This window comes from Arthrobacter sp. 1088, assembly GCF_031455315.1.
Lineage (GTDB): Bacteria > Actinomycetota > Actinomycetes > Actinomycetales > Micrococcaceae > Arthrobacter.
Genome location: NZ_JAVDSM010000003.1, coordinates 1 through 439,848, shown reverse-complemented (window position 1 = coordinate 439,848; position 439,848 = coordinate 1). Strand labels below are relative to the sequence as shown.

Here is a 439,848-nt window from a genome sequence, read left to right as displayed (position 1 = left end):
ACGAACTCAACGACAGACCCCGCCAACGCTTCGACTTCTGCACCCCAAATGAGATGATCAGAACCTTCCTGTTGCGATAACCGCTAGAAACCGCCGCCCCTAAACGCGCTCTGCTGCTACCCAGTTGGGAACTAAGCTGGCTCCATGGCTCCCTCTTACACTTTCGCCGGGGACACCCCGGCCATCCATGAATCCGCCTTCGTGGCACCCACCGCATCGATCATCGGCAAGGCCACGCTGGCCAAGGACTCCAGCGCCTTTTATGGCGTGTCCGTGCGCGCAGATACGGCTGCCATTAGCGTCGGTGCCGGATCGAACCTGCAGGACAACGTGGTCCTGCACGCCGATCCCGGTTTCCCCTGCACGGTGGGCGAGCGCGTCTCCGTCGGGCACAGCGCAGTGGTCCACGGCTGCACTGTGGAGGACGACTGCCTCATCGGCATGAGCGCCACCATCCTGAACGGCGCAGTGATCGGCACGGGCTCGCTCATCGCAGCCGGCGCCGTGGTCCTGGAAGGCACAGTCATCCCGCCGCGATCACTCGTGGCCGGGGTTCCCGCCAAGGTGCGCCGCGAATTGACCGACGAAGAGTTTGAGGGCGTCAAGCACAACGCCGCCCATTACAAGGATCTCGCTGCGGCGCACCGGGAAATGCACGCTTAGGCGCGAATGCGGGGGCCTGCCCTGTGCCCTAACCCGGGGTTTGGGACGCAGGGCAGGCCCCGCAACACATCTGGTCGAGGGAAATTCAGTCCAGGCTGATCGGGCCGAACTCGTCCAGCAGGTCGCCCGGGCCCGGGTTGCCGGCAACGGACGATCCGCCCAGGTGGTTCACCACACCCCACACGGCGTTGAGGCCCGTGGTCACGGCGCCCTCGGCCCAGCCTGCGGTGAAGGAGACGTCGTCACCGGCGAGGAAGATGCCCCGTTGGCTCTCCGGCAGCTGATCCTGCTTGAAGTGGGTGAAGAGCCGCTGCTGGTACCTGTAATGCCCCGGCAGGTTGGCTTTGAAGGCACCCATGAAGTTGGGGTCCGCTTCCCAGGAGACAGTGATCGGCTGCCCCACGATGTGGCTGGCGATGTCCACGCCGGGGTAGATCTGCTCCAACGAATGCAGCATGAGCTTGACGCGCTCTTCGGCAGTGAGCGCAAGCCATTTCAGCGCGTCATCGTTCCATGTGTAGGACAGGAGGATGACAGCGGGCTTGTCAGGGCCGTCGTCGAGCAAGTATGTGGCCCGGTTGAGGCGGTCGGTGAGCGTCATGGACAGGACTTCGCGTCCGGTTTCGGGATCGATGTCCTTCCAGAAGGGCCGGTCCACCATCACGAACGTCTTTGACGACTGCATGTAGTGCGAGCGCTCGATCGCGGTCCACAGCTCGGCCGGGAACAAAGCCTCCTCGGTGTGGATGCGCGTGGACAGCAGCCACGACTGGCAAGTGGTTACCACCGCCTGGTAGGTGGCTTCGCGTCCCCAGTTTTCGCGGACCACAAGGTCACCGTTGTCTGCCCGGCGGATGTTGTCCACCGCTCCACGCGGGGAGCCGGAGTGCAGCGACGACAGTGACGTGCCGGCCGGCCAGTATTTAAGGTCCGACGGCGCGTGGTTCCACAGTGCCTCGGGGAGCCTTTGCGCTCCTCCCGAGATGAGCCGGTGCTGGTCGTCTGCGTCGGTGTAGACAACCCGGAGGATCTCCAGGATGGAGTTGGGGAAATCGGTGTCCCAACCGCCGGTTCCGAAGCCCACCTGGCCGAACGCTTCGCGGTGGGCGAAGCCGGCTTCCTTGAAGGACTTGCTGGCTGCGATGAATCCGTAGAACGTCTGCTCGTCCAGTTCGGCCAGGAGTGCGTTCCAGAGTTCCTTGATCCGCTTGGTATCGCGGGCCTTGATGGCGTCCTGCATTTCAGCGAACGCAGCGCCATCGTTGACTGCGGCCTTCCAGGCATCGGCCACTTCCTGGAAAAATTCCGGCAGCTCATCTGCTGTGGTGGCGTAGTGCTTTTTGCCCGCAAGTTCGATCACGGTGCTGGACGTCGCCGGGGCCATCGGGTTGGGGAAGTCCTGTGTTTCCAGGCCAAGAAGGTCCACGTAGTGGTAGAAGGCTTTGCCGGAGACCGGGAAACGCATGCCACCAAGATCGGCTACGACGCCGGGCGCCGAGGGGAAGCTGGCCGTGCGAAGACGGCCTCCGATCTGGTCTGCCTCGTAGATCACGGGCTTGAGGCCAAGTTTCATGAGTTCATAGGCGGTGACCAGCCCTGACAGGCCGGCGCCGATGACGGCTACTTCCGTGCCGTAGCGCTCCTCTGGAACGTTTCCGAGTCCGTCCGGGTGTGCCAGGTAATGGTCATAGCTGAACGGGAAGTCCGGGTTGAGCATGGTGATGGGGGCTTCGCCTGCCTCCGCCGCGGAAGCGGCAACGTCGGCTGTGGGAAGTTCGGTAGCGATGGTCATCAGTTTGCGGCTTTCACAGGTTCCGGGCTCGCGGCCCTGGTGGTCAGTTCACGGTAGTCCTGTTCGCTGAGCGCGGCTACCTTGGAGTTCCGGCGTCCATAGCCGAAGTAGATGGCGATGCCCACCAGCATCCAAACACCGAACGTGATCCAGGTGTCTGCGCCGAGGTTGAGCATCAGGAAGGCACACATCAGCGTGCCCAGGATTGGGGTGATCGGGTACAGCGGGACCCGGAAGCTCCGGTCAAGGTCCGGGCGGTTGCGCCGGAGATAGATCACGGCGACATTGACCAGTGCGAAGGCGAACAGCGTGCCGATGCTGGTTGCATCGGCCAGGGCACCCAGCGGGACCAAGCCAGCGGTGAGTGCGACGGCGGTTCCCACTATCAGGGTCCCGGCGACTGGTGTTCCGGTGCGGCGGGAGACGCGGCCGAAGACCTTGGGCACCATGCCATCGCGGGACATTGAGAGCAGGATGCGGGTCTGGCCGTAGAGGACTGTCAGCACGATGCTGGCGATGGCAAGCACTGCACCGGCAGAGAAGACCAAAGCGATCCACGGCTGGCCGGTGATCTCGTGCAGGATCTGGACCAGGGCAGCTTCCGTGCCATCGAACCAGCCCCACGGACGGGCACCGATCGCGGCTACGGATACCAGGACGTAGATGCTGGTGACAATCACCATGGAGAGCATGATGGCACGTGGCAGGTCCCGCTTGGGGTTCCTGGCTTCCTCGCCGGCGGTGGAGGCGGCATCGAATCCGATGTAGGAGAAGAAGACGCTTGATGCTGCGGCAGAGACACCGGCTGCACCCATCGGCATGAGGGGCTCGAAGTTTCCGGCATTGAAAGCGGTGAAAGCGACGGCGCAGAAGAAGATCAGGATGCCTACTTTGATGATGACGATCGCCGTGTTGATCCATGCACTTTCACGGGCGCCCCGGACCAGCAGGATCATGGCAAGAACCACGATCACCATGGCGGGAACATTTACCACCCCACCATCGCCTGGCGGCTGGCTCATCGCATCGGGCAGGACCTGTCCAAACGCAGCCAGTGTCTCGTTGACGTACTGGCCGGCGCCGACGGCAACTGCGGCCACGGACACCGCATATTCCAGGACCAGGCACCAACCGCAGATCCACGCCATGCCCTCACCCATCGTGGCGTAGGAGTAGGAGTAGCTGGAGCCTGCCACCGGGACGAGCCCTGCCATTTCGGCATAGGACACTGCGGAGAAGAGCGCAGCCAAACCAGCGATCACGAAGGAGATCCAGATGGCCGGGCCGGCCAGCGGCACGGACTCGCCAAGGATCACCAGGATGCCGGTGCCCAGTGTTGCACCGACGCTGATCATGGTCAGCTGCAGGACCCCGAAGCTGCGCACCAGCGGCGTGCCGCTTTCGCCGGTTCCGGCCTCGTTGACCATCTGCCCGATCGGCTTGCGGCGCAGGAGTTGGGCACCGAGGCTTGGCCTGGCCATGCTCGCCGCCGTTGAGTTCTGAGTGTTCACAGGCACAGTCACCCTTGACGTCCCTTCAAAGTAGTTTCGATTTCCCCTCCACAAGACTGGCATGTAAGCCACCTCACACAATGGTGCAAAATGACCTATAGTGTTCAACCATGAGACGTATTGCACAGTACCAAGAGGGCGGACCGCTGGCCCTCTCCGGTCAGGTCAGAGTGGACCTGTCCGCCATTTCAGACAACATCAAGGCCCTGAAGGACCGCACCAAGGCACCCTTCTTCATGGCCGTAGTGAAGGGCAACGCCTACGGGCATGGGCTCGTGGAAGTAGCCCGTACGGCCGTTGATTCCGGCGCCGACTGGCTGGGAACCGCGCAGCTCACCGAAGCCATCGCACTGCGCAAAGCCGGCATCACAGCACCGATCCTTTCGTGGTTGTATCTGGCATCCCAGACGAGCGACACGATCCTGGAAGCACTCGAAAACAACATCGACGTCTCCCTCGGAAGCGTCCACCAACTCCAGGTGCTGGCAGGCATCGCCGAACGCCTTGGCCGTCCCGCCGTCGTACATCTTGAACTGGACAGCGGGCTGAGCCGCGGCGGGGCGCGAAAGGAGGATTGGGCCGAACTTGTAGCCCATGCCCGGCAAGCGGAAGTGGACGGCACGGTTCTTGTCCGCGGCATTTGGACCCACTTGGCGTGGGCCGATGTGCCCGCCCATCCTGAGAATGCCAGCGCTGTTGCTGAGTTCGAAGACGCCGTCCGTGAGGCACGCGCTGCCGGTCTGAAGCCTGAACTGAGGCACGTTTCCAGCTCAGCCAATATCCTGGACCGGCCGGAATTCCACTTCGACATGGTCCGTGCGGGACTGGCGATCTACGGCCTCGCCCCCGCAGACCACCTCAATCCGACCGACTTCGGATTACGGCCCGCCCTCAGCGTCACGGCCCCGCTGGTGATGGTCAAGAAGGTCCCTGCAGGCACTGGCGTCAGCTACGAGCACCAGGCCATCACCTATGAACCCCGCTACCTGGGGCTCATTCCGCTCGGCTACGCGGACGGCATCCCGAAAGGCATCAGCGGCCGCTCGGTGGTGAACATCGGGGGCCGCAGCGTCCCGGTCATCGGCAAGGTCTGCATGGATCAATTCATGGTGGACCTCGGACCCGACGCGACCGGGATCGACGTAGGCGATACTGCGGTGTTGTTCGGTGACCCGGCCACCGGTGCGGCGAGCGCCGACGACTGGGGTGCCGCGATCGGCAGCCACGGGGATGAAATCATCAACAGGATCGCGCCTCGACTGCCGCGGGTATACGCCACCCAAGAAGACGCAGCCTACGAGTGCCCTGACTACCAGGAGCCGGCAGCCGCCGGGCAGGACCATGTTGCCTGAGCCCGCCACCGCCCGCCTGAGTTTCGTCACGCTGGAACAGTTCCTGGAGCAGCTGCCGCCCGAGTTGAAAATGCTTCACGACGGCGGCAGCGGCGCCTCGCTGCTGAGGTGGGTGGAACCGAGCGAGCTCGAAGATCCCACCCCTTACCTTCCAGAGGGCGAGTTCCTGCTGACCGCCGGCCTGCCTTTCCTTGGGGACGGCGGCTCGGCGGCCAGCGTGGACGCGTATGTTCGGCGTCTGGTGGGGGCGAAGGTGGCCGCCCTCGGATTCGGCATCAGGCCCTATTTCGACGCCGTCCCGGACGTCCTCCTCGACGCCTGCCGCAGGCACAACCTCACCCTGTTTGAGGTCCCTGAGTCCGTGCCCTTCGCCGCGATCGGCCTGGAGTTCTCCCAGCTCCTGGAATCGGACAACGCCCGCGTATTCCGGCAATTGGCGGAAACCAACCGCCAACTCATGCGGGCAGTCCTCTCCCCCAGACCGGAGCATGAATTACTGGCAGCCCTCGTCCAGCGCGTTCCCGTGTGGGCCGTGCTGGTCGGGGCGGACGGACGCGTGCGGGCGCGCGGGCACAATGCCGGCGGCAGCACCGGCGTCGAGCATTCCTTGTTGGCGCCGCTGCTGGAACGGTTGCTGACCGGCAGCGGACCGCGCGTGGAGATGGATGGTTTCGAACAGCCTGGGTCTGCCCTGGTGTTCGGTCATCCTCTGCGCAGTACCAAGGACGCGAACCTTGGGGCGCTGATTCTTGGCTCGGACGCTCCCCTGACGCCTGCGCAGAACAATGTTGTGCAGTCGGCGGTGGGTTTGCTGGAGTTGCTGGTCCGTCAACGAACCAGCGGGTCTCTTGCTCCGAGCCAGCTTGCCACGGCATTGCTCCTCCATCCGGACACCTTGTCCACCGGCGCTACCAAGCACGTCAACGGACTCAAAGACCTGCTGGCGCAAAGCCTTTCCTCGACGCGTTCGGGCCAGATGCGGGTAGTGCAGGGCATCAAGGCCGAATCCCCCGACTGGCCCGCCGGCGACGGCCCGGTCCGTGAGCTGCTGCAGTGGCGCAGGCTGTTCGATACCAAGCTCGTGGAAATAACCGACTACGGCTTCGCGGCCATCACCCGTTTGAAGGTGGATGACGCGCTGCTTGCCGACGTCGAAAAGCTTGGCTGGAGGCTGGCGATCGGCGAGCCCACCGAACTCACCGGGCTTGCGACGGCGTATCAGCGGGTAAGTTCGCTGCGCGGGCGGGTGTTGTCCAGCGGAAAGAGTGTCCGCGTGGACGAAGTGCAGTGGTCTGTTACCGGTCTTCTGGGACGCGAGGCAGGGACCATGCTGGCCGAGCGCCTCCTTGCCCCCGTGTTGTCCCTGGAACCTGACCGCCGTGATTCCCTCCTGTCAGTGCTGCGCGGCTGGCTCAGCGAAAACGGCAGCTGGGATGGTTCGGCCAAACTGCTGGGCCTGCACCGCAACAGCGTCCGCCGGCAAATAGGCGTCCTCGGTGAGCTGCTGGACAAGGACCTCAACCAGGCACAGGTCCGGGCAGAACTATGGATCGCGCTGCAGTATGCGGACGAGCTTGTTGCCGGGTTGACGGGGTCCGAGGGAGGCGCGGTTTAGGCGCCCGCCTCCCATTTCCGGTAGAGCTCAGGGCGTCGTTCGCGCAGATACGGGACTTCGTCGCGTGCGGCTTTCACCGTCTCCGTGCCCACTTCCGCGAACAGGAGCGCTGCCGACTCCCCCGCAGCCGCGAGCAGCGAGCCATCGGGGCCGGCAACGACGCTGCCGCCGAGGAAGTTGTAGATGTCCTCGTGCCCGCTGTGGTTGGCGTACGCAACGTTGAGCTGGCTTTCCACCGCGCGGGCACGGATGAGCACCTGCGGCACGTTGTCGAACCCCATTGACAACGCCGTGGGGACCAGCAGGAGTTCAGCCCCGCGGGTTGCCGCTGCCCGGACTGCCTCCGGGAATTCGACGTCGTAGCAAATCAGGATCGACGTGCGGATCCCGTTGAAATCCACGACGGCGGGAGGTGCTTGGGCGCCGACGAACGCCTTGCGCTCCTCCGCGCCAAAGAGGTGGACCTTGGCGTAATGGAGGAGTTCCTCGCCACTGCCGTCCACGAGGGTGGCGGTGATGTGCCAGGCGTTGTCCTCGGGAGATGGCGCCGGAAGGCTGTACACGAGTCCGATGTTGTGCCGGCGGGCGATGCCAGCGAGGCGTTCGCGGATGCCGGGAAGTGTTGCCGGGTCCAACTCGGCGTGAAGCCGCAGCGGTGCGTAGCCCACGGGGAAGAGCTCCGGCGTCAGGAGCAACCCGGCCCCTGCCTGTGCTGCGCGCCGGGCGGCGTCGTCGATCGTGCGCAGGTTCGCCTCGACGTCCAGGACTGAAGCGTTGGCCTGCAGGACGGATAGCAGCATCATTACCACCTTGATTGCACCGGGTACCGGACCGGTGAGGGCCGGAAGTCTTCTTTGTTTCCAGAGTAGGCCTGTGGTCTGACACGTGGAGCGGGGCATTTAGACCCGGAGGCGGGCGAAGCGGGACGCATTGCACGCAGATCAGGCCCCACAACCAGAGGGATGTGGGACTTCTTGCGTTGGAGTATGTCGCGGAAGCGTGACTCCTTGTGTTCACTTCTTGACTACAAGGTCGCTTTTGGGGCAATCTTCTTGTCATGCCCGCTACGCAGCGCTCAACGAAGAGCCAACCCCGAAAACCCGGCTCGCAGTCCGCGCTCCGGCACTTGAACCAGCAACGGATTATCGAGTGCTTGTTGAGCGGGCCGTCTACGCAGGCCGAGCTTTCAAGGCAGACCGGACTCTCCACTGCCACGGTGTCCAACATTGTGAAAATCATGCAGGACGCAGGCCTCGTTTCCACCGAGCCAACCACCAGCTCCGGACGCCGGGCAACCAACGTGAGGTTGAACAGCAACGGTGCAGTCGCCGTCGGAATCGACTTCGGCCGACGCCACCTGCGGGTGGTTCTGGCCTCCCTCGGATATCACGTCATCGCAGAGGATTTCATCGAACTTCCACTCGGCCACCATGCAGAGGAAGGGATCGCAGCCGCAGTCCGGTTATTGGGAAGATTGCTCGTCGAAAATGGCATCGATCCAAGTGCTGTGGTGGGAGCCGGCGCGGGTATCCCTGGTCCGATCGACCGTAGATCGGGGACGGTGGCGCAAGGTGCCATCCTGCCCGAATGGGTGGGGATCGATATCCTGCATAGGCTTGAGGAAGCCCTGAATTGCCCCGTATTTGTTGATAATGACGCCAATCTTGGCGCCCTCTCGGAGGTGACATGGGGACCCCACAGCGGCGTCTCCAACCTGATGTTCCTCAAGATCGGATCCGGTATTGGTTCGGGCCTGATTCTGAACGGCGTGCCCTACTACGGGAACGTGGGCATCACGGGAGAAATCGGCCATGCGACCATCCACGAGCACGGGCTGATGTGCCGGTGCGGTAACCGCGGATGCCTCGAAACCATCGCCTCCACCACCACCATGATCGAGCTGCTGGGCCGGGGCAAAGAGACATCGCTGACGCCCCAGGACATTGTCCGGAATTGCCTCGCTGGTGACTCCGCAACCCAACGCGTAGTGGATGATGCCGGCCTTGCCGTGGGGCGCGCCTTGGGCAACGTGGCCAACCTGATAAACCCTGAAGTGATCGTCGTCGGCGGGCCCCTGGCGGGCCTTGGCGACCTCCTTCTCAACCCCATCCGCAGGGGCCTTGTTCGTCACGCCGTACCCGTGGTGGGCGAAACAACGCACCTCGCAATGTCGTCCTTGGGAGCACGTGCCGAAGCGCTTGGCGCGGCTGCCTTGGTGTTCCAACAAGCTGGAATTACGGGTAGGTAACGAAATCGTTAGCTGGTTCTTGTGTTCAAGTCTTGACGACAAGATAGGTGATCCAGTTTACTTTTTCATCAGACAGCTCCGCCATTTGGGGAGCGACAACGAAGTCATGCATTGGAGGCGTAAGGGCTGATGACAACCCCTGACACGCAAGACGAACCCATCCTCTTGGAGATGCGCTCGATCACGAAGGAATTCCCCGGCGTGAAGGCTTTGTCGAATGTGAGCCTGCGCGTAAAGGCCGGCGAGATCCACGCCATCTGTGGTGAAAACGGCGCCGGAAAATCCACGCTGATGAAGGTTCTTTCCGGGGTCTACCCCTACGGCAGCTACACGGGAGACATCGTGTACATGGCCGAAACGCAGCAATTCAAGGACATCCGCGCAAGCGAAGCCGCGGGCATCGTCATCATCCACCAGGAACTGGCGTTGATCCCGGAGCTTTCGATTACCGAGAACATCTTCCTGGGCAACGAGCCCAGCAAGTGGGGAATCATCGACTGGGCAGAAGCCCGGAAACGTTCCATTGAACTGCTGGCCAGGGTTGGCCTCCGTGAGGACCCGGACACCCCCATCAAGGAACTTGGCGTCGGCAAGCAGCAGCTGGTGGAAATCGCCAAGGCGCTGAACAAGTCCGTCCGCCTGCTGATCCTGGACGAGCCCACAGCGGCCCTGAACGAATCGGACTCCCAGCACCTGCTGGACCTGATCCTGGGCCTGAAGGGCAAGGGCATCACCTCGATCATCATTTCCCACAAGCTCAACGAGATCGAACAGATTGCCGATGAGATCACCATCATCCGTGATGGCAAGTCGATCGAGACACTGAACGTCAAGCGGGATGGCGTTGACGAGGACCGCATCATCAAAGGCATGGTGGGCCGGACGCTCGAGTCCCGTTTCCCGGACCATGAGCCCAAGATCGGCGAGATCTTCTTCGAGGTCAAGGACTGGACCGTCGGCCACCCGCAGATCCAGGACCGCCTGATCTGCAAGGGCTCCAACTTCTACGTACGCCGCGGTGAGATCGTGGGCTTCGCAGGACTCATGGGGGCCGGCCGCACAGAGCTTGCCCGTTCCCTGTTCGGGCACTCCTATGGTCGCTACATCAAGGGACAGGTTTACAAGGACGGCAAGCCGGTCAACCTCCGCAGCGTCCGGGCGGCCATCGACGCCGGCTTGGGTTACGTCACGGAAGACCGGAAGTCCCTCGGCCTGAACCTGCTGGATGACATCAAGACCACCACGGTAGCGGCGAACCTCCGGGCGATCAGCAAGTACACAGTGGTGGACGACCGCAAGGAGTTCTCGGTTGCAGAGGAGTACCGAAAATCCCTGCGTACCAAGACACCGTCAGTGGAGGAAGGCGTCGCCAAGCTCTCCGGCGGAAACCAGCAGAAAGTGGTGCTGGCCAAATGGATGTTCACCGATCCGGATCTCCTGATTCTTGACGAACCCACGCGGGGAATCGACGTCGGCGCCAAGTATGAGATTTACGGCATCATCCAGCGGCTGGCGAACCAGGGCAAGGGAGTGATTGTCATTTCCTCGGAGCTTCCTGAGCTCCTGGGCCTGTCCGATCGCATTTACACCATTTTTGAAGGCGCCATCACCGGTGTCCTGGACAAGAACGAAGCGAGCCAGGAAAGCCTGATGAAACTCATGACCTCCGCCCGCAAGACGGCCTGACCGTTGGCCCAGACTCACCCCTTCCTGACACAAGGACCAAAACAATGAACGCGCTCAAGAAGCTATTTGGTGGCAATACCCGCCAGTTCGGCATGATCTTCGCCCTGGTGGCACTTATCGTCTTCTTCCAGATCTTCACCGAGGGCCGGACGCTGACCCCGGGCAATGTGATCAACCTGTTCAACGGCAACTCCTACATCCTGATCCTGGCCATCGGCATGGTCCTGGTCATTATTGCCGGCCATATTGACCTCTCCGTGGGTTCCGTGGCCGCATTTGTGGGTGTTTCCGTAGCCCTCGCGATCCGGGACTGGGGCATCCCCTGGTACATGGGTGTGCTCTTCGGACTGGTGCTCGGTGCAATCATCGGCGCCTGGCAAGGGTTCTGGACAGCGTATGTGGGCATCCCCGCCTTCATCGTGACGCTGGCAGGCATGCTCCTGTTCCGTGGTTTCAACCAGTTCGTAGGCAAATCCAACACCATCCCTGTTCCCAGCGACTTCCAGTACCTGGGCTCGGGCTACCTGCCGGAAATTGGGCCAAACACGGGCTTCAACAACCTCACCTTGTTGTTGGGCATCGTGGCCGCGGCGTTCGTTGTCATCATGTCCCTGCGGGCCCGAGCTACCAACAAAGCCCTCGGCGCCGACGTTCCCGAGCTCTGGGTTGAGGTCACCAAGCTGGTGCTGATCTGCGGTGCCATCCTCTACGCCACGTACCTCTTCGCCACCGGCCGCCCCGGAACCTCCTTCCCAATCCCCGGTTTGATCCTGGCCGTGCTGGTCCTGATCTATGGTTTCATCGCTGACAAGACCGTTCTTGGCCGCCACGTCTACGCAGTTGGTGGTAACCGTCACGCAGCAGAACTGTCCGGTGTGCAGTCCAAGAAGGTCAACTTCATGGTCATGCTCAACATGTCCGTCCTTGCAGGCCTCGCCGGCATGATCTTCGTTGGCCGATCCACCGCATCCGGCCCCTTTGACGGCGTCGGTTGGGAACTGGACGCAATCGCAGCCGTGTTCATCGGTGGCGCCGCAGTTACCGGCGGCGTTGGCACCGTGATCGGCTCGATCGTCGGTGGCCTGGTGATGGCCGTGCTGAACAACGGCCTCCAGCTCCTGGGCGTAGGCGCCGACCTCACCCAGATCATCAAGGGCCTGGTGCTCCTGGCCGCCGTAGCCTTCGATGTCTACAACAAGATCCAAGGCAAGCGGTCCATCACCGGCCTGTTGATGAAGAACTTCCAGCGCAACAACGACATCAAGCCGGACGAGACCACGTCCACCAAAGAGGTCATCTCCAAGGAAGCCTGACCGGTTTCCATCGACTCGCTCCACCCCACCCACACAGAAAGTGAACCAAGATATGCGAATGTTTGGTAAAGCAGGAAAGGCAGCAGCAGTCGCTGCCATCGCGGCACTGGCGCTGACAGCCTGCGGCCGCTCTGACAGCGGCTCAAGCAGCAGCACTGCTGGCGGGGAAGCGTTCCCCAAGGACTCGATGATCGGCGTAGCCCTTCCGCAGAAGACCAGTGAAAACTGGGTCCTCGCGGAGAAGCTGTTCAACGACGGCCTCAGCGGCGCCGGGTTCAAGCCCGACGTCCAGTTCGCCAACGGCGGCGTGTCCGAGCAGCAGAACCAGATCAGCGCCATGGTCACCAAGGGTGCAAAGGTCATCATCGTTGGCGCAATCGACGGCGCCCAGCTGGGTACGCAGCTCAAGCAGGCCAAGGACTCCGGCGCCACGGTCATTGCTTATGACCGTCTGCTCCTGAACACGGAGAACGTGGACTACTACGTGGCGTACGACAACTTCAAGGTCGGTGTGCTCCAGGGCCAGGCCTTGCTGGACGGATTGAAGGCCAAGAAGGCTTCCGGCCCGTACAACATCGAGCTCTTCGCCGGTTCCCCGGATGATGCCAACGCCAAGGTCTTCTTCGACGGCGCCATGAGCGTCCTGAAGCCGAAGATCGACGACGGAACCCTGAAGGTACTCTCCGGCCAGACCACTTTCGAGCAGGCTGTTACCCAGGGTTGGAAGGGCGAAAACGCGCAGAAGCGTGCGGACACCCTCTTGGCAGGCAGCTACACCTCGGCCCCGCTGGACGGCGTACTTTCCCCGAACGACCTCTTGGCACGCTACATCCTGAACTCGGTCAAGGCCGCAGGAAAGCCGACGCCGGTCATCACCGGCCAGGACTCCGAGGTTGAGTCGGTCAAGTCGATCATGGCTGGCGAGCAGTACTCCACCATCAACAAGGACACCCGCAAGCTGGTTGAGCACGCCATCACCATGGTGAAGGACCTGCAGGCCGGCAAGCAGCTGGAAATCAATGACAAGGATTCTTACAAGAACGGTGTCAAGACTGTTCCGGCTTACCTGCTCCCGCCGCAGATCGTGACGGCAGCGAACGTCAAGACGGCTTACGTCGACGATCCGGTACTCGGCCCGATCACCAAGTAGCACCGAGCACCAAGTAACACCGAGCACTAATTAACAGCAGAGCCCCGGTCCGCCAGCAGGCGGGCCGGGGCTTTCGCTTTGCCTGAACTGTAGGGGCTACTTCCCCTCTTGGACCTTGATCACCCCGGGTCCCGAAAAATTCAGCACCGCCTTGCGGACTGCGTCCGGCGATTTCAGCGTCCGGTACTCGTAGTTATCCGAAGGTGACCAGCCGACGTCGGACGTAAAGTCACGCTGGGCCCATTCGGGTACGTCGGTGCCCGACTCAGCCGCGGCGGCGACCGCTTCCGCCTTGCGTTCGTCAAAGGAGTCTTGGGCGATGGCTTCCAGGTTGACGGGGTCACCGTTGAACCAGGAACCGGTATCACTGAACATATTGCCGTTGTAGCTGGTGACTGTGATGGATTCATCGGCGTCCGACCCGGAGTAGTCAAAGGCGTTGTACTCGGAGAAGATCCGGGAATCGTAGCCCGCACCGATGAAGTAGCTGGTGCCGCCCTGCTCCTGACTAATCATGGGATAGTCCGGGTCCTCGCTACTGCCAACGAAGTAGTTGTTCAGAACGTGCACCTGGCCGAAGCGGACGCGGGGACCACGCTGTTGGGTGTTCTCGAAGAGGTTCGAAATGAAGCTTACGCGGAGCTTTCCGCCGTCCTTGTCTACATGCTCGTCGCCGGATCCCAGAAGGCTCGTCTTGTCGTGGTCCTTGAGTTGGCTGTTGGAGATCGTGACGAAGTCTGTTCCGTCCTTCAAATCCAGCAGGCCGTCGTGGCGGATAACGGGCTCGTTCTTGAAGTCCTTGGGCGCCTCGCTATCAGGATAGCGGCCGTCTGTCACTAGGACATGGTCAATCCAGATGTGGTCCGAGGTTACGGCGGACAAGCAGTCGAAGCGGGCGTTCCAGGCGCCGTCGCCGTCGTCGGGAGACCATGTGGTGAACCAGTCCACGGGGGATTCAATGCTCAAGTTCCGAATCACAACGTTGCTGGCAACGTTCATGATCACGTTTGCTCCCACCAACCCGGAGTCGTCGTCCAGTCCCAGCAGCGTGGTGTTGCTCGGAAGGTTCACCTCGATCTGCCGCTTCATGGCGTTGCTGCCCTGTTGACGCAATTGCCTCATTTGCTTGCAGTACGGGAACGCTTGGTCGCTCCAGGTCTTGCCATTGTCCAGAAAGCAGCTCATATACTTCTGGATGTTGTAGCCGGGAGCGTAGTCCTGCTCGCCAAGGATCTTTCCGTCAGGGGCTTCGTTACCGTTGATGGTCCCCCGGATGTAGATGATTTTGGGTGCCTTGGGGTCGCCGTTATTCAGCGTGGCTGCCTTGAGTTCTGCCAAGGTGCTCACCACGTGAACGTTCTCCGACGGGGCGTCGGACCCACCGTTGGTCCCCGGGCCGGCCGGGGTGCTGCCAACGGAGGCCCAACCTGTGGGAGCTGAATCGTGTATTGAGACTGTGGGCGAACCGTGCAGATCAACCGGTTCGGCGCTGCTCGGGGGCGCGCTTGCCAGCGTTGCCGCCAGCGCGATGCCTGCTACTGCTGCCACCGTGGCTGGAAGTCGCCGTAACGGGCGGTTCGGGAATCGGGAGTGAAGGTTGTTCGGGGATATTGTGGACGTCATTGGCCTGTTTTCCGGCACGCCAAAGAGCACATGCCTGGTAGCGGGAATGGGCGATTCGACTAACTGCTTTTCCTTGCCCTCACTGGGAGAAAGCGCTTTCTCAAGGGGCTGTCCTATTATGCCTGTGCAGCTCGTCACGCTGTCAAGAGGTCGTTCGGAATCCGGACCTGCCTGACCTCCGCACATTTCACAGCCCACGCATAGCTTCGGCAGGCTTCCCGCACAGCAGCGCTCAGCAGTGTTGGACCTGCAGCCCGCGAGCCAGCGGTCTGCGGAACCCAGCAGGTCCAAAGGAGAAACGTGAGCGTCCTTGCCCGAAGCGTAGGCAATGCCTTCCGCAACAAAATCAGAACGGCCGCGGTAGTCGCTGTGCTGGCCGTAGCGATCGGCCTGGCGTTGGCCATGCTTGTTGCCAACCAGGCCGTGGGTGCCAAGGTCCAGGAGCTCAATGCTTCCGTGGGCACCACCCTGACAGTGAATCCGGCTGGTGGGCAGGGCTTCGAAGGTGGAGGCGAACCGCTCACCGCTGCTCAAGCGCAGACGGCAGCCTCGGTCACCAACGTGACGTCCGTGGTGGGTACCAAGGCGCTGCGTCTGCAGACGGCCACGGCAGAAACGGGCACCACCGAGCAAGCCGTTCAGGGCGGTTTCGGTCCCGGCGGGCAGCAGGCCAGCGTCACCACCAACCTCACGGCAGCCATCGATGCCGGCACCCTCGGCAACCGCAACGGCTCCACCACCAACACCGGAGGTACGGGCACCACCCAGCGGATTCGCACCCTTCCTATTACGGCCACGGGCATCGGCGCCGAGGTTGACAGCACCGGCAAGGCCTTGGACATCACCAGCGGCACGGGCTTGGGCGACTACGCCACGGCCCAGGCAAAAGCGCTGGTGGGAACGACGCTGGCCGAGAAGAACAGCCTTACGGTCGGCTCTACGTTCACCATCCAGGACAAGACCTTCACGGTGGCGGGCATCTTCGACGCCGGAACCGCCTTCGGCAACAACGCCGTTTACGTCACCCTTCCCGAGGCCCAGACGCTGGCGGGCACCCCTGACGAGCTCTCCACGATGATCGTCACAGTCAACAGCATGGAAAACGTCGATAGCACCAAAACGGCAGTTCAGGCCGCGTTGGGAACCGGCAAAGCAGACGTCACGCAAGGCCAACGCAACCTCGAAACCGCGGTCAGTTCGCTGGACAGCGTCAAGAACATCTCCCTGGTCGCGTTCATTGCTGCACTCGCTACCGCCGGACTCATCATCCTGCTGATCATGGTGATGCTGGTCCGTGAACGCCGCCGCGAAATTGGCGTGCTGAAGGCCATCGGTGCCCGCAACCGCACTATCGGCCTGCAGTTCGTCCTTGAATCGCTGGTTCTCGTGGCTTTGGGCAGCGTGGTGGGTGCCGCCATTGCATCGCTCGCCAGCGGCAGTATCGCGTCCGCGCTGATCAGTTCCAACACAAGCGCGACGGCGGCCCCAGCCACCCAGCGCGCGGGCGGCTTTGGCGGTGGAGGGTTCGCCGGTGGAGGTTTCGCCGGTGGCCAGGGCGGTCCGTTCGGCGGGGCCTCCCAATTGCTCACTTCCGTCACCGCGAGCGCCTCCCCCGGTGTCATCGCTGCAGGCATCGCCGCGGTCTTCGCGGTGGCCATCATCGGCGCGTTGGTCCCGGCCTTGCTGACCGCCCGCATCCGTCCCATCGAAGTACTCCGAGGAGAATAGCCGTGATTGAAGTCAAGGACCTGGTCCGTCAGTTCAAGTCCGGCGACAGGACCATCAAGCCTGTCAATGGTGTGAGTTTCCAGCTGGAGAAGGGATCTCTTGCTTCCATCGTCGGCAAGAGCGGCAGCGGCAAAAGCACGCTGTTGTCCCTCCTGGGTGCGCTGGACAAACCAACCAGCGGAGACGTCGTCGTGGATGGCGTCAGCCTGGCGGGACTGCCGGACAGCAAGCTGACCGAGTACCGCCGTCGTGATATCGGCTTCGTGTTCCAACAGTTCAACTTGATCCCGAACCTCAGCGCCGTGGACAACGTCATGCTGCCCATGGAGTTCGCCGGGGTCCGGAAGGCTGCGCGGCTGAAGCGGGCCAAGGAATTGCTGGAGCAGGTGCAGTTGGATCCGGAAAAGCAGTCGCGTCGGATCAACCGCCTTTCCGGTGGCGAGCAGCAACGCGTCGCGATCGCCCGGGCACTGGCCAACGAGCCCAAGCTGATCCTTGCCGATGAGCCCACGGGAAACCTCGATGAGCAGACCGGCGAGCACATCATTGAGCTGCTGAGCTCACTGAGCCGGGACCATAACACCACCATCCTGGTTGTCACCCACGACCGCAGCCTGGCGCAAAAAACGGAACGCTGCTTCCGGCTTCAGCAGGGCCGGCTCACGGAGGAGGTCAAAAGCGGATTGCATCGATGACCTTGACGCGCACCGCCACGAGCGCCGGGATGGCTCCGGCGAGTGCGCCCACAAGGACAGCCGCGCCAAGGCCCAGGAGCGCTGCGTCCACGGGGAAGGACGGATATTCGGTAAGGCCGGGCGCTACCTTTGACTCGATCCAAGGGTTCTTCACCACTGCGACAGCCAGCATGACGCCTGCTATTCCGGCAACCGCCGTGGCTACGACGGATTCCATCATGACGCCGAAGAAGATCCGGCCGGACGTCGCACCGAAACTGCGCCGGATGCCGATTTCCCTTACCCTGTAGCGCACGGTGACCATGGAAATGTTGAGCATTCCCACCGCACCGAGCAGGAGCACCAGTCCGGCTACGCCGCCCACAATCCACTGTGCCGGTCCCAGCGGATCACTGTAGGCGGCGAAGTCGACGCGTTGGGCTTGGACGTAGTATCCCGGGAACTGGCCCTGCAGGTCCGCCGAGATGGCGGCGGTCAGTGCGGCGGCCTGTTCCTCCCCCACCCAGATCTTGAACTCGGACATATCAGCTTGCATACCGGTCATTGCCGCAGCGTTGGTGAGGATGAACGCGGACGGAGGAGAGTCGGGCCAGGTATCGGGAACGACGCCGATAATCACCGCCGTTGCCGGCTGGTCACCTGGGATGGTGACGGTGGGATTGGTGGCCAGGTTGGGCCTGCCCGCTTGGTTGTAAAAGCCTTCGGAGACCACGACGGCGGGTGCGAGCCTTTGGTCGTCGTCGGCGGCGAACCACGTCCCTTGCGTGAGGGGCACGCGGTGTATGGTGCCATACCCGATGTCCACGATGGTCATGTTCACGGTGGTCACGCCGCGGGGAAACTGGAAGCCCGCCTGGGTGCGGCCCACATGTGCAGACGTGGTGATGCCGTAACGCTGCTGGATTCCTTCGTAGGCTTTCTCCAGTTTTTCGGCATCGGGAGCGTTCGGGCCGTTGACGCCCAGCGTCAACGTTGCCACGCGGCCTCCATCGCGTTCGGACTGCACTTTGATCCCCTCGCGTACCAGGCTGCCGAGGCCCACCACGGATGTCAGCGCAGCAACAGACAAGGCGACCCCAAGGAGAGCCAACAGGATACGCACCTTGTTGATCCGGAGTTCCTGCCAGGCTTCCACCAGCGTGGACATGAAGCCGGTCATGCGCTGACTCCTGCTGTTTCGGCAAGTGCCAGCGGGGTCAGCACTCCGGTGTCCAGTCGATAGCAGGCACGGGCCAGTGCCGCCACATTGGTATCGTGCGTGATGGTCACCAGTGCGGCCGCTGTTTCCGTGGCCACGGTGTCCAGCAAGGCCATGACAGCCTGACCGGTTTCCACGTCCAATGCGCCTGTTGGTTCATCGGCAAGGATGAGCCGTGGCCTGCGGACCAAGGCGCGTGCGATGGCAACGCGTTGCTGCTCACCGCCGGACAGCATGTTTGGCATGGTGTTGGCTCGGGCGGCCAATCCAACGCGGTCCAACATGTCCATGGCCAGTTCGCGGCGGCGCCAAAACTCCCTGCCCTTGGCGTAAAACAAGGGAGTGATGACGTTGTCCAAAGCATTGCGTCCCGGCAGCAGATTGAACTGCTGGAACACGAAGCCAACTGTGGAACCACGCAGGCTGGCGCGGGCGTTGCTGCTCAATCGGTCCGCAGGGTTGCCGAGGAATTCCAGTTCACCGGACGTGGGGACATCCAGGAGCCCCAAGAGGTTGAGCAGTGTCGACTTTCCGCATCCTGACCGGCCGACAATGGCCGTGTGGTCACCGCTCTGGACCTCAAGATCGACGCCTCGGAGGATATGCAGTTGCTGCTCGTCCGGCAGCGTCACGGAACGGGTCACTGAGCGGAGACTGACGAGGGTTTCCCTGGTGCTTATCGCGTCCATACTTAACCCGCCGGAATGTGGGTGCCCTGCCCAGGGCCCATCATGGGGTCCGGGGCAGCCGGAGCGCCTGGCACGAACTCGAGGACGTGCTCGCCCTCGGTCAAGCCGGACGTCACTTCAACTACGTTGCCATCATTCAAACCAAGCTGTACGGTGCGCTCCTCCGGGGCAGCCCCGCTCCCTCCTGCGCCCGCAATCCAGACGATGCCGTCCTTCACGCTGCCCTTCACCGAGGTCAGCGGAACCGTCACCACATCGGCGGCGACGCCCGCACTGACGGTCATGGTCGCGCCAAGTCCGGCAAAGACTTCATGCCCAGCCGGGATTGCGCAGCTCAGCGTTCCCGTGGGCGTGCCACCGTCCTGCGACTGGCCGCCGCCCCCACCGGGGATTGCGACTGCCCCGCCGACACCCATGCCAGCACCTCCGCCTGTGGACGACAAACCACCCGAGGTGCTGCCGCCGTCGTCGGACGCGTTGTTCTTGAGCGTCACCTCGGTGCACTGGAACGGTGCCGGCCCGCCAACCAAAGCGATCTCTGCCGGGCCGGGCTTGCCGAGCAGGCGGTACTGCTGGGCTGCCGTGACCGAGCCGGCCACGGTGTACGTTCCGGGGTCGATCTTGCCGACACTTTCCCCGACGCTCACTTGCTGGTCGATCAGCGTGGTTAAGGACTGCAGGGTACCGCTGCTGGGTGCCAGGACATCGAAGTAGTCATATACAGGCTTCGGCACCGAGGACATTCCATCCTTGGACGGCTGGGAAGACGTCACTACGCGCTCGGCTTTGACCTGGAACAGGGCATCGCCCTTGGCAACCGTGGCGCCCTGTTCGACGAAAACCTTAATGACCTTGCCCGCAGAAGTGCTCCGGATGGCTTCAGCGGCGTCGCTCTGAACGGTGCCCTTGATTTCCACAGTATTAGTGACAGTTGCACGGGTGGCCGGGACCACCGGTATGTCCACTTGCGCCAAGGGCGCGGGCCCGGAATCAGACGGCTTAAGGCCGTCCACGAAAGCGATCTTGACCAAAGCCACCGCAATTATTGCGAAAACCACCAGCCAGGAAACCGGCAAAATGACGCGCCGAAAAATACCCATCCCTGCTCCATTTCGGTAACTCCCCACAGAACCTCTGCGAGGGATGATTCCCTCAGCCTAGGCGAGGAATATAGTTTGGCCTGACATTCGGGCGACTCGACAGAATGCTTACAGTGTTGGAAATGAGAGGATGACAGGCATGACTCTCCCTATCGCCAAGCCGTGGCTGTCCACCCAGACCAACCAGGATCCCCGCGCTGCAACCGGCCAGCGTTTGCGATGGGGAGTCGTGTCCACAGGCAACATCGCCAACAGTGTTTCCCTGGACCTTTCCCTGCTGGAGGACGCCGAACTCTATGCCGTGAGCTCAAGGACCCAAGCTGCCGCGGACGCTTTTGCGCACACACTTGGTTTCGCCAAGGCGTACGGGAACGACGCCGGTGTCCCAGGCTACCAGCGGCTGTTCGAGGATCCCGCCGTCGACGTGGTTTACGTGGCCACACCCCACGCACAGCATTTCCAGATCGCCGCGGCGGCCCTGCGCGCAGGCAAACATGTTCTCTGCGAGAAGGCACTCACCATCAACGCCCGCGAAGCCACCGAGCTGGTGAGGCTGGCCCGCGAGCACAAGGTGTTCTTCATGGAGGCAGTCTGGAGCCGCTTCCTGCCAAGCATGCAGCGCGCCTTTTCCATTGCGGCGTCAGGGGAAATCGGGCACACCCAGTGGGTCAGCGCAGACCTGGGCTTCCCTGCACCCTACGATCCATCCGCCCGCATCTGGGCACTCAACGACGGAGGCGGGGCCCTGCTGGACATCACCGTCTACCCGTTGCTCTGGGCTTTGGGAACACTGGGCTTCCCACAGTCAGTTACCGCGATCGGCACGCTGAACGAGGACGGCGTGGACACACAGAATGCGCTGACGCTCGGTTACGCCAGCGGTGCCCAGGCACAATTAACCTCTTCCCTGACGGCCCACGGTCCACGCACTGCCACGGTGGCGGGCGGGCTCGGGTATCTGCAGACGGTGGGCTCGGTGAACAACCCCCGGGAACTGCTGATCCGTGTTGGTTGGGATGAGCCGCGGCATGAACGATTCGATGTGGTGGGCGTCGGCTACACCTACGAACTCCGCGAAGTGACCCGCTGCATTCAACAGGGCCTGCTGGAGAGCCCGGTCATGCCGCTGGAGGACTCCATCAACGTCATGCGCTTGTTCGATGGCGTCCGGTCCCAGTTGGGGATCAGGTACCCGAACGACGCGCGGTGAGGTAACGGCACTCGGTGAGGTTTCAGCCTTCGGCGCGTGCCGCCGTCGGGAGTTAACCCGGCTGTATTAACGTCGCTGGCCTTGACGCCACTGGCCTTAGCGACGTTGGCCGATCGGCTGCCTGGCCAGCTTGCGGTCCAGTGACCAGGCGCCGGGACCGAGGAACACGAACGCCACTGAAATCGCGACGTAGACGATCAGGAGTTCGGCGTTGACACCGGACTTGTCCGTAAGCAGCGGCTTGCCGGCTTCCGTGACGAACCAGATGCCGGCGAACATGATTGCCGCAAGGAAACCAGCCACCCTGGTCAGGGCCCCGAGGACCAGGAGCAGCCCCAGGCCAATCTCCCCTGCGATGACCAGCCAGGCAACGATCTCGGGCTTCTGCACGCCCATGGCAGCAACCGACGCAGCGAAGGCGGCGTGACCGGCCACGAACTTTTGGATGCCATGCACCATGATCAGCGCGCCGAACACCACGCGCAGGATCGTGACGCCGCGGGCAGAGGACTTGGGAGACGGGTGAAGGAATTTCACGGGTCCCAATCTTCCATGCCTTTGCGACGAGCGCCAACCCAAGTAAGTAGCAGCAGATGCCGTTTTGAGCGTTCAAAAGGGCATCTGCTGCGACCTAGTTGCGCGGGTGGGGGCAGAATGGAACCTGATAATGGGCCGAGGGTGGATGGAGCTGGCATGGTGGACGTCGTAGTTGTTGGCGGAGGAGCAATGGGATCGGCCGCCGCGTGGCAGCTGGCCCGCAGCGGTAAGTCCGTGGTCCTGCTGGAGCAGTTCGAGGCCGGTCACCACATCGGTGCATCCCACGGCGCCACCCGCAACTTCAACACCGCGTACGCCGAGGCCGACTACCTGGACCTCCTCGCCGAGGCGAAGACCCTGTGGGATGAGCTTGCTGCGGAAACAGGGGCGCCGCTGCTGGACCTGGTGGGGCTGGCGAACCACGGCAACGTCGAGCGGCTCCGGACCGTCCAAGCGGCCCATCAGGAACGCGGCATCGAAAGCTACTTCATCTCAGCCGATGAGGCCATGGACCGATGGCAAGGCATGAACTTCGCCACCGATGTGCTCTTCGTTCCCGGATCCGGACGGGTCCGTTCAGCCAAGGCACTGGTGGCACTTCGAACGGCCGCCGAGTCCCATGGCGCCATCTTCAAGTACTCGACGCCGGTCCGCGACATCCGTGTCGACGGTGCCGAAAGCGTGGTGGTCGTGACGGACGAGACCGAGTACACAGCCAACCGGGTGGTGGTCACCGCCGGCGCCTGGACGAACAAGGTCCTCGGCGACCACGCGAAGCTACCGCCGCTGGTTGTTACCCAGGAGCAGCCTGCCCACTTCACCCCCGTGGACAACACGCTCGTGTGGCCAAGTTTCAACCACACCCCGGATATGGACGATCCCGCGTACGAATACTGGTACAGCCCCGTCTACGGCATGCTCACCCCCGGCGAGGGCGTCAAAGCGGGCTGGCACGGCGTCGGCCCCGTGATGGATCCGGACGAGCGCACGTTCCAGCCCATACCCGAGCAGCTCGACGCCTTGGTGCGTTACGCGCAAGAGTGGCTTCCCGGCGTCGACCCTTCAACCGCGGTTCCCATCAGCTGCACGTACACCACCACGCCCACGGAGGACTTTGTGCTGGACCGTTTTGGCCCGCTGGTGGTGGGCGCCGGGTTCTCCGGGCACGGTTTCAAGTTCACGCCGGCTATCGGCCGGGTGCTGAAAGACATCGTCGACGGCGGTGTGGCGCCTCAGCGTTTCCTGGCCGACCGTTAGGAATATGTAGACAGATAATGCCCCCAAGACCGGGTCTCAGGGGGCATTATCTGTAATGACTAGCTCAGGGTCGCGACGACCTTGTTGAACGTGGCCGACGGGCGCATGATCTCTGCGGCCTTGGCAGCGTCCGGACGGTAGTAACCGCCCAGATCGACGCCGGGACCCTGGACTGCGTTCAGCTCGCCGACGATGACTTCCTCGTTGGAGGTCAGGGCTTCAGCGATGGCTGCGAAGTCCTTGGCCAGCTCGGCGTCCTCAGTCTGCTTGGCCAGTTCCTGTGCCCAGTACATGGCCAGGTAGAAGTGGCTTCCACGGTTGTCCAGTTCGCCAACGCTGCGGCGCGGGGACTTGTTTTCCAGCAGGAAGGTACCCGTGGCGCGGTCCAGCGTGTCGGCAAGGACCTGGGCGCGGGCATTGCCGGTGGTGGTGGCAAGGTGCTCGAAGCTAACGGCCAGGGCAAGGAATTCACCCAGGCTGTCCCAGCGAAGGTGGTTTTCCTTGACCAGCTGCTGAACGTGCTTGGGAGCGGAGCCACCGGCGCCGGTCTCGAACAGGCCGCCACCGTTGATCAGCGGAACGACGGAAAGCATCTTGGCGCTGGTGCCGAGCTCGAGGATCGGGAACAGGTCCGTGAGGTAGTCGCGGAGGACGTTACCGGTGACGGAGATGGTGTCCTCGCCCTTGCGGATGCGCTCCAGGGTGAAGGCTGTTGCCTCCTCCGGGGACATGATCTCGATCTGCAGGCCCTCGGTGTCGTGGTCCTTCAGGTACTCGTTGACCTTGGCGATGAGGTTGGCATCGTGCGCACGGCCCTTGTCCAGCCAGAAAACCGCCGGAGTCTGGGAAGCGCGGGCGCGGGTAACGGCCAGCTTGACCCAGTCGCGGATCGGGACATCCTTGGTCTGGCATGCGCGCCAGATGTCCCCCGGGGATACCTGGTGCTCGGTGAGGACGTTACCCTTGCTGTCCACGAGCTGGACGGTTCCGGCTGCCTCGATTTCGAAGGTTTTGTCGTGGCTGCCGTATTCCTCGGCTGCCTGCGCCATGAGGCCCACGTTGGGAACGGTGCCCATGGTGGTGGGGTCGAATGCGCCATTGGCACGGCAGTCGTCCAGGACTACCTGGTAGACGCCGGCGTAAGAGCTGTCCGGGATGACGGCGAGCGTGTCCGCTTCCTTGCCGTCCGGGCCCCACATGTGACCGGAGGAACGAATCATGGCCGGCATGGAAGCGTCGACGATGATGTCCGACGGAACGTGCAGGCTGGTGATGCCCTTGTCCGAGTCCACCATTGCCAACGCAGGTCCGTCTTCGAGGCCCTTGGTGATAGCAGCCTTGACGCCTTCGCGGACGTCTTCCGGCAGGTCTTCCAAGCCGCTAAGGATGGCTGCGAGACCGTTGTTCGGGCTGATGCCTGCGGCTGCGAGCTGCTTGCCGTAAGTATCGAAAAGCTCGGAGAAGTAAGCCTTGACCACGTGGCCGAAGATGATGGGGTCCGAGACCTTCATCATGGTGGCCTTCAGGTGTGCGGAGAAGAGGATGCCCTCTTCCTTGGCACGGGCAACCTGTGCCTTCAGGAACTCGTCCAGGGCGCCTGCGCGCAGAACGGTAGCGTCCACAACTTCACCGGCCAGGACGGGGAAGTCCTTCTTGAGGACCTTGGTACTGCCGTCTTCGCGGACCAGCTGGATGCTGAGCGAATCGTCAGCCTTGAGCACAACGGATTTCTCGTTGGAGCGGAAATCATTCTGGCCCATGGTGGCAACGTTGGTCTTGGAATCGGCAGACCAGGCACCCATGGAGTGCGGGTTCTGACGGGCGTAGTTCTTCACCGACAGCGGTGCGCGGCGGTCAGAGTTGCCTTCACGCAGCACCGGGTTCACAGCGGAGCCCTTGATTTTGTCGTAGCGCGAGCGGATGTCCGTCTCGGTGTCCGAGGAGGGGTTGTCCGGGTAGTCCGGGAGGGCGTAGCCCTGGGCCTGGAGCTCGGCGATGGCAGCCTTGAGCTGCGGCACCGAGGCGCTGATGTTGGGCAGCTTGATGATGTTGGCTTCCGGCTGCTTTGCCAGTTCGCCAAGCTCAGCAAGGGCGTTGCCCGTGCGCTGCTCTTCAGTCAGGAAATCGCCGAAAACGGCGATGATGCGGCCGGCCAGCGAAATATCGCGGGTCTCGACCTCCACACCTGCGGTCGAGGCATACGCTTCCACAATCGGCAGGAATGAGTAGGTAGCCAGCATCGGCGCTTCGTCTGTGTGGGTATAGATAATCTTGGCCATTGGCGGGGTTCTCCCTGAAAGTCTGCAGATTTCAACATCTCTAAACTTACCCGAGTAGACCGGATTGGCGGCTCTTCGTGTCCGGGATCACGTGTTCGTTACCGCGCGGGAAAGCGATTTACGCCCGACGGCGGCCTTGCCGCCCGAGCTGCCGACCGGCGTCGTGCAGTGCTCCCCGCCGCGTGACAAGAAGTGAAAGCAAAATATCACAAACTATGAAAGAACTCTTTACAAACTTGTCATACGTTGGGTAGCTTCGATTCCGTCAGTCGGCGGTCGCCATCACTGGCCGCCCCACTCCCTCGATAGGTTGGAAGAACGTGACAAAAACCAAGACCCTGGCCACAAGCCTGCTGAGTCTGTCCGCTGCCGCAATCCTTGCCCTGGTTGGAACCACCAGCGCAAATGCGGCCCCCGCCAAGGACATCGACTCCAGCGGCGTTGCGGTCAGCAGCCATGTAGCGTCGGACAACGGCGCCGCAGACTACTGGACCCCGGAACGCATGAAGAACGCCAAGTCCGGCGACATCCTCGCCAACAAGGCACTTGACCGCGGCCGGCTCCTCAACCTCGGAAAAGCCCCGGTCACCGAAGCCCCGGGCGCCCTTAAAAGCATAGAGGGCCAGCAAGCCTCCACCGACTCCAAGACCATCGACCGGAAGGTGAACCAGAGCGAAACGCCCGTCAAGCACATCGGCAAGATCTTCTTCACCCTCGGCGGCTCCAACTACGTCTGCTCCGGCAACTCCGTGACAGCAGCCAACAAGAGCACCGTGTCCACTGCAGGCCACTGCGTCAACGAGGGACCCGGCGCCTACGCCACCAACTTCGTGTTCGTACCCGCCTACCTCAACGGCTCCGCACCCTATGGCAAGTGGACAGCAAGGGCGCTGTACTCCCCCACCCAATGGGCGTCCAACGGCAACATGCAGTACGACACCGCCTTCGCCGTCATGAACACCCTCAACGGCCAGCGGCTCGCCGATGTCGTAGGCTCCTCCGGTGTCCAGTTCAACGCCGCCCGCGGCCTGAGCTACAAGTCCTTCGGCTACCCGGCAGCTGCTCCGTTCAACGGCGAATCGCTCAAAAGCTGCTCCGGCACCGCCACCAACGATCCCTACAACCCGCAGTTCGCCACCCAGGGAATCCCGTGCAACATGACCGGTGGTTCCTCGGGCGGTCCTTGGATCATCGGCAACAGCTCCGGCGGTTACCAGAACTCGGTGAACAGCTACGGCTACGGCAGCAACTCCAACACCATGTATGGCCCGTACTGGGGCTCCGTCATTCAGTCCACGTACACCACGGCGGCGGCTTCGTAGCAGTCTTCTTAGCGCGACCTTGTTAACAACGACGGCGGCCGTCCCCTACCCGGGGGCGGCCGCCGTTGCGTTTCACTGGCTTTGGGCTGTTGCCCGCCGTTGTTTAGTGGAAGAAGTGGCGTGCACCGGTGAAGTACATCGTGATGCCGGCAGCGTTGGCTGCGGCAATGACTTCCTCATCGCGGACAGAACCGCCGGGCTGGACCACGGCGCGAACACCGGCGTCGATCAGGATCTGCAGGCCATCAGCGAACGGGAAGAATGCATCCGAGGCTGCAACGGCACCGCGTGCACGCTCTGGTGCGTTGGTCGCGTCGGCGTTCGAAGCGCCGCCAGCACCTTCGACGTCGGACTCCACCGTGACGCCCAGCGTGTTGGCGCGCTCGACGGCAAGGCGGCAGGAGTCCAGGCGGTTGACCTGGCCCATACCGATGCCCACAGCTGCGCCGTGATCTGCGATCAGGATGGCGTTGGACTTGGCGGCGCGGCAGGCAGTCCAGGCGAAGGCGAGGTCGGCGAGGGTTGCTTCATCTGCGGCTTCACCGGCTGCGAGGGTCCAATTGGCGGGGTTATCGCCGTCGGCGTCCACCTTGTCGCTCATCTGAACCAGCACGCCACCGGAGACCTGGCGCATTTCGGAGGGGTAGCGGCCGTAGCCCTCAGGCAGGGCAAGCAGCCGGATGTTCTTCTTCTTGGAAAGAATCTCCACGGCTTCCGGCTCAAAGTCCGGAGCAATGACAACCTCAGTGAAGATGTCGGCAACCGTGCGGGCCATGCCAGCGGTGACGGTGCGGTTCGCGGCGATCACGCCACCGAAAGCGGAAACGGGGTCGCAGGCGTGGGCCTTGGCGTGGGCGTCAGCGATCGGATCTGCAGCGTCGGCGGAACCGACAGCGACACCACACGGGTTGGCGTGCTTGATGATCGCAACGGCGGGCTCGGCGAAGTCGAACGCAGCACGGAGGGCGGCGTCGGCGTCGACGAAGTTGTTGTAGCTCATGGCCTTGCCGTGCAGCTGGTCAGCCTGCGCGATGCCGGCCGGAGCAGCCTTGTCCACGTAGAGGGCAGCCTGCTGGTGCGGGTTCTCGCCGTAGCGGAGGACCTCGGAACGCTCCAAGGACAGACCTGCGTAGGCAGGCCAGTCGATGACGCCGTCGCCGTCTTCATCCAGGAACTGGCTGGCGGTCCAGGTTGCCACAGCGTTGTCGTAGCTGGCCGTGTGCGCGAACGCCTTGGCGGCCAGGCGGCGACGGGTGTTGAGGTCGAAGCCGCCTTCTTGTGCTGCAGCAACCACTGCGCCGTAGAAGTTCGGGTCCGTGACAATGGCGACGGCGGCGTGGTTCTTCGCGGCCGAACGCACCATCGCGGGGCCTCCGATGTCGATCTGCTCAACCACATCGTCCTGTGCTGCGCCGGACTTCACGGTCTCGACGAACGGGTACAGGTTCACCACGACGAGATCGAACGTCTCGATCTCCATACCGGCGAGGGTTTCCATGTGGGCCGGGACGCGACGGTCGGCCAGGATGCCGCCGTGCACGCGCGGGTGCAGCGTCTTGACGCGGCCGTCCAGCATTTCCGGGGAGCCGGTGACTTCTTCGACTTCCTTGACCGGGATGCCTGCGGCAGCGATCTTCTTGGCGGTGGAGCCGGTGGAAACAATGGCGACGCCGGCTGCGTGCAGGCCCTTCGCGAGCTCCTCCAGTCCCGTCTTGTCGTAAACCGAGATCAGTGCACGGCGGATGGGAACACGGTCAAGCTGCGTCAAGCTCACAAAAGTCTCCGTCTTAGTTCGCGTAGATGTCGCGGGTGGTGGGATACGGAGAGTTTATCGTGTTTCGTTGGCGCGCTCGTTTCGGGTCCTGGTTGGTCTTGCGTTGCGGGGCCCGGTCTTCGCCCCATGCCCCACGTTTGCCACGCACAACATGCCCCACAACATAGGGTTGAGCCATGGAAGCCACCGATGTCGTTCTCGCCGCCGATGTAGGGAAGAGCCGTTGCCGCGTGGAGCTGCGCAGCGGCACCGAATTACTTGGCGCGGCGGACCAGCACGGGTTCCCCGGAGTCCACATGGACAACGGCCCCACCATCGCTTTCGACCTCCTCCTTGAGACGGTCTCGATGCTTCCGCCCGGCCTGCCTGTGAGCACGTTGACGGGAATCGGCGCAGCAGTTGCCGGCGTCGAGGCTTCTGCGGAGAAGTCCCGCGAGCTCGCAACTATGTTGTCGCAGCGCTTCGGCGTCCCGGCAGCTGTCCTTTCGGACGCCACAGCGGCCCAACTTGGAGCCCTCCAAGGCGCGCCGGGCACTACCCTGATCGTGGGTACGGGGGCGGTGGCCTTCCGTTTCGATGAAGCCGGCGTCCTTCATCGCGCCGACGGTTGGGGACCCTATCTGGGCGATCGTGGCAGCGGCCGCTGGATCGGCCAGCGGGGGCTCCAGGCCGTTTTGGAAGCGCACGACGGCGGCCCCTCCACATCGCTTTCGGCTGCGGCGGGGGCTCTGGTGGACTCCCCGGAAATGCTCCCGGCATGGCTCGCATCCGTCGAAAACCCGTACCGCGCCATGGCCCGGTTCGCGCCGCTGGTTCTGCACGCCGCGGAGGCGGGTGACGCCGTCGCGAATGTCATTGTGGACGAGGCCTGCCGCATCCTGACCAAGACCGTGCAGCTGGCCGCGGGCGGCGACTCCGGGAGCTCACGCCGTGTTGCCCTGCTGGGCGGAGTGGTCAGCTCCGGGTTCTTCGCGGAGCTCTTGCGGAAGTCCCTTGCTTCGGCTGGGATTGAGGTGGTGGCCCCGCTGGGCGATGGCTTGGACGGTGCTGCCCTCGCTGCGACGCGCCGCGGGCTCATCCAGGAAAGGTACATCCACCGTGACGGAACAAACTGGCCCGACTCGCCCCACTGACGCGGACAGGCTCGCCGGCCTGCGCACGGAACTCGCCGGGCTGGAGACCGAAGCCGCGGCCGAGAACCTGAGCGAACTGGACACCATGGGCACCGAGGAACTCGTCGCGGCCATGCTTGCCCACACTGCAGGAGTACACGCCGCGGTTGAAGCAGCGAGCCCTGCGATTGTTCAAACGGTCGACGCCGTTGCGGAGCGACTCCAGCGTGGAGGTCGCCTTCTCTATGTGGGGGCTGGAACGGCCGGGCGCCTGGGTGTGCTCGACGCGAGCGAGTGCCCACCGACGTTCGGCACCCCGCCGGGACTCGTCGTCGGACTTATCGCAGGTGGCGTCCAGGCGATCCAGAAACCCGTTGAGTACGCCGAGGATAACGCGACCGCAGGCGCGCGCGACCTGCACGACATCAACGTGACGGAAGCGGACGCCGTCGTGGGTATTACTGCGTCCGGCCGAACGCCTTACGTGATCGGCGCTCTGGAAGAGGCCCGGAAAAAGGGTGCGTTCACGGCGTCGCTGGCTTGCAACAAGGGCTCGGCCGTCAGCCATCTTGCGGATGTGGCGATTGAGGTAGTGGTGGGTCCGGAGTTCATTGCGGGCTCGACGCGACTGAACTCGGGCACGGCCCAGAAACTTGTCCTCAACATGATCAGCACACTGGTGATGGTGAAGCTCGGTAAGACGTACGGGAACCTGATGGTTGACCTGCGCGCGACCAACGAGAAACTCCTGGCCCGCTCGCAACGGACAGTGCAGCACGCCACCGGAGTGGACGCGCATGAAGCCGTGGCAGCACTGGACTCGGTCAACGGCTCGGTAAAAGCCGCCATCCTGGTGCTGCTCACCGGCATCGAACCAGCTCAGGCCAAGAGAGCTCTCGAAGAAGCCGGTGGTTACCTGCGAAGGGCGATTGAAAACCAGAAGTAACGCGAACGGCGGTGTTGGCCCGAGCGCATAAAGTTGCATGCAGGAGGGCAGATGAATACATACACAGCCGTGCCCAGCGGCGAACAAGTTGTGCAGGAACTGCCATGGCGGTGGAAGGTCCAAGGCAGGATCTTCGTGATCGGTGGGCTCGGATTCATGTTCGACGCCTGGGATGTGACGCTCAACGGCATCCTCATTCCGCTTCTGTCCAAGCATTGGTCCCTGCAGCCCGCTGATGCTGCGTGGATCGGTACGGCCAACCTGATCGGCATGGCTCTGGGCGCGTTTGCGTGGGGAACCATCGCCGACACCATCGGGCGCAAGAAGGCGTTCACGGCCACCCTCCTGATCTTCAGCATCTTCACCGTGCTCGGCGCCTTCGCCCCGGACATCGTGTGGTTCTGCATCTTCCGCTTCATGGCCGGGTTTGGGCTGGGCGGCTGCATCCCGGTGGACTATGCCCTGGTGGGTGAGTTCACGCCTCGCAGGCAGCGGGGCAAAGTCCTCACGGCGATGGATGGCTGGTGGCCCGTGGGCGCGGCTCTCTGTGGCTTCATCTCCGCTGGACTCGTTGCTGCCTTTGGCGACTGGCGGCTCACCATGCTGATTATGGTTCTGCCTGCGCTCCTCGTTTTCTGGGTGCGGCGCAGTGTCCCGGAGTCCCCGTTGTTCCTGATTCGGGCCGGCCGTCGGGCTGAGGCAGCGGCGGTGATTGATGGTTTGGTGGAGGCAACGGGCGCATCACCCCGGGCGTATAGCCTGCCGGAACCCCAAGCCGCCCCCAGGCTCTCCCCCGGCAGCGCCTGGGAACAGCTTCGAAAAATCTGGACATTTAACTGGAAAATCACCACCGCAGCCTGGGCCCTGTTCTTCAGCATCCTGTTGGTCTATTACCTGTCCCTGACGTGGATGCCCCGGATCCTCATTGGCGCCGGCTTCGAGGAGTACAAAGCCTTCGTCACCACAGCCGGGATGGCCGCCGTCGGGCTTTTGGGCGTGGTGGTCGCGGCACTGCTGGTGGAGCGGGTGGGCCGCAAGTGGATCCTCGCCATCACCGGTCCGCTTTCCGCGCTGACGTTGGTGATCGTCGCGTTTGTGGTGGATGTTCCGCAGGCCGCCGTGTTCTGGCTGTTGGTGTTCGGCTTCGTGGTCCAGGTGGCAATCCCGGTCCTCTACGCCTATGTGTCCGAGCTGTATCCCACGGAACTCCGGGGCTCAGGCTTCGGCTGGGCCTCGACGTTCTCCCGCATCGGCGCAGGCTTCGGGCCTTTGGTGTTCGCTTCGTTCTTCTGGCCCGAGTTCGGCCTGGCTCAGTCGTTTGCGATGGCCGGTGGGCTGGTGCTGCTCTCTGTGGTGTGGATGGCGTTCTTCGCTCCCGAGACGAAGCAGCGCGTGTTGCGTTAGCTTCCCCAACTAGGTCGCACTTAAGCGCGTTTAGAGGCCGCTAAACGCGCACAACTGCGACTTACTTGGGTGACCAACCGCGTTGCTCGAGCGCCCGCCTCACCTTGGCCACCGCGGACCTCGCGCCGGTGGTCATGTGACGCTTGGAGATACGGACCAGGATCCACCCTGCCCGGCTGAACTCCTCCTCGCGGGCAATATCCCGCACGATCTGCTCGGCCTCCGAATGGCCCTCCCCGTCGTATTCGACCGCCACCCGCCACTCGCGATAAGTTACATCCGATTGACGCACGACGCCGGGACCCAACTCCGTGGGTACGTTGACTTCCGCAGTCGGTAGCCCCGCCCGGTCCAGTGCCAGCCGAAGCCGCGTTTCGGGGGCCGAGTCGGCGCCGACGCACGCCTGTTCCAGGGCAAGACGGGCTTTGCGGATCCCCGGTGTCCCCCAATGGCGGTCGAGCATGTCTTCCAGGTCATCCACCGTGCAGTAAGGCGCGCTGCGTCCCTCGAATTCCGGCCTCGGTATGCGCAGCAAGTGATCCGCCACCACAGTGATCTCGTCGATGTCCATTTTCCGCGCGCAGTCCAACCATGTTCGGGCTCTGCTCGTGATGTACAGGCCGTTAAGCGTGGTGATTTCGTCTTCAAAGAACTGGCCCCGGTGGCCAATGACGCCTCGGCGACGAGGAATCGCCATGGTGTGAGGGCGTGCGATGTGGATTCTTGGGTCATTGCTGCCAGGCAAGAACGCCGGAAACCCCCACAACAAAAAGGCAGTCGCGTGGGACGCGGCTGAGAACGGAGTAACAAGGGTCACCGGACGAACGGTTTCAGCAAGGGCGAGCGGAGCATCCGACTGAGGTATCCGAATCGCCCTGCTCGGTGAGACCAGGCTTCGGTGACTCAGCCGCCGTCGGGATACCCCCGCTGCAACGGCTTCCTGCCAGGTGAAAGGCAACGAAGCGAGTGATTCAGGAAGGGGTCGCGGAGTCTTCATGCCCCATGCTGACAAACTTCCCTATGGGCGTGCGGCGTTATCCACAGGCAGAGGACGTCAACCGGAATCTAAGTAGCAGCACTGCGCGTTTTGAGGGCGCAAAACGCGCTTAAATGCGACCTAGTTGGGAGAAGCGGCGAGGTCGGCCAGCGTCTGGACCAGCAGGCGGCGCTCCACTACCTTGATGCGCTCGTGCAGGGTTTCCTCGGTGTCATTCGGCAGCACGGATACTGCCTCCTGGGCAATGATGGGCCCCGTGTCCACGCCGGCGTCGGCCCAGTGAACCGTGCAACCCGTGACCTTCACGCCGTAAGCCATGGCGTCGCGGACACCGTGGGCGCCCGGGAAGGACGGCAGCAGCGCCGGGTGTGTGTTGACGTACTTGCCGTTGAAGGCCTCGATGAAGTCGGCGCTCACGATCCGCATGAATCCTGAAGACACCACCACGTCCGGGTTATAGGAAAGGACCTTGTCGCGGAGCGCGGCGTCCCATTCGGCGCGGGTTTCGAACGAGTTGAAGTTCACCACGAAGGTCTCAATGCCGGCCTCGTCCGAGCGCTCCACACCGTAGGTATCGGGGCGGTCGGCGCCCACAGCGGCGATCTCGACATCCAGTTCACCCGACTTCACGGCGTCGATGACAGCCTGAAGATTGGAACCAGTACCGGACACGAGGACAACAATGCGCATTGCACTAGCTTATGGGCGGCTCGCGTAGGCTGGAAAACATGAATCCCGACGTCGGTCGCAAGCCGAGCCAGCAACCCCGCACCGCCGCGGAAAAGTCCGCTTTCGGCGTGACACAGATCCTGTTCCGCGCTTTCCTTTTGTCGGCTTTGGGATCGTTTTTCGTGTTCTCCCTGAACGTGAACTACGTGTGGTTGAGCGCCATCCTGACGATCGCCGGTTTGGTGCTCGGGATCGTGGTCCTGGTCCGGTCGGTGAAGTACAAGCACCCTCGGCTGGTGTTGTTCGGCACCATCTCGGGACTCGTGGTCTCGGCGATCATGTGCCTGCTGATTCTGACGTCTGTGCTCTTCTTCAAACAAGTCACCACTTATCAGGATTGCGCTCGCTCGGCGCTGACGGAATCCGCCAAGACACAGTGCCTCACGCAGCTTGAGGACTCGATGCCGGGCCCGGTCCGCTAAAGCGAGCCCAACAAAAGCGGGCCGGCAACCTCAGGCGTGTTCGTCGTCGAACGCTACTTCGTCCAGGTTCGCCTCGCGCAGCTTCTGGCGGCGTTCCAGCCACGGCCCCACTGCATAACCGATCACGACGCCGATGCCCACTTCGGCGGCCAGCCAGACTGCCGTCCACAGCGGGTGGGGTCCGATTTCCGTGAGCCGGCCGATGCCTGCTGAACCACGGGCGACCCATGCGAGCGCACCGCTCAGGACACCGGCGACAGCTCCAACGAACGCCCCCAGGAACAACGTGGACGCCGCGGCGGTGAACCAGCGGGCCTTAATTTTGATGGAGAGCCATTCGTCGAAGTGGTTTTCGCCTTCGCGGAGGAACCACCAGCCAGCCATGATCCCCGCAACGACGGGGAGGGCGAGAGCCATTGCTCCGGCGTCGAGCTGTCCGGCGGGAAGCCCGCCGAAAACGGGGACGGCAGGCAGAGGTCCGACGGCGGTGCCCAGCGGCCCGGCATGCGAGCCGACACCGAGCGAGAACCCAGCCCCGGAGGACCAGGCCAAAGCGAAGACTACGAGGTTGGGAAGGAAGCCGAGTTGCGCGATCGTGAGGACGGCCCCGCCCAGAGCGCCGGCTTGGAGGCCTTCGTAAACAGCGATGATGTCCGTCCAGTGCCACACGATGTCCACGGCCAACAGGACCGCGGCCAAGCACACGGCGGCCATGGTCGCAACGAATCCGGCCTTCAGCGCTGAGCCGACGTAGGAGCCCGCCCACCGTGAGTGTTGGCTGGTCTTCGCGATCCAGGCGACGGCGTCCACACCGATGAGCCTGCTCCAGGAGCCTGCCTCACGCCGGGCGCCGACCACCAGGCCCAATGCGAAGGAGATCAGTGGGATAGTCATGGCGAACCAGAGGTTGATGACCACCTCGGGGGTGCGGCACACGAATCCTGTCGCTGTCCCGAACGCGGCGTAAACAAGGCAGGCACCCAGGAACGCCTGCCACAGCTGGTCCGTGTAGGAAGCGCGGGCAAGTCGTCGTCCCGCCCGCCATGCAAGCAGGAACGGAATGAGCGTCAGGCCCAAGGGAATCAGCGAAAGAAGACCCGTTCCAGGCTGGCCGGCTGTGCCCACGTTGACCTGTGCCAAAGTCAGCGGAACACCGTGGATCAGCAGCCAGGCCTGCCCGGCAAGGCGCGCCAGGAAGTCCACGTTCCGGTTCTGGAATCCGTCGGTGGCCCACACTCCCACTAAGGGAAGCACAACAACGATGGCCGAAATGAAGGCTGCCTGTGCCGCTTCCAAACCGCCCTGTAGCCAAAGGGGCATCGGGAGGCCACGGTTTCCGGTCTGATCAGCGCGCAGTTTCATCGTGTCCTATCGTGCCACGGTAGGCAGCGCTCCCCCGGCAGGCGCCCTGTAATACCGCCAATTCCAGCGCTTTTTGCATGAACCGGCCGTAAAATGGGAGATGTTCGCAAAGGTGACTGGAGGACGACATGAGTACGTCTGCTTCACATGCACGCGGTGTCCATTTCGGACGGCAAGACATCCAGGTGGTAGGTCTGGGTGTGGGTGTCATCGTTGGGCTGGTGGGCATCCTGGGCTTCATTCCAGGCATCACCATGCAGTACGCGGAGCTGCAATTCTTCGGCCCGGACTCGCATGCGATGCTCTTTGGCGTGTTCCAGGTATCCGTGCTGCTCAACCTCGTACAGCTGGCCATCGGCGCGACGGGTTGGGCCATGTCCCGCACAGCCCACGGCGCGAGGAACTTCCTGATGGGCTTTGGCGCCCTGTACATCGTGCTGAGCATCTACGGGCTGAGCGTCGGAGTCGATTCCGCAGCCAACTTCCTGTCGCTGAACTCTGTGGACAACTGGTCTCACATGGTGCTGGGCATCCTGATGATCGCCGCCGGTTGGATGTTTGCCCAGTACTTCACAGACGATAAAAAGGCCCGGAAATAATAGAAGCCGGGAACTAGGAGCGGCCAATGAACAGGTGTCACAACTAATAAACAGAAAGTCGTACTAGCAGCTGGTGCAGCCACCTACGGATTCTCTCCAAAGGTTGCACCAGCCTTCTTTGTTAAGGCTCGACGGCGGGTTGCCACGTTACGGGGCAGGCTCCAGCCTGGCTGGGGGTCGTGGCACAAATGACGCACAAAAGTGCTGGACTTCCCTGCTGCAGCCCAACGAGACTGTGTACACGAACAGGCACACGGCCTATGGGGGTCAACGGATGAGGCCGGTTCACATCGTCTGAAGGGACAAGGTCAATGAACGACCTCTCGGCATTTTTCCCCTTGATCGCCGGCATTCTTGGCGTGGTTGTTGTCATCGGCTTCGTGTGGCTGGCAACCAAGGCGATGTGGAAGGTGGCGGAACCGAACGAGGCCCTGATCATTTCAGGGCTGACCCGTGGCACGCTCGAAAATACCGATGGCATGGATTTCAAGATCGTCACGGGCAAGGGCGCCTTGGTGGTTCCGGGACTGCAGACCGTGCGAACCCTGGCGCTGACGCTGAATGAGACGGAGCTCAAGGTTTCCTGTGTGACGTCCCAGGGCATCCAGGTGATTGTGGACGGCGTGGTGATCTACAAGATTGGCGACGCTCCCCCGTTCATCGCGAACGCTGCGCGAAGATTCCTGGGGCAGCAGCCGAAGATGGAGAGCCAGGTCTACAACGTGTTTGAAGGGCATCTCCGCTCGATCATCGGCAGCATGACTGTTGAGGAAATCATCCGCGAGCGCGACAAGCTCGCCTCACTCGTCCGCAGTGCCAGTGGCGTGGAGATGGAGAAGCTTGGCCTCGTGGTGGATTCGCTGCAGATCAAGGACCTGCAGGACCCCACGGGGTACATCCAGAACCTTGCCAAGCCGCACATTGCCCAGGTCAAGATGGAGGCCCGGATCGCTGAGGCCACACGCAACCGTGAGGCGGCTGAGAAGGAAGCGGAAGCTGCTGCACTGATTGCCGATGCCCAAAGCCTGTCCGCCATCAAGCAATCCGCTGCGCAGGCGAATGCTGAACAGGCCCGGGCCAACGCTGCTCAAGCCGGACCGTTGGCCGATGCTACTGCCCGGCAGCAGGTGGTGGTCCAGGAGACCGAGGTGGCAAAGCTCGAGGCCGACCGCGAAGAGCAGAAGTTGCAGACAACCATCCGCAAGCCTGCCGATGCCAAGGCCTACGCGCAGAGGACCGAGGCTGAAGCGAAGAAGGCCGCTGATATCAGTGCTGCCGAGGCCCTCGCGAAGCGCATCGAACTCGACGCGCAAGCCAACGCCCGGCGCGTTGAACTCGAGGCCCAAGCAAATGCTGGAGCTGCAGCGGCAATGGCAGGCGCAACCCGCGTGACAGGTGAAGCCGAGGCTGCTGCGACGACGGCCCGAGGAAATGCAGCAGCATCCGCAGTTAAGGCCAAGGCGTTGGCTGAGGCGGAAGGCATCAAGGCCCGCGGTGAAGCGTTGGAGACAAACCAGGAAGCTGTCATCAACCAGCAAATCGCCGAGAACATGCCTGCCATCGTTTCGGCTGCGGCGGAGCCTTTCTCGCGCATCGGTCAGCTGACGGTGCTGAACGGCGGCGACGGGCTGAACAGCATGGTGGGTGGAATCCTGTCCCAGGTTGGGAGCTTCCTCCCGTCCCTGGCTTCGGCCTTGAAGGGGAATGGAGTCAATCGACCGGCTGCTGCACCCACCCGGCCCACGGCCGTGAAGTCCCCGGCGGCGAAGGCGTCGGATGCGGCGTCAGATGCATAGAGAGGTCAATCGGAGCCTCACCGGCAAGATCGGAAGGGTGACCGGGACCATCGCACCGGGCACCATCGGCGAAGTCATGCTCCCCTTCCATGGCGGTACCAGCGCATTTTTTGCCTACCCATTCGACAAGACCAGCGTCTTTCCTGTGGGCGAGAAGGTACTGGTGATCTATTTCGAGCCGCCCCAGACCGTCTACGTCGACGAGCTTCCGGATGTACTTCGGGAATCCTGACGTGGGGACTGGGCCGACAATGCAAAATACTAGGGCTGCGGTCCGTAGATGAATTCCTTGGCGTGATGGACTGCCTTCTTGAAGGCGTCGTTACGCAACGAGACCTGCTCTTTGCTCCCACCCTTTCCGGGTTCGATGAACGTAGTTGGCCCTGGGCGGAGGATCCAAATATCCCCGGCCGGCGGAAGGTAGAAGACGCCGAAGGACCGATGTTCGGGATCGTCCGTCCAAATGGGAACCACGGCCACAGCCGCACCAGTATCAACATTGATCCATTGAGCGCGCGGCATGGGCTGCTCGTGGACTTCCGGGTCCAGGAACGGCGCGGTGCCCTTTCCCCAACGATTCTCGAATCGCTCGTAGAACGCGGGCATCAGATGGCTGTCGTACGAGCGCCAGGCACTCATAAGTATCTCCTTCGGGCTTTGGGCGAGGGGTATCCGGGGTTCGTCCCGGGCAGTGGTTCCCAGTGGACCGGGCCGAACACGAGAGGCTGCTGATCCTTTTGACTGGCAGCGGGAGTAGCCGGCGTCTTGTGGACGCGGACCTTTACCGGCTTCCCGGTGGAACCGCTGGGCCCTGACGAGCCGGCCGACGAGCTACCCGCTCTCCGGCTGTGGTCGTACGCACTCCGCTTCGCCGGATCCGAGAGCACAACATACGCCTGCATGATGGCGTGCAGTTTCTGGAGGTCGGCCGCCTTGGTGGTGTCGCCGTCGTCGGCCTTTTTGCGGGTATCGGGGTGGTGCGTGCGGAGCAGCGAGCGGTAGGCGTGGGTGATTTCACGGGCTGTCGCGCCGGGAGCCACGTTCAAGATCGCGTAGTAGTCGGGTTGTTTGGTGCTCACTGCTGGTTCCGGATAAGTGCTGCGGATTTGGCGATGGCCCCCGGCATGGGCCGGGGGCCATCAATCGGGAGACAACGTCGGGGACCGCGTTTCATCTGCACGACAAGTGCTGTGGCGTGGCGCGAAGCCTGCGCCCATCTGTTCCGATGCGGTCGGTCTGAAGCTCCCGGCCTGACGCCCCGCTGGTCAGCCACCCCCGGGTGGAGCTCCAACGGGGCAGCTTTGGTTAGGCGTTGATCTCCTGCCGTTGGCTATTGGAAGAAATCTCGATACGCCGCGGCTTTGCCTTCTCGGCGACGGGGATGCGGAGTGTCAGCACACCTGCGTCGTAGCTGGCCTGGATGCCTTCGGTGTCCAGGGTGTCACCCAGAATGAGCTGCCGGCTGAAGACGCCTTGCGGGCGTTCGGCGGCAATCATCTCGGTGTTCTCGCCCGCAGGCGACTTACGTTCTGCCTTAACCGTCAGGACGTTGCTTTCGACGTCCAGTTCCACCGAATCAGGCGTGACGCCCGGCAGATCGAAGGCAACAATGAATTGCCCGTCCTCCTGCCAAGCATCCATCGGCATGCCGGCAGGCCTTGCTGTTGTGCCAAAAACCTGTTGGGCGAGCCTGTCGAATTCGCGGAACGGGTCTGTGCGCATCAGCATTTGGTTCTCACTCCTTCAGATCTTGATGCGGTTTTGTTGTTCTGCCAGCCTTCCAGATCTGTGTTGGCTGGTATAGATTTTTTATAGCACTGGTGAGAGAGTGGTGCAAGAGGTTTTTTCAAAGATTTTTTGAGAGGTTTGCATGGCTGGCGATGGTGACACCGAGCGTCTGGATCACGACGGCGGTACGCCCGCGGAGGCGGACGGCGCTGCCGCACGTGACGCTGCGGACCGGGACGGTCGTGGCGTCTACGCCATTTCCGTTGCGGCCGAACTGGTAGGCACCGGGCAGCAAAACATTCGGCAGTACGAGCGCAAAGGGCTCCTCACTCCTGAAAGGACCGACGGCGGCACTCGCCGCTACAGCGAACAGGACCTTGAGACCCTCCGGAGGATTGGCGCGCTCCTGGACGAAGGCCTGAACCTGGCCGGGGTGAAGCGCGTGCTGGAGCTGGAGGCCGCAAACCGGGGACTGACGGAGGACAACCGGGGCCTGGCCGACGACAATCGCGAGCTCCGGGCGGACAACCGCGGGCTACGGAAGGATCTGAAGCGGGCGCGGGGTGGGCAGGCTGGATAGGCGCAACCTATCCGCCCTATTCCAAGGCGTAAGCCCTATCAACACCCCCGTGCAATCAAAGGGTCTTCCGACGTCCGGACCACTTGCACACGTAACAAAGCGTGGCTCAGCGCGGGTTCCCATAATCCTAGGAAGACCGCAGATATGGTGATCCTCAGCGGAAAAGTTGCCAATGATATGACTGATTCGCGGTGACTCTGTCGTCGGCAGACGGTGTTGGTTCGAGACCAGGGCAGAGTGCGGAGATCACTCCAACTCGCATCTAAAGAAGGAAGAGCAATGCGTAAAGCACTCATGGGGGCTTCCCTTATTCTCGGGATCACGATGGCGCTCACCGCCTGCGGTGGCGCCATCGCAAGAAACACCCCATCAGAATCGGCCAAAGCGTCCGACGAGCCGGTCACCGCTCCAACTGCCACACCAGTAGCCACTCCCAAGTCCACGCCCTCGCCGACAGGCAACGCCAAGTCTGCACGTGGCAATTTCATCGCTGGTCTCGGCGACATTGGAACGTTCAGCAACCAGAGCAGCAAGAAGGTCACTACCAAATTCACTGTGGACAGCATCCTCGACACAGTCTGCACTGAGCCGTATTCCCGGCCTGCGGAGAATGGCCGGATTATCGCCGTTGCCATGACCGTAGAGACCACCCCGGAACTCGCACAAGATTCCTTCCCAAAGCACTTGGTGTCCGCGCACGATTTCAAGTTCATTGCAGCCAATGGCACGACCTTCAACGGTAGTCTGGGCACCACGGCAACATACTCTTGCATCGACGATGCACTTGAATTCCCGAGCGGTGGCATGGGACCCGCTGAAAAGGTGTCGGCCAGCGTTGTACTCGACCTTCCACCGGGTGCCGGCACCCTCGTTTACACGGGCGGCGCATACACCGGCCCGTTCTTTGAGTACCCCATCAGCTAGCGATTTCCATTGAGCGGCCGGTTCCAGAATTAGTCTGGGACCGGCCGCATTTTTAAGGGCTCAGTGTCAGAAACTCGCCTCGCATGAAGTGTGGATCTTTCCTATTTATCGACGTTCGCCTAAAGAATCGCTGTCATCCCGTTCCACCCAGTCCCAACACGGGAAGCCGAAGGCCACCAGGATCCGCCTTGCCCCGAGTACAGCCACAGCTCTCCGGCGCCGTTTCGGGCCAGGATATCCGCGCGCCCGTCGCCGTCGAAGTCTCCGGGTCCAACCAGGGAGTTCATGACGTTCCAGCCTTGCCCGATTGCCTGTCGCGGCAGCCAGCTGCCGTAACCGTTGGGTGGGTAGAGCCACAGTGCACCGGCGCCGTCGCGGGCAGCGATGTCGGACAGGCCGTCCCCGTTGAAGTCGCCGACGCCAGTGATCTCGGACATGTCCGACCACCCTGAACCGACCCACATCCTGGGTAACCAGCCGCCGCTGCCATCTCCCCGATAAACCCAAAGGGCACCTCCGCGGTCGCGCGCTGCAACGTCTACAAACCCCTCGCCGTGGAAGTCAATCCCTTCGATCGCGCTCATGCCTTCCCAGCCACTGCCGGCCTGTACCCGCGGTTTCCAGCCTGCTGAACCGTTGCCCGGATACAGCCAGAGGAGGCCCCCTCCATCACGGGCAAGCACATCAGCGTGGTCATCGCCGTTGAAGTCGCCCGGAGCAACCAGTGCCGTCATGACGTTCCACCCCTGCCCGACCTGGAGGCGAGGCAGCCACCCACCCGCGCCGTTACCGGGGTAAAGCCACAGCACGCCGGAAGCTTCCCGAGCCAAAATGTCAGCAAAGCCATCGCCGTTGAAGTCATTCTTAACAGGAGCCGGCACCGTCCCATCGATCACCGACACGGAGTCGCTGCCATTGTTAGCCACGTACGCCTTTCCCGTAGACGGGTTCGCAGCCGCTGAAACCGGGTTCTGCCCCGTGAAGACCGCCGAGACGCTGTTGTCGGCGCCATCGATGACGGTGGTTCCCCGGCCGGACATAGGGACGTAGATCTTGTTGCTCGTTTGATCCACCACTATGTCGCTGACAAGCGATGGGGTGATGATCTGCACAATCTCAGTCAGGGTGGCCCCATCAATGACTTTGACGTAGCCGTCCGTGGAGTTGCTGTCTGCAGCCACGTAGATCCTATTGGTGGCCGGGTTGACGGCTAACATCCCCACTTTGCTGGAAGATTCGATCTTATCCGTGGTTTTGTCGGTTGCGCCGTCAATCACGCCAACTCCGGCACCGTACCTTCCCAGCGTGGTGTAGTAGATCTTGTTGGTTGCCTGGTTGACTGCGAGGGCGCGAATGAACCCAGCGCCGATGATAATGTCGCCGGTAACGCTGCCAGCAGCGTCGATGACTCTGATAGTTCCGCTGGAGTTTACGTAGACCTTGTTCGTGACGGGGTTGACCACGATGTCCTGTGCACCTCCCGAGAGAGGAACAGTGGAAATTGCGTTCGTAACACCGTCGATGATGGCAACGCCGGAAGCGATACCGACGTAGATCTTGTTGCTCGTTTCGTTCACAGCCACCACGCCAGCCCCGGAGCCCACGGGCAAAGACGTTACGGCGTGCGTCACGCCGTCAACCACTGCAACGGACCCACCAATCTCGCTGACGTAGATCTTGTTGGTCGCAGTGTTCACAGCAACGTCCACGGGCATGTCTCCCGAATACAAGACGTCTCCGCCAGAAGCTCCATTGATGACGAACACGCCCTCAAACGTGGCAACATACGCCTGGTTCGTCAGAGGGTTTACGGCAATTTTCCCAGGCTGGTCCCCCACAGGAACAACATTCGTCACCGCATCTGCAACAGCCGGCGAGACGGTCGTTGTCAATGGACCAAGCGTTCCCAGCAACAAAGCCAGGCCCAATCCGACGGCGACTGTCCGCGCCGCCGCCCGGCGCCGGCGTCGTACGCTTACTCCCCCAAGCGCGCGCGAATCATCAATAACAGCACCCATTTTGAACCCCCAAAGTCGAGACGCGGCAGCGCGTCATTGAACGGGAGTCTACCGGGCGGCTCCGACAAACAGGACACCCTCCTGTTAACCAACTCTTCCTCCACAGGCCACCCGTTCGAACCCGCAAAGCCAACCGCCCCGACCACCGTTGAAGGCGTGAGGATCGCAATCGTCGCCGAATCATTCCTGCCACTGATGAATGGGGTAACCCATTCCATCCTGCGGGTGCTGGAGCATCTGCAGGAGCGCGGGGACGAGGTGATGGTGATCGCGCCGTCGACGTCGGACACTGATGTTTCGAGCGTCGTCAAAGGTGCGTATGTGCACAGGCTTCCGTCCGTGCCGCTGGCGGGTTACACGAATGTGCGGGTTGCTTTGGGTGGTGTGAATCGGGTCAAGCGAATCCTTGCCGATTTCGCCCCCGACGTCGTTCATCTCGCCTCGCCATTCGTGCTGGGCTGGCGAGCTGTGCAGGCTGCCGATCAACTCGGCATCCCGACGGTCGCGATCTACCAGACCGAGGTTCCCAGCTACGCCGCCCGCTACGGGGTGCCGTTCCTGGAGAACTGGGCGTGGAACCGTGTGGACAACATCCATCTCCTGGCCACCCGGACCCTCGTGCCGTCCACGTTCGCGCTGAACCAGTTGCGCGGCCGCGGCATCCTGCGAGTGGATATGTGGCGCCGCGGCGTGGATACCGCGCGCTTCAACCCTGCGAAACGTTCGACGGCGTGGCGCAGATCGGTAGCGCCGCAGGGTCAGCGGATCATCGGCTACGTCGGCCGCCTCGCCGTGGAAAAGCAGGTGGAAGACCTCGCCGTGCTGGCGGACCTGCCGGATACCAAGCTGGTGATCGTTGGTGATGGCCCGCAACGGGAGGCACTCCAAGCGGCCCTGCCGAGCGCCCACTTTGCTGGTTTCCTCGGTGGGGATTCGTTGGCGCAGGCTGTGGCGGGCTTCGATCTCTTCGTCCATCCCGGCGAGTTCGAGACCTTCTGCCAGACCATCCAGGAAGCCATGGCTTCGGGCGTTCCTGTGGTCGCGACCGGCCGCGGCGGCCCCTTGGACCTCGTGGAAAACTCGCGCACCGGTTGGCTGTACGAGCCGGGGAACCTCGCTCAACTGCGCAGCTACGTTCAGGACCTGATGGGCGACGACGCCAAGCGCCGCGCGTTCGCTGCGGCTGCAACCGCTTCGGTCCAAGGCCGGACGTGGCCCGTGCTCAGCGCCGATCTGGTGCGGCATTACAACGAAGTTGTCGCCGGCATTCCCAGCGAAGCCGGCCCCACCGAATTGACCTCAAGCAAAGGACCCTCGGCATGAAAATATCCGTGATCGGCTGCGGCTACCTCGGCGCAGTCCACGCCGCAACACTCGCGTCCATGGGCCACACCCTAGTGGGCATCGACGTCGACGCCCACAAGGTTGAGCAGCTCAACAAGGCGCTGGCTCCCTTCCACGAACCTGGCCTGGACGAACTTCTCAGTGATGGACGCACCACGGGCCGGCTGAAGTTCACCGCTGACTTCTCAGCGGCAGCCGACGCCAAAGTTCATTTCCTCTGCGTGGGCACGCCGCAGTCCAAGACCTCTGACACGGCCGATCTCTCCTACCTGATGAGCGCCACGAAGAGCCTCCTGCCCCACTTGGCCAAGAGTGCCGCCGTCGTGGGTAAATCAACGGTGCCGGTAGGCACTGTGGAGACGCTGCGCGCGGTCCTGGCCCGACGCTCGGACGTCCTGCTCGGCTGGAACCCGGAGTTCCTGCGTCAAGGCACAGCCGTCAAGGATTCTTTGGTTCCTGATCGCCTGGTTTACGGCGTTCCCGGTGGCAAGGGCGCCGCCGCCGGGGCTCCGGTGACCGCCGTTCTGGACGCGGTGTACGAGCCCCTGATCAGCGCGGGTATCCCTCGATTGGTCTGCAACTTTGCGACGGCGGAGCTGATCAAATCGGCGTCGAACGCGTTCCTGGCCACGAAGGTCAGCTTCATCAACGCGATGGCAGAACTGTGCGATGCCTCGGGTGCTGACGTAGGCGAGCTCAGCGAAGCGATGGGTTTGGACCCGCGTATCGGCAACCGGTACCTGCATGCCGGGCTTGGATTCGGCGGCGGGTGCCTGCCCAAGGACATCCGTTCGTTCCGCGCCCAGTCGCGCGAGCTTTCCGTACCGTCCGTGGACCGATGGATGGCCTTGGTGGACACCATCAACCTGGACCAGCGCAGCCGAGCAGTGGATGTGGCAAGGGAAATGTGCCGCGGTTTCCTGTCCGGCAGAACGGTGACGATCCTCGGCGCAGCGTTCAAACCGGACACCGACGACATCCGCGACTCCCCGGCCCTGGACGTCGCGCAGCAGCTCGCATCTGCCGGTGCACACGTAACCGTCACCGATCCCAAAGCCATCAACAACGCCTGGATCCGCTACCCGCAGATCCGTTTCGAGGCCTCAACCAAGCGAGCCCTTGAGGGTGCTGAGCTGGTGCTTCTGCTCACCGAGTGGGACGAATACGTGTCCCTCTCGCCGTCGTTTGCGGGCTCGCTGGTGCGACGCCGGATGGTGCTGGACGCCCGGAACGTACTGGACGCCGAGGCTTGGCGAAGTGCGGGGTGGACCGTCCGCGGGTTGGGAACTGGCGCGTCGGTGGTGGCGGAGGAAATGTTCCTCTAGCCGGCCCGGGCTCCCGGGAACATCACGACAAGTGCTGCCGTTATCCACATTGTAAGAAACCTTTTTCCTTACAAGGAGGTAGGGCAATGAGGTGGCGTGGCCGGGTAACCCCCGAAGGCCTTGTTGATCTCAAAGCGGGTGCTGGGCAGAGTATCAAAGAGCCCTCGCACCCATGGAGCAGGTATGTGGCGCTTGGTGATTCCTTTACCGAAGGGATTGGGGATCCGGAACCAGGAAGCGTCGGAGGGCTGCGCGGGTGGGCTGACCGTGTTGCCGAAGAGTTGGCAGCCGACCATCCGGATTTTGCCTATGCCAACCTGGCCGTGCGCGGGTTGCTGCTGCAGCAGATCCTCGACCAGCAGGTCGGACGGGCGCTAACCCTGAAGCCGGATCTGATCACCTTGTCAGCAGGCGGGAACGACATGGTTTTCCACGGCAGTGATCCGGACAAGCTGGCCGGCAAACTTGAGACCGGCGTGAGCCTCTTGGCTGAGACAGGCGCGACGATTGTTTTGTTCACGGGACCAGACTGGGGGTCCACCCCTGTGCTGGGGCGCAACCGGGGCAAAGTGGCCATCTTTAACGAGAACGTACACGCTATTGCTGCCCGCCACGGCACACTCATCACAGATCTTTGGGCGCTGAGGCAACTCCGGGATCCGAGGATGTGGGACCCTGACCGGCTGCATCTCTCCCCACTGGGTCATCACACCGTGGCCATCGCCGTGCTGGAGACGCTCAACGTGCCGCATACCCTGAAGCCACTGGAGCCCAAAGAGCTGCCCGAACGCAGCTGGCGTCAAGCCAGGGCCGGTGACCTCGCATGGGCAAAGGCGTACTTCGTTCCCTGGGTGTTCAAGCAGCTTCGTCCGCACGGTCCTGGAGAGGAACGCCGGGCGAAACGACCGTCTGCAGGCCCTGTGTTCGAAAGCGAGAACGCGTCGGGAGTGTCCGCGGCCATGGTGAAGGGATAGCCTTTTTTGCAGCCTCCTCGGAGGCCTGATCCTGCAAGATTCATGAGCCAAGGAGCGTCTTAACAACGTTGCGTGTTCGGCGTATTTTATTTGTGTAGATCCGATTAAGGCCCCGCCCGGGGTCGGTCCGCGGGGCCTGGTAACCAACAGGAGGCACCACGATGAGCAATCTACTTCGTTGGTCGGCCAGCGACATTGCCGATCCTGTCCGTCGGTTCCTTGAAGGAGAGACCGGCTCCTGGCTCCGGGTGGAGGAATACCGGGACGGCGGATCGATGGTGGTCAAAGCCGAAGTTCCAGGCATCAATCCTGAAAAGGACGTCGATATCACTCTGTCCGGTGACGAACTGCAGATCAATGTGCGCCATGAGGAAAAGTCCGAGCACAAGGATAAGAGGGGGTACCGCTCAGAATTCCGCTACGGCACTTTTTCCCGAACAGTGAAACTTCCGATGGCGGTTTCCGAACAAGACGTCAATGCCTCCTATACGGACGGCGTCCTCGAAGTGCGGATTCCGATGCCGGAGCAATCGGAGAAACAGTCACGGAAGATACCCATCACGCGGGGCGCTTCTTCGGGCGCCGGCACCAATACCAGCTCGGCTCCCACCGAAACCCGTTAGTCCGTAGCCTTAGTGCGTACACCGGGCAAGATCCTCTATTGGTAATTCAATCTTTGGGAGCTCACGGTGGACACCGGAGTGGTGACGGCTTATATCGCCGGTTATCTCATAACGGCAATCACGGTGTTCATTTTTTGCCTGCCAGCCATAGTGCTGTTTGTGATTCTGTTGCTGGCAGCCGGGGTTCTTCGGGTGTTGGTTTGGCCACTGGAACTGCTGATCCGGAAACTGCGCCGGCACCCGAAGGAAACCCAAACTGACCCATCGTGGTTGTTGGGCTCAGGTTAGGAGCCGTACAGGTCTATTAGCGAGTCCGTTAGCGAGAAGGAGGAAAACGATGGACATCGGACAAGAGCCGGAATCGCCGCGTGAAGTGCCGGAGGCCGATGCCCTTGAGCAACAAACGCCCGTCCTCCCGGAGGGTTCCGAGGAGTTCGAACTAACGAAACCGCTACCCGATGATGCCCCTGAGGCCGATGTTCTGGAGCAGCGGACGGACGTGCTTCCTGGCGGTTCAGCGTTTACGCGGCTCGAAGGCGTCTCTGAAGCAGAGGCTGCGGAAGCAGACTATATCGAGCAGGCTCTGGCGCCCACCTTCGAAGAGGACGACGACTACCGCGAAGACAACGAGGGCGTCGGCTAGAAGCAGTCCCCCACGCCGTGCGATAAGTCATAGAAGACTTCTCCTGTTGGGGCTCATGTAACCGGTGTTACTGTCGCTCCACGCGCCTTTCGCATGGGCGCACTCTAAGGGGGCAACACATTGCACACACAACTTTCGCGCGCCGGAAAACACTCGCTTTTCGGCGGCAAATCGTCACGGGATTTTCGCAGTAAAGCACTCGGTATCACGGCCATCGGGTCACTGATGATTTTGCTTGCCGGTTGCGGTTCGGGATCCATGGGAGCTGCCGGATCGGTGAGCAGCACCACGGAATCGACGTCGGCATCTCCCTCGCCTACGCCTAGTCCAACGCCAAGCAATATCTCCGGGAAAGCCTGCACCACAGAGAAGAACACCCAATCCGTGGCCGGCGAAACATACATCTGCACCATCGATCTATCCGGAAAACTCGCCTGGCTGGACTCCGCAACAGCAACAAAGCTTTCTGATCAACGCGCGGCCGACGCTGCCGCAAAAGCCGCGGCAGAGAAGGCGGCAGCGGACGCAGCCGCGAAAGCTGCAGCGGACAAGGCAGCGGCTGATAAGGCTGCCGCAGACAAGCTCGCCGCCGACCAAGCGGCCGCTGCTAAAGCAGCCGCCGATCAAGCCGCGGCAGATCAGGCTGCTGCCGCTGCGGCTGCGAAGCCTGCCCCAGCCCCTGCCGTTCAAAGTGGTTGCGACCCGAACTACGCCGGCGCCTGCGTGCCTGTTGCGTCCGACGTCGACTGTGCCGGAGGCAAAGGCAACGGACCTGCTTATGTCCGAGGCCCGGTGACAGTGGTTGGGTCTGACATTTATGGCCTGGACAACGACCATGACGGCATCGGCTGTGAGTAGGAGCTTCTGAAACTGCCACTGGACAGGATGATCTACGCATAGATAGTCTGTGCATAGATCATCTAGCTTTGGGAGGCAATCATGTGGGACTACGAACACAGCGTTGAAACCAGCGCGGCACCCCAGGCGCTCTGGCAGCTTTGGGCCGACGTTGAAAACTGGGGTTCCTGGAACGCCGAAATTGAACGCGTTGAGATCGATGGCCCCTTCGCGGTGGGCTCGCAAATCCTTATGACGCCACCCGGGGATGAACCCATCCAGTTGCGAATCGCTGAAGTGGTGAACGGCGAGCTGTTCGTCGACGAAGCTCGCTTCGATGAGCTGCTGATCCGAACCGCCCACCGTTTGGACAGGCTCGACGGCGGTCGAGTCCGGGTGGTCTACAGGATGGAGATCACCGGTGCGGGTGCAGATCAGGTTGGCCCCGAGATCGGGCCTGCCATTACTGCCGATTGGCCGGAGACAATGGCTTCACTCGTCGAACTCGCCCAGCGCTGATGCCGCTCAACCCGGGCGAGAGTCCCGGTTTCCTGCTGTGGCACGCAACCTTGCGCTGGCAACGCGAGGTTGCTGCGGCGTTGGCTCCGATCGGCCTCACTCACGTTCAGTTCGTTTTGCTCGCCTGCACCTGGTGGCTCAACAAAGAAGGCGAGCATCCCAATCAGCTCGCCGTTGCCCGCCAGGCCGGCACCGACGTGAAAATGGCCTCGCAGGTGCTCCGGACTTTGGAGGTGAAGGGGCTCATTGAGCGGGAAGTCGATCCCTCGGATACCAGGGCAAAACGGCTACGTGTTACTGAAGCGGGCTCCGAGTTGGCTCCACGTGCGATCGCCGCCGTGGAGCTCGCCGATGCCCAATTCTTCGAACCGGCGGCCGTCGGTGACCTGGTGGCGCTGCTGAAAAAGCTGGCGCACCCCGGCGTTTGATCCCTGCCCCTGGCTAGCCGTCGCCCAGGCGGCGCTGGACGTCGAGGAGGAACTTGGTGCCGGCGTCGGACAATTCACGCTCATACTGGCCCCATTTTTCGGAGCCCCAAAGCCTTAGGCAGTGGAATGCTCTGTGGACGTCCTGCTCCAATTCGCGAGCTACTTCGATGGGTATATCGGCGCCGTTCATCAACCGGAGGCCGCGCTGGTTGAGCGCCAACTGGACTACTTGGGCACTCAGGTTCCATGGTGGGCGATTACCGGATAATTCCCAGTGCAGTTTGAGGTGGGTAACGACATCCAGTCCCGCACCGTCAGGTGATGCCAAACGGTCAGCAATGTAGTGCCACAACATTGCTGGCTTGTTTACCAGTTTTCTACCCGCTGGGGTCAGGACGAGCCTGCCCTTGTTCTTTCGCAGGAGTTTCCATTCCTGCAAGTGTTCGCGGACGATGCGTACTGGGGCCACGTTGTACTCCGTGGAACTACTTCCGTGCCAGACCTCCTGCCATCCCAATTCAGTCATTGCCCGCTTGACAATGATCGGCTTCAGGTAGCCAGCCGATGTCAGCGGGAATCCGTCAAGCTCCGCCTCCTTCAAGAACCAAAGAGCTGGCCCCAGAACAAATTCCATCTCGTCAAGGGTTACCTCAGCTGGCCAGAGCCGCTGCGCCAAACGAGTCAGTTGCCCATTAACAGCATCAAGGTCGAAAGCGTGGGCGTCGAACTTTGATGCCTTCTCCTGTGTTACCAGCTCAAGCCACTCAACAGCTTCCCTGTGCTCTGGGTGCTTTGGATCTCCGACCACCCGAACAACGTTGGCGTATCCATGCACTCCCCCTGAATCCTCGATTGGGCCACGCATTGCGCCGCCTGTGCACGTGATCGTCGATTCCTGAACCAATGCGGGTCCTACGACTTCGATTTCATGAGTCCAGTTGTCGCCAAAGTCGTAGTCGTATTCAAAGGACGACTTTCCTGGCTGGCTTGAGTCGAACAACTCGCCCAGTTCTACGCCGCTGGCCTCCTCCGAGCCTTCAAGTGGGTCGTCGTCTTCGGCGATCCTGGTGATGATCCGTTTCTTGCCGGCCCGGTCATGGCCGGCCACGGCGTAAAGATGTGCGTTCTTCCAATCGAATGCGCATTGAATCGCCCTGTGCAGATCGGCAACGGTGGCGCTCTCCGGAAGAACGAGCTGCCGCCAAATCAGCGGGTCCGTCTCACTAATGGAAATACGAAGCTCGACGGCGGGGACTTGGGCGGGTGACTCCATGCGCCAATTCTGCCAGCCCCCTTGGAGTCAGGCGCAATCGCGTCACACCACCTAGTCCGTCCCCGCGAACACTCATTTTTGGATTGAGGCACCCTCGATACCCTGAATTTGCCCGTATATGAGCACCTAGAGCGAACGAAAGAACACCTAGGCCGCTATTCCCGGCCATAGTCTCCTCTTGTGCCTTCGGGACGGGAAACCCGGTGTCCGGCGGGAACCCCACTCGTCCCAGGCGAAGGAGGCACAACGGCACGGCTCCACCTAAGAACCCCCAGGTGGAGTCGTGCCCAGCCGGTTTCCGGAGCTGGTCTATCGAAGGCTGGAGGAACTCCGGCGCAGCCGGATCACCCGGAACACGATGCCCACCACGAACATCAGCACACCCAGCCCGACTGATAGCGGCGGCAGTGTCGCAACCAACGCCACGCAGGCAACAGCTCCAGCCACTTGAAGTGCTTTCGGATACCGGCGGTCCTCGGCAGACTGAGTGAAGGCCGCGATATTTGCGACCAAGTAATACAGCAGCACACCGAACGACGAGAAACCGATGGCGCCCCTGAGGTCAGCCACGGCAATAATCAGGCAAATTGCTACGGCGAGCGTCATTTCGGCCCGGTGGGGAACCTTGTAGCGAGGATGAACGGCCGCGAGCCAGTGCGGGAGGTCGTGTTCGCGGGCCATCGCCAGGCTCGTCCTGCCCAGCCCTGCGATCAGCGCGAGGAGGGCCCCCAAAGAGGCGACTGCGGCTCCGATTCGAACAATCGGAGCTGCCCAAGGCATCGCACCAGCCGTGACAGCGTGGGCGAGGGGTGTCGGGGTCCCGGAAACACCCTCGGGTCCCAGCGCCGCCAACAACGTGACTGCTATGAGGGCATAAATGACGATTGTGATTCCCAGGGCGATCGTGATTGCCCTGGGAATGGTGCGGCGAGGCTCGCGAACTTCCTCCCCCATGGTGGCAATCCTTGCGTAGCCGGCGAAGGCAAAGAACAACAGCCCGGCCGACTGCAAGATGCCGTACCAACCGTGTGCCAGCAGACCCTCCCCCACAAAATTGCTGAAGTCAGGTCCCGAACCACCCCAAACGGCGGCCAGGGCTATCGCCAGAGCGGTCAGGACCGCGATCACCAAGATTCGGGTAAGTCCCGCTGTTCGTGTCACCCCGTGATAGTTCACGGCGGTCAAGATTACGACGGCGGCAATCGCCACCGGGCGCTCCCAACCTGCCGGTGCGGCATAGGCCGCGAAGGTCATGGCCATGGCCGCGGCGCTAGCCGTCTTGCCGATTACGAATCCCCAGCCAGCCAGGAAGCCGTACCAGGGGCCAAGCCGCTCACGTCCGTAAACATATGTTCCGCCGGAGGTGGGGTATCTGGCAGCGAGTTGCGCGGAGGACGTCGCATTGCAGAAGGCCACGAAGGCCGCGACAACCAGCCCAATCAGCAGCCCGGATCCTGCAGCCGCTGCGGCTGGTGTGAAAGCCGCGAAGACACCAGCGCCGATCATGGAGCCTAAGCCAATGAGGGAAGCATCGAAGGTGCCGAGGCGGCGGGCCAAGGCCGGGGAATTGCTCACGAGAACCCTTCACGCATCAAGGTCTGAGCTCTGCCGGTGTCACCGGAGACTCGTACTGGAAGATACGTTCAGCCTAACGTGAGTCAGCGTGCTGCCATGGAATTCCCCACGAGGATGAAGAGGCCGTTACGTGAGGTTGCGCCGGTTTTTCGCAGGGCGTTGGAGATGTGGTTTTCCACTGTTCTCGCGCTGATCCCAAGATGTTCAGCAATCTCAACGTTTGAGCGATGCCCTGCCAACGCAGCGACCTCAATTTCACGTTCGGTGAGTGGCGTCGTCCTGAAAGTGTTGAACGAGAGTTGCTCGTTGGTTGACGGAAACCGTGCTGCGAACAAAGAGGAAGCTTCGGCCATGGCCTCGGCCGCCGCGGTGTTTCCCTCCAGGACGTGGCGCTTGAGTGCACCTCGAAGGAGCATGCCGATCTGATAGTTGTCGGCGTCCAATTCGTAGTGTTTCAGGAGGAGACCAAGCAGCTTGTGATCGCCTTCCACAACGGCGGTGGCAACGGCCATCATCTGGTCATGAGCCGTTACACCGCTGTCCCGCAGGATCTTGCGCAGCAGATCCAGTACCGGGGCACTGGGACACAGGCATGTACATAGGAGTGCTGTCATGGTTGCTTCCAGAATGTAGCCGCTCCTCAGCTGGCGTTTGATGAGCTTGACTGCATGCCGGTCAAAAACCGACGGCTGGGTAGTTTCTGCGGAAACGAGCTCATGCACACCCTTGCCGATACCGGGCAACGGACCAACATCAGGAACCTCACTCCGCGCCTGCGACGCGATGGACAGCGCAGGCGAGATCGCCGTCGTCGCATGCCGTAGGCCTGCGAGCCGCAGCATGGCGTCGTAAAGGACATCGACGACGAAGCCGGGACGGCCCATGGCAAACACACTGCTCATGAGGTACTCGGCTTCCTCGAAATAGCCGCGGTACAGCAGACCGTGCGCCGCAACATAGCTACTGGCCACGACGCCGAACTGATCGAGATTTCGGCGGGCCTCGGCACGCCAATCCAGCGCGAAGACCAAGGAGTCCTCAATCCTGCCTGCTGCAAAAAGCGCGAAACCGTGAAGAAACGGGCGAAGATGCGGGAAGGCGTCGTCGTCCTCAGCCTTCTCTGTCACGTCGAGGACCTTACCCGGCTGAAAGCGATACAGCTCAAGCAAGCTCTTGACGAGTCCTTCCAAGCCCAGCGGTTCATGTTCCGAGCCCTCGGTGGAAGGTTCGGCACTTGGCGGAATCCGACCATGCGAGGCGTTGATGAAGAGGATCGCGGCCTCGGCCGTAGAGGCCTGTTTCGGGTTCTGCTCGGCGAATCCTTTCAGGATGTCCACTGCCGCGCTCACGCGTTGCCCTGAGTAGATCGCGAGGAAGGCCTTGGTGATCGCGAGGAAGAGAACGTCATTGGGGTCGCCGTTGAGCGTGGACGTCTCCTGGCAGACGCGGGTTGCCCGCATAACGTTCACCGGCGCTCCCCAGTAAACCCTGAGCAGAGCGGCAGCATTGGTCGCGGACTTGTTCGCTTGCCATCGTTCATAGCGCGTGCGTTCGCGGCCCGCACTGTGATCGTGAAAATGCCGGGCGGTTACGGCGTCATCGTTTCCCTTTTCGAGCCGCAAGGACCCCAGCACCCGGGATAGGCAGTCAGCAGTGGTTGAATTGCCCTGCGCAGTTTGGGGCACGCCCTCAAGTGCACCAGCAATCTTGTTCCGCAAGAGGTGCCGGTCCCTGAGCGTCTTTTGGCCCCGGAAATAGTCTGCGATGACTGGCGGGCTTATCGCCGCGATCGGTCCGTTGTGGTGATCGTCCATGACTGACAGGAATCCCCGCCGTTCAAGGCCTTCCAGCACATCAGGCTGTACCACCTTTTGAAGAACGTCTACACGGGCGGTGCCAAGGATTGCCATGGTATGCAGGGCAGTGACTTCTTCCGGTTCCAGGTCCGACAGCAGCTCTTCGAGGGTTCCTCTCAGATGGTCGTTCCAGAGGCTGTCACCTGTCATCTGCCACTGCCGGCCACGCATAACCAGCAGCTCGCTTAAGGCCGCGGTCTCCGTAATGCGGACGATGAGCCGAGGGTTGCCGCCGGACTTGGTCAGGATTCTGGCTGTTGTGTCGGCATCCGCAGCAGCCCCCAGCACCTGCGTCACCAAAGTGTGTACCTGCTCAAAATGGAGTGGATTCAGTTGCAGCAAAGCTTCGCGGCCACTGTTCATGACGGCCAGTTGACCTCTTGAGATCGAGCCGCTGTCCGGAGCCGTGACGATCAGCGGACAATCGGACCTGCGCCGAACGGACTCCAGGACCGCCAGCGATTCAATGTCCAGCAGATGGATGTCGTCCACTATCAGGACGTGCTTTCCAGGCTTGGATATCTGGCTTGAGAGCGCATCTGCCATATCCATAACTCCGCTGCGGCCGGGCCGAAGCTCTAAACCCAGGCTCTTGATGGCTGCGTACGGAATTGATCGATGCGTCCGAAGGCCGCTGATTAAGTGGATAGCGATGCCGGTTTTTTCCAGATTGGCCACGACGTTTTGCAACACTGTGGTCCTGCCGCTTCCGGGGGCTCCAATAATCCGCACGCTAATGCCGCGGCCGACGAAATCGAGGATGCGCTGAACCTCAGAATCGAACACTCGATCCAACCTTCTGTTTCTGTGGATGACCGACATGCGGCTCACTTCGCAGGTTAGATTTCGGAAACTGGACTAGGTGGCAAAACAGCCTTGCACAGGCCGTTTAACGCCCGTCTAGGTGGCGATTCCGGCAAAAATGAGTGCTCCCGCGACTCGCCTAGGTGCTGAGCCTGCTTCGAATGAGCTATTGGGAAAGAGTCGTTGGCAGTCTGTTCGTCCATGGAAGACCCTCGGTTTCGTAGTTGATATCAACCACGCTACGGACGTTCGAAGGTGAGTTACAGGGGTGTAATTCGCTATGTGGATATATGTTCTAAGCATCTTTTCTGGATGAGAATATATCTACTACAAACGCGATGACCGCGAGCGGGCGGAGGCTCCAACCTGCTCAGATCGCAGCGGCAGCCATCGCCACATTGCTGCTGTGCAGGCACCCACCGCGATGCCGACTGCCGCGGCCACGACAAGGTGCTCGGTCCGCCAGTCCTCCGGCGTATTCCCCGTCTGATATGACAACCACATGCTGACGGCCCAGGCGACGCCCGTGACTGCAGTCCATATAATCCCAACTTTGGCGGACCACCGGGCGGCCCACCATTGCCCCAGGCCGAGTACCAAGCCTCCCAGACCTGCCATGAGCGGCCACCCCACGGCGTCTGGAAGCATGTCTCCAAAACTGTGCGCCACCAGCAAGGACACAGTGGCCCCAAGGATCCACCGCCAGGCGCGTAGTCCGGACCGCCTCAACAGCACTGCTTGGAGACCACCAACTAAGAGCCCGGTGGCAACGCCGTTCACCAGCGCTCCGGCCGGGTTGAGGTTAAAGGAGTCACCGTTATTGGGCGGCAAGGCTCCAGGGAAATGGAACAGGACACCCGACACCACTACGCTCAAGGCCGTAGTGAGGAGCCATAGTAAAGGAAAGACCCATGGGAAGCGGGTTCCTAATCTTTCGTTGCCCATGCAGCACCCTCTTATCCAGGACAGGCTGGCAAACAGGCCAAACCCGACCCATCATTCTGCAGCTAGCAGTAATTATGGCGGGCGGCGTGCGAAGGGCAAGGGCCCCGGGGCTGAGATGGCCCCAAGGCACAAGAAAAAGCAGGGCCGGTCAATGACCGGTCCTGCTTTTTCGTTTATCCGAAGACTAGATAGCCTGGATGTTTACTGCCTGGGGACCCTTGGGGCCCTGCTCGACGTCGAAGGAAACCTTCTGGTTCTCTTCGAGGGAGCGGTAGCCCGAGGAGTTGATCGCAGAGTAGTGAGCGAAAACGTCCTGGCTGCCATCTTCAGGAGAGATGAAGCCGAAGCCCTTTTCGGAGTTGAACCATTTCACGGTACCTGTAGCCATTTTTTCAGTCCTTACTGAAGGTGGAGATGCTCCCGACTTTCGGGTCTCCGGTGTGGGGTGTTCTCCACCGTTACTTCAGAAGGTCGCGATCCAGATGGATCACGGGGACTGCCTGAACTACCAAATGCCAAACACAACAACACCGTCAAGTTTACATAGATCTGAGCAGATAGCTAGTGGGACGTCAGATTAATCAATCCGATGGGCCAGAGGACGAGAACAAACTGTCGGACATCTGGCTTAGCCTTTGAAGCAGGAAACCAGCTCAAAGCCAGCACGGACCAATCATCGAAGGACCAAATGGACTACTACGCGATCAACACTCTGCGTGAAAGCCATGCAGGCTGGGCACTCCTCCGAGCGCAAAACGCGCCCCTCGCCCTGCACTTCTTCATGTCCGCCTTCACTGATCCCAATCAACGAAACGTCGGCCGTCAGCAGTTGGTCGACGTTCTGGACGATGTCCTGTTCGGCGTGCGGGAGTCTTATGGCGAGGATAAGTTCCCGCGCAATGCAGCGGAGTACCTGGACGACTGGGCGGCGCCGGAACGTGCTTGGCTGCGCAAGTACTACGTCCAGGGCGAAGACGAGCCGCATTACGATCTCACGCCTGCGGCCGAGGACGTGGTGAGATGGGTCGAGAGCCTTAAGGGCCGCGACTTCGTGGCCACGCAGTCCAGGCTGACGAGTATCTTCGCGGTCCTGAAGACCCTGGTACAGCAGTCGGAGACAGACCCGGAAGTGCGTCTTGCTGAACTTCAACAGCAGCGGGACCAAATCGACAAAGAGATGCAGCAGATCCGGGACGGCGTCGTGAAGGTGATGACTGCGCCGGAGGCCCTGGACCACTTCCAGCAGCTAACCGCTTTGGCGAAAGATCTGCTCTCGGACTTCCGGGAAGTCGAGCAGAATTTCCGGAAACTGGACCGCCAAGTACGCGAGCAAATTGCTACGTGGGACGGCAGCCAGGGCGAACTCCTCGACTCGATCTTTGCCAACCAGCAGGACATCGGAAGCTCACTCCAGGGCCGCACCTTCCAGGGTTTCTGGGACTACCTGATGTCCCCGCAGCTCAGGAGGGAACTCAACGACCTCCTTCACAGGGCCACGCAGATTGAGGCCTTGTCCCGCATGGACAACCTCCACACCATCACCAACCTCCACCAGGACTGGCTGCCGGCAGTGGAGCAGACCCAAAGCACAGTCAGGCAACTGTCGCAGCAAATGCGACGACTTTTGGACGACAAAGTCTTCCTTGAAAACAAGCGCATCATGCAACTCATCCGCAGCATCGAGGCGAGCGCGCTGGACCAACGGGACCAGCCGCCGTCGAACTTTGTCATGGAGATTGAGGCGCCGTCCGTGGACGTCGCCTTGCCGTTCGAGCGGCCACTTTATGAGCCGGGCAGCCGCGTGATGGTGATGGACGAGGTGGTAGCTGCGGATGACCAGGAGCTGGATGCCAGCGCGCTGTTCAGCCAGTTCCATGTTGACAGGGAGCGCCTGAAGTCCAACATCGAAAGTGTCCTTGAGGAGTCGGACCAAGCGACGCTGGCAGATATCACAGCCGCACACCCCTTATCGCAGGGCCTCGCGGAGGTGGTGGCGTATTACCAGCTTGCTACAGAGTCGGACTGGGCAAGCATCAATCCCGAAAGCACGCAACAACTAACGTGGCAGTTGGAAGACGGCAGCACTCGGGAAGCAACCATCGAGCAAATCATCTTTGTGAGGCCGGCATGAACATTGCAAGCGAAACCACTACGTCTGACGAGCTGCCGGCGGTGGTGACCAAGCTGTTCAAGGGCGTTGTGTATGCGGAAACTGACGAGAAGGTGTGGCAGTCGCTGCTCACCTTGACATCGCAGGTGCGCGATTACGTGGCCGTGCTGGGGCTGAACCTGATCCTTGATGAGTCGGAGGGCTACGCCTTCCTGAAATCGCGTGAGGATCCCGAAGGCACGCTCCCCCGGCTTATCCCCCGCAGGCAACTCACCTTCGATGTCAGCCTGTTGCTCGCCTTGCTCCGGAAGCGGTTGCTGGAATTTGATACGAACAGCAGCGAACTCCGCCTGATCATGACGGAAGAGGAGCTGAGGGACATGGTCTCGGTGTTCTTACCGGAATCGAGCAACGAGGCAAGGATTATGGACCGGTTGAGCACCAACATCAAGAAGGTGGTGGAGCTCGGTTTCCTGCGAAGGCTCCGCGGCGAAACGGGCACGTACGAGGTAGCGCGGATTTTGAAGGCGTACGTTGATGCGCAGTGGCTGGAAGAGTTCGACGCGCGGCTGGCCGACTATCGCGAATCACTCACCGGGAGTAAATGACCATGAGCACTGATGTTCAGGACAGCCTCTTCACGCTGGAGGAACCAGCGGAGGAACAAGCGCACGACGGCGCTCTGCCGCCCGGGTTCAGGCTGCAGCGTTTGGAGCTGCTCAACTGGGGCACGTTCCACGGCGGCGTGCGCACGTTCCGTTTGGATGGGGCGAACAGCCTGCTGACAGGCGACATCGGCTCGGGTAAGTCCACGGTGGTGGATGCGATCACCACGCTTTTGCTCCCCGCCAACCGGATTGAGTACAACAAGGCCGCAGGTGCCCAGAAGCGTGAACGCACGCTGATGTCCTACGTCAGGGGCTTCCACAAGAGCACCCGCAGTACGGGCGGCGAGTACTCCAAGCCTGTTGCGCTGCGAGCGCCGGGCACGCTCACGGTGGTCCTTGGCGTCTTCCACAACGACGTTGTGGACAAGACGATCACGCTGGGCATCACCTTGTGGACCATGCAGGAAGCCGGCCAGCCCACGCGTTTCTATTCCCTGGCCGAGACGGAGCAATCAATCGCCGAGGACTTCTCCAACTTCGGCCAGGATCCGGCCAAGCTGAAGAAGAAACTCCGCGCGGCCGGGGTGAGCGTCCACGATACCTTCGACCCTTACGCTGCGGCCTTCAAGCGGCACTTTGGCATCAGCGGCAACCAGGCCATGGATTTGTTCCACCGCACGGTTTCCATGAAGCAGGTGGAGAACATCACCCACTTCGTCCGCACCAACATGTTGGAGGACGATGACGTGGAGGCACGGATCACCACGCTGATCAGCCATTTCGACGATCTCAAGAAGGCACATGAAGCCGTGGTCCGCGCAAAGGACCAGATCGAGATGCTCAAGCCGATCCGGGAAAGCGCAGCCACCCATCAGAAGCTGAGCTCGGAAGAACACCAGGCCCGCCAGCAACGTGACCAGCTGCATCCATGGTTCACCGACCAGCAGCTCAGGCTGAGCCTTGAACACCAGGCTGAGCTGGAGCAGACAGGTCAGAAGCTCCGCGAGGACAGCACCCAATTGGCCTCGGACATGGCCCGGCTTCGCCACGAACTCGCAATCGTCCAAGAGGATATACGCACCAGTGGCGGCGGCAGGCTGGCCGCCATCGACGCCGAAGTCGCGCAGCTTGAAGAGACGGCCCAGACGCAACGCAAGCGTTTCGAGCAGTACTCAGCTGCCGCCGTCGAGCTTGGGTTGAACGCTCCTGAAGACCGGGTTCTGTTCGATGCGAACCGGGCCCGGCTGGGCGAGGTGGAACAGAGCCTCGCGGTCAGGGCGGCGGAGCTGCAGGAGCGCCGCACCGCCTTCCATTCAGAACTCAACGAGCTGGCGGCGCGCAGGGAGAACATCGACGCCGAGTTGGCGAGCCTTGGTTCCCGGCCCACGTTGCTTGAGCGCCCGCAGCTGGAGCTTCGGCGTCGTATCTGCGAGGGCACTGGCATTGCCGAGTCCGCACTCCCCTATGCGGCCGAGCTGCTGCGCGTCCGCGAAGGCGAAGCCGAATGGGAAGGTGCCGCTGAGCGGACGCTGCGGGGCTTTGCGCTGTCCCTGTTGGTTTCGGCGAAACACTACGCTGCGGTGAGCTCGTGGGTTGACGCCAACGATCTCAAGGGCAGGCTTGTCTACCGGAAGGTGGGTGACTCGTACTCGTCACGGCCGCCTGCACCGGGGACCTTGGGGGCGAAGATCGCCATCAAGCAGGGCACGCCGTTCCGCGATTTTCTGCTGGATGAGCTCAGCACGCGGTTCGACTACATGTGCTGCGACACCATGGAGGATTTCCGCAGGTATCCCAAGGCGCTCACCATCAACGGGCAGTTGAAGGGCACCCGCGGCCGGCATGAGAAGGATGACCGCAAGGGTCTCATGGACCGGCGCACTTTCGTGCTGGGCTGGGACAACCACGAAAAAATTGTCCGGATCCGTGCCGAACGCGACGACGTCGATGGCAAGCACCGCAGCGTCGGTACCCAGTTGGCGAAGGTGGATACGTCTCTTGGTGACGTGGGCCGGTTGCGGCAGTTGCTGGGCAACGTCGGGTCCGTGGCTGAGTTTTCCGAGATCAGCTGGAAGTTGACCGCCCGCAAGGTCCAGGAACTGAAGGACGAGAAGCTCGAGCTCCAGTCGGGCAGCAGCGTATTGCAGCAGCTCACCGCGAAGGAGTCGGAGGTTTCCGGCCGCATTGAGCGGCTGCAAGAGCGGTCGGACAAGGTCCAGCAGAGGCTCGGCGCCAACGAGAATGCGGCGCGGGATATCGCGGCAGCTATTGAGGAATGCCGGCTGACGCTGACGGATCAACCGCTAACGGACGACGACGGCGTGTTGGCGGCAGTAGCCCAGCTCACCGCAGCGGCACTCGGTGACAAGGAACTCACCTACCGGAACACGGGTGCCGCTGAGAGTTCCGTTCGATCGGGGCTGACGGCGAGGATTGACGGGCTGACCAAGCGCATCGCGAATGCTGCCGCCACCACCGTGCGGCTCATGGCTGACTTCCGCAGCAAGTACCCCAACGAAACCACGGACATAGATGCAACCCTGGAAGCCGCGGATGAGTTCAACCGGCTCCTTGAACAGCTGGAGTGCGATGACCTGCCCCGGTTCGAGGCGCGATTCAAGGACTCGCTGACGCATAACACCATCCACGAGGTGGTCGCTTTCAATGCTTTCCTGGACAGCAGGCGGCAAGACATCGTGAACCGGATCAGCGAGATCAACCAATCATTGGCGGAGATCGAATACAACCCGGGCCGGCACATCCAGTTGGAGCACCAGAGCTCCACGGATCTTGATGTGAGGCAGTTCGGCATTGACCTGCGAGCCTGCTCTGAAGGAACCATCGGCGATGACGATCAGTACTCGGAACAGAAGTACCTCCAGGTGGAGCGGCTGATCGAACGCTTCCGGGGTCGCGAGGGCTACAGCAGCTTGGACGAACGCTGGACGGCCAAGGTCACTGATGTGCGGAACTGGTTTACCTTTTCGGCCTCGGAGAGGTGGACGGAGACCGGCGAAGAATTCGAACACTTCACGGACTCCGGCGGCAAGTCCGGTGGGCAGAAGGAGAAGTTGGCCTACACGATCCTGGCGGCGGCCTTGGCGTTCCAGTTTGGGTTGGCGGCTGGGAAGGGAGCTGCCCGGGGCGCTTCGGGCGGCGCCGGCAAGGGCAGAAGCTTCCGTTTCGTAGTGATTGACGAGGCCTTCGGCCGGGGCTCCGACGAGTCCGCACGGTATGGCATGGAGCTGTTCCAACGCATGAAGCTGCAGTTGCTGATCGTCACACCGTTGCAGAAGATCAACGTCATCGAACCTTTTGTGGCGCACGTGGGCTTCGTAGCCAACACCAACGGGAACGACTCCCAGCTTCGGAACATGACCATCACGGAGTACCGCGAAGAACGGCAGAAGCGTGCCGGGTAAGTCTGCGCGGTCCCGCTGGACGTCGCTGTCCTCGCTGCGAGCGATGTCATTAACTGCGTGGGACCGCGGACAGCTGTTGCGGGAGGCTCTTGAACCCTCCGGCACGTATCCGCGGCGCCGTGCTTTAAAGCGGCCCTCTGCCACGGAGCTTCGCGACAATTATTCGGCTGCCCGTGAATGGGCTGCGGAGCTGTTCGCCGCCGCAGGCCCGTTCAGTCTGGAAACGCTCGACGTCGGCCGCACCACTATCGGTTCAAACCACCTTCCCGCTGTGGCTGTGTTTCCGTCGGTGGAGGACGAGGTTGGATTCGTTGGTAAATTGCGGGAGTTAGCCCGGTTCCGAACTCTTACTGCTTCACTGGTGGATCTTGATCCCTTGTTGAAGGCGTGGGCGCTGAAGCGACCACTCGCACTCTTGGAGTTGGGCGATGCAGCGTTGACTGCTGCGCGGGTGGCTTTGTGGCTCCGCGATCATCCCACTCCGGGGATCCATGTTCGGCAGTTGAGCCTGCCCGGGGTGCACACGAAGTTCATCGAGACGCATCGGCGGACGATTGACGAGATTGCATTGGTGCTTCAGAGCTCCCAGGCCCAGGATGCACCGCCCGTCGCTTCAGGCGAGGACGAGCTGCTGGACGTGCCCGCGGTTTCTGACGCCGGCGAGGCCTTGCTAGGACGATCCGCCGCCCGAACCCCGGCTGCACGCTTCGCGGTCCGCCACGGCTTTCTCCATCCCCCGGAACAAGTGCGCTTCCGGCTTCTGGATCCGGCAATCCCGTTGCTGGGTGATGCCCGGGACATCACTGTGACAGCATCAGCCTTCCGGACCCTTCGGCTGCCCGTCACTCACGTGATCATCACCGAAAACCTCGTGAACTTCTTGGCTCTTCCGGAGCGGCCGGACACAGTGGCGATCTTTGGTGCTGGCTATGGATTTTCCTCTCTGCGGGAGGCCTCCTGGTTGCAGGAGTGCGACGTTCTGTACTGGGGGGATCTGGACACGCACGGTTTCCGGATCCTGGATCAGCTCCGCTCCGTCCATCCGCATGTGTCGAGCGTGCTCATGGACGAGAAGACCCTGCTGGCACATCGCGATGCTTGGAGCGTGGAGGCAACCCAGTCCCGCGCTTCTCTGGGCAGGCTGACTCCTGAAGAAGCCCGCCTCTACGAGGCTTTGCAGACGGGCAGCTACGGCGACGGCGTGCGACTGGAACAGGAGCTGATTGGCTGGGAGTGGGCGATGGAGAGGCTTGAGAGTGGAATGAACACTAAACCTTTCCGTACATTTGCCGTACACTGGAGCAAGGAGGTAAGACCTTGGCAATCACCAAATCGCGACGCTTAGAGTTGCGCACTGACGAATCCACGGACCGGTTAATCGCTGAAGCCGCGGAGCTTCTCCATGTTTCAAAGACTGCGTTTGTAACTGACGCAGCCCGACAAGCCGCACAGCGGGTCATCGCGCGCGCAGATGTCACCCTCATGGCTCCGGAAGTTTTTGACTCAATGATGGCTTCACTGGATGTTCCTGACGAGTCAGCAGGGCTTGAGGCGCTTTCCAGGCTCCCTAGACTTATCCGTCGATGAATGAACCTACCTACGACGTTGTGAAGTTGGCCCCCGGCATCGAACTGGGGGCCTTCGATTGCGGTGAAGCAAGCTACAACGAGTGGCTCACCGAGTACGCATTGAAGTCAATGGATTCGGGGGCAAGCATGGTCTACCTTCTCCTTGAGAACAAAGCCACTGACGACAGCCGCGTAGCTGGGTACTTCGCCATCTGCCCAACGCTTGTCGTCCGGGATGACATGCCTAAACCTGTACAACGTAATATGCTCCGAAACACTCCCGGCTGGCTCCTGGCCAAACTCGCCCTCGACATCACGCTTCGGGGCGACAAGGAGAAACGATGGGGTTCACAGCTACTGCGCGTGGCATTAGAGACCCTGGTTGAAGCCGCAGCCGTCGGAGGAGGGCAAGTTATCGTCGTTGATGCTGATAACCCAGGTCTGGTCGGGTGGTACACGCGTCATGGCTTCACAGCGACGGGCGCTGACGATCTACGCCTGTACATGAAAGTCTCGACCGCCCGGAAGTACCTGATGAACGCCGTCGCCTGATCTTCTAGATCTCGCCTTCTCCCAACGGCTAAACCGCCCGCCAACACAACGAATCCAGTCACGGCCGTCACGTTTCGCCCCCAGCAGACACCTGATGAAGGGATAAACGCGAAAGCTGAGGCGGGACATTTAGATGGACAACGAACACGGAGCCAGCGGAACCAAGCTCGGACTACTGCCGTTCAACAGCATCTCGCGCCCGGCACGGAGGCTCTAAGTACGCCGTGTTGCGGTCGAATCGCACTCGGGCGGGTTTGCTGGCGGTCGTGGTCAGCTTGTCCTCCATGCAAGTGGGCAATGGATTGGCCGTTGGACTGATCGAAGCCATGGGCCCCAGCATGGCGACGACACTAAGGGTGGGCATCGGTGCGCTGCTGCTTCTGCCAGCACTCCTGCTCAATGGGTCTTCGATAGCTCCTCGCCCTCGCTCTCGCCCAAGGCAGGTCGCGGCGTATGGCATTGTGTTGGGCTTAATGCAGGTTTCCTTCTACCAGGCAATTTCCCACATCACGCTGTCACTGGCTGTTTCCATAGAGTTCCTGGTCCCACTCATCGTGGGCTGTTTGCGTTCACGGTCCCCTCGGACCAAGCTGCCAGCGGTTGGAGCCATGCTCGGGCTAGGTCTTATTGCCGATTACAGCGGAGGCTCAAGCCTTGCTGGGGCATTGTGGGCCCTACTGACGGGCGTCCTCCTGAGCATCTACATCAAGCTCGGGACCGACATGCCACCCGGAACTCACCCGTTGGTGATGCTGTCCAAGGCCCTTTGGATTGCCTTGCCGGTTGTCGTAGCGGCCCAGCTCATGTCCCCATCGTCAGTTCCCCCAACCATGGTTCCGTTCACGTCCGGGGCAATCGCCGTAGCGGTTTTGACGATGATCATTCCGTTTTCCTTGGAATTGTTTGCAATGGCGCGTCTGCGGCCTCTCCCATTCGCGATGATCTCGGCCTTGGATCCGGCCTTAGCATCGGCTGTCGGGGCCGTGGCCCTTCATCAACTTCTGAATCTCCGTCAATTCACGGGGTTGATTATTCTTACCGGATGCGCCGTTCTGGCCATCTGGGCAGACACAAAACGGGCCCCCGATAACCACGTGAAGAGCTAACGAACATTGGCATCCCCGCCGCAGAGCCAAATCGCGTCTGCCGTCCAATCCACCAGATGGTGACTATCGAACCGCCCGGGCCGTAAGCTGCAGACGGATCTCTTCTCACGCCTAAACCAGGAGGACGAGCAATGCAGATGCCCAAGCCGTCGGATGCCGACAAGGAACGTTTCCGTTCAGTGCTGCCCGACCATCCCGACGTCGTCGTCAAACCAATGTTCGGCAACCTCGGCGCTTTCGTGAATGGCAACATGTTCGCCGGTCTGTTCGGGCCTACTATCGGCGTCCGCCTTTCCGAGGCCGACAAGGCCGAGCTCGAGTCGGATCACGAGACTCAACCTTTCGGCCCCGAAGAACGCCCCATGGGCGGTTATGTTGGTCTGCCCGAAGCGTGGAACGAGGACGCCGCGCAGGCCGAGCCTTGGGTGGCCAAGGCCTTTGACCATGTTGCAGCCCTGCCGCCGAAGGCACCCAAGAAAAAGGGCTCCAAAAACTAGGACCTCTTCAGCTCGACGGACCCTCGCCAAACCAGCCAATAAGTGCTGAGATCAAGCTATGCCCTCGATGAATGGACGAACAGCGCTCGTGACCGGGGCCACGGGCGGCCTGGGTAAGGCCATCGCCACTGCACTTGCACGCGAAGGAGCGTCCGTCGTCGTGGTTGGACGTTCAGCAGCGCGGGCAGAAGATGCCATCCGCGATATCCGGGCCAAAGAACCGAACGCGGTTCTCGAACCGCTCGCTTGCGACCTCTCAAGCCAGGCCTCGATCCGGTCGGCAGTAGACGGGTTCCTGTCGCGCCACGACAAGTTGGACGTGCTGATCAACGCGGCTGGAGTATTCCGCAAGGAGCGTCACGTGACCCCGGATGGGCTTGAGCTCACGTTCGCCACGAATGTGATGGGCTACTTCCTGCTGACGAACCTGCTCCTGGACGCGCTCAAGCGCGGCGCCGGCGCAGATGGGGCGCGGACTTCGAGGATCGTTAACATCGCCTCCAAGTATTCGGGAGGCCCGTCCACCACCAAGATCGACTTCGACGATCTGCAAACCGCCAAGGGCAGTTACAGTTACCTTCGCGCCACTCCCCCAACAATGCTCGGTCGGGTCCTGTTGACGCAGGAATTCGCGGAGCGCCTTCGCGGATCCAACGTGGTGGTGAACGCCGTGCACCCGGGCCTGGTAAAGCACACGGCGCTACTCCAGGACGTTGGCGGACCTTTCCGCTGGATGACGAACACCTTCGGCGCGACTGCTGAGAAAGCTGCCGATACCCCCGTCTGGCTGGCCACCGCTCCAGAAACTGCCGCTGTGTCCGGGAAGCTCTGGGCGAAACGCAAGGAACTGCCGACGCCCGGCATGGGCTCTGATCCGGCGGCGCGGAAGCGGCTGTGGGAAGAGTGCACCCGCCTGGCCAAGATCCTGTGACATTCCGCCCCTGAACAGCCCTCCCGAAGCCGCATCTCCAGGCGTACAGTGCAGCCATGGAACCCATTCGAGTGGTCCTCCTTCCGGGCAGTGTCCTTCCTGCGGGGCCCGCCTATGGTGCGCTGCTTGAGGCCTTGGGGCCGGACGTCGACGCCGTGGCCAAGGACCTGGATCTCTATGAGGGCGACCAACCGCCGTCGGACTGGACGCTCGACACCGAAGTCGACGGCGTCCTGCGGGAGGCAGGCGCCAAACAATGGGACATGTTCCACCTCGTGGGCTATTCGGGCGGCGGGGCCGCGGCCCTCGCCTTCGCTGCCAAGTATCCCGAGCGCCTGCTTAGCCTCACACTGTTGGAACCCGCATGGGCGGGAGACTGGGGCTGGAGCCAGGCCCACGCCCGCTTCTGGGAGCAGCTGGGCGCGCTCGAGTCGCTGCCTCCGGAGCAGTTCATGCCGGAGTTCATGAGGCTGTCGGTGAGGCCCGACGTCGTCCTGCCGCCTCCGCCGGCGGGTGACCCGCCGCCGTGGATGGCCAAGCGGCCTGCCGGAATCAGGGCGTTCCTGAAGGATTTCCGGAACTATCACCTGGACCGCGAGCGCCTGGCTTCTTTTGAACGTCCCGTGCTGTACGTTCTGGGCGGCCTGAGCAATCCGGACCAGTACGGTGACATCGCCGACCGCCTGTCCACTGTGTTCCGGGAGTACCGTGTGGAGGTGTTTGAGGAACGCCACCACTTCGATCCCCCGCACCGGATTGAACCCGGGCGGCTCGCGGGCATGTTGCGCGAGCATTGGCAACGAGCCGAGGGCAGCAACAATGCCGACTAATCCAATAGACACGGTCATCATCGGCGCAGGGCAGGCGGGACTCGCGACGAGCTACTGGCTCACGCAGTCCGGCGTCGAGCATCGGATATTGGAGCGTCGGGATTCCTTGGGTGGCGCGTTCCAGGATCGCTGGGACGGGTTCTACATGAACACGCCGAACTTCAGCCTGGACCTGCCCGGCATGCCGTACTCCGGCGACGATCCCGAGGCCTTCATTCCCCGCAACGCTGTGGTCAACCTCTTTAGGCGATACGCGGAGGTGATCGGCGCTCCCGTCCACACGGGCGTGGACGTAACGCGGCTGGCCACTTCCCCCGACGGCGGATTCAGTATTGAATCGTCGCTCGGGCACATGAAGGCCCGCAAGGTGGTGTTGGCAACCGGCGCGTACCAGGTTCCCAAGGTCCCGGCCGTGGCCGCCGGCCTTTCCAAGGAGATCGTCCAGCTCCACACGCACGACTACCGCAATCCGAACCAGCTGCCCGACGGCGCCGTCCTCATCGTCGGAACAGGCCAGTCCGGCGGTCAGATCGCCGAGGAACTGCACGACGCCGGCCGCGAAGTCCACCTTGCCGTCTCCACCTGCCCCGAAGCACCCCGCCGATACCGCGGCCACGACCTCATCTACTGGATGCTCGAAACCGCCAAACACGGCCCCGACTACGGCATCAACGCCCTCACCCGCGAGGCACTCCCCTCCCCCGCCGCCCGCTTCGCCTGCAACCCACTGCTCTCCGGCACCGAAGGTGGCCATGATATCCACCTCCGCGAACTCGGTCGCCGCGGCTTGCACCTGCACGGCCGCCTGGAGAACGTCGACGACGGCGACATCACCTTCAGCGACGACCTTCCCGAACGCCTCGCAACAGTCGAATCCAGCTTCAACCAACGAATGCGGAAGGCCATCGACGCCTACATTGCAGCGGCGGGGATTGATGCTCCAGGGCAGTCCCCCTTGCCCTCGGATGACTGGCTGCCCGCTGAGCCAGCGAGGTTGAACCTGGCCCAGGCAAACATCACGTCAGTCCTGTGGGCCACCGGATACAAACTCGACCTGTCCTTCATCGACATCCCCGTCCTGGACGAATGGGGCTACCCAAAGCACACGTCAGGCGTCACCGAACAGCCCGGCCTGTACGCCGTAGGGCTTCCCTGGCTGACACGGCACTACTCGTCGATCCTCGGCGGTGTGGGGCTGGACGCGGAGTACGTGGCGGGCAAAGTTGCCGGGTGAACAAATAGCCGACTGCACCGGGCCCGCCGGACAGAAGTAACCGACCTGCCCGCAGCTCTGTCGTTGCACGAGGGGCCTTGGTGTTCAGCGCGCTACCGGCCTGAGTTGGACCGGGCAGCTCATGTTCCGGTCTTCGCAGAACGTTGGGTCAAACGACGCTGTGCGGTGAGATCCTGATCGCTCGTTAAGACGCGCCGATTTTCATTCCAGCCATACATAACGAACACGGTTGCAGTAGTCCCCCCATCATCGCGCATCTCATCGTGCGGTCTTATGTACGTGATCCAAGCCAGCAACAGCACGGAACGTGTAATTGGTTCCATAGGCACGATGATCGACCGGCTTACGGGCATAGCCGAGACGTCAGACCCTGGGTTAAAGATCGATCAATTGGTATATGCAGCTTGCTGGCCTAATCGCTCTTTTCGCAGCCTGTCGTCCGTCTACGTGGATAATTCGTCGTATGGATTCGCTTCGCGCCGAGATCAGCCTCCTGCCAAACCCTGAAGGAGGCCGTAGAGGTGCTATCGATCTGAGTGGTCGCTATAGGTCCCATCTGAGAGTCGACGGTGGGGAGTACCTGAGGGTCGCACTCCGAAGCGACACGGGAGCCACCCTTGAGCCTGGGGAAAGCGGCATCGTTCCCCGGCACTAGTCTGACGCTAGGAAATTCACCTGGATCCGGGAGCGAGCTCATGAATGAACGCAAGGCCGCCTTCACCGTCGCATTCCCGGAGGCGAGGAAACCCAGAACTGCCGGCACTCTAGCTTCAGTATTCCTCTTCGTGACCTGGATCCTCATTGGTGTGGCAATGTTCGGGCCACCAGGATTTTCGGGCCTTCCTTGGATGGCCGTCTCGGTCATTCCCTTTGCACTTTCTCTGGCATGTTCCATTTATGGAAGGCGGAAGCAGAAAGAGCTTGCACCCATCATCAATCACCGATTCGCGAAAGAATTCGTCGCGCACACCAAGGATGCCTACCCGCAGGACGTGGACATCTTTCCCATGAGCTGAAACCGCGACACAACGTCAACTAGGCAACAAGCCGGCAAGGATTTCCAGCACGTGCCCGATAGCCGATCCCTTGCCGGACACCCGCATTTATGGGGTGCCGCCTGTGCTGAACCCGACTCTACGATTTCGGCGAGCCTCTCCAGTAACTTTCGGCTGGCGGCGAGTTTGGTAATCCTTGTACGCGTGACTTGCACCTTATGGGGTTCCGAGTGGGACAGGAGCTAGGCTGGCGGGGTGCGGATCGACGGCGTGGAACTCTGGGCTCTGCTGTACAAGTTGGACGATCCAGCGCACCTGGAGGCGCCGCAAGGATTCGACTGGAAAGCCGCGCGCCGACAGTTCGACGGCCTCGTCGCACGGCTCAACACCGCTTTTCAGACCACGTGCGAGACGGATCGGAATATCGAGGACGCCTCGTATCACGCCGAGGTCACCGTTCCTGCCGACGCAACGGCTACCAGAGGGAACCTCGTCGTCCGGGTCTCGAACTTCGGCAATCTCGCCGTCCTGGCGCTTGAGAACCCGGGGGCTTATGACCAAGAGGAGTTCGATGCGCTTGTTCACGAGAGTGACCTCACACGCATCTATGAATGCCTCGACGAGGGAGACTACACCCTCGTTGCGGAAGCGCCGCTTTGGGAGCCCTACGACGGCCGCGTGACCGCTTGGGTGTTCCTGTCAAGCAAGCCGAGCTGGTGGATCAGGTACTTCGACTACCTATAGCCGGCCAGATAAATGATGCTTTCAACTACAGGAGAAACGATTGCAAGTGAACAAAATCCTGATATTCACTTTCGTGGCTCTGTTCGGTTTAACTGGTGCCTACTGGGGAAAATACCGTTTCCCCTCCTTGAGGCCGGGATCACCTATGGACAGGATTCTTGGCGTCATTAATGTGTTTGGCAACGTAGCAGTCGCCCTGATGGGAATAGCGTTAATCATGACGACCGAGTTTTCTGGGACACCGGCGCTGGGATTCATTGCGTCGGCGCTGCTTCTCGGTTCCGTGTTCTTCTATCGCGTGCGGGCTCCAGATTTGAGAATGGCATTTGCCAGCAACAGCGGGCGCCGCGGACAACCCCACGATCAACAGCGGAAGACGAAATGGCCCTACACACTTACCTACATGACCGGGTACTCGTGCATGATTGCCTATATCTCGACCATCCTTAGTCACCTTTAAGTACCGACACCTTCCCAACCAACTGTGAAATAGATGGCCGTGAAGCTGGCTGATCCAGGATGAGACCATTTGCCAGGTGTCCCCCAACCTTCGGAGAACCGGGTGCCCGTTCAAGGATCGTCTTACGTGCGCCCGGTGCGATACCGAACGATCACAAACTCAATAGGTGGGACCAAGCCACAACCTTGGGGAAGTGTCCCCAAGGTTGGACTGTCCTGGTTCGAAGGAATGGGACACCACCAACATCGATTGTGGGTGGGGCAAATCTGCGGTCCTATCGGTGGGGACCAATAATACGAGGTGGGATATTGCCCGCTACACGCACTGCGGGCGATACGTTGGATCCGCGGGGCCGCTTTGGAGGAGCGCGTTGGAGACGAGGGACCACACGTTCGGATCGTTAGGAGATTGATCGTGTTCGAAAGTGTCGAGAGGGCAGTAGTCCTGGAGCACAAGGTTGGACACTTGCTTCCCCGGCCCAACAAGAGCCTGGCTCGTGTAAGGGGTAACGACCTCGTCGTAACGGGTCGAGATGACGGTGTAGGACGGGCCGGGTACGGTGTCGCCGATCGAGTTGAGCTCGGCCATGAACGCCGACCCGGCATGCTGGTCCGCGCAGGCCTGGCACAGGGTGCTCGTTGCGGTCGTGTCGAGAATCATCCCCGCGGGCGACGGAGCGATGAGACCTTGAGTGCCATGGCTCGACGGCGCAATGCCGACGAGGTGGTGCACATACTTGGCGCCGCCGAGGAAGCCGATGTAGTACCGCGGCATCATCCCGCCTTGGCTGTGCCCGACCAGATCGACCTTCTTCGCACCCGTCGCACCGAGAACTGATTTCACGAACGTCGCAAGCTCAGCTGCGGAGTTCCGAATTGCCCCGCTGGCGGGGACACCGTTGGCCACCCCGTAGTTGAGCGCGAAGACGCAGTACCCCTGGTCCTTGAGCACTGGTGAAAGCAGCGCCCAGTTCTTGTACATTGTCTCGAACGTCCCCGGGACGAGGACCACCGGATATGGATGCACGCTCGAAGGCTTGCACGTCCAGTCATTGGCTCCGGGAGGGTCCGGCGAGATCGAGTCGGCCTGAGCCGCGGGTGCGGCGAAGAGTCCAATGGTGAGCGCCGCAGCGGCGAGGACGGCAGTGAGTCGGAATCGGCGCATGGCCTGCCTTTCTCTTGGCCGCGAACTCCTATGTCCGCGGCATTCCTAGTTACTTTGCAGTAACTTACCGGCGGGTTGCAATAGGGTGCGAAGATATTGAGAAAACGTGCACCCGCACGGACCGGGCTTGCCGCACAAGCGCTCGTAAGTCGATCTTCACTAGGCGGGCGCAGTAATCAGCAGCGGACCAGGGTCCAGTAGAAGTCATTAGCACCGGCCTCGGCGGACCAAGATCAAGGCAGCAAAGGCCGTTGCATAGGCTGCCAGGCCTCCCAGCATCATGATGGTCCAAAGGCGAGCCCAGCTCTCCTCATGGGTGGGCCACATGAGCAGAGCCTTAGCCGATTTCGGTCATGTCCCCCACCCCAGGCGTCCCCTCAACCAGGGCGTACCGCTGCATCACCGCACCCTTCGGTGACGCGATCACGGGCTCAATGAGTTGAAGGTTCGTCGGAACCACTCCATCGGCGAACACCTTCTTCCCCCGGCCCAGAAGGATTGGATACACCCACAGATTGAGCCGGTCGAAGAGCCGCTCCGAGAACAGGGTCTGCACAAAGTCCAGGCTGCCGATCACGTGAATGTTCTCGTGCTTGCCCCGCAGCTCGCGCAAGGAAGCCGCCACGTCAGGACCAAGCTGGGAGGAACCATCCCACTCAAGGCTTAGCGACTGACGCGAGGCCACGTACTTCGGAATCCGGTTGAACAACCGAGCGATTCCATTGTCCTGGTGTGGCCAGTACGAAGCGAAGATGTCGTAGGTCCGGCGCCCGAGCAGCAGTGCATCCATTCCAATCATCCCGGATTCGACCTGTTCGCCAACGGCATCGTCGAACAGAGGCGCCTGCCACCCGCCGAACTCGAAACCGCCCTCCGGATCTTCCTCAGGGCCACCGGGCGCCTGCGCGACGCCGTCCAGCGTGGTGAACAAGTCAATATGGATCAGTCCCATGTCGGGTTCCTTCCCTGCTGCCCGTCGTCACCCCGGCGACAGGATCATGTCGAGGCTTCCACACGAACCCCCGAGAGGCAATGGTCACCAGAGAAGAACGACGACGGCGACAGCACCTTGCGCTGTCACCGTCGCCGACCATGGGGCTGAGTTACGGAAGCCCTCTACGCTTCCTTCAAATCAAGCTGCGGTGCCGGCCGCCGGAACCCGCGCGTGAGGATGGCGAGGTAGACGAGGCCCACGCCAGCCCAAGCGAGCCCAAAGGTAAAGGACAATCCACTCAGGCTCGTCCACAACCAGATAGTTAGCGCAAAGCCGATTCCCGGCAGTATCAGGTTGTAAATCACTCCCCTGGTGCCGCGATCCTTCCGGTCAAAGTAGTAGTGCTTGATGACCGACAGGTTGACGATGGAGAACGCGACCAGCGCTCCGAAGCTGATGAGCGAGGAGATGGTCAACAGGTCGAGCACGAAGGCAAGCAGTGAGACGCCCGATGTGATCAGAATCGGAAGAACGGGCGTTTGGAACCGAGCATGAAGCCTTCCCAAAGCTGGCGGGAACACGCCGCTGCGGCCCATGGAGTGGATGATGCGTGAGACCGAAGCCTGCGAGGTGAGCGCCGATCCGAGGCTGCCCGCGACATAGGCAGCCGTGAAGAAGGCGACGAGCAGCTCCCCACCTGCCTTGCCGATGACCTCGATGGCAGCGGAGTCCACATCGTTGAAGCTGCTGACCGGAAGAACCAGGTGGCTGATGTAAGCCAGACCGAGGAAGATGACGCCGGCCAGGATGGTGGTCAGCATGATGGCCTTGGGCAGGTTGCGCTTCGGGTCCCTTGTTTCCTCGGCGAAGGTGGAGACGGCGTCGAACCCGAGGTAAGAAAGGCAGAGGATGGCGGAGCCGGCGAAGATCGGTGAGAGACCTTCGGCACTCTCGGCTCCGGTGAAGGGAGCCATCAAGTCCAGGTTGCCGGTGCCCGTGATGGATGAGAGTCCCAGTGCGACGAATAGAACTATGAAGAGCGCTTGGAGTCCCACCACCACGAAATTCGCCTTCGCGATCGCCGTGATTCCGAGGACGTTCAGTACCGTCACCGCGGCGATGGAGACGATCATGAACGCCCAGGCTGGAATGGCTGGGAACGCTGCTTCCATATAGATGCCGATGAGCAGGTAGTTGATCATCGGCAGCAACAGGTAGTCGAGCAGGAGCGACCAGCCGGCCATGAATCCCAAGCCGGCGCCGAACGACCGCGTCGCATACGTGTAGGCGGAACCACCGAACGGGAACGCCTGCGACATCCGACCATACGAGCGTGCCGTGAACAGCATGACCACGAGCGTCACGGCGTAGGCTGCCGATAGTCGCCCACCCGTGAGTTCCACGACGATGCCGTAGGTGCTGAAGATCGTCAGGGGCACCATGTAAACCAAGCCCAGCAACACCAGCGACGGAACACCGAGAACGCGGCGCCAACCCTGGTTTACGGTCTGAGCGGAAGTTGGCCCCACAGGCTTCTCGCCTGCCGGTGTATCTGTTTCAAATGTGGGGGTCATGGGGATCCTAAGTCGTCATGCTGGGGTTACTAACGAAGCTTCGGCCTTGCCGAAACTTCCTAGCTGCGACTGGACCTGCGGGGTTCCCGCGATCCTGAGGTGCTGGATTGGCTCGAGCTCTACGGTTAAGGGCCCGAGCACCATGCTAGAAATGAATAGCGTTCATTTATTGTGGCGGTGAGCCGGCTCACAGTCAATATGTGAAGGAGTGACGGACCAGTCGGGCTTTGCAACAATCCCTATCGCGGTGCCGGGCACACAGATCTCGAAGGCCATGGCCGCGGCCGCGCTCTCCGGCACCGAGGGCGGCCACGACATCCACCTCCGCGAACTCGGCCGCCGCGGCATGCACCTGTATGTCCGCACGGAAAACGTCGACGACGGCGACGTCACCTTCAGCGACGGCCTCCCCGAACGCCTCGCAACAGTCGAGTCCAGCTTCAACCAACGCATGCGGAAAGCCATCGACGCCTACATCGCAGCCACGGGCATCAACGCAGAGGAGCAGCCTCCAACACCGGAGGACCACTGGCTGCCCTCGGAGCCGGCCCGGCTGAACTCGCCCAGGCGAACATCACGCCAATCCTCTGGGCCACCGGATACAAACTCGACTCGTCCTTCATCGACATCCTCGCGCTGGACGAATGGGGCTATCCAGCGCACACGGCGAGCGTCAGCGAAAGGCCCGGTCTATGCGCGGTGAGGCTTCCGTGGCTAACGCGGCCCTACTCGTCGATCCTCGGCGGCGTGGGGCTGGACGCGGAGTACGTGGCGGGCAAAATGGCCTAACTTGGAAGACCTGGCTTTCCGGGAACCATTTGCGGAGCTGCGGACACTACAAGGCATGAGGCAAACGGGGGAATCCGATCAAGACCTGTGGCAAGAGTGCGTCGCAGGCAACGCTGACGCATTCGGTGCCCTATTCGACCGGCATGCGGATGCGGTCTTCCGGTACTGCCTGAGCCGTTGCGGTTCCTGGCATGATGCCGAAGAACTCGCTTCAATCACCTTTCTAGAGGCATGGCGGCAACGGGACAGGCTCAAACTGGAACGAGACAGTGTCTTGCCTTGGCTTCTTGGGGTCGCAACAAACGCGAACCGCAACCGTGCCAGGGCAGCCAAACGGCATGCCGCTTTTCTTGCCAGGCTGCCGCACTCGGATTCACGTCATGGGGAACACGAAGCCGACCATGCGGAAGCGATCGCTTCGAGGCTCGACGCCGAACGTTCCGTCCGAGACTTGCTGGCCACGACGGCGGGACTAAGCGACGGCGAACGCGACGTAGTGATCCTGTGTCTACTGAACGGAATCGGTCAGGACGAAGCTGCAACAACACTAGGCATCCGCGCCGGGACGGTGAAGTCAAGACTTCACCGCGCCCGAGTTAAGCTGACCGCCTTCAGAAGGCCAAAAGAGCGCATCGAACAAACCGACACGAAAATCGTTGAAACGAGACTGTCATGAACCTGTCTGAAGTGACTTATCCGAAGGACACCAAAAACCGCGTCCAGACCCTTCTCGTCGAGGAAGCGAACCGGACATCCCGGTCCGCTCGTAACTGGCTAGAAATCACCGGGATACGGGCCAGAACACTGCAGCCCCTCGGGGCCGACGCCCAACATGGAAGTTCCGCCTCACGCGGCGAAAGCAACGGCGAAGCCCAAGCGCAAAAGCTCTCGCAGCCGAAGAGGATAATCCGGAGGACAATCCTTGTCTCCGGAGCGGCAGCGGTGCTGGCTGGTGGTCTCGTCGCATCGGACGTAATTCATTTTGGAGGAAACACCATTCCGTCAACGGCTCATGCTGCTGAGCTGTTGAACAGGGCCGCCGACTCCGTCATCGCAACGACGGATCCTGCGGTTGGTCCGGGGCAGTACTTAAGGCTCGATACGGCCGAATCAACAATCAATGCCTCCGAAAACGGTCTCATGTGGACCGCGCGCTCAGACAACCAACTCTTTGTTCCGTACGACCGGAACGGTGAATGGGTTCTGAATCTTGGTCCTCTTGAGCCAGCAGAGTACTTCGGCGCCGCCACCGAGGAAAAGGTCGAAAACTACTATAGATCCAAAGGGCTCCAAAGCCCTGAGCCCGGTCGACAACTACGCGGTCTGGGAGGCACCGTCGTTTTCAGCGCGAATTCCGTGACATTTGGGAATCTGAGCCCAACGGAGGAAGCGACCATTCCGAGGGAACCTGCGGCTTTGGTGGATTGGATCAAGGCCGAGATCAAAGGCACCGACGCCAGCGTTTGGAGCTTCATTGCAGGTCAACTGGCCACCGGAGTCGTGCCGGCCGAGTGGAGGGCGGCGCTCTACCGGGCTGCGGCCCTGGTTCCCGGCGCCATCGTCACGGAACAACAGATCACATTGGATGGCCGCTCCGGGACAGCCGTCGGCAGAACCGAGGACGGGGTGCGCACGGACGTCATCTTTGACCCGGCGAGCGGGCTATTCATCGGCATGCGCGCGGTCAACGAAACAGGAAACTCAATCGTCCCCGCGGGCACCACCACAGCTTGGACTTCCGTCCGAACATCAGTCGTAGACTCTATCGATTGACTGTTACCCGGTCCTGGGTGGGGCGCATGAGCGGAGCCTTAGCCAATTTCGGTCATGTCCCCCACCCCAGGCGTCCCCTCAACCAGGGCGTACCGCTGCATCACGGCACCCTTTGGCGAGGCAACCACCGGCTCAATGAGTTGAAGGTTCGTCGGTATGACACCATCGGCGAAGACTTTCTTCCCACGGCCCAGAAGGATTGGATACACCCACAGATTGAGCCGGTCGAAGAGCCGCTCCGCGAACAGTGTCTGCACAAAGTCCAGGCTGCCGATCACGTGAATGTTCTCGTGCTTGCCGCGCAGCTCGTGCAGGGAAGCCGCCACGTCGGGACCGAGCTGTGAGGAGCCATCCCACTCAAGGTTCAGCGACTGACGCGAGGCCACGTACTTCGGTATGCGGTTGAACAACCGCGCGATTCGATTGTCCTGGTGTGGCCAGTACGAAGCGAAGATGTCGTAGGTCCGGCGCCCGAGCAGCAGCGCGTCCATCCCTACCATCCCGGATTCGATCTGTTCGCCCACCACATCATCAATCAGAGGCGCCTGCCAGCCGCCGAACTCGAAACCGCCTTCCGGATCTTCCTCAGGGCCACCGGGCGCCTGAGCGACGCCGTCGAGCGTGGTGAACAGGTCAATATGGATCAGTCCCATGTCGGGTTCCTTCCCTGCTGCCCGTCGTCACCCCGGCGACAGGATCATGTCGAGGCTTCCACACGAACCCCCGAGAGGCAATGGTCATCCGGACAACATCGACGACGGCGACAGCACCTTGCGCTGTCACCGTCGCCGACCATGGGGCAGAGTTAGGAAGCCCTCTACGTTTCCCTCAATCAAGCTGCGGTGCTGGCCGCCGGAAGCCGCGGGTGAGGATGGCGAGGTAGACGAGGCCCACTCCAGCCCATGCGAGCCCAAACGTGAAGGACAATCCGCTCAGGCTCGTCCACAGCCAGATAGTTAGCGCAAAGCCGATTCCCGGCAGTATCAGGTTGTAAATCACTCCCCTGGTGCCGCGGTCCTTCTGGTCAAAGTAGTAGTGCTTGATGACCGACAGGTTGACGATGGAGAACGCGACCAGCGCTCCGAAGCTGATGAGCGAGGAGATGGTCAACAGGTCGAGCACGAAGGCCAGCAGCGAGACGCATGAAGCCTTCCCAAAGGTGGCGGGAACACGCCGCTGCGGCCATGGAGTGGATGATGCGTGAGACCGGTCAGCGATCCATAACACACACCCATCCTGGTCGTCAGATTAGTGCCAGGCTCCAGGCGCGAGATTTTGGAAAAGCTGGGAGAACTCAAAGAACATGCGGTTCTTACTTCAGAAGAGTTTGAAAGGGAGAAAGCCAGGATTCTCGGTCTAGGGTGAGGCGACAGCCGAAAAGAACGCTAACTGAGTGTCGACTGAATAAGTGCGAGACCCTGGCCATAGCCGCTACCGGTTACGCAGGCTAAATCACTGGGTTGATGCGTTTGTTGGTCGCGCTTCGTATTGCCACTATATGTGCCCCGGTTATGGCTCCAACGCCTCCCGAAGTGCGGTCCTAGTGCCAGCGTCGGTCGAGTGGGCGGGCGTCTATATGATAGAGGTGGCTCTTAGAGCGCCCTCCCCAAAGTCAAGGTGTCTTCGCCAGTACAAACGACTTCGCCATTACTGACGAGGCGGTCAATAGCCTCGCCGATGCGCCGCTCGACGGAAGATCCCGTTCTGGTCCAACCGAACACGCGAGCCACGCCTTGGACAACCTCCGCCCGGGTGATCGCTCCAACGTCGCGGACGGTATGCACCGCCGCGATGGCGAGTTCTTCAAGGTGCACCTGCTCGACCTTGCGAGCGACCTTTCCGGCGGGAGTACGAACCGACGTGACATCACCCCCGGGGACCATCAGGAAGTCACCGTCGAGGACAACCTGTGCTCGTTGCATGGCGCGGTGGATGTTGCTGCGGATGTTTACACCAATGCGACCGACGTTCCACCAGTCCCTAAGACGCTCGTAGGCGACGTCAAGGTGGAGTGGGGCCTCGTGTTCGACGAGCGTCTGGATGGCTTCGACCATGTGCAGGTGGCTACCGGACTCGCCAGGATCCACCCATCGAGGCAAAGCCCGCACCGGTGCGAGTCGGTAAGGTGTCGTCCAAGTCGGGAACGCCGACGTGTCTGCCTGTTCCGTCTCGACTATGGGTCGATCGATTGCTGGCGCCTTCTTGGTCCGGCGCCCGAGGGGAGCGTCGATGGCTTCCTGTACAGCAGCGCGCAGGCGCTGCTCCTCGGTGGCACGGTCGCGGTACCAGGCCGTACCCCAGATACGGTGAAGTCGCCAGCCGAGGCCGGTGAGGACTTGGTCGCGGAGTCGGTCGCGATCGCGAGCGGATGGAGCTGAGTGGTACTGGTAGCCGTCGCATTCGACGCCCAAGGCAAACATGCCAGGGTAGGCCGGATGGCGTATGCCTATGTCGATACGGAAACCCGCTGCCCCAACCTGCGGTTCGACCGTGTGGCCCCAGCTCTGAAGGGCCGCGATGACAGATTCCTCAAACGGTGATTCCGGCTCGAGACCGGTGGATGAGTACGGGATCGCGAGGGTTTGTGGCCCCTTTTCGGCGTAATCGAGGTAAGCGCGGAAGTACTCGACGTTCTCATTGGCCGAGGGTGGAATTTGTCCTGCGTGCATTGAGGCCACTACCTCGACGCGTTGCCGAGCTCGCGTAATTCCCACGTTGAGGCGACGCCAACCCTTGTCTTTGTTCAGCGCACCGAAATTCGTCGAGACCTTGCCTGCTTCATCGGGTCCATAACCGACGGAGAAGATGATCACGTCTCGCTCGTCACCTTGCACCTGTTCCAAAGCCCGAATGAAGAAGCCGTTAAGGCGGTCTTCTGTATCGAAGAATCGATCGAGGTCCCGCCGATGGGTACGGGCCTCGTCTATGGCATCCTGGACTGCGTCGGCTTGGGCGACGGAAAAGGTAACGACGCCAAGCGTGAGGTCGGGACGCTTTGTGAAGTGCTCAATTACGCGTTCGGCAACCTTGGCCGCTTCGACGGGGTTGTAGGCTCCGCCGCCGCGCCGGTACATGCCGTGGGCGTGGAAGAACTCGATGCCGACGTCATCGCCTTCGGCATGGGCAGAGGGGAATGTGACAAGCTTGCCTTCGTAGAACTTGTAGTTGGAGAAGGCAATGAGGTCTTCATGGCGTGACCGGTAATGCCAGCGCAAGCCGAGGTTGTTGAACGCGCCGGAGGCTTTGGCAAGCTCGAGGACGGACTGGAAATCCTTTACATCGGTTTCGTCCTCATCGTCGTCGTCCGCAATTCGCTCAAAGAACGAGGTGGGTGGCAGCTGCTTGTCATCACCGGCGAGAATTAGGGATTTACCTCGGTAGATGCAATTGATGGCGTCCCCGGGAGTGACTTGCGAGGCCTCGTCGAAGATAACGACGTCGAACTCCATATCAGAGGGCAGGTACTGCGATACCGCCAGTGGTGACATCATGAAGACCGGCTTGATGCTAGGGGTGACGTTGCGGGTCATCGACATGAGCTCGCGCACTGGCCTGTGCTTCTTCTGCTTGCCTCCTTCGCGACGAATGACAGCAGGCTCCCCCATGGTTGTGTTCACTGGGCGGCGGGTATTGGCGGCGAAAATGATGTCGGCAGTTGAAGCCCTAATAAGGTCGCGATCCAAGGTGCGGTACTCATCGACGAGCGCTTCACGATCCGTTGCCAGCAGAGGCCGGAGACGCTCGTCGCCTTGGATAACTGCGTCGGACCAGCCGCGGAGGAGAGCCCGCTTGACCACGTTGGGGACGTCGTGCTCCGTGAGCCGCTGTTCAATACAGAAATCGACGGCGGTGTCGAGATCCCGCAAGGCCAGCTCTCTGTAGGCGCGTTGGTAGTCGAACCATTCCTGCTGACCGACTGTGTCAGCGCGTAAGGCGGCTATCAGTTCCAAGGCGTTATGGAAGTCATCGAACTCCTCAGTGAGCTCGCTGTGACGGCTTGTAGCGAAGGCCTGAATCAAGCGGTCTTGGGTCTGCATCCACTTTTCGTACGCAGTTCCCATAGTGCTGACAGGGATGGATTCGCCGAGGGTCTTCACCTGCCCAGGCGTCAGAGGCCCAGTGGCGAGGGATCTGAGCTCGAGCGTCCAATCGATTGCCTCGTCGAGGGTTTCAATGTCGGATTCACGGAAGTTGAAGTAAACGCCGAGCATGGCCCGGTAGTCGGGCGCTGCAGCATGCAACGCCTCAGTCGCGTGCCTGGCATTCTCGACGAGCTCTAGAAGTTCGTTAACCTGGGCAATAGAGTGGCTTTTGCCTGTGATGCTCCCTACGGCGCTGACACGGGCCGCAGCCTGTCGCATAGGACCGACGTGGCCACGGAGCCAGTCGACTGCGTGGCCGATGGGTTCAAGGATGAGCTCAGGGCGCCCAGTCAGCGCTGGACTAGGCTGAAGTCCGCGCTTCCACTCGTCAATGTCGGCGCGGGTGGCGTCGGCAACGGCCTGATGGGCGTGATGGGTTTCGCTGGTGGTCAGGTAATTGAGGAGCGGCGCAGGCACGTTGTGGTCGGTGAGGGTGAGAACTTCCTCAACGACGCTGAAAGCGGCAGAGAGTGACTCAAAGTTGGTTTCTCGTCCTGCCCAATGTGCCCCGAAGGTCTCTGCATGGATCAGGGCAAAGTGGTCAAAGTTCTTGCTTGTCTCGCCCCACGCGATTGCGTCCGAGAGGCGACCGATGCCATCCTTCACATCGGTGGCCTTAGTTAGCAAGCCAGCGACGGTTTTCTTGTCCGTGCGGTAATTGCCGGACAGCTTCCGCAGGCCCTTATGCAGATTAGTGAACCGGTCTTTCAGTTCAGCCAGCGGCGCCTCCAGGGCTTCAGGGGTGAATACCGAAGATGCCTTGGCCTCAGCGCCGTTCAGAGCAATGATGTGCTCCCGGAGAGCGGTTGCGGCCGCACGAGCCTCCGCCAAGCCACTAGGGGAAAACCATCGTCGAACCGGTCGAGTGCCTTGCTTGTGCAAGTCGATAATTCGGATCATTCGGTTTACATCATCGAACATAGTGACCGGCGGGAGTCCAAGGCTGGTGGCGAGAGAGGACAAGGCCAGGGTCCGTTCGCCAAGCAGATTCGCCTGAGACTCGAAGAGGTCCGCGGTTGCGGTCAGATCGGAACCCGAGACAGTTTCCAGATCCACAGGAAATGGGGATACCGAGATCGGGGCTGGGCTGGCTGGCACGGCCTCGGGTACTGGCAGGGCTGTCCACGGAACCCCGACAGATTGAATGACCCTCTCTTCAGCGTCATTAAGATGAGCCAGCTGACGGCCGAGGTCGGCGCGGATAGATGTCAACGACTCCGTGGAGTCGGCGGTCAGCCATTGCTCCATAACGGCGCTGGGGTGCGGCCGATGCTGGTGCTCAATGAGCTCGACCAGTCGTGGTGTGTCGGACGGCTTCGTGAGATTGAACGCATCGACCAGCGCGGAGTTAAGCGCGACCGTGCCGCTCAGCTCCTCGAGCGCAGATTCGGCTTGGTAGAGCCGAACTTCGAGTGACTGATCGTCGATAACTTCTCTCCAAAGGAATGACTCACCTTGCGCGGCAGGTCGCCATGCACGAACCAGTTTCGCGAGCACCTCTTGGATCTGAAGGTATTCTGCCTCGGTGAGGTCAGTCGGGGCCCTTTCCGGGACAGGCGCCATGGCTACGGTCGAGAGGTTCGCGTACACGCCCAGCACTTGGTGCAGCGACATGTTGAGCGGAGTCCGGACTTCATTCATTGCTGCCGCGTAATCATTGAGCTGCTCTCGGCGCTCTATCACGCCCTGCCGGGCGAGCCTCGTCATCGCCGCGGGAGGCTTGGCCACGCTGTCCAGCGTCTTGAGGAGCTCCGTCGCCACTTCCTTGCGGCTCGACTTGTGTGAATGTAGCTCGAGAAGGTACGAGTCGAGGCCAGCTGCGGCGAGGCGGTTGCGCACCACATCGAGTGCCGCGATCTTCTCCGACACGAAAAGTACTGTCCTGCCGGCGTGTAGCAGCGCACCGATCATGTTAGCGATGGTCTGCGATTTACCAGTGCCAGGAGGTCCGTCCATGACGAATGTCTTGCCTGCCAAGGCGGCAGCGACGGCAGCCCGCTGCGAGGAGTCCGCGTCAAGCACGAGGGGTGTCACCTCTGGCGGGGCCAGTCTGTCAACGTCGAAGTGATCAATTGGGTCGAATTGAAACTCCGGAGACTGCTGGCTGGGATCTGAAGTGGCAATAGCCCGGACGATCGGATGCTCGAGTATTTTGGCTTCGTTGTCGAGGAGGTCTTTGAACATGGCTTCTTTCGCAAACGAAAAGGTTGCCAAGTAGGTGATCTCGCGCAGAGACCAGCCTGTGAACGATTTGTTCTTCTCTAACGCTTCCCGTATCGCTGCGAGCGTCTCCGAAACTGACAGCCCGTCGATGTCTTCGGCACATGGAAACTCGATTCCGAACTCCTTTAGGCGAAGGCTCAGCGCCGGGTTGAGTACCGGTTCGTCTTCGCCCTCAGTGATCCGCGGCGTGCCCTTCGGACCCTCTGGCAAAAGCTGCACAGGCACAAGTAGGAGCGGCGAGACCATTGGGGTGTCATCGACGTCGCGCCAGTCGAGTAAGCCGAACGCCATGTACAACACCGAAAGGCCTCGATCGAGGAACTCTGCTGAAGCCTTCCGCATAAGGTTGCGAACCACCGGTCCGACCTCACCATCGGGCCGGGGGGAGTGAAAGAAGGCGCCCAGAGGCACTGGCTTCGCCGCGTCTGTATCTACCGGGTTGAGTTCGCCGCGGAACGCGTGCGGCTTGCCCGACTGGAGGCGAGCCAAAATCTCGTCCGGCGACGGTGAGTCAAGAAGAAGCGAGGAAGCCTTTGGGGCACGGAACTTGATGAGAGAGCTTTGTCGGGTCAGCCCAACCAGCCCGTCACGCCACACTTTGAGCGCCGCCCGATGCTCGTTCCGCTGGGTCATATTGCCTCTTCTCGATCTTTTCTTCCTGATCGCGAGCGCCTTTCTCATCGCGCGCGCGTCGCACGTACCACCCTAAGGCCCCAGATCATATTCACAGGCGCGAACCGCCCTGAACGTCCACTGGCACCAGCGATAGCCCCCGTCGAGATCAGGGAACAAACCAGCGCCGAAATCGCGGAAGTCTTCCTGTCAGCAGAAGGCTAAAAGCATTTCCAAACCCATCCCCAAATGCCCCCGAGCCTAGTCTTCGTTTCATGGGATCTACCCGGATACCGCGATCATCGGCGCCGGCCAGGCCGGTCTCGCCCCCAGCTACTGGCTTACCCAGGCGGGCATTGACCACCAGCTCCTCGAGCGGCGCGATTCCCTCGGCGGCGGCTACCAGGACCGCTGGGATGAGTTTTTCATGAACACCCCCAACTTCACGCTCGACCTCCCGGCATGCCCTACACCGGTGACGACCCAAGGCCATTCTCCCCCGCAACGCAATCGTGAACCTGTTCCGACGCTACGCTGAGGACATCAGCGCGCGCCTGTCCACACCGGCGTCGACGTCGCCCACCTATCGGTGACCGATGAGGGCCTATTCACTCTGGAAACGTCACTGGGCCGCATGAACGCATGCGAGGTCGCGCTCGGCACGGACGCGTACCAAGTACCGAAGGTCCCAGCCGAACCGCAATCCGAACCAGCTGCCCGACGGCGCCGCCCTCATTGTCGGGACCGGCCAGTCCGGCGGTCAGATCGCCGAAGAACTGCACGACGCCGGCCGCGAAGTCTACCGCGTCGTCTCCACCTGCCCCGAAGCACCCCGCCGATACCGCGGCCACGACATCCGCTCCGCGACCTCGTCCGCCGCGGCATGCAGCTGCACGGCCGCCTGGAAAACATCGACGACGGCGACATCACCTTCAGCGATGACCTCGCAACAGTCGAATCCGGTTTCAACAACCACAAGGCGATTGACGGGTATATTGCGGCGACGGGCTTGTACGCGCCTCCGCAGCCAGCCGATCCCGAGGCCGGCTGGCTGCCTTGAGACCTGGCCTCGTTGAATGCGACGGACGGTGGGATCACCTCCGTGCTCTGGGCAAAGGGATATCAACTGGACCTGCCATTCATGGACATTCCGGTGATGGATCACCTGGGATACCCGCGACACACCGCAGGCGTCACCGAACATGCAGGCCTGTACACCGAGGGGCTTCCCTGGCTAACGCGGCTCAATTCGTCGACCATTGGCTAAGTGGGTCTCAATGGGGAGCACGTGGTTTCACGGATCGCCGAGGGCTGAGGGGTGAAATTTCGACACAGGTCGACCCTCTGGCGGGACTCCTCAAACCGAGTGGTCTAATTATGACTGGAATCTCAGCCAGCACAGGAGCCAGTCATGTCATCGGAAGAGCCGGTCCTCACCCAGCAATATTGGTTTGTCGGAGCGTTCTACTCGGACTGGGACCCACAGGACCAGACTGCGCGCTTTCTCTCCCAAGGAATCTGGGAGAACGGCTTCGAGGATCGACACCTCGACGAAGTCAGGTCCATGCGGCCCGGGGACCGCATAGCAATAAAGTCGGCGTACGTTAGAAGGAACGGCCTCCCTTTCGACAATCAGGGTCAGAGCGTGTCAGCGATGGCTATCAAGGCCTTCGGAACGGTGACGAGGAACCACGGCGACGGACGGAGGGTCGATGTCGATTGGACCGAATTTAAGCCCCCACGAGAGTGGTACTTCTTCACGAACAGATCAACCATTTGGAGGATCAACCCAATTGACTGGAAGCGAAGGGCTCTCATTGATTTCGCATTCGAGAATGCAGAACAGGACATCGACCGGTTCCGCAATGACGTGTACTGGGCGAAGCGCTTCGGCGATCACGACCCGACTCCTGAAAAGGACTTCACCTGGAGCAAGTTCTATGAAGAGATGGCAACGGCGCTCCTTTCCTACAGGGACCGACGCCCAGAACTTCTGTCTGCTCTTGGGGACTTGCAAGACCGGCACGAGAATCTGAACTATCTGACTGACCGCGACCAGCATGGCAATCCTGTTCCCATGGACGACATCTGTCCGTTCACGGTCTTTGGTTCGTTCAACCGAAACGTGTCCAACGCGAAGCGCTCAGCCATAGCTGGGGAATGGGCAAACTTTCTTCGCATTTCCACGCCACCCCCTTCTACCTTTGATGCAGTACCGCTACTGAACAATCAGAATTCTTGGTTCTTTTCCTACAAACTGGAGCGACCTGAAGGCGACGTAGACACTCTCTGGGATGCATTCGAAGCCGCGCTGGCGTGGGCCGACTCGGGTGACGATCTAAATCGTGAACGGTTCGCGGACGCATACGACGCTGCTCGCGGCCTTCACGGTGTCGGCGTGAAATTGAGCATGGGTCTCTTTTGGATTCGTCCATGGAGCTACCTGCCGCTGGACAGGCAGTCCAGGACCTACCTGAGAACCGCTCTCATGCTTGACGGAGCTTTCTACAGAGCAGACGGAAACAGATACCTGACTCTCGTTGACACATTGAACGCAAAATTTTCTGACGCGGAGTATCCGGTTCATTCATTCCCGGAACTTTCTTGGACGGCGTTCCAAGGCGAAGCTGCATCCGATCCCTCGCCTGAACCCGACACCGACCCCGCGTCAGACGAACCAACTGGCGCCAACTTACCGGCCACTGTGTACTCAGTAGCGGACATCATCGCCGATGGTTGCTTCATTAGCCGAACCGAGCTGGTCGCGATCCTCTCCCAATGGCGATCTAAGAAAAACATCATCCTCCAGGGACCACCGGGCACTGGAAAAACGTGGCTCGCTCGGCGCTTGGCTCAGGCGCTGATTGGCAGCAAAGACATTCCGTCGGCAATACGGGCTGTGCAGTTCCACCCGAACATGTCCTACGAGGATTTCGTTCGGGGCTGGCGTCCTGGCTCCAATGGCCAGTTAACCTTGATAAACGGACCCTTCTTGGAGATGGTTGAACGAGCAAACACGTCGCCGGACGTTACTCACGTTGTTCTCGTTGAAGAAATCAACCGGGGCAATCCCGTGCAGATATTTGGTGAACTTCTTACGCTGATCGAAGCTGGCAAAAGGTCGCCACGCGAGGCCCTTCATCTAGCATATCCGCGGACTCCAGAGGAGACGGTGCACGTTCCCAGTAACCTCTACGTCATTGGAACAATGAATCTGGCCGACCGTTCACTGGCCATTATGGATCTCGCTTTCCGCCGCAGATTCGGATTCGTCTCGCTGAGCCCGGCTCTAAACGAAACCTGGCTACGTTGGATGCTGACCAATCATGCCGTTGGGCAGCACGAGCTCGAGGAGGTCCAGCGTGCCGTCAACGAGCTGAATGCAACTATCGTCAACGACTCACAGCTAGGAGCAGACTTCATGCTCGGGCACAGTTTCGCAACTCCCCCACAGGAACAACCCATTGAATCATTTGGGGAATGGTTTCGGGGGGTGGTGGCGACCGAAATCATTCCAACTCTAAAGGAATACTGGTTCGATGAATCCGGACGTGCAGAGCGGGAAGCTGCCAAACTTCTGGATGGGCTCTTGTGACTTTGGACAATGAGTCCCGCATTTACGTCCTCGGACAAGCGCACATTCCTATCCGCAATCTATGGCTTCTACTTCTCTATGCCTCGGATTTCTATAAATACGGCACTGAGCGTTCTCAAGGTTTCGAGGAGAACCCGGAACTTTTAGCCGACTTACTCGCAAACATACTTTGCCACAGCGTCGAGGAACGGCTGATACGGCCACTAACCCCCGCATTCATGCTCCGGAAACAAGACTTGAGACGTGTTCGAGGCCGGATAGACGTCCTACGGACAAAAACGCACCAACTGTTAACTCGCGGCCAGGTGGCCTGTCGATTCGAGGCGTTGACCGTCGACACTCCGCGCAATCGCTTGGTGCGTGCCGGGCTGATGCACTTGGCAGCGTTGGTCACAGATCGCAAGCTCGGACACCGATGCAGAACGCAGGCACAGAAGTTAGCCGATTTAGGAGTGGGTCGCGTCGGCTCCAGGTCTGCCCTGGAGGGGGTCAATTCCCAGTTCTCTCGGAACGATGTGAAAGACCGGCCCGTAGTTTCGGCTGCCAAACTCGCGCTGCAGCTGGTCCTGCCACGTGACAACGAAGCCGCTGGTGTCGGTCGCGCCGCCATCAGTGATCAAGAGTTTCGTCGGCTTTTTGAACGAGCCATTGGTGGCTTCTACAAAGTTGCAGGCGGCCACAGTGGTTGGAAAACCACCACAGGCCGCTACATTTCCTGGCATAAGGAATCAGAAACGCCTGGCATCCAGGGCCTTCTGCCTAAGATGCAGACAGACATCATTCTTGAGAATGGCGCTATTCGGCGGCGGCTGATCATTGATACAAAATTCACTTCATCATTGGAGATACGAAGGCATGGCGGAGAGTCCTTCAAGAGCAGCCACCTTTACCAGGTTTACACATATGTGAGGACACAGGAGTCACCTGACGATCCTTTGTCCCTTTCTAGTGAAGGCATGCTGCTGTATCCGTCCGTTGGCACTTCGGTCTTGGAGAGCTTCACCTCCGGTGGCCACAAGTTCACGCTAGCCACGATCGATCTCGGAGCTTCGGCACTTGAGATTCGCGAACAGCTGCTGAGTTTCCTGGAACGATAGCCCAAATATTACCTGACCATGCGGTACTCATGGTGGTATGGGTCAGTCCGGCCGCCAAATCGCCGAGGAACTGCACGGCGCCGGCCGGGAGGTCTACCTCGCCCTCTCCACCTGCCGCGAAGCACCCCGCCGATACCTCGGCCACAACATCCTCTACTGGCTCCTCGAAACCGGCAAACACGGCCGCGACTACGGCATCAACGTCTTCCCCGCCGCACGCTTCGCCCCCAACCCCCTGCCCTCCGGCACCGACGGCAGCCACAACATCCACCTCAGAGAACTCGGTCGCCGCGGCATGCACCCTGCACGGCCACGTTTAGTCAATCGACGACGGCGACGTCGCCTTCATCGACGACCTCCGCGAACGCCTCGCCGCAGTTGAGTCGGCGGTTAGACAGCGCTCACACAAGTTCATTGATGCATACACTGCCGCAGCGAGGATCGATGCTCCGGAGCAGGCCCATTAGAGGCAGATGACTGGATGCCAACAGAGCCTGCTCGACTGAACCTGGCTCGAACATCACGTCGGTGCTATGGGCTTTCGGTCACAAGCTCGATCATACTTTTTTGGATCTGCCCTTCGTCGGATCGCCAGCAGCGTTCTGCGCCGCGTCGGCGGCTAGTCACGCGCCCTGTCTAGTAGTCCGGGGTTCCCTCTCAGAGAAAGTTGTTGTTGGGTAGTCGTCCTCCTGCGGAGAATCGATGCAAGGCTCCAACCCGTGGTCAGTAAGGTATTTCAGCGCTCGTTCGATGGCGTCAATCTTTCGTTTCAGCTCTTTGAGCGCAGGCGCCGAGGCATCAGAAAACTCGTCAAGCCGCTCGTATTCGCGCCGCACCTCTATTTCGGTTTCAACGAGGACCGCCCAGAGGCCTTCGTCAGGATCCAGGTGCTGCCGCTGGCGCAGAATGGCTGCGGCGAGCCTGCGCTCAACGACGCCAACGAGGGTTTCCGCCGTGGTTCCAGGACTGGCTAGACCATAAGCAATACCGCCACCGCCGGCCGTAACCAGTGTTCCGGCGGTTAGCAGGCCCCCAATCATGCCACCGGGGCCAAAGCTCGCCAGTGCGCTCGTGATCACCGCGGCTCCTGCAAGGCCTGCTCCAGCAGCGAGCGCCAATCCGCCCGTCGCCACGACGATTGCTGCCGCGCCCGCACCGAGGGCGCCCCACTTGATCCAATTGACTCCGCGGCTACCGCTGAGTGCTTCTTGCGCGTGCTTTGCTGCCACGAACACGTCGGCACCATACTGTCCTCCCAAACCCATCTCAGCGGCGAGGTCTTCCATGGCTTCCTGCCATAGCTTTTTGGAGATCGAGATCTCGAAAGGACGTATGACATTCTCTGCCGCTAGCACCGTCAGGAGGACAACGGCTTCGTCTTTCGTGACGTGACCGATCGGACGTGGTTCGGGTACCGGCGCCCCTGGATCGGAAACGTCAAATTCGAGTCTGGCAATTTCTGATGGCATCGCCCGGCCGTCGCGGAGGTTGCGGTTCCTGATGTCTTCAACGGCGGCCGCTTGCACTTGCCGAAGTGCCCCCGTAAATCGATCTTTTTCTTCGCCTTCAAGACGCGTCTTCATCAGATATGCGTACCGCAGGGCCAGGAGTGCGAAGTGCTCTGTGGCATCCAATGGAATGTCCAGCCCTTTATCTACCTGTGCGACTTCTTTGGTATTAGACCCGTAGAGGGCGTAGCCGATGGCGGCAGCAACGGCGTCATTCGCGAGGTACTCGGCTGCCGCGTGGGCCAAAATCGGCAGTGACTTCGTGTTGATCCGAAAATCAATCATCCAAGGAAAAACGGACGACACGCCACGGTGCGCCGCCACAGGGTCGGAGACATTCCAGAAGTTCACCCACCATGCCAAGTTCGTCGGAGGCTCACTCAGCGTGTCACGAAGATTGTCCAAGTCGAAGGAACCGTTCGCCAAGGGGCTCCCGATTGTGACCATGCCCCCGACCTCAAGGCCGGCAGGCAAACGCCTGACGATGTCAGCTGCTATGACTGACCCGAGGCTGTGACCCACTATCACGAGCCTCCCCGACTCTGGCAGCTTACTTAAGATGCGTTCGAGAACCTGGGCTCGAATTTTCGGATTATTCAGGTAGTTGCGCGCTTGCTGAAAAGGTGGCAACCCGACTGCAGCATTAACCATGACGTCACCGCCAATATAGCCGTTCCCTCTATCGTGACGCCCTAGCCTGAACTCCAAGGCCCCGATGCGACGCTCGAATTCGCGGCGGTTCTTCTTGGCCGCCTCCCGAAGAGGCTGCTTGATAGTCAAGCCCGGCAGCCGGCACGGTTCATCTGTGCCTTTAAGTGCATGTGCATATTTAGGCGCTACAATCCGCAGCGACTCCAAATTGGGGTAGCCGAGGCGGACCAGAGATTGCGTCAGCCCGACCATCCAGCGGTCCTCTTGGTCGCCATTTCCCACTCCATGCAAGAACAGCAAGATTGATTCGTCCGACAAGAAAAGTCCCTTCGCGTCCACCCCTGGAAATCCTCAGCAACGAACGCCAAGTCTTGCGGCAAGCATAGCTAGGCAAATGGGAACGCCCCAAGAACCGCGGGCCGGAGGCGTGTTGTCCCAGGGTGGGCATGCGTTTCCACGTAATGTAGGCGTTTCCTACGACAACTAAGGCAGGTTGTGCCGCTGCTCGGACGACGAAGGATTAACAACGTCATTTTCCACGGATTGGGCGTCTTCCACCGCGTGCTCCTGCCACTGCGCATACGTCAACCCTGTGGACGGGTCTTTCCATGTCACTCGTCCATTTGTGGCTCTTCCTGCGATGACCGCTGCAGCCGCGCTGGGACTCTTGAATACATAGTCCTTTGAGAACTCAAGGAGAGAGCCGTCTGAGACCAAGACCCCGTCGGTAGCCAGCATTTCATGAAGCTTCGAGTAACCCGGGGTGGATCCAACCCAACCGTTTCGGGCCTTGGATCCCGCTAGGACAACGAACTCGTTGTCGGCCTCTTGCGCCCGAGCAAGAATCCCTTCGCTAGTCACTGTCATTTCGAAGACCGGCGACTTTGAAGCTGAACCCACGGAGACTGGTTCCAGGTTCGTCATAGTCGGAACTGCGCGCATTGAGTCGACACCCAAGACTGGCAGGACAATTCGCGCGTGCTCAATGAATTGCTCCATGTCCGAGAGGTCCGCTTCGGGGAGCGGGAGCGGTACCGGAGCCGTACCGTTGGTCACAAAGGAACGCCCAGCGTTCTTGGCAATGGAAATGAAACGACTCTCAAGGTACCTGGCGTGGGCCTTAGTTAGGTTTGCATCCTTACTGGTCAGAATTATGGCTCTGTTCCAGAAGTCTTTGCCACCCTTTTCTTCCGATCGGCTATGGATGCGGAGCCGTTCTCCGACCTCGTCAGCTTCTCCGATGTAAATAGCGTTAGAGTACGAGCCGTTGGGGTCATCACCTAAGAGTAGATAGACACCTGTGCGTTTCACCTCATCGCGTTTCAGGAGCTCCGGTAGGTCAGACCTGCCGGCGGCCATAATGTGACCGGTCCAGTTCATGATCTCTGCCGTCAGCATTCCACCTGGGCTTCCATCCACCAAGAACAGTCTCACCTGTTTGCCAACCGCCATATGATCCTCCACTCCTACCAAGAGCTGCTGCATTCCGGGCTTGGAAGTATCTTAGGCGCCCGCTGCAGCATCCACGGCGAACTCGCTTCGATAGGCACGGTCTGCTAGCTCATGCACTCGAAGCAAAAGAGCCTCCGGTTCCTGCGATAAATCCAAGGGAAACTCTGCCACTGACACATCCGAGTTGCGGACCCTGCGCACGCGGACATTGCCTCGTCCCGCATAAACAAGCCAGGCACGGGGAACTTCCAACGCAGTGCAGTAGGCCAGCATCTGATAGTGGTCGGCATTGGGATATGTTCCGCCAGTCGATGCGGCTTTGTACTTCGCATCGAAGATCATAGTCGGTTGCCCACGCACGGAGTGGACGACATCAACATACATACGCACTCTCTCGCCACCCCGAAAGCCAGGCTCGGCTTCGTCCATGAAGGCCTCGTATTGCCATTCCGTCACGCCAGGGTAGGGATCAAGGGCCTCCTTCAGCGCGGTAGCGACAAAGTCCTCGAACACCGTGGCCATGTTGACTACGAACGATGCCACCATTCGCTGACCAAGTCCGGCTTCCGCGGACATGGTCTTTAGAACGATCTCAGATAATCGCAAGGCCGGAACGTAGTGCTCATTGAGCCTTGAACCCGCCCACGCGGGGAGCTGCGTCCCATAACGAAGCGAAGATACGTTGTCGAGCTTCGAATCCAAGTGCGAGAGTCGACTCCTAACCGTGTCCGACAACCGTGGAACATGCATCATCAGCTGAACGGCTGCCCTTAGAATACGGTTCTCGGCAACATCAACGGTGTAGTCGTCATAGGCAACTTCGAGTGGCAAAAGAAGCCCCGGACGCCGGGTCATCTGATCACCAACTCGGATCCGGCCACGAACTGTCCGCAATGCCTCTTCCACCTGCACGTACCCGTGGAGGGGACCCCGCTCTAATGCCCTCTCACTATGCCGCGCAAGTGACTCGCCCAACGCAGCAAAAAGGTCACCATCTTCGACGGCCGCGACATCTTCGGGCCGAAACCCGGGGTCCGCAGCATAGCCCAGCAGGAAAAGCAGCCGGCTGAGCCCCACCTTCCCCTTGGGCTTCACCCGCACCAGCAGGTCATCGATCTGTACCGCCCCGACTCTGCCCGCAGGAAGAATTGTCCACGCACCTCCATGAGCGGGGACGACCGAAACGAGGCCGCTATCCCGTAACGTGGCAGCCACCTCGGGCTCGAGCTCGAGAGGCTCCGAGCCGGGCTGTAACTCGTCGAGGACAATCTCTCTCGGCATTAGTTAGCTGCTTCGTCGGGCTCAGACCCCTCGCCCGTTTCCAACAGGGCCTCAGATACTGCGGGTCGAATGTCAACGGCACCAATGTCTATACCGGCTTTTCGCCGAATAGCCGCCAGGCCGAATCTCTCCCGAACCTTTTCTCGACTCAGACGCCCGAAATACTGCTCTTCGAGTAGGGGTAACAGCTCATACTTCCAGATCTCCGCCAAACCCTGCTCAGTTTCTGCATGCGGCTTCATAAAATATGAGGGGCCAATCATCAAGTCACGGTTGGTAGCTTCGATCTCACTGTTCAACGCGTTTAGCAATTCAGCACGTAGGGCAGGCTTCCCGTTGGACGCAAGGAATCTCTCAAGCATTCCGGAAATCATCCCGTCCTGCGGATGCAGCTCCACGAACGCGAACCGCCGCCGGATGGCTGCATCCACCATTGCGATGGAGCGGTCTGAGGTGTTCATGGTACCGATGATGAACAAGTTTGGCGGCAATACAAACGTCTGCTGTGGGTTGTACTGAAGGTTGATTCCTTGGTCGCGGTACTCCAAAAGGAAATACAGCTCGCCAAAGATCTTGGCCAAATTTCCGCGGTTCATCTCGTCGATGATCAGGAAATACGGCTTGTCCCGGTTCCCGTCCAGCGAAGCTTCCGCCGCGATCCGCCGTAGCGGCCCTGGCTCCAGGCTGAACCCAACGTTATCGCCTGATGTCTTCGCAGGCCTGTAGCCCTCAAAGAAGTCCTCATACGCATACGAAGGGTGGAACTGGACCGTTTTGACGTGGTCCCCATGTTCCTCCCCCGCCAGGAATCTGGCGATCTTTCCCGCCAAAAAAGTCTTGCCTGTACCTGGCGGCCCATAAAAGACAATCTGCTGCCGAGTCTGAAGCAACCGAATCACTTCTTGGACGTCATCCCGTTGCAAGTGAAGTTTGGCGGCCAGATCCGCCGTCGCTTCCCTGAGTTGAGGCACGACGGCGATCTGCGGCTGTGCGGTCGTCTCCTCTTCCGGCGGGAGTTCACCGGGCTCTTCCTCTGCGTACCAGGCTGTGATAACTGAAAGCCCATCTGTTAGGTCAACAACTGATCCCTGTTCTTCCAGCAGCCGCGGCATCGGTGCCGGAAGATCGTCGTTTTCAAGGGGCTTCTTCCGCCATGCAACACTCCGGCGCAGGCGGGAGGTCTCATCATCCACGTACTCGGCCTCGCCTGTGACGACGCCGAGGTAAAGACTGCTTTCATAAGCAGTGAGGACGAAGTCGTCCACCTTCATCTGGCTAAGGAAGCGGTAATACTCCTGGGCCCTCGCCTTCCGCTCGGAATAGTCGATGTGCTGATAGCCAGCGTTGACGGCGGCCTGCACTTGGTCAAAGCTGCTTCCAGGTTTCGGCGAACCCAGGTGCTGCGCCCGGGTGGAGACGAATTCACCTTGCAGCCAGGAATCCAGCATTGCGAACCCTCCCTGGTTCTGCCGGACGAGCCATGCACGCTGGCCCCCGTCCTCACCGGAGGGCTGCCATTCGCTTAGGTACGGTTCGCGGTACCACTCAATGAAGTCGCTTGATTCTCCCTGCTGAGCCTGCCTGATGTAGTAAAGGTCCTTGGCGATGTCCGTCTCGGACTCGCCTGAAGGACCTTCGATGATGTCTGCAAAAGCATTCCGGATCTTGATCCTGTGATCCTTCTTGACCACCGGTTGAAGATAGTCGGGCCAGGCCAGATAGTCGATGCTGTAGCGGATAGTGGGCCAGTCTTTGGGCACGCCACGCGTCAGCTCGATGAACTTCCACGGGTCCGCAAGGGCTGCTCTGATGAGGCTCATTGGCTGCTCGGTGACGTGCTCCACGAACCGCGTAAGCCAGCTGAGGTGGTCAGCGACCTGAATGTTAAAGCCGACTCCCCCGTTGAACGCACCGGGCGCCTCGAGGCCCTTGCGGAGTTCTGCAGAAAGCTCGACGGCGGCCCCGGGCACCCAAGACAGCACCTTTTCAATGCGGGCGATCTTCGTTGCTGGCGTCACGTTGCTCAGGGGCAGAACCTGCAGGTACAGGAGTTCCGCGGCCAAAAGTACCGTCTCTCGGGAGGCGGTGGCGAGCTGGCGTTCCAGCTTTGACATCAATGAACCGGTACCTACATCAGTGTTTGTAAGGCGGCTGGCCAAGTCTGCTGCTGTTTCCGAGGTCCAGGCCGTCGTAGTGCCGTCCATCGGCGACGGTTCTCCACGCAGACCAGCGCTGAGGAGCGCTCGCGCTGTCGATTCGATCTCAGGTGCTTTGCTGGCACCACTACCTGTGGGATCGGATACGTCTTCTGCCGTCATTTTGTCTCCCCTCCACGCTCGAAATGCGGCGCTCTCAGTGGAGCTCCATTCATCGGTCGGATCAACGTTGAGCACTGTCCACATGAGTCCTTGGGCGTCCAAACGGTCGCGGAGTTTGATGCCATACTCGGGTGCCAGCCGGAGGAGTTCATCGAGCGACTCCAAAAGCAGTTCATACCTGCGTGCCGGATCACCATTTGCACCGCGGTCTTCCCAGTCGACCAGCTTGAGAAACTTCTTAACCGCGCGGGCACGGTAGGGAGGGAACCTGAAGGGATCCCTGGCGAGCAGAAGAATCGAAGCGAATCCAACGATGCCTCCAACCGAGAACTGCTCCGGATTGTGGGGAGTAAGTCGAGATGTGAACTCGTCGATTCGCCGGACGTCTGGTTCCCCGTCCCAGAGAAGATCGATGGCTTGACGCAGATCCCCGGGCTTCGACCGGCCCAAATCCACCAGCCTCATCATGAAGTACTGATTCATCAGATTCGACGAAGAAAGATCGCGTCGCAGCGCCTCAAACCACTCAGGATCCCGATTCAGGTAGATTTCCCTGGTTTTTCTCAGGCGTTCGGCCAAGGCGAGTTTGTAGTTGTACTCCTCAGCATCCAGATCGACCGTCTTAGGGAAGAGGGCGGCGAACTCCATGAACCGCTGCCACTTCGCATCGGTCATGCCATGACCTCCACTTCAGCATGGCGCGAGCCTTGCCCAGGAGGCGGACTGATAGGAGATTCGTATGCGACACCGGTGTCTATTGCGCGCTGCATCGAACCGAACGTTTCCAGGATGAGTCGCTTGGTCCGGTACTCTCCGTGAACCGTTTCATCCTTCCGCCTGACAATCGGAAACGAGTCCATCATGTAGTTCACGTCCCCGGCGGCGCACCCGTAGATATGGAATAACGCCGCATCAACTTCAGCGCGGAGATAGCTCCGCCTCTCCGTATCCCACTTATACGGTGCCCCGTGTTCCATCAGGTCTCGAGCCACTGGCACCATGTCATAAGAGGTGTAGGTTAGCTCGAGAATCCGAGGAAGTAGCCAATCATGCCACGTCTGCTGTGCATCCCAAGGAACTAAGGCAGCAAAACTCTCAGGCGCCGGAAAGGGCAACTGCTTCATCGTGAAGAACTTGACATGCGTGCCACCCACTTTCTGCCTTGCCACGAAGTCAAACACGAAAGAATTCATGCTTGACAATAGAGCTCCTGCCTCCGTCGCAGTTCCATGTGGCAGCATCAGGAGGGTTCCACCTTCTGGAGCAGCCCCAAAGCCGACAAAGCTGGCAATAGCAGTCCGTACATCAGTTGCACGGGCGATATCTCGCCAACCCATCAGCCACGAACTTTTCCACCGCTTTTCCAATTTCTCCGAAACGTCGAGGCTGCTGACCCAATATCGAGTTTGCGCGGTAAATGCGGGATCTGTCTTTTCATTTACTGAGGCATCACGCGCATCCAGGCCTTCGTATGTAGCCCAACGATGGTCGAACTGGTGGATCATCTTCGCTTCGTACAGCGGAAGCATTTTCTCTTGCTTGCCATCCAGTGCTCGCTCAAAGATGTTGCCATTGAGAGCCCAACCCTCAACCTCCAACTGTTCGCGAGTACGGAAGAGGTGGGAGTCCGTAGTCATGTTGAAGAGGCCCTGCATGAACGACACGCCCCACGGATTCCCGTTCACTGGATCGTTCTCGTTGATGAGTACCGGCACGCGACGGTAGATGCCTAGGGTGATTTCTGCGTCCCGGCGGGTTCGGAAAATCGGGAGTGTTCCAGTGTTGGGGTTGATGAGCTTGATTTCGTCGGGTGTGAGTGCGAACTTGGCTATCGGAATCTCGGAAGGATCCTGGAGGAAGAAGGCAAAGGAAGCCGCTTCCTCTTTTGCAAGACGGCCTGCCATTGTCAGCAGGCAGAACTTAGTTCGCGAGTCCACATTCTGGAAAAGTGGGGCACGGTTTTCGAAATCATAGAGTGCCGCGATCGTACTCGATTCAACAAGAGCCCTGAAAAAATACTGAGTCGTGTGGTCTGTGGCTATCCCTGTCGGCACGATAATTCCGGTTCGGCCACGAGGATGTGTCATAGACCGAAATAGCTCCGCGAAAATTGGATCTGTCTTAACTCGCCCGCGCCCTGTCAATGGGTACCGACCGGAGGAGGATGCGAAAAGCCGCAGGCCGTCCACCTCCCGCTTCCGCCTCAAAAACTTCTTGTCAAGAATCGGGTCAGTGAGAGGAAGTTCAGCGATTAGCTTCTTGCGTCCGGCTCCAGCCGTGGCCGCGATCTCGGGGCTGTGAATAGCAAAGAACTCTTGTTCTTTCACCTCGATGTTCTCCCAAGGCGGGTTCCCGAGCATGCAGGAGAAGCCTCCCGGCCAGCCATCGGCTCCCGCGTCCTCAGATGCTGGATCCCCGAATACCTCCGGAAACTCCAGATGCCAGTGGAAGAACCGGTATTCCGCAGCGAGCTGCCGAACCTTGGCCACGGTATCGGCGTAGCCCGCGGACTCACCCGCGTCGGCCAGCTGCCGGACGACGGACGATGTCGGCGGCTCTGCTGCACCCGCGTTGAGTGGCCAAACGAAAGCCGCGCACCATGCATCCGCATGGAGCCGCTTCTGTTCCATATCATCAGAGTGGTCGAAGGCTGCGTAGGCCTTGGCTCTTGATCGCGCCTCGGCGGCAGTGGACACAGGCTTCACCAGCGCCTGGCGACGGTCTATCAGGTAGGAGATATCCGTGTCGGAGCTTCCAAAGCTGAAAGTCTCCTGCCCCAATGAGCCGAACAGTTTGTCCGCCTTCTTGGAATTCTCAGCCCGGTTCCGCTTCTTCACTTCGGCGGCGTATTTCTTGTCGTCGCCCTCCAACAAACCAAAAGCTTCGTCAGGTACTCCCCCGGCCAATAAGGCTGGTGTTGTTCCCAACAGGCTGTTGCCGATCTTGATCCGGGCATCCAGGAATCCCAACGCCCTACCAGGTTCCATGGCTTCCAGCCATAGGGATACCTTGGCAAGTTCGGCCGCAAGGTCGTTCATGTCCACGCCGTAAATACAGCGTTCCACCACATCATGCAGCGCGTGCTGGATTTCCGCCGGAGTCGGTTCGTTCTCGCCCGCACGCACCTCGGCAAGACGGCGAGCGATGCGGCGTGCGGCTGCGACCAGGAAACCGCCGGAACCGGAGGCGGGATCGCATACGGTCAGGGCCAGGAGACGGCTCTCCCGGTCGGCCGCATCTCTGCCGCCATTGACGGCGTCGTCCAATACTGGGTCCAAAGCGGTATCCAACAGCGCGGACACGAGGCTAGGCGGTGTGTAGTAGGAGCCGGTGACCTTGCGCTCGTTGCCAGCCAGCCGGACGAGTTCAAAACTGCGTGTCTCTGTGTCGATCCGCGGAATGAGTTCGAGCAGGGACTCGTATACAGAGCCAAGCTCCTCCGCACCAAGGTGACGGTAGTCCACTGGCTGGAGCCGGTCCCCCTTGCCCAGAACCCAGCTTAGTCGGCGAATAGCTTTGAGAAAGTCTTGATTGGCGAGTTCAGCGCCCAGGAGTAGATCCTCATGGGGCTGGTTCTCAAGGGTCCTAGCGCGGGGATCCGGATCAAACAGGCCGCCCAGTGCGGGCAGAGCCACGGCGTCCAGTCCGTTGCCGCCGAGGGCGGAGAGCACAAGCTTCTGCGTCCGCCAGAGGTCCGGGTGCGGTCCGCCGTCGCGGTTGCGGGAAAGCTTTCGAAGTCTCTGTGTAGAGAAGTACTTAGCGTATCGTTCCCTGGAAACCACCGGAGCATTGGGATCCAGCAGCGCGTTTCGGTCCTCCACAACGAAGCAAAACAACAGACGGTACGCCGTCCTCAGAAGTGCCTTATGGAAGTCACGAGGACTCAGCTCACCGCTGTGCAGTGCATCTACCAACCAACCATTCTCTGGATGCCGAAGAAAGCCTGTGCCCAGATAGTCCAAAGCCTTCTCGACGCCAACGCCTAGCTTGTCGAGTGCCCGGGCACCCGCGTCGACAGACTCAGCCCGCCAAGACTCGAGCCAGCAGTCGGCAGGCGAGCCCTCAGCGCCGCCCCGTTTGTCGAGGCGGGACTGGTGGCAGAGCTGCCAGAGAATCTGGAACTCAGGGTAGAGGTCCGAGTCGAAGATGGTTTCAAGATCGAATTCAATGTATGCGGAACCGGCGAGGGCAGTGGAGTCGCGCAGCAGGCGGAGTTTGTTGCCGTTGCTGAGGATGGCCCACAGAAATTCGTCCTCGCGGTTGAGAAATTCCTGCAGCATGGCCTGTGGTGCACGTTTGGCAGCGCCATCTACACCGGGTGTTCGTTTATCCAGTTCCACGCCGGGTCCCAGCAGGTGGATGGGGACTGCTTCCCACCGGTGGGATATGGGATAAGTGTCGTCGCCGCTCTGAAGCCCACCATTTGTTGCGGGCACTTGGCCGTAGCCCAGCTCCCTGAGAAGGATCAACAGCCACTTCTGCCGTGCATCACCCGTGCCGGCGCCTTGCCCCTCGGGGCGCTTCTTAGCATCCAATTCACGCCACGACTGCCAGGCCGACCGAAGATATCCCCAAGAACGGGATGCCGCATCCCGAACTGTTTCCGTACCCATGAGGTGGTAGCTGGCGGGGTCGAGGCTCTTCGAGTTGTTGACCTCCCCAGATTGAATGCGACCGAGCAGCGAGGGCGGCACCACTCCGCCAACAACAGAGATTGCTTGGAACGACGTACTCATTTGTTGCCTCCAGCCGGGCTATAAACGTATACGCCCAGAATGTCCACGGGAAGATTTGCTTCGACGGTCAGCCCCCTAATGCCGAGTTGCCCAGCACGGTCACCTCGGGCAACGATGCGGACTTCGCGGTGCGCATCCCTAATTTCTTCAGCCACCGCTTGAGCCTTCGCATTCAGCCAATCAGTCAGTAGCGGCATAGAGCTCAGGATCTTGGACATCATGTTGCTGACATCTCCGGCGTTGGCCGATGCTTTGGACAGCATGAGCTGTTCCACCTCGGCATCACTGAGCCACGAAGGGTCTTTGGGTGTGCCGGTGAATGCCAGTACTCGCGCCTCCTCAGCCATGTCCGTTCGGTCACCTAATCTGGCTGGCAGAATCAACTTTGTGCGGAACCGCACCAGCAACGCGGTGGTGAGCTGGTCGACGTCGTGGGTTTTGATGAAACCGCATCGTCGGGCGGGCCGTTCCTTGCCTCCGAGCTGCTCGTCGAGTGCCGAGTTCAATACATACTGCGCAACGTTGGCTACGGCAGGGTCAGTCCGCACCAGCACTGAGGTATTTCGAGGCGCTGGGAAGTCCCTTACGAACGTTGTCTCGGCCATGGCTCCCAGCGCATTGCGGATACCGGGAACCGCGGCCATAAGCTCGGCCTTGAGACCCTTCGATGTGTCCTCGACGTGCGCTCCTGTCTCTTCGAGAGCAGCACGGATAAAGGCGGCGACGTCGCCAGGGTCTCCCAGGCTCCTGCGGGCAGCTTCGACCACGGATTGCACCTGTTCCGGATGGATGGCGTTCTGGGCGAAGCGGGAGCGGCTTGCGCTCTCTTCCTGCGCGCTGCTTCGCCAATCCGCGTCGAGCTGTTCGGCCTCGGGGGTCAGACTGAAAAGTTCCAGCTGATCGCCGTTCTGCCCCCGCATGAGAATGCCCTCCAGAAGCGCAGACAGCACCTGGTCACTCTTGGGCGGCACAGGCACACTAATTCCCAGGTCACGGCGGATACTCTCGTGCTTGCGCAACAGAACATCGAGTACGATCCCGTCGATTCCGTTGTCATCGCCGTAGATGGTCAACGCCCGTACCTTGTCAGCCAGTTGGCCAAATCGGTCCACGCGCCCCTCACGCTGCTCATGACGAGTAGGGTTCCACGCCAAATCGTAGTGAATAACGGCCTGGAAACCGTCCTGCAGGTTGACTCCTTCGGAGAGGCAGTCGGTGGCCACGAGGATCTTCGGCAACTCGCCCGCTCGTTCGGCTTGGTTTGCGATTCGCGCTGCTCGTTCCTCGGCGGGAAGCTCGCCAGTGACCACTTCCACGTCGAACTTCTTCTTCAATGACTCCCGCAGAAAATCGGCAACGTAATGGGCGGTGGGTATGAAACGGCAAAAGACGATTGGCTGATAGCCCTCGCTGACAAGCTGACGGACTCTGCCGAGAAGCAACTGCAGCTTCGCGTCACTTGCTGGATTCGTGGAAAGCTCCCGAGCTGTTCGGAGAAATCCGTTGAGCTGGCGCTTCTCACCCGACCCCTCCTCCAGCCCTTCGGGCCGGGACCCAGGCACGACGTCGATCGCCTCGCCGCCGTCGTCCTCCACCTGGTCCATAACAACGGTCATGCCGCGTTTTTCGGCGGATGCATCAGACTCGGATTCGTCAGCGACGGCCCGCGTGTTCAGCGTAGCTGCAGCGGCAGCCGGCGAAGAAGCCATGGAACGCAGCAGCGACAACGCAGACCACCAGCGGATACGTTGTTCGAGTTTCGTTCCTGTTTTGTCCTGCACCCGGCCGCGCACGTAGTTCAGGACTGCATCGAAGAAGGCACGATGCTCGGGAGAGAGCTTATAAGGCACCTCCACGGTTTCCCGATCCTTCGGAAACTTGGTGTCCGATTTCAGGTAGTTGCGGATGTCTACTCGCCGACGCTGAACCATGTGGTCCGCCAGTTTCCTCCGGCCGGCCTCCCCGGAAAGGTCCGTAGTTTTCAGGCTGCTGTCCAAGAGTCCGATGAGGTTCCTGAAGGCGGCGTCATTCCCGCTGTGCGGTGTGGCTGTGACGAGGATCAGGTGCCGATTCGGGTCATCCGCCAAACCACGCACCAGCTCGTAGCGTTGCGTACGACCAGAGCCGCCCTTTCCGGAGTCATCGGCAGTAACACCATGGGCCTCATCGACAATGACCAGGTCCGGCGCCGTGCGCAGGAAGTCATGGCGCTTGGACTCCGACTTGATGAAATCTGTGGACACGATGGTGTGCTTGAAATGCTCGAAGATGGACTGGTCATAGCCCGCAGCACGTTGCAGCTTCTTGGCCGTCCCCGGGAGAACAAGTTCGGCTTCGATGCCGAACTTCTGTGACAGCTCCTGCCGCCACTGCTCTGCCAGGCTGGGAGGGCACAGCACCGTGAGCCCGCTTGCTTCCCCCTGTGCGAGCAGTTCCGCGGCCACCAAGCCGGCCTCTACTGTCTTACCGATTCCGACATCATCCGCGATCAGTAGCCGCACTACGTCCTGTCGGAGGGCCAGGAGCAGAGGCACAAGTTGATATGGGCGTGGTGATACGTTCAGTCCAGCCAACGACCGGAACGGTCCACCGCTGGAGCGGAATCCAATGCGAAGGGCATCGCGTAGGAGTCTGGCGCTTCGGTCGTCGCCAAGGTCCGTTGCCGATGGCAAGCCGAAGGAAGCTGCCTGCACGTCTTCAAGGGACGGGATCACTCCCGCAATGTCATCGTCTGTGCCGCCGATCGGACGCAGCACCAAGAAGTCGGTATCGCTCTCCGGAAGGACGACCCACTCCCTTCCGCGCACGGACACCAATGAACCAACCGCAAAGCTAGACTCGGCCGTTGAAACACTCACTTAACCACTCCAAATACAGTTGCGTGATCTCTGACGAACACGTCTATTTCGACATCGGCACGAACTGTCAGTACATTCCAGTTTCCGTACGTCAGCATCATTTCATCTACTGGAGGCCGTGACTCGTCCTCCACAATGACAACAGTGGGCTGTGACAATTTACTGTACGAAAAATCAACCACCTGGCCAGCGATCTCCTGGCCAATCCCATCGGGAAGGTTGAGGTCGTTGGCGAGGATAAAGTCCAAAATACTCTGGGCGCGCTCGCTGACCGGTTCCCCGTCCGGAACCACCGAGGCGGGTGGTTGGGTCTGGGGTGCCGCCACCGTCGAAGTCCGGGACCTTGCCAGCCGTCTCAGCAGTTCTATGACAAGCCGGCGATCGATGGACTCATGAGAACGCTGGTTGCCGTACGACAGCAAGCAGCGATAGCAGCCTCGGACACATGCGTTCTCCATTTCCTCGCCCGACATGGGGTCGACATGGAGTATCTCCAGCGCCTTGGCTGCAACCTTTGCCAAGGCGTCCGGCTCGCTCTGAAGCCGCCTGAGAACGCCCGCGCCTCCTTCGGCTGCCTCCACGAAGAGCAGCCTGCCGCGATCATCTGAGTCATTCAGCCGCTCGCTGGCCAGCTCGGAATCTTCCAGTTGGAAAACCGCTTCAATGCCGCGTTCTATCGCGTATTGCATGGATGTCGCAGCTTCATCCGTCAGCTCATCAGCCCACCGGACTACCGCAATGTTCCGTCGGTCTTCGACGAATGGCGTGACCATTTGCTTCTTTTTGGACTGCTCGACCGTCATGTCTTCAGAGTCTGGAGTCTCTGAAGTATCTTCGGTCGCCCGTTTCTCTGACAGCCATTCGCCAGTAATCAGGTCCAACCAGAAACCGTGTCTGTCGGGATTCGCACGGTTGCGGCGACCGAGGTTCGTCACGCGCACCGTTGCGCCGTCGCCATACCGCACATCGCCGAGTAACTCCTCGCCGTCGTGAATCTCGGCGTCTGAGCGCCCCGGCTTCTTTCCGTGATTCGCGAACCGGTAAGTAGTTACAAGCTCGAATCCTTGCCGGTTGCGTTCTTCCTCGTCGGCGCTGATTCGCTCCCGCCGCCGTGTGATGACCGACTGAAGCTGCATCAGGTTGGACCAGCTGTCCCCCAGCGGACTAGCGCAGAGCTCGCAGACGTCAATTCCCGCCTGACGAGCGTGCAAGTAACCACAGGCCTCACAAACTCGAGCGTCAGTGAGAACGACGTCCCCACCTCCCACGCCCTCAGCATCACGAGGCAGGCTCACGCGTTTGACTTGATAACGAGCGCCCTCATGATAGATCAACGCATCAGGACCGAACTCGCTAATGGCGAGGAAGCGCGAGCGCTGAAGCCAGGTGCTGTTGTTGTCCCGGCCTTTGCGGATGCCGGGGATGAACGCCGCCAATGGGAGACGTGGGAATGAGTAACCAGGAAGAAATCCTTCGGAGGCGAGGTAACGCAGTGTGTAGAAGTCGGATTGCCCGCGGGAATCACTGTCATTCAGGAGAATTTCCAGTCTTTGGCTGGCTTCCCGGTGGCGACTGACGGCGTCTTCGCGTTGCTTGGAGGTGAGGGAGTGGTCCTGGCTCGCTTTGTGGGCAAGATCCTGTTCTGCAAGCGCCCCGCGGTAGAGCTGTCGCCATCGATCACAAGCTTCATCGAGCGAATCCAGCGCATTATCGATGACAGTGTCTGCCCAGGAGGCAGTCCACCATGTGGTGTCTTTTAGTTCATCCTCTATGGCGCTGAGGAGCGAGGCGGCGGAAGATTTTGCGCGCTCAGCGGCACTTGCATCCTGCAGGAAGGAAAGAATCTGGGGTTGGATCGGATAGCTCTTGTCCTCGAGCCGGAGCAAACCGCTGAGAGATTTACCGAGACCAGTGCTGGTTGCGGCCAGTGCCTCCGCCAGCCAAACGGCATGTACGTGGGAACGAATGAGGTCTTCATTGGCGAAATCCAGCCGTGGTGGCTGGACCTGGCCGGAAACCATCAAACTCGAGCGTTCAAAGTAGTAGCTATCATGGGCACTACCCGTGGCGCAGTACGTCAACACCAGCGCCGGCTGACCGGACCGACCGGCGCGGCCGCTTCGCTGGGCGTAGTTGGCTGGCGTGGGTGGCACGTTTCGCATGGCGACGGCGTTGAGGTCAGCGATGTCGACGCCGAGTTCCATCGTTGGCGAGCAGAAGAGTAGTGGAAGCTCCGCCTTGCGGAACGCTTGCTCCCGGGACTCTCGATCCTCCGCCCTTACTTGGGCTGTGTGCTCGGCCGCTCGCAACCCGGCCAACTCGACGCCCGTTTCAAGGTACAAGTCTTTGAAGAATTTGATGACGCGAGGCTTCTGGTCAGGGTGGTAGCTGCGCCTCAACAGATCTGATGCTCCGAACTCACCATCGCCCTTCCGCAGGACCATAGCGGAAAGTTTGATTCGGTAACCCGAGAGCTTGCCTTCATGCACTTCTGTAATCAGTCCGGCTGTAAGCAGCGTTTCGAAGAGGGACGCAATGACTTCGTTCACCTCAGCCATGGACAGCTTCTGGGTTGAAGTATTTGCGGGAACAGCAGTTCGGGCCAGCCAACGACCGAATGTGCCGTGGGCAGTGACCGGAAGGAGGTTACGGAAACTGGCGCCCTTTTTCGTCTCAGTTGAAACCAAGCCCACATTTGGATCCGGCTCACGTTCGGGAAGCGCCCAAATCCCGGTGAGGTACTCGCGGCTGCGCCCTTTGACCTTGTTCAGCGAATCGACCGTGAGTTCTTCGGCGTCGATTGCCAGGACTCGCCTGAACTCGTCAAGAAGAACGCAGATAATTTCCTCCCGCTTTCCCGGTTCCGCGTCACGGAGTATGTAATGCCCGGTCTCCCAGCGATTCTGCTTTTCTGCCAAGAGTTTCGCATGCGGGTAGTCCACGAACAGCAGCCCGGTCTGTTCGAGGTTTGGGAGGGTGATGCGCCAGCCGCGTTGCAGGTCCCGCAGTGCACGGTAGGTAACCACATCATTCAATGCGCGGATGGTCGGTTTGGGATCCAGCGGGTCTTCGATCTGCGCGTAGTCTGACCAGTTCAGGCTCAGCGTGTTGACAATGGCGGAGCCGAGGTCGCCGGCCTCAATGCCTTCATCCCCCGCGGCGGCTACCGCCCGGTAGAGGGCAGAGCGCAGCTGGGCCACCTGAACGAAATCATTGAGGTGGCCCGCCTGAAGCGATGCATCTTGCCGGTTATCAACGAACGTGAGGAGCTTCTTTGCTTCCTCGGTGAGATCCTGACCTGCATCGGATTTGAGCAGTTGCACGAGCTTCGTTGCTATAACCGTCATAGCGCTGCTGCGGCCCTCTTGATCCAAAGTCACAACCTTGGAGAATTCTCCGCTGCGAGCAGACTCGTACGTCACTTGGCAATTCAGGCAGAAACCGAGGCTGCGTGGGATCCAAGCCGCGAGCTGGCCACTGGCTGCCGTGTGTTCGTTGTCGCGAGCGGCATCGCCTCCTGGCTGAACCCGGTAGCGCAGTGGAAGCCGATTCCGCTTCGATTCAACGACTGGGTGACCAGAAGGCGCGTTGGTGAGCCAGGACGCGGGAAGCCTTCCGGCTTCGACCGCATTCTCGGGCCATTCTTGGTCCGTCGAAATGAAAAGGTATCCGTCTTGGCCATCGTCCGTGCCGCCGTCGTCCTGAAACTTCAAATCGTGGCGGGCAATGAATCTCGGGTCCCCATCGGCGTCGATGAGACGCGCCATCAAATACTCTTGCCCGCATTCGCGGCAGAAGGCAAGCGGGTAGAGGCGCTTCTCCTCCTTACCCGTACTGACCTGAAAGTCGGTCTCGATCAACCGATCGTCCTCTGACTCCGCGGTTGTATACACCGATCCACCCTTGGAAATGAACTGGTGGAGACGGAACGCAAACAAAGGGCGCCCGGTAGAGGACTTAGCCTTTGAACCGGCAAGGAGTGTGGCGCGGATCGCGGTAGCGCATCGACGGGCTTCTTGGCCCGTAATCTCAGCCAAAACCTCGGCCGCACCTGTGACCGTTCTAGGCGCACTGCGGATTAGCCGGTCTGAGTCCGGCTCGGTGGTCAATCCGAACGTGTCCTCAATCCAGGACGCGAGAGGATCGGACTGCATCGAGGCATATCCGCCGCTAAGTGTCGCGCTGCTGAACTCCGCATCGCCACGTTCCTGGACACCGGCACGAAGGTCCTCCGACGACTGATCCCGCGACGTTGTAGCCCGGACTAGCGTTTCCGTGATTACTTGGGCAGGGCCTATCGAAGCGCCGAATATCCGCGAGGCGACTTCGGCAACGTCCTTTTGCTGCTCCGCCACAGTTCCTCCGCTGGACATCGTTGCAGACGTGCCTACGCATTGGAGCGAATTCTGGGCATGACAAGCGTCCCGAAGGCGTCGAACCAGGAGGGCGACGTCGGCACCCTGCCGGCCTCTATACGTGTGCAGCTCATCAAGAACCAGGAACTGCAGGCCAGATGCTGCTCGAATGAGCGACTGGCGCTCCTCTGGCCGCGTGAGAACGTACTCAAGCATCACGTAGTTAGTGAGTAGAATGTCCGGCGGGTTTTTGAGGATCGCTTCCCGAACCTCTCCTTTTTCTTGACCCGTATACCTTGCGAAGGTTACCGGCGGCTTTCCGTCAAAGCCGTTATCCAAGAACTTTGAAAGCTCCTCCATCTGGCTGTTGGCCAAGGCATTCATCGGATAAACGATGATCGCCTTGATGCCATTACCGCTGCCTTCACGAAGGACCCTGTCAACAATGGGCACGATGTACGCAAGAGACTTGCCCGATCCAGTTCCAGTCGTCAAGACATACGATTGTCGCTTCGCGGCCGCTTCGACAGCATCAGCTTGATGCTTGTGGAGCGTTATCGACGTCGTTCCTCGATCGGAGAGGTCCTTTTTCGGGCGGAAGATCTCACTGCACTTACTGTGCAGGATTCCCCGAGACACCAGCTCGTCTATCCTCCCACCAGACTTGAAGGAGGGATTGAGTGACAGCCATGGGTCCGGCCACTGGCGGCCCTGATCGCCGAGCTTCTCAACCTCACTCCGGATGCGATCATCCTTGATGTCAACAAAACCCTCAGTGAACGACCTATAACCATCGATCAGACGATCACGAATACCGAACGCATCCACGCGTAAGTCCCCCTAGTGCAATGAGCCATGGTGGTCCGATCGTTGACTCGTGTTTCTAGCACAAGGAGCCGGGTGCCACGATCCATATTGTAGTGACAACCATCGTGGTTTCGGGTTGGCTGGGTGCATGTCGTCAAGCCACCGCCGATTACACACGGGGGAGCCTACTAGGATCAGCACCAGTGGGCGGCACCGTCCCGTGCGCTATCAAGCGTTGTTGATTTGACGAACGCGGCCTTTGTCAACACTGGAGAGGAGACGTAACAATGCTCGTAAGGCCCCTCCAATTGCCGCATGACCTCGAGGTGCTGGAATCCAAGGTTGCATCAATTCGTAAATCTAAAGTTTACTTGCTGACTGAAAGACGCAATGCTAGGCACAACACTCTCATCAATAGATACTCGTTAAACACTGCCACATTTACCAGCACTACATCCGCAAAAAGGCGGCAGAAGATTTACGAAAAGCAGGACCTTCTTGAGATTGATGAAATGCAGGCTCTAGTTTTTGACTTGGTCGAGATAAGTTTGGTTGTCACTCATGTCAATGCCTCGCCACCCATGAGAACCTGGCACGTTCCCTTAGCAACGAAAAACAAGCAGACCCCGCTTACAGGTATCGAAGCGTTCAATATCCTCTCCAGGCAAACGTACAGGGAGGCCACATCGGGGTGGCGAAGTAGCGGCGGAGCTCCTGACGTCCTCGTGGGCGTCATCGAGATCGGCAACATGCACACATGCCCGTTTAGCAAAAGCCTATCTCTATACCGGTCCTCAGTTGTTTCGGACAGGAATCTGTCGTTTGCCGTTAGCCGGAAATCGCGAGCCAACTCGACGCACTTGGACCGCGTAATGGATGAACTAGGGCACCGCACGCATCAGCGTTGCCGCGTGCATGAGATTGCCAAGAATCTTCAGATCTCAAGCTCCCAGCTGTTGCAATTACTGATTGAAGTAGGGGCATCTGCTTCGGGTCCGCGAAGCTGGCTTAGTACGCACGAAGTCGAAACGGTGCGGGAACGAGTTCGCGCAGTGCAGAGGAGTTCCCGGACTGGCTAAACCAGGGCGCCTTTCGGATCACGCGATTTTGAAGCGCATATAGGCCTGTTCGAGCGCCTGGGCACTTGGACGATCGGCCCTTTGGGAGGGCACACTCATGAGCTTTTGCTCGTGTCGCTCCTGCAACCCGTATTTCAGCATCGGCCCGTCAACCTCTGCCAAGATATCCCTCCTAATTTCCACAATCAGATCGGGACGGATGCCGAGAATACCGGCATCAAAGGCGGCATGGTGGATTTTACACATTGCCATTCCATTGGAAACAACGGGCATGCCATTTTCATCTGAATCAGGGATGATATGGGCGGCATCCAACAACCGCCGATGCTTCAGGTTGCAAACGGCACACCGAGTGCCATAGGCCTTTATGACGCTCGAACGAAACAAACGCTGATGAAGCCGCGTCCTGGCGAGCCGCGTCCCGTACCGTTTAGCGATCTTGAGTTCCTGAGGATCCAGATCATCACCGTTTAGCACGCCAAGTTGGGGATCTATATCAACGACAAATTGCTGATGCTCGTGCTCTTCGGAGACGAGGTAGACGGGAAACACAGGCTGGTAAACGCCTGGCGCGATCCCGAAGAACCAAATGAGAGGAAGATGATCGGTCATGGCTCGCCGCAAGGCTCGGTTGTCAGCTGCATCCGAGTCGTCGCCCTGCCATTTGTAACGAAGCATTCCATCAGAACCCACTTCGTCTTCATAGGGTCGCTCCTTGCCGACCCGTCGAAAGGTAGTGGTGATCGACAACGCCGCGTCGAGAGATCGCGGCTTCCAGATGCCCCGCTGTCTGCTCTTGAGTGGAATTCGCTCATTCTCGAAATGGAAATCTTCAAGGTCAAGATAGTGAACGGCCTCCTCACCGTCATTGGTGCGCGCAGCCAACCATTCCTGCGCTGCCTGCCGAACGCGCTCATCCCAAGACGCAGACTTACTGGCTAGAAATCCAACCACATCGGCTTCGGGGATCTTGAAGGCGCCGTGTGCACCTACCCCCGACTGAATGTAGACGTTGGCGAATTTGCCTGTTTGCACCCAGTCAATGACGGTCCTCTGATGGACACCGATGATCTCCGCGGCTTCACGAGTGCTGAGGTGGGGTCCGTTAACCACGGGGGTGGCGGGAAATACAGGGGTCATCTCGCCAGGATATAAGACCGCGAGGTTACAAGTCTTCAGCCTTTAGTTGCCCAACATATGGGAGGAATGCTTGCCCGAGAACCATCGACCGGTTACACGAGACATGCGGAACCTGCCTATGAACCCAACGTCTTCGGTGGTCACGTCAACTCGCCAGGAGCGGCCGTCGGCGCGCTCAGGCAAACCGACGGCCGCTCGTGTCAACGCTTCGTACCAGCCGTAGCTGGAAGGTAGGTGCAGATGCGCAGGAATCTTCGAACCGGCTTCGCGAGCATAAGTGATGTTCGGGCATTGCGGTCTGGGATGCACAAGCATCTGTTCCAGATGCAGCCGAAGATGAAGCGAATCCGTGCCTCCCAAGAGCATTGCTGCCCAGCTGTCATTTTCTTGGACCCGTGGATCAACCGCGGCATCGCCAACGAAGGTTTGGCGCAATTCATATAAGAGGTCATGCTTAGATGGGAGACCTTGAGAGCCTCCCATTAGCTCCGCCATTCCCGATAGATTGTGATTCAGGATGAGCGCCGCGGAATCGCTTCCGAAGAGCCGCCTAACAGCTGTCAGGACAGCGCCATCTTCTGGCATTCCAAGATTTACCCACGTCGTCACACCCCGGACAGGGTCCGACCACGCAAGGTGGCCGAGTACGACCGCCGATAGCGAGAACCAATAAGTGATGAAGGGTGGAAGGATCCCTGAACCGATGGGATTAAGCGGGGGAAGCCAATCTCCGTGTGGCCGGGCTACAGCCCTAAGCACAGAAGACAAGTCATATTCTGAATTGGTCAGACCTGACGCCCACCCCGCATCGAAATCATTCCACTGCCACCCGAAGTCGTTCGTGTGCCTTGGCGCATGGATTGAGTTGACAATATTCTGCAGGCGTTTCAACAGGGACCCGAGAAAGTTCATTGCCTCGGAACTTATCGGAACTATACTCAAAGTCGTTTGAGTAATAGCGGACAGACCGCGCAGGACCAGAGCCGCATTCGGCGCTGGCTCCCGACGCAGGACTACCCATTCCTCCGAAGAGATTTTGGGCATATTGCCTAGCGACATGGTTTCACGCATATAGCGCTCAAGCTTGCCCAGAAAAGCAAAGGTCGCCGGACTTGAAGCATGTCCTCCGGCTTGGTTGATCACAGCCGGCAGTCCCTCAACGAGGGCTCGTAGGGTGGCGACATCTTCTGGCTTCAGCAAAGCCACTTTCAAGGCGACACGCGCCTCGAAGGCAAGGTCCGTCATCTGCGTTCTCCAGTCTGGCGTTCGTGTGCGTATGGAAGGAAAGGATCAGCGAATACGCAGGTTACTTCGATTCAAGACTTCATCCGCACCCACAACCGCGAAGGCCTACCTCGCGTTCCATCCGACATCTTTCCCGTTCCTACCAGCTTCGGCTCCATGAATCGCCGGAACGTATCCCTCATGAGCGTTTCACCGGCTACCGCTTCGTGGAGATCCCGCAAGTCCTTGAGCGTGAACGGCTCCTCGAGAAGGGCCCCCGGATCCGGCGCCTCAGCGTACGCAAGGCGCATCCTTTCCACGGCGTTCGCCACGATGTCAGCGTGGCCGTAAGGCAACCGTGCCACAAAGTCCGGTTCCGCCGATATCGAAGCCAGCCTGAGGCCGTCGGACGCCAACGCAGACTCAAGCGCAGCAAGCGGCACCATGTCGACGTGCGCAACTGAGAGGACCCAGCCGCGGTCGTCACGATCCGGATCGTCGAAGACGTGAAGCTGTTGAGGCACACGGCCCGTGATCCCGGCTTTCTCGCGAAGACAACGCAGCACCGCGTCGGAGAGACGCTCGCGCTCTCTGAGGAAGGTCCCAGGGAGCGCCCACTCCCCCGCCCTATCACCGCTTGCACGCTGAACCAACAGCACACTAAGCGCGCCCTTCGACACGGTAAGGACCGCCGCATCTACGGCAACTGAGGGTCTCGGATAGTCCAAGCCGACAAGGTCAATGGTCCTTCCATGACGGCTTACGGCGATGCTCTGCAAGTACTGGATTCACCAGCTGAGCTCAGCACGACGTGGCCCTATTCCGCCCGGAATCTTCGATGCCGGGTAGGTAAAGGCTCGTGGGAACAAACCCTTCGCGCGGTAGGCCTCAGCATCAACGGGGCTGCAGCAAGGTTTGAAGCCGCGGATTTCTACGCAGCGGCTAAAGACTTCAAGGAAACCTGCTCGGATCACGAATCGCCGTTCTTTCCTAAAGACGTTTCCACCTACGACACTTGGGTGATCAACGAGGCAGCGGCGGGACGTGAGCGACCTTCTCCCATCGAGATGAGGAGGCATTTCAATACGTGGGAAGAAGTCATCTCAGCTGCGTACTTCACCGATGATGATGAGATCCGCAGTCTCTCGAACCAATTCCGTGCTGAAAACCGCTTGGAGCAGAAATGGGCGTCCCTTGGAGAAGAGCTCAATGAGGCTTTGGCTGACTTGCCCGAAGGTTGGGCTCTGATGATCGAATCCGGGAAGGCGACCTTGGCAGATCCGCCTCTCCAAGCTCAGGCGCGCAGCATCAGTGGCGACTTACTGTGCGAGATCAGGCCGGCATATTCGTTCCCAGGCGAGTTGATATTCGACAAGGAAAGTTTGGTTCGGCGCGGTTGGCGGTCATCGGACTGCACAACGCCCAACCTGTTAAACAACCTCGGAGATCAGATGGACGCTGGTCATGAAATCCTCGCAGCGCTTCGAGAGGGTTTCGGATTAAGTACACCTGGCGAGATCAACTGGCAGACGATCCGTTCAGATGCCGATTGGCACGTGTCTCAGGACAGTTAGCCCACTAGGTGGACGAACCAGGCCGGACACCCAAAAGCGTGATACAACAACCAAACAAGCAAAATGGGGGCAACATTGATCGTCGAGTTCGGCTGGTTCTTGGACCGTGCGCCGTGGGCATTCAGCAATCCAGGACTGAACCGGGTTCGAGTTGGGCGCAAGGGTTTCACCAACCTTCTCTTGACAAGGCTCGGACTCACGCGGCCGGACACCACTCACGCTGATCGTGTGGGGCAATACTTGCAACGTCTGCTGTCCATCGATTCCAAAGACAAATGGTTCCACAGCTCACTTGCGGTTGACCCGTGGTCCACAGCTTCAGAACTTCTGGCGGCCCGCGACGACGCCGTGAGCAATGGGTGGTCCGGAGTTCTCCCCGTGGACGCCATGCCCGGAGCCAACGTATCCCCGCTGTTGCAAACATTAGCCGCCGTCGAAGCCGCAAGCGGAGATCTTTCTCCAGCTTTGGCCGATGACATCCGGGACTTGCCAGCTGCGCTGCTGTCACCGCTGCCCTTGGGGATCGACCACGTCATTCTTCAACATGCTGAATCCAGCTTTCCGAAAATCTGGCAGGACATCTTTATGCTTCTCAGAGGCCGGGGAATTCTGGTCAGTGAGAAAGCGGTGAGTGGCCCACAACCACAGCTTCACGTATTGACGGCGGAAACCGAGTGGGAAGCCGCGGAAAACGTCGCTCGCTGGTTGGCTTGCGGCGACAATACGAAAACTGCAGTTGTGTGCTCAGACCACACGTCTGTCCTCGACCACCACTTGGCTGATAGAAGGCTTCCGCGTTTGGGTGTCGGGGCAAGCTCCAGTTGGCGTGCCAACGACCAAATCATCCCCCTGTTTTTCGAGGTGATTTGGGGTCCAATCAACGTCCGACTGCTCGCGGAGTTCCTCGCTCTGCCTGGGACGCCGGTGAAACGGCGGGCGGCCGGGCATCTGCTTGAAGCGCTGAAGAATGCTCCCGGCGTCGGCAGCGAGGTGTGGCGTGAGGCCCTGAAGAAGATTGCGGATGACGAAGATCTGGGTCCTTCGTGGGCCTCCGATCTCGACCAGCTGTTCAATTCGTGCCTCATTGACGGGGATATGGCACCCGGAGCCGTCCTTGTGGAAAAGGCGGCATGGTTATTTGCACGGCTTCGTCGCCTTTCAAAGGTAAAGCCTGAGCTCCAAGCGACTGCGGAACAGCTTCAGCAGATCATTGGACTTCTGTCTTCCGTCCCGGAAGTATCGCGGCGTGACGTGAGACGAATCGTCAGTTCGGTCATAACACCGAAATCGAGCTCCATCGTCGCCCAGGAAGCGAGCCCATGGATGCGGTTGGCTCACCTCAGCGAGCTTTCGGACGACGTCGATGATGTTCTGTGGTGGGGTTTCAAGAATGCAAGCGTCAGCTCCGGGCGACGGTGGGAAGCCCATGATGTAGCGACACTCGAGAAGGTCGGAATCAGGCTGCCTCCGCCAGAGGACGCGGCTGCTCTTGCCATCCAGCAGTCCTTGGCATCTGCTACCCACTGTAAAAACCTCGTGCTTATCGAGGTCGAACAGGCACACGGTGCACGAATGGAGGGACAGGGATTGCTGGAAGCTCTTGTTTCCGCACAGCCCACCACAAATCCAGAAGACGCCGCCAAGCCGCTGACGGAGCGTGTCAGTGAGCTGAGATCCACGCCGGACCAACTCGTCACCGCTGATGGGCTCTGGCATTTTGCCCGCCGCTCGGCTCAGCTCGTAGCCGCTCCACAGCTGGTGCCCACTCCCCCGGCTGCAATTTACGACGTCGGAGCAAACCCGTCGCTGAGGCCAGACCAGTTGTCCTTCTCGCAGCTTACAAAGCTGCTCGGTTGTTCTTTCGCTTGGGTGCTGGAGAAGAAGTCGAATGTGCACTCCACCGACGCTGCCCTAATTCCCGCTGACAACACGTTGCTCGGCATCTTCTCTCACAGGGTGGTGGAGGTTCTCCACCACCAGCTCAGAGCCGAAAACAGGGCCATTCCCGAAAGGGACGAAATCCACCGTTGCATTCGTACAGTCCTGCCCCAGTATGCGGCAGAGCTGTTGCTACCTGGCCAGCAGCGCCGTTGTGAAGCGATTGTCGGAATCCTGATTGAGTCGCTTCACACCTTCTTCAGACAACTGTCGAAGGGCGGTGTCACCCTTCAGGAGGTCGAGCAGGCCTTCGAGAAAGATCTTGAACTTGTCGGTTCACATAGCGAATACCGGGTATCAGTTCGCGGACGTGCCGACGTCGTCGGCATCGACGGGGATGGGCGCCAAGTTGTCATCGATCTGAAGTGGTCCAACAACGCGAAGTACCGGCGCGAGGAAGTAGCTGATGGCACCGCATTACAGCTTGCGCTCTACCAGTGGGCGCTGAACGAGGGTGCAGACACCATTGACGATCCCAGTGCCTACTACATGCTCAAGCAGGGATCATATGTCTCTGCGGACTCCCATTTCGGCTCATCGCTTCCAAGGGCAGTGCAGCCGACGGCGCTCTGGGACAGCGCTAAGAAGGCTCTCGAATTCAGCATTGACGAAGTGGTCAACGGCCGCATCACAGCAACTCAGGTAGCCGATGACAACCGTGCCGAGGGTGAGCCCAGCCGCGAAAGCGCATGGCGGGACAGAGGCCTTCATTACATCAAGCCACCCTGCCGTTTCTGTGAATTGGGAGTGCTATGCGGGTTGAAAGGCGACTTTTCATGACCACCCTCGACAATGTGACGATGGTTTCGGCAAGCGCTGGCACAGGCAAGACGTACCACCTGACCTCAGAGATCACGGATCGCATCCAGTCCGGACTGACGGCAACCCAGATCATGGCCACAACTTTCACTAAGAAGGCCGCTGGTGAACTCCAGGAACGAATCAGTGCTCGGCTATTGGAACAGGCTGGCGCTGCCGACGGTTCGCATGCGCGCTCACTACAGCTTGCCGCTCAACAGCTTCCAGCAAGTCTTATTGGCACGGTTAACAGTGTCTGTGGTCAACTACTGCAGGAGTACGCCATAGACGCTGGCCTATCTCCAGCACTTGAGGTCATCCCTGAAGAACAGCTCAGGGGCATCTTTCACCTTGCTGTCGATTCCGTCCTGGCCAACCATGCGGCGGGGATTCTGCCGATTGCCCGCCGAATGGGAACCGACGAAGACTCGCCTTATAACTCGCAAACTTGGCAGGATACCGTCCGGTCAATTGTCGACGCGGCCAGAACCAACCTGCTCCGCTCAAGTGACTTGGCAGCCTGTGCAGACAGATCGTGGGCAGGCATCCGCGAGCTCCTCGATGATCCCGCCGAGGATGAACGTCCCGTTTGGCTGAGCGATATGCGCGCAGGGCGAGCTGAGCTGGAGGAACTGGCCAAGACAGGACTCGACGCCGCCGGCAGGCAAGCAAAGACCACTACTGGGGTGTTCGTCGAACAGTATCCGAAGGTCATCCAGAAAATTGACTCCGCAACGACGCCGGACGAAACTCCGTGGGAGATATGGCGGGGTTTCGTAGCATCGAAACCCGCTGCGCCAATAGCTCAAATCTTCCGGGATCTCCGGACGCGGATATACGAAGGACTATTGTCCAACCCGGCATTTCACTCGGACATTGAACAGTACATTCGTAGGATATTTGCCTGCGCGGCAGAATGCCTGGAAACCTACGCTGATTTCAAGCGCCTCCATGGCTTGATGGACTTCGTCGATCAAGAGACCCTCGTCCTCGATTTGGCACGCACCAGCGATGTGTTTCGCTCTTCCCTCTCGCAAAGGATCAGGTTTCTGGTAGTGGATGAGTTCCAGGATACGAGTCCCCTCCAGCTTGAGCTTTTCCTTCAACTGAGCGGTTTGGTCAAAGAAGCCGTATGGGTCGGCGATCCCAAGCAAGCGATCTACGAGTTCCGTGGAACAGACCCTGACCTTATGCAAACCGTTGTGAACCAGGTGAAGAACAAGCGCCAGCTTTCAGAATCCTGGAGATCGTGCTCGTCTGTCATCGCATTGTCCAACGCTGTCTTTGAGCCTGTTTTCGGAACCATAGGGATGCCCGCTGCATCAGTTCGGCTCGATATGCCGGAAGCACATAAGGACTGGCCAAAGGGAAGCTTGGAAGCGTGGGTCCGTCCACAGAAGAACGACGGCGACCGGCTTCTGGCCACAGCTGCCGGGGTAGGCGACCTCCTTAACCGTCGTAGCCACGTGAAGCCCGGCGACATTGCCGTTCTGACGCGCTCAAACGAGGACGTTGACGCCATCTCCGCCGCACTGGACGGTTTGGGCATTCGGGCAACACGAAATCCGCGCAAGCTCAATGAAGCCCGTGAGGTTCAGCTTGCTCGCGCAGCCATGGCATATGTTGCTGATGATCAAGACACCATTGCGCTCACCGAGTTGGTGGCGTTGCATCCTGGCCACCCCTCCAATGGAACCTGGCAGCGGGAGCTGCTGTCCGCCGTCGAGCCTAAAACTGTCCACACCAGCTGGGCCCAGCAGCCTCAGGTACGTGCTTTGACCCCGGTCCGTGACCTCGCTAGCACAGCAACGCCACTTGAGATTTTTGAGGCCGTCATCGGCGCCGTCGGGCTGACAAATCACATAAAGTCTTGGACGTCTCCCGAAACCCGTCTCCGGAATCTCGACGCCATGAGAGGCACAATTGAAGATTACTATGAGCACTGCAGGGCACTCCGGGCGCCCGGAACACTGCGCGGCTTCCTGACATTTTTCGCTTCCGATAAACACCAATCATCGGAGAACGCGGGCTCCGACGTCGTCAATGTCATGACGTATCACAAGGCCAAAGGATTGGAATGGCCCGTGGTCGTAATGGAAGCCCTGGATAAGGACGTCCGCTTCGCCGCTTTCGGCACTGCCGTTGAACAGGACGGGGAGCTGGACCTGAAACAGCCGTTGAAGGACCGATGGATACGATTCTGGCCAAGTCCGTTCCCCTATAAGGCTTCCCCGCTCGACGCAGCCGGCCAGACAAGCCAGGTCGCCATAGACGCGGAACTGCGGGAGCGCAACAACACGAGCCGGCTCATGTACGTGGGGATGACTCGTGCCAAAGAAACCACCATCCTGACCGCCAAGTCGAATCAGCCACAGCTCCTCAACCTGTTGGGTGTCCCCTCGCTCATATCTTGGTCAGGAGAGGTTGAAGATGGATTGCTGAACATTGCGGGAAGTTCTCCCCTCCCCGTCCGGATTACCTCGTTTGACGTGCAAGAAACCAGGACCGACCAGACCGTTAAAGTTGCCCATTTCACAGACCCAGCTCGCGTGCAGCCACTGCCCGTCTACCCTCCGGCTCGACTCACCGCGAGCTCCGAATCATCCTCTGAGTATGACGCGAAGGTCCTGCTGGCTACAGAGCTCGGTCCCAGGCTGGCTGAACGCGGTTCTGAAGAGTGGGGTGCAGTGGGAAGCGCCGTTCACGCGTACTTGGGGACGCAATACTCCACGCTTACCTCAGTCGACCAGCTTCGCCTTGCCGAGACAATCATCGAGCGATGGAAGATAGGCCATGTGGTGAGTCCAGAGCTGCTGATCGAATCCGGTGCCCGGCTCGAAACGTATCTGACAACGGCCTACCCAGGATGGACATACTATCGCGAGGCGGCCATTGGATGGCGGACTGAGAACAGAGTGATGCAAGGGTGGATAGACCTTCTGCTCGAGGGACCTGAGGGATGCGTCCTCATCGATCACAAGACCTATCCCGGGAATGACCCTGAGGGCCATATCCGAGACAAATACCTCGGCCAGATGGCAGCCTACCGTGATGCATTGGCGGCCGCCGGGATGCCCGTGATCCGCACGCTCATGCACCTTCCTGCTTTGGGCCAAATCTATGAAGTAGCACCCGTTTCCGAAGCCACCCAGCCCACCACGGACGGCTAAGTAAATGAGATTCATACCCGAAGAACCACATTTTACTGAGGGCCAGAGTGCAGAACGTTCAGTGTGGGAAGCCCTCAAACGGACTCTCCCTGACGATGCGGTGCTGGCCCACTCCGTTCAGTTGCGGGATGGCAGGGCAGAGCATGAGATTGACATCCTGGTCCTCTGGCCCGGGGTGGGCATGGCCGCGATCGAAGTCAAAGGTGGCCGAATCACCGTTGAGAATGGTCAGTGGCTGCAGTCAGATAGGAGCGGGAGCCACAAGATTCAGAGCCCCGTGGTGCAGTCCCAAAGTTCCCATCACGCTTTGAAGAACTGGCTCGGACGGCAGCTTGGCACACCGCTTACCAGTCGCTTCGCGTACATGGTCGCGTTTCCTTACACCGCCGTCCCGACTCAGTGGAGCATGGCCGGGTGTCCCCGCACTTTGGTTCTGGACGACAGACAATGCGAGTCGCCGGCTGAACTCGTCCGGAGGGCCATAGAAACAGAGGGTGGCGGTGCCTCACCACTGGCAACCGCGTTCATGGAACGTATCGAACGACAGCTTGCCGGGTCACTTGATGGCGGTACCGGCGCCCCCGTGAGTCCAAGGGAAGACGAGGACACCCAAGACCATCTAACTGAGCGACAGGCAGTCTTGCTCCAGGCAACGCGATCCCTTACCCGCGTTCGCTTTACCGGTGGGGCGGGCAGTGGGAAGACGTGGCTTGCTGTCGAGAAAGCCCGAATGTTAAGTAAACAAGGGAAGCGCGTCGGTCTCTTTTGTTACAACAAGGGATTAGGGCAATACCTGCAAGACCGAGTCTCGTCGTGGCGGCAAGCTAAACCAATCTTCACCGGCGAATTTCACGAGTACGTTCGCCAGCTTGGGGTGCCTGATGGCAAGGGCCAGGACTACTTCGATATAGAGATGCCAAGGCTTCTCCGGAAACTGGCCGGCACTATGGAGCCCGAGCAGCGACTGGATGCAGTGATCGTCGACGAAGCCCAAGACTTCGCGCCTCTATGGTGGCAAGCGTTGCTGGCCTGCACCGCGGACCCAGACGAAGGCGAGGTGTATGCCTTCATGGACGACCGCCAAGACGTTTACCAGCGGTGGGGCGGGCTCACGGCCGACCTCAACCATGGCCCTACGGCCACCTTTGTCCCAATCCACATCGATGAGAACCTGCGGAACACCCGCAAAATCGCCGAAACCTTCAAACCGTTTGCCGGCGAGCATTTCACGCCACGAGGCAGTACCGGATTGCCGGTTCGCAGAGTCCACTGCTCCACCGAAGAGGCCCTTGATGTCGCAGGAGACTGCGTAGACGCACTTATTGATGAGGGTTGGGCAAACAACCAGATCGCTCTTCTAACAACCAAGGAAAGGCACCCGGTTCATCTGGACTACTTCAGTCGTGGCGCCACAGATGAATATTGGCGCGAGTTCCATGCGGGTGAAGCGGAATTTTACGGCCACGTCCTTGGCTTCAAAGGGCTTGAACGATCCGTCGTGGTCCTCTGTGTTAACGGATTCAAGGACATGGCACGAGCCGCCGAACAACTTTACGTCGGGTTGTCCCGCGCAAGGAGCCTGCTGGTCGTTGTGGGCGACTCGGAGCTCCTGGAACAAGCGGGCGGACGGGAACTGAAGCATTCGCTGGCGCGAGCTGAGGCTTGGGACTACTCGCTGGCGGTGCCCGGATGAGCTGCGTAATCAATATTGTCCGAGCCCTCAACTAGCCTTCATTCATGAAGTACACATAGTCCGATGGGGGATGAAATGCCGGAGTTGGTCGATGCGAAGTCGAACGAAATGACAGGTCAGACTAATGGACCAATCCAGACTGACGAAGTGTCAGTTTCAACGTCGTATGACTACGCGTTTCTATATCCCTGGCAGCAAGAGGCCCTTAAAGCCTGGCACTCCAACGGCCGCCGCGGCGTTGTAGAGGCCGTAACTGGGGCCGGCAAAACTCGTGTAGGAATTGCCGCAGCTTTTGAAGCGATTCGTCAGGGCATCAAGGTGCTCATTCTCGTGCCCACCGCTGAACTCCAGCGCCAGTGGTTATCCTCCCTCAAGCGTGATCTCCCCGCCGCCCGACGAGGTGCCCTTGGCGATGGCCGAGCCGACACCTTGGACGACGTGGATGTACTGGTCGCCATCGTTCATTCGGCTTCAAATCGAATGACGTTGCGCAGCCACAAGGCCGGCTTGATAATTGCCGACGAATGCCATCGCTACGCCGCCCCAATGTTTACCGGGGCCTTACAGGAAGGCTATGCGTGGCGTCTCGGTCTGACAGCAACTTACGAACGTGCCGACGGCGAGCACGAGAATCTGCTTACGCCATACTTTGGCGGGGTCATCTACAACCTCTGGTACGATCGCGCGCTAACTGACAAAGTCATTGCTCCCTTCGACATCGCGCTCGTAGCCGTGGAGCTGACTGCTGCCGAACGGGTCAGTTACGATGACCTCTCAAAAACCATGTCAGAAACCTCCAGACACCTCGAATCGTATGCTGATATTCCCCGCCGCCCATTTCACAAATTTGTTGCCACAGTCGCATCATTGGCTGCGTCAGAATCTCTAAGCCGTGAGGCAACTCTTGCACGGAAGTACATGAGGGCTATGGCGTCCAGACTCACCCTGCTGGCGGATGCAAAGACGAAATATCACGCACTCGCTGCGGTTAAGGAAATCGTCGATACCTCAAACGGCACTCTCGTGTTCACCCAGACACAAGATTCTGCGAAGCGCGCCCAAGAACTTTATACGTCGCTGGGGTCCACGGCATCAGCTCTGTTTAGTGGAATGGCGAAAGAGGACCGGCGCCAAGGGATGGATGACTTCCGAAACGGAATCTCGCAGATTCTTGCGGCCCCGAGGCTCCTCGATGAAGGTATCGACGTCCCTGAAGCGGACCTCGGCATCATCGTCGCAGCCAACCGAAGTCAGCGTCAGATGGTGCAGCGACTCGGCCGCGTCATCAGAAAGAAGGCCGATAACCGCGTGGGCCGCCTTGTTGTCCTCTATTCAAAGGACACAGTAGAAGATCCTGATATTCAGGGTGAAGAGTTCCTGGGGAAAGTCCTTCCGTTCGCTCATCGCGTCGGGTTCTTCGATATCAAAAATGAGTTTGACCAGCTGAACGATTTCCTCCGCCCGGCGATGCCAGAATCGCCCCAAATTGATGCCGAAGACCAGACAGTTCCGGAGCCACAGAGATCCGTGGCAGAAACAGCGTTACCCGTGCCCGCAGTTCCCAAAGAGCCCGATACAGAAACTCCCACGGAGTTCGATCTTCAACCTGATAGTTGGCTTGACGGTCTAGGAGGGATACCCGGTTTCAGCGACGACAGCGTCGCGGATTACTTGAAGCGAGCCTCGCAAGCAGATTTGCTCACGGCACAGCAAGAAGTTGAACTTGCACGGGAAATAGAAGCCGGTCTCTACGCCCAGCAGCTCCTGCGAGAAACCACTTGGCGCAGCAGGAAGCTAACCCGCGAACTGAACCAAGTCGCACGGCTCGGAGAGAACGCTATGCACTCTCTCATCAATGCCAATCTTCGTCTTGTTGTTTCAATAGCAAAGCGCCACACAGGACAGGGCATGGACTTCCTCGATCTCATTCAGGAAGGAAATATTGGGCTTCATCGTGCAGTGTGCAAGTTCGACTTCTCACTTGGCTTCAAGTTCTCCACATATGCCACCTGGTGGATTCGCCAATCCCTTACGCGGGCTTTGGCCGATCAAGCGCGCCTGATCAGACTTCCAGTCCACATCGTGGAGCAGGTCAACAAACTTCAGGGTATCTTGCGGGAAGCGGACCGCGCGGGAATTGCACGTAGCGTTCAGGAGCTCGCGAGTCTCTCAGACAATACAGTCAAGAAAGTAGAACAGCTTCTCGCCGTGTCGAGGTCCGTCCTGTCTCTGGACCTCCAAGTGCCCGACGGTAGAGGCGGAACGGAGAGCGTTGCCGACCAGCTGGTCGATCCTAGCTCGCCCGACATTGTCGAGATAATAGCCTCCGAACAGTTAACAGCTGAGGTACATGCGATTCTGGATACCTTGACGGAACGCGAAGCCGGAGTGATAGCTTTCCGGTTCGGAATTGCCGACGGCGAACAAAAGACACTGGATGCCATCGGACAAATTTACGGAGTTTCGCGAGAGCGAATCCGCCAAATTGAAGCTAAGACCTTGCTGCTCCTGAAAGATCCCGAACGATGTAGGCGTCTTCGGGAACACTTTTATGATGGCACCACAACTACGGATAACGAACTCTTGGGCGCTGAACCCAGCAGTTCCGAAACGGAGCAACAATGACTTTACCGGACATACTTTCCGCTGATCGCACCGACGACGCTGCGACGCTCGTGACCAAGTACTACACGAAGCTTTACCGCAATGATGTTCCGCAAACCGGCAGCCGCTTTGACGATTGGGCGGGTGGAGGAGACCGACCAAACGTTGCCAATTCCGTCACTGCGGACGATGTCCTTGCTGTTTCGTTCCTCTCAGTGCAGGTGCCAGCGCCTGCAGCAATCGGCATCGTCGAGAGCCGGGCCAACGACGTTTCTGAACTTCTTGACCAGATACCTACAGACTTGGATCTAGCCGCCGTCTCCTCGGACGACTATGACCGTTTTCTCGGCCAGCAGAGCCCGGCCAACGCACTCTGGAGGCTGCTGCGCGGCAGTGACACATATCGCTGGGGCATAGGTCCCACCACGGCCAGCAAGATCATGGCCAGGAAACGGCCGCGTCTCATTCCCATTTATGACTCCGTTGTTGGGCCGCTCATGGGCCTCCGGGACAGCGACAACCAGTGGAAAGCCTGGCACTCAGTCCTCACTGACGGTTCAGGTCTCCCCGACCGGCTTAAGACGATTCGTGCGAAGTCTTCCGTAGACCGTGATATCTCTGATCTCCGCACCATGGACGTCGTGCTCTGGATGCACGGCAAGGAAGTCGGGTTGAAAGTGGTCAATGACGCCGAGATCTAAACCGCGACTCTTTTACTAAAAAGCATTCTTACACAGGGGGTATTAATTCACAATGGACATACTAAGTGGCGTAAGTCGCGAACAGTTCCATATCTATATCTGGGTAGCAGTGGCTGTTTTTGTAGTGGCGGGAGGAATCTTCCAACCGCGACGCCTTCACAGGACGGCAGTGGGCGCCGTGGTCGGATTCGCTGCCTTGAACGCAGGAGCCGCCATTTACGTTCTGAACCACTACGCCGATCCTCGCTGGTCCTCCCAATAACAGTCGGGGTTGAACGCTCCTTCGCTCGCGGATATGCCACTCGTGGGTCAGTTCATGGGGCCGCTGGACTCTGCGTTGAACTCTGTTGTCACTGAAGTCAACGAGTTTCTGGCGTTCAAAGACGCTCTTCCTGTAGCTCTCGATTTCATGGCCATTGCCAGTTGGGCGCTGCTCCTTTCCTTTCCTGTTGCCATCCTTACTGCCATCTTTAACTACGTATTGGCGAAGCGCGGATCGAAACGTCTCGAGAAATACAAGGCCGACGTAGATGATCTCAAAAAGAAAGTGGCAGCACTGGAAAGTTTCATCGAACAATTGCCTGTCCCCGCCCGGTAGATGCAGAGAACCTTACGTGAACACGACAGTTTTAGACGCAAATATGCCCATGTCCCCTCGTCCCCTAGGTTGATCCCATGAAACAAAACACGTAGCCCGAGAGCAACAGATCGCGGTATTCGGTGAGAGCGGTAGCGGTAAAACAGTTCAGCTGTCCTCGTTCTATGGGCTGGCCATGGAACAGGAGCTCGCCGGAACCGAGCGCTTCGACGTCTTCGCTGCCGTCTGCGCACAGGGCAGGCGACTGCACCAAAATTATTGGGGAATGAAGAGCTGCGCTTGGTCTGGCATGACTACCCGGCTGAGCGGTTTCAACAGGACCCGAGCACTCCGGAGGAAGCAGTCCGACGGCTCGAGACTTTCCGCGGTCTTTTGGGTCAGCCGTTTGCTTAGCCGCAAGGGTTCCGTAACAAATGCCTCCGTGTTATTTGAAACTTACACTTTCTAGGTGTTCGCAATCAGCAAGCGAAATGGGGGCGACGGCATGGATCCGGCGGAATCGAAATCGGGAAATTTTGAAGAAGTCGGTCTTCGTAGTGGCTTTGTCTTGCCTGGCGTTGGCTGGCTGCGCAGGAACGCCGGCAGCCACACCAACGGTGGCTGAGACCGTGACGGCAGCGCCGGCGCCTGCCCCTGCAGTTGCTTCGGCCGCAGCAATTCCAACCATCGCCGCGGCCCCGGCGACTGCCGTAATCCCTGCCAACGTGACCGGATTGAACGCCGAAGCTCTCGACGATGACCTGAAAGCTCTTGGCTTCCAGAAAGTCGTCTTCAATTCGGACACGGGCAAGACTGTTCTACTGCTCAGCAACTGGACCGTCACCGGCATCGACAACCCGGGTTTGGAACAAGCAACGAGCAAGGCTGTCGTGGTCCACGTAACCAAGTGATGCTTGCTGCAGTGACACTGCGGTACGTCTTACACGAGAAGCGTTGCCTGCTGTCGTGAAAACCAAGAAAGGTGTGGGACCTTCGACGGGTTCCACACCTTTCCGCGTCATAGTGGTCCTTAGTCTGTGCCGCGTGAACGCTCGACTTCAGGCCCGGCTCTGCGGCCTCAATAACAAAGGCGCCTAGGGCAATTGATGCTGAACGGCGGGGCATGACCGGCACTACCACCGCCGTCGATGGCAATCGCTCCGACCGCTGGTTTCGTCGTCACGCCCAGGGAGCGCACCTCACGTACTTCGATCGAAGGCTGACGTGAACGGGCTTTCGTATCAGCACCTCGAGGTCTCCGTGTCCGGTCCTGCACCAAAAACACCGACGCCAGCACCAGCACCACACCCACCACCTGCCACCCCGACAGCGCCTCCCCCAGAAACACGAACCCAAGCACGGTAGCCACCAGCGGGCTCAGGAATCCCAGGAATGAGACCACCATCGTCGGCAGCCGTTGGATCCCCCGAAACCACACGGCATAGGCGAACAACGCTCCGATGAGGCTGAGGTAGGCGAAGCCCCCAAGATTAGATGCAGAAACCGATCCCGGTGGTCCTTCAATCAGCATCGTCACCGGAAGGAGCATCACTCCGCCCATAGCAAGCTGCATCCCGGTGAACCCAAGCAGCCCCACGCCGTCGGCCTCCCCCAAACGTTTAGTGAGGACGATGCCGGCAGCCATGCTCAGCGCGGCCGCTATCCCGGCAAGCACACCAATCACGGTCAGCGTCGCGTCGGTGCGCAGGACGAGCAACCCGACTCCGGCGGCTCCAACAGCGCAGGCAACCACGTGCGTCCTACGGATCCTCTCCCCCAGCAGCGGCACTCCAAGGAGCAGCACGAACAGGGGCTGAATCGACCCGACCAAGGCCGCCAACCCACCCGGAAGCTGGTACGCGGTGAAGAACAGGAGGAAGAAGAACAGCCCGATGTTAAGTGCGCCCAGCGCCGTGGCCTTGAACCACCAGGTTACCCGCGGCCACGTTTGCGTGATGAGCATGAGCACAATGCCCGCCGGCAGGGCCCTCACAGTTGCGGCCAGGAGCGGTCGGTCGGCTGGGAGGAACTGCGTGGTCACCAGATAGGTGGAACCCCAAACCATCGGCGCGAGCAAGTTCCTGCTATCAAACAACGACGGCGGGCCAAGTTAGGCACAAAGCAGAGTGGGACCCGCTTCTCCAAGCGGGTCCGACACCTTTCCTAAGCCAAACAGCCGGCAAGCATCACCCCAACCCCACCGACAAATTCCCAACAGCAATATCCATGATGTTCAGTCCCTCATCCACAAGTGCACTCCTCTGCGGCAGCGTCACGCTCGCCACCTCGAATGCCGGCGGGATATCGATCTTCGTGGCAAACACCCGAGCCGGCTCATCCACCCGTACAACGGTCGAGGGTCCGCCGACGTAAGCCTGTGTGTGTGCCGCTGGTGGTAAGCCGAAGAAGCCACCACAAAGCTGGTATCAGAGGGGACTCCGGAGAGCCAGTTCGGCAACGACAGAACCACGTCACGCTTCTGCCCGTTGGAGAAGTGAACCGTCGCGACCCCCGAGGACACGTTCCCCGTGGAGAAACCTGTCACCAGCTCTACCCGGTATCTGCAGCCATCTGGAGCCCAGGAAACACGTCGGCGAAGGCTGGAACGTCATAAACGGTTTGGTGTGACCCGCCAGGTTAGCTTCACGGGAGGTGGGACCCGCTCGTTCGGGTCCCACGTCCCTCTTCAGCTACGAAGCAACATCACCGCAACCAGGCGGCAGCTTTTCCAGGACTGGCCGCATTCCATCACTGCTGCTCGGGGTCCAGGTAACCCCCTTTGGCCTCCAGCCACAGGAACATGCCGCCACTGACCGCAACGCTGAAGGCAGGTACAAGAACAGGACTCCAACCAGTGCCTCTAAGAAGAAGCGCAACGGTCATAGCGGTTACACACGCCACCCCAAGACCTGGCGACCTAGCCTCCCCAGCTTTGATACGAGTCCATTGCCACTGTTTGTAGTACACGGTGATCCCTATGAGGAGTCCCATAACCAGGAGGCCAACTATGAAGACCGCGGGTTCAGGAACCAGTCCCACGGCGACTACGCAGGCGCCCAGGGTCACGGATAGCGAAAGAAAATACTGCCTGGACTTACTCATACCAAACGCCCGTCAGCATCCCCTGTTGAAATCGACGATCATGCCGGCCAAGCCAAGTCCGAGAGCGCAAGCAACTGCCGCTGGAGGATATGCAGCAAATGGACCGCAGAAGGCCGTATTGAAAGCGAACCAAGCCCAGAACGCAGCCCAAGCGGACGGACATTGAGGCAGCGAGCCCCACCCGAACGTCGTAAGCTCTCCTGGATTGGTGGACTCACTTGAAGTGCCCAGATACGACGCCATCAAGTCCTTATGAACCGTCATCGTTACCCAATTGCTGGATGTCGATGCAGGCCGGACCTTGTACTCAACGATCTTCTTTTCCATCAGATCGACCATCCCGGTCAGAGCATCCGTTGGCATGGATGCGGCCAGTCCGTTGACCTGGGTGGTCCAATCAAGCCCTCCAAAACTCGCCAAATACTTCGTCACGGCTTTGGAAGACGTGATCAAGCTGAGACGCAGGTTGAATCCAGCCGGATCCTGAGCCCTGGCCTCCTCGATGGCTTTTTGCAGCACCTCGGAGGCGGCCTTGTCGGGATTGAGAACCAGCGCGGAAGAGCTCACAGCCATGTTGTCATGCGACTTTTCGGAACTCCGGGGCGCGGCATTGGCTGCTAGCGGAACTGCTGCAAGAAACGTTGCTGTTGCCAACAGAACTGCAGCTCCTCTTAGGAGCCTCTGCCGCGTGGAAAATGCCCGCCTGGGCCCAATGACGTGAACTCGGTTCTCGGGGCTACGTTGATCTGTATTCATTACGACTCCAAGTGAAAAAGAAGCTGCGTTGACTCACTCAGACTGCAGTCGCAAATATTTGCACAAATTCCAAAGGCTCAAACTAGGTGGTGATCCAGGGCAAATCTAGGTGCTGAACAGGGAAAAATGAGTGGTGACTGATTGCATCTAGGGGTTAGGAACTCCTAGCAGAGGTGCCACCGGATCTTCATTGTGAGGAACTGTGGGGGCCCGACACTGAGCGGGTCCCCATCTCCCTATTCCGCTAACCTCACCCCAACCCGACCGGCAGATTCCCCACCGCGATATCCATGATGTTCAGCCCCTCATCCACCAGCGCACTCCCCTGCGGCAGCGTCACGCTAGACACCCAGAACGCCGGCGGGAGGTCGATCTTCGTGGCAAACACCCGAGCCGGCTCATCAACCCGCACAACCGTCGATGGCCCACCGATGTAGGCCTGCGTGTGCCGCTGGTGATAGGCCGACGTAGCAACAACCACGCTCGTATCCGAGGGGACTCCCGAGAGCCAGTTCGGCAACGACAGAACCACGTCACGCTTCTGCCCATTCGTGAAATGAACCGTCGCGACACCCGAGGACACGTTCCCCGTGGAGAACCCTGTCACCAGCAACGTCCGCCCCTTGCCCGAAACAGCAACTTCCTGCCCGGCAGCCTTCAACGTATCCGGCGTCCCCACCGCCGTAGGATGCCAAACGGATGACACCCCAAATGCCGAATACCGTTCGCCCGAGACGAGCCCAGCCGCAGCCAACGCCTCCTCCGAGAACGTTCGCCGATCAGACGTAACAGCCCCATTCCGCGGATTGGCCGCATTCGCCACCGACGTCTGGTTCACCAAAGAACCGAAAGGCAGCGCGGCGGGCGCAACCCCAGGTCCCTGGTAAGCACCGATGTTCGGTGCCCCAACAGACCCGGCACCAGAGGTGGGGTTACCGAAGAAGTCCCTGCCGCCGTCGTCGTTAATCCGAAGACCGGCACCCAGCAAAGGCGACCCGGAAAGCAGCCGATACCCCGGAACAGATAGTGAGGTCTGACCGCTCCCGCCAGCAACCAACCGAGGATCCCCCAGCACCGAACCCGTCTCACCAGCGGGCGGCAATATGCCACCAAAGTACGCGTTGTTCGCATACACAGCCGACGCGGTTTTCAAACTACCGCCGGGCACCACAAAGAGGTTGTTGCGGACCTCGCGCGGGCCGGTCATGTCGTCCAGGAAGACGCGCGACGGGCAGTAGAAGGTGTTGTTGTAGATGTAATGCTTGCCCGTGCCGCTGCTGCTGCCGCCCAACCGGCAGTCGTCCTGGGCGATGTTGTACCGCAGCACCACGTTCGCCGCGGTGGCCCCACCGCCGCAATTCGAGACGCAATTCAGGTAGAAGCCGCCCGCGTTCCCGTACGAGTAGTTGTACTGGAAGAGGCAAGTTCCCACGATCTTCATGTCGCAGTCCCAGGCCGTGGAATCGTACACAGAGGTGCTGCTGTTGCCCACAACGTTGAATTGGAATACGGGGTTCTTGGAGTTGTACGGCCACATGCCGGCGAAGTTGCCGCCTTCATAGGGGTGGGCGCCTTGGCCGAGGTTGAGTCCGCTGTTGTACTCGATGAGCGGTGCGTCGGAGTTGTGGATCACGATCGCGTCGCCGCCCACGTCGTGGATGTTGTTGCGCGCTACGTAGACCTTGGTGTTGTAGCGCTCGGTGGTGTCCGGGGCGGAGATCTTCACGCCACCGCCGGCGGCATCGTTCACCTCGTTGTCAGTGATGGTGATGCCGTCCACCGAGCCCTTGCCCCAGGTGCGCACCATAATGCCGGCAGACTGGGCGAACCCAGCGCCGTTGGTGGCCTTGTTGCGCCAGCCGGCCACGTCTTCCACATGGTTTCCGGTGACGACGATTCCGGCGGTCTGTGCCGTTCCGCTGTTCTCAAAGAGGATGCCCACCCTGCGCACCGGCGTGTCCGACGGGTTCACCACATGCAGTCCGCTGACCGTCCAGTGGCTGGCATTGGTGATCTGAATGGCCGCCACCGCGCCGTTGCCGTTGATGGTGGGTTTGCCGCCGTCGCCATAAGTGGACAGTGTGATCGGGTGGTCCGCGACGCCGGTACCCGCGGGCGTGAGCGCTCCGGTGCAGTCCGTGCCGGCCCGGAAGAGGACAGATTCGCCGGCGTTGAACGCGCCGTGGCCGTTGACCTGGGCGATGGAGTTGAACGGGCTGGCCTGGCTGCCGTCACCGGGAGTGGCCGCCGAGCAGTCCACATAGAACTTCGCGTCGCTGATCTGCACGATCAACGCGCCGACCCTGCCGGTGGTCGCCACGTCGAAGGGGCCAGTGCCGTTGGCGACGAGCTCCGTCGTCCCGCCTGCGGCTCCAGCAGGCGCCACGAAGGTGATGGTTGCAACGCCGGTAGCGTCAGCAACGGCGTCGGCCACGTTTTCGCCCCGGAGGCTGAGACTGACGGGGCTCAACGGCTGAAGGTCACGCACGACGACGGTAGCCGGGGTCCCCGGGACCAGCGAGTTGAGGTTCGTCCCGGCTGAGCCCTCCATACGCAGCGGCGCGGCGAGGAACCCGTCGGAGCAGTTGATCCTGGCATCAGCCAGTCGGCGTGGTCGTTGCCGTTCCCTTCCGGGCCTGCCTCCACCTTCAGCTGCAGCGTGGTGCCGCCCCTCAGATCCACGTTGACGGGCAGGGCTCCGTCCGTTCCCCTCCGCTCCCCCGCGAAACGCTCCAGTCCATCCACCAGGACCTTGAAGTCCACCCGGCCGCGGTCACCCTGGGTATCGTCCACACCCACCTGGGCGAGGAACTGGCGGCACTGCCAGCCGAGGTTATACGTAATGGAAGACGCCGCGTGGGTGCCAAGGCCCTTCGCATACACGGTGCCGCCAATCGTCAGCGGCGCGCGATTGGCGTCCGCGAGCGCTTGCCCGCCGTTGCTCATGTCCAGTTCGGCCGGCCCCCAACCGTTCGTCATGCTGGACCATGGAACGTCACTGGCATACACGACGCCGGTGGGTGGCGGAGGCAGTTCGGCTGCGGTTGCTGCGGGACTGGCTGCGACTCCGGCGGCTACCAGCGTGGCAGCGATGAGCGCTGCGGATGCGGTGGTTGCGGCCAGACTTCGGGCCAAGGTTCGTGGGTGCAAGTGAGGCTCCTCATTGAGTGGGTTTCCTCAAGGAGTTTCTTGCGGTTGCACTGCGAAGGGCAACGAAATGCACAGGACTGAACAGGCGGGCGCAGCGCCCCTACAGCCTCACCTTGTAGACGTGATGCGTGGATTCAACGGGAAAATCATCCGTGAACTTCCCGTCTTTCACGGCGATGGTGCGGTTCTCGTTCACAACCTCAACCGTCTTGGGAGTGACACCCGTTGGCAGGGTGAAGGTCCGCTGCCCGGTCAGCGCGTCCTGCGTCATCGCGAAAATGTAGGCGTCGCCGTTGTAGCTTTTCAGCATGGTGTCCAACCCGTCGCCGAAGTTCCATACATAGCTTTGCGTGTTCAGAACGGGTGCCAAGGCCTTCACTTCTGCGTTGATCTCACCCATGGCCTGCACTTGGTCCCGGGAGCAGGCGGTGTTGTGAATGCGGACATCGGCCAGCGCATCTCCGGACATGCACGGGTTATCGGCCCCGCCGCCGGGCGACTGCGTAAACCACACAATGCCGCGCGACTCGTGGATGAGCATCGCCCACACCTGCGCCTTCACCCTGTCCGGCGTCATCTGGTCGGACAGGTCGTGCTCCCCTTCCGGGCTAAGCACGGTCGGGACCATCCAGATGGGCGAGTACACACCCCTCGCTGCGTTGACCTCCTGCATGACCTGCATGGCTTTCGCGTACGCGGACGACGTCTGGCAGGTGGCCGTCGTCGTCGGGTTGTATCCCTGCGGTGTGCGCAGCCGCCAATCGCGGCAGGCACCTGCGTAGTAATAGTTGGACGTCGAGGACACGTCCACGGTCTCCCAGTACCGCTTGGTGATGTCCATGGGCGCGTCGTAGCTGATGAGGGATGGGGTCCAGTTGGCGTAGGTAAACCGGCCCTCCTCCTTGGACTTCAGCTCTTTGATGGTCTGGTTCATGTGCACCACGCCCTCATCCCAACCGAACCGGCCATCTACCTCGTCGTCGATGTAGTTGCCCGGAAGCTGGGCCCAGTTATCGGGTGCGTTTTTCGTTTTCATCAGCGAGAACATGCCGTGCTGGTCGAACAGCGAATAGTCAGTGTCAGGGTTGAATTGGACGTAGAAGTTGATGCCATGCGCTTTGTCGAACTGCATCTGCTCGCCGTTCGCGGATGCATACCAGACTCCGATGGGGAAGAAGCCCGGGTCATCCCACCCTGCGGCGTCGGCCTTGCTGAACTTCTTGTAGAAATCAGGTCCACCGTCCCAGGGAATCCTGGCGAGCTTTGCCAGCGCCGCCGGAGGCGTTGCGGATGGCGAGCCTGTCGATGAGGCAGCGCCCGTAGGGGTTGCTGACGCGCCCGACGGCGGTGAGCTGGGGTCCGCTGTGGCCGTGCATCCGGTGAGTAGCAGGACGGCAACCGCTGCTGCCGCTGTGAAGTAGCGGACCCGCTTCATAGCCCCTCGATTCCGTCCCGACCGGTGAAACCTGAATGTCTCTAGGATGACAGGGCTTTCCGCCAGCCCCTAACAAAACTTCGGCGATCCGGCTAAGCTCCGGTCCATCGCGTGATGGCTATGTTGCTAATGGGGGTAACAGTGATGTTCCGATCAGGGTCGACTACTAATGCACGGCGCACTACTCATTCATCCCGACGGGTTGGAAGCCGGCGACACGGGCTTTTCCTTGGTACAGCTGTGGCCATGGTTGCGGTCTTTTTTCTGGGGCTCGCAGCGGTTCCGGCGCAAGCCACGCGGGCTATGAACGTCCCCAACAACAACTGGGATTACGTCAGCATCAATACGAGCTACTTTCACGACGTACTGGCCCGTGACACAGCAGGCGATCTCTGGGTGTATCCCGGTGATGGCCTTGGCGGCTGGAAGAAGCCCCGGTTCAAGATGGTCCTGAGTATTCGTCCCATGCCGTCAGGCTCGGCTCGACTGTTGCGTTCCGGAAAGTTCAGTCGACGGCCCCGATCGAGAACGAAAGTGAAGTCGCGCCAATACATCACGGATGCCCTGAAGAACGGGGATCGTCCGGCTCATATTGCCGGGCGGGAGGAGGTCGGCCACTGGGAGGGCGATCTCATCATGGGCAAGGCCAATAGATCAGCGATTGTCACGTTGGTAGAACGTACATCACGCTTTTTGATCGCGTTCACGCTCCGGCCGGAAAGTCGATCAGAGAACATGCGGGACCAACTCATCGAGGCTCTTGCGGCTTTGCCGGCAAGCATGCGGAGGACGCTGACATGGGACCGTGGGTCCGAGATGGCCAAGCATGCAGAAGTGACCTCGGCGTTGGGGATCCAGGTGTGTACTTCTGTGATCCAGCCAGCCCATGGCAACGTGCATTGAATGAGAATACGAACGGATTGCTCCGCCAGTATTTCCAAAAGGGAGAGGACCTGAGCGCCGTAGGGCCGGAGGAGGTCGATTTCGCCGCCGATCAGATCAACAGCCGGCCGCGGGCAGTTCTCGATTGGTCCAGCGCAACGGACTGTTTCAGATTCCACCGCACGGCGGCGACTGATGCCGCCCGATAATCACTGGCTGAACTTGGTCCCGCGACGGCTTCATACCGAAAGCAAATGCCCCGAAAATAGTCCTGGGCATGCCAAGCAGCGGTCTTACGAATTTTAGGGTTATAGGACAAAACGTGTGTATGGGAGGGGCTTGCATTCCAGTGATCGCGGGGGAAATCCGGGTTAGCTAAGCTTTTGAAGCTTAGGGTGGCTGGGGTGCTTGCATATCTCCGGAGTGTTTGATTTGTGGTCGCGGGCTGGTTCGGAACGGGAAAACAGCTGCCGGGAAGCAGCGGTACCGGTGCCTGGAGTGCGGGGCGAGCCGCTCGGGTGAACGTCCCGATGTGAGCCGCCGGGCTGAATTGGATGCGTTCCTGGGCTGGCTGCTGGGCACGTCGAATCAGTCCGCGGCAACCTCGTTCGGCACCGCCCGTTCCTTCCGGCGCCGAACAGGGTGGTGCTGGAACATCGCCCCGAAGATTCCGGCCACGGGCGAGGTCCATGACCAGGTCCAGGTCGACGGGATTTATGTGGGCTCGCGGTGCTGTTTGATCGCTGTGGCAGGGGATTACGTGCTGGGTTGGCAAGTGGTGCGATACCGACAAGAAGGCCGCGTGGGCTGCCCTGCTCGCACGGTTCCCCGCCCCCACCGTCGTGGTCACCGATGGTGGCTCCGGCATCGCAGCGGCCCTGTCCGAGTGCTGGAGTGAGACCGCGGTTCAGCGGTGCCTGGTCCACGTCCAACGCAACGTCCGCACCTACCTGACCGGCCGGCCCAAGACTGAGGCGGGCAAGGCGTTGCTGCGGCTCGGGCGCGCCCTAACGAGGATCACCACCGCGGCCGAAGCCGCCGCGTGGCTGGGCGGGCTCCATGACTGGCACCAGAGCTACGGGAACCTGGTCAAAGCCCGCACCTATCGCAACGGCAGCGCCGTTGTGCCCGGGTGGGTCAGGGCGAATCAAACCTGGTGGTACACCCACGACAGGCTCCGTAAGGCCTACCGGCTGTTGGAACGGCTCAGCCAGGCCGGGACACTGTTCACCTACCTGCGCGCCGAGTTCGCCGGCCTCCAGATCGCCTCGACCACCAACCGCATTGAAGGCGGCACCAACGCCCAACTCCGGTTACTGCTGCGGGCCCACCGGGGCATGAGCGAAGAGCACCGCAAACGGGCGATCGAGTGGTACCTCTACCTCCACAGCGAACAGCCCCTGCCACCGGCGAAACTCATCAAAGCCCAGCACCACCACCCGGCCAAGACCGAAACCAGGACCCCGATCGAGCAGGAACCCGGGCCCGAGCTCTACAGCACCGGACTCAGCGCCGAGGAAGGCCTCTGGGACCGCAAAGGCTGGGCCGGACGCACATGACACACCCGGGATTTACACACGTTTTGTCCTATAACCCGAATTTTACCCCGCACCAGGTACTCCCCAGACTTCCCGCTGGGCAGTATGAGCCGTGCCGCAAAGAAGAGTCGACAACAAAGTAAGAGGACTGCAAACCGTGCACTAGTCCTCTCTTAAGGCGAACAAGCCGCGGGAGCGGCCTACTGCGGGTTGACGGGCAGTTGCGTCGGCCGCTCTACGTTTTGTCGATGCGGATAAGGCGTGAGCTGGGGCGCCAGCTTACGCCCAGCACAGCCGGTCACCCATGGGCGGAAGAGTTCAACGAGTCCTCGCTGAACGGACTCAGCAAAGACAAGAGTGCGGGTTCACTGACCCTGGCCTATATCGAACCAAGATGAACGTTTTTTTGAGGTGAAATCATACGGGCTTTGCCTATGCTGCTCGGCGTCAGGGCCTGGGTTGCCGGCAGATCGGCGAGAAATTCCGGCTGAATTCCCAAGTCGGCGTAGATGGCACGCAGGCTAGAAACGACGGCTCCTGCTGCCCCCGAAAAGTCTCCAAGCTCAGCTGGAACGAGCGTGGGAGAGACGCGAAGGTTTCGCTCCAAGGTGGCTTGGTATCGGCTAAGACTGGTAGTCAGCGACTTCGCAATTCCGCCTCCAAGGACAATTGTCTCAGGGTCACACGACACCGAAATCGCGGTGAGGACGATCATAAGCGCGTGGTCAAAGTGTGCGCGCAGGGAATGGAGGTGCCCGGCGTTTTCGGCGAATAGGTCAGCTGGTGTATTCAGCGGCAGTCCGGCTTCGTGTGCACGCTGCAATATGCCGGGGCCGGTGACCATATGTTCGAGTCTCCCGCCAAGTGGGCCAATGGGCAGCTGACCGAACTCGCCGATGAGTCCGTGGGAACCCTTGAGGACGTTGCCATCGATCGCGAGCCCGGCACCAAGGCCCGTCCCCAGGGTCAGCATGGCTGCGGTGGGTGACGTGCGGGCAGCACCAAAGCGTTGTTCCCCTAGCAGAGCCAGGTTCGCATCGTTGTCAGTTAGTAATTTCAGTTGTACCGTGCCCTCAAATGCTTCGAGGAACACGGTCCCGTCGACTTGGGGCAAATGGGTCGCGTTGGAGACAGAGCCATCAACGCGGCTGACAGCACCCGGAAGTCCCATGCAAATGGAATCCACCAGTGGCCACTTTTTTCCGCAGGCGCTGCGCACCTCACCGGCGAGCCAGTCTGCCAGTCTGAGTGTGTCCAGGTCTGATGGTGTTTGGACTTCGCAGACGAGAACTGGTCTGGCATTGAGGTCGGCGAGGATGAAGCGGGTGTTCGAGGCGCCGAGGTCGATGCCAAGCACATAGGATCGGTCTGCCACCAGATCCAGCAGCACTGCCCGTCGGCCCCTGTTTTCCGAGACTATTTCCGATCCCTCACGTAGGACGCCCTCGGCTAGGAGTTGATCCACCACGCGGGTGACCGTGGCCGAGGAGATACCTGTCGCCTCGGCGACTTGCTTTCGACTGGCCGGGGCAGCCCTGAGCACTTCGGCAAGTACCGCGCTTCGGTTCGTGGCTTTGGGACTCTGCACGCAGCCAACTCCTTCCGGAATTCAAATCATCTTGAAGCCAAAGATACCGGACGCCCTCCAAAAACGGGCCAACGTGGGCCGTTTTTGAAATTTTTTGACCCTAACCATTGACTTTGATTGCAGCTTGAAATCAAACTGATGTGTATCAAGTCGAGGACGCTTCCGTCCCAATGCTGTTGGCGGGAGCCGGCAACTGGACGGCCGGCTTCCCTACGACAAAGCTCAAGGAAGGTCTGGAACTTCATGAAATCTTCAAGGTTTACGGCACGCGCCCAGGGCGTACGCTGGCTCGCTGTTGGACTGTCCGCATTGGCGCTGACTCTATCCGGGTGCTCGGCCCAGGGCGGTTCACCAAGTGACTCCTCCAGCACGGCCGCCCAGGTCTCCGAGCCGAGCCTGGAGTTTGCAGGTCCCAATGGTGAAAAGCCAGGCAAGATCACGGATCTGGTGCTGACGGACGATGAGAAAGCCAAGGTCAAGAGCGGCAAGTTCAAAGCTGCGTTCGTGTGGCACACCTCGTCTGAGTTCGTCTCTGCTGTCGAAAAGGGCGCCCGGGAAGAGTTCACGGCCTTGGGCATCGACGTCGTAGCCAGCACACAGGCCAACTTCGACGCTGCAACCCAGGCGAACAACCTGCAAACGGTGTTGGCTCTCAAACCCGACATCATCGTGACCATTGCCGTCGATCCGGTCTCTGCCGAAGCAACCTTCAAACCAGCCGTGGACAAGGGCACAAAGCTCGTTGTTATGACGACACCGCCGGCCAACTACCACGCAGGTAACGAGTTTGTATCGATTGTGACTGAATCCCTTACTGACGCAGGGAAAATGAACGCCACGATCCTGGGGGATGCGCTGGGTGGTGAGGGCGACATCGGCTACATGTATCACGATGCTGATTTCTGGTTCACGAACCAGCGCGACAAAGCGTTCAAGTCCTGGACCCAGTTCCTCTACCCGGGCGAAAAGATCGTCGCTGAGGTGGGGTTCACTGATGAAGCCAAAACTCAAGAGCTTGCTGCAGCCATGATCGCTCGCAACCCGAACATCAAGGGCATCTATGTCCCGTGGGCCACCGCTGCCCAAGGCGTGCTCGCCGCTCTTCGGGACGCCGGTCGTTCCGACGTCAAAGTCGTAACCAACGACCTGGATGCAACCCTCGCAGCGGACATGGCGCGAGATGGTAACGCCGTGGGACTCGTTGGAAACAGCTCGATTTCCCTCGGTAAGGGCCTGGCGACTGCATCAGCCTACGGTGTGCTGGGCAAGACTGCCCCCGCGCTTGTTGCCACGACGCCGACCAAGGTCACCAAAGACAACCTTGTCCAGGGATGGAAGGACGACTACGGCGTCGAGCCTCCGCAAAGCGTCACCGGTAAGTAAATTCTTTCGCCAGCACCGCGACCAGCTAAGCGGCTGTTGGCACCAGGCGGGTGGGCAGGAACGCTCCTGCACCACCTGCCACCCTCTCGATAACCGTGCCCGCTGGGCACCCTCCTGAAGGAAACGTACTTGCCACAATTTGTGCAGACCGTGCTGGGGCCAGTGGACCCGGGCCATCTTGGCAAAATTCTCCACCATGAACATCTGACCTCCCTGGTCCCGGGGCCCTGGCTTTCCGGTGGGCGTCCAGAAACGCTTGCCGATCCCCGTGCGTTGGTTGTCGAACCCACAGACGAGAGCTACTGCAGTGATCAGGTCGCCCACGGAGTCCGGGCCCTTAGCGGCCTGAGCAGGCTGGGATTCGACACAATCGTTGATTTGAGTCCTTACAGCGTCGTGGGCAGGTCCGCTTTCGGTGAGAATCTGCCGATCCTGCAGGAGATCTCGAAGCAGTCCGGGGTCCACATCGTGGCCGGCAGCTCCGTGTATCTGGAGCCCTACAGCCCAGAGTGGACCACCGCAGCATCGGTTAATGAAATGACGGAGCGGTTCATTCTGGACGTAACCTCCGGCATCGGTTCAACAACGGTCAAGGCGGGCATCCTCGGTGAGCAAGCCACAGGGCTCAACGAAATCACAGCCCACGAAGAGAAGTGTCTTCGAGCAGCAGCACGGGCTCACAAATCCACCGGAGTGGCTCTCACAACCCACACCACTCACGGGACCATGGCCCTTGAACAGCTCTCCATCCTTCAGGAGGAGGGCGCCGACCTTAGCCGCGTCGTGATTGGGCACATGGACATCCAGCCCGAATTCGACTACCTACTACGCGTCCTCGACACCGGAGTCAACATAGCCTTCGACACCATCGGCAAAGAATTTTGGGATTTCGTTCTGGAACCCGGGCCAGCGCAGCCGCACGAAGGCGAATTCACCAAGCGCGCCTACTACCGCGGCGACGCCAACAGAGCAGCGAACCTCGCAAAGCTCACCTCGCGCGGATATGCAGGACAAATCTTCCTTTCCCAGGACCTTACGGGTGCTGAGGTTTACTTGAACCCCTCCACTCATGGTGAGTGGGGATACAACTATCTGGGCGCTGTCTTCATCCCCATGGCCATGGAACACGGGCTCTCTGCCACGGACGCGGATCAGATACTGCGCGCAAACCCCTTGCGGGTTCTGACTCAAGGACAGAGCGCATGAGCGCCCCGACTTACTTGCACCCCGGGTACGTCCTCGGAGTCGACCTGGGCGGAACGAAGCTCAGCGCCGGCATCGCCGACTCCAGCGGAATGATCCTGGCGGAAAGAAGAACGCCTACCAGCGCCGGTGGCATTGACGTTGTGGAACAGATTGCCAGGCTCGCGGAGGAACTTTGCGCCGACATTGGCGCCACATCAGATCAGATCCTGGCGACCGGGATTGGCGCCGCCGGCGTACCGGACAGCGAAGGGAATCACCTGTCCCAAGCGCCGAATCTTTCGGCACTGAGCAACGTCTCCCTCGGCCCGGCCCTTTCCGAGCGGTTGAAACATCCAGTGGTCTTGGAAAACGACGTCAACATCTCTGCCTTGGGGGAACTCCACTATGGAGTCGGAAGGGGTCATTCCGACTTTGTGTTCGTCTCAGTCGGAACCGGAATCGGGATGGGGATTATAGCAGATGGACGGCTCGTGAGGGGATCCAGCGGAGCGGCCGGGGAAATCGGCTACCTACCCATGGGAACGGACGCCCTCGCCCCGGAAAACCATGTTCGCGGTCCGCTTGAGGAGGTCGTAGCCGGAGACCGTCTCGACGCCCGCTATTTCGCAGCATCAGGCCGACGTCTTACAACCCCGGAAATATTCGCCCTTGCCACAAAGGGCGACGCGGCAGCCATCGAAGCCCTTGATACCGAAAGCCGCTGGCTGGCAGCAGCCTTGGTGGCGGTCAATGCCGTTCTCGATCCGGAGATCTTTGTCATCGGAGGCGGTATCGGCGGCAGGAAAGAGTTGTTGCCTTTCATCAGGACTTGGCTGCAGCGCCATGGATCTTCCCTCAACATCTACACAAGCGAACTCGGACAACGGGCACCACTGGCCGGAGCCCTCCAACTCGCCCTCCAAGCCGGAGGCACGGCCTCTACCGTGCCCGTACGTGTCGGCGCCTCATGGCCGGACACTACCCAGAAAGGACAAGCAAGATGAGCATCCCAACTCTCGAAAAACCCAAACTACTGGATCAGGTCAAGGGGGTAGCGTGGAACAACTACGTTGTCTACATCGGCTTCGCCATCGTGTTCCTGTTCTTCGCAGTGACCCAGAGCAGCGTCTTCCTCAACTCAACGAATCTGTTCAATATCGTGATCCAGGCTGCGCCCATCACAGTCATGGCGATCGGCATGGTTTTCGTCCTCGGAACAGGAGAAATCGACCTGTCCGTCGGATCGACAGTTGCCCTTTCTGCACTCACGACAGCGGTAGTACTTCAGGGCACCGGACAATGGTGGATTGCTGCGCTGGCGGGACTGGCGATCGGCCTGGCAGTCGGTCTGGTCAACGGCTTCTTTGTCACCGTCATCAGGCTGCCATCCTTCCTGGTTACCCTTGCGAGCATGGGCCTTCTGGCAGGACTGGCCCGTCAGCTCACTGACCTCCAGTCCGTCCCGGTCACCGATAAGGCCTTTGTCTGGCTTTTTGGCGGCGGTGACCTTCTGGGGCTCCCCATCATGCTGTGGTGGACGGCTGCAGCCGTTCTGGTGGGCTGGCACCTGCTGAGGCAACGCCGATACGGGGCGCATGTACTTGCCGTCGGCAACAGCGCCTCAGCCGCTCGGGTCAGCGGCATCAAGGTCAACCGCGTACGAATGATGGTCTTCGTAGGTAGCGCCATGACTGCAGCCCTCGCAGGCCTTCTCTACGCCGGACGCCTCCACGGTGCCCGCTACACACTCGGCGAAACCGATCTAATGACGGTAATCGCAGCTGTCATTGTAGGCGGCACCAGTCTCTTCGGGGGCAAGGCCACCGTAGTTGGTGCCCTGATCGGAAGCCTCCTCATGAGCATGATCAACAACGGACTCATCCTCGCCGGATTGAACGTCTCCCAACAGATGATCGTCCGCGGCATCATCATCCTCATCGCTGTGTCCTTCTCCCTGCGCGGCAAAAAGAGCTAGAAAGGCTGACAGATGTTCCTTGACCTGTTACGACGACGCAACCCGGAATTTCTCCGTGCAGTCGCCCAACTTCATGCAGCTGGCGAGCTGCCCGTAAACTGCTACGCCATCGACCTCGACGCCGTGGAACGCAATGCCAAGGCCTTCGCCTCCGAAGCAGCCCGGCTGGGACTCACAGCTTTCGCCATGACCAAACAGATCGGGAGGAATCCCGACGTCTCCCGTGCCCTGGTCCGGGTGGGGTTGACGCATGCTGTCGGTGTTGATCTTCAATGCGCCATTGCCGCCGCCAGCGGAGGCCTGCGTATCGGGCACCTCGGACACCTCGTGCAGATTCCACGGCACGAGGCGGACCAGGCCGCTTCCCTGGAACCTTTGTACTGGACCGTCTTCAGTGAAGCCAAGGCCCGGGAAGCTGGTGCTGCGGCCCTCAAACGCGGCCGTACGCAGGACGTTCTACTGCGGGTAGCGGCACCCGGTGACAGGTTCTACACCGGCCACGAAGGCGGCTTCGCCCTAGAACAAATTGTGGCGGCTGCAGACCTCATCGATTCGATTCCGGGCGTTCGCTTCGGAGGCATTACGACCTTCCCGGCAACCTTGTTTGACCCGGACACCGGCACGGCCATGCCCACACCAAACCGGGGAACCCTGATGAGGGCCGCCAAGCTCCTGACCGCCTCCGGTCGGGTTGGGTTTCAGATCAACGCCCCGGGGACAACCTCCGTGTCTGTCTTGGAGGGCCTGGCACGGGACGGGGCAACGCAGGTCGAACCAGGTCATGGTCTTACCGGCACAACACCCCTGCACGCTGTGACGGACCTCGTCGAAGAACCTGCCATCGCCTACGTCACCGAAGTCTCGCATCTGTGGAACAACAAAGCTTACGTTTTTGGCGGAGGCTTCTACGTTGACCCCGTGCTGGGGAAGAGCACCACCCCGGCGCTCGTTGTCGGCCGCGGAGACGACGTCAGCGCAGCGCCAGCGCTTCCCGTCGACATGCCCGCAGCGGAAGCCATCGACTACTACGCCACCATCCCGACGGCTGACAAACATATCGCCGAAGGAGACACCGTCATCTTCGGTTTCCGGCCGCAGGTCTTCGTGACCCGCGCACTGACCGCAGCCATCTCGGGAATCTCCGCCGGAAAACCCCACGTCGAAGGTGTATGGGCCGCAGACGGCTCCGCCCCCTTGACCCTTGCCTCGGCTATGACCCCCACAGAATAGGACACCACAATGACACTCACGCCGTCAGCAGCGGAAACCACTGTTCCTACATCCACCCCGCCATTGCGTTTGAAAGGCATCCATAAAAGCTTCGGCGGTGTCGTGGCCATCAAGACCTTCGACCTGGAAGTCCAGGCCGGCGAAATCGTCGCCTTGGTCGGCGACAACGGCGCGGGCAAATCCACCCTTGTCAAGATCATCTCAGGCCTTTATCAGCCCACCGAGGGCGAGATATGGCTGAACGGCGAGCAGGTCAGCTTCCGTGACGCCTCCGACGCACGGGCTAAAGGCGTCGAAGTTGTGTACCAGGACCTTGCATTGGTCGAGGACCAGCCTGTTTACATGAACATGTTCCTTGGACGGGAACTGACGAAGGGCCCCCTGCGGCTTCTGGACCGCAAGGCCATGGCCAGGCAAACCCAGGAGCTCGTGGACACACTCGATGTCCGTATTCCATCAGCGAAAGCGACGCTGAGTGATCTCTCCGGCGGCCAGCGCCAGGGCGTAGCCATCTGCCGGGCCACCCATTGGGCCAGCGGACTGGTGCTGATGGACGAACCCACAGCGGCCCTCGGGGTGGCCGAAACGGCCAAAGTCGAAGAGGTAATCCTCAAACTGAAGGCCCGCGGCGCCGCTGTGCTCATCGTGAGCCACAACATGGACCAGGTCTTCCGGATCGCTGACCGTGTCACAGTCCTGCGGCGCGGAACCCAGGTGGCCACGCGGACACTGGCAGATACGTCACACAACGAGCTTGTCGCCATGATCACCGGGCTGGCATCGTGATCACTGGAGACAGACTGCAACCCGGCGCACACATGCGCTCCGAAATCGCAGAGCAACCTGCACGCTGGCTGGATCTTGTTGACCACCAGCAGAACAACATCACCGCAGCAGCAGCGCTTCTGCGCCGCTCCCAACCGGAACTGCTGGTATTCGTTGCTCGCGGATCCAGCGACCATGCCGCCATGTACGGTCAATATCTAGCGCACAACCTTCTGAAAATCCCCGCTATGCTTTCAACTCCAAGCACCGTGACTGCTTTTGGAACCCAGCTGCGGTATCCCAACTCGGTGGTCATAGCGGTGTCGCAATCCGGCGAGTCACCGGACTTGCTGCATACCGTCAGCGCAGCGAAAAACAACGGCGTCCCAGTTATCGCATTGACCAACAGCAATGGCAGTTCCCTCGCCGACCTGGCTGATGTTCATGTTTGCCTGAGCGCTGGCCCTGAGCTATCTGTCGCGGCCACCAAAACTTACACCGCCGAACTGCTCACCTTGTTTTTGACGTTGAGCCTTGCCGGTGGGGGCATCTGGGCGGAGATCGCCCACAAGGTAGAAGCAGCAGCAGAAGTAGCTGCAGGCGTCATAGCCGACTACCGAGGCCCCGCGGAGGAGTTCACAGAAGTCCTCGCCAACGCCGAGAGGATCCTCATCGTTGGCCGTGGCTACTCAATGGCCACGGCGAAAGAGGGTGCACTCAAGCTTATGGAGACCAACTCCATTGCAGCATCAGGCTGGAGTGCAGCCGATGCTACCCATGGACCGATGGGCCAGGTCGTGCCAGGCACGCCGGTAATAGCCCTAACAGCATCTCCAGGCGGACGCGAATCCGTACATAGCTTCATGCAGGCCTCACGCGCCCTGGGCGGCACCGTCATCGATCTTGAAACCCCCGCGGGTAACGCTTCCAAGCGAATCGATCCCGCTCTCATTCCTCTCATCGAAATCATCCCACTCCAGCAACTGGCCCTGAAACTGGCCCTTGCACGCGGCATAGACCCCGATCGGCCCGCAGGGCTAAAGAAAGTCACTAAAACGGTATAGCCACATGCCGGTCGCGGCAGGCCTCCGCCTGCCGCGATCACGCCGGAAAGCGTTCGTCCGACCATCGAAGGATCTCACTTATTGAAAGCCCTCAACAAAGTTTTCCTTGCAGCGGCACTTATAACAACGACTGCATTGGCTGGATGCGCAGCAGCGCCGGCAACTCCCCCCGTTACATTTATTGAGTCCCCGAGAGCCGGGGATTTGGTCGCTGGACCCAGTATGACTTTCTTGCCCTGTCACTGATGATCCGGGGGGTGTTGTCGCCCGATCCGGAGACAAGCGTTGACTGCTGATAGGGACAGGGCCGGCCCTTTTTGAGGGAGAGGTCTCTTTGTAACGTGGGTGCCAGCATCGGGTGTCGTGACTGCGGCCAGAGGACGCGAAGGGGCGCGTATGGACGAGGAATTCGCTGTTTTCTGCGGGCTGGACGTTGGGAAATCCGAACATCACGCGACCGCCCTGGACCGCTCGGGCGAGCGGATTTTCGACAAGCCCTTGCCGCAGGACGAGACCAGGCTCCGTGAGTTGTTCACCCGCATGCAGCAACACGGCAGGGTGCTGGTGATCGTTGACCATCAAGACCGCCGCAACCGTACTCCTGAGCATCGGCGACGCAAGCACCTTCGCCTCCGCCGGCCGCCTTGCCGCCTACGCAGGCATCGCACCCGTCACACGGCGTTCAGGCACCTCGATCCGCGGGGAATTCCCTGCCCGTCCCGGCAACAAACAGCTCAAGAACGTGCCCTTCAGATCCGCCTGGATCGCCAGCTGCCACCACCCGGCGTCCAAGGACTACTACGAAAGAAACGGGCCCAGGGAAAGAAACACAACGCCGCGGTCATCTGCCTGGCCCGCCGCCGCTGCGACGTCATCTTCTCAATGCTCAAACACGGCACCCTCTACGAAGAAAAACCGCCCAGACCGCTTGACGAAAAACAGAGGGACACCCCCCATCAGTTCCTGCCAATGCGGTTATCGACCGCATCGGAGCCGTAACCAAGCCCTCCGGAGCAGACGGTGAGCAGCCAACCCCGATTTCGGAGATGAAACTGACTGAAACCCTGAAGACCCAAACCGAAAACGGCAGGAATACGGTCTTTGTCATCGGCACGAACTGTCCGGCTGGACCAGAAGCGTAAACACCGGTTTCCCTACCTAATTCAACATTGGTGTTGCGACCAAGATGTAGAACCACACGCTTATTGATGCGGGTCTCTTACCCGCCAGGCATGGCAGGCCTGTCGAACTGGCATTCGAACCATCTCGTGGCTGCTAGTTTCGTCTCAGATCTGTTGCGACGTTGGTTAGAAACCGCCCAGCAATCATCGCCACCGGCAACTTCGAGAACAATTACGAGGGATACTCGCAGATCATTGCCCGGGATACGAACGGCATCCTCTGGCTCTATCCCGGCATTGGAAGCCGCCATCTGGAACCCCGGAAACAGATCGGCGAAGGCTGGAACATCATGACGGCTCTGGTCTGATCTCCCTATCTTTGGCCCGGCAAGTCCAGCCCGGATTGTCATTTCGGAAATTTCCGACATATCATCATCGGGTGCTACCCGACGTCTTCGGCGCCCTCGCGAACCCTTCGCGGCGCACCATCCTCGATAGCCTCCGTGAGGGTCCCTTGACGGCGGGCGATCTCACGGGCCGCCTGGACCTCAGTCGATCTACGGCGTCAGAGCATTTGGCGGTCCTGCGGGAAGCTGGCCTGATCCGCGAGGAACGGAAAGGCCGGCACAGGATCTACCACCTTGAGGCCCAGGGCCTGCGAGAAGCCAGCAACTGGCTGAAGAACTACGAGCAATATTGGAACCAGCGGCTCGACGCCCTGGCCGAACTACTGGATGAGGAAAACACTCCATGACCGAAAATGCCATCAAACTCGAGCGCACGTTCCCGCACGCCAAAGAGGCAGTGTGGGCTGCCCTGACAACCCCGGAACTGCTCGCCCGCTGGTGGGCTGCCGGCGACATCGCACCCGTGATGGGCCACCGCTTCACGATGGACATGGGTGGCTGGGGCCAGCAGCAATGCGAAGTCACCGCCGTCGAACCCGGCACCTCCATCACGTTCGTCTTCGCAGAGGGCGTTCTGGACACCACCATCACCTGGGCCTTGGAAGCCACCGAAACCGGCACCATCTTTTACTTCGAGCACGCCGGCTTCAACCTGGACAGCCCTATGGGGCGGCAAGCTATTGAAGGTATGGGCAACGGCTGGCCGGGTCTCCTGGCGCGCATCGACCAAGTCCTGGCCAGCGTTAGTTAGGGCGCGTGCACCAAGGATGTTGTCTAACCGCATCACGCCGGAATGGAGTAAGTCGATGGAAACCAGCACACAACAAGATCTTGTTTACGCATTGAGGCGACGGGGAGTCGCTGAAAGCATGATTCCCGGACTCCTCAAGGAAGCCAATGAAAAGAGACTGAGCCTGGGCGATCAGTTCAGTGTGTCTGACTTCGTGGGGGGCTTTCCCCGCGGCACCGGCCTGTCCAAGAGCACGAAGATTGGACGTATCGCCGCAGTTTTCATTCTGGTCGGCATCGCCGCGCAGCTGTTTCTCAGCGGGGTGCTAGAGGTGCACTTTGGGTTTCCCGGCGTCCTCTACTACTACGGTGCGGTACTCGTGGGATTGAGCGTCCTCGTGTTCTCCGCATACCGCGTTGACCGCAAATTGCCTCGGCCCTAGCTCCAGGCAAGTCTGACGCCACGGGCTCTCATTCGGTGCCGTATTCTTCTTCAAGCTCCGCGAGGACCTCGGCTGCTGTCCGGCTTCCGCCCTCCGCAAGGCGTCGAAGTTCCTCCACATCGCCGCGCTCTGAGGCAAGCTCAATGAGGAGGTCCACGGCGTCGGTACTCCCCCGCGCGGCAAAACGACGCAGCTCCTCAAGGTCGCCTCGCTCAGCGGCCAGTTCCACAAGCTGGTCAACGGCGTCCTGGCTGCCCTGGTCTGCCTGCGCCCGAAGCTCGGTCAAATCATCGTCGGTCATGGTCTGAAGATTTCACATTTACCTGCCGTCCGGAAGGCCGCGATGCGATATGCGGGCTGGTGACTTGGACATTGTTATCTAGGCATTTTCACGACGTCCGAACCGTGGTTGCGGTAGAGGAGCAAGGCTGCAAGGGGCTGCCGGCCCTGTTCGGGCCGACAGCCAGAGCCTTGCTTAGAGGGTGGTCAGCAGTTGCTGCATCTCCTTGATTTCAGCTTCCTGCGCGGTCACGATGTCTTTGGCCAGTTGCACCGCATCGGCATTTTGACCGCTGCTGGTTTCAGTTTGGGCCATCACCACCGCACCCTTGTGATGGGCGATCATCTGGGTTAGGAACAGCTTCGCGGCGTCGACGCCTTGGGCTGCTTCGAGTTTCGCCATGTCATCGGCGCCCATCATGCCTTCCATGCTGTGGCCGCCGGGCATCTGCGTCGACTGGTTCCAGCCGGACAACCAGGAAGTCATTTTCTCGATCTCCGGTCCCTGAGCGTCCTTAATGCGGGTGGCGAGGGCGCTGACTCCATTGGGGATGCTTTGCTTGGCCAGGATCATGTCGCTCATTTCCACGGCCTGCGCATGGTGGGGAATCATCATCTGGGCAAACATCACGTCCGCTGCGTTGTGGTCTCCCGCAGCTTGCGATGACGTTGACGCAGCGGGGCTTGAGGAGCCCATGGAGCCGTGATCCATCCCCGGCATGGAGGTCCCGGTCGAACCCGGAGTGCCGGTACTGCAACCGGCAAGGGCCAAGGCCGCCGCGAGGGCAACTGCGGACAGGGGCAAGAGTTTTTGGGTGTTCATGAGTGGTCCTTCACAAGGAGGGGTGGGCGTCGATGCGCCCATCTAGAAAGGTTGTGGTGATGCCCAGCAGAAGCCGCTGGGCAGTGGCACTGCCTGGGGGCAGCAGAAGAGAGCCGCTGCCCAAGTATTCGGGCAGCCCGGTCATCCGGGTGCGCGCTGATCTCGGCGGGGCGCTGATTTTGGCGCGGCGCTGATCTCGGCGCGGGCGACCGATTATGTTCTGCTGATCGACAATTCACCCGGTGAAGGACTTCCGGGCTGGTAAGACCACAGTGTGCCGGAAGGATGGGCCTGGATCTGGAAGGTGGACGGCGCTGTGGTTGTGCTGTCCCGAACCGGCGCAGCCAGACCGCCGGGCCCGACTGAAGGGATGCAGGAACCGCCCGCCACATGCGCAGATGAGCAGTTCCCGGAGCAGGAACACAGCGCCAGCGGCGCCATTCCGGTGTCTCCGCTTACAGACTGCGACGCGCCCGCATGGCCGGTGTGCTTTGCGGCATCGCCAGGGGCTGGGACGGCCGTAGCGGCTGTGTCCGGCGCAGTGGTGATGACGGCGGTGTGCAGGGAGTGGGGGCCGACCATGACGTGCATGCCCAACAGTCCGGCGATCAATGCCAGGACCGCGGCCAGAAGGCCTGCGCTGAGGAAGAACCTGGTTATGGTCGGGCGTGGTTCCACAACAGTCCTTCCTTGCGCGTGCCGGGTCAACCATGATGACGGGTCAACGATGTGCCGGGTCAACGATGTGCCGGGTCAACGATGGTTGGTTTCAGCCTACCGGCCCCTGGCAAGCCAACCTGCGCAAGGTGTGATCGGCGTCGGCTTCTTGGATGGACTCGTTTGCATCTCCGAAACAGGCTACGCCGATGCCCTTGAGCAGGTGAAGCATTGAAGGCATCCTTGGAGGAAGGACCCGTTGGAGGCTGCGATGGACCCATCAGACACAGGCGCACAGCCGGTGACACCGGCCGGGTTGCTGGCGTCACTGACTTATATCGACAACGTCGGATTTCATGGGATCGCAACCACCCTCACGGGCCCGGACCCAAAGATCGACCGGAACTGGGCCGCGTTGATCCGCAACGCACACATCGCCGTCGCAGCGATCACTTGGCCGCCGGATCTGCAGGCCGCTGCCAGCCGGTTCACCCATGCGGCAGACGAGCTGATCGCTGTCCTTGAAAGGCGTGACACGGCCTCCGTTGGCGAGCCTGCCAAGGAACTCCACATCGCCTACCACGCATTGAGCGACGCCGGCTGGAGCCATCTTGCCGCGGCTGCGGGAATGACGACCGAAGGCGCCCACGACCACCACGGACACGGGCACTCCCACTAGAGACTGCGTCTGCGGCCGCTAGCTCCCTGCGGCCAAAACCACTTTGATCTGATCGCGGATCTCATCTCCGACCTGCTCGTCGGTGAGACCGCTGTTGGCGGAGGAGCTCATGCTGACGAACATGATCGCCGAGATGACCCGGGCAATTTTCGCTGGGTCCCGGGCCGTCAATTGCTCATCCCGCCCCAAGACCTCTGCGATGGCAGCTTCCGTGCGAATAGTCAGGGCAAGTGCCTCCGCGTGATGCGGTTCGCTGGGATCGCCGAAGACGATCTCTTTCAGGTACGTCCGGCCGTTCTCGATCTGGACCCGGTTGCATTTGATGATGGGTCGGATGATCGCCATGATCCCGTCAAGGACAGCTTCTTCCTGTTCCGCGGCGGCGACGCCCGAGTTGAGTGCCTCAGCGTATTTGACGTTGTGGACCAGGAGAAGCAGCTCCGCCTTCGTCTTGGCGTACAAGAACAAGGTTCCCGATCCGACGTCGGCCTTTTCAGCCACTTGCTGGGTGGTGACCTCGTCTACGCCGTACTGGGTGAAGAGCTCGCGGGCCGCAGAAGTGATGCGGTCAAGTTTCTCCTGCTTATTCCGCTCGCGTCGGCCAAGGGTCTGGGGCACAGCCTGCATTCAAATACCGTATCAGCGGTTGCTGGATCATCGGCCCAGGAATTCGAGGGCGACGGGCACGAACTCCTGGTGGTACTGGAAGATGCCGCCATGCCCTGAATCCGGGTAGATGACCAGTTCACTGCCCGGAATCCGGAGGTGCATATCGTCGGAGAGCCGGGACGGAACCATGCGGTCGTTGTCGCCGTTGGCGATGAGTGTCGGCTGGGTGATCGCGCCCAGGTTGGCCGGTTCCGTACGGCCCCACTTCTTGATGGCCTTCAGCTGCGTCTGGAAGGCTTTGGTCTTGATGGGTCCGTCCCGGTTGGCGGTGCGCTCGTTGAGTCGCTGGATAAATGCCCTCGCGGCGGGCTTGCCTGCAGCATTGCGGTTGAAGAACAGGAATTCCTTGGGGTCCTGCCGGGTCAGTGTTGCTCGCAGGACGTCGTAGTAGGTTACGCGGGCCACCTTGTCGATGTCCTTCCCACCTGCAGGACCAGTGCCGGCAAGAACGAGCTTGCGCACCAGCTCCGGGTATTTGAGGACCAAAGCCTGGGCAATCATGCCCCCGAGCGAGAATCCAAAGAGGTCGACTTTCTGATGCCCGAGCGCCTTGATGAAGGTCGCGGCGTCTTCCGCCATCTCCTCTATGGTGCCCGGAACGTTGCCGGTTGTGGCACCGACACCGCGGTTGCTGAAGGTGATCACGTGGTGCTTCCGGGCGATGGGGTCGATGATGCGGGGATCCCAGTTGTCCATTGTCGCGGCGAGGTGGACCAGGAAGACGACGGGGACTCCACCCTTCGGGCCCAGCTCACGATAACTGTAGGTGACGCCGCCTGCGGTAACTGTGCTGACCGGTGCGTCCTTGTAGGCGGTGATGACATTGCTCATGATGTTTGTTCCTGACTAGTGGATTTACTTAGTGGCTGACGACTGTTTTGCCACGGACGCCGCCCTTGTCCAGCTCCGCAAGGACCTCCGGCGTCTGGTCGAACGGAACTACACGGCCCACCACGGGGCGGATTTCCCCGGCGTCGATGAGCGCGGCAATCTCGCGCAGCTGGCTGCCGTTGGCGCGCATGAAGAGGAACTCATAGGTGACGCCGAGACGACGGGCCTTACGCCGGATGCCGGCACTAGTGAGCGCGACAGCGCCCTTCATCACGGCGTTTGCTCCGAGCTCCTGGGCAAAGCCGGGATCCGGCGGGCCCGAGATGCCGATGGCCTTACCGCCGCGTTTGAGGACCTTCAGCGACCGCTCCAGATTCTCGCCGCCGAGGCTATCCAGAACGAGATCGTAGCCATGGAGAATTTCCGCGAAGTCCTCCGTCCGGTAATCAATCACGACGTCGGCCCCGAGCTCGCGGACAAAGTCCGCGTTTGCGGCGCTGACCGTTGTAGCAACGGTGGCCCCAAGGTACTTGGCCAGCTGGATCGCGATGGAGCCCACTCCCCCGGCTCCCGCATGGATCAGGACCTTCTGGCCCGGACCAACTTTCCCGCGTTCAACGAGCGCCTGCCAGGCGGTCAAGGCCACCAGTGGAAGGGATCCCGCCTCGTCCATACTGATCGACGCCGGTTTGATGGCAAGGTCCGTCTCGGCCACAGCGATCCGTTCGGCAAAGGTGCCGATGCGATCCTTGTCCGGGCGGGCGAACACCTCATCGCCCGGCTTGAAGGACCGGACTTTCGCACCAACACTGACCACCACGCCGGCGAGGTCATTGCCTAGGATCAGGGGCAGCCTGTACGGGAGAACTTGCTTGAACTCCCCCTGGCGGATCTTCTCGTCCAACTGGTTCAGACCGGCTGCCTTCACCTGGACCAGCACGTCATGCTCCCCAACCAACGGCTCCGGAACGTCAACTTCCTGCAGGGGTTCTTTGTACTTTTTGAGGACGAAGGCTCTCATGGGGGGTGCTCCTGAATAACTGAGTTGACTCAATTCTGAGCTTACTCAGTTCTTAAGTCAAGAGAAGGCCGAGACCCCTAAACAGCCCAGCAAAAGGCACGAAAAAAGGAGACACGTTGTGTCTCCTCACTTTCAATCTATACGGCACTGGGGGGCTTGCCGCAAGGCCCAGGGGTTGCTGCAAAATTGAGAGCCGACGCCGGGAGTACGCGCTGTTTCAGACGCGCGGTTCCGGCGTCATCAGCCCAGAAAGGAGCTGACAACGTGCCCCTCACAACCAGCGCGTTCAACCTTCCCGAGCACCTCGCACCCAAAGCAGATCCAGCCCTGATCGCTGCCGATGAGCAGCATTTCGCAGCCATCGCTGAAAGCCTTGAGCAGACCATCTCCGAGCTATCCGATCAGCTCGATGCCATACGCAAAGCCCCAAGCCGCTTCGGCCAGGAGGCCGTGGAGAAGGACGTTGAAACCCGTCGGCTGACCGGTCGGCTGCGTGCACTGCGTCGTTTCGGCCTGGACCTTTGCCTTGGCCGGATCGTCAGCAAGGACAACGCGGAGCCCCTTTACATTGGACGACTCGGCCTCACGGACAGTGACGGCCGCAGGCTGCTGATCGATTGGCGTTCGCCCGCCGCCGAGCCTTTCTTCGGAGCCACCCACGCCAACCCGATGGGTCTGGCGGCCCGCCGTCGTTATCGCTGGACCCGTGGCCGGGTTACCGACTACTGGGACGAGGCGTTCACGGAAGACCCGGCCTCGGCGGAACTGCCCGGCAGCACCGCTGCGCTTGAGGACCTTTCAGCCTTCATCGCCAGCCTGGGCAGCAGCCGCTCGGCACGGATGCGGGACGTGCTCGGCACTATCCAGGCAGACCAGGACGCCATCATCCGCGCGTCTTCCCGGGGTGCTTTGGTGGTCGACGGCGGCCCCGGTACAGGGAAGACTGTGGTCGCCTTGCACCGCGCCGCGTATCTCCTCTACTCGGACCCCAGGCTCGGTCACCGCAGGGGCGGCGTCCTGTTCGTCGGCCCCCACCGGCCCTTCCTGGCGTACGTTGCCGATGTCCTTCCCAGCCTTGGTGAAGAGGGCGTGCAGACCTGCACCCTGCGCGACCTCGTGCCTGAGGGAGCCGACGCTGCCCTTGAAGCCGACGACGAAGTTGCCCGTCTGAAATCTTCTGCGGACCTGGTGAAGGCGATTGAGCCAGCCGTGAGGTTCTACGAGTCACCGCCGAAGGAGGGTCTGGAAGTCGAGACGCCCTGGGCCGACGTCTGGCTCAGCGCAGACGACTGGGCCGAGGCCTTCGACGTGCCAACACCAGGCACTCCCCACAATGAGGCCCGCGAGGAAGTCTGGGAGGAACTGCTCACCATTTTGGTGGACAAGTTCGATACGGACGAGGTTCCGGAGGACTTGCTTCGGCAGTCATTCGCCCGGAATCCGGATCTGGTGGAAGCGTTCAGCCGGGCGTGGCCGCTGCTTCATTACACGGATCTCGTGGCCGACCTGTGGCGGGTGCCTGCGTACCTGCGTCTGTGCGCCCCTTGGCTCAGTACTGAGGACGCGGGAAGGCTTCAGCGGGCCGATCCGAACGCCTGGACTGTGTCGGACTTGCCCCTCTTGGACGCAGCCCGGCAACGGCTGGGCGATCCTGAAGCATCCAAACGAAGGCGTCGACAGAAGGCCGAGGCCGCCGCCGAACGTGAACTCATGGATCGCGTTGTGGAAGACCTCGTAGCCGCTGACGATTCCGAAATGCTGGTCATGTCCATGCTGCGCGGCGAGGACATGCAGGAGAAGCTCATGGACGAGTCAGTATTGATCGTGGACCCGGACCAGCTCGCCGGCCCGTTCGCCCATGTGGTGGTGGACGAGGCCCAGGAACTGACCGACGCCCAGTGGCAGATGCTCCTGCAACGCTGCCCGTCCCGGAGCTTCACCATCGTCGGTGACCGCGCGCAGGCCAGGCACGGATTCACTGAGTCCTGGCAGGAACGCCTGGAGCGGATAGGACTGGGCAACGTGAACCTGACCCATCTCAGCATCAACTACCGCACGCCCGAGGAAGTCATGGCCGAGGCTGAACCTGTCATCAAGGCCGCCCTCCCCGACGCCAACGTCCCCACGTCCATCCGGAGCAGCGAGCTCCCGGTCGTCCACGGATCCGCTGCGGACCTGGACTCGATCCTCACCACGTGGCTTGACGCGCACGCCGATGGAATCGCTTGCGTCATCAGCAAGAACGACGTCGGATGCGGCTCGCTCGCAGCGTCGCCGCGCCTGCGTTGGCTGGCGCCGGAACTAGTGAAGGGACTGGAGTTCGACCTCGTGGTCCTGATCGATCCAGAGGATTTCGGCACAGGCATCGAAGGAGCCGTAGACCGCTACGTCGCGATGACCAGGGCCACCCAGCAGCTGATCATTCTCACCACTGCCGGGTCGGCCCTGACCAATCATTGAGGAACGCGCCAATCGCTGAGGAACGCGAGCTACATTCCAGGGATTTCCTGCGCCTCGTGGACTTCGATCTCACAGCCACCGGGCATGTTCAGGTGCGGGTGGACTTTGGCGAGCTCGACTGCGGCGTCGAGGTTGTCGGCTTCGAGGATGCTGTAGCCGGCCACTTCACGCTTGCTGGGCGACGTGCTGCCGTCGGAGGCCACGCGGACTCCGTTGGCCAGCGGCGTGCCGAAGTCCACCAGGCGATCGCCCACCTTGGCACCCCACGCATTCCACTCCCCCATGACGGCTGCCATGTCATCCGGTGACGGCGGGGCTGCCTCTGCGGGGGTCATCGGTGCGTGGTAGATGAAAACATACTTAGACATGATGGTCCTTCTTTCCTGCTGTTTGTTTTGGGGTTAAGGAGGTTTACAGGGTGACTGTGCGGCCGGTGAAGGCTACGAGCCGTTCCAGGCTGCTGGCTGTCTCCGCCGTCGGCTGCTCTGGCGCGAAGCTGCCGCCGGAGCGGACCTGCTCGGAGATGGTCTGCCGGGCAAGTTCCGTCACGTAATCGCTGACGACGTCGGACACCTCCACTTGCTGTCCCGTCGCCTTGGCAAAGTCCCAGGCGTGGACGAGCAGTTCGAGGTTCAGGATCCCGGCGACCGTGGTTGCCGGCAATTCGGCGAATTTCATGTCGACGGTTCCCTCAAGACCGCGCTTGCTGAAGGCTTCCAGCGCGGGCTGGGCCAATTCAGCGATCCGCACCTCGGGCGACGCGTCCGCGCGGTCCACGGGTGCTGCACCGAGCGCACGGCCGATGCCCTTCAGCGATCCGGCCAAGTGGTCCAGCAACTCGCTGACGTTGAACTCCTCGCAGGGCGTGGCTTTCGCTGTGTCCCCGGGAGTGACGTTGCGAAGCACGCTAAGAAGGATCGCCAGGGACGCATCAGCTGAGCTCAGCTGGTTGATGGGATCAGGTGCCCATGCCCAGTCGTCGCGGCCAGCGCCGTCCTTCGATGAAGCCTCAGCCAGCAGACGATCCAGGTAGTGGTTCCAGCCCATCGCATGGGATGTCTCCTGCTCCTCGGTGAGCCCTTCATGCAGCAACCGCAGGGACGTTCCGTCGGCATCCGGCTCCAAGGTGATGCTGATGGTCGAGGCACCCGGAGGCAGATCGCCCCCGTCTTCCCAGCCCCACGTGAAGACGACGCGCTTGCCCGGTTCGATTTCCTGGAACGTTCCGGCGGCATGGTGGCCGGGGGTAACGGTCCAGCGGAAATCCCCACCGATCCTGAGGTCCACGCGGGCTGCGACCGTTTGCCAGCGCCGCAGTCGCTCGGGCTGGGTGATGAGGGCGAAGGCCTCGTCGGCTGTGACCGGCAGGTGGATGGTTTTGTCGAAACTCATGTGCGTCCTCGCCTTTGGAAGTTATTAGTGGTCTGGGTGTTGCTGATGCTGGTGCCCCCGCCGTTGGGCAAGAGCGGCAGCATCGGAAGCCAGCAGGTCCAGTTCGTTGGTCCAGAACTGGGAAACAAGATCACGGAGCCGGCCCATCCCCTGGGGATCGAGCCTGTAGTACCGGTTTCTCCCTTCCTTGCGGGCCATCACCAGGCCCGCTTTCTCCAACAACAACAGGTGCTGTGAAACCGCGGACCGGCTGACCTCGAAATGAGCCGCCAAATCACTGACCGCCTTCTCGCTGCCTGCCAGGAGATGAAGCAGCCGACGCCGATTGGGCTCGGCAGCTATCTCCAGGGCATCCAACACAAATAATACGTTAGTGGTCACTAACGTATTAAGCAAGGTATGTGGCTAGTGCCTTCCCCGGGGCAGCTCCCGCTTGCGGGAGCTGCGATGCCGCGGCCCCCTCCCACGCCGTCCTCGTTGCAACAAGGCAGAGAGTGGCAACGCCAAACGGGAAACGACCACTGCGGCGAGAGCCACCAGGGTCACAAGAATGGCAACGGTGACCAGCAGCAGCCACAATTCGGGCGCTGGCGAGCCACTGGGTATTTCCGGGGTATTTTCGAGTCCAAGCATCTACTTCTCCTGCAATCCGGGGCGTAACTATTGCAGTGGTGAGTACGAGTGAATGCCGGAACGTGTCGCGGAAGGCCCGATTCTTTGGGTCAGTTGTTTTATCGCGTGCCCGCGGTGGGCTTCCGCCACATCACGGCGAGCACCAACACCAGCACGTTCAGGCCCAGCATCACCAGGACCATGAGTCCCCAGTTTGCTTGATTCACACCCGAGCCATACAGCACACCGATCAGCACGGTTGCAGTGATCGCGCCAAGGTAGCGGCAGGTCTGGAAGATTCCGGCAGCTACCCCCCGTTCTTCCGGGCGGGCAGAAACGTAGAGCCCTTGGTTCGAGGCCGTGCTCACCAACCCATAGGGAATGCCCATCATTGCGGTCAGCACGAACACCAAAGGCGCCCACAGCGACAACGTGAGCGCGCCAAGTCCCACCGCGGCAACAGTCAGAATCAGCACACCTGTGATCAGGACGAAACGCACGCCGAACCGCTCCATCAGCCGCACCGTCAGTGGCGTCACCACAACCGACAACGCCGCAAGGGGCAGCATGAGCAGGCCTACTACACCGGCGTCGTAATGACCTGCTTCCTGAAGCAATTGCGGCAGTCCGAAGAAGGCAAAGTAGTAGACGCCGCTGAAAACCACGAACAGCAAATACACCAGCAACAGCGGCCGGTTCCTGCCCAGCAGGCGGAGGTCAAGGAACGGCGGGCGGAAGCGCAGCTCGCGCCAGGCGAAAAGCGCGCCGATCACAGTCGCAGCGGCCAAGAGCCACCAGCGGTAAGCCGGCATCACGTTCAGTAACGCCATCATCGCGAGCATGAGTGACGTGACGAATGCGAGGATGCCGGGGATGTCGGAGTCGCGGATCAGAGCCGACAGCCTGCCCGTTTCCCGTCCAGAGTCGGCCGGCGCAGCCTTGTGCACCACAATCAGCGCAAGCAGCGCAATCGGCACATTGATAGCGAACAGAGCCTGCCAGCCGACCAGGCTAACCAGCAATCCGCCCACCACCGGACCCACGGCAGCAGCCGACGTGTTTGCCATCTGGATCCTGCCCAGCGGCCGGGTGGACGGTAAGTTAGCCAGCTTGCTCAGTTCGGTGACCATCACGACGGCCGAGGGATACGCCGTCGCGGTCCCCACCGCCATCAGCGCGCGGGCCACACACACCAAAGCGAAGCTGGGAAGGAACGGCGCGATGGCGCAGGTGACGGCGACCAGAGCCATGCCGAAAGTGAACAAGCGTCTGGGGCCGAAGCGGTCAGCGAGCCTGCCCATGAGCGGCTGGCCGGCCGCGGACGCGAGGTAGAACGACGTGATCACCCAGGTAACGGTGGCGACGTCGAGCGCGAAATCCTGCCGCAGCACTACCAGCGCGACCGCGATCATCGACGAGTTCAGCGGGTTCAGCGCCGTCCCAAGGCTCAGCGCAGCAATGGCGAGGCCGGGCCGGGGTCTATTCGTCGTCACCCACCCAAGTCTGCTCCATAGTTGCTTCGGGTTACGAAACACGTTCGCGGGGCGGACAGAGAAGACCGTCTGAGGGCAACCAGTATGGCGGCTGCACTCACGTCAATGCAGGCTCTGGTGCCATGGAACCGTCGGGAGTAGCGTTCTTTCCAAGAAAATCTGCGTCTGACTGGGCTCGAGACAAATTGGCGACGCGGAGGAGCGGAGCAATCATGAAGCACGGGACACGCGCCGCCAAGGAAACTGCGATCTCCACAGCCGGAATCGCCGTTGCGATTCTGGTCACCATCCTGCTTTCATCCTGTGCACCAGCAGCCACACCGGACCAAAAACATGCATTGGTCGGAACATGGGCTTCCACAGTCACGAAGGAAGATGCCCTACGGGTGGTTCCCGATTTCAAGCAGGAATTCTTGTGTGACAACACTGGGACGTTCAGCTGGGAATTCAAGGAAGATGGCAAATTCGCGATTGATCAGAAGCCTCTGCCAGACTGCCCGGCACCCGCGAATGCGCATGTTGAAGACACGTGGTCCACTGATGGCAATCGAATGACAATTGCGAAGGGTCAGCCGGCCCAAGAGGTGTATGAGTGGGCCGTCGAAGGCAAGATGCTTGTGTTGAAACACGTTTCCGGAGACTGCGTCCCGTGCAAGGCGGTCAATACAGCCAATCCGCGGACGCGGGTGAGGTGAAACACCACCCCCAAACTCGTCGTCCCCCTACTCCTCGAAGTGCGTCGTAATCTTCCCCGAGGACACGGCAGCGATGATCGATTGGGCCAAATGCCGCAGCTTGATGTTCCGGTTGCTGGAGGCAGTCCGCAGGATGGTGAAGGCTTCTTCCTGGCTGCAGTGGTTCTGCGCCATGATTGCACCCACCGCGAGGTCGATCACCGTACGAGATTGCATCGCAGCGGCGAGATCATTCCGTGCATCGCTGAGTTGCGCTATCTTCAATGCGAGCCGCAGAGACTTCGAAGCGTGCGAAGCGAATACTTCGGCGCGTTCCACATCATCGTCACTGAATGCATTGGTCCGCTCTGAATAGAGGTTCAGGGCAGCGCGGGTGTCCCCCTCGACCAGCAGCGGCACGCTCAAGATGGACCGAAGCCCCTGATGGGAGGCGGCCTGAACATACTCCGGCCAACGGTGTTCGCGAAGAAGATCCGGGACCAAAACGGAGGTCAGCTTGTCCATGGCCGTAAGACAAGGGCCTTCGAAGGTGTTTTGGAGTTCGTCCATGACGCGGGCACGGTCATCACTGCTTGCGGCCGTGGCCGACTTCTTGCGACGGAGGACTGTGATGCCGCAATAAACAGGAGACTTGCGGTGAGAGAGGCTCTCTGCCGAGAAAGAAGCGAGATCGCCGAGAAAAGCCTCGACGTCTTCGCTGCCCAGGACCAGATCCAGAAAATATCCGTTCTGGAGAGCTTCCTGCTCGGGGCGGGGGTTGACCATGTGGCACGTTCCTACTGACTGAAAAGCGTCCCCAGCAGACAGCAAAGGAGCGAATATTGCCGCCCTCTGCAAAACGGTCTGAAGACACCATATCGCCCAACGTTCAACGGTACAAAGTGCGGCACGACATGCGCTGACCTGCACATACATGAATCAAACCGGGGCCCACTTTGTCAATCCGGGCAGGGTGTCACATCGAACAGAAAGTAAGTAGGCTTACTTTATTATTCGAGTCCGGCCACCGGACCCATTCGTGAAAAGGAGAACCTCTGATGGGCGTTGAAGACAGCATCCGTAAAGCCGCCGAAAACGCGATGGAAGACCTGGCCGGCACGTCCGATCCCGTTGACAAAGGGCAGGTTCCGGAGCCAAACGAGAAGGACGACGACATCCATGTCCACTCCTCCATCAGCGAAGGTTCCAACGCGATGGACTCGGACACGCCTGAAGAGCAGGCGCAGGGAACGTCGGGCCGCTCGTTCGCTGTGGCTGGCGACGGCGAGGCCCACGAGGAACCCTCGGCCCGCACTGCCGGAGTAACAGACGGCGACATGAACCAGGACCGGGAAGGCGACCGCGACGTACCCGCCGCATCCGGCGACGTCCCCGGACCCGCAGGCCTGCCCGATGGAACCCCGGACGAACTCCGGGCAGACCCCTCCGAGGGTGACCAGGACCCATCGACGAGCATAGGCCGGGGCTGAGACGAAAGCACCACGCCCGGGACGTCAACGACCAATCGCCGTGTGGGCACCTACTCCCGCCTGGCCGACTTGCCCGCCAAAAGGTCGTCGGCACGTCTGGCTATAAGGTCAGGCAAGTGTTGGATTGCTTGCGGTGCAGGAACCCCGGCCTGCGCCAGAGCCTTCACGGTTTCCTCGATGGCTCCACGAGCAACGTCCATATCCAGACCCCAGGCTGCAGCTTCCCGCCGCAGGTGATCAAGCGTGATGTAGTTGAGCCGCGCCTGCCCCGCGATGGAGTGACCGGCGTTCGAGCTACGCGCGTACAGCAACAAGGTGGGCGCCGCGTCGTACACGGGCGCTAGAGTAACTTCACCTGATTCGCCAATGAGGATGGAATAGTTCTTTGAGTGCGCGTCGCCGTTGCCAATGAGGACGTTGAAGGTAACCACTTTCAGCAAATCAGTCATGAAAACCTCAGGACTTCTTGAGTGAAATGCCGCCACTTCGACAACCTTGGTCAAGCGCGAAGGCGCAGTGGTCGATTGGTCATACTTCGCCGCCGAGGAGAGGCCTAACAACTGGGTAAAGTCCTCCTGGTGAATTCGGACGCTTTCGGCCGTGCGGTCATACCGCTCAACAATCAATGCATCCCGACTTCCGAAATGCTGGATCCATGTTTTTGCTGATGCCAATCCAGCAGTACTGGCCAGCTCCAGCGCCCAGTGCTCTGCGGCAAGGAGATGTGGAATGGGGGAATCCAGGGGGTCCGGTTTTATGATGTGGGTTGAGGCCGCTCCATTGGCTGGCCAACACCACTTGTCACCTTTCCGAGTCAGCAGAATCTTGGACTGAACACCTCCCAGCGATGTTGAGATGGCAAAGTCGTCCGGTAGGTCCCAGGTGGGAAGGGACTCAACGGCGGCTACGACTTCCGCGTCCGACATTTCGAGCAGCTCGCCAACGCCCGAGGGATCCACCCCTTCCGGAAGTACTTGGACCGCTCCAGCGCAGTCGGCACCCACCTTCGCCAAGAGCGCCTTAATGTCAGTGGTGGAAGACTTTGCCATGGACGCAAGACGCGCCCGGACCTGACCTTCGGGCAGCAGTCCGTCGAAGAAGTTGTAGACCTCAGGCCCCACGATCGCTTCCCGCCGGAGTGGAAGGGACAGGGAGAGTAATGCCGCCCCCGCGCCGTACTCGGCGACAACCTCAGGAAGATACTCCAGTTTGGGCCGCATCGATGTGCCCGTCAGCCAGGCGATGTGTCGCCCATGGAGCCAAACCGCCAGACGCTTCCCTGCGTTCACCTCTTCACGTCCAGCCTGGCGAAGCGTGGAATTAAAGCAACGTCCCGCATTAGCGTCCGCACGGCGGCCATGGCCGTCTCCAAGGAGACGTTCTCGCCCTGCTCCAGGCGCACAATCGTGTGCCGACTGGCCTTGATGGCCGTGGCCAGCTCACCTTGGGTCAATCCGCGTTCTTGGCGGGCACCACGGACAGCCGCTCCAAAGGACTTGGCATCAATAGCTCGAAAGAAGGGCGTCTCCTCAGAATGTTGCATATATTCACCATATCAACCCTTTCAAGAATTGTTGATGATAATGAACATTTGCTGATGAGCGGCCTGTTGTTCAATATCTGGGACATAGTCGCGCCCCCAGGCCGCTGTCCAGAGGCAGGGCTTTGAAACCGAAAACAGACGTTAGGGCTACTTGCCCGGACGTGGGGCCGCGGTGGAACCCCGCACCACAAGCTCCTTTCCGAGCTCGATCCGCTGCGGCAACTCCTCGTCGCCTTCAAGATGCCGAAGCAGCGCCCGCATAGCCGTCTCAGCCATCTGCACCACGGGCTGCCCATGCCAAACGGCCGCCCGGGATTCAAAGAAGGTCGGGAAGCCGCGAGCTGTCCGCGTCAAGCGATGCGTGCGTCCGTGTCAGGGTCTTGCCGCGCGCCGAGCATTCCAGCGATCCTGCCTTCGAGCGTAGCAACGGTCGCCTCCGGAAGGACGATCAGGCCATCGAGTTCCTTGCGCGCACGCTTGTACGCCGTTTGACGTTCTGCCGGGGTAGCTGCGGAGTCTTCTGCAATACGCAGCAGCTTCCGCGCCGTTGCCAGTCTTTGACGTTCCGGGCCAGTGAAGTTGCTGTCCTTGATGCGCCTGGCTTCGCGTTCGGCCACATCGAAAGCGAGTTCGAAGCTGTGGACGGCGGCCCGATACTCAGCCAGCCGGGCCGGCGTCGTTATGTCCTGTGCCGCGGCTGGCCGCAGTCCGTCCGCTTCCTTTTTGGCTCGGAGGAATGCGACAGTCAGAGGTTCGCGGACGTCAGTCATCAGCGGATAGTCGATGAGCTTCCCAACGTCCAGCTCGTAGTCCAGCCATTTATGGTTCACGGCAGCGTGAGTTGCCATCAACGAGACAACCTCGGCCTGGTTGGCTTGCTCGTGCACCGCAAGCTGGTTCTTCAGCTTGTACAACTCCACATTGCGGCGATGGCGCTCTTCGCTGGCTTTGGACCATGACCTTGCCCACCCGCCGGCCATCCCGCCGATAGGGAAAATGAGCCACCAGTAACTGCCAAGGAAGTCGAAGAGGGGTTCCACAGATTCATCCTCCCACTTCCGAGCCAACCTCGTCCGTGCTCTCAGACAGAGTCACAGCTGCGCGAGCATGAGATATTCTTATGCTCAGGCCGTTTATTGATAAGTCAGCTTCATCACTCGGTAGGCTCCTTCTGACCACTTTTTCCTTTGGAAGGACACACATTGCCAATCACGAATGACCACAACGACGTGGCATCCGGCACTCGATCCGCTCAGCCCCTCAACGTCGTCGTTGCGGGATCCACCAGTGCCGCGGGTCAAGCCGTGGTCGGCTCGCTGGTTGCTGCTGGAGCCCGTGTGGCCGCCGTGGATCTTGACGCTGCCCGCCTTGAAGTACTCGCGGCCTCCCACGAAGGTGTGGTGCCGTACACCTGCAATCTTTCAGACCCGGAATCGGTAGAGGCGTTGGCAGGTTCCGTCAGGAGCGAGTTCGGATCGGTGGATGGTCTTATCCACCTTGTGGGCGGATGGCGTGGCGGCGAAGGAATCGTTGGCCAGAAGGACGAGGACTGGGACGTCCTGCACACCAGCATCATGACGACCCTCCGCAACACCTCACGCGCGTTCTACTCCGATTTGGAAGCATCGCCGCGTGGACGCCTGGCCATTGTTTCGGCTGTCGCTGCAGCAAAGCCCACAGCGTCGGGCGCCAGCTATGCCGCAATCAAGGCCGCCTCCGAAGCATGGGTTCTCGGTGTCGCAGACGGCTTCGAGGCAGCCCAGTCCGGCCACAAGACTGAACCCAAAGAACAAACATCCGCCGCGGTGGTGTTCGTGGTCAAGGCGCTCCTTGACGATGCAATGAAGGCAGCTGCTCCGCACCGCAAGTTTCCGGGCTACACCCACGTCAACGAGCTTGGCGACCACGTCTCTGCGCTCTTCGCGGCGCCGGCTTCCCACCTCAACGGCGCCCGTCAGCACCTGAGCTAAGTCCCGCCGTCGTACCCTGTCGCTAGCATGGCCGTATGGACCAGCGACTGCACTTCATCACGTTTGCCACCGCGGATCTCGACCGTGCCCGTTCGTTCTACAAGGACGGGCTCGGTTGGGATCCGCTCATGGACGTGCCTGGGGAGATTATCTTCTTCCAGGTTGGACCGGGGTTGGTGCTCGGGTTATTCGATGCGGAAAAGTTCGACCAGGACCTGGCCGGCAGCGCCCAACACGGCGGTGTCAGCGGCGTGACGCTTTCGCACAACGTCGACTCCGCAGCCGAAGTTTCCAGCACCATCGAGCAACTGGTATCTGCCGGCGCAACCCTGCTGAAGCCTGCCCAGTCCAGCGCTTTCGGGGGCATTTTCCACGGCCACGTCAAGGATCCGAACGGCATCATCTGGGAGATAGCGCACAACCCGGGCTGGAGAATTGACGAGGACGGCACGGTGGTTTTCGGATGAGCCCCTTCCCGCCGACCTTCGCTGACGACGTCATCAACCACGACGCCCGGGCCCAATTCGATGCGTTCCTTGATGAGCACCGGCGTGCACTTTACGCATCCTTGGATGGGCTGACGGAGGAACAAGCACGACGGCGGCTGGTGCCGTCGCGCACGACTCTTCTGGGCTTGGTGAAGCACGCGACCTTCGTGGAGAAAGTCTGGTTTGACGAAGCCATCACGTGCCGCTCGCGCACCGAAATAGGCATCCCCGCCACACCTGACGAGTCGTTCATTCTCCAGGACACCGACACGATCGCAAGCATCCAGCGTGCGTATCAGGAGGCCTGCAAAGAATCACGACGGCGGGCTGCGGCCTTGGCGCTCGACGACTTGGTGCGTGGCAACCGGCGCGGTCCACTCCCCCTCCGCTGGGCGTATCTGCACATGCTGCGCGAGCTTGCACAGCACTGCGGTCATGCGGACATCCTGCGGGAGCAAGTCACGAGCAGATAACCGCTATTTCCCGCGTTTCCTGGTTCCACATGGAACGGAGCTAAAAATGTCAGACCCTGGTGAGAGGGTTTATTCATGGGAAGCATTGGGGAAATCATGGCGCGACGGGCAGCGATGCCTGGCGTCGCGGTGCGCCCCCGGGGCCTTCCCCGAGGAAACCACACCGGTCCTGCCAGCGGCCATGCCGGCTGTGAAAGCCCGACGGCGGCGGCAGGCGGCGATTCGGAGAAGCTCCGGGCCATGGCGCTGCTTCGCGGCATTGAACCGAAATCCTTCGCCACCACCTCTGAGGTCGATCCTGAAATTAGGGTCGATCCTGAAGTCACCCCTGTTTCCCCAGGACTGGGCGGTTCCTTGGGACTTGGGAGTCCGCTAAGACATCAGGGTGCGCTGGGACTTGGGGATGCGCTCGGACTTGCGGATGCGCTGGCGGATAGCGTTGGGGCCTTGGAAAGTCTGCGTTCCGTCACCGTGGCCAGTGCCCCGGGGTTCGGTTTTGCCGAAGCCGCGGGGTTCGCCGGGCGGGTGGAGGAGATCGCCCGCACCGTGGAATACCTGCAGGTCATCGCGGCGCACGCCGTGGAACGGACCCGCACCCAAGCCCAGCAGGCACGGCCCTCCTCCGCGGCGGGCACTGGATGGCAGACAGGCTGGACCAACCCCGTACCCACAGACCCTGCGGTCCCGGCCCCGGCAACAGGACCAAACCCCGCCACCGCCACCGCTTCGGGGTCCGATACTGCTACTGGGTTCGCTACTACCGGGTTCAATACTGCCGCTGGGTCCGCTGTTGCTGCGGCGGACGCTGCTGCGGTGGCCGATGATGGCTACCGCAACGCCGCGGAATTCCTGCGGGCCCGTTTGCGGATCGGCATCAGCGAAGCCCGGCGCCGGCTCGCCCTCGCAGCCCAGGCACTCCCCCGGACCGGAATCGCCGGGCAACACATCCCGCCCCGCCGCGAAATCCTGGCCGAGGCGCTCGAATCCACACAAATACCCACCCGGTCTGCGAGCATCATCACCGCTGCCCTGGACAAAGTACGGCTCCTCACCGACGAAGAAACCCTCACCGGAATGGAACACGCCCTCACCCGCACCGCCGCCGAGTCCGACCCCGACTTCGTCCTGAAAATGGCCAAACGCTGGACCGACTTGATCGATCAGGACGGGCCAGAACCCAGCGAAGAATTCCTTCGCCAACTCCAAGGCACCTTCATCCGCAAACCCCGCCACGGACTGCACCACCTGGAAATCTTCGCCACCACCGAACAATTCGAAACACTCACCACCGCCATGAACACCGCCACCAACCCACGCCTCACCACCGGAAACAGCGACACCACCGGAACCAACGCAGCCGGGCACAGCGAGGCCGCCGGAACCAAGGCAGCCACGATCGAAGGCGACGAGAGCGTTCACGGGAGCGGCGGTGGGAAGGGTGACGGCGAAGCATCAGGATCCGCCCAGGGCAGTGACAGCGGGAACAAAGCCAGCGGGAACGAACCAGCCAGCCCGGACCTTGACCGCCGTTCCCGGGCACAGAAACTCCTCGACGGCCTCGTCGGCGCCTGCGGTGTGGCCCTGACCACCGGGAAACTGCCCGCCAACGGCGGACTCCGCCCCCAGGTCATGGTCACCATCAACCACCACGACCTCCTCCAGGAACTCAGGAACACAGCCAACACCCCCAACCGCGCAACCAACACGCCAACCCGTGCAACCAACACCCCGCCCCACCCAACCGGCACCCCCACGAATCAACCCGGCCCGCAACACCCCCGGCCCAGCTCCGGCTCCGCCACGTTCGCCGGCCCGATCCACCCCAACACCATCCGCAAAATCGCCTGCGACGCCGATATCCTCCCCGTCCTGCTCGGAACCGACTCCCGCGTCCTGGACATCGGCCGCACCAGCCGGATCTTCCCGCCCCACATCCGCAAAGCCATCACCGCCCGGGACCAAGGCTGCGCGTTCCCCGACTGCACCATGCCTGCCCCCTGGTGCGAAGCCCATCACATCACCTACTGGTCACACGGCGGCGCCACCTCCACCGAGAACGCCACCCTGCTCTGCAGCCACCACCACCACCTCATCCACAAAGAACAATGGACCATCACCACCACCACCGGCGTGCCCTGGTTCACCCCACCCCCACACATCGACCCCCACCAAACACCACGACGCAACCACCACCACACACCCCTCAGAACATAAGAGAGCCTCAAAGAAGTAGAGGTCGTGTGCTCCTGAACTTTGTTGAGCTCAAGTTCATGACAATCGAATAGGCAGCATTCAATATCTTTACGCAACAACAACAGTCCACTAACTGAAACTGGAGCGTAATTATTAGCTGTTGTTGCAGCCAAGAATTGAGGAAACTCGGACTTTCAAACCTCTACGAGGCCGTGATGGCGCGCACGTAGAAACCGATACCTAGTTTTGTTTCCGATCAAATTCAGAAACTATCGGACTTGAAACCAGCCTATCCGGTGCTCAATGCCCCAGAACCGGATGCAGATGCTCACTCTCAATCGCGACGCGGGCTTGAACCGCCCCCGCCTCGAGGGCATCAAAAACCGGTGCGCCCCGCAGGGTCGCAGCGAGGAAGCCGGCCATGAACGCATCGCCGGCGCCGTTGGTATCCACCACGTTCGCGGGAACGGCTGGAATCTCATGTTGAGTACCGTCAGCTTCCAAGGCGACTGCACCTTCCGCACCGAGAGTGCACACGGCCAACCGGGGCCCGCGCGCAAGGCAGGAATGCATCAGCGCCCAAGGATCATCTGTCCTGTCGTCATTCATGAACACCACGCCGGCCGCACTCAGGAACGGCTCATGGAACGTCGAGGTTCCGTCGTAATCATGAAGGTCCACCCATAAAGGCGTCTGGTGAACCTCTTCGCGCTCCAGCAGCAGCACCCCAAATTCACTGAGGTCAATAACGGCAAGATCAGCTGCAGCCACCGCGGCGGCCGCCGTCGCGAGATCCTCCTCGGCGGGGGTGGAAGGCACCGAGACGTAGAGCGATACCCGGCTGCCGTCGTCGGTCATGAGGTTGACATGGCGCTCTGTCCGGTCGGAGGCAATCTTTTCTACAGTGACGCCGGCGGTGGTGAGTGCGCGGAGGACCCGCCCGCCGTCGTCGTCAGCTCCAAGTGGGGAGCACAACCGCACGCCGATGCCCAGGTCCGCAAGGTGCACCGCTTTCCCCGCCGACGTTCCGCCGACTGTCTCCCAGGCGCGTCGCGCGAACTGCATGTGCGGGACGGGCTCGGGGAGGTGATCCAGGAGGATGAGCTGGTTCCACGACGCCGGGCCGCAGACGGCAACGCTCGGAGTAGCAGGCATGCGACTATCCAAGCACGGTCCAGGACCCTGTCCGCGGAAACAAGACGGCAAGTCCAAAACCGTTGACACGTGACTAAATGGTCACCTATTCTAAACCCATGGACGCCGTGTTCAAGGCACTGGCAGACCCCACCCGGCGGGAACTGCTCGACGAACTCTTCCGCGAGGACGGGCAATCCGCCTCCGCACTCGGAGCCCGGTTCGAGATGACCCGCTTCGGCATCGCCAAGCACCTCAAACAGTTGGAGGATGCCGGACTGGTGGTCACGCGCCGCCGAGGACGCGAAAAGCTGCATTTCCTGAACCCCGTCCCCATCAGGCTCATCCATGACCGCTGGGTGAGCAAATACGCAGAACCATGGGCCGCTGCACTCAGCGACCTCAAATCCAGATTGGAAAGTCCCATGGAAAAGATCTTCGAGATTTACATAAAGACCACTCCGGAACGGCTCTGGGAAGCCATCACCAACAGCGAAATCCGCAGCAAGTACCAGTTCGGGAACACGTTCACGGCTGACTGGACTCCCGGCGGCCGGTTCGAAATGCGGAACGTCAAAGCGGAGGAGCCCCTGGGCGAAGGCGAGAACATCGAGGTCGATCCCCCGCATCGGCTGGTCCAGACGATGCAAGCGCTGTGGGGCGAGGACGTCAAAGCGGAAGGAACGTCGCGGATCACCTGGGAAATCGAACCCGTGGGCGATTCCTGCCACCTCATCGTTACGCACGATCAACTCCGCGAAGGCGCCAACGAGCAGCTGTACGGCGGCTGGCCCATGATCCTCTCCGGGCTCAAGACGTGGCTCGAAACAGGCGAAACACTGACAACGCCCGGCTCGCTCATGTACGCCTAGACACGTTAAACCATGGGAACGGCTTAAGCCCCGACGACGGCGGGACCTTCCCACCGTCGTCGTCGCTACTTGTTGCCTCCCGCCAGTTAGGCGACGGGAGCGGTGAGCTCCTCTTCGGAGAGCCAGGCTGCCTGCATGGTGCCCAGCAGGTGCGGGGCGAAGTCTTCGCCAATTTCCAGCACCACGCGGCAACGCGCACCCCGCTGGTCGGGGAACCCGAGGTACTGTCCACGAAGGTCGCACACGGTCTGTCCGCGGCTGGGACCGTTTGTTGTGTCCACCTCCACGCGAACGGTCGGCGCCACCGTCAACTCCACTCCCCTGACGGCAATGGCAGCGGCCAGGGGATCGTGCATCGCTGAGCAAGCCCGCCCGAAGATGTCCACATAGAAGCCGAAGTAGTAGCCAAGCATTTCGCCCAGTGCCTTCGAAACGGAGTGCTCGGATGCCAGCAGCTCCTGGCGGTGGGTTTCCTCCAGGACGTTGGTCATGGTGACGTCCAGCGGAACCAACGTCAGGTTCCACTCTGCGGCAAGTACTTCCGCCGCGGCCTCGGGGTCGTTGGCGATGTTGGCTTCAGCAACGGGAGTGATATTTCCCGGGGCCAAGGCCGCACCACCCATGATGGTAATTTCAGCGATGAGCTCCGGCAGCTTCGGCTCCAGCCGGAGTGCTTCGGCGATGTTGGTCAGCGGACCGATCGCCACGATACGCAGCTCCCCGGCATGCTTGTGTGCCAGCTGCACCAGCAGCTCAGCAGCAGTCGCCTCAACGGGCTCACGATCCGACGGAACCAGCTCCACGCCGCCGATTCCGTTGTCGCCATGGACGTGCGGTGCACCGCCGTGGAAGGTGCCCACCTGCGGGTCATGTGCGCCGATCGCCACGGGGATGTCCGGATGCCCGGCCAGTTTCAGCAGGTCCAGGGTGTTTCGGGCACCACCGGCGGCGCTGATATTACCGCTCACGGTGCCGATGCCCACGAGTTCCGCCCGCGGGGTTGCGAGCAGGTAGGCGAGGGCGAGGGCGTCGTCGATTCCCGTATCGCAGTCGAGATAGAAGGGAGCTGCGGTGGTCTGGATCATGGTCTCTCGTTTCAGGATGATGCGGGCAGTTGTGAAGAGGTGTGTTGTGAAGAGGAACGGGGCGAACGCGCGGTGCCGCGTGCCGCCGTCGGGCGTTAGATCTTTTCGCCCTTGGGTGCCGTGATGAACAGGCTGACAAGGAAGGCGAGGACGGTGATGCATACCGAGATCCAGAGCGCCGCCGAGTACCCGGCTGCGGTGCCCTGACCAGCGAACGGGGCAACAACCACGACGCCGAGGCTTGCCCCGATGCCGAAGGAGGCGCCGTTGATTCCCGGCAGTGCAGCCGGCGCTTCCTTGGGCGAGAGCAGGACGGACAGACCGTTGATCGCAGTAAGGAAGAAGCCGTTGTAGAAAATGCCCAAGGCTGCAATGGCGATAAGGACGGCTACTTGGTTGTCGGCGAAAAGGGCAGCCGCGATGGCGCAGGCCAGGCTGGTGGCTGTACCGACGCGGACCGTCTTGATCCAGCCGCGGCGGTCGGCAATCCAGCCGGCGAGCGGGGCCGCGAACACGCCGATCAGGGCTGCCGGAGTCAGGAACAGCAATGCTGCGACCGAGGCCGACAAACCGAAGCCGTTGTCCTTGTCCTGGCTGAGAAGCACCACGGTGAAGTTGATGATCGCGAAGATGCCAGCGAGCGTCAGCACAGTAGTGGCGATGACCGGCCATACCTGGCGCGAACGGAGGTGGTGCACTGCGACCAGCGGCGTGGAGCGCTTCTTCTCGATGAGCCAGAACGCGGTGAAGGACGCGATGCTACCGGCGAGCAGGCCAAGCGCGGCAGGGGAGGTCCAACCCGCCGAAGAACCTGTAGAGACGAAGTACGTGATGAACACGAGGAACACAGACAGGGAACCTGCACCCCACCAGTCCATCCGGCCCGGAGCCACAGCGGACTTCCCGCCCGGGACTACTTTGATGACGCAGACGACGGCGATCGCGGCCAGGGCGAGCACGGCAACGAAGATCGACTGGAAGCCAAGCGTTTCAGCCATCAGTCCACCGAAGTAGCCATCAACACCGCCCACACCGCCGTTGATGGCGGCGATGATGCCGATGGACGTGCCGAAGAGTCGGGCAGGCAAGTATTCGTTGAGCACGATGTAGGAGAGCGCGAAGATGGCACTCGAGACACCCTGCATGAAGCGACCTGTGACCAACAGCGGCAGGTTCGGGGCGAAGATGCACAGCACAGTTCCAGCGCCCATGATGGCCAGGACCAAGAGCAGTGCGGTGCGGCGCCCGATGAAATCGCTCCAGCGTCCAATCACGGGTCCGGAGATGGCGCCCGCAAGGAAGAACATGGACTGCACCTGCGCCACTGCCTCGGGCGTCTCACCAAAGAAGGAACCGATGTGCGGGAGTGCCGGGGTGATCATGCTGGCGTTGAGCTGGAACGACAATACGGCGAGAACCAGCGTGGTGATCAGCAGGGCTGCAGCACGACCGCCGGGGCGGGTGTCCGTCGTCGCTTCTGCGGTTTCGGAAGGCTGCGCCTCTACCGCGGTGTTGGGGATATTCACATCAAACTCCTTTGTCCGAGGGCGCGGGCGGCGCCACGAGATGCGAGTTGTTATACAAGCATGTATTACGAGCTTGTGCAACCTATCACATTTTTCCGGTACAGTGTCCGTAACCAAACCAAGTGAGGCACCCTTGACCGACAATGCCGTCCAGTTCCTGTCCCGACCCATTGCGCCGCAACCCGGCCAGCCTTTGCGCGTTGCGGCATACTCACGCATAGCCGAGGCAATCAGGACCAAGCTCCTCCCTCCCGGCTCGCTGCTCCCCACCGAGACCGAGCTGGGCGTCATGATGGACGTCAGCCGCACCGTGATCCGGGAAGCGCTGATGCTGCTGGAGGAAGACGGACTCACCAGGGCACGGCGTGGAGTCGGACGATTCGTGGCCGATTCGCTGCCACGGATCGGCATCGAACACATCCGCCCGTTCGATCAACTCCTTGGCGGCTCTGAACAGGACATCCAGGTCAAGCGCGTTGCGGCGATCAAACAGCCTGCCTCGGAATTCGTGGCGCCCGGAATCGGCGTTCAGCCCGGCGAAGACTGCTGGTTTTGGGAAAGCGTGCTGATCCGCAATGGCGAGCCCGTGGCACACCTGCAGGAAAACGTCGCCCAGGGAATCCCCGAGGCCGAGGCACTCTCAGAAGCGGCGGAAGCTCCCACCCTTTCGGCTTCCACCCTCCTGGAGGTCCTCAGCGGGCTTCCGGGGGCGTCACTTGGACCTGGCGAATGCGAAATCAGCCTGAGCACCGCCGGTCCCAGCCGCGCCAAGTTGCTGGACCTTCGCCCGTCCGAGCCGGTCCTGGTCCTAACTCAGTACGTCCGCCGCAACGGGTCTCCGTTCTACCTGGCCAAATGCCTCGTGGCCGCCAAGGCCGGCCACCTCTCCGTCATCCAGTCCTCCTGAATCCTCCCGAAAAGGTCCATCCATGAGCTCCTCCCCTCAGTCTTCTGCGCCCATTTTGACTCCCGCGAGCACCGCACTCACCGTTGTAGGCAGCATCAACCTCGACATCACAGCTACCGCGGACCGCCTCCCGACGCCGGGCGAAACCGTCGGCGGGGCCGTCCTCCGCCAGCAGCCCGGCGGCAAGGGCGCCAACCAGGCCGTGGCTGCAGCCCGGCTCGCCGGCGCCTCCCGCATGGTGGGGGCAGTAGGCCGGGACGAAGCAGGCCGCAGCCTCCTCGAAGCAATGGCGAGTGCCGGCGTCGACGTCCAGGACATCGCGCAGGTGGATGCTGCGACGGGAACGGCTCTGGTCCTGGTGGACGGCGATGGCGAGAACCAGATCGTTGTGTGCCCCGGCGCGAATGGGGAAGTGTCCGTGCATGGAGTCTCCTTCGCCGACGAGGAAGCCGTGCTGTGCCAACTTGAAGTGGACCAGAGCGTGGTGCTTGAAGCCGCCCGGCGAACCAATGGCTACTTTGCCCTCAACGCGGCACCCGCCGCGCCCATCCTCCCGGAACTCCTGGAACGCTGCGACCTGGTGATCGTCAATGAAACCGAGTACGCCCTGATCCCCGCCCTTCGCACGGCACCCCTTGTTGCCGTGACGTATGGCGGCGAGGGCTCGGCGATCTTCGAGCACGGCGAACGGGTAGCCGAAGCTCCTGCAGTTCGGGTCACGGACATCGCGAACACGATCGGAGCCGGCGATGCTTTCTGCGCCGCGCTGGTCCTGGCCCTTCGCTCCGGACTTGAGCACAGCCATGCCCTGGCTGTGGCCAACGCCGTAGGTGCGGACGCTGTGCGGGATGCTTCGTCACAGCCAGCGCTGAAGTCGTTGGCGCACTACATCGAGGCGACAGGACATACTGCGCAGACCGCCTGAGCTGTGCAGTCCAGCGGATTCTGCGGGGGGTGCTACGACCAGGAACTGCTGCTGGCAGGAGTGGAGTCTGGGCTCACAACGTCGTCTCCCGGGGCCTGACCAAAGGGTTTAGCCCACTATCCGGAACTCGTCGAACTCCCCCGTCGCCGGGGAAACGTCTGATTCCACGTTCTCCACCCTGCCCGGAGCCCGTGGTGAGTTAAGCCAGTCCAGGAAGCGGCCAACATGCGCCGTGGATCCCTCGGCCACGAGTTCCACAGAGCCGTCGTAACGGTTGCGCACCGTACCGGTGAGGAGGAGTTCGTCCGCTTTTCGCGCGGTCCAGTACCGGAATCCGACGCCTTGAACCACGCCGCTCACGCGAGCCGTGAGCCTCACAGCATCGTTGGCAGGACCGGCGTGCGTTTCTGGGGACTCAGCCATGGACCTAATGTAACCCCGCGAATCATCCCGCGTCAGGACGACCCGTTTCTCCAAGTCCCAACTCCAACGTGGAGCAAATTTGGAGTTGGGACTTGGAGGAACCTGGAACTAGGCCGTCACGATGTCGTGCGTTGCGTGGCTGTACGTGAACGTGACAGGGCCGCCGTCGTGGTTTAGCTCGTGGTTGGCGCCGTCACGGACGCCGAACGCGCCATAGTTCTCGTCCCACGAACGGTTCAGCGCGATCTTGTAGGTATAGAAACCGGCCGGCAGGTCGGCGGTCAGGGTCCATACCTGAACCAGCGGGTTGAACTCCATCTGGACTTCGTCGTACTGGGGAGCCCAGTCTTCGGGAGCGCCCAGGATTTTGTTGAAGTCACCGGCGATCGCCACGGCGTCCGGCTGCGGCAGGGTCTCGACGGCGGGAGCCGCCGCTGCCTTCGAAGGAGCCTTACGAGTGGAAGCCTTCTTCGCGGCCGGCGCAGCCTTGGTAGCGGCAGCCTTCGTGGTGGCAGCCTTCGGAGCTGCAGCCTTCTTCGACGTTGCCGCGCGCTTCGTTTTGGCCTTGGCGGGAGGGGCCGTAGGCACGGGAACATCGGCTGGTACCGGTGTTCCGGCGTCGAGGGCCTCTGCAAAAGCCGAAACGTCAGGGAAGGCGACTGTCGCCCGCAAGCCGTCTTCCGGGATGGTCCAGCCCGAACGTCCCTTGACCAGCCAGCCAGCCTTGACCAGCTTGGCCGAAGCCGACGTCAGGGTTTTGTGGCCGCGGGGAATGCCCCCACTGAGAAGTTCAGCCTCATGATCGTTGAAAGGAACGCGTCCGATGGCCTCTGCCAGGACTTCCCCTGCGTTCAGCGTGGCTCCAGACCATACGCCCTCAGCGAGGATGTCCAGTACGGCCTTCAGACGAAGGTTGGTGTTCTCGGCGGTGTTCGCGCCCATGCTTCTCCTTCTACGGTGGATAATCCCTTGCAGTTTGCCAATGAATTGTTAATTCGCGCGACTGATATTGGTAAACACCGTGTGTCGTGACCGAGTATGACATTCCGAGGGCCGGAAGTGATCGACGAGTCTCGCCTCCAGCGCCAATTCAGGGTTTATTGGGCAGGCGCAGACGCCTTGACCCACTCGGTCACTTCATCCAGCAATACGGCTTTCCGGGCGTCGCTGGCGAACGAGGATCGGATCGAGTTTGCCGCCAAAGTGGCCTGTTCCGGAACCGAGAACTCAAGGACCTTGGCCAACTGCTCGAAGTTGTCATCTACATAGCCGCCAAAGTAGGCAGGGTCATCCGAGTTCACGCAAACGTTCAAACCGATGGCAAGCATCTCCGGCAGTGGGTGATCAGCCAGCTTGTCCACCGTACGCAAACGAACGTTGGATAGCGGGCAAACAGTCAGGGGCACCTGCTCCGCGACGAGACGCTGCACCACCTCCGTGTCTTCCATGCAGCGGATACCGTGATCGATCCGCTCCACGTGCAGCACGTCCAGCGCCTCGGTGATGTAGGCAGCCGGCCCTTCCTCACCCGCGTGGGCGATCCTTCGCAACCCGGCCTCACCGGCACGCTGGTACAAGCGCTCAAACTTCGACGGCGGATTGCCCACCTCTGCCGAGTCCAGCCCGATGCCGACTATAGGGGCGTGCATCGCGAGCAACTGGTCCAACACATCGAGCGCGGATTCCTGGGACATGTCCCTGAGAAACGCTGCAATCAGGAGCGTCGAAACGCCGAAGTCTTCCTCCGACGTCGCGAGCGCATTCGCGACACCGTTGACGCACACCTCAAGCGGGACACCCCTGGACACGTGTGCCTGGGGATCCATCATGATTTCCGCGTGGCGCACTCCCCCGGCTGCGGCGCGCTGAAGGTAGGCGCGGGTCATGTCAGTGAAGTCCTGCTCGGTCTGCAGGACGGCCATGTTGGCGTAGTACAGGTCAAGGAAGGACTGCAGATCCGTAAATTGGTACTTCTCACGCAGTTCTTCGATGTCTTCATACGGCAGTTCAATGCCGTTGCGTTCGGCCAGGGCAAAGATCAGCTCTGGCTGGAGAGTCCCTTCGATGTGCAGGTGCAGTTCGGCAACCGGGGGCGCCGTCGTCGTCGTTTTCTCGCCAAAAGTTTCCACTCGACAACTCTAGGCCCCATCCGTGCACGTGTCCCGGAGCACTCAACTTGGTTCTTCGCCGCGGGACCCCCAAACTGAAAGGATGCAGACTTTCCTCCCTTTCGCCGATTTCCGTGAGAGCGCCGCGGCGCTCGACACCTCAAGGCTCGGCAAACAGCGCGTCGAAGCCCTCCAGGTCCTCCGCGCACTGGTCATCCCGGAGTACGGTTGGCAGCAGCACCCCGCCGTCCGTATGTGGATGGGCCACGTCCCCGCGCTCACCATGTATGGCCTGGCGATGGCCGACGAGTGGATCCAGCGCGGCCACCCGGACAACACCCGCAACAACATCGCGGAGTTCGCACCGCAGGCCGCGCACCCGGACTACGCATCCAGGATCATCATGCCGCCATGGCTGGGCTACGAGGACCTGCACCTCAGCCACCGTTCCAAGCTCCTTGGGAAAGACCCCAGGTTCTACGGACCGCTCTTCCCGGGCGTCGAAGAGAAACTGGAATACATCTGGCCCGAGCCCAAGCACGAGTTCCACCCCGAAGACCCTGAAGAGGACCGTCTCTGGATCCTGCGCGCCAACGTGGAGGACCTCCGTCCGGAACAGCTCAACACGGTGAGCATGCCGCCGCATGGCAAGGCCAAGGCTGCCGCAGCTCCGGAATCCGACGAGTACCAATTCGTGTACGCGGAAGAGAAGTCACGCCGCCAACTCAAGGGCCCCAAGAAGCGTCCTGCCAAGGTGCTGGAGAAGAAACCCACCCGGAAACGCCAAGCCCAGGAAGCGGCCTTCAATACGCTTCCCGGTAAGACCGAGATCGCCGTCCCGTTCGATGACGGCCAGATCTTCGCTGTCGGCCTGATCCATGGACGGCCGATCACAGTTGAGGGCAAGTTCGCGCGCAACTTCGAAGTCACCGACGTGGTCAAGCGCACCGATTTCGATTACCCGGCACTGCTGCAGGATCCCCGGGTCTTCTTCCCGGTCCCCGCACCGGCACAGTAACACCAACGCGCGACGGCGGCACGTGGGTTTCGTTTTTACGCGGAACCCAGGTGCCGCCGTCGTTGTTATGGGTCGATTTCATGGCACCGTATGAGACGGTGGAGGCACACGGCGCGCACCACCCGGGGAGGACCATGGATTTCCAGCACATCATCGAAGTAGTTGGCCGGTACATGGACTTTGCCGGCGTGGCCGTCATGGTTGTTGGAGCGCTCGTTTCGATTCCGCTTGCCCTCCGCGGCTACCAGCCCAAACGAGCCAGCGGCCTCGCCCCGTTCTCGCCTTATCGCGCTTACCGGCAATTGCTGGGACGGTCCATCCTGTTGGGCCTGGAACTCCTGGTGGCAGCCGACATCATCCGCACGGTCGCAGTAACCCCTACGTTCGAGAGCGTGGGCGTCCTGGCGATCATCGTGCTGATCCGGACATTCCTCAGTTTCTCCCTCGAGCTGGAGATCACTGGCCGTTGGCCGTGGCAGAAGGAAAAAGAGCACGACGGCGATGCCCACCTGCGGGAGCCGACGCCCTCAGCAACCCCCTAGCCCACTTGTCACCCACTAACGGACTATTCACCAGCGCACGCGGTGGTGAATAGTCCGTTAGGGGGTGTCGTCCATCGGACATTGGTCGCCGGCTACTTCCCGAGCCCTGCCCGACGAAGTGCTTCGGCCATGGCTGTGTTGGCTGGAGCTTCAGACTGCTGGGGTTTGCCTTGGCGGCGATCACCCTGACCGGGCTGCCCACCACCACGCTGACCACCCGAACGTTGGCCCGGCTGACCACCCGTACGTTGCCCCGGCTGACCACCCGAGCGCTGGCCGGGCTGCCCACCCGAGCGCTGGCCTCCAGCATCCCGCGCACCCGGGTTGCCTCCAGCCGAGGAACGTCCACCGGAACCGCGGCCGCCCGCAGTGCCGGGTTCGTCGTCGAGCCTCAAGGTCAGGGAGATGCGCTTGCGCTCGGGATCGGCTTCCAGCACCTTGACCCGCACCACCTGACCGGATTTCACGATTTCCCGGGGGTCCGAGACGAATTTGTTGGACAGCGCGGACACGTGGACCAGCCCGTCCTGGTGCACTCCGACATCCACGAAAGCACCGAAAGCGGCAACATTGGTGACGGTGCCTTCCAGGATCATGCCCGGCTTGAGGTCGGAGATCTTTTCAATCCCCTCCGAGAATGATGCCGCCTTGAACGCGGGACGGGGGTCACGGCCCGGCTTCTCGAGCTCGGACATGATGTCCTTGACGGTAGGCAGTCCGAAAGTGCCGTCCACGAATGCCTGCGGATCCAGTGAAGTCGTGGGTCCGCCGCCGGCCGCGACGAGGATCTTGCGCGCAACGGAGTAGGCCTCCGGGTGCACGCTGGAAGCATCCAACGGCTCCGCTCCCCCGGTGATCCGAAGGAAGCCGGCGCACTGTTCGAACGCCTTCGCGCCCAGTCGCGGTACCTTCTTGAGGTCGCTCCGCTTGGCGAACGGGCCATTCTCATTGCGGTACGCCACAATGTTTTCGCTCAGCAAAGGCCCGACGCCGGCCACTCGGCTAAGCAGCGCGGGCGACGCTGTATTCACGTCGACGCCCACGGCGTTCACACAGTCTTCCACCACGGCATCCAGTGAGCGGTCCAGTTTCGCGGCGGTGACGTCGTGCTGGTACTGGCCCACGCCGATGGATTTCGGTTCGATCTTCACCAGTTCGGCCAGCGGATCCTGAAGTCGTCGCGCAATGGAGACCGCACCACGGAGTGAAACGTCCATGCCGGGGAGCTCGGAAGCTGCCAGGGCCGATGCCGAGTACACGGAAGCACCGGCTTCGGAAACAACGAGTTTCTGGACACCCTTGGAACCCGCGGCTTCGAGGGATTTGATGAGCTCGGTGGCCAGCTTGTCCGTTTCCCGCGACGCCGTGCCGTTGCCGATTGCCACGAGTTCCACGTTGTACTGCTTTGCCAGGCGGCCGAGCGTGGCCAAAGCCTCGTCCCACTTCTTTGCCGGCGCGTGGGGATAGATGGTGTCCGTGGCAACCACCTTGCCCGTGCCGTCCACCACTGCCACCTTGACTCCCGTGCGGAGTCCCGGGTCCAGGCCGAGCGTGGAGCGATTGCCTGCAGGCGCAGCGAGCAACACGTCACGCAGGTTTGCGGCGAACACGCGGACAGCCTCATCCTCGGCATCTGCAAACATGCGTCCGCGAAGATCCGTGGTGAGACGGTCCAGAATGCGGCCGCGCCAGGCGAGCTGGGCAGTCTGGGTGAGCCAGAGATCTGCGGGACGGCCGTGGTTGGCGACCCCAAGGCACTTGGCCACAGCGTTCTCGTAGCGGCTACGGGCGGCGGCCAGGGCGTCGTCGTCGGCGGGGTCAGCTTCGGCCAGGTCCAGCTCAAGGACGCCATCCTTTTCACCCCGCAGCAGGGCGAGCACCCGGTGCGACGGCATGCCTGACGGGACTTGCGTGAACTCGAAGTAGTCCTTGAACTTCTGGCCTTCGGCCTCCATGCCCTTCTTGACCCGGGAGACCATGCGCCCCTGATTCCAGAGCCGCTCGCGCAGGTCCTCGGCCAGATCAGGATCCTGGGCAACGCGCTCCACAAGAATGGCGCGGGCGCCGGCGAGCGCTGCTGCCGCGTCCTCAATGGAGTGCTCGGCGTTGAGGTACTTGGCGGCCTCGGTTTCGGGGTCCAACTGTGGGTTGGCGAGCAGGACGTCGGCCAGCGGTTCCAGCCCGGCTTCGCGGGCTATCTGGGCTTTGGTGCGGCGCTTGGATTTGAAGGGAAGGTAGATATCCTCCAGCCTCGCCTTGGTGTCAGCACCCACGACGGCGGCTTCCAGTTCCGGTGTCAGCTTGCCTTGGGCTGCTATCGCTTCCAGGACTGTCTTGCGCCGCTCTTCCAGCTCCCGCAGGTACCGGAGGCGCTCCTCAAGATCGCGCAGCTGGGTGTCATCGAGCGTCCCGGTGACTTCCTTACGGTAGCGGGCGATGAAGGGAACGGTGGATCCGGCGTCGAGCAGTTCCACCGCGGCCTTGACCTGCCAGGCCTTCACGCCGAGTTCGTTGGCGATGAGTTGATGGATGGCAGAATCGGCTGACTGGTGCTGGAGAGATTGAGTCACCATGACAGTTTGCCTCACATGACCGACAGTTTTCAGGTCCGGTTCCGCAAGGCCTATGCCGGGAGCGCTGTTAGTGCTGTAGTTGGACCATGCAGGAACTGCTCATCATCCTTCAGGACGGGTTTGTTTCCGATGACGTGAGCGTGACCGTCAACGGCAAGGAAGCCGTGTCCGAACGGGATGTGTCCACCAAGATGCTGTTGGGAATGGCCGACGAAATCACGGTGGAGCTGCCGGCGAAAGGCGCCACGGTGGGAGTTGAAGTCCGAAGCAGAAAGCTCAGCGCAACGAAAAAGCTCGCTGGTAAACCAAGGAGCCTGATCGTCTCGATAGAAAATGACGAACTCGTGCTGCGCGAAGGAACGGGCCGCGAGGCGTTCCTCTAACGGGAGCGCTTCGCGGCGGCTGGATTACCTGGATTACTGCCGGCTGGTCGGCCGCTAGTGGGACATATGCTCCTTGGCGGAAATGTGCTCCACCATTTCGCCCACGCGCTGTTCTGCGTAGTGGTTGCGGGCAATGTCTCCCTGGCTGATGATGCCTACGAGCTGGTGATCCTTGATGACGGGAAGACGGCGAACCTGATGCTCTTCCATCATGGCGATGGCTTCATCAACATTGGCATCAGCGTCAATCCAATACGGCTTACCAGTGGCGAGGTCGCGGGCCCGGACTTCGCGGGCGTCCTTTCCCTCGGCCAGACACTTGACCACGATATCGCGGTCGGTGATGAAGCCGGTGAGCTTGCCGTCATTGCCGCAGATGGGAAGTGAACCGCAGTCCAGATCCCTCATCATGCGGGCGGCGTCCTGGAGAGTCTGGTCCTCCGGGATGCACTGGGCATTTGTGGTCATGAATTCACGTACGACACTCATGGGTCCTCCTTCATCGAATGGGGTTCATCGACGCGGGGTCCTCCGGGATGGTCCTTTCGGCACCGACGCCGATGCTGCCAGCCTACGCTTGGCGGCTGCGGCTGACTAGGCGATCCGGCAGGTTGCCCGGCAGAAAATTAAGACACCTCCCTAGATATAATCCATTCGTTGGAGTATCCTCGTTTTGTGTTACACACGGCTTCTGGGCATGGCCACTTTCACCCCTCTGGGACTCCTCACCTGCATCGCCCCGCCCTGAACCGTCATGCCGTCCATCCGGTACATCCCGTGATGGGCGAACGCATATTGACTGCTTGCAGAGCGAGAAAGATCCTCACATGGACACCCCCAACGTCCCCGGCACCCACTACAACCCTGTCCCCGGCAACCCCTCTGAAATCCCGTTCCCACCCACTCGTGGGGCTGACGCTTTTGGACCCCACACCTATGGCCCCCAGCCCAGCACCTTGGCATGGCCCTCCGAAGAATTTTGGAGGTGCTGGCGCTCCGCTCCCGTGAGCGGTCGTTATGAAGGCAACCAGGCGGGCAACGGTCCTGTCGGCAGCGCGCTGGACCTCCGCTTGGATGTCGATCCCCGCCAGAGCGTGGAATCCCCGGTGCTGAACAAAGTCAGTGGCGATCTATACAGCACCCGCTGGGTCAAAGCAGGTGGGCTCAACCAACTCGTGAAGACGTATGTGGAGTCTTGGATCGTGGACGCCCCGGTGGTCACCATGACCCGTGCGCATGCACACATCACTGGAACGGTCCGTTACTGGAAAGGCACGCACCCCGCCACAACAGTGGAAATCGACGTGTCCTGGTCCCACGGCGCGATCACCGGCGCAGTGGCCACGTTCACGGCGGGCGGCGTTGCCGGGCAGCCATACGCCTGCGACTACCGTTCGGGCTGCTTCCGCGATATGAACCTTGAACTCGACTACTGCACGTCCGTGGACATCGAACCCAAGGCGCCCGTCTACAACAGCCATTCACATAACAACCGCCCAGCAGACCTGGCTGAGCGCACCATCACCATCGAATCCTCGTACCTGGACGCGGGAATCGCCGTCACCATCGATCCTGTCCACACAGTGATCGATGACAGTGCGGCCGGCTTCGCCTCGTGGAACGTCGGCGAACTCCACGACGCCATGGAAACCTCCTTCGGCAAGTTCAACTCCGGATGGCCTGCATGGAACCTTTGGGGCGTGCAGGCCGGCCTCTTCGATAGCGCCGGAGTTGGTGGCATTATGTTCGACGCCGCTGCAGGCTTTGGCGGCGCGGGCCGCGGTCCGGATCGCCAGGGTTTCGCAGTCTTCCGCAACCACTCCTGGTTCACCAACCTTGTCTCGAACCCCACCACGCAGGACCAGGCCTGGGCCATGCGCCACTTCCTGTACACGTGGGTCCACGAGGCAGGGCACGCGTTCAACTTCCTGCATGCCTGGGACAAGGCGAGGCCGGATTCGTTGTCCTGGATGAACTACGACTGGAAATACGATCAGCGCAACGGCGCCGACACCTTCTGGGGCAACTTCCGGTTCCGGTTCGACGACGACGAACTGCTCCACATGCGCCATGGCGACCGTGCATCCGTGATTATGGGTGGAGATCCTTGGGCTTCCGGTGGGCACCTGGAATCCCCAGCCGGCTCCATGACCGTCTCCGGGCCGGGCAGCGATGTTGAACTGACCCTCTCAGCCAAGAGCCACTTCGACTACATGGAGCCTGTGTCCATCGAATTCCGCCTGCGGAACACCAGCGACGTACCACTAGTGGTGGACGGCCGGCTGGATCCCAGGTTCGGAAACACCACTGTTTACGTGCAGAAGCCGGACGGAACGGTGGTCCTGCATGAATCAGTGGTCTGCTTCTATGGCCTCCCTGAACCGGTGACCCTGGAGCCTGCCGCCGGCGCCACGAGTGATGGCAGCGACCGCTACAGCCAACTGGTCCAGCTGGCATTTGGAGTGCAAGGCTTCGCGTTCGATGAGCCCGGCCAGTACCTGGTCCGCGCCATCTATTCAACGGAGGGCATCGTCCAGGCGTCCAACACCTTGCCTTTGCGGGTCGGCTTCCCGGTCACACGGGAGGAGGACCGGTTTGCACCGGAGTTCTTCACGCGGGAAGTGGGACTCACGCTCGCCTTCGAAGGGTCCATGTCACCCCACCTGAGCAAAGGGCTGGACGCCCTGACCGAGGCAGCCGAGCGATTCAGCGGTGAGCCCTTGGGCGTCAAGGCGGCTACCGCCGTCGCACAATCCGTGGGTGATGACTTCTATCGCCGCAAGGAAGACAAAATGGTGAAGCACCACAGCGCCGATCCTGAGCGGGCGCTGGCGCTGACGGATGTCGGGCTGGCGAGTTACCAGAAGGGCAGCAGCGCAGCGAACAACCTGGCCTACAGGAAGCTCGTGGAACTGCGGACGGAACTGCACGTGAAGGCGGACAACACCGCAGCCGCAAAGTCAGAAGTGGAAACCCTCGCCAAGGACCTGGGCTCCCGCGGCGTAAACCCCACAGTCCTGGCACAGGTCAAGGAACTGATCCCTTCAACTCCGGCGGCCCGTTCCCGCCGGTCGGCTCCGAGGAAGCCTGCCAAATAGTCGTCGGATGACCGTTTGGCATGTGGCTCCTCCGCAGCCGGCGACGGCGGCACCCTCCATCGCTCGAAAAGATGGGTGCCGCCGTCGCTCCCTTCGTGTCTACTCCGCGATGTCCTCCGCCCAGAGTTCCGGGTGTTCATCCTGGAAGGTACGCATCATCTCCACGCACCGGGGGTCATCGAGGACCACCACCTCAACACCACGCGAACGCAGGAGATCGAATTCCCCCGGGAACGTCTTCGCTTCGCCCACCACCACGCGCGGAATCTTGAACTGGATGATGGTTCCGGTGCACATCGCACACGGCGCCAACGTGGTGTAAAGCGTCGTATCCCGGTAAGTCTTTTGCCGGCCGGCAGCGCGCAACGCCGACATCTCGCCATGCGCGATCGGATCGCCATGCTGGACACGTTCGTTGTGCCCGCTCGCGATGATCTTCCCACCGCGGGCCAAGGCGGCGCCAATAGGGATCCCGCCCTCGCTGAGACTCTTTTGTGCGGCCTCGTAGGCGGCTTCGAAAGCGGGATCGACGGTGGTCGGTGCTGTTTCAGTCATGGGTGCAGTCTAAATTGTCGGAGGCCGCTGATAGCTTGGCTTCATGGTCCACTTCGGAGTGGTTCATCCGGCAACAGGGAGTAGGTCACGGTGTTCTTTCTCGATTCGGAGATAGCTGGCGCGCCGCAGGATTTGGTGTTCTCAGCCAGTGATCTGGTCATCGCTGCCACCTGTGAGTACCAGCTGCTCCGGAAACTCGACGAAAAACTGGGCCGCTCCCCCAAAGCTGAGTTCGCGGCAGATGCCATGTTGGATCGCACGGCCAAGCTCGGCGATGTCCATGAGCACAGGGTCTTGGACGAGTTCGTGGCCGAGTTCGGGCCCTGGGACCCAGCAACAGGACAGGGCGTTTACGACGTCGTTCCCGCCTCCGCCATGGACCGCGCCACCCTTTTGGCCAAGCATGCGGAATCCATCGAGGCCTTGCGTTCCGGAGCGGACATCGTGTTCCAGGCCGCGTTCTTTGACGGCCAATTCCACGGCCGCTCCGACTTCCTGGTCAAGCGTCCCGGCGGTCAGTACGCCGTCTTCGACACAAAGCTTGCACGGCATGCCAAGGTCACTGCACTTTTGCAGCTGGCTGCCTATGGCGATCAACTTCTTCAGGCAGGTATTACGCCGGATCCCACAGTCACCTTGGTCCTGGGCAACCGCGTGCACAGCGATCACCCGCTCGCGGAGATTTTGCCAGTCTTCAAGGAACGCCGCGAACGCTTTCTTGGAATGACCACGGCCCATCGGGCTGCTTCAGGACCCATCGAATGGGGCGACTCCCGCTTCTCCGCATGCGGCCGCTGCGACTACTGTGCCGAGCAAGTAAAACTGCATCGGGACCTCCTCATGGTTGCCGGAATGCGAATAAGCCGCCGTAAGAAGCTGATAGAGGCCGGAGTCACCACGATCGACCAGCTCGCGGCACTCCCCGATGCCCCTGATCCCACCTTGCTTCGGCTGCGCGAGCAAGCACAGTTGCAGACCGGCGCAGGGACTCCGGACGGGACAGTGAAGTACACGGACAAAGCAGGCGAAGCCAAAACTGTCAGCTACAAGATCCTGCCGGAGAACACCCTCGGCAGGCTCCCGGAACCGGATCCCGGCGATATTTTCTTCGACTTCGAGGGCGATCCTTTGTGGCAGGATCCCGTCACGGGCAAATGGGGCCTCGAGTACCTTTTCGGCGTCATCGAAAACCCTGCGGAGCCCGGCGCCCAACCGGTCTTTCGTCCGTTTTGGGCGCATTCCCGGGAGGAGGAGGGCCAGGCTTTTGTTGATTTCCTGGAGTACGTTGCCAAACGCCGGGCTACGTACCCGGGCATGCACATTTACCATTACGCCGCTTACGAGAAGACGGCCCTTCGCAACCTTTCCCTGACGCACGTGGTGGGCGAAACCGCCGTCGACGACCTCCTGAAGCAAGGCGTCCTGGTGGACCTTTACGACACCGTCCGCCACAGCATCCGCGTTTCCGAGAACTCGTACAGCATCAAGAAACTTGAACCCCTCTACATGGGCCAGCACCTCCGGTCCGGAGACGTGACCGACGCCGGTGCCTCCGTGGTTGCCTACGCGGACTTCTGCACGGCGAGGGACACCGGGCAGGCTGAGCAGGCCGCAGCCATCCTTGAAAGCATCCGCGACTACAACGAGTACGACTGTCTCTCAACCTTGGAGCTGCGCAATTGGCTTCTAGCCCGCGCCGCCGAGCGATCCATCGTCCCAGGCTCCATGACGCAGGAGGAGCCCACGCCTGAGGAGGACAAGTACCAGGCTGCGCCGGAGGAAAAGGCGCTGTTCGACTACCTTGACGGTCTCCCTGGGGAAGAAAGGGCATCAGCGGATTCCCGGGCGATAGCAATTGTGGCAGCGGGCGTTGGGTACCACCGTCGTGAGGACAAACAGCACTGGTGGGGGCACTTCGACCGCTTGGAAAAGCCAACCTCCCAGTGGGAAGACGGCCGCGACATCTTCACGGTTGACCATGCGGAAGTGCTGCAGGACTGGGCCAAGCGCCCGCCTCGCCGGAACCGCGTACGGACAGTGAAACTCATTGGCCGTTCCGGTGACGGTGCCGGGTTGGAGCCTGGCAAGACGTACTTCCGTATGTATGGTCCCCCGCTGCCTGACGCCTTGGTCGGTAAGGAATCATCAGTGCTGGGTAGGGCTGGCTGGAGCAAGACTGAGGTCATTGAGGTTGGCGAAGAAGGCGAGCTTGAGTCCGTGATCATGGAGGAAAGCCTGCGCAACGACTCCACCGAGTTCAAGCAGCTGCCCATGGCTTTGACGCCTGACGAGCCCCTCTACACCACCGGGCAGAGAGCCGCATTGGCAGCACTGGCAACAAAGCTCCGGGCCTCCCTGCCGTTGTGGCCGCGGGATTGTTCGCTGGATCTGGTTCGACGACAACCACCTAAGCTTCGCACGCTCGCGTCGCTGCCCGCCGTGGAACCGGGTCCCGATGGGTACATCGACGCCATCACCGCTGCTGTGAAGGATTTGGACAACTCGTACCTGGCAGTCCAAGGCCCTCCCGGCAGCGGAAAGACCTATGTTGGTGCCCGCGTTTTGGCCCGGCTTGTAGCAGATGGTTGGAAAGTTGGCGTCGTGGCGCAATCCCACGCCGTGGTGGAACACATGCTTTGTGCAGCGGTGGAGAAAGCCGGAGTGGATCCGTTGCGGGTGGCCAAGGAAGTCAAGCACAACGAACCTGTGCCGTGGAACGGGTGCGCCAAGGGCGACGTGGAGGACATCCTATCCAAGCCTGGCGGAGCCCTGATCGGTGGAACGTCCTGGACCATGGTGGGAAGTTCCGTTCCCGCGGGTTCCCTGGACCTGCTGGTCATTGACGAGGCCGGACAGTTCTCCCTGGCCAACACCATGGCTGTGAGCCGCGCAGCAAAACGCCTCCTGTTGTTGGGCGATCCCCAGCAACTACCTCAAGTCACCCAGGGAATACACCCTGAACCGGTTGACGAGTCCGCGCTGGGCTGGCTGTCCGATGGTTACAACACCCTTCCACCGGAGCTTGGCTACTTCCTCGCCTTGTCGTGGCGCATGCATCCGGCCCTCTGCTCTGCTGTTTCGGACTTGTCGTACGACGGCCGTCTGGAAGCGGCCCCCGCGGCTTCGAAGCGTCAGCTGGACAGAGCAGAGCCCGGGATTTCCTGCGTCTACGTTGACCACACAGGGAACTCGAGCTCTTCGCCCGAGGAAGCGGCAGAAGTGGTTCGGCAGGTCCGGGCACACCTGGGCCTCCAGTGGCTGGACCCCTCCGAAGAGGAGGAAGGCCCGCGGCCCCTCATGGAGACCGACGTCCTCGTGGTCGCCGCCTACAACGCCCAGGTCCAGCTCATCAAGCACCAGCTCCGCGAGGCCGGGCTCACCAAGGTCCGGGTGGGAACGGTAGACAAGTTCCAAGGCCAGGAAGCGCCGGTGGTTATCGTCTCCATGGCCGCATCAGCCGCAGGGGAGGTACCGCGCGGCATGGAATTCTTGCTCCTGCGCAACCGGATCAACGTGGCGGTGTCGCGCGGGCAGTGGCGTGCCGTCGTCGTGCGTTCACCCGAACTCACCAACTACCTCCCGACGCATCCCGAGGGTCTGGAGAACCTTGGCGGCTTTGTGGCCCTTTGCCAGCGCGGAGTCACCTAAGCGCTTCGCCCCGCCCAACTGAGTCGCAGCAGATGCCGTTTTGAGGGCTCAAAAGGGCATCTGCTGCGACTTACTTGGGCAGGGAGAGGGCCTCGTCCAGCACACGGCCGAAGTTGGTGGCGTCGTGCGCGAAGCGGCCCAGGAAGAGCCCGGAAACCCCTTCCAGCTGCGGCAGGAGACCCGGCTTCGCCGAGCCACCGTAAATGATGGGCAGCTGCTTCACCACGTGGGCAGCGAGCAATACCCGCAGCTCAGCCACAACCTGGGAAACGTAGGCAGCCGACGCCGGCTCTGCAGCACCGATCGCCCACACGGGTTCGTAGGCGATCACCAATTGGGAAGCGACGGACCAGTCCCCGGACACGGCCGCCTTAACCTGCCTGAACACGGCCTCGGCGGCAGTTCCAGGTTCATCTACCACGCTCTCTCCGACGCACAGCAATGGCGTCAGGCCAGCGTCGACGGCGGCACGAACCTTCAGAGCCACCATGGCATCGTCTTCGGCAAAGTGGCGGCGCCGTTCCGCATGGCCGATCTCCACCAGGCCGACACCAAGCTCGGCAAGCATCGACGGGGAGACTTCGCCAGTCCACGGCCCTTCCGACCAACCACAGTTCTGTGCCCCAAGGACCATTCTCGACCCCTGAAGCATCGCGGACGCTGCGGGCAGCACCGGAAATGAAGGGATCACAAACGGGACCACCCGCCCGGCCGCAAGGGCCGGACGGGCGTCCACTTCTGCCAGCAACTGCTCCAGCCACGCCAAACTCTGCTCGTAGCCCATGTACATCTTGGTACTGACCCCGATGAACAAGGCCCCGACAGGAGCAGCCCGGAAATCAAAAGCAGTCTTGTCCACGGCTACTTGTCCAGCAACTCGTCGGCCTTGTTGGTGAAGGCCCGGGTGCCGAACATCATCAGCGCGGCCAGGAAGGGCAGAACACCCAGGGCGTATACACCCATGGTGCCTGTGTCCGAGGCCGTGACCTGGTTGACCGTGGTGCGAAGGATCGGGGCGACGAAACCGCCAAGGTTGCCCAGGGAATTGATCAGCCCGATACCGGCAGCCGCAGCAGTTCCGGTGAGGAACGCGGTCGGATACGACCAGCAAATAGGACCGGTCGACAGGAAGCTGCACACCGCCAGCGTGATGAAGATGATTCCCAACGCCGGCAGGTGGTTGGCGCCGGCCCAGGCGGAACCGAAGATGCAGAGGCCTGTGGAGACGAACAATGCGGTCCCCCAGCGGCGGCGGCGTGCCACAGTGTTTGCAGCCTTGCCAACGAAGTAGCAGGCAAAGATCCCGAAGAACCATGGGATAGCGGCAAGGAGCCCGACGGCGAGCCCCACCTTTTGGCCGGTGAGCTGGGACACCTGCTGCGGCAAATAGAACGTGACGCCATAGACAGCTACTTGCAGGCAGAAGTAGATGACGGTGAAGTACCAGACCCGGCCGTTACGCATGGAAGCCAGCACACCGCGCGGACCTGATTCTTCCTTGACGGTGTCTTCCAGTGCCATGACATCAGTCAGGGCTACCTTCTCTTCTTTGCTCAGGAACTTGGCGTCCTGTGGGCTGTTGATGAGGAAGAAGAAGGACGCGATGCCGGCCACGATGGCCAACGAACCTTCAACGAAGAACATGACCTGCCAGCCTGCGACGCCAGGAACCTGGTCACCGATGTTGATGAGCCAGCCGGACAGCGGAGCACCCAGCATCTGGGAGAGAGGCTGAGCCAGATAGAAGATGGCGAACATCTTCACGCGCACTTTGTTGGGGAACCAGGCGGCGAGGAACATGATGACGCCCGGGAAGAGACCTGCCTCGGTGACACCCAGCAGGAAGCGGAGAATGATGAAAGACGTCTCACCTTGGACGAAGGCGAAGCACGCGGACACTACGCCCCAGGTGATGGCGATGCGCGCGAGCCAGACTTTCGCGCCGAACTTGGTGAGCAGCAGGTTGCTGGGGATCTCGAACAATGCGTAGCCGATGAAGAAGATACCGGCACCCAGTGCGTAAGCACCTGCGGTGATACCTTTGTCCACCCCAAGGGCAGCTTCGGCGAAGCCCACGTTGGTGCGGTCAAGGAATGCCACCACGTACAGGATGACGAGCATCGGCATCAGCCGTAGCGAAGCCTTGGATATGGCCGACTTCAGAATCGGTGAATCCAGCAACTCCTTGGTGGAAGTTGAGGCAACGGACATTGAAACTCCTCTTTGAGCAATTCAGTTGGGGTTGCGATGGCTTAGGAAGCGCGCCATCAGCGCGGGAAGAAAATGAGCACCATGCCCACTGCGCAGGCAAGGACGCCCACGGCAAGGTAGATCTTGCGTTCTCTGGTCCAGGTCTTCATAACGTCAGGGGTCTTCACGGCCCGCCCTAGTGCATGTACAGCCCGCCATCCACATTCAGCGTCTGGCCGGAAATGTATCCGGAGTCCTCGCTGATGAGGAAGGCGATAGCGGCGGCGATGTCCCTGGTGGAGCCCACGCGGTTCACCACGAGGTCCTTGGTCAGTTCGTCCTTGCGTTCCTGGCTCAACGTGCCGCCCATGATGTCGGTGTCGATGGGGCCTGGTGAGATCGCGTTGACGGTGATGTCGTATTCGCCCAGTTCCCGGGCCGTGGCACGGGTCAGGCCGATCACACCGGCTTTGGCAACCGAGTAAGGGGTCTTGGAGAACGTGCCACCACCGCGCTGGGCGGAGACCGACGAGATGTTCACGATGCGGCCGATCCGGTTCTTGACCATGGATTCGGCCACCCGGCGGGTGGCGTAGTGGACACCGTTGAGGTTGATGTTCAGCACGCGGTCCCACTCGGCAGGTTCGAGTTCCAGATAGCCGATGGGCGAGCTGACGCCGGCAACGTTGGCCAGGGCGACGATCTGCGGCAGCTCCGCTTCCAGTTCATCGATGGCGGCCCGGACTTCGGCTTCGCTGGCGACGTTCGCGCCGACTCCGTGGGCCTGGACCCCATATTCTGCAGCAACTTCCTTGGCTGCAGCCTTGCAGGCGGCGTCATCGAGATCGATGATGCCGATGTTCCAGCCTTGGGCGGCCAGGTAGTTCACTGTGGCGCGGCCGATGCCGCGCTCGGAAACAGCACCGGTGACGATGGCGGTGCGTTCAGCGGGGAAAGACATGTGTTTTCTCCTGAAAAAGTTAGTTGATGGGTGCCGGGCCGAGCTCTTCAATGAGCTTTTGCATGGCGACGTAGGCTTTGTTCCGGTACGCGATGAGCTCCGGGGTGCGCTCGGCGGGGACGTTGAGGAAGCCCGCGCCGGTCTTGGTGCCGAGCTTGCCTGCCTCCACGAGGTCCGATAGGATCTTCGGCGTCGCAAACCGCTCCGGGAAGCCGGTCTGCAGGGACTTGTAGCAGAAGTTGTAAACGTCCAAACCGGCCATGTCCGCGATCGCGAACGGACCAAAGAACGGCAAGCGGAAGCCGAACGTCGTACGCACCAGGGTGTCGACGTCGTCCGCTGTTGCGATGCCCTGCTCCACCAGCTGCGCAGCTTCGTGGAACAGCGCGTACTGCAGGCGGTTGAGCACAAAACCCGTAACGTCCTTCACGACGGCGGTCTGCTTGCCGGCCGCGTGGACCAGCTCGCGGGAAGCGGCTACCGTGGCGGCGTCGGTGCCGGCGTGCGGAATCACCTCGACGCCGGGGATAAACGGCGACGGGTTGGAGAAGTGCACGCCCAGGAACCGCTCGGGGTTGGTCACGGCTTCTGCCAGGGAGGCAATGGAAATCGTTGAGGTGTTGGAGCCAATCAGGGCATCCGGGCGGGCAGCTGCGCTGATCCGGGCGAGCGTCTGATGCTTGATTTCCAGGACCTCGGGAACGCATTCCTCGATGAAGTCGGCGTCCGCAACGGCTTCCTCAATGTCCTTCGCGGCCCACAGGTTCTGCTTGAGGATCTCCGTGGAACCTTCAGGGAAAAGGCCATCGGCAATGAACTGGTCAGACTCAACCAGGAGGCGGTCGAAGTTCTTCTGCGCGATCTCGGCAGAGACATCAGCCAAAGCCACGCGCGCTCCGCCGAGTGCCAGGACCTGGGCGATGCCGCCACCCATGTAACCGGAGCCGACGACGGCGATCTTCCGGGCTGCGTTTTTCGCGGTGCCTTCGGTTGCTTCAGGAATGGTCATGATCAAACTGCCTTCGTGTAGTTGGGCTCGTAGGAGCAAATGGCGTCCACCTTCGCGGCGGAGGATGAGTTTTGGTCAAAGCGGTGGCCGAGCCACTCCCCTACGAGCTTCTTGGCCAGTTCCAAGCCAATCACCCGCTGCCCGAGCGTAAGGACCTGTGCATTGTTGCTCAACACGGACCGCTCCACCGAGTAGCTGTCGTGGGCGGTCACCGCACGGATTCCGGGGACCTTGTTGGCCGCAATGGCCACGCCCAGCCCGGTGCCGCAGATCAGGAGGGCCCGATCGAACTCACCGTCAGCTACCTTGCGGGCGGCATCGACTGCAACGTGGGGATAGGCCGTTGAATCGTTGGCACCGACTCCGGCATCGGTCACTGCTGCAACGCGCGGGTCGGATTCCAGCAAGGCCAGGAGTGCCTGCTTGTATTCCACTCCGGCTTCGTCGTTGCCGACGACGATGCGCCAGCCTTGTGTGTCGCTCATTCTTAGGCTCCGTTTCCGGCCGGAGACGCTGAAGCAGCGCTGGCCAGTAGTGAATCAATGTGTTGGGAGATCCTTGTGGCGATCAGGCCAAAGGAGACTGCCCCGGGATCCGGATGGCCGAGGCTCTTCTCGGCAAGTGGGCGCGCCCGGCCCTTGAGCGGCCGCAGTTCAGCGGTCTGCGCGGCAGCCAATTCAGCAGCCGCAGCGGCTGCTGCCAGTGCTCGATCAACGGGAGCACCGCCGTCGAGCTCTGTCAGGAAGGCGTCCCGGAATGGCAGGAGGGCGTCGACCATGGTCTTATCTCCGGGCTCGGCCTTGCCGAGTTCGGTGATGGCCAGGACGAAGGCCTTCACCGCGGCGGCGGCATCGCGGGACGAATACGATTCACGGTTGCCGAGTGCTTGGCCTGCCGCGATGACCGCCGAACCCCACAGCGCGCCGGACGTTCCGCCTGCCCGTTCGCTCCAGGCCTCGCCGGCCGCTGCAAGGACCCGCGCTACCGATGAGCCGGATGCGGCTTCGCCCGCAGCAGCCGCAGCGTCGACGCCACGACGCATCCCGATTCCGTGATCACCATCGCCGGCGATGGCATCCAGCTTGCCGAGCTCGTCTTCGTGTTCGACGACGACATCGCGGACCTGGCCGAGAACCGCCACGGCCTGCCGCCCGAGTTCCGCCGCCGCCTGGGTGGGCTGTTCGACGTCGGCGGTTTCGGCGTCGACGATCGCTGCCTCGGCGCGTGCTGCGCGGGGTGCCATGCTGCCCTTGCGGAAAGCGGGAGTATCGGCGGGAGCGGCCCAATACTGTTCGAGTTCATCGTCCAGCCAGAGCAGCGTCAGGGACAGTCCGGACATGTCCAAACTGGTCACCAGCTCGCCGCATTCCGGTTCAACAACGGTGAGGCCAGCGGCGGTGAGCAGCTTTTCGACCTTGCCGAACAGCAGGAAGAGCTCGTCGTACTTCACAGTGCCCAGGCCGTTGACGATCGCCACCACGCGATCCCCCGCGTCCTCAGGCTTGTCCGCGAGCAGCTTCGAAACCAGAAGCTGTGCAAGCTCGGACGCGGTGGGCATCGGGTGCTCGGAGATGCCGGGCTCACCGTGGATTCCAAGGCCCAGGGACATCTGCCCGGCCGGCACGTGAAACAGCGGATCCTTGGCACCAGGCAGCGTACAACCGTCGAAAGCCACGCCGAGGGACCGGGTCCGGTAGTTTGTCTTGATGGCCAAACGCTCGACGTCGTCAAGGTTCAGTCCCGCTTCGGCGGCGGCACCGGCGATCTTGAAGACCGTCAGGTCGCCCGCAATGCCGCGGCGCTTCCCGAGTTGGTCGATGGGTGCACTGGCGATGTCGTCAGTAACGGTGACAGTGCGCGTTTCGATGCCCTCGGCGTTGAGGCGGAGCTGTGCCTGTCCGAAGTGCAGGACGTCGCCAGCGTAATTGCCGTAGCTGAGCAGAACCCCACCTCCGGCATTGGCCGCTTTGGCCACGCGGTATACCTGGCCGGCCGCCGGGGAGGCGAACATGTTGCCGCAGGCCGAGCCGGTTGCGAGACCGGGGCCGACCAATCCGGCGAAGGCCGGGTAGTGCCCGGAACCGCCGCCGACCACCAACGCCACTTGCCCGGCAGGTACTTCGGTGGAGCGGACCACGCCGCCATCCACCCTGGCAACATAGCCCCGGTTGGCAGCCACGAAGCCGTCCAGGGCTTCATCGGCAAAGTCTGCAGGGTTGTCGAAAATCTGTGTCATTCCTTAGACTCCTGCGAATTCTGTCGCGGGCTGTTGCCGGCCTTGCGCGACCTGGCTCGTGCCGAGTTTGTAACCCTCGGTCTTCGGCAGGACGTGACGGCGCAGGTATTCCTGGTTGCTGGCCGTGACGCTGAGCCCGTCGCCACCGTAATGCTCGGTGCAGAGGATGCCCTGGAAGCCGACCGAGAGAGCGAACTTGAATGCCTCGCGGTAGTTGATAAGACCGCTTTCCATGGGTGCGGGCATGGTGATGTAGCTGTCACGGGCCACATCTTCGTCGCGGATGTAATTCTTCATGTGCCAGTAGTTGGAGTACGGCAGGGTCTTGGCCACCATCTCGCGCCAGTCCTCGATGGGACGGTGCAGGCGGATCAGGTTACCCAGGTCCGGGTTGAGGCCGACGTTGTCCAGACCGATGTCCTGGACCAGCTGCACGGATGAATCAGCGGTGCCGAGGTAGGTGTCCTCGTACATTTCCAGGGAGATGAGGATGCCGGCTTCTGCTGCGTGCTTGCCAAGTTCGCGGAGGCGGGACACGGCGTTGCCCCACGCTTCCTTGTCCCCTACCGGGTCCTTGTAACCCTCCACCGTCCAGAACCACAACTGCTTCTGCTGCTCCCGCGTGATGGCCTGGTGAAGTCCGAAGGAGACAACCTCGCATCCGAGCTCCGCAGCGGCCTCGATGGTGCGGTGGCTGTAGGCGAGGTTGTCGGCCCAGTCCGTCTGGTGGATGACGCTTCGGCGGATTGCGGAGATGACTGGCACTCCGATTCCCACTTCGTCAGCCGTCTGCTTGAACTCGGTCAGGCGATCCGTACTGAGATCGCCCGGACGGACCCAGCTGTCGGTGAGGTCCGCGTTGGCAAAGCCCGCCTCTTTCACTTCCTGGAGGACGCCCGCCCACACGGAAGCATCGGCGTCGTTGATGTGCCGCCCCGCAGCGTCGGTGCCGGGGAACTGCAGGAGGGCCGCGGTGATGGGCCAATTCTCGGCGGTATACGCCATGGTGAACACTCCTTCGTGGAATCCTGTTTCCTATAGGATTTACGAACCAAGCAAAGCTGTCAACCCTTTTCGCGAAACTTCCTAGATCCTATATGTCATACATATGTCTGTGAAGGGGGTCACGCTGCACATGAAAAAGGCCCGCCGCGTTCGCGGCAGGCCCTTAGGGATCGGTGGGTGTTCAGTCTTCGGGCGCGTCAGCCATGGCCCTACCCCGCACCTTTTCCACGTGCTGGATCATTGCCTCCGCCGCTTTCCCCGGATCTCCGCTGGACATCGCGTCGAGCACGGCTTGGTGTTCGGCGATAGCCTGCTCCGCATCCGTGATACCCACTCCCCCAAACAACCGGAAGCGCTGGATCTGGCCGCCCAGTGTGTTGTAAGCGGCAAGGAGAAACTGGTTCCTGGCTTGCGCCGCGATCAACTGGTGGAAACGCTCGTCAGCCTCGAGGTAGCTGCGGTACTCGGCAAACGTACCGCCCCTGGGTGCCGTCTTGAGATCCTCAACAGCCTGCTTCAATGCGTCCAAGCCTTCCGAAGTCATTCGCTCGCACGCCAGGCGGGCATTCACAGGCTCTATGGAAAGCCGTGCTTCCATGAGTTCCGCGAAGTCCTCCCGCGTGAACACGGGGGCTACGCGATACCCCTTCAGCGCTACGCGCCGCACCATGCCCGTATGTTCCAGTCGCGCCAGCGCCTCACGTACCGGAGTGGGGGAAACGTCCAGTTCCCGCGCCATTCCGTCAATGCTGACGGCCGCCCCGGGTTCGAGCCGACCATCCATGAGCCATTCGAGGAGGGCTTCATAAACGTGATCGGCCAACACCTGGCGGCTGACGGGAAAGCCGGGGCGGGCAAGAGCCGGCGAAGGTTCAGACATGCCACAAATCCTATAGGAACGGGCGCGCACAAGCCCGGGACGTCTCCCGCACCAGCTATCTCACCCTGTCACATTCCGCCCCGACTCCCCCCAACTAGGTCGCAGCAGAGCGCGTTTTGAGCCGTCAAAACGCGCAGTGCTGCGACCTAGTTGGGCGGGCACACGTTAAAGCACGACGCCGGCACTCGCGTGAGTGCCGGCGTCGCGGTCTTGCTGGGGTTCTGCGTGGTTAGTTGGCGTAGAACGGGTAGTCCGTGTAACCCTTTGCGCCCTCGGCATAGAACGTGGACGCATCCGGCTCGTTGAGCGGGAGGCTTTCACGCCAACGGCGGGCGAGGTCCGGGTTGGCAATGGCTGGGCGGCCAACCACAACACCGTCCGCGAGGCCATCGGCCACCAATGCAAGAGCTTCCTCGCGCGTCGTGATTTGGCTGAAGCCAGTGTTCACCAGGAACGTGCCGTTGAAGCGTTCGCGAAGATCCTGGACCAGGGCGCCCTTGGGGTCGTGGTGCAGGATGCTGAGGTACGCCAGGTTGAGCGGCGCAATGGTCTCCACCAGCACTTCGTAGGTAGCGCGGACGTCGGCTGCATCCGTCTCGGCGATTCCCTGCACATTGTGTTCCGGGGAGATACGGATACCCACGCGGTTTGCACCCAGTGCCTCAACCACCGCATTGACGGTCTCGATCACAAAGCGCGCGCGGTTCTCCGGGGACCCACCATAGCTGTCGGTCCGGATATTGGAGTTGGGCGCAAGGAATTCGTGCAGCAGGTAACCGTTGGCGGAGTGGAGTTCCACGCCGTCGAATCCTGCCTCGATCGCGTTCTTGGAAGCAGTGACGATCTCCTGGATGACTGACGGCAGCTCATCGGTGCGGAGTTCGCGGGGCACCGGGTAAGGCTGCTTACCATTGGGCGTGCGGACTTCGCCCTCGATGGCAACAGCACTCGGGCCCACGATTTCGTGGCCGCCCGTGATGTCGGCGTGCGAAACGCGGCCACCGTGCATGATCTGGGCGAAGATGCGTCCACCCTCCGAGTGAACGGCGTCGGTGACCGTCTTCCAGCCTGCAATTTGCGCTTCCGTCACCAGGCCAGGCTGGCCCGGGTACGACTGACCAGCCGGCGTCGGGTATGTTCCCTCGCTGACGATCAAACCAAGGGACGCGCGCTGCCGGTAGTGTTCGGCGATCAGTGACCCCGGAACTCCCTCAGCACCGGCCCGCAGCCGGGTCAAAGGCGCCATCACGAGTCGGTTGGGAAGTTCAAGCTCACCGAGGGCCAAGGGGGAAAACAGCATGCGCAGTTCCTTTCAGAATGAATCAGGTTCATTCTGGGCAACTGTGCAGCGTCTGCAACTATTCCGCTTGAGAGGCAGATCACAGACTGTTTAGCCTTGGCCCCGCAGCTTCATGGCGTCGTCGAAGCATTCGCAAAGGGCCAGCACGGCAACCAGGTGCGCTTCTTCAGCATGCGGCGGATCAGTGTCGATGCAGATCGCCTCGTTGACCGCCTGGGCAAGGTCTTTGGACTCCTTGCCGGTCAACGCCCAAACACGTGCTCCGGCGGCTTTGGCAGCGGCAGCGGCCTCCCGGAGATCATCCGTGATTCCCTTCGCAGCGAGCAACACCACGATGTCGCCGCGGCGAACCTGCCCTCGAATCTGGTCGCTGATGCTTGCGCGGTCGCCGTCATTGGCGCTATTGCTGACAGATATGGCCTTGAAGGCAGAACCATCGCCGGGCGAACCATAATTGGCATCGTGGGCCGCCAGTTCGGAGGTGAATCTCTGTGCCTCGTGGGCAGAGCCATCGCTGCCGGCAGCAAAAACGCTTCCGCCACGAAGACGGACACGGGCCAGTTCCTCACCCCATTCAGCGAGCCGCGACGATTCACGGCGCAGGGCCGCTACCGCGGGGCCGATCTCGCCCAAATGGCCAAGAACGACGTCAACTGCATGCCTCTTTTGCCTTGAATCCGTCGGGCGCACCACCTGTCCCGGTCGCCTTACCACGATGCTCACTTCCTGCCTCCGTTTCACCGTAGGAACTTACACGTTCCTATCTCCGTCCCGCCTGGAACTGTCCCGCACAGAGTCGTCCCGCAAAGGCTCTTCCCTGACACTTTCCCGTGCCGAGCGATCCCGTGTTAGCCGTTCGTCACGCGAACCCATGTCACGGTCACGTTCACGATCGGTGTCGTTCTCCCGGTCGCGGCCGGTCCTGACATCGGGGTCCACCTTGTCGGCATGGCGCAGGTGCTCCTCAACGCGGCCACTGGCTTCTTCGGCCTTTTCCGCGTGCCGGTCGGCTTCGCGCCGGAGCCGGTTGGCCTCGACTTCTGCCTGAACGGCAGCTGCTTCGGCTTGTGCCGACTGGGCCTTCGCCTGGTGTGCGCCGACGGCTTCCTGGTCTGCCTTCTCGCGCAGTTCCCCTGCCCGACGGCGATTGAGCTCGGTCTTCTTCTTACGCCCAACTACTACCGCAATAATCACAGCTGCGACTACGACGACGGCCAACACGATGATCAATACCAGTTGTCCTGTGTCCATGTGGATTGCCTCCCTCGCGAACGGCTTTGTTTGGGCGCCGCCCCTAGCCCATGCTGTGCTTAGTACCCAAAGTTGTACCCATCCCGTGCTCGTTCCAAACGCTTTATGATCACGTGGACAGCTATCTCCTCTCAGCTTAACACCAATTATCAGGTTACTTACTAAGTGGCGCGCGCAGGTGACCCGGGACGGTCGCTGCGGACCGCCGTCGTTCTACTGCTGCAAAATCAGGCGCGTTTAGCTGCCCGTCGGCTCTGGATGCTCCCTGGCGCGCTTCTCCTCCGGCGTCTCGCCGCTTTCATCAGGGATGAAGGTAGGGTCCACTTCGGTAGTGAAGTCACCCGTCCCGGCGCTGCTGCCCTCATGCTCGACGTCGGCAGGTACCGCGGGCTTTGAGGCTTCAGCGGGCGCTGCGCTTTCGGAAGACGTTTGGTCCGGTTCGCTCAATGCTTCGCTCATAGCCTCAATCTAGGCCCGGCATCCGGGGCTGTCGAGGCTACCGAAGACCTTGTGCGCCGCTGCCAACTCTGCTTCGCTGGGAAGGTCTCCTGCAGCGCGGGACACCTCCAGCCCCCAAAGCAGGGAGAGCGATTGTGAAAGCAGTGACGTGGCAAGGAAGACGCTCAGTGAGCGTTATTGATGTCCCCGATCCCACTATCCAGGAACCCACGGATGTCATCGTCCGAATAACATCTTCAGCCATTTGCGGCTCGGACCTGCACCTCTATGAAGTCCTGGGCCCCTACATGCACAAGGGCGACGTCATCGGCCACGAGCCCATGGGAATCGTCGAAGAAGTGGGTCCGGAGGTCCACCGGCTCAAGAAGGGCGACCGGGTAGTTGTGCCCTTCAACATCTCCTGCGGCCGGTGCTACATGTGCAACCAAGGCCTCCAGTCGCAGTGCGAAACCACGCAGGTCAAAGCCAAGGGCACAGGGGCCGCACTCTTTGGATACTCCGAACTCTATGGCTCTGTCCCGGGTGGCCAAGCACAGTACCTGCGTGTGCCTTTCGGGGACTATGGGCCCATCAAAGTAGATTCAGACCTCCCCGATGAACGCTATCTGTTCCTCTCGGACATCCTGCCCACTGCGTGGCAGGCCGTGGAATACGCGAACGTCCCCGAGGGCGGCACGTTGGCGGTTATGGGACTCGGCCCCGTGGGCCAGTTCGCCTCCAGAATTGGCCTCCACAAGGGTTTCCGTGTCATTGGCGTAGATCCCGTTCCCGAGCGCCGGGCCATGGCGGAAGAACATGGGGTGGAGACCATGGACTACAGCCCGGACGTTGCAGCCCAGATCCGCGAACAGACCCTCGGCCGGGGCCCGGACGCGGTAGTGGATGCAGTGGGCATGGAAGCCCACGGCTCCCCGGTGGCATCATTCCTGCACCGGGCGGTTTCCCTGCTCCCTGACAAGCCGGCGCAGGTAGCCATGGAGACGATGAGCGTGGACCGCCTTGCTGCCCTCCACACAGCTGTGGATATGGTGCGCCGCGGCGGCACCGTTTCACTCAGCGGCGTTTACGGTGGCCAGGCCGATCCCATGCCGCTGATGACCATGTTCGACAAGCAAGTCCAACTCCGCATGGGGCAATGCAACGTCCGCAACTGGACTGACCAGCTGCTCCCCTTGGTAGAGGACGACGCCGATCCGCTGGGAGTCATGCATCTGGTCACCCACACTGGTGGTTTGGACGATGCACCGGACTTGTACGAGAAATTCCAGAAGAAGCAGGACGGCTGCATCAAGGTGGTGCTCAAGCCCTGATTTCGTGAAGGATCTCATTGATGGAACTGCCTGGCTGGCTATACCGGCTGGATACCAGGAGGCTCCCTATGCGAGGTGCCTCCCGCCGGTAACCCCAATAACCGAGCCGGAAATGTAGCTGGACTCCTCTGTCGCAAGGAGCACATACGTCGCGGCAAGTTCAGCAGGCTGACCGGCCCGGCCGAGGGGTGTGTCCTGCCCGAACTTTACGATCTTTTCCTCCGGCTGGGTTGGTGGCTGCAATGGGGTCCACACCGGCCCCGGAGCAACCGCATTGACCCGGATTCCCTTAGGACCGAGGGACTCTGCCAACGAGAACGTCATGCTGTTGATGGCTGCCTTGGTGGCGGCATAATCAATGAGCGAGGGACTCGGATGGTAGCCCTGGATCGATGAGGTGTTGATGATCGATGACCCCGGCTGCAAATGAGGCAAGGCCGCCTTGGTAAGCCAGAAGAGCGCATAGACGTTGCTCTTGAAGGTCCGGTCGAACTGTTCGCTGGTGAGGTCTTCGATCCCCTCGCTGGTAGTCATTTGGAAACCTGCGTTGTTGACCAGGACATTCAGCCCATCAAATTCCTCGATGGTTTGGGCGATGACTTCCTGGCAGAATTCCTCGTCCCGCAGATCCCCCGGCAGCGCGAGGGCACGGCTGCCCGCGGCCTCGATCAACTGGACGGTCAATTCGGCGTCCTGTTCCTCTTCCGGCAAATACGTGAACGCCACATCTGCGCCTTCACGGGCGAAGGCAATCGCCACGGCTTTCCCAATCCCGCTGTCGCCGCCTGTAATCAAGGTCCGGAAACCCATCATCCGGTGATGGCCCACGTAACTTTGCTCCCCGTGATCCGGGCGCGGAATCATTGCCTCGGTCCAGCCCGGGTAGTCCTGGGTTTGCGGTTCGAACTCCCCCGACGGATACATCGTCCGTGGATCTGATGCCTCTTCAGGATCCTCCGCCGGGTTCAGGACGTGGTTTTCCAGCGCCATCACGATGTCCTCGTCGAGGTCGGTTGTTGACTCGACCTGCCCGGCCTCTTCATTCCGCTCATCCTGTGCCATGCCTCATTCTAAGCACCCTGACTATTCGCGTGCAGCGTCAGCCCAACTAGGTCGCATTAGATGCCGTTTTGAGGGCCCAAAACGACATCTAATGCGACCTACTTGGGGCAGCGCGCCTATTTTTGAGCCGGCAGCACCAGTGCGCCTGACTTATCCGTGGGCAAGGCAAGGGAAGAGATGAAGCGGGGTTCGCCGTCGGGACCGTCCTGGCCTGAGCGGAGCATGTCCGGGCGTTCGAACTCAAGTCCGGTGATGTGGCAGAGGAGCTTCTCGTCGCTGGGGTTTCCGTCGGCGTCGAACATGGGAAGGTCAATCCCGTCATCGGCGCGGCGGAGGTAGTAGCGGCCACGCGTCGCCAAAGCCAGGACCGGGGGAAGTACCAAAGCAAGGACGACGGCGAAAATTGGCGAGTACGGCTGCACTCCGGCACCGAAAGCCCCAAAGAAGACCGCGATGGACACCCCCGCCGACACCAGCATGGAAACGAAACCGACCGGGTTGACGGCGTAAAGCATGCCCCGGCGGAACTCAGGAACCTTGGGCGAGATCTTCAGGAGGTACTTGTTGATGGCGATATCGGAGGCGACTGTGACCACCCAGGCCATGGCGCAGTTGGCGTAGAAGCCAAGGATCGTGTTGAGGAACTCGAACATGTTCGACTCCATGAGGACCAATGCGATCACCAGGTTGACCACCACGAACACCATGCGGCCCGGGTAGGTCTTGGTGATGCGGGTGAACGAATTAGTCCAGGCAAGCGAGCCGGAATAGGCATTGGTGACGTTGATCTTGATCTGCGAGATGACCACCAACACAACGGCAAGGGACATCGCGAGCCACGCAGGCATCATCTCCTGGTACACGCCCAGGAACTGGTGGACTGGTTCGTTGGCGTGCACGGACGCGGCGGGGTCCAGCCGGGCGATCAAGTAAATGGCAATAAACATGCCCACGACCTGCTTGATGGCACCGAAAATAACCCAACCGGGTCCGGCAAGAATTACGGCACGCCACCAAGCGCCTTTGTTCTCCGCGGTCTTGGGTGGCATGAAGCGCAGGTAATCGATCTGCTCGGCGATCTGGGCCATCAGCGAAAGGCAAACACCGGCAGCCAGCATCACGGAGGCAAGGTTGGTCCCGCCCCCGCCCGAAGCACCGGTGTACGCGAAGAAGGCGTCGATGCTCTCCGGGTGTGACAGCAGCAGATAGCCAACGGGAACCACCATGAGCAGCAGCCACAAGGGCGTGGTCCACACTTGCAAAGTAGCAAGGGTCTTCATCCCGTAGATCACCAACGGAATGATGATGATGGTGGACACGGCATAGCCAAGCCATTGCGGGACGCCAAGCCCCAATTGCAGGCCCTGGGCCATGATGGAGCCCTCGAGGGCAAAGAAGATAAAGGTGAAGGTCGCGAAAATGATGTTCGTGACCACTGAACCGTAGTAGCCAAAGCCTGACCCGCGCGTGATGAGGTCGAGGTCGATGTTGTAGCGGGCGGCGTAGTAAGCCAGAGGAAAGCCCGTGGCGAAGATGATCACTGCGGCCACGATGATGCCGACGATCGCGTTCACGGTGCCGTAGGCGATGCCGATGTTTGCCCCGATCGAGAAGTCAGCCAGGTAGGCGATCCCGCCCAGCGCACTGGTCGCCACCACACCCGCGCTCCACTTCCGGTAGGAGCGCGGGGCGAACCGGAGCGTGTAGTCTTCCAGGCTCTCCTTCGCCGCGCTCATCGCATCGGCGTTCCCCGCCGTCGTAGCTCTTTGGGTGTCTGTCAGAACGTCGCTCATCCGGGCTCACTTTCAAGATTCGTGGTCGGTGCTTCGCCAACGACGCTAGTCACGCGGCGGGTCAAATCAGTCACAACGATGTTTCACAGCTGTAACTTCTGCACCAGCTCTTTCACCCCTAAGCCATAAGGGCGCTCCAAAAACCGTGAGTCCACTTTGTGCGGACCCCACAAAATCGCGTAACGCGCCCACGGATACCGTCAAGTCCATGACGACCCAAACAACTGATCGAACCCCAGCAGGCGCTGCCTACGCCATCCTGGACATCGCACGCGAGCAGGTCCTTGAGCGTGGTGAAGGCCTCAACGAAGCCCAACTTGTGGAGATCCTCCAACTTCCTGACGAAGCGATACCCGCGGCCATGCAGCTCGCCCACGAGGTCCGGCTGAAGCACTGCGGCGAGGACGTCGAGGTTGAAGGCATCATCTCCATCAAGACCGGCGGCTGCCCTGAAGACTGCCACTTCTGTAGCCAGTCCGGCCTGTTCGATTCCCCTGTCCGAGGCGTCTGGTTGGATATCCCCGAGCTGGTGAAGGCCGCCAAGGAAACAGCCGCCACCGGCGCCACGGAGTTCTGCATCGTCGCAGCTGTGCGTGGCCCGGACATCAAGCTCATGAACCAGATCAAGTTCGCGATTGACCGCATCAACGAGGAAGTTGAGATCAACATCGCCTGCTCCCTGGGGATGTTGACCCAACGCCAGGTCGACCAGCTGGCCGAGTGGGGCGTCCACCGCTACAACCACAACCTCGAAACCGCCCGCAGTTACTTCCCCGAGGTCGTCACCACACACAGCTACGAGGAACGGCTGGACACCTGCAACATGGTCAAGGCCGCCGGCATGGAACTGTGCTGCGGCGCCCTGATCGGCATGGGCGAAACCCTGGAGCAGCGGGCCGAACTCGCCGCCCAGCTGGCGGCTTTGGAACCGCACGAAGTTCCGCTGAACTTCCTCAATCCGCGCCCTGGAACGCCGCTGGAAAACCAGGGCATCATGGACGGCAAGGACGCCCTCCGCGCCATCGCCGCCTTCCGGCTCGCCATGCCCCGCACAGTGCTCCGCTACGCTGGCGGCCGCGAACTGACCCTCGGGGATCTCGGAACCCGCGATGGCTTGCTCGGCGGCATCAATGCCGTGATCGTGGGCAACTACCTCACCACCTTGGGCCGCCCCGCCACCGCCGACCTGAACCTCCTGGTGGAGCTCAACATGCCCATCAAGGAACTCCAGAAGTCACTATGACCGCGGTTGGCGCAATGACGGCGGACTACTGCGGGCATTGCGGGGGCGCGCTTGCCGGCACCCAAGGCGAGCGCCCGACGTCGGACCCCCACCCGACATCGGACCCCCACCCGACATCGGACCCCCACCAGGGCTGCCAACAACGGTTGGCGATGGAACCGCCCAGGTATTGTGCGCAGTGCCGCCGCCGGATGAAGGTCCAGGTGACGCCGCTGGGATGGTCGGCAGAGTGCTCGCGTCACGGACGGTTGTCCCGATGACGTCGCTGATCGAGCGGGAGTCCCTGATCGAGCGAGGTTCCTTGATCGAGCGCGATCGGGCGAGCCTGTGGCATCCTTACGCTCCGGCGTCCGGGACGCTGCCGCTCTGGGAAGTTGAAGCGGCCGACGGCGTGGCGCTGCGGCTTCGGGACGAGGACGGCCGAAGGCATGAGGTACTGGATGCAATGTCGTCGTGGTGGTCGGTGATCCATGGGTATCGCCATCCTGTGCTGGATGCCGCGGTTCAGCGCCAGTTGGAGTCCTTCAGCCATGTGATGTTCGGTGGGCTGACGCATCAGCCTGCAGTGGATCTTGCGGAGAACCTGCTGGCGCTGGCACCAGGCGAGCCCGGCCGTCGGTTGGAGCGCGTGTTCCTGGCTGATTCCGGTTCCATCTCAGTGGAGGTTGCCCTGAAGCTGGCGGTGCAGTTCCAAACAGCGTCCGGGCGTCCACAACGGCAGCGTTTCCTGACGGTCCGCGGCGGCTATCACGGCGACACGTTCGCGGCGATGGGCGTGTGTGATCCCGTTGACGGTATGCACTCCGCGTTCCCTGGCTTGCTGGCGGATAACGTGTTCGCGCCGCGTCCTCCAGCCGCGGCGACGGCCAGCCCAGCAGTTATCAGTGAGTGGCGGACATCAGTTGAGGAGCTGGCACGTGAGCATTCCAACGAGCTCGCCGCGATCATTGTGGAACCTGTCCTGCAAGGGGCCGGAGGGATGTTCATCTACCCGGCAGAGTGTGTGCGAATCCTCCGTGAGGTGGCTGACGAGTATGGCCTGCTGCTCATCCTGGACGAGATCGCCACTGGTTTCGGACGAACAGGCGAGTTGTTCGCGGCGAACCATGCCGGCGTTGTCCCGGACATGCTATGCGTCGGCAAGGCGCTCACGGGTGGGTACATGACGCTGGCCGCAACGTTGTGCACGGGTGAGGTTGCCCAGATGGTCTCCAATCGTGGTGCTGGGGCACTACTTCACGGCCCCACGTTCATGGGCAACCCGCTCGCATGTGCCGTGGCCAACGCGAGCCTCGGACTACTGCGGGACGGGGATTGGTGTGCGGACGTTGACCGCGTAGGCGCAGGCCTCGCGGAGGGCTTGGCCCCGGCGTTGGGGCTCGACGGCGTCAGGGACGTCCGCACGATCGGGGCGGTGGGCGTCATTGAGTTGGCGGACGCGGTGGATGTCGCTGCAGTGACCCGGGCTGCCGTGGAGCATGGCGTGTGGGTCCGCCCGTTCCGCAACCTCGTCTATACGATGCCGCCGTACATCAGCTCAACCTCCCAGATCAGGACCATCACCGCGGGCATGGTGGCGGCAGTCTCCGCCGCCGCAGAGAGGATGGGGGCCAGAGCATGAGCGTCTCCATGACCACTTGGTTGGAACAACAGGCAGAGGTCCGCGAGCGCCGGGGGCTGGTGCGGAGGCCGACAGTGCGCGACGGCGCCCGCGCCAGTGACCGCGCCCGCGCCAGTGAAGGCGCCCGCGGCAGTGATAGCGGCAGCCACCGCGGGATGATCGACCTCGCCAGCAACGACTACTTAGGCCTGTCCACCGACCCGCGTATGGCGGCAGCTGCCATGGACGCGATCAGGCGCTGGGGCACTGGCGCTGCATCGTCCCGGTTGGTCACCGGCACCACGGAGCTGCATCTTGAGTTGGAGCACCGTCTTGCCCTGTTCACCGGAGCGGAAGCTGCGTTGGTGTTCTCCTCCGGCTACCTCGCCAACCTGGGTGTCACCACGGCTTTGGGTGGTCCCGGAACGTTGATTGTGGCGGATGAGTACTGCCATGCCTCGTTGATCGATGGTTTGAGGCTGAGCCGCTCCGAGGTGCGGGAATTCAAGCACAATGACGCTGCGGATGCGGCACGCCTCCTGGCGGACCGGACACAGCCGCGGGCCCTTGTTGTTGTGGAGTCCATCTACAGTGTGGGCGGGGATGCCGCTCCCCTGCAGGAGTTGTTCAGCCTGGCCCAGGAACACGATGCCGTTCTGCTGGTCGACGAGGCACACAGCCTGGGCGTTGCCGGCGTTGGCGCCTTTCAGGGGCGCGGTGCGGTCGCGGGCACCAGCCTGGCGGACCATCCGGGCGTTGTCCGCACGGCCACCCTGTCCAAAGCATTGGGGAGCCAGGGCGGGGTGGTGCTCGGTTCCAGGCTGCTGCGGGAGCACTTGGTGAACCGTTCGCGGAGTTTCATTTTCGACACCGCGTTGGCCCCGCCCGCAGCGGCTGCTGCCATGGCCGCCGTCGGGATCATCCGGCAGGAACCTTGGCGCGCCGCGGCCGTCCATAACAACGCAGCCGCTCTCGCCGCCCGACTGCAACCCGCGCTGGAACTCCCAGCCGCCGTCGAGCGGTGTGCCGGAGCGGTGCAATCCATCCCCATGCCATCAGCGGAAACTGCCTTGGCAGCGAGCCAGGCCGCGTACGCTTCCGGCGTCCAGGTGGGCTGTTTCCGGCCACCATCGGTGCCGGACGGAATCTCCCGCCTGCGACTCACGGCCCGTGCCAATCTCACCCCCACCGACCTCGACCACGCCTGCGCAGTGCTGCGCGACATCCTGGAGCGAACCTCATGAAACTTCCCCGCATCATCCTGGTGACCGGTACCGATACCGGCGTCGGGAAAACCATCACGACGGCGGCATTCGCGGCGGCCCTCAAACAACGCGGCTGCTCGGTAGCGGTCTACAAGCCCTGCCAAAGCGGCAACGTGGACGGCGATTCGGACTGCGCGGAAGTAGTGCGGCTTGCCGGCCCGCTTACGGCCGAGGCCGGCATCGTACTCGAACAGCCGTTGGCTCCCGTCCCCGCGGCTGCCTGTGATGAGGTGGTGCTGCCGCAGCTTGCTTCGCATGCCCGGCGAATCCGTGCACTGGCCAACACGCACGACCACGTCCTTGTGGAAGGTGCAGGTGGGGTGCTTGTTGAGTTGGACCACGACGGCGGGACGCTGGCTGACCTGGGCACCCTCCTGGGCGATTCGGCTGGCTTCGCCGTGGTGGCACGGCCGTCGCTGGGCACGTTGAACCACACGGCGCTGACGCTTGAAGCCCTCGATCGGCGGGGCCTGCCGGTGGTCGGTGTTGTGCTTGGCAGCTGGCCTGCTGTCCCTGGCGCTGTGGAGCGCAGCAACCGCGCCACCATCTCCGGCTGGCCTGTGCCGCTGCTGGGTGCTATCCGGCAGGAAGCCGCCGGAATGGACCCGGGCGTGTTCCGCGAACACGCGGCCTCCTGGCTTGCCGGGGTGCCGGCATGAGCACCGTTACTACATGCCCCTATAAGGTGCTGCGCGATCCGGACACCGTCCGCGAGGTCCTTCACCGGCCCGAAGACTTCAGCCCTGCCAATGCGCTTCTGGCAGTGACACCCCTGAGCGGTCAGGCTCTCCGCGTCCTGCAGAAAGCGCGCTTCGCCCTTCCACCCGTTCTGGCCAGCAACCACTCCCCCTCACATGCAGCTATCCGCAAGGTAGTGGCGGGCTTCTTCACGCCTGCCAAGGTGGCCGCCATGGAACCGCGCATCCGGCAGCTCTCCAGGGAGTCGGCCGCGGCCGCAGCCCAGGACCTTGGTTCTGCGGGAAATGTCGATTTGGTGCAGGCAGTAGCCGCGTATCCGCCGGCAGTCATCATGTTGGAGATGCTGGGGCTTCCTGTCCGCGACCTCCCCCGGTTGAAGGCGTGGAGCCTGGACTCCCTTGAGTTGTTCTGGGGCTGGCCGGATTCTGAACGGCAGCTCGAGCTGGCCCAGACCGCGGCGGACTTCTACACCTGGCTGCGGGAGCTGGTCCTGGAATCGGTGGAGGCACCGATAGTTCCCGGCGCAACAAACCTGTTCAGGGCACTCGCAGACCACGGACTCAGCACGCCGGAGATCTGTTCCTTGGGCTACTTCCTGCTCATCGCGGGCCAGGAGACCACTACGCAGCTCATCAGCACCACGCTGTTCCGTCTGGCCGAGGGCTCGCGCGGAATCTCCTGGGACGAAGCCTCCTCCAGCGCCAAAGCCCGCGGGATTGTTCGTCATGTGCTGGCTACCGAGTCTTCCGTGCCCACTTGGCGGAGGGTGGCCGCCCGCGATACCGAGCTTAACGGCGAGCACATCCTTGCGGGCGAGGAAATCCTGGTGGAGCTGACCGGGAACCACGGCTTTCCGTGGGCAGCCGGTGAAGGCAGCGGTGAGTCTGCCGGGGAAGCCACCGACCATCAGGGACCCACGCCCTACGGCTTGGCCTTCGGCTCCGGAATCCATCGCTGCCTTGGTGCCAAACTCGCCGAGCTGGAGACCGTCGTCGTGGTTCAGGAAACTACCGCGGCGCTGAACGGGGTCCGGCTCGGGGACCCCAACCCCGAATGGCTCCGTTTGCTATCGTTCCAGGCTCCCCGGACCGTGACAGTAATCCCTGGGTAGGCTGGACTGTATGGGCGAGAGCCGGGACTTGCTGACGCCGGAGCAGCGTAGCCGAAACATGTCCAGGATCAGGGGCAAAAACACCAAGCCCGAGTTACTGGTCCGCAAACTCCTGCATGCCAAGGGGTACCGCTACCGGTTGCATGGGCAAGCCGGCGGGACCAAGCTGCCGGGTCGGCCGGATCTGGTGTTCTCCGGCCGTCGTAAGGTCATTTTCGTCAACGGCTGTTTCTGGCACTTCCATGATTGCAGGGCTGGCCTGCACTCCCCCACTGCCAATGCGGCCTTCTGGGAAACCAAGCGCACGCGGACCCGTGAACGCGATCAGATACAGAGGGAACAGCTGCGCGCTGCCGGCTGGGACGTGCTGACGGTGTGGGAGTGCGAGTTGCGGGACCGCTCAGTCCTCGAAGAACGGCTGACGGGGTTCCTGGAGGGGCCGTTGGAGGGCCATTCGCCCTATGGCGCCTTCGGCCCGGCATGCCCGGCGGACCCAGCGGAGTCCGATTGATCAGCGCTGTTGTGTGAACCTTGCTCCCACAACGCATACGCCGACGTTCCACCAATACCCAGCAGCACCGTCAGGCACAACACGATGATGACCATGAGCCCCGCTGAGGGCCGAACATCACCGTTCATGCTGATTTCCAATCCTTTACCCACGCCTTGATCCCCCACTTCGGCGATTACTCCATTTCCTTTACTTACTTTCAGCGACTTCGATCAAGACTCCCTCTGAGTCCGCTCAAGATTGGATCAAGCTTTCGCTTTCGGGCATTTCGATAGTTCCCCGGGACCTACTGTTGAATCGTGCATCTATTGTTCGGAGGCGGGAGGGGTTTGGTGTCTGAGTATGACGAGTGCACAGACTCACTGGTTGATCCCACCGTCCTCACCGAACTCCAGGCAGAGCTTGGCGGAGACCGGTCCATCGTCACCAGGTTCGTCCGTAACTACATCGATCTCCTGCCGTGGCGGGTTGGCCGCCTGCATCACGCACTGAACAACCTGGACATTGAAGACGCCATGGACGCGGTACTGAGCCTGAAGACTTCAAGCCACATGGTGGGGGCCATCTGCATGCGCCGCTTGGCCACGGAGTTGGAAATCAGCATCAGGCTCCTCCCCAACGCCGGTCACCTTCAGGAACTGAGGGAGCAAGTGCAGACGATCGAGGCCTTCGTGTTCGGTACGATTTGCGAACTGCAACCCTCGATCTCGTAAAGATCTTCACGAAAATAAAGAAAACCATTGACTCGCTAAAAATCTTCACTATAGTTGTGTGAGTTAGCTCACCAACGAAGGATGCGGCAATGATTACCGAGACTCCTGCACCGCCAGCCACCAGCGAACTGCTGGCAACTGTGGGGAACAAGGTGCGCACCATGCGCAAGGCAAAGGGCATGACCCTCGCCCAGCTCTCGGACATCACCGGCCTCAGCCAGGCGATCGTCAGCCAAATCGAACGCGGAATGGCCAACCCTTCCTTCACCACCCTCGCCCAATTGGCCCACGGCCTGGACATCCCTGTAGGGAGATTCTTCATTGGCCAGGACCAATCCACCTCACCTGTGGTCCGCAGATCCGAGCGACGCAACCTCAAGAACGTCACCCGTGAATCCGTGGGCGAAGCTGTACATGAATTGCTGACTCCCAACCGCGACGGAAGCATTGAAGCGCAGTGGATCAGCACGCCCCCAGGGCATGACACCAGCGCCACCCCTTTTACCCACAGTGGTGAAGAGTTCTGCTACATCATTTCCGGCCGTAAGGACGTCTATCTGGACGGCGTCTGCTACAGCCTGGAAGAGGGCGACTCGATCACCTACTCCTCAGAAATCCCCCACTGGTACAAAAACAGCTACGAAGAGGTATGCGTAGCCATCTGGGTCAACGCACCACACGCGTGGTAACACTGCCGCCCCTTAACGGCGCCAGCGTTTTCCCTTAACTGTCCGGACACGAACCGTGGCCGCAGACAATCCTTGCCACTTTCGCACGAAGCGCTTCCTCCAACAGGCGTTCCTGCGTCATACCCTCCCACGCCCTCCGGGGCGTCAGCGTAAGGACACTTCCATGCTCAACACCCAAACGACGGACAACGCCGTCCCGTCACCAAGCACCAGCCACTCCTCCCCCACAAAGAACCCAAAGTTCACTCCGCAGGTCCGCAAGGGACTGTTGGGGCTGGGCCTCGGCAACGCCCTTGAATGGTACGACTGGATGGTCTTCGGCCTCCTGTCAGCCTTCATCGGCCCGAACTTCTTCCCCAACACAGAGCCACTCTCCGCCACCCTGAATGCATTGGCCGTGTTCGCCGTCGGGTTCGCCTTCCGCCCTCTAGGCGGCATACTGCTGGGGACGCTCGCAGACCGGATCGGCCGGCGTCGGGTCATGCTGTTGTCCATCATGCTCATGGCCGGCACCACGCTGATCATTGCCATCACGCCCAACTACGCCACCATTGGCGCCTGGGCCGGCATCATCCTACTGGTGTGCCGCATCCTGCAGGGTATCTCCACAGGAATCGAAGCCCCACTCTCCACCTCCCACGCTGTGGAGCTCGCTCCGGAAGGCCGCGAAGGCTACGTAGCCGGCATCATGTCCTTCTACGTGAACATCGGCATCCTCCTGGCCTCGCTGGTGAGTTTCCTCTGCAGCCTTGTCCTCGGCGGCGCAGCCATGGCGGATTGGGGCTGGCGCGTACCGTTCATCATCGGCGCAGCCTTCGGTTTTGTGGTCCTCTACCTTCGCCGCTCCCTGCCGGAGACGCTCAAGGCCGAGGAAATGGCCACGAACACGCCGCGTGCCGTGTGGTCCGGAGTCCGTAAGCACTGGCTCTCCGTCCTTGCCATCATCTTCGTGGTGGGTGCCGCACAGGCCTACAACTACGCCTGGAACGTTGGCCTTCCCACCGCAGCCCGCAGCGGTTTCAAGGAAAATCCCACCGCGGTCTTCGCCCTCACCACCATCCTGGCCGTCATCCTCGTAGTGGGCAGTTGGGTCATCGGCAAGCTGGCCGACGGCAAAGCAATGTCCCGCTGGTTCCTGGTGACCCGCATCCTCGCCATCCCGTCCGTGTTCCTCATGCTGATGTACGTCCAGCCGGGCATTGGCGGATTCGCAGCGGTCCTCCTGGGTGGCTCGATCGTCCTGGTCCTGAACATGACCCTGTACAACGTGGTCAGCTCGTCCCTGATGCCCAAGAACATCCGCGGCACCGGCGTTGCGCTGGGCTACGGCATCGGCGTCGCCCTCTTCGGCGGCACTGCCTCCTACCTTCTGGTCTGGTTCCAATCCCTGAACCTCACCTGGGTCTTCCCGGTCTACGTGGCCGTCCTCTCCATCCTCAGCATCGTTTTCTACCTCGCCGCACGCCGCTCCAACGGCCTCTTCGTCGGAAAGTAAGGACTTCATCATGAACTCGCTTGAACTCAGCACTACGACGGCGGACCTCACCGCCCCGGTCATCTCACGGTCCGACGTCCTGGTAGTCGGTGGTGGTCCTGCAGGCGTGGCGGCCGCAGTCACCGCGGCTCGCTCCGGCGCAAAGGTCACGCTCCTGGAACGCTACTCGTCCTTGGGCGGACTCGCTTCCGGCGGCATGGTCCTGGTGCTCGATGACATGATCAACGGCCAGGAAATCACCGTCACCGGCATCGTCTCCGAATACGTGGAGCGCCTCCAGAAGCTGGGCTTGGCGATCGTCCCGCCCGCCGATGACCGCAAGACCTCCGAGGAACTCTGGAACAAGTGGGGCCGCTACGGCACCTTCGACTTCCACTCCCACACCAACCCGAAGCCCATCTGCTATGCCGCCGCTTTCGATCCCGACGGCTGGAAGCGCGTCTCCAACGACCTCGTCCGCGAGGCCGGCGTGGACCTCCGACTGCACTCCTGGTTCTCCCGTCCCATCGTGGACAACGGCGTGATCAAGGGCGTCATCTGCGAAACGAAACTCGGTCCGCAGGCCTTCATGGCCGACGTCGTGATCGACACCACCGGCGACATCGACGTCGCCTCCCGCGCCGGCGCCAGCTATGCCAAGGACAACTACCTCACCACGCTGGTCTTCCGTTTGGGCAACGTGGATACGAACGCGGCCGAAGCCTTCGAACAGGCCAACCCCAAGGAAGCCCGGGCCATCAACCGTAAGATCAAGCGCCTCCTCGGCGGCGCCTGGGAACTGTGGTGGCTCAAGACACCCATCGACGGCGTGGTCTGGTGCAACGCCCCGCACATGTCCGGTTTCGACGGCGTCGATCCCGCCGACATGACTGCCGCGGAGTTCGCAGCCCGGGACCGGATCTCCGAGGCCGTGGAGTACGTCCGTGCGAACCTGCCCGGCTTCGAAAACTGCTACATGCTGGATGTCGCCTCCCAAATGGGTGTCCGCCAGACCCGGCTCCTGCAGGGCGAGTACGTCATGACCAAGGACGACGTCACCCAGCGCCGCCACTTCGCGGACACCGTTGCCCGCGGCCGTGACTACTACTACCCGTACCGCTCGCTGCTCCCCAAGGAAGTGGACCAGCTGCTGGTGGCCGGCCGCCACTACTCCGCCACCCCTGAGGCACAGAAAATGTCGCGCGAGATCCCGCCCTGTATGGCAATGGGACAGGCCGTCGGCGTTGCAGCGGCCCTCGCCGTGGAAAACAACGTGTTGGTCCGCGACGTCTCCGCGCTGGATATCCAGCAGGGCATGCGCCGGCATGGTGCTGACCCAGGCGACGTCCCGTCGTCGAACGCTACCGTCGACGCAACAGCAGCGGTGCCGGCATGAGCACCGTGATTCTGGAACAGACAGCGGAAAGCACGACGGCGGCACTCGCCGCCGGGGCTCCGTTACACACGCCGCTTCCGCTGGACGGCATCAAAATCGTGGACTTCACACAGGTGTTCATGGGCCCGTCCTGCACCCAGCTGCTGGGCGATTACGGTGCGGACATCATCAAGGTGGAACGTCCCGGCGCAGGCGACATTTCCCGAAATTCCTTCCCGGACCAGGACGGCCAGGACAACCCGATCTTCCTGTCCATCAACCGGAACAAGCGCAGCGTCTCCGTGGATACCCGCACTGAGGAAGGGCGCGAGGTGCTGCACCGGCTCATGGCTGATGCGGACGTGGTGGTCAGCAACTTCCGCTCCGGAGTCATGGAACGGATGGGCTTCGGCTACAAGGAGCTGAAAGCTGCGAACCCGGGAATCATCTGGGCCTCGGGCACGGGCTTCGGCCCCGAGGGGCCCTACTCCCACAAGGGCGGCCAGGACGCCATCGCGCAGGCGTATTCCGGAGTGATGTGGCGCAGGGAATCCGATGACACCAAGCCCTCCATCTATCCCACCACCCTGTGCGACTACATCACCGGCATGCACCTCATGCAGGGCATCCTTCTGGCACTGCGCACACGCGAGGCATCGGGGGTGGGCCAGAAGGTGGAGGTGACCATGTACGACTCGATGCTGCATCTGCAGATGCAGGAAGCGTGCATGCAGCTTAACCGCGGCTACGAGGTCAACTGGGGTGCCATGCCGCTGAGCGGTGTCTTCGAAACCACTGACGGGGCCGTGTGCATGGTGGGTGGTTTCACGCCCGATCCCCTGGCCAGGATTTCTGAAGCACTTGGCCTGAACGAGGACCTCACACAGCGGCCCGAATTCTCCAACCTTGAGCAGCAATTCAAGAACAAGCCGGCATTGCAGGCCATCTTCCGCGAGCGCATCGCCACCAATACCACTGAGTATTGGACACACCGGCTTGAGGAACAGGGGCTGCTGAATGCTCCGGTGCACACCCTGGAACAGGCGTTGGCCGATGCACAAACCGAGGCCAATGGGATGGTCGTGGAAGCCGAACACCCCTCTGTGGGCACGGTGCGGATGCTGAATGCCCCCATCCGGCTTTCCGCCACCCCTCCCACTATTCGCCGTGCCGCACCACGTTTGGGCGAGCACAACGTAGAGGTCCTGCTGGAGAACGGCTTCGATCAAGAGACGATCGAGCGCCTGCAGCAGTTGGGAGTCCTGCGATGACCGCTGTGGTTGAAGCTCCGGTGGATACCGTCACCCTGACCATCCAGAACCACGTGGCCACGGTTGTTATCGACCGTCAGCACGTCCTCAACGCCGTGGACGCCACCACGCATGCACGCCTCAACGAGATCTGGGCCCAGCTGGAGAACGATCCTTCAGTGCGTGCAGTTGTTGTTACCGGTGCCGGGTCCCGCGCCTTCTGCGTTGGTGCTGACATGTCAACCTCGGCCGTGGACAAGACCGGCCTGGAGTATTGGGCCGGACTGGACCCCAACGGCTTCGGCGGCCTGAGCCTGCGCACCACCTTGGATATCCCCGTCATCGCCCGGGTCAACGGTTACGCCCTGGGCGGGGGCATGGAAATTGTGCTGGGCGCCGACATCGTGGTGGCAGCCGACACCGCGAAGTTCGGCTTGACGGAACCTCGGGTTGGGCGATTGGCGCTCGACGGCGGCATCCACCAGTTGGTGCGGCGGATCCCGTATACCCAGGCCATGGGAATGCTCCTGACGGGCCGAAAGGCAGACGCTGCCGAGATGCAGTCCATGGGGCTGGTCAACGAAGTAGTTCCTGCAGAAGAGCTCGACGCCGCGGTGCAGCGCTGGGTGGACCAGATCCTTGCGTGCGCCCCCACCTCAGTCCGGGCCGTGAAGCAAATGGTCACCCAGACTTCCCACCTGACGGCCAAGGAAGCCCGCGGCCTGCGCCTGCCCGCTCTCATGGCGGCGCTGGACAGCGAAGACTCCGCCGAGGGAGTGCGCGCGTTCCAGGAAAAGCGCGCACCCGTCTGGCCGGGCCGCTAATGCCAGTCATCACTTCGAACGAAGATAAGGAGATACCGATGCAGCCATCAGCTGCGCTCGAATCCCGGGAACACCCAATGCAGCACCCTGAATCTTTGTCTCCAGGCGTTTGGGGCGTTGTTGCCACGCCATTCCAGGGCAGCACGCTGGACGTTGACCTGGACAGTTTGTCCGAGCTCGTGGAGCATTACGAGGCCATCGGTGCCACGGGACTCACCGTACTGGGAGTCTTCGGCGAAGCAGCCGCACTGACGGCGGGGGAACGCCGGGAAGTACTGGAGACCGTCGTCGAATGCACCGCGCTGCCGCTGGTGGTGGGCGTGACCGCCTTGGCCACCCGGACTGCCATTGAGGAAGTCCGGGCTGCCCAGGATGTTGCCGGAAAACGCCTGGCAGCTGTGATGGTGCAGGCTAACTCGGCCAGGCCGGAGACAGTGATTGCGCACTTGGATGCCACCCACAGGGCTACTGGCGCCAAGGTTGTCCTTCAGGATTATCCGTTGGCAAGTGGTGTCAGCATCCCCACGGCCGCTCTGATCCAGGTGGTGACCTCTTGTGATTTCGTCATAGCCGTCAAGGCCGAAGCACCTCCCACCAGCGTCGCGATCGCGGAGCTGAGTGCCGGCGTCGGGGTTTCAGTCTTTGGTGGCCTCGGCGGACAGGGACTGCTGGATGAACTGATGGCCGGCGCAGCAGGCGCAATGACTGGTTTCTCCTACCCTGAAGCCCTCATAGCTTGCGTGCGGGCATGGCAGCAGGACGGCTATGAAGCAGCACGGCGCGAACTGCTCCCTTACCTGCCGCTGATCAACTTTGAGCAGCAGGCGAAGGTGGCGCTGGCTATTCGCAAGGAGTGCCTGCGCGAACGGGGACTCATCAAGGACCCGGGCGTTCGCGCCCCTGCAGCGGGCTTCCCCGAAGCCCTGCGCGGGAGTATGGGCACACATCTTCGCGAGGCAGCGTCAGCCCTTGAAAATGACACGACTCTTGCAAGGAGCCTGTGATGGATCTGGGAATCGCGGGCAAGACCGCTTTGGTTGCCGCCTCCACGGGTGGGCTGGGCCTGGCTGTAGCGCGTGCCCTGGCTGCCGAAGGCGTTCGCGTTGCCATCGTGGGCCGCCGTCGGGACCGTGCAAAGGAGATCGTCGCGGAACTGCAGGCCGCGTACGGAACCGGCTCATTTGGAACGAGCGGTTTCGACGCCGTGGCGATCGAAGCGGACCTCACAACGCCCGAGGGCATCGAATCGGCAGTCGAACAGACGGTCGCGAACCTGGGACCCATCGACATCCTCGTCCTCAACGGCCCTGGCCCCAAACCCGGTGCCGCAGCCACGCTGAGCTCGGATGACATTGCGGCGGCGTTTGATCTCCTGGTCAAACCGCAGCACGCTTTGGTTTCCCACGTGCTTCCCGGGATGCGGGAACGGCGGTGGGGCCGAATCCTGGCTATCGGGTCCAGCGGCGTGACAGCCCCGCTTCCCAACCTCGCGGTCTCCAACACCGGACGTGCTGCCCTGGCTGGCTACCTCAAGACCCTCGCTGCCGAAGTTGCCCTGGACGAGGTCACAGTGAACCTGCTCCTGCCGGGACGCATCGCCACGGACAGGGTCACACAACTTGACCACGCCGCCGCCAAGCGACGCGGGACCACATTGGAAGACATCCAGCTCGAATCCCGCAAGACCATCCCCGCCCGACGCTATGGAGAACCTGCGGAGTTCGGTGCCGCTGCCGCCTTCCTGTGCAGCGCGCCGGCGTCGTACATCACCGGAGTCGCGCTCAGGTGCGACGGCGGACTGATCCGCAGCCTCTAGCCTCCCCTCCCGAAATCCTAAGGAACATCATGACTTCCACAGCAGTTGACCCCCAGGCGATCACCGACCCACAGACGGTTGCCGCCCAGCACCTCATCAATGGCCAGTGGCTCGGAGACGCGGACACGCAGCGAATGAATCCGGCCCGGCCAGGCGAACTCGCAGCGCTGTCACCCAGCGGCACCGTCGAGGACGTGGACGCCGCTATCACCGCGGCCGCCGCAGCCCAGCCGTCATGGGCGGCCCTGCCCGCACCAGCCCGTGGCGCCATCCTCATCGCGGCCGGAAACCTGCTCAACGAGCGCCAACACGCAATCGCCGAGGACCTTGTCCGTGAGGAAGGAAAAACACTCGCGGAGGCAAAGGGGGAGGTCAGGCGCGCCTCGGACGTGCTGCGCTTCTTCGGTTCGCTGGGCTGGGCGGCAACGGGCGAAGTCCTGCCGAGCGGCCTGCCGGACACCACCATCACAACGCGTCGGGAACCGTTGGGCGTGGTGGGACTCATTACCCCGTGGAACTTCCCCATCGCCATTCCTGCATGGAAAACCGCGCCTGCCCTGATCAGCGGCAACGCCGTGGTGATCAAACCGGCCGAGCTCACTCCGTTGTCCACCACCCACCTGGCACGTGCACTGCAGGACGCCGGGCTACCCGCCGGGGTGTTCAACGTGGTGCACGGCAAGGGCCGCGTGGTGGGTGACGCCCTGGCCCGCGATCCCCGCATCGCCGGTTTGTCCTTCACCGGCTCCACCAATGTTGGCCTTGGGCTGCAGGAGATCCTCAATGCCCGGCGCGCCCGGGTCCAACTCGAGATGGGCGGCAAGAACGGTGTTCTGGTGCTGGATGACGCCGACCCCCGCAAAGCTGCGCAGGTAGTCGCCGCCGGTGCATTCGGCCTCACCGGCCAGGCGTGCACAGCAACCTCCCGCGTCTACGTGACACCGGGCATCCGCTCCGCCTTCCTGGACGCCTTGGTTCGGGAGGCCGCCGCCTACACCACCGGTGACGGGCTTGATAGCGAGGTCCGGATGGGTGCCGTAGTGAGCAGGCAGCAATACGAGCAGGACCAGGCAGCGGTGCGTACCGCCGTCGAACGCGGGGCCACACTCCTGCACGGACAGTACGACGGCGACCCCACCGGCGCGCTGTTCTTCCCGGCGGCGATTCTCACCGGACTGCCGTTCGACGACGCAGCCGTAACCGAAGAGATTTTCGGGCCAGTGGTGACCGTTCTCGAAGTGGCAGACTATGAAACCGGCCTCGCAGCCATCAATGACTCCCGCTACGGGCTCACCGCCGGCATCTGCACCGACTCCCTGGCCCTCGCCACGGACTTCGCAGCCCGCGCGCAGGCAGGTGTAGTGAAGATCAACCGCCCAACTGCCGGGCTGGACCTGAACGTTCCCTTCGGCGGCGTGAAGGATTCCTCCACCAACACCTTCCGCGAGCAAGGCAGGTCCGCCCTGGACTTCTACACCTGGGGCAAGACCGTCTACACCGGTATTTAGTGCGCCATGAGCTACGTGATCGCACAGCCCTGCGTGGATGTGAAGGACAAGGCGTGCATTGACGAGTGCCCGGTGGATTGTATCTACGAAGGTGAACGCTCGCTCCACATCCACCCGTCCGAGTGCGTTGACTGCGGGGCATGCGATCCTGTGTGCCCCGTGGAAGCGATCTACTATACGGAGGATGTCCCTGACGAATGGGCGGATTACGTCAGGGCGAACGCGGAGTTCTTCGAGGCCGATTTCCGCGAGGACGGGGGCCGCGATCATCCTGTGGTGATGGCGGAGCCGTTGCGGGTGGGCAGTTAGGCGGCGCCGGTTGTGGTGCCGGGTTGTACGGCGCTGTTAAATGTGAATCCGCGGTGTTGGCCAGGATCGAGGACAGGAGCTTTTGATGAAAGCAGTTATTGTGTCGGATCAGTCTGCCGGAATGGCCGGGCTGAGAATGGCCGAACGGCCGCAGCCGGCGGCAGCCATAAATGATGTCATTGTTGAGATTCATGCCTCGGGATTCGTCCCAACCGAGGTGGAGTGGCCCTCGACCTGGACTGATAGAGCCGGCCGGGACCGGACACCCTCCATCATTGGGCACGAAGTGGCCGGGGTCGTAACCTCGCTCGGTTATGGGACGACAGGATTGACTGTGGGTCAACGCGTGTTTGGCCTTGCGGACTGGCACCGGGATGGGACCCTGGCGGAGTACGTGGCGATGGAAGCACGTAACCTTGCGCCGCTGCCGGGCGACGTCCCCTTCACAGTTGGCGCGAGCCTGCCCATCTCTGGTCTGACCGCCTGGCAGGGCTTGTTTATCCATGGCCGCATCCAGTCGGGGCAGAGCCTGCTCGTGCACGGCGCCGCTGGGGCAGTCGGAACGATGGTGACACAGCTGGCACGTGAAGCGGGCGCCTACGTCATCGGCACCGGACGAACTGCCGATCGGCAGAAGGCCCTCGACTTTGGAGCGCACGAGTTCATCGATCTCGCCAACGACACCTTGCAGGATATCAGCGCGGTTGACCTGGTATTCGATGTGATCGGTGGCGATATCCAGAAGCAGTCAGCGGCCCTGATCCGGCCCGGCGGAACGCTGGTGAGCATCACCGGGCCGGTTGAAGCACGCCCTAAAGATGGTCTGGCAGTGGATTTCGTTGTCGAGTCGGATCGTGCCCAACTGGGTGAGATCGTCCAGCGAATCCGAGACGGACGGCTTCGGACAAACATCGGAAACATCGGGGAATTCGACGACGCGATCAATGCCCTTAATCCGGCCGCACGCCGGAATGGGAAGACGATCATCCAGATGCGTCGGTAGGGGACACGATCCAGACGTTTAGAGTTGACGTACATCATGTACATGGCTCATCGTTGTATGTATGAGCACTCCTACACACGAGCGGCGGACTTTCGGTTTCGCCGGCGCCCGCAAGTCCTTCAAGACAATTTTGGATACTAGCGATCGCGGCGGCCTGTCCATCATTGAGCGTGGAGAGAGCTCCGCCTCTGTCGTGAACACCAGCTTGTTCAAGGAATTCTTAGTGAATAACCTTCCGGCAAAAGCGCAGGTCGTCAACGAGGACGGGGCATGGGCCATGTTCCTGCCCGGCTTGCCCCTGGCAGCCGAGGGGACGACGTTGGAAGAAGCGACCATTGATCTGATCGACGCTCTTCGTGAATACGCTGAAGACTGGGAGGACCACCTCCGCATGGCATCAAACCATCGAGGCAACTGGGCTTTAGTACAACTGATTGACTCCTCCACTGATGAGGAACTGGCCGCATGGCTGACCGGTAGCAAGAAGTGAGCCAAAAATATCCCCCAGGCACCCGAGATGATCACGAGACTTTCTGCAGGACGGAGGAATGGCAACCTGTGCTCAACGCCAAGGGCCAGAAGGTCCGTCACCACGCCACCTATGAGCTCGCCTTACATGACGGGAGAATTCTTCGGACTCGCATCTCACGGCCAGTGGACCGGACCGCTTATGGTCCTTCCCTCTGGGGTGAAATTTTGAAGAATCAACTGGACGTCACCCCGGACGAGTTCTGGGGGTGCGTGAAGGAAGGTGATCTGCCAGACCGCGGCCTACCCGAAGCGCCGACTACGGCCTTGCCTCTCGAGCTTGTCATACTCCTGACCAAGACAGCCAAGATCCCTGAGGCGACTGTTGCCACCATGAGTAAGGAAGAAGCCGTACAGGCAATGAACGCCTACTGGACCTCAACCGTCACGCCCGGGAAATAGGCCCAAGTCCACGTCTTCGGGATTGGGCAACCCTTATTCTTCGCGGTCGATCTCCAAGTAGCTGAGGCCGCTCAGATCCAGCCAATAACGCGTTGGTGTCTGGACCAATCGCAGCAGGACGCCCTGGCAGTCGCGGCACCGGACCACGATGCCGGGCGCGTCGGTGAAGACCATGGCCTCGCCAAAAGCCCTGACGGAACCGCAATGCCTGCAGCGCCCGAGCGCCGCGATGATGTCGATCCGGAAGACTTCGGACAGGGCGCCGGCAGCGGCGTTGCCGTCCACATACGGAATGGGGTCATGGGATCCTGCTGCAATGTCCGGGTCTTCGGACCCGGGGACGGGGAAGTCATCGGCGCTGTTCACCGGATACCTCCCGTCCCGCCAAACCGCTCGGTCTTGATCGACTCCGGCCGATAACCGGCCATTACAAGCCAGTCCGAAACGGTCTCCACAAAGACTGTCTGGCCGCAAACAAAAACATCCGGTTTCTCCTCTGTTGGGAAGATCTTGCCCAAAAGGCTCTCGGAGGTAAGGCGGCCTGGCGCTGCCGGCCAGCCCTCCGGCGTCGAACGCGTGTAGACATAATCGACCATCAGCTTGGCTGATTCCCGATCCAAACGATGCAGCTCGTCACGGTAGAGCGCAGCTTCCGGAGCCTTGAGGGAATAGAGCAACCGGAAAGGGGCTTCGCTGTCGGATGCCTGATGGGCACGGATCATCGACATCAGCGGCACCACACCCGACCCTCCCCCGATCAGCTGCACCGGGTTCGCGTTGCCCTGCCGCCAGACAAACCAGCCACCCACCGGTCCCCGGATTTCCAACCGGTCTCCGACCGCCAGGTCCCGGACAAGGTAAGGCGACACTTCGCCGTCGGGCAGTTCGTCAACGGTGATTTCCAGATGCTCGTCGGCACTTGCCGATGCCACCGAGTAAGACCGGATGGCCGTATACCCGTCCTCGGCGGTGAGGCGGATATCAATGTGTTGGCCGGCCAGATATCCCATCAACCCATCCACGCGCAGCCTAATGGTCCGGGCAGTGGCGTTTTCCGGTTCCCCGCCCACCACTTCAGCGACCCGCCATACAGAACTCACAGCAAAGGCCTCACGAGTACCGCTCCTCGCTCCACGGATTGCCGTGAAGATGGTACCCATTCGACTCCCAGAAGCCGGGAACGTCTTCCTCGGTCAGTTCCAGACCATGAATCCACTTGGCGCTTTTCCAGAAATACAAGTGCGGCACCAAAAGCCGCGCCGGACCGCCATGCGCCCGTTCAAGTGGTTCGTGATCGAACTCCCAAACCACCCAGGCCTTACCGCCCAGGAGGTCCCACAGCGGAACATTGGTTGTATAGCCGCCGAAGGAATGGGCAGTGGCGAAGTCACGGGTGGTCTCCACGTTTTCAAAAAGCGTGTCCACTGAAACTCCACGCCACACCGTTCCCAATTTTGACCAACTGGTGACGCAGTGAATGTCTTCGGTGACTTCCTCCTGCGGCAAGGCCATGAACTCATCCCAGGACCACGCCAGCCGCTGGCCATCCTCCGCAGTAATGAAGAACTCCCATTCCTCAACGGGAATGAGCGGGGCGGGTCCAGCGGTCAGAACAGGAAAGTCCTGCGTTTCATGCTGTCCCGGAGGCAACGCAGGGTTCTCGGACCGTCGCCCACGGAAACCGGAAGAAATAATACCCATGATGCACCCTCCGCGATGGAGCTCCACCGGCCAACGACCGTTGATGCCCCAACCATAGGGCAACCTCCGGGCGCGGTCCAGCGGCACAGGGTGGGCAGGGATCCTTAGTTGCCCTGTGCCAGCGGCGCCAGCCGGTATCCAACGCCGCGCACGGTCTCGAGCCAGCGCGGATTCTGGATGCTGTCGCCAAGTTTTTTGCGCAGGTTGCCCATGTGTACCTCAACGGCGCGCTCGTCGGCGTCGCTGACATAACTGCCGACGTCGTAGGGTTCGTTGCGAAGGCGCCGCGCCAGATCTGCTTTTGTCCGCACAATCCGGCCGGTTTCGAGGAGGGCCAGCAGGAGGTCGAACTCGGTGCGTGTCAGCCTCAGTTCCTTGCCGTGCAGGACTGCCGTCCGGGAGCCGGCCGAAACTGCAAGGCCGTTGTGGGTCATTTCGGGGTCTGTTGCTTCCGCGGCGGCTTTGGACTCCGACGACGCGCGGGGCCTCCGCATCATGGCCTCGACACGTGCGCGAAGTTCGCGGGGACGGAAGGGCTTGGTGAGGTAATCGTCACCGCCGGCCTCAAGGCCCATGAGGGTGTCCAGTTCCTCCGCACGGGCAGTAAGCATGATGATGTAGGCGTCCGAGGACTTCCGGATCTGGCGTGCCACCTCGAAACCATCGATGTCGGGCAGCCCCAGGTCCAGGGTTATGACGTCTGGATTCAGTTCGCGGGCTGACGTGACGCCCGCGGATCCAGTGGATGCAACATGGACATCAAATCCCGCTTGGGAAAGGACCACACGCACCAATTCGCGAATATCCTGGTCATCTTCAATGACCAGCCCCACACGTACTTCACTCATCGCTGCCCCTCAGCCCCTTCGATAACCCTTCGAAGTATAACCATTATGGTTAGGCTGATCTCATGAACCGACTTTCTTCTCCATTCCAGGTGGTTGCGCCGTGACCCGCCCAAGCACCTGGGATCTTGGCGAGAAGAAAAACCTCCTGGTTTTCCGGCGCTCTTTCCACGAACACACCCTGCGAATGAGGGTGGTTCTCAGCCAGTTGCCGCTGTCCGTCTGTGTGTGCATTTCGGCGATTCTGGTGTGGCTGTTTTTCCCCGCCACCCTCGAGAATCCCCTGTTCCTCCTCTTCCTGCTTAGCCAGGCATTCCTGTTGGCGATGTGCGTCATCGTGCCGTGGCACCGGCTGCCGTTCCCCAGCTTCCTGGTGATACCGATCCTGGATATGGTGTCGATTTCCTTCGGCAGGGAAGGCGGGCAGGAAGCGCTCACGGGGCTCAGTGTCCTGGTGGTCCTGCCCGTCATTTGGCTGTGTGCGTCCGGCCTGTATCCAAGGCTGGCGATTGCCTTGTCATTCGTGGGTCCGCTCTGCATCGTGTGGGCCCCCTTGTTCGTCAAGGGATCCTTCACTGAGCAGGACCTCACCAAACCCCTGCTCTTCCCGATCCTGATTCTTGGCATCGGCGTGTCCGTGAGCGTGTTGACCCTGAGCATGGTGCGCCAGCAGCGGGCCTTGGAGCAGAAGGATGAGGAACTAAAGAAAGCCCTGGACGTCACCACCAAACAGGAGCGGCTCCTCAACACGGTCATGGAAGCCTTGCCGCTGGGCGTGGTGGCAGTGGACGGCGAAGGTCATGACGTCCTCATGAACCGCCGCCAGCGCCAGACCCACTCGCTGGCAACTCCTCCAGGCAATGACGATCCGAACGAATCCGAACTGCTCGTCTTCGACCAGGACAGGACCACGCCGCTGCCCACTGACCGCCGTCCAGTCCGACGCGCGGTCCTGGGGGAAAGGTTCACGGATCAACTCGTGTGGCTTGGTTCCGGAGCAGACCAGCGTGCCTTCACCACAAGCGCCCGCCCCATGGTTGACGACGACGGGAACTTCGCCGGCTCGGTTGTTGTCTTCAGCGACGTCACTGATCTGGTCAATGCCCTGGCCGCCAAGGACGACTTCGTCGCCAACGTCTCCCATGAATTCCGTACGCCGCTGACGTCCATCCTTGGTTACGTGGAGCTCCTGCTGGATGATCCCCGTTCCCTGGATCCCTCGTCCCGGAGGCAACTCGACATCGTTCGAAGGAACGCCGAACGGCTGCTGACCCTGGTATCGGATTTGTTGGCAGTGCGTTCGGGCCAAATGGTCATTCAGCCGCACACGGTGGACGTGGCTGAGCTGGTCCGGGGAAGCGTGAGCTCAGCCGGTCCCCGGGCAGCCAAAGCGGGCATCCGGTTGTCCATGGATGTCCCTGAGTCCTTGGAAGCCCACGTGGACTCCTCACGAATAGCCCAGGTCCTGGACAACCTGGTATCAAACGCCATCAAGTACTCCCCCAAAGGCGCAGACGTGGAAGTTGCCGCGTGGGAGGACCAGGATTTTGTGTTCTGCCGCGTCTCCGATACCGGCATGGGCATGACGGAAGAAGAGCAGTCCGAGGCCTTTACCAAGTTCTTCCGGGCCGGCGGCGTACGCAACAGCACCATTCCCGGCGTCGGGCTTGGACTGCCCATCAGCAAGGCGATCGTTGAAGCGCACGGCGGAACCATCACGCTGGAAAGCGAACCGGGCCGGGGCACAACCTTCCTCGTGAAGATGCCCGCCTGAGCGTTAGCGCGCTGTGCCTGCTACTGCGGCATCACGACGGCGGCCGAAGAGGAAGTAGCTCACCGGTCCGAAAAAGTTGATGAACGAAACAGCCCGCCACACCGCCTTCTTCCCCCTGATTCTGGAGTCGGGCGTCTTTCCGATGCTCCGTTGCGCTGCACCCAGCAGGGCCATGTTTATGGCTCCGCTGACAATGAGCATGATCCGCTGGCCCTTGCTCATATCGCGCCACGATTTCCTGCGAGCCATGATGCCTCCCTCGAAAATTTCCACTGCGCCGGAGTTCATTGAGCCGACGATCTCAGGCTAGTCTGAGGCCGTTCTTCCCGCCACAGCCTGACGCACTACCTCGCCCCACGATTGTTCCGCGAGGTCTGCCACGGCGGCCAGGATCTCCGACGGCGGCAGGGACAGGTCCAGCGGATACTCCACGATGTCGATGTCCGTGTTCAGGATCCTTCGCAGCTTCATCTCCCCCGGCCCGGCGTAGACAAGCCATGCGGTCGGGACCCGGAGCGCGGTGCAGTACGCCAGCAATTGGTAATGGTCCGCATTCAGTGAAGCACCGGCATCTCCTGCCGCCGTGTACTTGGAGTCGTAGACCACCACGGGCCTCCCGCCCAGGAAGTGCACGGCGTCGGGGCGGACTGTCAGGCGATCCGTGTCCCGGACAGCCTCATTGAGCAGCGCCCCATACTGGAGGCGCATTTCGCCAGGATAGGCACTCATCGCATGCCTCAAAGCCGTGCCCACGAACTCCTCGAAAACCTGTGCCATATCCACCACAAAGGAAGCGGTCTGCTGCTTCCCTTCTCCGGCCTCGGCCGAGGCATTGCGCAGGATGACCTCCGAGAGCCGCAGAACGGCGTGGTACCTGAGATTCATTCGGTTGGCCCGCCAGGGCGGCAGGGGGGCTCCGGACTGAAGGCGGGTGACGGCGTCGAGCTTTCCCTTCAGTTGGCGCAAGCGGCTCAGGACGTCGGCCCGGACGCCTGGCACCTTCCCCATCCGTTCCAAGGCAGCGCGAAGGATGCGGTTTTCGGCGATGTCCTCGGTGAATTCGTCGTAGGACACTTCCAGGGGCACCATCATTCCGGGCCTGCGGGAGATCTGGTCCGAGATGCGGATGCGGCCTTTGACGGTCCGCAGCGATTCATCGATGGTGAGGTAGCCCTGAAGGACGCCGCGGCTCAGCGCGCGGTCAGCCAGCTGGGCCAGCGATTCGGCCAGGGCACTCCAGAGATCAGGGTGCTCAACGGCTTCCACCGAGTGGTCGCGGAAGCCTTGATCGCCGGCGTAGCTGAGGAGGAAAAGCAGGCGGCTTAAGCCAAGCCGGTCCTTGGGGCGAACCTCAAGCTGGACGGTGGAAGTCCTTACCGAGCCGACTTTGCCGACGGGTTCGATCCTGTAGAGGCCCATGCCAATCGGTGACGCTTTCGCCAGCCCACTGGCGTTGATGAACGCAGCGGTTGGGGGGTCGAGCTTGTCAACGACTCCCCGTGAGAGCTCGTCCATGACGATGTGCCGGGTCCCGGCAGCCGTACGCGCCGTACCGGCACTTGCCGGTGGCCGCCGCGGACGTGGCGGGACGGCCTTAGCGGGCAGCAAGTCGTCCCAGCAATTGGTCCAGGCCGAAGCGTTCCTCCAACTGCGCGCGGTTCAGTTGCCCGTGGTAGTGCTCCTCCAGCAACGGCATGAGCTCGTACTTCCAAATCCGGCGAAGCCCTGTGGGGTTCTGGGCAGCGTTCTTCATGAAGTAGGACGGCCCGATCATCAGGTCCCGGTCCCAGTCATCGATGGCGTCGTTGAGGGCGTCCAGGAGATCCGCGTTGAGCGTGTCCAGGCCGCGGGCTTGAAGGAAGCGCCGCAGCGAGCCCCTGACCGGTTCCACCTTGGGATGCAGCTCGATGAACGCGAAACGACGACGAATGGCGGCGTCCATCATGGCGATGGAACGGTCAGCTGTGTTCATGGTGCCGATGATGTACAGGTTGTCCGGCAGGCTGAAGGGCTCGTTGGGGCTGTACTGGAGGTAAATGCGGTCGTCACGGTACTCAAGGAGGAAGTACAGCTCGCCGAAGACCTTGGCCAGGTTGGCACGGTTCATCTCATCGATGATCAGGAAGTACGGCTTGTGCGCGTTCTCCGGCTTGGCAGCTTCCTCCGCGAGCCGACGCAACGGCCCGGCCACGAGCTTGAAGGAGACCTGGCCGTCGTCGGTCTTGTCCGGCCGGTAACCCTCAAAGAAATCCTCGTACGCATACGACGGATGGAACTGCACCAGCTTCACGCGTTCATCGGTGCTGTCGCCGGCGAGCTCGGCAGCGAGGTGCTTGGCAAGGTACGTTTTGCCGGTACCTGGAGGTCCGTAAAGAACCAGTTGGCGGTTCTCTTCGAGCAGCTCGGCGATTTCCTTCAGCGGCTCGAGGTCCATGTGAAGGGAAGCTGCGAACTCTTCCGTCAACGGCCGGAAACCCTGCTGGACAACCTCGACGACGGCGGTGGGCGGCGCTTCGTCCTCGCCATCGGTTTCGGCTTCTACCGGAAGGAGTTCCTGCAACGCCTGAATGACCCTTGTGACGTCCACGATGATCCCGGGCGTGGACAATTGCCGCTGCGCATGGCGTGGGAGTTCGGTGATGGCGTAACTGTCGTCGAACCAGCGGACCTTGCGGCGGATGCGGCGGTTGTCCTCGTGGTGTTCGGGCTCGCCAAGGACGACTCCCACCCGGACGCGTCCGGCGTGTTGGTAGAGCGTAAGGTCACCGGGTTTCATCACCGTGAGGAAGGCGAAGACCGCCGTCTTGGTGTCCTCGCGCTCCACATAGCCCAGGTGCTTGTAATCCTCGTCCACGGCATGCTGGACCACGCCGGCAGTGACTCCTGCAGTAAGCGAGCGGAGGTGCTCAACGTCCAGTGTGGCTTTCTCTTCAGCCACCCAGGCAGCCAGAAGGTCGGCGTTGTCGTGATGGGTACGCAGCAACCAGGAGCGGCGGCCGGGGTCCCCCACCTTCCGCCATTGGCTGACCAGCTGGCGTGCGTACCAGTCAATGCGCTGGCCGGCTTGTTCGTCCAGGTGCAGCCGGATCCGATGGATGTCCGCAGTCACGTCCTCCTCGGTATCGCCCCCGGCGCCACCAACGAGTGAGGCGAAAGCGTCACGAATCTCCCGGCGCTCCACGTCAGCCACCACAGGCTCGAAGTAGCTGGGCCATACCAAATACTCAATACTGCGGCGCAAGGCCGGCTGGTCCTCTGGTGTTCCGACCGCAAGTTCATGGAACTTCAAAGGATCAGCGAGCGCCTGGTTGATGGTTTCCGTGCTTTGGCTGTCAACGTGCGCGACAAAGCGGCACAGCCATTTCAGGTGGTCCCAAATGGTCCAGTTGAACTCGGCGGTACGGTCGCGGATCACGCCGTGGTCCGTCATGCCCTCGTAGAGCTGTTCCGGCAACTCGATCGGCGGCTCTACCCAGGAGGCAGCCTCGGCCACACGGGCACGCTTCACCCTGAGCGACTTGACCTCATGGGCCAGCGGCAACGACTGAAGGAAGAGCAACTCCACAGCCAGCAGCTTGGCCTCCCGGGAGGCGCCTTCAAGGTTTTGCCGGAGGTTGGTCATCATGGGCGCTTTGGAATCTTCCACCCCGCGCTCAAGGCGTTCCAGCAGCTCCCCGGCGGCGTCTGCCGTCCAGGTCAGCGTGCGCCCGTCCAGCGCTGAAGGTCTCCCTTGAAGTGCCGGGCCCAGCACATACCAGGCCGCGTCCTCGATCTCCTTGGAGATTCCGGGGGCGCGGTCAATGGCAGGCTTCACGGAGGGGGTCACCATGCCAACTTACCTTGTTTGACTTAGCCAAGCATCTGGATTTGGAGCACCGCAGTATGCGCAAAGCCTTGACGTGGGCCTGTCATTCCCATAGACATGCAGTACCCGTAACATGCAGTGATCGGATCCAGACAATGGTGTGGACCTCCAACACTTTTCGCCGGGCACGGATCCATGTCAGGAGCGGGTTTGGTGAACAACAAGACTCCTGACAAAGGCCCGGCGCGGCTCCGTGGGCACGCCCGCTTTCCGTTAGCGGTTATCGCGGCCGCTGTCATGCTTGGCTGCTTCCAATCCGGAGCGATCACCCCGGCGCCCCCAGCCGTCCAGCAGATCCGGGCAGATTCATCCGGCGATGCGCCCTCAGCAGCCAATTGGTCCACGAACGACCCTCCGAGTCAGGCCACCAACCCTTCGGGAACTGTTGAGCCTGCGCCTGCCAACCCCTTGGGTACTACGCTGTGTCAACAGACAGGGTTTGGACCGGCATCCACCACCGGCGCCCCTTCAGACGTCCAGCTCCGTAATGCTTCGGCCATCATGGTGGCGGCGGAAAAGCTGGGCCTGCCATCCGATGCCCAAATCCTGGGGGTACAAGCCGCGCTTGGCGAGTCTTCCCTTGAAAGCAAGGATTACGGCGACGCCGCAGGGCCGGACTCCCGCGGGTTGTTCCAGCAGCGCGCCAACGGGGCTTGGGGCTCCTATGCCGATCGAATGGATCCGTTCGTTAGCGCAACCAGTTTCTTCCTTGCCCTGAAGGGCATCAAGGACTGGCAGCTTCTGCCTTCCAGCCTGGCCATCCATCAGGTACAGCGGAACCAGGATTCGGACCACTACACCAAGTACCGGCAGCTGGCCCAGGAAATCGTGGGCTTCCTGAGTTCCCAGGGTCCGCTGACACTCCCCTGTTCCGGCGCTGCTTCGTGGCAAACATCGGTTGGGAATCCCGCGTCCCGTCATGTGCGGCCAGGACCAGGCATGTTGATGTCACCCCTGCTGAACCTGCGTCCCAGTTCACCTTTTGGACTGCGCACCAGTCCCATCACGGGTGCTCCTGGGGAATTCCATACCGGGCAGGACTTCGCAGCGGCCTGTGGCACACCGGTTCATTCTGCCGATGACGGTTACGTGCGCGAGGTGGGCTGGCATGCCTGGGGCGGAGGCAACCGGATAGAGATCGATCACGGCAACGGGCTTATCACTACGTACAACCACCTGCAGGCGAGCGCCGTGCGCAAGGGGCAGGTAGTTGAAGCCGGGGACGTCATCGGCTTGGTCGGCTCCACTGGTTCGTCGACCGGATGCCACCTCCACTTTGAAACGATTGTGAATGGCGTGCTGGTGGATCCATCGTCGTGGAGCCTGATCCCGCTGGATGGAGAGTCGTCGGTGGATCTGCTCAGGCTCACAAGCTTCTCACCAGCAACAGGAACGACGCCGGTTGGCGAGGTTCCGGTGTGGTCGCTCGGGATCGCACTTGGCGAGCCGGAGACGTCGGCTCCCGAGCCGGCTGCGCCGCCTCCAGCACCCGCAGCTACCCCAACGCCGACGCCGACCCCAACTGCGAGCGCCACCCCGACCGCTTCACCAACACCGACCCCAACGGCGAGCGCAACGCCGACCGCATCACCAACGCCAACCCCAACAGCGACCGCGACACCAACCGCTTCACCAACGGCAACCCCAACTCCGAGCGCGACACCAACCGGTTCCCCAACACCGACCCCAACAGCGACCGCAGAACCCACGCCGACAGCAACGGCTGAACCCGCCCCAACGCCTATACCCACAGCTTCACCCACGCCAACAGCTACGGCCGCTCCCACCGCAACCATCACGACGACCCCAACAACCGACCCCACAGCGACCGCCACCATCACGGCTACGCCCACCCCGGCACTAACTCCGTAGCGTGTCCACCTTGCTGCCAGGCAGGTGCAGGAGGAATGAGGGTCCCTTGGAGCCTGCCCTTAGCTGTCCTTTCTCTCGTACGTGTACCCATAGGGGACTTCCGGCGACAGCTCCACCGTGAAATGCGCGTGGGCAACCCGGGTAACCAGGATTCCCCGGCGCCCTTCGTGGCGGGCGCGACGCTCCGCTTCCTGGATTGCGGCGTTGAGGTTGATTTCCATGGTGCTCTTATTCGTGGCTGTGACGGTTGCCAGCAGTTCTGCGGCCTCGATCATGGTGTTCCTTTGAATAGTGCTTTCGTGATGTGTATAGAAGGTGTCCTCCTACGAGGCGGAAATGGCCTGGTTTCCTGCAGCTGACCAGGCGCTGGAGATCATGTCCCGGAGCCGATGCCGCGGTTCCCATGCGATATCGCGGCGGGCAAGTTCGCCGGAGGCAACGATCCTGGCAGGATCGCCCGGACGGGCAGCGCAGATTTGCGGAGTGAATTGAATCCCGGTCACCGAGGCCATCTCTGTCATGATCTCCCGGACAGAAACCCCTGAACCACTGCCCAGGTTGTAGACCGCCTCGAGTTCCACGCCATCTTGAAGCTTCCTGGCAGCTGCCACATGAGCGGCGGCGACGTCGGAGACGTGTACATAGTCCCGCACGCAGCTTCCGTCGGGTGTGGAATAGGCGGTGCCAAAGATTTTCGGCGTCGCACCGTCCTTCAACGCTTGGAAGACCAAGGGGAAAAGGTTGTGCGGGCTCGTGTCGCTGACGTTCGGGCTGCCGGAGCCAACAACATTGAAGTACCGGAGTGAGGTGTGCCGCAGGCCAGTCGCCCTGGCTTGGTCCGCTATGAGCCATTCCCCGATGAGCTTCGATTCACCATAGGGAGACTCGGGGTTGGTAGGCGTCGATTCGGTCACGAGTTCCGCTGCCGTGTTCCCGTAGACGGCAGCGCTGGAGGAAAAGACGAGGGAGGACACGGACGCGGCTTCCATGGCTGCCAGGAGATTGCCAGTGCCGGTGACGTTCTGGAAGTAGGTGTGCAGCGGCCATTCGACCGAGACGCCCGCATACTTGAAACCGGCCAGGTGGATCACGCCGATAATGTCATGTTTCCCGAAAGTCTCCCTCAGGAAGTTGGCGTCCAGAAGCGACCCTTGCTCGAAGGCTGCCCTCTTCGGAACGAATTCGATCCGGCCGCTGGAAAGATCATCAATGACCACCACGTCGTGGCCGTCATCCATGAGTGCCCGGGCTACGTGCGAGCCGATATAGCCGGCTCCTCCTGTTACAAGCCACGCCATACTAGGTGTCTCCTCTTTCCGTTGTTAGTGCAGCTTGGTGGGTCCGCGACACCCTAGAACTCCGTATGTCCGAGGTCGTGAGAGCCAACAAAGGAAACAGCGCGGTGGGTGGATGCTTGCAGTTCAAGAACAGTGATGGTGTTGCCGCTGTTCTGCAGGATCGGTCCTGGAACGTAGAGCGTCGCTTGCGGACCACGGGACCAGTACCGCCCCAGGCAGAAGCCGTTGATCCATACGACACCTTTGGTCCAGCCCTTGGTGGAAAGGAAAGTATCGCCACCGCCAGGAAGGTCAAAAGTCCCGTGGGCGAAGACCGGTCCGGATACCGGGGCCTCAGGGAGCGCTGCTTGCTCCTCCAACAGGGACGAGATCAAGGAGATGTCGTCCAGTTGCAGGGGAAGGACATCCCAGTCCTGGAGCTGGTTCCCATTAAGCCGGGCAGCGCCGATAAGTCCCTTCGGCTCGCCCAATCGGGGCCCGTAGTCCACGCGTCCTTGGTCCTCCACCAGGACCTCCAGGGTGCCGGCTGCGTCATGGGGCAGCGGCAAGGCCTTCTCATGGTGATCCCGGGAAAGCACTCCCAGCGGTATCCGGTTCAGGAATACCTGTGCCCGGTCGCGGACTTCATCGAAGTCCAGGACCCCGGGGCCGGAAACATTGATTTCCCTGCGGTAGAGCGTGAATCCTGCGTAGTGGCCCAAGTCGTCGTGGGTTCGCAGCCCAGCGTGGGAGGTCCACGCACCAAGCTGGTCCAGGCACTCCCAGAGGGGCAGCGAACGCGGCAAGGACACAGTGAGCCCGGCGCCGGGCTGAGGTGCGGCGGGGAGGTCGTCGTCGTCCAGTTCGGTGTATTTGGCGATGACATCCCGGAAAGCCCAGTACTTCGGCGTCGGATTGCCGGCCTCATCCAAGGGAGCGTCGTAGTCGTAGCTGGTAACGATGGGTTGGTAGACACCCTTGTCATTCGCACCGTTGGTGAATCCAAAGTTGGTGCCGCCATGGAACATATAGATGTTGACCGATGCGCCGCGGGCCAGCAGGACATCAAGTTCCCGGGCGGACTGCTCCACGGTGGTGGTGTGGTGGTGTGCGCCCCAATGATCGAACCATCCCACCCAAAATTCGGAGCACATCAACGGTCCTGTGGGCTGGTGGCGCCGGAGTGTCTCCAGCCGTTCCGCGGCGCGGGAGCCGAACGACCCCGTCTTGTGCAATTCCGGAAGACTGCCATTGGCCAGCATGTCGTCCTGGGGTTGGTCAACGGTAGTGAAAGGTACGGTCAGCCCGATTTCGCGGTTGATCTTCACGAGCTTTTCCAAGTAAAAACGATCAGCACCGTAGGCGCCGTACTCGTTCTCGATCTGAATCAGGATGATGGGGCCGCCCGCGTCGATCTGGCGGGGAACCAGGATCGGCGCCAGCTGTTCAAGGTACTCGGTGAGGGCAGCCATATAGACCGGATCATCAGCCCTGATGGAGGCGGCGCCTCGACTAAACAGCCACGCGGGCAACCCGCCGTTGTCCCATTCCGCACAGATATACGGCCCCGGACGCACGATCGCGTGCAGGCCTTCCGCGGCGACCAAATCGAGGAAGTGCCCCAGGTCCAAGCGGCCCGTTGTGTCAAAGACGTCCGGCGACGGAGCATGGGCGTTCCAGGGAACGTACGTTTCTATCGTGTTCAGCCCCATCTGCCTGGCCTTCCGGATCCGGTCTGCCCAAAGATCCGGATGAACGCGGAAATAGTGGAGCGCGCCGGAGATGATGCGGTGGGGCTGACCGTCAAGCATGAAGTCCTGCTCGCCGATGGTGAAGGTTGGCATGGGGAAAATTTCCAATCTGAAATGGTGGATGGAGGTCCAGAGCCGTGATGGCGGCCCTGGACCCGCACCACGTACTACTTGGTGGTAACCGTGAAGCCTTGCTGCTGGCCGTACTTTGCGGTGGCATCCTGCCAGGTTTTCAGCCCGTCGTTCAGGTCGCCCTTGGAACCGTAGGCCTGGCCCACGGTGTCGCTGTAGATGCTGTTGGCGTAGGTCTGGAAGGGGAGGTAGTTCCAGCCCGGAACAACGTCCTTGGATGCCTGGACCAGGACCTCGTTGATCTTCTGGCCGCCGAAGTAGGCGTTCCCGGCGTTGAGGAAGGACTCGCTTTCCAGATCTGCGGTGGTGGAGGGGAAACCACCATTGGCGGCGTGGATCTTTGCACCTTCAGGACCGTTCGCGAACTCAAGGAAGCCGTAGGCGGCCGCCTTGTTCTTGCTCTGCTTCAGCACGGCGTCGCCGCCGCCGCCATTTTCAGCAGCAGCAGCCTTGCCCTTTTCGTAGGTGGGCATGGGAGCTACGCGCCACTTGCCGGCGGCTTCTGCCGCACCGGATTCGAGGTTGGCCGGCATCCAGGCACCGATGACCAACGTGGCAATGCTTCCGTCTGAGAGGCCCTTGTACCATTCGTCGCTCCAGCTGGTGACAGGGGCGACCAGATCATCCTTGAGCAGTTGGTTCCATGTGCCGGTCCACTTCCTGGCACCTTCGTCCTGCAGATCAATGCTGACTTTCGTGGTTCCGTCGAGAGTGTACGGCTTGCCCCCGGCCTGCCAGATCATGCTGGTGGTGAAGCCGGCATCTCCGGTGTCATTGGTGATGTATGCCTTGGGGTCTGCGGCGTGCAGGGTCTTTGCAGCGGCCACGTACTCTTCCCAGGTGGTGGGGACGCTGATGCCGTGTTTCTCGAACACGTCGGCGCGGTAGAACATTGCCATCGGACCGGAATCCTGCGGGAGGGCGTACACGCCGCCGTTGAGGTTCACGGAGCCCCACGTGGATTGGGTGTAGTTGTCCTTAAGCTCCCCTGCTCCGAAGCCCTTCAGATCCACCAAGGCATCGGACAGCGCGAACTGAGGCAAGGCGTTGTATTCGATCTGTGCCACATCCGGGGCACCGGTTCCGGCCTTCACTGCGTTTTGCAGCTTGGTGTAATGCGTGTTGCCGGTTCCTACATTTTCCAGGTTGACGTGGACCTTGGGGTATTTGGCTTCGAAGGCCTCTACGATCGGCTTGAGCTGCGGCGCCCAGCCCCACACAGTGAGGGTGGTCTCGGTCTGCAGCGCCTTCGCAACGTCTTCGGCGCTCGCGCCTTCCGCTGCCGCGTTACCGGTTGTTGCCGAGCCGCCGCAGGCAGCAAGGCTGCCCATCAAGAGGCTTGCTGCCAACGCCGCCGTGGCCACTCGTCGCAGTCGATGGTTGTTCTTCATGGCTTTGGTGCCTTTCAAATCGTTGTCCAAAGGACGGTTGATGCGGTGGGAGAGCGTCCGATGGCGGTGACTCGCCGCCGTCGGGCGTGTTTACTTGACGCTTCCGGCAGACAGTCCTGACTGCCAGTAGCGCTGGAGGAACAGGAAGGCACCCACGATGGGCACTATTGTCAGCAGCGATCCGGTGATGACGAGGTTGTAGATGGCGTCCCCGCCGGCCGTGCTGGCTTGGGCGTTCCAGCTGTTGAGGCCAACCGTGAGCGGGTACCAGGTTGATTGGCTCAGCATGATCAACGGCAGGAAGTAGTTGTTCCAGGTAGCCACCACGGTGAACAACAGGACCGTAATGAAGCCTGGGGCCAGCATGCGCAAGGAGATGGTGAAGAAGGTGCGGAACTCCCCCGCCCCATCCATGCGGGCTGCTTCGAGGACTTCAGTCGGAACCGACTCACGGGCGTAGATCCATACGAGATAGAGCCCGAACGGACTGATCAGGGATGGAATGATGACTGACCACGGGGTATTGGTGAGCCCCATCTGGCTGAACATCAGGAAGGTTGGCACCGCCAAGGCTGTCCCGGGTACGGCCACCGCACCCAGGACCACGGCGAACACGCCGCGTTTGCCGGGGAATTCAAACTTTGCCAGCCCATAGCCTGCCAGGGTAGCGAGGAATGTGGCGCCGCCGGCTCCCACCACGACGTACAACACTGTGTTGGCCAGCCAGCGGAGAAACTCGCCGTCGTTGTACGTCAGGGTGCCTGCCACGTTGTCCCAGAGGGCGAAGTCCCCGGAGAACCAGAGGCCGAAGGAGCTGAACAGGGATGACTGCGTCTTGGTGGAATTGACCAGGAGCCAGAAGAGCGGGAGCAGGGCGTAGACCGCCATCACGCCCATCAGGATGGTGAGCAGGATGGAGGAGCGCTTCCTGGTCACGCCTCGGCGCGTGCTCAGCTTCGGCGCCGCGGGCTTGGGCTTGGGCTGGCTGGTGGCTGCTGTCTGTTCCCGTGCCTCAGCCCGGGACTCCGGAATGCTCAAACGGACGGACATTGGCTAGGCATCCTTTCGTGAGCCGGAAATCTGGACGATGTAGGCAACAACTACCGTGAGGACGCCCATGATGATGGAGATGGCTGCTGCGTAGTTGAACTGCTGGCCTGCAAAGGAAAGATTGAACGCGTACATGTTGGGCGTGAAGTAGGAACTGATGGAGTTCGGTGCCAACGCCTTGAGAATGTTTGGTTCGTTGAACAGCTGGAAGCTGCCGATCACGGAGAAGATGCTGGCGATCCCGATCGCGCCCCGGATGGAGGGCAGCTTGATGCTGCTGATGACACGGAAAGTCCCCGCTCCATCAAGGTTGGCTGCCTCATAGAGCTCGGCAGGAATGACCTTGAGCGCCGAGTAGAAGATCAGCATGTTGTAACCGGTGAACTCCCAGGTGTTGATGTTCCCGATTGCGGCAAGGACCCAATTGGTGGAAAGCGGCTCAGGAAGGTCCATGCCGAAGAAGTCGTTGATGCTGCCGAACAGGCCGAACCTGGGGCCGTAGATGAACCCCCACATGAGCGTGGCCACCACTGCAGGAACGGCATACGGGAGGAAGACGGAAATGCGGAAGAACGACGCCGCGCGCAGGCGCCCGCTGTCCAGGGCCAAAGCGGCAAACAAGGCCAGGAACAGCATGATGGGGACTTGGACTGCGAGGAAGACGACCACCCTGATGACCGAGTCCCAGAACTGCGGATCCGCCAGCGCTTGGAGGTAATTGGCTCCTCCGACGAACTTAACGCCGCCCACCATCTGGTTCTGGAAAAGGCTCAAGTAGAACGCGTAGAGGACGGGCGCTACGAACACCAGCAGGAAGACGATCATGAACGGGCAAACAAATGCCCAGCCCGTCCATCGTCCAGCGCGTTTCCGGGATCCCACCACAGTCAGGGCGTCGGCCACGGGCGACGTCGTTGTCATGATAATTCTTCTCTTCTCGCTATGTTTACGCAAACATTCTCAGCAAGAAGATTAGCATGTTTAGGTGAACATGCAAGAGGTTAGGGCGGGGAATCCTGCTAGCTGGCCGCCGCGATCCTGAAGACAAGCGTGCGCGCCTCAGGTTTGAGGGCGAAGTCCGGCCACACGTCAGGTCCACAGGCGCGGGAGCCCAGGCCATGCTGGGCGGCGTCAAGATAGAGGAAGCAGTTCCGGCTTTGCGGCAATTCATGGGGGTGGGCCGCTGCCGAGACCTGCTGCGCAGTATGCCGGGACAACGTGAAGCCAGGCAGTCGGTCCCTGGAATCCCGAAGGGCATGGAACGTCACCCAGGAATCCCGGCCGTTGCGCAACTCCAGGGAACGGACACCACTGCGGTGCCCGGTCTCCTGCGGCCGGGCGTAATTCACGCCCAGTTCATCGATCGTCGCCGAGTAGCGGCCAACCATCGCGGCCCGCATGCTGTCCGGATACGATTCCCGGGGTCCCGTCCCGAACCAGGACGCGCCGTCCACTGATCCTGGCAGGTCAAACCGCACACCCACGCGGGGCCACACCATGTCCCATCCCGAGCTGGGAGCAATATCCACACGCAGCCACAGCTCTCCCCCGGATACTTGCCACTGCTCGTCCACTACTACCGAGCGTGCGTTGTCCGCGGCGGCATAGCGGGTGGTGACGAACACGCCGTCGTCGCCCTGCACGATCTTCTGGACGCGGGCCGTCAATCTATCCAGACCCGCCTTGAGCCACACATCCTGGTTGGAAGGAGCCGGGACGCCGTTGCCATTGTTGAGCCACGGGTCAGCGGGGTCATAACTGCCAAAATGCGAACCTTGGTCGTTGTCCGTTGGCGCCCGCCACAACTCAAGGCGCGGACCGGACACCGGCAGGCCGGCAAGGGCAACAAGCCTCCCATCTTCGAACTGCGCAGGTCCAAGGGACGCAGATCCAAGAGACGCAGGTCCAAGGGATAGGGCGGCGTCCGTCCCGGTCTCCCGGCGCCCAGCCGACGACAGGGGGCGCGGCGCCTTAGCGGGCCCGGCGGCAGGTGCAGAGAGGTCCAACTGGGCGGTCCAATCCAACTGCGCAGTCGAGATGACATGGCCGGCCGGAGCCCACGCAGTGTCCTCGCGCAGGGCAACCTCAACGGTGAGCCAGCGTTCGCCGGCCCCCACCTTACTGAAAGCCCTTAGTGCTGACTCGGGCAACTCCATGACTGTGGAGTCACCCGGGGCGAGTTGACCACCGGTGGGGGTCACGACGTCGAACGTCCCGGACGCGGTCAGCTCGCCGTCCGTTTCGGTGCGCCAGCGAATGACGACGTCGGACGCGTCTGCCGAGTGCCGCAGGTTGGCGACTGTAAGCAAGGGGCGCGTCACGCCGTCGGAAACGGCTGTTTCGAAGCCCAAACGAAGGGGCGCCACAATCTGTTTGAACTCGAAGAGTCCCGGGGTGGGCGTCGAATCCGAAAGAACCATGCCGTCCATGACGAAATTGCCGTCGTGGACAACCTCTCCGAAGTCGCCCCCGTAGGCGAAGAACTCCGTGCCGTCAGCGGTTGTGGTACGGATGCCGTGATCCCGCCATTCCCACACGAAGCCACCATGCAGCCGGGGGTACCGGTCCACGAGGTCCTCGTATTGGTCGATCGCACCCGGACCGTTGCCCATGGCGTGTACGTACTCGCACAGGATGAACGGCTTGCTGCGTTGCCGGGCCGATTCCGCTGCGGAGCAGCCAAGCAGCAGGGAGCCCGAGTCGTTGCGTCCTATGGCCTCGGTTTCCGGTATTGAGGAGTACATACGCGAGTAGACGTCCGTGTACGCGCCGGTGTAGTCGCCCTCGTAGTGCACGGGACGGCTGGAATCGCGCGCGTGCGTCCACGCGGACATTGCGGCGAGGTTGGCACCGGTTCCTGACTCGTTGCCCAGGGACCACATGACAATGGAGGGGTGGTTCTTGTCCCGTTCAACGGTGCGCTCCATCCGGTCCACGAACGCCTCACGCCAGGCGGGATCGTCACTGGGATTTCCAGCCCAGCCCTGCCGCTCAAAGCCGTGCGTTTCCAGATCGCACTCCAGGATCACCCAAAATCCCATTTCGTCCGCAAGATCCAGCAGGCGCGGGTGCGGCGGGTAATGGCTGGTGCGGATGGCATTTACGTTGAACTGCTTCATCATGGCCAGATCGGCGCGGGCAAATTCCTCGTCAAAGACGCGGCCGCGGTCCGGGTGCGTTTCGTGCCGGTTCACGCCATGGAACACCACCCGCCGCCCGTTCACCAGGAATTGGTCCCCCTTGATCTCCACAGTGCGAAAGCCAATATTGAGCGAGATGGTCTCGCCTTTGCTCTCCACCGTTGCGGCATACAGCCGCGGGACGTCCGCAGACCAGGGTTCGACGTCGGCAACCGCCACCGGGGCGACGTCTGCCGGAGTTTCCCACGTGAGATCCACATCGAGTTCGGGAACGCGGAGGCGCACAGGATAGGCAGCGGGACCGGCCGTAATTTCGGCGTCGATGAGGCCTGAACCGGAGCGGGTGGTGCCCTCAAAGGGGGTCCGCAACCAGACGTCGTCGATACCCGCTTGAGGACGGGCCTGTAGCGTGACGTCGCGGAAGATGCCCGGCATCCACCATTGGTCCTGGTCCTCGAGGTAGCTCGAAGCAGACCACTGATGGACGCGGACGGCCAGGACGTTTTCGCCGGGGCGGACGGCCTCGGTGACGTCGAATTCCTGGGCCAGCCGGCTTCCAGTGCCGACGCCAATCACAGTTCCGTTGACCCAGACTTTGTAGCGGGATTCGACTCCGTCAAACCGCAGGACGATCCTCTCCGCAGCGGACCAGTCCGTAGGAATGGAGAAGGTCCGCCTGTAGTCGCCCGTTGGATTCCCATCAGGCACGTGGGGTGCATCGGTGGGGAAAGGGAACTGGACGTTCGTGTAAATGGGACGGCCGTAGAGGCCTTCCCCCTCCAGCACCCAGTGGGAAGGAACAGGGATCTGATCCCAGCCGGAATCATCCAGGGCCTCGTCGGCGACCCCCTCTACCTGCTCGCCGGCGGGCAGGACTCCCCTTCCGCCTGGTGTCCCGGGCGCGCCGGGCAACAGGCGGAATCTCCACAATCCATTGAGCGGGATCGTGGGAGCGTCACTCTGCAGCCAGGAACGTGCCGGGAGCCGATTGCCGGAGCCGGCGCCACGATGGGTGATGTAGGAAGTACCGGCAATCATGGCTGCAGATGTCGATTCCACGTGGCTCCTTCAAGCGTCCGTGCGAGGTCAAGTGTGACCACGCTAACACAAATTTCGAGTAAGCACTCTGGTTTCATCTCCGGCGTCTCCTCCCGCTGTACACTGACTTGCCATGACCACAAAGGACACGGCACGCGCCAAGCGGGGACCCTATGCGAAGTCGAAGGAAAAGCGGCAACTTATCCTCGACTCCGCGCACGCCGTGTTTGCCGCGAAGGGGTATCTGGGCGGCTCGCTGCAGGACGTTGCCAACCAAGCGGGCATGAGCCAGACAAGCCTGCTGCATTATTTCCCCTCCAAGAGCGATCTTCTGATGGGTGTCCTGGAGTGGCGGGACGAACTGACCGGAAGCGCGAATCCGTCTGCTGAGGACGAGGGGTTGGTGGACGCCGTGATTCGCACAGCGCTCTACAACGAGAAGATCCCCGGCGTCATTGAGCTCTATACGGTGCTGTGCGCCGAGTCGATCACAGACTCCCATCCCGGGCGGGACTACTTCACCGGCCGTTTCGAGCGCTTGCGTGGCAGCTACACCCGTAGTTTCTCCACCCTGGCCCAGCAAGGCAGGCTCCGGCCGGGAGTGGATCCAGCATGGGCAGCGATGTCCCTGGTGGCCCTGTGGGATGGTCTTCAAACCCAATGGCTGTTGGCCCCTCACACCGTAGATGTGGCAAAAGCCCTGCGTGCCTTCTTCGAATTGGTCCTCCTGCCCGAGGCCTGAGGGCATAGCATGTTTAGGTGAACACGCAAGAGGACAGCAGCACGAAGACACCAGGTACCGCCACCCCCAAGGGGAACCGGAAAACTGCGGCAACGAAAACGCGTGCCGCCCGCGGTCCCTCCGTTGCGCGCGGTCCCTCCATTGCGGACGTGGCCAAGGCCGCCGGAGTTTCGGCCCAAACTGTCTCCCGGGTCTCCAACGGTCTGACGAATGTTGAAGAAAGCACCAGGAACCGCGTCCTCGAAGCGATGAAGCAGCTCGGCTACCGCCCCAACCGGGCGGCACGGGCACTGAAGAGCGGCCAGTTTAAATCCATCGGCGTCATCATGTTCACACTCTCCAGCTTCGGCAACATGCGCACTCTGGATGCGATCGCCACCGCCGCATCACAAGCCGGGTACTCGGTAACGCTCATCCCCCTTCAGGACCCCACAACCGGAACCGTTTCCGGGGCCTACACCCGGCTGCGGGAGCAGGAGGTGGATGGCGTGGTCATCATTTTCGAAGCCCATCTGCTGGACGATGCGGACATCACCCTCCCCGAGGACCTCCCTGCCGTAGTGATCGACTCAAACCCCGGGTACGGCTATCCCATGGTGGATACGGATCAAGCCCAGGGGGCCAGGTCCGCCACACAACACCTTCTCGACCTTGGCCATGAACAGGTATGGCACATTGGCGGCCCCACCTCCTCCTTCTCCGCTACACACAGGGAAGAATCCTGGAGGCGGACACTGCAGGAGGCCGGCATTGAGGCCCCTCCTGTCCACCATGGCGATTGGTCCACGGAATCGGGATATCGAATCGGGCGGGAGATCGGCAGCAATCCGGACCTGACCGCCATCTTTGCCGCCAACGACCAAATGGCCCTCGGAGCAATGCGCGCCCTGCATGAGCTGGGACGAGCCATTCCAGGGGATGTCAGCATTGTTGGATTCGACGACCTCGAAGAATCCACCTCCTTCTGGCCGCCCCTCACCACTGTCCGTCAGGACTTCCACGCCGTGGGACGCCTCAGCATCGAGAACCTGCTCCAACAGATCGCGGGACACAGTCCTGTCAACGACGCCACCCAGGTGCCCACAAGCCTGGTAGTGCGCAAGAGCACTGGTGCTCCCCCCAAGACACGCCAACGACGTTCCGCTACGCGGGGCAAGAGCGAAGCTGCAGCCACCGGATAGTCCGGTGGCTGCCGCTCCTGGCCAGGTGGTTAGCCTTTGCTTGAGCCCAGGGTCAGGCCGGCAACAAATTGCCGTTGCAGGACCAGGTAGATGAGCAAGGTGGGAATCAGCGTGATCATTGCGCCGGCCGCAATCAGGTTGTAATTGCTCAGGAACTGCCCCTGGAGATTGTTGATGGCCGTGGTGATGGGCAGCCTGTCTCCGCTCTGGATGAACAGCAGGGGCCAGAAGAAGTCGTTGTAGATGAAGATGACTTCCAGCGTTCCCAACGCTGCGAGCGCGGGACGGCACAGCGGAAGGATGATGTTCCAGTACTGGCGCCAGATACCCGCCCCGTCCACCAAAGCAGCTTCTGTCAGGTCTGCAGAGAGCGCCTTCATGTAGTTGGAAAGCACAAACGTGCAGAAGCCAATTTGGAACGCGGTGTCCACGATGATCACGGCAATATACGTGTTCAGGAGGTTGCCGGAATCACTGAATGAGTAGGGCAGGGTTACGTGCTTGAACATTTCAAACAGGGGCGCCGCCAGGACCTGCGGGGGCAGGAGGTTACCGGCAGTAAACATGATCAACAGCGTGATGTTGAACTTCCAGTTGACGCGTGAAACCGCGAACGCCATCATCGAGGCGAACAGAAGTGTCAGCAGGACTGTGGGAACCGTGATCAGGACCGAGTTCAGGAAGTACTTCGAAAACCCGCCCTGGTTCCAGGCCTGGACAAAGTTCTCAAACCCGAAACTGCCGCCGAGGCTGAAATAGCCATATTTGTCCGTATCAGCTTTGGGCCTGAGCGCCGTGAAGAGGGACCAAACGAGCGGAATAAGCCAGATGGCAGCCATGACTATCAGGAAGATATGGGTGCCGTAATGGCGTTTGCCGGACTTCCCTGCGCCTGCGGACTTGCTGGGTTTGCCGGCCTTTCCCGTTTCGACGGGCAGCGTGGGCACTACGGCGCTCATGCCTCTTTCTCCTTGCCAAAAGTGCGGATGAGGTAAAAGACAATCGGTACCAAGGAGACCACCAGCAGAACGACCGCGAGGGCCGAACCGACGCCGATCACCTGTCCTTCACCGATCAGGTTTTGGATCACCAGGGCACTGAGGAGTTCAAGGCCGTTGGTGCCGCGGTTGATCACGTAGACGATGTCAAAGGCGCGCAGCGACTCGATGATGGTGATAACCACGATCACGATGTTCACGGGGCGCATTGCCGGGAAGACGACGCGGAAGAATGTCTGCGCAGCGTTGGCCCCGTCGATCGATGCCGCTTCCCTCAGGGATGGATCCACGCCTTTCAGGCCGGCCAGGTACAGGATCATGACATAGCCTGCATGACGCCACGTGGCAGCGATCATGGCTGCCCAGATGTTCACGTTGGAGTCGCCGAACCAGTCCACCGCTTGTGGCGTGCCTGCCGTCCCGAGGAGGTAGTTCAGCAGCCCGCTGTCGCGGTTATAGAACAATTGCCAGATGATCCCGATGAGAGCCAGGGACAGCATGACCGGAGTGAAGAAGATGCTCTGGTAGATCTTGCTTCCCCGGATCCTTTGGTCCAGCAAGACAGCGAGCAGCAACCCCAACGGGGTTGCTATGAGAGCGAGGAAGGCCAGCCATAGGACATTGTGCTGGATAGCCGGCCAGAACGGTGGGTAGTTCTGGCTGATGAACTCGTAGTTGTCCAAACCGGCTTGCTTGAGGTCTTCAAGATCCAGTCCGTTCCAGCGCGTAAAGCTCAAGCCTATGGAGAAGAGGGTGGGCAGCCAGACAAACAGCAATTGAATCAAGGTGGGAATGCCAACCATCACTCCCAGGACAATCTTGTCCCGGCCGCTCAGGCGACGAACCCGCCTGGACCTGGTGCGCCCTTTACCGGAAACGGCCACTGCTGCGCGTGCTCCACGATGGATGCCGCCATTGGGGGGTCCCCCGTTTTGCGAGGCCGGTTTTTCGGCTGTGGTACTCATTGGAAATTCCTTTTATTCAACGCTACTGGGCCGCGTAGAGGGACTTGGCCTGTGCTTCCAGGTTCTTCACATCGACGCTTCCGTCCTTGATGAAGGACTGAAGGGCCGGGATCATCACGTTGTTCGCCATGGCGGGCAGAGCGTCACGGTCCAGGAACTGGCTGATGTACTTGGCGTTGGCGATGGTATCGGCACACTTCTTGTTCAGCTCTGAGTACTTGGACGTATCCGCACCCTTGGCCGTTGCAATGTTCGATGTGTCCACCGCCGCATACGCATCCTGGCCCTCGGCACTGCCCATGAATGCCAGGAAATCGTGTGCGGCCTGGTTCCCGCCACCCTTCTTGGACAACAGCAGACCGTCGATGGGAGCCTCGACGGCGTCCGTTCCTTCCATCGCGATCTCCGGGAATGGGAAGAAATCGATGTCTGCCAGTACCGCAGGATCCGTGAACTGCTGCGTGACGAACGAGCCAAGCAGGTACATGCCGGTCTTCTTGGCTTCAAGTGCCTTGGCCGCATCCTGCCACGTCTGGCCAAGGGCTGCAGGATCCTGGAAGGGCAGGAGTGCCTTCCAGGTGTCGAAGACGTCGCTGACCTTCTTCTGGTCCCAGCTCTCCTTGTGGGCCGTCAGGTCAATGTGGAACTGGTAACCGTTCAGGCGCATGTTGATGTAGTCAAACGTGCCCATGGCCGGCCACCCGTCCTTGTCGGCGAAGCCAATCGGAATAATCCCATCCGCCTTCATCTTCGCTGCCAGGGTCTTCAACTCGTCAAACGTGGACGGGACCGCATAGCCCCTTTCCGCCCACAAGCTCTTCCGGTAGAAGAAGCCCCAGGGGTAGTTGTAGTTGGGGACCAGGTACATCTTGCCGTCCGGGCCGGTGGAGGCCTTCTTCATCGCGTCTGAGAAGTTGCCGCCGATCTTCTCCCAGACGTCATCCACAGGAGCCAGCAGGCCCTTGCCGGCGTAGTACTGCATGCGGTAGCCGGCGAACCACGTGAAAGCATCGTCCGGGCTGCCCTGCAAGTAGGAGTTGATCTTGTTCTGGAAGTCATTGTGTGGCACCACGTTTGTGGCCACCTCGATCCCGGACTTCCTGGTGAAGGCGTCCGTGACCGCCTTGTACGCATTGCGCGGAACTTCATCGGAGGAACCGGAGCCAAAGGTCAGGCTCTTGGATGAGGCGCCGGGTGCTGGACCCGAACCGCCCGTGCAGGCCGACAAGAGCGGAATTCCTGCGGCTGCAACCGCCCCGACTCCAAGCGTCTTGAGGAAGGTACGCCTGCCCGGAGACGATGCGCCGCCCGCCTGCGACGGGGTGGAATTTGTTGCCATGATGACTCCTTCTGGTGGTAAAGCTTTGCGCATCGTTGCGCAGGTGAGTGTCTTTTGATCGAAAGTCGTTAGCCTTAGTGTGCCCCTCGAGGAGGCAAAAGTCGTTGCTTTTTTGTAACCCTGATTCCTCCGGTCCATTCTCATGTTTGCGTAAACATGAACGCTATGAGTTTACGTAAACATTTCGTCGCTGACAATAGCGTTTGCAAACCCCTATGAGTTCATTTGCCCGTCAGGCCATGCCAGCGGCCCGCTGAAGCAGCGGGACCGCTGGCATGCGGATCATTTGCATGAGGTGGCTGTATAAGCAACTTGCTTCGTTGTGGTTACAGACTGCCCGTTGACCGTGCCCTTGGCCTCAACGCCAACCACTCCCCCTTGGATGGAAGCAGCCTGCGTGGAGAAGGAGTACATACCGGTCTTGCCGGCCTGGACAGTGACAAGGGCGCTGCCGAACACGGACGTGAACGTCACCTGCACGGAAGAGCTTTCGTTGTTCTTCGCCTGCACGTCCAGTACAACCTTCTTGCCTACGCATTTGGTGCGTGCCGTCGCGGTTACATTGAGGGTCGGGCTCGGCGTCGGGGTCGGTGAGCTGGTCGGCGTCGCAGTCGGCGTCGGGGTCGGTGAGCTGGTCGGCGTCGGCGTCGGAGAGCTGGTCGGCGTCGGGGTCGGGCTGGCGATCATCAGCCAGCTGAGCTGCACGTCGGGTCCCCGGGTGGGGCTGAGCGTGAAGGTGATCTTTCCATCGGTGCCCACGGTAACGTTCTGGTACGCCGCGGACTGATAGTCCCCGCTGTAGTCGTGGTCAGCTTCAACGACAGCCCCGTTGACGGTCACCTTCGCACCACGGTCATCCCACTGCGCCCAAGGATCGTAGTAGCCGGCGTATACGGTGTAGGTGCCGGGAGCGAGGTTGCTGAAGCGGTACGTCAGGTCACGCCCACCAGCGGCATAGCGCAGCGTGGTGAAGATGTTCCCGTCTGCGGTGCCTTCAACCCCGCTGCCTTCGCTTTCATATCCCCAGGTCTTGCCCGTTGCCGGGTCCAGGCCGTATGGCTGGTCGGGAGTGCTGTTGAGTACCGAGCCCGTAACTCCTGGGGCTGCCATCAAGGCTGTCCAGTCGGCGGTTTGCTTACCCCCGGCGTTGACGGCATACCGGACGCCGTCCGGGACAACGGGGATGGTGCGGGTGAACGTGCGGCTACCGAAACCGGGAAGCGTGCCGGTTGCGGTAATGACTCCAACAGTGTTGGTGTCGCCGGTTATCTGCCAGGTCACGGGCTGGGTGGAGCTCTGCCCATTCTGTGAAACCGTCACGGATGTGACGTTGAAGGAGGCACCGACAGCCAGGCTTGACGGAACACCCGTGACGTTCCAGCCAGCGTTTGCATCGAGGTCCCCAAGCCGCCATTCGGACGGGGACAGGATCGTAATGGACTTGCCGCCTTCACCCATTTGGATTGGCAGCCAGACCATTGGCGCGGTTGCCAATGCCTGGTCCGATCCGCCGTTCCAACGGTCGCCCATGTAGATGAACTTGCCGTTTGCCGCATCCACCGGAATGACAGAAGTGGGCTGCGAATTGTTGGAGTTCCAAGCGACGTCGCCGGTGAATGGGTTGGGCATCTCGGTCCACTCGCCAAGGATGCTGGTAGCGGTGCCGTACTGCGCAGGGTTCGCCGCCCAGCCGGTGGTTCCGGAATTGATGATGAAGTAACGTCCCTGATACTTGAAGATGGCCGGCGACTCGCGGGAGTCGTTGACGAACGCGCGCCGGAAGTCGACGCCCTCCACTGCCGTATCGGGTGAGGCCGACAGGTAGGTGTAGTCAGCGTTGAGCTTGGAGATAAACATTGTCTTGTTCTCCTCGCTGGAATAGATGATGTATCCCGTACCGTCATCGTCCACGAAGAGGTTCATATCCCTGGCCATGCCCGGGTTGTTCGGCGCCAAATTCGTCGGGTCGCCGGCAGCTGCCTTATGCAGCCGGTAGCTGTCGATGTAGCGGAACGGGCCGAACGGCGAATCGGAGATGGCTACGCCGGCGTTGGCCTTGGCGTACTGGGCTGTGGAGGTCGCCGATGGGCCATCGGCGTGGACCCACATGACCCACTTGTGGGTTGCTGCGTTGTAGATGACCTTGGGTCGCTCAAGGATGGGCGGAGTCTGACCATCTACAGGCACGGTGCCAAGGTCGCGGTAAACGGCGTTCTTCTGCTCGGTGGTGTAGCCGGAGTACAGGCTTTGGAAATAGGGATCATTCGTGAACTGGTCCGCGGATGACATCGCCTTCAGGGCAACTCCTTCATCCTTCCAGTTGTAAAGATCGTAGGAGCTGTAGGCGTGTACACCAGGTGAGGAGTGGTACCCATTGGTGCGATCCTCCCCGTAAAGGTAATAGATCGTACGTCCTTGCGCGTCCTTCGACGTCACTACCTGTCCACCGTGCGCCTGCAGGAGGTTTCCGTTGTTGTCCCGCCAATCCTCTCCAGGCCTGAAGCTCGTGTAGCCGACGCCCTCACTGGCGTTGCGCAGGGTAAACGCCTGGTTCGCTCCGCCGTTGGAGGGCCAGAGACCAATCCAGGAACCGGAAGCCGTGGACTGGTTTGAGACATCAAGGACCTGTTGGCGCGCGGCGTTCAGCAAACTGAAGGACGTTCCGTCAGTGGTGCTGAAGAGCCACTGGGCCGAGGGGTCCGCGCCGGCTTCCTGGTCAGTAAGAGTACGAAGGACCGTTCCGTTTGCATCTGCAGCCAATGCACGGCCGTCAGCAAGCCTCAGGACAAAGCGGTCACGGGTTGCGCCGTCTTCATCTGCAATGCGGGTGGCTTTCCAGACCTGCGTGGGTGAAGCCACGTTGTCACCAAGCACCGTAGCCGGTGAGCCGTCCGAAGCCGTGACTGCCCTGCCGCTCTGGACTCCGACGAAGCTGTAGGACTGGCCGTCCTTTACTGCGGGTGCATCGGCGGCCACACCGGATGCCCCGTTGATGACGAAAGTCGTGACGGACTTGGCAGGTACAGTCAGAGTCGCCGAGCGCGTTCCCGCGTCAACTGCCACTGCGTTCCCGCTCACCAGCGCGTTGGCGGTGGGGTTCGTCGACGGCGACCCGGTGGTGACTACGGGAGTAACCGTTGCCCCTGGTGCGATGGCTGCAAACTTTGAGAGGTCCAGCTTAACGGTCTTGGCTTGGTCGGAGTCGTTGGTGTGCACCATGACCAGCCCGGTCCCATTGTTCTTCACCGCAGAGGTGGTCTTGGCGTCGCTGGTGGGAATGATGCGGTCGCCTGGTTCGATGTAGTGGGTGAAGTTGCGGATGGCGTTGTATTTGGAGTTCACTTTGGTCCGGCAGGAAGGGTCCGCAGCGCCATCGGCCAAACGTCGCGCGGAGTTTCCGTCGGCGTTGCAATCGAAGTCGATGAAGACCGATCCCCAGTTCTTCTTCTCACCGAGTTCCATGTTGTAGAGGTCTTCAACCGGCTGCCAGAGCACCCAGGATTCGGGGTCCAGCTCACGGAGGTCATCGGTGATGCGGCTGGCCATGCCCAGACCGTTTTCCATGCTGTCAGGGTTCCATGAGTCGCCGCCCCAGTTGCCCTCCACTTCGCTCATGGACAACGGCTTGCCAGTTGACTTGGCAATGTCGCGGACCCTGATCCGATCACCAGTGGAGTAGGTGTGGACGTTGAGCTGGCTCACGGCCTGCTTGGTTTCCGGAGTCCAGCCGTTCCAATCCTCGATGAACCGGCTCGGTGAGGTCTCGTCCGGCCCGGAGACTTTGGCTTGGGTAGTGGTTCCCGGCTCGGCGAGTTCTGCTGCCATGGCAGTCAACACCTGGGACTGCAGGGCCGGGCTGGCGTGGGCGCCTTCCTGGCCACCGCCGTTGGGCAGGCCATTGCCGCCTAAAGTTGTCTTCCAATAGTCCGTATTGGGCTCATTGAGCGGATTGATGGTGTCGAACTGAATGCCTTGGGACTGCTCCACCTGCTGGGCCGCGGTCTTAAGGTAATTGGCGAACTTACCGATTGCCGCCGGCTTGATCTGGTCCGAGTTTCCGTTGAACCCACCGCTAACGTAGCCGCTTTCAGTCATGAAGTAGGGCGGCGAGTTGCTGAATGCTTCCCACGTAGTGACCTTGTCCTTGATCGCAGCAATCCAGGCGCGCTGCGACGTATCCGCCTGGAGGTTGTAGTCGGAGGCGTTGTCCCCGCTCCACGCTGCCAGCATCCGGTCCCGGTCTGCGTAGCTGGATGTAATAGGACCATTTTGGTCAGAGAGTCCGGCATTGGGGTTCCACCAACCCGGAACGGCGCCGCCCGGCCTGAGGTAATCCGGGATATCGGTGGCGTTGCCACCTCCGATGTTGTAGCGCGCGATGTTGAGGTTGAGTCCATCGTCACCGAAGACCTTGTTGATGAGGTCATTGCGGATGGCTTCCGGGTACTGTCCGGTGGCATTTGCCATCCAGACCAGGCTGGTGCCCCATCCCTTGAAGGACGGCCCGGCCTGGGCAGGGTTGGGAGTCAGGAGCACAGGATCCTCCGCGGCGGCAGCCACGGAAGGTAAGAGGGGAAGTCCAGCCAGGGCGAGCGAGGATGCGGCAACCGCCGCTCCTATGCGATGGCGCCACGATCCATTCGAGGTCGACAACATTGTCTAAATCCAATCCGTTCATGTTTACGTGAACATAGATGAGTTTACGTAAACATATCGTGACGTGGATCACCCGTCAAGGGTTGATTTCTTACTCGCCCCGCCCGGCATTTTCAGGACGAAGACGGGATAGCGCCTTCCCTTTGGAATGCCGCGAAAGCAGTCCCCTAGTGCATTCCAAATTGGTAGTCGAAGGGCACTGCTTCACCCGGACAGACTTCTTCCCACAGCGCCGCTATGGCATCCTCGCCCTCGCGGAGATCCGGTATCTCCACCCCTTCGCGCAGGATGGCTGCAGCATCGCCTGCCCTGCCCACACGGGCTAGTGCCAGTGCCTTGAGGAACCTCAAACGCCCGACGGCGGCGCCCTCCTTGGGCTCGGACTCCAGCTTGGGCGCGGACTCCAGCAGTTCCAGCGCCTGGGCCGGGTGGTCATGGCGGATGCTGAGTGTCACAGCCTCGGTGAGTAATGCCCTGTTGGAGGGGTCGGCCTGAACCCCGCTCCTGAGTTCATCCAGGCCCTCGCCATCCACGCCGTCGGCCAGTAACGCCAACCCCAATCCGCGATGTGCGAGCGCCAAGGTCCCCTGCTGAACGCCCCCGGCAGCAAGCACCCCACGGTAGGCCGCCTTGGCTCCCTCCAGATCCTGCCTGGCATGCCTCATGGTGGCCACGTGGAATCGAGCCTCAGGACTTTCCTGTCCCGCCAGCAGCTCCTCCCAGTCAGCACCGGCAACAAAGGTGGTTGCGCCGTCGAACGCTTTTCCCTTCAGCAGTTCCAGCCATGGTTCCTGCTCCGCCGTGATGCTTTCATCTACGAACGGGGTGCCGCTCTCGTCAATCCAACCCTTACCCGTCCTACGGCGCCGTGCCCGCTCCACGACTCCCCAGCCACTGCCGTGGAGCACCATGGTGGATGGCGGGACGTCAGCGTCGGTGATGGCGGCGGGCAGCATTGCCTCCAGGTCCTCGTGCGCAAGGAGCTCCTCAAGCCGCTGGCCGGCATGGGCCACGGCCGCATCCCAATCCGATCCGTGGGACGTTTCCGGGTCCAGATGCCCGTTCCCGTACGCTTCCACCCACGACCATTCCGCACCCGCCGGCATGGACAAATGCTCAAACTGGGTTCTCGCCAGGCCAGCCTGGATCTCGGCGTAAGGGCCGGCACCAGGGCTCAACCACTGCTGCCACCGTTTACCGCCCTGGCCTTGTCCCCAGACGAAAAGCTTCTTGCCCCTCAGCCGGCTCGTGGATAGCATCGCCAGCCCATCGCCGTCGTCGTCCGCAGCCACAACCCAGCGACGTTCGGATGGATCAATATCAAAGAAGAAATCGGCGGCATGCGGGCTGTTGACCAACCAGGTGCCGTCGTAGCCGTTGTGGTTTGTGGGCCGAACGCGGGTGATGTCCCTGGCGTAGTCGCTGCCAAATGCTTCGTCGGCCGGCGCGATCACCCGGGTGCGGTCCGTCTCCGGAATTGCTGCGTTGCTCCACCAGTACATGGGAACGTCATGGTCATTCGGGTTGCGGATGCGCACCGCCGCGAACAGCACCTCCGATTCGGCAGGCAACCATATGTCCACTTGGAACACCACTTCCCGGAGCCGTTCGAACTCCCACACGCGAAGGATGTGCTTTCCGTCGGCGGTGTGGACGATCGCCGTGTGCAGTGGATCGCAGCTGGTGGGCGAGTGGCCGCGCGTGCCAATGTTCCACTCCAAGCCTCCCGCGAACCACGCCTTTCGCAGCGCGATGTTGGCCAGCTGGGGCGCGTCGTGCGTGTGGAGGAGCTGCTTTCCCGTCGCTTTATCGAACAATTCCCAAATACGGCCGCCCAGGGACGGTATGACGGTCGCCTTGAGTTTGCTGTTCTCAAGCACGACGGCGGGCAGCTCCTTGGGTGCCGCCTCCCGGCTATAGCCATCCTGCATGAGGTACGGGAATACGTTGGGCACTACACCATAGCGGGCCGCCGCCTGGAGTTCTTCCGGCACTCCCTCGCCCACGGTGTACGGCTGATCGAGCTCGGCGGCCACCACGGGCAAGGGGTTCAGTGGGCCAATATCGGCCATCGTCAGGGAAATGGTGGTGACAGTGGGATGGGAAGGTGACGTGGCGGCCATGTCCGTATCCGTTCGTGAGGAATCAACGTCCACACCCACAGTCTCCTCGGACCGGGCAGCCGGCGCCAGACCTCCCTCTACCGTTCGGGGAGCCTCGGGATCAGGACAGTGAGCTGACGGCCAGTTTCCGGACAGTGGCCGTGCCGCCTTCCACGCGCAGATCTGTGCCCAGGCTCCCGGGCAGGGGAAAAACAAGATCACTCAGGACAACGCTGCCGTCTTGGGCGAAGACCTCCACCGACTGGTCCACGATAATACGCAGCCTCAGCACACCGCCGTCGAGCTTCACTGGCGCCGACTCTGCCGACGCAAACTTTTCGTGGAAGGCAGTGTTGCCGGAATTGCGGCGATCCAGGATGAGCTGACTCGTTACGGCATCAAAGCTGAGAACCGTTGCGGCGCTCCCGTCCGGGGCGCACAAAAGCCTGAACGCAATGGTCCGGGCCGAGCCGGGCAGGATCTCAGCCTCGATCAGCTGGGCTGATCCGGTCATGGCGTCGGGCAGTTGCACCGCGGAGTCGTGAAGTTCGGCATCCTGAAGAATGTTGGCCGGCGTCCCGGAATCCAGCGGCAACACCGGCGGAAGCACCGGCCGCTGCACCAGGCGCGGCAAGCCCTCTACGGTCGCGAGTTCAACCTCGCGGGCAAGCGACATGCCCGAGCGCCACGGGGCCGTGGGCAAGGAGTTGGCATAGTCCCAGTTGTTCATCCAACCGATCATGATGCGGCGGTTGTCCGGGGTGTTGCTGAAGGAGACCGCTGCATAGTAGTCACGTCCCCAGTCCAGCCACAGGCATTGCCTGAGATCGATGGTCCCGTCAGCGTCCGGTGAAACGAGCGAATCAGGATCGGCAGTGAACCGCACGCCATCGAAGTGGCCCACGAAGTACTGCCCTCCCGAGCCACCGGCCACGGCACCAGGATTGACGTTAACCACCAGGACCCACTTGACGTTCTCCGGATTGCCATCGACGCGGAGCGGGAACAAGTCCGGGCATTCCCATTCGCCTTCCGACGAGTTCGCGGGGCCGAAAGTACTCAGGTATTCCCAGTCCTTCAAATTGTCCGAGCGGTACATAACAACCTGCTGATGCTGGGCCTCCACGGCCACCATCACCCAGCAGGACCCGGCAGAGCCCTCATAGCGGAAAACCTTGGGATCCCGGAAATGGGCCGAGCCCCGGCCAAGCACCGGATTGCCTGCATATTTGCTCCAGGTTATGCCGCCATCTGTGGAGAACGCGAGGGACTGTGCCTGTGTCCCCTGATGCGTCGAGCCTTCCTTGAAGGCGCTCGTGTAGATGGCTACCAACGCCGGATCTTCCTCTGTGCCGAAGCCCGACGTATTGCCGTGGTCCACCACGATGCTGCCGGAAAACACGTCTTCTTCCTCATCGCAGGCGATGGCAACCGGGTGTTCAGTCCAGTGCAGGAGGTCTGTTGAGGTGGCATGCCCCCAGGACATGTTGCCCCAGACATTGTCGAACGGGTTGTTTTGGTAGAAGAGGTGATAGAGGCCCCCGTGCCAAACCAGTCCGTTGGGGTCGTTCAACCAGGTGTTCCTGGCCGTGTAGTGAAGGATCGGGCGCACCGATGGGGCGGCGTCTTCGCCGGGACCGGCACGGTGGGTTGTTGTTTCAGTCATCGGAGGTCTTTCGGGAGGGATGCGACGGAATCGCGAAGAACCATGGGGCAGGGAAGAACGGTGGGGTGGGTGGCGAACAGCTGCAGGTCGGTTTTCCCTTCGATGGCATCGATCAGGTTTTCCGTTGCCCATGCGCCCATCTCGTAGTGCGGCAGTGCCACCGTTGTCAGCGCGGGGTAAAGGTTTTCGGCAATGAGCTCCTGGTTGTCGAAACCAACGAAGGAGATGTCCTCCGGAATCCTGAGACCGAGTTCCGCAGCGGCCCGGTAGGCGCCCATGGCCATGCGGTCGTTGTAGCAGAACACGGCCGTTGGCCGGCTCTCAGGTTTCAGCAGGCGCAGCGCCGCCTGGTAGCCACCAGGCATCTCCGAATGCTCGGACTGGACCAGTTCTTCGTGGAACGGCAGCCCGGCGTCTGCCAACGTTTCCTTGAAGGCGCGCAACCGGGAGTGGGTTGCAGGCACGTCGTCGGTGTTGTTCAGCATCCCGATCCGGGTGTGGCCGGCGTCGATCAATGTCTGCACGGCCGACCTTGCTCCACCCACCTCGTCGGGGATGACGGAGGAAACAGTGTGGCTGATGTCTTCGGAGTCCACCAGGACTGCAGGCAGTCCTGCCAGATTCCTGGGCACAGCCAGCTTCCGGTGATACATCGTGGCGTACAGAATGCCATCCACTTGCCGGTCCAGCAGGTCCGCCACCTGGCTTTCCTTGGACTCCTGGGTGCTGGTGCTGGTGGAGTTGATGATCATGATGTTGTAGCCCCGGCGCTTGGCAGTTTCCTCTGAGCCGAGGATGATCCTGCCTGCATGCGGCGTGGTAGCGATTTCCTCGCTGATGAACCCGATCATTCCTGAACGTTGCGTCCGCAGGGCTTGTGCCAGCCGGTTAGGGCCGTACCCCAGACGGTGCGCGGCTTCCTGGACCCGCTCCCTGGTTCTGGCGCCCACCCGGGCGTAGGCAACATCGTTCAGGACGTGGGAGACGGTGGTGACCGAAACCCCGGCCTCTGCCGCCACATCCTTGATACCCACTGATCTATTGGTCATTGGTCCCCCACGTCCTCATGATGTTGGTGCTGATCCTGCGATCGAATCAGCATGTGCCGTCTGGAAGCCGACTGTCGGTGTGGCCCTCAAGGCGTTGACAGTCCTATCTGCAATAACCTGCGCGTCAGTCCCGGAATCCAGGACCGTATTCCGGGCGGATCCGGATTCGACCAGGACGGCCGTAACAGCGAGCCCGTCGGAAGCACCTGTGGTCAGCAGGGCGTCCACCTGGGCAGAGAAGCAGGAATCACTGGATGTGGAGTGAACGTCCATCGCCACCACATGGTTGTTGGAGACGAAGTTTCCAGCCCCCTCCAGCAACCGGATGATGACCGGCGTCGCACCTGCGGGACGGATGCTCTGTGCGTCGATGACCTCGGAGAAGTGGTTGCCCACCACAGAGTTGTTGCTCCCGCTAACGCAGAGAAGCCCGTAAAGATCGTCCAGCCCGTTATCGACTCCCAGGAAGGGTGTCCAGGGCTCATGGTCACGCAGGAAATGGTTCGTTGCCACCAGGTTCTCGGAACTGTTCGCGGCAAGGACCACCATCCCGGGGTAGAACGAATGCAGACGGTTGTTGGTGACGCTTGAACGCGTGACGCCGTCCAAATAGACGCTGCTCGCACCCCTGGGGAAGATGTTGTTCGCGGTTATAAGGAGCCCGCCATGGTTCCTGGCGTAGATCGAGTGGCCCTTGAAACCTGCCCCGATCAAATTGTCGGTGATCTTGGACGCCTGTCCCCAACCGCGCAACTCGATGCAGCTTCCACACTCGGCGATGAAGTTATCGTGAATGGAAAGCGCGTCGGCGTTATGGATCGTGAGGGCGTTCTCAAGGTAGATGAACCCCATCCCCGTGACGCGGAATGAGTCGTTGGCGCTCGCCACATAGATACCGGTCTTGCCGTTCACATAAGTGTTTTCCGGTGGCAGCCCCGAGCCGTCGGGGGTGAAGTGCAAGCCGTCGATGCAGAAGTTGGAGAACTCCACCGAGCTGATCCGGGGGCTCCCGCTTCGCTCAATGTAGAAGGCCGCCCCCTTGGCTTCGTCCGAGGTGGGCGGAAGATCGACAATAATGCGACTTCCTCCGGGCCACAGCTCGTGCAGATCAGGCCACTCCTCTTCGGGAACGTTGAACCTGATGCTCGAAGACGTAAAGCCGTGTCCCGAGCCCTGGATCCTGAGGAAGCTGATATCGATCACCACCTGCGTACGGAGGTGGTAGTCCCCGGGTGGCAGGTAGATCACCGCACCCGGCTTTCCTCCGTTGTTCACATCGGTAGCTGCCTGCCGGTCCTTGATATCGGCGATGATGCTGTTGATGACCTCGCCGACGTCTTCGGACGGGTTGCCGACCGGCCACGTAGTCACGTCGTAGTAGTTGTTGCTTGACATAGCTTCTGCCCTTTTTGTGGTGTGGTTTCCCAGCCCTTGACGGTATCTCAGCCCTTAACGGCGCCGAGCGTCATGCCTGCGACAATCTTGCGCTGCAAGAGAAGGGTGAGAAGGATGACCGGGATGGAGTAAACGGCGGCCAGCGCCGTCATGGATCCCCAGTCCAGGCCGAACTGGGTCTGGAAGTTCGCGATGACCACTGGAGTCGTCTGGGATCGGATGGCGGTCATCAGGAGTGCGAAGAGGAACTCGTTCCATGATGCGAGGAAGGCGAAGATCGCGGTGACGGCGATGCCTCCGGAAACCACCGGGATCACTACCCGCCAGAGCGCGCCGAGCCTGCTGCAGCCATCCACCGTTGCAGCCTCTTCCAGGTCGCGGGGAACGGCCTCGAAGAAGCTGGACATCAGCCAGATGGACAGCGGCAAGGAAATGGTGGTGTGGGCAATGGACAATGCGATCGGGGTATCCGCCAAACCAGCCGAAGCCATCATGGATGCCAGCGGAATGCCGATTGCTACCGGCGGCACCATGCGGGTGACCAGCGCGGCCATGATGAACACCCGGCCGCTCGGCGTCTTGTAGCGCGTGATGCCATAGGCCGCCGGGACAGCCAGGACCAACGACAGCAGGGTGCTGATGATCGCGGTCTGGATGCTGTTGATGAATGAAGCCAACACACCGCTACGGCCAAGGGCGTTCGCGTAATTCTCCAGAGTCCATTCTTTGGGGAGGATGGTAGGTGGAACGGCGATGGTGTCGATCGGGGTCTTGAAAGACGTAAACAGAAGGTACAGGAACGGGAATCCGTACAGCACCATGGCCGCGGCCAGCAGGATCCACAGAATGGTCCTGGTGCTGCGCCGCCCGGCTTCCAGGCCTTCGCGGTTGACGCCGCGGCGCTTGCGCGGGGCAACATGCGTAGCGGTTGAAACGGAACTCCTGGCACTCACGGCAGGCGCCTTCCCGCCGTCGGGCTTTGTTCGTTCGGCGACGCGCATCAGTTGTCCTTTCCTGGCCGCCAGATGGTGGCCACCGCGAAGAATGCGACGGCGAGCATCGCCAGCAGGTAGATAGTGCCCATGGCGCTGGCCAGGCCGGGATCGCCGAAGCGGATCATGGTCCGGTAGATCAGCAGGCTCATGGTTTCGGAGGCGGACTGCGGGCCGCCGTTGGTTTGGATGAGGATTGTGTCAAAGGCCCGGGCGGCATCGATTCCGCGGACCACCAGTGCCACGGCGATCACCGGGCGGAGGAGCGGAAGGATGATCTGGAACAGGAGCGCCGGTGCCTTGGCGCCGTCCAGGCGGGCTGCCTCGATGAGGTCGCCGGGGATGTTTTGGAGGCCGGCGAACAGCACCAGGCACATAAAGGACGTCGTGAGCCAGATATCGGGGACGGCTACCGAGAACAGCACGATATCCGGGTCCGAGAGCCAGCCGATCTGGTTTGGGTTTGAGAGGATGCCCGCTTGGTGCAGGAGGGTTCCGATGAGGCCGAAGTTATCGATCATCAGGAACTTCCAGAGCAGGCCGGCCACGATCGGCGCAATCATCAGCGGGTAAAGGAACACCGTTCGCCAAATCTGGGACTTGCGTCCCAGCGTGGTGAACAGGAGAGCCATCCCAAGGCCGAGCGCGAACTCGAGCGTCACCACCACCACTGTGTAAGCCAGGGTCCGCCAGCCGGCACCCATAAAGGCTTCGGAGGCGAACGCTGCCGCATAGTTTTGGAATCCGACAAAGTCACGCGGGCCGCCCGCGATGGGCGAGATCTTGAAGAAGCTGTCCGCGACGAGGCGGAACAGCGGGTAGGCCACGAACACGGCCAGGAACAGCGCCGCTGGGGTCATCAGGTATAGGGCGAAGCGGCGATCGGAGATACGCACGATTTTCTCTTCTGTTTGTTGGGGCTCTGTTGGTTGGGGCCGCGGCCGGCACTGGCTGAGTCTGCTGGTGCCGGCCGCGGAGCCTTTACTTGAGGAGGTCCTGGATCTGCTTCTTGGCGTCAGCCAGGAGGGTGGCGGAGTCGCCGCCGGCCACAGCCTTCTGCAGGAGCGGCACCAGCACGGTGTCCACAATCTGCTGCCACTTGGCTGTTGCCGGACGCGTTGCGGTTGCCTTGCCGTTGAGCGTTTCAATCAGCGGTTTGAAGCTCTCGTAGCCTGGCTGGTTCTGGTACTTCTCAAATGCTGAGATGCGGGAGGCGAGTCCAAGGCTGGATTCCACACCCATGCTGTTGTGGTCGTACGCGCACTTGACGAACTTCTTGGCGGCATCAGCGTTCTTGGTCGCCTTGGGTACTGACAGGTACCACGGGCCCGGAACACCCGCGACGCCGGCGCTGCCGCCAATCATCGCTGCAGCTCCAACCTTGCCTGCTACGGGAGAGTCCTTGGGGATCTGCCGGTAGGCGTGTGCCCAGAAGCGGGTCATAGCGGTCTTGCCCTGGTTGAACAGGTTCTGTGCCGCCGCCCAGTCAACCTGTGCAGCACCAGGAGGGGCGGACTTGGTGAGGCTGACGTAGAAGTCGAGCGCTTCCTTGTGGGCAGCGTTATCGATGACCACGTTGTTGTTCGCATCAAGGACCATCGGCGAGCCGGCCTGCAGGACGTGTGCGAGCCATTCCGTTTCCACGGCGCCCTTCACGTCCGTGCCGTACATGCCGTCCTTGGTGAAGAATTCGGAAATGTCCTGGTACTGCTTCCACGTGGTGGGGGCTGCCAGTTCATAGCCGTACTTTGCCTTGAAATCTGCCTTGTTCTTGGCGTCCTCGAAGAGATCCTTGCGGTACAGGATGATCTCTGCGTTGGTCCAGGCAGGCATGCCGATGAAGTGGCCATCAACGTTGGCTTCCTTCACGAGGGCGGGGAAAATGTCCTTCTTCGCTTCATCGGTGAACAGTTCATCGATTGGCTGGACTGCATCCTTGAAGCTGGGGAGCCACACGGAGTCCAACGCCGCGACGTCGAAGGAGACGTTGCCGGAGGAGAACTCGCTGGAGAGCCGGTTGAACATACCGTCATAGGGCAGTTCGACGAAGTTGACGTTGAGGCCGGTGTCTTTCTTGCATTGCTCGGCAACGCCTGTGAGCTCGGCGTGGCCGCCTGCTTCCACCAGGACGTTGACAGTGCTGGACGCGCTTCCGGATGTTGGTGCGGGGCCCCCGGCACCGCAACCCGTAGCTGCTAGTGCGACGGCAGTGCAGAGGCCGCCGAGTGTGACGAGTCTGGAGATGGTCTTTCGAGTGGACATCGCTGTCGACTTTCTCTTTGAACGGGACGTGAAAGATTCTGTGGGGATGAAGAATCGTTTTGCCAAAACGACTTGGCAACACCATAGGCCCGATTTCCGGGGTATGTCAAGCGTCACATTTTGGCTTCCCCAAGCTCTTGACGGGCTTGGTGGCCCAGCCCTAGAGTCATCGTCGCAGGCAGCTAAACCGTTTTGGCATATTTTGGCTGATGTGGGCAGGTTTTGGCACGCGTTGTGCCTCTTCCGGCTCACGCCTGTTCTTTAGGCCGACGCCGGTTCATTAGGCGGATTCTTATCCCGTCCGCCGGTTTCCACCCTTGGCCCGGTCCCTTCCCACCTCTCGTCCCACCTCTCGCCAGCGTCCCCGCTTGGGGACCCTATTCACAGGAGAACGCATGAAACCCATCCCGGACATCAGCCGACGAAGTGTACTCCGCGCGCTTACCGCATCGGCAGCAGTTGCCTTCGCCGTGGCAGCCACGGGCAGCGCTGCTGCCGCGGCACCATGGCAGGTGGCCGCAACGCCCGAGGCCGGTACTCAGGCCCAAGGTCACCGCCACCTGATCGGCGTTTTGTAAAGCAACCGTCTCTGTAGAACCACCCGTCTGTAGTACCACCGGGAACCACCGGAGGCGTGCGGCATCATGCGTCTAAGCGAGGCACGAGCGAGCATGCAGCGCACGGCGCCGGCGGTTCCGGACGCACTTGAAGAGAAGCAGCACAGTTCAGTCCCCCAACGATGTGAGGAGAACCAGCTTTGACCACCGTCTACGACGTCACCACCTGGAGCGTTCCAGGGAATCCGTCCGCCACCCCGTACAACGACATCGGGCTCATCATCAACAGCATCATCGCTGACATCAAGAGCCAGCAGACCAGCCAGGCGTCCAAGCCAGGTGCTGTCATCTACATCCCGCCGGGAGACTACTCCCTGAAGACCAGGGTGAATGTGGACATCAGCTTCCTGACCATCCGTGGATCGGGCCATGGCTTCACTTCGTTGAGCATCCGCTACAACGCCGGCAACACATCGGCCTGGCACGAGATCAACCCCGGCGCCAGCCGCGTCAGGGTGGAAAACACTGACGGGAACACGGACGCCTTCCGGGTCTACCGCACAGGTGATCCACGAATCAGTGGGGTGGTGTTCGAGAACTTCTGCCTTGACGGAGTCTCCTTCGGCTCCAACGAGAACGACTACACCAACGGGAAAACAGGCATCCGCTTCGATTCTGCCAACGATTCCTGCCGGGTGGAGCGCATGGGAATGGTGTACCTCGAGCACGGGCTCGTGGTGAGGGATACAGATGCCCTGAGCGTCAGCAGCAACTTCCTTGCTGAAAATGGATCATGCGTGGAACTGACAGGATCGGGCCAGGCCTCGAAAGTCACCGACAACCTTATTGGCGCCGGCTTCGTGGGATTCTCGATCTTCGCCGAGGGGCACATGGGCTTGCTGATCACGGGCAACAACGTTTTCCCCCGGGGTAAGAGCAGCGTGCACTTCAAGGACTGCACGCGCTCCTCCATCACGTCCAACCGCTTTCATGCCTTCTACCCCGGCATGGTGAACTTCGAGGGCAGTTGCACCGAAAACCTCGTTGGGGCAAACCACTTCCTGCGCCAGATGGAACCGTTCGATCCCCTCAAGCCTTACAACAACGGTTTGGATGATCTGTTCGGCCTGGTGCACATAGCGGGCAGCAACAACACCGTCATTGGAAACCACTTCAGCTACGACGTCGCCTCGGGATCGGTCACGCCGTCGGGGCAGACGCCCACCATCATCCTGGTGGCATCCGGTAACAACAACTACATCGCCACCAACAACACCGTCTCGGCCATCGCGGTGCACACAGTGGTCCTGGACGCATCGACTTCAGGGTCCAAAGTGTTGGACAGCGGCGATAGCAACCAGGTGGTTCGCTACGCGTCCAACTACGCGTTCAGGGCAACGCCGTAACTTCACGGCGTCATCGCACGACGTGAATATGAATAGCGAATAGCACGACGGCGGGCGTCGCCCTTCAGGCGTGTCCGCCGTCGTCATCCTGCATCGCAAGCCCCTGACGAAAGGTCTGTCAACGATGACAAGACGCACCAAAGCCCTGATGTCGATTGGGGCGGCCGTGGCACTCACCGCTGCCTCATTCTCCATTGCCACCACCGCCCAGGCCACCGATCCTGATCCGGCCACCCAGCAATACCGCCCGTACCTGCACTACACGCCGGAAGCGAACTGGATGAACGATCCCAACGGACTCGTCTTCCACAACGGGAAATACCACATGTATTACCAGTACAACCCCAACGGAACACGGTGGGGAGACATGAGCTGGGGCCACGCTTCCTCCACCGACCTGATCCACTGGGAGGAACAACCACTCGCCATTCCACGGAGTTTCAACGCATCCGGCCAGGTGATCGAGGAAATCTTCTCCGGATCAGTAGTGGTGGACACCCAGAACACCAGCGGGCTGGGGAGTGTCCAGAATCCGCCATTGGTGGCCATCTACACGAGCAATTACACTGCGGCCCACCCCACCCTCGCCGGTAAACAGGCCCAGTCATTGGCATTCAGCACCGACGACGGACAGACCTGGACCAAGTACGGCAACAACCCGGTCCTGAACAGGAACACGTCAAGCTTCCGCGACCCCAAAGTCTTCTGGTACGACTCCCCCACCGGCCCGGACTACTGGGTCATGGCAGCCGTTGAAGCCGACGAGCACCGCGTCCTCTTCTATAAAAGCAATGACCTGAAGCAATGGAACTATCTGGATGACTTCGGTCCCGCAAATGCCACCGGAGGGCAGTGGGAATGCCCTGATCTGTTCCCACTCGCCGTCGATGGTGACCCGAACAACGTCAAGTGGGTCCTCTCGGTGAACATCAACCCCGGAGCCGTCGCAGGCGGCAGCGGCGGACAATACTTCGTAGGAACCTTCAACGGCACTTCCTTCACCGCTGAAAACATCGATCCCGCCAGCCAGCTTCCCCCCGGAAACGTCCTTGCCGGCTTCAACAGTGGCAATTACAGCGGCTGGAACATCCAGAACGATCCTTCGAACAGTTCCGGGCCTTGGGGAAGCGCCCCCGCCTCCGGAAGTCTTTCTGGACAGATGGCGGTTACCGGCAACATCGGAGCCGGGCTGGTTAACGGCTTCCACGGTGGAGATGCTCCCGTGGGCACCATGGAATCAGCACCTTTCACGCTGGACAAGGACTACCTCAACTTCCTCGCCGGCGGCGGTAAACACCCGCAGGAAGCCGGCAAGCAGTCAGGAAACCAGGCGCCTCCGGGCTATCTGCTCTTCGACGGCTTCGACTACCCCGGCACGCTCACGCAAGCTGGCTGGCAGCTAACGGGTGACTTCCAGGCGGCACTTAACCCCTCGACGTCGGGCGGTGAATTCGCCATTGGAAAACGGATCAACACGTTCGAAGGCGGCCCGTACCAAGACAACAACGTCGGCACCATCACGTCTCCCGAGTTTTATCTGACCAACACCAACATCGGCTTCCTCCTGGGCGGCGGCAACCGCAGCGGCGGCGAACTCCAGGTTGAGCTGCTGGTTGGCGGCGTGCCAGTGCGCACTGCCACCGGTACGAATTCAGGGGACCTGAACTGGCAGAATTGGGACGTTTCCCCCTGGTACGGCCAGATCGCCCGCATCCGAATTGTTGATAACGCAACGGGGCCCTGGGGCCACCTGACTCTGGACAACATGGTGTTGGGCTCGGAGCAGGCGAAGCCCAGGAGCGCTGAAACCACAGTGAACCTTGTGGTCAATGGCCAGACCGTCCGTACCGCCACCGGCAGCGATTCCGAACATCTGGAGTGGAAAGCCTGGGACGTTAGCGCCTACAAGGGCAGCCAGGCCACCATCAAGATCGTGGACAACAACCGCGGCGGCTGGGGACACATCCTGGCCGACGAGTTCGTTTCCTCCGATGCCTCCCACCTGGAGCAGCACGATTGGCTGGACTGGGGCAGGGACTACTACGCCACGGTGTCCTTCAACAATGCTCCCAACGGCAAGCGCATCATGCTGGGCTGGATGAACAACTGGGACTACGGTCAGGACACTCCCACCACCACGTGGCGCGGAACCATGGCGTTGCCACGTGAAGTGGTACTAACCCAGACGTCCACGGGTCCGCGGCTGCGACAGCAGGTGGTGTCCCAGGCCGATACATTGAAGAACACGGCGGCCGCATACACGGCGTCAGCCCAGGACATCGCGTCAGGAACAACCACACTTCCCATTACAGGTGACGTGGTGCAGATTGACGCCGAGTTCTCTCCGGGGACGGCATCGGCGTTTGGCGTGAAAGTCCTCGATAACGGAACCGAAGCAACCCGCATCGGCTACGTTCCCGCCGCCAAACGGCTCTCCATCGACAGGACCAACTCGGGCAACGAGGGATTCCATCCAGCCTTCAGCTCAATAGAGGATCCGCGGGTCGAGTTGATCAATGGCAGGCTCCACCTGCGCCTGTACGTGGACCGTGCATCAGTGGAGCTCTTCGCCCAGGACGGCCTGACCACCATCACGGACCAGGTCTTTCCAAGCGCCGGGGCCACCAGCATCTCGGTTTTCTCGGAAGGAGGAACCGCACGGCTCGAAAGCCTGACGGTAGCTCCCCTGAACCAGGCAATGTGGGGAGGCTGACCCAGCAGTGGAACTAAGCCGGAGGAGCACCGAGTTCCAGCGCGTTGATCTCGGCCCGCGCCATGCGGACCGTTTCCCGGTCCGTCACGGTATAGGCGGTGGGGTCGGCGCCGTCCTGCGCGCCAAGGGATATGGCTCGTTGGCCCAGCGTAGAGACCGTTCTCTTGGCGGACATATGAACTGCTGAGAGGCCGGCCGCGTGCATCGCCGGAATATCGCCGAGCTGCAAGCCGCCTCCTGCCATGATTTCGAGTGCTCCGCCTGCCCGTTCCACCATCTCGGAAAGGGTGGCAAGGCCGGCACCTGCTGTGGCCTCGTGACCAGACGTGAGTACCCGGGTGAACCCGAGTTCCAGCAGTTGATCAAGGGCCGCCAACGGGTCCCGTGATTGGTCGATCGCGCGATGGAAGGTCAACTGCGCTTCAGGGCTCGCCAGCCGGGCAGAATCCACCAGCCGTTGGACCGCGTGAACATCGATATCGCCCTCTGCGGTCAGGGCGCCCACTACTACCCCGTGGGCGCCCTGAGCCAGCAGGTGACGTACTTCGTGCACCATGGTGTCCACGTCCGAGGCGGAATAGTGGAAATCGCCGGGGCGGCAACGCACCAGCGGGTGGATCTCAAGGCGTCCGTCAACATGTTCAATGCTGGCCTCCAGTAGTCCCTGGCTTGGCGTGATGCCGCCAAGTTCCAGGCTGCTGCAGAGCTCAATCCGATCGGCACCTTCGGATGCGGCCGTACCGGCACCCGTCGCGCTCACCACCGCGATTTCAAGTTTCATGGTGAAACTCTACGCGCGGTACCGCTCCAGCTTTTCCTTCTGGTCCGGAGTGAGCCTGAGGACCCTGCCGGTAGCCTCTGCCACGAAGGCCAGGTGCGTACTGGCTTTGACGCATTCTTCCTGTGTGACGGGGTCCTTGATGACGTAGTGAAGATCAAAGCTGGCCCCCTTGATGGCGCCAACCCAAATCTCCACCACGGCCGGGATGTTGCGGTATTCCAAAGTCCGCACATACCGGACCTTGTGCTCCACAACCAACGTCATGGTGCCCTCCTCAACATCATTGAAGAGGGCCGCCGGTGGTTCAACGCCCGGAAGGCCAGCGCCCCGTGGTGGCCCGAAAGCCGCGATTCGGGCTTCTTCCAGCATCCGAACGATCTGCACATTGTTGATGTGCCCGTAGGCGTCCATGTCACCCCAGCGCATGGGTACGAGTACCTCGATGCGCTGGGGTTCCACGGAATCCCGGGAGTGCAATCCGGTACTCAGGGAATTCGCGCTCAGCTGTGCACCGCCGTCGAGTCATCCACGGCGGTCTCTTCCTCACCGGCAAACTGGGACATGTACAGGCGGTAGTAGGCGCCTTGGAGCGTCAGCAACTGGTTGTGGTTGCCCTGCTCAACGATCCGCCCGTTCTCCATCACCAAGATGGTATCGGCGTCGCGGATGGTGGACAACCGGTGGGCGATGACGAAGCTCGTCCGGTCCGTGCGGAGCGCAGCCATGGCCTTCTGTAGCAGCAGCTCAGTACGTGTATCCACTGAGCTCGTAGCTTCATCAAGGATCAGCAGCGAAGGATCGGAGACGAAAGCACGGGCAATCGTGATGAGCTGCTTCTCACCGGCGCTGACGTTGTTGCCTTCTTCATCGATGATCGTCTGGTAACCGTCCGGCAGAGCCCGGACGAAGCGGTCCACGTAAGTGGCCTTGGCCGCTTCCATGATTTGTTCCTCGGTGGCGTCAAGGTTGCCGTATTTGATGTTGTCGTAGATGGTCCCGCCGAAGAGCCATGCATCCTGCAACACCATGCCCACCTTGGACCGCAGCTCGGAGCGGCTGAGATCCTTGATGTCCACGCCGTCCAAAGTGATACGACCGGCATTGAGCTCGTAGAAGCGCATTACCAGGTTCACCAAGGTGGTCTTTCCAGCTCCCGTAGGCCCGACGATCGCTACCGTGTGCCCAGGCTCCGCACTGAAGGAGAGATCCTCGATGAGGGGCCTGTCCTCCACATAGCTGAACGAGACATGCTCGAACTCCACATGGCCGTCGGTCTTGGCTGGCAGATGGCGGGTACCGGTCTCTTCAACTTCTTCGTCGGCGTCAAGGAATTCAAAGACGCGCTCGGCCGAGGCCACACCGGATTGCAGCATGTTCGCCATGCCGGCAATCTGGCCCAGAGGCTGGGTGAATTCGCGCGAGTACTGGATAAAGGCTGTGGCGTCGCCAAGACTCATGGAGCCGGAGGCAACCCGCAGGCCACCCACCACCGCAATGCCGACGTAGGACAGGTAGGACACGAAGTTCATGGCCGGGAAAATTACGCCGGAAACAAACTGGGCACCGAAGGACGCCTTGTACAAGGCCTCATTGCGTTCATCGAAGCGCACCAGCATGTCTGCATCACGGCCGAACACCTTGACGAGATCGTGTCCCGAGAAGGATTCCTCGATCTGGCCGTTCAGCGAGCCGGTGTTCTTCCACTGTGCAGCAAAGAGCTTCTGGCTCTTGGCACCAATGAAGCCAGCCATGACACCGGAAAGCGGCAAGGCAATCAACGCGATCAATGCCAGTTCCCAGGAGACGATGAACATCATCACGGTGATTCCCACTACGGTGAGCACCGAGCTAACCAACTGTGCGAACGCCTGCTGAAGGCCCTGCTGGACGTTGTCGACGTCGTTGGTCACGCGGGAAAGGATGTCGCCGCGCTGACGGGTGTCGAAGTAGTTCAACGGCAGCCTGTTGAGCTTTGCCTGGACGTCATTACGGAGCTGCTTGATGACGCGCATGACGATCCTGTTGAGCAGCCAGCCTTGTGCCCACAGGAAGATGTTTGCCACAAAGTACATCAGGAGGACGATCGAAATGAGGAACGTCAGCTTGGGGAAGTTGATCCCGTTGGTGAGTTCCATCTTGGAGACCATGTCCGCAAAGTTCTCTTGGCCTTGCTGGCGCATGAGCTCTACGAACTGTTCCTGCGAGACGCCCGGCGGGAGCTGCTTGCCCATGACGCCGCCGAAGATCACGTCCATCGCGGTGCCCAAAACCTTGGGGGCAATCACGTTCAGGACCACCGAGACCACCACAAGGCCGATCACGATATAAACGCCAACGCTCTCAGGCTTCAACAGGCCCATGAGACGCTTGGCCGATGGCCAGAACTCCTTGGCTTTCTTGGCTGGAAGATTGCCGAACATACCGCCATCGGCCTCGGACGGGACGTATTCCTCCTCCACGGCGTCATCGTCAAGTGCCTCTGTTGCCACGTCTGCCACGGCCGTGGCCTTGGCATTCTTCGCGGCCTCTGCCTTGGCAGCCCAGCCACGCTTCTTCTGCTGGTCCTGCTCGCTCATGCGACTTCCTCTACACTCAGCTGGGATTCAACGATTTCCTGGTACGTAGGAGAGGTTTCCAGCAGTTCATCGTGCGTTCCGCGATCCACGATCCGGCCGTTATCCAGGACCAGGATCTCGTCCGCGTCGGCAATGGTCGAGACTCGCTGCGCGACGATGATCACTGTGGCGTCCTGCGTCTTGGCCTTCAAGGCCTTACGGAGCCGGGCGTCGGTAGCGACGTCCAATGCGGAGAATGAATCGTCAAACAGATAGACATTCGGCTTGGTCACCAGGGCCCTTGCAATGGAAAGGCGCTGGCGCTGGCCGCCGGAGACATTGGTGCCGCCCTGGGCGATGCGCCGGTTCAAGCCGGATGACTTTTCCTCTACGAAGCCCTTGGCCTGCGCCGTCTCCAGCGCCTCCCACAGTTCCTCGTCGGTAGCTTCGGGCTTGCCAAAGCGCAGGTTGTGCTCGATGGTGCCGGAGAAAAGGTACGGCTTCTGCGGAACAGCCGAGACGCGGCTGGTGATCTCCGACGCGTCCAGTTCGGTGACGGGGACGCCGTCGAGAAGGACGTCACCTGAAGCGACATCGTAAAGCCGCGGCAGCAGGGAGACCAGGGTGGTCTTGCCTGCGCCCGTGGAACCGATGATGGCCAGGGTCTTGCCCGGCTCAGCGGTGAAGGAAATGTTGCTCAGCACCGGTGCCTCGGCTCCGGGGTATTTGAAGGTGACATCGCGGAACTCCACGCGGCCCTTCTTTTCCGCCGGAATCACGGGGGAAGCCGGGTTGTGGATGGAAGGCTCTACGTCCAGGACCTCGCCGATGCGGTCTGCACAGACGGAAGCACGGGGAATCATCATGGCCATGAAGGTACCCATCATCACTGCCATCAGGATCTGCAGGAGGTACTGCAGGAAGGCCGTGAGGGAGCCTACCTGCATGTCACCGGAGTCCACACGCTGACCGCCGAACCACAGCACCGCAGCGGTGGACAGGTGCAGGATCATGCCGATCGCGGGGAACATCAGGACAAAGAGATTGCCGATCTTCACGGAGACGGCGGTGAGGTCCTGGTTGGCGTCACCGAAACGTTTGGCTTCATAGGGTTCGCGCACAAAGGCACGGACAACACGGATACCAATGATTTGCTCGCGGAGCACACCGTTGATGGCGTCTATCTTGGCCTGCATTGACCGGAAGAGCGGCATCAACCGGACCACAAGGTAGCCCACCACTGCCACCAGGATGGGCACGGAAACCCAGACCAACCAGGAGAGGCTGAGGTCCTCGCGGAGTGCCATGATGATGCCACCCACGCACATGATGGGTGTGGAGACCATGAAGTTCAGGCCCATCAGCACCAGCATCTGGACCTGCTGGACATCATTGGTGCCACGGGTGATCAGTGTGGGAGCACCAAAACGGTTCACGTCCTGTGCGGAAAAGCTGCTCACTTGACGGTAGACGCTGCGCCGGAGGTCCCGGCCGATCGCCATTGCCGTCCGCGCACCGAAGTACACGGCTGCGACAGCGGTGAGCACCTGGCCGAGTGCGACGGCGAGCATCATGGCGCCCGTGCGCCAAATGAAATCGGTGTCGCCGCGGGAGACTCCCTCGTCAATGATTTTGGCGTTGAGGCTTGGGAGGTAGAGCGTGGCAATAGTGGACGCCAACTGGAATATGAGGACGGCCACTATCTGCGGCAAATACGGCTTGGAGTAGCGCCGTATAAGGGTGACAAGCATGCCCACGGGTCCTTAGAAAGAGTGCGTGAATGAAGTAAGAGAAGTGTTGCAGCAAGGGCTGACAGTATTAGCCTCCCTACTCTACGAAATCCGTTGCCTTGGCGAAACAACCCAGGGAAAAGATCATCCCAGCGGAGTATGTCCCGTGTCGGATCTGCTCCCGCTGGCGCAGTCATCACAGCCGATGCTGGCCGGATCAGCCGCTGTAGGCAACAAAAACGCCGGCTGGTCACAGCCGGCGCTTTCGGTCCCGCCCTCGTTCGCCACAGCCCGCTTAGTACGCCAGGAGTTTCGAACAAGGGCAGGATCCGTGGTGTCTAGCCCGCGTGCCTGCCGTGGTCCGGCCGCGCCTCCCGCGCTTCGACGCCTTGGAGGAGCAGCAAAGCCATTCGCTCCTGCTGCCTGCGTTCGCGCTTGAGTTCCTTACGGATCGCGGCGAGTTCCTCTGCGGTACTCGCCTGCTGCGCCGCGATGGTTTGCTGCTCCCGCAACCGTGCCTGCAGCTCAACGTTGGCCCGGCTGAGCTGCAATTGCTGTTCCGCCAGGACGTACTGGGTGCGGGACAACTGCTCCTGGACTTCCTTGACGTCAACCGTGGCGTGGGGGCGTTCCTGGGTCAGGATCCGCGCGAATTCGAGGTCAAGATCGGATCCGGAGTCCGTGGACCGAACCTGGCGGCTGGCCCCAGGGACGGAGCGATCGGCACCCAGGCGGGCGCCGCCGTCGTCCGCTTTCCCCGCATCCAAGGTAGCTGAATCCAAGGTAGCTGTATCCAACGACATGGCAGCATCTCCGGACGCCGTCGCCATGAGTTCGGACTCGGGCGCCGCGTCAACGGTGCGCCGCAGGGGGCGTTCCTTGATGAACAGCACAGCCAGGAGTGCCACCACACTGATGATGGCGGAGATCAGGAAGATCTGGGCAGTGGCGTCGCCGTAAGCCGCGCGCATGATTTCCGCGATGGGCGCCGGCATATCGGCCAGGTCCATGCTGGCACCGGACCCGCCGCCTTGGACCGGAATGCCCGCGGCGGCCATCCCTTCAACAGCCAGGTCCTTCACGTGGTTGGACATGATGGCACCCAGGACGGACACACCGATTGCGCCGCCTACAGAGCGGAAGAACGCAACCGAAGCGCTGGCCGTACCGATGTCCTTCGCTTGAACGGTGTTCTGCACGGCGAGCACCAGGTTCTGCATCAGCATGCCCAAGCCGAGGCCGAACACACCGGTGTAGATGGCTACGATCCAGAGTTCTGTGGTGTGATCCATCGTGCCGGCGAATGCGAGGCCGCCGATCAGGAGCACGGAGCCGGCGATCAGGAACCGCTTCCATTTGCCAAAGCGGCTGATCAGGATGCCCGATGCCACAGAACCAATAAGGTTGCCGGCGATCATTGGCAGCGTGAGCAGCCCTGCCTCGGTCGGCGTGGCTCCACGGGCAACCTGGAAGTATTGGCCCAGGAAGGTGGACGAACCAAACATGGCGATACCGACCGCGATGGAAGCGATGATGGCAAGTGCCGTGGTGCGCTCGGAGATGATCTTGAGTGGAATGATCGGCTGGGCAACTTTGGTTTCCACCAGCACCAGGAGCGCCAGCAGCGCTACGCCACCGCCCACCATGAGCGCTGACTGCCAGGAGAACCAGTCGTAGTAGTCCGGGTTGCCGGCGAAGGAAACCCAGATCAGGAGCAGGCTCACACCCGAAGTCAGGAGGATGGAGCCGAGCCAGTCGATCTTGGCGGGGCGCTTGATGTGCTGGATCTTCAGGGTCACCTGGAGCAGGATGAGCGCAACGACAGCCAGCGGCACGCAGACGAAGAACGTCCAGCGCCAGCCGAGCGGGCTGTCCACAATGAAGCCACCCAGCAGCGGGCCGCCGGCAGTGCCCACCGCCATGACGGCACCCATGTAGCCGGAGTATTTGCCGCGGTCGCGCGGCGGAATCATGGAACCGATGATTGCCTGGGCCAGGGCGGTGAGGCCACCCATGGCGATGCCTTGAATGACACGCGCAGTAAGCAGCAGCGGAATCGTCTCGGACAAGCCGGCCATGACGGAGCCCGCCACGAAAATGATGATGCTCAGCTGGACCAGGAGCTTCTTGTCGAAGAGGTCCGCGAGCTTGCCCCAGATGGGCGTGGTGGCCGCGTTCGCCAGCAAAGCGGCGGTGATGACCCAAGCGAAATCGGTTTGCGTGCCCTTGAGTTCGGACATGATGGTTGGCAGCGCGTTGGCGACGATTGTGCTGCTGAGGATCGCCGTGAAGAAGGCCGCGAGGAGACCTGTGAGGGCTTCCATGATTTGCCGGTGCGTCATGGGTGCGGCGGTTTGCCCCGGGGTGGCATTCTGAAGTGGGGTGGCATTCTGAACTGGTGTGGCCATGCGTGGCTCCTAAGCTGTGTGAGTAGTCGTAGTGGAGCCGGCCGCCGTTGCCCGGATTGAGTCCTTGAGGGACGTCGTGAGTTTGTTGATGACCTGGGAGGCCTCGAGGGCGTCCGCCTCGCTCCAGTCCGCCAGGTAATCCCGCAGCCTCACGCTGCGTTGTTCTTCGAAGTCGCGCAGCTTGGCCGCGCCATCCTCCGTCAGGGCAAGGAGCTGGGCCCTGCCGTCCGCCGGATCAGGCCGCCTGGCGACGAAGCCAAGTTCCTCGAGTTCGGCGAGATGCCTGCTGAGGACCGGCGCACTGACACCCAGGCGCGCAGCCAGTGCCGTTGCCCGGGTCTCCCCCTCGCCGATAAAGCGCATGACGCCTTGGACTGCCATCCCGACGTCGGGAACGCGGGCCATGTGGGCGGTCACCACGCAGCGCAGGGTGCGCTGGAGGTCGAAGATTTGATGCACAAGATCGGTTGCTGTGGCAGAACCGACGGACATGGAAGAACACCCCTTTTTTTGTTTGCCTAGAGCAACTATAACCCATATTGATTGCTTTGGGAAACTAAAGAAGAAGAGCCTGGCTGTTAAAGCAATCAAGCCCCCGCACGGAAAACGTGCGGGGGCTTGATGCTTTGGGTTCTTAGTGTTCCAGGTGGGTCGGGCCAAACATCTTTAGCAGCGTCTCAACCACGACGACGTTGGGACCGTCCGCCTCGAAGGACGCCTTGAGCGCGTCCCCCACTTCCTCCGGGGAAACCCGGCGCGCCGGAACACCGAACGACTCGGCCAGCTTCACGAAGTCCGGCCGTGCGAGCTCAGTGGCCGTGGCCTTGCCGAAAGCACCCACCATGTATTCGCGGAGGATGCCATAGCCGCCGTCGTCCACGATCAGCCAGGTGACCGGGATATTGTGCTGCTTCGCCGTGGCCAACTCCGAAATGGAGTACATCGAGGAACCGTCACCGGAAACAGCAAGCACCCTGCCGGGTTTGCCGGTGGTTTCCAGGCCCACGGCACCGCCGATGGCTGCCGGGAAGCCGTAGCCGAGGCCGCCGGCACCTTGGGCTGAGTGGAATTGGCCCTCGCGGGCGTCCCAGCAACTCCATCCCCAGTACGCGGAGATGGTCATGTCCCAGAAGGTCTGCATGTCGGCGGGAACCGCTTCACGGATGTCGGCCATGAATTTCAGTTCCTTGGCCAGATCCTGGGATTCAAGGCGTGCCTTGACCTTGGCCAGGGACTCCTTGACCACTTCTTCCGGGCTGGTGCCGTGCCAGGACCGAGTCACAGTGTCCGCGGCACCAGCTGCTGCCAGCGCCTCGTCCAAGGCTGCCAGGGCCTGGCCCGCGTCGGCACGGATGCCCAAGCCTGGCCGGTTGGATTCGAGGACGCGCGGTTCGGCGTCGATCTGGATGATGCGGCCGCGGGGTTCGAACGTGAAGTAGTTGGACGTAACCTCACCGAGGGATGAACCGATGACGATCAGCACGTCGGCATCTTCAAGGACATCGGTCATGTACCGGTCCTCGATCCACGACTGCAGCGATAACTCGTGCTTCCACGGGAATGCACCGTTGCCGCCAGGGGTGCAAATAACGGGGGCGCGCAGCTGCTCGGCAATGGACAGCAGCGACTTCTCAGCCCGGCCACGGCGCGTACCGCCGCCTGCGATGATCGCCGGACGTTCCGCCGTCGAAAGCCACTTCACGGCCTCGCGGATCAGCTCGACGCGCGGCGGGTTGTCTGCTGCCTCGGCGAGCGCGTCCTCCACGGGCGGGACCATGATCGGATCCAGCAGGACGTTCTGCGGAATCTCGATCCACACCGGACCCTGCGGCGAGGAAATGGCCTCGGTCCAGGCGTCCTGGATGGCCGACGGGATGCCCGAGGCATGCTGGATCAGGCGCTGGCTCTTGGTGACGTTCGCGGCCGAAGCCTTCTGGTCGTCCAACTGGTGCAGCATGCCCTTGCGGCGAGCACCCAGGCCCTCAAGCGGAATCTGGCTGGCAACAACCACCATCGGAACACCGGTGGCATACGCCTCCTGCAAACCAGCAAGGGAGGTGAGCGCACCCGGACCTGTGGACAGGAACAGCACGCCCACCTCGCCGGTGGCGCGGGAGTAGCCATCAGCCGCAAACGCCGAATTGTTCTCCACACGCGAAGACACGAAGTGCAGGTTGCCGCGGCCCATGGCGTCAAAGAGGCCCAAAGCGTGCTGTCCGGGGATACCGAAGACCGTCTTGGCACCCAGCGCCTCGAGGGTCTCGACGACGAGGTCCCCACCGTTGCGCTGATCGGTACCCTGGGTTGGCGCCGCAGTGCCTGGATCGAAATCGATCATCGCGTCTCTCCAGCGGTGCCGGTTGCCTGGGCGAGTTCCGCGATGCGGGCACCGAGGGCCTGCTGGGCGTAGCCGTTCGGTGCACCGAGACGGTCGCCCTCCACGGCGTTATCCGCCATGAGGGTTACCAGTTCATAAGCAACGTGACTGCCGGCCACGCCCGTGATTTCCGCGTGGTCATAAGCCGGGGCAACTTCCACAATGTCAGCACCCACGAGGTTCATGCCACGGAATCCACGGATGATTTCGAGGAGTTCCCGGCTGGTGATGCCGCCTGCTTCGGGCGTACCGGTGCCGGGGGCGTGTGCGGGATCCAGGACGTCGATGTCCACGGAGATGTACAGCGGACGGTTGCCGATGCGGTCGCGGATCTTGGCCACCGTCTCCAGGACGCCCTGGTAGTAGACGTCAGCGGAGGTGACGATTCCGAAGCCAAAGCGGTGGTCGTCGTCGAGGTCCTTTTTGCCGTACAGCGGACCGCGGGTACCCACGTGGCTGATGGCCTCCGTGTCCAGGATGCCTTCTTCCACTGCGCGGCGGAACGGCGTACCGTGCGTGTATTCCGCACCGAAGTAGGTGTCCCAGGTGTCCAGGTGTGCGTCGAAGTGGAGCATGGCCACTGGCTCACCGGCTCGCTCCGCTGCTGCCCTCAGGAGCGGAAGGGCGATGGTGTGGTCGCCACCCAGAGTGACCAGCTTGCTCCCGCTGGCCGTAAGGTCAAGCGCGTTCTGCTGAATGGTCTCAATGGCCTCGTTGATGTTGAACGGGTTCACCGCCATGTCGCCGGCATCCGCCACCTGGATGTTCTCGAAGGGGCTGACATCCCAGGCAGGGTTGTACGGGCGCAGCAGGCGGCTGGCCTCACGCACATGGTTCGCGCCGAAGCGGGCGCCGGGGCGGTAGGAAACACCGGAGTCAAAGGGCACGCCGACAACGGTGACGTCAGCCTTGGAGACCTGGTCCAGGCGGGGCAGGCGGGCGTAGGTGGCAGCACCGGCGTAGCGCGGGATGCGGGACGAATCGATGGGACCAAGGTTCCCGTTGGCCTCAATACGGAGCTCTTCCAAAATGCGCCACTCCTTAGTGGATAGGTCGAGATGAATCAGTAACTGTGACACCCATCATACACTCAAAGTTTCCTAATAAGCATCATCTGTTTACAAGTTTCCTTCAAGGTCCGGCCCCTATGAGATGCCGGTCACATCCGGCGTAAAGATTCCATAAAAACCGGGGTCCAGGCGCAGAATGCGGCCATACGCTCCTTTGCGTGAGCAGCACCGTGCTGCCCGGAAGGACAACGTGACCACCCTGACGAGGCCGCCAGCCGACCCTGCCGACCGGAACAAAAAGGCATTCCACCTCAAATCATGGCTGCTTGAAGGAATGCCGGATACCTCGGGCAAACGGCAGGGTCCCCACGGAAAGCCTGCGGAAGCCCACAAACCGCAAGCTTGGTGGAAGGTCATGTGCCTGACAGGCCTGGACTACTTCTCAACGCTGGGCTATCAGCCTGCCATCGCGGCCCTGGCGGCGGGATTACTGTCGCCATTGGCAACGCTGCTGCTGGTCTTCGTCACCTTGGCTGGCGCACTGCCTGTATACCGTCGAGTCGCCAGGGAAAGTCCCCGGGGCGAGGGTTCCATTGCCATGCTCGAGCGCCTGCTTCCCCGATGGGGTGGCAAGTTGTTCGTCCTGGCACTCCTCGGCTTTGCGGCCACGGATTTCATGATCACCATCACGCTCTCCGCCGCCGACGCCACCGCCCACCTCATTGAGAACCCCTTCGCTCCACACTTCCTGGAAGGCCAGCAGGTTGTCATCACGCTGGCCCTGATTGCAGGACTGGGCATCGTCTTCCTGCGCGGATTCAAGGAAGCCATCAACGTGGCCGTCGTCCTGGTAGCCGCCTTTCTGGCACTGAACCTTGTGGTCGTCATCGTTTCCATCGGCCATGTCTTCACCGAGTCCCGGGTCATCTCAGACTGGTGGACCGCACTGAACACATCCCACGGTGATCCCATCCTCATGATTGCCCTTGCGCTGCTCGTTTTCCCGCGGCTGGCCCTTGGCCTCTCAGGGTTCGAGACCGGCGTCGCAGTCATGCCGCAGATCAAGGGAGATCCTTCCGATACTGAAGCCAGGCCGGCCGGACGGATCAAGGGCGCCCACAAGCTCCTGACCACCGCCGCCATCATCATGAGTTCGTTCCTCATAACGTCCAGCTTCACCACCGTCATGCTGATCCCGGCAGCTGAATTCGAACCCGGCGGCAAGGCTGATGGGCGTGCCCTGGCTTTCCTCGCCCACAAGTTCCTGGGCGACGGTTTTGGCACGGTGTACGACGTCAGTACCATCGCTATTCTGTGGTTTGCCGGAGCCTCGGCCATGGCGGGCCTCCTGAACCTGGTCCCCAGGTACCTGCCGCGCTACGGCATGGCTCCAGCGTGGGTCCGCGCATTGCGCCCACTCGTCCTGGTCTTCACAGTCATCGCCTTCATCGTGACGATTATTTTCCAAGCCGACGTCAACGCCCAGGGTGGCGCCTATGCCACGGGCGTACTCGTCCTGATCACGTCCGCCTCCATCGCCGTGACACTGTCCGCCCGGAGAAAGAAACAACGGGCACAGTTCATCGGCTTCGGAGTGGTTTCCCTGGTCTTCATCTACACCACCGTGGTGAATTCGATCGAGCGCCCGGACGGCCTGAAGATCGCCGCGTTGTTCATTCTGGGCATCATGGTGGTGAGCTTCATCTCCAGGATCCGGCGTGCCTTTGAACTCCGTGCCACGCATATCAAAATGGACCAGGCTGCACTCGAATTCACTGCAAACAACGTCGACGGCCCTGTTCGGATCATCGCCCATGAACCAAAGCACCTCAGCGCCGGACGGTACCGGGAGAAGCTCCAACACGCGCAGCAGGCCAACCACCTGCCGCTGGATTGCGATGCGGTGTTCATCGAGATCATTGTTGACGACAGCTCGGACTTCGAGCAGGAGCTCCAGGTTGTGGGCAAGAAACGGCATGGCTTCAAGATCCTGGAAGTCCACAGCAACAACGTGCCCAACACCCTTGCCGCCGTCCTGCTGCACATCCGCGACGTCACGGGTTTCATGCCGCACATCTACTTCCGCTGGACCGAGGGCAACCCCATCTCCAACCTCAGCAGGTTCCTTTTCTTTGGCGAGGGCGAGATCGCGCCGGTGACCCGCGAGGTACTGCGTGAGGCTGAGCCCGACATCACCCGGCGCCCCTGGGTCCACGTGGGCTGACCCCGCCGCAGCACCCCGCAGCACCGGGCAAGAGCTACTTGCTCGCTGCGGGCACCAGAATCCAGAGAACCTCGACGGTTTCGTCCGTGGGATTGACCCAGGTGTGGGGTTCCCTGCCCGGGAAGGAGAGGGTGTCCCCTTCTTCGAGGTCGTACTCCTCGTTGGTCAGGATGAGTTTGATGCGTCCCTTCACCACGTGAAGGACGTCAACGTCGCAGTCCACGGCGTAGAGCTCGTTCTCACCACGACCCCGCGGCTCGATGGTGGCCTGAAGGATCTGCAGGCGCCGCTCCGAACGGGCCGTTAACAAACGCTCCACAATGCCCTGGCCGCCCAGCGAAATCCGGGGACCGTCGTCGCGCCTGGTCAGATGCGTTTCGGGAGCGGCAAACAGGTCTCCTACCGACACGGACAGGACCTGGCAAAGGGTTACGAGTGAAGCGACCGACGGTGACGTCAGATCCCTCTCGACACGGCTGAGGAAGCCCTTGGTCAAACCAGTTGCGTCCGCCACTTGCTCAATGGTGAGGCGCTGCGCCTGGCGGGCTGCGCGGATTCTGGAACCAATGGCAACGGGAACGTTGCTTGGTTCAACGGGGAGAGCCTTCATTCACGAACCTTTCAGGCCTGTCATTCGGCCCTGTCATTGCAGCAATAGTAGCGGGACCAGGGGCCGCTGGAGCCCTCAACAGCCCGAGGATGACCAAAGCCCCTTGACTGTTACTCCCATCACAACATATCCTCATAGGCAACAAGTGTTGTCTGTGAGGCACAACACGATCCCCAATCTCCCATCACCAGCACGGAGACTTCGACGCTTCCCAGGCGTATCGTCGAAAACCCAACCTCCGTGCACCAGCTCCAAGGAGCCACTCATGGACTCATCGTTCATAAACATCGCCATTGTGGTGGTGTACCTGCTTGCCATGCTTGCATTCGGCTGGTGGGGCAAGTCCCGCACCAAGAACAACAGCGACTTCCTGGTGGCCGGCCGCCGCCTTGGACCTTTCCTTTACACCGGCACCATGGCCGCAGTTGTCCTCGGTGGGGCATCCACCGTCGGCGGTGTCGGCCTGGGCTACAAGTTCGGCATCTCAGGTATGTGGCTGGTAGTCGCAATCGGCGCCGGCGTCCTCCTCCTGAGCTTGCTCTTCGCCGGCACTATCCAGCGCCTGAAGATCTACACGGTCTCCCAAATGCTGAGCCTTCGCTACGGCAGCAAGGCCACGCAGACCTCCGGAATCGTCATGCTGGCCTACACCCTCATGCTCTGTGCCACATCCACCGGCGCATACGCCACCATCTTTGTGGTCCTCTTCGACTGGGAACGCTGGATGGCGATCGCCGTCGGCGGTGCAATTGTGCTTGTTTACTCGACCATCGGTGGCATGTGGTCCATCACCTTGGCCGACCAGGTCCAGTTCATCATCAAGACCGTGGGCATCTTCTTCCTGATGCTCCCGTTCGTCATGAACGCGGCCGGAGGACTGGACGGCATCCGTGAGCGCGTCGAGGCGAGCTTCTTCCAGATCGACGGAATCGGCGTCCAGACGATCATCACCTACTTCGTCGTGTACACACTCGGACTCCTGATCGGCCAGGACATCTGGCAGCGCGTCTTCACGGCCAAGACTCCCAAGGTTGCACGCTGGGGTGGAGCGACCGCCGGCGTTTACTGCATCCTCTACGGTGTGGCCGGTGCCTTGATCGGCCTGGCCGCCCGGGTGGCGCTCCCCAACATTGATGTCGCCAACCTCGGCAAGGACGTGGTCTACGCCGAGGTGGCAACCCACATCCTGCCCATCGGCATCGGCGGCCTGGTCATGGCCGCAGCTGTTGCAGCCATGATGTCCACCGCTTCAGGTGCCCTGATTGCCGCCGCCACGGTGGCCCGCGCAGATGTTGTTCCGTTCGTGGCCAGCTGGTTCGGCAAGACCATCAACACGGACGACACCGAAAACCCCGAGCACGACGTCAAAGCCAACCGTTACTGGGTTCTTGGCCTGGGCATCGTCGCGGTGTTGATCTCCATGGCCGCGCAGGACGTGGTTGTTGCCCTCACCATTGCTTACGACATCCTTGTGGGCGGCCTCCTCGTCGCGATTCTTGGCGGCCTGGTGTGGAAGCGCGGCACTGGTATCGCTGCTGCATGGTCCATGGCAGTGGGCTCGGTATTGACGTTGGCCTTGTTGATTCTGTTCGCCACTGGAGTCATTCCAAGCGTCGACGGCGTCTACGCCAACGAGCCCATCTACTACGGCCTCGCGGCCTCGTTCGTCGCCTACGTGGTGATTTCCCTCCTCACGCCGCCCACCGAACCCGAAGTCCGGGCCGCTTGGGAAAAGCGCGTGGCCGGAGCGGTATCTGACGAATTGCCCTTGGAAGCCCACCCCGTCAGCAGCCACAACGCCAGCTAACGGCCCAGGGCCGCAAGGCATCAGATAAGGACTGAACAAAGCAATGTTCGACGGCGGCGCCGCCCCTTCCCGGGGCAGCGCCGCCGTTGCGCTGTGCGGGGGCGAGCGGATCCGAGGGCCACACTTCTCCCGGACAGCACTCCTCCAGTACAGTGGTCCCAGCTTCAAGAGAGGTGGCGCCAAGCTCCGACTGGCCACACACCAACCCCATGTTCACGGGTGGTTCGGATGAGGAAGCGGCCCGCCCCGGACCAGAGACAACCGAGCGGGCAAGAGCACTCCCCAAAGGAGCAGTCCTTGCCGTACCAAGGCGTTACCACCCCAAGCCAAAGCAGCCCCACCAAAACCGAAGCGCCCACTGTTCCGGTGATTCCCGGCGTCGACCTTGTCCTTGGGACGGTGACGCTGTTCCTGAACGGTGGCCTGGCCCGGTTCCGGCACCCCGAAGCGCGCCTGTTGGCGCATGCCCTTGCCCAGGCTGTGCGTCCATCGCGGTGGTGTGAATCGTCGAGGACGTTGACGGTGACTGTTGCAGCGCTCGGGCGTCCGGCGGGACTGGAGCGGCATTTCACCTTCGGTGAAGACGGCCCTGCCTAAGAAACGGTCCTAGAATTCTTCGTCTTCTTCCCCGCGGAATTCTTCGGTTTCATCCAGGGGGACAACCCGCTCGTCGTCATCCGGGACGTCGATTTCCTCCACCCAGGGTTCGTCGACTTCCTGGTCGTCGCTGTAGTCGTAGGCGGGATCCGACTCGATGGTCTCCCGTTCGGGGTGGTTGGCGTGCGGTTCGGTGGTGTCCATGCTGCAACCTCCGTCTGGTGGGCTGGCAAGCAGCCTGCTGACCGAGTGCGGGGAGGGCCCCCGCCCCTGTCCTTCCATCTGAGCACTGTGCCTGAAGAGGGTCAAGGCAACGGCCCACATGGACCCAGGGAAAGGCTCAAGGCAGAGGATTGCAGCTTCGAAAATTAAGGCATGCCGAACATTCCAACTAAGGAATACCGGCCAAAAATCCGCGCCAATAAGCGGTACAGTGGGCGTGCAATGGGGCTGCAACTACCCCACCCAGCACAGGAGAAAAAGTGCAGAAGCGCCAGGAATCCCACGGTTCGTCGAGCCCCGCTCCGGACCCCGCCCCCGGATCCGGAACACCGTCCCAACCAGCCCGGCCCACACCGGCGGACATCAGGCGCTGGCGTCAATACCTGGCCGACGAGCGTGCCGAAGCCGCCGTCTACCGGGAACTCGCCCAGCGTCGTGACGGCGAAGAACGGCAGATCCTGCTCGCCCTGGCCGAGGCCGAGGGAAGGCACGAGGCACACTGGCTCAAGCTCTTGGGAGAACACGCCGGAATGCCGAAGGGAGCTTCCACCCGCAGCCAGCTGCTGGGCTTCCTGGCCCGGCACTTTGGTTCCGTGTTCGTCCTCGCGTTGGCGCAGCGCGCGGAAGGCCGCTCCCCCTACGGAGCCGAACCTGCCGCGACTCCAGCCATGGTTGCCGACGAACAAATCCACGAAGAAGTTGTCCGGGGCCTTGCCACCCGTGGCCGCAACAGGCTCTCCGGTACCTTCCGTGCCGCTGTTTTTGGCGCCAACGATGGCCTGGTGAGCAACCTTTCACTGGTCATGGGTATGGCAGCAACCGGCGTTCCCAGCCCTGTGGTCCTCATGAGTGGCGTGGCCGGTTTGCTGGCCGGCGCCCTGTCCATGGGTGCTGGCGAGTACGTTTCGGTCCGCTCGCAGCGGGAGTTGCTCAGCGCCACGCTGCCCACGCAGGCAACCCTCACAGCCGCCCCTTCTTTGGACATCGAGCACAACGAGCTTGTGCTGGTGTACTTGGCCCGCGGCATGACCCGTGAGGCAGCCGAGCACCGTGCCGCCGAACGCATGGGACTCTTCAGCTGCGACTGCGATCCCAGCTTCTCCTTGCAACCGGAGAAAGAGCAACCCGCTGACAACCACGAAACCGTGGGGTCTGCCTGGGGCGCTGCGATGTCCAGCTTCTGCTTCTTCGCCTCGGGTGCGGTCGTGCCCATCCTTCCGTTTATTTTCGGCATGACGGGTGTGGCGGCACTGATAGTAGCCGGTGTACTGGTGGGGATCGCGCTCCTGGCGACTGGCGCCGTCGTCGGGCTGTTGTCCGGGACCTCACCGCTGAGCCGTGGCTTCCGGCAGCTGGCGATCGGCCTGGGCGCCGCGGCCGCCACCTACGGGCTTGGCCTCGCGTTCGGAACGATGATCGTCTAGGCGGTAATGTTGGTTCGTCCTCCGCGCGGCCCCGCGTGACCGGGGCGTAGGGAATGGAGAACCGTGGATTCGGAGCAGCCGCCATTGCGCGCGCCAAAACACCGTCGTGCGGGCACAACCCTCCGGATTCTTCGCGGCGTCCTCATGGCCGGTGTCGCCGCGGTGGTGGCTGTCCTTGTCAGCGGTTTGCTCCACGGCGATCCCCGGATCATCGGGCTGTTTCCGGGCGTGGCCCTGCCCAATTCGCCCAAAAGCGAGCCGATCCAACAGACCCCGGCACGCGCCCTGGACGCGCCGCCTCCAGGAATCGACGAGGCCGACGCCCCGCTCGCATCGCCGCCGCCCCCAGCCAACGCCAGCGATTCATATAAGTTCCTGGCAACCAACGACGACGGCACTCCGGTTGGGTACTCGCCGTGCCGTCCCCTGCACTACGTGGTGAACGACGCCACCGCGCCTGAGGGTACGGATTCACTGCTTGCCACCGCAATCGCCAATATTTCCGCGGCGTCCGGAATCCAGTTCATCAACGATGGCAGCACGGATGAGTTGCCCACCACTAAGCGCGAACCTTACCAACCATCCAAATATGGTGACCGGTGGGCACCCTTGCTCATTTCGTGGACCACGCCTGAGACTGCTCCTGCGCTGGCTGAGAGCGTCATCGGCACGGGCGGCAGCACCATGTACTCACTCAACAACGGTCCCAAGAGCTACATCACGGGCAGCCTGGAGCTCGACACCCCGCAAGTGGCGGAGCTTCTGGCCGAGGAGGGCGGTTCGGACTACGTGCTGGCGGTCATGCAGCACGAACTGGGGCACGTCATGGGTTTGGATCATGTTGATGATCCGGTTCAGCTGATGTACCCGGAGATCGGCGCCCCTGACGGTTTGGCTGCCGGCGACCTGAACGGCCTTCACCTCCTGGCCTCGGCTCCTTGCCGCAAGGACATCTGAAGCAGCGCAGCTTCCCAGGAATCGCCATGGACTCGCGGTCCCATGGGTTCTATCCTGACGGAAGCGGCCGACGGCGGCGCCCCACCGTCCGATTGGGCCGTCCCGTGAGGGGGTTCGATGGAACCTTATGGGTCGCCAGAGTGGCCAGACCCCTATCCCCCGCCGCCTTACCACCCGGATGCCAAGCCGCCGCCCAGGCCTCCCATCAAGCACAGCAGCATCGCGGCCATCCTGTTCCTGTTCGGCATCCTTGGTTTGGTCTGCGCCGGCGCCTACTTCAGCGGCGAACTTCAAAGGTTCTGGTCCGATTCCACGACGCAGAGCCAGGCGCCGCGGCCCGGGCTGGTTCCTTTTGGCCAGCGTCAGGATCCGCTGCCCGGATTTGAGGAAGCCGACGCTCCCCTGGGCACACCGGCGCCGTTGCTAAGGACCAGCAATTCTTACAAATTCCTGGCCGTCAAGGAAGACGGCACTCCCCTTGCCTACTCCCCTTGCAGGCCGATTCACTACGTCGTGAACTCAAACCTGGCCCCCACAAGCTGGTATTCCATGGTGGAGGAAGCAGTTCGGCAGGCCAGCCTCGCCTCCGGGCTGCAGTTCATTTATGACGGTCCGACGTCCGAAATCCCCAGCACCAACAGGGCCGGCTATCAGCCCACAACATACGGGGACCGCTGGGCGCCGGTGCTCATTGCCTGGACCACACCGGAGCAGGTGCCGCGGCTGACCGGACAAACGGTGGGCTTGGGCGGAAGTTCCTCCATCGGCCTGAGCAACGGCTATAAGGCCTACGTGACTGGGTCGGTGTCGTTGGATGCACCGCAGTTTGCCGGGATCATGGACACACCCCAGGGCAAGGAAGTGGGCACGGCCGTGATCATGCACGAACTCGGACACGTTCTTGGTTTGGACCATGTGGATGACCCCCGCCAGCTGATGTACGACCAAGCCTCGTGGGTTCGCGAGTACGCTGCCGGGGACAAGACGGGCCTTGCCCAACTCGGCTCAGGCCCCTGCAGTAAGGATTTCTAGCCGCAGCAAGGACTTCTAGCTGCAGCAAGGACTTTTAGCCCGCGGCCACGACCGCGAGCGCGTCCTCCACCGTGTCCACCAGGAAGATTCTGTTCGCCATGGGCCGCCCGGCCGCGAGGCTTCGCAGCATCGGCCAGGCCGGGTAGGTCCGTTCCCAATGATCGCGGCCCACCAGGACCATGGGAGTGATGGTTTCGGGGGCACCGTAATAGTTTTCGCACGCATCCTGAAAGATCTCCTGCACGGTTCCGGCGGAACCGGGCAGGAACACGATTCCGCCGTTGCAAAGCTCCAGGAGGATCGCTTCGCGGATTGCGTTGGCGAAGTACTTGGCGATGTGCGTGGCGAACAGGTTGGGTGGCTCATGGCCGTAGAACCAGGTGGGTATCCCCAGCGTCGCTGTGCCTTCCGGGTAACGTTCGACGACGGCGGCTGCTTGCCGCGCCCAAGCCGTCACCGAGGGCCTGAACCCCGGTATGGAAGCGAGCGTGTGCAGCGCTGTGGTGGAATCGGCGTCGGGCAGTCCGCTGAGGTAGGCGCCCATGTTGGCTGCTTCCATGGCGCCAGGGCCACCGCCGGTAGCTACTGTGAAGCCCGCTTGCGCGAGCAAGCGCCCCAGCCGCGCGGCGTCGGCGAATTCCTTGGTTCCGCGTTGCGCTGCGTGTCCGCCCATGACGCCCACGAGTCTGGTGCCTGCCAGGTCCCCATCTTGCAGCAGCTCGTCCAGGGCGTCGCCGATCGCGTGGTCGTGCAGGGCCGCGGCGAGCGTTGCGTCAAGGCTTGCCCGCTTTCCCGGAAGGATGCTCCACTGGTAAATCCTCGCGTCCAGGGTGGCTTCATACTCTGCAGTGGAGATGTCCTCGTAAAGTTCCCTGGCCGTGTAGAGGGTGCCTCGATATGGGTTGAAGGGCACGCCACGCATCTTGGGAAAGATGAGCGCGCCGCGGCTTCGAAGGCTCTCCTCGATGCCGTCGTCGAAAGTGCATCCGAGGAAGATCGCGCCCTGCGGGTCCAGCATTTTCAATTCCCGCGAGCGTCCGCGAAGGTCCAGCGACTGCGCGTGCCAGCCGTGCATGGATCCCGCCCCGGACGTAACCAGTTTGTCGAAATGAACGATGCTTTCGACGTCGAGCGTCCGTGGACTTGGGTTCAAGGCACCGGAGGGATTCATGGCATCAGCGTAGTAGTGCTCAACGGCTTGAGTCCCGTTTACGCGCAGGGCGATGTTCCGTTGCATGATGAAGCATGAAGACTTCAGATGAGGGCGGCGCTGGCGCCCGGCCGCGTATCGGAGTTCCGATTCGCCTTAGCAGCTCGGACAATCCCGACGCCCGCGTGGGCGAAGCCAACCAACTCTTCACATTTATTGTGGATTTGCTCCGTGAAGCGGGTGCGCAGCCGGTGTTGCTGACCCCCGTGTCGGCCGACAGTGCCGGGCGTCTGGCTTCTGTCATGAAAACGCTCGACGGCGTGCTGCTGCCCGGTGGCGGGGACCTGGAACCGCGTCTCTATGGCCAGGACCCGGAGGATTCGGTGTATGACGTCAACCCGGAACAGGACCACCTGGATATTGACGTCGCCCGGGCCACGATCGACGCCGGCCTTCCGCTGCTGGGGATCTGCCGCGGCCACCAGTTGTTGAACGTGCTTTACGGCGGGACGTTGATCCAGGACATGGCACCGTCTGCCGTGAACCACAACGGCTTGGATCCGGACGACCCCAGTGCCGGTGAGTGGGCATGGCATGACGTTGTGCTTGCACCAGGATCGAAGACCGCCGCGCTCTATGGCGCTCCGGAGGGGACTTCCATCAAGATTGCTTCGGGGCATCACCAGGCGGTGGCCAGGGTGGGCGAAGGTCTGGTGGTTACAGCGATCGCCGACGACGGCACCGTGGAAGCGCTTGAAGACCCTTCCCGTTGGGTTGCCTCGGTGCAATGGCATCCGGAGGCGTCCCAGCTTCCCGATAACGAGCGGCTGGCACCTTTTAAGGCGTTCGTGGAAGTGTGCCGGAACCCTACCCAGGCCCGGCCTGGAGGAGTACAGTAGCGCTCACTGCATCGCTTTCAGCTCTGCTGAAAGCTCGGCCAGCGCATAACTCCATTCGAATGACGTCCCGTGGGCGTCGTAAGTTTGCCGGCTGGGGGGCCCAACATCTGCTCAAAGGAGCATGGTTGTGGACCGTCCAAAATACGTCCGTCGTCCGAATCGGCAACCCCGTCTCTTCAGCTTCCTGGGCTTGATGCTTGCTCCGGCTTTGGCCTTCGCGGGACTCGTCGCATTTTCCATCGCCCCTGCGTCGGCGGCCGTTCCGCCGTGCGCAGGAACCGGCGGGGCCATGCAGATCGTGGCTCACACGGACGATGACCTGCTTTTCCTCAGTCCGGACTTCATGAGGGACATCCAGGCCAAACGCTGCGTCCAAACGGTATTCACCACGGCGGGCGAGGCTGGCGAGGGTGCCGTGTATTGGAAGAGCCTGGAAGCTGGAATCAGGGCCAGCTACTCCAAGATGGCGGGAGTGTCTGATTCGTGGACCACCTCGGATGCAGGGGTTCCCAACCGTCCGCTGACCATGCAAACCCTCAATGGTGCACCCAATATCTCGGTGGTGTTCATGCGCCTTCCCGATGGTTTCCCGAACGGTGACGGCAGTGCGGCGTACAACGACCAAAGCATCCTCAAACTGTGGGACGGGCGGCTTTCCTCCATCAGGCCCGTGGACAACGCCGCCACTTTTACCAAGTCGCAGTTCCAGACCGCACTGAACCGGTTGGTGGCCAACTTCCAACCGACCACGTTCCGCACACAGGACTGGACCGGCAACTTCAACAGCCCCTACGATCACAGCGACCATTGGGCAACCGCCAAATTCGCCCAACTGGCTACGCGCAGCTACACCGGCCCACACACCTCCCTGGCCTACGACGCCTACGTGATTGACGAGTACCCCCAGAACGTGACCGGTGCCGAACTCACCACGAAAGTGGACACCTTCGTGCGGTTCGCGGATTTCGACATGTACATCTGCAGCAGTCCCGGCGAAGGATGCCCCGATTCCCCGTACGATGAGTGGCTGAAACGGCAATACATCACAGCCATTGAGTGGGTGGGCAACGCTGCGAAATCGGCAGGGACCACCGTCACCGCGTCATCCCAGAAAGCAACAGCCCAGAGCCCGGAGAAAGCCCGGGACGGGTATGCGTGGGGCACCCCCATGGACGCAACGCGTGAATGGGTGACAGCCGCTGAAAAGGCGGGCAGCTGGATTCAATACAACTTCTCCCCCACAAGGACCATCAACTCGGTGACCTTGTTCGACCGGCCGCTCCTCTCCGACCAAGTGACCGGAGGAAACCTGTTGTTCTCGGATGGAAGCACTGTGGCAGTCCCGGCGCTTCCCAACAACGGCTCCGGGCTCACCATCAACTTCCCGTCCAAGACCGTGAGCTCGGTCCGTTTGAACATCACCTCAGTCAGCTCCACCACCACCAACGCCGGTTTGGCCGAGTTCGAGGCCTATCTCGGAACGGACAACGTCGCCCCCGTGGTCACGGCAACACCTCCGGGTGGAACATACGCGGTGGGCCAGTCCATCACCCTCTCCGCCAATGAGACGGCGACGATCTACTACACCACGGACGGCAGCAACCCCACCACGGCGAGCAGCAAGTACGCCAGTCCCATCCCGCTGAACGGCCCGATGACCCTGAAGTACTTCGCCGTTGACGGCGCGAATAATTCGTCTGCCGTGGCCACCCAGACGTATTCGACAGGCCCTGATATCACCAAGCCTGTGGTGACAGCCAGCCCTGTGGGCGGTGCCTACGCAGCGGGTACCACCATCACCTTGGCCGCCAACGAACCGGCGGAAATCCGCTACACCACGGACGGCACCGATCCCCTCACCGCCGGCCTGCTGTATACCGCGCCGATAACGTTCAATGGGCCGGACCCCATGACCCTGAAGTACTTTGCCAAGGATACGGCCGGAAATACCTCCGACATCGCAACGCAGACCTACACGATCCCGCCGGACACGACAGCTCCGGTAGTGACGGCCAGTCCCACCTCGCGGGCCTTGGCCAGCGGCGCCACGATCACGCTGACAGCCAACGAGCCTGGGGCGGCCATCTACTACACCACCGACGGCAGCACCCCCACGGCCACCGAGTCTGCTTCCAACATCAAGTACTCCAGCCCGATCATCATGGGCAGCTCCACGCTGACGTTGAAATACATAGGCGTGGACACGGCAGGCAACACGTCCTCCGTTGGTACCCAGACGTACACCGTTCCCATAGCCGGACCGCCGTCGGCCCATGACTTCAACGGGGACGGCCGCGCTGACGTCCTTGCGGCTGACACCGCCGGCAACCTGTACCTGTACCCGGGCAACGGCGCGGGCGGGCTCTCCCCCAGGCAACTCGCCTTGCCTGCACCGGCCTGGTCAACCAACACGGACACCATCACCCCTGGCGACTTCAACAGCGACGGAAAACCGGACGTCCTGGCACGATCCGGGGACGTACTGTGGTTCTACCCCGGTGACGGTGCCGGCAGCTTTGGCGCACGGAAGCAAGTCAGCACCGGTTGGAGCACCATGACACAGCTCTTCTCACCAGGCGATTTCAGCGGTGACGGAATACCCGATTTCATGGGACGCCGCAGCAACGGCGACCTCCGCTTGTATGAAGGAAATGGTGCTGGAGGACAGCGGACTCCCTACACAGTCGGCTGGGGTTGGGGCGTCATGAACGCCATCTTCAGCACCGGCGATTTCAACAGTGATGGCAAGGCAGATGTACTGGCGCGGCGCACCGATACAGGCGCATTATGGCTATATCCGGGCAATGGTTCCGGGGGCTGGCTGCAATGGACGCAGATCGGGACGGGCTGGGGAACCCGCACTGCGCTGGCCGGACCACGGGACCTTGACGGCGACGGCAAGAACGACGTCGTAGGCCGCATCGGAGACACTTTGTGGCTCTATCCCGGATCGGGAAGCGGAACGCTCAGCAACGTTCCGCCCGTCAGCCTCGGCTCGGGTTGGCAGGCAATGAAGGTCATCGCCTGATCAGCCCCCATAGACCTGGCGCGGGTCGGAGTTTTCCCCCAGACTCATCCGGCCCGCGTCAGCTACGTCCGATCCTCTCGCACATCAGCCCCCCTTTTCCCCGATCCTCTCGCACATCGGCCCCCTTTTCGGCCGATCCTCTCGCACATCGGACCCCCTTTCGGCCGATCCTCTCGCAGCTCCCGCGCGCGGTAGGACCCGACGTCGGCACCAGGGCCAAGTGCCGGCGTCGTGGCTTTCCTGAAGCAAGGGAGAGAGGAAAGCCGGCAATCCCCAAGGATGTGAGAGAACGATGGGAAAAAGCCCGCAGGATGTGAGAGAACGATGGGAAAAAGGCCGCAGAATGTGAGAGAAGATCAGGGGGCGACGCGGACCGGGACGCCGGTTTCGAGGGATTCCTGGGCCGCGTCAGCAACCTTGGAAGCAGCGACGGCGTCCTCGGGCGTGCATGGATTCTTGCGCTCTCCCAGGACCAATTCCACGAACGCAGCCATCTCGGAACGGTACGCCTGGTCGAAGCGCTCAGCAAAGGTCTGATGGGACTTGCCGGACGGGAACGCAACCCCTGGCTCAGCTGAACGGACAGCCATCTGGTCATCCATGCCAACCACCACCGAGCCATCCGAGCCTTGAAGTTCCAGCCGCACGTCATGCCCGGCCCCGTTGTAACGGCTGGCCGAAACCGTACCTACCGTGCCGTCGTCGAACGTTACTACCGCCAGGGCGGTATCGACGTCGCCCACCTCACCGATTGCCGGGTCCCCGTTGTTGGAACCTTTGGCATAGACCTCCACAATTTCCTTGCCCGTGAGCCAGCGAAGGATGTCGAAATCGTGGACGGAGCAGTCCCGGAACAGCCCGCCCGAGGTTGCCAGGAACTGAACGGGCGGCGGGGTCATATCGCAGGTGAGGGCGCGGACGGAGTGGATCCAGCCCAACTCCCCGGCTTCGTAGGCGCGCTTGGCTTCCAGGTAGCCGGCATCGAACCGGCGTTGGTGGCCGATCTGCACGGTTCCGCCCTTGTCGCGAATGTACTCAAGGACTGGCAAGGACTCCGCCACATTCACGGCCACGGGCTTCTCGCAGAACACCGGAATCCCAGCATCGACGCCCGCGCGGATGAGGTCCGGGTGTGTCGCCGTGCCGGTGGCGATCACCAGACCATCCACACCTGAAGAGATCAGCTCCGCCACTGAAGCCACGAATTCCGCTCCAAAGTCAGCGGCGACAGAACGGGCGTGCTCCTCCGCCACGTCGGTCAGCCTGAGTTGGACCTGGACACCCTCCGGGTTCAGGACTTGGTTGAGCGCGGTGATGTTCCTGGCATGCATTACACCGATCCGGCCAACACCCACCAGGCCAAGGGTCACTTGCTTGATCATTATCTGTCTCCGTCAGTGCAGCAGAAGTTGAGTCTTAAGAGGGATTCTTGAGGCGACACTAAACCTTGTCAGTTTGTCCTGTCAAATGACACTAGCGGCAGAAGCGTTCAGTGCCGCGTCGGCTTCCTTAAGGACCTTTGCCGCAACTTCAAGTCCTTCGATGCGGCCAAGGGAAACGTCCTCGTGTTCAATGTTGACCAGCATGTTGGGGTCAACCTCGTAAAGGGCACGGAGGAACTCGGTCCAAAACGCTGTGTCGTGCCCGCGGCCCAAGGCAACAAAGTCCCAGGCGGAGTTCTTGGGCCATTCGTTGGCCCACTCGTCGCCGCCCAGATTGGTGCGGGGCTCATCCGGTGAGAGCCGGCGGAAGCTGTTGTCCAGCACGCCGTAGAGCGCGGCGTTCTCCGTGTTTACGCGGACGTCCTTCGCCGCGGCCTGGAACACGAGAGGCCCGAGTTCTCGGACCACGGCCACCGGGTCCATCTGCTGCCAGAACAGGTGTGAAGGGTCCAGCTCCACGCCCACGTGCGTGGCGCCGGTGAGCTCGATCAGCTTGTAGACATCGGCCGTGTTGAAGACGATGTTCTGCGGGTGCAGTTCCAGCGCCACCTTGACGTCGTGATCGGCAGCGAGGCGGTCGGTTTCCTTCCAGAATTCCGCAGCAAGACTCCACTGGTAATCCAGCACGTCCAGGGCCGCAGAGTTCCACGCGTTGACCACCCAGTTGACGGTGGTGGCGCCAGGCTCGCCACCGGGCAGGCCGGACATGGTGACCACGCGGTTTTGGCCGAGGCGGTGGGCCAAACGAATGGAGCGGCGGATGTCTTCCGCGTGCTTTTCGCCGATTTCCCGCTTGGGGTGCAGCGGGTTGCCGTTGCAGTTCAGTCCGGCGATGGAAACGCCGGTGCCCTCGAAGATCGCCAGGTAGTCGTCGCGCGCAGCGTCGCTTTCCAGGATCTGGTCAAAAGTGGGGACGTGCACGGCAGGCAGGAACCCACCGGTGTTGACCTCGATGCCCGTGAGGCCCAGATCGGCAATGACCTTCAGTGCTTCCGGGAGCGGACGGTCGTGCAGGATCGCGTTGTAGACGCCGAGCTTCATAGCGTGATCTTCTTTCCGTTGTTAAGGGCGGATTCGGTGACGGCTCCGAGGAGTTCCATGTTGCGGACACCTTCGTCAAAGGTGGCGCAGCGGGGCAGGGATGATTCTTCGTTGAGGCCTGCGACCTCTTCGAGGAATGCCCGCGCTTGGTAGCCGAAGGCGTCGTTCTGGCCGAAGCCAACTTCCGGGGCGTCCATGGCGAGGCCGCCGGCGATGTAGGGGTGGCCGGGGCCGAGGTTGACCTGACGGTAGCCGTTTTCATTTCCGGAACCATCGTTGAGGAACAGCTGGATTTCGGACGGCCGGCGCTGGTCGAACTTGGCGGCGCCGTTCTCGCAGAAGACCTCGAACTGGAGGCCGTTGGCGTGACCGGCTGCAACGCGGGAAACTTCGAAGCTTCCAGCACCATTCGCGAACTCTGCATTGAAGGCCGCGTAGTCATCGTTCTCGACGGCCTCGAACGTGTCGCTGACGGCAACGTGGTCGTGGCCCATGACGGCCGCGAGAGGCAGGGGCCGCTTGTCGATCGCCGTGGCGAGCCGGCCACCGCTGATGGACTTGATGTCGCCACACAGGAATTCGGAGACATACGTCAGGTGACTTCCGACGTCGGCAAGCGCACCGGAGCCGGGGCCGCCCTTGTAGCGCCAGCTCATGGGAGCCGAAGGGCTGAAGCCGTAGTCGGTCCAGTACCGGCCGCTGAAGTGCAGGACATTACCCAGGACGCCACTGCGGATCAGGTCACGGATGTAAGCGATACCCGGAGTCCGGCGGAACGTGAAGCCGATACGGGCAAGTGTTCCACGGGTTTCAGCAGCGCGGGCAGCGTCAGCCATGGCGCGGGCGTCTTCCAACGTGTCACTGAGGGGCTTTTCGCAGAGAACGTGTTTGCCGGCAGCAAGCAGGCCTTCCACCACTTCGCGGTGCAGCGAGTTGGCGATGACCACGCTGACGACGTCGATGTCGTCAGCTTCTGCGATGGCCTGCCATGACGTGTCGTTGCGTTCATACCCGAAACGGCGGGCAGCGAGGGAACCAAATTCGGCGTTGACGTCACCGATCGAGACCAGCCGGACCGGGGGCAGCACGGGGCTGTAGAGGGCAGATGCCGTGCGGTATGCAGCAGCGTGCGCTTTGCCCGCCATGCCTGCACCGATGACGGCGACGCCGAGGCTTTCAGCCATTGATTTCTCCTTTGAAATTTCGCCGCCGCGCGGGGCGCAGGACGGCATTTTGTAGCGCTACAATTTTTGCACTGGGTTTGAGCGTAGCTATGTCTTTATGTCCTGTCAATCCTTAACCGACTATCCTCAAGGACAGACAAGAAAGGCACACCGATTCCGTTGAACAGCGCACATACCCGACGCCCCACCCTCTACGACGTCGCCACCCAGGCCGGAGTCTCGCCGTCGCTGGTTTCCTTGTTCCTCAAGGACCCGGGGAAGATCAGTGAAAAGCGTCGGGACGCCGTCCAAAAGGCCATCCACGATCTTGGCTACCGGCCCAGCCGCGCTGCCACAACCCTCGCCAGCAACCGCACCAAGAGCATTGGCCTGGTGATCGACGATTACCGGAATCTCTGGTTTGTAGACCTCCTCCGTGGGATGGAATCGGTTCTTTCAGACCTCGGCTACCAGGTCATGCTCGCGGACTCGCGGCCAGGAGAGAACCGCATCAAGGAAGCGACGGACGGCCTGCTGGCCATGCACGTGGATGCCCTGGTCCTTGCGGCCGAACCCAGCGAGTCCATGCTCACCAAAACGTGGGTCCCCACCGTGGTTGCCGGATGGCGGAAGGGCATCCCGACAGGTGCGGACCTGATAACCAACGACGACGACCGCGGGGGCTCCATGGCAGCGGACCACCTACTGGGGTTGGGCCACAGCCGCATCGGCCACCTTTCAGGGTCCGACGGCGCGTCAGCACACCGGCGCGCCGGTTACCAACGCGCCCTGGAGGCTGCCGGCGTCGAAGTCGTCATCGGCGAGTCTGCAGGAACCTCGGAAGAAGACGGATACGGCTCCGCCTGTTGGCTTCTGGACCACCACCCGGACACCACAGCGATCTTCGCCGCCAACGACACCATGGCGCTCGGCGCTTTCGCCGCCATCAAGGCCCGCAGACTTTCAGTCCCCAACGACATTTCGGTGATCGGTTACGACAACTCCCCGCTGGCCAAGTCGCGCTTCCTGGACCTCACGTCCATCGATAACCGAAGCGACCTTGTGGGCGTGGACGCAGCGCGAAGGCTGCTGGCCCGTATCGAAGATCCAACGCTGGAGCCGGAGCGGAAGCTCATTGAGCCGACGCTTGTACTCCGCGGCACGACGTCGGCGGTTCACTAAGGGAACCGGACACGACTCCGCCCGGAGCCATCAGGCACTCCGGGCAGAAGTCCGCCGAACAAGCCTAGTGCCGCTTCGTGGCACCCTCCGGGGCAGCATCAGCCACACCCGCCACTTCGGCCTTGACCTCTTCAAGCGCATCGGAATGCCCGCCGAGCTGCTCCAACTCATGGGCCAACTCCGCCAGCTCTGCACCGCCGGCCATCTGGGCCGTCAGCTCATCCAAGGTGATGTCCTTCTTGTCGTAATAGCCGATCGACTTGCCGCGCTTGAGCAGCAGGAAGCGGTCCCCCACAGGGAAGGCGTGGTGCGGGTTGTGGGTAATAAAGATGACGCCGAGGCCGCGGTCGCGGGCCTGCAGGATGTACCGAAGCACCACGCCGGACTGCTTCACGCCAAGGGCGGCTGTGGGCTCATCCAGGATCAGCACCTTCGCGCCGAAGTACACGGCCCGGGCGATGGCGACACACTGGCGCTCGCCGCCCGAGAGCTGGCCGATGGGCTGGTCAACGTCGCGGAGGTCGATGCCCATCTCGGCCAGCTCCTTCAGCGTGATGTCCTTCATCTTCTGGACATCCATGCTCTTGAACGGACCGAATCCGCTGATCAGTTCCGAGCCAAGGAAGAAGTTCCGCCAAATGGGCATCAATGGAACCACAGCCAGGTCCTGATACACGGTGGCGATACCGGCGTCGAGGGCGTCCCTTGGTGAATTGAACTTCCGGTCATCGCCCATCACCTGCAAGGTGCCTTCGTCGTGCTGGTGCAGGCCCGCGATGATCTTGATCAGCGTTGACTTTCCGGCGCCATTGTCTCCCAGGACGCAGGTGACCCGGCCGTTGTCCACCGCCATGGTTACATCGCGCAGGGCGATGATGTTGCCGTAGTGCTTGCCTACTCCCTCGAGCGAAAGCAGGTGCACGGGTGTGTGCGTCAACGGGTCCTTCTCGTTTTTCAGCAATGTCTGCTGGTCGATCTGTTGTGCGTTCATTGTTCCGGCCCCTTACTTGAGCTCTGCCCGGCGCTTGACGATCAGGTTCACGATGGTGGCCAGCAGGAGCATCAAGCCCAGGAAGAACTTGAACCAGTCTGGATTCCATTGTGCGTACACGATGCCCTTGTTGGCCATGCCAAAGATGAACGCACCGATAGCGCCACCTACGGCCGAGCCGTAGCCGCCTGTCAGGAGGCACCCACCGATGACGGCAGCAATGATGTAGAGGAACTCGTTGCCAACACCTTCACCGGACTGCACGGCATCGAAAGCAAAGAGGTTGTGCATGCCCAGGATCCAGCCGCAGAAACCAACAGCCATAAAGAGGCCGATCTTGGTCTTGGTCACCGGGACACCAACTGCGCGGGCAGCATTGGCGTCGCCGCCCACGGCGAAGATCCAGTTGCCTACGCGGGTGCGCAACAGGATCCACGATGCCACTGCCACCAGGATGATCCAGAAGAACACCGTGATCTTGACTTCCACTCCACCGATGCTGATGGAGGAGGCGAAGACCGCCCGTGCCGATTCGAACCCGTCCAGCTTGGAGATCGACGGCGAGGAGACGCTGCCGCCTATAAGGCGGGTGAGTGCCAGATTGAGGCCCGTCAGCATGAGGAAGGTCGCCAGGGTAACGATGAAGCTCGGAAGTTTGGTCTTGACGAGAATCCAGCCGTTGATGAATCCAATGCCCAGCGAGACAACCAGTGCCAACGTGACACCAACCCATGCATTCAGTGAAAAGTTCCAGCTGAAGAGCGAGGCGGTGAGGGCGGAGGAGATCACGGCCACACCTGTGGAAAGGTCGAACTCACCGCCGATCATCAACAGGGAAACCCCTACTGCCATGATGCCAATGGTCGATGAACCGTAGAGCACGGTGGCCAGCGCGTTCGGTTGCGTGAACGTCTGGGAAACGGAGGCGAAGAAAATGAAAAGAACTACGGCTCCGACCAGTGCACCGACCTCGGGTCTCGCCAGGAACTTTTGGATCGGACTACGGCGTCCGACCCGTTCGTCGCCAGGGGCCTTGGCCCCCGCCGGCGGCAGAGTTGTTGTATTTGCCATAGGAATGACTCCTTGTTGGTCAGGCTGCGCGACGGTTCCCCGCCGCGCAGCCGGATGCCTGGATCTAGCGGACGCCCTGCTGGGCGAACTTGAGGACATCTGAAGCGTTGGTCTTGTCCACGATGGTTGGCCCGGTCAGGACAGGCTGGCCGCCGCCGATCTTGAAGCCGCCGCGCTTTGACTGCCACAGGGCATCGACAGACATGTAGCCCTGAAGCCATGGCTGCTGGTCAACGGTGAAGATCACTTGGCCGTCAACGATCTTCTGGGCGAGATCGGCATTGAGGTCGAAGCTGGCCACCTTGGCCGAACTGCCTGCGTCAGTGACGGACTTGAGCAGCGTGAGGGTGATGGGGGCGCCAAGACCGATGATCACATCGGCATCTTTGGACGCCTGGAGTTTCGCTGTAGCCGTCGACTGGACCGCGGTCATGTCCTTGCCATCGACGTAGAGGATTTCCGTTGCCGGCACCTTTGCCTTCACGCCGGCGCAGCGCGCTTCCAGACCGACGTGGCCCTGCTGCTGGATGACGCAAACGGGGTGCTTGTAGCCTTCTGCAGCGAGGCGGGTGCCCACCGCTTCGCCTGCAAGCTGCTCGTTCGATCCGAAGTGGGTGAAAGCGCCCAGCTGGCTGGAAACGGATTCACCGGCGTTCAGGCTCACAACCGGGATGCCCGCAGCGGTGGCCTTTTTCAGGACATCCTTCAAGGCGTCCGGGGTTGCCAGCGTGACAGCAATGCCGTCCACCTTCTGGTCGATGGCCTGCTGAACAAGCTGCGCCTGGCGTCCGGCTTCGGGATCGCTTGTGTACAGGAGTTCTACGTTGTCCTTGCTCGATGCTTCTTCTGCGCCCTTGCGGACAATATCCCAGAACGTGTCCCCGGCCGCCGCATGCGTAATAAGGGCTACTTTGATGCGCGCCGTGCTGGCCACCTGCCCGGCGGCTGCACCTCCCCCGGAATCTGCCGGTTTTCCGCCCTGGCTCGAACAGGCGCTCAGGGCCACCAATGGAACCACTGCTGCGACGACCGCCGCTTTGCGCCACGAGAATTTTGCCACCGTTATCTCCTTTGATGTCAGCTTCGGGCGTCCGGGGACTCGTGCCCGGATCGCCTGCTACCTCGATCATGGTGACTCGTCTCACACTTTGTCAATACTTTGTCCTGACATTAGGATGTTTTAACGTAAGCTCCTCGAGTAGATGACACCACGCAGGGCCTGAAGCCACTTCCTTGACCAGAACAGCCCGGCTGCTATTATCAGAAAAAGGCAGTATGTCCTATCAAGAGAACATGAGCGGACATACTCATCCATCCGGCCGGGATACTGCTTTTCCCGGCCGGGCTTCCGCAGGCTAGGAGAAACCAGTGGCGAACCAACTCAGCCTCAGCATCGACCGTTCGTCCCCGGTGCCGCTCTACCACCAAGTGGTCCAGGGAATCGAAGCCGCCATCCACAGCGGCGTCCTGGAGCCGGGCAGCCGGTTGGACAACGAGATCGACCTTGCTGCACAGCTCAATCTGTCCCGCCCCACCATGCGAAAGGCCATGGACGAACTGGTCCGTTCGGGCCTCCTGGTCCGTAAGCGCGGCGTGGGAACGCAGGTTGTTTCAAGCCAGGTCCGGCGGCCACTGGAGCTCTCCAGCCTTTTTGATGACCTCAGTAACAACGGCAAGAAGCCCACCACGGACGTGCTTAGCTTCTCCCACGTGGAGGCCGACGCCGCAACGCTCACCGCGCTTCAGCTGCCGCCCGGGTCAAAGGTCTACCACTTCACCCGTCTCCGCAAAGTTGGCGGCAAACCCCTGGCGCTCATGGAGAACTGGGTCCGTGACGACATCACCAGCATGGATGAAGCCCAGCTCTCCAGCGAGGGACTCTATTCCATCCTTCGCCGCGGTGGCGTGAACTTCCGATTGGCATCCCAGCGCATCGGCGCCATGATCGCCAATGACTACCAGGCCCCACTCCTCGAAGCCGAGGTCGGATCAGCCTTGGTCACCATGGAACGTACCGCGGTGGACGATACCGGACGCATGGTTGAAACCGGACACCACGTTTACCGCGCCGATTCCTACAGCTTTGAAATGACACTCGTACAGCGCTAACGCAAGGACACAAACTTATGGCCAACTGGGTCTACCCGCTGGGAACAGCCACTGACGGCAAATGGGACATCTCGCTCGGCGCTTCCGATTCCACTCTCGCGATCGACGGCTGGGCCCATACGGGACTGAAGGTGGCGACGCTCGCGGCGGGTGCCGCCGTCGAGCTTCCTTCCGCTGGAGAAGAGCGCATTGTGGTTCCGTTGAGCGGTTCGTTCACCGTAACGGTCGACGACGGCGAGTACAGCCTCGCGGGCCGGCAGTCGGTTTTCCACGGGCCAAGTGACGTCCTGTACACAGGTATCAATAGGGCCGTCACCATCAGTTCGCACGACGGCGGCCGGGTTGCGGTTGCGACGGCACCGGCCAAGGCTGACTACCCTACTCGCCTGATCACGGCGGCCGAGACCCCCGTGGAGCTGCGGGGCGCCGGCAACTGCTCCCGGCAGGTCCACAACTTCGGCACACCGGCAGCGCTGGAAGCTGATCGCTTTATTGTTTGCGAGGTCATCACACCTGCCGGCAATTGGTCCTCCTACCCTCCGCATAAGCACGATGAGGAGAAGGAAGGCGAGACCAGCCTGGAGGAGATCTACTACTTCGAAACGCGGGTGGCCCCGGACTCCCCAGCCCCCGCGGATTCAGACGCAATCGGCTACGCCCGGGTCTACGCCTCTGACGACCGGCCCATCGACGTCTCCGCGGAAGTCCGGACCGGTGATGTTGTCCTGGTTCCCTACGGCTGGCATGGGCCGGCGATGGCAGCTCCGGGCTACGACCTCTACTACCTCAACGTCATGGCCGGCCCCGGACGGGTCCGTGACTGGCTCATCAGCGACGACCCGAACCACGGCTGGATCCGCCAGACCTGGGAAGGCCAGGACGTGGACGCCAGGCTCCCTTTTACGGCCTGACGCATGGATAACAGAATGCCCCTGTGACTCTTGGTCACAGGGGCATTCTTGGTGTTGAGCACTATTTGGCTTGGGCAATGTAGTCGTTCATCGTCTTGAGCTGGTACCTGGAAACGTCCTCGGCGTTCTCGTCTTCCGCGAAGACGCTGGAGACCATCACGGTGTTCTCCTTGTCCAGGAATCCGATCTCCTTCAAGCCACCGAAGAACTCGTCCCAGTTCACGTCCCCGTCACCGATCTTGAGGTGTTGGTGGACGCGGACAGCGTTGCCCGGCGGGTTGGTGATGTACCTGAGGCCGTGGGAGGCGTGGTGGTTCATCGTGTCGGATACATGCACCAAGCGGAGTTTGTCGCCCGCCGCCCGCATGATCTCCAACGGCTTGTTGCCCATGTGGAACGTGTGGGAGGCAACGTAGACCATGCCAATGTTCGGGGAGTTCACGCCCCGGATCACGCGCAGCGCGGCCAGTCCGTCTTCCACGAAGTCATCCGGATGGGGATCAATGAGCACGTCCATGTCTTCGCGCTCGATGATCGGCAGGAGTTCCTCCATGGAGCGGTAGAAGGCGCGTTCAGACTCCTCGGCCTTCTCCGGACGGCCGCTGAACTCCGTGTTCATGGTCTGGACGCCCAGGTCCACGGCGATCTGGATGGCCCGCTTCCAGTACCGGACCGCAGCTTCCCGGGCGTCCTCATCGGGTCCGGACCACCGCAGGACGGGCAGGACGGAGGCGATTTCGACGCCGGCGTCCTTGCACGCTGCCTTCAACTTGCCCACGAGCTCGTCATCAGCCTTCGGGTGGTTGAAGAACGGGATGAGGTCCGCATGCGGCGTCATCTGCAGGTACTTGTAGCCGAGATCCGCGGCGACGCGCGGGAACTCCAGAAGGCTGTGCGTGTGATGGAACGGTGTGGGATCAAGGGCAATCTTCATGTCCGTGTCCCTACTTGTAGAGATCCGGCTTGGTGTTCAACTGGACCTTGACCTTTTCGCCCGACTTCTGCGCTTCGACGCCGGCCTCGCAGCAAGCGGCCGTGGCGTAGCCGTCCCAAGCGGTGGGGCCGCCGATTTCGCCGCGGAGGGCGGCGTCCACCCAAGCCTGCACCTCGACGTCGTACGCTGCTCCAAAACGCTCCTCGAAGCCCGGGGTTACGCTCCCGCCCCACTTGCCAGAGGTCTGGATGTATGGGCCGCTGTCCCCGCCGATGCTCACGATGCCGTCCTCGAAGGACGCCTGAGTGGCAACCTGGTAGCCGAACTTGGCGTTGACGTAGATCTCGACGTCGGCCAACACTCCCGATTCAGTTTCCAGCAACACATGCTGTGGGTCGTGCTGGCCATTCGGGGCGTTGCGCGTCGGCTTACCCAGACGGACCTGCACCGACGTGATTTCCTCGCCGGTGAAGTAGCGGATGGCATCGAACTCATGGACCACGGAGTCGTTGATCAGCATCTCGTTGGTGAAGCCCTCCGGCGTGGTGGGGTTGCGGTGCTGGTGGTGCAGCATCAACAGCTCCCCCAATTCGCTGTTGCGGATGATCGAACCCAGCGCCGAATACTCGGCATCAAAGCGGCGCATGAAACCCACCTGGATGCGCTTGTGGCCCAACGCCAGTTCAGCCTGGACAACCTTCCACGCGCTTTCTGCATCCGGTGTCAGCGGCTTCTCGCAGAGAATCGGGAAGTCCTTCTCCAAGGCCTTGTACAGGATTTCCTCGTGCAGGAAGCCCGGCGTGGCGATCAGGACGGCGTTGACGTCACCATTGTTCAGCGCCTCATCGGCATTGGACAGTGCCACGGCGCCGTCGATTCCTTCAACGGCAGCCTGCGCGCGGGCAAGGTCAACATCGACGACGGCGGCTACTTCAGCGCCGTGGATGCGGGTGTTCAGGCGCTTGATGTGGTCGGCACCCATACGGCCTGCGCCGATGACGGCAACGCGGAGAATCTTTGTCACTTTTCTATCCTTCGTGAGGTTCGTTCTTGTTACAGGGCCCGCGTGCGGGAGCTACTGGACCCGCGTGCGCGAGCCGCAGGAAAGCAGGTAGTTGCGTGTTCGCTTGGCGATGGGCATCGGTACATCGAACGCTACCGGGTACATGTCCTGCTCCACGATGCCGAAGATCGGCCGGTTGAGGCCTTCCACAGCTTCAATAACGGCGCGCAAGTCCGGAAGCCCGTTGGGCGGCTCGGTCATGACGCCGGCCAGGTTGGCAGCAGCCCAGGTCATGTTCTTCTCGTTGACCTCTGCCAGGATCTCCGGGTTGATCTGCTTGAGGTGCAGGTAGCCGATCCTGTCCGGGTAATTCTTGATGAGCTCAAGGCTGGAAGCGCCACAGTATTCCGCGTGGCCCGTGTCCAGGCAAAGGTTCAGGTACTGCGGATCTGTTGCTGCCAACAGGGTTTCGATGTCCTGTTGCGCGCCAACGTGCGAGTCAGCGTGGGAGTGGAACTGCTGGTGCAGGCCAAAGTCCTCCAACAGGACCTTGCCCATCCGGTTGTGGCCTGCGAAGAGATCAGCCCATTGCTCGTCGGTCAGTTCGCCATTCTCTACGGCCTCACCCGTGACGTCGTCGCGCCACATAGCCGGGATAACCACAATGTGCTCGCCACCCATTGCCGCAGTCAGTTCGGCCACCTTGCGTGCCGGCTCCCAGGCTTCGTCGTACTGCCTGGCACCACGGTGGAAGGCAGTGAACACCGTTCCTGCAGTGACCTGGAGGTCGCGCTGCTTGAGCTCTTCTGCCAAGCGGGTGGGGTCGTTCGGCAGGTAGCCGTACGGACCCAGTTCGATCCATTTGTATCCGGATTCAGCAACCTCGTCCAGGAACCGTTCCCACGGAGTCTGCTGGGGGTCATCGGCAAACCACACACCCCAGGAATCGGGAGCGGTGCCGATGATGAGCTTGTTCTCGACGTCAGTCATGACAGCGGTGTCTTTCTCTATCAGGGCCCACGCCGCCAGGGTTCCCTGGCCGAGCTTGCGAGGCGAGGGTGGCGGTGGGGATGGGTTAGTTGGAGGGGAAGTTGTAGGAGGCGCCGGAGGCGTGGGTGGGTTCGGGCCAGCGGGAGGTGATGACTTTGCCGCGGGTGTAGAAGGAGACGCCTTCGGGGCCGTAGATGTGTTTGTCGCCGAAGAGGGAGTTCTTCCAGCCGCCGAAGGAGTGGTAGGCCACCGGGACGGGCAGGGGCACGTTGATGCCCACCATCCCGACCGTGACCGAGCGCTGGAACTTCCGGGCGTTCGCACCGGAGGAGGTGAAGATCGCGGTGCCGTTGCCGTACGGGTTGGCGTTGATCAGCGCGATGCCTTCGTCAAGGTCGGCGACGCGGACCACCACGAGGACGGGTCCGAAGATTTCCTCGGTGTAGGCGGTCATTTCGGTGTTGACGTGGTCGATCACGGTGGGGCCGACCCAGAAGCCGTCTTCGTGGCCGGGGACGACCAGGTCGCGGCCGTCCACCACCATGGCCGCACCGGCGGTTTCGGCTTCGGTGACGATCCTGAGGATGCGTTCCTTGGAAGCAGGGGTGATGACCGGGCCCATTTCGGCGCCGGGTTCGGTACCGTTGCCGACCTTCACCGCCAGGGCACGTTCCTGAACCTTCTTCACCAGCAACTCCGCAGCGTCCCCCACAGCCACGGCGACGGAGATCGCCATGCACCGCTCCCCCGCGGAACCAAACGCGGCGGCGGCGAGGTGGTCTGCTGCGTTGTCCAGGTCCGCGTCGGGCATCACGATGGCGTGGTTCTTCGCCCCGCCCAGGGCCTGGACCCTTTTGCCGTGCTTGGTGGCGGTCTCATGGACGTACTGGGCGATCGGGGTGGAACCCACGAAACTAATGCCGTCCACGTCGGGGTGGGTCAGCAGCCCGTCAACGGTTTCCTTGCCGCCGTGCAGGACCTGGAACACGCCATCGGGCAGGCCGGCCTGCTTCCACAGGCGCGCGAGCAGCATCGGCGCGGACGGGTCACGCTCGGAGGGTTTGAGGATGAACGCGTTGCCGGTGGCGATGGCCATCGGGGCCATCCATAGCGGCACCATCACGGGGAAGTTGAACGGCGTGATACCGGCCACGACGCCCAGGGGTTCGCGGAAGGAGAAGACGTCGATTCCGGTGGAGACCTGGTCCGAGTAGTCACCCTTGAGCAGCTGCGGGATGCCACAGGCGAACTCGATCACTTCCAGGCCGCGGCCGATCTCACCCTTCGCGTCGGAGATCACCTTGCCGTGCTCGGCCGTGATCAGCTCAGCAAGCTCATCCACGTGCGCGGCCACGAGTTCACGGAACTTGAACAACACCGCGGTGCGCTTCGCCAGGGAAATATCACCCCAGGACTCCGCTGCTTTCTTCGCAGCAGCCACCGTGGCGTTCAGGTCAGCCTCGTTCGCCAGGCGCAACTCAGCGGACACCTGGCCGGTGGCCGGGTTGTATACCGGCTGGGTGCGGTCGCCCTCGCCCGTGGACTCGGCGCCGTTGATGAAATGGTTAATGGTGGTCAGTGTGGTCGTCGTCGACATGCGGACTTCCTTTGGTCTGTGGGACGGTAGCTTGGGGGAGGTTAGCCGAGCAGTTTGCGCTGGCGGTTCTTGTGGTCGGTGTAGGTCTTGTAGGCCTGCTGGGTGGATTCGAGGTCCGAGACCTGGGAGACGGGAACGTCCCACCAGGACTCCGAGCCGGGGGCGTCCAGCAGAGGATCAGACTCGATGTGAATGACGATCGGGCCGGTTTCGGGGGCTGCTTTGGCTTCCTTGATGGCAACGCCGAGGGATTCGATGACGTTCTCGCCCGGTTCGATCCGGATGACTTTCGCGCCCAGGGACTCTGCGTTGGTGGCCAGGTCGATCGGCAGGTGCTCACCGGCGTCGAAACTGTGCTGTTCCTTGTCAAGGACCCGGTACTGCGTCCCGAATCGCTGGGAACCGAGCGACTCGGACAGTGAACCGATGGAGGCGTAGCCGTGGTTCTGGATCAGGACCACGATCAGTTTGATGCGTTCGGCGACGGCGGTGACCAGTTCGGTGTGCATCATCAGGTACGAACCGTCCCCCACCATCACGACGACGTCCCTGTTGGGACCGCCGGCAGCGGCTTCGGCCAGAGCGGCGCGCTTTACGCCCAGCCCGCCCGGGATTTCGTAGCCCATGCAGGAGTAGGCGTATTCCACGTGGTAGCCGAACGGGTCGCGGACGCGCCACATCTTGTGCAGGTCACCAGGCAGCGAGCCCGCAGCGCAAATAACGACGTCCTGGTCATCCATGGCCTTGTTAGTGGCGCCGATGATCTCGTTCTGGGCCGGCAACGGCGTGTACCGGGTGTCGAAGGCCTCGTCCACGATCGCGTTCCAGCGCTTCTTCTCGGCTGCGACCTTCTCTTCCAGATCAGCACCAACGCGGTAGCCGCCCAGCGCCTGGTTCAGCTTCACGAGGGCCTTGCGGGCGTCAGCGACCATCGGGATGGTGGTGCCGTGCTTGTACGCATCGATCGGGGCGACGTTGATGTTCACGAACTTCACGTCCGGGTTCTGGAACGCCGTGCGGGACGCAGTGGTGAAGTCTTCGTAGCGCGTGCCGATGCCGATGATGAGGTCCGCTTCGGCAGCGATGGCGTTGGCCGCCGTCGTGCCCGTTGAACCAATGGCACCAAGGGAGAACTTGTGGTCCCATGGCAGGACGCCGACGCCCGCCTGCGTGTTCCCCACCGGAATGCCGGTGAGTTCGGCAAAGGCTGCGAGTTCCTCGTTGGCGTAGGCGTAGAGCACGCCGCCGCCGGCGATGATCAACGGGCGCTTGGCTGCACGGATGGCCTCAACAGCGCGTCGGATGTCATCGTCCTCGGCCTCGGGACGGCGGATCCGCCACTCACGCTCGGCCAGGAACTCTTCCGGAACGTCGAGGGCTTCGGCCTGGACGTCCTGCGGCAGGGAGATCGTGACTGCACCGGTCTCGGCCGGGTCAGTCAGGACACGCAGGCCGTGGTGGAACGCCGAGAACAACTGCTCCGGCCGGGACACCCGATCAAAGAACTTGGACAGCGGGCGGAAGGCATCATTGACTGTGATGTCGTATGCGTACGGCAGCTCCAACTGCTGCAGCACGGGATCCGCGGCACGGGTGGCGAACGTGTCGCTCGGCAGCAGCAGCACCGGCAGGCGGTTGGTGGTGGCCAAGGCAGCCCCCGTCAGCAGGTTCGAGGAACCCGGACCAATGGAAGTGCTGATCGCGAAGGTCTGGCGACGACGCGTGTGCCGTGCGTAGCCAACTGCCTGGTGTGCCTGGGCTTGTTCGTTGCGGCCCTGGTAGTACGGCATGATGGACGGGTCCGTGGCCTGGTACTGCTTCAACGCCTGGCCAACGCCGGCAACGTTGCCGTGCCCGAAGATACCGAACATGCCCGGGATCAGGCGCTCACGGTACTCCTGGCCACCGATGGAATCCACCGTGTACTGCTTGGAAAGGAACTCGACCACGGCCTGGGCCACGGTCATCCGACGGGTTGCTGTTCCTGTTGAGGTCCGCATGGCGGGGCTACTCCGATACTTTCACTGGAATACGGTCTGACGAGGTGTGCTCCCCCGCAGCTGGTGCAGGCCCGGTCGAAGGTGCAGTGCTGTTCAACAGCGAGGCGGCTGTCGCCACCGCACCCGCCACATCGCCGTCGTGCGGGTAGAGCAGCGTCCGGCCCACCGTGAGGCCGCGGACGCCCGGGAGCGCGAGGGCGGCCTGCCAACTGGCGAAGACTTCGTCCTGGGAGCCGTCGGGGTCACCACCCAACAGCACAGTAGGAAGGGTGGTGGAGGCCATGACGCGCTCCATGTCGGCCACCACGGGCAGTTTCATCCACGTATAGGCACTCGTGGAACCCAGGCCCTCGGCGATACCAACGGACTTGATCACGGCGTCCGCGCGGAGGTCGTTGCGGACCTTGCCATGGGCGTCACGCACCGACAGGAACGGCTCCACCATGGCGATGAGCTTACGTTCGGCCAACGAATCGATGGCTTTTGCGGTCGCTTCAAGGGTGGCCACCGTGTCCGGGTCTCCCAGACAGATACGCGTGAGCATCTTGCCGCCGTCGGCACCGAGTGCCTGCAAGGCGGCAGCTGTGTGGCCGGTGAACCGGTCATCGAACTCGTTGACCAGGCCAGCCAGGCCACCACGGTTCATCGAACCGAAGATCAGTTTGCCATCCAAAGCACCCAGCAGCAGCAGGTCATCCATGATGTCCGGTGAGGCAAGGATTCCATCCACGGCCGGATTGGCGAGGGCGATCTGCAGCCGGTCCAGGAGGTCCCGGCGATCGGCCATTGCCATCGGCTCCGGCCCGACCGACAAGGCGCCACGGGCCGGGTGGTCGGCAGCAACAATGAAGTTCTGGACCCCGTGCTTCAACCCAGGGTGGCGACGCCGGGTGGCAGCCGCGCGTGCGACGGCTTCCGGATCCTCGAGCCGGATGCGGCTCAAGTGCTCGTACCGGCGGGGGTCATCGTTCAGGCTCAACGGACTGCTCCTTCTGCGAACGTGGGTGCTGGCGGCGTGGAAGCTCCCGGGATCCGCCGGCCGCGTTCCGCGAGCAGCGAGGTGACCTCATCCGGCGTCGGCATCGCATCAGCGCAGGACACACGGGAGGCAACGATCGCACCCGCGGCATTTGCGTAATCCAGCACCTCGGACAACGGCCAGCCGGACAGCAGGCCATGGCAAAAAGCGCCGCCGAAGGAGTCCCCGGCGCCCAGGCCATTGACGGTTTCCACCGGAACAGGGGCTGAGACGACACGCTCAGTGCGGGTTTTGGCCATGACGCCTTCCGGGCCGAGCTTCACCACCGCGATCTCGACGCCGGCTGCCAGCAGGCGGTCTGCCTGCTCATCCGGCGTCCCCTCACCTACGGCTACGGCGCACTCTTTGTCGTTGCCGATCGCGACTGTGACGTGCGGGAGGATCCTGGCAACTTCTGCGCGGGCTTCCTCTTCCGAATCCCAGAACATCGGCCGGTAATCCAGGTCCAGGATGGTGAACTGGCCTTCCTTCAAAGCAGTCCGGGGCCGGGCCTCGTGGGCGGCGATGTGCGCGCTGCGGCTGGGTTCCTGGCAGAGGCCTGTCACCGTGGACCAGAAAATGCCCGCGTCCCTGATAGCAGCCAGATCCAACTCTTCGGCTTTGATCTGCAGGTCCGGCGCCGTGGGGAAGCGTCCGTAGAAGTAGAGAGGGAAATCTTCCGGCGGCTTGATCGCGCAGAAAGTCACCGCTGTGGGGTACTCCTTGACCGGGGAGACGAACGAATCATCAACATTGAACTTACGTAGTTCCCGGTGCAGGTAGCTTCCGAAAGCGTCGTCGCCTGTGCGGGTGATGACACCGGCGCGGCGGCCGTGGCGCGCAGCAGCGACCGCCACGTTGGAGGGCGAACCTCCCAAATATTTGCCGAAGGACGTCACATCCTCCAGGTCCACCCCAATATCGTTCGGGTAGATATCAACGCTGATGCGCCCGATCGTAAGCAGTTCGTGGGTCACGATGATCGTTGACCTTTCTCTTGTGAACTCTGAACCTTTGAGCGCTGGGCCCCAATGCCTTGCCACCCCTCAGTGAGCGGGGCCACATGACTACTTTGCCCCAGATTTCATGTCCTGTCAAAGGTTTGTACTGACATATTTACAACATGACACGGACTGTATCTACTTGCGTGGGATGGCCAATTCTCCGGAGACATACTGGCTGCGCCCGAAGCCGAAAGACCAGTCGCCAGGCGAGTTCTCCATGTAGCCGATGAAGACATCCTCACCCTTGACACCAAGCCCACCAAGCCCTTCGGTGATGGCCTCGAAGAGCGAGCTCTTCGCCATCTGACTGCGGCCGCCCTGGGTGAAGATCTGGATCATGATCACGCCACGGCTGCGCCCAAAACCCAACCCGGCATCCTGGGCCACGATTTGCCCCTCCGGATGTTCAGTGAGGATGTGGAAGTAGTCACGCTCAGGGATCTCATACTCAGAGACGATTGCATTGTGGATGGCCCGGCTGATCGCAGCCAGTTCCTCCGCCGACCTGCCCTGATTGACGTCGATTCTTACCAATGGCATGTTTGCGCGCTCCTTGGAAGTAGTTTATCCTGACATACTAACAAAGAATAGGCGGGAAGGTACAGGCCCCACAACACGCCTTAAAGCACGACGGCGGCCCCGCCACCTTCCGTGGGAAAGGTGCGGAGCCGCCGTCGTGCTTTAAAGAGCAACGCGGGGTCACTTTGAGCCCATTCCACAGTCAGGAATGGGCCGTAAGTGACCCCGCGTTGCTTTGGGTACTAGAGGGTTGCGTAAACCTCGCGCAGCAGCTTGGCAGTTTCGGACGGCGTCTTGCCGACCTTCACGCCTGCAGCTTCGAGGGCTTCCTTCTTGGCCTGTGCGGTTCCTGCGGAGCCGGAGACGATGGCGCCTGCGTGGCCCATGGTCTTGCCCTCAGGAGCGGTGAAGCCTGCAACGTAGCCAACAACCGGCTTGGTGACGTTGGCCTTGATGAAGTCAGCAGCGCGCTCTTCAGCGTCGCCACCGATTTCGCCGATCATGACGATTGCCTTGGTCTCCGGGTCAGCTTCGAACGCAGCCAGGGCGTCGATGTGCGTGGTGCCGATGATGGGGTCGCCACCAATGCCGATGGCGGTGGAGAATCCGAGGTCGCGGAGCTCGTACATCATCTGGTAGGTCAAGGTACCGGACTTGGACACGAGGCCGATGGGGCCCTTGCCCGTGATGTTTGCCGGGGTGATGCCGACCAGGGCTTCGCCCGGGGTGATGATGCCGGGGCAGTTCGGCCCGATGATGCGGGTGATCTGGTTGCCGTCGGCGTCAACCTTGGACTGGGCGAGTGCCCAGAATTCGGCGGAGTCCTGAACCGGAACGCCTTCAGTGATGACTACAACGAGGCCGATGCCGGCTTCGATGGCTTCAACCACGGCGTCCTTGGTGAATGCCGGCGGAACGAAGACGATGGAGACATCTGCGCCGGTTTCAGCGATGGCTTCCTTGACGGTGCCAAAGACGGTGATTTCCTTTTCGCCGTGCAGGACCGTGCTGCCGGCCTTGCGGGCGTTGACGCCACCAACAATGTTGGTGCCGGCCTTGAGCATCAGGGCGGTGTGCTTGGTGCCTTCGCCGCCGGTGATGCCCTGAACGATGACCTTGGAGTCTTTGTTGAGGTAGATAGACATTGTCGCGTCCCTTTACTTAGCTGCGTTGGCGAGCTCGGCGGCCTTGTCGGCGCCCTCGTCCATGGTGGCGGCCAGGGTAACCAGCGGGTGGTTGGCCTCGGTCAGGATGCGGCGGCCTTCCTCGACGTTGTTGCCATCGAGGCGAACGACCAGCGGCTTGTTCGCAGCGGATCCCAGCTCTGCAAGCGCACCCACGATGCCCTTTGCCACAGCGTCACAAGCGGTGATGCCGCCGAAGACGTTGACGAACACGCTCTTGACCTGGGAGTCGCCCAGGATGACGTCCAGGCCATTGGCCATGACTTCGGCGGAAGCTCCACCGCCGATGTCCAGGAAGTTGGCGGGCTTGACGTTGCCGTGGTTTTCACCAGCGTAAGCAACGACGTCCAGCGTGGACATCACAAGACCGGCGCCGTTGCCGATGATGCCTACTTCGCCGTCCAGCTTGACGTAGTTGAGGTCCTGCGCCTTTGCCTTGGCCTCGAGCGGGTCAGCCGATTCCTTGTCCTCGAGCAGTGCGTGGTGCACGTGGCGGAAGTCTGCGTTTTCGTCGAGGGTAACCTTGCCGTCGAGGGCAATGATGTCGCCTGCGCCGGTGCGAACCAGTGGGTTGACCTCAACCAGGGTTGCGTCTTCCTTCTTGAAAACGTCCCAGAGCTTCAGAATGACGTCGGCCACTTTGCCGCGCAGTTCTTCAGCGAAGCCTGCGGCTGCGACGATCTCGTCAGCCTTGGCCTGGTCAATGCCCACAGCGGGATCGATGGCGATCTTGGCCAGGGCCTCGGGACGCTCAACAGCCAGCTGCTCAATTTCCATGCCGCCTTCAACCGAGCACATGGCCAGGTAGTTGCGGTTGGCGCGGTCCAGCAGGACCGAGAAGTAGAATTCCTCGGCGATGTCCGCACCCTGGGCGATCATCACCTTGTTAACGGTGTGGCCCTTGATGTCCATGCCCAGGATGTTGGTGGAGTGCTCAAGCGCCTCTTCGGCAGTCTTGGCAACCTTGACGCCGCCAGCCTTGCCGCGGCCACCAACCTTAACCTGTGCCTTTACGACAGTAACGCCGCCGATCTTCTCGGCAGCTGCCTTTGCTTCTTCAGGAGTGTGCGCCACGATGCCGGCGAGCACGGGTACACCGTGCGCTTCGAACATATCGCGCGCCTGATATTCAAACAGGTCCACGGTTTAGTGTCCTTCTACGTCGAAGTAGTTTTCTGTTCAGCCGGGAACCGCGATGACCGCGATAGCCAGCTGCGGAAAGTACGCGGTAACAACCAGGATTGAAGCCGGTCACATTGCGTAAGGTCCTCTCGGAACTTTAGCCCTTTGAGGAGTCCCGCCAGCTACACACTACCGGTTAAGTGAGTAACCTTACACTTCTATCGCGCGTAGAAAACTCGCAGAATGACGCGGTTTTTTGGCCGTTCATCGTCTGTTCGACGGTGATCACGACGCCTGTTTCAGGTTCCCCGTGACCTCTTTGCCGCCGTCGGAAATCAGTTGGTAGCCCTGCCTGCTGACAAAGAACGCCACGCCACCGGAGACATTCCCGCAGGCAACACCGTCGTTATAGGCCGAGCACCGAAGGCCGTTGCGTTCGATGTTCTGCCCGTCGGCCAGCTCAGGCAGCTTCGAGATGGGGCCGCTCCGGCTCCCCTTGGGCCCGAACTCAGACTCCATTTGTGTTACGCCGGAACGACATGAGCCATACACGGCCTTGTCCGGCGTCAGGAGAACCGTGCCACCAAGATAACCCAGCCCCGTGCCACCGCAGTCGTCTGCGACGTCGGTTGAGTCAGGTTTGGCATACTTCGCTAATTCGCAATGGACCACAGGCACCACGGCGAACTTGTTGTTGGCCGCATCGGAATACGTGTTCGCCTCGTAGGGGACGTTGAGATGACCGCCCCTGGAGGAGGTCATGGCACACACGATGTTGCGGTCCGGCGTCACAAATGCGGTGACGCCCTCTCCGGCGGCCAGAGCGGTCTGCTCGGTAACCGGGACCTCCTTGAGCTGTTCCAGCGGAGGCAACGGCGCCGGCGGAACGTAGTCAGGGTCCTTCGTGGCGAACGAGCAGCCCGTGGCCAACACCAGGAGCAAAGCGGCAAGAATCCCCAATACAGTCCGTCGCATGCCACCAATTATGCCGTGAGGCGTCAGGCATCCAGTTTGGTCAGGGGCGCGTACCGCAGCAGCAGGCGCTTCTCACCGACGTCGAACTTCACCTTGGCGACTGTCTTGTCACCCGAGCCTTCGACTCCAAGCACAACGCCGTTGCCGAAGCTTGTGTGGTTGACCTTGTCCCCCACCACCACGGAAATGACTTCCTTTTGCGGCTGCACCCGGTTGCGTGCGACGGCGGCCGGGACGTCGGCGTCGAAACCGGCAGTTGGGCTGGCGGCAACCCCGCGTGACGTGCCTGCACCCCAGAAAGAGCCGCCGTAGCGATTGGAGCCGATGGGAGCATTTCCCCACCCGCCACCTGCCGCTTGCCGGCTCATGCCTTCACGTTTCCAGTCCACCAGCTCGGAGGGAATTTCCTCCAGGAACTGGCTGGCGGGGTTGTATTGGCTTTGGCCCCACATGCTTCGGACCTCGGAGCGCGTGACGTAGAGCCGTTTGCGTGCACGGGTAAGGCCCACGTAGGCCAGGCGGCGTTCTTCGGCCAGTTCCTTGGGGTCCGTGGCCGAGCGCTGATGCGGGAAGATCCCGTGCTCCATGCCGGTCAGGAAGACCACCGGGAACTCCAAGCCTTTGGCCGTGTGCAACGTCATGAGCGTGACAACGCCCATGCGCTTGGCTTCGGCCACCGCGGCGTCAATGTCCCCGCCGGGAGCATCAGGAATTTGGTCGGCGTCGGCTACCAGGGAAACCTGCTCCAGGAATTCGCCCAGCGAACCGTCCGGGTTGTCGCGTTCATACTCGCGGACTACGGCCACCAATTCGGCGAGGTTCTCCACGCGGGACTCGTCCTGGGGATCGTTGCTGGCGCGCAAACCGGCAAGATATCCGGTCTGCTCGAGCACAGCCTCCAGGGCAGCGGCAGCACCGGACCCGGAAGCCACCTCAGCAAGGTCGTCCAGCAGCTTCACAAAGCCAAGGACGGCGTTCACCGAACGCGTTGCCATGCCGGGCGCCTGGTCAGCACGACGGGCGGCAGCCATAAAGGACGTCCGCTCGCGTTCAGCCAAGGCAGCGACGGCACCCTCGGCGCGGTCGCCGATCCCCCGTTTGGGTTCGTTCAGGACACGGCGGAGGTTGACGTCGTCGTCAGGGTTCACAAGGACGCGCAGGTAAGCCAGGGCGTCTTTGATTTCCTTGCGTTCGTAGAACCGCGTGCCGCCCACAACTTTGTACGGCAGGCCCACCCGGACAAGCACGTCTTCAATGGACCGTGACTGGGCGTTGGTGCGGTAGAAGATGGCGACATCGCCAGGACGCAGCCCTTCCTCGTCCTGAAGCCGGTCAATTTCCTTGGCGATGAACTGGGCTTCGTCGTGCTCGTTCTCTCCGACGTAGCCCACGATCTTCTCGCCGTCTCCTTCTGCCGTCCACAGCCGCTTTTCCTGGCGGTTGGGGTTCCGGGAAATCACGGAGTTGGCGGCGGTGAGGATGTTCTGCGTGGAGCGGTAGTTTTGCTCCAGCTTGATGGTGCGCGCATTGGGGTAGTCGGCTTCGAACTCCACGATGTTGCGGATGTCCGCACCACGGAATGCGTAGATGGACTGATCGGAGTCTCCCACCACCGTGAGTTCGCTGGGCTCCACGTCAGTATCAGTGCCCAGGCCAACGATTTCCCTGACCAGGGCGTACTGGGCGTGGTTGGTGTCCTGGTACTCATCCACAAGCACGTGCCGGAAGCGACGGCGGTACGACTCGGCTAGCGCGGGGAAGGCCCGGAACATGTAGACGGTCTCCGCGATGAGGTCATCGAAGTCCATGGCATTGGCTTGGCGCAGGCGCTGGGTGTAGCCCTTGAACACGTCAGCCACGGCTTGCTCGAAGGGGTCGTTGTGGTTTGCCGAGGAGACGTAGGAGTCGGCGTCGATGAGCTCGTTCTTAAGAGCGGAGATCTTGTGCTGGATGGCCTTGGGCGGGAACTTCTTGGGATCAAGGTCCAGGTTCTTGGACACAAGTGTGATCAGGCGCAGGGAATCCGCGGAGTCGTAGATGGAGAAGTTCGAGTTCAGGCCCACATTTGCAGCCTCGCGGCGCAGGATGCGAACACAGGAGGAGTGGAACGTGGAGATCCACATGGCCTTGGCCCGCCCACCCACCAGGGCTTCGATACGTTCGCGCATTTCCGCGGCGGCCTTGTTGGTAAAGGTGATTGCCAGGATTTCGCCGTGGTGGGCACGCTTGGTGGCGATCAGGTAGGCGATCCGGTTACTCAACACACGGGTTTTGCCTGAGCCCGCACCCGCAACGATCAGCAACGGACTGCCGGCGTGCTTCACGGCTTCTTCCTGCTGTGGGTTCAAGCCCTGGAGGAGGGCGTCGGCGGACGGAAGCCTACCGGCCTCCTGGTTACCCCAACCACCGGAGGCAGGACGTTCATTTGTTCCAGTGCTGGACCCACCGCTGCCCTCACCGAACCGGGCACGGGAAGCGCCGCCGCCCGCGTGCGAAAGCTCCGGGGCAGCCTTGGTAGCGGCTTTGGAGCCTGCGTTGAAGGGGCCGTCTGCGTAGGGGTCGAACAACATATCCATGGTGACTACCAGTCTAGGCGGTGCCTCTGACACTCAAGGGCCACCCCAAAGCGAGCACCGCCCACGCGATCAAAAACTACGCAAACTGCGGTACTGAGGTGAGGGCCCCACTCAGCTCGCGGGCCGCCGTCGGGCCTCCTGCGATGAACCAGTTAATCCCGTTGACCTGCACGACGGCGGTGTCGCCGCCTGCAGCGCGGACGATCGCCTTGCCTGGGAGCCAGTCCCATTCGGGGCAGCTGTGCTGGAACCAGCAGCCGAGTTCTCCATCAGCCACACGGCCGAGGTCGCACGAGCCTGAACCGAACATCCGCAGTGATGCGGCGGAGACGGCAGCGGCATGCCAGGGCATGGCAGTGCGGGGGTCCGCCAACCAGGTGGGGTGGATGTAGGTTGCTGCGCAGATTTGGCCAACAGAGAGGTCTCCGGAACCTGAAATGCGTTCTCCGTTCAGGCTGGCCGGATGCTCTTCGCCGCCTAGCCAGAGCTTGTCCAGTTCGGGCTGGTAGATGGCCCCGAGCACTACGGAGGGATCAGCAACGGGATTGTCGCCGTGATCTGAATCGTCGCGTTTAAGGGCAATGGCCGAGCACCAGTACGTGGAGCCATGCAGGAAGTTGTAGGTTCCATCCACAGGATCGATCACCCAGGTCCGGCCACTGGTACCGGCAACAGAAGTGCCTTCCTCGCCCAGGATGCCATCCTCCGGGCGGCAGCGTTGCAACTGTTCCAACACGTAAGCCTCGGCCGCATGGTCGGCTGCCGTGACGACGTCGGACACTGACGTCTTGCGCGTGCCCTGTAGTCCGCCCATCCGCATGAGCAGCGCCAGTTGCCCTGCCTCGCGGACCAGCGCGCTGGCCAATTGGTAGTCATCAAGTGATGGATCGAGTTCAGTTGCGGTGTGCCTGCCGGTGGTCATGGTCCCAGCTTATGTGGCGGGATAATGAATGACATGGCCAAGACACCAGCGCAGCGCATCAAGAAGCACGGAGCCAAGGCGGTGGTCCCTGAGCACACCCTCCCACCCGTGATCAATCCCACCACGCGGCGGACCCCCGAGAAGGCGCAGAGCAACTCCAAGCTGATTGTCATCGCAGGAGTTGTGGCCAGCTTGTTCCTGTTCTGGTACCTGCACTTGTTGACGCTGAACCAAATGACGCAGCTTTCAGGCGGGCTCGCCATGCCGGATTCGCTGATCGGCGGGTTCTCCCAGGACTACGTCGCCCAGCTTCGCGCGGCGATGGACGAGGCCGCCAGAGGCCAGTTGAACTACGTCCATAAGACTGCCGGCACGCTCTTTCCGCTGATCTTCGGCTTCAGTTGGCTCCTGCTCATCGGCACCAACGTTGCCCGAAAGTCGTGGCGCTGGGCATTGTGGGCCGCTCCCCTGCTTTTCGCCGTGGCTCACTTGTGGTCCAACGTCGCCATTGATTCGATGCTGGCTACGGAAACGCCCGACGCCGGTCAGGTTGCCCTGGCCTCCGCCGTCACCATTGCGTCGTGGGTACTGTTCCTGATCAGCCTGCTGTGCGGCGTGGCGGCTGTGTTCCTTGGACGGAAGAACGCGAAACAGCCCTGACAGCTTTCCGTTCCCTTGTGACGCGGTGAGCCACTACCAGGCCCACCAAGGACAACCCCAGGATGATCGGATACGCCATGGTGCGCTCGATGGCGCCCGGCTCCTCGACGCGCAACTGCACCGCAAGGACGTAGATGGTTGCTCCCAGGGAAACAACCCCGAACAAGAGCACCATCCCCCACATCTGCGTGTGCCCCCGCCATACCAGGCCCAGTATCACCAAGGACAGCGGTCCGGCGATGAAGTACAGTCCCGCGCCGGTCAGATGCAGCGCCAGGTCAGTGTCTTCCGGGATCAGGCCAACCATTGCCTGGCCGATGCCCGCTACGAGGACCAGCACCCTGACTGCCCCGGCCGCAATCCACGGAAATGCCGCGGCTGGTGATGCCATTCCCGGCCGGATAACCCGGGCACCGGATTCAGCCGCCACAGAGAGGACAGCCGAGCTCAGCAGCACTGCCCCGAGGACCATGGCAACCCCTTGGAGCACGAACGAGGCATTCATCAGCCAATTAAGCGGCGAGCACACCTCGTAACCGTTGAAGGGACCGCAGTGGGCCGCGCCAAGATCACTGATGACGTGGGCGCGCCGGTCATAGCCTGGATTGCCTTGCCACACAGCCATCGCCATGGCTTCCACCACGAAATAGTGGATGAGGGTAATCGCGGCCCAACCCCCAATCAGCTCGCGCCGGCCAGCGAGGTCAGGCAGAAGTCCCCGGTCCCTGCCGAGCGGACCACCCGCCGTCGTCATAGCGTCAGAATAGTCCCGGAGTCCCGCGGACGCACGCTTTCAACGGCACTGACGGCTGACGGCTGACGCCGGATGCGCAAGGCGGAGGAAGCGGGCAAAATAAAAACGATAGTGTTATCCCAGTGGGCCAACCGCCCACCCCTTCGTTAAAACAATTGACCCGCCGGCAAGCGGGTCATTGTTTAGGCGCAGGGCACCTATGTTGTGCGATCAAGGGTCTAGTCCTTGGTGCTCACACATCAAGACCAGGCCCCCGAGCGGATTTTCTCCCGCTCCTGCCGCGCCAGGGCAGTTTTACCGCAGGACCGGATTTACCGCAGGGCCTTCGCCGCTTTCCGCACCGTTTGCACGCGCTGGGCGATGACCAGGCCGGCAGCTGCCAAGCCAATGGTGACGGGGTAGCCCATCAGTCTCTCCAGTGTCCCGGGCTGGGGCACCTCCATTCCCGTGATCCCGCCAACGATGAGTGCCCCGATACAGAGGGCGCCGCAGGCGGCGATGAACCAGCTCATCGGGGTCTGCCGGAACCAGAGGATGCCCAGCAGAAGCAGTGCGAAGCCACCGCCAATGAAGAACATCAGGGCGCCGGCAAAATGCCATGGGGAGCCCACATCCTCTGGAACCAGGCCAACGATGACCGTCCCGGCACCTGAAACACCCGTGAGTATTCGGATGGCCACAGCCATGATCCATGGTTTGGCCAGGACCCGGGTCCGGGGCTCTTTGTCGGCTGTGGCGGTGTGGAAGCGCTGGGCATGCACACCAGGACGCGCTGCCACGCACAAAAGCCCTGCCGTCAGGAACACCGCCCCAAGGATCAATGCCAGGCCCTGCACTACAAAAGAGGCGTTCATCAGCCCATGCAAAGGGGAGCAAACTGCCCGGTCTTCGTAGACCCCGCACGATACTGCGCCGAGGTCGCTGATGAACCCGGTAGCTCTGCTGTAGGGTTCAGGACCGGCCCAGGCCTCGATAACAGCAGCCTCGGCAACGAAATACTGGACCACACTCAACTGGGCCCAGCCGCCAATGTTTGCACGTGTCGCGCGGACATCCGGGAGGAATGTGCCGGTGGTTTCCGGTGGTGTCGCATGCCCTCTCATGACCGCCAGCCTAGCCGTGTTCGGGCACTGGCCCGGCAGCTTGTATGCTTGTAGTCGTGTCCGGCCAAGGAGCTCCGTAACGGTACTCCCGGGGATGGACACGCAGGCCCTCGTAGCTCAGTGGATAGAGCACGGCTCTCCTAAAGCCGGTGTCGTTGGTTCGATTCCAATCGAGGGCACTTGAACCAGCAGCAGCCCATCCAGGACTTGCGTGCCTATTTGGCCGGCACGTGGAATGTGGAGCGGACTCTCCTGGACAGGGCCTCCGGCACCCGCGGAACTTTTACCGGCGTCGTGCAGTACACGGAAGAGCCCGACGGCGATGGCCTTCACTACCGCGAAGACGGAACCATGCACTGGCCCACCCACACAGGCCCGGCGTTCCGCGAGTATCTCCTCAAGCCAGGCCCTGGACCGGATTCCATGGACGTCTTCTTCCCCGATGGCCGGCCATTCCATGTGATGAGCTTTGCGGAGCAGGCCAACCAGGACAAACATTGGTGCGATCCCGATGACTATTACGTGAACTACACCTGGGAAGGCCCGGATGCGTTCAGTTTCACCTGGGATGTCCGCGGTCCCGCAAAGGATCTGCTGCTGGAATCGCATCTGGTCCGAACGAACGCCGGGAGGCAAGCATGAGCATTACTGATGTGATCGTGGTCAGCGCCGTGTGCGTTTACAACAAGGAGGGCCAGCTCCTGACCGTCCGCAAGCGGGGCACGGACAAATTCATGCATCCGGGCGGCAAACCCGAGTCCGGTGAAACAGCGGCGGAAGCTGCGTCCCGCGAGTTGCTCGAGGAAGTGGGCATCGAGATCGCCCCGCAGGACCTTGAACCCCTGGGCGCCTGGCTCGCTGTGGCTGCCAACGAGGCCGCAACCAACATTGAGGCCACAGTTTTCACGGCTCCTGGAACCTGGGAAGCGCACCCTTCCGCCGAGATCGCCGAGGTCCGTTGGCTGGACCTCACAGCATCTCTGCCCGGGGATCTCGCACCACTGCTGACGGACCACGTCCTTCCTGCCCTCGCCTCGCCCAAGTAGGTCACCCAAGTAGGTCGCATTTGTGCGCGTTTTGAGCACTCAAAACGCGCACAAATGCGACTCAGTTGGGCTCCGGAACAGCTTCCTCGGCCACCGCCGTGGCTTCCGCGAACTGGGTCCGGTACAACTCGGCATAGCGGCCGTCGGCAACAAGCAACTCCGTGTGCGTGCCGCGTTCCACGATCCTGCCGTCCTCTACCACCAGGATGACGTCCGCGGCACGGATGGTGGACAGCCTGTGGGCAATCACGACGGCGGTACGCCCCTCGAGCGCTTCCCCCAAGGCTGCCTGGACGGCGGCTTCATTGGTGGAGTCCAGCGCTGCGGTTGCCTCATCAAGAATCACCACGCGCGGCTGCTTGATGAGCAAACGTGCGATGGTGAGACGTTGCCTTTCTCCACCGGAGAGCCGGTACCCACGCTCCCCAACAACTGTTTCCAGGCCGTCCGGAAGGGATCGGATCATGGGTTCCAGGCGTGCACGCCTGAGCACCTCCCACATGTCTTCTTCCGTGGCATCCGGCCGGGCCAGGCGCAGGTTGGAGGCAATGGTTTCGTGGAAAAGGTGGCCGTCCTGGGTCACCATTCCCAGGGTGTCCCGCAGGGAGTCAAAGCGGAGATCCCGGACATCCACGCCGGTGCCAGGTCCGCGCCCACCCAGACGCACGGCACCGGAATCGACGTCGTAGAGGCGGGACAGCAGTTGGGCCACTGTGGACTTTCCTGCGCCGGACGAGCCCACCAATGCCACTGTCTGGCCCGGCTCAACGCGGAAGCTGATACCGTGCAGCACTTCCTCGCCGCCGCGCGTGTCCAAGGTTGACACGTCTTCCAAGGAGGCGAGGGACACTTTGTCCGCCGACGGGTAGGAAAAGCGGACGTCGTGGAATTCCACGGCGACAGGTCCGGACGGAAGGGCCACCGCGTCCGGCTTTTCCGTGATGAGGGGTTGCAGGTCCAGGATCTCGAAGACCCGCTCGAAGCTGACAAGTGCGCTCATGATTTCCACGCGCGCGTTGGAGAGCGCGGTGAGCGGAGCGTAGAGACGCGTAAGGAGAAGGGCCAGGACCACAACATCGCCTGGCGCCAGTTGTCCACCGAGGGCAAGCCAGCCGCCCAATCCGTAAACGAGGGCCAGAGCCAAGGCCGAGACCAACGTCAGCGCGGTGACGAAGGTGAACTGCAGCATGGCGGTGCGGATGCCGATGTCACGCACGCGGCCGGCCCGGGCAGCAAACTCCCGGGATTCCTCGTCCGGCCTGCCGAAAAGTTTTACCAATGTGGCGCCGGGAGCGGAGAACCTTTCGGTCATCTGCGTACCCATGGCAGCGTTGTGTGCCGCTGCCTCGCGTCGGAGGTCCGCCAGTTTGGAACCCATGCGTCGGGCAGGTATGAGGAAGATCGGCAGCAACACCATGGCCAGGACGGTGACCAGCCAGGACGTGTTGAGCATGACCACAAGGGTCAAGGCGAGCGCCACGACGTTGCTCACCACGCCGGACAAGGTGCCTGCGAACGCTGACTGCGCCCCGATGACGTCGTTGTTCAGGCGGCTGACCAGCGCGCCGGTCCGTGTCCGGGTGAAGAAAGCGATGGGCATACGCTGCACATGGTCGAACACGCGGGTACGGAGGTCCACAATGACGCCCTCGCCGATGGTGGAGGACAGCCATCGGGTCACGAGTCCGATTCCAGCCTCGCCAACAGCCACAACCGCAATGAGGACGGCCAGCCAGATCACCGTGCCCACGCCTGCCTTGGCAATGATCGCGTCAACCACTTGCCCGGCAAGCACTGGCGTGGCGACGGCCAGGAAGGCTCCCGCAATCGAGGCGATGACGAAGGCTGTGAGCTTGCCCTTGTGGGGCGCGGCAAAGCCAAGCACGCGCTTCAGCGTTTCCTTCGAGAACGGTTGCGAGCCGCTCTGGGCACGCGTGATCTTGTGCAGCGAGCTCCAGGCAACGCCATCCATGCTCATGGTTACTTCTCCTGGCCGGGGATGTGGTGAAGCTCCTGGACACGGCCGTTTTCCAGGTGCCATCGCGAATCGAGCCGAACGTTCTCCAGCAGTCGCCGGTCGTGGGTGACCAGCAGGAGGGCGCCTTCGTAGCTTTCCAGCGCTTCTTCAAGTTGCTCGATCGCAGGGAGGTCAAGGTGGTTGGTGGGTTCATCCAGCACCAACAGGTTCACGCCCCGGGCCTGCAGGAGGGCCAGCGCGGCGCGCGTACGCTCCCCCGGGGACAGAGAGTCAACTGTCCGCGAGGTGTGGTCCGCTTTGAGGCCGAACTTGGCCAGGAGCGTGCGGACGTCGGCACTATTCCAGTCCACCAGCACAGCTTCGACGGCGTCGCCAAGCTGCCGTCCGCCGTCGAGCAGTCCGCGGGCCTGGTCGATTTCGCCGATGGCGACAGACGCGCCCATGGAGGCCTCGCCGTCGTCCGGTTTCCGGGTGCCCAGCAGCAAGCGCAGGAGAGTGGACTTACCGGCGCCGTTGGGCCCGGTGATGCCGATGCGCTCACCGCCGTTGAGTTGCAGGTTGACCGGTCCCAGCGTGAAATCGCCTTGCCGGACCACCACGTCACGAAGAGTGGCGACGACGGCACTTGAGCGGGGTGCCTGACCGATGCTGAACTGCAGTTGCCATTCCTTGCGCGGCTCCTCCACCTCGGTGAGGCGGGCGATACGCGACTCCATCTGGCGGACCTTCTGTGCCTGCTTTTCGGAAGACTCCGTGCTCGCTGCCCTGCGGATTTTGTCGTTGTCAGGGTTCTTCTTCATCGCATTGCGGACGCCCTGGGAGCTCCACTCGCGCTGGGTCCGTGCGCGGGACACAAGATCGGCCTTGGTGTTGGCAAACTCTTCGTAGCGTTCGCGGGCGTGGCGCTTGGCGACGGCGCGCTCTTCGAGGAATGCTTCGTAGCCGCCGTCGTAGACAGCCACGGAGTTCTGGGCGAGGTCCAGTTCCACTACGGTGGTGACGCAGCGGGCCAGGAACTCACGGTCGTGGGACACCAGAACCACTCCTCCGCGCAGGCCCTGCACGAACGCTTCCAGCCTGGCCAGGCCATCAAGGTCCAGGTCATTGGTGGGTTCATCAAGAAGAACAACATCGAAGCGGCTGAGCAGCAGCGCAGCCAAAGCAACCCGGGCAGCCTGCCCCCCGGAGAGCCCTGTCATGAGGGCATCGGTGCCAAGTTCAAGCCCAAGATCCGCCAATACAGCAGGAATGCGGTCCTCCAGGTCTGCTGCACCGGATGCCATCCAGCGGTCAAAGGCCAAAGAATATGCATCATCTGCTCCTGGAGCACCGGAACCGAGTGCCTCGGCTGTGGCCTCCATTTCTGCGGTGGCCTGTGCACAGCCCGTGCGGCGCGCAATGTATGCTGCGATGGTTTCGCCCGCGGTGCGCTCGTGTTCCTGGGGCAACCAGCCCACAAAGGCGTCCGACGGAGCCAGGCTGACGGTCCCCTCCTGCGGCTGGTCCACGCCTGAGAGGATGCGCAGAAGCGTGGATTTGCCAGCGCCGTTCGCTCCGACGACGCCCACCACATCACCCGGCGCAACGGTGAGGGAAAGCTTCGAAAAGAGCGTGCGGTGGCCGTGGCCACCGGCAAGATCCTTGGCCACCAAGGTTGCAGTCATTCTCTATTCCTCTCGCAGCGCCAACACGGCGCTCGCGTCTACATCACCAGCACGGCAAACAAGCGTGGGTTCATCTATCAAACGCGGCTTCCATGCCCGTGATTCCCAAGGGCATGGAAAAACCCGCTGGTCCGGACTTGGGGGGTGTACGGACCAACGGGTTCAAGCATCAAGCATAATTCAATGTGGCGTCGGCGTAAAATCAATCCGTACCTTCGCTCCGGTTCCTTTTTGGAAGATGCCGGACTTGCCCGTTTGAAATACCCCAGAAAGCCCTCCATGCCCTTACCGTCCAAGGCGTTCCAACGCTGGCTTCACGGCGTTGCACCCAACGCCAGCACAGCGGACGTCTGCAGGATTTCCGGGATAAAACGGACAACGCTGGCCCAACAGCTGGTCCGCGGCAAGGTGGCGGAGTCAACGCTGGTCAGCATCAGCCGGGGTTACCACATCAGTCCCGTCCAAGCCCTGGCCACGTTTGACCTCTACGCAGACCTTCGGGGCGATCCCGTCCCACCCACGCCTGATGAACTGGTGAGCCAGATAGCCACCATGGATTTGTTGCGCGCGGTGGTGGAACGCAGTGAGCCGGGGTCCGTCTCCGTCACGGGACTATCGCCAACACCGCACCCCACCGCGGTGCGCAACTGGGTGGATGCAATCGACGACGGCGAGTTGCGGCACCGGGTCAGCGAAGCCACCGGGATCGCACCACAGAACTTCTCCGCCCACCTGACAGCCAACAGGCTTCCTCCCGAGCTGGCCATCGCGACGTCGCGGGCTGCCGGCGTCGGACCGGCGGGCGGGCTGGTCGCCGGAGGGCTGATCACCGAAGCCGAAGCCGGCTGGTCGCCCAACGGACGCCAGGAAGCACTCGACCGGATGACGCTGGGCGAGCTGGTGACCCTGGCAGGCGAACGACTCCAGGCGCTGGGCAAAACGCTGCGCCGTCAGGAACAAGACCACGAACGAACTGAACGAATTTGGGAGAATCTCGGATGACGGCTGTCCTGCCTTGGGCAACGCTGATTGTGTGCCTGGCGATCACCATCGCGCGGATTCCGAGCCTGCTCAGGGGTGAGAACCGGGTGGTTTTCTACATTTTCGCGCTGATCACCCTGGATATCCTCCTCAGCATCGAAGGCCCGTACCTTGCCATCGATGCCCTGCTCGGCGGCGTTAACGTAACGAACCTGATTCTGCGGTTCCTGCTCTACGGCACCTTCCTGCTGATGGGCATCAAGATTGCCATGGGTTTCGCTTCCAGATCAGCGGAACGGGCTATTCGTGGCCCTTGGGGGCTGACGGTCCTGGGAATCACGGTGGCACTGACCACGTTCTTCTTTGCCATCACAGACACGCGCGGTTCCACGGTGGGCATGACAGGGCTGACCTGGGGACCATCCATGGAGGCTTACGCGGCTCTGGGCCGCTTCTATCCCGGATATGTATCAGCCTGTTTGTTGCCCGCAATCTGGCGGACCGTCGTAGGCCGCTACCCTGCGCTGCTGCGTGCCGCCTCGGCCCTCCTGTTTGTTGGGCTGGCGTTGCTGTTGCTGTCCCAGCTCTTCCCACTGATCCCGCTGGTGCACCTGTGGCTGCGTTCCCTGATTAACTACTCCGCCGTGCTGGCCACGGCCATTGGGCTCGCCGGGATCTGGTTTTCCAAGGCATTTGCCAGACGCAAAGCAAGACGCACAGCGTAAGACTTTCACAAAACCATTAGATCGTGGCACAATCATGAATGTGTGAACGCGGTTGCAGCCTGGCACCGGAATCAGAGAACGGGTTTCCGGTGAATGTGGCGCCCACGTGATCACAATTGGGGGGATGAGTGGTGGCGGGCTGTTGGGGACCGCCCCCACTCAGCCTTTTTAACCACCCCTTCCACAAGTCTCCAAGCCTTCCCTGCCGGGAATCCGCATTGGCCCGCGACTAAGATGGCTCCATGACCAGCCTTCGCTCCCGCCGTTCTCTTTTCGCCGCTACCCTGGCCGCCGCCGCCCTTGCGCTCTCTGCCTGCGGTGGCGGTCCCACTCCAGCCCAGTCCGGTGGCGATACATCCTTGTCCGATGTGAAATCCAAGGGCGAACTCGTCATCGCAACGGAAGGAACCTACCGCCCGTTCAGCTTCCATGCCGAGGGCGCTGGTGAACTGACGGGCTACGACGTCGAGATTGCCAAAGCGGTGGCTGAAAAGCTGGGCGTGAAGGCGAGCTTCCAAGAGACGCAATTTGATGGCATTTTTGCGGGCTTGGACGCCAAGCGCTTCGATACCATCGCCAACCAGATCTCCATCAATGCCGAGCGCAAAGCCAAGTACGAGTTCTCCAAGCCCTACACCGTCTCCACCGGCGTTGTAGTGACCAAGAAGGACAATTCCAGCATCAACAGCTTCGCCGACCTCAAGGGCAAGACCACCGCGCAGTCGCTGACCAGCAACTTCTACAAGATGGCCGTAGAGGCCGGCGCCAACGTTCAGGCAGTGGAAGGCTGGGCCCAGTCGGCCACCCTCGTACAGCAGGGACGCGTGGACGCAACGGTGAACGACAAACTCACCTACCTGGACTACGCGAAAACCACACCCGATTCCGGATTGAAGGTGGCCGCCGAAGCGCCGGACAAGACCGAGAGCGCCATGGTGTTCCGGAAGGGTTCCACAGAGCTGACCAAGGCTGTAGACAAGGCGCTGGATGACCTCCGGGCAGATGGAACCCTGACGAAGATCTCCGAAAAGTACTTCGGTGCGGATGTCACCAAATAAATGAACTGGGACCTCATCTGGAGTTCCTTCGGGCCGATCATCAGCGGTGCCGTAACGGGCACCATCCCCCTTACGCTGGCCTCCTTTGCTGTGGGCCTGGTGTTGGCCTTGGTGGTGGCGCTGTTGCGGCTGAGCTCGAATTGGCTGCTGTCCGGCATAGGTCGCTTCTACGTCTCGGTTATCCGGGGTACTCCTCTGCTGGTGCAGCTGTTCGTGATTTTCTTCGGCCTTCCCAGCATTGGCATCCGACTGGATCCCTGGCCGAGCGCCATCATCGCCTTCTCCTTGAACGTGGGCGGCTACGCTGCCGAGATCATCCGGGCTGCGATACTTTCAGTGCCCAAGGGACAATGGGAAGCCGGTCACACCATCGGGATGTCCCGCCCCCAAGCGCTGGTGCGCATCATCCTTCCGCAAGCGGCACGCGTGTCCGTTCCACCCTTGTCCAACACCTTCATTTCCCTGGTTAAGGACACTTCGCTCGCTTCACTCATCCTGGTCACTGAACTCTTCCGCAACGCCCAGCAAATCGCTGCGTTCAGCCAGGAGTTCATGGCCCTGTACCTGCAGGCAGCCCTGGTTTACTGGGTCATCTGCCTGGTCCTTTCCACCGCGCAGTCCGCCGTGGAACGGAGATTGGACCGTTATGTCGCCCACTGATGCACCTCAACAGCGCGAACCACGCGTCACCTCGGTCCTCAAGGCCCGGAACCTCGCTAAAGCCTTCGGCAACAACGTAGTGCTCCGCGACATCGATATCGACATCCGGCGCGGCCAGGTGGTGGCCCTCATCGGTCCCTCAGGTTCGGGCAAGACCACTGTCTTGCGCTCGCTTAACGGCCTTGAAATTCCCGACGCCGGTACTGTCACCTTTGGCGGCACGGGCCCCGGCTCCGGCCCTGCAAGCGAGACGTCTGACGGCCTCTCGATCGATTTCGGCGCCAAAGTGGGCAAGAGGGAGATCGCTGCGCTGCGGGACCGCAGTGCCATGGTGTTCCAGCACTACAACTTGTTCCCGCACATGACTGTCCTGAAGAACATCATCGAGGGTCCGGTCCAGGTACAGAAGCGCCCGAAGGCAGAGGCCATCGCTGAAGCCGAGCGATTGCTTGAGCGGGTTGGCCTGGCTGACAAGCGGGATGCTTATCCGTTCGAGCTCTCCGGCGGACAACAGCAGCGCGTGGGCATCGTCCGTGCGTTGGCGCTCCAGCCCCAGCTGCTGTTGTTCGACGAGCCAACCTCGGCATTGGATCCCGAGCTCGTCGGTGACGTCCTGGGCGTCATCAAGGAACTCGCCGAGGAAGGCTGGACCATGGTGATCGTGACGCATGAGTTGGCCTTCGCCCAACATGTGGCTGATGAGGTCATCTTCATGGATGGCGGCGTTGTGGTGGAGCGGGGCCCTGCTGCCGAAGTGCTGCGCGCACCCCGGCAGGAACGGACCAAGCTGTTCGTGAAGCGGCTCCAGCACGACGTCTAAAGCTCTTCGCGCGGTCGCCCCGGCCCGCCCAGCCACCAGGCCCACCCAGCCATCAGGCCACCCAGCCATCAGGCGCGCCCGGCCTTCAGGCGCGCCCAGCCTTTATCGGGCGAACCGCAAGGTGACCAATTGGAACGGGCGCAGGACCAGCTCGGCTGCGTCCTGCCCCACACTCACTCCAGGGGCCTCTACCGGCCGCTCCAGCAGGTCCGTGGCCAGGACGCCATGAGCTTCAAAATTGGCCCTGACAACACCGGCTGAGCGTTGTCCCAAGGATTCGTAAAGACGCACAATGACGTCTCCGGAGCCATCCTCAGCCAGCTTCACTGCCTCCACTACCAAGGCAGGGTTGGACACGGACAGCAGAGGTTCCACTGGCTTGGCACCAGTGACATAGCGGGGCTTCAAGTTGGTGCGGTAGCCCTCCTCCACGGCATCCCCGATCCCTGCTCCAGGCCTAAGGGACAGCTCAAGTGTGTGCTCGCCGCGGTCTGCTTCAGGGTCCGGGAACCTGGCGGAGCGCAGCAGCGAGACACGGACGGTGGTGGTCGTCCCCCCGTCTCCGCGGACAGCTCTGGTGACGTCGTGCCCGTAGCTGGAAGCGTTGCTGACGGCTACGCCATAACCAGGCTCGGCAACGTGGATCCAGCGATGCGCGCAGATCTCGAACTTCGCAGCATCCCATGATGTGTTCGTGTGGGTCGGCCGGAACACATGGCCAAACTGGGTCTCGGAGGCCGAGCGGTCCGCGCGGACATCCAGTGGGAAGGCTATCTTGAGCATCTTTTCGCGTTCTTGCCAGTCCACTGTGGTGGAGATCCCCAGCGACTCCGCACCGGCGTCGAGCGTTATCCGTTGCGTGATGGTGGAGGCACCAACCGTACGCTTGACCACCACGACGGCGCCTTCCTCCGTGCGCTCAAGATCGATGGTTTCCGCTTGGGTCAGTTGGGTGACGTTGCGCCGGTAGAACTCCTCGATGTCCCAGGCGTCCCATTCATTGGGAGTATCCCTGAACAGCTCAAGCAGGTTGCCGGGCTGACCGGGCACCATCGCCTCACGGCCAGTGGCATGGTCCATGAGCGAGGTCAGCAAGCCGTCGCTGTCCACGACAGCGCGGATGATTCCGTTGTCCAGGATGTAGCCGCCACCCTTCTCGCCGGCATCAACACCTGCCTCCGGTTTCACCGCTTCCCCAACGGCCAGTGCCGGCACGCCGCCCCTCTTGTGCGGGGCCGCATTGAGCAGGAACTGCTTGTCTCCTTGGCCGACAAGCGCCTGGGCGGCCTGGCCGATGATGACCTCGAGATCGCGGGCGATCGCCTCGTAATTCCGCTCGGCGTCCTGGTGGACCCACGCAATGGAACTGCCCGGCAGGATGTCGTGGAATTGCTGCAGGAGCACCAACCGCCAGAGCCTCTTGAGCTCCGTTTCGGGATAGGCATATGCCTCGCCAAGGCGCACTGCGGCCGTGGAGCACCACAGTTCTGCTTCACGCAATAGGTGTTCGCTGCGCCGATTGCCGCGCTTGGTCTTCGCCTGGCTGGTGTACGTTCCACGGTGCATCTCCAGGTACATCTCGCCCACCCACACCGGGAGGTTGCGGTACTCGGCTTCGGCCGCCGTGAAGAAGTCCTTGGCCGTGCCCATCCGGACCTTGGGCGAACCTTCAAGATCTGCGGTGCGGCGTGCTGCGGCCACCATCTCACGGGTTGGACCGCCACCGCCGTCGCCATAACCGAAGGGAACCAGTGACATGGTTCCGCGGCCGTGCTCACGGTAGTTGCGCTCCGCATGCGCAAGCTCGCGGGCGTGGAGCTCTGCGTTGTACGTGTCTACGGGCGGGAAATGAGTGAACAACCGGGTGCCATCAATGCCTTCCCAGGTGAAGGTGTGGTGCGGCATCAGGTTCACTTTGTTCCAGGAAATCTTCTGCGTAAGGAACCATCGCAAACCTGCCGACTTGACGATCTGTGGCAGTGCTCCCGAGTAACCGAAGGAATCGGGCAGCCATGCTTCCTGGCACTCCACGTCGAATTCCTTTTGGAAGAAGCTCTTGCCTTCCACGAACTGGCGCGCCATGGCCTCGCCACCGGGCATGTTGGTGTCCGATTCAACCCACATCCCACCGACGGGAACGAACTGCCCGGCCCTGACCTTTTCCCGGATGCGGACAAAGAGCTCGGGATAAAATTCCTTGATCCAGGCCATCTGCTGGGCTGAGGAGCACGAGAAGACGAAGTCGGGGTCCTCGTCCATGAGGGCCACCACGTTGGAAAACGTGCGGGCACACTTGCGGATGGTTTCACGGACAGGCCACAACCATGCAGAATCGATGTGCGCATGGCCAGTTGCCACAAGTTCGTGGGCCGAAGCATAGGCGGGCCGGCTCAGCACTTCTGCCAATGCCTCGCGGCCTGCGGCAGCCGTTCCCGCGACGTCATCCGGATCCATGATGTCCAGCATCCGTTCCAGGGCCCGAAGGATTTCGTGGCGGCGCGGCAGGTCCATGGGGAGCTCGTGCATGAGCCCGCTCAATGTCCAAACGTCCTGGTTGAGTTCCCACACCGTCTCGTTGAGTTCGGCAATGGCAATCCGGCCCAGGCGATACCGGGGTTCCCCGCCCGAGGTCGCCTTATCCCCCAAAAGGGTAGGCGCAAATGACCAACCCTGCGCCACATCCGGGTTGGCTGCCGCCTCAACATAGAAGTCAACGGACAATCCGCCGCCGAGCAGCTTCAGCGGAACGTGGTAATTACGCGGCGAGATCGCTTTGATGATGCTGGCATCGGCACGCCAGGCCGTGCCTTCACATTGGAACCCCGGCACGTCGCTGTTGAAACCGAGGTCCACGATGATTTCCACCGCCGTCCCCTCGGCTGAACCCCAGCCTTCCGGAACTTCACCCTGGAGCCGGAGCCACTTGGTACTCCACGGCTTACCCCAAGGTGCCCCCGGCTCCTGGGGCGTGAAAAGCTGGCGCATTGCCTCCGCTGCGGGCACGGGTTCTCCGGGCGCGTCCCAGCTGCTCAGCTGCAGCGGGACGGACCTACCGTAAATGGCCGGAAGAAGGCGTTCCCGAACGAATCGATCGAGACGCTGTTCAGTGATCCGGCGGTCGTCGTGCAATTAAAACCCCTTAGGCATTGGCTGGTGGCAAAGCGTCATGGCCGGCTGGCGGGCCAGTACGTGATGGACGGCGTTATTAGAGGACACGGCGATTCCAATCGATGGATAAAATCTACGTTGTTCCAGCTCAATAGCCAAGTGATCGAGGACTATCCGCAGCGAATGGGGGCCTCAGCCGGCCTCCACCCCTACGATCCTGTCCCTCCCCGCGTACACGTTCAGGCTGGTACTGCGGCTGAAGCCGACCAACGTAATCCCTGTTTCGTCCGCGAGTTCGGCGGCCAGGCTGGATGGAGCGCTGACCGCCGCAAGGACAGGAATGCCCGCCATGGCCGCTTTCTGGACGAGCTCGAACGACGCCCGGCCGGATACTTGAAGAACTGTTCCTTTCAGCGGCAGCTTGCCTGCCCGCAAAGCCCAACCCACCACTTTGTCCACGGCGTTGTGGCGGCCAACGTCTTCCCGCAGGCACAGCAGCTCGGAAGTACCGTCGTCGTGAACCCTGAAAAGGCCCGCGGCATGGACGCCGCCTGTTTTGGCGAAGACCGCCTGCGCCTCACGCAACCGGTCCGGGAGGGCAGCCAGCGCTTTCACGGGGATGGTCACGTCGTCGTCCGCAGGACTGTGCCGCGAGGACTTCCGGACGGCGTCGATCGAGTCGGTGCCGCAAATGCCGCAGGAGCTTGAAGTGTAGACGTTACGGCCTGTGTCCGGACGTTCGACGTCGGGTCGCAGCTGCGCGTCCACGACATTGAAGGTCTGTACGCCGTTCTCGTCCTCCCCTGCGCAGAAACGTTCGGAAACGAGTTGCCCCGGCTCCCAGATGATGCCCTCGGAAACAAGGAAGCCCGCCACCAGGTCGAAGTCGTCTCCGGGGGTCCGCATGGTCACCGAGAACGACATATCGCCGAGGCGGATCTCCAGGGGCTCCTCCACCGCGAGGACGTCTTCTTTGTACCGGACGGGGTGTTCCAGGGCCTGGGGCGATCCGTCAAGAACGAACTTATGCAGCTTTCGGCGCTGGGTCACACGTCCCATGTCAGGATCCGTTCTCCTCTGGGTGTTTTACGAACCGCACAGTCATGGCCTTGTAGCCGGGCGTGTTCGATTCGCGGGCCACAAGCTCGCGGTGCACCAGGGCGTTGGCTTCCGGGAAGTATGCGGCCGCGCAGCCCTTGGCTGTGGGGTATGCGATCAACCGGAACTTGTTGGCCCGCCGCTCCGTGCCGGCAAACGTGGAAATGACATCCACCAGGTCACGGTCTTTGAAACCCAGGCCAGCGAGGTCTTCCTCATGGACCAGGATCACCCTGCGGGCGTCCGAGACTCCGCGGTAGCGGTCATCAAGGCCATAGAACGTGGTGTTGTATTGGTCGTGGCTGCGCACCGTCTGCAGGATCAAGTGGCCCTCTGGAGCTTGAAGATACTCAAGCGGACTAACCGTGAACCGTGCTTTGCCGATGTCAGTGGCGAAGGTGCGGGTATCCCGTGGCGGGTTCGGGAGGACAAAACCGTTCTTCGTGCGGACCCTGGCGTTGAAGTCCTCGAACCCCGGGATAACGCGTGAGATGTGGTCCCGGATCACGTCATAGTCCTCAGCCATGGCGCGCCAGTCAACGCCGTGGTCATCCCCGAGTGTCGCTTGGGCCATGCGGGCCACGATGACGGGTTCGCTCAGGAGGTGCTCCGAGACCGGAGCCAGCCTGCCCTGCGTCTTGTGGATGACCGACATCGAATCCTCTACGGAGAGGAACTGCTTGCCCTTGGGGTGTTTGTCGTCCGTGTCCGTACGTCCAAGCGTGGGCAGGATCAGGGATGTCTTTCCGTGCACCACGTGGGCCCGGTTCGGTTTGGTTGAGATGTGGACAGTCAGCCCGGCTGTTTTGAGCCCGGCTTCCAATGCTGATGTGTCAGAACCGGCCGCAGCGAAGTTGCCACCCATGGACACAAAGACATCCACTTCACCCTTTTCCAGGGCGTGCTGGGTCTCCACGGAGTCATATCCATGCTCGCGGGGCATCCGGAATCCAAACTCCTTGTCCAGCGCGGCGAGGAAGGGTTCGCGTGGCTTCTCCCAGATACCCATGGTGCGGTCACCCTGGACGTTCGAGTGGCCACGCACAGGGCACGCGCCGGCTCCACGCTTACCGAAGTTGCCTTGGAGCAGGAGCAGGTTGATGATCTCCTTCAGCGTATCCACGGAGTGCGGCTGCTGGGTCAAGCCAAGCGCCCAGCAAATAATGGTTGCCTTGGACTTTGCCATCAGCCCCGCCACTGTGACGATTTCCTCGCGCGACAAGCCGGTTGCGCGCTCAGTCTCATCCCAGTCCAGCTGGGACCGTGCCTTCGCGTACGCTTCGAAGCCCTCGGTCTGCTTTCCGATAAATGACTTATCGACCACCGTCCCCGGGTGCCGCTTCTCTTCCTCCAGAAGCAAGTGGCCCAGCGCCTGGAACAGAGCGAGGTCGCCACCGACCTTGATCTTGAGGAACTCATCGGCGATAGTAGTGCCGCCCCCGATCACGCCGTTGAGGGACTGGGGGTCCTTGAAGTTCAGCAGTCCCGCTTCCGGAAGCGGGTTCACGGCAACGATCTTTCCGCCGTTGTTCTTGCAGTCACGCAACGCGGACAGCATGCGGGGATGGTTGGTCCCGGGATTCTGGCCCACCACGAACACCAGTTCAGCGTGGTGGATATCTTCCAGCGACACAGTTCCCTTGCCGATTCCGATGGTCGGATTCAGCGCGCTGCCCGAGGACTCATGGCACATGTTGGAGCAGTCCGGCAGGTTGTTGGTGCCCAGGCTGCGGGCAAACAACTGGTACATGAACGCGGTCTCATTGGCCGTCCGGCCGGAGGTGTAGAAAACACAGCGATCGGGCGTGGTGGCATTGATATGCTCCCCGATCAAGGCAAAGGCATCAGTCCAACTGATCGGGGAATAGTGGGTATCCCCCGGTTTGAGGACTACGGGCTCGGCGATCCGTCCTTGGCTTCCCAACCAGTATTCGGTCTTGTCTTCAAGATCTGCGATGGAATGTGCTGCCCAGAATTCCGCCCCCACCGTCCGCGTGGTGCTCTCCTCAGCGATTGCCTTGGCGCCGTTCTCGCAGAATTCAGCGGGACTCCGGCGTCCCGTGATGGATTCCGGCCAGGCGCAGCCCGGGCAATCAAAGCCGTCATGCTGGTTAACCCTGAGCATCGAGCGGACCGTGCGGGCTACTCCTGCCTGGGAGTAGCCCCTTTCAAGGGCGACAGTGACAGCCTTGAGGCCTGCCGCAGCTTTCTTGGGCGGGTGGATTTGCAGGTCATCTTCATTGATGTCCTGTTCGGGAGCATGCCTGTTCATGGGTCCATCATTGCAAGCCCGGGCACCCCGTTACCACCTGCGTCCATCCGGGGACCTTCAGGATTCCAGCGCGCTCCAGTCAACGGGACCGGAAGGGGCCTTCTTTTGTTGCCGGGCCGGCGCCTTTCGTTTCCCTTCACCCGCTTTGGGCGTGGGCAGAGGTTTGCCCCAAGGCAAGGGAAAGGCGGGGACCAGCTCCCCCATCTGGACACCGTGTGGCGGGACCACCAGGACGCCATCCGCTCCTGCCAGCCCGCGCATCATCCCAGAACCTGCGTGCTGCGCGGGCGATGCCAATCCGTAGACCAGTTTGAAAGGCATCAGGCGCGTCCGTCCAGGATCGGCGTCGATCATTGCACCGCTGGGAACCTCACCAACGTCCTCCAGCTTCCCGTGGCCGAGCGCTGCGAGCAGCGGCCCCCCAACCGTGAAGAGCGCCATCATGGCGGCAAGCGGATTCCCGGGCAGGCCCAGCACGAAGCGTCCGTCCGGAAGCTCCGCCAATACGGCAGGGTGCCCCGGACGCATGGCAATGCCATCGATCAGCAGCCGGCCACCCAGTTCAGCCACGGCTCTCCTGAAATGGTCCGTCCCCGAGCGTCCGGTCCCGCCCGTAGTAATAACGACGTCGGCAGGCGGCTCCGCTGTGGCATATGGTTCTGCGGGTTCAGGCTCGGTGTCCTGCAAAGCCGCAAGCCAGTCGTCGTAGTTGTCGCCTACCTTAAGTTGCTCCCCTGGAATGCCACCCAGGAGTTCGACGACGGCGCCAAGCTGGGGTCCGAAGGTATCGCGGACCTTGCCCGGTAAGGGAACGCCCTGCGTCACAACTTCCGAGCCCGTCAGGAGGAACCGAACCAAGGGTTTCCCCAGGACCTCCAGCTCATCCAGGCCGGCCAGGGCAGCCAAGGCGATGTGCGCAGGATTGAGGATGGTTCCGGCTTTGAGCAGCACGTCCCCTTCTGCAGCTTCTTCGGCAGCCTTGCGGATGTGCTGGCCATTGCGGGGCTCCCCCGGCTTCGCTGCCCCGCCAAGCGCAAGGATTGGAAGGCCGTCGTCGTCGGTGGTAATGACCCCGCTCTCGGTGCGCAAAACAGCCTTGGCGCCTGGCGGAATGAGTCCCCCGGTAACGATGGGACTGGCCTGGTGGGGAGCAAGCCTGTGTCCGGACTCAACAAGAATCCAAGGACCTGTTCCGTTGACGGCCCAGCCGTCCATGGCGGAGGACGCATAGTGCGGCATGTCCTGTACGGCGACCGCGTCCGAGGCAAGCGTCCTTCCCAAGGCGACCTTCAGTGGCACCGGGCTTGGCGGGATCGGAGCAGCGACGTCGAAGGCGCGCTGCCGGGCCTCATGCCATGTGTGTGCCGCGTGGTGGCCCTGTCCGGGGGCCTCGGTCATTCCGCCTCAGTCCCGGGCTCCAGGTATTGCTTGGCAACCTGGCGGGCCAGGTCAAGGGCGGCGCTCATGGCGGTGTCGTCCGCCGCCTGGCCGATTCCCCTGGCCATACCAGCAGCGTAACCGGCGATGAACGTAGTCAGGGGCGCGGCAGGCCGCACCACGGAGTGGGCGGCAACTCCTGCCACTGCGAGGACTTCATTGATATCCACGTCAACGCCCTCAAGCTCAAAGGCCTGCAACAGTGTGCGGCACCAGTCCTCGAGCGTCTCTTCCTGGCTCTTCATGTCCGCCTCCTGCTCGTTGTGTATGCCCAGGGCCGCAGCGTCCTCCCATGTGTCCACATCATCGGTAGACCCATCGGGAACAGTAACGGCCAGCAGGTTCAGCCTAGCAAGCAGCCGGAACACTGAAGAGTTCGTTAACCCCGAAGTTGCAGAAGCTGCGGAAACTTCCCTTTCCAAAGCCCGGGTGCTGTAAACCCCCAGGAGAGGCTGTTGCCGGCCATCGGCTGAAACGGCCATGGCGCCCTCCGCTTCGGGGTGCGCATGCAATTCTTTCCACAGGGGCGCAATGCCTCTGGCGGCGTGCGGCATGTCGCAAGCCAGGACGAGCGTCCATGGCGCTGGGCTGACTGCCTGCCGAAGAGCCGCCGCCTCATGAAGGGCCGCCAGACCGGCAGCAATCGCAGCGGCAGGGCCAGCAAAGGCCGGCTCCTCCCGGGCACTAAGAACTCCATCAGGCAGGACACCGCCGATACCAGAGGTGTCCGGACCAACCACAACCACAGCGGAGGCTCCTCGTGCGGCCTGCAGGGCATGCGAAAGGAGGCTGGCGCCGTCGAACGTCAATCCGGGCTTGGGCACGCCACCGAGGCGGGTGGCCCTGCCACCCGCCAGAATCACAGCGTTGAACTCCATCCGCCCAGAGTACCCGGACGGCGGGAGGGCAACAGAAATCGATCAGGCGGCGGATTCCGGCAACAGGAACGGGTCCCAGTCCGGCGCAGGTTTCTCGAGTTCTTTGATCTGCCACATGGTTCCTGTGGGCACGCCGGGTTTGAAACGAAGTTTCCAACCCATCTCGGCGAGCGTGTGGTCACTCTTGGCGTTGTTGCATTTCAAACACGCCGCAACCAGGTTTTCCCAGGAATCCGCGCCGCCCCTGGATTTGGGGTGGACGTGGTCTATGGTGTGGGCTGTTTTCCCGCAGTAGGCGCAGCGATGGCCGTCGCGGCGGAGTACCCCGCGGCGGCTCACGGCGGTGATCCTGTTGTACCGGGGCCGGATGTAGCGATTAAGAAGGATCACGGATGGTCGTCCGAGAATCTCCTGTGGCCCGACGACAGGCTCGTCGCCTTCGGCCACTACGCTAGCTTTTCCAGTCAGCACAAGGACCAGCGCCCGGCGGAAGGTTACTACCGCCAGCGGTTCATATCCAGCATTCAGAACGAGTGTGCGCATGCACGTACCTCTTCACGGCCGCACCCGTCAGGGGCACGAGGGCCGGCTGCCCTCTGCTTGTACGGGCTGTGGATCGACAACACAAGGGTAAGCACTTGTATGCCGTATCAACGAATTTTTCTGTCGTTTCGGCTGTGGTGTTGGCGAAAATTCATGCGCGGGACACCTTGCAGAGGACGCGCACATTCCCTGAGGCCACGGAATCGGACTTGCGCCCCCCCGGATTTGGGTGTCGGCAGCCCGCTTCTCTGGCTGCCACGAAAACCGGTGATTAAAGCAGAACACCCCGCCGACCTGAGCCTGCGGGGTGTTCCGTGAAGTAAGTGATCAGCCGTTGACGCGGATGAAAACGGGGCCGGAGCCAACGTTCACGCTGAACAGTGCCGTGGTGGATCCGTTCCATCCACCGTGGACTGCCATGCCGTTGCCGACGTAAACAGCGATGTGTGCCATTCCGCCATAGCCGCCGTTGGCGTAGTAAGCGAGATCGCCAGGCTGGGCTTCAGCTGCACTGACCGTGCGGCCGAGGGAGAGGTAGCCGGCCGGCCAGTCGTGGAAGTGAATACCGACCGCGGCCAGCGAGTTGGTCACCAGCATGGTGCAGTCCTGTGTGACGCCGAGCTGTGCGTAGGCCGCTGCAGCGATAGCTGCACCGAGGCCGCTGGATGCAGCGGGCGCCTTGGCTGCGGACGCGTCAGCGTTGACCGCCAAAGTTGCGGTGCCACCGGCAGCCGGAGCTTCCTTGGCGGTCGCCTTCTGGACGACGGGAGCCGGGGCTTCCTCAGTCTTGACCACAGGGCGCTCATAGGAGATGGCAACGCTGGAATCAGCAGCAATGGTGGCCTGGGCAACCGACTGCACGTCAAGGGTGGAAGCAGACGTAGATTCCCGCTGAACGTTGGTGTCCGCAGCATTGGCAGCAACTCCGCTGGTCAGGACAAGGCCCGACGCAGCTGCGATCACTGCTGCCTGACGGCCAACGCCACCGGCGTTGTCGCTGACAGCCTTGGCAATGACGGCAAGTGAGCTGGTCTTGGGGGCCTCAGCTCTATGCCGTGCAACCTTGTTTGCACTGGTCATGATTACTCTCTTTTCGTAGCCGCGCACGCTGGGACCGCACGCGGGTTATGGGCTGCCAGCACTTGGGGGGCATGCTGGCTTACCCCGAATGGGATTTCCTAGCGGAGGGTGTAGAACGAGGATGTGCCGGTGGAGGCCACGGAGTGCAGGAGCGTGCCCTGGCTGGGGTTCAAAGCGCTGATCATCATGCCGTTGCCGACGTAGATGCCCACGTGGGCTCCGCCGTTCTGAACGACGAGGTCGCCAGGGGCAGGGGTGCTGGTGGGGGTCATGATCGTCCAGGCATTGACGCGGGGGATGCTGATGCCGGCCTGGGCGTAAACCCACTGGGTAAATCCGGAGCAGTCCCAGCCGTTGGGGGAAGTGCCGCCCCAAACGTAGGGGTGGCCGATGCCGGTGTAGGCAATTGCTGCAAGTCCGGAGGCTGCCGCGCTTGAAGCAGCATCCTTGGCCTTGGAGGACAGGGCACCGAGGGTGCTGTTCGCTTGGTCTTCGGTCGACGTGCGCTGGGAGGCCCGCTGAACCTTGGGAGCTTCCTTGGTGACCACAACGGGGCTTTCGAAGGAAACCGTTGCGGTGGGCTCCGCGGTAACAACTGCGGTGGCGACCAACTGCTGGGTGCTGGAAGATTCCGACTTCGAAACGTCGGTGTCAGCGGCCTGGGCCGGGAGTCCAACACTGAGAACGAGCCCCGAGGCTGCGGCCAGAACGGCGGCTTGGCGGCCTACGGTGCCTGCATTGGTTGAGACAGCCTTGGAAAGGGTGTTCAACGGGTTCGTGCGAACCAATTCGGCGCGATGGCGCGCAGGGGTAGTGCGTGATGACACGAAGGTAGCCTCTCCCAATGCCTGCGAGGTGAGCTGTCGGATTCGGATGGGAGTCATCCGGCCGCGCGGCTTCAAGGAAGCTTCTGCGACTTAACCCCAAGGTCTTCTGACTCGAAGACCAAAATTGGTTCCCCCGCCCCTGCCAGACGATTTTTGCGAACGGACCTCGAGTGGTGGCAGAGCTAGGCAATCCACTCAAGTGCACCGGCCCCCTAAAAAGCCGATGCGCTTTAGACGGTACAACAGATGTTCGTGAATGTCACATTCAGGTCACGGGGCGTGTCATGGATGCGAGAGACAACCATCAAATTGCTCAGAGCCAGCCCATGGGATCTACGACTTCGCCGTTTACCTGGACCTCGAAGTGGAGGTGGCAGCCGGTAGATGCTCCTGTGGTGCCACTCAGCGCGACGGTATCGCCGCGGCTGACAGTCTGCCCCACCTTGACGTTGAAGGACGACAGGTGGTTGTACGTGGTCTCAAGGCCGTTGCCGTGATCAATCACAACGCGATTGCCTCCGCCGTACTCATGCCACCCGGCGAACGTGACCTTGCCTGCAGCGGCGGCGTGGACGGCGGTTCCGCACTGGGCCACGAAGTCCTGGCCACGGTGGAAGTCACCGGTGCCGCCGGTAAGGGGGCTGACGCGGTAGCCAAACGGCGATGCCGTGACCAGCTTGTCCAGAGGACTTCCCAAGGTGCCAAGTGAGGAAGCACGCTGAATGCTCCCCGCTGACTGGGCGCTCAACAGCTGCTTGAGCTTGCCGTCCGGGTCAGCGGCGGTGGCCACTGCGGCACGACTGAAATCGATTTTGGCAGAGGCTGCTGCAGAAACTTCGGGCTGGCTGCCACCGGGCACGGAGAGCGCCGCCTCGGTCTGGCCCGATTCCGACGTGGCCATGACGGGGCTTGTGGCAGGCAGACCTACAGTCAGGGCAAGTCCGGTGGCTGCAAGCGCGACACCGGCCTTCTGCCCTACACCACTGGCTGACGCGAAGTCGGCTACCTGGCGCAACGGGCTCTTACGGCGGCGCACCTGACGCGGGGTGTCGCGTGGCCGGATCTCCATTGCGGCGCGGGCTGGCCGCAGCTCAGCAGTGGGGCCGGACGCACGGCGACGGCCCCTGACGTTCTGCGATGTCAAACTCTGTTCCTCTCTGGAAAGCCTGCGAAGTTAGCTGTCGGATTCGGGTCAGAGAGTTCAAAGACCCGGTCCGCACGAAGCGCAAACGGCACACAGGTATCCCCGGAAGGACTTGCGTTAGTAGGCACTTCTGCTGCGGACTTCACCCCAAGGCTGCTTCTTTAGGCAGCCGCTTGTGGTTCCCCCGCCTCTGCCAGTAGTTGATGACACACCTGATCTGCTGGCAGAGCTCGGCTCCAGATCAGGTAACGCTTTGGTATCGGCGCTAGTAGATAACTATAGGTGATTAAAGCCCGCAGTAATAAATTCGTTATCTTTCCAAAACGACCGTGTTGCGGGTGCTCCATATCATCAGTCGCGGAAAGCCGCAGGTCATACGCGCGCCAACCACCACAAAGTGAGATCCGACACTCCCGTGGTCAGGGCAAGTCAGAGTCAGCTGACGGCGACGAAGACGTGCGCAGCGACCTCGGGAGGCAGCTCCAGTGCTCCTTCAATGCCCGGAACGCGGACGGAGATGTACTCCCCCACCCGTTCCAAGGAGACGGTTGCGCCAGGACGAATTCCGCCTTCATCGAGCTGGGTGAGGAGCTCGGGCTCAACCTGGATGGGTTCAGCAAGCCGGCTGACCACTACACGCGAATCGGCAGCGTACCCGTCCATCGCATGCAGCAGGTTCACGTCCAGGCGGGAAAGAGGCTGGTTGGCGAGGCCGCCAAGGGCTTCCAAGCCCGGAATGGGGTTGCCATATGGTGACTCTGTGGGGTGTTCCAACAACTCATAGAGCCGCCGTTCCACCCGTTCGCTCATGACGTGTTCCCAGCGACATGCTTCGTCATGAACGTACGCCCAGTCCAGGCCAATGACGTCCGCCAGGAGCCTCTCGGCAAGGCGGTGCTTCCGCATGACCTCGGTGGCCCGCTTGCGCCCGACTTCGGTCAGCTCCAGGTGGCGGTCGTTGGACACAATCACCAGGCCGTCACGCTCCATGCGTCCAATGGTCTGGGAAACCGTGGGACCCGAGTGCCGCAGACGCTCCGCGATGCGTGCGCGAAGAGCCACGATGTTCTCTTCTTCAAGCTCCAAAATGGTCCGAAGATACATCTCAGTGGTATCGATCAGATCCGTCATCCAGCTCAGCTCTCCTCGAACGCATTTCTTGCGTAATCTCCACCGTACCGCGTCCCAGCCAAGGTGGACGGTGTGCAACCGACACCTCCGGAACGTCAATCCAAGCCTAGCTTATTTGGAATTACTCTGGATAATTTTTCCCTGGGCCGGAATCCCTGTGGTGGTCCGGCATTCCACGTGGCGGACTATGACACCCGCAGATTCCTGACGGTGGGCCCGGTCAGGCAGAATGAGGGAGTCGAAGGGGCAGCCGATGCCACCTGCCCACCTCCCCCTCTCTAACCGATACCCATTGGAGCCACACGTGAGCGACAACAGCATCACTATTCCCGCCGACCTGCTGCCCAAGGACGGACGCTTCGGCGCGGGACCGTCCAAGGTCCGCCCGGAACAGGTCCAGGCCCTGTCTGCCGCATCGACCACCATTCTTGGCACGTCCCACCGTCAGGCGCCGGTCAAGAACCTGGTGGGTTCGGTCCGCGAAGGACTCAGCCAGTTCTTCCGTGCACCCGAGGGCTACGAGGTTGTCCTCGGCGTCGGCGGTTCCACTGCTTTCTGGGATGTAGCAGCTTTTGGGCTCGTTGAGAAAAAGGCCCAGCACCTTTCCTTCGGTGAATTCGGTTCCAAGTTTGCCGCGGCCACCAACAAAGCCCCCTTCCTGGATGCATCCTCCATCATCACGTCCGAGCCCGGCACGCGGCCGGTCTCCCAGGCGGAGGCCGGGGTTGACGTCTATGCCTGGCCCCAGAACGAGACTTCAACCGGTGTTGCAGCCCCTGTAAAGCGCGTCGAAGGCGCCGACGCCGGTTCGCTCGTCCTGGTGGACGCCACTTCAGCCGCCGGCGGGCTGGACGTCGACGTCGCCGAATCGGATGTCTACTACTTCGCCCCGCAGAAGAACTTCGCCTCCGATGGCGGCCTGTGGCTGGGCCTGTTCTCCCCGGCAGCGTTGGAGCGCGCGGCCCGGATCAAGGCCAGCGACCGCTGGATTCCGGACTTCCTGGACCTGCAGACCGCTATCGACAACTCCAAACTGAACCAGACGTACAACACACCTTCACTGTCCACGCTGGTGACTTTGGATGCGCAGGTGCAGTGGCTCAACAGCAATGGTGGACTGGACTTCGCCAGCAAGCGCACGGCAGACTCTGCCAGCCGCATTTACTCCTGGGCCGAGGCGTCCGAGTACGCAACACCGTTCGTCGCGAAGGCTGAGGACCGCTCCAACGTCATCGCCACGATCGACTTCGATGACTCCATCGACGCCGCGGCAATCGCCAAGATCCTGCGGGCCAACGGCGTCGTGGACACCGAGCCGTACCGCAAGCTTGGACGAAACCAGCTTCGCATTGCCACGTTCGTCGCTATCGAACCGGACGACATCTCGGCCCTGCTCGCCAGCATCGACTACGTCGTGGGCGAACTCAAGAAATAAACTGAAGAAGTAACTGTCGCGGAATTCCGCGCAAGGGCAGGAAACGGCGTCGTCAGGGTTCTTCCCGGACGGCGCCGCTGCCGTTAATCGCCAAGGCGGGCGACGTCGTCGTCATCGTCGTCGTTATCCACCACGTCAGGATCGGCGGCTTCGGCGGCAGCGTCTTCCTCGGCCTGCACGGCTTCCTCGGACACTTCCTCCACCGTCTCCTCCACCAAGGGTGTCTCGTCTTCCGGGCGGACACGCTTTGCCCACGGGACCCATTCCGGGGCAAGGATGGAATCCTCGGAGGGCAGGAGCCCCAGCTCGCTGACTGTGACGATCTTCGACCGGGAATTGCGCGTGATCACGGCATACCACTGCCACCCGCCGTATCCGGCAAGCTTGGACTCGAACAAGTGCGTGACCACGCGGTCGCCCTCGGACTTTGCGCCTACGTGGGCACCTACCTCGCCCGGGTTCGCGATAGTCTCCACCGCTTCCCGCGCGACGTCGACGGCGGCGGCCAGGAACGCATCCGGCTTGCCAGTGCGCCACACGGGGATGCCTGCCCGCGGCTTCGCTGCGACCGGCTTCCGCGCAGGGGTGTCGCTGTTTTCAGGGGCTTGCCCGTTGACAGGATTCCCCCCGGTGACAGGGACGTCGGCGGCAGAAGTGACGGCCACAGGGCTGGCCTGTGCGTCCCTTCCGGCCTGTGTATCCTGTGCGGATTCGGAAGTCATGGCGGTTCCTAGGCTTCCAGCTCGTCGGCAACCTTGCGCAGAGCCATACCGATGGCCTTGGCCTTGTTGCCTTCGGGGTACTTGCCGGAAGACAAAGTTCCGGACAGGTTATCCAGCACGGTCACGAGGTCCTGCACCAACGGCGCCAGGTCCTTGGCGTTCATCCGCTTGGCCTTGGCGATGGAGGGCGTCTTGTCCAGGACCCGAAGGCCCAATGCCTGGGCACCGCGACGGCCATCTGCCACGCCAAATTCCACACGCGTACCGGCTTTGAGCTCGGTTACGCCTGCGGGCAGTGACGTCTTGGGCAGGAATACCTCCTGGCCGTCCTCAGCCGCGAGGAATCCGAAGCCTTTTTCCTTGTCATACCACTTGACCTTGCCGGTGGGCACGTAATCAACCTTCTTCGTTCTTGCTGTGGAGACACGTCGTGCCGCCACCGCATCCGCAGGGATTTGCGGGATCGAGGGAGACAGCACGGTCCGTGTTGGTCTGTTACTTCAAGGTTATCCTGCCGGACCACCTATTCATGCTTTGCCGCCGCTTTGCGGCGCCTTTGCTTCACGCGGTGCGGCGCCTTTGCTTCACGCTTGCGGCGCCTTTGCCCATGGGCCTGGTCCGTGTGGCCCTGCTGCTAGCGTTAGGCGCATGACTTCCCCGGGTTACCGCCGCCCCCTCATGATCGTTGCCGCCATGATCGCCGTCCTGTCCTTGGCCGCAGTGGGCGCTGTCATGGCCATTGCCTTTAACAGTGGAGTTGCGCCGGTGTGGATCACGTCCACCGCCCTCTATGGGCTGCCGGTTGCCTTCATGCTTGCAGTGGTCCTGGTGTTGGACGCCATCCGTCAACGGCGCCGGCAGTAGCGAATGAAGCACCGTCAATAGCAAATCAACCGGGGCAGCTTTGCCCTGGCCACGCACGAGCGGCCCGGTGGCGGTAACGTTGGATTGATGTCCCTCATTCGCGCGCTCAGCAAGGAACTGGAAGCGCGCAGCGACAATTCGCTGCGGGCCTTGTTTGCCGCGCGACCCGACCTGATTTCTCCCATGGCCCCGGACTTCGCTGCCTTGGCAGCCCGGGCAAGTGCGCGGGTCAGCGTGCAACGGGCGTTGGAGCGGCTGACGAAGCCCGAAATGCAGGTTTTGGAAACGCTCCATCTGTGCACGAATGCCGATACCGGGCACAGTGTTTCCGCTGCCGGGCTCAAGAAGGTCATTGCCGGTTCCACTCTGTCTGCACTGGAACCGATTCTCGCAAAGCTTCAGGAGTTGGCGCTGATCCACCGGGCCGATCCTCCTGCGGCAGCAAACTCACAACCGAGTTCCCGGCAACGGTTCTACCTTCCAGTTGGAAGCCTGAAGGACGTGATCGGCATCTATCCGGCCGGCCTGGGCCGAAGCTACACAGAGCTGGTCAGGTTGCAGCCGGCTTTCGCCCAACGCGTGGTCCAGCTCGTAGCCGAGCTCCATCAGTGCGGCCTGGACATCCACCCCGCCAGCACGCCAATGGACGCGGCCTTGTCCCTGCAACGCTGGACGTCAAGTGCAGAGAATGTGCGCGCAATTCTGGCCACTGCGCCCGAAAGGACCGTCGGCTTACTGGACAAGTTCGGCAGTTGGGCCATGGGCGCGGTCCCCCAAGCTCAACGGCGGGCCTCCGTAACCCACGAAAGCCCCGACGTCGGGCCTGTTGACTGGCTGCTGGCCCGCGGCCTGTTGGTTCCATTGGACGCCGGCCACGTCGAATTGCCGCACAGTGTCGGCATAGCACTGCGCGGTGGTGCGATCATTGACGACTTCACCCTGACCCCTCCGGTTCCGGAACTGGGCCACACGAGTGCTGCCCTCCGACGCAACGCCGCGATGGGCGCCATCGCCGAGACACTACGGCTCACCAGCGAGGTGCTGTTCGCGGTTCGTGAGCAGCCATTGGCAACCCTCCGGAGCGGCGGCGTAGGCGTGCGTGAGCTGCGGCGACTCGCAGAATCCATCCGGTGCGGCGTCCACGAAACTGCCCTCCTGCTGGAGTTCTGCGCGCTGGCCGGCCTTCTGCGGCTGGACGTTGACAGTTCCACGTGGATCCAGCCGCCGTCGTTGGAATGGCTTTCCCTGCCGCGACAGGAACAGTGGCTCTGGCTGGTGAACGCCTGGTTGGCCAGCGAGCGGGCACCTTCGATGGTGGGCCAGCCCCTCCCGGGGTCGACGTCCGGTTCGCCATCCCATCCAGGTTCCGCCGGCAGCACCATCAATGCATTGTCCGCCGAGGCTCAAAGGCCCGACGCTCCAGTGGTCCGGCGCAGGATCCTGGAGATCCTCAATGAACTGACCGCTGAGGCGGCCGCTCCGGATGGCAAAGCGCCTGTCCTTGACGCGCGCGCGGTGCTGCAACGCGCGGAATGGACGCAGCCCCGCATGTCCCGCCGGTTCAGCTCCCTGGTGAGGGGGATCCTGGAAGAAGCCACTTTGTTGGGCTTGATGGGCTCCGGGGCCTTCACACAGTTGGGGTCTGCCATCGCGCTCGGCCATCCGGAGGAGGCAATGACCCTCCTCGGTGAACACCTGCCAGCCGCGGTCAACCACATCCTCCTGCAGGCGGACCTCACAGCCGTGGCACCCGGTTATCTCGCGCCCGAACTCAGCGAAACGCTGCTGCTCATGGCCGACGCCGAGGGCCAGGGCCCGGCGTCGATCTACCGTTTTTCCACGGCAACCATCCGCAGGGCCCTCGACGCCGGGCAGGATGCGGAATCGCTGTTGACGTTCCTCCGGGAGCATTCAGCCACGGACGTACCGCAACCGCTCGAGTACCTGGTGCAGGACACAGCATCCCGACACGGACGTTTGCGGATCGGTTCCAGTGCCAGCTTCATCCAAAGCGACGACGAATCCGCCATCACTGACCTGTTGCAGGAGGCCCGCACGTCTGCACTGAGCCTGGTTCGGATCGCCCCCACCGTCCTGACGTCCTCTGCCAGCCCCAAGGAGACTGCACGTGTGCTGCGCGAGCTGGGACTTTCGCCTGCCGTCCAGGACGCGGAACCCGCCGTCGTGCGCTTTAAGCGGACAGCGGCAGTGCCGGGCAGTGCGCGTCCGGTCTATACGGCACCGCGGACGGCCCCACCGGACGACGACGTCGAAGCCCAGCTTTCGGTCTTGCGGCAGCACCGTGGCGTCCCGGCTGATGCGACAGGCGAAGCCTCCACACAGCTCGGCCTGGAAACGCTGCAGAAGGCCATCCGCCTCAAACAGGCGGTCACCATGAACGTGGTGGACAGCCTGGGAAATGCGAACATCGAAACCGTGGTCCCTGTCTCCGTCTCCGGTGGCCGCGTCCGGGTCTTCGATCCCGGCAAGGAAACTGAGCGTGTACTGTCCATCCACCGGATCATCGATGTAGAACCAGCAGGAGAGCTGCGCAAGTGAGGATGCAAGAGTGACCGACGGTCCACTGATCGTACAAAGCGACAAAACCATTCTGTTGGAAGTCGACCACGAGCTCGCCACGGAAGCCAGGCACGCCATTGCGGCATTTGCTGAACTGGAGCGCGCTCCTGAGCACATGCACAGCTACCGGCTGACGCCTCTTGGGCTGTGGAACGCCCGGGCCGCCGGACTCGACGCCGAGCAGGTGTTGGATACGCTGCTGAAGTACTCCCGCTTCCCGGTCCCGCATGCATTGTTGATCGATATCGAAGAGACCATGTCCCGCTATGGCAGGCTTCGCCTCGAAAAGGATCCACAGCATGGTTTGGTGATGCGCACTGACGACTACCCCGTACTGGAGGAAGTCATCCGCGCCAAGAAGATCTCCCCGCTCCTTGGGCCCAGGATCGATGGCGAGACTGTGGTGGTTCATTCCTCGCAGCGAGGCCAGCTCAAGCAGTTGCTCCTCAAGTTGGGATGGCCGGCCGAAGACCTTGCCGGATACGTCAACGGGCAGCCGCACCTGATCATGCTCGATGAAACAGGCTGGCAGTTGCGCCCTTACCAAAAGTTGGCCACGGAGAACTTCTGGGCCGGCGGCAGCGGCGTCGTCGTTCTTCCTTGTGGTGCGGGAAAGACCCTGGTGGGCGCGGCGGCCATGGCGACGTCCTCCACTACAACGCTGATCCTGGTCACCAACACGGTTTCGGCACGCCAGTGGAAGGACGAGCTGCTCAAGCGGACGTCCTTGACCGAAGATGAGATCGGCGAATATTCCGGTGCGGTCAAGGAAGTCAGGCCCGTCACCATCGCCACCTACCAGGTACTCACTACCAAGCGCGGTGGACTTTACCCACACCTTGAACTCGTGGACGGTCATGACTGGGGCCTGATCATTTATGACGAGGTGCACTTGTTGCCCGCCCCGATCTTCCGGATGACGGCGGACCTGCAGGCCCGGCGAAGGCTCGGACTGACGGCCACACTGGTGCGCGAGGATGGCAGGGAGGGCGAAGTTTTCAGCCTGATTGGGCCCAAGCGCTACGACGCTCCATGGAAGGACATCGAAGCGCAGGGCTACATCGCACCGGCGGATTGCGTTGAAGTCCGCGTCGATTTACCCCGCGACGAGCGGGTGGCCTACGCCATGGCCGATGACGCCGACAAATACCGGCTGTGCGCAACCTCCGAGACAAAGACCCGACTGGTGGAGCAGCTCGTGGCGGCGCACAAGGGCGAGCAACTGCTGGTCATCGGCCAGTACATAGACCAACTGGACGAGATCGCCGAGCGGCTGGATGCTCCCTTGATCAAGGGGGAAACCAGCGTCAAAGCCCGGCAGAAACTCTTTGATGCCTTCCGTAAAGGCGAGATCCAGACTCTCGTGGTGTCCAAAGTGGCCAACTTCTCCATCGACCTCCCGGAGGCTTCAGTCGCCATCCAGGTTTCGGGTTCATTCGGGTCCCGGCAGGAGGAGGCGCAACGACTGGGCCGCCTGCTCAGGCCCAAGCAAGACGGCCGTTCGGCCCGTTTCTACTCCCTTGTGGCCCGCGACACCTTGGACCAGGACTTCGCGGCCAAGCGCCAGCGGTTCCTGGCTGAACAGGGGTATGCCTACCGGATCATGGACGCCAAGGATGTGGGTAAAGACGCTCCCGCAGAGGAATAATCGCCGGGCCATTGCTATTTATCTCCAGCAATTTTAGGATTCCAAGTGAAGCTCTCCGCCCTTAGGGTTGCCCTTGGTCCAGGCAGCCTGGCGGCCAGTCGTCGGTAACGGGGGAATCCCGCAGCCAGGGTGCCGGCGATTCGAAGGCCTTGAAGAATCTGTGATTTTTTACCAGAGGACTCCTTATGCGTAAAACCCTCCTGGTCCTGTCGGCGATCATCCTGCTATCAGGCCTTGCCCAGCTCTTTTTCGCCGGCTACTTCCATTTCCAAAACACTATTGAAGCCCAGCGCGAAGCGGGCGTTTATCACGTCATGAACGGCCAATATGTGCTGCGTTATTCGGCATTGCTGGCTGTGATCGTTGCAGCCATTGCCAAGGCGGGATCCCGGACCATCTGGCTGGCCGCCGGAATCTTCCTAATGACATGGGTGCAACTGTTTATCTTTATTATCGGCGGCATGCTCACTGGCTCGTCGGAGGATTTCATCACGCCCTCCGGCTCGTGGGTGGCTTCCATCCACCCCATCACGGGGCTGCTGATCATCTTCATGTCCTACTGGTTGTTCAGGCGTGCCCGCGCCCTTGCACTTAATCCCCAACCCCTTCCACCCAAGGCAGCAGCCTCGGATGCTTCCGCCTCTTCCGCTACGGCGTGATGAGCGGCGGCTGTGAATATTTCACAGCTACTGGCCGTCGATTTGGTGCTGGCCATCCTCGCCGCCGGCGCCTGGATGGCCGCCGCCTGGATGGCCATTTCTTCAACAGCTGACAGGAGGCCAGCCAAGCCACGCGGTGTCGACTTGGCGCTTCTTCTGCTGGGCCTGGCCGTCGTTGCCACTGCGGCGCGCTATGCCTTGCTCCCCGCTTTGGTGGCGGGCAGCTGGTGGTTTGCCAGCGAACGCACAACCATCAGCCTGCCTTTGACCGCCATCCCCGCGGCTTGGGCCGCGATGGCCGGTGTTCCGTACTTGCTGAGGAGGCGGAACACCGGCCCACCACGTTCGGGCAAGCTACCCGGACGCGCTGGCCGAACCCAGGAATGGGCTGTCCTCGCCATGGTGTCCGCCGCGGCTTCGGCAATAGCCTCACTTGCGCTGACCTTCGTCCTCGGCCCCTTCCCCACCCCGTGGACGCTGGTGGTTCTCCTGTTCCTGGTTGCAGGAACCGTGATGCTGGCCAGGCTCGCGCTGTTCCCTCGCTTCCCTCGCCCGCCCGCTCCTGCCGCTCCCGCCGCTCCTGCCGCTCCGCCCGGCGGCACCGTTTCACCCGGCCGGGGCCGCATGGTTCGGAGGCGCACGACGGCGGCTGCTGCAGTCGCCGGACTCATGGCCTGCACCGCTTTGGGCTCGGGAGTCTTTGCCTGGTTGGGTAGCCGTTCCGCTGATGGCGCGGTGATTGCAGCCGCAATCGGTCATCACCGAGGTGTCACCACTGCACCAGTGGTGGCCCCAACTCCGGTGACCAGCCTGGTGGGCGACCTCCCTGACAATGCCGTGGTCCGGCACTACGAACTCACTGCCCGCACCGAACACATAACCCTGCCCTCCGGGGAGTCTACCGATGCATGGACCTTTGGCAGCCTCCCGGGCCCTGGCATCGAAGCCCAACTGGGCGAGGTCATGGAAGTTGAGCTGAGGAACCAGGACGTGGGCGCTGGCGTAACTCTGCACTGGCACGGCTACGACGTCCCCAATGCCATGGACGGCGTGGCTGGGGCCACACAGGACGCCGTCATGCCCGGGCAGTCCATGACCTACCGGTTCCTTGCGGCGCAGGCCGGCACGTATTGGTACCACACGCACCAAGATTCAGCCGAAGGTGTCCGCAAGGGTCTCTACGGCACATTCGTCGTGCACAGCCCCACACTGCCTCGCGCGGATACCGACATTGTGGTGGCAGGACACGACCTCGACGGTCTGGGGTTGCTGGGCTCCTCAGACCGTAGCAGTGTGCATGCGGCCGTCCCCGGCTCGAGCGTTCGCGTGCGCCTCATCAACACTGATTCCCTGCCGCAGCGCTACCTTCTGGATGGAACGGCGTTCAAGGTTGCAGCCGTGGACGGAACGGAGGTGAACCAGCCTCAGGAGGTCAAGGGGAAGCTATTGCGGCTGGGAGCCGGGGGAAGGATGGACGTCACGTTCACGATGCCCGAATCCGAGGTGACGCTCCGCTCTGACTCGGCGGCCAGCGCCGTCGTCGTGGTTGCTCCATCCAGCCCTGACGCCGCAATGAAAGAAGCCGACATCCCGGTGAAGGCGGTTGGCGTCCCTGAGAAGGCGATTGGCATCCCTGAGAAGGCGGAGCCGGGCATCTTTGCGACGACGCCCGTCCTGGATCTGCTGCACTACGGTGAACCTGTGGCCGGCACACCGGCACACGCAGAAAATGTCCGGGAGGAAGTGCTGGTCTTGGATCGCCAGTTCCGCTTTGTTGACGGAATTCCTCGCTACGCGTTTACGGTGAACGGCGCAGCCTATCCCCTGGTGCCATCCATTGAAGTGGCCGAAGGGGACACCGTAAAAGTGACGATGGTCAACCGCACCGCGGAGCCGCACCCCATGCATCCCCACGGACACCACGTTCAAGTACTCAGCAGGAACGGCGTGGCCCCAAGTGGATCGCCGCTGATCCTTGACACCGTGGACGTGTTGCCGGGCGACGTATGGGAGCTGCTGCTGCACGCGGACAATCCGGGCATCTGGATGGATCACTGCCACAACCTGGACCATGCTGCAGAGGGAATGATGATGCTGCTGAAGTACGAAGGCGTGTCATCCGACTTCGTACACGGTGGCCATTCCCACAACCGGCCTGAATAGGACAGCTGGCGGGATAGGACAGCTGGTGTCGCGTTCGTCCTCAGGCCACCATGCGGCTGGCTTGCGGGATGGCAACGTGATCCACTACTGCCCAGCAGTCGGCGTCATGGAGCTGTGCGCTGGCGAAGCGCTCGGCCGATGCCAGGTCCGGAAATTCCTCGCGCCTGATGTGGCCCGAGTCTGTATCCAGGTACGTCACGTGGAACTCGACGTCCGCGGCTTTTTCATTGTGATGAATGCTGATGGGGGCTGCTTCTTTTGCCATGCTTCCAGTGTGGAATGGGGCACTGACATTTTTAGGAGCATCCGTGGGCGTGTTCAGATCTTAAGCCTTGGGGACGTCCCGGACTAGGGCGTTCGAAGGTACTCGGCGGAGACTTCGCGCACTATGGAGCTGACGACGTCGAGCACTTTTGATGCCGTCTTCCAGCGCTGCCAGTAGAGCGGAACATCAAAGGGGCGCGCGGGAGCGAGTTCAATCAAGCGCCCGTCGGCAATGTCCGGCCCGCATTGAACCTCCGGAATCAATCCCCAGCCCAAGCCCAGGCGAATGGCATCGCCAAAGTCCTGTGAAGCCGGCACGTAGTGTCGCGGCCCCTTCTGTTGTGCCTTTGAAGCACCCGGCCACGATTCCACGAAAGCCCACTGATAGGTGTCCTTTCGGTCGAAATCCACGACCGGTGCTGTATTGAGCCGGCCTCCGTCCACCCCGTCCGCAAACCAGCGGTCCACAAAGACCGGAGCTGCCACTGCCCGGTAACGCATGACTCCGAGGCTCTCCACCCGGCAGCCCTGCACCGGGTCCGGAGTGGCTGTGACCGCAGCCATGACGGTCCCCGAACGCAGCATCGAGGTGGAGTGTTGTTCGTCGTCGCGGTGCAGGTCAAAGGTGATGTTGAGATCGCCGGGCACACGGGCAAGTGCTTGCAGGAACCAGACCGCAAGCGAGTCCGCATTCACCACGATCGGCACAGCCAGCTGCGGACCGTCCGCGCCCAAACCCAACTCGACGCCTGCATCTGCCTCCAGCTGGGCTACTTGGCGGGCAAGGCGAAGCACCACTTCGCCCGCTTCCGTGGCCTGCGCGGGATTGCTCCGCTGGAGCAGGACCCTTCCGGACGATTGCTCAAGCGCCTTCAAACGTTGGGACACGGCCGACGGCGTGATGTGCAGCCGGCGCGCTGCCGCATCCAGTGTGCCTTCCGAAAGTACGGTGGCGAACGTCAACAACTGCTCAGAAGGAAACTGTGGCATAAGAAGATCTTATGCCACGTGAAAAACATTAGCTGGTCTAAGTTTCGTTCGCCCCATAGTTTTCAAGGGTGACTTTCTCTGACTTCTTCAACTCGGCAGGCCTCGGCCTTGCGACCGGTCTTGGCCTCATCGTTGCTATCGGTGCCCAAAATGCCTTCGTGCTGCGACAAGGAATCCTTGGCAAACACGTAGGTGCGGTCGTCGCAGTATGCGCACTCTCAGACGCCCTTCTTATCGCCGCCGGCGTGCTTGGTACAGGCGCACTGATCGCGGCCGCTCCTGCCGCCGTCGTGATCTTGCGCTTTGTCGGCGCGGCATTCCTGGTGGCTTACGGGGTTCTTGCTGCGCGTCGCGCCCTTCGCCCACAGGCGCTCGATTCTTCCGATACGCCGTCCACCGATGGCGACACCAAACGTGGCCTCGCCGCTGTACTCACCACCGTACTGGCGCTGACGTGGCTAAACCCGCATGTCTACCTGGACATCGCGCTTATTGGTTCGCTGGCCAGCGCCCAAGGCAGTTCTTTGCAATGGTGGTTCGGAGCCGGGGCGATGCTGGGAAGCGTCCTCTGGTTCTGCTCCCTGGGCTTCGGTGCCAGATTCCTGCGCGGCTTCTTCGCGCGGCCCAGGTCCTGGCGGATCCTGGACGGCGGGATCGCTGTGACCATGGGAGCCCTCGGCGCAGGACTCGCCCTCGGAGTCTAAGCGGCGCGCAGTCTTCTCACATCAAGCATCCAGATAACTCACAGAAACTGGGAGCATCATGGGTGTCATGAAAAAGAACGGCCCCGAAGCCAAGCTCCTTGTCGTCGACGACGAACCCAACATCCGCGAGCTTCTCTCCACGTCCCTGCGGTTTGCAGGTTTCGAGGTCGTTGCCGCATCCAATGGGCGCGAAGCCCTGGCCGCCGCCGACCTCCACGCCCCCGACCTCGCGGTCCTGGACGTCATGCTGCCCGACATGGACGGCTTCACAGTGACGCGTCGGCTCCGTGCCGCAGGCAAACACTTCCCGGTCCTGTTCCTCACGGCGAAGGACGACACCGAGGACAAGGTAACGGGCCTGACTGTGGGCGGGGACGACTACGTCACCAAACCCTTCAGCCTTGACGAAGTAGTGGCCCGCATCCGCGCCGTACTGCGCCGGACCCAGCCCCTTGAGGATGACGACGCCGTGATCCGCGTGGACGATCTCGAACTCGACGACGACGCCCACGAGGTCCGGCGCGGCGGCACGGTCATTGAGCTGTCCCCCACCGAGTTCAAGCTCCTGCGCTACCTCATGCTGAACCCCAACCGCGTTCTCTCCAAGGCACAGATCCTGGACCACGTTTGGGAATACGACTTCAATGGCGACGCCTCGATCGTTGAGTCGTACATCTCCTACCTGCGCCGCAAGGTGGACATCGACCCCGATGCCGCAGCCCTCATCCAGACCAAGCGCGGAGTGGGCTACGTGCTGCGAACGGCAGAGAAGCGCTGACCTTGCTGCAACGCTGGAAAGCGGCGTCCCTGAGGTCGCAGCTCGTCGCCATCATCATGGGACTGCTCCTCCTCGCGCTGGCCGCGACGGGCGCCGGCACGCTGACGCTCGTCAAGAGCTACCTGCAAGGCCAGGTTGATGACAAACTCAAGGCCGCCGTCGCACTGGCCCAGGACCAGCAGTCATTCGACAAGCTGTCCGAGCCGAACCCTGCCGTCCCCACGGACTACTCGCTGACCCTGTATGTTCCGGGGCTTTCGCCGTATCCCTTTGGCGGCATGCAAAGCGACCGTCCGGCGATCGCGAACATCACTCCTGCCGAGGCCAAAGCGCGCGGCAATGCCCCGTTCCAAGTGAGTGGCACCGCCGGCAGCAACTGGCGTGTCGTCGCCGTGGGCGTCGTGGCCAACGGGCAGAACGGCGTGGTCATTATCGGCCTGCCGTTGACGCCCGTGGACAAAGTCATGGAACACGCCGTACTGGTGGTGGTTGGTGTTGGCCTGCTGACCCTGGTTCTGGCGTTCTTCATCGCTACATGGACTGTGGCACGATCCTTCAGGCCCCTGGCCCGGGTGGAGAAGACAGCCGCAGCCATCGCCGCAGGCGACCTCTCACGACGCGTGGAAATCGACAACCCCCATACAGAGGTGGGCCGCCTCGGCGCTTCGCTGAACGCAATGTTGGCCCACATTGAGGCCTCCTTTGCGGCGCGCGCCGCTTCTGAAGCCCGGATGCGCCGCTTCGCTGCGGATGCTTCCCATGAGCTCCGGACACCCTTGGTCACCATTCGCGGTTTCTCTGAGCTTTACCGCCACGGCGCGCTGGCGACTCCCGAAGACGTCGCCACCGCCATGGGCAGAATCGAAAGCGAAGCCAAGAGGATGGGTTCCATGGTGGAAGACCTGCTCCTCCTGGCCCGGCTGGACGAGCAGCGGCCGTTGCAGCTCAAGCCTGTGGACCTTCAGTTGTTGGCGCACGACGCCGTGGTGGATACCAAGGCCTCATCCGGCAACCGGAACATCACGCTCATCGGTCTCGACGGATCGTCCCCCACCCCGGCCCCGGTCCACGGCGATGAGGCCAAGCTCCGGCAGGTAATCGGCAACCTGGTGGGCAACGCCCTGCGCTACACGCCAGAGGGTACCCCAATAGAACTCGCCGTTGGTGTACGGAGCAGTCCTGAGGGCACGCTTTCGGTCATCGAAATACGGGATCACGGGGCTGGCATTCCGGAGGCTGAGACCAACAAGATCTTTGAACGCTTCTACCGTGCCGATACCTCCCGCACCCGCGAGACCGGCGGCAGTGGCCTTGGACTGGCCATTGTTGCTGCCATCGTTGGCTCGCATGGGGGCAGCGTCCGGGTAAAAGAGACCGACGGCGGCGGCGCAACTTTGGTGGTCAGCCTCCCGTTCCGCGAGGAGCCCGCGGAGCTGATATCGCAATAACGCGCGTGTCCCCCGCATTGGCATTACCTGTATGACGGCTCATCAACGGAGCGGTTATCCACATAGCGACGAATGATTGTTCCCCGCCCCCCAAGCGGCTGCCTAGGCTCGATGTTGTGGCCACGCACACCGCCGCGAGCAGCGGAACATCATCGTCGAAAGGCATCACCCATGAGCGTCATTTCCGTCGACACAGAGCTCCTTCAGCTCAAGTCGTCCAACGTCAAAGCAACCGTTGACCGCATCAGCACGGACGTGCAAGCCATGAAACTAGGACTGGACGAGCTCCAAGCCACGTGGAAAGGCTCCGCGGCAACCAACTTCCAATCGCTTGTCCTTGAATGGTCCCTGACGCAAAACAAAGTCGAGGCTTCACTGGCTTCCATCAACATGGCTTTGGCGTCGGCAGCCGCAAGCTACCTCGAAGTCGAGCAGGGCAACACGCAGCGGTTCGCCTACTAGGGTCTCCACGATCAAGCTACATTCGCGGTCCAGCTAGCTATAAGCTCCTGCGGGGCCGGCTGTCTTCCCCCTGTGCAGCCGCCCCGCAGGTCATTAAAACTCGTTGCTGCCTGAGCTGTACTTCCCCAGCTGTGCTTCCTGTTTGCTTCCGGTTGGGTCAGTTTTCGGGGGTTCCTTGGTGGAATCGGAGCCGCCACTGGCCTCGGTCCAGGAGCCAAACGGAACTGCGGAGGGCCGAACCTGAGTGCGCGAAACTGCGGTAGTTCAGCAGGATCGTGTTCTCACTCAAGCGATCGGCGCTAAGAACTTCCAGTTCAATCGGTTCGCCGGGGTCCTCCTCGAGGGCGACCATCATGGCGTCCCGGGTCCAGAAGCGACCGGAGCTGCCAATCTCGGCAAAGTCGGGATGAAGCAATACTCCAATCCTGCCGATGTCAGTCCTCACATCGGGGCGCAGGAGTTCGCGCTCCAGGGCAACCACGACTTCCTCCGCGGGCAATTCCCGCGCGGACGCATCCTCGTCCAGTTCACTGAAAAGATCCGGCTGGCCGAAGATACCCGACTCCCCAAACAGGGTGGGTTCCGAGTGGGATTGGAATCCGCGCCCGGCTCTGGCCGGCGGAACTGGAGTGGTCGTGGGAACGGCCCCTGCTGTGCGTACGGATCCGGCTGTAGGAACGGCCCCGGTGCCGGCGGCCGCTGCGGCAGGAACAGGTTCGGCCAAGACTTGGTGTGAGCCCGTAAACCCCGGTCCGATAGGAGCTGCCGTGCCCTGCTGGAAGGCGGTGGCTACGGCGCGTGCGCGCTCGTCTGCTGCCTCGTTGAGGTCATGTCCGGCGTGACCCTTGACCCATTCAAACGTGTATTTGCGCCCGACGATTGCTTGGTCGATGTCCTTGAGGAGGTCAACGTTCAGCACGGGCTTTCCGTCAGCCTTCCGCCAGCCCTTCCGCTTCCACCCGGGCATCCACTTGGTGATGCAGTTGATGACGTACTGGCTGTCGCAAAGGATCAGCAGTTCTTCCTGCGGTATGTGGGCCGTGGAACGGAACAGGTCCAGGACAGCCATGAGCTCGCCCATGTTGTTGGTGCCGTGTGGCCAACCTCCGGCGCGCCAACAGGAATCGTCAACGTACCAGGCCCAACCGGCCGGCCCGGGATTGCCGAGGGCAGAGCCATCGGCGGCAGCAATAATCGTCATGCCTTCAATCCTGCCAGACCGCACAGACACTGAAAGCGTGCTAGCACCCAACTCGGTAGCAGCAGATGCCCTTTTGAGCGCTGAAAAGGGCATCTGCTGCTACCTACTTGGGCGCGGACGCAAACGACGGCGGCCCCCACCACATGGTGAGGACCGCCGTCGTTTGCTCTAAAGCGTGACGCTACAGCTTAGGAGGCTTAGAAGCCGCCCATGCCGCCCATGTCGTCGCCACCGGCAGCCGGAGCGTTCTTCTCAGGCTTGTCGGCAACTACAGCCTCGGTGGTCAGGAACAGACCAGCGATGGAAGCAGCGTTCTGGAGAGCCGAGCGGGTGACCTTTACGGGGTCGTTGACGCCAGCAGCCAGCAGGTCTTCGTAGACACCCGTGGCAGCGTTCAGGCCGTGGCCGGAAGGCAGGCCGCGAACCTTGTCTGCAACAACGCCCGGCTCGAGGCCGGCGTTGAAGGCGATCTGCTTCAGCGGAGCATCGATGGCAACCTTGACGATGTTGGCACCGGTTGCTTCGTCACCCTGGAGGGTGAGGTTGGCGAATGCCTTGGCGCCAGCCTGGATGAGGGCAACGCCACCACCGGCAACGATGCCTTCTTCAACAGCAGCCTTGGCGTTGCGGACTGCGTCCTCAATGCGGTGCTTGCGTTCCTTGAGCTCAACCTCGGTTGCGGCACCGGCCTTGATGACTGCAACGCCGCCGGCCAGCTTGGCCAGGCGTTCCTGCAGCTTCTCGCGGTCGTAGTCGGAATCGGAGTTCTCGATCTCGGCGCGGATCTGGGCAACACGGCCTGCGATCTGGTCGGCGTCGCCGGCACCTTCAACGATGGTGGTCTCGTCCTTGGTAACAACAACCTTGCGGGCGGTACCGAGGAGATCCAGTCCAGCGTTCTCCAGCTTGAGGCCAACCTCTTCCGAGATGACCTGGCCACCGGTGAGGATGGCGATGTCGGCGAGCTGTGCCTTGCGGCGGTCACCGAAGCCCGGAGCCTTGACGGCAACAGACTTGAAGGTGCCACGGATCTTGTTGACGATCAGGGTGGCCAGGGCCTCGCCCTCGATGTCTTCAGCGATGATCAGCAGCGGCTTGTTGGACTGCATGACCTTCTCCAGGACCGTGACAAGTTCCTTCACGTTGGAGATCTTGGAGTTCACGATCAGGATGTACGGGTCTTCGAGGACCGTTTCCTGGCGCTCAGCGTCGGTGACGAAGTAAGCGGAGATGTAACCCTTGTCGAAGCGCATGCCTTCGGTGAGTTCGAGCTCCAGGCCGAAGGTGTTGGACTCTTCGACCGTGATGACGCCTTCCTTGCCCACCTTGTCCAGGGCCTCGGCAATGAGGCTGCCGATTTCCGGGTCGCCGGCGGAGATGGAAGCCGTAGCTGCGATCTCTTCCTTGGTCTCGATCTCCTTGGCGGAGGCGAGCAGCTCGGTGATGACGGCCTCGACGGCCTTCTCGATGCCGCGCTTCAGGGACAGGGGGTCGGCGCCGGCGGCAACGTTGCGCAGGCCTTCCTTGACCAGTGCCTGGGCGAGAACCGTAGCGGTGGTGGTACCGTCGCCAGCGACGTCATCCGTCTTCTTGGCAACTTCCTTGACCAGCTCAGCACCGATCTTCTCGTAAGGATCGTCCAGCTCGATCTCCTTGGCGATGGAAACACCATCGTTGGTGATCGTGGGGGCGCCCCACTTCTTTTCGAGGACGACGTTGCGTCCACGCGGGCCGAGGGTGACCTTGACGGCGTCGGCGAGGATGTTCAGGCCCCGCTCGAGGCCGCGGCGTGCCTCTTCATCAAATGCAATGATCTTGGCCATAACGGCGGTAGTCCTTTCGGGACAGTCGTTAAGAAGGAACCTGTCAGATAGGGTGCCCGCGACGGACGGTCCTTTGCTTGCGGCCTCTGTATGCCCCGCGCTCCGGACCTCACCCCACCAAGGTGTTTCTTGATCCTCCTGACGTTCCGGGAGCCATCTGCTGCCGGCGTAAACCGGGCCGCAGTTAGCAGTCGAAGCGTAGGAGTGCTAAATCAATAATTAGCACTCGACCGGGGAGAGTGCAAGCAGAAGCGCCACTTTGCGCTATAAACAAAGGGGTTTCAGCCGTTACCTGACGCGACGGCCGAGGGGACTATGCAACGCGGACACTTTCGGCCTGCGGACCCTTCTGGCCTTCGCCTAATTCGAACTCCACCCGCTGGCCTTCCTCAAGAGCGCGGAAGCCTTCCATCTGAATCGCGGACCAGTGCACGAAGACGTCGTCGCCGGAGTCATCCACAGTGATGAATCCATACCCTTTTTCGGCATTGAACCATTTGACGGTTCCCAAAGCCATGATGCCCACACTTTCACAGTAGCCAAGACCGGTTGCCGGGATCTCCGGACCGGAATCAATCCACTGTAACCACAGTCACTCGCCGCGCGCTGCTGCGGAGGGGTCCACCATGACTTTTGTTATTGAGGCTTAACCGAGTTGCCACTTTCGAGGCTGGAACCCCGGGAAAATGCTCGAAGATCGGCGGAACTACTGGTAGCCAGGTCCCACAACAACAACCAGCGGCTGCTGGATTTCAGGAGATTCAACAACGGCGGAAATACCCAGGAGCTTGCCCAGCGCTTCTGCGTTCGCCTTCTGGCCGGGAACGTTGTAGAAGACCACGGAAGACTGTTGCGGCAGGCCTCCCCAGTTCCCCACAGTTCCCAGCGTCCAGCCATCGCCTTGGACCAGCCCTGCGACGCGGCTCGCAAGCCCGGCCGTAGCCGTGCCGTTGTAGACGGCAACTGCAACGGTTTTGTCCACCGGTGCAGCAGAAGGAGTTGCCGAGGCTTCGCCGGAAGGCGTGGTGCCCGGGCTCGGCTCACCGGAAGCGATGGGCGCGTTGCTTGATTCGGTAGGTGCAGCCGAAGGGGAAGTTTCACTCTGCTGGGGCGCCGGCGTCGAAACGCTTGCGGACGCACCGGGGGCAACCAGGCCAAGCCGCGGAAGTATAAGGAAAGCGACGAGTCCCAGCACCAGGGCGACGGCTCCGACGGTCAAGACCGGCCACAAATTGGGGCGGGCTGTCTCTTGGGCGTCACGGTGAACACCCTGCCGGGAGCTGTTCTGTGGGACCCGGTCGAATTCATCCTTGGCAAATTTGGTCATGGTGAAGCCTTGTCCTTGCTGGTTGCTGCTGACTATCAGCCGGGCGATTTACGCGTCGGACCCCAGGCGGCGCGCTGTCCGCGCACGTTGGCGCGACGTACGTAGTCTACGCAATCTCTTCACAAGCATGGGATCGTGGGCCAACGCATCTTCGGTATCGATAAGTGCGTTCAGGATCTGGTAGTAGTGGGTGGCGGAGAGATTGAAGAGCTCACGGATCGCCTGTTCCTTGGCGCCGGCGTACTTCCACCATTGCCGCTCCAAGGCCAACATTTGCTGATCACGGTCACTTAAAGGTGAGTCGCTGCGGGTCTCTGCCGCCAGGTCTTCAAGTGCCAAACCGGTAGACTGCGGCGCCATTGGTTCCGGTGCTGGTTCTGCCACGGCATACTCCTTGACGCTGGTTGGGGGAAAATGTCCTACCCTCATGTTACGGGCGAATAACAACGCTGTCATTCGCACCGCCGATGCCATGGAGGGGACAATGACAGGGTGACTGGCGAGGATGCACTGTTTGACCTGGAACCTGCCGGCGTTGCCGATCCGGGCTTCGACGAGCTTGTTGACCGACCCCTGGAAGAGCTGATGGCCGCGGATTGGGCGGACGCCTTGCGACCCGTGGAAGGCCAACTCCGTGAAGCTTTGGCCTTTGTTGCGGGTCAGGCTGCCCAGGGGATCCAAGTCCTTCCCCCGGCTACCAACCTGCTCCGGGCTTTCTGCCGACCACTGGCCGACGTCAAAGTACTCATCCTTGGCCAGGACCCGTACCCAACCCCGGGACACGCCGTCGGGCTTTCCTTTGCCGTCTCGCGGCATACGCGGCCGATCCCCCGGAGCCTGGCAAATATCTATCGTGAACTCCACGACGACCTTGGGCTCCCGCCGCGCATCCATGGCGACCTCACAGCCTGGACGGACCAAGGGGTCCTGCTGCTGAACCGCGTCCTTAGCGTCGCAGCGGGAAACGCCGGCTCACACCGCGGCAAAGGCTGGGAGGCAATCACGACGGCGGCCGTCAGGGCGGTAGCCCATCGCACCGACGGTGCTGGACGCCGTAGTCCGCTGGTAGCGATTCTGTGGGGGAAGGACGCCGAAGCGGTCATGCCGCTGCTGGATGGCACACCGGCAATCACGTCAGTGCACCCGAGTCCCCTCTCAGCATCCCGTGGTTTCTTTGGTTCCAAGCCCTTCAGCCGCACCAACCAACTGTTGATGGAACAGGGCGCAGAGCCCGTCAATTGGGAACTACCCATCTTGTAACCTTCGACTCATACCCAGGTGGCACCCAATGAATTAGCTTAGGCTTGCCTACATGGCTGCTCTCCCCGTTACCTCGTCCGCCACCCGGAACACGCGTCCGCAGGTTAACCTGACCGTCCTGCGCAAAGAATGGCTCTCACCCCACATGGTGCGGATCGTCGCCGGCGGCCCAGGGTTCAGCGACTACGCCAACAACGAATACGTGGACCGATACGTCAAGATAGTATTTCCGCAGCCCGGCGTTGATTACCAGCTTCCACTGGACCTGTGGGGCATCCGCGAGTCAATGCCCCGTGAGCAATGGCCGCACACCCGGACGTACACCATCCGCTGGGTGAACCTTGAAGAACGCGAACTGGCGATTGACTTCGTAGTCCATGGCGACGAGGGCCTGGCAGGGCCTTGGGCAGCGGCAGCAGAACCCGGAGACTCCCTGATTTTTACCGGCCCCGGCGGCGGCTACAACCCCGCGCCCGACGCCGATTGGCACCTCTTCGCCGGCGATGACGCCGCGATTCCAGCCATTGCAGCCTGCATAGAGGCCCTCGCCCCGGAAGCCCGCGGATATGCGTTCCTTGAGGTGGACAGCGCCGAGGACATCCTGCCTATCGCCGCTCCTGCCGGTCTGGAACTCCGTTGGCTCCAGCGCAACGGAGTGCCGGCCGGATCAAGCGAGGTGTTGCTGGACGCGCTTCGCGAAATCCAGTGGCTGCCCGGCCGCGTAGATGTCTTTGCGCATGGCGAAAGGGGCTACATGAAGGGCCTGCGGCAGATCTTCTTCACCCAGCGCGGCCTGGAGCGTTCGCAGGTTTCACTGTCCGGCTACTGGGCACAGGGCCGGGTAGAGGAAGTGTTCCAGGCAGAGAAGAAGCTCCCCGTAGGACAGATCTAGCGGCGCCGTACCCTGCGGCGCTCGTTGCTGGATAGTCCCTTCGTAAGCGGCCTTGCCAGGTTGTCGCCGAGCACGATGCCTGCTGCCACTCCCAGGACGATCGCGCCTGCGTTCAACATGCCCCCGGCGCCCTGCAGAATGTCCGCTTCCTCGATGGTCAATACATACATCGAACGGAATATGGTTAGGCCGGGCAGCAGAATGAGCGCGGCCGGAACAGCCACCACAAGTTGGGGAGCACCAAGTTTCAGCGCCACTACCCGAGCCAGCAGGCCGATAGCCACAGCCGAAACTGCCGGCGACAAGCGGTCGCCAAACCCGGCTGTGGTAGCCCCCCACAAGACGAAGAAGCCAACCAGGCCGACTGCCGCCGTCGGGAGTAACAAACGCATCTGCGTCTGTTCGGTGACCCCGATAGCTACCACCGCGATCGCGATCAGGATGGCTTGGCCCCACAAAGGATACGCGTCCGGGAATGTTTTGGTGACGTCCAGGACTTCGCTGCCCATGAGGGTCCCGACCACAACGGCGACGGCGATGCCGGCGACGATCGCGCCGAAGGTGAGCAACGTGGAAAGGAACCGTCCGGCGGCCGTGACGGGGAAGCCGTTGATGGCGTCCTGAACGGAAGACACAAGCCTGCCTGTGGGAAGCAACAACAGGATCCCGCCCGCAACCACAATGGACGGAGCGATGTCCGCGCCCGCCCAACGCAGCATGAGGGCGATAAATGTAACCAGGAACGAGCACGACAGGGTGATGAAGAAGTCCGGGGTGCGCCACCGGCTCAGTTGACGCGCAACCAGGCTGATGAGCAAGTTGGAGCCAAATGCCAGGGCTGATGCGCCCGGACCACCGCCCAGTACGCCCACGAACACCGCGGCGAACACAGCGAAGGCAACGGTCACCATCCAGCGAGGGAAGGGCTTGGCGCTCCGGACGATGTCGTTGAGTCGACGGACTGCCTCGTCGCGGGCAACGCCTCCGGCCACAATGTCCGTGACCAGTTGATGCACCTGGGCGAGGCCGGCGTAGTTGTTGGTCCACGAGCGCACCACACGCAACAACGTGATGGGGGTCTGGTCCTTCGGTGCATAGTTGATGGCCACCGACTGGTTGGTGATGTCCACTTCGACGTTCTTCAAGCCAAGAGCGGCAGTCACGGCAATCATGCTGGTCTCAACTTCAAGGGCGCCTGCGCCGTAGCGGAACATGACTTCGGCCAGATGCAGGGCGAAGTCGATGGTCTTGCGCGCTGAAGCGTCGACGCCGACAACCTGGATAGTTGGGTTGGCGTACGGACTTCCCGCGAGCCGGTCCACGATGTTCATGGGGGCTGTGGGCGGACTATCGCCTTGCACCAAGCGCATCAGCATGCGTTTGGCATTGGCGTTCTGCCGGATTTGCGATGGCCGCATCGGCTGGGTCTTGGGCAAGCCGTCAGTGTGAGGCCTGCCGCCGGAGCCCTCAGGGCGTTCAGTCACGCAGTGTTCCTCCCTTGGCTTCGTTGATTAGTTCTTCACCCGAAATTTCCTCAGCAGGTTTCCGGGCTCCGGCAATTTTGCCAGTACCGTCTTGGCGGCAGCTGCAAGCTTCCTGACCGCCTGGTAAGCAGTGAAGACCGGCAGATTCACCGGTACAACGAAGTCGCCCACCAGTTGGACCACTTCGCCGCCGAAGCCCTTCTTGAATTCGTAGCCGCCGTGACCGGTTTCATCCTGGCCCTGAATGCCGAACGTGCCATAGAAGTTGTACCGCGAGTAGCCATTGTTCAGCGCGTGCAGCATCATGCCCCAGTAGAGCGACGTTGCCCCGTTGAAGTAGATGTAGTCCTGCACCGTTCCGCCGATCACGCACACGATTTCATCGCCGGAGCATGCGAAGTGGATTGCCGCAACCGTAGCCACTCCAACCGAGTCGGGGAAGCGTTCGATGTCCTTCAGGCTCCGCTCGTAGCTGTCCACGAGATCCTGGACAACCTTGACCCGGTTGGCCTTCTTCTTGCTCCCGGTTTCCTCGACCTCTCGTTTGAGGTCCGCGAGAGTCTTGGCTTCGGCATCCAGGCGCTCGGTGATGGACGCCCGGTATTCGGGGATATTGATCTTGGCCATCATGAGCTTGGTGAACTCATCCGAGGTATTGCGGAGCAGTCCTTCGTAGTATTCACGCTCGCGGTAGGTGAAGCCCTTTTCGTCGCCGGCCGTGCTCAGCGCGTTGTAGAAGTCGTCCAGCGTTTCCAGCGTGGCCTGCTCCAGGTAAACGCCGTTCTTTTCGGCCTTCCGAATGGCTTTGCGCGTGCGGTAGTTCATGCCCATGATGAGCTCTTCGGAATCGGCGATCCCGTCCAGCTTCTTGACGAACATCCAATTGATGTTCGCGAAATTCATGTCAAAGCCCTGGTGCTTGAAGCCCAACCCTGCCAGTTCATTCAGCAGTGGACGGTTGTCCTCAACCTCCGGGTGCTCCGCCCCGTCCTCGTCGCGGGCGATGTACTTGACGTTTGGCGAGATCCGCAGCTCAGCAGCCTTCTTGGAGGCCGCATGCTTTTTCAACTGCTCGACGACGAACCGCACCGTTTCGGCGTCGTTGTAGTCCAGCAGTGGTCCCTTTGCGCAGTCGCAGACCTTGTAGCCAAAACGGTTGGCTGTGTAGACGAGCTTTCCGGCGGCAATCAGGCTGCCGCCGCGGGTTACGCCAAAGAGCTCCACCTCCTGGCCGCGGGCACGCTGGAACCGCGCCAGGTCTACGGACTGGATGAAGCTGCCTTGCGGGTGTCCCTTTGCGAATGTCTCGAAATCAGCGTCATTGAGAATCACGAATTCCATGCCGGTTCCAGCCTCAATCGGAGTCAAAGAAATTACCTCACCTAGATAGATTTGCACCCGTTGGTGGCCGGGGCGGGCCTGAAGTGTGTTGGGTTGGTGCCGGTTCTTAGTAGAACTGTCCGCCGGTGCGCATGGTTTCCAGCCGGCGGAAGACGCGTTCGGCACCCTTGAGCCAGAGCTTATGCCGGATTCGTCCGAGGACGAGGTCGTAGCAGCCTACGAAGTCCGTAACGGTCTTGGTGAAACTCGTTTTGAACAAGCCCATGCCAAATAGTGGGTGGGTCTTGTCCTTGATCCGGGCGGCAGGTGGCGTGCCGCAGAAATCGTACTCAACGCAGCCCAGATCCTGCATCCGCTGGATAGCTGCCCATTGGACCAGATGCGAATCACCGTATTGCTTGCGGTTCTGCGTGGAGCCGCCATCCTTGTAGGTTGCTTTGGAGCCATAGTTGATAACGAAAGCACCGACGCTGGGTGCACCGTCCTCATGGACAAAGAAGAAGTGCCCCTGCCCGCGGCTGCAGAATTCGTGCCAGAAACGGGAGTAGTACTCATAACTCCGCAACGGCATGGCACCCTTGGCGTTCACGGTGTCTTGCATCAGTGCGTAGAGCTTGCGGTAGGTCTCCTCGCCAGGCTCAGCTGGGAGAACTTCGCATCCTTCACGTTCTGCCCTGCGGACGGCGTTGCGTGCCCGCGATGAAATGCTCCGCAACACTTCGTTGGCAGGGGCCGAAATATCCAGCAGCGCTGTTGAGTCGTTGGATTGGATATTTGGCGCCTTAACCAAGCCCACGGCTTTGAGCTGAGCCGCCACCTCAGGCGAGTCCACGACGTCGGGCTCAATCTTGATGGTGAAGACGTTCATCTTCTGTTCACGGGCCAGCGCAGCGATTGCGGTCAGCATGGGGTTGATGTCATCCACAGAGGCGGCGTCCGGGCCCTTGATCAGGTACCACAGGCGGCCAAGGACAGGGAACTTCTTCTCAAGAAGCAAGTTGTAGCTGGAGTATTCGGAGGTCTCCAGAACCAAGCGGCGGACCAACCAGCCGTTGCCATCCTTGACTGCCGCGTAGGCGTCCGACTGCAGCATGTTGCCGCCATTGGGGTTGGCTGTGACGTGCTTGTCCCAGTTATCGATTTCCTCGGCGGTGGCAAAGCGGGCGGTAAATTCTCGCAAGGTGGCCGTGTCCAATCTCAGGGGTTTGGTGCAGTGTTCAAATCGGTGCTCAGAAGCAAGTGCGCATGCGGACATGCAGCCCCAAGTCTATCGGGCGTAGGAAAATAGCCCGATTCGGCTGATAATCGAGGTTTTTCCTGCTCTGGTAGCTGTCTAAATACGGGTCTTGAGGGCGCTCAGAGCCGGATCTGCTCAGCGCTCTCCAACTTGATGGCTTTGGGTTCCTTGCCGAGTTCCCGCTGGCCGCTCACAAGGCGGTCCGCGTTGGCCAGCCGGGTGAGGCTCAGACCGGTAAGGTCAGCGATCTGTCCGATGGGAACCTGGAAGGTCCGGAACGGCCCCAGGGGCGGGGGTTCGCCTTCCAGGAGCCGTTGATCGATCGCTTTCTTCAGTTCAACCTTGCCCAGCAATGGCGATTGGTCCAGCACAAAGCCGGCGGCGGCCAGCTTGGCGTCGTTGGTCCATACGGCGATTTTCCAGAATTTCCGCGGAACCTGCACGCCCCTGTACGGGAGGTCGTCGTCGAGAAGAACGGGCCCCGTAAACACGGTTATCTTGGCATCGTGCGCGTCCGCATGGCCCAGCACGTGGTCCTCGAGTCCCACCCACAGTTCCTTGCCCTGGTTGAAGTCGTCCACTTGCGGCGCGGCATTGGTGAAGGCAAACGTATCCTGGTTGGCCTTCTTGGCCGTTGCCGGATCGCCCCAGACGGGATCCAGGCGACGAACCAGGTGGCCGCGATCGAACGCATTGTTTTTGTAGACGTCCGGGCCAGCCTGCTGCTCCTTGGGGATCCTGTCATCGAAATGCCAAGTCCCTTCCCGGGCCAGAGGGCTCAGTTCCCCGCCGCTGATGTTGACACCCACGATCGCCGCGAGCTTCCGGGGAGCCCGGAAGCGCACGGAGAAGTGCGTGTAGTCCAAAAGAATCGTCGTTGCCGACGGACTGGGCAGTTCAACGCGTGCCCGCAAAAAATCCTTGTCGTATCCCCCGCTCATGGATACAGCATGGCACTAGGGACAGACAGCGAACAGACTCAGCATTCGACGACGTTGACGGCCAGGCCGCCCATCGCGGTTTCCTTGTACTTGGAGGACATGTCCTTGCCGGTCTCGCGCATGGTCACGATCACCTCATCCAACGACACCCGGTGCGTCCCATCCCCCCACAACGCCATCTTCGCCGCGTTGATCGCCTTCGCCGCCGCGATCGCGTTCCGCTCAATACAAGGAATCTGCACCAACCCCCCGATCGGATCACACGTCAACCCCAGGTTGTGCTCCATCGCGATCTCCGCCGCGTTCTCCACCTGGCCCGGCGTACCACCCATCACCTCGGCCAACCCCGCAGCAGCCATCGACGACGCCGAACCCACCTCGCCCTGGCAGCCCACCTCAGCCCCCGAAATGGACGCCTGCTCCTTGTACAACACACCCACCGCCCCCGCAGCCAGCAGGAACTTCACCACCACATCGTCCTTATCCTTTTGGGTGGCCTTGTCCATGCCCGGCGCATAATGCAACGCGTAATACAACACCGCCGGGATAATCCCCGCCGCACCATTCGTCGGCGCCGTAACCACCCGCCCACCAGAAGCGTTCTCCTCATTGACCGCCAACGCGATCAGATTCACCCACTCCTGCCAATACTTCGGATCGTTACGGTCCTTGTCCTCCTTCAACAACCGCTCCAGCCAGTCAGGAGCACGACGACGGACCCTCAACCCCCCGGGCAACACACCCTCACGCTTCAAGGACGTCTCAACACACGCCTCCATCACATGCCAGATATGCAACAACCCCTCCCGGATCTCCTCCTCGGACCGGGACGCGCGCTCATTGATGAACATGATGTCGCTGATCCCCAACCCCTTCGAGGAGCACCGGCCCAGCAACTCAGCAGCCGTCCGGAACGGCAACGGCAACTCCGCCTTCGTCTCCTCCAACTCCGCCCGCGCCGCGTCCTCCTCCCCCTCCCGGACAATGAACCCGCCACCAACCGAGAAAAACGTCGCCTCCCGCAACGTGGCGCCCTCAGCATCAACCACAGCAAACTTCATCCCGTTCGTATGCCGCGGCAACACCGTCAACGGATGCAACACCATATCCTCCACCGCATACCGCAACTGCACCCCCGCACCAGCAACGCCAGCACCAGCAAGATTCAACACACCCGTCTCAGCGATCGCAGCCAACCGCTCCTCCACCTCATCAGGCAGGATCAACTCCGGATGGAACCCCTCCAAACCCAACAGCGTCGCAGTCATGGTCCCGTGGCCACGGCCAGTCGCAGCCAACGACCCATACAAATCAACCCGCAACCCCGCCACCGAACCCAGCACCCCGGACTCACGCAACTCGCCAGCAAACACCGCAGCAGCCCGCATCGGCCCCACAGTATGAGAACTCGACGGGCCAATACCCACAGAGAACAGATCGAAAACACCAACAGCCATAGTCGGGATCCCTTAATACAGCTTGAAACGGTCCGGCAGATGGTCCTGCCGGATGGCCTCCCCGCTTGTGGCGGCGGACGGCCGAAGCACGACGCCGGATGGCCCCCAAAGGCGGCAACCCGGCGTCGCAATTTTATTCAGTTCTACAATCCCACGCTACGCCACAGTGGGCGCTGTATGGGCGCTTCGAGCCAACGTCCTCCGCGGACTCCAGCGGCCATTTCGGGGCTCCCCTGCCGAACATGCCGTGCGCACGGCATCTCCGGCAGCAACCCCACGAAACGGACTGGCAATACCTCATCGGCTGCGGGAACGGGCCCATGGGACCGGCGTCCGGAAGCGTGCGTCCAAGGGAGCGTCACGTCCGCCCAGCGGGCGTCTTCGCGACCGAGCACGCGGAGGACGTCGGCCCCGACGGGCCAACCACTGACCCTACGAGAGGTCTCCGCCGTTCTTGGAGGCGTACTCCTCGGCCGAAAGCAGCGGGCCGTCGGACTCAGCCGCAACCTTGAAGAGCCAGCCGGCGCCATAGGGATCGTTGTTGATCAGGGCAGGATCGCCCACTACGGCGTCGTTGATCTCGGTGACCTCACCAGTGACCGGCGAGTAGAGGTCGGAAACACTCTTCGTGGACTCAACCTCGCCACAGGTCTCACCGGCAGTCACGGTGGAACCAACCTCAGGCAGATCGACGTACACGATATCGCCCAGCGCGTCGGTTGCAACCTCGGAGATGCCAACAGACACCAGGTTCCCCTCCCCGCGGGAAACCCACTCGTGCTCGTCGGAGTACTGAAGTTCAGGCGCTACTTTGGGCATTCTGTTTCCTTACTGTGGTTGATCAAAAAACTATGGCTGGGTTGGATGGTGGGGCACCGAATTACCCCGCGGGCCAGCCCCCGGCAGGTTGCCACTCCCCCAGCATTAAGCGGTTCACGAATCGCCAAAGTGGCCACGCGTCCTGGTGAGGTGCACGCCCCTTGCGGGGCCGGCCTCCGGCAGCATGCGTCCAAGGGAGCGTCGCGTCCGCCCAGCGGGCGCCATCGCGACCGAGCATGCAGAGGAGGTCGGCCCCGCCGGGCTTAAGGCGTGTCGGGACCCGACCCGGCCTACTTTTGGCGCTTGTAGAACGGCAATGCAACGACTTCGAACGGCTCGCTATTACCCCGAAGGTCAATGTCCAACGCGGTCCCAAGCTCGCTGTGCTCAACATCCACGTAGGCAAGCGCTACCGGGTAGCCAAGTGTCGGGCTGGGCTGGCCGGAGGTGACTTCGCCTACCACTGCACCATCCTTGAGGACCGGGTAGTGGCTGCGGCCAGCGCGGCGGCCCAGGCCCTTGAGGCCTACGAGCCTGCGCCCGCTGGTGGAGCCGGCGCCGTCGGCCTTGAGCGCAGCGAGTGCCTCCTTGCCGACGAAGTCGCCTTCTTTGGAAAGTGCGACCACGGGACCGAGTCCTGCGGCGAACGGGTTTCCTTCGCGGGACAGTTCGTTGCCGTAGAGCGGCATGCCGGCTTCGAGGCGCAGGGAGTCGCGGGAAGCGAGGCCAGCGGGAGTGAGCTCGCCTTCTTCCGCGGCGTCGGCGATGGCCTGCCAGAGGGCAGCAGCGGAGTCGTTGGACACAAAGATCTCGAAACCGTCTTCACCGGTGTAGCCGGTGCGGGCAAGCAGCAGGTCCTGAGTACCGCCGTCGAATGTGAAGGGCACCTCAACAGCGGCGTAGTACTTCAGTTCAGTCACGAGGGCGTGCTGCTCTGCGGGTACGAGGCGCAGGAGGATGGCTTCGGCGCGCGGACCTTGGACAGCAATCAGCGAGGTCTCGGCCGAGGCGTCCTGAACAACCACGTCAAAACCAGTTGCGCGCTCCAACAGCGCTGCAGCCACTACCTTGGCGTTGCCAGCATTCGGCACCACGAGGAACTTGTCCTCGCCGCGACGGTACGTGATGAGGTCGTCGATGATGCCGCCGTCTTCCTGGCAGATCAACGAGTACTTGGCCTTGCCCTCGGCCATGGCGGAGATCTTACCCACCAGGGCGTAGTCCAGGAACGCTGCCGCGTCCGGGCCTGTCACCCAGACTTCGCCCATGTGGGAGAGGTCGAACAAGCCGGCGGACTTGCGGACGGCGTGGTGTTCGGCGAGCTCGGACTCGTACTTGAGCGGCATCTGCCAGCCGCCGAAGTCCGTGAAGGACGCGCCGAGTTTCTTGTGCTCTTCGTAGAGAGCGGTGTAGTTCTCAGTCATTGCGGGAGCGTCCTTAGTTCTCGAAGTCTTCGGTGTTGTCCTCGAACGCTTCAAGGGGCGGGCAGGAGCACACCAGGTTGCGGTCGCCAGCAGCGCCGTCGATGCGTCCGACGGGCGGGAAGTACTTGTCCTGCTTAAGGTGGTGGACGGGGAACGCTGCCTGCTCCCGCGTGTAGTCGCGGTCCCATGCAGAACTCACGACGGCGGCAGCTGTGTGGGGTGCGTTGCGCAGCGGCGAGTTCTCAACAGTGAAATCGCCGGTGGCGACCTGCTCGATTTCGGCGCGGATGGTGATCATGGCCTCGATGAAGCGGTCGATCTCCACGAGGTCCTCGGACTCGGTCGGCTCCACCATCAAAGTGCCGGCAACCGGGAACGCGAGTGTGGGAGCGTGGAAACCGAAGTCGATGAGGCGCTTGGCAACGTCCTCTGCCGTGACGCCGGTGCGGGCAGTCAGTTCGCGGAGATCCAGGATGCACTCGTGGGCCACGAGTCCCCCTTCGCCGGTGTAGAGCACCGGGAAGTGCTCGTTGAGGCGGGAAGCAATGTAGTTCGCAGCGAGCAGCGCGGACTTGGTGGCTTCGGTGAGCCCCTGGCCACCCATGAGCTTCACGTAAGCCCAGGAAATCGGGAGCACACCGGCCGAACCGAAACGGGATGCCGAAATCGGAACGTCGTTGCCTTCGGTCCAGGAAGCAGCGTCGCCAGGCATGAACGGGGCAAGGTGTGCCTTTGCAGCGACCGGGCCAACACCGGGTCCGCCGCCGCCGTGCGGGATGCAGAAGGTCTTGTGCAGGTTCAGGTGGGAGACGTCGCCGCCGAACTTGCCCGGCTGGGCGAGCCCAACGAGTGCGTTGAGGTTTGCGCCGTCGATGTAGACCTGGCCGCCGGCTTCGTGGATAGCGTCGCAGACTTCCCGGACATCGGCGTCGTATACACCGTGCGTAGACGGGTAGGTGATCATGATGGCCGAGAGGGCGTCCCGGTTGGCTTCGATCTTGGCTTTGAGATCCACGTGGTCGATGGTGCCATCGGGAGCGGTGGCCACCACTACTACCTTCATGCCAGCGAGCACAGCCGAGGCCGCGTTGGTGCCGTGGGCCGAGGCAGGAATAAGGCACACATTGCGCTGCTCGTCGCCACGGGAAAGGTGGTAGCCGCGGATCGCAAGGAGGCCGGCGAGCTCACCCTGGGAACCGGCGTTCGGCTGGATGGAAACCTGGTCGTACCCAGTGATCTCGGTCAGCTGGGATTCGAGGTCGGCAATGAGTTCACGCCATCCCGCGGTCTGGGAGTCCGGAGCGAACGGGTGGATCGAGGCGAACTCCGGCCAGGAGATTGCTTCCATCTCGGCGGTTGCGTTCAGCTTCATGGTGCAGGAACCCAGCGGAATCATGGTGCGGTCCAAGGCGAGGTCCCGGTCCGAAAGCTTGCGGATGTAGCGCAGCAGTTGGGTTTCGGAGCGGTGCGTGTTGAATACCGGGTGCTGCATGAAGTCGCTCGTACGCTCAACGGAAGATTCCAGCGAGAAACCTTCGGCGGATTCGGTGACCGAAGCGCCGAAGACATCCAGGACGCCGCGGACAATCTCTGAGGTAGTGGTCTCGTCAACAGAAATGCCCACCAGATCAGCGTCAATGCCGCGCAGGTTGATTCCCTTGGCCTCGGCAGCGGCTACGATCCCGGCAGCTTTGCCGGGAACGCGGACGGTGATGGTGTCGAAGAAGGATGTGTGAAGGACCTCGACGCCGGCGGCCTTCAGTGACGCTGCAAGGGTGCGCGCGTGACCGTGGGCGGTTTCGGCGATTGCCTTCAGGCCTTCGGGGCCGTGGTAGACCGCGTACATGGAGGCGACGATGGCAAGCAGGGCCTGGGCAGTGCAGATGTTGGACGTGGCCTTCTCGCGTCGGATGTGCTGCTCACGGGTCTGCAGCGCCAAGCGGTAGGCGGGGACACCGGCGTCGTCCTTGGAAACGCCCACCAGACGGCCCGGCATGGAACGCTCGAGGCCCTTCTGGACGGCCATGTAGGCGGCGTGCGGGCCGCCGAAGAACAGCGGAACGCCCAGACGCTGGGCGGAGCCGACGGCGATATCGGCGCCCTGCTCGCCCGGAGGCGTGATGAGCGTCAGCGAGAGCAGGTCTGCAGCCACGGTGACGAGCGCGCCACGTTCCTTGGCGTCAGCGATGACGGCGGAGTGATCGAACACGCGGCCGGAAACGCCGGGCTGCTGCAGGACGACGCCGTTGATGGCGCCTTCCGGGAGGCCGAGCGAAAGGTCAGCGACCTCAACCTCGAAGCCGAGTGCCTCGGCACGGCCCTTCACGATGGCAATGGTCTGGGGAAGGCAGTCGGCGTCGAGGACGGTCTTCCCGTCCCTGGCGGCTGCGTTTTGTCCGGTGGACTTATTGGCCCGGCGCATCATGAGGACTGCCTCCGCCACTGCCGTTGCTTCGTCCAGCAGGGAGGCGTTGGCGATCGGCAGGCCCACGAGGTCCTGGACCATGGTCTGGAAGTTCAGCAGAGCTTCGAGGCGGCCCTGGGAGATTTCCGGCTGGTACGGCGTGTACGCGGTGTACCAGGCCGGGGACTCCAGGATGTTCCTGCGGATAACCGGCGGCGTGACGGTGTCGTAGTACCCCTGCCCGATCATCTGGACGGCGGTCTTGTTCTTGGACGCAAGCTTGCGCAGCTCGGCCAGCACCTCAACTTCGCTGAGCGCGTTTTCAAGGGTGAGGGCAACGTCCTGACGGATGTCATTGGGGACGGCAGTATCAACCAAGGAATCAACGGTGTCGTAGCCGACCGTCTTGAGCATGGTTTCAATGTCGGCCTGGCGGCGGGCGCCAATATGCCGGTCGACGAAGGTGGTGGAGGCTGAACTAACCGTCACGAAGGAACTCCATTACTTGGGCGGCGTTTAGGTACGCCACAGCGGCTCGGGTTCCTCCCCGCTCTGTATTGGACCTGAGAGTTTCCGCGTGTTGCTTGAACAACGATCGCTTGCACCGTCGGTGAGCACAGCACTTCTTCCGCGCCAAAAGGGCGCAGCAAAAGGCCTGCTACTTTCCAGAGTTGCCTCGCCGCGGCGGTGCGTGGGCCTGAGAGATTCCTGGGGAGGGTTTGCTCCTACGGCGCCCGCATCACTTGCTTGCGGGACTCTCCCGCCGCAGATCAAAGGCATATTCAATTTTTTGCGTGCCCCTGTGAAGACGCACCACAAGGCTCAATTGTCCTACGTCGGGGGCGTCGCCGCAAATGGATGGCCCGCTACTTGCGGAGCCGGTCCAGGATGCCAAGGAGGATCTCGACGTCGGCCTCCCGCCCGGCCTTGCCGCCTTCCTGGCCACCCTCGAACATGGCATTGAAATACAGGCCGTCGCCCATGTAACTGACGGCTTTGGCAACCTCCGGACCAACATCCTCGGCCAGGACGTCCAACCACTGCTGCTGGATTCCGGCAAACCTGCGGCGGGTCTCCTCATGCGCAACTTCGGCCAGTCTTGTGGCAGCGACCAAAGCCCGATCCATGGGGGTTCCCGCCCACAGGGAGGAGCGGATGAAGTAAACCGCAGAACCGTCCGGCGCAGCCTTCATTTGCTCGACGTCTTCCTGGGCCAACCGATCCAGGCGCTCAAGCAGGGCGCTGATCAGCGATTCCTTGCTGGGGAAGTGATAAAGCAGCCCACCCTTGGAGACGCCCGCCCGCTTGGCAACGGCATCGAGGGTGGCGGCCCGCTCCCCCACCTCGATGAGGAGGGCTTCGTAGGCATCCAGGACCGCATCCCGGGCAACTGGTTTTCGTGGCATGTGTACATCATTCCCTACGGGGTCGACGGCGCTTAATTTGAAACTGTACCGTCTGGACGGTACAGTAGCTGTCATGTTCACGCCGTCCTCGACCCAAGCTCCCCGTTCCGCTCGTCCTGTCATGGGTGGAGGCGCACCTTGGCGCGACTGGACGGCCCTGGCACTCTTGATGTTCCCGGTGCTGCTGGTGGCCGTCGATAACACCGCGCTCACGTTCGCCCTGCCCGAAATTGCCCGCTCCCTGGACGTGGGTGGCGTGCAGCTCCTATGGATCATCGATGCTTACCCGCTCGTGTTGGCGGCGTTGCTGGTTTCCATGGGCAACCTGGGCGACAGGATCGGACGACGGCGGCTGCTCTTGATCGGCAGCACCGGCTTCGCTGCGGTTTCGGCTGCTACGGCGTTCGCGCCTTCCGCGGAATGGCTGATTGCCGGCCGCGCAGCCCTTGGCGTGTTCGGCGCGATGCTGATGCCTTCAACCCTGTCCCTGATCCGGAACATCTTTGCTGATCCGAACCGCCGGCGGCTCGCGATCGCCGTATGGGCCGCAGGATTCTCTGGTGGCGCTGCCCTTGGCCCGATCTTCGGTGGCTGGCTGGTTGAGCACTTCTGGTGGGGTGCTGTCTTCCTGGTGGCGACCTTCCTGCTCCTGCCGCTCCTCGCCTTCGGCAGGGTCCTCATTCCCGAATCCAAGGACGCCAACCCCGGCCGCGTGGACGTGCCCAGTATCGGGCTGTCCGTGATCACGATGGCTCCGTTCGTGTACGGCATCAAGGAATTCGCCGTTCACGGATTCGGGGTGTCGGCAGCGGCGTTCATGGTCTTCGGCCTGGTGATGGGCGTTCTGTTTGTCCGTCGCCAGCGGCAACTTGAGAACCCAATGCTGGATGTCCGCCTGTTCAGCAACAGGGTGTTCAGCACAGCGATCGTGGCCAACGTCCTGTCCTTGTTTTCCATGACGGGCTTCATCTACTTCTTCGCCCAGCACTTGCAGCTGGTTGAAGGTCAGTCCCCCATGGAAGCGGGCATTGCAATGATTCCGGCGCTCCTGGCAACGGTCATCGCCGGCCTGGTGGTGGTCCCGCTGGTAAAGCGCATCCGGCCAGGATTCGTAGTGGCCGGCGGACTTACCCTCAGCGCCGCAGGCTATTTAGTGGTGGCTGTGGGTGACCACGGCAGCGGACCGGTGTTCCTCTTGTCAGCTTTGACTGTCCTGGCCGTTGGCGTTGGCGCAGCGGAGACCATCTCCAACGACCTCATCCTCGGCTCCGTACCGGCCGACAAGTCCGGAGCGGCGTCCGCCATTTCCGAAACCGGATACGAACTGGGTTCGCTCTTGGGAACCGCCGTGCTGGGCTCTATCCTCACCGCGTCCTACCAGCACAACCTCGTCATCCCGGAGGGCTTGTCCATGCAGGCGGCAGGGAACGCGGGTGAAACGCTGGCCGGCGCCGTGGATGCCGCGGCTGCACTACCCGCTCCTTTGTCCGATGCACTGACAGCCGCCGCCCGGGTAGCCTTCGAGTCCGGCGTCCACATCACTGCGGCGATTGGGCTGGTACTGATGGCCGGAGCGGCAGTGCTTGCCGCCGTCGTGCTCCGGAGGGTTCCCAAGGCGGAGTAAGCGAGCGTGCAGTAGCCGGGTGTGCAGTAGCCGGGTGTGCAGGAGGCCGGCGTTCCGTCGGGAATCAGTGGCCGTCAGTAGGTGCAGCCTTGTCATCTACGGCGGCCACCAGCTCGTCAATCCGGTCCAGGGCATCGCTGAGCCGGCCTACCGTTGCCCACAATCCAGGGTGCTTTTCCTTGATTTCATCAAGGGTCGCGCCTGCGGATCTGAGCGATCCGAGATCAAAGCTCACGTTGGTGCGGGCTCCTGCGATGGCTGCCCTGAGGGCTCCAAACCCCACCACGACGTCGGCAATAAGTGCTGGGTTCCCGTGGGCAGCAAGCCATCCCAAGTCCTCGATGGCGTCGATGGCATGGTCGCCGAGCACAGCGGAGGCCTTGGCAGCATCGACGGATGCACGGTGGATTGCCTGCTCCCGGTCCGGGCCAGGATCAAGCCGGAAGGCCGCACCGAAAGCCTTCGACGCCGTTGCATCCTCGTCAGCCAGCTTAAGGGCGGTTTCGCGGAGGGAGCGGGCCCGGACGTGCAGCTCGGCCAACTCCTGCCCGGGCGCCTCTGTGTAACCCGCGACCATGGACGCCAGGGACGCTGCAACGGCCAGCATCACGCCGGTTCCCGCGCCTCCACCCGGTGATCCGCTGGACTCTGCCAGGGCCTTGGTCCAATCCTCGACTGTTGAGCCTTGGGTAGTGATCTCTTGTGAAGATTCCATGCAACCAAGTTTGCCCTGAAGCGCAAAGGTGTGGGTCGGCGTCGTTGCCTGATGACGTCGATACACTGGCCAGACCCTGCGGCGTCGACCTGTTAAGGAAAATTCCCCATGAGCATTGACCTGGAAGCCCTCTACCGTGATCTCCACTCGAACCCGGAGCTTTCCTTGCAAGAGGTCAGAACAGCCGGGATCATCAGCGGACACCTTGAGGACTTGGGGCTGCTGGTCCACCGCAGCGTGGGGAAAACGGGGGTTGTAGGAGTCCTGGACAATGGCCCTGGACCCGTGGTGATGCTTCGTGCGGATATGGACGCGTTACCGGTCAAGGAGGACACCGGGCTGGACTACGCAAGTGCGGCAGTCGGCGTCGACCATGAAGGCCGTGAGGTGCCGATCATGCATGCGTGCGGACACGACGTACATGTCAGCTGCCTCCTCGGAGCAGTGGAAGCGTTGGCCGCAAAGCGGCAGGACTGGCAGGGCACGCTGATCGCGGTCTTCCAGCCGGCCGAAGAATGGGGCGGCGGCGCCCGGGCCATGGTGGCGGATGGGCTCTTTGACCTGGTCCCCAAGCCGGACGTGGTCCTGGGCCAGCACGTGGCGCCCTTTCCTGCCGGATGGTTCGGCATCCGTTCCGGCGTGGCTATGGCCTCAGCGGATTCCCTCAACGTGACGTTGCATGGGCGCGGCGGCCACGGCTCCCGGCCTGAAACCACCGTTGATCCAGTCCTCATGGCTGCGGCAGCCACCATGCGCCTGCAGGGAGTGGTGTCCCGGGAACTGGCCGCCAGCGATTCTGCAGTGGTTACCGTTGGGCAAATCCATTCGGGAACAAAGAACAACATCATTCCCGAGACCGCAACCCTGGGCCTCAGCATTCGATCCTTCAGCGAGCCCACGCGGGAGAAAGTCCTGAACTCGATCGAGCGCATCGTTCGAAGTGAAGCTGCTGCCTCAGGCGCCCTGAAGGAACCCGACTTCCACTATGAGGAGCGCTACCCGCTGACGGTCAATGATGAATCGGCCGCCGGAAGGATCGCTTCGGCGTTTCGCGACAAGTTCGGCGCCGCGAGGATCATGGACCCCGGCCCGGTCTCAGGCAGTGAAGACGTCGGGGAACTCGCGACGGCGGCCGGCGCGCCCCTCGTTTTTTGGTTCCTGGGCGGGATCGAGGCCACCCACTTCAAGGAATGGGCGACGACGGGTCGCTTGCCGGAGGACATCCCGTCGAACCACTCGCCCTACTTTGCCCCGATCATCCAGCCGACCTTGGCCCTTGGCACGGAAGCACTGGTTACTGCGGCCCTCGAATTCCTGGAGACTTCGGGAAGGTAGCAGCAAAAACCCCGCCTAACGGACAATTCACCGCCGCACCCGGTGGTGAATTGTCCGTTGGACGGGGTCTTGCTCGAAAAACGCCTAGACCTTCTCGCGGATGCGGTCGATCCTCGGTTCTGAAACCTCAAATTCCCTGCGACGACGCGCCAGGAAAGTCCACAACGTTCCTTCTGTCTGCGGGCTCTTCTCGGCAGGGGCCTCAGGTGCCTGATCCTTGCTGGTCTCAGGCTTGTGCATCTCGGGCGTGCGCACGGAGTCCTTCTTCGTACGCCTCTCATAGCCCTCGTAGTACGAGTAGCACATACCCAACCTCCTTAGTGGCTGTTCTTTAATCGTCCTCGCACCTGGACCGTAAGTCGACTGCTAATTAATGCAACTCACCGTGAACCAAGGCCTTCAACGCGGCTGGCCGCCGTCGCTACAAAGGAACCCGTGGAACTCCTTACCCTCTTTGGGCAGCAGGGCGAGCGCATGCATGTCAGGGCGCGACCGAAGCGATAACCCCGCCGAGATGGCACTTGATGCCAATGATGGCCGGAAACATTGGCATCAAATGCCATCTGGGGCGACCTCGATCCGGTACCCCCTTGCATCCAGCCGTGACTACCGCCATACTAAATGAACGCTATTCATTTAGTGACTGTCGTCTCACCGGAGTACATGCCCCCATGATTGAAATTACCCGCCTCGAAGCCCCGACTTCCCTGGCCCGCACCGAGCCGTCCACCCGCACCCCACTGCGGGTCGGCGTCGTTCAGCACCGCTGGCACGCTGATGAAGCAGTCCTGCATGCCGAACTGAACGAGGGAATCGAACGCGCAGCCAAGCTGGGAGCCAGTGTTGTTTTCCTGCCTGAACTGACTCTTTCCCGCTACCCTGCAGACACCCGGCCGGAGAACAACCCGGCCGCTGGTATCCGCCCTTCGGACATCACCGAAGACCTGCTCACGGGCCCAACCTTCACGTTCGCCGCAGCGGCTGCCAGGACGTACGGCGTCTCGGTGCACGCATCGCTCTACCAGCGTGCCGAAAACCCGGACGGCACGGACGATGGCCTGGGACTCAACACAGCCATCCTCGTCTCCCCCGCTGGCGAACTCGTCGCACGCACCCACAAACTCCACATCCCTGTCACGGCCGGTTACTACGAGGACAAGTTCTTCCGCAAAGGCCCGGCCGCCGAGGACGCCTATGCAGTGCACGCTCCGGCAGAACTCGGCGGCGCACGCCTTGGCATGCCCACGTGCTGGGACGAGTGGTTCCCGGAGCTGGCACGCATGTACTCCCTGGGCGGAGCAGAGATCCTGGTCTACCCCACGGCCATCGGTTCCGAGCCGGACCACCCCGACTTCGACACCCAGCCGCTCTGGCAGCAGGTCATCGTGGGCAACGGCATCGCCAACGGACTCTTCATGATTGCCCCCAACCGCCACGGCAGCGAGGGCACACTGAACTTCTACGGTTCATCCTTCATCTCCGATCCCTACGGCCGCATCCTGGTCCAGGCACCCCGCGACGAATCCGCCGTGCTGGTTGCAGATCTTGACCTGGACCAGCGCAAGGATTGGCTCACGCTCTTCCCCTTCCTGGCCACGCGTCGCCCGGAAACGTACGGCCGCCTCACCGAACCGGTCAACCCCAACGCCCCGCTCGGCTCCACAGCCGAGGCCTCGCCGTACCAGGCAGTCTCCGCATGAGCGCCTGGCGCATGCCGTCCGAGACCGCTCCCCAGGACCGCGTCTGGATGGCCTTCCCGACCGGCGGCTACACCTTGGGTGACACCGAGGAAGAGGCCCACGCAGCGCGATCCACGTGGGCCGCCGTCGCGAACGCCATCCTTGAATTCGAGCCGGTCACCATGGTGGTACACCCCGACGACGTCGACACTGCCGCGCGCTACCTGGACCCTCGCGTCGAGGTACTCACCGCCGAGCTCAACGACGCCTGGATGCGGGACATCGGGCCGTCGTTCGTGCTCGATGCCAACAAGCAGCTTGGCGCCGTGGACTGGATCTTCAACGGATGGGGCGGCCAGGATTGGGCCGCATGGGACAAGGACTCGCTCATTGCTGCGGAGGTCAGCGGCCGCGCCAATGCCCACCACATTCCGTCGGGCATCGTGAACGAGGGCGGCGGCATCCAAGTTGATGGCGAAGGCACCGTCCTGGTCACCGAAACCGTACAGCTTGACCAAGGCCGCAACCCGGGCCTGACCAAGGCCGACATCGAAGGGGAACTTGCCCGCACCATCGGCGCCACGCATGTGGTGTGGCTGCCCCGTGGCCTCACACGCGACTCCGAGAAGTTCGGCACGCGCGGGCACGTCGATATTGTGGCAGCAATCCCCAGCCCCGGCACACTGCTGGTCCACTCCCAGCAGAACCCGGAACACCCGGACTACAACGTCTCCCGGGAAATCATCGACTTCCTGCGCACAACCCATGACGCAGCAGGCCGGGACTGGAACATCATCGAAGTTCCCGCCCCGGAAACCCTTACCGACGACGAAGGTTATGTGGACTACAGCTACATCAACCACCTCGTGGTCAACGGAGGGGTCATCGCATGCAGTTTCAATGACCTCATGGACGAGAAAGCACTCCGCATCCTCGCCGACGCCTACCCCGGACGCCGCGTTGTCAGTGTTGACGCGCGCGAACTCTTCGCCCGGGGCGGCGGCATCCACTGCATTACGCAGCAGCAGCCTACGGCCATCTAGAAAGGGCCCTTCATGAGCCAGACAATCCGTAGCACGGCCGCAGGCACCAGCCCGGCCGGCACGTCGCACGACATCAGCGGCAAGGGACTGAAGACGGGGCAGTTGGGGCTCCTCGCCGTCGTCGTTCTTGGCATTTCCACCATCGCCCCGGCGTATACGCTCACCAGCGCGCTTGGCCCAACCGTCAACGAAGCCGGGCTGCAACTGCCCGTGATCTTCCTTATCGGGTTCATTCCGATGATCCTGGTGTCCCTGGCGTACCGGGAACTCAACGCAGATTCCCCGGACAGCGGCACCACCTTCACGTGGGTCACCAAGGCCTTCGGCCCCTGGGTGGGCTGGATGGGCGGCTGGGGCCTGCTCGCGGCGAACATTATCGTCCTGTCCAACCTGGCGGGCGTCGCTGTTGACTTCTTCTACCTCTTCCTGGCTCAGGTTACGGGCTCGGCCGAGCTGGCCGACCTCGCCTCGAACAAGGTACTCAATGTTGCCACCTGCTTCGTCTTTGTAGCGCTGGCTGTTTGGGTGAGCTACCGCGGCCTGCACACCACCAAGATCGTGCAGTACGGCTTGGTCGGTTTCCAGCTGCTGGTGCTCGGCCTGTTCGTTGCCATGGCATTCGCCAACTGGTCCACGTCCGAGACCGCCGTTCCCTTCAGCTGGGACTGGTTCGACGTCACCAAGATTGAGACCTTCGGCCAGGTCGCAGCCGGCATCTCCCTCTCGATCTTCGTTTACTGGGGCTGGGATGTCTGCCTCACAGTCAACGAGGAAACCGCCAACGGAAAGAAGACCGCCGGCCTCGCAGGCACCCTGACCGCCGTCATCGTGCTGGGCATTTACCTCCTGGTCACCATCGCCACCATGATGTTCGCAGGCGTCGGAGACACCGGAATCGGCCTGAACAATGAGGAAAACCACGCCAACGTCTTTACGGCCCTCGCGTCTCCGGTTATGGGTCCGTTCGCGATCCTGATGTCCCTCGCCGTCCTCTCCAGCTCGGCGGCTTCCCTGCAGTCGACGTTCACCTCGCCGTCCCGCAGCCTGCTGGCCATGGCACACTACGGCGCCCTGCCTGAGCGCTTCAGCCACATGAGCAAGAAGTTCTCGACGCCGGGCTTCGCCACCATTGCGGCGGGCGTCCTGTCCGCAGGCTTCTACGCCGTGATGCACGTGATCAGTGAGAACGTCCTCAACGACACCATCCTTGCCCTTGGCTTGATGATCTGCTTCTACTACGGACTCACGGCCATCGCCTGCGTTTGGTACTTCCGGAACAGCGTATTCTCCAGTGCCCGGAACTTCTTCCTGCGTCTCTTCTGCCCACTTCTGGGCGGGGTCGGCCTGTTTGTTGTCTTCCTGCAGACCGCGGTGGACAGCTGGGCCCCGGAGTTTGGCAGTGGTTCGGAAATCTTCGGAGTGGGACTCGTGTTCGTGCTCGGCATCGGAATCCTTGCCCTGGGTGCCGTGTTCATGCTGATCATGTCCCGCGTCCGTCCCGGCTTCTTCCGCGGTGAGACCATCCGCAAGGACACCCCTGCCCTGGTGGTCCCCGAGTAGTTCCTCAACGCGAAGACGCAGGAAAGCGGTCAGTACCCCGGAAATCTCCGGACGAACTGGCCGCTTTCCTGCGTTCTCGCGTTAGCCGGCTACCCAATCACCAACGGTGGGCGACGTCCACCACAAGGCGCGAACCGCCGTCGGGCCCGTCCAACGTGAAGACGCGGAACGGAAGCCGGGCACGGACACCCAAACCGATGCTCGTGGTTCCTTCGAAGCTGCCCGCGTAAACCACCTGACGGAACGTCTGGTACCCGGAAACGTTGGACAGTTCAGCCTTGGCAGCCGGAGCGTACGTCAGTTGGCCGTTCTGGTCATAGGACGGAGCCGTCACCATAATCTGCAGGTCAGCATCACCGAGCACGGGGATTGGATAGCCGGTGGCATCCTGAACCACAACCGGGACATACTGCACTGAATAACCGGCCACCTTGCCGGTCATATCTACCACCAGGCGGTCGTAACAGGTCTGTTGGCCCGTACGGACGTTGGTGACGTTGGCGGCGCTCATATCGGGGTCGGCCTTGGCCAGCGAGCCCCACATGATCCCGCAATATGGTGATGCCGAGGCCGGCCCCGGTGCCACCAGACCGAGTCCGGCAGCTGCAAGGACTGCTGCCAAACCCGCTCCAAATTTCCTCATTTTTTGTGCCCCCTTCAGGCGAAGTTGATACTTCAACAGTAGGAGTCGCTTGGGTTGTTTGGATGGGTTGTGGCCGCTTCGGCGCACAACCGTTAAAACGACTCCGGGGTGGTCACAGGAGAGTCATGGAAGGGTACATTTACGCCGGTTCAGGGACCAGTTAGTGGGTCTTCATGCATAGGTTCGTAATCGAAGATAACGACACCTGGGCGTTACAAAGAGTTGCGGACACGCAAAAGCCCCATCCGACCATCCATTGGCCTGACGGGGCTCGACGCTTTGCGGTGCCTGGGATTAGCCCTCGCAGTCCTTGCAATACTTAAGGCCGTTCTTTTCCAAGGCAACCTGGGACCTGTGGCGGACCAGGAAGCAGGAAGAACACGTGAATTCGTCAGACTGTTCGGGTACCACCACAACGGTCAGTTCTTCACCGGAAAGATCGGCGCCCGGGAGGTCGATGCCTTCCGCGGTGTCGTTTTCGTCGATGTCGATGACTGCAATCTGGGCACCGGCTGCGCGGGACGCCTGAAGAGCCTCAAGCGAGTCCGCGGGAGTCTCTTCTTCTGTCTTGCGGGGTGCGTCGTAATCAGTAGCCATTGGGTTCGCTTTCGTTGCTGCATAGTGCCATTTCAGGCACCTCAGTGAAGCAGTTTAGGGCATAGCATCCGCATTGGACGAAAAGTGTGCCCAAAACAACATTCAGCAGCTTTCAAGCGAACCTTTAGGGGCTACGGCGGACCATTCCCGAGTGGGATTGAATGGCCTGCGCACTGGCGACCGTAACCCCGCTAAGCGCCGGCAACCACGTCCAATCAGCGGGGCGCCCGTGACCCCCTTGGCCCCCGGGATCGTTTACGGGTTCCACACAATCCAGGACGTATGCGGCCTCAATCCATTCGCCGATCCTGGAGCCAATCTTCGCGATTTGTCCGGCCAACCATGATGCTTTCATGCGGCAAAGGTATCCACACGTCATGTGGGGCCGGTTTCTGCAGGGTCACGGGCTTGTTAACTTCCCCTTTTCTGCTACTAGTCCCGCAGAGCCTGCTGCACGACGTACTCCGCAATCGCCATCGACGACGTAGCCCCCGGTGACGGTGCATTCCGCACCAAAACCGTGTCCCGGCGTCGTGAAATCACAAAATCATCCACCAGGGAACCGTCAGCATTCATGGCCTGCGCACGGACGCCGCGCGTGCCGGGAAGAACAGTGGCACCCTCCAACGACGGAACAAAGCGTACGGCCTCCTTAATGAACTTCTTCCGGCTGACCACGGTCTGGAATTCGCGGACCGCCGATGGCACATTCTGCCGGGCAAAATTCCAGAAACCAGGAAACAGGGTGTAATTCAAGACGTCGCGCACATCGATGTCCTTCCACGAATAGGCCTCGCGCCCGAAGGAGATGAAAGCGTTGGGACCCAGCATCATTTCGCCGTCGATCCTTTTGGTGAGATGCACGCCAAGGAAGGGATGCTTGGGGTCCGGCACCGGATAAATCAAGCCCCTGACTTTTGCGCGGCTTTCCTTGCCAAGGAGGAAGTACTGCCCAAAGAAGGGAACGATGCGCGGCGTTGCAGGCTCTCCAGTGGCTTTCGCCAACCGGTCGGATTGAAGCCCGGCGCACGCCACCACAAGATCGTAATGCTCGCCCCCATCCTTCGTGTGGACAACGACGCCGCTCCCCTGCTGTTCCAGCGAGGTGACTTCCTGCCCAAGCCGGATCTGCCCGCCTGCGTTACGGACGTCGTCGGCGAGCGCATTCGTGATGGCCGTGTAGTCCACGATCGCCGTTTCCGGCGAGTGCAAAGCAGAAAGCCCGACGGCGTTCGGCTCCACCTCCCGTATTTGGTCACCGCGCAGCATGCGTGCGCCCGGCACTCCATTGGCCGTTGCCCGCGCGAAGATGTTCTCCAGCCGCTTCGACTCTTCGGAGGTCTGGGCGATCACCAACTTGCCGCAGGCCTCGTACGGCAGATCCTTGGTGGCACAGAATTCGCGAAGCAGTTCCACACCCCTGCGGCACAGCGTTGCCTTCAGCCCGCCGGGTTCATAGTAGAGCCCGGCATGGACCACCCCGGAGTTGTGGCCGGTCTGGTGCTTGGCGAGCTGGTCTTCCTTTTCGTAAACGGTGGCCTGGACGCCGTCGAGTTTGTTGGCCAATTCCCGGGCAACAGCCACGCCGATGATCCCGCCACCAATGACCGCGCAGCGTTTGATGTTTTTCGGCGTTATGTTCGCAGACATGGGAGCTCCTCGTCGGTGGGGATTGGTCCGCATCACTCCACAGCATTCCATGGAGTGGTTCGCCGGGCACGTAAAAAGGGGCGGCACGTCGCGTGCCGCCCCTTTTACTTAGTGCGTGAAGTGCTAGACAGCGCTGGGCTGGTCGAAGCGCTGGCCGGCCGGGTTGGACGGCAGGAGTGCGAGAACCAGAATTGCGAGTCCGCCAAGGAACGGAATGAGGCCGAGCAAGGCGAGCCAGCCGCTGAAGTTGCCGTCGTGCAGACGACGGACCAGCAACGAAATGGACGGAATGAGTACCGCCAGGTAGAACGCAAAGATCAAAATAAGTCCTACAACTGCGCCCGGGCCGGGAACTGCCGTTCCGTTTGCCGAGACTGTAGAACCTGCAGCACCGAGGATGCCGGTAAGGATCTGCAGTACGAGGCCGATGACCCCCAAAGCGAGGGCCACCCACCAGTATTCGCTGCGGCTCGCACGGCCGGTGAAGGCGGTGTACTTCTTGAAGAAACGCTTTACGGCGGCGCCGATGGGTGCGCCATAGTAGGGAGCCCACAGCGGCGGTTCGCCGGTCTGTGCGCCATACGGCTGGGTTTGCTGTGGCTGTTGCTGGTAACTCAAGGTGTTCCCCCGGGGTTAGGTGTGAATAATGCAGTGAGACCTAAACTCTGTGAAGAGTCGTTGCTCATCGTAGTGCTCTCCGCAGTATTTATGCAGGTCGATGGACAAAATTAACCGGGATTTAGTCCGTTGACGGATTATGTCGCCCCAATCCCTCTCTCACATACCAACCCTTTTGCGCCAACCTTCTCTCACATACCAACCCTTTAGAGCCAACGCTCTCTCACATACCAACCCTTTAGGACCAACGCTCTCTCACATACCTCCCGATTTGAGGTTCGACGGCGGCACTGTCGTCTCGTCGTCGTCGAACCTTATCCACCAGTTCTCTTTCGCTCCCGCCGGGCAAGATCAAACTTGTTGGAGGCACCCGTTTTCCGCAGGAGACTGGAAATGTGCGAACTCACCGTCTTTTCGCTAATAACAAGCGATTCAGCAATCTCCCTGTAGGTTCTGCCAGCAGCGACATAGTCCAGGATGGTGGCCTCCCGCGCCGTCAGCCCATCGCGCTTCCTGCCCACCGGATGGGGCACCGCGATGGGCGTTAGCGAGATCCTGGCTTGCTCAGCGAGTTGCTCCAAAAGCCTCTGCACGGGAACGGCTTGAAGGTCGCGCGCCAGTTGGAGTCCCCTGCGGAGGACCTCCGAGGCCTGGGCTTTGGCGCCGTGGCCCTGCAGCAGAAGCGCTTCGGCGGCGCGTTGGCATGCATAGGCTTGTTCCCAAGCCAGGCAAGCGTCCCTGCAAGCGTTAGCAGTGTGAATCCAGACGTCGGCATTGCCGTGATCTCCCCGTGCACGGCCCAATTCCGCCGCGTACAGGCTTCCGAACGCAAACACTTGGCGTTGATACAGTTCCGATTGCTCTCCTGGTTCGTTGAAAACATGAGGAAAGCGCTCCTCCAGTTGGACCACTTCCGCCAGCAACCCAGCTATTGGTTTTCCTTCGTCTTTGGCCTTTTGGACGAGATCGGCGAGAGCCCTGGCCGCCAAAGGCAGCAACCACTCGCACATGGTAGGTGGCGGTCCGGGGCGCAAGATGCCAGACATGGCTGCCTCAAGCGAGGCCTCCGGCCGGCTGGCAAGAGCATTGACCTCTGAACGGATTGCCGCGAAGTTGAGGTTGAGATAGGCCTCAGTATTGCCATTCACTTCTTCAGCGCGGGCTAAATGGACAAAAGCGTCCTCCATCCGCCCTTGTAACGCATCCAGCCGTGCGGCCGTCAATCGGGCGCTTACATCCCCCATAGGACCAGGGTCCAGGCTGATGGCGATACGCAAAGCCGTCTGGGCCTCGCGCCAAGAGCCGATGCCGAGGAAGCTGGCGGCTTCATCCGCTGCGATCTTGGAGATGTAGGGGTGGGGAGCATCATGCTTGGCCAGTTCCTCCCGGGCGATGTGGAGAACGTTCGCGTATTCTCGGCTGATCCAACTCTCCTGGGAGTTGGCAAGCCAAGCCACCGCATGAAGGTAGCCCCAGTAATCCCCGGCCAGGAGTGCCTCTGCCGCTGCAGATTTGGCCAGCCTGAAGGCCTCCTCCGCGTGCTTGGCGAAGAGCTCCACCATTGCAGCGGCTGTGAGCGCGTAGGACATAGCCGTGGGGTTTTTCGTCAGCCGGGCAAGGGAAAGCGCCCGTGCCGCGCCGTCAGCTCCGCCATCTCGATCCAGCCACAGCGCAGCGTGCGTATACTCCGCCAAAGCCAGCGCGTGCTGCCAGCTCTGAGGATGAGCTGCGGAAAGCTGAACCGCCCTCTCCATCTCCGCCAGGTCAAAGAACGACCTTCCCGTGGACATGGACAGATGCATTCGCCTCACCAGTAAAGCAGCCATGTCCAAGGGGTCGACCGTTGGATCGGTGAGCGGGATCAATGAGTCTAAAGCCTCAAGTTCGGCTTTCTGGTTACCAGAGTGGAATGCGGCGCTCCTGACCTGCTTCCAGAGTTCATGGAGAGTCTCCGGCACCATGCCCACTTTGTCCTTGAGCTCCAACGCCCGGCGGAACATGCGCAATGCATCAGCCCAATTTCCGAGGCGGACATGTTCCGTGGCTGCACGAATGGTCCATTGATAGGCAGACGCCCAACGTTCAGCGTGGTAGTGGTGTTCGGCCACGGATGTGATCATTCCGGAAGTAGGCGTTGCCCCATGTGACAGGGAGTTCTCATAGGCATCGGCAAACGCTGAATGCCAGTAGCGCCTCTCCTCGCCGTCCATGTCCTGCTCGAGCATCTCCGCGATGAGCGGATGGTGGAACCAGTAAGTGCCCTCTGGCAGCAGATCCACAATCCCCGCGGTCACAGCCGTCTGCAGCATAGGCAAAACTGATTCCCGGGCGATAGTTCCCCCGGCGACCGTGCGCAGTTCAGCAGCCGCCACCGAGCGTCCGGCAACGGCCAGAATCCGGGTCAATCGTTGGACGGATTTAGGTAGCCCCTTCCACGATCTGAGGACGGCAGCCCTTAGATCCGACGGAAAGCCGTCATCGACCCGCCTGCCGGTGGCCCGCATGCCCTCAATCAAGAGGCTGGTGAAGTAAGGGTTTCCGGCCGAATGTGCGTACACATCCGTGACCAGTGACTGGGGCGGCGGCACACCCAGCAGCCGGGATATTTGAGTAGTAGTTGCCGGCCTGTCCAGAGGCTGAAGTGTTACGAGTTCCACGGTGGGCAGCCGGCGGACGTCTGTCATCCAACGCTCAAGAGGCTGGTTTTCCATCGCGATGCCCGAACGGACTGTGGCCACAATACCCAAGGGACGGTCTGGCGGTCCGGCTATGAGAAACATGAGGATATCCAGTGTTTCTGCGTCCGACCACTGAAGATCATCGATCACCAGGAGCACGGGTCTGGAATGGCTGATCCTGGTCAGCCACTCGTCAACGAAAAGGGGATTGTCTGCGCGTGCTTCAACCATTGCGACACTGCTGAATGGTGCTGGTCTCCCGAGCCGGGCTGCATCGTGGAATGCCGAACGCAGCGCCTGAAATGGCACTTTAAGTGACGTCAGCGGCAGTGCTGCCCCGCTGAGAACAACTACATCCTGGCCAGCCGCGGCACAGATCTGTCCCACTAGCGCCGTCTTGCCTACACCAGCATCGCCGGACACGATTACCGTCCTCGACGCTCCAGCCCGGACGGCATCAATCATGCCCTCAAGTTCAGCCAGTTCATCTTCCCGGCCCACCAGAGCAGTTCCCTTGGAGTTGGCCTTAATAGCCACCGTCCAAGCTTCGCATCCTGCCGACGAGTGGGCTAGGTCCAAGGGTATTTCCCGTGCTTTTAAGGGTGAAGTCCGGATGCCTCGGATTAGTGAACAGCGCAGAGTGAAACTACGCACAAGCACCATTCAAAGGAACCCCGACATGCGTGAATCTGTTAGCCCTGCCAGGCGTCTTTGCCTCGCCCTACTCTTTGTCCCGTTCGTTTTCCTGTCTCAAGGCCAGGCAATCGCGGACGTCCCACCAGACAAATCCCCTACGATCTACGTCGACTGCCCCCTCGAACGTATCGGCACACAACTTGTTCGCTGCGATAACCTCACCGGCGCCGGCGTAGATGCGCCCTATTGGATCCCGGAGCAAAAATGACCGCCCCGGTGATTTTTGGCAGGACGTGAGCGAACATCGGGCAAAACACCGCAGGACGTGAGCGAACGACCGGTAAAACACCGCAGGATGTGAGAGGACGACCGGGGGCGGGACGCGGACCCACCCCCTCCTGTTCCACGTTCGGCTCCACCACCGCGATAGGCCGATGTCCGAGCATGGACATGTGCACAGTGGTTCAGGATGAAGGTAGGCACCTGTCCATATCGCGGCGTTCGGGCATATGTCAGGATCAAAGTTCACATCCTGATACCCCGGAATGGACCATGAACCTCCCACTTTTCCACGACCCCCTTCAGGACCGCGTCACCGCCGACGCCCCCGTGCGTGATCCAAGGATTGGACGCGATGGCGCGTTCCGTCGCGATCCCCGGACACGCATTTCTCCCGGCGCCACGCGGCCCTCCACGCACGCGGCCAAGTCGACACGGAACGCTCGGCAGCGCGAGGTGGCCAAGTCGACACGGAACGCTCGGCAGCGCGAGGTGGCCAAGGTTGCCGAAGATCTCCAGGCGTTGATTGCCAGGGCTGGGATCAAGTCCTGAATAAGGCACCAACTGGCGGCTTCGGCAAGGAATAGATCCGGCCCGAATGGGTACAGATACGGGCATACCCTTCGTAATTCATGCCGATCCTGACGGCAGGAGGTGTGCTGTGAGCAGGAGATCATCCGAACATTGGGCCTGGCCTCTGAGCGCCACCTGAGCCATCTCAGTGTTGATCTTTCCCTGCCGCCTGGTGAATGGGTGCCTTACAGGGTTGCCTGGCTTGGTGGATGCGTCCTTTACAACAGGCAGGCCTTGCTGGATTCGGGAGGCTTCACGTTCTGGCCCCAACTTCCCATTGATCACGCCGGCGAGGATGTGGTGGCGCAGTGGCAGGTGATGGAGAGGTACGGGGGGTGCAGGAATTCTTCCTTCGGGCGCCGTGCACTTGGAGTCACCCACGACGGTGGCGGACCGCCGCGTGGAGGCTTACGAGGTGGTGCTTGGTGTCCGACCCGAGGCGTGACATGAGCCGGCAAGCGCATTCACGAGGACTACCATCCACAGCATGAGTATCCGCATCGGTACGTCCGGCTGGAGCTACGACCATTGGGAAAATGTGCTCTACCCGCCGGGCCTGCCCACGGCCAAGCGCCTGGCGCACTACGTGGCACGGTTCGACACCGTTGAGCTCAACGCGAGTTTTTATCGCTGGCCGCGGGACACCGCATTCAAAAGCTGGCATGATCGCCTGCCGGCTGGATTTGCGATGTCGGTCAAGGCACCCCGCGGCCTCACACATGGGAAAAAGCTGTACAGCCCTGAAGTGTGGGTGGAGCGCATTACCCGCTGTTGGCACGAACTCGGTGACAAAAGAGCTGTGCTGCTTGTCCAGCTTCCGCCTGATTTCGCCCGCGATGATGCCCGGCTCGATTACTTCCTGGCAGCCTTGCCGCATTGGATTCGTGTGGCGGTGGAGTTCCGGCACGATACCTGGGACCACCCTGACGTATACGGCTTGCTTGAACGCCACGAGGCCGCCTACTGCATCATGAGCGGGGCCAATCTGCCGTGCATCCTCCGGGCCACGGCACCCTTCGTTTACGTCCGGCTTCACGGACCGGACCCCCATCACCTGTACGGGGGCTCGTATTCGGAGGAGGACCTTCGCTGGTGGGCGGATCGGATCCGTGAGTGGAACAGCACGGGCAAGGACGTGTACGCCTACTTCAACAACGACGGCGGTGGCAACGCCGTGCGCAATGCCGATACTTTGCGGTGGCTGCTTGGGAACGGCTGACTCGCCGGGGGCGAGCCAGCCAGCGGGTCCTAGGCGGCCCTAGCCCAGGCGGCCCCGCACGATCTCACTGACGGTCTTGCCGTCGAAGCGTCCTGCAACCTTGGCCGTAACCGGCTTCATGACGGCGCCGATGGAACGCATTGACGGTTCCTGCCCGTCGGCTTTCAAAGCTGCGATGGTTTCGTCGACGATGCCCTCTACTTCTTCCCGGCTGAGGGCCTTGGGGAGGTACGCCTCGATGATCTCAGCCTCCGCAACTTCGGCGGCTGCCCTGTCTGCTTCCCCGGCTTCGGTGTAGATGCGTGCGGTATCCCGGCGCTTGGCAGCTTCCTTTTGAAGTAGTGACGTAACCTGCGCATCGTCCAACTCGATGGGCGTTTTGCCCGATTTCTCCCGGGTGGTGATCTCGCCCAGGACATTCCGCACGGTGGTGAGCGCTGTCTTGTTGCCCGCCTTCATGTGGCCTACGACGTCTTCTTTGAGGCGATCTTTCAGTGACATTGTGCTCCTTGATCGGGGTACCTACTTGCCATCGTAGCCAGTTCCCCAAGTGGACGCGGACCGGAATGAGGGTCCGGAAAATTTTCCTTGCGGAGCATTTAGTAAGCATGCTTAGCTTATTGTGCCGCTGGAATTCCTTGAAGGAACCGGTTGGCTCACCGATCGCACCGAGGAGCCTTAGCTCTACATGGGAGGGACAACCATGCACCTAAACGAACGGGAGCGCAGGGTGCTGCAGCAACTCGAACGGGAACTTTTCATCCAGGATCCGGACTTGGCCCGTCAACTGGAAACAGGAATCCCGGCGCGTCGCCCCTATGAACCGCGGGCCCGCCACGTTCTTGCTGTCGCCCTTGGAGTGCTGCTGATGCTGTTGGCCATACCAATCAACCCGTCCCCGTTGGGATACTGTGGCTTCCTTCTGATGGCGTGGGGATTAGTGGCACATTTCGTTCAGAGGGCGCGTTCCACCTCCGGGTGAGCCTATTCCTTTTCCAGACCCGTATCGGTCGATGGGGCCGGACGTACTTCGGGAAGTGTCCGCATAGGGAGCTCCTTCTCGGTTGGCCCACTGACCACCACCTGCGCGGGGCTGTGCAGGAGGTATCCATTGAGCCAGGAAAATAGTGCACGGACTTTCTGCTGGACCCCGGACAAGAGGGCCAGATGGACCAGAAGCCAGGACAAGAAAGCGAAAAGGCCCTGCAACTGGATTCGCTTGCGGCCCAGTTCTGCTACTGCGGCCCCGCGGCCCACCATGGCCATATAACCCTTATCAACGTAGCGGAAGGGAGTACGGCTTCCGCCAGTCAGGTCTGCAAGGATATTGGCTGCCGCCCACTTTCCCGATTGTTGGGCTACCGAGCCAAGCTGTGGCAACTTTGCGCCAGTGGAATCGGTGATGTTCGCTGCATCACCGATGACGTAGACACCATCCACATCCGGGGCGGTCAGGTCCGGACGAACATCGACGCGCCCACCTTTGCCCTGTGTCAGTCCCGAAGTGCTGATGAGGTCTCCTGCTTTCAGACCGCCTGCCCAAACGACGATCTGCGCGGGGACGAAGCTCCCGTCAGCCAGCGCCACACCATCTGTTCGCACTTCGGTAACGCCCACTCCCATATGCAGCTGGACGCCCACCTTCCCAAGACGTTCGGTGGCGTACCGCTGCGACTTCGTGGAGAACATGTTCAACACGCTGGGCACCATGTCCACCAGGTGCACGCGGCAGCGGGCGGCGAGCTCGGGAGAGAAGTACTTGCGGACCATGTATTTCACGTTTTCTGCCATGGCCCCGGCGGTCTCCACGCCGGTGGGTCCTCCTCCCACTACCACCACGTCTACCATGCCTTCTGAGCTTCTGTCGGCCTCATCCAGCAGCCGCGTAATGGCGGTGCCCAGCCTGGTGGCGTCGGTGACGGAGTACAACGGAAAAGCATGTTCCCCGGCACCTGGTGTGTTGAAGAAGTTGGGAACGGCACCTACCGCAATGACCAGGATGTCCGCCCGCAAAGTCACGCCATCGGCGGTAGTGACTGACCGTTGCGCGGCATCAATGGAGGCAACACCCGCCGTCAGGATTTTGACGGTCTTATAGCGGCGGAAAACGGAGCGCAGCGGCCGCGTGATGGCTGAAACCCCGATCTGGGAAGTAGCCAGTTGATAAAGGAGCGGCTGGAACTGGTGGTAGTTGTTCGAGTCAATCAACAGGACGCGTACGCCCTTGCGTCCGAGTTTTTTGGCTGCCGCGACGCCTGCAAATCCGGCACCCACCACGATGACTTGGTATGAGTCCTCCATGCGAGCAACTTACTTCACCATGGGTTCCGGCAACAGTACCGGAGGGTCCCCTAATGTCTTTCAGGCTCGACGGCGGGTGGACGGCCAACGCAGGGACGGTAGCTCGCCGTCGTGCGTTTATTCTCTGGTCCCGTGGGTACGCAGTGGGTAGTGTTCTGCATTCGGCAAGCGCGCGCGAAGGAGTTGGTTTTTTTGAACGACGACGAGCGGACAAAGGCAAGGCAACTGACAGAGGCTGTGCAGGAAGCCGGGGCTGTTGAGTTGCTGCTGGTCCGGCATGGAGAAAGTGAAGGCAACGTAGCCGCGACGGAAGCCCGCCTGGCGCGGGCTGAGGTCATTGACGTCCCCGCCAGGGACCCGGACGTCAACCTATCGGATACCGGCCAGGATCAGGCCAAGGCATTGGGAACTGCGCTGTCCCGGATTGCGGAGGAGTTCCGCCCGGACACGGTGGTCTCCTCCCCCTATGCACGCGCCCTTCAGACAGCGGAAATTGCTGTTCAAACAGCTGGCTGGCCCCTGAAAGTCCACACGGATGAACGCCTCCGCGACCGGGAATTGGGCATTTTGGACAGACTCACCCGCTTAGGCGTGGAAACGCGTTACCCCGATGAGGCCGAGCGGCGCCTCTGGCTGGGCAAGCTGTTCTACAGGCCACCCGGAGGTGAATCCTGGGCTGACGTCGCGCTTCGCCTGCGATCCGTCCTGGACGAGCTCAACAATCTGGGAAGAGGACACCGTGTAATGCTCGTTTGCCATGATGCAGTGATCCTGCTGGTCCGATACGTCCTGGAGGGGATGTCCGAGCGCGAGATCCTGGATCTCGCCGCCAGCACAACGGTGCTGAACGCATCAATTACCCGGTACGTGCGCCCCTCTGGCGCTGGACCATGGATGCTCGAGAGCTTCAACGTGGCCGATCATCTCACCGAACAGGGCGTCACGGTCACCGAGCATGCCGGAGATGCCAGTGTCCACCCACAGTGATTTCCACGGCACTCCCGGCCCCACGCAAGTGACGCCATCGCTTCTGCGTGAGTGGCCGCTGCCCGCTCCTGGCGAAGATAAATATTCACGCGGCGCTGTTCTGATCATCGGCGGTGCACGAACCACTCCGGGCGCCACCGTCCTGGCCGGCATCGCCGCCCTCCGCGCGGGGGCCGGAAAGATTACGTTGGCTGTGGCCGAATCGGTGGCCGTGCACGTGGGAGTCGCGTTCCCGGAGTGCGGGGCGGTGGGCCTGCCGGAAACTGCCGTTGGGTCCGTTACCGGTGAGGGGCTGGACGTCATCTCAAGGTACTTGGAACGGGCAGACGCAGTGTTGGTCGGGCCCGGCCTGGATGATTCGGACTTGGCAGGGGAATTGCTCGCCAGGTTGTTGGAGCGGGAGGAACTCAAAGGCGAAGGGCCGGCCGTTGTCCTGGACGCCTTCGCCCTCGGCGGACTGGTGAAGCTAAAGGGGATGTTGGAACCCTGGCGGGGCCGGTTGATCCTCACTCCCAACCCGACTGAGGCTGGAGTCCTGCTGGGACAGGACTTAAACCACCTCGAAACCGACGTTGCCGCCGTCGCCGAACAGTACGGTGCAGTGGTTAGCTGCCAGGGCGTGATCGCACGCCCACATGGAGAAGACCCCGGGGACCCTGAACTGTGGAAGATCACCACCGGGTACGGAGGTTTGGGTACCTCAGGCAGTGGAGACGTACTGGCCGGTGCCATCACCGGTCTCCGGGCGCGTGGGACCACCGGCGCGCAGGCTGCCTGCTGGGGAACCCACCTGCACGCCGCCGCAGCCGACCGTTTGGCCAGCAAACTGGGCCCGCTCGGGTTCCTTGCGCGCGAACTTGCCGACGAGTTGCCCGCCCTGATGCTGGAGCTGAACACCTGAAACACTGAGCCTCGTAGCGCTATGCAGGCTTCAGCAGTTCGTGTTCCACGACTGCCCTGCGGGAGAGAGTCTTGTACCCTTCCTGCTCGAACAAGACGGTGATGACGTCGTCCTCATGCCTCATCACCAGACCCGGCCCCCATTCCTTGTGAATCACAGCGGACTGCAGCGGGAATGGGTCGCTTTCGCCAGCCCGCTGTTCATTTGGGCTTTGACGCTTTGAGTTGCCATCGACAGCCCCGGAAGCAGCGGCGCACACATCACAATTGCCGCACGGCTCCGAAAGTTCCTCACCGAAATAGCCCAACAGGAACTGTCGTCGGCAGCTGTCCGTCTCCGCATAGGCGCGCATCATTGTCAGCCGGGACTGGTCAACGCGCTGCCGGGCCTCGGCCAGTTCGACGGCGCGTGCCACCAGGGCCGGGAGTTTGGCTTTGGATGCCAGGCGAATGCCACGCTTGCCTGTGGTGACAGCGCTGGCTTCCTCCAACTGGTTGACGAGCCCGGTGAGGCGACGGACGGGGAATCCGGTCAGCTCCGCGAGCGCGCTCTTGGGGGCAGGAGCGCCTGCGGCTTTCAGGATCTTCAGGACTGCCAGGAGCGAATCCGGGTCCGGTGAATGCGTGCCGAAGAACTTCCGCAGGCCAAGATCCTCTTCGCGGTAATGCAGTGTGGCAGCAGCCGGTTTTCCGTCGCGTCCGGAACGGCCTATTTCCTGGTAGTAGGCATCGGGGGATTCCGGAATGTCGGCATGGACGACGAACCGCACGTTGGGTTTGTTGATACCCATGCCGAACGCCGTTGTGGCAACCACGACGTCCAGCTGATCGTCCAGGAACTGCTCATGGATGCGATCCCGGTCAGCATCGGACCGACCGGCGTGGTATGCCTCCGCGCGGAGTCCTTCCTTAGCCAATTTGGTGGCGTACTTTTCCGTGTCCTTACGGGTGGCGGCGTACAGAAGGCCCCGTTCGCCTCCGCTGGCCAGCGTGGAAACCTGCTCCAGGACTGCTTGTCGCTTGCCTTTGTCCTCCTGATGGCGGACCACGTCCAGACTGATGTTGGGCCGGTCAAAGCCACGGACCAGAACCAGCGGATCCTTCATGCCCAGGCGTTCGAGAATTTCATCGCGTACTGGAGGTGAGGCAGTCGCGGTAAGGGCTGCAACCGGAGGGTTTCCCAATCGTTCGCGGACATTTCCCAGATCGAGGTAGTCGGGGCGGAAGTCATGGCCCCAAGAGGAGACGCAGTGGGCCTCGTCCACCACGAACAGGGTGATGTCCAGCTTGGCTATCCGGTCCACAGTCTCCTGTTTGGCCAACTGTTCGGGAGCCAGAAACACGAAAGTGGCTTTGCCGGACTCCGCCGCTTCCCAGGCGTCTTCCACTTCCGAGTCGCTGCGGGAGGAGTTGATGGCGACGGCAACGCCATCACCCAGCTGCCCGTTCAGTCCGTCCAGCTGGTCCTCTTGCAAAGCAATCAAGGGAGAAACCACGACGGCGGGGCGCCCGGTTTGGTTGAAAAGGTACCTGGCTGCCACTTGGTAGGTGGCTGATTTGCCGTACCCAGTGGGCATGACGGCCAGGACGTCGCGGCCGCCGGCGAGCGCAATCATGGCGGCGAGTTGGCCGGGGCGGAGCTTGGGGAGGGAAAAGGAAGACGCCGCAAGGGCGCCCAGGTCTGGATCATCGGACATTGGAAAACGGCTCCGCACAGTGGGTGTTGCGGCCGCTTGCTTCAGCCGAGGTAACCAGACTAACGCGGGCCGGGACCCGGCGTCGTGCGCTTCTTCCTGCTTGTGGATAACTCTGGCCGCCTACCGGGACACCGGCATCATGGCGTCATCGAAGGTGTGGCGGTAGCTTTGGAATACTTTTCCGTCGAAGCGGCCGGGGTAGAAGCGGCCGAGGTACCGGAGGTACCGCTGATGCAGGGCTTGTCTACATCCTTGGTTCTGATCGCACTCTTGGCTGTGGCGGCGCCCCTGGCGGTCCGCTTGCTTGACCGGGTGGTCAAAGTGCCGCTCGTGGTATTCGAGATCGTCCTGGGAATCCTGCTGGGTCCCAGCATGTTGGGATGGATCGAATCCACGCAGTTCACAGACACCCTGGCTGATTTCGGGCTGGCGATGCTCTTCTTCGTGGCCGGCAACGAGATAGATTTTTCCGATATCCGGGGCAGGCCCGCCATCCGCGCCTCTGCCGGTTGGCTGATCTCGTTGGCCGCGGGCGTTGGGGCGGGCTTTCTGTTGGCCCCCACGCCGGAGGCCGCGGTCATCATCGGGGTGGCGCTGTGCTCCACGGCGTTGGGGGCGTTGCTGCCCATTCTTCGTGATGCCGGTGAATCAAGATCCCCGATGGGTATCGCCGTCACGGCATTGGGTGCAGCTGGTGAGTTTGGTCCCCTGATTGCAATCTCACTGTTTTTCAGCGGCAGGCAGCTGGGACCGGCTACGGCAGTGCTTCTCGGATTCGTCCTCCTGGCCGGCATTGCGATTTTCCTGGCTTCCAAGGCGAGGCACACGCTCTTCCACTCGCAGGTCACCCGGACTCTCCACACCAGCGGCCAGTTCGCTGTCCGCTCCATCATGTTCATCCTCACCGTGCTCGTGGTGCTGAGCATGGTCCTGGGACTGGACATGTTGCTGGGGGCATTCGCCGCAGGCGTCCTCTGGAAAGTGGCCATTGCGCGCGCACCCGAACGGGACCGGAAGGTGATCGAGACCAAACTCGATGCCGTTGCGTTCGGGTTCCTGGTGCCCATCTTCTTCATCGATACCGGCATAGATTTCGATCTCGGCGCACTCACGTCCAGCCCGTCAGCCCTGACAATGGTCCCGCTGTTCGTGCTCCTCCTGCTGATCATCCGAGGCCTGCCGTCGATGCTTGCTGCCCCGCCAAGGTCCACGTTCGCCGAGAAACGGGCCATCATGCTTTTCGGGGCAACCGGCCTGCCGATCATCGTTGCCGTCACGGCCATTGGCAGGGATCAGGGCTTCATTTCAAGCGGAATCTCGTCGGCGCTCGTTGGAGCCGGCATGCTCTCCGTGCTCCTGTTTCCGCTACTGGCACTTCGGCAGGGTCAGCGTGAACGCCAACGCAGGATCCCGGTGCCACAGGAGGAAGTCCCTTAGGACAGCGCCTCCCGTGCATACGCCCGGCCAAATTACTCTGACCCTCAAACCCCAACAGGACTCATCGTCCGGGGCCTTTGGCCCCTACAGCACGGATGGTTCACGGCAGATACTGGGCATGGGCCTCTTTTCGGACCTAATGACGGAGCCGGTTCCACCGGTCACCATGAAAGGACACACCACGATGGCACGATGCGACGTTTGCGGAAACGACGATCCGAGGACTTTCACGGTCACGAGGGCCGGCCAAAAGGGCACTTTCGACAGCTTCGAATGTGCCATCCACATGATGGCACCGGCGTGCGAACATTGTGGCTGCCGGGTGTTGGGACACGGCGTCGAGACCGACGAAGGAATCTATTGCTGCGAGCATTGCGCGCGCGAAGCCGGAGCACAGCATCGGGAAAGACCCCATGCCAATACTGACCTCGTTGCTCCGGCCACCCCGTCGTCTGAAAGCCGGCAGGAATGACAGAAAACATCACCGTATGCCCGCACTGCGCAAAGCCAAACAGGGTTCCACCCAGTGCCAGCGGCCTGCCGCGATGCGGGCACTGCCATCACCTGTTGCCTTGGATCGTTGCCGCCGGCGACGGAGACTTCGCCGAAGTCGCCGAAGGGGCAACTCTCCCGGTACTTGTCGACTTCTGGGCTGTCTGGTGCGGCCCGTGCCGGATAGTCAGCCCGGTCCTCGATCAATTGGCGCAGGAACGGGCCGGAACGGTGAAGCTCGTCAAAGTCGATGTGGACAACTCGCCCCATCTTGCCAGGCGTTTCGGCATTCAAGCGGTGCCCACACTCATGATCCTGATCGGCGGAAAGGTCCTCGCCCGCCGCGCCGGGGCCGCACCGGCAGCAGCCCTGCGCTCATGGGTTGATGGCGTTCTTTCCCAAAGACACATGGTCGGCAGGAAATAGCGGGGTCTGCAGGATCGGGTCCGCGATGGACTGGAAAAGACCCAACCAGCGCCCTGTGGAGCCCCCTGTCGGATTCGAACCGACGACCCCCGCTTTACAAGAGCGGTGCTCTGGCCAACTGAGCTAAGGAGGCATGCGCCGAAAACGACGCTAGATAAGGTTAGCCCAGACCCTCCCCGTCACGGAAATCACGAAGGCGGCCAGCCACCCCAGATTGAGCGCAAAGCACAAACCGAGGCGACCAGCCGCCGTCGTAAATTCCTAAGACCTAGCCCTTGGCGTCAACCGCGGTCTGGATTTCAGCGTTCAGGTCGGTGGATCCGTCCCACTTCTTACCGTCGATGAACACGGTGGGGGTGCCCGTGATGCCGATGGCTGCCGCTTCTTGCGTAGCCACCTTTACGTAGGGCCGGTACTGCTTGCTGTCCACGCAGGAGTCGATGTTCGCTGCACCCACCTCCTTGGCCATGGCCTTGAGGTCGTTGTCCGAGATACCGGCGCTGCCTTCGGCAGGCTGGCGTTCGAAGAGGAGGTTGAAGAAGTCGGCGTACTTCTCAGGCGAAGAGTTCACCACGCACGCTGCGGCATTTGCGGCGCGTGAGGAGTAGTTGGTGGTGGATTGCTGGTCCAGGAAGCCAAGGGGACGGTACTCGACGGAAATCTTGCCTTCGTTGCGTAGTTTGGTGAGCGACTCCCCGTAGGTTGTCTCAAACCGCTTGCAAACAGGGCAGATGAAGTCGATGTAGGCGATCACCTTGACGGGCTTGCCGGCCTCGGGCTCACCACCGGGAACAGTGATCGTGGCGGGCTTGGTTGCCGGAGCCGAAGGGACGTCTGCCACGTTCACGGACGAAGCGTCGGACTTTACGACGTCGGAGTTGGCCAGCAATGTTACGCCGCCGTGCACATTGCCATTCGCGGGAGTGGGACCCTGATCGGCGATCGGCGCGCTTTGCTGGATGCTGGTGGTCACTACCAACGCGATGACGGCAAGGATCGCGACAACGGCCACCACAATGCCCCAACCGATCAGGAGTTTGTTGCGCTTTTCCTTTTTCAGCTGCGCTTCGCGGATTTCGCGCGCTTTCTCCCGTGCCTGGGCGGTGCGTTCAGCCTTGGAGAGGCGGGGTTCGTTTGCGGGGCTCATCAGTTCCTCGGATTACTCGACGTCGGTAGTGCATAGCTAGGGCAACGGGGTCAGTTTACGGGAGCAATCTTGAAGATTCGGCGCGCACGCAATGACCCGGTCGTTGAACGATCAACCGCCCTCTATGATTCCGCCGGTAGGCTGGGAGGTGAGTCACAGCAACCCCAGGGAGCAGTAATGCAGGATTTGGCAAGCGAAAAACTCAAGACGGAAGACGGCGTTAGGGCCTCTCCCACCAGGAAGCCAACGGCGAGCAAGTTCGACTTCATGGTGGTGTCCAACCGCCTGCCCGTCGATCGCTGCAGCAGCGATGGCGACGGCGATAGTGGCGGGGGCTGGCGACGCTCACCGGGCGGCCTGGTTACCGCGCTTGCACCGATGATGACCAAGTCCGACGGCGCGTGGGTGGGCTGGCATGGCGCCCCGGATGAAACCGTGCGCCCTTTCAGCCACGAAGCGATGGATCTTGTCCCGGTCCAGTTGAGCAGCCACGATGTCGAGCTGTACTACGAGGGCTTCTCCAATGCGACCATCTGGCCGCTGTACCACGATGTCATCGCCCCGCCGGAATTCCACCGCACGTGGTGGGATTCGTACCGCCAGGTAAATAAGAAGTTCGCCGACGCCGTCATCCGCCATGCCGCTGACGGCGCGACGGTGTGGGTCCAGGACTACCAGCTCCAGTTGGTTCCCCGCATGCTCCGCGAGGCACGGCCGGACCTGAAAATCGGCTTCTTCAACCATATTCCCTTCCCGCCTCCGGAGATCTTCGCCCAGCTGCCGTGGCGCCGCGAGATCATTGATGGACTGCTGGGCGCGGACCTGCTGGGCTTCCAGCGTCCCAGCGATGCCGGCAACTTCATGCGCTCTGCCCGCCGCTTCCTGGGCGCCAGCGTCAAGCAACAGCAAGTGCATGTAAAGGGCCCGGACGGCGAGGTCACCCACATTGCCCGTGCGCAGGCCTTCCCTATTTCCATCGATGTGGACCAGATCCGCGAGTTGGCCGGGAGGCCGGACATCATCGAGAGGGCCAAGCAGATCCGCAAGGACCTGGGCAACCCGAAGACCATCCTTCTTGGCGTGGACCGCCTGGACTACACCAAGGGCATCGGCCACCGCCTGAAGGCCTTCGAGGAACTCCTGCGTGAGGGCAGCATCAAGGTGGAGGACGCCACCCTGATACAGGTAGCGAGCCCCAGCCGGGAACGCGTGGAGCAGTACCGGCTTCTGCGTGAAGAAATCGAGGGCACCGTTGGCCATATCAATGGCACCTACGACACCATCCAGAACACTGCAGTCCGCTACCTGCACCACAGCTACCCCGTTGAGGAAATGGTGGCGCTGTACCTCGCCGCGGACGTCATGCTGGTCACGGCGCTGCGCGACGGCATGAACCTGGTGGCCAAGGAATACGTGACGGCCCGTTCCGAGGACGACGGCGCGCTGGTCCTGAGTGAGTTCGCCGGCGCTGCCGACCAATTGAAGCAGGCGCTGCTGATCAACCCGCACGACATCGATGGCCTTAAGTCGGCCATTCTCCGGGCCGTTAACCTCTCCCCCAAGGAAGCCCGCCGCCGCATGAAGCTGATGCGGAAGCAGATCCTGGACCACGACGTCGATCATTGGTCGGCGGAGTTCCTGGCCGCCCTCGAGGAGAAGGTGGTGCGCGATGACAGCTGAGCAGACGCCCCTGTCTTTGTCCCCGGAACTGTTGGACGCCATCAGGCGTATCGCTGGCACGGACCAACTCCTGGTGGCCTTGGATTTCGACGGCACCCTCTCCCCGATCGTGGACCATGCTGGTGACGCGCGGCCCCTTCCGCGATCGGCTGCGGCTTTGGAAGCCCTGGCTGAACTGCCGCGCACGACGACGGCACTCATCTCCGGGCGCGCCCTGGACAGTTTGCGCCTGGTCGCCTCGCCTCCTCTGAACACGTTGCTGATTGGCAGCCACGGCGCGGAGGTGTGGCTGGGCGAAGGGTCCGTGGGCCTGGAGTTGGATGACGAACAACGTGCACGGCTCGCTTCAGTACGCGACGTCCTGGCCGGCATCGTCGATATCGCGCCAGGGACGTTGCTCGAGGACAAACCCGCCGGAGTCGTCCTTCACACACGGCTTGCCGACGACGACGTTGCGGAAGATGCAGTCGAGGCCGCCATGCGGGTTCTGCGCGAACATCCTGGCGTGTACGTAAAAACCGGCAAACGCGTGCTGGAGACGTCCGTTGTCAAGGCTTCCAAGGGCGAGGCAGTGGAGTTCCTCCGTCAAGCGACCGGCGCCACGGCCATTCTGTTCGCCGGCGACGACGTGACCGATGAGGATGCCTTGGGCCGGCTGATGGGCGACGACGTCGGCATCAAGGTGGGCTTGGATTTCACGCAGGCAGAGTACCGGGTGGAAGCCCCGGTGCAGGTTGCGGAACTGTTGGAAGCACTCCTGCGGGAGCGCCGCCGAGTCACTGCCGAAGCATGAGCCCGTCATTGGGAAGCATGAGCGGGACCAACGTCACATGTGACGTTCGTAACATTTGCGCAGTAAATCCAAAAGTCTGACATACTCTTGAACGTGATGTGACGCACAGTACCGTGCGACGTCACACGATCCTCCCCGGCCGATGGCCGGGGAGTTCAACTGAAGAAAATGAACCATTCACAACGGATCGTCCGGCACGTACCTGCCGGTGAAGGGATTGATAACTGTGGCTACAGTTACTTTTGATAACGCTACGCGTCTGTACCCGGGCACAGATAAGCCCGCCGTCGATAAACTCAACATCGACATCGCCGATGGCGAATTCCTGGTCCTCGTTGGACCCTCCGGTTGCGGTAAGTCCACCTCCCTGCGCATGCTCGCAGGTCTTGAGGATGTGAACGCCGGCCGCATTCTGATCGGTGACCGCGACGTCACGGATGTTCCTCCGAAGGACCGCGACATCGCAATGGTCTTCCAGAACTACGCTCTGTACCCGCACATGACTGTTGCGGACAACATGGGCTTCGCGCTGAAGATTGCAGGCGTCTCCAAGGAAGAGCGCGCCGAGCGTGTTCGCGAAGCCGCCAAGCTTCTTGACCTCGAGCAGTACCTGGACCGCAAGCCGAAGGCACTCTCCGGCGGTCAGCGCCAGCGTGTTGCCATGGGCCGTGCAATCGTCCGTAACCCCCAGGTCTTCCTCATGGACGAGCCCCTTTCCAACCTTGACGCCAAGCTCCGTGTTCAGACCCGCACGCAGATCGCGTCCCTGACCCGCCGCCTCGGCGTCACCACGGTTTACGTGACGCACGACCAAGTTGAGGCAATGACCATGGGTGACCGCGTCGCAGTCCTCAAGGACGGCCTGCTCCAGCAGGTTGACACCCCGCGCAACCTTTACGACCGCCCGCAGAACGTCTTCGTTGCAGGCTTCATCGGCTCCCCCGCCATGAACCTGCTGGAACTGCCGGTCGTCGACGGCGGCGTCCAGTTCGGTGGCACGGTTTACCCGGTCAAGCGCGACGTCCTCGAAGAGGCACACGGACAGACGGTTACTGTTGGTTCACGTCCGGAAGACCTCGAGACGGTCGGCAACGGCGAAGGCCTTCAGGTTGAGGTTGACGTCGTCGAAGAACTCGGCGCCGACGCCTACGTCTACGGCCACACCATCCTGGATGGCAAGAGCCACGACATCGTTGCCCGCGTTGACGGCCGCCGCCCCCCGATGAAGGGCGAGTCCATCTTCGTTCGTCCGCAGTCCGGCCACGTGCACCTGTTTGACACCAAGACCGGCCTGCGCCTGGGCGACTAATCCCCACCGGCACCCTAACCTCGCTCCGCTTCGGCCAGGGAACCCTGCCGGCGTGGGCCCAGCCACCAGAAGTATCCGCATTGTGACAGCGGCCCGACCCCTTCCGGTCGGGCCGCTCTCGCGTTAACCTTTCCGCAGAAAGAACGGCATGAACACCACGGACAACCTGATCCCCCGGCCCGTACACGTCGCGCCATCGGACGGTCAGGCCTTCACGCTTGCCCCTACGGCCCGGATCGCGGCAAGCGAGGCAGCAGTCCCGGTCGCGGAGCAGCTGGCGGTGCTGCTTCGCCGCGGCACAGGTTTCGCTCTTCCCGTCGTCGAGACAGCCGACGCCGGCGACATCGCCCTGGAGTTCGTGGAAACGCTCGACGGCGGTCCGGAGGCTTATCAGCTGACTGTCACCGATGCCGGTGCACGCCTCGCGGCAACAACCCCCGCTGGCCTCTTCAACGCAGTCCAAACGCTCCGCCAGTTGTTCCCGCCTGCCATTGAACACTCCCTCACCGGTGAAGACGATACGAACAGCACGGATTCGTACAACACCGGTTCGAACAACGGGACCGGCGGCACCTGGGTGATTCCCGCCGTCGTGATTAAGGACGCGCCCAGGTTCGCCTACCGCGGACTCATGCTCGACGTCGCCCGGAACTTTTTCACGGTTGAAGAGGTGAAGGAGCAGATAGATGTCATGACCCAGTTCAAGTTCAATGCCCTGCATCTGCACCTTACGGATGACCAAGCTTGGCGTATCGAGATCCGAACGCCCAAGGAAAATCCATCGGGCCTGGATTATGGCAAGCTCACGGAAATCGGCGGAGCAGGCGCGGTGGAGTTCCCCACAGCCGCACCAGTCCGCGGCCGGGAGGGGTTCTATACCCAGCAGGACTTCAGGGAGATCCAGGAATACGCCGCTGCCAGGAACGTGCTGGTGGTCCCGGAAATCGATCTGCCAGGCCACGTCAATGCGGCCCTTGCAGCCATACCGCAGCTCAACCCGGACGGCCATGCGGCAAGCATGAGTACCTCGGCAGCAGTGGGCTGGTCGACGCTGGATGCAGCCCTTCCTGTGACGTATGAGTTTGTCAGGGAAGTCCTTGAACAACTGGCAGCCACGACGATCGGCCCCTACCTGCACATCGGGGGTGACGAAGCGTTGGTAACGGATCACGAGCATTACGTCAGCATGACGCAGGAGTTCGTCCGCATTGCCGATGAAACCGGCAAGAAAGTGGTGGGCTGGAATGAGTACGCCGCCGTGGACCTCCGTGAGGGCGACGTGGTGCAGTATTGGTTTGGCGACCTCCCCCCTTTGGTTCAGAAGGCAGAGTCCACGGGGTCCTTGATGATCATGTCCCCTGCGGCAAACACGTATCTGGACCAGAAGTATGAAGCAACGAGTCCCATCGGCCTTGAGTGGGTGGACGGTGGGCCGTTCACGTGGGCCGAGTACTACGACTGGAATCCCGCCCAAGGGGGCCTGCAGGATGACAGGATCCTGGGCGTCGAAGGCCCGTTGTGGACGGAGACGGTCCGCAACAACCAGCAGGCCTACTGGCTCCTGTACCCCAGGGCAGTTTCCTTGGCGGAAGTGGCGTGGTCGGCCCAGGACGCGCGGAACCTTGGTGACTTCCGACGTCGGCTTGGCGCCTTGGGTGAGCGCCTCACAAGGCAGGGCGTCACCTTCCAGGCAGCACCGGACGTCCAGTGGTCCGCGATGCCCGAATCTCCCTTTCCCCCAGCAATGAACGCCAACACCGGCGAGTACGGAACAATTGAGGCATGAGCGAGCAAAACGGAGCCCAGTGGCACGACGAACCGACCGACTACGGGCAGATCGGCAAGCTCCCCCGGACTGAGGCGGCCAGCGCGCAGGACACAGCACCACCGGCCAGCGTTATCGGTTCCCTTAACATCACTGCCGCCGCGGCGGATCCGGAGTTGTTGGACCTGCCCTGGCACATTGCGCTTGAGGACTGGCCGGCCGAGAACCTCGCCGCCCTCCCCCGCGGTATTTCCCGCCACATCGTGCGTTTCGCGCACTTGGGTGGATCGGTCATTGCCATCAAGGAAACGTCCGAGCACGTGGCCCGCCATGAGTACCACATGCTCCGCAAGCTGGCCCGGCTGGACGTTCCTTGCGTGGAGCCGGTTGCTGTCATCACTGGCCGGACCACCGCGGACGGCAAGCCGCTGAACCCGGTGCTCGTCACCCGGCACCTGAAGTTCTCCATGCCGTACCGTGCGCTGTTCTCGCAGATGCTGCGCAAGGACACGTTGACGCGCCTCATCGACGCCCAGGCGTTGCTGCTTGTCCGCCTGCACCTCATTGGCTTCTATTGGGGAGATGTCTCGCTTTCCAACACGCTGTTCCGTCGCGACGCCGGCGCGTTCGCTGCGTACCTTGTGGATGCCGAAACCGGCGAGCTTTACCCGGACCTGTCCATGGGCCAGCGCGAGTACGATCTCGAGATTGCCCGCGTCAACATCGCCGGCGAACTGATGGACCTCCTGGATGGCGGGCTCATCGAGGAAAAGGTCGATCCCGTAGCTACCAGTGAACTCATCATGGACAGTTACCGCAGGCTATGGGCTGAGTTGACGGAGAAGGAATCCTTCGAACTCGGCGAGCGCTGGCGCGTGGGCGCCCGCATCCGTCGGCTCAACGAGCTCGGCTTCGACGTCGAGGAATATGCCATCAAGACCACGGCGGATGGTTCAACCATCCAGCTGCAGCCAAAAGTCGTCGACGCCGGCCATCACCAAAGGCGCTTGCTGCGGCTTACCGGGTTGGATGCCCAGGAGAACCAGGCCCGGAGGCTGCTGAACGATATGGACCAGTTCAGGGCAGATAACAACCCTGAGCTGGACGAGGAAATCAGCGCCCACGCATGGGTCAGCCAGATCTTCGAGCCGATCGTGCGGTCCATCCCCAGGCACCTTGCCGGCAAGCTGGAACCGGCTGAAGTAGTGCACGAGGTCCTGGAGCACCGCTGGTACATGAGCCAGAAGCAGGACCGCTACATCCCGCTGGCTGAGACTGTGCAGTCCTACCTGGACACTGTGCTGCAGCACCGGAGGGACGAGGCCGCCATCATGTTGAACCCGGACACCGAGATGCTCAAGATTCTTGAGGTTGAGGTGGAGGAGTCAGGCCGGTACGACGAAGTGGACGAGTACCCGGACGCGGACGACTAAGGCCCATAAGGTGAACCCGACGTCGGCACTCAAGTGAGTGCCGACGTCGGGTTCGACCGAAAGTAAGGCCATGGTTTTCATGCATCGGCTCCGCCGTACCCCGACTCGGGGTAGCTCCTCGGAGGTTCGTCGGGCGTTTTCTCAGGTTTATGAGAAGGCCTCGGTTACCCGGCAGGTGCGATCGTCGGCATCTCTTTCTTCAGCCCGGATGCAACGTCAGAGAGGAACCACCGATCCACCTTGGTGAGTGTGGAAAGCACGCGTTGGTCTCTGGCCATGCGCACGAGCATGGCCACGATGTCCTCGATACTCTCGCCGTGCAACCCTAGGTTTGCGAGCTTCACACCTACGGGTATGGGCAGTCCGTAGTCCTCCAGTTCGGCGATGAATGAGGGCAGGTAGAGCGACTCGATCTCCCGAATGACGTACTCGTAGTTGGAGACTCGTTCGTCTCGGTCCTGGGCGACCTCCCGTTGGATGGAGCTTGCGGCGCGCAACATGGAGGGAATCTTGAACCCCATCCAGTTACGCTGAAAACTCAACACATCATCAACTACGTTGCTGCGCGTCTGGCCGCGTCGCATATACGGTAACGCTGCATCGACCAGTGCCTGCACATCGCCTTGTGCGGTCCTCGCCGCGTTCAGCTTCGCGAGTATGGACCTGGCGTTCTCCCCGCTTCGATCGCGTCCGATGATGAGCTGGTCGTATCCGAGCGACACAACCGCAGCGAACTGCTCTCGAGTCGGGATACCGCTCCAAGACAGGTTCCGGAAGTCGCCCGGCTTAGCCTCCCGCATGCGGCGCGCCGCACCGATCTGGAGCATTGGATCCAGCCCACGATTCTGGCGCATCGTCTGGACTGAGAGTGCGTCCTGATCGAGGACGTGGCGCAGCCTCTCAACGGACTCTTCGGTCAGCTCGGCAGAATCGAGCTGAATCAAGGTTGCGAGGGATGCTGCCGGGGACTGCGATTCGATAGGGAGATCGACTGTTGAGACTTCGGGTTCTGGCTGATCAGCGTAGGAGACGACTCGGCCGACGAAGTGCTTGAGCATCCGTCCAGCCCGGCCTCGGATATTAGAGAAGGTAAAGAAGTCGATCGGTTTCCGGTCGATCTTCTTGTCGTAGATCACGACGTTCCTTGCCACCGTGTTGACGCCCTCGATCAGCGTTGTAGTGCAAACGAGCCGATCAATCTTTTCCATCGCAAATAGACGAACCATCGCTCGCTGCAGGCTTCGGGGCATCGGACCGGTGTGCGTACCCACCCCTCTGCGGAGTGCCCTTGCGACGAACCACTCCGGATCGTAGTGTTCTGCAATCCAGTCGGCGATTTCGATCACAAGTGGGTCTGCCGCTCCTGTACCGAGCTCGAAGGCAATGTCATTCGCCCGCCCCGGGCTACTCACGAAGATCAAGCTCGGACCGTCAGCCTGTTCGTCTAGAAAGGTCTTCATATCTGAGAGTCGGTCCTCTATGTGGGACCGGTCCTCGACATCGACCACTACAGGATTGAAGTCCGATGTGATGAAGGATTTCGACAGCTCGCTGTCTGAGTCGAATTTCAAAGCATCGATGTTGGGCCCAAGAAGGTAATACTGGGCTCCGGTCATGCGGAGGAGACGCCAGGCAATGTTGAGGTTCGATCGACGCTTCTCATCAGTCTCGCCGTCACCGAGCTTGTAGAACTCATCGATGATGAAGAAGTCGACACTGGGTACTGGGTCGAGCTCCAAGAAGCGCTCTTGGGTGAGTACGAAGATGTTCTTCAGCGTAGGTTTCTGGCTGGGGTGCGAGACGATCGTGTATCCAGTATCGAGCGCCACAAGTCGACGGCGAGTCTCATCGATGAGCGAGATGGTAGGAACGATGATGACGAAGTTCGCCCATTTTCCCGACAAGACCAAAGCGTCAACGATTGCGGACTTACCGAAGGATGTCGGAGCGGACAGAATCACACTCCTGCCGTCCATGAGTTGTTCGTAGATCTTTTGCTGCTCCGCGTGGAATGTAAATCCCTGCTTCTTCAACGATTCCGGAGAGTGGTAGGCAACAGTGAGTGCCTCTGCATCGCTGATCTCCTCAAGGTTCGGAGACATATAGGGGAAGAGGCCCAGTCGCGCCGCCAAAGAATCGACAATGACGCTTAGGGAGCCGGTACCAGAATACTGATCCAGAAAACGGATGAAGCGGTCACGGGCTTCCTGTTCATTTTCGTCAGTCAACAGCATGTTGGATATCTCGCGCAGCGCAGCGAAGTCCTCGGTCGCCATTAGATACCCTGAAGAGCTTTCAGTTTTGCATGCATCAGTTCCACCAGCCTTGCCTTCGACTTCAACGGAAGGAGTATCAAACGAATCTCAACCTCCATCGGTTTCGCCAGCCGCGACTCGAACCTCAATAGTGCGCCTGCTGTCTCATTAGTCATGGCAGCAATGTAACCGTTGCTTACGACATTATGAGTGTCAACTGCGTCACTGTCGTAAGTCAGGAATATCGGCATGACAATCGAACTTGATATATCGTCCAGACTTCGAGCACGCGCGATCAAGCCTTTGAACTGCTGAGCATGCGGCCAGGAAGCGTCCACCTTGCGGGTGATAAAGACAAACTCTTTGCGCAGAAAGTCAGTGGCCAGGTGCGCCTGAACGTCTTGGAGCACGCTGTCCATTGCGTCGTCGAGCCTTGAGTAGAACTTCGCCTCCCCTAGCCAGATCTTCATCTCCCCATTGCTGTCGGCTACAACATGGACACTGTCGAACCCCTTTACGACATCGTTTGAAGAGTCTTCATAGTAGATCTTGCTAACCGCTGGCTCCGCGCCATAGAAATCCACGAGTGCGGAGTGAAGGAGGAGTTCACCGAACTCTCCACGTCGACGATATTTGTCAGTCGTGTACACGGAGACTGCTGCGTCCCTAATCGATTGCAGGGCCGTACTGCTGGACACGCTCTTCGCCTCTGTGTAGGTGAGAGCAAAATCTAGCAGGTGGCGATCAAAGATGTCTTCGACGAGTTGATCTGCTCGCCACGCACCCAGCTCGTAACCAGCACATAGGGCATTGACGCTGACGGAGTTGGGCACGAGTTCGACCCGCACCTGCAGTACTGGCATGCTCAGCCTTCCTGCTCGCTCGGCCAAACCATATCAAAAGCGGTGCCCTCACATGAGCTGGCGATCCTTGCGCCACCATCCGTAGCCGATCTTGGTTTGATCGTCGCCCGCTTATTCATTTGGGTCCCCCTCGACCTTGAGCCTCGCCCATTCATAAAGCGGATACTCCGCGCTGGTCGAGCTCGCCTCTTCCCACGACTGACCCGTTTGATTCCATCGCAGATGAGCAACATTGTTCGCGAGGACCGGCTCAGCAAAAGTCAGGCAGGCTTCGAGCAGGTCAGAGAAGCTCACCGGCGTCGATTTCTCGAGTCGCTGCTTCCTCCGCCAGACCTCCCACTTGCGTTGCGCCAGCGAGGGCATCGCAGAGAGCATCGGCCCGAGTGGTTCAAGGACTATCTGCCGGTAGCGGGCAACAACACCGATCGCTTCCTGGAGGTCTGTCCCTTCAATACTTCGCGTGCGGGCGATCGCAGCGATGTCGGTAAAGTCACGCCAGCGCGTGTTCTGATCGCCACGTTCAAGTGCCGTGATGATCTTTTCTGCGAGTACCATATGGTCGGGGTACCCAAGGAGTCGGAGTGTGCCTCCCAGAAGTAGTGGAAGCACGGCCTCTGTCGGGGCAGGCCAGATCGGATCACCGAAGTTCACATCAATATGCAGCGCGACCTGCGCCGTCGCCAACCGTGCGGTTATCTTTACTCGGACGCCGTTGTAGTCTGTGTCGTCGCGAATCTGTTCACCGCTGACAGAGTCCTCGTCGAACTCGAGCCCATCACTACCTGGGATGGCAAGAATACTGCGGACACGCTTTTCAACCGCTGGGATGTCGTTTGCGAAGCCGCGTGCAGCGAAGTCGATATCCCGAGTGGGCCTGCGTTCTGCAAACGCTGCCATCAGCACGCCACCCTTAAGCACGAAATCTCCTGCGAACTCCGAGGCTGCGAGCCTCGCGAGGAAGCCCTCGAGCGCGTACACCGTGATGTACTCGGCGGGATCGCGTTCCTGTTTTCGAGCGAGGTTGCGCAGGTCGTTATAGGCGCGCCCTGCCAGAGTGTCTCTGGACGGTGACGGAGGGGTCACAGGAGCACCTCCAGGGCTTGGCGGATTCGAGGCAGCGCCTTAGGAAACAATCCTGCGATCTTGAGTAGTCGTGCCGGGGTGTTCCCGCTCCTGCGGAGCCAGCGTCTGAGCGCCTCGTGCGCGACGTCACTACCTTCCTGATGCATGAGCCGGAAGCAGTCGACGAGGGTCCGCTCCGCTGAGTAGATCGCGACCGTGGCTCCTTGTCCTGCGTCAACGCACTCGCGTCCGATCTCAAAGGTCCGCGGATCGAAGCTGTGCCAAGTCACGTTCGCAAGACCCGTCGGATGGTGCGTGCCGCGCGGTAGCGCGATATCGGAGGCGAACGGAATCGCGTCGCTCAGGTCATGATGCATTAGAGCGCTCGTCAGGCACAGCGTTGCTTCTTCACGTAGCGTGGTCGCTGCTGCGAGCGCGGTGAACGCAGGCGGGATCGCATCTGGGCGCACGTAGACGCCTCGGCCCACGCGCTCAATCTCTTCCCGGTCGAGCAGCGAGTAGACCTGGTCCTTAGTGAGACCCGCTTCGCGCGCGTCTTGGAGCGTGAAGGCGGGGGCAAGCTCACGTCCTGACACACACGCCTCCTAATTCTGTACACGTCCAGACTATCTGTAGGCAGTTAGGCGGGGCAAGGGTGCAACGAAAATCATGAATAGTGCGACGCGGGTGGCATGCCTCACGGAAGAAACGCTGGCGAAAACACCGGCCGCTCCGGACACGGTGGCGATGATGAGGTAGAGGGATCGGTAGCAACACGCAGGGAAAAACACGAGGAAGTACTCAGCCGATTACGCGAAGTCTTCAAAGAACGCCAAGGAATTGGTCCTAGACGAAGTGGTAGCCTTCAAGACATTTGACCCTAGGGTTCCAGGGTCTCGGCAAGACCGGCCAGCACAGGTTCCCGGCCGAGCTCAATGTGCGTGTACGCCAGCGAGTACGCCAGGTCCGGCCGGCCTTTCAGGATGGCGTTGCAGAGCTCTTTGTGTTCGTCCCGTTGGAGCTCATTGCTGCGGTTGTGGGCCAGTCCGAAGATCCAGCGCATGCGGCCGAAGAGCGGCTGCACGGACTCGATGAGCAGCCTGTTGCCGGAGAGACGGACGATCTCGGCGTGGAGCTCGGCACTGATCAACGCGACGTCGTCTGCGCGATCCTCGTCGATGGCGGCATTGGAGGCTTCCATCAGTTCCTCGAGCCGGCCGCTTGAATGGCCTTCGGCAACGCGGGTGGCAGCCATCCTCGCGGCGAACGTTTCCAGGCAAAGGCGAACGTCGAAGAGCTCGTTGACGTCGGTGAGCGTGAGTTGCCGGACCACGGCGCCGCGGCGCGGGAAGGTGGCCACGAAGCCATCCTTCTCCAGGCGTTGAATGGCTTCGCGGACGGGGATCCGGGAGACGCCGTACATCTCGGACAGCTCCCGTTCACGCAGGCGCCCACCCTGCGCGAAGGTGCCCGTGACGATTCCCTCCAACACAAGTTGGTAGACGTGCTCCGCACGGGCTTCGTCATCGCGGCCATTTCCCGTCTCCGGCATCGCCTCAGCCACTGTCAAACTTCCCTTCATGCCAGCGTCCGCTCCATTCGCCGGCCGGCGCCGGTCAGCGTTCCAACCGAGCATACACGGGTGGAAACAGCTCGTCGGAGGGGCGGTTCAGGGCATCCCTGAGTGTGTAGGCGTTGCGCATCCTGGTGAAGAGTTCCTGGGCCTTCGCCCGCCAGTAATCCAGGTCCACTCCCTCTATGAAACCGTCGGCCATGATGGTTCGTCCGGCCACGACTGAGAGCACTGCCTGGCGGGCCGTGCCGTTGAGGGTGAGTGTCCTTAGTGGGTCCTCGTGAACACCGTCGCGGATGTCTCCCAGGGAGAAGGCCACCATGTCTGCCTGGGCCCCGGGCTCCAACCGGCCCAGATCGGTTCGTCGCAGTGCCCGGGCTCCTCCGAGCGTGGCGGCGTCGAAGTATCCGGCGAGGTCGCCGGCGTCGTTGCTGCCTGCCAGGATCTTGGCCAGCTGCACGCCCGCGTCGATGCCCCGGACCAGGTCCGGCGGGAAGGAGTCGGTGCCCAACGAGATATTGATACCTGCTGCCTTGTATGCGTTGAAGGAATCCAAGGTGCTGCCATAGCGCATGGATGTCAGCGGGCAGTGGATGATGCTGGCGCCGCTGTCTGCCAGCCGGGCGAGGTCGCCTCGGTCCTCTCCAAACACAGCGGGGTTGCGGTCCGTGTACGTGGCATGCGGGATCAGCAAGCGTTCGTTGAGCATGCCCACTTGGTCCAGAAGCTCCAGGGGCGTGACTCCATGCCTTTCCCGGATGAGCTCCCGTTCCACGAGTCCCTGGAGCGAGTGCAGGCGAACCAGGACGTCGCGCTCTTCCGAAGCGGCCGCCGTGGCTTTGAGCAGTTCGATGTCCAGGGTCTCGATGCGGCATGGGAGCAGGACGCCGCTGATTAGCGGGTCGTTCAGCTCCGTCGCGTGGTCGATGAAACGCAAGGCGTCCGCGAGCCCCTCACGACCGCGGTCGACCTCGAACATGACCGAGCGTTCGCCGTTCTCCAACACGACGTTCACGCCCGAGCGGTATGCGGGCCCAAGGTAGCCGCGCAAGCCCAGCCGCCGGCTGCTCTCCGCCATACCCACGAGTTCCTCAAAAGATTCCGCCCACTCGGAATGGACCTCCGACGCAATGGGCATGTAGGTGGTGACGCCGTGCAGGACCAGTTGGATGAGGGCGTACTTGCGGATCTGTTGGCGTTCCTCGGCGGTAAAGACATCCGCCCGGCGGTTGCGGAAGTAGTCCTCGGACCATTGGTGTCCCTTTGCCTGCTCCGGCCCTGCCCAGCTGTCCAGGATGAGGTGGTCGATGTCGGTCAGAGCATCGAGGTCGATCAGGCCTGGCATCAGCAGTGCGTCACCGAGGTTGAGTTCCTCGTCTACGGGACCTGTGTAGTTGTGCCCGACGTATTCAATGGTGTCGCCGCTGTAGACGACGCAGGCATCCTCCAGCAGCACGTGTTGCCCGTTGTTGTGCCCCAGGACGTAGCGGGCAGTTGCCTTGATGGGCACGTGCACTCCTTTGCTCGAACAAAATAACTATCTGGTATTCCAAACAGTACATTATTTGTGATTTACATCGCATCAATCCTGATCTAATCTAGTTTGGTATACAAGAATCGCGGAGCCAGCTCCCTGGATCATGAAACGAGCACAACCGTTGACCCAGCTACAGTCCATCGAACCGAATACCGGCAGTCCGCCGCCCACTCCGGCAACCTCGCCAGAGGGCAAAGCAGCCACCGCCGAGGCGCGCTCGCTGCTCGCCACGGCGTGGATGAGGATCCGGCGGAGCAAGATCGCGCTCCTGAGCCTGTGCGTCGTGGTGGCCATCATGCTCTTCGCCATCCTTGCCCCCGTACTCAGCGCGATGTCCGGCAATGACCCCTTCACGTCCAACACCAGCCCCGAAGTATTGGACGACTTCCAGACGCCTGGCTTGCCACTCCCCGGCTATATGTATCCATCGGCCGAGCACTGGTTGGGCGTCGAACCCGGCCTGGGCCGCGACCTGTTCGCCCGGCTTGCCTACGGTGGCCAGGTTTCCCTCACCATCGCCCTGCTGTCCACTGCCGTTTCCGTAGTTCTGGGAACAGTGCTCGGTGCAGCCGCTGGCTACTTCGGTGGCAAGACCGATGCCATCATCAGCCGCATCATGGATCTGTTCCTTGCCTTTCCGCACCTTCTACTAGTGCTCTCACTGACGCCCATACTGCAGTCGCGCCTCCGGGACACGCCGCTGGGTGAAGGCAGCTTCCTGCCCATGGCCTCGCTGGTGATCATCCTCGGATTCTTCGGCTGGGCTTATCTGGCCCGAATCGTCCGAGGCCAGGTGCTGAGCCTCCGCGAGCGCGAATTCGTCGAAGCGGCCCGTTCCTTCGGGGCCTCCCACCTGAGTGTCTTGTTCCGCCAGATCATCCCCAACGTCATGGGAGTCGTCCTGGTGTACGCCACCATGTTGATCCCCACCAACATTTCTGCTGAAGCAGCCCTCTCCTTCCTGGGCGTCGGCGTCAAGGACCCCACACCGTCGTGGGGCCAGATGCTGAACGCCGCGCAATCCGGCAACTGGTACCTCAGCGATCCATGGTTCCTGGCCGTGCCTGGCGTCATGCTCATCGTCACAGTCCTGGCGTTCAACCTCCTGGGCGACGCCGTCCGGGACGCGCTGGACCCCAAGGCTTCCCGCCACTAACTTCCAACATCTCCCTCCACCCAACCCCTTCAAGAGGAGCATCATGAAAACCCCCACGAGAGCACTGGCGCTTTCCGTGCTGATTGCCATGGCCGCAACAGGCTGCGCCGCTGGCCAGAACCAGCCCGGCAACACCAAGTCCGCAGAATCGGTCACGGAGTTGGCACCAGTGGTGGTGAAGTCCGGCTTCAACACCAAGGGCGGCAACCTCAACGTCCTGATGTCCTCGGACTTCCAGACCCTGGATCCCGGCAACAGCAACTACGTCCAGACCGCCAATGTGGGCCAGCTGTACTACCGGACCCTCACCATGGCCAAGGAAACCGCAGGCCAACCACCAACAGTGGTCCCTGACCTTGCGACGGACACCGGCAAAGTTTCCGACGATGGCCTCAGCTGGACGTTCACGCTCAAGGAAGGCGTGAAGTTTGAGGACGGCACACCCATCACCTCCGCCGATATCAAGTACGGCGTGGAACGCACCTTCGCGCAGGATGTCTTCACGCAGGCGCCGCAGGAGTTGAATTCAGCGCTCGACGCCGGCGGGTACAAGGGGCCGTACAAGGATCCTTCCGCTGTGCTCAAGGCGGTGGAAACCCCGGATGACCGCACCATCATCTTCCACTTGAAGAAGCCTTTCGCGGAGTTCCCGGCCCTGGCATCCCGTTCCAACACGGCGCCGGTACCCAAGGCCAAAGACACCAAGCTGGACTACACCAACCATCCGGTGTCTTCGGGGCCATACATGGTGGAGTCGTACAACCGTGGCAAGTCATTGAAGTTGGTCCGCAACCCGCATTGGGACCCCGCTACGGACTCCAACCGCACTGCCCTTCCGGATACCTTCAGCTTCTCCCTCTCCACCTCGCAGGCAACCATCAGCCAGCAGTTGTTGGCTGACTCGGATCCAAATGCCATTACCCTCGATTCCAACGGCGCTCTCCAGACCTCGGACTCCGCCAAGCTGGCCGATGCAAAGGTCAAGGATCGTGTCGCATCCGGCCTTCTGGGCTGCAACGATGTCCTCAGCCTGAACACGGAAAAGATCAAGGACCCGGACGTCCGCAAGGCAATCGCCCTGGCCTTGGACCGCCAATCCATCCTGGTGCAGTACGGTGGACGACGCTTTGGCGAGATCACCCAGAGCCCGCTGAACTCCAAGATGCGTGGTTACGTCGAGACTGAGCTGGAGCTGGATCCTGCCGGCAAGCCCAAGCTGGAGGAAGCCAAGAAACTCCTTGAAGGCAAGGAATACCCCAAGTCCCTCACATACGGCTACGCCAACAACCGCGATGCCTTCAAGAACACCGGCACCGTAGTCCAGCAAAACCTGAAGGCCCTGGGCATCGATGTTGAGCTGGTGGCCATCCCCGCCCCGAACTACTACTCGGTCCTGGCCAGCGAACAGCTTCCGGACATGGGCCGCTCGGGTTGGTGCGGCGGTGCCGATCCGGCCTCCGTCCGTACGTCAGCGGACCCCCTGCTGGGACCGAACAACGAAGGAACCAGCTACGGCTTCTCCAACACCTCCCGCTACTTCGATCCCGTAGTTTCCAAGACGATGTTTGACCTGCGCAACACGGACGGTACTTCTGAAGAGCTGGGCAAGAAGTGGTCCGAGGCGTTCGGTACGGCCCTGAAGACGTATCCCATCGTCCCGCTCGTCCGTAGCCACACCAACAGCGTGGTGGGATCCAACGTCCGTAACGCCCAGGTGGGCTACTTCTTCGGCGGCATCGACCTCTCGATCGTCGGCGTCGAGCACTAACCGGGCTTCGACAAAACATCGGCATAGTCCAGAAGGAGAAGCGGGGCCGCCTGCTCCAGCAGGCGGCCCCGCAACCACCACAATGATGACTTTCATTCTTCGCAGGACCGGATCGTTGGTCCTGCTGCTCGCCGCAGTCAGTTTCATCACTTTCACGCTCTTCCAGCTTGGCCCCTCGGACCCGGCGGCCGCCGCCTGCGGACAGGAATGCACTCCCGAACGCGTGGCCGAGGCCCGCGTTGCCCTGGGCATGGACCAGCCCTTCTTTATCCAGTACATCGACTACATGCGCGGCCTTTTCTCACCCCGCATGATTGGTGCGCCCGGAGCACAGACGCTCTGTGAATGGCCATGCTTGGGCAAGTCTTTCCAGACCAATGAGAGCGTTGCGGACATCATCGCCCGCTCGCTCCCGTACACGTTCTCCATGGCCATTGGGGCCCTCATCCTGTGGACCATTACCGGCGTCGGCTTGGGCCTGCTCGCTGCGCTGCGCAAGGGCTCGCCCGTGGACAAGTTCATCGTCGGCGCGGCCTCGGTGGGCGTATCGCTGCCCATCCCGGTGACGGGCCTTTTCCTGCTGCTTCTCTTCGTCAACCAGCTGCACCTACTGCCGTTCACGACCAACGAGATCAATAGCCCCTTTGGTCCACACGGGCCGGGCGCGTGGGTGGCAAACTACCTGCTGCCATGGATTGCGTTGGCCGTCCTGTTCAGCGCCTCCTACATCCGCGTCACCCGCACCAACATGATCGAAACCTTCGGCGAGGACTTCATCCGCACTGCCCGCGCCAAGGGCCTGGCCCCCCGGACCGTCACGTTCAAGCACGGCGTCCGTGCCGGGATCACACCTGTTGTCACCATGCTTGGCATGGACATCGGCTTGCTCCTGGGAGGCGCCGTCCTTACCGAGCAGATTTTCTCCGTCCCCGGCCTGGGATTCACTGCCGTGCACGCCGCAATCTCGGGTGACCTGCCGGTAACCATGGCCATCACCATGCTGGCCGCGTTCTTCGTCATCGTCGCCAATGTTCTGGTGGACCTCGCCTACGCCGCCATCGATCCCCGAGTGAGGCTCCAATGACCCACACACCACTGACGTCATCCCCTGCCCGCCGCCCAGCGGGCGCCACGGCCACCGCCCCCTTCCTGGACGTCCGAAACCTCTCCGTGAAGTTCCCCACGGATGACGGTCTGGTCTCTGCCGTTAACGGGATGGACTTCACCCTGGAGCGCGGCAAGACCCTTGGCATCGTAGGCGAGTCCGGCTCAGGAAAATCCGTCACCAGCCAAGCCCTCATGGGCCTCCTTAAGGGCACCTCGGCCCACGTCACCGGACAGGCAATGTTCCAGGGCAAGGACCTTGTCACACTGCCCGAATCCGCCATGCGCCAACTCCGTGGCCGCAACATCGGCATGATCTTCCAGGATCCTCTTTCGGCGCTCCACCCCTTCTATACCGTGGGACACCAGATCGCCGAGGCCTACCTCGTCCATAACAAGGCGAGCAAAAAGCAGGCCTGGAGAGCCGCCGTCGACATGCTGGGAAGGGTGGGTATCCCCAGTCCCGAGCAGCGGTTCGATGAATACCCGCACCATTTCTCCGGCGGCATGCGCCAAAGGGCCATGATCGCCATGGCACTGATCTGTGAACCGGAACTGCTGATCGCTGACGAACCCACCACCGCGTTGGACGTAACAGTGCAGGCCCAGATCCTGGACCTCATGTCAGAGCTGCAGGAGGAAACCAATTCCGCACTCATCCTCATCACGCACGACCTCGGCGTCGTGGCCGAAATATGCGACGACGTCCTGGTCATGTATGGCGGCCAGTGTGTCGAATCGGGTCCCGTGGACGAGATCTTCTATGACACCCGGCACCCCTACACTTTGGGCCTGCTCAATTCGATGCCCACCCTGAACGGCTCCGCGAGCCAGCTGAACCCAATACCCGGCCAGCCGCCGTCGCTCCTTGACCTGCCCAAAGGCTGCATCTTCAGCGCCAGGTGCCAGTACGCCGAGCTGGTGGGCGACGGCGTCTGCGCCAAGCAGAGGCCTGAGTTTACGGTGGACGACGGGCATGGCAAGCGCTGCCACCTGAGCGGGCCGCAGATTATTACCATCCGGAATTCGCGTTAGGACCCGCCATGGAACATCAACCAATTCTCCAGGTGGAGAACCTCCAGAAGCACTTTCCGCTCAAGGGCGGCCTCCTGCCGGGGGCTCCCAAGCGATCGGTCAAAGCGGTCGACGGCGTCTCCTTCAGTCTCGCTCGAGGCCAGACTTTGGGACTCGTGGGTGAGTCCGGTTGCGGCAAGTCGACCACGGGACGCATGGTGGCACGGCTTATGGACCCGACGGGCGGGCGGATCATGGTGGATGGCACCGACATCAGCCAGCTGCGCGGCAAGGACCTGTACAACTTCCGGCGCAAGGTCCAGATGATCTTCCAGGACCCCTTCGCCTCCCTGAACCCGAGGCAGACAGTGGGCACAGCGATTGCAGCTCCCATGGTGGCGCAGAAGATCAATCCGCAGGGCGGCCTGAAGAACCGGGTCAAGGAACTCCTTGACCAAGTGGGGCTCAAACCTGAGCATTACAACCGGTTCCCGCACGAGTTTTCCGGTGGGCAGCGGCAACGCGTCGGAATTGCCCGGGCCATCTCCCTCAACCCGTCGGTAATTGTTTGCGACGAGCCCGTCTCCGCGCTGGACGTCTCCGTGCAGGCGCAGGTAGTGAACCTCCTGCAACAGATCCAGCGCGACACCGGCGTTTCCTACATCTTCATTGCCCACGACCTCTCCGTGGTCCGGCACATCTCCCATGACGTTGCCGTAATGTACCTGGGCAAGATCGTGGAACAGGGGCCCCGGGATGAGCTCTTCCAGAACCCGCGGCACCCGTACACCAAGGCCTTGCTCTCTGCAGTGCCCCTGCCGGATCCCCGGGCAGCACGCGAGCAAGTGAAAATCCGTCTCCGGGGAGACCTCCCATCACCGGCCAATCCGCCCAGCGGCTGCGTCTTCCGGACCCGGTGCCCTCTGATCGGCACTCTTCCCGAGGAACAGCGCCAACGCTGCATCGACCAGATTCCCACGCCTGCCCAGCCCGCCGCGCCAGCTTGCCACCACACAGGTATGGCCGCGGCAGCCATGGCAGGCGTGCAATAGACGCAGGACATAGATTCACCAGCAAAGGAGCAAACATTGAATACCCTGATCCGCGCCGTCCGTCCTTGGGGGAACGCGCTCAGCGACGTCACCCTTGCGGCGGGCGAAGCAGGCGGCAAGATCACCGCCGTCGAGCCCCATGACCCTGAGCGCGTCGTTCCAGATGGCGTGACCGTTGTGGAAGGCCGTGGACGCCTCCTGCTGCCGTCCTTCTCCGACGTCCACGTGCACCTGGACTCCACCCGGATCGGCCTGCCGTTCCGCGAGCACACCGGCGGTCCGGGTGTGTGGACCATGATGATGAACGACCGCCTCAACTGGCGCAACGCCGAAGTCCCCCTGCAGGACCGCGTCAATGACACCCTGGGCCGGATGATCGCCCGTGGCACTACGCGTGTTCGTTCTTATGCGCAGGTGGATGTGGACTGCCGGCTGGAGCGTTTCGACGCCGTTGCTGCTGCCAAGGAGAAGTTCGCGGGTCAGGCTTCCGTGGATATCATCGCGTTCCCGCAGGCCGGATTGTTGCTTGAAGACGGGACTGTGGAGCTCATGGAGGAGGCGCTGAAGGCGGGTGCCAACGTCATGGGTGGGATTGATCCGTGCACGTTGGACCGGGATCCGGCGAAACACCTGGACATCGTGTTCGGCCTGGCTGAGAAGTACCAGGTGCCAATCGACATCCACCTCCATGAGCCCGGCGAGCTGGGCGTCTTCAGCACCGACCTCGTGTTGGAACGCACGCGGGCGCTGGGTATGCAGGGCAAGGTCACCATGTCCCACGCCTACCAACTGGGCAGCGTCAACGAGGCCACCACGCGCAGGCTCATTGATGCCTTCGCGGAACTTGACGTATCCATGGTTTCGGTTGCCCCGGCTGCCGCAGGCCAACTGCCCATCCCGCTCCTGACAGAAGCCGGGGTGCGTTATGGATTGGGCGAGGACGGACAGCGGGACTACTGGTCCCCCTATGGCAACACGGACATGCTGGACCGCACCTGGCAGCTCGCATTCACCCATGGCTTCCGCAAGGACGAGTTAATCGAGCATTGCCTGGCGATCGCCACCATCGGTGGGGCGAGCATCCTTGACCCCAGCGCTACCAGGCTGAAGGACACTGCCCACCGTCCCGGCGTCGACGTCGGAGATCCGGCCGAGCTGCTTCTGGTGGACGGCGAGACCGTAGCTTCCACAGTCATGGACCGGGGCAAGGACCGCACGGTGATCCACGCCGGCAAGGTGGTGGCCGACCAACTGGAACTGCTCTAACTGCTGCGGAACCCGCTCGTGTCCGAACTCCCGACCCTACAACGGTCTGAGTGCGGACAGGAGCGGGTTCCGGCGTTAAGCGCTACTCGCCCCTGGCTGTGGGCGCATCATCCAGCGGCGTCCACCAGGTTGCAGGAGGCGTCACCTTGAAACGACGCCCGGAGACGTCCGATGGAACAATGCGTATGAACTGGTCCTTTTGCCCGGCCTCCCATGGAAACAGCAGCAGGCCGATGGTATCCAGCACGTCCTGCGTCAGCTTCACGGCGGAAGCCTGCCCCTTGGCCACGACGCTCCAGGCCACTCCGGTTTGCGCATCGACACCGTCAGCCTCGATCGCAACAGGAGCGTCACCAAGGGCTGCATGAAGCTTGGTGCCCTCCCCTGTGCGGAAAACCATGGTCCCGTGGTCTACTTTGTAATTCACCGGAAAGATGTCCGGGTGGTTGTCCACCCACACGGCAAGCCGGCCCACTGAAACTCCGCGGAGGAGTTCCCAGCATTCGTTGGTCTCCAGGACTTCAGTGGCGGGAGTGTGGGGGGTGTTGTCGGCAGACGTTGAGTTGGTCATATCGCAGAGGATACGCCGGAGCATAGCCCGCCGACAGTGGTCGAACCCCGTCTAATGGACTATTCACCCCCGCGCGCGAGGGTGAATAGTCCGTTGGGGGATGCATTACGGCTTACCGGCTCAACATTCACTACGGGCCCACGTATGGCCAGGAAGCCTGCAGCGGCCAGAACCACCGCTTGGGCCGCGAGTGCCCAGAACGTCACTTCCCAGCCTCCGGTCCATGCATGGAGCAGCCCGGCGACGAGTGGACCGAGCGAGGCAAGGGCGAACCCCAGCCCTTGGCTCATGGCCGAGAGCTTTCCCGCTGTCTGCGGACCTGAGGAGCGGATCACTACCAAAGCCATCGCCAGGCCGAACCCGGCGCTCTGGACGACTCCCAGGATCCCCACCATCACGAACTGCAGGGCGGACGGCACCGCGAGGACTCCTAAAAGTGCCAGGGCAACCGCCAGTCCCAGGCCGGGTGCCATGATCCGCAGGATGGCAGGACGACCGGCCAGTACAGGAGCCAGCAGGCTCGCGGGGAGCCCCGCAAGGCTGAACCAGGCCAGCAACGCAGCAGCGTCCGCCGATGATAGCCCCTTGGAGACGAGATAGACCGCCAGCCATGACGTGATCGCGAAGTAGAGCATGGCCTGAAGTCCAAAGAAGGCCGTGACAGCCCAGGCTGTGCGCTGCTTACGCAGCGGTGTGACTTGCAGCGGCGTGACTTCCGACGGGCTGACTGGCGCCGGGATCCCAGGCGCCGAGATCCCAGGGAACGACGGCGCGCCCTGCGTCAGCGACGAAACGGCGCCTGCCGCTGACCCTGCTTTGCGAGTGGAGGCGCCTGCCGCCGTCGACCGTCTTCCGGAGCGTTGGATGAGGCATGCTCCCAACAGTGCCGGGACGGCCCACACCGCCAGCGCCCAGGCGAGGCTCCCCCCGAAGGCCTGGGCAAGGGGCTGGACCAAACCTGCGCCGAGCGCTGCTCCAAGCCCAAAGCCCATGGTGCAAAGTCCCGTCCACCAGCCGGAGCCGTGGTTCGCCTTGACGATCTGCGGAACCAGCACACTGGCCGTCATGATTGCCATGCCTGCAAGGAACGTGCCGGGCAGGAGGAGCAGGGGTACAAGGACCCTGACGATCAACGCGGCAGCGAGTACCAACAGTGCAAGCGCCACGGCAGGCCCTGTTCCAAACCGCCGCGCAAGCCACGGCCCAATCGGCCCGGAAACACCGAAGGCCAGCACCGGCAACGTACCCAAAACAGGGAGCATAGCGGGATCCAAGTGAAACGCCCCCGGAACCTGGTTCATCACACCGGCAATGGTGGTGATGGCAGGCCGAAGATTGACGGAGACCAGCACCAAAGCCAACAACACCAGGACACGGGACACCCGAGAACGCCGCCCACCCAGCCCCAAACGCTTCTCGCGCACGCAATTCTCCTCATAGCATCTTTGGTATACCAAACAAGACTACGAGGAGCGCGACTCAAAGTAAACCCGCCAATTACCGCCCGACGTATGCGACGCGAAAAAAGAGGAATCACTATTTGGAATACCAGTACCGAAAGAAGATGGGGTGGCAAAAAAGGACCGCAGGGCCGGAACGCGGCAGCGCGCGTGGCGAGCCGAACGAAAGGGCCGCAGGGCCGGAACGCAGCAGCGCGCGTGGCGAGCCGAACGAAAGGGCCGCAGGGCCGGAACGCGGCAGCGCCCGTGGCGAGCCGAACGAAAGGGCCGCAGGGCCGGAACGCGGCAGCGCGCGTCTAAGGGAGGAACGACCGAGCGCGCCGAGCGTTTCGGCCCTGCGGCCCGCTACCCCCGCCACACGGGCCTGACACCCGGCCCGTCGCACGGCCCACCACCGCCGGACGAAAGACCCCTAAATAGCCTTCCCCGGATTAAGAATCCCGGCAGGATCGAACAACTCCTTGATCCGCCGCTGCAGTTCCCGCACCGGCTCAGGTTGCTCCAGTCCGAGCCATCGGAGCTTGTACTGCCCCACGCCGTGCTCGCCGGTAATCGTGCCACCCATTTCGAGGCCGACCCGGATCGATTCATCAAGGGCAGCGTTGAGGCGTACCAGGGCGTCGGCGTCTGTGGCGGGGTCTACCCGGTCCATCCAGAACGTGGGGTGGAGGTTTCCGTCTCCAGCGTGGGCCACCACTTTGAGGCGGACCTGGAAGCGGTCGGCCATGGCTTCGAGTTCAGCCACGAAGTCCACCAGCCTGGAGCGTGGCACAGCGATGTCCTCGCCTACCCTGAATTCGTCGTCCATTTCCACGCCGCGGCTGTTGCGGCGTAGTTCGACGAGCATTTCGGCTTCTTCGCTGGCTTCGGTGGTGACGGTGGCTCCGCCTTCGGCGAGTACTTGCCGGACGACGTCGGCTTCCGCGGCTGCTCCAAAACCGTCTGTTTGGATCAGCAGCAGGGATTTTCCGCGGGTTTGCAGGTCTGAGCCGTTCATCTCATCGAGCTGGATGAGTGTTCCGTTGTCCAGGAGCTCCATGATGGCTGGCTGGACCCGGGCTTTTCCTACTGCCAGGACGCCTGCGGCGGCGCTGCGGAAGTCCTGGTAGAACGCGGCGATGGTGTGGACTTCGCGTGGCAGGTACCTCAGGCGGACCGTCACGCCCACGACGATTCCGAGTGTCCCTTCGGAGCCCACCAGGAGTGCCGTGAGGTCGTATCCGGCAACGCCCTTGAAGGTTTGGTGCCCGGTGTGGAGCAGTGAACCGTCGGCCAGGACAACGTCCAAGGCCAGCACAGAATCCCGTGTCACTCCGTATTTTGCACAGCGCAGTCCACCTGCGTTGGTGGCTACGTTGCCGCCGATGGTGGACATCTTGTAGCTGGCCGGATCCGGTGCATACATGAGTCCGTGTTCGGCGGCTGCGGCATTGAGTTCGGCGTTGATGACGCCAGGTTCGACGACGGCGGTCTCGTCGTCGGGGTTGAGGTCCAGGATGCGGTTCATTCGTTCCAGGCTGAGCACGATGCAGCCTTGGGTGGCGTGTGCGCCTCCCGAGACACCCGTTCCGGCACCACGCGCGACGATTGGCACCTGGTGGGCGGCGCAACTGCGAACGATATTTTGGACGTCTTCCACGGATTCGGCCCAGACGACGGCGAGCGGCAGGTGCCGTTCCAGCAATGGCCCTTGATCTACGGAATAGACCGTGCGGGTGGCTTCATCTTCGGCGATCTGGCCGGGCCGGAGTCCGCCGGCAAGGCTCTCCAAGAACGCGCGCTGCCTGGCACTGTGGCCGGCGTCCGTTTGCACGGCTTCCGGGCGGCCGACAGTGCGGCCTTTGATGCTTTCCTCTGTTGTTCCGGCCATAGCCGTTTCGTCCGACAAGGTGGTCCCTTCACACATGAGCTCCGCGGACACGCCAAATCGGCAGTCTTCGCAGAGTTTTCAGTGCTCCCAGTCTAATCAGCGCCACCCACCACCGTAGGAAGGCAGGTTCCGGGCAGGGACCAGATACCAGCAGAAATGCCGTCCGCGCATAGTAGTACGTCGCCCTCACTCCCCCGGCTCGTCGTGATGTTCCCAAAGCTGTGCAGGGGTGCGTCGGACAGCGATTCGAGTTGCAGCTTGGAAAGGACGGCCTTATCCAGGCAGACCCGGGCGGAGTCGCGGACGGCCATGACCAGGACTGCAGAATCGGTGGTCTCACGCACGAATACCACGGCGTCCGCCTCCGCATGAATCCAGCGCTGCCCGCCTTCGGTGAGTGCGGGCAGCCCACTCCTTAGCCGCCCCAGGGCCGAGTAGAAGGAACGCAGATCCTTGACGGGGTGGCGGCCGGATTTTCCTTCCTGCCAGCCCCACGGCATGGGCGTCCTGGAGTCCTCGCCGTTGAAGCCTTCAAGGCCAAACTCGTCTCCCGCGAACAGGACAGGAACGCCCGGCAGGGTGAAGGTGAGCAGAGCGCCAACTTCCTGGCCGCCGTCGAGCATTACTGTCGCTGCGCGTGCGGTGTCGTGTGTGTTGAGCGCATTCATCGTGTTATTTCGCACACCCCAGCTAAATCCCGCAGTGAGGTCCAGATGGGTGGCCAGGAAGGCTTCGGCCTCGATCTTGTTGGGTCCTGCCTGGGGCGAGCCGAAGAAGTTTACGTGCGGTGCATCCCCCGCAAGCCAGGACCACAGTGGCCGGGTGAGGTTGGAGTAGGTCATGGCACCGTGCCAGTGCTCACCCGTGAAGTCCGGCGCGGCGTCGGATGTGGACTCGGCCAACAAAGCTGCATCCGGATTGATCTCACGGACCCGCTCGGCGATGAGCCGGGCAACCTCGTGATTCAGATCCACGGAGCCAAGGCGTCCGGTCATATTGCCGACGTCTATCCTCCAGCCGTCCAGGTTGAAGGGCGGCTTGAGCCACCGGGCAACCACCGAATCCTCGTCCGTCACGAAACGCCGCCGGAGGGCGTCCGAAGACCAGTTAAGTTTCGGCAGCGACGGCACACCCCACCACGACTCGTAGGTCGAATGGTCCTCGCTGAAGTAGTAGTAACCCGCTTCCTCCGAGCCGGGATCGGCGAGAGCCTTCACGAACCAGTCGTGTGCATCGCCCGTGTGGTTGGCGGTAAGGTCACCCATCACACGAATGCCCCGGGAATGCGCCGCCTCCACCAACTCCACCAGCGCTTGGTTCCCGCCAAGGAGCGGGTCCACGGAGTTGAAGGTGGAGGCGTCGTAGCGGTGGTTGGAACGGGCCGGGAAGAAGGGCGTCAGGTAGAGAACGTCGATGCCCAGTTCCTGGAGATGGTCCAGTTTCCCCGTGATTCCGGGCAGGTCACCACCATAGAACTGAATGGGCGTTTCCCGCCCGGTAGCCACCACTGCTTCATCCCACGAGCTGCCCACAGCCCAGTCCGGGAGGGGGTGCGCATCGGCTTGGGCAGAGCGGGCGAAGCGGTCCGGAAACACCTGGTACATGGTGGACTGATGCAGCCACTGCGGTGCGGGGGCAAATGTGGTGAGGCGGAAGTCCGCTGAATCAGCAACGTCTCTGTTGAAAAGCCCGTGGGCGTTGAGGTTCCAATAGTCCCGCCCACTCGCGCTGCTGATCTCGATTTCCAGCAGGAACCGGTATTTCGCTACAGGATTGGCCACCAGCATCGCCGTTTCCCACCAGACCCAGCCATCGATGCTGCCGAGCCGGATCGCGGCGTCGTACCGCGGCTCGCCGTCCTGCACGGAACGGACCCAAACGCGGGACGCGGAACCCCACTCCTGCGGAACCCGCAGGCGAAGCCGAACAACCTCGTCCAAGGAAATCCGACCGGGAGCATGACTCGAAACATAAAGAGCGGATCCGTCGTGATGTGGAAGGGCAAGCGACATGGTCATCCTTTTACTGAGCCAGCGGTAAGGCCGCTGACGATGTACTTCTGCAGGAAGAGGAACAGCGCCATGACCGGGATAGCCGCGATGACGGCGCCAGCGGCGAAGACGCCCCAATTCTCCGAACGCTGCTGTGCCACGTAGGAATAGAGCCCGACGGCGAGTGTCTGGCTATCAGGATCGGTCAGAACAACGCTGGCGATCACGAATTCACTTGAGATACCGATGAATGCCAGGAGTCCAACAACCGCCAGGATGGGAGTGACCAGGCGCAGGATGATGCCGAAGAAGATCTGGACATGGCTGGCACCATCGATCTTGGCAGCTTCGTCCAGGGACTGCGGGACCGTGTTGAAAAAGCCGTACATGAGGTACGTGTTCACGCCCAGGGCGCCACCGAGGTACACCATAATGAGCCCCAGTTGGCTGCCAAGGCCCAGGGCGGGGATCACCTGCGAGATGCCGCTGAGGAGGAGGAAGATCGCGACGACGGCCAGCAGTTGCGGGAACATCTGCAGCAGGAGCAGGGTCAACAGTCCCACACGTCGGCCTTTGAAGCGCATACGGGAGAACGCGTACGCGGCCATCGCCCCCAGGAAGACCGTGGCGGCGGAAGTAACCAGGCCCACCAGCAGGGTATTGAGGAACCAGCGGCCGAAGGGACGGCTTGGATCGCTGAAGAGCGCAGTGAAGTTGCCGGTATCGAATCTGGAGAACAGACCGTTGGAGCCTACCAAGGTGCCGTTGGAGTCCAGTGCCGCCGACAAAACATAGAGCAGCGGGAACACGGCGAAGATGGTGGTGACGATACCGACAGCGTGCCGCCAGCCCTTGTCTTTGAACCAAACCCCAAAGGGACGCCGCTTTGGCGCCGGCGATGCGGGACCGCCGTCGTGCGCATGTTCAATGGTGGGGAGTGTGCGTACCTGTGCCTCGCTCATTAGTTCACGTCCTCGAGTGCTTTGGTCTGCTTGAAGCTAATGGCCGAAATCGTGGCCACGATGATGAAGATGATGATGGCGAGCGCGCTTGCCAGTCCGTAGTCGCGCCCTGTGCCTTGGCCGAACGCCACCTTGTAGACCAGAGTGATCAGGATGTCCGTGGCTCCGATATCGCGATCGGTGTCTGCAAAGCGCGGGCCGCCACCGGTCAACATGTAAATGACATTGAAGTTGTTGAAGTTGAACGCAAAGGAGGAGATCAGCAGCGGTGCCACCGAGACCAGCAGCAGCGGCAGCTTGATGGAGCGGAACACTCGCCATGGGGATGCTCCATCCATGCGGGCAGCCTCGTCAATTTCTGTTGGCAAGGATTGGAGTGCCCCGGTGCATACCAGGAACATGTACGGGAATCCGAGCCACACATTGACCACCAGCACGCTGATCTTTGCCAGGACAGGGTCCGTGAGCCAGCCAATGTTCGCCCCGCCCAGCAGTGTCTGGTTGAGCCACCCGAACTCGGGGTTGAGGATGCCCGCCCACACCAATCCAGACAGGAATGCCGGGAATGCGTAGGGCAAAATCATCAGGATCCGGTAAACCTTTTTGCCGCGCAGATCCTCACGGTTGAAGGTGATGGCCAGGAACAGCCCCATGGCGAACGTCAAGGCAACGGAGGCTACGGAGAAGGTGAAAGTCCAAAGAATGACGCCCAGGAGTGGACCGCGGAGGCTCGGATCGGTGAAGGCGCGGGCGAAGTTCTCCATGCCTACGTCGATCTTCCAGCCGGTGGCCAACGTCTCTCCGTCAGCGTCCGCGAAGGCGCCCTTGCCGTTGTCGCGGTAGGCTGTGCCGGTCTCGCTGTCAGTGAAGGTATCGGTGGCGGCGTCGTAGCTCAGCGCCGGCTTGAACTGGTAGGCGGTGCTGCCGTCGGCGGTGCGCAGGGTTCCATCAGCGGGGTCCTCCGAGACGGGAACGGTAGTCTTCAGGATTTCCTGCTGGTTGGCCACGATCTCCTGGAATTTCAGTGTTTCGTAACCGGGAAGGGAGTTGGCCTTGCCGGTGGCATCCTTTCCCGCCCCGGAGACGTCAGTGAGCGGCGCCTCCGTGCTGCCTATCTGAGCTTTGCCGGAGGGGTCCGTAAACAAGAGGTAGAACGTATCCCCCTTGGTCAGCACGGCCGCCTTGTATGCGGGCGAATCCGGGACGCGCTTCTGGGCAGTCAGCTGGATGGCCGCGATGGCGTCTTCCTTGGTGCTGTTATGCCCGTCGCCATAGTTGGTGAAGGCGATATACCCGCTGAAGAACACCACCAGGACCTGGAACACCAGCAGGAACAGCACACCAGGAGCCAGATACTTCGCCGGAAGCCCGCCCCTGCGCAAATAGATCCAGTTAATCGCCAGGACCACCAGCGAGGAGATAGCGAGCGCGGCCCATGATTGGCTCAGGAACAGCATCATCAGCACGTACACGGCAAAGGCATCCACCACGCCCAACAGGACGATCTTTAGGATGGTGCCCTTGATGGAGTCGGGGCCCCGGCGGCTGTTCCCTATTTTCCGGCGTGCAGTGTTCCGGCGGGCAGCGTTCCGGCGGGCAGCCTTCTGGTGTGCAGCCTTCTGGTGGGGAGCACCGCGAGGCGGCTGCACCGGCGTCGTACTGGCTGGACTGGCTGGCAGTTCGTGGAGATCTGGCTCTGGCATCTTTGATCCTTGGAGTAAAGCAGTTTGCGGCTGGCATGGGCCGGACGGTGGGTCCGGGGTCGGACGGCGGGCACCGTCCGACCCCGGGCAGACCGGTGGAATCACCGGTTGCGGCGTCAGCCGCCGATCTTGGACTTGATGCTCGCGGCCATCTTGGTCCACGCTTCAGCGGGATCGCCCTGGCCCTTGATGATGGCCAGTTCCGTGGCGCCCCAGTCAGCCCAGACGGCGCTCATTTCGGGGATGGCCGGCATTGGCACGCCGGTGGCGCCTATCTTGCCGAAGGCCTCCACTACGGGATCGCTGGCTGCCTTCTCAAAGGATGCCTTGAGCGCCGGCGGGCGACCGCCGGCCGTGTACATGGAGTCCTGGGCGGACTCTGAGGTGAGGTAGTTGGTGACGAACTCATTGGTGGCCAGGGCGTTGGCACTCTTGGCGCTGATGAAGAAGCCGTTGACGCCGATGAATGGCTGCGCTGCCTCGCCACCGGCCGTGGGCAGCTCATCAACTGCGAACTTGATGCCCTTCTTCTGAACATCCGGCACGTTCCACGGGCCCGTCAGGAAGTAAGGAGATTCTCCGGCAAGGAACTTCTCCTTGGCGATGTCGCCCGTGATGTTGGAGTTGATGATTTTCTCGCCGGCATCGCCCCAAGCGGCCAGCTTCCTGGCGAATTCGACGCCGGCAGCGTCACCAATGAGCAGCTGCTTGGCATCGTAACCGCCGTCGGCGTTCTTACCGAAAACCTGCGAACCCATGGATGACTGCAGCGGGTACAGGTGGTACGGATCGCCCTGTTTGGGATCCATGCCCACCAGGAACGGGAACGTGGCTTTGCCTTCTGCAACGGCCTTCTTGCCGTTGGCCACTACCTCATCCAAGGTGCTCGCCTTGCTGTCCACGATGCTGGTGTTGCGCAGGAGGGCAATATTCTCGATCGCGTACGGTACGCCATAGACGGCGCCGTTGTAGGTCATGGCCTTGATGGACGAATCCTGGAACTGGCTGGCTTTGTCGCCCAGTTCCACCGGTGCGATCACACCATTTTGAACAAACTTTCCAATCCAGTCATGCGGTCCAACGATCAGATCCGGGCCTTGGCCGGTAGGAACCTGAGTGATGAAGTCATCGCGGACGGCAGCGAAATCCTTCACTACGAGCTTGACTTCGATGCCGGTGTCGGACTTGAACTTTTCGGTGATGTCCTTCAACGCCGGCGACCGTTCGGCGTCCACCCACATGGTGATGGTGCCGGCGCCGGCTGCCTTGAGGTCCTGCTTCGTGGCTTCCGAGCTGGGAGCGGTGGAGGCGCTGCCGCCACAGGCGCTCAGGGCCAGGGCTGCGACCACGGAGATCGCGCCGGTAGCGAAAACGCGGCGGGTGGTCTGAGTCGCGAGGGTGTTGTGCACCTTCATTGGTGTCCCTTTCCTTATGTGCTTCGACGGCGGGGCTCTTCGCCCAGAGGCAACGTCGGTGATGTGGCTCACAACTGCAAGCGCTTCCAAACAGTACATGTCAAAACGATGATTGGTAAACCCTGCCACCAAACATTGCTGTCATGGAAGGATAATTTTGACTGAAAGCGTTTCCAATCTGATGTCTGGTCTTCTACGATGTGTTCATGTCTGTTGATTCATTGCTTCCAGTTGAGGCGTCCGCGCCCTCTGCAGCTTTCACTGCATTGACCCCCGTCCACGAGGCCTCCCGGGCCCACGGATGGTGGCGCTCCGCAGTCATTTACCAGATCTATCCGCGATCCTTCCGGGACCTCAATGGCGACGGAATCGGTGACCTCGCCGGTATCACCCGCGAACTCTCCCAGCTCGCCGAACTGGGCGTTGATGCCGTCTGGCTCTCGCCCTTCTACCGCTCACCGCAGCGGGACGCAGGTTATGACGTCAGCGACTATTGCGATGTCGATCCGCTGTTCGGCAGCCTCGCGGACTTCGATGCCCTCATCTACGAAGCCAACCGCCTGCACCTGCGGGTCATTGCAGATCTTGTTCCCAACCACTGCTCCGACCAACACGCCGCCTTCCAAGCCGCACTCGCGGCTCCGGCCAACAGCCGCGAGCGGGACATGTTTATCTTCCGGGACGGCCAAGGACCTGACGGAAACGAACCTCCCAACAACTGGCAGTCCCATTTTGGCGGCCCCGCCTGGACCCGGATCATGGAACCGGATGGCCAGCCCGGACAGTGGTACCTGCACCTCTTTGATTCCTCCCAGCCGGATTTCAACTGGGACAACGATGCCGTGCACGCCGAGTTTGAGCGGGTCCTCCGCTTCTGGCTGGACCGCGGCATTTCCGGTTTCAGGGTTGACGTGGCCCACGCGCTGGTTAAGGCCGCCGGCCTGCCCAACTGGGGCGGACGCGCGGATGGCAACAGCTCCGATGGCTACCCCGGCCACGATGCCCCCATGTTCGGCCAGCCCGCCTTGCACGATATCTACCGGCGCTGGCGCTCCATCCTGGAGGAATACGGCCCCGACCGGATCCTCTGCGCCGAAGCCAACGTCGATCCCCTTCCACGGCTGGCACAGTGGGTCCGGCCCGACGAAATGCACCAGGCCTTCAACTTCCCGTACCTGCACGCCGGCCTGGACGTGAACCGCCTGCGCCACATCATCACCGATTCGCTGGTCTCACTGGACGCGGTTGGCGCTCCCAGCACATGGGTGCTGTCCAACCACGACGTCGTCCGGCACGCCTCGCGCTTCGGTTACGAGGGTCCCGGTCCCCGCGACGGCGACGGCATCGGTCCCGACGACGTACAGCCCAATGAAGAACTCGGACGACGCCGGGCTGCCGCGGCCACCATGTTCATGCTCGGCCTCCCCGGTGCTGCCTACCTGTACCAAGGGGAAGAGCTTGGGCTGCCTGACTCCACAAGCATTCCCGGAAGCATGCGTCAGGACCCAACCTTCGCCCGGACCGGCGGAGAAAGGATAGGCCGGGACGGCTGCCGCGTACCGTTGCCCTGGCGTTCGTCGGAGTTGCATGCCGGTTTCGGCGATGGCCAGGAACCCTGGCTGCCGCAACCAGAGTCCTGGGCCGCCTTGGCGAGGGACAAGCAACAGGAGGATCCGGCGTCGCACCTTAGCCTTTACCGGGAAATGCTCGCCGAACGCGCCGAACGTCGGCTGGGCCAGGGTTCCCTGGCATGGGTGGAGGACTACTGCACCGACTCCTCGCTCGCCTACCTCAACGGCGACATCCTGGTGATCATGAATGTGGGTAACCAGCCCCTGCCGCTTCCCGACGGCAAGGTAATACTTCGCAGTTCGGCAGCAGCCGGCGCCCATCCCGTGGGCTCCAATCTGCAGGGCACCGATCTACTAAGCTCGGGGGAGAGCATCTGGCTCACAACCAGCTAACTTTCCCACCGAGGAGCAGCATGACCGGCATCAAGGACGTAGCCGAGAGATCGGGACTCTCCGTTGCCACGGTTTCACGCGCGCTCAGTGGCAAAGGCAACGTCTCCCCCGCCAGCCGGGAACGGGCACGTGCAGCCGCAGCCGAGCTTGGCTTCGTGCTCTCCTATCACGCCTCGAGCCTGGCTTCCGGCCGCACCCACAACGTTGGCCTGGTGGTGCCCTCGGTCCACCGCTGGTTCTATTCAGCGGTGATCGAGGGTGCCTCCGCGGCGCTCCTGAGTGCCGGATACGACCTCACGCTCTACAACATCGGGGAAGACCCTCAACACCGGCACAGTGTGTTCAACGACTTCCTGCTGCGCAAGCGCGTGGACGCGGTCATTGCAGTCTCCCTGGAGCTCAGCGAGGACGAGATGCAGCAGCTCCTCGCCGTGCACCGGCCGATCGTTGGAATCGGCGGCCCCCTTCCGGGGGCGTCCACCATCCGGATCGATGATTCCGCGATTGCACAGCAAGCCACCAACCACCTGATCGGCCTGGGTCACACCAAGATCGCCCACATGACCGGCGAAGAAGCATACGAGCAGGACTTCCAGCTTCCCGGGACACGGCGCGGTGGTTTCGAGAAAGCAATGAACGACGCCGGCTGCCAGGTTCGGCCCGAATGGATCGTTTCCGCCGACTTCACTATCGAAGGCGCTTACGCCGCTGCCCGACAATTGCTGGGAGGCGCACCAGAGCGACCAACAGCGGTGTTCGCGGCATCAGACGAGATGGCCATCGGCACCATTCTTGCTGCGCGTGACTTCGGCCTGCGGATTCCAGAGGACCTCTCGGTCATCGGCATCGACGGACACGACCTCGGCAAGGTCATGGGCCTCACCACCATCGACCAGGACGCGAAGGGGCAAGGAGCACTGGCCGTGCGCACCTTACTGGGCGCCATCAACAATGGCCTGGTCCTTGAACCGTCCGATACTGAACACCCCACCAGGCTCGTGGTTCGTTCGAGCACGGCCGTGCCCAGGAGCGACGCTACCTAGGCTGGCGCTCATCCCGGGAACCGGGGCTCCCGCCTCAACCAACGGCTACTGCTCCAGGACCTTTTCCATGACCAGTTCCCGTTTGGACGTGTCCTGCGGATACGGCCGACTGTCCCCTGTGGTGTTGAAACCGTGCCGCCGGTAGAAAGCCAGCGCCCGCGTATTGTCCTCGTGGACGCCCAACTCCAAGACCTTGGCACCCAAATCGACCCGGGCAGCCTCGCACGCCGCGTGAAGGAGCTCATCAGCCAACCCCAGACCTCGATGTTCGGGGGCAACGTAGACACTTATCAGCATGGCCTGAAGGGGCTTCTGCGGGTCTTGAGGATGTTTCACGACAACCCTCATCAGTGCACAGAACGGACTTCCATCCGCGCCGCCGTCAGCCACCAACGTCACGCTGGAATCGCCGGCCATGGCGGCAGTCCGCTCCTGCCACTGCGCATCCGTTTGCCGTCGCGCTGCCTCCAGGCTTTCGACATAAGCCATGGGCGTGTCCGTCAGCATTTCCAGCCGGACTTTCTTCAGGAGTGACCAATCCTCAGCACGAAGTCGCCTGACCCTAGGCAACTGTCCCGCCCATGAACCGTACATAGCGTTCCAGGACGCGAGGCCAACCTTCCGCATACGATGCCCGGCTGGCAGCAGGATCCTCTGCACCTTCCCAACCGTCATGAACCAACCGCACCTCCGTGCCACCCTCAACCGCCCTGAACGAGACCCTCAATTCCGTGGACCAGAGGGGCGTGCTCGCCGGATACCAGCTTGCATGGAAGGACAACGGCGGCTGCCAGTCATCGATGGTTCCCCAAACCGAAGTGCGCCCGTCCTCGGCCGTCTCCAGGATCAGGTTCTCCTCGAATTCCACGTGTGATCCCGCGCCGAACACACTCTCCTCCTCAAGCGGCCACCACAGATGGGGATGGTCCGTAAAACCCAAAAAGGCATGTGAAACGCTGGTTGGCACCACCACTGTCACCACCAGGGGTTCGAGGTCGTTGGTGTCCTGTGACGAGGGCTCAGGCTCCGGCTCGGGATGACTGAAAATACTGTCCATGACCACCAACTCTACCGGGGCCGAAACGCGCATTTCCCCCGGCAACCATGTCCACCCCGGCTGCTGGAGCATGGCTTTGTTGCGCAGCTTGTCAGCGCGGTGTTAGAGTCCCGTTGATCGTGATCTATCAACAGGAGGTGAGACCCATGAACGCAGTATCCGAAATGGGTGCTCCCCCGCAGGACACGATCTCGCGACTCAGCTAGTCGCCAACGGGAGCGCCACAGAGGCAATTCGCGAAAGGCGACTCCCATGAACACAACACCTTTTTCAACCCTGCCCGGCACCTCGACCACCACTTCCGGGCAGCCACGGTCTGCCCAGGACCAGCCGCGGGAAACACCCGCCACGATTCCCGGGCAAACAGCCGGACGAGCGCTGGTGCTTGGTGGCGGTGGATCCACGGGCAATGCGTGGCTGATCGGCGTCATCGCAGGAATGTTCGATGCCGGCTTGGATGTGACCACGGCCGACTTGACGGTGGGCACATCGGCTGGCTCCACCGCAGCGGCACAGATAGCTGGCGCGAGCCCGTCGGAACTGTATGCAGCTATCCTTGCCGAGCCACCCCAGCCACGGCCGCCGCAGTCCGGTCCAGCACAGCCCAGTCCAGTACAGTCCGGTCCAGCACAGTCCGGTCCAGCACAATCCAGTCCAGTCCGGTCCGGTCCAGTGCGGCGTGTGGTGGATCAATTGGAACGAACACAAAAGATCATTGAGGCGTCGAAGGATCCTGCCGATATGCGTCGCAAGATGGGCGCTGCAGCGCTCGAGCTGCCTGCTAGTGCGGACGAATCAAGGCAAAGACAGTGGCGTGCAACAGTTGCCTCCCGACTCCCAAGTTTGCAATGGCCCCAGCGAACAGTGCTCATCACTGCCGTGGACGCCGTAACGGGTCAGCCGGTCCAGTTCGATCGTCACAGCGGAGTGGAACTGGTGGATGCTGTAGCCGCCAGTTGCGCCAGTGGGTTCGCCTACAGCATCGGTGACAGCCGATACATTGACGGCGGTTACCGATCCAACGCCGAGAATGCGGACCTGGCTTCGGTATACGCACGCGTCCTGGTGCTGTCACCATTTGGGGGCAGAACACGGACTCCGCTGGAGTGGGGCATGCATCTCGCCGCGCAGGTCGACGAATTACGTGCCGGCGGCAGCCGGGTCGAAACAATCTTCCCGGAGGGCAGCTCCGAGCACATGTTCGGAGCCAATGCAATGGACCTGTCGTTACGTCCGGCAGCTGCGCATGCCGGTTACGACCAAGGCCGAACACTGGCGGAGCAACTCGATGGGTTCTGGAACGTCTAAACACGGGGCATAGCTAAACACGGGTTAAATGGGTCAAGCCCCGGCTGTGGTGGTCGGGGCTTGTCTTGTGTTGGTCTGCTTTTTCTCGTTTGAATGCAGTCGCTTGAATGCGGGAGACCCCCAACCCTGTGTGGGTTGGGGGTCTCTACCTAATGTTTGTCCGGCGGTGTCCTACTCTCCCACACCCTCCCGGGTGCAGTACCATCGGCGCTGTGGGTCTTAGCTTCCGGGTTCGGAATGGGACCGGGCGTTTCCCCCACGCTATGACCGCCGTAACCTTGTTACCCGTCCCGCGCACCGTTTCGGGTGTGGGGTGGGAAGACTGTGTGGTTACAACTGTGGTGTTGTGTATTTAGTTGTTGGTTCCTGGAACGGTTGTTGTTCGGGAACCACATAGTGGACGCGTGCAGTGTGTTATGTGTGGTGTAAGTTGTTGGCCTATTAGTACCGGTCAGCTTCACGAGTCTTTGGTCCTCGCTTCCACATCCGGCCTATCAACCCAGTGGTCTGGC

General features: G+C 61.6%; 372 protein-coding genes, 2 tRNA genes, 1 rRNA gene, 4 pseudogenes and 4 riboswitches. Of the genes and pseudogenes, 180 read left to right on the top strand and 199 right to left on the bottom strand.

Annotation, left to right across the window (positions count from 1 at the left end; translation table 11 throughout):
• Window positions 1-144: 144 nt before the first annotated feature.
• Window positions 145-663: a gamma carbonic anhydrase family protein gene (locus J2Y41_RS06885; protein ID WP_309927434.1), complete on the top strand. Its 519-nt coding sequence runs from the start codon at window positions 145-147 to the stop codon at window positions 661-663.
• 85 nt (window positions 664-748) lie between these two features.
• Here the strand turns inward: J2Y41_RS06885 and J2Y41_RS06880 are convergent, their stop codons facing one another.
• Window positions 749-2,455 carry an FAD-dependent oxidoreductase gene (locus J2Y41_RS06880; protein WP_309927433.1) on the bottom strand — a complete coding sequence of 569 codons (1,707 nt, stop codon included), beginning with the start codon at window positions 2,453-2,455 and terminating at the stop codon, window positions 749-751.
• Window positions 2,455-3,936, bottom strand: coding sequence for an amino acid permease (locus J2Y41_RS06875; protein WP_309927459.1), 1,482 nt, complete (start codon window positions 3,934-3,936; stop codon window positions 2,455-2,457). The genes J2Y41_RS06880 and J2Y41_RS06875 overlap by 1 nt, the downstream gene beginning before the upstream one ends.
• A gap of 140 nt (window positions 3,937-4,076) precedes the next feature.
• Between J2Y41_RS06875 and alr the strand changes: the two genes are divergently transcribed.
• Complete coding sequence (gene alr, locus J2Y41_RS06870) at window positions 4,077-5,318, top strand: alanine racemase (protein WP_309927431.1); 1,242 nt, start codon at window positions 4,077-4,079, stop codon at window positions 5,316-5,318.
• Window positions 5,308-6,933 (top strand): PucR family transcriptional regulator ligand-binding domain-containing protein, encoded by a 1,626-nt coding sequence (locus tag J2Y41_RS06865; protein ID WP_309927428.1) that lies wholly within the window; start codon window positions 5,308-5,310, stop codon window positions 6,931-6,933. Before alr ends, J2Y41_RS06865 begins: the two co-directional genes overlap by 11 nt.
• On the opposite strand, the gene J2Y41_RS06860 is transcribed toward J2Y41_RS06865, so the two are convergent.
• Window positions 6,930-7,736, bottom strand: a complete 807-nt coding sequence (locus J2Y41_RS06860; RefSeq protein WP_309927426.1) for a carbon-nitrogen hydrolase family protein — start codon at window positions 7,734-7,736, stop codon at window positions 6,930-6,932. The two genes, J2Y41_RS06865 and J2Y41_RS06860, sit on opposite strands and share 4 nt — an antisense overlap.
• 254 nt (window positions 7,737-7,990) lie before the next feature.
• On the opposite strand from J2Y41_RS06860, the gene J2Y41_RS06855 reads away from it, so the two are divergent.
• From J2Y41_RS06855 to J2Y41_RS06840, 4 genes are all read left to right on the top strand, one after another.
• Window positions 7,991-9,181, top strand: a complete 1,191-nt coding sequence (locus tag J2Y41_RS06855; RefSeq protein WP_309927424.1) for an ROK family transcriptional regulator — start codon at window positions 7,991-7,993, stop codon at window positions 9,179-9,181.
• 129 nt (window positions 9,182-9,310) lie between these two features.
• Window positions 9,311-10,867 carry a multiple monosaccharide ABC transporter ATP-binding protein gene (mmsA, locus tag J2Y41_RS06850; RefSeq protein ID WP_224091501.1) on the top strand — a complete coding sequence of 519 codons (1,557 nt, stop codon included), beginning with the start codon at window positions 9,311-9,313 and terminating at the stop codon, window positions 10,865-10,867.
• A 44-nt stretch (window positions 10,868-10,911) separates the two neighbouring features.
• Window positions 10,912-12,180 carry a multiple monosaccharide ABC transporter permease gene (mmsB, locus tag J2Y41_RS06845; RefSeq protein ID WP_224091500.1) on the top strand — a complete coding sequence of 423 codons (1,269 nt, stop codon included), beginning with the start codon at window positions 10,912-10,914 and terminating at the stop codon, window positions 12,178-12,180.
• A gap of 52 nt (window positions 12,181-12,232) precedes the next feature.
• Window positions 12,233-13,330 (top strand): sugar-binding protein, encoded by a 1,098-nt coding sequence (locus J2Y41_RS06840; RefSeq protein WP_224091499.1) that lies wholly within the window; start codon window positions 12,233-12,235, stop codon window positions 13,328-13,330.
• A 96-nt stretch (window positions 13,331-13,426) separates the two neighbouring features.
• Here J2Y41_RS06840 and J2Y41_RS06835 read toward each other — a convergent pair whose 3' ends face one another.
• Window positions 13,427-14,878, bottom strand: coding sequence for a pectate lyase (locus J2Y41_RS06835; protein ID WP_309927419.1), 1,452 nt, complete (start codon window positions 14,876-14,878; stop codon window positions 13,427-13,429).
• Between the two features lie 375 nt (window positions 14,879-15,253).
• Between J2Y41_RS06835 and J2Y41_RS06830 the strand changes: the two genes are divergently transcribed.
• The gene (locus J2Y41_RS06830) at window positions 15,254-16,681 is read left to right on the top strand and encodes an FtsX-like permease family protein (RefSeq protein ID WP_309927417.1); all 1,428 of its coding nucleotides are present in this window, start codon (window positions 15,254-15,256) and stop codon (window positions 16,679-16,681) included.
• 2 nt (window positions 16,682-16,683) lie between these two features.
• Window positions 16,684-17,376: an ABC transporter ATP-binding protein gene (locus tag J2Y41_RS06825; RefSeq protein WP_224091496.1), complete on the top strand. Its 693-nt coding sequence runs from the start codon at window positions 16,684-16,686 to the stop codon at window positions 17,374-17,376.
• Here the strand turns inward: J2Y41_RS06825 and J2Y41_RS06820 are convergent.
• The 3 genes from J2Y41_RS06820 to J2Y41_RS06810 are packed head-to-tail and all read right to left on the bottom strand — an operon-like array spanning window position 17,354 to window position 20,363.
• Window positions 17,354-18,535: an ABC transporter permease gene (locus J2Y41_RS06820; RefSeq protein ID WP_309927415.1), complete on the bottom strand. Its 1,182-nt coding sequence runs from the start codon at window positions 18,533-18,535 to the stop codon at window positions 17,354-17,356. The two genes, J2Y41_RS06825 and J2Y41_RS06820, sit on opposite strands and share 23 nt — an antisense overlap.
• Complete coding sequence (locus J2Y41_RS06815) at window positions 18,532-19,263, bottom strand: ABC transporter ATP-binding protein (RefSeq protein ID WP_224091492.1); 732 nt, start codon at window positions 19,261-19,263, stop codon at window positions 18,532-18,534. Before J2Y41_RS06815 ends, J2Y41_RS06820 begins: the two co-directional genes overlap by 4 nt.
• Before the next feature lie 2 nt (window positions 19,264-19,265).
• A complete protein-coding gene (locus J2Y41_RS06810) occupies window positions 19,266-20,363 on the bottom strand; it encodes an efflux RND transporter periplasmic adaptor subunit (RefSeq protein WP_309927412.1) in 1,098 nt (365 codons plus the stop codon).
• Between the two features lie 139 nt (window positions 20,364-20,502).
• On the opposite strand from J2Y41_RS06810, the gene J2Y41_RS06805 reads away from it, so the two are divergent.
• Window positions 20,503-21,573, top strand: a complete 1,071-nt coding sequence (locus J2Y41_RS06805; RefSeq protein WP_309927409.1) for a Gfo/Idh/MocA family oxidoreductase — start codon at window positions 20,503-20,505, stop codon at window positions 21,571-21,573.
• Window positions 21,574-21,669: 96 nt separating this feature from the next.
• Here J2Y41_RS06805 and J2Y41_RS06800 read toward each other — a convergent pair whose 3' ends face one another.
• Window positions 21,670-22,110: a DoxX family protein gene (locus J2Y41_RS06800; protein WP_224091487.1), complete on the bottom strand. Its 441-nt coding sequence runs from the start codon at window positions 22,108-22,110 to the stop codon at window positions 21,670-21,672.
• Between the two features lie 156 nt (window positions 22,111-22,266).
• On the opposite strand from J2Y41_RS06800, the gene J2Y41_RS06795 reads away from it, so the two are divergent.
• A complete protein-coding gene (locus J2Y41_RS06795) occupies window positions 22,267-23,367 on the top strand; it encodes an FAD-dependent oxidoreductase (RefSeq protein ID WP_309927406.1) in 1,101 nt (366 codons plus the stop codon).
• A 59-nt stretch (window positions 23,368-23,426) separates the two neighbouring features.
• On the opposite strand, the gene J2Y41_RS06790 is transcribed toward J2Y41_RS06795, so the two are convergent.
• Complete coding sequence (locus J2Y41_RS06790) at window positions 23,427-25,646, bottom strand: NADP-dependent isocitrate dehydrogenase (RefSeq protein ID WP_309927404.1); 2,220 nt, start codon at window positions 25,644-25,646, stop codon at window positions 23,427-23,429.
• 320 nt (window positions 25,647-25,966) lie between these two features.
• Between J2Y41_RS06790 and J2Y41_RS06785 the strand changes: the two genes are divergently transcribed.
• The gene (locus J2Y41_RS06785) at window positions 25,967-26,968 is read left to right on the top strand and encodes a hypothetical protein (RefSeq protein ID WP_309927402.1); all 1,002 of its coding nucleotides are present in this window, start codon (window positions 25,967-25,969) and stop codon (window positions 26,966-26,968) included.
• 103 nt (window positions 26,969-27,071) lie between these two features.
• Here the strand turns inward: J2Y41_RS06785 and purH are convergent, their stop codons facing one another.
• A complete protein-coding gene (gene purH / locus J2Y41_RS06780; protein ID WP_309927400.1) occupies window positions 27,072-28,742 on the bottom strand; it encodes a bifunctional phosphoribosylaminoimidazolecarboxamide formyltransferase/IMP cyclohydrolase in 1,671 nt (556 codons plus the stop codon).
• 176 nt (window positions 28,743-28,918) lie between these two features.
• On the opposite strand from purH, the gene J2Y41_RS06775 reads away from it, so the two are divergent.
• Genes J2Y41_RS06775 through J2Y41_RS06765 form a run of 3 tightly spaced genes read left to right on the top strand, consistent with a single transcriptional unit; the run spans window position 28,919 to window position 32,204 of the window.
• Window positions 28,919-29,875 (top strand): BadF/BadG/BcrA/BcrD ATPase family protein, encoded by a 957-nt coding sequence (locus J2Y41_RS06775; RefSeq protein WP_309927397.1) that lies wholly within the window; start codon window positions 28,919-28,921, stop codon window positions 29,873-29,875.
• Window positions 29,841-30,800, top strand: coding sequence for an N-acetylmuramic acid 6-phosphate etherase (gene murQ / locus J2Y41_RS06770; RefSeq protein ID WP_309927393.1), 960 nt, complete (start codon window positions 29,841-29,843; stop codon window positions 30,798-30,800). The genes J2Y41_RS06775 and murQ overlap by 35 nt, the downstream gene beginning before the upstream one ends.
• A 51-nt stretch (window positions 30,801-30,851) precedes the next feature.
• Window positions 30,852-32,204 (top strand): MFS transporter, encoded by a 1,353-nt coding sequence (locus J2Y41_RS06765; RefSeq protein ID WP_309927390.1) that lies wholly within the window; start codon window positions 30,852-30,854, stop codon window positions 32,202-32,204.
• Window positions 32,205-32,265: 61 nt separating this feature from the next.
• Here J2Y41_RS06765 and J2Y41_RS06760 read toward each other — a convergent pair whose 3' ends face one another.
• The gene (locus J2Y41_RS06760) at window positions 32,266-32,901 is read right to left on the bottom strand and encodes a hypothetical protein (protein WP_309927387.1); all 636 of its coding nucleotides are present in this window, start codon (window positions 32,899-32,901) and stop codon (window positions 32,266-32,268) included.
• A gap of 420 nt (window positions 32,902-33,321) precedes the next feature.
• Window positions 33,322-33,891, bottom strand: a complete 570-nt coding sequence (gene purN / locus J2Y41_RS06755; protein WP_224166759.1) for a phosphoribosylglycinamide formyltransferase — start codon at window positions 33,889-33,891, stop codon at window positions 33,322-33,324.
• A gap of 11 nt (window positions 33,892-33,902) precedes the next feature.
• Here purN and J2Y41_RS06750 point away from each other — a divergent pair, with 11 nt between their 5' ends.
• The gene (locus J2Y41_RS06750) at window positions 33,903-34,352 is read left to right on the top strand and encodes a hypothetical protein (protein ID WP_309927383.1); all 450 of its coding nucleotides are present in this window, start codon (window positions 33,903-33,905) and stop codon (window positions 34,350-34,352) included.
• A 30-nt stretch (window positions 34,353-34,382) separates the two neighbouring features.
• Here J2Y41_RS06750 and J2Y41_RS06745 read toward each other — a convergent pair whose 3' ends face one another.
• A complete protein-coding gene (locus J2Y41_RS06745) occupies window positions 34,383-35,714 on the bottom strand; it encodes a DUF6350 family protein (protein WP_224091470.1) in 1,332 nt (443 codons plus the stop codon).
• A 128-nt stretch (window positions 35,715-35,842) separates the two neighbouring features.
• Here J2Y41_RS06745 and J2Y41_RS06740 point away from each other — a divergent pair, with 128 nt between their 5' ends.
• From J2Y41_RS06740 to J2Y41_RS06730, 3 genes are all read left to right on the top strand, one after another.
• Entirely contained in the window at window positions 35,843-36,313 is a 471-nt protein-coding gene (locus J2Y41_RS06740) for a DUF4383 domain-containing protein (protein ID WP_309927381.1), read from the top strand.
• Between the two features lie 311 nt (window positions 36,314-36,624).
• Window positions 36,625-38,109 (top strand): SPFH domain-containing protein, encoded by a 1,485-nt coding sequence (locus J2Y41_RS06735; RefSeq protein WP_309927379.1) that lies wholly within the window; start codon window positions 36,625-36,627, stop codon window positions 38,107-38,109.
• Window positions 38,102-38,341 (top strand): hypothetical protein, encoded by a 240-nt coding sequence (locus J2Y41_RS06730; RefSeq protein WP_216924834.1) that lies wholly within the window; start codon window positions 38,102-38,104, stop codon window positions 38,339-38,341. The genes J2Y41_RS06735 and J2Y41_RS06730 overlap by 8 nt, the downstream gene beginning before the upstream one ends.
• 29 nt (window positions 38,342-38,370) lie before the next feature.
• Here J2Y41_RS06730 and J2Y41_RS06725 read toward each other — a convergent pair whose 3' ends face one another.
• The 3 genes from J2Y41_RS06725 to J2Y41_RS06715 form a co-directional block, all read right to left on the bottom strand.
• A complete protein-coding gene (locus J2Y41_RS06725) occupies window positions 38,371-38,748 on the bottom strand; it encodes a hypothetical protein (RefSeq protein WP_224091464.1) in 378 nt (125 codons plus the stop codon).
• Window positions 38,745-39,188, bottom strand: a complete 444-nt coding sequence (locus J2Y41_RS06720) for a DnaJ domain-containing protein (protein ID WP_309927373.1) — start codon at window positions 39,186-39,188, stop codon at window positions 38,745-38,747. Before J2Y41_RS06720 ends, J2Y41_RS06725 begins: the two co-directional genes overlap by 4 nt.
• Window positions 39,189-39,414: 226 nt before the next feature.
• Window positions 39,415-39,837, bottom strand: a complete 423-nt coding sequence (locus J2Y41_RS06715) for an Hsp20/alpha crystallin family protein (RefSeq protein WP_224091460.1) — start codon at window positions 39,835-39,837, stop codon at window positions 39,415-39,417.
• A 142-nt stretch (window positions 39,838-39,979) separates the two neighbouring features.
• On the opposite strand from J2Y41_RS06715, the gene J2Y41_RS06710 reads away from it, so the two are divergent.
• On the top strand, window positions 39,980-40,417 hold the full coding sequence (locus J2Y41_RS06710; protein WP_309927371.1) for a MerR family transcriptional regulator: 438 nt from the start codon (window positions 39,980-39,982) through the stop codon (window positions 40,415-40,417).
• Between the two features lie 279 nt (window positions 40,418-40,696).
• A complete protein-coding gene (locus tag J2Y41_RS06705; protein ID WP_309927369.1) occupies window positions 40,697-41,341 on the top strand; it encodes a hypothetical protein in 645 nt (214 codons plus the stop codon).
• 119 nt (window positions 41,342-41,460) lie between these two features.
• On the opposite strand, the gene J2Y41_RS06700 is transcribed toward J2Y41_RS06705, so the two are convergent.
• Window positions 41,461-43,359, bottom strand: a complete 1,899-nt coding sequence (locus J2Y41_RS06700) for an FG-GAP-like repeat-containing protein (RefSeq protein WP_309927367.1) — start codon at window positions 43,357-43,359, stop codon at window positions 41,461-41,463.
• 156 nt (window positions 43,360-43,515) lie between these two features.
• Here J2Y41_RS06700 and J2Y41_RS06695 point away from each other — a divergent pair, with 156 nt between their 5' ends.
• The 9 genes from J2Y41_RS06695 to J2Y41_RS06655 all read left to right on the top strand — a co-directional run bounded on the left by J2Y41_RS06695 (window position 43,516) and on the right by J2Y41_RS06655 (window position 50,052).
• On the top strand, window positions 43,516-44,682 hold the full coding sequence (locus J2Y41_RS06695) for a glycosyltransferase family 1 protein (protein WP_309927365.1): 1,167 nt from the start codon (window positions 43,516-43,518) through the stop codon (window positions 44,680-44,682).
• The gene (locus J2Y41_RS06690) at window positions 44,679-46,028 is read left to right on the top strand and encodes a UDP-glucose/GDP-mannose dehydrogenase family protein (protein ID WP_309927363.1); all 1,350 of its coding nucleotides are present in this window, start codon (window positions 44,679-44,681) and stop codon (window positions 46,026-46,028) included. The genes J2Y41_RS06695 and J2Y41_RS06690 overlap by 4 nt, the downstream gene beginning before the upstream one ends.
• Window positions 46,029-46,114: 86 nt before the next feature.
• Entirely contained in the window at window positions 46,115-47,002 is an 888-nt protein-coding gene (locus J2Y41_RS06685; protein WP_224091448.1) for an SGNH/GDSL hydrolase family protein, read from the top strand.
• A 161-nt stretch (window positions 47,003-47,163) separates the two neighbouring features.
• A complete protein-coding gene (locus tag J2Y41_RS06680) occupies window positions 47,164-47,625 on the top strand; it encodes an Hsp20/alpha crystallin family protein (protein WP_224091446.1) in 462 nt (153 codons plus the stop codon).
• 66 nt (window positions 47,626-47,691) lie between these two features.
• Window positions 47,692-47,913 (top strand): hypothetical protein, encoded by a 222-nt coding sequence (locus tag J2Y41_RS06675; protein ID WP_224091444.1) that lies wholly within the window; start codon window positions 47,692-47,694, stop codon window positions 47,911-47,913.
• Between the two features lie 49 nt (window positions 47,914-47,962).
• The gene (locus J2Y41_RS06670) at window positions 47,963-48,268 is read left to right on the top strand and encodes a hypothetical protein (RefSeq protein ID WP_309927361.1); all 306 of its coding nucleotides are present in this window, start codon (window positions 47,963-47,965) and stop codon (window positions 48,266-48,268) included.
• A gap of 120 nt (window positions 48,269-48,388) precedes the next feature.
• Window positions 48,389-49,126, top strand: a complete 738-nt coding sequence (locus tag J2Y41_RS06665; RefSeq protein WP_224091442.1) for a hypothetical protein — start codon at window positions 48,389-48,391, stop codon at window positions 49,124-49,126.
• Window positions 49,127-49,207: 81 nt separating this feature from the next.
• Window positions 49,208-49,624, top strand: coding sequence for a polyketide cyclase (locus J2Y41_RS06660; RefSeq protein ID WP_224091441.1), 417 nt, complete (start codon window positions 49,208-49,210; stop codon window positions 49,622-49,624).
• On the top strand, window positions 49,624-50,052 hold the full coding sequence (locus tag J2Y41_RS06655) for a MarR family winged helix-turn-helix transcriptional regulator (protein ID WP_309927357.1): 429 nt from the start codon (window positions 49,624-49,626) through the stop codon (window positions 50,050-50,052). Before J2Y41_RS06660 ends, J2Y41_RS06655 begins: the two co-directional genes overlap by 1 nt.
• Before the next feature lie 13 nt (window positions 50,053-50,065).
• Here J2Y41_RS06655 and J2Y41_RS06650 read toward each other — a convergent pair whose 3' ends face one another.
• From J2Y41_RS06650 to J2Y41_RS06630, 5 genes are all read right to left on the bottom strand, one after another.
• Complete coding sequence (locus J2Y41_RS06650) at window positions 50,066-51,325, bottom strand: plasmid pRiA4b ORF-3 family protein (RefSeq protein WP_309927355.1); 1,260 nt, start codon at window positions 51,323-51,325, stop codon at window positions 50,066-50,068.
• 309 nt (window positions 51,326-51,634) lie between these two features.
• Window positions 51,635-52,900 carry an APC family permease gene (locus J2Y41_RS06645; protein ID WP_309927353.1) on the bottom strand — a complete coding sequence of 422 codons (1,266 nt, stop codon included), beginning with the start codon at window positions 52,898-52,900 and terminating at the stop codon, window positions 51,635-51,637.
• A gap of 83 nt (window positions 52,901-52,983) precedes the next feature.
• Window positions 52,984-55,542 (bottom strand): LuxR C-terminal-related transcriptional regulator, encoded by a 2,559-nt coding sequence (locus tag J2Y41_RS06640; RefSeq protein WP_309927351.1) that lies wholly within the window; start codon window positions 55,540-55,542, stop codon window positions 52,984-52,986.
• A gap of 345 nt (window positions 55,543-55,887) precedes the next feature.
• Window positions 55,888-56,436 carry a hypothetical protein gene (locus J2Y41_RS06635; RefSeq protein ID WP_309927349.1) on the bottom strand — a complete coding sequence of 183 codons (549 nt, stop codon included), beginning with the start codon at window positions 56,434-56,436 and terminating at the stop codon, window positions 55,888-55,890.
• Window positions 56,437-56,689: 253 nt separating this feature from the next.
• Entirely contained in the window at window positions 56,690-56,893 is a 204-nt protein-coding gene (locus tag J2Y41_RS06630) for a cold-shock protein (RefSeq protein ID WP_011773907.1), read from the bottom strand.
• Between the two features lie 300 nt (window positions 56,894-57,193).
• Here J2Y41_RS06630 and J2Y41_RS06625 point away from each other — a divergent pair, with 300 nt between their 5' ends.
• From J2Y41_RS06625 to J2Y41_RS23105, 7 genes and pseudogenes are all read left to right on the top strand, one after another.
• Entirely contained in the window at window positions 57,194-58,636 is a 1,443-nt protein-coding gene (locus tag J2Y41_RS06625) for a DUF3375 domain-containing protein (protein WP_309927346.1), read from the top strand.
• Window positions 58,633-59,223 carry a DUF4194 domain-containing protein gene (locus J2Y41_RS06620; RefSeq protein WP_309927344.1) on the top strand — a complete coding sequence of 197 codons (591 nt, stop codon included), beginning with the start codon at window positions 58,633-58,635 and terminating at the stop codon, window positions 59,221-59,223. The genes J2Y41_RS06625 and J2Y41_RS06620 overlap by 4 nt, the downstream gene beginning before the upstream one ends.
• A gap of 2 nt (window positions 59,224-59,225) precedes the next feature.
• On the top strand, window positions 59,226-62,645 hold the full coding sequence (locus J2Y41_RS06615; protein WP_309927342.1) for an ATP-binding protein: 3,420 nt from the start codon (window positions 59,226-59,228) through the stop codon (window positions 62,643-62,645).
• A 43-nt stretch (window positions 62,646-62,688) separates the two neighbouring features.
• Complete coding sequence (locus J2Y41_RS06610; RefSeq protein ID WP_309927339.1) at window positions 62,689-63,990, top strand: Wadjet anti-phage system protein JetD domain-containing protein; 1,302 nt, start codon at window positions 62,689-62,691, stop codon at window positions 63,988-63,990.
• Window positions 63,963-64,232 (top strand): DUF1778 domain-containing protein, encoded by a 270-nt coding sequence (locus tag J2Y41_RS23110; protein WP_224091415.1) that lies wholly within the window; start codon window positions 63,963-63,965, stop codon window positions 64,230-64,232. The genes J2Y41_RS06610 and J2Y41_RS23110 overlap by 28 nt, the downstream gene beginning before the upstream one ends.
• Complete coding sequence (locus J2Y41_RS06605; RefSeq protein WP_224091413.1) at window positions 64,229-64,765, top strand: hypothetical protein; 537 nt, start codon at window positions 64,229-64,231, stop codon at window positions 64,763-64,765. The genes J2Y41_RS23110 and J2Y41_RS06605 overlap by 4 nt, the downstream gene beginning before the upstream one ends.
• Window positions 64,766-65,049: 284 nt before the next feature.
• Window positions 65,050-65,319: pseudogene (locus tag J2Y41_RS23105) on the top strand (EamA family transporter); the annotation flags it as partial.
• Between the two features lie 182 nt (window positions 65,320-65,501).
• On the opposite strand, the gene J2Y41_RS06600 reads toward J2Y41_RS23105, so the two are convergent.
• Window positions 65,502-65,648: a hypothetical protein gene (locus J2Y41_RS06600; RefSeq protein WP_224093962.1), complete on the bottom strand. Its 147-nt coding sequence runs from the start codon at window positions 65,646-65,648 to the stop codon at window positions 65,502-65,504.
• Between the two features lie 354 nt (window positions 65,649-66,002).
• Here J2Y41_RS06600 and J2Y41_RS06595 point away from each other — a divergent pair, with 354 nt between their 5' ends.
• The 7 genes from J2Y41_RS06595 (at window position 66,003) to J2Y41_RS06565 (ending at window position 71,562) form a co-directional block, all read left to right on the top strand.
• Window positions 66,003-66,368: a TfoX/Sxy family protein gene (locus J2Y41_RS06595; protein WP_224091411.1), complete on the top strand. Its 366-nt coding sequence runs from the start codon at window positions 66,003-66,005 to the stop codon at window positions 66,366-66,368.
• Window positions 66,369-66,435: 67 nt separating this feature from the next.
• Window positions 66,436-67,299 (top strand): SDR family NAD(P)-dependent oxidoreductase, encoded by an 864-nt coding sequence (locus J2Y41_RS06590; protein WP_309927335.1) that lies wholly within the window; start codon window positions 66,436-66,438, stop codon window positions 67,297-67,299.
• A 56-nt stretch (window positions 67,300-67,355) separates the two neighbouring features.
• Entirely contained in the window at window positions 67,356-68,129 is a 774-nt protein-coding gene (locus J2Y41_RS06585; RefSeq protein ID WP_309927333.1) for an alpha/beta hydrolase, read from the top strand.
• Window positions 68,119-69,363 carry an NAD(P)/FAD-dependent oxidoreductase gene (locus J2Y41_RS06580; RefSeq protein ID WP_224091403.1) on the top strand — a complete coding sequence of 415 codons (1,245 nt, stop codon included), beginning with the start codon at window positions 68,119-68,121 and terminating at the stop codon, window positions 69,361-69,363. Before J2Y41_RS06585 ends, J2Y41_RS06580 begins: the two co-directional genes overlap by 11 nt.
• 695 nt (window positions 69,364-70,058) lie before the next feature.
• On the top strand, window positions 70,059-70,379 hold the full coding sequence (locus J2Y41_RS06575) for a hypothetical protein (protein ID WP_309927329.1): 321 nt from the start codon (window positions 70,059-70,061) through the stop codon (window positions 70,377-70,379).
• Window positions 70,380-70,613: 234 nt separating this feature from the next.
• On the top strand, window positions 70,614-71,102 hold the full coding sequence (locus J2Y41_RS06570) for a hypothetical protein (RefSeq protein WP_309927327.1): 489 nt from the start codon (window positions 70,614-70,616) through the stop codon (window positions 71,100-71,102).
• A gap of 46 nt (window positions 71,103-71,148) precedes the next feature.
• The gene (locus J2Y41_RS06565) at window positions 71,149-71,562 is read left to right on the top strand and encodes a hypothetical protein (RefSeq protein WP_224091397.1); all 414 of its coding nucleotides are present in this window, start codon (window positions 71,149-71,151) and stop codon (window positions 71,560-71,562) included.
• A 315-nt stretch (window positions 71,563-71,877) separates the two neighbouring features.
• Here J2Y41_RS06565 and J2Y41_RS06560 read toward each other — a convergent pair whose 3' ends face one another.
• From J2Y41_RS06560 to J2Y41_RS06550, 3 genes are all read right to left on the bottom strand, one after another.
• The gene (locus J2Y41_RS06560) at window positions 71,878-72,726 is read right to left on the bottom strand and encodes an alpha/beta fold hydrolase (RefSeq protein WP_309927322.1); all 849 of its coding nucleotides are present in this window, start codon (window positions 72,724-72,726) and stop codon (window positions 71,878-71,880) included.
• Window positions 72,727-73,063: 337 nt separating this feature from the next.
• Window positions 73,064-73,678, bottom strand: coding sequence for a dihydrofolate reductase family protein (locus tag J2Y41_RS06555; protein ID WP_309927320.1), 615 nt, complete (start codon window positions 73,676-73,678; stop codon window positions 73,064-73,066).
• A gap of 164 nt (window positions 73,679-73,842) precedes the next feature.
• A complete protein-coding gene (locus J2Y41_RS06550; RefSeq protein WP_309927318.1) occupies window positions 73,843-75,234 on the bottom strand; it encodes an APC family permease in 1,392 nt (463 codons plus the stop codon).
• 247 nt (window positions 75,235-75,481) lie between these two features.
• On the opposite strand from J2Y41_RS06550, the gene J2Y41_RS06545 reads away from it, so the two are divergent.
• From J2Y41_RS06545 to J2Y41_RS06535, 3 genes are all read left to right on the top strand, one after another.
• Complete coding sequence (locus J2Y41_RS06545) at window positions 75,482-75,937, top strand: hypothetical protein (protein WP_309927316.1); 456 nt, start codon at window positions 75,482-75,484, stop codon at window positions 75,935-75,937.
• 87 nt (window positions 75,938-76,024) lie between these two features.
• A complete protein-coding gene (locus J2Y41_RS06540; RefSeq protein ID WP_309927314.1) occupies window positions 76,025-76,699 on the top strand; it encodes an RNA polymerase sigma factor in 675 nt (224 codons plus the stop codon).
• A complete protein-coding gene (locus tag J2Y41_RS06535) occupies window positions 76,696-77,796 on the top strand; it encodes a CU044_5270 family protein (RefSeq protein WP_309927311.1) in 1,101 nt (366 codons plus the stop codon). Before J2Y41_RS06540 ends, J2Y41_RS06535 begins: the two co-directional genes overlap by 4 nt.
• Before the next feature lie 38 nt (window positions 77,797-77,834).
• Here the strand turns inward: J2Y41_RS06535 and J2Y41_RS06530 are convergent, their stop codons facing one another.
• The 3 genes from J2Y41_RS06530 to J2Y41_RS06520 form a co-directional block, all read right to left on the bottom strand.
• Entirely contained in the window at window positions 77,835-78,449 is a 615-nt protein-coding gene (locus tag J2Y41_RS06530) for a dihydrofolate reductase family protein (RefSeq protein WP_309927308.1), read from the bottom strand.
• Window positions 78,450-78,624: 175 nt separating this feature from the next.
• Window positions 78,625-79,023, bottom strand: coding sequence for a hypothetical protein (locus J2Y41_RS06525; RefSeq protein WP_309927305.1), 399 nt, complete (start codon window positions 79,021-79,023; stop codon window positions 78,625-78,627).
• Between the two features lie 365 nt (window positions 79,024-79,388).
• The gene (locus J2Y41_RS06520) at window positions 79,389-84,794 is read right to left on the bottom strand and encodes a DUF3320 domain-containing protein (protein ID WP_309927303.1); all 5,406 of its coding nucleotides are present in this window, start codon (window positions 84,792-84,794) and stop codon (window positions 79,389-79,391) included.
• A 259-nt stretch (window positions 84,795-85,053) separates the two neighbouring features.
• Here J2Y41_RS06520 and J2Y41_RS06515 point away from each other — a divergent pair, with 259 nt between their 5' ends.
• The 6 genes from J2Y41_RS06515 (at window position 85,054) to J2Y41_RS06490 (ending at window position 89,847) form a co-directional block, all read left to right on the top strand.
• Entirely contained in the window at window positions 85,054-85,311 is a 258-nt protein-coding gene (locus tag J2Y41_RS06515) for an NAD(P)-binding protein (protein WP_309927457.1), read from the top strand.
• Window positions 85,312-85,656: 345 nt separating this feature from the next.
• A complete protein-coding gene (locus J2Y41_RS06510) occupies window positions 85,657-85,833 on the top strand; it encodes a hypothetical protein (RefSeq protein WP_309927301.1) in 177 nt (58 codons plus the stop codon).
• A 42-nt stretch (window positions 85,834-85,875) separates the two neighbouring features.
• Complete coding sequence (locus J2Y41_RS06505; RefSeq protein WP_309927299.1) at window positions 85,876-86,040, top strand: hypothetical protein; 165 nt, start codon at window positions 85,876-85,878, stop codon at window positions 86,038-86,040.
• A 144-nt stretch (window positions 86,041-86,184) separates the two neighbouring features.
• On the top strand, window positions 86,185-88,368 hold the full coding sequence (locus J2Y41_RS06500) for an AAA family ATPase (RefSeq protein WP_309927297.1): 2,184 nt from the start codon (window positions 86,185-86,187) through the stop codon (window positions 88,366-88,368).
• A complete protein-coding gene (locus J2Y41_RS06495; protein ID WP_309927294.1) occupies window positions 88,365-89,465 on the top strand; it encodes a 5-methylcytosine restriction system specificity protein McrC in 1,101 nt (366 codons plus the stop codon). The genes J2Y41_RS06500 and J2Y41_RS06495 overlap by 4 nt, the downstream gene beginning before the upstream one ends.
• 37 nt (window positions 89,466-89,502) lie before the next feature.
• Window positions 89,503-89,847, top strand: a complete 345-nt coding sequence (locus tag J2Y41_RS06490; protein WP_309927292.1) for a hypothetical protein — start codon at window positions 89,503-89,505, stop codon at window positions 89,845-89,847.
• A gap of 241 nt (window positions 89,848-90,088) precedes the next feature.
• On the opposite strand, the gene J2Y41_RS06485 is transcribed toward J2Y41_RS06490, so the two are convergent.
• From J2Y41_RS06485 to J2Y41_RS06440, 10 genes are all read right to left on the bottom strand, one after another.
• Entirely contained in the window at window positions 90,089-91,420 is a 1,332-nt protein-coding gene (locus J2Y41_RS06485) for a hypothetical protein (protein WP_309927289.1), read from the bottom strand.
• 687 nt (window positions 91,421-92,107) lie between these two features.
• Window positions 92,108-93,109 (bottom strand): GIY-YIG nuclease family protein, encoded by a 1,002-nt coding sequence (locus J2Y41_RS06480; RefSeq protein ID WP_309927287.1) that lies wholly within the window; start codon window positions 93,107-93,109, stop codon window positions 92,108-92,110.
• A gap of 18 nt (window positions 93,110-93,127) precedes the next feature.
• Window positions 93,128-94,357: a 5-methylcytosine restriction system specificity protein McrC gene (locus J2Y41_RS06475; RefSeq protein WP_309927284.1), complete on the bottom strand. Its 1,230-nt coding sequence runs from the start codon at window positions 94,355-94,357 to the stop codon at window positions 93,128-93,130.
• Window positions 94,357-97,350 (bottom strand): AAA family ATPase, encoded by a 2,994-nt coding sequence (locus J2Y41_RS06470; protein ID WP_309927282.1) that lies wholly within the window; start codon window positions 97,348-97,350, stop codon window positions 94,357-94,359. The genes J2Y41_RS06475 and J2Y41_RS06470 overlap by 1 nt, the downstream gene beginning before the upstream one ends.
• Entirely contained in the window at window positions 97,347-101,411 is a 4,065-nt protein-coding gene (locus J2Y41_RS06465; RefSeq protein ID WP_309927279.1) for an Eco57I restriction-modification methylase domain-containing protein, read from the bottom strand. Before J2Y41_RS06465 ends, J2Y41_RS06470 begins: the two co-directional genes overlap by 4 nt.
• Complete coding sequence (locus tag J2Y41_RS06460; RefSeq protein ID WP_309927277.1) at window positions 101,408-104,269, bottom strand: helicase-related protein; 2,862 nt, start codon at window positions 104,267-104,269, stop codon at window positions 101,408-101,410. Before J2Y41_RS06460 ends, J2Y41_RS06465 begins: the two co-directional genes overlap by 4 nt.
• Complete coding sequence (locus J2Y41_RS06455) at window positions 104,266-109,452, bottom strand: DEAD/DEAH box helicase (RefSeq protein ID WP_309927275.1); 5,187 nt, start codon at window positions 109,450-109,452, stop codon at window positions 104,266-104,268. Before J2Y41_RS06455 ends, J2Y41_RS06460 begins: the two co-directional genes overlap by 4 nt.
• 1,076 nt (window positions 109,453-110,528) lie before the next feature.
• A complete protein-coding gene (locus J2Y41_RS06450; protein WP_309927273.1) occupies window positions 110,529-111,650 on the bottom strand; it encodes an HNH endonuclease in 1,122 nt (373 codons plus the stop codon).
• Window positions 111,651-111,692: 42 nt separating this feature from the next.
• Window positions 111,693-112,895, bottom strand: coding sequence for a hypothetical protein (locus tag J2Y41_RS06445; protein ID WP_309927271.1), 1,203 nt, complete (start codon window positions 112,893-112,895; stop codon window positions 111,693-111,695).
• 71 nt (window positions 112,896-112,966) lie between these two features.
• Window positions 112,967-113,602 carry an NrtR DNA-binding winged helix domain-containing protein gene (locus J2Y41_RS06440; protein WP_309927455.1) on the bottom strand — a complete coding sequence of 212 codons (636 nt, stop codon included), beginning with the start codon at window positions 113,600-113,602 and terminating at the stop codon, window positions 112,967-112,969.
• Between the two features lie 24 nt (window positions 113,603-113,626).
• Here J2Y41_RS06440 and J2Y41_RS06435 point away from each other — a divergent pair, with 24 nt between their 5' ends.
• The 9 genes and pseudogenes from J2Y41_RS06435 (at window position 113,627) to J2Y41_RS06400 (ending at window position 125,950) form a co-directional block, all read left to right on the top strand.
• Complete coding sequence (locus J2Y41_RS06435; RefSeq protein WP_309927270.1) at window positions 113,627-114,448, top strand: TY-Chap domain-containing protein; 822 nt, start codon at window positions 113,627-113,629, stop codon at window positions 114,446-114,448.
• Window positions 114,449-114,511: 63 nt separating this feature from the next.
• The gene (locus tag J2Y41_RS06430; protein WP_309927268.1) at window positions 114,512-117,166 is read left to right on the top strand and encodes a PD-(D/E)XK nuclease family protein; all 2,655 of its coding nucleotides are present in this window, start codon (window positions 114,512-114,514) and stop codon (window positions 117,164-117,166) included.
• The gene (locus J2Y41_RS06425) at window positions 117,163-120,354 is read left to right on the top strand and encodes a UvrD-helicase domain-containing protein (RefSeq protein ID WP_309927266.1); all 3,192 of its coding nucleotides are present in this window, start codon (window positions 117,163-117,165) and stop codon (window positions 120,352-120,354) included. Before J2Y41_RS06430 ends, J2Y41_RS06425 begins: the two co-directional genes overlap by 4 nt.
• Before the next feature lie 4 nt (window positions 120,355-120,358).
• A pseudogene (locus tag J2Y41_RS23100) lies at window positions 120,359-120,628 on the top strand (nuclease-related domain-containing protein); the annotation flags it as partial.
• Between the two features lie 600 nt (window positions 120,629-121,228).
• A complete protein-coding gene (locus tag J2Y41_RS23095; RefSeq protein ID WP_396133480.1) occupies window positions 121,229-122,047 on the top strand; it encodes a hypothetical protein in 819 nt (272 codons plus the stop codon).
• A 63-nt stretch (window positions 122,048-122,110) separates the two neighbouring features.
• Window positions 122,111-124,672 (top strand): sigma-70 family RNA polymerase sigma factor, encoded by a 2,562-nt coding sequence (locus J2Y41_RS06415; RefSeq protein ID WP_309927262.1) that lies wholly within the window; start codon window positions 122,111-122,113, stop codon window positions 124,670-124,672.
• Window positions 124,669-125,352: a DUF6308 family protein gene (locus J2Y41_RS06410; RefSeq protein WP_309927260.1), complete on the top strand. Its 684-nt coding sequence runs from the start codon at window positions 124,669-124,671 to the stop codon at window positions 125,350-125,352. Before J2Y41_RS06415 ends, J2Y41_RS06410 begins: the two co-directional genes overlap by 4 nt.
• Window positions 125,353-125,404: 52 nt before the next feature.
• Window positions 125,405-125,614 carry a hypothetical protein gene (locus J2Y41_RS06405; protein ID WP_309927259.1) on the top strand — a complete coding sequence of 70 codons (210 nt, stop codon included), beginning with the start codon at window positions 125,405-125,407 and terminating at the stop codon, window positions 125,612-125,614.
• Between the two features lie 42 nt (window positions 125,615-125,656).
• Window positions 125,657-125,950 carry a hypothetical protein gene (locus J2Y41_RS06400; RefSeq protein WP_309927257.1) on the top strand — a complete coding sequence of 98 codons (294 nt, stop codon included), beginning with the start codon at window positions 125,657-125,659 and terminating at the stop codon, window positions 125,948-125,950.
• Window positions 125,951-126,014: 64 nt separating this feature from the next.
• On the opposite strand, the gene J2Y41_RS06395 is transcribed toward J2Y41_RS06400, so the two are convergent.
• Complete coding sequence (locus tag J2Y41_RS06395; protein ID WP_309927255.1) at window positions 126,015-126,200, bottom strand: hypothetical protein; 186 nt, start codon at window positions 126,198-126,200, stop codon at window positions 126,015-126,017.
• Window positions 126,201-126,486: 286 nt separating this feature from the next.
• On the opposite strand from J2Y41_RS06395, the gene J2Y41_RS06390 reads away from it, so the two are divergent.
• Window positions 126,487-126,840, top strand: a complete 354-nt coding sequence (locus tag J2Y41_RS06390; RefSeq protein ID WP_309927253.1) for a hypothetical protein — start codon at window positions 126,487-126,489, stop codon at window positions 126,838-126,840.
• Between the two features lie 167 nt (window positions 126,841-127,007).
• Here the strand turns inward: J2Y41_RS06390 and J2Y41_RS06385 are convergent, their stop codons facing one another.
• The 5 genes from J2Y41_RS06385 to J2Y41_RS06365 form a co-directional block, all read right to left on the bottom strand.
• The gene (locus J2Y41_RS06385) at window positions 127,008-127,994 is read right to left on the bottom strand and encodes an EamA family transporter (RefSeq protein ID WP_309927251.1); all 987 of its coding nucleotides are present in this window, start codon (window positions 127,992-127,994) and stop codon (window positions 127,008-127,010) included.
• Window positions 127,995-129,043: 1,049 nt separating this feature from the next.
• Window positions 129,044-129,685, bottom strand: a complete 642-nt coding sequence (locus J2Y41_RS06380; protein ID WP_309927249.1) for a hypothetical protein — start codon at window positions 129,683-129,685, stop codon at window positions 129,044-129,046.
• Window positions 129,686-130,037: 352 nt separating this feature from the next.
• Entirely contained in the window at window positions 130,038-132,257 is a 2,220-nt protein-coding gene (locus tag J2Y41_RS06375; RefSeq protein ID WP_309927247.1) for a right-handed parallel beta-helix repeat-containing protein, read from the bottom strand.
• The gene (locus J2Y41_RS06370) at window positions 132,254-132,937 is read right to left on the bottom strand and encodes an NPCBM/NEW2 domain-containing protein (protein ID WP_309927245.1); all 684 of its coding nucleotides are present in this window, start codon (window positions 132,935-132,937) and stop codon (window positions 132,254-132,256) included. The genes J2Y41_RS06375 and J2Y41_RS06370 overlap by 4 nt, the downstream gene beginning before the upstream one ends.
• A gap of 100 nt (window positions 132,938-133,037) precedes the next feature.
• Window positions 133,038-134,372 carry a hypothetical protein gene (locus tag J2Y41_RS06365; RefSeq protein WP_309927243.1) on the bottom strand — a complete coding sequence of 445 codons (1,335 nt, stop codon included), beginning with the start codon at window positions 134,370-134,372 and terminating at the stop codon, window positions 133,038-133,040.
• 303 nt (window positions 134,373-134,675) lie between these two features.
• On the opposite strand from J2Y41_RS06365, the gene J2Y41_RS06360 reads away from it, so the two are divergent.
• Both J2Y41_RS06360 and J2Y41_RS06355 read left to right on the top strand, forming a co-directional pair.
• Entirely contained in the window at window positions 134,676-135,275 is a 600-nt protein-coding gene (locus tag J2Y41_RS06360) for an IS30 family transposase (RefSeq protein WP_309927241.1), read from the top strand.
• A gap of 722 nt (window positions 135,276-135,997) precedes the next feature.
• Window positions 135,998-136,813: a transposase gene (locus J2Y41_RS06355; protein ID WP_309927453.1), complete on the top strand. Its 816-nt coding sequence runs from the start codon at window positions 135,998-136,000 to the stop codon at window positions 136,811-136,813.
• 358 nt (window positions 136,814-137,171) lie between these two features.
• Here the strand turns inward: J2Y41_RS06355 and J2Y41_RS06350 are convergent, their stop codons facing one another.
• Entirely contained in the window at window positions 137,172-138,380 is a 1,209-nt protein-coding gene (locus J2Y41_RS06350) for an ROK family transcriptional regulator (protein WP_309927240.1), read from the bottom strand.
• Between the two features lie 243 nt (window positions 138,381-138,623).
• Here J2Y41_RS06350 and J2Y41_RS06345 point away from each other — a divergent pair, with 243 nt between their 5' ends.
• From J2Y41_RS06345 to J2Y41_RS06285, 13 genes and pseudogenes are all read left to right on the top strand, one after another.
• Entirely contained in the window at window positions 138,624-139,763 is a 1,140-nt protein-coding gene (locus J2Y41_RS06345; RefSeq protein WP_309927238.1) for a substrate-binding domain-containing protein, read from the top strand.
• Window positions 139,764-139,892: 129 nt separating this feature from the next.
• Window positions 139,893-140,969 carry a hypothetical protein gene (locus tag J2Y41_RS06340; protein ID WP_309927236.1) on the top strand — a complete coding sequence of 359 codons (1,077 nt, stop codon included), beginning with the start codon at window positions 139,893-139,895 and terminating at the stop codon, window positions 140,967-140,969.
• Complete coding sequence (locus tag J2Y41_RS06335; RefSeq protein WP_309927234.1) at window positions 140,966-141,952, top strand: ROK family protein; 987 nt, start codon at window positions 140,966-140,968, stop codon at window positions 141,950-141,952. The genes J2Y41_RS06340 and J2Y41_RS06335 overlap by 4 nt, the downstream gene beginning before the upstream one ends.
• Entirely contained in the window at window positions 141,949-142,923 is a 975-nt protein-coding gene (locus tag J2Y41_RS06330) for an ABC transporter permease (RefSeq protein WP_309927232.1), read from the top strand. The genes J2Y41_RS06335 and J2Y41_RS06330 overlap by 4 nt, the downstream gene beginning before the upstream one ends.
• Window positions 142,924-142,935: 12 nt before the next feature.
• Complete coding sequence (locus J2Y41_RS06325) at window positions 142,936-144,153, top strand: alanine racemase (RefSeq protein WP_309927230.1); 1,218 nt, start codon at window positions 142,936-142,938, stop codon at window positions 144,151-144,153.
• 9 nt (window positions 144,154-144,162) lie between these two features.
• Window positions 144,163-144,939, top strand: coding sequence for an ATP-binding cassette domain-containing protein (locus J2Y41_RS06320; protein WP_309927228.1), 777 nt, complete (start codon window positions 144,163-144,165; stop codon window positions 144,937-144,939).
• Between the two features lie 32 nt (window positions 144,940-144,971).
• Window positions 144,972-145,982: an SIS domain-containing protein gene (locus tag J2Y41_RS06315; protein ID WP_309927226.1), complete on the top strand. Its 1,011-nt coding sequence runs from the start codon at window positions 144,972-144,974 to the stop codon at window positions 145,980-145,982.
• A gap of 396 nt (window positions 145,983-146,378) precedes the next feature.
• Window positions 146,379-146,507, top strand: a pseudogene (locus J2Y41_RS06310) (transposase); the annotation flags it as partial.
• Between the two features lie 55 nt (window positions 146,508-146,562).
• Window positions 146,563-146,981: pseudogene (locus tag J2Y41_RS06305) on the top strand (transposase); the annotation flags it as partial.
• Between the two features lie 304 nt (window positions 146,982-147,285).
• Entirely contained in the window at window positions 147,286-147,471 is a 186-nt protein-coding gene (locus J2Y41_RS06300; RefSeq protein ID WP_309927224.1) for a hypothetical protein, read from the top strand.
• A 71-nt stretch (window positions 147,472-147,542) separates the two neighbouring features.
• Window positions 147,543-147,857, top strand: a complete 315-nt coding sequence (locus J2Y41_RS06295; RefSeq protein ID WP_309927222.1) for a metalloregulator ArsR/SmtB family transcription factor — start codon at window positions 147,543-147,545, stop codon at window positions 147,855-147,857.
• Window positions 147,854-148,261 carry an SRPBCC domain-containing protein gene (locus tag J2Y41_RS06290; RefSeq protein WP_309927220.1) on the top strand — a complete coding sequence of 136 codons (408 nt, stop codon included), beginning with the start codon at window positions 147,854-147,856 and terminating at the stop codon, window positions 148,259-148,261. Before J2Y41_RS06295 ends, J2Y41_RS06290 begins: the two co-directional genes overlap by 4 nt.
• A gap of 55 nt (window positions 148,262-148,316) precedes the next feature.
• Entirely contained in the window at window positions 148,317-148,682 is a 366-nt protein-coding gene (locus J2Y41_RS06285; protein ID WP_309927217.1) for a hypothetical protein, read from the top strand.
• Between the two features lie 28 nt (window positions 148,683-148,710).
• Here the strand turns inward: J2Y41_RS06285 and J2Y41_RS06280 are convergent, their stop codons facing one another.
• The 3 genes from J2Y41_RS06280 to J2Y41_RS06270 all read right to left on the bottom strand — a co-directional run bounded on the left by J2Y41_RS06280 (window position 148,711) and on the right by J2Y41_RS06270 (window position 150,462).
• Window positions 148,711-148,983 carry a hypothetical protein gene (locus J2Y41_RS06280; RefSeq protein ID WP_309927216.1) on the bottom strand — a complete coding sequence of 91 codons (273 nt, stop codon included), beginning with the start codon at window positions 148,981-148,983 and terminating at the stop codon, window positions 148,711-148,713.
• A 174-nt stretch (window positions 148,984-149,157) separates the two neighbouring features.
• The gene (locus J2Y41_RS06275) at window positions 149,158-149,784 is read right to left on the bottom strand and encodes a DUF305 domain-containing protein (RefSeq protein ID WP_309927214.1); all 627 of its coding nucleotides are present in this window, start codon (window positions 149,782-149,784) and stop codon (window positions 149,158-149,160) included.
• Window positions 149,785-149,997: 213 nt separating this feature from the next.
• Entirely contained in the window at window positions 149,998-150,462 is a 465-nt protein-coding gene (locus tag J2Y41_RS06270) for a hypothetical protein (protein WP_309927212.1), read from the bottom strand.
• Window positions 150,463-150,712: 250 nt separating this feature from the next.
• Between J2Y41_RS06270 and J2Y41_RS06265 the strand changes: the two genes are divergently transcribed.
• Window positions 150,713-151,120 carry a hypothetical protein gene (locus J2Y41_RS06265; protein WP_309927210.1) on the top strand — a complete coding sequence of 136 codons (408 nt, stop codon included), beginning with the start codon at window positions 150,713-150,715 and terminating at the stop codon, window positions 151,118-151,120.
• Window positions 151,121-151,138: 18 nt separating this feature from the next.
• Here J2Y41_RS06265 and J2Y41_RS06260 read toward each other — a convergent pair whose 3' ends face one another.
• Genes J2Y41_RS06260 through J2Y41_RS06250 form a run of 3 tightly spaced genes read right to left on the bottom strand, consistent with a single transcriptional unit; the run spans window position 151,139 to window position 153,641 of the window.
• Window positions 151,139-151,747, bottom strand: a complete 609-nt coding sequence (locus tag J2Y41_RS06260) for a helix-turn-helix domain-containing protein (RefSeq protein WP_309927208.1) — start codon at window positions 151,745-151,747, stop codon at window positions 151,139-151,141.
• Window positions 151,748-151,774: 27 nt separating this feature from the next.
• A complete protein-coding gene (locus tag J2Y41_RS06255; protein WP_309927205.1) occupies window positions 151,775-152,620 on the bottom strand; it encodes an alpha/beta hydrolase in 846 nt (281 codons plus the stop codon).
• 28 nt (window positions 152,621-152,648) lie between these two features.
• On the bottom strand, window positions 152,649-153,641 hold the full coding sequence (locus J2Y41_RS06250; protein WP_309927202.1) for an NADP-dependent oxidoreductase: 993 nt from the start codon (window positions 153,639-153,641) through the stop codon (window positions 152,649-152,651).
• A gap of 264 nt (window positions 153,642-153,905) precedes the next feature.
• On the opposite strand from J2Y41_RS06250, the gene helR reads away from it, so the two are divergent.
• A complete protein-coding gene (helR, locus tag J2Y41_RS06245) occupies window positions 153,906-156,101 on the top strand; it encodes an RNA polymerase recycling motor ATPase HelR (protein ID WP_309927200.1) in 2,196 nt (731 codons plus the stop codon).
• Between the two features lie 29 nt (window positions 156,102-156,130).
• Here helR and J2Y41_RS06240 read toward each other — a convergent pair whose 3' ends face one another.
• The 4 genes from J2Y41_RS06240 to J2Y41_RS06225 all read right to left on the bottom strand — a co-directional run bounded on the left by J2Y41_RS06240 (window position 156,131) and on the right by J2Y41_RS06225 (window position 159,598).
• A complete protein-coding gene (locus tag J2Y41_RS06240) occupies window positions 156,131-156,469 on the bottom strand; it encodes a YciI family protein (protein WP_224166687.1) in 339 nt (112 codons plus the stop codon).
• Window positions 156,470-156,512: 43 nt separating this feature from the next.
• A complete protein-coding gene (locus J2Y41_RS06235; protein ID WP_309927198.1) occupies window positions 156,513-157,493 on the bottom strand; it encodes a TIGR03086 family metal-binding protein in 981 nt (326 codons plus the stop codon).
• Window positions 157,494-157,517: 24 nt separating this feature from the next.
• Window positions 157,518-157,874: a metalloregulator ArsR/SmtB family transcription factor gene (locus J2Y41_RS06230; protein WP_309927196.1), complete on the bottom strand. Its 357-nt coding sequence runs from the start codon at window positions 157,872-157,874 to the stop codon at window positions 157,518-157,520.
• 350 nt (window positions 157,875-158,224) lie between these two features.
• Complete coding sequence (locus tag J2Y41_RS06225) at window positions 158,225-159,598, bottom strand: MFS transporter (RefSeq protein WP_309927194.1); 1,374 nt, start codon at window positions 159,596-159,598, stop codon at window positions 158,225-158,227.
• Window positions 159,599-159,810: 212 nt separating this feature from the next.
• On the opposite strand from J2Y41_RS06225, the gene J2Y41_RS06220 reads away from it, so the two are divergent.
• Window positions 159,811-160,293, top strand: a complete 483-nt coding sequence (locus tag J2Y41_RS06220; protein ID WP_309927192.1) for a hypothetical protein — start codon at window positions 159,811-159,813, stop codon at window positions 160,291-160,293.
• Window positions 160,294-160,320: 27 nt separating this feature from the next.
• On the opposite strand, the gene J2Y41_RS06215 is transcribed toward J2Y41_RS06220, so the two are convergent.
• A complete protein-coding gene (locus J2Y41_RS06215) occupies window positions 160,321-161,058 on the bottom strand; it encodes a GAF and ANTAR domain-containing protein (RefSeq protein WP_224166683.1) in 738 nt (245 codons plus the stop codon).
• A gap of 272 nt (window positions 161,059-161,330) precedes the next feature.
• On the opposite strand from J2Y41_RS06215, the gene J2Y41_RS06210 reads away from it, so the two are divergent.
• The gene (locus J2Y41_RS06210) at window positions 161,331-161,762 is read left to right on the top strand and encodes a hypothetical protein (protein WP_309927190.1); all 432 of its coding nucleotides are present in this window, start codon (window positions 161,331-161,333) and stop codon (window positions 161,760-161,762) included.
• A gap of 50 nt (window positions 161,763-161,812) precedes the next feature.
• Here J2Y41_RS06210 and J2Y41_RS06205 read toward each other — a convergent pair whose 3' ends face one another.
• From J2Y41_RS06205 to J2Y41_RS06190, 4 genes are all read right to left on the bottom strand, one after another.
• Window positions 161,813-163,051: a HipA domain-containing protein gene (locus J2Y41_RS06205; RefSeq protein WP_309927189.1), complete on the bottom strand. Its 1,239-nt coding sequence runs from the start codon at window positions 163,049-163,051 to the stop codon at window positions 161,813-161,815.
• A complete protein-coding gene (locus J2Y41_RS06200; protein ID WP_309927187.1) occupies window positions 163,048-163,305 on the bottom strand; it encodes a helix-turn-helix domain-containing protein in 258 nt (85 codons plus the stop codon). The genes J2Y41_RS06205 and J2Y41_RS06200 overlap by 4 nt, the downstream gene beginning before the upstream one ends.
• Window positions 163,306-163,452: 147 nt before the next feature.
• A complete protein-coding gene (locus J2Y41_RS06195; protein WP_309927185.1) occupies window positions 163,453-163,659 on the bottom strand; it encodes a hypothetical protein in 207 nt (68 codons plus the stop codon).
• Window positions 163,656-164,345: a hypothetical protein gene (locus tag J2Y41_RS06190; RefSeq protein ID WP_309927183.1), complete on the bottom strand. Its 690-nt coding sequence runs from the start codon at window positions 164,343-164,345 to the stop codon at window positions 163,656-163,658. Before J2Y41_RS06190 ends, J2Y41_RS06195 begins: the two co-directional genes overlap by 4 nt.
• Before the next feature lie 168 nt (window positions 164,346-164,513).
• On the opposite strand from J2Y41_RS06190, the gene J2Y41_RS06185 reads away from it, so the two are divergent.
• The 4 genes from J2Y41_RS06185 (at window position 164,514) to J2Y41_RS06170 (ending at window position 168,450) form a co-directional block, all read left to right on the top strand.
• Window positions 164,514-165,275 (top strand): SDR family oxidoreductase, encoded by a 762-nt coding sequence (locus tag J2Y41_RS06185; RefSeq protein ID WP_309927451.1) that lies wholly within the window; start codon window positions 164,514-164,516, stop codon window positions 165,273-165,275.
• 35 nt (window positions 165,276-165,310) lie between these two features.
• Entirely contained in the window at window positions 165,311-165,742 is a 432-nt protein-coding gene (locus tag J2Y41_RS06180) for a VOC family protein (RefSeq protein WP_309927180.1), read from the top strand.
• Window positions 165,739-166,236 carry a DinB family protein gene (locus J2Y41_RS06175; RefSeq protein WP_309927178.1) on the top strand — a complete coding sequence of 166 codons (498 nt, stop codon included), beginning with the start codon at window positions 165,739-165,741 and terminating at the stop codon, window positions 166,234-166,236. Before J2Y41_RS06180 ends, J2Y41_RS06175 begins: the two co-directional genes overlap by 4 nt.
• 75 nt (window positions 166,237-166,311) lie before the next feature.
• Window positions 166,312-168,450 (top strand): DUF222 domain-containing protein, encoded by a 2,139-nt coding sequence (locus J2Y41_RS06170; protein WP_309927176.1) that lies wholly within the window; start codon window positions 166,312-166,314, stop codon window positions 168,448-168,450.
• 279 nt (window positions 168,451-168,729) lie between these two features.
• On the opposite strand, the gene J2Y41_RS06165 is transcribed toward J2Y41_RS06170, so the two are convergent.
• The gene (locus J2Y41_RS06165; RefSeq protein ID WP_309927173.1) at window positions 168,730-169,584 is read right to left on the bottom strand and encodes a PfkB family carbohydrate kinase; all 855 of its coding nucleotides are present in this window, start codon (window positions 169,582-169,584) and stop codon (window positions 168,730-168,732) included.
• 98 nt (window positions 169,585-169,682) lie between these two features.
• Between J2Y41_RS06165 and J2Y41_RS06160 the strand changes: the two genes are divergently transcribed.
• Window positions 169,683-170,435, top strand: a complete 753-nt coding sequence (locus tag J2Y41_RS06160; protein WP_224093877.1) for a metalloregulator ArsR/SmtB family transcription factor — start codon at window positions 169,683-169,685, stop codon at window positions 170,433-170,435.
• 86 nt (window positions 170,436-170,521) lie between these two features.
• Here J2Y41_RS06160 and J2Y41_RS06155 read toward each other — a convergent pair whose 3' ends face one another.
• Both J2Y41_RS06155 and J2Y41_RS06150 read right to left on the bottom strand, forming a co-directional pair.
• Window positions 170,522-171,520: a nucleoside hydrolase gene (locus J2Y41_RS06155; protein ID WP_224091323.1), complete on the bottom strand. Its 999-nt coding sequence runs from the start codon at window positions 171,518-171,520 to the stop codon at window positions 170,522-170,524.
• Window positions 171,521-171,615: 95 nt separating this feature from the next.
• Entirely contained in the window at window positions 171,616-173,046 is a 1,431-nt protein-coding gene (locus tag J2Y41_RS06150) for an MFS transporter (protein WP_309927166.1), read from the bottom strand.
• 133 nt (window positions 173,047-173,179) lie between these two features.
• Between J2Y41_RS06150 and J2Y41_RS06145 the strand changes: the two genes are divergently transcribed.
• A complete protein-coding gene (locus tag J2Y41_RS06145) occupies window positions 173,180-173,953 on the top strand; it encodes a GntR family transcriptional regulator (protein WP_309927164.1) in 774 nt (257 codons plus the stop codon).
• Window positions 173,954-173,975: 22 nt separating this feature from the next.
• Window positions 173,976-174,878: a ribokinase gene (locus J2Y41_RS06140; protein WP_309927162.1), complete on the top strand. Its 903-nt coding sequence runs from the start codon at window positions 173,976-173,978 to the stop codon at window positions 174,876-174,878.
• A 108-nt stretch (window positions 174,879-174,986) separates the two neighbouring features.
• Here J2Y41_RS06140 and J2Y41_RS06135 read toward each other — a convergent pair whose 3' ends face one another.
• The 3 genes from J2Y41_RS06135 to J2Y41_RS06125 form a co-directional block, all read right to left on the bottom strand.
• Window positions 174,987-175,301, bottom strand: coding sequence for an acylphosphatase (locus tag J2Y41_RS06135; protein WP_224091317.1), 315 nt, complete (start codon window positions 175,299-175,301; stop codon window positions 174,987-174,989).
• Between the two features lie 108 nt (window positions 175,302-175,409).
• Window positions 175,410-176,243, bottom strand: a complete 834-nt coding sequence (locus tag J2Y41_RS06130; RefSeq protein WP_309927159.1) for a glycosidase — start codon at window positions 176,241-176,243, stop codon at window positions 175,410-175,412.
• A 155-nt stretch (window positions 176,244-176,398) separates the two neighbouring features.
• Window positions 176,399-177,430 (bottom strand): adenosine deaminase, encoded by a 1,032-nt coding sequence (locus tag J2Y41_RS06125; protein WP_309927157.1) that lies wholly within the window; start codon window positions 177,428-177,430, stop codon window positions 176,399-176,401.
• 82 nt (window positions 177,431-177,512) lie between these two features.
• On the opposite strand from J2Y41_RS06125, the gene J2Y41_RS06120 reads away from it, so the two are divergent.
• Both J2Y41_RS06120 and J2Y41_RS06115 read left to right on the top strand, forming a co-directional pair.
• Window positions 177,513-178,427, top strand: coding sequence for an MSMEG_6728 family protein (locus J2Y41_RS06120; RefSeq protein ID WP_309927155.1), 915 nt, complete (start codon window positions 177,513-177,515; stop codon window positions 178,425-178,427).
• Window positions 178,428-178,561: 134 nt separating this feature from the next.
• The gene (locus J2Y41_RS06115) at window positions 178,562-178,969 is read left to right on the top strand and encodes a DUF1622 domain-containing protein (RefSeq protein WP_224093875.1); all 408 of its coding nucleotides are present in this window, start codon (window positions 178,562-178,564) and stop codon (window positions 178,967-178,969) included.
• Between the two features lie 92 nt (window positions 178,970-179,061).
• On the opposite strand, the gene J2Y41_RS06110 is transcribed toward J2Y41_RS06115, so the two are convergent.
• Window positions 179,062-181,542: a Tex family protein gene (locus J2Y41_RS06110; protein ID WP_309927152.1), complete on the bottom strand. Its 2,481-nt coding sequence runs from the start codon at window positions 181,540-181,542 to the stop codon at window positions 179,062-179,064.
• An 86-nt stretch (window positions 181,543-181,628) separates the two neighbouring features.
• On the opposite strand from J2Y41_RS06110, the gene J2Y41_RS06105 reads away from it, so the two are divergent.
• Window positions 181,629-181,925, top strand: coding sequence for a hypothetical protein (locus J2Y41_RS06105; protein ID WP_223936138.1), 297 nt, complete (start codon window positions 181,629-181,631; stop codon window positions 181,923-181,925).
• Window positions 181,926-181,979: 54 nt separating this feature from the next.
• On the opposite strand, the gene J2Y41_RS06100 is transcribed toward J2Y41_RS06105, so the two are convergent.
• Window positions 181,980-182,414 (bottom strand): CBS domain-containing protein, encoded by a 435-nt coding sequence (locus J2Y41_RS06100; RefSeq protein ID WP_224091308.1) that lies wholly within the window; start codon window positions 182,412-182,414, stop codon window positions 181,980-181,982.
• 338 nt (window positions 182,415-182,752) lie between these two features.
• Between J2Y41_RS06100 and J2Y41_RS06095 the strand changes: the two genes are divergently transcribed.
• Window positions 182,753-185,023: a hypothetical protein gene (locus J2Y41_RS06095; RefSeq protein ID WP_309927146.1), complete on the top strand. Its 2,271-nt coding sequence runs from the start codon at window positions 182,753-182,755 to the stop codon at window positions 185,021-185,023.
• A gap of 99 nt (window positions 185,024-185,122) precedes the next feature.
• Here J2Y41_RS06095 and J2Y41_RS06090 read toward each other — a convergent pair whose 3' ends face one another.
• Complete coding sequence (locus tag J2Y41_RS06090) at window positions 185,123-185,578, bottom strand: nucleoside deaminase (protein ID WP_309927142.1); 456 nt, start codon at window positions 185,576-185,578, stop codon at window positions 185,123-185,125.
• Between the two features lie 90 nt (window positions 185,579-185,668).
• Between J2Y41_RS06090 and J2Y41_RS06085 the strand changes: the two genes are divergently transcribed.
• Complete coding sequence (locus tag J2Y41_RS06085; protein ID WP_309927140.1) at window positions 185,669-189,226, top strand: TM0106 family RecB-like putative nuclease; 3,558 nt, start codon at window positions 185,669-185,671, stop codon at window positions 189,224-189,226.
• 70 nt (window positions 189,227-189,296) lie between these two features.
• Here J2Y41_RS06085 and J2Y41_RS06080 read toward each other — a convergent pair whose 3' ends face one another.
• The 12 genes from J2Y41_RS06080 to J2Y41_RS06025 all read right to left on the bottom strand — a co-directional run bounded on the left by J2Y41_RS06080 (window position 189,297) and on the right by J2Y41_RS06025 (window position 200,517).
• The gene (locus tag J2Y41_RS06080) at window positions 189,297-190,085 is read right to left on the bottom strand and encodes a triose-phosphate isomerase family protein (protein WP_309927139.1); all 789 of its coding nucleotides are present in this window, start codon (window positions 190,083-190,085) and stop codon (window positions 189,297-189,299) included.
• 2 nt (window positions 190,086-190,087) lie between these two features.
• Window positions 190,088-191,437 carry an MFS transporter gene (locus tag J2Y41_RS06075; protein ID WP_224166659.1) on the bottom strand — a complete coding sequence of 450 codons (1,350 nt, stop codon included), beginning with the start codon at window positions 191,435-191,437 and terminating at the stop codon, window positions 190,088-190,090.
• 175 nt (window positions 191,438-191,612) lie between these two features.
• Window positions 191,613-192,377 carry an SDR family oxidoreductase gene (locus J2Y41_RS06070; protein ID WP_309927133.1) on the bottom strand — a complete coding sequence of 255 codons (765 nt, stop codon included), beginning with the start codon at window positions 192,375-192,377 and terminating at the stop codon, window positions 191,613-191,615.
• Window positions 192,378-192,396: 19 nt separating this feature from the next.
• On the bottom strand, window positions 192,397-193,386 hold the full coding sequence (locus tag J2Y41_RS06065; protein WP_224091301.1) for a 3-hydroxyacyl-CoA dehydrogenase family protein: 990 nt from the start codon (window positions 193,384-193,386) through the stop codon (window positions 192,397-192,399).
• A gap of 2 nt (window positions 193,387-193,388) precedes the next feature.
• Window positions 193,389-193,871, bottom strand: a complete 483-nt coding sequence (locus J2Y41_RS06060; RefSeq protein WP_224091300.1) for a ribose-5-phosphate isomerase — start codon at window positions 193,869-193,871, stop codon at window positions 193,389-193,391.
• A gap of 2 nt (window positions 193,872-193,873) precedes the next feature.
• Window positions 193,874-195,622, bottom strand: a complete 1,749-nt coding sequence (gene dhaL / locus J2Y41_RS06055; RefSeq protein WP_309927130.1) for a dihydroxyacetone kinase subunit DhaL — start codon at window positions 195,620-195,622, stop codon at window positions 193,874-193,876.
• Between the two features lie 3 nt (window positions 195,623-195,625).
• Window positions 195,626-196,627, bottom strand: a complete 1,002-nt coding sequence (locus J2Y41_RS06050; RefSeq protein WP_309927127.1) for a sugar phosphate isomerase/epimerase family protein — start codon at window positions 196,625-196,627, stop codon at window positions 195,626-195,628.
• Window positions 196,628-196,808: 181 nt separating this feature from the next.
• Window positions 196,809-197,507 carry a GntR family transcriptional regulator gene (locus tag J2Y41_RS06045; protein ID WP_224091297.1) on the bottom strand — a complete coding sequence of 233 codons (699 nt, stop codon included), beginning with the start codon at window positions 197,505-197,507 and terminating at the stop codon, window positions 196,809-196,811.
• A 229-nt stretch (window positions 197,508-197,736) separates the two neighbouring features.
• Window positions 197,737-198,807, bottom strand: a complete 1,071-nt coding sequence (locus tag J2Y41_RS06040; RefSeq protein ID WP_309927125.1) for an alkene reductase — start codon at window positions 198,805-198,807, stop codon at window positions 197,737-197,739.
• A 90-nt stretch (window positions 198,808-198,897) separates the two neighbouring features.
• Window positions 198,898-199,530 carry an SIS domain-containing protein gene (locus tag J2Y41_RS06035; RefSeq protein WP_224091293.1) on the bottom strand — a complete coding sequence of 211 codons (633 nt, stop codon included), beginning with the start codon at window positions 199,528-199,530 and terminating at the stop codon, window positions 198,898-198,900.
• Window positions 199,531-199,557: 27 nt separating this feature from the next.
• Entirely contained in the window at window positions 199,558-200,058 is a 501-nt protein-coding gene (locus J2Y41_RS06030; protein WP_309927122.1) for a hypothetical protein, read from the bottom strand.
• A gap of 237 nt (window positions 200,059-200,295) precedes the next feature.
• Window positions 200,296-200,517 (bottom strand): hypothetical protein, encoded by a 222-nt coding sequence (locus J2Y41_RS06025; protein ID WP_309927120.1) that lies wholly within the window; start codon window positions 200,515-200,517, stop codon window positions 200,296-200,298.
• Between the two features lie 134 nt (window positions 200,518-200,651).
• Here J2Y41_RS06025 and J2Y41_RS06020 point away from each other — a divergent pair, with 134 nt between their 5' ends.
• A complete protein-coding gene (locus J2Y41_RS06020) occupies window positions 200,652-201,827 on the top strand; it encodes a zinc-dependent alcohol dehydrogenase (RefSeq protein ID WP_309927118.1) in 1,176 nt (391 codons plus the stop codon).
• Window positions 201,828-201,893: 66 nt separating this feature from the next.
• On the opposite strand, the gene J2Y41_RS06015 is transcribed toward J2Y41_RS06020, so the two are convergent.
• A complete protein-coding gene (locus tag J2Y41_RS06015; RefSeq protein ID WP_309927116.1) occupies window positions 201,894-202,889 on the bottom strand; it encodes an SDR family oxidoreductase in 996 nt (331 codons plus the stop codon).
• A gap of 116 nt (window positions 202,890-203,005) precedes the next feature.
• A complete protein-coding gene (locus J2Y41_RS06010) occupies window positions 203,006-204,682 on the bottom strand; it encodes a hypothetical protein (protein ID WP_309927114.1) in 1,677 nt (558 codons plus the stop codon).
• Window positions 204,683-204,890: 208 nt separating this feature from the next.
• Here J2Y41_RS06010 and bioB point away from each other — a divergent pair, with 208 nt between their 5' ends.
• From bioB to J2Y41_RS05915, 19 genes are all read left to right on the top strand, one after another.
• A complete protein-coding gene (bioB, locus tag J2Y41_RS06005) occupies window positions 204,891-205,925 on the top strand; it encodes a biotin synthase BioB (protein ID WP_309927112.1) in 1,035 nt (344 codons plus the stop codon).
• A 256-nt stretch (window positions 205,926-206,181) separates the two neighbouring features.
• Window positions 206,182-207,546 carry an adenosylmethionine--8-amino-7-oxononanoate transaminase gene (gene bioA / locus J2Y41_RS06000; RefSeq protein ID WP_309927110.1) on the top strand — a complete coding sequence of 455 codons (1,365 nt, stop codon included), beginning with the start codon at window positions 206,182-206,184 and terminating at the stop codon, window positions 207,544-207,546.
• Between the two features lie 8 nt (window positions 207,547-207,554).
• Window positions 207,555-208,769 (top strand): 8-amino-7-oxononanoate synthase, encoded by a 1,215-nt coding sequence (locus J2Y41_RS05995; protein ID WP_396133479.1) that lies wholly within the window; start codon window positions 207,555-207,557, stop codon window positions 208,767-208,769.
• On the top strand, window positions 208,766-209,449 hold the full coding sequence (bioD, locus tag J2Y41_RS05990; protein ID WP_309927106.1) for a dethiobiotin synthase: 684 nt from the start codon (window positions 208,766-208,768) through the stop codon (window positions 209,447-209,449). The genes J2Y41_RS05995 and bioD overlap by 4 nt, the downstream gene beginning before the upstream one ends.
• Window positions 209,446-210,600 carry a cytochrome P450 gene (locus J2Y41_RS05985; RefSeq protein WP_309927104.1) on the top strand — a complete coding sequence of 385 codons (1,155 nt, stop codon included), beginning with the start codon at window positions 209,446-209,448 and terminating at the stop codon, window positions 210,598-210,600. Before bioD ends, J2Y41_RS05985 begins: the two co-directional genes overlap by 4 nt.
• Window positions 210,601-210,610: 10 nt before the next feature.
• Entirely contained in the window at window positions 210,611-211,111 is a 501-nt protein-coding gene (locus J2Y41_RS05980; RefSeq protein ID WP_309927101.1) for a very short patch repair endonuclease, read from the top strand.
• Between the two features lie 332 nt (window positions 211,112-211,443).
• Window positions 211,444-211,824: an Hpt domain-containing protein gene (locus J2Y41_RS05975; RefSeq protein WP_224091274.1), complete on the top strand. Its 381-nt coding sequence runs from the start codon at window positions 211,444-211,446 to the stop codon at window positions 211,822-211,824.
• 89 nt (window positions 211,825-211,913) lie between these two features.
• Complete coding sequence (locus J2Y41_RS05970) at window positions 211,914-212,513, top strand: XRE family transcriptional regulator (protein ID WP_309927097.1); 600 nt, start codon at window positions 211,914-211,916, stop codon at window positions 212,511-212,513.
• Between the two features lie 163 nt (window positions 212,514-212,676).
• Entirely contained in the window at window positions 212,677-214,008 is a 1,332-nt protein-coding gene (locus J2Y41_RS05965) for an MFS transporter (RefSeq protein ID WP_309927095.1), read from the top strand.
• Window positions 214,009-214,018: 10 nt separating this feature from the next.
• On the top strand, window positions 214,019-215,383 hold the full coding sequence (locus tag J2Y41_RS05960; protein ID WP_224166641.1) for an FAD-dependent oxidoreductase: 1,365 nt from the start codon (window positions 214,019-214,021) through the stop codon (window positions 215,381-215,383).
• Window positions 215,380-216,633: a CoA transferase gene (locus tag J2Y41_RS05955; protein WP_309927091.1), complete on the top strand. Its 1,254-nt coding sequence runs from the start codon at window positions 215,380-215,382 to the stop codon at window positions 216,631-216,633. The genes J2Y41_RS05960 and J2Y41_RS05955 overlap by 4 nt, the downstream gene beginning before the upstream one ends.
• Window positions 216,630-217,436 carry an enoyl-CoA hydratase-related protein gene (locus tag J2Y41_RS05950; RefSeq protein WP_309927088.1) on the top strand — a complete coding sequence of 269 codons (807 nt, stop codon included), beginning with the start codon at window positions 216,630-216,632 and terminating at the stop codon, window positions 217,434-217,436. The genes J2Y41_RS05955 and J2Y41_RS05950 overlap by 4 nt, the downstream gene beginning before the upstream one ends.
• 38 nt (window positions 217,437-217,474) lie before the next feature.
• Window positions 217,475-218,440, top strand: coding sequence for a dihydrodipicolinate synthase family protein (locus tag J2Y41_RS05945; protein WP_309927084.1), 966 nt, complete (start codon window positions 217,475-217,477; stop codon window positions 218,438-218,440).
• A complete protein-coding gene (locus J2Y41_RS05940; RefSeq protein ID WP_309927082.1) occupies window positions 218,440-219,252 on the top strand; it encodes an SDR family oxidoreductase in 813 nt (270 codons plus the stop codon). The genes J2Y41_RS05945 and J2Y41_RS05940 overlap by 1 nt, the downstream gene beginning before the upstream one ends.
• Window positions 219,253-219,281: 29 nt before the next feature.
• Window positions 219,282-220,760: an aldehyde dehydrogenase family protein gene (locus J2Y41_RS05935; protein WP_309927080.1), complete on the top strand. Its 1,479-nt coding sequence runs from the start codon at window positions 219,282-219,284 to the stop codon at window positions 220,758-220,760.
• 6 nt (window positions 220,761-220,766) lie between these two features.
• Entirely contained in the window at window positions 220,767-221,069 is a 303-nt protein-coding gene (gene fdxA, locus J2Y41_RS05930) for a ferredoxin (RefSeq protein WP_309927077.1), read from the top strand.
• An 85-nt stretch (window positions 221,070-221,154) separates the two neighbouring features.
• Window positions 221,155-222,072, top strand: a complete 918-nt coding sequence (locus J2Y41_RS05925; RefSeq protein WP_309927074.1) for an NADP-dependent oxidoreductase — start codon at window positions 221,155-221,157, stop codon at window positions 222,070-222,072.
• Between the two features lie 61 nt (window positions 222,073-222,133).
• Complete coding sequence (locus J2Y41_RS05920; protein WP_224091255.1) at window positions 222,134-222,562, top strand: hypothetical protein; 429 nt, start codon at window positions 222,134-222,136, stop codon at window positions 222,560-222,562.
• A gap of 206 nt (window positions 222,563-222,768) precedes the next feature.
• Window positions 222,769-223,002: a hypothetical protein gene (locus tag J2Y41_RS05915; RefSeq protein ID WP_224166633.1), complete on the top strand. Its 234-nt coding sequence runs from the start codon at window positions 222,769-222,771 to the stop codon at window positions 223,000-223,002.
• A gap of 33 nt (window positions 223,003-223,035) precedes the next feature.
• Here J2Y41_RS05915 and J2Y41_RS05910 read toward each other — a convergent pair whose 3' ends face one another.
• From J2Y41_RS05910 to J2Y41_RS05895, 4 genes are all read right to left on the bottom strand, one after another.
• Window positions 223,036-223,368 (bottom strand): DUF6510 family protein, encoded by a 333-nt coding sequence (locus tag J2Y41_RS05910; RefSeq protein WP_309927070.1) that lies wholly within the window; start codon window positions 223,366-223,368, stop codon window positions 223,036-223,038.
• Entirely contained in the window at window positions 223,365-224,162 is a 798-nt protein-coding gene (locus J2Y41_RS05905; protein ID WP_309927067.1) for a ferredoxin reductase, read from the bottom strand. Before J2Y41_RS05905 ends, J2Y41_RS05910 begins: the two co-directional genes overlap by 4 nt.
• The gene (locus J2Y41_RS05900) at window positions 224,113-224,703 is read right to left on the bottom strand and encodes a molybdopterin-dependent oxidoreductase (RefSeq protein ID WP_309927065.1); all 591 of its coding nucleotides are present in this window, start codon (window positions 224,701-224,703) and stop codon (window positions 224,113-224,115) included. Before J2Y41_RS05900 ends, J2Y41_RS05905 begins: the two co-directional genes overlap by 50 nt.
• A gap of 104 nt (window positions 224,704-224,807) precedes the next feature.
• The gene (locus J2Y41_RS05895) at window positions 224,808-225,551 is read right to left on the bottom strand and encodes a response regulator transcription factor (RefSeq protein ID WP_224091247.1); all 744 of its coding nucleotides are present in this window, start codon (window positions 225,549-225,551) and stop codon (window positions 224,808-224,810) included.
• A gap of 100 nt (window positions 225,552-225,651) precedes the next feature.
• Here J2Y41_RS05895 and J2Y41_RS05890 point away from each other — a divergent pair, with 100 nt between their 5' ends.
• A complete protein-coding gene (locus tag J2Y41_RS05890; protein WP_309927063.1) occupies window positions 225,652-227,322 on the top strand; it encodes an ATP-binding protein in 1,671 nt (556 codons plus the stop codon).
• Window positions 227,323-227,325: 3 nt separating this feature from the next.
• Here the strand turns inward: J2Y41_RS05890 and J2Y41_RS05885 are convergent, their stop codons facing one another.
• The 3 genes from J2Y41_RS05885 to J2Y41_RS05875 form a co-directional block, all read right to left on the bottom strand.
• Entirely contained in the window at window positions 227,326-227,571 is a 246-nt protein-coding gene (locus tag J2Y41_RS05885; protein ID WP_224091244.1) for a PLDc N-terminal domain-containing protein, read from the bottom strand.
• Window positions 227,572-227,628: 57 nt separating this feature from the next.
• The gene (locus J2Y41_RS05880; protein ID WP_309927059.1) at window positions 227,629-228,837 is read right to left on the bottom strand and encodes a 5-methylcytosine restriction system specificity protein McrC; all 1,209 of its coding nucleotides are present in this window, start codon (window positions 228,835-228,837) and stop codon (window positions 227,629-227,631) included.
• Window positions 228,838-228,916: 79 nt separating this feature from the next.
• Window positions 228,917-231,151: an AAA family ATPase gene (locus tag J2Y41_RS05875; protein WP_309927057.1), complete on the bottom strand. Its 2,235-nt coding sequence runs from the start codon at window positions 231,149-231,151 to the stop codon at window positions 228,917-228,919.
• Window positions 231,152-231,340: 189 nt separating this feature from the next.
• Here J2Y41_RS05875 and J2Y41_RS05870 point away from each other — a divergent pair, with 189 nt between their 5' ends.
• The gene (locus tag J2Y41_RS05870) at window positions 231,341-233,059 is read left to right on the top strand and encodes a M23 family metallopeptidase (protein ID WP_309927054.1); all 1,719 of its coding nucleotides are present in this window, start codon (window positions 231,341-231,343) and stop codon (window positions 233,057-233,059) included.
• A gap of 59 nt (window positions 233,060-233,118) precedes the next feature.
• Here J2Y41_RS05870 and J2Y41_RS05865 read toward each other — a convergent pair whose 3' ends face one another.
• The 7 genes from J2Y41_RS05865 to J2Y41_RS05835 all read right to left on the bottom strand — a co-directional run bounded on the left by J2Y41_RS05865 (window position 233,119) and on the right by J2Y41_RS05835 (window position 242,838).
• Window positions 233,119-233,334 carry a hypothetical protein gene (locus J2Y41_RS05865; protein WP_224166623.1) on the bottom strand — a complete coding sequence of 72 codons (216 nt, stop codon included), beginning with the start codon at window positions 233,332-233,334 and terminating at the stop codon, window positions 233,119-233,121.
• Window positions 233,335-233,382: 48 nt separating this feature from the next.
• Complete coding sequence (galE, locus tag J2Y41_RS05860; protein WP_224166622.1) at window positions 233,383-234,357, bottom strand: UDP-glucose 4-epimerase GalE; 975 nt, start codon at window positions 234,355-234,357, stop codon at window positions 233,383-233,385.
• A gap of 53 nt (window positions 234,358-234,410) precedes the next feature.
• A complete protein-coding gene (locus tag J2Y41_RS05855) occupies window positions 234,411-236,180 on the bottom strand; it encodes a beta-galactosidase (RefSeq protein ID WP_224166621.1) in 1,770 nt (589 codons plus the stop codon).
• 74 nt (window positions 236,181-236,254) lie between these two features.
• Window positions 236,255-237,610 carry an ABC transporter substrate-binding protein gene (locus tag J2Y41_RS05850; RefSeq protein ID WP_224166620.1) on the bottom strand — a complete coding sequence of 452 codons (1,356 nt, stop codon included), beginning with the start codon at window positions 237,608-237,610 and terminating at the stop codon, window positions 236,255-236,257.
• A gap of 90 nt (window positions 237,611-237,700) precedes the next feature.
• Window positions 237,701-238,507 (bottom strand): carbohydrate ABC transporter permease, encoded by an 807-nt coding sequence (locus J2Y41_RS05845; RefSeq protein ID WP_224167468.1) that lies wholly within the window; start codon window positions 238,505-238,507, stop codon window positions 237,701-237,703.
• Between the two features lie 156 nt (window positions 238,508-238,663).
• Window positions 238,664-239,581 (bottom strand): carbohydrate ABC transporter permease, encoded by a 918-nt coding sequence (locus J2Y41_RS05840; RefSeq protein ID WP_224166619.1) that lies wholly within the window; start codon window positions 239,579-239,581, stop codon window positions 238,664-238,666.
• 98 nt (window positions 239,582-239,679) lie between these two features.
• The gene (locus J2Y41_RS05835) at window positions 239,680-242,838 is read right to left on the bottom strand and encodes a glycoside hydrolase family 2 TIM barrel-domain containing protein (RefSeq protein ID WP_309927448.1); all 3,159 of its coding nucleotides are present in this window, start codon (window positions 242,836-242,838) and stop codon (window positions 239,680-239,682) included.
• A 133-nt stretch (window positions 242,839-242,971) separates the two neighbouring features.
• On the opposite strand from J2Y41_RS05835, the gene J2Y41_RS05830 reads away from it, so the two are divergent.
• The gene (locus tag J2Y41_RS05830; protein WP_224166618.1) at window positions 242,972-243,580 is read left to right on the top strand and encodes a TetR/AcrR family transcriptional regulator; all 609 of its coding nucleotides are present in this window, start codon (window positions 242,972-242,974) and stop codon (window positions 243,578-243,580) included.
• 17 nt (window positions 243,581-243,597) lie between these two features.
• On the top strand, window positions 243,598-244,761 hold the full coding sequence (locus J2Y41_RS05825; protein WP_396133475.1) for a LacI family DNA-binding transcriptional regulator: 1,164 nt from the start codon (window positions 243,598-243,600) through the stop codon (window positions 244,759-244,761).
• Window positions 244,762-244,790: 29 nt separating this feature from the next.
• Here J2Y41_RS05825 and J2Y41_RS05820 read toward each other — a convergent pair whose 3' ends face one another.
• The 11 genes from J2Y41_RS05820 to J2Y41_RS05770 form a co-directional block, all read right to left on the bottom strand.
• Window positions 244,791-245,720: a carbohydrate ABC transporter permease gene (locus tag J2Y41_RS05820; RefSeq protein WP_224166617.1), complete on the bottom strand. Its 930-nt coding sequence runs from the start codon at window positions 245,718-245,720 to the stop codon at window positions 244,791-244,793.
• The gene (locus J2Y41_RS05815) at window positions 245,717-246,724 is read right to left on the bottom strand and encodes a sugar ABC transporter permease (protein WP_309927047.1); all 1,008 of its coding nucleotides are present in this window, start codon (window positions 246,722-246,724) and stop codon (window positions 245,717-245,719) included. The genes J2Y41_RS05820 and J2Y41_RS05815 overlap by 4 nt, the downstream gene beginning before the upstream one ends.
• Window positions 246,725-246,746: 22 nt before the next feature.
• A complete protein-coding gene (locus J2Y41_RS05810) occupies window positions 246,747-248,063 on the bottom strand; it encodes an extracellular solute-binding protein (protein WP_309927045.1) in 1,317 nt (438 codons plus the stop codon).
• Window positions 248,064-248,345: 282 nt separating this feature from the next.
• On the bottom strand, window positions 248,346-252,719 hold the full coding sequence (locus tag J2Y41_RS05805) for a glycoside hydrolase (protein WP_309927043.1): 4,374 nt from the start codon (window positions 252,717-252,719) through the stop codon (window positions 248,346-248,348).
• Window positions 252,720-252,886: 167 nt separating this feature from the next.
• Window positions 252,887-254,875: a DUF5107 domain-containing protein gene (locus J2Y41_RS05800; protein WP_309927040.1), complete on the bottom strand. Its 1,989-nt coding sequence runs from the start codon at window positions 254,873-254,875 to the stop codon at window positions 252,887-252,889.
• A 67-nt stretch (window positions 254,876-254,942) separates the two neighbouring features.
• Entirely contained in the window at window positions 254,943-256,487 is a 1,545-nt protein-coding gene (locus J2Y41_RS05795) for a glycoside hydrolase family 32 protein (protein ID WP_309927037.1), read from the bottom strand.
• A complete protein-coding gene (locus tag J2Y41_RS05790; protein WP_309927036.1) occupies window positions 256,484-257,536 on the bottom strand; it encodes a LacI family DNA-binding transcriptional regulator in 1,053 nt (350 codons plus the stop codon). Before J2Y41_RS05790 ends, J2Y41_RS05795 begins: the two co-directional genes overlap by 4 nt.
• 15 nt (window positions 257,537-257,551) lie before the next feature.
• The gene (locus J2Y41_RS05785) at window positions 257,552-258,931 is read right to left on the bottom strand and encodes a right-handed parallel beta-helix repeat-containing protein (RefSeq protein ID WP_309927034.1); all 1,380 of its coding nucleotides are present in this window, start codon (window positions 258,929-258,931) and stop codon (window positions 257,552-257,554) included.
• A gap of 47 nt (window positions 258,932-258,978) precedes the next feature.
• Window positions 258,979-259,932, bottom strand: a complete 954-nt coding sequence (locus J2Y41_RS05780; protein ID WP_224166609.1) for a carbohydrate ABC transporter permease — start codon at window positions 259,930-259,932, stop codon at window positions 258,979-258,981.
• Window positions 259,932-260,819: a carbohydrate ABC transporter permease gene (locus J2Y41_RS05775; RefSeq protein WP_224091233.1), complete on the bottom strand. Its 888-nt coding sequence runs from the start codon at window positions 260,817-260,819 to the stop codon at window positions 259,932-259,934. Before J2Y41_RS05775 ends, J2Y41_RS05780 begins: the two co-directional genes overlap by 1 nt.
• An 85-nt stretch (window positions 260,820-260,904) precedes the next feature.
• Window positions 260,905-262,185, bottom strand: coding sequence for a sugar ABC transporter substrate-binding protein (locus J2Y41_RS05770; protein ID WP_309927030.1), 1,281 nt, complete (start codon window positions 262,183-262,185; stop codon window positions 260,905-260,907).
• Window positions 262,186-262,580: 395 nt separating this feature from the next.
• Here J2Y41_RS05770 and J2Y41_RS05765 point away from each other — a divergent pair, with 395 nt between their 5' ends.
• The 3 genes from J2Y41_RS05765 (at window position 262,581) to J2Y41_RS05755 (ending at window position 266,861) form a co-directional block, all read left to right on the top strand.
• The gene (locus J2Y41_RS05765; RefSeq protein ID WP_309927028.1) at window positions 262,581-262,763 is read left to right on the top strand and encodes a hypothetical protein; all 183 of its coding nucleotides are present in this window, start codon (window positions 262,581-262,583) and stop codon (window positions 262,761-262,763) included.
• A 179-nt stretch (window positions 262,764-262,942) separates the two neighbouring features.
• A complete protein-coding gene (locus tag J2Y41_RS05760) occupies window positions 262,943-264,148 on the top strand; it encodes a NosD domain-containing protein (protein ID WP_309927027.1) in 1,206 nt (401 codons plus the stop codon).
• A 124-nt stretch (window positions 264,149-264,272) separates the two neighbouring features.
• Window positions 264,273-266,861, top strand: a complete 2,589-nt coding sequence (locus tag J2Y41_RS05755; RefSeq protein ID WP_309927025.1) for a GH32 C-terminal domain-containing protein — start codon at window positions 264,273-264,275, stop codon at window positions 266,859-266,861.
• Between the two features lie 13 nt (window positions 266,862-266,874).
• Here the strand turns inward: J2Y41_RS05755 and J2Y41_RS05750 are convergent, their stop codons facing one another.
• The 8 genes from J2Y41_RS05750 to speB all read right to left on the bottom strand — a co-directional run bounded on the left by J2Y41_RS05750 (window position 266,875) and on the right by speB (window position 277,740).
• Window positions 266,875-267,642, bottom strand: coding sequence for a copper homeostasis protein CutC (locus tag J2Y41_RS05750; RefSeq protein ID WP_309927023.1), 768 nt, complete (start codon window positions 267,640-267,642; stop codon window positions 266,875-266,877).
• Window positions 267,643-267,651: 9 nt separating this feature from the next.
• On the bottom strand, window positions 267,652-268,068 hold the full coding sequence (locus J2Y41_RS05745; protein ID WP_224093867.1) for a thioesterase family protein: 417 nt from the start codon (window positions 268,066-268,068) through the stop codon (window positions 267,652-267,654).
• 74 nt (window positions 268,069-268,142) lie between these two features.
• A complete protein-coding gene (locus J2Y41_RS05740) occupies window positions 268,143-270,218 on the bottom strand; it encodes an ABC transporter ATP-binding protein (protein WP_309927021.1) in 2,076 nt (691 codons plus the stop codon).
• On the bottom strand, window positions 270,215-271,948 hold the full coding sequence (locus tag J2Y41_RS05735) for an ABC transporter ATP-binding protein (RefSeq protein WP_309927019.1): 1,734 nt from the start codon (window positions 271,946-271,948) through the stop codon (window positions 270,215-270,217). The genes J2Y41_RS05740 and J2Y41_RS05735 overlap by 4 nt, the downstream gene beginning before the upstream one ends.
• 317 nt (window positions 271,949-272,265) lie before the next feature.
• The gene (locus J2Y41_RS05730) at window positions 272,266-274,335 is read right to left on the bottom strand and encodes an MFS transporter (protein WP_309927017.1); all 2,070 of its coding nucleotides are present in this window, start codon (window positions 274,333-274,335) and stop codon (window positions 272,266-272,268) included.
• Between the two features lie 9 nt (window positions 274,336-274,344).
• Window positions 274,345-274,827, bottom strand: a complete 483-nt coding sequence (locus tag J2Y41_RS05725) for a MarR family transcriptional regulator (RefSeq protein WP_309927014.1) — start codon at window positions 274,825-274,827, stop codon at window positions 274,345-274,347.
• Window positions 274,828-274,969: 142 nt separating this feature from the next.
• A complete protein-coding gene (locus tag J2Y41_RS05720) occupies window positions 274,970-276,673 on the bottom strand; it encodes a thiamine pyrophosphate-binding protein (RefSeq protein WP_309927011.1) in 1,704 nt (567 codons plus the stop codon).
• Window positions 276,670-277,740, bottom strand: coding sequence for an agmatinase (speB, locus tag J2Y41_RS05715; protein WP_309927009.1), 1,071 nt, complete (start codon window positions 277,738-277,740; stop codon window positions 276,670-276,672). Before speB ends, J2Y41_RS05720 begins: the two co-directional genes overlap by 4 nt.
• A 232-nt stretch (window positions 277,741-277,972) precedes the next feature.
• Here speB and J2Y41_RS05710 point away from each other — a divergent pair, with 232 nt between their 5' ends.
• Window positions 277,973-279,946, top strand: coding sequence for an amino acid transporter (locus J2Y41_RS05710; RefSeq protein ID WP_309927007.1), 1,974 nt, complete (start codon window positions 277,973-277,975; stop codon window positions 279,944-279,946).
• A 34-nt stretch (window positions 279,947-279,980) separates the two neighbouring features.
• On the opposite strand, the gene J2Y41_RS05705 is transcribed toward J2Y41_RS05710, so the two are convergent.
• On the bottom strand, window positions 279,981-280,556 hold the full coding sequence (locus tag J2Y41_RS05705; RefSeq protein ID WP_224093801.1) for a helix-turn-helix domain-containing protein: 576 nt from the start codon (window positions 280,554-280,556) through the stop codon (window positions 279,981-279,983).
• 265 nt (window positions 280,557-280,821) lie between these two features.
• Here J2Y41_RS05705 and J2Y41_RS05700 point away from each other — a divergent pair, with 265 nt between their 5' ends.
• Both J2Y41_RS05700 and J2Y41_RS05695 read left to right on the top strand, forming a co-directional pair.
• Window positions 280,822-282,363, top strand: coding sequence for a sodium:solute symporter (locus J2Y41_RS05700; RefSeq protein WP_224093800.1), 1,542 nt, complete (start codon window positions 280,822-280,824; stop codon window positions 282,361-282,363).
• Between the two features lie 162 nt (window positions 282,364-282,525).
• A riboswitch (SAM riboswitch) is annotated at window positions 282,526-282,645 on the top strand.
• Between the two features lie 15 nt (window positions 282,646-282,660).
• Window positions 282,661-282,960: a hypothetical protein gene (locus tag J2Y41_RS05695; protein ID WP_224093798.1), complete on the top strand. Its 300-nt coding sequence runs from the start codon at window positions 282,661-282,663 to the stop codon at window positions 282,958-282,960.
• Between the two features lie 9 nt (window positions 282,961-282,969).
• Here J2Y41_RS05695 and J2Y41_RS05690 read toward each other — a convergent pair whose 3' ends face one another.
• Window positions 282,970-283,164 carry a hypothetical protein gene (locus J2Y41_RS05690; RefSeq protein ID WP_224093790.1) on the bottom strand — a complete coding sequence of 65 codons (195 nt, stop codon included), beginning with the start codon at window positions 283,162-283,164 and terminating at the stop codon, window positions 282,970-282,972.
• 278 nt (window positions 283,165-283,442) lie between these two features.
• Between J2Y41_RS05690 and J2Y41_RS05685 the strand changes: the two genes are divergently transcribed.
• The 3 genes from J2Y41_RS05685 (at window position 283,443) to J2Y41_RS05675 (ending at window position 286,595) form a co-directional block, all read left to right on the top strand.
• Complete coding sequence (locus J2Y41_RS05685) at window positions 283,443-284,606, top strand: VIT1/CCC1 transporter family protein (protein WP_309927001.1); 1,164 nt, start codon at window positions 283,443-283,445, stop codon at window positions 284,604-284,606.
• A 144-nt stretch (window positions 284,607-284,750) separates the two neighbouring features.
• Window positions 284,751-285,563 carry a matrixin family metalloprotease gene (locus tag J2Y41_RS05680; protein ID WP_396133478.1) on the top strand — a complete coding sequence of 271 codons (813 nt, stop codon included), beginning with the start codon at window positions 284,751-284,753 and terminating at the stop codon, window positions 285,561-285,563.
• A 117-nt stretch (window positions 285,564-285,680) separates the two neighbouring features.
• Window positions 285,681-286,595 carry a matrixin family metalloprotease gene (locus J2Y41_RS05675; protein ID WP_224166594.1) on the top strand — a complete coding sequence of 305 codons (915 nt, stop codon included), beginning with the start codon at window positions 285,681-285,683 and terminating at the stop codon, window positions 286,593-286,595.
• Window positions 286,596-286,629: 34 nt separating this feature from the next.
• Here J2Y41_RS05675 and J2Y41_RS05670 read toward each other — a convergent pair whose 3' ends face one another.
• Window positions 286,630-287,766, bottom strand: a complete 1,137-nt coding sequence (locus tag J2Y41_RS05670) for a Rossmann fold nucleotide-binding protein (protein WP_309927444.1) — start codon at window positions 287,764-287,766, stop codon at window positions 286,630-286,632.
• A gap of 74 nt (window positions 287,767-287,840) precedes the next feature.
• On the opposite strand from J2Y41_RS05670, the gene J2Y41_RS05665 reads away from it, so the two are divergent.
• Complete coding sequence (locus J2Y41_RS05665; protein WP_309926998.1) at window positions 287,841-288,644, top strand: gamma-glutamyl-gamma-aminobutyrate hydrolase family protein; 804 nt, start codon at window positions 287,841-287,843, stop codon at window positions 288,642-288,644.
• A 127-nt stretch (window positions 288,645-288,771) separates the two neighbouring features.
• Entirely contained in the window at window positions 288,772-291,672 is a 2,901-nt protein-coding gene (locus J2Y41_RS05660) for a chitobiase/beta-hexosaminidase C-terminal domain-containing protein (RefSeq protein WP_396133474.1), read from the top strand.
• A gap of 356 nt (window positions 291,673-292,028) precedes the next feature.
• Here J2Y41_RS05660 and J2Y41_RS05655 read toward each other — a convergent pair whose 3' ends face one another.
• The 3 genes from J2Y41_RS05655 to J2Y41_RS05645 form a co-directional block, all read right to left on the bottom strand.
• Window positions 292,029-293,054: a Gfo/Idh/MocA family oxidoreductase gene (locus tag J2Y41_RS05655; RefSeq protein ID WP_309926992.1), complete on the bottom strand. Its 1,026-nt coding sequence runs from the start codon at window positions 293,052-293,054 to the stop codon at window positions 292,029-292,031.
• Window positions 293,055-293,135: 81 nt separating this feature from the next.
• The gene (locus J2Y41_RS05650; RefSeq protein WP_309926990.1) at window positions 293,136-294,155 is read right to left on the bottom strand and encodes a sugar phosphate isomerase/epimerase; all 1,020 of its coding nucleotides are present in this window, start codon (window positions 294,153-294,155) and stop codon (window positions 293,136-293,138) included.
• Window positions 294,152-295,339, bottom strand: a complete 1,188-nt coding sequence (locus tag J2Y41_RS05645; RefSeq protein WP_309926987.1) for a Gfo/Idh/MocA family oxidoreductase — start codon at window positions 295,337-295,339, stop codon at window positions 294,152-294,154. Before J2Y41_RS05645 ends, J2Y41_RS05650 begins: the two co-directional genes overlap by 4 nt.
• A gap of 159 nt (window positions 295,340-295,498) precedes the next feature.
• On the opposite strand from J2Y41_RS05645, the gene J2Y41_RS05640 reads away from it, so the two are divergent.
• Window positions 295,499-296,500 carry a LacI family DNA-binding transcriptional regulator gene (locus J2Y41_RS05640; RefSeq protein WP_396133473.1) on the top strand — a complete coding sequence of 334 codons (1,002 nt, stop codon included), beginning with the start codon at window positions 295,499-295,501 and terminating at the stop codon, window positions 296,498-296,500.
• A 64-nt stretch (window positions 296,501-296,564) separates the two neighbouring features.
• On the opposite strand, the gene J2Y41_RS05635 is transcribed toward J2Y41_RS05640, so the two are convergent.
• The 3 genes from J2Y41_RS05635 to J2Y41_RS05625 all read right to left on the bottom strand — a co-directional run bounded on the left by J2Y41_RS05635 (window position 296,565) and on the right by J2Y41_RS05625 (window position 299,622).
• Window positions 296,565-297,491, bottom strand: coding sequence for an ATP-binding cassette domain-containing protein (locus J2Y41_RS05635; RefSeq protein ID WP_224093764.1), 927 nt, complete (start codon window positions 297,489-297,491; stop codon window positions 296,565-296,567).
• Between the two features lie 12 nt (window positions 297,492-297,503).
• Complete coding sequence (locus J2Y41_RS05630; RefSeq protein WP_224166587.1) at window positions 297,504-298,562, bottom strand: ABC transporter permease; 1,059 nt, start codon at window positions 298,560-298,562, stop codon at window positions 297,504-297,506.
• Window positions 298,563-298,626: 64 nt separating this feature from the next.
• Window positions 298,627-299,622, bottom strand: a complete 996-nt coding sequence (locus J2Y41_RS05625) for a substrate-binding domain-containing protein (RefSeq protein ID WP_224093762.1) — start codon at window positions 299,620-299,622, stop codon at window positions 298,627-298,629.
• A gap of 308 nt (window positions 299,623-299,930) precedes the next feature.
• Between J2Y41_RS05625 and J2Y41_RS05620 the strand changes: the two genes are divergently transcribed.
• Together J2Y41_RS05620 and iolB are read left to right on the top strand one after the other, a co-directional pair.
• Window positions 299,931-300,671, top strand: a complete 741-nt coding sequence (locus J2Y41_RS05620) for a GntR family transcriptional regulator (RefSeq protein WP_224093760.1) — start codon at window positions 299,931-299,933, stop codon at window positions 300,669-300,671.
• 17 nt (window positions 300,672-300,688) lie between these two features.
• On the top strand, window positions 300,689-301,582 hold the full coding sequence (iolB, locus tag J2Y41_RS05615; RefSeq protein ID WP_309926981.1) for a 5-deoxy-glucuronate isomerase: 894 nt from the start codon (window positions 300,689-300,691) through the stop codon (window positions 301,580-301,582).
• A gap of 61 nt (window positions 301,583-301,643) precedes the next feature.
• Here the strand turns inward: iolB and J2Y41_RS05610 are convergent, their stop codons facing one another.
• The 13 genes from J2Y41_RS05610 to J2Y41_RS05550 form a co-directional block, all read right to left on the bottom strand.
• Window positions 301,644-302,516 carry a sugar phosphate isomerase/epimerase gene (locus tag J2Y41_RS05610; RefSeq protein WP_309926975.1) on the bottom strand — a complete coding sequence of 291 codons (873 nt, stop codon included), beginning with the start codon at window positions 302,514-302,516 and terminating at the stop codon, window positions 301,644-301,646.
• Between the two features lie 10 nt (window positions 302,517-302,526).
• Window positions 302,527-303,540 (bottom strand): Gfo/Idh/MocA family oxidoreductase, encoded by a 1,014-nt coding sequence (locus J2Y41_RS05605; RefSeq protein ID WP_309926973.1) that lies wholly within the window; start codon window positions 303,538-303,540, stop codon window positions 302,527-302,529.
• A 51-nt stretch (window positions 303,541-303,591) separates the two neighbouring features.
• Window positions 303,592-304,509: a sugar phosphate isomerase/epimerase gene (locus J2Y41_RS05600; RefSeq protein WP_224093752.1), complete on the bottom strand. Its 918-nt coding sequence runs from the start codon at window positions 304,507-304,509 to the stop codon at window positions 303,592-303,594.
• A gap of 85 nt (window positions 304,510-304,594) precedes the next feature.
• Window positions 304,595-306,106 carry a CoA-acylating methylmalonate-semialdehyde dehydrogenase gene (locus J2Y41_RS05595; protein WP_309926968.1) on the bottom strand — a complete coding sequence of 504 codons (1,512 nt, stop codon included), beginning with the start codon at window positions 306,104-306,106 and terminating at the stop codon, window positions 304,595-304,597.
• Between the two features lie 41 nt (window positions 306,107-306,147).
• The gene (iolD, locus tag J2Y41_RS05590; protein ID WP_309927441.1) at window positions 306,148-308,073 is read right to left on the bottom strand and encodes a 3D-(3,5/4)-trihydroxycyclohexane-1,2-dione acylhydrolase (decyclizing); all 1,926 of its coding nucleotides are present in this window, start codon (window positions 308,071-308,073) and stop codon (window positions 306,148-306,150) included.
• Between the two features lie 40 nt (window positions 308,074-308,113).
• Window positions 308,114-309,085, bottom strand: coding sequence for a deoxyribose-phosphate aldolase (locus J2Y41_RS05585; RefSeq protein WP_309926966.1), 972 nt, complete (start codon window positions 309,083-309,085; stop codon window positions 308,114-308,116).
• Window positions 309,082-310,101, bottom strand: coding sequence for a 5-dehydro-2-deoxygluconokinase (gene iolC, locus J2Y41_RS05580; protein ID WP_309926963.1), 1,020 nt, complete (start codon window positions 310,099-310,101; stop codon window positions 309,082-309,084). Before iolC ends, J2Y41_RS05585 begins: the two co-directional genes overlap by 4 nt.
• Window positions 310,102-310,263: 162 nt before the next feature.
• Complete coding sequence (locus J2Y41_RS05575; protein ID WP_224093743.1) at window positions 310,264-310,668, bottom strand: tautomerase family protein; 405 nt, start codon at window positions 310,666-310,668, stop codon at window positions 310,264-310,266.
• A gap of 221 nt (window positions 310,669-310,889) precedes the next feature.
• Entirely contained in the window at window positions 310,890-311,792 is a 903-nt protein-coding gene (gene sucD / locus J2Y41_RS05570) for a succinate--CoA ligase subunit alpha (RefSeq protein WP_224166581.1), read from the bottom strand.
• Between the two features lie 12 nt (window positions 311,793-311,804).
• Window positions 311,805-312,974, bottom strand: coding sequence for an ADP-forming succinate--CoA ligase subunit beta (gene sucC, locus J2Y41_RS05565; RefSeq protein WP_224093741.1), 1,170 nt, complete (start codon window positions 312,972-312,974; stop codon window positions 311,805-311,807).
• Between the two features lie 264 nt (window positions 312,975-313,238).
• Window positions 313,239-313,928, bottom strand: a complete 690-nt coding sequence (locus tag J2Y41_RS05560; protein WP_309926960.1) for a hypothetical protein — start codon at window positions 313,926-313,928, stop codon at window positions 313,239-313,241.
• 23 nt (window positions 313,929-313,951) lie between these two features.
• Window positions 313,952-316,504, bottom strand: coding sequence for a DNA helicase PcrA (pcrA, locus tag J2Y41_RS05555; RefSeq protein WP_309926957.1), 2,553 nt, complete (start codon window positions 316,502-316,504; stop codon window positions 313,952-313,954).
• Window positions 316,505-316,580: 76 nt separating this feature from the next.
• Window positions 316,581-317,426, bottom strand: a complete 846-nt coding sequence (locus J2Y41_RS05550; RefSeq protein ID WP_309926955.1) for an inositol monophosphatase family protein — start codon at window positions 317,424-317,426, stop codon at window positions 316,581-316,583.
• A 33-nt stretch (window positions 317,427-317,459) separates the two neighbouring features.
• On the opposite strand from J2Y41_RS05550, the gene J2Y41_RS05545 reads away from it, so the two are divergent.
• Window positions 317,460-318,086, top strand: coding sequence for a hypothetical protein (locus tag J2Y41_RS05545; protein ID WP_224166577.1), 627 nt, complete (start codon window positions 317,460-317,462; stop codon window positions 318,084-318,086).
• Here the strand turns inward: J2Y41_RS05545 and J2Y41_RS05540 are convergent.
• Window positions 318,025-318,840: a DUF998 domain-containing protein gene (locus J2Y41_RS05540; protein WP_224166576.1), complete on the bottom strand. Its 816-nt coding sequence runs from the start codon at window positions 318,838-318,840 to the stop codon at window positions 318,025-318,027. The two genes, J2Y41_RS05545 and J2Y41_RS05540, sit on opposite strands and share 62 nt — an antisense overlap.
• A gap of 311 nt (window positions 318,841-319,151) precedes the next feature.
• Window positions 319,152-319,943 (bottom strand): hypothetical protein, encoded by a 792-nt coding sequence (locus J2Y41_RS05535; protein WP_224166575.1) that lies wholly within the window; start codon window positions 319,941-319,943, stop codon window positions 319,152-319,154.
• Window positions 319,944-320,049: 106 nt separating this feature from the next.
• Here J2Y41_RS05535 and J2Y41_RS05530 point away from each other — a divergent pair.
• The 3 genes from J2Y41_RS05530 (at window position 320,050) to J2Y41_RS05520 (ending at window position 320,989) form a co-directional block, all read left to right on the top strand.
• A tRNA-Arg gene (locus J2Y41_RS05530) sits at window positions 320,050-320,122 on the top strand.
• Window position 320,123: 1 nt separating this feature from the next.
• Window positions 320,124-320,585, top strand: coding sequence for a DUF6314 family protein (locus J2Y41_RS05525; RefSeq protein ID WP_224166574.1), 462 nt, complete (start codon window positions 320,124-320,126; stop codon window positions 320,583-320,585).
• Entirely contained in the window at window positions 320,582-320,989 is a 408-nt protein-coding gene (locus J2Y41_RS05520) for an NUDIX domain-containing protein (protein WP_309926948.1), read from the top strand. Before J2Y41_RS05525 ends, J2Y41_RS05520 begins: the two co-directional genes overlap by 4 nt.
• A 61-nt stretch (window positions 320,990-321,050) precedes the next feature.
• On the opposite strand, the gene J2Y41_RS05515 is transcribed toward J2Y41_RS05520, so the two are convergent.
• Together J2Y41_RS05515 and J2Y41_RS05510 are read right to left on the bottom strand one after the other, a co-directional pair.
• Window positions 321,051-322,967, bottom strand: coding sequence for an ABC transporter ATP-binding protein (locus J2Y41_RS05515; RefSeq protein WP_309926945.1), 1,917 nt, complete (start codon window positions 322,965-322,967; stop codon window positions 321,051-321,053).
• Window positions 322,968-322,969: 2 nt separating this feature from the next.
• On the bottom strand, window positions 322,970-324,631 hold the full coding sequence (locus J2Y41_RS05510; RefSeq protein WP_224166571.1) for an ABC-F family ATP-binding cassette domain-containing protein: 1,662 nt from the start codon (window positions 324,629-324,631) through the stop codon (window positions 322,970-322,972).
• A 279-nt stretch (window positions 324,632-324,910) separates the two neighbouring features.
• On the opposite strand from J2Y41_RS05510, the gene J2Y41_RS05505 reads away from it, so the two are divergent.
• The 5 genes from J2Y41_RS05505 to J2Y41_RS05485 all read left to right on the top strand — a co-directional run bounded on the left by J2Y41_RS05505 (window position 324,911) and on the right by J2Y41_RS05485 (window position 328,875).
• Complete coding sequence (locus tag J2Y41_RS05505; protein WP_309926942.1) at window positions 324,911-325,633, top strand: hypothetical protein; 723 nt, start codon at window positions 324,911-324,913, stop codon at window positions 325,631-325,633.
• Window positions 325,630-326,337: a hypothetical protein gene (locus J2Y41_RS05500; protein ID WP_309926940.1), complete on the top strand. Its 708-nt coding sequence runs from the start codon at window positions 325,630-325,632 to the stop codon at window positions 326,335-326,337. The genes J2Y41_RS05505 and J2Y41_RS05500 overlap by 4 nt, the downstream gene beginning before the upstream one ends.
• A 242-nt stretch (window positions 326,338-326,579) precedes the next feature.
• Window positions 326,580-327,395 (top strand): amino acid ABC transporter substrate-binding protein, encoded by an 816-nt coding sequence (locus tag J2Y41_RS05495; protein WP_309926938.1) that lies wholly within the window; start codon window positions 326,580-326,582, stop codon window positions 327,393-327,395.
• Window positions 327,396-328,055 (top strand): amino acid ABC transporter permease, encoded by a 660-nt coding sequence (locus tag J2Y41_RS05490; protein WP_224093714.1) that lies wholly within the window; start codon window positions 327,396-327,398, stop codon window positions 328,053-328,055. It begins immediately after the preceding gene.
• Complete coding sequence (locus J2Y41_RS05485) at window positions 328,042-328,875, top strand: amino acid ABC transporter ATP-binding protein (protein WP_309926934.1); 834 nt, start codon at window positions 328,042-328,044, stop codon at window positions 328,873-328,875. The genes J2Y41_RS05490 and J2Y41_RS05485 overlap by 14 nt, the downstream gene beginning before the upstream one ends.
• Window positions 328,876-328,977: 102 nt before the next feature.
• On the opposite strand, the gene J2Y41_RS05480 is transcribed toward J2Y41_RS05485, so the two are convergent.
• The 10 genes from J2Y41_RS05480 to J2Y41_RS05435 form a co-directional block, all read right to left on the bottom strand.
• Complete coding sequence (locus tag J2Y41_RS05480; RefSeq protein WP_309926932.1) at window positions 328,978-332,004, bottom strand: glycoside hydrolase family 38 C-terminal domain-containing protein; 3,027 nt, start codon at window positions 332,002-332,004, stop codon at window positions 328,978-328,980.
• 171 nt (window positions 332,005-332,175) lie between these two features.
• Window positions 332,176-333,042, bottom strand: a complete 867-nt coding sequence (gene fdhD, locus J2Y41_RS05475; protein ID WP_224093708.1) for a formate dehydrogenase accessory sulfurtransferase FdhD — start codon at window positions 333,040-333,042, stop codon at window positions 332,176-332,178.
• A 1-nt stretch (window position 333,043) separates the two neighbouring features.
• Window positions 333,044-335,353 carry an FdhF/YdeP family oxidoreductase gene (locus J2Y41_RS05470; RefSeq protein WP_309926929.1) on the bottom strand — a complete coding sequence of 770 codons (2,310 nt, stop codon included), beginning with the start codon at window positions 335,351-335,353 and terminating at the stop codon, window positions 333,044-333,046.
• Between the two features lie 57 nt (window positions 335,354-335,410).
• Window positions 335,411-336,751, bottom strand: coding sequence for a molybdopterin molybdotransferase MoeA (locus J2Y41_RS05465; RefSeq protein WP_309926925.1), 1,341 nt, complete (start codon window positions 336,749-336,751; stop codon window positions 335,411-335,413).
• Window positions 336,748-337,668, bottom strand: a complete 921-nt coding sequence (locus J2Y41_RS05460; RefSeq protein WP_309926924.1) for an NTP transferase domain-containing protein — start codon at window positions 337,666-337,668, stop codon at window positions 336,748-336,750. Before J2Y41_RS05460 ends, J2Y41_RS05465 begins: the two co-directional genes overlap by 4 nt.
• Window positions 337,669-337,710: 42 nt before the next feature.
• Entirely contained in the window at window positions 337,711-338,211 is a 501-nt protein-coding gene (locus tag J2Y41_RS05455; protein WP_216926047.1) for an HNH endonuclease, read from the bottom strand.
• A gap of 327 nt (window positions 338,212-338,538) precedes the next feature.
• Window positions 338,539-339,291 (bottom strand): NlpC/P60 family protein, encoded by a 753-nt coding sequence (locus J2Y41_RS05450; protein ID WP_224093696.1) that lies wholly within the window; start codon window positions 339,289-339,291, stop codon window positions 338,539-338,541.
• 98 nt (window positions 339,292-339,389) lie between these two features.
• On the bottom strand, window positions 339,390-340,118 hold the full coding sequence (locus J2Y41_RS05445; RefSeq protein WP_263422282.1) for a C40 family peptidase: 729 nt from the start codon (window positions 340,116-340,118) through the stop codon (window positions 339,390-339,392).
• Between the two features lie 4 nt (window positions 340,119-340,122).
• Window positions 340,123-340,307: riboswitch (cyclic di-AMP (ydaO/yuaA leader) on the bottom strand.
• 124 nt (window positions 340,308-340,431) lie between these two features.
• Window positions 340,432-341,262, bottom strand: a complete 831-nt coding sequence (locus J2Y41_RS05440) for a M23 family metallopeptidase (protein ID WP_224093692.1) — start codon at window positions 341,260-341,262, stop codon at window positions 340,432-340,434.
• A 4-nt stretch (window positions 341,263-341,266) separates the two neighbouring features.
• Window positions 341,267-341,508, bottom strand: a riboswitch (cyclic di-AMP (ydaO/yuaA leader).
• Window positions 341,509-341,697: 189 nt separating this feature from the next.
• The gene (locus J2Y41_RS05435; RefSeq protein ID WP_309926915.1) at window positions 341,698-342,393 is read right to left on the bottom strand and encodes a metal-dependent transcriptional regulator; all 696 of its coding nucleotides are present in this window, start codon (window positions 342,391-342,393) and stop codon (window positions 341,698-341,700) included.
• Between the two features lie 304 nt (window positions 342,394-342,697).
• On the opposite strand from J2Y41_RS05435, the gene serC reads away from it, so the two are divergent.
• Window positions 342,698-343,828, top strand: coding sequence for a phosphoserine transaminase (gene serC, locus J2Y41_RS05430; RefSeq protein ID WP_224093690.1), 1,131 nt, complete (start codon window positions 342,698-342,700; stop codon window positions 343,826-343,828).
• 83 nt (window positions 343,829-343,911) lie between these two features.
• Here serC and J2Y41_RS05425 read toward each other — a convergent pair whose 3' ends face one another.
• The gene (locus J2Y41_RS05425) at window positions 343,912-344,550 is read right to left on the bottom strand and encodes a DUF3027 domain-containing protein (protein WP_309926911.1); all 639 of its coding nucleotides are present in this window, start codon (window positions 344,548-344,550) and stop codon (window positions 343,912-343,914) included.
• Window positions 344,551-344,558: 8 nt separating this feature from the next.
• Window positions 344,559-344,942 (bottom strand): cold-shock protein, encoded by a 384-nt coding sequence (locus tag J2Y41_RS05420; protein WP_216926040.1) that lies wholly within the window; start codon window positions 344,940-344,942, stop codon window positions 344,559-344,561.
• Window positions 344,943-345,198: 256 nt separating this feature from the next.
• Here J2Y41_RS05420 and J2Y41_RS05415 point away from each other — a divergent pair, with 256 nt between their 5' ends.
• From J2Y41_RS05415 to J2Y41_RS05395, 5 genes are all read left to right on the top strand, one after another.
• Window positions 345,199-345,414: a hypothetical protein gene (locus tag J2Y41_RS05415; protein ID WP_224093684.1), complete on the top strand. Its 216-nt coding sequence runs from the start codon at window positions 345,199-345,201 to the stop codon at window positions 345,412-345,414.
• An 87-nt stretch (window positions 345,415-345,501) separates the two neighbouring features.
• A complete protein-coding gene (locus J2Y41_RS05410; protein ID WP_309926907.1) occupies window positions 345,502-347,973 on the top strand; it encodes a helicase-associated domain-containing protein in 2,472 nt (823 codons plus the stop codon).
• 10 nt (window positions 347,974-347,983) lie between these two features.
• Window positions 347,984-349,642, top strand: a complete 1,659-nt coding sequence (locus tag J2Y41_RS05405; protein WP_224093677.1) for a DNA repair helicase XPB — start codon at window positions 347,984-347,986, stop codon at window positions 349,640-349,642.
• A gap of 185 nt (window positions 349,643-349,827) precedes the next feature.
• Window positions 349,828-350,301, top strand: a complete 474-nt coding sequence (locus J2Y41_RS05400; protein ID WP_224166558.1) for a hypothetical protein — start codon at window positions 349,828-349,830, stop codon at window positions 350,299-350,301.
• Window positions 350,302-350,313: 12 nt separating this feature from the next.
• A complete protein-coding gene (locus J2Y41_RS05395; RefSeq protein ID WP_309926904.1) occupies window positions 350,314-352,464 on the top strand; it encodes a multicopper oxidase family protein in 2,151 nt (716 codons plus the stop codon).
• A 40-nt stretch (window positions 352,465-352,504) separates the two neighbouring features.
• Here the strand turns inward: J2Y41_RS05395 and J2Y41_RS05390 are convergent, their stop codons facing one another.
• Together J2Y41_RS05390 and J2Y41_RS05385 are read right to left on the bottom strand one after the other, a co-directional pair.
• On the bottom strand, window positions 352,505-352,729 hold the full coding sequence (locus tag J2Y41_RS05390) for a hypothetical protein (RefSeq protein ID WP_309926901.1): 225 nt from the start codon (window positions 352,727-352,729) through the stop codon (window positions 352,505-352,507).
• Window positions 352,730-352,812: 83 nt separating this feature from the next.
• On the bottom strand, window positions 352,813-353,718 hold the full coding sequence (locus J2Y41_RS05385) for a LysR family transcriptional regulator ArgP (protein ID WP_309926899.1): 906 nt from the start codon (window positions 353,716-353,718) through the stop codon (window positions 352,813-352,815).
• A 68-nt stretch (window positions 353,719-353,786) separates the two neighbouring features.
• Between J2Y41_RS05385 and J2Y41_RS05380 the strand changes: the two genes are divergently transcribed.
• The 4 genes from J2Y41_RS05380 (at window position 353,787) to J2Y41_RS05365 (ending at window position 357,110) form a co-directional block, all read left to right on the top strand.
• Entirely contained in the window at window positions 353,787-354,422 is a 636-nt protein-coding gene (locus tag J2Y41_RS05380) for a LysE family transporter (protein ID WP_309926897.1), read from the top strand.
• A gap of 67 nt (window positions 354,423-354,489) precedes the next feature.
• Window positions 354,490-355,200, top strand: coding sequence for a response regulator transcription factor (locus J2Y41_RS05375; RefSeq protein ID WP_026543233.1), 711 nt, complete (start codon window positions 354,490-354,492; stop codon window positions 355,198-355,200).
• A 2-nt stretch (window positions 355,201-355,202) separates the two neighbouring features.
• Window positions 355,203-356,648: a HAMP domain-containing sensor histidine kinase gene (locus J2Y41_RS05370; protein WP_309926894.1), complete on the top strand. Its 1,446-nt coding sequence runs from the start codon at window positions 355,203-355,205 to the stop codon at window positions 356,646-356,648.
• A gap of 171 nt (window positions 356,649-356,819) precedes the next feature.
• Window positions 356,820-357,110, top strand: a complete 291-nt coding sequence (locus tag J2Y41_RS05365) for a WXG100 family type VII secretion target (RefSeq protein WP_224093660.1) — start codon at window positions 356,820-356,822, stop codon at window positions 357,108-357,110.
• Between the two features lie 157 nt (window positions 357,111-357,267).
• Here the strand turns inward: J2Y41_RS05365 and J2Y41_RS05360 are convergent, their stop codons facing one another.
• The 5 genes from J2Y41_RS05360 to J2Y41_RS05340 form a co-directional block, all read right to left on the bottom strand.
• On the bottom strand, window positions 357,268-358,311 hold the full coding sequence (locus tag J2Y41_RS05360) for a ribonuclease HI family protein (RefSeq protein WP_309926889.1): 1,044 nt from the start codon (window positions 358,309-358,311) through the stop codon (window positions 357,268-357,270).
• 197 nt (window positions 358,312-358,508) lie between these two features.
• Entirely contained in the window at window positions 358,509-360,134 is a 1,626-nt protein-coding gene (gene groL, locus J2Y41_RS05355; RefSeq protein WP_224093650.1) for a chaperonin GroEL, read from the bottom strand.
• Window positions 360,135-360,447: 313 nt separating this feature from the next.
• Window positions 360,448-360,651 (bottom strand): cold-shock protein, encoded by a 204-nt coding sequence (locus tag J2Y41_RS05350; RefSeq protein ID WP_216926027.1) that lies wholly within the window; start codon window positions 360,649-360,651, stop codon window positions 360,448-360,450.
• Between the two features lie 189 nt (window positions 360,652-360,840).
• On the bottom strand, window positions 360,841-361,461 hold the full coding sequence (locus J2Y41_RS05345) for a LytR C-terminal domain-containing protein (RefSeq protein WP_224093649.1): 621 nt from the start codon (window positions 361,459-361,461) through the stop codon (window positions 360,841-360,843).
• Window positions 361,462-361,509: 48 nt separating this feature from the next.
• Window positions 361,510-361,845 carry a DUF3263 domain-containing protein gene (locus J2Y41_RS05340; RefSeq protein WP_396133470.1) on the bottom strand — a complete coding sequence of 112 codons (336 nt, stop codon included), beginning with the start codon at window positions 361,843-361,845 and terminating at the stop codon, window positions 361,510-361,512.
• Between the two features lie 108 nt (window positions 361,846-361,953).
• On the opposite strand from J2Y41_RS05340, the gene J2Y41_RS05335 reads away from it, so the two are divergent.
• Window positions 361,954-362,721 carry a uracil-DNA glycosylase gene (locus J2Y41_RS05335; protein WP_224166551.1) on the top strand — a complete coding sequence of 256 codons (768 nt, stop codon included), beginning with the start codon at window positions 361,954-361,956 and terminating at the stop codon, window positions 362,719-362,721.
• A 52-nt stretch (window positions 362,722-362,773) separates the two neighbouring features.
• Entirely contained in the window at window positions 362,774-363,613 is an 840-nt protein-coding gene (locus J2Y41_RS05330; protein ID WP_224093647.1) for a siderophore-interacting protein, read from the top strand.
• Here J2Y41_RS05330 and J2Y41_RS05325 read toward each other — a convergent pair.
• The 9 genes from J2Y41_RS05325 to J2Y41_RS05285 all read right to left on the bottom strand — a co-directional run bounded on the left by J2Y41_RS05325 (window position 363,610) and on the right by J2Y41_RS05285 (window position 376,126).
• Window positions 363,610-365,097 carry a threonine/serine exporter family protein gene (locus J2Y41_RS05325; RefSeq protein WP_309926878.1) on the bottom strand — a complete coding sequence of 496 codons (1,488 nt, stop codon included), beginning with the start codon at window positions 365,095-365,097 and terminating at the stop codon, window positions 363,610-363,612. The genes J2Y41_RS05330 and J2Y41_RS05325 overlap by 4 nt on opposite strands.
• A 27-nt stretch (window positions 365,098-365,124) precedes the next feature.
• Window positions 365,125-366,438 carry a peptidoglycan bridge formation glycyltransferase FemA/FemB family protein gene (locus tag J2Y41_RS05320; RefSeq protein WP_309926876.1) on the bottom strand — a complete coding sequence of 438 codons (1,314 nt, stop codon included), beginning with the start codon at window positions 366,436-366,438 and terminating at the stop codon, window positions 365,125-365,127.
• Between the two features lie 106 nt (window positions 366,439-366,544).
• On the bottom strand, window positions 366,545-367,633 hold the full coding sequence (locus J2Y41_RS05315) for a peptidoglycan bridge formation glycyltransferase FemA/FemB family protein (protein ID WP_224093636.1): 1,089 nt from the start codon (window positions 367,631-367,633) through the stop codon (window positions 366,545-366,547).
• Window positions 367,634-367,794: 161 nt separating this feature from the next.
• Complete coding sequence (locus J2Y41_RS05310) at window positions 367,795-368,616, bottom strand: DNA/RNA non-specific endonuclease (protein ID WP_224093626.1); 822 nt, start codon at window positions 368,614-368,616, stop codon at window positions 367,795-367,797.
• Between the two features lie 38 nt (window positions 368,617-368,654).
• Window positions 368,655-370,073, bottom strand: coding sequence for an L-serine ammonia-lyase (locus J2Y41_RS05305; RefSeq protein WP_309926873.1), 1,419 nt, complete (start codon window positions 370,071-370,073; stop codon window positions 368,655-368,657).
• Between the two features lie 432 nt (window positions 370,074-370,505).
• Window positions 370,506-370,892, bottom strand: coding sequence for a glycine cleavage system protein GcvH (gene gcvH, locus J2Y41_RS05300; protein WP_223935990.1), 387 nt, complete (start codon window positions 370,890-370,892; stop codon window positions 370,506-370,508).
• A gap of 290 nt (window positions 370,893-371,182) precedes the next feature.
• Window positions 371,183-372,316, bottom strand: coding sequence for a glycine cleavage system aminomethyltransferase GcvT (gene gcvT / locus J2Y41_RS05295; protein WP_309926869.1), 1,134 nt, complete (start codon window positions 372,314-372,316; stop codon window positions 371,183-371,185).
• Between the two features lie 13 nt (window positions 372,317-372,329).
• Window positions 372,330-375,209, bottom strand: coding sequence for an aminomethyl-transferring glycine dehydrogenase (gcvP, locus tag J2Y41_RS05290; RefSeq protein ID WP_309926866.1), 2,880 nt, complete (start codon window positions 375,207-375,209; stop codon window positions 372,330-372,332).
• 186 nt (window positions 375,210-375,395) lie between these two features.
• A riboswitch (glycine riboswitch) is annotated at window positions 375,396-375,493 on the bottom strand.
• A gap of 93 nt (window positions 375,494-375,586) precedes the next feature.
• The gene (locus J2Y41_RS05285; protein WP_224093623.1) at window positions 375,587-376,126 is read right to left on the bottom strand and encodes a TetR/AcrR family transcriptional regulator; all 540 of its coding nucleotides are present in this window, start codon (window positions 376,124-376,126) and stop codon (window positions 375,587-375,589) included.
• A gap of 73 nt (window positions 376,127-376,199) precedes the next feature.
• Between J2Y41_RS05285 and J2Y41_RS05280 the strand changes: the two genes are divergently transcribed.
• Window positions 376,200-377,750 carry an MFS transporter gene (locus J2Y41_RS05280; protein ID WP_309926862.1) on the top strand — a complete coding sequence of 517 codons (1,551 nt, stop codon included), beginning with the start codon at window positions 376,200-376,202 and terminating at the stop codon, window positions 377,748-377,750.
• Window positions 377,751-377,814: 64 nt separating this feature from the next.
• Here J2Y41_RS05280 and J2Y41_RS05275 read toward each other — a convergent pair whose 3' ends face one another.
• Complete coding sequence (locus J2Y41_RS05275; protein ID WP_224093622.1) at window positions 377,815-378,465, bottom strand: cyclodeaminase/cyclohydrolase family protein; 651 nt, start codon at window positions 378,463-378,465, stop codon at window positions 377,815-377,817.
• 108 nt (window positions 378,466-378,573) lie between these two features.
• Between J2Y41_RS05275 and J2Y41_RS05270 the strand changes: the two genes are divergently transcribed.
• The gene (locus J2Y41_RS05270) at window positions 378,574-379,800 is read left to right on the top strand and encodes an amidohydrolase (protein WP_309926859.1); all 1,227 of its coding nucleotides are present in this window, start codon (window positions 378,574-378,576) and stop codon (window positions 379,798-379,800) included.
• A gap of 84 nt (window positions 379,801-379,884) precedes the next feature.
• Here the strand turns inward: J2Y41_RS05270 and J2Y41_RS05265 are convergent, their stop codons facing one another.
• Window positions 379,885-380,106 (bottom strand): hypothetical protein, encoded by a 222-nt coding sequence (locus J2Y41_RS05265; protein WP_224093621.1) that lies wholly within the window; start codon window positions 380,104-380,106, stop codon window positions 379,885-379,887.
• Between the two features lie 365 nt (window positions 380,107-380,471).
• Between J2Y41_RS05265 and J2Y41_RS05260 the strand changes: the two genes are divergently transcribed.
• From J2Y41_RS05260 to J2Y41_RS05250, 3 genes are read left to right on the top strand one after another with little or no spacing between them, the layout of a single operon-like run.
• On the top strand, window positions 380,472-381,500 hold the full coding sequence (locus tag J2Y41_RS05260; protein ID WP_224093620.1) for a nitrilase-related carbon-nitrogen hydrolase: 1,029 nt from the start codon (window positions 380,472-380,474) through the stop codon (window positions 381,498-381,500).
• Window positions 381,497-382,522: an agmatine/peptidylarginine deiminase gene (locus tag J2Y41_RS05255; RefSeq protein ID WP_224093607.1), complete on the top strand. Its 1,026-nt coding sequence runs from the start codon at window positions 381,497-381,499 to the stop codon at window positions 382,520-382,522. Before J2Y41_RS05260 ends, J2Y41_RS05255 begins: the two co-directional genes overlap by 4 nt.
• Window positions 382,523-382,534: 12 nt before the next feature.
• Window positions 382,535-384,082 carry an APC family permease gene (locus tag J2Y41_RS05250; RefSeq protein WP_224093606.1) on the top strand — a complete coding sequence of 516 codons (1,548 nt, stop codon included), beginning with the start codon at window positions 382,535-382,537 and terminating at the stop codon, window positions 384,080-384,082.
• Between the two features lie 97 nt (window positions 384,083-384,179).
• On the opposite strand, the gene J2Y41_RS05245 is transcribed toward J2Y41_RS05250, so the two are convergent.
• From J2Y41_RS05245 to J2Y41_RS05225, 5 genes are all read right to left on the bottom strand, one after another.
• A complete protein-coding gene (locus J2Y41_RS05245; protein WP_224166538.1) occupies window positions 384,180-384,725 on the bottom strand; it encodes a hypothetical protein in 546 nt (181 codons plus the stop codon).
• Window positions 384,726-385,019: 294 nt separating this feature from the next.
• On the bottom strand, window positions 385,020-385,322 hold the full coding sequence (locus J2Y41_RS05240; protein ID WP_224093604.1) for a DUF4193 domain-containing protein: 303 nt from the start codon (window positions 385,320-385,322) through the stop codon (window positions 385,020-385,022).
• A gap of 432 nt (window positions 385,323-385,754) precedes the next feature.
• Window positions 385,755-386,972: an L-2-hydroxyglutarate oxidase gene (gene lhgO / locus J2Y41_RS05235; RefSeq protein WP_309926845.1), complete on the bottom strand. Its 1,218-nt coding sequence runs from the start codon at window positions 386,970-386,972 to the stop codon at window positions 385,755-385,757.
• Window positions 386,973-387,095: 123 nt separating this feature from the next.
• A complete protein-coding gene (locus J2Y41_RS05230; RefSeq protein ID WP_224093600.1) occupies window positions 387,096-387,590 on the bottom strand; it encodes a DUF805 domain-containing protein in 495 nt (164 codons plus the stop codon).
• A 314-nt stretch (window positions 387,591-387,904) separates the two neighbouring features.
• Window positions 387,905-390,805, bottom strand: coding sequence for an AAA family ATPase (locus J2Y41_RS05225; RefSeq protein WP_309926842.1), 2,901 nt, complete (start codon window positions 390,803-390,805; stop codon window positions 387,905-387,907).
• Between the two features lie 142 nt (window positions 390,806-390,947).
• Here J2Y41_RS05225 and J2Y41_RS05220 point away from each other — a divergent pair, with 142 nt between their 5' ends.
• The 3 genes from J2Y41_RS05220 to J2Y41_RS05210 all read left to right on the top strand — a co-directional run bounded on the left by J2Y41_RS05220 (window position 390,948) and on the right by J2Y41_RS05210 (window position 392,975).
• The gene (locus J2Y41_RS05220) at window positions 390,948-391,172 is read left to right on the top strand and encodes a hypothetical protein (RefSeq protein WP_309926840.1); all 225 of its coding nucleotides are present in this window, start codon (window positions 390,948-390,950) and stop codon (window positions 391,170-391,172) included.
• A gap of 284 nt (window positions 391,173-391,456) precedes the next feature.
• The gene (locus tag J2Y41_RS05215) at window positions 391,457-391,735 is read left to right on the top strand and encodes a hypothetical protein (RefSeq protein WP_309926837.1); all 279 of its coding nucleotides are present in this window, start codon (window positions 391,457-391,459) and stop codon (window positions 391,733-391,735) included.
• Window positions 391,736-392,243: 508 nt separating this feature from the next.
• Window positions 392,244-392,975, top strand: coding sequence for a DUF72 domain-containing protein (locus J2Y41_RS05210; RefSeq protein WP_224166530.1), 732 nt, complete (start codon window positions 392,244-392,246; stop codon window positions 392,973-392,975).
• A 39-nt stretch (window positions 392,976-393,014) separates the two neighbouring features.
• Here J2Y41_RS05210 and J2Y41_RS05205 read toward each other — a convergent pair whose 3' ends face one another.
• Window positions 393,015-393,476, bottom strand: a complete 462-nt coding sequence (locus J2Y41_RS05205; RefSeq protein WP_309926831.1) for a GatB/YqeY domain-containing protein — start codon at window positions 393,474-393,476, stop codon at window positions 393,015-393,017.
• Window positions 393,477-393,678: 202 nt separating this feature from the next.
• Between J2Y41_RS05205 and J2Y41_RS05200 the strand changes: the two genes are divergently transcribed.
• Window positions 393,679-393,957 (top strand): DUF3040 domain-containing protein, encoded by a 279-nt coding sequence (locus J2Y41_RS05200; protein ID WP_309926828.1) that lies wholly within the window; start codon window positions 393,679-393,681, stop codon window positions 393,955-393,957.
• Window positions 393,958-393,959: 2 nt separating this feature from the next.
• Here J2Y41_RS05200 and J2Y41_RS05195 read toward each other — a convergent pair whose 3' ends face one another.
• On the bottom strand, window positions 393,960-395,276 hold the full coding sequence (locus J2Y41_RS05195; RefSeq protein WP_309926826.1) for an FAD-dependent oxidoreductase: 1,317 nt from the start codon (window positions 395,274-395,276) through the stop codon (window positions 393,960-393,962).
• A 192-nt stretch (window positions 395,277-395,468) separates the two neighbouring features.
• Between J2Y41_RS05195 and J2Y41_RS05190 the strand changes: the two genes are divergently transcribed.
• Both J2Y41_RS05190 and J2Y41_RS05185 read left to right on the top strand, forming a co-directional pair.
• The gene (locus J2Y41_RS05190) at window positions 395,469-396,263 is read left to right on the top strand and encodes a histidine phosphatase family protein (RefSeq protein ID WP_396133465.1); all 795 of its coding nucleotides are present in this window, start codon (window positions 395,469-395,471) and stop codon (window positions 396,261-396,263) included.
• On the top strand, window positions 396,241-397,164 hold the full coding sequence (locus J2Y41_RS05185; RefSeq protein ID WP_309926819.1) for an NAD(P)H-hydrate dehydratase: 924 nt from the start codon (window positions 396,241-396,243) through the stop codon (window positions 397,162-397,164). The genes J2Y41_RS05190 and J2Y41_RS05185 overlap by 23 nt, the downstream gene beginning before the upstream one ends.
• A 19-nt stretch (window positions 397,165-397,183) precedes the next feature.
• Here J2Y41_RS05185 and J2Y41_RS05180 read toward each other — a convergent pair whose 3' ends face one another.
• Window positions 397,184-398,860 carry a RecQ family ATP-dependent DNA helicase gene (locus J2Y41_RS05180; RefSeq protein WP_309926816.1) on the bottom strand — a complete coding sequence of 559 codons (1,677 nt, stop codon included), beginning with the start codon at window positions 398,858-398,860 and terminating at the stop codon, window positions 397,184-397,186.
• An 84-nt stretch (window positions 398,861-398,944) separates the two neighbouring features.
• Between J2Y41_RS05180 and J2Y41_RS05175 the strand changes: the two genes are divergently transcribed.
• Together J2Y41_RS05175 and trxA are read left to right on the top strand one after the other, a co-directional pair.
• A complete protein-coding gene (locus J2Y41_RS05175; RefSeq protein WP_309926813.1) occupies window positions 398,945-400,297 on the top strand; it encodes a cation:proton antiporter in 1,353 nt (450 codons plus the stop codon).
• Between the two features lie 468 nt (window positions 400,298-400,765).
• Window positions 400,766-401,215 carry a thioredoxin gene (gene trxA, locus J2Y41_RS05165; protein WP_309926810.1) on the top strand — a complete coding sequence of 150 codons (450 nt, stop codon included), beginning with the start codon at window positions 400,766-400,768 and terminating at the stop codon, window positions 401,213-401,215.
• 56 nt (window positions 401,216-401,271) lie between these two features.
• Here the strand turns inward: trxA and J2Y41_RS05160 are convergent.
• A tRNA-Thr gene (locus J2Y41_RS05160) sits at window positions 401,272-401,348 on the bottom strand.
• Between the two features lie 135 nt (window positions 401,349-401,483).
• Entirely contained in the window at window positions 401,484-402,362 is an 879-nt protein-coding gene (locus J2Y41_RS05155; protein WP_224093564.1) for a thioredoxin domain-containing protein, read from the bottom strand.
• 177 nt (window positions 402,363-402,539) lie between these two features.
• On the opposite strand from J2Y41_RS05155, the gene J2Y41_RS05150 reads away from it, so the two are divergent.
• From J2Y41_RS05150 to J2Y41_RS05130, 5 genes are all read left to right on the top strand, one after another.
• The gene (locus J2Y41_RS05150; RefSeq protein WP_309926806.1) at window positions 402,540-404,042 is read left to right on the top strand and encodes a trehalose-6-phosphate synthase; all 1,503 of its coding nucleotides are present in this window, start codon (window positions 402,540-402,542) and stop codon (window positions 404,040-404,042) included.
• Window positions 404,032-404,835, top strand: a complete 804-nt coding sequence (otsB, locus tag J2Y41_RS05145) for a trehalose-phosphatase (protein ID WP_309926804.1) — start codon at window positions 404,032-404,034, stop codon at window positions 404,833-404,835. Before J2Y41_RS05150 ends, otsB begins: the two co-directional genes overlap by 11 nt.
• A 226-nt stretch (window positions 404,836-405,061) precedes the next feature.
• Entirely contained in the window at window positions 405,062-406,144 is a 1,083-nt protein-coding gene (locus J2Y41_RS05140) for an ABC transporter ATP-binding protein (protein ID WP_223935952.1), read from the top strand.
• 148 nt (window positions 406,145-406,292) lie between these two features.
• Entirely contained in the window at window positions 406,293-407,930 is a 1,638-nt protein-coding gene (locus J2Y41_RS05135; RefSeq protein WP_309926798.1) for a beta-N-acetylhexosaminidase, read from the top strand.
• Window positions 407,927-409,342 (top strand): DUF4032 domain-containing protein, encoded by a 1,416-nt coding sequence (locus tag J2Y41_RS05130; protein WP_224166520.1) that lies wholly within the window; start codon window positions 407,927-407,929, stop codon window positions 409,340-409,342. The genes J2Y41_RS05135 and J2Y41_RS05130 overlap by 4 nt, the downstream gene beginning before the upstream one ends.
• Window positions 409,343-409,506: 164 nt before the next feature.
• On the opposite strand, the gene J2Y41_RS05125 is transcribed toward J2Y41_RS05130, so the two are convergent.
• The 6 genes from J2Y41_RS05125 to J2Y41_RS05100 all read right to left on the bottom strand — a co-directional run bounded on the left by J2Y41_RS05125 (window position 409,507) and on the right by J2Y41_RS05100 (window position 416,605).
• Window positions 409,507-411,618 (bottom strand): DEAD/DEAH box helicase, encoded by a 2,112-nt coding sequence (locus J2Y41_RS05125; protein WP_309926796.1) that lies wholly within the window; start codon window positions 411,616-411,618, stop codon window positions 409,507-409,509.
• Entirely contained in the window at window positions 411,618-412,460 is an 843-nt protein-coding gene (locus J2Y41_RS05120; protein WP_309926792.1) for a DUF1837 domain-containing protein, read from the bottom strand. Before J2Y41_RS05120 ends, J2Y41_RS05125 begins: the two co-directional genes overlap by 1 nt.
• 111 nt (window positions 412,461-412,571) lie before the next feature.
• Window positions 412,572-413,543: a nucleotidyl transferase AbiEii/AbiGii toxin family protein gene (locus tag J2Y41_RS05115; RefSeq protein ID WP_309926790.1), complete on the bottom strand. Its 972-nt coding sequence runs from the start codon at window positions 413,541-413,543 to the stop codon at window positions 412,572-412,574.
• Window positions 413,540-414,118 carry a type IV toxin-antitoxin system AbiEi family antitoxin domain-containing protein gene (locus J2Y41_RS05110; RefSeq protein WP_309926788.1) on the bottom strand — a complete coding sequence of 193 codons (579 nt, stop codon included), beginning with the start codon at window positions 414,116-414,118 and terminating at the stop codon, window positions 413,540-413,542. The genes J2Y41_RS05115 and J2Y41_RS05110 overlap by 4 nt, the downstream gene beginning before the upstream one ends.
• A 284-nt stretch (window positions 414,119-414,402) precedes the next feature.
• Window positions 414,403-415,104, bottom strand: a complete 702-nt coding sequence (locus J2Y41_RS05105; protein WP_224093559.1) for a GntR family transcriptional regulator — start codon at window positions 415,102-415,104, stop codon at window positions 414,403-414,405.
• 34 nt (window positions 415,105-415,138) lie between these two features.
• Window positions 415,139-416,605, bottom strand: coding sequence for a chlorohydrolase family protein (locus J2Y41_RS05100; protein WP_309926782.1), 1,467 nt, complete (start codon window positions 416,603-416,605; stop codon window positions 415,139-415,141).
• Window positions 416,606-416,735: 130 nt separating this feature from the next.
• On the opposite strand from J2Y41_RS05100, the gene J2Y41_RS05095 reads away from it, so the two are divergent.
• The 6 genes from J2Y41_RS05095 (at window position 416,736) to J2Y41_RS05070 (ending at window position 423,992) form a co-directional block, all read left to right on the top strand.
• On the top strand, window positions 416,736-417,788 hold the full coding sequence (locus tag J2Y41_RS05095; protein ID WP_224093556.1) for an ABC transporter permease: 1,053 nt from the start codon (window positions 416,736-416,738) through the stop codon (window positions 417,786-417,788).
• Window positions 417,789-417,831: 43 nt separating this feature from the next.
• Window positions 417,832-419,556: an ABC transporter substrate-binding protein gene (locus tag J2Y41_RS05090; RefSeq protein WP_309926779.1), complete on the top strand. Its 1,725-nt coding sequence runs from the start codon at window positions 417,832-417,834 to the stop codon at window positions 419,554-419,556.
• 85 nt (window positions 419,557-419,641) lie between these two features.
• The gene (locus J2Y41_RS05085; protein ID WP_309926777.1) at window positions 419,642-420,640 is read left to right on the top strand and encodes an ABC transporter permease; all 999 of its coding nucleotides are present in this window, start codon (window positions 419,642-419,644) and stop codon (window positions 420,638-420,640) included.
• A complete protein-coding gene (locus tag J2Y41_RS05080; RefSeq protein ID WP_309926776.1) occupies window positions 420,637-421,695 on the top strand; it encodes an ABC transporter ATP-binding protein in 1,059 nt (352 codons plus the stop codon). Before J2Y41_RS05085 ends, J2Y41_RS05080 begins: the two co-directional genes overlap by 4 nt.
• Window positions 421,696-421,703: 8 nt before the next feature.
• A complete protein-coding gene (locus J2Y41_RS05075; RefSeq protein WP_309926773.1) occupies window positions 421,704-422,726 on the top strand; it encodes a dipeptide ABC transporter ATP-binding protein in 1,023 nt (340 codons plus the stop codon).
• 36 nt (window positions 422,727-422,762) lie between these two features.
• Entirely contained in the window at window positions 422,763-423,992 is a 1,230-nt protein-coding gene (locus tag J2Y41_RS05070) for an amidohydrolase family protein (protein ID WP_309926769.1), read from the top strand.
• An 82-nt stretch (window positions 423,993-424,074) separates the two neighbouring features.
• Here the strand turns inward: J2Y41_RS05070 and J2Y41_RS05065 are convergent, their stop codons facing one another.
• From J2Y41_RS05065 to J2Y41_RS05035, 7 genes are all read right to left on the bottom strand, one after another.
• Complete coding sequence (locus J2Y41_RS05065) at window positions 424,075-424,587, bottom strand: pyridoxamine 5'-phosphate oxidase family protein (RefSeq protein WP_396133461.1); 513 nt, start codon at window positions 424,585-424,587, stop codon at window positions 424,075-424,077.
• Between the two features lie 35 nt (window positions 424,588-424,622).
• The gene (locus J2Y41_RS05060; protein ID WP_309926765.1) at window positions 424,623-425,987 is read right to left on the bottom strand and encodes an MFS transporter; all 1,365 of its coding nucleotides are present in this window, start codon (window positions 425,985-425,987) and stop codon (window positions 424,623-424,625) included.
• 448 nt (window positions 425,988-426,435) lie between these two features.
• Window positions 426,436-427,893 carry an FAD-binding protein gene (locus J2Y41_RS05055; protein WP_309926763.1) on the bottom strand — a complete coding sequence of 486 codons (1,458 nt, stop codon included), beginning with the start codon at window positions 427,891-427,893 and terminating at the stop codon, window positions 426,436-426,438.
• A gap of 92 nt (window positions 427,894-427,985) precedes the next feature.
• Window positions 427,986-429,905, bottom strand: coding sequence for a glycoside hydrolase family 13 protein (locus tag J2Y41_RS05050; RefSeq protein ID WP_309926759.1), 1,920 nt, complete (start codon window positions 429,903-429,905; stop codon window positions 427,986-427,988).
• Window positions 429,906-429,907: 2 nt separating this feature from the next.
• Entirely contained in the window at window positions 429,908-430,846 is a 939-nt protein-coding gene (locus tag J2Y41_RS05045; protein ID WP_309926757.1) for a sugar ABC transporter permease, read from the bottom strand.
• Window positions 430,846-432,549: an ABC transporter permease subunit gene (locus tag J2Y41_RS05040; RefSeq protein WP_309926755.1), complete on the bottom strand. Its 1,704-nt coding sequence runs from the start codon at window positions 432,547-432,549 to the stop codon at window positions 430,846-430,848. The genes J2Y41_RS05045 and J2Y41_RS05040 overlap by 1 nt, the downstream gene beginning before the upstream one ends.
• Window positions 432,550-432,665: 116 nt before the next feature.
• Window positions 432,666-433,964 (bottom strand): maltose ABC transporter substrate-binding protein, encoded by a 1,299-nt coding sequence (locus J2Y41_RS05035; RefSeq protein ID WP_309926752.1) that lies wholly within the window; start codon window positions 433,962-433,964, stop codon window positions 432,666-432,668.
• A 206-nt stretch (window positions 433,965-434,170) separates the two neighbouring features.
• Between J2Y41_RS05035 and J2Y41_RS05030 the strand changes: the two genes are divergently transcribed.
• Window positions 434,171-435,928, top strand: a complete 1,758-nt coding sequence (locus J2Y41_RS05030) for a glycoside hydrolase family 13 protein (protein ID WP_309926749.1) — start codon at window positions 434,171-434,173, stop codon at window positions 435,926-435,928.
• A gap of 20 nt (window positions 435,929-435,948) precedes the next feature.
• On the top strand, window positions 435,949-436,971 hold the full coding sequence (locus J2Y41_RS05025; RefSeq protein ID WP_224094488.1) for a LacI family DNA-binding transcriptional regulator: 1,023 nt from the start codon (window positions 435,949-435,951) through the stop codon (window positions 436,969-436,971).
• 45 nt (window positions 436,972-437,016) lie between these two features.
• On the opposite strand, the gene J2Y41_RS05020 is transcribed toward J2Y41_RS05025, so the two are convergent.
• Together J2Y41_RS05020 and J2Y41_RS05015 are read right to left on the bottom strand one after the other, a co-directional pair.
• Window positions 437,017-437,565, bottom strand: a complete 549-nt coding sequence (locus J2Y41_RS05020; RefSeq protein WP_396133459.1) for a GNAT family N-acetyltransferase — start codon at window positions 437,563-437,565, stop codon at window positions 437,017-437,019.
• Window positions 437,534-438,028 (bottom strand): SRPBCC domain-containing protein, encoded by a 495-nt coding sequence (locus J2Y41_RS05015; RefSeq protein WP_224094486.1) that lies wholly within the window; start codon window positions 438,026-438,028, stop codon window positions 437,534-437,536. The genes J2Y41_RS05020 and J2Y41_RS05015 overlap by 32 nt, the downstream gene beginning before the upstream one ends.
• Window positions 438,029-438,280: 252 nt before the next feature.
• Here J2Y41_RS05015 and J2Y41_RS05010 point away from each other — a divergent pair, with 252 nt between their 5' ends.
• Complete coding sequence (locus J2Y41_RS05010; protein WP_309926741.1) at window positions 438,281-439,336, top strand: patatin-like phospholipase family protein; 1,056 nt, start codon at window positions 438,281-438,283, stop codon at window positions 439,334-439,336.
• A gap of 158 nt (window positions 439,337-439,494) precedes the next feature.
• Here J2Y41_RS05010 and rrf read toward each other — a convergent pair.
• Window positions 439,495-439,611, bottom strand: a 5S ribosomal RNA gene (rrf, locus tag J2Y41_RS05005).
• Window positions 439,612-439,848: the final 237 nt, after the last annotated feature.

Coding starts and splice junctions, on each gene's coding strand:
- J2Y41_RS06885 (WP_309927434.1), top strand. CDS start 145: ATGGCTCCCTCTTACACTTTCGCCGGGGACACCCCGGCCATCCATGAA.
- J2Y41_RS06880 (WP_309927433.1), bottom strand. CDS start 2,455: ATGACCATCGCTACCGAACTTCCCACAGCCGACGTTGCCGCTTCCGCG.
- J2Y41_RS06875 (WP_309927459.1), bottom strand. CDS start 3,936: ATGGCCAGGCCAAGCCTCGGTGCCCAACTCCTGCGCCGCAAGCCGATC.
- alr (WP_309927431.1), top strand. CDS start 4,077: ATGAGACGTATTGCACAGTACCAAGAGGGCGGACCGCTGGCCCTCTCC.
- J2Y41_RS06865 (WP_309927428.1), top strand. CDS start 5,308: ATGTTGCCTGAGCCCGCCACCGCCCGCCTGAGTTTCGTCACGCTGGAA.
- J2Y41_RS06860 (WP_309927426.1), bottom strand. CDS start 7,736: ATGATGCTGCTATCCGTCCTGCAGGCCAACGCTTCAGTCCTGGACGTC.
- J2Y41_RS06855 (WP_309927424.1), top strand. CDS start 7,991: ATGCCCGCTACGCAGCGCTCAACGAAGAGCCAACCCCGAAAACCCGGC.
- mmsA (WP_224091501.1), top strand. CDS start 9,311: ATGACAACCCCTGACACGCAAGACGAACCCATCCTCTTGGAGATGCGC.
- mmsB (WP_224091500.1), top strand. CDS start 10,912: ATGAACGCGCTCAAGAAGCTATTTGGTGGCAATACCCGCCAGTTCGGC.
- J2Y41_RS06840 (WP_224091499.1), top strand. CDS start 12,233: ATGCGAATGTTTGGTAAAGCAGGAAAGGCAGCAGCAGTCGCTGCCATC.
- J2Y41_RS06820 (WP_309927415.1), bottom strand. CDS start 18,535: ATGACCGGCTTCATGTCCACGCTGGTGGAAGCCTGGCAGGAACTCCGG.
- J2Y41_RS06815 (WP_224091492.1), bottom strand. CDS start 19,263: ATGGACGCGATAAGCACCAGGGAAACCCTCGTCAGTCTCCGCTCAGTG.
- J2Y41_RS06810 (WP_309927412.1), bottom strand. CDS start 20,363: ATGGGTATTTTTCGGCGCGTCATTTTGCCGGTTTCCTGGCTGGTGGTT.
- J2Y41_RS06805 (WP_309927409.1), top strand. CDS start 20,503: ATGACTCTCCCTATCGCCAAGCCGTGGCTGTCCACCCAGACCAACCAG.
- J2Y41_RS06795 (WP_309927406.1), top strand. CDS start 22,267: ATGGTGGACGTCGTAGTTGTTGGCGGAGGAGCAATGGGATCGGCCGCC.
- J2Y41_RS06790 (WP_309927404.1), bottom strand. CDS start 25,646: ATGGCCAAGATTATCTATACCCACACAGACGAAGCGCCGATGCTGGCT.
- J2Y41_RS06775 (WP_309927397.1), top strand. CDS start 28,919: ATGGAAGCCACCGATGTCGTTCTCGCCGCCGATGTAGGGAAGAGCCGT.
- J2Y41_RS06765 (WP_309927390.1), top strand. CDS start 30,852: ATGAATACATACACAGCCGTGCCCAGCGGCGAACAAGTTGTGCAGGAA.
- J2Y41_RS06760 (WP_309927387.1), bottom strand. CDS start 32,901: ATGGCGATTCCTCGTCGCCGAGGCGTCATTGGCCACCGGGGCCAGTTC.
- purN (WP_224166759.1), bottom strand. CDS start 33,891: ATGCGCATTGTTGTCCTCGTGTCCGGTACTGGTTCCAATCTTCAGGCT.
- J2Y41_RS06750 (WP_309927383.1), top strand. CDS start 33,903: ATGGGCGGCTCGCGTAGGCTGGAAAACATGAATCCCGACGTCGGTCGC.
- J2Y41_RS06745 (WP_224091470.1), bottom strand. CDS start 35,714: ATGAAACTGCGCGCTGATCAGACCGGAAACCGTGGCCTCCCGATGCCC.
- J2Y41_RS06740 (WP_309927381.1), top strand. CDS start 35,843: ATGAGTACGTCTGCTTCACATGCACGCGGTGTCCATTTCGGACGGCAA.
- J2Y41_RS06735 (WP_309927379.1), top strand. CDS start 36,625: ATGAACGACCTCTCGGCATTTTTCCCCTTGATCGCCGGCATTCTTGGC.
- J2Y41_RS06730 (WP_216924834.1), top strand. CDS start 38,102: ATGCATAGAGAGGTCAATCGGAGCCTCACCGGCAAGATCGGAAGGGTG.
- J2Y41_RS06725 (WP_224091464.1), bottom strand. CDS start 38,748: ATGAGTGCCTGGCGCTCGTACGACAGCCATCTGATGCCCGCGTTCTAC.
- J2Y41_RS06715 (WP_224091460.1), bottom strand. CDS start 39,837: ATGCTGATGCGCACAGACCCGTTCCGCGAATTCGACAGGCTCGCCCAA.
- J2Y41_RS06710 (WP_309927371.1), top strand. CDS start 39,980: ATGGCTGGCGATGGTGACACCGAGCGTCTGGATCACGACGGCGGTACG.
- J2Y41_RS06705 (WP_309927369.1), top strand. CDS start 40,697: ATGCGTAAAGCACTCATGGGGGCTTCCCTTATTCTCGGGATCACGATG.
- J2Y41_RS06700 (WP_309927367.1), bottom strand. CDS start 43,359: ATGGGTGCTGTTATTGATGATTCGCGCGCGCTTGGGGGAGTAAGCGTA.
- J2Y41_RS06690 (WP_309927363.1), top strand. CDS start 44,679: ATGAAAATATCCGTGATCGGCTGCGGCTACCTCGGCGCAGTCCACGCC.
- J2Y41_RS06685 (WP_224091448.1), top strand. CDS start 46,115: ATGAGGTGGCGTGGCCGGGTAACCCCCGAAGGCCTTGTTGATCTCAAA.
- J2Y41_RS06680 (WP_224091446.1), top strand. CDS start 47,164: ATGAGCAATCTACTTCGTTGGTCGGCCAGCGACATTGCCGATCCTGTC.
- J2Y41_RS06670 (WP_309927361.1), top strand. CDS start 47,963: ATGGACATCGGACAAGAGCCGGAATCGCCGCGTGAAGTGCCGGAGGCC.
- J2Y41_RS06660 (WP_224091441.1), top strand. CDS start 49,208: ATGTGGGACTACGAACACAGCGTTGAAACCAGCGCGGCACCCCAGGCG.
- J2Y41_RS06655 (WP_309927357.1), top strand. CDS start 49,624: ATGCCGCTCAACCCGGGCGAGAGTCCCGGTTTCCTGCTGTGGCACGCA.
- J2Y41_RS06650 (WP_309927355.1), bottom strand. CDS start 51,325: ATGGAGTCACCCGCCCAAGTCCCCGCCGTCGAGCTTCGTATTTCCATT.
- J2Y41_RS06630 (WP_011773907.1), bottom strand. CDS start 56,893: ATGGCTACAGGTACCGTGAAATGGTTCAACTCCGAAAAGGGCTTCGGC.
- J2Y41_RS06625 (WP_309927346.1), top strand. CDS start 57,194: ATGGACTACTACGCGATCAACACTCTGCGTGAAAGCCATGCAGGCTGG.
- J2Y41_RS06620 (WP_309927344.1), top strand. CDS start 58,633: ATGAACATTGCAAGCGAAACCACTACGTCTGACGAGCTGCCGGCGGTG.
- J2Y41_RS06615 (WP_309927342.1), top strand. CDS start 59,226: ATGAGCACTGATGTTCAGGACAGCCTCTTCACGCTGGAGGAACCAGCG.
- J2Y41_RS06610 (WP_309927339.1), top strand. CDS start 62,689: ATGTCATTAACTGCGTGGGACCGCGGACAGCTGTTGCGGGAGGCTCTT.
- J2Y41_RS06605 (WP_224091413.1), top strand. CDS start 64,229: ATGAATGAACCTACCTACGACGTTGTGAAGTTGGCCCCCGGCATCGAA.
- J2Y41_RS06600 (WP_224093962.1), bottom strand. CDS start 65,648: ATGATCATCGTCAAAACCGCTACGGCGATTGCCCCGGACGTGAACGGA.
- J2Y41_RS06595 (WP_224091411.1), top strand. CDS start 66,003: ATGCAGATGCCCAAGCCGTCGGATGCCGACAAGGAACGTTTCCGTTCA.
- J2Y41_RS06590 (WP_309927335.1), top strand. CDS start 66,436: ATGAATGGACGAACAGCGCTCGTGACCGGGGCCACGGGCGGCCTGGGT.
- J2Y41_RS06585 (WP_309927333.1), top strand. CDS start 67,356: ATGGAACCCATTCGAGTGGTCCTCCTTCCGGGCAGTGTCCTTCCTGCG.
- J2Y41_RS06580 (WP_224091403.1), top strand. CDS start 68,119: ATGCCGACTAATCCAATAGACACGGTCATCATCGGCGCAGGGCAGGCG.
- J2Y41_RS06575 (WP_309927329.1), top strand. CDS start 70,059: ATGAATGAACGCAAGGCCGCCTTCACCGTCGCATTCCCGGAGGCGAGG.
- J2Y41_RS06560 (WP_309927322.1), bottom strand. CDS start 72,726: ATGCGCCGATTCCGACTCACTGCCGTCCTCGCCGCTGCGGCGCTCACC.
- J2Y41_RS06555 (WP_309927320.1), bottom strand. CDS start 73,678: ATGGGACTGATCCATATTGACTTGTTCACCACGCTGGACGGCGTCGCG.
- J2Y41_RS06550 (WP_309927318.1), bottom strand. CDS start 75,234: ATGACCCCCACATTTGAAACAGATACACCGGCAGGCGAGAAGCCTGTG.
- J2Y41_RS06535 (WP_309927311.1), top strand. CDS start 76,696: ATGAACCTGTCTGAAGTGACTTATCCGAAGGACACCAAAAACCGCGTC.
- J2Y41_RS06530 (WP_309927308.1), bottom strand. CDS start 78,449: ATGGGACTGATCCATATTGACCTGTTCACCACGCTCGACGGCGTCGCT.
- J2Y41_RS06520 (WP_309927303.1), bottom strand. CDS start 84,794: ATGACCCAGCGGAACGAGCATCGGGCGGCGCTCAAAGTGTGGCGTGAC.
- J2Y41_RS06510 (WP_309927301.1), top strand. CDS start 85,657: ATGCAGCTGCACGGCCGCCTGGAAAACATCGACGACGGCGACATCACC.
- J2Y41_RS06500 (WP_309927297.1), top strand. CDS start 86,185: ATGTCATCGGAAGAGCCGGTCCTCACCCAGCAATATTGGTTTGTCGGA.
- J2Y41_RS06490 (WP_309927292.1), top strand. CDS start 89,503: ATGGGTCAGTCCGGCCGCCAAATCGCCGAGGAACTGCACGGCGCCGGC.
- J2Y41_RS06485 (WP_309927289.1), bottom strand. CDS start 91,420: ATGGTCACAATCGGGAGCCCCTTGGCGAACGGTTCCTTCGACTTGGAC.
- J2Y41_RS06480 (WP_309927287.1), bottom strand. CDS start 93,109: ATGCAGCAGCTCTTGGTAGGAGTGGAGGATCATATGGCGGTTGGCAAA.
- J2Y41_RS06475 (WP_309927284.1), bottom strand. CDS start 94,357: ATGCCGAGAGAGATTGTCCTCGACGAGTTACAGCCCGGCTCGGAGCCT.
- J2Y41_RS06470 (WP_309927282.1), bottom strand. CDS start 97,350: ATGACCGATGCGAAGTGGCAGCGGTTCATGGAGTTCGCCGCCCTCTTC.
- J2Y41_RS06465 (WP_309927279.1), bottom strand. CDS start 101,411: ATGAGTACGTCGTTCCAAGCAATCTCTGTTGTTGGCGGAGTGGTGCCG.
- J2Y41_RS06450 (WP_309927273.1), bottom strand. CDS start 111,650: ATGACCCCTGTATTTCCCGCCACCCCCGTGGTTAACGGACCCCACCTC.
- J2Y41_RS06445 (WP_309927271.1), bottom strand. CDS start 112,895: ATGACGGACCTTGCCTTCGAGGCGCGTGTCGCCTTGAAAGTGGCTTTG.
- J2Y41_RS06435 (WP_309927270.1), top strand. CDS start 113,627: ATGACGGCTTACGGCGATGCTCTGCAAGTACTGGATTCACCAGCTGAG.
- J2Y41_RS06430 (WP_309927268.1), top strand. CDS start 114,512: ATGGGGGCAACATTGATCGTCGAGTTCGGCTGGTTCTTGGACCGTGCG.
- J2Y41_RS06425 (WP_309927266.1), top strand. CDS start 117,163: ATGACCACCCTCGACAATGTGACGATGGTTTCGGCAAGCGCTGGCACA.
- J2Y41_RS06415 (WP_309927262.1), top strand. CDS start 122,111: ATGGGGGATGAAATGCCGGAGTTGGTCGATGCGAAGTCGAACGAAATG.
- J2Y41_RS06410 (WP_309927260.1), top strand. CDS start 124,669: ATGACTTTACCGGACATACTTTCCGCTGATCGCACCGACGACGCTGCG.
- J2Y41_RS06405 (WP_309927259.1), top strand. CDS start 125,405: ATGGACATACTAAGTGGCGTAAGTCGCGAACAGTTCCATATCTATATC.
- J2Y41_RS06385 (WP_309927251.1), bottom strand. CDS start 127,994: ATGGTTTGGGGTTCCACCTATCTGGTGACCACGCAGTTCCTCCCAGCC.
- J2Y41_RS06365 (WP_309927243.1), bottom strand. CDS start 134,372: ATGAAGCGGGTCCGCTACTTCACAGCGGCAGCAGCGGTTGCCGTCCTG.
- J2Y41_RS06360 (WP_309927241.1), top strand. CDS start 134,676: ATGAACGTCCCCAACAACAACTGGGATTACGTCAGCATCAATACGAGC.
- J2Y41_RS06345 (WP_309927238.1), top strand. CDS start 138,624: ATGAAATCTTCAAGGTTTACGGCACGCGCCCAGGGCGTACGCTGGCTC.
- J2Y41_RS06335 (WP_309927234.1), top strand. CDS start 140,966: ATGAGCGCCCCGACTTACTTGCACCCCGGGTACGTCCTCGGAGTCGAC.
- J2Y41_RS06330 (WP_309927232.1), top strand. CDS start 141,949: ATGAGCATCCCAACTCTCGAAAAACCCAAACTACTGGATCAGGTCAAG.
- J2Y41_RS06325 (WP_309927230.1), top strand. CDS start 142,936: ATGTTCCTTGACCTGTTACGACGACGCAACCCGGAATTTCTCCGTGCA.
- J2Y41_RS06320 (WP_309927228.1), top strand. CDS start 144,163: ATGACACTCACGCCGTCAGCAGCGGAAACCACTGTTCCTACATCCACC.
- J2Y41_RS06315 (WP_309927226.1), top strand. CDS start 144,972: ATGCGCTCCGAAATCGCAGAGCAACCTGCACGCTGGCTGGATCTTGTT.
- J2Y41_RS06290 (WP_309927220.1), top strand. CDS start 147,854: ATGACCGAAAATGCCATCAAACTCGAGCGCACGTTCCCGCACGCCAAA.
- J2Y41_RS06285 (WP_309927217.1), top strand. CDS start 148,317: ATGGAAACCAGCACACAACAAGATCTTGTTTACGCATTGAGGCGACGG.
- J2Y41_RS06280 (WP_309927216.1), bottom strand. CDS start 148,983: ATGACCGACGATGATTTGACCGAGCTTCGGGCGCAGGCAGACCAGGGC.
- J2Y41_RS06275 (WP_309927214.1), bottom strand. CDS start 149,784: ATGAACACCCAAAAACTCTTGCCCCTGTCCGCAGTTGCCCTCGCGGCG.
- J2Y41_RS06265 (WP_309927210.1), top strand. CDS start 150,713: ATGGACCCATCAGACACAGGCGCACAGCCGGTGACACCGGCCGGGTTG.
- J2Y41_RS06260 (WP_309927208.1), bottom strand. CDS start 151,747: ATGCAGGCTGTGCCCCAGACCCTTGGCCGACGCGAGCGGAATAAGCAG.
- J2Y41_RS06255 (WP_309927205.1), bottom strand. CDS start 152,620: ATGAGCAATGTCATCACCGCCTACAAGGACGCACCGGTCAGCACAGTT.
- J2Y41_RS06250 (WP_309927202.1), bottom strand. CDS start 153,641: ATGAGAGCCTTCGTCCTCAAAAAGTACAAAGAACCCCTGCAGGAAGTT.
- J2Y41_RS06240 (WP_224166687.1), bottom strand. CDS start 156,469: ATGTCTAAGTATGTTTTCATCTACCACGCACCGATGACCCCCGCAGAG.
- J2Y41_RS06235 (WP_309927198.1), bottom strand. CDS start 157,493: ATGAGTTTCGACAAAACCATCCACCTGCCGGTCACAGCCGACGAGGCC.
- J2Y41_RS06220 (WP_309927192.1), top strand. CDS start 159,811: ATGAAGCACGGGACACGCGCCGCCAAGGAAACTGCGATCTCCACAGCC.
- J2Y41_RS06215 (WP_224166683.1), bottom strand. CDS start 161,058: ATGGTCAACCCCCGCCCCGAGCAGGAAGCTCTCCAGAACGGATATTTT.
- J2Y41_RS06210 (WP_309927190.1), top strand. CDS start 161,331: ATGGGCGTTGAAGACAGCATCCGTAAAGCCGCCGAAAACGCGATGGAA.
- J2Y41_RS06200 (WP_309927187.1), bottom strand. CDS start 163,305: ATGCAACATTCTGAGGAGACGCCCTTCTTTCGAGCTATTGATGCCAAG.
- J2Y41_RS06180 (WP_309927180.1), top strand. CDS start 165,311: ATGGACCAGCGACTGCACTTCATCACGTTTGCCACCGCGGATCTCGAC.
- J2Y41_RS06175 (WP_309927178.1), top strand. CDS start 165,739: ATGAGCCCCTTCCCGCCGACCTTCGCTGACGACGTCATCAACCACGAC.
- J2Y41_RS06170 (WP_309927176.1), top strand. CDS start 166,312: ATGGGAAGCATTGGGGAAATCATGGCGCGACGGGCAGCGATGCCTGGC.
- J2Y41_RS06165 (WP_309927173.1), bottom strand. CDS start 169,584: ATGCCTGCTACTCCGAGCGTTGCCGTCTGCGGCCCGGCGTCGTGGAAC.
- J2Y41_RS06160 (WP_224093877.1), top strand. CDS start 169,683: ATGGACGCCGTGTTCAAGGCACTGGCAGACCCCACCCGGCGGGAACTG.
- J2Y41_RS06155 (WP_224091323.1), bottom strand. CDS start 171,520: ATGATCCAGACCACCGCAGCTCCCTTCTATCTCGACTGCGATACGGGA.
- J2Y41_RS06140 (WP_309927162.1), top strand. CDS start 173,976: ATGAGCTCCTCCCCTCAGTCTTCTGCGCCCATTTTGACTCCCGCGAGC.
- J2Y41_RS06135 (WP_224091317.1), bottom strand. CDS start 175,301: ATGGCTGAGTCCCCAGAAACGCACGCCGGTCCTGCCAACGATGCTGTG.
- J2Y41_RS06130 (WP_309927159.1), bottom strand. CDS start 176,243: ATGGGCGCGAACACCGCCGAGAACACCAACCTTCGTCTGAAGGCCGTA.
- J2Y41_RS06120 (WP_309927155.1), top strand. CDS start 177,513: ATGCAGACTTTCCTCCCTTTCGCCGATTTCCGTGAGAGCGCCGCGGCG.
- J2Y41_RS06115 (WP_224093875.1), top strand. CDS start 178,562: ATGGATTTCCAGCACATCATCGAAGTAGTTGGCCGGTACATGGACTTT.
- J2Y41_RS06110 (WP_309927152.1), bottom strand. CDS start 181,542: ATGGTGACTCAATCTCTCCAGCACCAGTCAGCCGATTCTGCCATCCAT.
- J2Y41_RS06105 (WP_223936138.1), top strand. CDS start 181,629: ATGCAGGAACTGCTCATCATCCTTCAGGACGGGTTTGTTTCCGATGAC.
- J2Y41_RS06100 (WP_224091308.1), bottom strand. CDS start 182,414: ATGAGTGTCGTACGTGAATTCATGACCACAAATGCCCAGTGCATCCCG.
- J2Y41_RS06095 (WP_309927146.1), top strand. CDS start 182,753: ATGGACACCCCCAACGTCCCCGGCACCCACTACAACCCTGTCCCCGGC.
- J2Y41_RS06090 (WP_309927142.1), bottom strand. CDS start 185,578: ATGACTGAAACAGCACCGACCACCGTCGATCCCGCTTTCGAAGCCGCC.
- J2Y41_RS06075 (WP_224166659.1), bottom strand. CDS start 191,437: ATGTCCGTTGCCTCAACTTCCACCAAGGAGTTGCTGGATTCACCGATT.
- J2Y41_RS06070 (WP_309927133.1), bottom strand. CDS start 192,377: ATGTCTTTCCCCGCTGAACGCACCGCCATCGTCACCGGTGCTGTTTCC.
- J2Y41_RS06065 (WP_224091301.1), bottom strand. CDS start 193,386: ATGACCATTCCTGAAGCAACCGAAGGCACCGCGAAAAACGCAGCCCGG.
- J2Y41_RS06060 (WP_224091300.1), bottom strand. CDS start 193,871: ATGAGCGACACACAAGGCTGGCGCATCGTCGTCGGCAACGACGAAGCC.
- dhaL (WP_309927130.1), bottom strand. CDS start 195,622: ATGACACAGATTTTCGACAACCCTGCAGACTTTGCCGATGAAGCCCTG.
- J2Y41_RS06050 (WP_309927127.1), bottom strand. CDS start 196,627: ATGGCGTATACCGCCGAGAATTGGCCCATCACCGCGGCCCTCCTGCAG.
- J2Y41_RS06045 (WP_224091297.1), bottom strand. CDS start 197,507: ATGTCTGAACCTTCGCCGGCTCTTGCCCGCCCCGGCTTTCCCGTCAGC.
- J2Y41_RS06040 (WP_309927125.1), bottom strand. CDS start 198,807: ATGCTGTTTTCCCCCTTGGCCCTCGGTGAGCTTGAACTTCCCAACCGA.
- J2Y41_RS06030 (WP_309927122.1), bottom strand. CDS start 200,058: ATGGACACAGGACAACTGGTATTGATCATCGTGTTGGCCGTCGTCGTA.
- J2Y41_RS06025 (WP_309927120.1), bottom strand. CDS start 200,517: ATGAGCGAAGCATTGAGCGAACCGGACCAAACGTCTTCCGAAAGCGCA.
- J2Y41_RS06015 (WP_309927116.1), bottom strand. CDS start 202,889: ATGGCACAGGATGAGCGGAATGAAGAGGCCGGGCAGGTCGAGTCAACA.
- J2Y41_RS06010 (WP_309927114.1), bottom strand. CDS start 204,682: ATGAGCGACGTTCTGACAGACACCCAAAGAGCTACGACGGCGGGGAAC.
- bioB (WP_309927112.1), top strand. CDS start 204,891: ATGACGACCCAAACAACTGATCGAACCCCAGCAGGCGCTGCCTACGCC.
- bioA (WP_309927110.1), top strand. CDS start 206,182: ATGACGTCGCTGATCGAGCGGGAGTCCCTGATCGAGCGAGGTTCCTTG.
- J2Y41_RS05995 (WP_396133479.1), top strand. CDS start 207,555: ATGACCACTTGGTTGGAACAACAGGCAGAGGTCCGCGAGCGCCGGGGG.
- bioD (WP_309927106.1), top strand. CDS start 208,766: ATGAAACTTCCCCGCATCATCCTGGTGACCGGTACCGATACCGGCGTC.
- J2Y41_RS05985 (WP_309927104.1), top strand. CDS start 209,446: ATGAGCACCGTTACTACATGCCCCTATAAGGTGCTGCGCGATCCGGAC.
- J2Y41_RS05980 (WP_309927101.1), top strand. CDS start 210,611: ATGGGCGAGAGCCGGGACTTGCTGACGCCGGAGCAGCGTAGCCGAAAC.
- J2Y41_RS05970 (WP_309927097.1), top strand. CDS start 211,914: ATGATTACCGAGACTCCTGCACCGCCAGCCACCAGCGAACTGCTGGCA.
- J2Y41_RS05965 (WP_309927095.1), top strand. CDS start 212,677: ATGCTCAACACCCAAACGACGGACAACGCCGTCCCGTCACCAAGCACC.
- J2Y41_RS05960 (WP_224166641.1), top strand. CDS start 214,019: ATGAACTCGCTTGAACTCAGCACTACGACGGCGGACCTCACCGCCCCG.
- J2Y41_RS05955 (WP_309927091.1), top strand. CDS start 215,380: ATGAGCACCGTGATTCTGGAACAGACAGCGGAAAGCACGACGGCGGCA.
- J2Y41_RS05950 (WP_309927088.1), top strand. CDS start 216,630: ATGACCGCTGTGGTTGAAGCTCCGGTGGATACCGTCACCCTGACCATC.
- J2Y41_RS05945 (WP_309927084.1), top strand. CDS start 217,475: ATGCAGCCATCAGCTGCGCTCGAATCCCGGGAACACCCAATGCAGCAC.
- J2Y41_RS05940 (WP_309927082.1), top strand. CDS start 218,440: ATGGATCTGGGAATCGCGGGCAAGACCGCTTTGGTTGCCGCCTCCACG.
- J2Y41_RS05935 (WP_309927080.1), top strand. CDS start 219,282: ATGACTTCCACAGCAGTTGACCCCCAGGCGATCACCGACCCACAGACG.
- fdxA (WP_309927077.1), top strand. CDS start 220,767: ATGAGCTACGTGATCGCACAGCCCTGCGTGGATGTGAAGGACAAGGCG.
- J2Y41_RS05925 (WP_309927074.1), top strand. CDS start 221,155: ATGAAAGCAGTTATTGTGTCGGATCAGTCTGCCGGAATGGCCGGGCTG.
- J2Y41_RS05920 (WP_224091255.1), top strand. CDS start 222,134: ATGAGCACTCCTACACACGAGCGGCGGACTTTCGGTTTCGCCGGCGCC.
- J2Y41_RS05905 (WP_309927067.1), bottom strand. CDS start 224,162: ATGGGTACCATCTTCACGGCAATCCGTGGAGCGAGGAGCGGTACTCGT.
- J2Y41_RS05900 (WP_309927065.1), bottom strand. CDS start 224,703: ATGGGTATTATTTCTTCCGGTTTCCGTGGGCGACGGTCCGAGAACCCT.
- J2Y41_RS05895 (WP_224091247.1), bottom strand. CDS start 225,551: ATGAGTGAAGTACGTGTGGGGCTGGTCATTGAAGATGACCAGGATATT.
- J2Y41_RS05885 (WP_224091244.1), bottom strand. CDS start 227,571: ATGGCTCGCAGGAAATCGTGGCGCGATATGAGCAAGGGCCAGCGGATC.
- J2Y41_RS05880 (WP_309927059.1), bottom strand. CDS start 228,837: ATGGACGAGCTCTCACGGGGAGTCGTTGACAAGCTCGACCCCCCAACC.
- J2Y41_RS05875 (WP_309927057.1), bottom strand. CDS start 231,151: ATGGTGACCCCCTCCGTGAAGCCTGCCATTGACCGCGCCCCCGGAATC.
- J2Y41_RS05865 (WP_224166623.1), bottom strand. CDS start 233,334: ATGATCGAGGCCGCAGAACTGCTGGCAACCGTCACAGCCACGAATAAG.
- galE (WP_224166622.1), bottom strand. CDS start 234,357: ATGGCGTGGCTTGTAACAGGAGGAGCCGGCTATATCGGCTCGCACGTA.
- J2Y41_RS05855 (WP_224166621.1), bottom strand. CDS start 236,180: ATGCCAACCTTCACCATCGGCGAGCAGGACTTCATGCTTGACGGTCAG.
- J2Y41_RS05850 (WP_224166620.1), bottom strand. CDS start 237,610: ATGAAGAACAACCATCGACTGCGACGAGTGGCCACGGCGGCGTTGGCA.
- J2Y41_RS05845 (WP_224167468.1), bottom strand. CDS start 238,507: ATGGGCGTGATGGCGGTCTACGCCCTGCTCCCGCTCTTCTGGCTCCTG.
- J2Y41_RS05840 (WP_224166619.1), bottom strand. CDS start 239,581: ATGACAACGACGTCGCCCGTGGCCGACGCCCTGACTGTGGTGGGATCC.
- J2Y41_RS05835 (WP_309927448.1), bottom strand. CDS start 242,838: ATGATTGCCGGTACTTCCTACATCACCCATCGTGGCGCCGGCTCCGGC.
- J2Y41_RS05830 (WP_224166618.1), top strand. CDS start 242,972: ATGACCACAAAGGACACGGCACGCGCCAAGCGGGGACCCTATGCGAAG.
- J2Y41_RS05820 (WP_224166617.1), bottom strand. CDS start 245,720: ATGAGCGCCGTAGTGCCCACGCTGCCCGTCGAAACGGGAAAGGCCGGC.
- J2Y41_RS05815 (WP_309927047.1), bottom strand. CDS start 246,724: ATGAGTACCACAGCCGAAAAACCGGCCTCGCAAAACGGGGGACCCCCC.
- J2Y41_RS05810 (WP_309927045.1), bottom strand. CDS start 248,063: ATGGCAACAAATTCCACCCCGTCGCAGGCGGGCGGCGCATCGTCTCCG.
- J2Y41_RS05805 (WP_309927043.1), bottom strand. CDS start 252,719: ATGTTGTCGACCTCGAATGGATCGTGGCGCCATCGCATAGGAGCGGCG.
- J2Y41_RS05795 (WP_309927037.1), bottom strand. CDS start 256,487: ATGACTGAAACAACAACCCACCGTGCCGGTCCCGGCGAAGACGCCGCC.
- J2Y41_RS05790 (WP_309927036.1), bottom strand. CDS start 257,536: ATGACCAATAGATCAGTGGGTATCAAGGATGTGGCGGCAGAGGCCGGG.
- J2Y41_RS05785 (WP_309927034.1), bottom strand. CDS start 258,931: ATGTCAAGCAACAACTACTACGACGTGACTACGTGGCCGGTCGGCAAC.
- J2Y41_RS05780 (WP_224166609.1), bottom strand. CDS start 259,932: ATGCGCGTCGCCGAACGAACAAAGCCCGACGGCGGGAAGGCGCCTGCC.
- J2Y41_RS05770 (WP_309927030.1), bottom strand. CDS start 262,185: ATGTCCACTCGAAAGACCATCTCCAGACTCGTCACACTCGGCGGCCTC.
- J2Y41_RS05765 (WP_309927028.1), top strand. CDS start 262,581: ATGAAACCCATCCCGGACATCAGCCGACGAAGTGTACTCCGCGCGCTT.
- J2Y41_RS05755 (WP_309927025.1), top strand. CDS start 264,273: ATGACAAGACGCACCAAAGCCCTGATGTCGATTGGGGCGGCCGTGGCA.
- J2Y41_RS05750 (WP_309927023.1), bottom strand. CDS start 267,642: ATGAAACTTGAAATCGCGGTGGTGAGCGCGACGGGTGCCGGTACGGCC.
- J2Y41_RS05745 (WP_224093867.1), bottom strand. CDS start 268,068: ATGCGCTGGGGTGACATGGACGCCTACGGGCACATCAACAATGTGCAG.
- J2Y41_RS05740 (WP_309927021.1), bottom strand. CDS start 270,218: ATGAGCGAGCAGGACCAGCAGAAGAAGCGTGGCTGGGCTGCCAAGGCA.
- J2Y41_RS05735 (WP_309927019.1), bottom strand. CDS start 271,948: ATGCTTGTCACCCTTATACGGCGCTACTCCAAGCCGTATTTGCCGCAG.
- J2Y41_RS05730 (WP_309927017.1), bottom strand. CDS start 274,335: ATGGCCACACCAGTTCAGAATGCCACCCCACTTCAGAATGCCACCCCG.
- J2Y41_RS05725 (WP_309927014.1), bottom strand. CDS start 274,827: ATGTCCGTCGGTTCTGCCACAGCAACCGATCTTGTGCATCAAATCTTC.
- J2Y41_RS05720 (WP_309927011.1), bottom strand. CDS start 276,673: ATGATCGATTTCGATCCAGGCACTGCGGCGCCAACCCAGGGTACCGAT.
- J2Y41_RS05705 (WP_224093801.1), bottom strand. CDS start 280,556: ATGAAGGCTCTCCCCGTTGAACCAAGCAACGTTCCCGTTGCCATTGGT.
- J2Y41_RS05700 (WP_224093800.1), top strand. CDS start 280,822: ATGGACTCATCGTTCATAAACATCGCCATTGTGGTGGTGTACCTGCTT.
- J2Y41_RS05690 (WP_224093790.1), bottom strand. CDS start 283,164: ATGGACACCACCGAACCGCACGCCAACCACCCCGAACGGGAGACCATC.
- J2Y41_RS05680 (WP_396133478.1), top strand. CDS start 284,751: ATGGCCGGTGTCGCCGCGGTGGTGGCTGTCCTTGTCAGCGGTTTGCTC.
- J2Y41_RS05675 (WP_224166594.1), top strand. CDS start 285,681: ATGGAACCTTATGGGTCGCCAGAGTGGCCAGACCCCTATCCCCCGCCG.
- J2Y41_RS05670 (WP_309927444.1), bottom strand. CDS start 287,766: ATGAATCCCTCCGGTGCCTTGAACCCAAGTCCACGGACGCTCGACGTC.
- J2Y41_RS05665 (WP_309926998.1), top strand. CDS start 287,841: ATGAAGACTTCAGATGAGGGCGGCGCTGGCGCCCGGCCGCGTATCGGA.
- J2Y41_RS05655 (WP_309926992.1), bottom strand. CDS start 293,054: ATGATCAAGCAAGTGACCCTTGGCCTGGTGGGTGTTGGCCGGATCGGT.
- J2Y41_RS05650 (WP_309926990.1), bottom strand. CDS start 294,155: ATGAAGCTCGGCGTCTACAACGCGATCCTGCACGACCGTCCGCTCCCG.
- J2Y41_RS05645 (WP_309926987.1), bottom strand. CDS start 295,339: ATGGCTGAAAGCCTCGGCGTCGCCGTCATCGGTGCAGGCATGGCGGGC.
- J2Y41_RS05635 (WP_224093764.1), bottom strand. CDS start 297,491: ATGAACGCACAACAGATCGACCAGCAGACATTGCTGAAAAACGAGAAG.
- J2Y41_RS05630 (WP_224166587.1), bottom strand. CDS start 298,562: ATGGCAAATACAACAACTCTGCCGCCGGCGGGGGCCAAGGCCCCTGGC.
- iolB (WP_309926981.1), top strand. CDS start 300,689: ATGGCCAACTGGGTCTACCCGCTGGGAACAGCCACTGACGGCAAATGG.
- J2Y41_RS05610 (WP_309926975.1), bottom strand. CDS start 302,516: ATGAAGATTGCCCTTGATCCCACACCGTTCCATCACACGCACAGCCTT.
- J2Y41_RS05600 (WP_224093752.1), bottom strand. CDS start 304,509: ATGACTGACGTCGAGAACAAGCTCATCATCGGCACCGCTCCCGATTCC.
- J2Y41_RS05595 (WP_309926968.1), bottom strand. CDS start 306,106: ATGTCGACGACGACCACACTGACCACCATTAACCATTTCATCAACGGC.
- iolD (WP_309927441.1), bottom strand. CDS start 308,073: ATGACCGTGGCCCAGGCCGTGGTCGAGTTCCTTTCCAAGCAGTACACG.
- J2Y41_RS05575 (WP_224093743.1), bottom strand. CDS start 310,668: ATGCCATTGGTAAGAATCGACGTCAATCAGGGCAGGTCGGCGGAGGAA.
- sucD (WP_224166581.1), bottom strand. CDS start 311,792: ATGTCTATCTACCTCAACAAAGACTCCAAGGTCATCGTTCAGGGCATC.
- J2Y41_RS05560 (WP_309926960.1), bottom strand. CDS start 313,928: ATGCGACGGACTGTATTGGGGATTCTTGCCGCTTTGCTCCTGGTGTTG.
- pcrA (WP_309926957.1), bottom strand. CDS start 316,504: ATGGATATGTTGTTCGACCCCTACGCAGACGGCCCCTTCAACGCAGGC.
- J2Y41_RS05550 (WP_309926955.1), bottom strand. CDS start 317,426: ATGACCACCGGCAGGCACACCGCAACTGAACTCGATCCATCACTTGAT.
- J2Y41_RS05545 (WP_224166577.1), top strand. CDS start 317,460: ATGGCCAAGACACCAGCGCAGCGCATCAAGAAGCACGGAGCCAAGGCG.
- J2Y41_RS05540 (WP_224166576.1), bottom strand. CDS start 318,840: ATGACGACGGCGGGTGGTCCGCTCGGCAGGGACCGGGGACTTCTGCCT.
- J2Y41_RS05535 (WP_224166575.1), bottom strand. CDS start 319,943: ATGAGAGGGCATGCGACACCACCGGAAACCACCGGCACATTCCTCCCG.
- J2Y41_RS05520 (WP_309926948.1), top strand. CDS start 320,582: ATGAGCATTACTGATGTGATCGTGGTCAGCGCCGTGTGCGTTTACAAC.
- J2Y41_RS05515 (WP_309926945.1), bottom strand. CDS start 322,967: ATGAGCATGGATGGCGTTGCCTGGAGCTCGCTGCACAAGATCACGCGT.
- J2Y41_RS05510 (WP_224166571.1), bottom strand. CDS start 324,631: ATGACTGCAACCTTGGTGGCCAAGGATCTTGCCGGTGGCCACGGCCAC.
- J2Y41_RS05505 (WP_309926942.1), top strand. CDS start 324,911: ATGCCCTTACCGTCCAAGGCGTTCCAACGCTGGCTTCACGGCGTTGCA.
- J2Y41_RS05500 (WP_309926940.1), top strand. CDS start 325,630: ATGACGGCTGTCCTGCCTTGGGCAACGCTGATTGTGTGCCTGGCGATC.
- J2Y41_RS05495 (WP_309926938.1), top strand. CDS start 326,580: ATGACCAGCCTTCGCTCCCGCCGTTCTCTTTTCGCCGCTACCCTGGCC.
- J2Y41_RS05490 (WP_224093714.1), top strand. CDS start 327,396: ATGAACTGGGACCTCATCTGGAGTTCCTTCGGGCCGATCATCAGCGGT.
- J2Y41_RS05485 (WP_309926934.1), top strand. CDS start 328,042: ATGTCGCCCACTGATGCACCTCAACAGCGCGAACCACGCGTCACCTCG.
- fdhD (WP_224093708.1), bottom strand. CDS start 333,042: ATGGGACGTGTGACCCAGCGCCGAAAGCTGCATAAGTTCGTTCTTGAC.
- J2Y41_RS05470 (WP_309926929.1), bottom strand. CDS start 335,353: ATGAACAGGCATGCTCCCGAACAGGACATCAATGAAGATGACCTGCAA.
- J2Y41_RS05465 (WP_309926925.1), bottom strand. CDS start 336,751: ATGACCGAGGCCCCCGGACAGGGCCACCACGCGGCACACACATGGCAT.
- J2Y41_RS05460 (WP_309926924.1), bottom strand. CDS start 337,668: ATGGAGTTCAACGCTGTGATTCTGGCGGGTGGCAGGGCCACCCGCCTC.
- J2Y41_RS05455 (WP_216926047.1), bottom strand. CDS start 338,211: ATGCGCACACTCGTTCTGAATGCTGGATATGAACCGCTGGCGGTAGTA.
- J2Y41_RS05450 (WP_224093696.1), bottom strand. CDS start 339,291: ATGACCAGTGCAAACAAGGTTGCACGGCATAGAGCTGAGGCCCCCAAG.
- J2Y41_RS05435 (WP_309926915.1), bottom strand. CDS start 342,393: ATGACGGATCTGATCGATACCACTGAGATGTATCTTCGGACCATTTTG.
- J2Y41_RS05425 (WP_309926911.1), bottom strand. CDS start 344,550: ATGACTTCCGAATCCGCACAGGATACACAGGCCGGAAGGGACGCACAG.
- J2Y41_RS05415 (WP_224093684.1), top strand. CDS start 345,199: ATGACTTCCCCGGGTTACCGCCGCCCCCTCATGATCGTTGCCGCCATG.
- J2Y41_RS05410 (WP_309926907.1), top strand. CDS start 345,502: ATGTCCCTCATTCGCGCGCTCAGCAAGGAACTGGAAGCGCGCAGCGAC.
- J2Y41_RS05400 (WP_224166558.1), top strand. CDS start 349,828: ATGCGTAAAACCCTCCTGGTCCTGTCGGCGATCATCCTGCTATCAGGC.
- J2Y41_RS05390 (WP_309926901.1), bottom strand. CDS start 352,729: ATGGCAAAAGAAGCAGCCCCCATCAGCATTCATCACAATGAAAAAGCC.
- J2Y41_RS05385 (WP_309926899.1), bottom strand. CDS start 353,718: ATGCCACAGTTTCCTTCTGAGCAGTTGTTGACGTTCGCCACCGTACTT.
- J2Y41_RS05375 (WP_026543233.1), top strand. CDS start 354,490: ATGAAAAAGAACGGCCCCGAAGCCAAGCTCCTTGTCGTCGACGACGAA.
- J2Y41_RS05365 (WP_224093660.1), top strand. CDS start 356,820: ATGAGCGTCATTTCCGTCGACACAGAGCTCCTTCAGCTCAAGTCGTCC.
- J2Y41_RS05360 (WP_309926889.1), bottom strand. CDS start 358,311: ATGACGATTATTGCTGCCGCCGATGGCTCTGCCCTCGGCAATCCCGGG.
- groL (WP_224093650.1), bottom strand. CDS start 360,134: ATGGCCAAGATCATTGCATTTGATGAAGAGGCACGCCGCGGCCTCGAG.
- J2Y41_RS05350 (WP_216926027.1), bottom strand. CDS start 360,651: ATGGCTTTGGGAACCGTCAAATGGTTCAATGCCGAAAAAGGGTATGGA.
- J2Y41_RS05345 (WP_224093649.1), bottom strand. CDS start 361,461: ATGACCAAATTTGCCAAGGATGAATTCGACCGGGTCCCACAGAACAGC.
- J2Y41_RS05330 (WP_224093647.1), top strand. CDS start 362,774: ATGGCTGCTCTCCCCGTTACCTCGTCCGCCACCCGGAACACGCGTCCG.
- J2Y41_RS05320 (WP_309926876.1), bottom strand. CDS start 366,438: ATGGAATTCGTGATTCTCAATGACGCTGATTTCGAGACATTCGCAAAG.
- J2Y41_RS05310 (WP_224093626.1), bottom strand. CDS start 368,616: ATGAGCGGGGGATACGACAAGGATTTTTTGCGGGCACGCGTTGAACTG.
- J2Y41_RS05305 (WP_309926873.1), bottom strand. CDS start 370,073: ATGGCTGTTGGTGTTTTCGATCTGTTCTCTGTGGGTATTGGCCCGTCG.
- gcvH (WP_223935990.1), bottom strand. CDS start 370,892: ATGCCCAAAGTAGCGCCTGAACTTCAGTACTCCGACGAGCACGAGTGG.
- gcvT (WP_309926869.1), bottom strand. CDS start 372,316: ATGACTGAGAACTACACCGCTCTCTACGAAGAGCACAAGAAACTCGGC.
- J2Y41_RS05285 (WP_224093623.1), bottom strand. CDS start 376,126: ATGCCACGAAAACCAGTTGCCCGGGATGCGGTCCTGGATGCCTACGAA.
- J2Y41_RS05280 (WP_309926862.1), top strand. CDS start 376,200: ATGTTCACGCCGTCCTCGACCCAAGCTCCCCGTTCCGCTCGTCCTGTC.
- J2Y41_RS05275 (WP_224093622.1), bottom strand. CDS start 378,465: ATGGAATCTTCACAAGAGATCACTACCCAAGGCTCAACAGTCGAGGAT.
- J2Y41_RS05270 (WP_309926859.1), top strand. CDS start 378,574: ATGAGCATTGACCTGGAAGCCCTCTACCGTGATCTCCACTCGAACCCG.
- J2Y41_RS05265 (WP_224093621.1), bottom strand. CDS start 380,106: ATGTGCTACTCGTACTACGAGGGCTATGAGAGGCGTACGAAGAAGGAC.
- J2Y41_RS05260 (WP_224093620.1), top strand. CDS start 380,472: ATGATTGAAATTACCCGCCTCGAAGCCCCGACTTCCCTGGCCCGCACC.
- J2Y41_RS05255 (WP_224093607.1), top strand. CDS start 381,497: ATGAGCGCCTGGCGCATGCCGTCCGAGACCGCTCCCCAGGACCGCGTC.
- J2Y41_RS05250 (WP_224093606.1), top strand. CDS start 382,535: ATGAGCCAGACAATCCGTAGCACGGCCGCAGGCACCAGCCCGGCCGGC.
- J2Y41_RS05245 (WP_224166538.1), bottom strand. CDS start 384,725: ATGAGGAAATTTGGAGCGGGTTTGGCAGCAGTCCTTGCAGCTGCCGGA.
- J2Y41_RS05240 (WP_224093604.1), bottom strand. CDS start 385,322: ATGGCTACTGATTACGACGCACCCCGCAAGACAGAAGAAGAGACTCCC.
- lhgO (WP_309926845.1), bottom strand. CDS start 386,972: ATGTCTGCGAACATAACGCCGAAAAACATCAAACGCTGCGCGGTCATT.
- J2Y41_RS05220 (WP_309926840.1), top strand. CDS start 390,948: ATGCGTGAATCTGTTAGCCCTGCCAGGCGTCTTTGCCTCGCCCTACTC.
- J2Y41_RS05215 (WP_309926837.1), top strand. CDS start 391,457: ATGAACCTCCCACTTTTCCACGACCCCCTTCAGGACCGCGTCACCGCC.
- J2Y41_RS05210 (WP_224166530.1), top strand. CDS start 392,244: ATGAGTATCCGCATCGGTACGTCCGGCTGGAGCTACGACCATTGGGAA.
- J2Y41_RS05205 (WP_309926831.1), bottom strand. CDS start 393,476: ATGTCACTGAAAGATCGCCTCAAAGAAGACGTCGTAGGCCACATGAAG.
- J2Y41_RS05200 (WP_309926828.1), top strand. CDS start 393,679: ATGCACCTAAACGAACGGGAGCGCAGGGTGCTGCAGCAACTCGAACGG.
- J2Y41_RS05195 (WP_309926826.1), bottom strand. CDS start 395,276: ATGGAGGACTCATACCAAGTCATCGTGGTGGGTGCCGGATTTGCAGGC.
- J2Y41_RS05185 (WP_309926819.1), top strand. CDS start 396,241: ATGCCAGTGTCCACCCACAGTGATTTCCACGGCACTCCCGGCCCCACG.
- J2Y41_RS05180 (WP_309926816.1), bottom strand. CDS start 398,860: ATGTCCGATGATCCAGACCTGGGCGCCCTTGCGGCGTCTTCCTTTTCC.
- trxA (WP_309926810.1), top strand. CDS start 400,766: ATGACAGAAAACATCACCGTATGCCCGCACTGCGCAAAGCCAAACAGG.
- J2Y41_RS05155 (WP_224093564.1), bottom strand. CDS start 402,362: ATGAGCCCCGCAAACGAACCCCGCCTCTCCAAGGCTGAACGCACCGCC.
- J2Y41_RS05150 (WP_309926806.1), top strand. CDS start 402,540: ATGCAGGATTTGGCAAGCGAAAAACTCAAGACGGAAGACGGCGTTAGG.
- otsB (WP_309926804.1), top strand. CDS start 404,032: ATGACAGCTGAGCAGACGCCCCTGTCTTTGTCCCCGGAACTGTTGGAC.
- J2Y41_RS05135 (WP_309926798.1), top strand. CDS start 406,293: ATGAACACCACGGACAACCTGATCCCCCGGCCCGTACACGTCGCGCCA.
- J2Y41_RS05130 (WP_224166520.1), top strand. CDS start 407,927: ATGAGCGAGCAAAACGGAGCCCAGTGGCACGACGAACCGACCGACTAC.
- J2Y41_RS05125 (WP_309926796.1), bottom strand. CDS start 411,618: ATGGCGACCGAGGACTTCGCTGCGCTGCGCGAGATATCCAACATGCTG.
- J2Y41_RS05120 (WP_309926792.1), bottom strand. CDS start 412,460: ATGCCAGTACTGCAGGTGCGGGTCGAACTCGTGCCCAACTCCGTCAGC.
- J2Y41_RS05105 (WP_224093559.1), bottom strand. CDS start 415,104: ATGAAGGGAAGTTTGACAGTGGCTGAGGCGATGCCGGAGACGGGAAAT.
- J2Y41_RS05095 (WP_224093556.1), top strand. CDS start 416,736: ATGAAACGAGCACAACCGTTGACCCAGCTACAGTCCATCGAACCGAAT.
- J2Y41_RS05090 (WP_309926779.1), top strand. CDS start 417,832: ATGAAAACCCCCACGAGAGCACTGGCGCTTTCCGTGCTGATTGCCATG.
- J2Y41_RS05085 (WP_309926777.1), top strand. CDS start 419,642: ATGACTTTCATTCTTCGCAGGACCGGATCGTTGGTCCTGCTGCTCGCC.
- J2Y41_RS05080 (WP_309926776.1), top strand. CDS start 420,637: ATGACCCACACACCACTGACGTCATCCCCTGCCCGCCGCCCAGCGGGC.
- J2Y41_RS05075 (WP_309926773.1), top strand. CDS start 421,704: ATGGAACATCAACCAATTCTCCAGGTGGAGAACCTCCAGAAGCACTTT.
- J2Y41_RS05065 (WP_396133461.1), bottom strand. CDS start 424,587: ATGCTCCGGCGTATCCTCTGCGATATGACCAACTCAACGTCTGCCGAC.
- J2Y41_RS05055 (WP_309926763.1), bottom strand. CDS start 427,893: ATGGCCGGAACAACAGAGGAAAGCATCAAAGGCCGCACTGTCGGCCGC.
- J2Y41_RS05050 (WP_309926759.1), bottom strand. CDS start 429,905: ATGTCGCTTGCCCTTCCACATCACGACGGATCCGCTCTTTATGTTTCG.
- J2Y41_RS05045 (WP_309926757.1), bottom strand. CDS start 430,846: ATGAGCGAGGCACAGGTACGCACACTCCCCACCATTGAACATGCGCAC.
- J2Y41_RS05040 (WP_309926755.1), bottom strand. CDS start 432,549: ATGCCAGAGCCAGATCTCCACGAACTGCCAGCCAGTCCAGCCAGTACG.
- J2Y41_RS05035 (WP_309926752.1), bottom strand. CDS start 433,964: ATGAAGGTGCACAACACCCTCGCGACTCAGACCACCCGCCGCGTTTTC.
- J2Y41_RS05030 (WP_309926749.1), top strand. CDS start 434,171: ATGTCTGTTGATTCATTGCTTCCAGTTGAGGCGTCCGCGCCCTCTGCA.
- J2Y41_RS05025 (WP_224094488.1), top strand. CDS start 435,949: ATGACCGGCATCAAGGACGTAGCCGAGAGATCGGGACTCTCCGTTGCC.
- J2Y41_RS05020 (WP_396133459.1), bottom strand. CDS start 437,565: ATGTACGGTTCATGGGCGGGACAGTTGCCTAGGGTCAGGCGACTTCGT.
- J2Y41_RS05015 (WP_224094486.1), bottom strand. CDS start 438,028: ATGGACAGTATTTTCAGTCATCCCGAGCCGGAGCCTGAGCCCTCGTCA.
- J2Y41_RS05010 (WP_309926741.1), top strand. CDS start 438,281: ATGAACACAACACCTTTTTCAACCCTGCCCGGCACCTCGACCACCACT.